This is a genomic window from Variovorax dokdonensis (assembly GCF_030316895.1).
Lineage (GTDB): Bacteria > Pseudomonadota > Gammaproteobacteria > Burkholderiales > Burkholderiaceae_C > Variovorax > Variovorax dokdonensis.
On record NZ_JASZYV010000004.1, the window covers coordinates 1 to 368,193 of the forward strand.

The following is a 368,193-nucleotide window of genomic DNA, read 5'->3' on the forward strand; positions in this document are numbered from 1 at the left end:
GCGGCGCATCCAGGTGGGCATGGTGGGCATCAACGTGCCGATCCCGGTGCCGATGGCCTGGCATGGCTTTGGCGGCTGGAAGCGCTCGCTGTTCGGCGACATGCACGCCTACGGCGAAGAAGGCGTGCGCTTTTACACAAAGCAGAAGTCGGTGATGCAGCGCTGGCCGGAGAGCATCGGCAAGGGCGCGGAGTTCGTGATGCCGACGGCAAAATGAACCTACCTCCTCGAGAGGGCACAACAAAGAATACGACGGAGACAAAGGCTTGAGCGATACCAGTTTTGATTACATCGTCATCGGTGGGGGGACGGCGGGTTCGCTGATGGCGAACCGGCTGAGCGCAGACAAGAGCAAGCGGGTACTGCTGATCGAGGCGGGCCGCAAGGACGACTACCACTGGATCCACATTCCGGTGGGCTACCTCTACTGCATCGGCAATCCGCGCACCGATTGGCTCTACAGCACGGAGCCGGATGCCGGACTCAACGGCCGGAGCCTGCGCTATCCGCGCGGCAAGACGCTGGGCGGGTGTTCCAGCATCAACGGCATGATCTACATGCGCGGCCAGTCGCGCGACTACGAGCAATGGGCACAGCTCACCGGCGACGATGCCTGGCGCTGGGATTCGGTGCTGCCGGACTTCATGAAGCACGAGGATCACTACCTCGGCGATGCAGCGCAGGCCGCGCAACGCGACACCGATTTCGGCCGCTTCCACGGCCACGGCGGCGAATGGCGGGTGGAGAAGCAGCGCCTGCGTTGGGACATCCTCGATGCCTTTGCACAGGCGGCCGTGCAGGCCGGCGTTCCCGCGACCGACGATTTCAACCGCGGCAGCAACGAGGGCGTGGGCTACTTCCAGGTCAACCAGAAATCCGGCTGGCGCTGGAACACGGCCAAGGCCTTCCTGCGCCCCACCTGCTACGGACGGCCCAACTTCGAGCTCTGGACCGGCGCGCAGGTGTCGCGCCTGATCATCGAAACCGGCGCGGACGGCGCACTGCGCTGCACCGGCGTCGAGGTCTGGGACGGCCATCAGAAAGTGCGCGCCACGGCCGCGCATGAAGTCCTGCTGTGCGCGGGCAGCATCGGATCGCCGCAACTGCTGCAGTTGTCCGGCATCGGCCCGGCCGACCTGCTGCAGGCTCACGGCATCGAAGTCAAAGCGGATCTTCCGGGCGTGGGCGAGAACCTGCAGGACCACCTTCAGATCCGGGCCGTCTTCCGCGTGCAGGGCGCCTCGACGCTCAACACCATGGCCAGCACGACCTGGGGCAAGGCGCGCATCGGGCTCACCTATGCGCTGTCGCGCAGCGGACCGATGAGCATGGCGCCTTCGCAGCTGGGCGCATTCACTCGAAGCTCGCCCGATCGCGAGTGGCCAAATCTCGAATACCACGTGCAGCCGCTGTCGCTCGACGCGTTTGGCGAGCCGCTGCACCGCGATCCAGCCTTCACCGCCAGCGTGTGCAACCTCAATCCCAGCAGCCGCGGGAGCGTCCGCATCCGCAGCCCGCGCTTCGAGGATGCGCCGGCCATCGCGCCCAACTACCTCAGCACCGATGAAGACCGGAAGGTGGCGGCGGACTCCCTGCGCGTGACGCGGCGCATCGTCGCCCAGCCGGCACTGGCCCCGTTCAAGCCCGAGGAATGGAAGCCGGGCACCCAGTACCAGAGCGACGAAGACCTGGCCCGACTGGCGGGCGACATCGCCACGACCATCTTCCACCCGGTAGGCACGACCAAGATGGGGGCCGACAGCGACCCCCTGGCCGTGCTCGACTCGCGACTGCGCCTGCGTGACGGGCGCGGTGGCCGCATCGCCGGCCTGCGAGTGGTGGACGCCGGCGCCATGCCCACCATCACCAGCGGCAACACCAACAGCCCGACCTTGATGATGGCCGAGAAGGCGGCGGCGTGGGTGCGCGAGTCGGCAATCCTGGCTTAGCGCACGGCCGGGTTAGTCCTCAGCCGGGTTATTCCCAATGCACCCGGGCGGTGCATCCGCCAGAATCGCTGCACTCGCAATCGGGCAATGCCCCGCAGCGCGGGGGCCGAGGAGACAAATTCGGTATCTCGAACTAGAACATCAATACTTAAGGCAACCAAACGAGTTGCCAAATGACTTCATCAGGCGCCGCTGGTCGGCGCCTTTTCTTTTTCGGGACGCACCCTCATGGTGCTGTGCTGGCCAGGACGGGTGCCGGAGGCCAGGGCATATCGCTCGCCTGGCGCGGCTTGCCGATCGGCACCGTGGCCTTCCCCTGGCGAAGGGCCAGCATGTCCTGCTCGCTCGGATACTGGTCCATGAGCCAGTAGTCGAAGATCCGGCGGGCAATGGGCGCCGCGGCGCCCGCTCCCCAGCCCGCGTTCTCGACGATGACCGCGACGGCAATCTGGGGGTTCTGCGCGGGCGCGAAGGCCATGAACAGCGAGTGATCGCGCTGGTGCTCCTCGAGCGCCTTGGCGTTGTACTTGGCGTTCTGCGCCATGCCCACCGCCTGCGCGGTGCCGGTCTTGCCGGCGGCCTGGTAGCCCGCACCGGCGAACACGCCCCGGGCCGTCCCGGCGCTGACCACGCTGACCAGGCCCTCGCGGATGACCGCCACGTTGGCCGGCTTGAAGCCCAGGTCGACCGGGGCCGCCTGCTCTACCGGGGTGACATCGCCCGTCACCGGATTGCGCAGCCTGACCCCCAGATGCGGCGTGTGCTTGATCCCGTTGTTCGCCACGATCGCGGTGGCATCGGCCAGTTGCAGCATCGTGAATGCGTTGTAGCCCTGGCCGATGCCCAGCGAGATCGTCTCGCCGGCATACCACTGCTGCTGAGCCGCCTTGCGGTAGGTCTTGCGCTTCCAGTCGGTGGAAGGCAGCACGCCGCGCACCTCGCCGCCCAGATCGATGCCGGTGATCTGCCCAAAGCCCAGCGGCGCCATGAAGTCGTGGATCATGTCCACGCCCATTTCGTTGGCCAGGGAGTAGTAATAGATGTTGCTCGACACCTGGATCGAACGGCGCATGTCCACGTAGCCCAGGTACCCCTCGGGGCTGCCGAAGCGGCGGCCGCCGAAATTGAAGTAGCCGGGATCGAGCACCTGCACCGCCGGCCCGCGCTTGCCCGTCTGCAGCGCCGCCAGCGCCATGAAGGGCTTGTAGGTGGAGCCGGGCGGATAGGTGCCGCGCAAGGCACGGTTGAGCAGCGGCTTGTCGATCGATTCGTTGAGTTCCTTCCAGCTCTCGACGTCGATGCCCTCGACGAACAGGTTGGGATCGAAGGTCGGCTTGCTGACCAGCGCCAGCACTTCACCGTTGCGCGGGTCGATGGCCACCACCGCGCCGCGCCGGTCGCCGTACATGTCCTCGATGAGCCGCTGCAGCTTGATATCGAGGCTCAAGACGACCGTGTCGCCGGGCGTGGCGGGGTGGCTGGCAAGCCGGCGCACCGCGCGTCCGCCGGCGGAGGTTTCCATCTGCTCCACGCCGGTCTGGCCATGCAGTTGCTTTTCGTAGCTTTGCTCGATGCCCAGCTTGCCGATGTACTCGGTGCCCTTGTAGTTGGCCAGGTCTTCGTCCGGCCAGTCTTCCATGGCGGTCTTTTCCGCCTGGTTGATGCGTCCGATGTAGCCGAGCACGTGGCTTCCGGTTTCTCCATACGGATAGCTGCGGAACAGCCGCGCCTTGATCTCCACGCCCGGGAAGCGATAGCGCTGGGCCGTGAAGCGCGCAACTTCCTCGTCGGTCAGCCGGGTGCGGATCGGGACCGAATCGAAGCTTCTGGAGTCTTCTCGCAGCCGCTTGAAGCGGCGTCGATCTCGGGGCGTGATCTCGACCAGCTCGGACAGGCGATCGATCGTGTCTTCCAGCTTGCCGGCCTTGTAGGGAGTGATCTCCAGCGTGTAGGCCGAATAGTTGGACGCCAGCACGACACCGTTGCGATCGAGGATCAGCCCCCGGTTGGGCACCACCGGCACCACCGCGGTTCGGTTGTTCTCGGCCTGGTCGGCCAGGTCTTCGTGGCGTACCACCTGCAGGAAGTACAGGCGTGCCGCAAGCAGCCCGAAACCCAGCAGCACCGCCAGCGCGATCACGATCAGACGGCGCTGGAAGCGCGCGCTGTCGCCGGCCATGTTGCGGATTTCAGTCATGCCGCTTTAGGAGCCTTGTGGTGCGCCGGAGTTCATCCGATGGCGTTGCTGGCAGCCTCAAAGGGGCCGATTGGCGTCGCGCTCGGGAGCGCGGCGCTGGGGTGCGAGCAGCAGCGCCGTGGCCACCGGCCAGAGGGCTGCTTCGATCACCGGCGGGAAGATCACGCCCCAGCCGGGAAAGATGCCGCCACCGAGCATGCGGATGCCCAGCTGCAGCACATGCGCCAGGGCAAAAAGCGGCAGGACCTGCAGCGCCTGCGACAGAACCGGATACCACAGCAGCCGGCGATGGAGCATGGTGGCCAGGAAGGCCAGCGCCGCATACGCCAGCGCGTGCTGGCCGAGCAGGGCCGACTGCTGCACGTCCATGCACAGTCCCAGCGCGAAGGCGGCCCCGATGCCCACCCGCGCCGGCTGGTGCACGCTCCAGAACACGATCACGAGCGCCAGCAGGTCGGGACGCCATGGCACCCGCCCCAGGGGCAGCATGTTGATGAGAAGCGCCGCCAGCAGGCTGCCCCACATGAAGATCGGATTGAGCGGCAGCAGCAGTTGCTGTTGGCCGGGACGCATGATCATGGCGTGCGGGTCTCCTGTCGCCGTTGCGGCTGCGGCGCCGTGGTGGCGGGCGCAGGCGCGGCGGGCTTGGCGCCGGCGCTTGTCCTGGCATCCACCTTGGCGTCGGCCTTTTCCTTGCCGGCACCCTTGACCGTGCCCTTCGCCGATTCCTTGGCCGATTCCTTCGCCGCGGCCTTGTCAACGGTCTTGCCGCTGTCCTTGGCCGAGTCGCCGCCGGCGGTCTTGCCGGCGTCCTTGGCTTCCTGCGCTTTCGCCGGCGCTGCGGGCAATGGCATTGCGGACGCAGTGAGCGAAGGAGTACCGACCGGCTTGATCACCAGCACATAGCGCACGCCCGTCACGTCGGCGAGCGGCACGCAGTGGATTCGTGCGAAAGGCGATTCGGCGCGACGCTCGATGCGGTCGACACGCGCCACCGGCAGGCCGGCCGGATAGACGCCGTCCACGCCGCTGGTGGCCAGGATGTCGCCCTCGCGCAAGTCTGCATCGGCCGACATGAAGCGCAACTCCAGTCCGCCAGCATGGGCGTTGGCGTCGCCGAAAGCCACGCTGCGTGCGCCGGTTCGCGCGATCTGCACGGGAATGGCCTGGTCGCGGTCGACGATCAGCGTCACCTCGCTGGTAAACGCCTGCACCGAGGTGACTTGCCCCAGCACGCCGTCGGCATCCATCACCGGCGAGCCAGGCACGATGCCCTGCTGCATGCCTTGGTCGATGACGATCTTGCGCGAATAAGGATCGGCAGCGTCGAACAGCACTGCGGCGGCCCGGGTCACCGAGCGCGTGGTCTCGCGCAACTCCAGCAGTTCGCGCAGGCGCGCATTGTCCTCGGCCAGCGCATCGGCTCGGCTCGCGCGCTCGGCCAGCAGCGCCATCGACTGCTTCGCCTGCGCCGCCTTGCGTTGCGCTTCGTTCAGGTCGTCCAGGTAGCGGCCGCCGCCAAGCGCCAGTTGCACTGGCTTGAGCGCCACCCATTGGACCGGGTAGAGCACGGTGCCGATCGCGTTGCGGATCGGCTGGACCAGGTTGAAGCGGGCGTCGGCCACCATGAGGAACACGGCCACCGCGCTGAAGAAGATCAGCTTGGAAAGCGCCGAAGGCCCCTGGTGGAACAGGGGCGGCGCGGTGCGATCGAGAGTGCCGAGCGGCATGCGTGTTTATGCCACGAGCAAGGTGATTGAGCGAGAGCCCCTGGCCGTCAGGTCACGCCACGCCGCAGTGCGGCAGCCGGGGGGGCGAGCATCACTCGCTCGTGAAGATGCTGCCCAGGCGGTCCATGCGCTCGAGCGCGATGCCGCAGCCGCGGACCACACAGGTGAGCGGGTCTTCGGCCACCAGCACCGGCAGACCGGTTTCCTCGGCCAGCAGGCGATCGAGGTCGCGCAGCAAGGCGCCGCCGCCAGTGAGCATCATGCCGCGCTCGGCGATGTCGGCGCCCAGTTCGGGAGGCGTCTGCTCCAGGGCGTTCTTGACCGAGGAGACGATGTTGTTGAGCGGCTCGGTCAACGCTTCCAGCACTTCATTGCTGCTGATGGTGAAGCTGCGCGGCACGCCTTCGGAGAGGTTGCGGCCCTTGACCTCCATCTCCTTGACCTCGGAGCCGGGGAATGCCGAGCCGATGCTCTTCTTGATCACTTCCGCCGTGGGCTCGCCGATCAGCATGCCGTAGTTGCGGCGGATGTAGTTGATGATGGCTTCGTCGAAGCGGTCACCGCCGACACGCACGCTGCCCTTGTAGACCATGCCGCCCAGCGAGATCACGCCCACCTCGGTCGTGCCGCCGCCGATGTCGACCACCATCGAGCCGCTGGCCTCGGACACCGGCAGGCCGGCACCGAGGGCGGCCGCCATGGGTTCCTCGATGAGGTAGACGGAAGTGGCGCCGGCTGCCTCGGCCGCGTCCTTGATGGCGCGGCGCTCGACCTGGGTCGAGCCGCAGGGCACGCAGATGATGATGCGCGGGCTGGGCGTGAGCAGCGAGCGCGGATGCACCATCTTGATGAACTGCTTGATCATCTGCTCGGTGATCACAAAGTCGGCGATCACGCCGTCCTTCATCGGGCGGATGGCCTCGATGTTGCCGGGCACCTTGCCCAGCATGGCCTTGGCTTCGGCGCCGACCGCCTGGATGACCTTCTTGCCGTGCGGTCCGCCTTCGTGGCGGATGGCGACCACCGAGGGCTCATCCAGCACGATGCCCTTGTTGCGGGCGAAGATCAGGGTGTTGGCGGTTCCGAGGTCAATGGCCAGGTCGGTGGAAAAATACCGACGGAATGCTCCGAACATGTGCAGGATCCTTGAGGGCACGCGTGCGCTTCGGCAACTCGTCGCCCGTTGTTCTTCGAAAAGGTGAATTCGTGTGTTTGCGGCATTGCCGGCAAGCGCCGAAGGGGCTCGCGGCAAAGGCGGGATAATACCCGAATCCCCCCTGAATTCCGCGTTCGCGAGGCCCTCTTGCGGCGTGTTTTGGCCGGTTTCCGGCCGGATGTTCACCGATGTCCCTGTCTTCTTCCGATATTGCGCGAATTGCCTCTCTCGCCCGGCTCGATCTCGGCGCCGAGGAAAGTGAGCGCATGCTCAACCAGATCAACGGCTTTTTCAACCTGGTCGAGCAGATGCGCGGCGTCGACACCACCGGCGTTGCACCCCTGGCCCATCCGGTGGCCGCGATCGAAGACGTGACGCTGCGTTTGATGGACGACGTGGTCAGCGAGACCAACGAGCGCGAAGCCAACCAGAAAAGCGCGCCTGCCGTCGAGGCCGGCCTGTTCCTGGTCCCCAAGGTGATCGAATGACGAGCAAGCAACCATTGCACCAACTGGGTGTGGCAGGCCTGGCCCGCGCCCTCGCGCAGCGCGAGGTGTCTGCTGTCGAAACCGCACAGCACTTCCTGGATCGCGCCAAGGCGCAGCAGGCGCTGGGCGCCTTCCTGGCGATCGACGAAGGCGTGACGCTGGCGCAGGCCCGCGCCGCCGACGCCAGGCTGGCCGCCGGCGACGCGCCGGGGCTGACGGGCGTGCCCGTCGCCCACAAGGACATCTTCGTCACCACCGACTTCCCCACCACCGCCGGCTCGCGGATGCTTGCCGGTTACCGCTCGCCGTTCGATGCCACGGTCGTTCGCAAGCTCGCCGATGCCGGCATGGTCACGCTGGGCAAGCTCAGCTGCGACGAATTCGCCATGGGCTCGGCAAACGAGAACGTGGCGGCGCCCGCCGTCGGCGCCGACCACGCCGTGCCGGTGCGCAACCCCTGGGACACCAGCCGCATTCCGGGCGGTTCGTCGGGTGGCAGCGCGGTTGCCGTGGCGGCCGGTCTGGCACCCGCGGCCACCGGCACCGACACCGGCGGCTCGATCCGCCAGCCGGCATCTTTCTGCGGCGTGACCGGCATCAAGCCCACCTACGGTCGTGCCTCGCGCTACGGCATGGTGGCCTTTGCATCGAGCCTCGATCAGGCCGGCCCGATGGCGCGCAGCGCCGAAGACTGCGCCCTCCTCCTGAGCGCCATGACCGGCCCGGACCCGATGCGCGACGCCACCTCGCTCGATCGCCCCGCCGAGGACTACACCCGGTCGCTGTCCGATTCGCTCGAAGGCCTGCGCATCGGCGTGCCCAAGGAATTCCTGGGCGAAGGCGTGGCGCCCGGCGTGCGCGCCGCCATCGACGCCGCGCTGGCCGAATACGAGAAGCTGGGTGCCCGGCGCGTCGAGGTCTCGCTGCCGCGCACCGAACTGTCGATCCCCGTCTACTACATCCTCGCGGCGGCCGAAGCGTCGAGCAACCTGAGCCGTTTCGACGGCGTGAAGTTCGGCTTCCGCGCCAAGGACTACCGCGACCTGGCCGACATGTATCGCAAGACGCGCGAGCAGGGCTTCGGCGACGAGGTCAAGCGCCGCATCATGATCGGCACCTACGTGCTCTCGCACGGCTACTACGACGCCTACTACCTGCAGGCGCAGAAGGTGCGCCGCATGATCGCCGACGACTTCCAGCAGGCCTTCAAGACTTGTGACGTGATCGCCGGCCCGGCCGCGCCGACCGTCGCGTGGAAGATCGGCGAACACGGCGACGATCCGGTGGCGGACTACCTGGCGGACGTCTTCACCCTGCCCGGCTCGCTGGCCGGCCTGCCTGGCATGAGCCTGCCGGCAGGCTTCGACGCGAACATGCCCGTCGGCCTGCAACTGATCGGCAACTACTTCGGCGAGGCACGCCTGCTCAACGCGGCACATCGCTTCCAGCAGGCCACCGACTGGCACCTGCGCACGCCTGCAGGCTTCTGAGCGAAACGAACGAGAAGACAAGCATGAGCGAGATCGCCAACCCCTTCGAACAACTCCAGCAGGGCCGCCCAACCGGCCCGCTGGTCCAGGGCTACGAAGTCATCATCGGCTTCGAGACGCACGCGCAACTGTCGACGGCCAGCAAGATCTTCAGCCGCGCCAGCACCGCCTTCGGCGCCGAACCCAACACGCAGGCATCGCCTGTCGACCTGGCCCTGCCGGGCACGCTGCCGGTGATGAACAAGGGCGCGGTCGAACGCGCCATCAAGCTCGGACTGGCGCTGGGCAGCACCATCGCGCCGCGTTCGGTTTTCGCGCGCAAGAACTACTTCTATCCCGACCTGCCCAAGGGCTACCAGATCAGCCAGTACGAGATCCCGGTCGTGCAAGGCGGCTCGGTGTCCTTCTACGTGGGCGACGAAGCCAGAACCGTGCGCCTGGTGCGCGCCCATCTGGAGGAAGACGCCGGCAAATCGCTGCACGAGGACTTCATCGGCCAATCGGGCATCGACCTGAACCGTGCCGGCACGCCGCTGCTCGAAATCGTCACCGAACCCGACATGCGCTCCACCGCCGAGGCCGTGGCCTATGCCAAGGAGCTGCACAAGATCGTCACCTGGATCGGCATCTGCGACGGCAACATGCAGGAGGGCTCTTTCCGCTGCGACGCCAACGTTTCGGTGCGCAGGCCCGGGCAGCCGCTGGGCACGCGGCGCGAGATCAAGAACCTCAACAGCTTCCGCTTCATGCAGCAGGCGATCGACTACGAGATCCGCTGGCAGATCGAGCAGCTGGAAGACGGTCACGCCATCGAGCAGGCCACCGTGCTGTTCGATCCCGACACCGGCGAGACGCGCGCCATGCGTACCAAGGAAGACGCGGCCGATTACCGCTACTTCCCTGATCCGGACCTGCCACCGCTGACGATCGCGCCGGAGTGGATCGAGCAGGTGAAGGCGCAGATGCCCGAACTGCCGCGCGCGATGGCCGAGCGCTACCAGCGCGAATTCGGTCTGCCCGCGTACGACGCCGACCTCCTCACGCAAAGCCAGGCCCATGCGCGCTATTTCGAGGCGGCGGTAGCGGCAGGCGCTTCACCAAAGCTCGCCAGCAACTGGATCCAGGGCGAGATTGCGCGTCGCTTGAATGCCCAGGAAGACCTGAGCATCGACAACGCGCCGGTGAGCGCGCGCCAACTGGGCCAGCTGATCGTGCGCATCGGCGATGGCACGGTGTCGAACAATGCCGCGCGTCAGGTGTTCGATGCCCTGTGGAGCGGCGAAGGCAGCGAGGTGGATGCCGTCATCGAGGCCAAGGGCCTCAAGCAGGTGAACGACACCGGCGCGCTGGAAAAGATCATCGAAGACGTGCTGGCGAACAACCAGAAGAACATCGACGAGTACCGCGCCGGCAAGGAAAAGGCGTTCAACGCCCTGGTCGGTCAGGTGATGAAGGCCAGCGCCGGCAAGGCCAATCCGGCGCAGGTCAATGCTTTGCTGAAGTCGAAGCTGGGGTAGTGCCGCGCGCCGAGGTCGGCGCGTCTTGCATGGCGGAGGGCGGCCACAGCTTCATGAGCAAGGCCCGCTCTTCGCTGAAGCGCTGATTCACCCTGCGCTTCTCTTCTTCCTGGTCGGCGATGAAGCGCTTTTGCACCGACGTGCTCTGTTCGATGTCTTCAATCTGGCGTCGCAGGGAGTCGGGCGCGCGCGAAGCGTCTCCGCCGTAGAACTCCAGCTCCTGATTGAGCTTCATGCGCTGCTGCGCCAGTTCGTTCACGCGATTGCGCGCGGCCTGGGTCACCACGTCGATCTGTGCCAGCGCATCGACACGCTCACGCTCGTGGGAGGCGAGCGTGGGGTAGCGCACCACCAGCGCGCGGGCGCGACGTCGCTCTTCCTGCGCCCGCTGCGCCTCGAGGATGGCCTGGCGCTCGCGCTCTTCGCGCTCGGCCTGCTCGCGCGGCGAAAGCGTGGGGCCGATGACACGCAGCACCGTCCCGCTTGGGCTGAGCACGCGCTGCTCCCGATCCGCGCAGGCGGCGATGGGCCGATCGGCGGTGAGCGAGCGGCCCTGCGCGTCCACGCAGGTGAAGATCTCGCGCGCCGTTGCCGTATTGCCCTGCCCTTGGGCATTCGCGAACATGGGGGCGAGGACCAGGCCGGCCGCCATCGAAAGGGTCAGAAGTTCTTGCAGCCGCACCGCGTCGTTTCGTAGATTGAGATGGATGCCGGGCGCATCAACCCGCGCCGTAGCGCGCGCGATAGGCGAGGACGGCCTGCCGATGTTCCTGCAGGGCGTCGTCCGACCGACTGTTCAGATACTGAAGCAAGTCGTCCAGCGTGGCAATTGCTGCAACCTCCATGCCCAGTTGCTCGCGCACGTACTGGACGGCGCTGTGATCGACATCCCGGCCGTCTTCGGTCGCCTTTTCCTGGCGGTCCAGCGCGATCACGACCGCATGCGGCGTGGCGCCGGCGGCCCGGATGGCCGCAATGGATTCGCGCACCGCGGTGCCGGCGGACATGACGTCGTCCACGATGAGCACACGCCCGGAAAGGGGCGCGCCAACCAGCGTGCCGCCCTCGCCGTGGTCCTTCGCCTCCTTGCGGTTGTAGGCAAAAGGAACGTTGCGTCCGCGCCGCGCCAGCTCGGCCGCCAGCGTCGCGGCCAGGGGAATTCCCTTGTAGGCCGGGCCAAACACCATGTCGAACTCGACCCCGCTCTGGATCAGGCGGTCTGCATAGAATTGCGCCAGTCGCATCAACTTGGCGCCGTCGTCGAAAAGGCCGGCGTTGAAGAAGTAGGGGCTCATGCGACCGGCCTTGGTCTTGAACTGGCCGAAACGAAGCACCCCTGAATCCAGCGCGAACTGCACGAATTCTTGTGCGACCGCGCCCTTCCCTTCTTGATTTCCTTCAGCCAAAGCCATTGGGGACCTTCCTTTGTTCAAACTCACCAGCCTCAATCTCAATGGCCTGCGCTCCGCTGCGACAAAAGGCGTCGCCGACTGGGTGGCGGAACTGGCGCCGGATTGTATTTGCATGCAGGAAATCCGCGTCCAGGCCAGCGACATCGAGGGCCGCTTCGAAGAGATGGCCGGCCTGAAGGGGCACTTTCACTTTGCGCAGAAAAAGGGCTACGCCGGCACCGCGGTCTACAGCCGGCACGCGCCGAGCGACGTGGTCATCGGCTGGGGCGATGCCGAGTTCGATGCCGAGGGGCGCTACCTTGAACTGCGCTTCGACACGCCAACGCGCAAGTTCTCCGTCATCAGCTGCTACTTTCCCAGCGGCTCCTCGGGCGAGGAGCGACAGGCGGCCAAATTCCGCTTTCTGGCCGGCTTCTTTCCGCATCTGCTGGCGCTCAAGCGCGAGCGCGAGTTCGTGCTGTGCGGCGACATCAACATTGCGCACAAGGAAGCAGACCTGAAGAACTGGAAAGGCAACCTCAAGAACAGCGGCTTCCTGCCCGAGGAGCGCGCCTGGATGACGCGGCTGCTCGACGCCGGCACCGAAGGCGCCGGGCTGGTGGATGTGTATCGCCATCTCAAGCCCGACACCACCGACGACTGCTACACCTGGTGGAGCAATCGCGGCCAGGCGCGGGCGAAGAACGTGGGCTGGCGGCTGGACTACCACCTCGCCACGCCGGCCATCGCGCAACTGGCGCGCAGCGAAGAGATCTACCGGACGGTGCGCTTCTCGGACCACGCGCCGATCACGGTGGACTACGACTTCACGCTCTAGAAAGGCGTAGGCGGTCGGTAGCGGACAATCGCCCATGACCAAGACCGACCCATCCCAGACCCAGGCGGCCTCTTTCGCCAGCCTGCCCTTGCCAGCCGCCATGCTGGCCAACCTGGAGCAGCTCGGCTACAAGGCGATGACGCCGATCCAGGCCGCCAGCCTGCCCCTGGCCCTTGCGGGGCGCGACCTGATCGCGCAGGCGAAGACCGGCAGCGGCAAGACCGCCGCCTTCACGCTGCCGCTGCTGGCGCGGCTGGCGCCCCGGCAATTCGCGGTGCAGGCGCTGGTGCTGTGCCCGACCCGCGAACTGGCCGACCAGGTGACGGCCGAGATCCGCCGCTTGGCGCGCGCCGAAGACAACATCAAGACGCTCACCCTGTGCGGCGGCGTTCCGTTGCGCGGGCAGCTGTCGAGCCTTTCGCACGGCGCGCACATCGTGGTCGGCACGCCTGGCCGCATCCTCGATCACCTGGCGCGCGAGACGCTGTCGCTCGAAGCGCTGAGTACCCTGGTGCTGGACGAGGCCGACCGCATGCTCGACATGGGCTTCGCCGAGGACATCGCCAAGGTCGTGGCCGCCTGCCCCAAGTCGCGCCAGACGCTGCTGTTCTCGGCCACCTATCCCGATGGCGTCGCGTCGATGGCCGGGCGCTTCATGCGCGATCCTGCAGAGGTCAAGCTGACCGAACGCCACGACGCCAGCAAGATCCGCCAGCGCTTCTACGAAGTCGAGGAGCGCGACCGCCTGCATGCCGTCGGCCGCCTGCTGGAGCACTTCCGGCCCGTGAGCACCCTGGCTTTCTGCAACACCAAGCAGCAGTGCCGCGATCTGGTCGACGTGCTCCAGGGTCAGGGCGTGGTGGCACTCGAACTGCATGGCGACCTGGACCAGCGCGAGCGCGACCAGGTGCTGGTGCAGTTCGCCAACCGCAGTTGCAGCGTGCTGGTCGCCACCGACGTGGCGGCGCGCGGGCTCGACATCACCCAGTTGGAGGCGGTGATCAACGTCGACATCACGCCCGATCCCGCCGTTCACACCCATCGCGTTGGCCGCACCGGCCGCGCGGGCGAGGACGGATGGGCCTTCAGCCTGGCCAGCATGGACGAGATGGGGCGCGTGGGGCGCATCGACGAGATGCAAGGCCGCGCCAGCGAATGGCATCCGCTGTCTGAACTGACGCCTGCCGTCGGCGCCGGGCCGCTGCTTCCGCCGATGGTGACGCTGCAGATCGCGGGCGGCCGCAAGGAGAAGATCCGCCCCGGCGACGTGCTGGGTGCCTTGACCAAGGACATGGGCATCGACGGCACGAAGATCGGCAAGATCAACGTCAACGACTTCTCGACCTACGTGGCCGTCGAGCGCGGCATTGCGGACAAGGCCCTCGCCGGCCTGAACGCCGGCAAGGTCAAGGGAAAGACGGTCAAGGCTCGGCGGCTCTGAACGCGGCCGACCTTCGTCATCAGTTGCAGCAGCCGGACAGGCTTTCCTGGTAGTAGGGCGCCAGGTCTTGCGCCAATGCGCGCAGGGTCTGGAGCCACTCGCCGTGTCGTGCATCGGCGGCCAATGCCGAACGCGCACGTGCCGTCAGCTCGGCGCGCAGGGCGGGTTCGTCGATACCGGTGACGCGGCCGTCCTGCACCACGGTGCGACCGCCCACCATCACGCGGGCGACGTGGCGACCGTTGGCGCGCGCCAGAAGAAGGTCTGTCGGGTCGATATCGGCGAAGAGCGCATCGTCATCGAGCGCGTCCCAATCCAGCAGCACGATGTCCGCCGGTGCGCCGGGCTCGATGCGGCCGGCGGCGATGGCGCCCGCCCCGCTCACGCTGCGCGGGCCGTTCTGGCCAGCGAATGTCCAGAGTTGTTCGCGCGTCATGGTCGTGTCGAAGCCCCAGCCGCGATGCAGCATGTAGGCGACGCGCATCTCGCGCAGTGCGTCGTCGTCCTCATCGAAGCCGGTGCCGTCCAGGCCCATCGCCACGCGACAACCGTGGCGCAGCATCTCGGGTACCGGCGCGATGCCGGACTTGAGGTACAGGTTGGAGCTGGTGTTGACGGCGATGGTGACGCCACGCTCGGCCAGCAGCGCCAGTTCGTCCGGCCTCGCCCACGCGCAGTGTGCGAGCGTGAGGCGCGGGCTCAGCAAGCCGATGTCGTCCAGATGCCGCAGCATGCCTTGCGGATGATGGCGATCCGCCCACGCGCGCTGGTACTTCGTTTCCAGGCAGTGCATGTGCACGGGGCGCCCGGTGTCGGCCGACGCTCGGGCAATGGCTTCGAGCAACGGCGTGCTGCACCACTGCACGGCGGCGGGGCCGTACTGCGGCGTCACATGGTCGCCAAAGCCCTCCGCCTGAAGCATCTGCGCGACCTCGTCGACCAGCTTGACCTGATCGGCCGGCGCTACTGCCTTCACGGACAAACGGCCCGCGATGGCGTCGCGGATGCCCGGCCGCAAGGCGCGCAGCACCGGCTCATCGCCTTCGTAGCCGATGCCGTTGCGGTCGCGCATGGCGACGGCGAAGCCGATGCGCACACCGACATCGCGCGCAGCGCGGGCCACATGCCGCGCTTCTTCGACATAGGGCATGCCGCCTTGAACGCGCGTGTAGTGAACCATCAGGTTGGCCACACCGTGGCGCACCGAGCGCGAGAAAGCGGTAGCGGCGCAAAGGTAGGGGTCCAGGCCCGGCACCACGCCCTGAAAGGCAAGCCAGCTTTCGAGTGGCCTGTCGTACGAGCCCAGCGTGGCGCTGCGGAAAGTGCGGCCGTGGTCGTGCGCATTCGACAGCGCCGGCATGGCCAGCATGCGACGCCCCGGCGCGGAATGGCCGATGGCTTCGACCGAGTCGATGCGGCCATCGGCGCCGATGGCGATGCGCATGTCGGCCCGGGGCTGCTGCGTGCCCGGCTCGGGCAAGAGCCACGCGCAATCGAGATGTTCGGCGGATGTGGTCTGGTTCATGGGTCCTGCGTGAATAAGCCTGTTCAGGCCGATCCTCACGCAAGCCCCGAGCCAGGGCAAGCCACGGGCAGATGTCAGTTCAGCCCGGCCTTGTCCAGCCCATAGGCCTTGTCGAGCACACCCGGCACGGTGCCGAAGGCGACGTTGAGCCGGTTCCAGGCGTTGATGGTCATCACGGCGAAGGTGAGCGCGGACAGTTCCTGCTCGTCGAACTGCTCGCGCACGCTGGCGTACACATCGTCCGGAACGCCGTGGGCGCCAAGCTGTGTGAGTGCCTCCGTCCACGCCAGCGCGGCGCGTTCGCGGGCGCTGAACAGCGGCGACTCGCGCCAGACGGCCAGGTGGTGCAGGCGCAACTCGCGCTCGTCGTGCATGCGGGCCTGCTTGACGTGCATGTCCAGGCAGAAAGCGCAGCCGTTGATCTGCGAGGCGCGGATCTCCAGCAGGTGGAAGATGGCCGGCTCGATGGTGCCGCGCTTGGCGAGCGTTCCCAGTTCGACCAGCTTCTTGAAAAGCTCGGGGGCGTGCTGCATGGCATTGAGTCTTTGCGTCATGGTCTTGTTCCGTTTCAGTTGAGATGGATGGCTGCGGTCGGATGCGCGGCAAGAGCGCTTCCTGCAACACAAGACGTTGGCAGCCGCCCGCTTGTGACGCCGTGCCGGCAAAAATCTCAGGCCGCCCAGGCCGCGGCAATGCGCGCCAGCTTCACGGGGTTGCGCTGCACATGAATGCGCACGATCCGATCGCCCTCGATCTCGAAGCTCTGGGCCGACTCCAGCACGCCATCGATGAAGCGCAGAGCGCCCCATTGGCCGTTGATGCGCGTCACCTCGATGCGCATGCCTGCCCCGTGCCGGCGATGGCCCGCCAGGAACAGCTGGGCGATGCGCTGGCCACCCAGCAGCGGCTTGGGGAAGGCAATGACCACGCCGCCGCCGTCGCTGATGAGCTCGGCGCTGTCGGACAGCAGCGCGCGCATGGCCTTCAAGTCGCCGCTGCCGATCGCCTGCGCAAAGCCCTCGAGCAGCTTGCGATGGACTTCGGCAGAGACTTTCCGGCGCGGCCGCTCGTCGCTGAGCTGCGCCTTGGCGCGATGCACGAGTTGCCGGCAGGCTGCCTCGGACTTGCCCACTGCCTGCGCCACCTCGGCATAGTCGGCGTCGAACACTTCCTTGAGCAGGTAAGCCGCTCGCGCCTCGGGCGAAAGGCGTTCGAGCAGCAGCAGGAAGGCCACCGAGATCTGGTCGGCGCGTTCGAGCATCTGCTCGGGGTTGTCCGGCGCGTCGTCGAGAAGCGGCTCGGGCAGCCACATGCCGGTGTAGTGCTCGCGCTGCGCGCGCGCGCTGCGCAGCCGGTCGATGGCCAGGCGCGTGGTGACGGTCACCAGCCAGGCTTCGGTGCTGTCCAGATCCTGCGGGTCGTTCTCATGCCAGCGCAGCCAGGCGTCCTGCACCACCTCCTCGGCTTCGGCCACGGTGCCGAGCATGCGGTAGGCGATGCCTTGCAGCCGGGGCCGCAGGCGGGCAAAGGTCTTGTTGAGGTCGTCCATGCACAGGCAGACGTTCGGGGCCGCCCGATTGTGACGTGGGACGACAGAAATTCTTCAGCGACCGCCCGCGCCCCGCCCGGCGTGCCGCGCCATGTGAACTTGATGCAGGGTGATCTTGCGCACCTCCGCCTGGCTGGTCTCGATGTGGGCGCGCAGCAGCATCGCCGCCTGGTCGCCGCGGTTGGCGCGCACGGCCTTGAGGATCTTGGCGTGCTCGTCGTAGGTGGCGTCGATGCGCCGCTGCATGGTGAAGTCCAGCCGCCGGATGATGCGGATGCGGTCGGTCACGTCGCGGTGGATGCGCGCCATCTCGGCATTGCCTGCGGCGGCCACCAGGTCGCAATGGAACTGCTCGTCCCACAGCGCCACCTGCACGGCGTCGTTGCTGCGCTGCGCCACGGGCACCAGCCAGATCGACGCCAGTTGCTCCAGCAGGTCCCGGTTGACGCGGTGCCCCGATTCGCAAAGCCGATGCACCGCCGTGGTCTCCAGCACCATGCGCAGGTCGTACAGCTGCTCGAACTGGTCGAAGTCGAAAGGCAGCACGCGCCAGCCACTTCTGAACAGCACTTCGACGAAGCCCTCCTGCTGCAGACGGAACAGCGCCTGGCGCACCGGCGTGCGCGACACACCCAGCCTTTCGCTGATCTCGTTCTCGGTGAAGCGGTCGCCCGGCACGAGGTGGAACTCGGCCACGTCGCGCTTGAGCTGGGCGTAGACCTCGTCGGCACGCGTGCGGAATGCGGCATCGGTCTGCCGCTTGGCGGATGGGGCGGGGCGAGGAGCGCTTCGGATGTCGGACACGTTGGGAGTGAGGTCGATGTTCGTGGTGCCGGGCAGGTTGGGGCGGATGCTAAGCCGAAGCCCGTTCCAGCGCGCCCAACAGGGCCGTGCTGGGCGCCGTCCAGCCGACGATGCCGCCCTGGGCCCGCACCATCTCCAAGGTCGCGGCCTTGAACCGCGGGAAGTAGCTTTCGGTGCAGTCCTCGAGCAGCAGGCAGTCGTAGCCGCGGTCGTTGGCCTCGCGCATGCTGGTCTGCACGCACACCTCGGTGGTCACGCCGGCGAACAGCAGCCGCGCAATGCCGCGCTGCTGCAGCATCGACTGCAGGCCGGTGGCATAGAAAGCGCCCTTGCCGGGTTTGTCGATGACGATCTCACCTTCCACCGGCGCCAGCGCATCGATGATCTGGTTGCCCGGCTCGCCCATGACCAGGATGCGCCCCATCGGCCCTTCGTCGCCGATGCGCAGCGTCGGGTTGCCACGGTTGCGCTTGGCCGGCGGGCAATCGGCCAGGTCGGGCCGGTGCGCTTCCCGCGTGTGGATGACCAAGCCGCCGGCCCGGCGCCAGCCGGCCAGCATGGCTTGGCAGGCCGGCACGATGGCTGCCAGAAGGCTCACGTCGTTGCCCAGCGTCTCGCCGAAGCCACCCGGCTCGATGAAGTCGCGCTGCATGTCGATGATCACCAGCGCAGTGCGCGCCACGTCGAATTCGAAGGCGAAGGGCTGCGCATCGGCGGTCAGCAAGGTCGAGGTTTTCATGATCGTGGTGCCGGCCCTTTCTTCATGCCGCCTGGCGGATTGGCGGCTCGGCGGGCGCTTCCGCAGGCGGGTGCTGGTGGTGTTCACCGCCGCCCATGTGGGCGCCCAGCACGCGACGCTCGGCGCCATCGGCCGCGGTTTCGTAGACGATGCGGCCTTCGCTCATCACCACGATGCGATCGGCCAGTTCGAGCAGTTCGTCGAGGTCTTCGCTGATGAGCAGCACGGCGCCGCCGCGCTCTCGGACGCCCAGGATGCGCGCGTGGATCTCGGCCACGGCAGCGAAGTCCAAGCCGAAGACCGGATTGGCGGCGATGAGCACCGCGATGTCGCCAGCCAGTTCGCGCGCCAGCACGGCACGCTGCACGTTGCCGCCGGAAAGGCTGCGGATGGGCGCCGTCTCGCCTTGCGTCTTCACGCCGTATTCCGCGATCCATTCTCGGGCGCGGCTGCGCCAGCCGGGAAAGCGCAGCAGGCCGCCCTGCGTCAGCGGCGGCTGGTCGAAGTCGCGCAGCGCCATGTTCTCGGCCACGCTCAGGTCGCCCACGCATGCATTGCGCAGCGGCTCCTCGGGCAGGCTGCGCACCTTCAGGCGGCGGTTCTGCGCGCGGGTGGCCGCATAGGGTTGCCCGTTGACGCTCACGCGGCCGGCCATGCGTGGCCGCTGGCCCACCAGCGCCTCGACCATTTCGCGCTGGCCGTTGCCCGACACGCCTGCCACGCCGAGGATCTCGCCGGCGCGCACCTGCAGAGAAAGCTCGCGCACGGCCAGCGTGCCGCGGTCGCCCAGTGCGCTGAGCCCGGCCACGTCCAACGCGACGGGCGCGTCGGCGGCGACGGCACGCGCCGCGCTGCGCACCGCCGGTTGGTCTCGCAGCTGGTCGGCGACCTGCGGCGTGCCGGCCGTCTCGCCCATCATGGCGGCGGCCAGCTGCGCCGGACGCGTGCCGGCCACGCTGCAGTGATGCACCGCCTTGCCGCGCCGCAGGACGGTCACGTTGTCCGCGTATTGCATCACCTCGCGGAACTTGTGCGTGATGATGAGCACGCTGCACATGCCGCTGGCCGCGAATTCGCGCACGTGGCCCAGCACCTCGTCCGCCTCCTGCGGCGTGAGCACCGAGGTGGGTTCGTCGAGGATCAGTAGGCGCGGTTTGAGGTAGAGCTGCTTGAGCAGTTCCAGCTTCTGCTTCTCGCCAGCCGCGAGCTCCGAGGGCCGCGCGTCCAGGTCCAGCGAGAAGGGCGTGGTCGAGAGAAATTCCTTGAGCTCTGCGCGCTTTTGCTTCCAGTCGATCACAGCGGGCGTCTGTCCGCCGGCCAGAAGAAGGTTCTCGGCCACCGTCATGCCGGGTGCCAGGGTGAAGTGCTGGTAGACCATGCCGATGCCCAGCGCGCGCGCGACGATCGGGTTGGGAATGGCCTGCTCGCGCCCATCGATGAGGATGCTGCCTTCTTCGGCCACCTGGAAGCCCGCGACGCACTTGACCAGCGTGCTCTTGCCCGCGCCGTTCTCGCCCAGCAGCGCGTGCACGCTACCCGGCTCCACACGCATGGTGACGCTGTCCATGGCGGTGAAGCTGCCGAAGCGCTTGGTGAGCTGGTAGGTGTCGAGGGCGAGCGCGCCCGTCTGGCGGGGATGAGGGTCGAGCGGTGCGATCATGCCGTGGCCTCCGCCATGGCCGGCGAGGCCATCGCCTGCAGCAGCGCCTGGGAATCCGCATGCGCGCCGAACACGCCGCCCTGCATGGTGATCATCTTCAGCGCCGCGAGGTGGTTGCCGTGGTCGGTGGCCGCCGTGCAGTCCGAGAGCACCAGGCACTCGAAGCCGCGATCGTTGGCCTCGCGCATGGTGGTGTGCACGCACACGTCGGTGGTGATGCCGGCCAGGATCAGGTTCTCAATGCCGCGCGTGCGCAGGATCAATTCGAGGTCGGTGGCGCAGAACGAGCCCTTGCCCGGTTTGTCGATGACGACTTCGCCCGCCAGCGGCGCGAGTTCGGGAATGATCTCCCATCCTGGCTCGCCGCGCACCAGGATGCGCCCGCATGGCCCCGCGTCGCCGATGCCGACGCCGCCGGTGCCGATCTGCCGCGAGCGCCAGCGCTTGTTGGCCGGCAGGTCCGACAGGTCCGGCCGGTGCCCTTCGCGCGTGTGCATGACGGTGTAGCCCTGTGCGCGCATCGCGGCCATCACGCGCTTGAGCGGCTCGATGGGCTTTCGGGTCAGGCCGATGTCGTAGCCCATCTTGTCGACGTAGCCGCCGGGGCCGCAGAAGTCGATCTGCATGTCGATGACGATGAGCGCCGTGTTAGCCGGGCGCAGGTCGCCGTTGTAGGGCCACGCATAGGGGTTGGCGTCCACGTGCTTCTGGGTCATGTCGGCCTCTTGCTGCGTCACTTGAGTTCGGGGGGCGTGCCGGGTCCGGCGTAGCGGCGGCTGGGCGCCTCGAAGCCGCACGAAGTGCCGTCCGTCACCTGCACGGCCTCGCTCCACGGCAGGCGATACTTGCCGGCCGCCATGTCGCGCATGTAGGTGTAGGGGCAGTCCTGCGCGCCGCCCTTTACCGCCACGTAGCCGCGGTGATAGAGCTGGTAGATGTTGTTCTCCACGCCCCAGCCGGTGCGTGCCTCGCGCACGAGGTCGGGCCGCAGCTCGGCGGTGATGATCTCGTCTGGGCGCCCGCCGCCTTCCACCATGACGGTGCCGTCGAAGCTGCAGAACATGCCCTCGCCCATCGAGTCGAAGGTGCCGTCGCTGCCGCACATGCAGACGCTGGCGGTGTAGGCCAGGTTGCAGAAGGCATTGGCCTGGTTGGTGATCTTCCAGGCATGGCGGATGGGCGCGGTGTAGCCGGCCGTGCGCAGGATGATTTCGGCACCCTTGTATGCCGCCTCGCGCGCCATCTCAGGGAACATGCCGTCATGGCAAATCACCAGCGCGAGCTTGCTGCCGTTGGGCCCATCGCACACGGGCACGCCCAGGTTGCCCGGCTCCCACGGCTCGACCGGCACCCACGGATGGAGCTTGCGGTAGTACAGCCGCATCGTGCCGGTGTCGTCGATGACGATGCCGGTGTTGTAGGGGTTGCCTTCGGGGTTGGCCTCCATGATGGAGAAGCAGCCCCAGATGCGGTGCTCGATGCATGCGGCGCGGAAGGCCGCCACTTCCGGGCCGTCGAGGCTGCACATGATCTCGGGGTTGGTGTCCATCGAGAGGCCGTGCAGCGAGTATTCGGGGAACACCACCAGGTCCATCGTCGCCTGGTTGCGCCGGGCCTTGCCGACCAGCTCGCAGATGCGCTGCGTCTGCGCCGCCAGTTGTTCGCGCGTGGCCACCACCGGCAACTGCAGCTGCACCAGTCCGATCACCACGCCGTGCGCCGACTTGTTGAGGCCGCCGAGTCCACTCATCGCCGATTCCTTTGCTCTCTTCAACGTGTGGACGAAAGCTCGCCCGGGCTGCCGGCCGCGGCGCTGCCGGGCTTGCAGGTCAAGTACAGGATGACGAGCGTCAGCACGTAGGGCACCGTGTTGAACAGGTGATAGCCCCAGCCGATGCCCACCGACTGCAATGCCGGCCCCAGCGCGCCGGCGCCTCCGAACAGCAGGGCTGCGCCCACGCATCGCAGCGGACTCCAGCGCGCGAAGATCACCAGCGCCACCGCGATCAGGCCCTGGCCGCTGGAGATGCCTTCATTCCAGCTGCCTGGATAGAACAGCGTGAGCGACGCACCGCCCAGGCCCGCGATGAAGCCGCCGGCCGTCGTGGCCGCGATGCGGATGCCCGGCACCGAATAGCCCAAGGCGCGGGTCGCGCTGGCCGAATCCCCGGCCAGGCGCACCAGCAGGCCGGCGCGCGTGCGCGCAAAGCCCCACCACATCGCCACCGCCAGCGCGATGCCGATGGGCACCAGCGCGTTCACCTGCAGTGCCGCGCGCACCGCCGCGTTGCTGCTCCAGCCGCCCAGCGGAATGGCCGGGATCTGGGGCGCCTGCGGCTGGATGAGCGGTTTGCCCAGGTAGAACGCCAGGCCCATGCCCAGCAGCATGAGGGCGATGCCGGTCGCGACGTCGTTGACGCCATCGAGCGAGCACAGCAGGCCATGCAGCAGCGCCAGGGCGGCGCCAGCCGTGGCGCCGATCAGCACGCCCAGCCAGGGCGAGCCGGTCAGGTAGGCGCCCCCGAAGGACGCCATGGCCGACAGCACCAGCACGCCTTCCAGGCCCAGGTTGATGCGGCCCGACTTTTCAGTGAGGCATTCGCCCAGGCTGACGAAGAGAAAGGGAGCGCCCACGCGCAACGCCCCACCGACGATGCCGGCGAAGAGCGCGATCCACTGGTCGGCCGTCATGGGTGAACCTCCGTGTCTGACGCGGCCCCGGCGCTCATGTGGGGGCCTGTGCGGGAATCCGCAGGCGAAGCCAGCGTGCGCTGGCGGTCTTCCAGTCCTTGCCGCGAAGCGCCTCGCTGGCCAGGATGAGCACGAACGCGATGCCCTGCAGCACCATCACCGACGCATCGGGCAGGCCAAGGCGCCGCTGCAGCATCGAACCCGCCGCACCGAAGCCGCCGAACAGGATCGCCACCGGAATGACCGCCATCGGGTTCTGCCGCGCAATGAACGCGACCAGGATGCCGGCGTAGCCGTAGCCCGCGATGAGCGAGGCGTTGGCATTGGTATGCACCGCCGCCACTTCGATCGCACCGGCCAGGCCCGCGCAAGCGCCACCGAGCGCGCAGGCCAGCAGGATGAGCCGCGTGGCGGGCAGGCCCACCAGTTGGGCGGTGCGCGGATTGCCACCCACCACGCGCACCGAGAAGCCCGAGGGCGTCTGCCGCAGCCACAGCCCCAGCACGATGCAGGCCACCACGCCCACCGCCAAGCCCCAATGGACATCGGAGCCGGCGATGCCGCCGATCAGCATGCCGTCGGGCAGTGAATGGGTCGAAGGCTTGTTCAGGCTGGCCGGGTCGCGCAGCGTGCCCTCCACCAGGTGCTTGAAGATGCCGATGGCCACGTAGGCCAGCAGCAGGCTGCTGATCGTCTCGTTGATGCCGCGATGCTGGCGCAGCCAGCCCGCCAGCGCGATCCACGCGCCGCCGACCGCCGCGCCGGCCACGCAGGCGATCGCGGTGCCGATCACGTTATGCGGAAGGAATGGAAGTTGCGCGACAGCCGCGCAGGCCAGCCCGCCCAGCACCAGCGCGCCTTCGCCACCGATGATGACCAGGCCCGCGCGCGCCGGAATCGCCACGCACAGTGCGGTCAGCATCAAGGGCGCGGCGCGCTGCAGCGTGTTCTGCCAGGAGAACCAGTCGCCGAAGGCGCCGCGGAAAAGCAGGTACCAGACTTCCGTCGGGCTGACGCCGGCCAGCGCGACCAGCCCGCCGAACAGCAGCAGCGCCACTGCAATCGCCAACACCGGCAGGAAGATGTCTTGAAGCGTGCTGCGCATCGTGGCCTCGGGCAGGTGGTTCGCTCGCTGGGATGCGCGATCAGAGTTGGCCGACCACGCCTTCGACCAGGTAGTTCATCTTTTCGAGTTCCAGGTCGGTCTGCTTGAAGGACTTGCCCGAGGCCACCACCTCGGCACCCTTGTTGTCCTTCAGCGGCCCCTTGAAGATGTCGAAGCTGCCCGCGATCATCTTGGCCTTGATGTCGTCGGCCTGCTTGCGCGCGGCCTCGGGCACCTTGGCGCCATAGGGCGACATCTTCACGAAGCCCTCCTTGAGGCCGCCGCGCAGGAAGTTGGGATGCGGCTTGCCCGTCTGCGCCGCTTCCAGGATGGTCTTGTACGCGGTGATCCACTGCCATTCGGCGCCCGTGAGGTACGCATCCGGCGCGAGCTTGGCCTGGCTGGCGTGATAGCCGCAGACCATCTTGCCGCGCTTGGCCGCCGTCTCGACCACCACCTTCGGCCCGTCCACGTGCATGGTGAACACATCCACGCCCTGGTCGGCCAGGCTGTTGGTGGCTTCGGCCTCCTTCACGGGCATGGACCAGTCGCCGGTGAACATGGCCGCGCAGGTGATCGACGGGTCGACCGAACGCGCACCCATGGTGAACGCATTGATGTTGCGCAGCACCTGCGGGATCGGCTTGGCGGCGACGAAGCCGATCTTCTTGGACTTGCTCATGTGCCCGGCGATCACGCCGTTGAGGTACTGGCATTCGTCGATGTAGCCGAAGAAGCTGCCCGCATTCTTGGGCTTGCCCTCCGACCAGAGGCCGCCGCAATGGGCGAAGCGCACGTCGGGATACTTGGGCGCCAGCGCCAGGATGTGCGGATCGAAGTAGCCGAACGAGGTGGGGAACAGCAGCGATGCGCCGTCCTGCACGATCATGCCGGTCATCGTCTTTTGCACCGCCGCGGTCTCGGGAACGTTCTCTTCCTCGACCAGCTTCACGCCGGGCATCTTCTTGAGTTCGGCGGCGGCCGCGGCATGCGCCTGGTTGTAGCCGTAGTCGTCGCGTGGGCCGACGTAGATCACGCCCACGGTGATGGGCTTCTGCGCCTGCGCCAGGGCGCTCCATCCGCCCAGGGTGCCTGCGGCACCGAGCGCCGCCAACGATTTCAGGGAATCACGACGATTGAGCTTGAACTGCGTCATGGTGCGCTCCTCTCAAGAGGGTTGATTGAACGAATCGGCAACTTGGATACAAGATTGGATGCATAAACCGTGCCGCGCTGATCGGCCTTGCCCGGGCACGTTTTCGCGCCAGGACGGTGCGCGATTCAGCCCATCAGGCTCACGTGCGCGGCCACGACGCGCCAACCTTGCGCAGTGCGCATCCAGGTCTGGCTCTGACGACCCAGACGGGTGCTGCCGCTGCGCTGGAATTCGATGTTGGCGGTGGCGAAGTCGCGGCCGTAGGTGGTGATGGCGGTGCGCAGCACCTCGCGCGAAAGGCCTTGCGATGGCCGTCCGGCGCGGAAGGCCTGGATCTGCTCAAAGCCGTAGAGGTTCTCGGTGGCGCCATAGCGCAGCGTGTGCGGGCTGTTCCAGAACAGTTCGTCCAGCACGTCGACCTTGTTGTTGACGAGCGCGTCTTCGTAGCGCGCGAACGCTGCCTCCACTTCCTGGAGCACTTCGGGGATGTTGATGTCTTGGTGTTCGTCGATCATGAAAGCGGCTCTTGGGATCTTGTTCGGGGTCATTCAGGCGAGCGGCGCGACGGGCGCGCGCGCCACGCCGGCGGCCTGCAGTTCGGCCGCGACGCGCAGCACGTGGTCCTCGCGCCAGGGCGCGCCGATCACCTGCACGCCGATGGGCAGGCCATTGGCCTCGGGCACCCAGACCGGTACCGCGCACACCGGCAGACCGATGCACGAGATGGGCTGCGTCAGCACGCCCATGTTGGGCCGCACCGGCAGGCGCTGGCCCGCCACCTCGAACCATTCGGCGCCGATGGGCGTGGCTGCGCAAGGCGTCGCTGGTGCGAGCAGGATGTCGAAGCGCTCGAACAGGCGCGCCACCGCCTCGGCATAGACGCGGCGCACCCGCTGCGCCCTCGCGATCCACGCAGCCGGCAGCAGCGTGCCGGCCAGGAAGCGGTCGCGCGACAGCGGCTCGAAATCCTCGGGGCGGCGACGCAGGTCTTCCAGGTGCAACGCCGCGCCTTCGGAATTGGTGATGAGAAACGCGGCGGCGCGGCCTTCCTGCACCAGCGGCAGTTCGACCGTTTCCGTGGCACCGAGTGCAGCCTGCACCGCCTTGAGCGCCGCCAGCGCCTCGGGCAAGGCGCGGTCCTGGAAGTAGCCGCCGAGCACGCCGACGCGCAGCCCGCGGCTGCCGTCGCCCAGAAGCGGCGCGACCGGTTCGGCCGCACGCTGCGCGCAACCGGGGTCGGTGACGGCACCCGCTTCGGGGCCCTGCATGGCGTCATAGGCCAGCGCCAAGTCCTTGGCCGAACGCGCGAAGGGGCCAAGGTGATCCAGGCTGGAAACGAAGGGATAGCTGCCGGTGCGCGGCAGTCGGCCGAAGGTGGGCTTGAGGCCGAACACGCCGCACAGCGACGCCGGCACGCGGATCGAGCCGTTGGTGTCCGAGCCCAGCGTGAGCGGCACCTGGCCGGCCGCCACCGCCGCACCGGAACCACCGGAGGATCCGCCGGCGATGCGCGTCAGATCGTGCGGGTTGTGTGCCGGCCCTTCGTGGCTGTTCTCGGTCGTGAAGCCGTAGGCGTATTCGTCCATGTTGAGCGCGCCCACCAACACAGCGCCTGCGGCTTCCAGGCGTTGCACCAGCACGGCGTCGTCCTTCGCCGGCGCGCTCTCGCGTTCGATCTTCGAGCCGGCGAGCGTGGGGATGCCGGCGACGTCGAACAGGTTCTTGACCGCGAAGGGCACGCCCAGGAGCGGCAGTTTGCGCACGCTGGCGGCATCGTCGTCGGTGCCGGCCAGTTGCGCGTCGATGCGCCTGGCGCGGTCCAGCGCACGCTCGCGCACTTGCGCGGTGAACGCGTTGACGCGGCCATCCGTATCTGCGATCCGTTGGAAAGCCGCCTCGGTCAGTGCTTGTGCGCTGACACGACCGTCACGCACGGCGGACGCCATGGCCTGCGCATCTTGCAGCAGCAGTTCTGCCGCGGTGCTCATGACGAGGCCTTCGACTGTGCAGCCGGCGACACCGGCATGAACTGCACGGCCGGCTCCACATGCGGCGCCAGCGGAACCGCATCGAGCAGCGCGGCCAGATCGGCGGCCAGGCCGAAGTAGCGCACCACGCCGTCGCGATGCTCGGGGCGGAGACGAAGGTCGAGCGCGGCGGCGCTCGCATCCACGAATTTTTCGATCTGCTCGGGGGTCATGTCGGTCGCGAAAAGGTCAGCGGCGCACTTCGCGCTGGAAGATCTCCAGGCTGCGCTTCTTGGTGGTCACGAAGCTCGGCTCGCTCAGCGTGTCCACGGTGCGCGGACGAGCATCGCCGTAGGGCAGGATCTCGGCCACCTTGGTGGGCCGCTTGGTCAGCAGCAGCACCTGGTCGGCCAGGTACACCGCCTCTTCCAGGTCGTGCGACACCAGCAGCATGGTGGTGCCGGTCTGCATGAAAACTTCCTGCAGCTTCTCGCGGATGAACAGCGTCATCTCGAAGTCCAGCGCGGAGAAGGGCTCGTCGAGGAACAGCACCTCCGGGTTGGGCGCCAGGGCACGCATGATCGAGGCCGTCTGCTGCTGTCCGCCCGAGAGTTCGTAGGGGAAGCGGTTGAGGTCGAACTTGACGTCGAACGATGCCACCAGCTCCTGCATGCGCCGATCCACCTCGGCCTTGGAGCGGCCTTCGAGCTTGAGCGGATAGGCGATGTTGTCGATGGTGCGCATCCAGGGAAACATCGCCTCGCGATAGTTCTGGAACACGTAGCCGATCTTGGTGTCCTTGAGCGACTTGCCGTCGAACAGGATCTCACCCGAATCGATGGGGATCAGCCCGGCGATCATGTTGATCAGCGTGCTCTTGCCACAGCCGTTGGGCCCGAACACCGACACGATCTTGTGCTTGGGAATGTCCAGGTCGAAGTTCTCGTACAGCGGCCAGCCCGCGAAGTACTTGGTCAGGCCGCGGATGGTGATGTGCGTGCCCGCGGGGCCCGGCACGAAGGCAGGCTTGGGCACGTCGGCGTAGACGGGGCCGTTGATCACGGTGTCGGTACTGGCTCTCATCGTCCGCTCCAATGCACGATCCTTCGCTCCGCCAGGAGGAAGAGGATGTTGAGGGCGTAGCCCAGCGCGCCGGCCGCGAGGATCGACGCATACATGTCGCGCACGTTCATCACCTGCTGCGAATTGATGATGCGGTGGCCCAGGCCGGAGTCGGAACCGATGAACATCTCCGCCACGATGACGATCACCAGCGCCATCGACACCGCCGAGCGCAGCCCGACGAAGCTGGGCTGCAGGCTTTCCCACACCAGCACGTCGCGGAAGATCTGCCAGCGCGATGCGCCCATCACCTTGGCCGCCATCACCCGCTGCTTGCGCGCGTTCATGACGCCGTAGGCGCTGTTGAACACCACGATCAGCAGCGCGCCGAACGCGGCGATGGCCACCTTGTTGACGTCCGACACGCCGAAGATCATCAGGAACAGCGGAATGAGCGCGGACGACGGCGTGGAGCGGAAGAAGTCGATCAGGAACTCGACGCTGCGGTAGGCCTTCTCGTTGCTGCCCAGCAGCACTCCCAGCGGCACACCGACGATGGCCGCCACCAGGAAGGCCTGCACCGTGCGCCACACGGTCACGGCAAAGTCGCCCAGCAGCGAACCGCCGGCCAGGCCGGTGATGAGCGCCGCCACGGTGTCGGCCGGCGGCGGCAGCAGGATGGCCTTGATGAACCCCAGCCTGACGGCCAGGTCCCAGATGATGAAGAGCACCACCGGACCGATGAAGGGCAGCGCCTTGTTCCAGTGCGAGGCGCGCGGCGCCGCTGGCGCCACCGCCCCCGGCGGCTTCCAGGGCGTGCCCGGCGACGTGGTTGGCGTGGGGGTGGACACGATCAGCCCTTGTAGAGCATCGAGTCGACCATCAGGCGCGACGAGAAGATGCCCTTCTCGGCGAACAGATCGAAGAACTTCTGGAAGTGCGCCACGTCGGCCGGCGTGAACTCGTTGTACATCGTGTAGGCGGCCAGCGGCACTTCGCTGGTGAGCTTGCCTTCGATGGCGGTGTAGCCCTTGAGGTACTGGCGCGCCTCGTCGGGCTTGGTGCGCACGTACTGCACGCCCTGCGCATAGGCGCTGATGAACTTCTTGGCCAGCTCGGGGTTCTTCTTGATGAATGCGCCGGTCAGCGAGGCGGAACCGCCGAACCAGGGCGCCATCGGATCGCCCAGCACGTACTTGGCGATCACGCCGGCTTCCAGCACGCGGGTGCTGCCGTTCAGGCGGCCGATGGTGCCGGTCGGCTCCAGCGTGTAGCAGCCGTCGACCTGGCCGGCGGCCAGGGCCGCGACGTGCTGGCCGATGGGCAGCTCGACCACCGTCGCGCCGGTGGCGCCTCCGCGCTCGAGCACCGTCTTGGCCAGCGTCACGTTCTGGATGCCGGGGCCGGAAGCCACGCGCTTGCCCTTGAGGTCGGCCATCACCTTGGCCGGGCTGGCGGTGGGCACCAGCACCTCGTCGAGCACGTTCTTCTGGTTGCTGGGGTTGGAACAGAAGATCTTGAAGGTGCCTGGCGCGGCGATCTCGCCGATGGCGATGTTGGCCGAGCCGGTGCCGTTGGCGCTGCCGTCGCAGCGCTCGGCGAGCATCGCTTCCATGATCTGCTGCGCGCCGGCGTAGCGCTGCACTTCCACGTCGATGCCGGCGGCCTTGAAGTAGCCCTGCTCCACCGCCGCGTAGAACGGCAGGCCGGCCGCGATCGGCCAGTAGCCGACGCGCACCTTGGCGGCCTGGGCGCGAACCAGCGAAGGCATGGCCAGCGTGGCCAGGCCGGCGGCGCCGGCCTGCAGCAACTGGCGGCGTTGCGTCTTCCTGGCGTTGGCGGCGGCGGTCAGGGTTTTCGCGTCGAGTTTCATCGGATCAGTTCCTCACAAGGGTCAAAGAATCGAAAAGCAAGGGCGCCGGCGTCATGACGCCGTTCGCTCCTGCACGTAGCGGCGCCAGCCGCCCAGATGGGTGATGTCGGTCGCGCCCTGGGTGGCCAGCGCCTCGCACACGAAGCCCTGGACGGTCGCGCCGCTTTCGAGCACCAGCGTGCCGATGCCCAGCGGGGCGCCAATCAGCGCGACGAAGCTGCCGTAATGAGCCATCGGCATCTCCCACACTTCCAGCTCGATGGCGGCGCCCTCGCCCTGCGGCACGCGCACGAGTCCGGGCTTGGGCGGCACGGTGCCGGGCAGCGCGAACAAGCGGTATTCGGCGGCGGTGCGCGTTGCCTCGATCAGGCGCGCACCTCGCTCGACAAGCTGGCCATTGAGCGGCATGCCCGACAGGTGGGCCCCCACCACGGCCACGCGGACGACTTGCGCGACCTCGGCGGCCGCGGCAGGCACGATCGGCTCGGGCTGCGGCAGAGGCAGGCCGGTCGCGCCTTGCGGCAGTCCGGTGGCATGGTGAAAGCGCTGGCCCAGTTGCGCGAGCCGCAGGTCGCTGGCGCAGGGGCCGACCAGCGTCACGCCGAAAGGCAGGCCGTCGGGGCGCAGGCTGCTGGGTACCGACAGGGCGGCGTAGTCCAGCAGGTTGACGAAGTTGGTGTAGGCGCCCAGGTTGCGGTTGAGCACCACCGGGTCGGCCTGCATGGCCTGCACCGTGTAGTGCGTGGGCGCCGTGGGCAGCAGCAGCAGGTCGATGCCGTCCCACATCGGGGCGGCCTGCTGGGCCAGCGCGCGCAGTTGCGTCTGGGCCAGCGCGTAGTCGGCCGCGGTGTAGCCGCGCCCAGCTGCAAGAATGCCGCGCACCGGCTCGATCACCTCGTCCTCGTGCGCATCGAAGAACTCGCGCACGGCCGCATAGCGTTCGGCCACCAGTGCGCTGTCGTAGAGCAGCGATGCGGCCTCGGCCAGCGGCGCATAGTCGATCGGCACGCGCACGCCGCCCAGCGACGCCATGCGCTCGATGGCCTCGTCGAAGGCAGCCTCGGCCATCTGGTCGCCGAAGAACGCCAACTGCGTCGGCACGCCAAAGCGGAAGCCCGGTGCGAAGGGGCGCTCATCCAGCGCCAGCTTTCTGGAATAGGGATCTTGCGCATCGAACCCGACGGCCGCCTGCAGCACGCGCACAGCCGTCTGCACGTCGCGCGCGAAGATGGACACGCAGTCCACGCTCTGCGCCGCCGGCACCACGCCGTGCGTGCTGATCAGGCCCTTCGACGGCTTGAGGCCGACGATGTTGTTCAGGCCCGCAGGCACGCGACCCGAGCCGGCCGTGTCGGTGCCCAGCGCGAAATCGACCTCGCCGGTGGCGACCACATAGGCCGATCCGGAGCTGGATCCGCCGCTCACGTAGCGCGCGTCGAAAGCATTGGGCACCGCGCCATAGGGCGAGCGCGTGCCGTTCAGGCCACAGGCAAACTGATCGAGATTGGTCTTGCCCGCCACCTGCGCACCGGCATTGACCAGGCGCTGCACCACATGGGCATGCGCCGGGGCGGTGCGGGCAAAGGCGGGGCAAGCCGCCGAGGTGGGCACGCCGGCGACATCGATGTTGTCCTTGACGGCGAAGCGAAGACCGGCGAGCGCGCCAGCGCCCGCGCCCTCGCTGGGGCTGGGCGCCTCAAGGCGCGTGATCCAGGCCGCCTCTGGCCGGGCCACTTGCGCCAACATTGATTTCGCCGCGTGCACCATCTTCAAGCATCCTGTCTTGTGTACAAGATGCGATGCAAGCGACGTGCCAGCGTCAGCCGTAAAACAAGAAAAGGAGCCGCACGCGCCAGCGCGAGGCTCCTTTTCTTTGTGCCCGGGTGGTCAGAGTGCCAGCGCCTGGCACCGGACACCATCGCCTGGCGACGAGGCCAGGCAATGCGATCAGCCTTGTCAGCCCTTCATGGCCTTGATGTCGGCCTTGGCCTTGTCGTGGTCGGCCTTGGCCTGGTCGACACAAGCCTTCTTGGCGTCGCCCTTCTGGTCGTCGCACTTTTCCTTGGCCACGTCGTACGTCATCTCTGCCTTCTCTTCAGCCACCTTGCGGGTGTGAGCGGCAGAAGGCTTGTACTGCGCCTCGAGTTCGGCCTTGGCGACATCCTCGGTGCCCTTGGCCTCCTTCATGCAGACATCCTTGGCGTTGTCCTTCATGGCGTCGCACTGCGCCTTGGCGGCCTTGTAGTCGGCTTCGATCTTCTGCTTGCCGGCGTTGTATTCCTCCTTCGACATGGCGTTGGCACTGCCCATGGCGAAACAGGTGGAGGCGATGGCGAGAACGATGAGATGTTTTTTCATGGTGGATCCTCTTCGAATCAAAGGCCGCCTGCGATCAGGGCGCCTTAGTCAGCGTCTTGGCTGCGTCCTTGACGTCGCCGACCTTCTTCTGCACAGCGCCGCTGGCCTGGTCGGCCTTGCCTTCTGCTTGCAGACGTTCGTTGCCGACAACCTTGCCAGCCGCTTCCTTCACGTGGCCCTTGGCTTTTTCCGCGGTGCCCTTGATTTGGTCTGAGTTCATGACCTGCTCCTTATGTGATGTAGAAACCCGGCCGGCCCCGAAGGCTGCCTTGGCCCTGCCGGATTCGGCAGTGATGAAAGCTTCTCGCGCCGCGGGCCAAAGGTCGGCCGGCAACGGGCGCATGCGCGTGTAGTTCTTTGCCCACCCCCTTCGTCGGCGTGGTGCGCTGTAATCTCGCGCGATGAACACCAAAGAACACGCTTCCCCCGTCGCCATCGTCACTGCCGCCGGGCGCGGCATGGGTGCAGCCATCGCGCGTGAACTGCATGCGCGCGGCTATCGGCTGGGCCTGATGTCCCCCTCCGGCAGCGCGCGCAAGCTCGCCGAAGAGCTGGGCGGCTTCGGCCTGGACGGCTCCGTCAGCAATCTGGCCGACCTGCAGGCCCTGGTGCAGGGCACGCATGACGCGTTCGGCCGCGTCGACGCCGTGGTCAATCACACCGGCCACCCGCCGAAGGGCGACCTGCTCGATCTGGCCGACGAGGCCTGGCTGGCCGGCGACCAGATGATGGTGCTGCCGGTGCTGCGCATGGCGCGGCTCGTCACGCCCATGATGCTGGCGCAAGGCAAGGGCGCGTTCGTCAACATCAGCACCTTCGCGGCCTTCGAGCCTTCATTGCGCTTTCCGATCTCTTGCACCTACCGGGCTGCGGTGGGCGCCTTTACCAAGCTGTACGCCGACCGCTACGCACCCAGCAACATCCGCATGAATGCGCTGCTGCCCGGCTTCGTCGACAGCCTCGCGCACAAGGACGAGACGCTGCAGATGGTGCCCATGGGCCGTGCCGGCAGCGTGTCGGAGATCGCCAAGACCGCCGCCTTTCTGCTGTCGGACGACGCGGGCTACATCACCGGTCAGAATCTGCGCGTGGATGGCGGGGTGACGCGCGGCGTCTGAACATCCGGCCCACCATCACTTTCCCTCGAAGAGCAAACCATGAACCAGATTTCCCAGTTCATCCCTGCACGCGGCGCGCGCCGCCTGCTGGCCGCGCTGGCGGCCACCGCCCTGGTGGCGGGCTGCGCGTCGTCGCCGCCCGCGCAGGTCGCCACGCCGATGGCCGCAACGTCCAGCGCACAGGCGCCGGCGCGCATTCCGGTCAAGGTGTTCGTCGCCGCCATGTTCGAGATCGGCCAGAACACCGGCGACCGTGCCGGCGAGTTCCAGTACTGGTACGAGCGCTACTGGAAGGGCGCCACGCCGATCGAGGTGCCGGGCGCACTCAAGCCGGTGTACTGCAACGCCGACGGCGTGTGCGGCGCCGTGCTGGGCATGGGCAAGGTCAACTCGTCGGCCTCGATGCAGGCCATCCTGCAGAACCCGCGCTTCGATTTCTCGAAGGCCTATTACGTGATCTCCGGCGTGGCCGGCACGCCGCCTTCGCGCGGCACCATCGGCGAGGTGAACTGGGCCACCTGGCTGGTCGACTACGACCTCGGCCACCGCTGGGCACCCGAAGAAGGCAAGCCGGGCGCGCCGACCTTCATGCCGCGCAAGGGCTACGAGGAATACCGTCGCTTCCAGCTCAACCCGGCACTCACCGCCTGGGCCATGAAGCTCTCGGCGGACACGCCGCTGAAGGATTCCGACTCGGCACGCAAGTACCGCCTGCGCTACCCCGATGCCGCCGCGCGCCGCGCGCCCTTCGTCGGCACCGGCACGCACATGACCGGCGACACCTTCTTCCACGGCCCCGGCATGTCCAAGCAGGCGCAATACATCGCCAAGCTCTACGGCGCCGACGACTACGTCATCACCGAAATGGAAGCGGCCGCCATCACGCTGGTGATCAAGCGCAGCCACGGCACCGACCGCGTGATGAGCCTGCGCGGCGCCGTCAACTTCGACCAGGGCCACCCGAAGGAATCGACGCTGGCGCACCTGGACCCGGCCCCGGGCGAAACCGCCGGCGGTTTTGCAGAGACGGTTCAGAACATCGAACTGGTGGGCAGCCGCGTGGTCGACCACATCGTGACGAACTGGGGCACCTGGCAGGCGGGCGTGCCGGCGTTGAGGTAAGGCGGCTACCTCGGCCGCGCCGCCTCGTACAGCCCCATCACCCTGGGCACGTTGGCCTGCAGCTTGGCGATGCGGTCCGGCCCGCTCGGGTGGGTGGACAGAAAGCTCATGGAGCTGCCGTCGCCCGCCACCTTGCCCATCTTTTCCCACAGCGTGACCGAGGCGCGCGGATCGAAGCCGGCGCGCGCGGCCAGTTCCAGGCCGACCAGGTCGGCATCGCTCTCGTCGCTGCGGCTGAACTGCAGCGACAGCAACTGCGTGGCGCCGCGCGCCGCCAGATCGCCCAGTTGCCCAAGCCCCAGCAGCTGCGCGCCGATCGACAGCGCGAGGCCGGTGCCCGTCTTCTTGGCCATCTGCTCGCGCGCATGTTCGCGCAAGGCATGCGCCACCTCGTGGCCCATGACCATCGCGACTTCGTCGTCGGTCAGCTTGAGTTGATCGAGGATGCCGGTGAAGAAGGCAATCTTGCCGCCGGGCATGCAGAAGGCATTGATCTGCTTGCTGCCGATGAGGTTGACCTCCCACTTCCACTGCGCGGCGCGCGCATTCCACTGGGGCGCAAATGGAATGATGCGCTGGGCGATGGCGCGCAGGCGCTTGAGCTGCGGGTCGTTCGGGCCGGCCAGCGCCTTCTTGGCCCGGGCCTGTTCGATCAGTTGGCCGTATTGCTGGGCGCCAGCCTGCTCCAGCTGTTCGGCCGGCACCAGGTTGCGCGCGACGGAGGATTCGCCCACGCTGACCTGGGCCCACGCCTGCGGCATGGCGGTCGCTGCAGCACTGCCTCCTGCCGCCAGAAGAAATGCGCGCCGGGCCCGCGCCAATCTTTCCTGCCCCCCCGGACAATCGCACTGCGTTTTCATGCGGGAATAATAAGTGCAGACTTCATTGCCCTGAATGCCGCCACATCCCTCCCGCACCCAACCCGCGACCGCTCCCGCAGACGCCGTCGACGCACCGGCGCCCACCCGTTCCTGGCGCGAAGCGATCGCGGTGTATGGCGAGCCGGCCACGCTGCGGATGCTGGCGCTGGGCTTCGGTGCCGGCCTGCCGCTGTTGCTGGTGCTGGGCACGCTGAGCTTTCGCCTTCGCGAGGCGGGCATCGACCGCGCCACCATCGGCTACCTCAGCTGGGTGGGCCTGGCCTACGCCTTCAAATGGGCCTGGGCACCGCTGGTGGATCGCTTGCCCATTCCGCCCCTCACCACGCTGCTGGGCCGCCGGCGCGGCTGGCTGCTGTTGGCCCAGGGCCTGGTGATCGCCGGCCTGGTGGGCATGGCCTGGACCGACCCGCGCGGGCATCTCGACACGATGGTGATGTTCGCGCTGCTGGTGGCCTTCGGCTCGGCCACGCAGGACATCGCGCTCGATGCGTACCGCATCGAATCGGCGGCCACCGACAAGCAGGCGGCGCTGGCGGCGGCCTACCAGACGGGCTACCGCGGCGCGATGATCTGGGCCGGCGCGGGCGTGCTCTGGATCGCCGCACGTTCCGAAGTCGCGGGCGCGGCCGACGCCTATCAGAACGGTGCCTGGCGCACGGCCTACCTGGTGATGGCTGCCTCGATGCTGATCGGCGTCGTCACGGTGTTCATGTCGCCCGAACCGCAGCGGCGCGTGCTTCCGGCGCCGCGCGGTGCCTTCGAGTGGATCTTCGAGGTGCTGCTGCGGCCCTTTATCGACTTCATCGCCCGCTACCGCTGGCAGGCCCTGCTCATCCTTGCATTGATCGCCGTCTACCGGATCAGCGACGTGGTGATGGGCATCATGGCCAACCCCTTCTATGTCGACATGGGTTTCTCGAAGGACGAGGTGGCCTCGGTCAGCAAGATCTTCGGCGTCATCATGACGCTGGTGGGCGCCTTTGTGGGCGGCGTGCTGTCGGCGCGCCTGGGCGTGATGCGCATCCTCATGCTCGGCGCGGTGCTCAGTGCCGGCAGCAACCTGCTGTTCGCCTGGCTGGCGGGGCTGGGCCACAACCTGTATGCCCTGATCGCGGTGGTGTCGGCGGACAACCTGGCGGGCGGCATCGCTTCGGCCGCCTTCGTCGGCTATCTGTCGAGCCTGACCAACGTCAATTACTCGGCCACGCAGTACGCGCTGTTCAGTTCCATGATGCTGCTGCTGCCCAAGTTCATCGCAGGATATTCGGGGGTGTTCGTCGACGCGCACGGCTATGCGGCCTTCTTTACTGCCACGGCCGCGCTGGGCGTTCCCGTGCTGCTGCTGGTGGCGCTGGCGATGCGCGGCGCGGCGGCGTCCGACAAGGGCCCGGCTCCTTGAGCGCCTCCCTGCCGAGCACATTGCTGATACAAACAGCACTTCCCTCCATCCAACCTCCCAGTCCGTGCCCACTCGAATTTCTCCGCTCGCTGTGCGCGCCCATACGGCCACCACCGCCGTCGGCGCCGGCAATCAGGCTTTGGCCGAGGCGCTGCAGAGCGCCCGCAGCGGCCTGCGCCCCAACGATTTCGGCGACGCGCCGCTGCCCACCTGGATCGGGCGCGTCGACGGCCTGGAAACGCTGAAGCTGCCGCCCGCCCTGATGCCCTGGGACTGCCGCAACAACCGGTTGGCCTGGCTGGGCCTGCAAGGCGACGGCTTCATCCAGGCGGTGGCGGCGGCCCGCCAGCGCCATGGCGCCGATCGCATCGCGCTGATCCTGGGCACCTCGACGTCGAGCATCGGCGAGACCGAAGCGGCCTACACGCAGCTGGACGCCGAGGGCCAATTCACACCCGACCAGCGCCGTCCGCTGGTGCACACGCCGCATTCACCCACGATGTTCGTGCAGGAAGCCCTGGGCCTGGAAGGGCCTTGCGAGACCATCTCGACCGCCTGCTCGTCCAGCGCCAAGGCCTTCGCCACCGCCGAGCGGATGATCCGCCTGGGCCTGGTCGATGCCGCCGTGGTGGGCGGTGTGGACACCCTCTGCGGCAGCGTGCTGTTCGGCTTCAACTCGCTCGAGCTGGTGTCGCCGCAACCCTGCCGCCCCTTCGATGCCGCGCGCAACGGCATCAGCCTGGGCGAGGCGGCCGGCTTCGCACTGCTCGAACGCGCATCGCCCGACGAAGACGGCCTGCTGCTGCTCGGCTATGGCGAAGCCAGCGACGCGCACCACATGTCGACCCCGCACCCCGAAGGCGTCGGCGCCGAGCGTGCGCTCAACGACGCCCTGGCGCGTTCCGGCCTGGATGCGGCCGACATCGACTACATCAACATGCACGGCACCGCGAGCAGCAAGAACGACGAGGTCGAGGCGGCGCTGGTGGCCAGACGCTTTCCGGCCACGACGCGCGCCAGTTCCACCAAGGGTTTCACCGGCCACACGCTGGGTGCGGCCGGAATCGTCGAAGCGGTGGTCAGCCTGCTGACGCTCAAGAGCGGGTGGATGCCCGGCACCGTCAACAGCCAGGTGCTCGACCCGGTCTGCGGCCCGCAACTGGCGCTGGAAGGCGCAGAGGGCGACGTGCGCCGCGTGCTGAGCAACTCGTTCGGGTTCGGAGGCAACAACTGCGCGCTGATCTTCGGCAAGGGGGTCGCGCAATGAACGCCGTGAAGCTGCCCACCCTGTACATCGAAGGCCCCGCCCTCTGGGCGTCCACGCTGCCGGGCTGGGAGGTTGCACGTGCTGCCTTCCGCGGCGAAGGTGCGCCCGTCGATCCGCCCGCCAAGCGTCCGTCGCCGCAGGTGCTGCCGCCGGCCGAGCGCCGGCGTGCGCCCGACTCGGTGGCGATCGCGCTGGAAGTGGCCGCCGCCGCCGTCGCCGCATCCGGCCGCCGGGCCGAAGACCTGCCCTGCGTGTTCGCCTCGGCCCACGGCGACCTGGCCATCAACGACTACATGTGCGCAACGCTGGCCAGCCAGCCCACGATGCTGTCGCCCACCAAGTTCCACAACTCGGTGCACAACGCGGCGGTCGGCTACTGGACCATCGCCACCGGCTGCCAGGCCGCGAGCAATTCGGTGTCGGCCTTCACGTCGAGCTTTGCGGCTGGCCTGCTGGAAGCGGCCATCGAATGCGCGACCGACGACGAGGCCGTGCTGCTGACGGGCTTCGACGTGCAGTCGGTCGGCCCGCTGGCGTCCGCCGTCATCAGCGACGGCATGCTTGCCGCCGCATTGGTGCTGGCGCCCTCTGCCACCCCGCAGACCGTGGCCTCGCTCGACTGGGAGCTGGTGCGCGGTGCGCCGGCGCCCTCGTTGCGCTCCGACGCGGCGCGCGCACTGGCCCGCAACGGCCTGGCCGACGCACTGCCGCTTTTCGAGGCGCTGGCCCGCGGCGAAGCGACCACGCTCGACATGCCCCTTTCGGGCCACCAAACCCTTCGCCTGCGCCTCGCGCCCACACGCTGAGCCAACGAGCATGAGCACCACGACGCCCTCCATTCGCGACGTTACCGTCCTCGGGGGCGGACTCGCCGGCTTGACGCTGGCCATCCAGCTGCGCCGCCGGATGCCGTCGCTGGACGTGCTGGTGGTCGAGCGCAGCCAGTACCCCGTGCCCATCGCCACGCACAAGGTGGGCGAATCGTCGGTCGAGATCGGCGCGCACTACTTCGACACCGTGCTTGGCCTGGGCGAACACATGCGCGAGCAGCAGCTGCGCAAGTTCGGCTTCCGCTTCTTCTTCTGCGACGGCGAGCGCGACATTGCTGCGGTGCGCGAAGTGGGCGCCAGCCGTGCGCTGCCGGTGCCCAGCTACCAGATCGACCGCGGCATCTTCGAGAACTTCCTGGCCGACGAGGCGCAGCGCCTCGGGGTGCAGATCGTGCGTGGCGCGGCGGTGCGCCAGTTGCAGGTGGGCAGCGGTGCCGACGCCGAACACCAGGTGACATGGCACCAGGACGGCACCCCGCATACGACCCGGACGCGCTGGCTGGTCGACGCCAGCGGCCGCGCCGGCCTGCTCAAGCGCAAACTGGGACTGGCCCAGGACAACGGCCATGCCGCGCATTCGGTGTGGTTCAGGGTGGGCGATCGGCTGTCGGTCGACGAATGGTCCGACGACCCCGACTGGCGCGCTCGATGCGACCATGCCACCCGGTGGCTGTCCACCAATCACCTGGTCGGCACCGGCTACTGGGTGTGGCTGATTCCGCTGGCCTCGGGCTCGCATTCGGTGGGCATCGTCGCCGACCAGGCGCTGCATCCGTCGCAGCAGATGGACACCTTCGACAAGGCGATGGACTGGCTGGAGCGCCACCAGCCGCGGCTGCATGCCGAGCTGGACGCGCGACGGCACCTCTTGCAGGACTTCGCCTTCCTGCGCCGCTTCTCCTACGGCTGCCAGCAGGTCTTTTCCGGCGACCGGTGGGCCATGACCGGCGAGGCCGGTCTGTTCCTCGACCCGTTCTATTCGCCGGGCAGCGACTTCATCGCCATCGGCAACACCTTCATCACCGACCTGATCGCGCGCGACCAGGCCGGCGAGCGGCTGGATGCGCGGGCCCAGGTCTACGACCGGCTCTACCGCTCCTTCTACGAGAGCACGCTGACCTTGTACGAAGGCCAGTACCCGCTGTTCGGCGACGCGCAGGTCATGCCGGTGAAGATCCTCTGGGACTACACCTACTACTGGGGCATCCTCTCGCAGCTGTTCTTCCACCATCGGTTGACCGACCTGGCGCCGCTGTCGCGCCTGCGCAGCGAGCTCGACCACGGACGCGCGCTCAACGTGGCCATGCAAGCCTTCCTGCGTGCCTGGTCTCGGCCGGGCGAGCGCAAGGCCGGCGCCGACATGCTCGACCACGCCAGCCTGCCCTGGTTCGTGGCCCTGAACCAAAGCTTGCTGGAAGGCCCGCTGGACGAAGCCGGCTTTGCCGCGCGCATCCGCGACGGCCTGGGCCTGATGCGCCAGCTGGCCCGCGAGATCGTGCAGCGCGCCGGCGACGAGTGCCCGCAGCCGGAAGCCCGCGCCTTGCTCGGTGTGCTGGCGCAGCCGCTGGCGGACGTGCCTGAGCGGCCGGTTCCCGGCCCGATGCTGTTTGCCGAGGTTGCGGCGACGCCGGCGCAGCCTGCATTGGCATTCACATAACTTTACGAAGCCTTCAACCCCGCTTGCCGGGCGAGGGCGAGGATGCGGTTCATGAGTACTCCATCGCTGCTGATGATCGAGGACGATGTGCGCCTGGCGCAGATGGTCAGCGACTACCTCTCCCAATCGGGCATGGCCGTCCGCCATGCCGTGGACGGCGCCAACGGACTGGCTGCGTTGCAGGAGCAGCAGCCCGACCTGGTCATCCTCGACCTGATGCTGCCCGACACCGACGGGCTGGACATCTGCCGCCGCATCCGTGCGCTGCCCGGCGCCCAATCCAAGGTGCCGGTGCTGATGCTCACGGCCAAGGGTGATCCGATGGACCGCATCATCGGCCTGGAGATCGGTGCCGACGACTACCTGCCCAAGCCCTTCGAGCCGCGCGAGCTTCTGGCGCGCATCCGGGCGGTGCTGCGCAGGCGCGGCGATGGCTCGGGCGCCGCGGCCGACGCCGCACCGTCGACCGCCATGCTGCGATTCGGCTCGCTCGAGATCGACCGCGATGCCCGCAGCGTCACCGTCGGCGGCAAGGAGGCGGAACTCACCTCCTACCAGTTCGACCTGCTGGTGGCCATGGCCGAGCGCGCCGGCCGCGTGCTCACGCGCGACCAGATCATGGAAGCGGTGCGCGGGCGCGAGCTCGAGGCCTTCGACCGCTCCATCGACGTGCACATGGGCCGCATCCGCGCCGCCATCGAGGCGGACGTGAAGAACCCCAAGCGCATCCTCACCGTGCGCGGCGTGGGCTACGTGTTCGCCAAGCAGCAGGACTGACCGACAAGCCAAGAAAGCGGCGCGCCATGCAAAACCCCTACTCGCGCCACCTTTACGTGCGCATCTGGCTCGCGGTGGTGGCCGGCGTGATCGTGCTGACGCTGGCCGCCAGCTATCTGCTGCGGCTGTCGGTCGAGAACGAGCGCGAGCGCGTCTCGCAGATTCCGCGCACCGTCACCGTCACCGACGACCAGGACCGCGTGATCGGCGGCGGCACCGCCATGCGGGTGCCCGGCTCGAAGATCATGTTCGACCTGGCCCTGGACGACGGCCGCAAGTTCACCGTGGAAATGGCGCGGCGCCAGGACACGCCCGGCCCGGACGGCAAACGCCCGCCGCCGCCCTGGTGGCGCACGCCCTACGGCCCCGGCTGGCTGATCGTGCTGGTGGGACTGGCGGTGGCGCTGGGCGTCTACCCGATCGTGCGGCGGCTGACCAAGCGGCTGGAGGCGCTGCAGCGTGGCGTGCAGCGCTGGGGCCAGGGCGACCTTTCGGCCCGCGTGCCTGAAGAGGGGCAGGACGAAGTCGGCGACCTGTCGCGCCGCTTCAACGAGGCCGCAACCCGGGTCGAGACGCTGGTGCGCTCCCACAAGTCGCTCTTGGCCAATGCCTCGCACGAACTGCGCTCGCCGCTCACCCGCATCCGCATGGCGGTCGAGCTGATGGGCGAGAACGCCAACGCCGGCACGCGCGCGGAGATCTCCCGCAACATTGCCGAGCTCGACCAGTTGATCGACGAGATCCTGCTGGCGAGCCGCCTCGATTCGCGCGAAGCCGACATGGGCACCGTCGAAAGCGTGGAGCTCGTCGGCCTGGCCGCCGAGGAATGCGCCCGCACCAACGCCGACCTCGACCTGGCCGAAGGCATCGACACCAGCCAGCTGACGGTGCACGGCGTGCCGCGCCTGCTGCGCCGCGCGATCCGCAACCTGCTCGAAAACGCCCGCCGCTATGGCGCAGGGGAGATCACGCTTCAGCTCAAGGCCCAGGGGCCGAATGCGCAGGTGGTGGTGAACGACCGCGGCCCGGGCGTGCCGCAGGGTTTGCGCGAACGCATCTTCGAGCCCTTCTATCGCCTGCCCGGCGCCAGCGAGCGCGAAGGCGGCGTCGGCCTGGGGCTGGCGCTGGTGAAGTCGATCGCCGAGCGGCATGGCGGCTCGGTGCGCTGCGACGAACGCCCCGGCGGCGGCGCCAGCTTCGTCATCACCTTGCCCAGGTAGCGCGCCGTCTGGGCCAGGCGCATAAAGCGGGGGCCCTAGAATCGCGCCCCATGTTTCGTACCCGACTGCCGCGCTGGATGGCGGCCTTCTGGGGCTTCGTCGTCTACATGCCGGTCGGCATGAACTACGCGGCCTTTGTCCTGCTTCTCGCCACCCTGCTGGCCGGCGGCGATCTGCGCGGCCGTGCCCAGCGCATGCGCCAGAACCCCATGTGGTGGCCGATCATGGCCTACGTGGCCTGGACGCTGCTCGTGCTGGCACTGCGCCCGCACTACCGCGAGACCCCCAACGACCTGTTCCATGGCCTGCGCATCGCGGCCACGATGCTGATGGCGCTGGCCCTCACGCGCGAGGAGGCCATCTGGGCGCTGCGCGCCTTCCTGCTGACCACGGTGCTGGGGCTGGTGGCCATTGCCATCCACGTCACGATCGGGCTGCCGGACGTGCAGTTGTGGCGGGCCATCGTCGTCATGCAGGGCAACAAGTCGATCAACAACGCGTTGCTGTTCGCCCTGGTGGGCGCGGTGGCGGCGGTGATCGGCCTGGCCCACCTGCATGACCTGCGGCGCTGGCACTGGGCCGGCCCTGCCTTCGCGGCCACGGTGGTGATGGCGGTGCTGGTGAGCGTGGTGCTGCCCTCGCGCACATCGCTGCTGGCCATGCTCGCCTGCATCTTCGCGGCTTGCTTCCACCAGTGGCGCAGCCATCCGAAGGGGCTGGCGGTGGCGCTGGTCGCTGCCTGCGTGGTGGCGGCACTGGGCGTGTGGCAGATGCCGCAGTCCATCAAGAACAAGTTCGAGCTTGGCGTGCAGGAGCTGGAAGAGGCGCAGGCCGGCGTCGCTTCCGAGGCAAGCTGGGTCAGCCGCTACTACATGTACCGCGAGACGGCCCGCATGATGCTCGACGCACCGGTGGCCGGCCTGGGCATCGGGGCCTGGACCAGCGAATGGAAGCGCCGCGCGCCCAAGGTGATCGATTACAAGAACATGCCGCACAACGACTACCTGTGGATGGGCTCGCAGGGCGGCATTCCCGGCCTGCTGTCGCTGCTGGGCATCATGCTGGCGGGGGTGTGGGTGGCGTGGCGGCGCGCAGACCTCACGGGGCGCATCGGCTTCGTCGCGGTGCTGACGATGCTGATCGCCGCCAACCTCAATTCGGCCATGCGCGACGCGCAGATCGGCCTGAGCCTGCTTTGGATCGTCTTCCTGTGCCTGCGCCTGGTGCGCGAGGAAGGCAGCCCGTGGCGCGGCGTCTTTCCACCCCGGCTGGGCGGTCTGCTGGTCAGCGGCGGGCCGCCACCGGCGCGGCCGCTGTGAGCCGTGCGGTCTTGCCACTTCGGCGGCGCTAGGCCGGCTGGGGCCGCACCGCCACGGCCTCGATCTCGACTTTCACCGGGGCGATCAGCCCGGCGATGACGGTCGAGCGCGCAGGCGCCGCCTGCGCCGGAAAGCGCTCCGCATAGGCGGCGTTGAAGGCCGGGTAGTCCGCCGCATCGGTGAGCCAGACGGTGGTCTTGACCACGTCGGCCAGCGTGCAGCCGGCATCGGCCAGGATGGCGGCGATGCTGTCGAGCGTGGCGTGCGTCTGGCCCGCGATGTCCGGCGCGCTCGGCTTGCCGGCCGTCATCGGCACCTGGCCCGACACGAACACCAGCCGATCCCACGCCACGGCGGCCGAGATGGGCTGGCGCTGGCCGGCGCGCACGACAGCGCCGATGCGCTCGATGCCGCTCATGCTCAATCCGCCCGCGCGCCCGAGGCCTTGACGATCGCGCCCCACTTCTTCACTTCGGCAGCGATGAAGGTCTTGAAGGCCGCCGGCGTGGTGCCTTCGATGAGGAAGCCGCGCGAGGCAAAGTAGTCCTGGATGTCCGGCGTCTTGATCGACTTGTTGACCTCGGCGCTGATCTTGGCGACCACGTCGTCCGGCGTGCCGGCGGGCGCGAACAGGCCTTGCCATGACAGCGCCTCGAATCCGGCAAAGCCGCTTTCGGCCACGGTGGGCACGTCCGGCAGCATGGGGTGGCGCTTCTTCGAGGTCACGGCCAACGGACGCAGCTTGCCCGATTCGATCTGCGGCATGAGCACCAGCAGGTCACCGAAAGTGGCGTCGATCTGCCCGCCCATCAGGTCGGTCAGCATGCCGGCGCTGCCGCGGTAGGGAATGTGGACCATCGACGTGCCGGTGGCCTGCTTGAACATCTCGCCCGTCAGGTGCATGGACGTGCCGTTGCCCGCCGAGCCGTAGCTGATCGCGCCCGGCTTGGCCTTGGCCAGCGCGATGAACTCGGCCAGGTTGTTGGCCTTGACCGAGGGATTGACCGCCACGACCAGCGGCGAGCTGACCACCATCGTCACCGGCACGAAGTCCTTGATCACGTCGTAGGGCAGCTTGGGATAGAGCGACTGGGCGATGGCATTGCTGCCCGTCACGCCCATCAGCAGCGTGTTGCCGTCGGGCGCGGCCTTGGCCACGTAGTCGGCGCCCACGGTGCCGCCGGCGCCGGCGCGGTTCTCGACGATGACGGTCTGGCTCCATGCCGCCGCCAGCTTGTCGCTGATGCGGCGCGCCAGCAGGTCGGTGCTGCCGCCGGGCGGAAAGGGCACGACGATGCGCATGGTCTTGGCGCCACCCTGGGCGTGGGCGGCCAGCGGCGCCAGCAGCGGCGCGGCGATCAGGCAGGAGGCGCCGGCAGCAAGGCGCTGCAGCGACTGGCGGCGAGAGGGCAAGGTGGTCTTCATGAAGCACTCCGATTCAAGGGGAAAGGAACAGCGCCGCCTTGCACGATGCGTGCACGGCAGGCCAAGGTCCGCGCACTGCGCGGCGTCATGCGGCTGTCTCCGTGGCGCCGGGTGTTCCCCAGCCGCCACCGCCCGCGGTTTCGATCACCAGCCGATCGCCGGCTTGCCACTGGGCACGCGCCTTGGCGGGCAATGGCTCGACGCGGCCGTCCGCCCGCTCGATGTGTGCGGCGGCGCAGGCACCGGGCTGGCCGCCCGCGGCGCCCTGCGGCGCGATGCCATGGCGCTCGCCACGATAGGAAATGGTGCCGCTGCCATGCAGCAGCCGATAGATGCGCACCACGCCGTCGCCGCCGCGATGCAGGCCTTCGCCGCCCGAGCCTGCACGCACGGCCACGCGCTCCACGCGCAGCGGCGCCTGCGCCTCGATCGCCTCGGCTGGCGTGCTGCGCGCATTGCCCACGTCGGTGGAAACGCCCGAGCCACCCGGCCCCCAAGGCGCGCCACCTGCGGCGGAAGCGATGATTTCGGTCAGCAGCCAAGGGCGTCCGTCCGGCTGCGTACCGCCCAGCGACAGAACCACGGCCTCGCCCGCGTTGGGCGCCGGCATGCGTGCCGGCAGCGCCTTAGCCCATGCGCCCATCAAGGCATTGGCCAGCAGCTTGACGAGGTTGGTGCGCGCGTTGAGCGCCGCCGGAAAGTCCGGGTTGACGATGCTGCCGGGCCGGGTGCGCAAGGTGAGCGCGGCCAGGCTGCCATCGTTGGGCGCGGCTTGCGGCGACAGCATGCGCGCGAAGTAGGCCACCGCCGCCTGCACCGCGCCGGGCGACGCATTGACGGGGCCGGTAGTCTGATCGGCGCAGTCGCTCAGGTCCAGCGTGGCGGTGTCGCCGCGCTTGCGGATGCACACCGAAACACGCACTGGCGCGGTGTCGATGCCGTCACCGTCGAGCGCGTCGTCGAAGGTGTAGTCGCCGTCGGGCGCTGCGGCGAGTGCGGCGCGTGCCGCCGCCTCGGAGTCGGCCAGCAGCGCGGCGCAGAAGCCGGCCATGTCGGGCTCGGCCCGCCACAGGGCGTGCAGCTCGTCCACGCCTTGCGCCAGGCAAAGCCACTGCGCATTCAGGTCGCCCTGCAGGTTGTCGGGCATGCGGCTGTTGGCGCGCAGCAGGCGCATGAGCGGCTGGTCGAGCCACCCGCCGCGATACAGCGCAATGGGTGGAATGCGCAGGCCTTCCTGCTGGATGCTTGTGGCGTTGGTGGGCACCGAGCCGGGCGCGATGCCGCCCACGTCCTGATGGTGCAACACACAGGCGGCCAGGGCCACGACTTCGCCATCGATGCACACCGGGCGCACCAGCGTCAGGTCGGGCAGGTGCGTGCCGCCGGACCATGGGTCGTTGAGCAGGTAGCCATCGCCATCGGCCATGCCCTCCACCGGAAAGGCCTTGAGCAGACCAGCGACGGCAGGCGACAGGCTGCCCAGCAGCAGCGGCAAGGTGCGCGCCTGGGCAACGAGGCGGCCATCGGGCAGGAACACCGCTGCGGCGCAATCCATCGCCTCGCGCACGACGCTCGACACCGCCTCGGCAACGAGCCGCGCCTGCATGCGATCGGCCAAGGCTTCGAGCCGGTGCGCCAACGTGTCGCCAACAGGCGCGGCGCCTTCGTCCATGCAGGTTGGCACTTGCACGCCGAGCGACTGCACCGTCGCGAGGGTGCGCTCGTATTCGCCATCCTGCGGCAGCACCTCGTGCGAGCAGCGGATCTGCACCTGCGGCCAGCGCGTTGCGATGCGCTGCGCCAGCGCCTGCTCGTGCGCCGGATTGCGGTGCGCGAACAAGAGGCAGATGGCCAGGCGATCGGGTGGCTGCGGCAGCGCCGCGAGGGCTTCGATCACACCTTCGATGTCCAGCGGCTCCACCTCTTTGCCGTTCGCATCGATGCGCCCGCGCGCTTCGATGCGCCAGCCCAATGGCAAGCGTTGCGGCCAGGGCGATGCCGGCACGTGCAGCGCATACGGATCGGCGCGGTTCTGCCGCGCCAGCGTCAGCACATCGGCAAAGCCGTGGGTGCAGATGAGTGCGATGTCGCTCATGGCACTTGTTTCCGTCAGAAGCGATCGGGCCGGAAGGGCGCAAGGTCGATCTGCGGACGCCGCCCTGCCACCAGGTGCGCGACCTCGCGGCCGGTGCTGGCGCCCATGCACATGCCCATGTGGCCGTGGCCGAAAGCCAGCCAGGCGTTGTCTGCCGCGCCGGCGCGGCCGATCACCGGCAGGCTGTCGGGCATGCAGGGGCGATGGCCCATCCACTGTGTCGTGTCGCTGGTGTCCAGGTGCGGGAAGAGTTGCTGGCCCAGGCGCAGCAGCGCTTGAGCGCGCTCGTAGCGGGGCGGCGCTTTCAGGCCCGCGAACTCCACCGTGCCCGCCAGCCGAAGGCCCATCGCCATCGGATTGACCATGAGGTTGTTTTCGACCGCCATCACCGTGTGGCGCAACTGCAGGTTGGAGCTGCGCACCGTGACGTGATAGCCGCGCTGCGTTTCCAGCGGCACGCGCGAGCCCAACTGCGCCGCCAGCGGCGCCGACCATGCGCCAGCGGCCACGACCACGCCATCGACCGGCGTGGCAGTGCCGTCGTCGGTGCGCACGGCGGTGACTTGACGACCGAGGCGCTCGAAGCCGGTGACGCCCTGGCGCACGAAGCGTGCGCCCTGCGCCATCGCATGCGCGTGCAGCGCCTTGACGAGCGCGGACGGATCGAGCGTGGAGCCGTTTTCGGGCGCGCGGATGCCGAAGCGAAAGCGCCCTTTCAAGTCAGGCTCGAGCGATTCGAGCTCTTCCTGGCCCACGTCGACCATCTGCACGCCGAGCGAGCGACGCAGGTTCATGCCCCACGCCCACTGGGCCGCCTTTTCGCGCGACGAGTAGACATAGAGGCAACCCGTGCGGCGCACCAGGTCTTGCGCGCCGGCCTGCGCCAGCAGCGGGTCGTAGCAGGCGAAGATGGGTTCGAGCAGGCTGCGCAGCGCGGTGGCGATGCGCGTGACTTCATCCCGCGTGGAATGCCGCAGCATGCGCACCAGCCAAGGCACCACGGCCGGCGCATAGCGCCAGCGAACCGTGAGTGGGCCCAGCGGGTCGAGCAGCCAATCGGGCACCTTCTTCCACATGCCCGGCATGCCCACCGGCAGACAGGCGCTGGGCGACAGGGAACCGGCATTGCCGAAGGAACAAGCCTCGCCGGGCTCTTGCGAATCGAAGAAGGTGATCTGGTGACCGTCGCGCTGCAGCCAGGCGGCGGTGCAGGTGCCAACGATGCCAGTACCGATGACGGCAACATGCATGCGGCCCATTGTGTCGGCGCCATCAGCATCACGCCAACGAATTCATTTGATGTTTGGATCAGCTTTTTTGATTCTGGCCGTCTGATCGCGCCACAATGGTGCGGCCATGAACCTCACCCTTCGCCAGATGCGCGCCTTCTCGGTGGTGGCGCGCACCGCCAGCTTTACCCTGGCGGCACGCCAGTTGAACCTCACGCAGTCGGCCGTCAGCATGCTGGTGCAGCAGATGGAAGACGAGCTGGGCGTGAAAGTGTTCGACCGCACGCGCAACGCGGTGACGCTGACCGAATCGGGCCGGCAACTGCTGCCGCTGGCGCGCCGCATGCTCGACGACCTGCGCCAGATCGAAGAAGGCGCGAGCGACCTGCGCACGCTCAAGAGCGGCGTGCTGCGCGTAGTGGCCCCGCAGTTGATGGCCTGCACCTGGGTGGCCGGCGCGCTGGCGCGATTCGAGCAGGCGCACCCTTCGGTGGGCTTGCGCATCGTCGACGGATCGGCCGACGACGTGGTGTCGAACGTGCGGCGCGGCGACGCCGAACTGGGCATCGGCCCGGAGCGCGCCACCGGCGAAGACGTGACGCGCACCTTTCTCATGCATGTGCCCATGCGCCTGGCGTGCCCGCGCTCGCACCCGCTGGCGCAACGCCAGTCGGTGTCGTGGCGCGATCTGCGCGATGCGCGCTGGGTGGTCTATTCGGGCGACTTCAGCCGCTATGTGGAGCAGCGCCTGCACGAGCACGATGCGTCGCTGTCCATGCAGACCGCCACCGAAGTGCGCTACCTGACCACTGCGCTGGCGCTGGTGGGCGCAGGGTTGGGCGTGGCGCTTGTGCCGGACTATGCGCGGACGTTTGCCGACAACTTCGGGGTGCAGTTCTTGCCGGTGCGCACGCCTGCGCTGAATCGGGAGTTCTTTGTGTATCAGCGGCGGAGCCTGACGCTGTCGCCCGCGGCGCAGGCGTTTGCGCAGTTGTTGAAGGGGCAGGCGAAGGGGCGGTGAGGTGGGGCTGCTGGCTTGGGTGGTGATTGGTGCTTGCCGGTTGGGGGGCTTGGATGGGATGGCGTAGCCGGGTTGGTTCGGTCGGCGTCAGCGATCGGGCGCGGTGATGGGCGGTCGGCTGCTTCAGACTGGTTGCAGACCTTGGTGTTGCCAGGACCTCACGACCGCTTTAGGTCAAGTAGCGGAAAAGCAAGGTGAACTCGCCCGCCAGGTCTGCTCAAAACTGCCTGCGGACAGTCCAGGTGTGGCCGTCCGATGACGGCGGTTGCCAAAACCTGACGTTGACCGGCGTGGGCGGCGAGCGTCTTCGAGTGGCCGGAAGAGGACATTCCTACCGGTTGAGCGCCATGGTGAGTTCCTCGCTGATCCGAGGCCTTGCCATGACACCCCTGCCCGCGAATGGAGGCCTCCGGCAACGATCGAGATCCCTTTGTCGGCGCGAAGCCTCCCAACATTGACACACGCCCTCTCCGGCCACCCCGAGCCCTTCCCTTTGCGAACCCTACCGGCAGCACCGCAGCACCGCAGCACAGCAGCACGTAAGAACGGTGAGCACGCCGGGAAGTGGTAAGTCGTTGAGTTGCAATGACTTTTCGGCAAAGGGCTACACGATTTCGCGTGGACTCGCTGCCCTATATTGGCGCTGCCTGGCGTGTCCTGAGTGGCTGCATACATCATATTCAGCCCCCTGAGTTCATCGGAGAGGATGCCAATAGAATCGTTGCAGTGCCGGCTCGGCGGCCTCAGACTTCGAGCATCGGAACTGGACGCCAACATGGCCAACTCGAAGCAATCCCAAAGTCGCCGTTTGAAGATGTCGGAGCGCGCGCAGCAGCAGCTGGCGCTGCACTTCCCCGACGTCACCGAGACGCTCCTGTGGCGGCGCAAGAGCAACGACGGCTTCACAACCGTGCCCCGCACCCTGCCGATCGCCATGCAGGCCATCGACGACACCTCGAAGGGCGCGCCCGCGGGCCACTCCCTGTTCTGCCTCTGGGCGCGTGCGCCGGACAACCCGCTGGTCACAGTGGAGAACCCCGCCACCTTCGCCGCGGAGGCCGGCTTCACCGGCGAACGGGCGGTGGATACCTGGCGCAAGCGCATGCGTAGGCTACGCGAGCTGGGCTTCGTCCGCACCAAGAAGGGCCCCTCCGGCGAGTTCCACTTCATTCTGCTGCTCAACCCGAACGTCGCCGTCGAGATGATGCGCGCCAATGGCTTGGTGCAGGTCGATCTTTACGGCCGCTTCGTAGAGCGAGTCGCCGACGTCGGTGCGGCCGGCGATTGGCCCGCGCACCAGGAGGCCATGAAGGCGGCGGAGGAGAAGGCGGCCGCCGCGGCCAAGGCTGCGTCCAAGGCCGCCGCGGCCCCTAAGGCGGCGGCGAAGAAAGGAGCCGCGAAATGACGCCCCGCGGCCGCAACCCCTACGAGTGCTTCAAGAGCGACGGCCACCGCCTGCTCGCGTTGGTGTCGCGCGACCTCCGCATCGTTCTTGTAGCAGCCATCTTCGCCGCCGCGAGCTTCGCGGGCGCCCATCCTGCGCTCCGTTCGGCGATCGCGCTGTGGGTGTCGTGACGAGGGGCTAGCGCCCGCGCGTTGACGAGCGGGTCATTCGTTGAGCTTTTGAATTCATCAGGGACGCAACCGCATGCCACACGACAAGGGTCTGCCGCAGACCGGCGACTCGCAAGAAATCGGAGAGGACGCCTACGACTGTTTGCGCGCGAACCGACCGAAGGGCTGGCACCTGACGGAGCTTGGCGGAGTCAACGACTACGGCTTCGATCTTCAAGTGCAAATCAGCATCAAGCAGCAGGTCGTCCACCCGTTCCGCATCCAGTTGAAGGGAAGCCGCTCGCCGAAGCGCAGCGCGGATGGAAGCTTCCTGTCCATCAATCTTTCGACCTCGACATTGCGCTTGTTCGACAACACCGACGAGCCTGTGTTGCTAGTCCTGTGCGACCTGAGCGTCGATCCTGAGGAGCCCCGCGCGTGCCCGCTCCACTACGTGTGGGTTCGCGAGGAGCTCGATCGCATCCAGATCGCGTCCATCCCGCTGGACCAGAAAGAGGCGGCGATTCGCGTTCCGACCGCCAACGTCATCGATCGCTCGACGGACCTAGTCGACGAGGTCCGCAAGCGCCATCGCCTGTCCCGAGTGGGGCACGCGTTGGAGACGAGCGTGGCGGGCATGGACCCTTCGCTGGGCTCGGAGGATCGCGTAGTGATGGTCGAGGCGATCGCCCGAAACATCGGAACCCGCAGCATCGTCTTCGCCCAAGCCCTTGCGGAGCCCGCAGCGGGCGTGTGGGTGAACCCTCCTCGCGGCAGCCTGGCCTGGCTGCTGACGGAGGCGAAGGCCGCGCTCGACGCGGGCAACGTCGAGAAGTGCGCAGATCTGCTCGGCCAGGCGGCCGAGCGGCTCGAGTCCGCCTCCGCCTTGGAACAGGCGGAGCACTGGTATCTGACCGGCCGCAGCCGCCTCATCCGCGGCGACGACGTCGGCGCGTCCAGCGCCTTCAAGTCCGCCGCCGAGACGCAGCCGCAGGCCAAATATTGGGCGGCGTGGGCGGAAAGCGAGATGCGCCGCCGGTTCCGGACCGATCAAGGGCAGGATTATTCAGATGTTCTCGCCGCCCTGCCGGAGGACCCGGACCCGGCCCTGCTTGGGGTGAAGGCTCGCCTGCTCGCGGCCAGCCGCAAGCACGCCGCAGCGATCGCTCTTCTGGACACGTTCGAAGGCGCGGAAAGCCTTGCGGCGCGCGCAGTGGTCCAGACGATGTTCTCGAAGCCCGAAGAGGCGCTGCAGGCGTGCATCCAAGGCATTGCCCTGGAGGAGAAGCGCGAGTCGACGAGGCTGCTGTTCTTGATCTTGCGCGCGCGAGCGCGCTTCAACATCGCGCTGAAGGGCGCGTGCGTCGAGGAGTCGAAAGGTCCAGAGTCGGAGGACGAGGTCCTCCCTCCTTCCGGCCCGATGGGCGTGGACGCGGCGGCGCTGCGGCAAGCGTGGGCAGACATCGAAGAAGCCGTCGCCGCTGTCGAGGAGATCAGATGGATCTCCAACGCCGAGTTCGTGATTGATTTTTGGATCGCCGCGGCGAGCATGCTCGGCAAGCAAGAGCAAATCCTCGCGCGGGTGCTCGCCGCGGCCCGCCAGCGCCCCCAGCAAGCCGAACTTCAGTCGGCGGCCGAGACGCTCGCCGCCCAATGCGGCGACTTCGAAGCCGCGTTGGAGGCGAATGGCCGCCTACCCGACGGCGACATGAAGATCCTTCGCCGCGTGTCTTTCTTGCACGAGCTGGGCAAGCATCGCGACTGCGTGGAGCTCATGGTCGCGAACATCGACAGCGTCAGCCAATCCCATCAGCTCTTCGCGCCCGCCTTGGTGCTGGCGGCGATGTCGGCCGACGTGATGGCTCGGGATGACCTGGTGGAGGCTTGGCGCGCGATTCTTCACAAGGAGAACCGCGAGGAGCAGGCACACGCCGCGACCTTGGACTACCTGCTCGCGCGACGCAAGAACCAGCTGCAAAGCGCCGAGCCTTTGGACGCGCTCGCCCGGATCGACGAGCAGCTTGGGCATCCGAAACCGACCACGCTGCTCCTTTTTCAGGAATTGGACGCGGGTTCCAAGGACCAGGCCGAGAGGTTCCTGGACGTGGCGGACCGCCTGCGCTCGACCGTTCGCCTCTCACCCATGATCGCCGTGAGGATCAGCGTCGCGTTGGCCACTTTGGAGCGCTGGGGCCCACTGCTCGCCTTGTGCGAGGAGGCGGGCCTGGAATTCGACGTCACCGGGCGGATCAAGGCGTTCCACGCGCTCGCCTTGGACCAGCTGGGCCGCTCCGACGAGGCGCGCGCTCTCTTGGAGGGAATGCTGGAGGGCGGCATCGAGGACGGCCTTGCCTTGAACACCTACGTGAACATCATGGTCCGCTGGGGGTTCGTGGAGAAGGCCAAGAGCGCCGCCGAGATGATTTTGGAGCGAGCGCAGGCCAAGGAGCGGCGCGTCGAGTGCGTGCGCATGCTGTTCAACCTCGAGCAGCATGCGAGCCCCACCAGCCCCCGTCTCGTCGATCTCGCGTTCCGCATGGGCGCGCTCGCCTCCCCGGACGACGAGGTGGAGGAGGGGATGTTCCTTTGCATGGTCATCACGGCGACCAGCTTCGAGACTGCGGTGCTGAGCGACGCGCGCAAAGAGGAGTTCCAAGCCAGGGCGAACGCGTTCTTCGATCGGTTCCCTCAGTCCAAAGTCCTCCGACGAGTCGAGCTGCCAGCCGGCGCCGGAGCCGGAGCCGGAGCCGGAGCCGGAGCCGGAGCCGGAGCCGGAGCCGAGGAGATGCTGCGCTCCATGAAGACAGCCATCGGGCTCACCGAGGAGCGGGAGCAGCAACGCGCGCAGCTCGAAGCTAAGCTCCAAAGCGGCGAGTTGCCATTGCCATTCGCATGGCGCCCCAGATTGGCGCTCGGCAACGTGCAGGATGTGACGCACCTGTGGGAGCTGGCGAAGCGGTCGACGCCCGAAGAGAAGAAGTTTCACCTGAACATGATCGGCCAGCCGTGGGAGCAGCGGCCTGCCGAGACATTCAGGTCGAGAACACCGCTGTTCGACTTGATCACGCTCTTCTTGCTCAACGACCTCGGCGTGCTCGAGAAGGTCTTCGACTTCTTCCCGAAAATCGCCATTCCGCAGGCCACTCTGGGGGAACTGATGAAGATGTCCCAGGCGTTCTCGGGGAGCATCTTCCGCGAGCGGTGCCTCGACCTGCAAAATCGGTTGCGGCCGCGTCTCGCGCAGATTTTGCAGCCTCGGGGAGCGCAGTCGGAAGAGGATCGACATCTTCCAAACTCGTCGCGCGAGCTGCAAAGCCTCACCAGCTCCGGCGACTACATCCTCTACTCCGATGACGCGCTGCTACGGATGTGGATCTTGGAGGAGAGGTTTGGGGCCGACAGCATGTGCACCTTGGACCTGCTGTGCGGCCTCGAGGAGCTTGGGCTGTTGACGACCGAGGAGGTCGCCACGAAGCTCGCGCAGCTCTGCGACTGGCGCGTTGGCGTTCAGATTCAGCTTCGCCACCACTTGGCGCTCGTCCCCCAATCGGTTCGCCAGGCGCCGCGGGTGGCGAAAGCTGCCGCCTTGCTTCGCGAAGTCGGGCCATTCATGTCGATCGCCGGTGGCATCTGGGGGCCGGGGACGAACTTCATGGGCGCGCTCAATCACGTCGGCCGCGTCGTGCGGATTTTGGTCCAGGACCCTGCCGTGCCCGACGTCGCCATCGGCGCCTACGCCGCGATATGGATCGACCATGCCACCGCCCGGCCGGACATGCCCCTGCCCGCGCTGATGTTGGCGGCGCAGATCGCGTTGCAGGCGGTGGCCGTCGACAAACTGCCGATCGCGGCTGCGCGCAGGTTGTGGAACATCTATTTCGGTGTGGTCGAGGCAGTGCATGGCGCTCCTGAGCCGAAGGACTACGCCATCGCGCTCGCTCGCGTCGCTCGCGAGGCCGGAGCCCTGGACAAGCGGGCGGCGCGAGAAGGCGCGGCCCTGCCCTCGAGCTTTGGAGAGCGGCTGATGATGGGCCTCGATCCCGGGACGGACGCTTGGGTGGCCTACTCCCGGGCCTATTTGGTAGGACGCCGTTGATATGCGTGCGCCACGCGCGGCGAGCGCAATCACCTGCGTCGGCGAGCAATACCCGCCAGCGTGAACCGCGTCGTGGACGGAAGCCGCGAACACGGCCCTGATGAGTTCCGCTCTCTTATGACATGTCTGCTTCCGACCCGTTGACGCCTGTCGCCCTTCTACAGGTCAGGATTGTCCTGCGGCCTGGCTTCTGCGGAGGCAACGGCGACTCGATTCTCGCCCGCTTTCGGTCTTCCGCGGCGAGGCATACCAGGCGCCTTGCGATCATTTCGGCCTGGTCCTCCTGGCAATAGATCTCGATGGTGTAGTCGTCGCTGCTGAAGCCGGCGTACTCCACATCCATGTACCAAACGGCTCAGTTGCTCAGCGAGGCCCCCGCAGAGCAATCGAGCAATCGCGCTGGTGGTTGACCTATGGATCACGCCTCCGCCGATTTTCGTCATCACAGCGCAGCTGGCCGACGTAGACAAGGTCTTTCAGCTTCACCGAGGCTCAATGTGAGTTGCATGAACTCCAGGGATAGCCATTTGCTGGGGCGTCTCTAGTCCTTGACCGCACAGCGGCAGCTTGCAGCCATTCGCGTCTTTGGGCCTGGAAGACCGCTTCCGCTGCAGGCCGTTCATTTGCGCGCAGCGATCTACGATTGAACTGAGAGAAGGCTCCAGCGTGCAGTCGTGGGTGGCCGCGGCCACGACGGAGGGACGGTCGACGCCGGCCGTCAATGAAGGAGCGCATCATGCAAGCACAAGCTGGTTCGAGCCATTGCCCGTGGAACAAGGGAAAGCTAATCGGGCAGAAGGCACCGTTGAAGGCAAAGGAAATCTGGGCCATCCGCACTCACTTACAAATGAACAAGCGCGTGCGCGACCTGGCGCTGTTCAATCTGGGCTTTGACAGCAAGCTGCGGGGATGCGACCTAGTTGGACTGCGCGTTCGGGACATCTGCCATGGCGACCGGGTTGCCAGCCGTGCCATGGTCACGCAGAGCAAGACGCAACGACCCGTCCAGTTCGAGATCACGCAGACGACTCGCGAAAGCGTCGAAGCCTGGATTCTGCGCAAGCATTTGCGCTCCGACGATTTCCTCTTCCCGAGCCGGGTCTCTGGGGCCGCACATCTCGGCACTCGCCAGTACGCGAGAATCCTTCATAGATGGGTGGAAGACATCGGCCTGGATACCGTGGAGTACGGTACGCACTCGATGCGGCGCTCCAAGGCTTCACTCATCTACAAGAAGACGAAGAACCTGCGGGCGGTCCAGATTTTGCTGGGCCACAGCAAGTTGGAAAGCACAGTCAGATACCTCGGCATTGAGGTCGACGATGCATTGGAGATTGCTGAGCAGATCGACGTCTAGTGCGTGGTGACTGCAGGCGGCGTCCGAAGCGCCGCTTGCGGGCGCTGACCCGCCGCTTGATCTGGACCACCGGACTTCGACTTCAGGCACAAGCGTGAGGCGACGGTGTTGACTGGACTGCCCAAAGGGGTCGCTCGAATCAGTTGACTTCAACTCGTCCGCGCCGCTGTTTGCGCCATCGTGCGATGAGGCCTTTACGTCCCGATCACTTGCTGTTTGCCTATGTGCGCAACCTGCCGCCCAGTGTTCCACGTTGGCGCGAAGATCCAGCCAGCCAAGAGGCATCCAGAGAATGACGACCTTGGGATGTCGCCTTATTTGTCCGAGCAAATCTTGACCGCGAAGGGGCACCGCTGCCCTGCAGGTCGCCCTTGGTGCTTTGCACACGCGCAGCACCTTTGCGCCGCAAGTCTTCCGCTTTGCGCGCGCTCATGCGATCCTGGACAGAAGAGGTTATCCGATCGGAAGTTTTCCAATCAAATGGACTGCTATTGGCCGGGGCACTGCTCTTGGGCATATTCGTCTCCTTGAAGCAAGATGAAATGTCACGGGGCCCGTAGGGGGATCCATGGCTCGACATGGAAGAGGCCTAGTTGGAAAAGTGGAAGAACATCGCGGGGTTCGACTACCAGGTTTCGAATCTCGGGAGAGTGAGAAGCCTGCCGCGAAAGGTGCCAGGCCGCGGTGACAAGGGCTTTCGTTCCATCGGTGGGCAACTCCTCAAGGGACGACCCAACGGGAAGGGGCACCTGCGCGTTAATCTTGCTAGAGACGGTGTCCACAGGGATGTCCTGATCAGCCGACTCGTAGCCACCTACTTTGTTCGAAACCCCAAGGACCTGCCCCTGGTCGTTCACAAGGACTTTGATCGCTCCAACAACGCCGCGTCGAATCTCATGTGGTGCGACCAAGCCTCAAGCCTCAAGCGCGCCCTCGGAGCAGGCCGCTTCACCGCCCTGACCAGCCCCAAGCGCGCCAAGAATTTGGACATCGAAACGGTCGAGCTCATCTACGAACTGCGGCTTGCCGGAATGACTCTGTCGGAGATCTCAACCGCACTCGATGTCCGAGTCGAGGCCGCCGCGAATGTGTGCAACGGCAAAGCCTGGCGAGATGCATCGAGGCCGGCCCTGGCTCGGCGCCGGCGCTGAGCATCCCTGAGGCTTTGCGGGCCGGTCATCGACACTCGCAAAGCCCCAGGGTGTTCTGAACCTACTTCCCGCCAGCCGGCGCAGCAGGCTTCCTCAGCTTCTGTTCGATCTCTTCGTTGATCTGCTTTTGCACGTCGTTGATGCCGAACTCGGCCGGCAACTGGCTCGGCGGGTACTCGACGTACGTCTTCAGATGCTCGACCGCCTTCGTCTGCGCCATGATCGTCAGGTAGACGTTCTTGGTCTGGAAGTCGTAGTACTGGTCGGAGACCACGTCCGCCCGCTCATACGGGTCCATGCGCAGGTTGAACAGCTTGGGCAAGCGCAGGCAGGTGAAGGGGTTGGCCCAGACCTGCATGCCGCCCGGCGCCCGCTGTTCGCAGAACACCGCCTTCCAGTCGCCAAAGCGCATGGCGACCAGCTCGGCATCGTCGTTGAAGTAGAAGAACTCGTCACGCGCGCCCTTTTGCGACTTGCCGGTCAACAAGTCGAGCTGGTTGTAGCCATCCAGGTGGACCTTGCCGGTCTTGGAACCGATCGTGGTGCCCTTCAACAGCCTGTCCTTGACGTCGGTATCGCCCGCCGCAGCCAACAGCGTGGGGAACCAGTCGAGGCCCGAGAACATCTCGTTGGTCACCTCGCCGGGCTTGACCTTGCCGGGCCAGCGCACCATGGCCGGCACGCGGAAGGCGCCTTCCCAGTTGGTATCTTTCTCGCTGCGGAACGGCGTGGTCGCGGCATCGGGCCAGCTGAATTGATTCGGCCCGTTGTCGGTCGTGAAGATCACGATCGTGTTGTCCGAGATCTTCAGGTCGTCGACTGCCTGCAGCAGCTTGCCGACGTTGTTGTCCATCTCGATCATGCCGTCCGCATACTCGTTGCCGGGCATGCCCGCCTGACCTCGCATCGACTCGCGCACATGGGTGAACAGGTGCATGCGGGTGAAGTTCATCCAGGTGAAGAAGGGCTTGCCAGCCGCCGTCTGCCTCTTCATGTAGTCGATCGCGGCCGAGGTGGTCTCGTCGTCGATGGTCTCCATGCGCTTGCGGGTCAGCGGGCCGGTGTCTTCCGTCTTGCCATCGGCAAATGCGTGCATCACGCCGCGCGGAGAGAAGTTCTTGACGAACGGATCGTTCTTGTCCTTCGGCCAGTACGGGCGCTCGGGCTCTTCCTCGGCGTTCAGGTGGTAGAGATTGCCCAGAAATTCGTCGAAGCCGTGCTTGGTGGGCAGGTACTCGTCGCGGTCACCTAGGTGGTTCTTGCCGAACTGCCCGGTGGCGTAGCCCTGGGCCTTCAGTGCTTCTGCAATGGTGATGTCGCGCGCTTGCAGGCCCACGGGCGCACCGGGCAGGCCCACCTTGCTCAAGCCGGTTCGCTTGGCCGTCTGGCCCGTGATGAAGGTCGAACGCCCAGCGGTGCAACTGTTCTCGGCGCAATAGTCGGTGAAGCGCAAGCCTTCCTTGGCGATGCGGTCGATGTTGGGCGTCTTGTAGCCGACCACGCCACCACCATAGGCGCTGATGTTGGTGACCCCACGTCGTCGCCGAAGATCACCAGGATGTTGGGCTTGGACGTCTGAGGCGCTGTCGGCAAGCCCTGGCTTGGAGCTTGAGTGGTGCTTGGTTGAGCCGGGGTGGCTGCAGGCGGCTTGGCTTGGCCAAAGACCTGGGATGACCCCAAGAAGACCAAAGCGCCAGTCAGCGCTACACAGCCCATCACCTGCCAACGAGACTTGAATCGCTTCTCCATACTGCTCTCTCCTAAAAGGATTTCGCTTCGACGTGAAGTGCGCAATCTGAGCGCGACATGACTTGCGCGCAACCTCAAGTTTGGTCCGTGTGATGCGACGTAGGACGACGCCTACGCATGGAGATGGACTTCATATGTTCGAGGCACTGAAAGTCGCTGGCGACGCGCCGACGACGTCAACCTCATGCAGACGTGAGGATGCGTCTGCCGCGACAGCACGCAACGCTTCGGGAGTGATCAAGAGCGGATTGATGCAATCTGCGATCACCGTCATACCAAGGGAATTCTTACAACGATAAGAAACGATGCTCCCGGTCAAGCCTGGCCCGCTCCGAGGCATTGGGGTCAACAATCTTCGCGGCGGCGCAGCGCCTCGCGATACAGCAGGCCGCCGATCTGAACAAGCACTGCCATGTCGTCATCCGTCAACTTAAAGCGCGTCAGGTCAATCCAGGCGGCCAGTTCTGAGATTGAATCATCCAGATCCCAGTGGCTTCTCTGGACGTCTAGCAATTTGGCATGTTGCTCGAACAGCTTGATGACATGGTGCGTCATGGTGAGTCTCTCGCGTTGGTTCAGTGCGTGGACGCGCCGGTCCTATTTCACCTCGGCAATGATGAAGAGCGCGGCCCGGCCCGCACCAAGGCGCGATCCCCATCGGATCAGCGAAGACGGCATCGCCCAGCCAGAGCAGATCGCCCACTTCGCAGGCAACCAATGCGTCCTATTCAGCGCCGCCGCATACGGGAGGCTGGCAAGCAGGCCGATTGCCTGTGGCCCTGGGCAAGCACGACGATCTCGACACCGAATTTAAAGCCAGCTCTCACCGTAGGAAAGGCAGGTAGTTGCCTAAGCAAACCTTGTGCCTCGCTCCTAGCCGAGGGGCAGTGCACTCATTGGGCGATCAGCCCTCAGACCTTCACCCAGATCCGCCGCAACAAGGAGAGCTTTACCCCGACGAAACCGGGCCCAACGATCAAGCGAGCGCTCCACAAGTGCGCCTTGAGTTTGGACAGCATGGGTCAGTTGTCGGCGGCGGCTCGTGGATCGTGTTGCACAAGCGATCGAATGCCAGCCGGCGCCCTCAAGCTTCGAGCCGAAAAGCGAGCATGGGTTCACCCTGAGCTGGGCGTTCGCCAAAGGACTGTGCTGATCAACTGGCGCATGATGGTTCGCAGCACGCTCACATGGCTGTCGTCAAAATCAAGCCAGCCATGTTTCAGCAACGACTCGAGCATCTGCGGATCAGAGCAATCCCCATCAGCGTAATGAATGAGCAACACTGTCATTTCGGCACTAATTTCATCGCGGGCGAGCAAGCAATTGGCGATCGCGAACACAGCCTGGGCATTGGTTGGCTCGCGCATCATTCGCGTGGCCCTGGCCTTGCACGAGCGCAGTTCGCGTTCCAAACCCCAGAGGTCTGCGATGGCGTGCACTTCCTCAAGGTCGTCGTCTCCCACGCGTACCGTTTTGCCTCGTGGGATCCCGGCTACCTGTTGTGCAGCATTGCCGGCCAAGAGGCACACGATCTGGACGCGCGCGCTTTCCATATCGACGTCGCAGCGCCGATTAGCCGATACTTCTTCGACGCCCGGCTTAATGATAGGTACTATTGACAATCCAACCGGCTCAAGCCCCAGCCTGAAGCGAGCCACGGCCTGCCCCGCTTCATATAGGGCAGCGTGAGTCCTCAGGTCTAGCGCAGTGGTCATGCCTTCACTTGAAAAGCATCTTCAGCACGATGCTACTGACCGATGGCCCGTACCTCAACCCGTTTGTCCGGGACGCTGCGGCGCTGGCCTTGCTTAAGCTCTGGCTTGTCACTTACCCAAAGGGTAAGAGGCCTGACCACTGTTGTGCGCTAGCTCAATTGGGCTAGCATCCCCTGACCACGCGAGGAAGCAATGGACTGGCAACCGATAGAGACGGCGCCAAAGAATGGAACCAGCATCTTGCTCATCAATCGGAACGGCGACATTGCTGCCGGCCTGTGGCTGAGCGACGCGCGTGGCACCGGCTGGTTTCTTTCGGGAGGCACCAAGCCGGCCGCGCTATTCAACAATAATCAAGGGCCGACGCACTGGATGCGTCTGCCCGCAGTACCTCCTCTTGGCACCCGTTGAGTTCCAAGCTGTTGCTAGGGGAGCAAGATGGCATCGTGCACAGTACCGCGCGCACTGCATTCCCCAAGCTGGCCGCCCTAAGAGCGGAAGGCCCCAAACTTGGGGATGCTGCATTGCGTACAGGGTACGACAGTCGAGCTTTGTAAGGCTTATCGCCGGGGCAAGGCCATGAAGACCGAGGTCGAGATCGTGCTGCTTTTCTCTAGCTACGATCAGTTGGAACTGCTGCCTGCCGTGCCGCATGCGTCGACGATCCACAAGGATGCATTGATCGGCTGCCAGGTCGGCGACGTACTACAGCTCGGGCCCGCGACGCTTCGAGCAGTGCGCAGGGAATGGTTGCTTGGTCCTGGGGCGACGCTGCGCGTCTTTGCGGAACTGGTGCCAAGTGGGAATGCGAAGGCGAGGTACGCCGATAAGATGCGCGTTCACTCTGGGGGATGAGACCTCATGCTGTCCTGGCTAAAAGCGCGCTTCTGGAGCGCTCGGTTCATCGTCGGCCCCGGCTTCGTTGCAGTGAAGCTGCCGCCACTGCGTAGGTTCTCAAATTGGGTGCAGAGGCACATCGGGGACGCGCGGTGATCAGAATGATGTCGATCGTGCTCGCGGCAGCCAGTGGCGCATGTTTGGCAGCGTCCCCGGCCCAGATGGAACCTGGCTTCGACATCAGTGGTGCCGGCGCCCGGCCTTGTTCGGCCTGGACAGAGGCGCGCGACAAGATGGGCGATCGCGAGTCTTCCGCGCTTCTGGACGAAGCGATGATGGTGACTTGGGTTCAGGGCTTCCTGAACGGCATGAATGTCAGTCGGATTGCGGCGGGTGGCCAGCCGGCGCGGCTGCCAGACGGAGATTCGATCCGGACGTACGTGGATGCATTTTGCAGGCGACAACCCGGAACAAGGGTCATGCAAGCAGCGCTGCAGCTTTATCTTTCAAACGCAGCCCGGTAAGCAGGCAAGTAAAAAGGCCTGCCCCAACAAGAGGGCAGGCCAAATGCAGCACCCGCCCAGGGAGGTACAAGCGGTTGGAACGTGCCGCGCCAGCAGTCTAATGTTGCAGATCGGAAAGAGCACGAAATTCTTTCGGCTCTGAAACATCTTCGTAGCTCTGGTGACCTCTTTTGCGACGATGTTGCAGGCCGGTGCCATCGTCCTTGGAGTCGTGTGAGCATGTCGCCAGACGATCCATTTCCCCAGGGCAATTCATCGTGGGCATCCACAATGAGCACCCGCCGCGGAGCACTAGATCTGCCGCGCCACCCGAGTGGACGACGGAGATTGCCGAAAACGACGGTTTGAAATCGCGCTGGTCAGCCTCGTACTGCAACTTCTAGACACCCATCAAAGCGTGACACCGGAGCTTGTGGCTAGGATACGCGCTACCCGCCTCATCAAGACCCTATGGTCGAACTTATGATGGCGCCCGCAGGTCTTCAAGCACTGCCTGCAAAAGCGTGGCGACGACATCATCGGCACTAGCTACTTAAACGCCGGCAAGCGCCAAAGCGAAAACGATGCGATCGAGCAAGGCCGCAAAGTGGGCGCGGACCTGTCGTCATCTTCAAACCACATACACCCGCTCGGTCACCACCACCGTGCCCATCACGGCGCTCACCACTTCCACCTAGGACCCCGGAAGCGCTGCCCCTGCCTTGGGACCTGGTGGATCTCGACCGCCTATGGCTCGGGAACGCCGACAACTTCCGGATCGTCCACCCACGTAACGGTGAGCACCCTTGGCTCAGACCACGGCGCACTCTACTGGGTCAAGGTGCGCATGCGAGTGAGCTTACGAGTGCGCGATCTGAACCACAAGGAGCACCAGCAGCTGCAGTCGAACCAGCCCGTGGTCGTCGATGACACCTCCGCGTTCTCCGCAGACGTTCTGAAAGGCGACATCGCCCTCACCATCCACGAGGCACCTGAGCACGGCACGAACGGCATGGGAAAAAATGCTGAGCGCAAGCAACAACTGCGCGATCACCGCTGCAGCGACGCGGCCCGTGGCTGGAAGAAGACCCTGCAGACAAGTGAAGCGCTTCAAGAGCAGGGTGCGTGATGCCTGTCTTTCAATCTACCGTCAACGTCTGCGCCACAGCAGACAAGGTGAATTGCTCTGTGATCAACGGTGCTTGGCTTCATCTCCTCTGCGCAGCCAGACCGTTCAACCACACCTTCGCTAAATGCCAAAACACCTGCCACCGTGCTCAACGTAGTCCCTGTCGGGTGACCACAACAAGACCTTCAACTGCCACAAGCAAGCTATCTCAGGGCTCCTGACGCGTGGAACGAAGGGATGCGGGCTCGCCAGACACACTGACTATCCTTCGATAGATGTCATCTCAACAATCTTCGAGAACTCCTCCAGGATCTCAGCGTGGTTAGCTTGCAAGTACCGAAGAATGCGTGGGTTATCCAATAGTTTCACGACGTAGCCGCGAGCGAGCATCAGGTTTAAGACGTCCTCCCCGTGATTCTGCTCCGCGAGCTTGTACTCAGAAAGCAAGTTTGACATCTCGTGCTCCATACGGGCCAGCTGCTCTCGTGAAATGGAGCTCGGGCCCAAGGGCCGCTTGCCCGCTACGAGCATCTCGGGCCGTGTAGCCGCGTACAGCGCTCGCGCGTACGTGACGGTGACACTGTTGGCCGCAATCATCAGCTCGGCGCATTCGATCTGGCGAGTCGGCTTCATCCTCCGGAGAATGGGTGAAATCTCTGTGGAAAACATCCTGTCTTTAAGCATGTCGACGACCTCTGCACAGATTCCGTCTAGCAAAGAGCTCTTCTTCTGTAGCAGACTGATGTTGATGCAAAGACCAGCCGCCAACTTTGCGGGCGGAATACCGCGATCGATCGCACGTCGGATCATGAGGTGCTCTTGAACCGAGGAAAGCCGGCTAACCCGATTGTTGTAGGTGAAGGTCTCATCGTCGGTCGCAATCAAACAAGGCACCTCTGGAACGCCAAGCTCCTTTATCGCCATCAGACGCATATGACCGTCGAGGACAAGATGCTGTCCACTCTTGCGATCTACCGCCGACACGGACAGTGGCTCAATCAGGCCGATCTGTAAGATTGAGTCTCGTACTTGCCTGTACTTCTGCGACGAAGACGTTTTCGGATCCAGTTTCGTCGAAGGCAGTAGCGAATCAACTGGGATCAAGAGCGGCCTGGGTACAAAGGCCAAAGCCGCGGCCGTCACAAAGCCCCTCCATTGCGCACGACGCGGTCAGCCAAGTACCTCGGGAGTGTGTCGAGTCCCTCAAGCCGCAGTACGTTGACCAGGTTCTCGTCTGCAATCAATTTCCTCAGCGCACCAAGAATGAAGAACAGTCGTTGTTGCACGAGTGAAGACTTACGGACCATCAGGCGCTGCCGCTCGACTTCCTTTTGGTAGGCTCGGACGAGGCTCGAAGATGTGACCGGTTTGCGATCTGGGGACTTGCGTGTGATCGATCGCCCGAGAAACTGTCGTCGTTCAACGAGCTTCTTTACGTACATCAACTGATGCCCGCGTAGACTTCCAGCTTCGTAAGCGTCCTGCATCGCCAACTGTACGGCTTTGTCATCATCGCCTGCCTTGACGATCACCATTGCTACGGTAAGAGGGATCTGGCCGCGCTCCACGGCGATCATCAGGCGTTCCTCGCCCTTTTCGGCCAGCTCAAGGATGCTTCTCACGTACGAGTCATTCAAGCCGGTTCTTCGTGCGATTTCTCCCGCAGAGCAACCTCGTTCCTTGAGCAAGGTTATTCCTTGGAGCAATTCCAAGGGGCGGTGGCGTCTCCTCGCGATGTTCTCAGCTAGGCTCATCACGTACGCGTCTTCGTCGGACGCAGATACAACCAATGCGGGAATTCTTGCCTCGCCAAGCCGCTGGTACGCCTTGAGCCTACCTTCGCCGCAGATCAGCATATACCTCTCTGCACCATCTTCACTCGACCGAGGAGTCACGGTGATCGGCTTCTTGAGCCCGACCACCCCGATACTGTGAACGATAGTGTCAAACTTCTTTTGGTTCCTCTCCCGCGGATTGAGCACTTCGATCCTGTCGAGGGGAATCATACGAAGCTCCGGAGTGGCTAGCGTGGAAGTCATGCGGCTCTCTTCAGTCTCAATCGAGCGGCCATTCCGTAGAAATAGTCAAGATTGTCAAAGCGATAGCTTTCGATCTCTATGGGGTTGTATTCGCCAAGGTTGATCCGGGAGCGAGTGAGGTCAAGGCGAGGTAATAGGTAGTAGTCCAGGGCCGTTTGGTTTTCGGGCCCAAGCCGGACCGCTACGGTCAGATCGGGCTCCAGTCCTGCATCGAAGCGAATCTTCCAGAACAAGTGACCCGACTCGCGGCGGTGGCAGCGCGCCAAGACCAACGACACAGTGAACTCTTCGTTGACGTGCAAGAGATCTGTTTCTGAGTCGCGCCTGATTCGGCCGCCCAAGTCTTGCATGTGCTGCTCAGTTTGCGCAACGATTGCAGGGTGAAGCCTTCGAAGCAAGCGATTGATCTCGATGTATTGGAAATCTCGCAACGGCTTGTATCCCACAAGCTCATAAGCCCTGAGTAGGCTTCCGAAGCGATGTGCGTAGACGGACGAGGATGGCATGCCCTCGGCTGAGTTGATGATGAAACCCGACAGCGCTTGCCGATCCCTATAGAGTTCGCGCAAGCGATCAATGAGTTCCGCGTCTGAAAAACGCCGCGATCGGGCGCGGATGATTCCTTGTGCCGTGTAGAAGTCCTCTTTTGCGACGATGGCCACGAAAGCGTTGTCCTTACGAATCCACATCTCCTTGGGATTCACCACCCGGAGCTTCTTGAGCTTGAATGAGATGCGGTTAAAGACGTTGCTACCAATGTACTTCTCGTTGATTAGGACTTCGTGAACGGTGGCCCTTGTCCATGCCCTCTCTTGATCGTTGAGGATTTTTGCTGCATTGAGCCGCTTTGCGATCTCTGTCTCAGATACCCCGTCCGTCACGAACCAGTGATAGATCCGTTGAACTGCTTGCACCTGGTCGTCGGGACCGGGAACAAGGATGACTCGATCGGTTTGAAGGCTTTTATGTTCACCTCGGACGAGTCTCGTCTTGGGCTGGCCGTTCTGGTCGACCAATAGCCTACGCAACCCAAATCCCGCTGGCCCCCCCTGTCTGTAGCCCGCCTCGATAAGGCGGCATTGTCCGGCGAAGACCTTTGCAGAAAGCTCGCGACTGTATTCGCCCGCCATTGCGCGCTTGACGCCCTTGACGATGGTTGAGACGGGCGAGCCATCGTTCTCAAACTGCTCTGCGCAATAGGCAACTCGAATCCCAGCGCGCTTGCAGACGTATTCGTAGTAGGCGCTTTCATCCGCATCCTGGAACCGGCCCCAGCGGCTAATGTCATAGACAAGGACCATAGAGAAGTCAGCATTGCCCGACTCGACGTCTTGCAGGAGCTGCTGAAGTGCAGGCCTGCCGCTAATGCGAAGGCCGCTTTTGCCTTCATCAGCATAGGTGCGAGTGACCTCGATGCCACGTCGAGCCGCATAGTCACGAATGCAGCTGGCCTGGTTCTGCGTTGAGTACTGCTGATGCTCGGTGGACATGCGCACGTATTCGGCAGCGCGGATCAAGGCCTGCTTGCCTGAAGCAAATTCAGCTTGCTCCGTACTCATTGTCTGAGCTCCTGCCAGATGCGCCTGGTATCTCGGGAAGCTTCGATCTGGGCTTACTTGGCCAGACCCTGCCTGCGAACGTCTCCGTATTTCACCCAAGGTATCAGGTCCCGGAGGCGAACTCGATCAAGTCCTCTCTTTGCAATCAAGCTGAGCTGTCGGGATTTACGGTCACAGGGGTTAGGCTGACTAACCAAGTTCTCGGCGGTCGAGACGGTGGCGACACGAGCTCGATCAGTTTGAATAGTCCACTGGGTGGCGGCCAAGGTGATGACGTGTCGCTCTTTGCAATAAAAGTGTCCCAGCTTGCTCTCTTGCGGTTGCGCGTGCGCTGGGCGGCGCGATTGGCGGCGGCGTAGTCTGGATTTGCCTCGCGATAGCTGCGCCAGTACCCGGGATTCTTTTTGCGCCAGCCGCGTTGCGCCTCGATTTGGTTTTGAAGGTAGTCCGCATCGGTCTGGCGCTTGGCCCGTTGCCAAAGGAGCTTCCTGGCTCTCTGGCAATCAATGTTTGAACAGTATGACTGCCCAGGAGACTGGGGTCTCGGTTGGAATTCATTTCCGCACGCGCTGCACCAACGCCTTTCCATCGCATCCCTCCGAACTTGAGTTGCAGCTTCGCGCTGCAGGCACGCGGATGCCTAGTTCCGCGCAGTCTCCTGATTCATGCAACTCAAAGCGATGTGAAAGAGGAGTGCGAGTTGAATCGCCAAGGCGGACCGTCATGCTGCTACAGGGGAAGCCCGCCTAGTCTGCCTCGCGAGATCGAATCAAGCCGTCATGAATCCAAACGCGCGCCTTGTCAGCAAGCGCTGCTTTGGCTGCTTCCTCACTGCTGTCGTCATCTACAACGCAGACGCCACACATGAAACAGTTACCACGCTTGAGGTCGGCGGTGATCCGATTGAGGTGTCGCTGGGCGGTCATTGTCCAAGCAGTTGACGCCAAAGGGACGACACTCGGCTGCGCTACCTTTGTCCAGGTTCATCCCGGCCTCCTCAAAGCCAAGAATGTCCGCTCAAGCCGCCATCGATGTCGCAACTGGTCGTCAATATGAATGGAAGTTGAAGACTATCGTCCCTATGCGGCCGGACGCGGTGGTATGAGCATGACGTTCGGGTATTGAGCTCGCGAACTGGTCTCAGGACTACGTCGCACGTCTTGGGGGGTCGGAGGACTACCGTGGAATTTGCGTCGATCACGTGCGTAGTGCACTGTGAGTTCACCAATTGGTCGATCCCTATCTGACAACCTGGTCATCGGGGAGCGTCGAACAACTATCGACCGGAAGCACTGGCATTGAAGACCATTCGCATTTGTCCTCGCCTCAACTCTTGACAACGTTAACAGGTGTTGGCGCGTTAACCGTGACCAAGCTCTTGCAGCAGATCTCCGCCATCGCAATTTCGACGCAGAACTGGTCGGAGAGAACTGCCCTAATGCCGGCGGGGTAGCTATGGCTTGTTACCTGACGCAAAATGGATCAAGCCTTCAGCTGTCGCTGACCGGCAGTGGAGCACTGGCACTCTCACTACCAAGGGGGTCAAATTGGCAACGATGCTCACTTGTTCAGTCGCGGATGCGCGATCGGGAATTGACACCGTCATTATCGTGGGAGAGAAGCTTCGTGACGATTTAGAGCGCGAGCCACCGTGTAGCGACGTCCAACTGTCGCCCTACTCGGATCGATGGCTGGGATGGCGTCGCGGCGCGGAAACTTACATGGAGAGGCTCTTCACAACTTCCGAGATGCTCGATGGGCTGAACGCCATGGAGCCCAAACATCTACAGAAATCGGAGCGCACGTGGCAGGAACGGGCGGCAGATCTTGTCGCAGATGTTGATCAGGATCTCAAGTACTTTCGAAGCCTTCTCGTAAGAGTGGCCAGCATGCCGCACGCCTAGGCGCAGGCCTAGGTTGAACCTAGTTGACTCTGGCGGCGTCCTCCAAGCTATCGTGGTGGCGGTCGATGCCCCGGGGACGCCGAAAGATCTTGGGCACTCATCCCAAACAGACAGACCTGCTTGGCACCTTGGGCCGATGCAGTCAGTGACAACCATAGTCATGTGAAATGGCCCCTTTGTCCCTGTCGAGTCCCTGTCTTCGGACGGCATTCCCGTCGATGCCTCCCGCCGTGTGACTTCATGCCATGTATGTCAAGCACCTCTTCGTCCACGCTAGGGACGCAGGGCTGACGCCCTGCGATTCATTTGAGGACGTTGTGCCCTTGTCCGCCACCGCTGCAGCAGTCAGTGTCGATAGACAGTCGTGCCCGTCATGTCGATGAGTCTCCCGTCGGCAACCCGTGGCTTCACTCTGGAGCCATCACCCAGCGCAACGGTCGGAGCGCGGGAAAAAACGCGCGCGCATTTTGTGGCATGGCGGCTTCGGGTCCGCACGTCCTCTGGGTGAGTTCATGCGCTCCTGCCAGCACCTGTCGGTCGCACCAGTTGCTGCTATTTCTGTCGGCATTCATCCGATGTGGGTAAATTCGCGAGCTATGACCAACATCGCATCTGTACTCAAGGCGGAGATTTCACGAATCGCTCGCAAGGAAATTCGCTCTGAACTCGATAACCTGAAGAAGGCCAGTTCGCAGCATCGACGTGCCCTTGCACAGCTCAAGCGCGAGGTAGCTGCCCTTCAGAAGCAACTCAGACGCGTGAGCAACGAGAAGTCAGCTGAATCCCGTGCAGCCAACGTCGCAAGTGCCGACGTTCCTAGGCGATTCAGTTCGACCAGGCTAGCTGCTCATAGAAAGAAGCTTGGCGTATCCGCAGTCACATATGGGAAGCTTGTCGGGATGTCCGGCGCCACCATCTACCTTTGGGAGCAGGGCAAGTCGAGGCCAAATCCAGAGCAATTGCAACGACTTTCAGTGGTCCGCGCCCTCGGAAAGCGCGCCGCACTTGAACTGGTCGAACGATAGGCGCCCGAGGACACGCACGCGAGCGTTTTGCAATTGGCGGCTGGCCCGCCACAAATGAGCCTGCTGCGCAGCGAGAGTGGTCCCTCCCCGGACCTGCCTGTAACATCGTTGATCGATCAGCCTGCAGGCTCCTCGTGGACGTCCGGACAGCGCTAGTGACCGGACTTCTTATGGGGACCGGCTGTAGGTCCGCAAACGCTGCATTCCCGCAGCTCCATCCGCCCAAGCGCTATCTAGCGCGCAGCTTGTGCTTCAGGAAACTTCCATCGGCCGTCGAGGATTTCCGCGCGCGGTCGGTACAGGCGCACCATGTAATTCCAGCCGCGAGTGATCGGCAAACAGTTGACCGTCTTGGCTTCGCAGCCACCGAACTGGATGTTCACCGACCCGTCTGCTTCTTTCTTCGCGGTGATGTTGTTCATCGTATAGGCATCGAACGAGTTCTTCTGATAATAGCCCCGTGCGTCGTACACGCTGACAGACCAGAAGCCGTCAACGGGCACCTCACGCGCTGTCAGCTTGTAGATCGTCTTGCCGTCGTTGCCGGCCGGCACAACGCTGAGGTAGACCGCGTCCTTGTCCGGGTTGCCGCCCCACGCGGACGCTGCCCCCATCAAGTAGCGCACGGGATCGACCTCCGCCTTGCTGCCAAACATGCGGTTCTTGTCCGGCAGCGTGTCAGCGAGCACGACCAGCGCATCACGCACCTTCTTCTGGCTCGCTGCATCCCAGCGCGGAATCTCAAAGCTACCCGTCGCCTGCTGCTGCACCTTGACCGAATCCTGCAGGGCGCGCACCTTCGCCAGATCCTGCGCGTCGTTGGGGTCTACCAGCAGGCGAATGGCGGCCACGAAGTAGCGCGTGCCCATGCTCGCCCGGTCAAAGGTGTAGCTGCCGGGCTTGTAGTGAACGCCATGGGTGTACTGGTCTTCGTCCATGACCTGCATCGACATGAAGCGCGAGCCCGGGTCGGGCAGGGTGATGGTCACCGGACCTGCATCCAGGTCGAAGACGCCGGCGGAGTAGAGGGTGTCGCGGTTCAGGCGCACCACGGTCTGCTTGTCCAGGGGTGCCACGTTTCGCGTGTGGTCGAATTTGCCAAACCCGCCGTTCTTGACGATGCCGGCAAAGTACAGGTCCGATTCCGCGCGGGCGAAATTCTCCACGGTCACCCGCTGAGCTGCAGTGGAAGCCTTGGCCGCGCTTTCGGCAACCCGCGCGCCCACGCGCTGGAGCGGGGGCTGTTTCCAGCGGCCGTCCAGTGCTTCCTGCTTGGGCCAGTACAGGCGCATCGCCGCCCAGAACGGCCCTTTGGGCGCGGGCAGCCAATTCGACTCCAAGTCCTTTCCGGGCGACTCGTTCTGCAAGTAGAGCGTGATACCTCCATCCGCATCGCGCTTCAGGTCGGGCAGCATGGCTGAGTTGATGAGATAGCGGTTGAGCGGATTGGCGACCAGCAGGCTCTCCGGGAGGCCGTACATCGTGACCGACCAGAAGGCATTGACCGGGGGAAGCTTACCGGGCGCAAAGCGCAGCACATATCGCTCGCGCGAGGCGTCCAGCGCCTGGCCCTTCGAGTCCACGAAATACGCCGGGTACATCGCCTCTTCCTTCGAGTTGCCATAGATGCCGAAGGCAGCCGATGCCATGCGGACCAGGTAGTCGTTCTTCAGGAATTTGCGGGTGCCGAAGCCATCGGAGGACGTCCGCTTGCCGGTATCGATCTGCTCGGTCTTGAACCGGTCCAGGGCTTGCCACGCATCGGCCATGCCTTCTTCCACGGCTTGTCGCTGTTGCGGCGTCAGGCGATCGGCATTGAACGGCTGGCCGGGCACGATGCCGATTCGCGCAAAGCGCGCGCGCAGTGCCGTCTCGCTTGGATGCGTGGGCGCGAACTGCAGCAGGAAGTTCAGTTCGTCGAAAAAGCGGATCGAGCTTCGCTGCTCCTTCGCCGAAAGGGGTTCGAAGTAGTCGATGGCGGGCGCCGCGCCCGGCGCGCTCTCGCCCAGAAAGGTTGACAAGGGCTGTACCTTGTAACCTGCCTGGATGGTCTTCACGTTCCCAATGTCCTGCGGGCTCTTGAGCTGGGTGCGAACCAGCACGAAGGCCAACTCGGTTTCAGAGCGGATCACCTGCCGAATGCCTGCAGGCGCCTTGCCCTTCCAACCGGGACCAGCCAGCAGGTAGCTGCCGGCCTGTGTGCCGGTGGACCGGCTGCCCACGTAAGCGAAGTTGAAGGTGTAGAGGTCGATGAATTGCAGCGAGTAGTAGCGGTCCTTCTCGACGGCGGGCACTGTGATGACGAGGGGCTCGCTGCGAAGGTCGGCTCCTAGCTGCGAATAGGGGGTGTCGGAATTGGGCGTCTGGATTGCCTTGTCCTCGGGTGTGAACACCCGCCCCACGCTGTGAATCGTGTTCCACGGTGCCTTGAACTCGGGGTTGGCGCTGTCCACGAAGTACGAGTGCATCACGCGGTAGTTGTCCACAAGCGGAAAGCCGTAGATCGTCGCGTCCTTGGCTATGGCACGCATTTCCGCGGGAGCCACCTGCATAGGCTGTGGAGGCGCCGCGGCGCTCGCAGGGGCGGCCACGGCCTGCAGGCCGGTGACGCAGGCCGCCATGAAGCCTCGAAGAAGAATGTGTGACAGCTTGAGCATGTTGCCTTCAATCTCCAAGAATTGGTGGATTGGCTGACCGGGCGCAACGGAGTCGATCTGGCGGGCAGCCGCCTTCTCGAAGCCCGCGCCCACATCGCTGTCGAAGTGTCCCATTTTTTCGTAGCGGCAAAGCTTGCCTTTTGGCGCAGCCGAAAGTGCTCGAATGTTCGCTTCAGCGGGTCGCGAAGCCAAACGACCACCGAGTCGTTGGAACCGTGCATGCCAGTACTGGGGGCTGGAACGAAGGTCGACATCGAAGCATCTGCAACGAGGCTCGCAGACCTTGCGCCAGATCAACTTGGCTACGAAGAGTAGGCCAACAATCAAGGACTTCACGCGACGCAAGTTGTCGACTTCGTTTGGATGCGTCCGCATGACGCAATCACCCTCAAGAGGCAGGAATGGGACCAAAAGATGCGCTGATCGCCGGGCTCGGACTTCTTGGTGCGACATTGGGCTTTGCAGGAGATGCGGCAACGGATGCCATGACCGCTGCGTACAAGCCATATCGAATCGCACTCTTTCGAACCAACAGCAAGTCGCAGGTCGAATCCGAAGTCGCGATCGTCCAAGCCGCCCAGGCTTGGCGCGACCTGGTCTTGAAGTTCTCGAAGAATCCGCCTCCGCCTTATGACCGCGACGCCGATTTCGGCAAAGCGCTGACCGACGTGGACGCCGTGTATGCAAGGGCAACCGCCGAAATCAATGAGCAGAAACTGACCGAAGCCCACGAAACGCTTGAGAAAGTCCGTGATCTGCTGGCTGAAATCCGTCGGCGCAACAACGTGATCGTCTATAGCGACCACATGAATGCGTACCACGCGGAGATGGAGCAGCTGTTGACTCAAGGGCCCAAGTGGGCGAGCCAGACGCAGGGCTTTTATTTGCTCATGGAGAAGCTTGGAAGCATGGAGTACCTTGCTGCGCGCTTGCGATCCGAAGCCCCGCCGGAAGTCACCTCTGACGCGGCTTTCGCCCCGGCCATGAAGTTGGTCGAACAATCTTTGGCGGGCCTTCGTGAAGCCGTCTTGGCGCAAGACGCAACGCGTGTTCGCGAGGCCTTGTCGAAGGTCAAGGGGCCTTACAGCCAGCTGTTCCTTAAGTTTGGTTGACCGCCTCGCATCGCTGACGGCGGCCCTCAAGTTCAGATCTTCCGGCCCTGAGTGTCCGCAATCTGACAGTCAGTCGCCGGTCGACGGCACGCGCAATCTATTCAACAATGCGGGTCGCATCGTCCTGAACAGGAGCACGCATGGCAGCCTACCTATTGGTTGACATTGATGTCACCGACCCTCTTTTGTACGACGAGTATCGAGCGCAGGTTCCCGCGCTCATCGCCGCCCAAGGAGGTCGCTACCTGGTTCGCGGAGGGGCCGTTGCAGTTCTTGAAGGGACGTGGCAGCCCAAGCGGACAGTCGTTCTAGAGTTCCCGAACATGGAGGCGCTTCGGGCTTTCTGGGAGGACCCGGCGTATCAGCCGCTTCGCGCCGTCCGCGAGCGCGCCGCCAAGTCAAACTTGGTCGCTGTTGAGGGTGTTTGAGAAGCGGATTGCGAGGAAATTGCCATGCCGAAGTTTTTGACCATCGGATACGGCGATGAGGCTGGGTACAACCGTACGCCTGCGGCCGTCCGCGACGCAGCCCATGCGCACGATGCCAAACTGCGTGAGCAAGGCGCCCTGATCGGCATCGCCGGAAAGCCGGTGCAAGTGCGAAACCCAAAAGCGGAAGGATTGGAAACGACCGAGGGGCCGTTCATGTCTTCGTCCTTGCCGGTTGCGGGCTTCGCAGTCCTGGAGGCCGATGATCTGGACGCAGCCATTGCCCTGGTCTCAAAAACACCTTGCGCCGTGGCTTTCGGAGTGGTCGAGGTCTGGCCACTGGAACTTCCGCCCTGACGTTCTGGCCATAGCCTCGGGCGATCGCGACAACGCGACAACGCCACAACGCGGCGACACGGCGCGCCTCAGCGCCGCACAGACACGCCCGCATCGATGGTCCCGAACACCTCGACGCTCGACTTTCGGCTTTCGGTGCCAGGCGAGCCTCCTGAAGAAGAGGCACAAGCGCTCAGCGTGCAGACGACGAGCGCGCAGAAAATTGATCTCAATCCGTTCTCCCAGACGTTGACACTGGGTATTTGGGACTCAGCGATGAGACCAAGGTTCCCGATCCCCGCGCACTTCGGGTAAAGGTGCGGGCAGCGACAATCCCCTCATGACCAAAGGAAAGCGCATCTCGGCGGACATCGGTGGCGATGCCCTGGACTCGATTCGGGAACTCGGTGTCGCGGCCAGGCTGGCGCGGACGGCGGCTGGGGAAGGTCAGGCCGCGGCGGCGGCGCGCCTGGGGGTGCATGTCCAAACCATCGGACGCATCGAGGCGGGGGAGCCCGGCGTTGCCGTCGGGCACGTGCTGGGTTTGCTGGCGCTCTATGGCATCGGCGTGAAGCCGCAGCAGCCGGGGGACCGCTGAGCCATGGGCTTGCTGTCTACAGGGCACACCACCATCACCCTTCGCACACTTGCGAACGGGGTGCGGCTGCTCGCCATTCCCATGCCCCACGTGCAGAGTGCCAGTGTGGGCGTGTTCCTGCGCGTTGGCTCCCGTGATGAAACCCCGGCAACGAATGGCATTGGCCATGTCCTCGAGCACATGGCGTTCAAGGGGACCACCACCCGTACCGTGCAGGCCATCAACCTGGACGCGGAGCGGCTGGGCGCGGACGTCAACGCGTTCACCAGCAAGGACACCACCGCCTACTTCATGACCGGCCTGGGCCGACACGCAGGGCATCTGCTGCGCATGACGGCCGACATCGTCCTGAACAGCACCTTCCCCGAAGCCGAGCTTCAGCGGGAGCTGGACGTGATCCGCCACGAAGCCATCGAATACGACGAGGACCCGGAGGACGCTTCCAGCGATCTGCTCGACCGCGCTGTCTGGGGCGATCACCCGATGGGCATGCCGGTGATCGGCACGGTCGGGAACATTGAAGGCTTTACTCGGGAGGATCTGGTGCGGCATGTCCGGTCCTACCACGTCGCGGAAAACACCGTCGTCGCGGCAGCCGGCAACTTCGATGTCGAGGCCTGGTTGGCCCTGGCCGAAGAACTCTTTTGCGCGATGCCATCGGCTTCTTTGCCGGTGCCGCAGGCGCCAGAGCCTGCCAAGTACAGGGGGTTGGCCGTGGCCCGGCGCTATTCGCAGGTGTCGCAGGTCTTCGTGAACATTGCCTACCCACTGTCGCCTGCGCGGGCTGATGAAATCAAGCAGCAGCGCTGGCGCCTTGCGGCGTCACTGGCTGTCAACCTGTTTGGAGGCGGGATGTCGGCGCCCCTGGTTGACCGAGTCCGCGAGCAACTCGGCCTGGCCTACACGGCGCATTCGCTCATGGACACCGGGGACGTCTGGGCCAACTTCGTCATTCATGCGGTCACCACCCCAGACAAGCTCGACGAACTGGTGTCGTCGACGGCCAGCTTGCTGCGTGAGCAGGCCACCAAGATCGAAGCGGTACAACTGGAGCGGGCCAAGAACCAACTGATCGTGTCGCGTGTGCGTGCCGGAGAACGGACCTACGTGGCGATGGAACAGGCCGTCGAGGAACTCTTCGCCTGCGGAACCGTGACGCCCACAGCCGATGCGATTGCAGCCATCGAAGACATCGGTGCAGCAGAGGTGCAAGCAGTCTTCGAGCGAATGCTGGCCAACCCTCCGGCGGTGGCGATTGCTGGCAAGGGCGTCAGCGCGCGAACGGCGAAGCAGTTGGCAGCGCGCCTTGCCGCCGCTGGCTGACAACGGATCGAGGTAGACCTGCTCACATCCTATTTCTGGAGCGGCGAGGCCATCCGCAGTCGAAGCGTGAGCGATGTCGTGTTGTCGGGCATGGTGGATGTGCCTGTGCCTCCCGCGCGTCTCATCGCCGATTGGGAGAGGGAGGCATCCTCGCGCTTGGGCCTGGAACCCGGCGATGTCGAGGCACTGCCGTTAGCGCGGACACGCGCGCGTTGGCCCGACTACGAATGCTGCGTGCAGGCCGTGGCCGATTGGGCGTGCGCGCTCGGACTGCCTGGGGTGCCTGGCTCCAGCGACGTCGCGCTCATGGCCTGCCGCGGTGCAAGGTACCACCATGACGGCGCGCAATATGGGGGCATGGCCTTCTGCAATCTCTTCCTGACAGAGGACAAGGGCCTGGACTTGCACTTTCCATTTGCAGGCCATCGAATTCCTCTCACCCGGGGCACGGCTGTGATCTTCGATACCGGCCAACCTCACGCCGTGGTTCCACGCAACAGCAGCGGCTTTCGTGCGGACGACTTCGGTTCCGACAAGGACTGCACGCAGGTGTTTCTGACCTGGGAGCTTCCCATCGAAGATGCCAATGTTGGGCGCGCACTTCAGGTCAACTTCGACATCGACCCGACGACTTCGCTGCAGCTGACTGACGAGCAACTTTGGCTGAACGGCGCACCGGCCACTTTGTGCCCTGACTCTGGTCGGTGGCGCAAAGTCGATTAGCCAGGAAGAATCCCGCATGACCTCCGAACGAGAGATCGCCGAAGAGATCGCGCGGCTCCAACGAGCACGCGCGCAGTGGCGCCATGTGGGCGATGCCCGCCCACCATTCGCGCAAGCGCCGGGGCCCGGTCAGGAATCGGTGTGGGACTACCCGCGCCCGCCCCGCATCGAGGCCGACCGGCGCGAGATCGTCGTGCGCAGTGGCGAGGTGGAAATCGCACGTACCCGAAGCGCGTTGCGGCTACTCGAAACCGCCAGCCCGCCGACCTTCTACCTGCCGCGAGCCGATGTGCAAGCCGATGCGTTGATCCCGGCCACAGGCACTTCGCATTGCGAGTGGAAAGGCGAGGCGCACTACTTGACCGTCATCGCGGGCACGCGGCGCTTCGAAGCGGCGGCTTGGTTCTACCCTCAGCCTGAACTCACGTTCGCGGCATTGCGCAATCACGTCGCGTTCTATCCGCAGGACCTCGAGTGCCTGGTCGATGGTGTTCGCGCGTTGCCGCAGCCGGGTCGCTTCTACGCCGGCTGGATCACGCCCGAACTCGTCGGCCCGTTCAAGGGCGAGCCCGGCTCGTCAGCGTGGTGATGCGCACACCAGCGCCCGTTCAACGCTGCAGCAGGCTCACCAACACGTACAAGACCATCGCCACCGTGAACACGGCACCGACAGTGAAGCAGGCGGCACGCACCTCGTGATCGCGCTCGGTCGCGTAGGCATAGCTGTGAGCCAGTCGCGCCGCAAGGTAGCCGAACATCGTGATCATGGCGAACATCTGGCTTGGTTGGGCGGCCACGAGCAGCAGGCCGGCGGCCAGGAAGGCGGGCGTGTTCTCCAGTTCGTTGCGGTGCATGCGTCGGGCCCGCTCCACGTCCTCGTAAGCCTGCAATTGAGTCGCCTGGGGATGAGGGTTGAACAGCGTCTTCCGGATGTCCTCGGGGTTCAGGTATCCGCCATCGCTGCGCACCATCCGGTAGACGGTGTAGAAGGCGTGGCCGATCAGCTTGAGGATCGCCAGGCTGGCGGCGACCGCGTAGATCTGGAAGATGGGGTTGTCGAGGCTGTAGGCGTTCATTGGTTTCACACTTCGGGTGTTTGGGTGACTGAGGTGAAGGCGCCGACTCTTGACTTGCCGAACTTCGGGCTGGGCCGCCAGGCAAGCTCAAGATGCCGCCACTTTACCGACGGCGACCTTCAGGACCTCCATCGCGTGGAGGATCTTGGGCAATTGCACCGGGCGTGCCGGTCGTTCTGATGCTTACAATCGGCCCGCCGTGAAATCACCCATCGCACGCCTGCGCTTCGCTATTGCCATGCTGGCATGGCTGGCGCAAGCGTTCATGCCCATCGCGCATGCGGCGGCAATGAGCGGGTCCGAGGCTGGCGTTCAGATCTGGTGCGGCACGTCGACATCGGCCAAGGCTGCTCTGGCTCTTTTGCCCTCGGACCTTCAGTCGGCTCTTGAAGATGACGCCGCGGCTGCCGACAGTCTGGCTGCCCACTGCGTGCTCCTGTGCGCGGTCGGCGCGGCAACGCCGCTTCCCAACGAGATCGGGACCGTCGCCGCGCTTCGCGCTGCCGGTCTCGAGCCGGCGCCTGCTCCTTTGAGCAGGCCCGTGACTCGCTCGCAAGCGCCTACACCTCCTGCACACGCGCCTCCGTCGCGCGGCTGACGCTTCCCCCCTCCGGTGTCCCTCCGGGCACCCATTGCCAGGCTTGTCGCTGTTTCCTCAACAGCCGACGAGCTGGCCGTACAGCCGATCAGTCAGGAGATTCAGATGGATAGGAATACGCGCGCCGTCGCGGCAGCCATTGCCACCTTGCACGCCGCGATTGCGCACGCACAGTCTGCGCCAGGAGGCGCCTTGCCCTCAGTGACGGTAGAAGCCGAGCGCGCAGGCGATCAATTGCTCCCCGAGCTGCAAGCCGAACGCGACGCCATCCCGGGCGCCGTGTCGATCGTCGAAGGCGAGGAATTGCGCTTGCGCAACGTGACCAGCGTGGCCGACATGCTGCGCTACACCCCCGGCGTCTGGGCTGCGAGCGGCTCGACCGGCGACTCCACCTTCCTGTCGATCCGAGGATCGAACCTGGACGCCACCAACTACGACGGCAACGGCGTCAAGCTGCTCATCGACGGCCTTCCGGTGACGGCGGCGGACGGGAACAACCACAACCGCGACGTCGATCCGCTTTCGATGCGGCGTGCCATCGTCGCGCGAGGCGCCAACGCTTTGACCTATGGCGCCAGCACCCTGGGCGGAGCCATCAACTTCATTTCGCCCACGGCCAGGGACGGCGGCCCGTCGGAGGTCTTCGTCAATGGCGGCAGCTTTGGCCAATGGCAGGGGCGCTTTTCGGCGGGCGGCGTTTCGGGCAACCTCGATGCGCTCGTCTCTGCCGAAGCCAAGCGCAGCGATGGGTTCCGCGAACACCAGAAGCAGGAGCGCGAGAGCGTGTATGCCAATGCAGGCATCCAACTCGCCCCAACGGTGAGCACGCGCTTTTACGTGACTGGCATCGACAACGATCAGCAATTGCCGGGCGCACTCACGCGTGCACAGTTCGACGCCGATCCCCGGGCCGCGGAAAAAGCCGCCGTGGCGGGAAACTACAGGTTGAACGTGCGCACTGCTCGCCTTGCCAACCGCACCGTGTGGGACATCGACGAGAACTCCAGCCTGGTCGCCGGCATTTCGTACGAAAACCAGAGCCTCTACCACCCGATCGTCTACGCACCGCCGTACTTCTCGCTGCTGATCGACACGACACAGCGCAACCTGGGCACGACCTTGCGCTACCAGCGCCGCAGCGGTGACCACGATGTGCTGGCCGGGCTGAACTACGGCAACACCACCGTCGAAGGCGGCAACTACAGCTACGTGCCCGGTGGCGCGCAGAAGATCACCACGCGCGTGGACAACGGCGCCGACAACCTGGAACTGTTTCTCGTCGACCGCTGGAAGTTCGCGCCCCAGTGGACCGCCGTCTACGGCGCCCAGGCCGTGTCGGGAAGCCGCGAGGTGCGCAACATCGATGTCAGCACTGGCGCAGTGCGCAATCCCCAGGGCGACTACGACAGCATCAATCCGCGCGTGGGGGTGATCCGCGACCTGTCTTCCTCGTCGCAGCTGTTCGCCAATGTGAGCCGCCTGTATGAACCGCCGACGCTGTATGAGCTGGACGACGATGTCCGCGGCAACAACGCCACGCTGAAAGCCATGCGCGGCGTGGTGGCCGAAGTGGGCACGCGCGGCGCCACCGTGTTCGACCGCAACAGCATGCATTGGGACGTGGCGCTGTACTACGGCCGGCTGGACGGCGAGATCCTGTCGATCGACGATCCGAACGCGCCCGGCACCAGTCTGTCCACCAATGTCGGCAAGACCATTCATGCTGGCGTCGAGGCGCTCATGGGCGCGAGCCTTGCCGTGGACGACGCCGGTGCGCATCGGCTGGAGCCGCTGGTCAGCATCACGTTGAACGACTTCAAGTTCGACGGCGACGCCAACTACAACAACAACCGCCTGCCGGCGGCGCCGCGCTATGCGGTCCGTGGCGAGTTGCTTTACCGTCACGCCAGCGGCTTCTTCTTCGGCCCGACCTTCGACATCATCGGCCAGCGCTACGCCGACTTCTCCAACACTTACGAAGTGGACGGCTACACCCTCTGGGGCCTGCGTGCCGGCTACACGGCCAAGCAGTGGGAGGTGTATGGCGAGCTTAGAAACGCAGGCGACAAGGCCTATGTTTCGTACTTCAGCGTGCGCGACAAGGCTGCCGCCGATGCTGCAATTCTGACGCCGGGCTCGCCGCGCGCGCTGTATGTGGGCGCACGATTCAAGTTCTGACTCCATCCACCTTGCCAATATCAAGAGGCTCAAGATGAAACTCCAACCTCGATACATTGCCGCGATCGTCGCCTTCTCGGGCGCAGCCATCGTCCACGCCCAGGTGACCGTCCAGAGTCCTTGGGTTCGTGCGACCGTCCCGCAGCAGAAAGCGACGGGGGCATTCATGGAACTCAGCGCGGCCAAGGACACGCGCCTGGTCTCGGCCAGCTCGCCCGTGACCCCGGTGGTTGAAGTCCACGAAATGGCCATGCAGGACAACGTGATGAAGATGCGCCAGGTGCCCGGCGTCGACCTGCCGGCAGGCAAGTCCGTCGTGCTCAAGCCCGGCGGCTACCACGTCATGCTGATGGACCTGAAGCAGCAGCTCAAGGCCGGTGACACGGTTCCCCTGACCCTCGTGTTCGAGGACAGCGCCGGCAAGCGCGAGACGCAGACGCTCAACGCCGAAGTCCGCGCACTCAACGCGGGCAACCAGCCCGCGGCACCCACCCAGCACAAGCACTGAAAGCGCGCCGTGAACCCGCCGGCTGAATCCTTGGATCGCATGGAGCCTCGAACCACTTACCAGGTGGTGGCGCAATCGGCGCTCTATCGCCGCGTATGGCGCTGGCACTTCTACGCCGGACTGGTGTGCCTACCGTTTCTCGCACTCATGGCTGCGACGGGCGCGCTCTATCTGTACAAGGATTCCATCGAGGGACTGGTCTATGCGCAATTGCGCACGGCGCCCGATGGGCCGGGTGCTGCGCTGAGTCCTGAGACGCTCGTCGCCAAGGCCGTACAGGCGCTGCCCGGCCAGCCAGTTCGATTCAACCCGCCGCCCACCGAAGGCCGCAGCGCCGAGGTCGGCGTTCGCACGGGGGATGGGGTCGTGGGCGTCTACCTCGATCCCTCCACGGGGCGGGTGCTGGGAACACTGCCGGATTCGAGACGGTTGATGGAGGTGGTCAAGAACCTCCACTCACTCATGATCGTGGGCAAGTGGGCCAACTACTGGGTCGAGATCGTGGCCGGCTGGGCGATCGTGCTGGTGGTCTCCGGCGTCTTCCTGTGGTGGCCGCGCGGGCGTCAGGGCGGCGTGGTCAGTGTGCGAGGCCGACCTGCACAGCGCACTTGGTGGCGCGACCTGCATGCCGTGACTGGCGCCGTGGCAGGTTCGGCGATCCTCTTCCTGGCCGTCACGGGCATGCCGTGGTCGGCGTTCTGGGGCCAGCAGTTCGGCGCCATCACCGGCAAGCTGGGCATTGGCCTGCCGCAATACCTGTTCGGTCCGGGTCCGGCTTCGTCGGCACCGCCGTCCGCAGGGGCAGCACCGCTGCCGTGGTTGATCGCGCAGGCGCCGGTGCCGCAATCTGCGCTGCCCGACGCGGGCCACGCGGGCCATGCAGGCCATGGCGCGCATTCGGCGCCGGAAGCCACAGACCCTTCAGGCGAAAGCGAACGTGCTTCGATCGGCCTGGACAAGGCGCTGCAGATTTTCAAGGGCATGGGCCTGCCCAGCGGCACGCCCGTCATGTTGCCCGCCGGGCCCCGCGGCACCTACTCGGCCGTGCTCTTCCCGGACGACGTGCGAAGCCAGCGCGTGGTGCACCTCGACCGGTACAGCGGGGCCGTGCTGTCCGACGTCGGATATGCAAACTACGGCGTCGCGGGCCGCACGATCGAGTGGGGCATCAACATCCACACCGGCCAGCAGTTCGGCTGGATCAACCAGCTCGTGATGCTGGCGGCTTGTCTGTCCATCATCACGCTGGCCCTGACCGCAGTCACCATGTGGTGGAAGCGGCGTCCGAGAGGCCGGCTGGCTGCGCCGGCGAAACGTGAGGGTGACCGCGCCGCAGCAGGGGCGCTCGCGGTCGCTGCGTTACTCGGCATTGCTTACCCTTTGCTCGGTGCTTCGATGCTGGTCGCGTTGATCGTCGACGTTGTCATTCCGAAGCACTGGCATGAACGCTTTGGCTTGTGAGCCAACCCATCACCCCACCCTCACCTTCCGATAACTCCCCCGATCCATATCCACCACCTCGACGCTGAGGTACACGCTCATGGCCTCAGGCATCGCCGGCATGCAGCTGAGCATCCCGTTCGCAACTCGATCGCTGAAGTCCTTCTTCGCCGTCGCGCTGCGCCCTTCCAGGATGCGCACCGTGACGTGGATGAAGCCCCTGCCCTCGTCGGCCAGCCCGACGCGAAATGCTTCAGCGCGCAGCACGCGCGCTTTCAGATCGGCCTCGTCCCCCACTTCGGGGCTTTGCGCCAGTTCGCGCGTGACGGCGGCCAACATGGCGTCGAACGGCAGGTCGGGCAGGTTGGGCGTGTACTCGATGACGATGTGGGGCATGGGTCAGCTCACTTCCTCGATGCCGACACCCAGCAGCTTGTCGAGCAGCGCATGGTCGGCGGCCAGCGCCTCGCTCGCGCCCGCATGCACCACGGTGCCGCGCTCCAGCACGATGGCCTGATGCGTCATGCGCAGCGCCAGCACCGGGTGCTGTTCGACCACGATGGAAGGCAACCCATCCTGCTCGCACAACTGGGTGATGGCGCGCGCCAGTTCTTCCACGATGATGGGCGCCAGGCCCTCCATGGGCTCGTCGAGCAGCAGCAGCGCCGGGTTGGTCATCAGTGCACGGCCAATGGCCAGCATCTGCTGTTCGCCGCCGGACAGCTGGTTGCCGTAGTTGGCACGGCGCTCCTGCAGCCTCGGGAACAAGCCATACACGCGCCGCAGGCCCCACGCGCCGGGGCGTGCGACGACGGTGAGGTTTTCTTCCACCGTCAGCGAAGGAAAGACCTCGCGCTCTTGCGGCACCCAGCCCAGGCCGGCGCGCACGCGCAGGTGCGGCGGCATGCGGGTGATGTCCTGGCCGCGCCAGCGGATGGCCCCGGCCTTGACGCGTGTGTTGCCCATGAGCGTTTCGAGCGTCGTGGTCTTGCCTACGCCGTTGCGGCCCAGGATGGCCAGGCTTTCGCCAGCGCGCAGCGAGAAGCTCATGCGGTCAAGCACGACGGCGTTGCCGTAGCCGGCCGTCACGTTGTCGAAGGCGAGCAATGGTTCAGACATGGGCGGCTCCGTGGATCGCGTTCACATGCGCGGTGCCCAGGTACACCTCGCGCACACGCGGGTCGCGGCCGATCTCGGCGGGCGTGCCCTCGGTCAGGATGCGGCCGGCCACCAGCACCGAGATGCGGCGCGCAAACTTGAAGACGAGGTTCATGTCGTGCTCGATGAAGAGCACGCTGATGTCCTGCGGCAAGTCAGCGATCACGTCGAACAGCTCGGCGCTTTCGTCTTCGGGCACGCCGGCGGCGGGTTCGTCGAGCAGCAGGATGCGCGGCCGGGCGGCGAGCGCCAGCGCAATCTCCAGCAGCCGCTGCTTGCCATAGGCCAGCTCGGCCACAGGCAGGTTGGCCAGCGCGTCGAGCCGCAGGCGGGCCAGCAGCGCATGCGCTTCGTCAAAGGCGGCGGTGCTGCGCCGGTAGGGCCGCCACCAGGTGGCGCCCTGCCCTTCGCGCTCGTGAATCGCCAGCACCACCGACAACAGCGGCGTCAGGCTCGGGAACAGCGTGTTGATCTGGAAGGTGCGAGCCAGCCCTTGCCTGGCGCGGCGGTCGGCCGGCATGGCGGTGATGTCCTGCCCGTTCATGCGAATGCTGCCGCTGCTGGGCTTGTAGATGCCCGTCAGCAGGTTGATGAGCGTGGTCTTGCCGGCGCCGTTGGGGCCGATCAGCGCCTGGCGCGCGCCGGGCTCCAGCGAGAGGTTGACGTCGGCCACTGCCTGGAAGGCGCCGAAGCGGATGCCCAGGCCTTGGGTTTCCAGTGCGTTCATTGCGCAGGCTCCTTGGCGCGCACGCGCCGCGACAGCGCGCCCATGATGCCGCCGCGCCCCAGCATGACGACCGCGATCAGGAAGATGCCCAGCCAGAACATCCAATACTCGGGATTGAGGTCGGCAAACCAGTCGTGCACCACCATGTAGACCATGGCGCCGATCAGCCCGCCATACAGGCGGCCGGTGCCGCCCAGCACCAGGATGATGAGGATCTCGGCCGAGCGGTTGAAGCCGATGGACTCGATGCCCACGAACTGCGTGGTTTGCGCCATCAGTGCGCCGGCCACACCCGCCACCGCGGCAGAGAACGCATAGGCCATGCGAAGGCGCGCCTCCACCGGCGAGCCAATCGCCAGCATGCGCTTGCGGTTGTCATGGATGCCGCGCAGCGCCAGCCCGAAGGGCGATCGCAGCATGAGCCGCACGCCCAGGAACACAAGCAACACCACGCAGAAGGCATAGACGAAAGCGGTCTTGCCGAACAGGTCGAACTCGAACAGGCCCAGCACCGGCCACACCTGCATGCCCTGCAGCCCGTCGGTGCCGCCGGTGATGCCGGACGCGCGGTTGACCACCTCGGCGAGCAGCACGCACACGCCGATGGTGATCATCAGCCGCGTGAGGTCTGCGCCGCGCACGATCAGGAAGCTGAGCGCGTAGCCAAGCACACCGGCCACGACAAGCGCCAGCACCAGTCCGCTGAAAGGCTCGCCCCAGCCATGCTTGGCCAGCAAGCCCGCCGTGTACGCGCCGGCGCCGAAGAAGGCCGCGTGGCCCACGGTCAGGATGCCGGCGTAGCCCAGGGCCATGTCCAGCGCCACCGCGAACAGTCCGACGATCAGGATCTGGCTGAGCAGCGTGAGATGGTCGGGCGCCAGGAAGAAGCTGGAAGCCAGCAGCAGCCAGAACGCGACCTCGGCCAAGCGCAACTGGCGCTCGGAAAGAGCAAGCGTTTTCATGCAATGCCTTTCTTGGGCACGATGCCGTTGGGCCGCACGAGCAGCATGCCGATCATGAACAGGTAGATGAGGAAGGCGCCAGCCTCGGGCAGGTAGTACTTGCCCGCCACGTCGACGATGCCCACCAGCAGCGCCGCGATGAAGGGCCCGGTGATGGTGCCCGCCCCGCCCACGCAGACCACGATCAGGAAATACACCATGTACTTGAGCGGAAACGAAGGCTCCAGCCCCAGCATGCCCAGGCTGAGCGCACCACCCAACCCCGCCAGGCCGCAGCCGAGCGAGAAGGTGAGGAAGAACAGCCGCTGCACGTGAATGCCGGTGCCGGCCGCCACGCGCTGGTTGTCGACCGCGGCGCGCACCATCGCGCCGTACCGCGTGCGGCCCATGGCCAGCAGCAACAGCACGAGCACCAGCACACCGGCGACGATCAGGAACAGGCGGTAGCGACTGAGTTGCAGCCCGCCGACGGAGACTTGCCCTTCCAGCGCCGCCGGCAGGTGAAAGGCCAGCATGCTCGGGCCGAAGAAGTAGGTCAGCCCGGCGATCGACACGAACACCAGGCCGATCGACAGCAGCACCTGGTCGAGCGGATGCGCCCGATACAGCCGCCGGTAGAAGGCGAACTCCAGCACCGCCCCCAGCAGCGCGGCGACGATGAACGATGCCGCCAGCGCCGCCGCGTAGCCCAGCCCGAGGTGGTTCATCAAAACGGCGGCGGTGTAGCCGCCCACGACGGCAAAGCTGCCGTGCGCGAGGTTGACGAAGTTCATCAAGCCCATGGTGATGGACAGGCCCACCGCCATGAGGAACAGGAGCATGCCGTAGGCCACCCCGTCGAAGAGAACAATTCCCATGGTTCATCCATGCCGCCGCGTCGGCCCCGCGCATGGGGCCGACGGGGGCAATGCCGCCTTACTTGGCTTCCTTGGCCGGGTCCTTGACGTTGTCGAACTTGTCGAACTCCACGTTCACCAGCTTGCCGCCGACCTTCTCCGTCTTGCGGATGTAGACGGTCTGCACGATGTCGCGGGTGGCCGCGTCGATCTCGATCGGGCCGCGCGGCGATTCGAACTTCAGGCCCTTGAACGCGGCCATGACCTTGTCGCCGTTGGCGTCGCCGCCGGTCTTCTTGAGCGCCAGGTCGATGGCGGCCATGGCGTCGTAGGCGGTGACGGCGAAGTAGCTCGGGCGCATGCTGGTGCCGTTCTGCGCCTCGAAGTCCTTCACGAACTTCTGGTTCTTGGCCGACGGATGCGCGTACGAATAGTGGTGGCTGGTGATGAGGCCCAGCGCCACGTCGCCGGTGGCGTCGAGGTAGCTGTCGTCGGTGGCTTCGCCGGTGGCGTAGAGCTTGATGCCCGCCTCTTCCATGCCGCGCTCCTTCCAGACCTTCAGGAAGGCCGGCGGCATCACGCCCGAGGGAAAGAAGAAGAACACCGATTGCGGCTTGGCATCCTTGATGCGCTGCACGTAGGCCGAGAAGTCGGGGTTGTTCATCGGCGTGCGCAATTCGCCAACGACCTTGCCGCCGCCCTCTTCGAAGGCCTTCTTGAACGCGGTGAGGGAATCGACACCGGGCGCGTAGTCGGCGACGACCACATACGCTTCCTTGGTGCCGTTCTTGAGCATCCAGCGCGCCATCGGGTCGGATACCTGCTGCACCGTGAACGACAGGCGGGCCACATAGGGTGAGCTGGTGGTGATGGCCGAGGACGATGCGTTCATCACCACGGTCGGAACCTTGGCCTGCGTGGCGACGGCCGCCACGGCGTAGGCGTTGGGGCTGAAGTCCAGGCCGGTGAGGATCTGCACCTTGTCGCGCACGATCAGTTCCTGGGCGATGCGCTTGGAGGCATCGGGCGCGGGGCCTGCGGTGTCTTTCTTGATCACCTCGACCGTGCGGCCGGCGATCTTGCCGCCGTGTTCCTTCAGGTACAGCGCAACGCCCGCATCGAACTGGCGGCCGTAGTCGGCATACGGGCCGGAATAGGTACCGATCAAGCCGATCTTGAGAGGGTCCTGCGCATGGGCGGCAGTGCCCAGGCACGCCAGTGCGGCGGCGGCGAGAAAGGTGCGTTTGGTCAGCTTCATCGTGTTACTCCGGGTTCAGGAAAAGAGGTTAGCCCGCGGGCCGGGAAATGGGAGAAAGGGCGGAATAGGTCTTGAGGTCGATCGATGGATCGGCCAATGCCTCGGGTGCGATGCGCGCGCCCTGGGCGATCAACTTGCGCGCCAGCATGTGTTCGGCAGGCCGGTTGACCGAATGCGCGGCGGCGACGGCGCCGCCGCGCAGGTAGAACAGCGTGAAGCGGTCCGACGCCATGTCGCCGCGCAGCACGGCCTGGTCGCCTGCCGATGCGACACCCGCCATCTGCAGCTTCAGATCGTGCTGCTCGCTCCAGAACCAGGGCACGGCGCTCAATGGCTGGGGCCGATCGACGAGCACCGACGCGGCGGCACGCGCGCCGTCGTTGGCCGCCTGGATCGATTCCAGCCGCATGCGCGAAGGGCCGGCGGCCCCGCACTGCCATTGCATGTTGGCCACGTCGCCGACAGCGAGCACGCCGGGCGCGCTCGTGCGGCCCAGGGCGTCGGTGGCGATGCCGTTGTCGCAGACGATGCCCGCCTGCTCGGCCAGCTCGACATTCGGCACCACGCCAATGCCCAGCACCACGAGTTCGCAGTCCAGCATGCGCCCGTCGTCCAGTTCGACCGCGGCCACCTTGGCGTTGCGGCCATGCAGAGCGACGACGCCGCGCCCGAGTTCGAGCGTCACGCCACGCCGGGCGTGGCCCTGCGCCAGGTAGTCGGACATCGAGGCAGGAAAGCTGCGAGCCAGCAGGCGCGGCTGGCTTTCGAGCACGGTCACCTGCGCTCCGGCTGCCGCCAGCGCTGAAGCAACCTCCAACCCGATGAAGCCACCGCCGATCACGCACGCGTTCTTGCAGCCGGCAAGCGCAGCCGATACGCCCTGGGCGTCTTTGAGCGTCCGCAGCTGATGCACGCCCTGCAGTCGCGCGCCGGCCACCGGCAGTTCACGGCAGCGTGCACCGGTGGCAAGCGCCAGGGTGCCGAAGGTGATGTGCGAACCGTCAGCCAGCGCCACGCGGCGCGCGGCCACATCCACGGCGGTGACGCGGGTTGCCAGGCGCAGGTCGATGGCCTGTTCGCGGTAGAAGTCCGGGCCGCGCAGCGCGATCTGACTGGCGTCCGTCTTGCCGGACAGCAGTCCCTTGGAAAGCGGCGGGCGCTGGTATGGCGCATGCGGCTCGTCGCCCAACATCACGATGGGCGCATCGAAGCCCAGCTCGCGCGCCGAAGCCGCGAGCTGCACGCCGGCATGCGACGCGCCGACGATGACCAGGGGTTCCTGCGGGCTCATCGCGAAGCTCAGACCTGCGTCTCTGGCACACGCACGGTCAGGCCGTCGAGCGCGTCGCTCACGGTGATCTGGCAGCTGAGCCGGCTGTTGGGCATGCGCTCGCTGGCGGTGGCGTCGAGCATCTCGTCTTCCATGTCGTCGGGCGGCGCGAGGCGAGAGAGGAACTCGTCGTTCACGTACACATGGCATGTGGCGCAGGCGCAGCTGCCGCCGCATTCGGCATCGATGCCGCGCACGTTGTTGTGGACGGCCGTTTCCATGAGGCTGGCGCCGTTCCTGGCTTCCACGCTTCGCGTGCTGCCGTCCTTGAGGATGTAGTGAATCGTGGGCATGGTCAGAACATGTCGAAGTACTCGCGGTGTTCCCACTCGGTGACTTCGAGGTTGAAGCGGGCGATCTCGGCCTGCTTGATGTGGCAGTAGTAGTCGACGAAGGCTTTGCCGAGCCCGTCGTTGAGCACGGCGTCGGCGCGCAATGCGGCCAGCGCCGCATCCAGAGAGCGTGGCAGTTGCTCGGCAGGTGTTTCGTAGGGCGCGTCGGCGGAGGGGCCGGGGTCCATTTGTTCGGCGATGCCGTGCAGGCCCGAGAACAGCTGCGACGCCAGATACAGGTAGGGATTGGCCGTCGGCTCGCCGATGCGGTTTTCGATGCGCGATGCGCTGTCGTCCGGCGCACCCAGCACGCGCAGCATGGCACCCCGGTTGTCGCGGGCCCAGATGGCACGGTCCGGCGCCAGCGAGAAGGGCCGGTAGCGTCGATAGCCATTGAGCGTGGGGCTGGCCAGTGCGGCAGCGCCACAGGCGTGGGCCTTGAGGCCTGCCAGGTAGTGCATGCCGAGGGGGCTCAGGCTCTGATCGGCGGTGTCCGGCATGAAGGCATTGCGCCCGTCGGCCGCATGGCGCAGCGACTGATGCAGATGCCAGCCGCTGGACATCACGTTAGGGATGCGCGGCCGACACATGAAGGTGGCGTGGTAGCCGTTGCGCTGGCAGATCTGCTTGATCGCACTGCGCAGCAGCACCATCGTGTCGGCCGGCTCGATGCCTGCGGTGGGGCCGAACACCAGTTCGAACTGGCTGGGCCCGAATTCGATCTCCAGCGAGTGCAGCGGCAAGCCCAGTTCGACGAGCTGACTGCGCAGCAGCTCCATCAGCCCGTCGACGCGGTCGTAGCGCAGTTCGGTCAGGTACTGGTGGCCGTGCGTGAGCAGCGACACGCGCGGCGGCTCGCCCGGCTGGCCGGAGTCGCCCAGGCGCATGGCCGCCTCGTCGAGCTTGAAGACATGAAACTCGACCTCGAGGCCCGCCACGAACTGAAGGCCCTTCTCATCCAATTGCGCGAGCGCGCGCTGCAGGATGCGCCGCGTGGCGTAGGGACAAGCCTGGCCGTCCTTCATGAAAGCGTCGCACAGGACCCAGCCCGTGCGGGGAGCCCACGGCAGCATGCGGAATGTGGACGGGTCCGCCACGATGGTGAAGTCGGCGCCGCCTTGCAGGCCCTCCACCGCGAAGCCGCCGCCAGTCGTGAAGACGGGGAACACCGTGCGATGCGAGGTGTCCTTGGCCAGCAGCGTGGTGGTGAGGTTCACCCCGCTGCGAAGTGCGCCCTTCGCTGCGCCGGCCACCAGCGTCTTGCCGCGCAGCACGCCGTGCTGATCGGGCCAGACGAAGCGCAGCACGTCCATCTCGCCGGCATCGATGCGCCGGACGATCTCGCGGCCTTGCGCCTGTTGATCGGCGGTCCAGAGGCCAAAGCGTTCGACGAAGTCGTTCATGGTGGCGGTGCTCCGGTCAGGCGCTCAGGCGAGCGGATGCCCAGTCGCTGCCACGGCGGCGTGCGAGGTCGGCCTGTTCGCAATAGGCGTCTGCACCTTCGGCGGTGGAAACGCCGTCGATCGATGGCGGGCCGGTCAGCGCGCCAGCTTCCTCGGCGTTGGGCTGCATGGGCAGGGGCTCGCCGGCCTGGGCGGCCTCGATGGCCTTGACCAGTATGCGGCGATAGAGCGTGATGCCCTTGTCGGTGGTGCCCAGGTGTTCGCGCGTGCGGTCCTGGATCGGGCCCATCGATTCGCACGCCCACTGGTCGTGCACATTGATGTCTTCGCCCATGCCGGTGTAGGTCTTGTTCAGTTGCTCGTCGACGCTGTAGCCGTATTCGTTGCGCTTGTTCTTGCGCGACGTGTACAGCGGCAGCTCGATGGTCTGCAGGCGCTGTTCGCGCATCTGCTTCTTGTCCACCGGGCCTGTGAAGCTGGTGAAGATGGCATACCAGTAGCAATGCGTGTCGTCCACCGGCACATGCCACTGCGAGATCGTCATCTCCGAACTCATCGGGATCACGAACGCCTGGGGGAAGACGACGTTGGTGACGCGCACATGCGTCTGCTCGTCCGACAGCTTGCGCAGCGTGGTCAGTTGCATGCCGTGCGGCGCTGGCTGCACGCGGATCTCGGGCCGGTCGTATTCGCGCAGCACCTGGGTGATCGCCATCTTGGAGTCGGCCGATGCGCCTCGAAACTGCTTGCCGTAGCTCTCGGACGTGTCTTCGTCTTCGTAGAAGCGGTGCAGGAACGACGCATGTGCCGGGTCCATGCCCACCTCGAGCGCCTGCAGCCAGTTGCATTCCCACAGCCCCTTGAATGCGAAGGTATGGCTGTCGGGCGCGACGAAGCAGTCGAAATCGGCAAAGGCCGGCGGCTCGCCCTCACCGATGTATGCAAAGACGATGCCGCTTTTCTCGACCACGGGATACGCGCCCTGCTTGATGCGAGAGCACAGGCGGCTGCCAGCGGGTTCGGCCGGCGTTTCCATGCACTGGCCGGTGGCATCGAACAGCCAACCGTGAAAGGCGCAGCGCAGGCCGCCGCTTTCCAGGCGGCCGTAGGCCAGGTCCGCGCCACGGTGCGGGCAGTCGCGGTCGAGCAGGCCGACGCGACCCGTCTCGTCACGAAACAGCACGAAGTGCTGGCCCATCAACTGCACCGGCTTGAGCGGGCGCGGGCCGGTGAGCTCCTCGGACAGTGCCACGGGCTGCCAATAGCGGCGCAGCAGGTTGCCGGCGGGCGTGCCGTGGCCGACGCGGGTCATGAGTTCGTTCTGTTCGGCGCTGATCATGGTGGGGCTCCAACGGTCAAATCAGATGGCTGGCGAGCCAACTAGTGATTGCATACAACGGCATGCATTCTGACTTCAACTTCGGCAATGTCAACTGGAGTTTGCAATGGAGCAGCCCGTATTTCCTGGATTCCGTGGACTGAACGTATGCATCCGGACGGTGCACGCACGGGCTCCGGTCGACTATGCATGCAGAAACCGGGCCAACACGAAGGTCGTGCGTGCATTCCGGGGTGACAACCGGCATGCTTCTAGAATCCCGCCCAGTTCTTGCATGCAATCGGGTTTACTTCCGCCTTCCTATGGACTCCCAACAATCCCGCGTTCTCGTTCAGTTGCGCGACCTGATTCTCAAAGGCGAGTTCGGCCCGGGCGAGCGCCTGGCGGAGATACCGCTGGCGGAAAAGCTCGGCGCATCGCGCACCCCCGTGCGCCTGGCGCTCACCAGCCTGGAGCACGAGGGGCTGATCGAGCCGTCGCCCGCTGGGGGCTACCAGATGCGGCGCTTCACGTCGCAGGAGATTGCCGACGCCATCCGCGTGCGCGGCGTCATCGAGGGATTCGCGGCGCGGCTGCTCGCTGAAGACGGCGCGCCACGCCAGCTGCTGCGTGAGCTCAACGAATGCCTGACCGAAGGCGACAAGGCGGTCAACAAGCCGACCATGGAGCTGGACGACTACGCCGCCTACGTCGAGATGAACGACCGCTTCCACCAGTTGATCGTGCAAGGCTGCGGCAACGCTGCGGTCAAGCGCATCATGGACCTGCTGGACAGCCAGCCCTTCGCCGCGCCCAGCGCCATGCTGCCGATGCAATCGTCCATGGAGGAAGGCCAGCAGTGGATGCAGCAGGCGCATCGCACCCATCACGCGATGGTGCAGGCCATCGAACGCGGCCAGGGCTCGCGTGCGCAAGCCCTGGGCGAGGAACATGTGGAGATCGCCCGCATGAACCTCAACTACGCGCTGGAACGCCCCGAGCTCGCCGCCGAGCTCATGCCCGGCATGAAGCTGGTGGCGGGCAAGGTGCGTTGACGCGCTACTGCGCTAGAAGGCGACCCTCAGCGTGAGGTCTGCCGTGCGCGGCGGGCCGAGGTACACCTGCGTGTCGCTGGCGACATTGGCGGCGTAGAGCTTGTCGGTCGCGTTGCGCACGCGCCCTATGAGCGCGACGGACTTGTTGATCTGCCAGCTCAGTGCGAGATCCACCAGCGTGTAAGACGGCCAGACCAAGGTGTTGGCCGCGTCCGCATAGACCTGCCCCACATACCGCAGCCCCACACTCCCTTCCACCGAAGGCGTGAACGCATAGGACATCCACAGGTTCGCCACCGTGGACGGCGTGTTGTTGGGTGTCTTGCCCGCCAGCGAGACGCCGCCCTGGTTGAAGCGATCGTATTGCGCGTCGACGTAAGTCGCATTGGCCTGGATCGACCACCGCGGCGTCGGTTGCAGGCCGACGGCGAGCTCCACGCCCTTGGCCGACTGCTCGCCAACAAGCACCGTGAGCGCGCTGTTGTTCGGGTCCTGCGTGGCGATGTTCTTTCTCTCGATGCTGTAGAGCGCGAGGGTGGCGTTGCCCTTTCTTTCCCAGAAGTCGACCTTGCTGCCGACTTCCACCTGTCGGCCCGTCGTGAGTTCGCTGTTGTTGCGAACGTCCGCGAATGACGCAGTGGTCAGGACGCCCGAGGGTGGGTCTGCCGCGGTCGCGTATTGGGCATAGAGATTGGCGCCTGGCGCGACGTCCCACACGATGCCGATCCGGCCCGTCGTCGGGTCGTAGCTGCGGCTGAAGCTGGCCGGGTTGGCCGCTGTCACCGCGCGGCGATTGGTCAGGTCGAGCTCGATTCGCTCGTGGCGCAGCGCCGTCACCAGATTCACCGTCGGCACCAGCGCCGTCCGGTTTTCGAGATAGACCGCGGTCGTGGTGGTCTTGTTGTCCCGATCCGGACTGAAGCCGGGCGCGAGGCCCGTCTCCTGGAAGAAGTTGCCGGTCGTGAAGGAATAGGGATCCACCGTGCTGACGGTGCCTGACCCGCTCTTGGGAAAGCGTGTCTGCTTGTTGACGCTGTAGTCCAGGCCGAACGACCAGTCGCTGCGCATGCCGCCGAGCTGGCCGCGATAGATCCCCTCGATGCGATCCCCGACGAGGCGCTGGTCATGGCGCTGCAGCAGTGCGCCCGACCGGATCACCGCCGTGTTGAATGCGTTGTACCGGTAGGTTTCGACATTGCGGTAGTCGCGCAGCGCGTCGTAGGCGTAGAAGGTGTTGCGAAGCTGCAGGGCATCATTGACTCGCCACTCGGCCATCGAACGCAGCCACTGGACTTCCTGTTCATACAGGCCGTCGGCGCTGTTGTAGTTCTTGAACCGGATGCCGGGATCGACGGTCAACGTGCCGATGGCGGGGTTGAGCACGGGCGTTCCCCAGTACGGCCGATCGACCGTCTCCTTCTGGTACTCGTAGGCGAGCGTGTGGGTGAAGCCGCTGCCGAAGTCGGACAGCAGCGAGGTGGCGATCTGCGCCGAGCGTGAACCGGTGCCGTCGGTCCAGCTGTCGGCATCCCGGGCGTTCGCATCGATGCGAAAGTAATGGCTGCCCGCACCACCGTCGCCCGCAACGCGGCGGTTCAGCCCGATCGAGGCCTCGGCGAGCTTGTCCGTGCCGAAGCGCAGCTGGCCTTCGGTGAAGTCCGCACGCTGGGCGAGTTTGGTGATGTAGTTGATCGAGCCGCCGACAGCGCCCGAGCCGAACAGGAAGCTCGACGGTCCGCCCAGCACTTCGACGCGGTCGTAGATCCAGCTGTCCACCGGCCGCGCCGCGATCGAGTACTGGACATTGATGCCGTTGAACAGCTGGCTGATCGAGCCGGTGCCGAAGCCGCGATAGCTCACCCCGACGTTGCCCGGTGCGTTGTGGGCGGTGATGCCCGGCACGGCGCGAAGGATTTCCTGAGTGTCCTGCGCGCCACGTGCGTCGATCGTGGCGCGGTCGACGATGGTCACCGAGCCGGGTGTCTCGCGGGGCGTGAGCCCGAGGCGACTCCCGGTTTCGGAAGGCGTGCCCAGATTGAGCCGCCCGGTGGCGGAGACGGCCTCGTCGACAACGTCGACTTGGGGCAGCGAGCCTTGAACGCTTTGTGCGCCCGCAGGGGCAGAGGCTGCAAGCAGCAGGAACGCGACGCCAAGCATCGAGGCTGAACGCGCGAACGGTGGGGGCTCGATGCGCTGAGCGCGCACGAGTTCGAATTGACGTTTGGACATGTATCTCCCTTGAACGGCGCCCCATCGGGCGCGCGAATGCTCCGCCGCATGCCCGCTCGAAAGCGAATGCATCGCGGCACTGTCGAAGTACGGCTTCGGACCGGGCCGACAGCCGGTTCGACGAAGCAACTAGGAATCAGGCAAGTTCAGAAGGAGAGGCAGGTGGCCCGCGCGCAGGCAGCGGAGCGGCCGTTGCCGCGGCGAGCCGGGCGGCCGGAATCGACTGCACGGCGCGGCCGAGCGGCAGCGGCAGGGCTGCTTCGGCGCTCCGCTTTGGAGGTGGCGCGCCGACGGCGGCGCACAGCGGGCAGTCGAAGGATGCGTACTGCATCGCCTCGTCGCCGTCCGTGCTCTGGAAGTTGATCACCACAGCGCCGCTGCTCACCGAACAGACGACCTGCATGACCTTCGGACGAACGACTGGCGACGCCACTGCCACGCCGAGCGACAACATAAACCACGCAAGCACCAGTCGGTGCAGGAGGTTGATGCGGCGCAAGCGGTGCATGAAAAGGATTATCGCCCGGGTCGATCTGATCTCTTGCGCCTTACAAGCATGCACACATCAACGACAGCTTCGCCAGCCGCCGACCTCCAGATGAAAGTGGTCGGCGTGTACCGCGTTGTAGTCCGGGCCCAGCACGCCCTCGAACAGTCCGCAGGCGCCTTGATGGATGGCTCGCAGAAATTCGGCCTCCGGCGTCGACGCCTGAGACGGGCCTTGCGGCGCTTCTGCCCAGTCTCGGCGTAAAGACACGGCACGCCCGCGATCCGCGCGGCTGAAGGCGGCCAGGTCCAGCGCGTCAGCCGTGGCGTGCCGGCTGCGACGCCCGCCCCCTTCGGAGGGCGCACGCCCCGTCACCACGTTGCGGCAGGCGTAGCCGCCAAGATGGTCGATGCGGGTGATGCGGGTGCCCAGGTGCTGAAGCGCGGCCGGTTGCAGCACGTGCCGCTCCCACAGGGCCAGCGGCAGCGCAACGCGGCAGCTGAGCAGCACCGGAGCGTTCAAAGGCGCGCCATTCGTGCCTTGCAGCCGTACTGCGTTTTCGAGGGCGCAACCCTCGCCCGTCACTCGATCGGGCACGGGCTCGAAGCGCATGCCGGCTTCGCCGATCAGGGCCAGGCATTGCGCCGGCTCGCGTTGTGCACGGCCGAGCTTGATGCGTGTGAGCCAGTTTGGCGGCTCCGAGATGTCGAGTCTGGCCCAAGGATTGAAGCGCGGCGGCACGACCACCCACCCCGCATGCACCGCCCAGCCAAGGGCCAAGAGCGCGACGAAGCAAAGGGCGGCAGCGAATCGGAGAAGCATCGGCATCGACGTGGCGGACACGTCGCGAGCATCATGCGGGACGACATCAGTACGCTGTAGTCCGCCGACTGAATTGCGCCGCCCGATGGCGGCCTCCCCCGGCGCTCGCCCGAACCGCACATGAAAAAAGCGCCCACCTGGGGCGCTTTTTTCTGGATGAGCGTCGGACGCTCGCGCTCAGTGATGCGCGCCCACGACCTCGCCCGCCTTCAGGCGATAGACCGTACCGCAGTAGGGGCACTTGGCCTCGCCCAGCCGAGCCACGTCCAGGTAGACCTTGGGATGGCTGCTCCACAGCTTCATGTCGGCCTTGGGGCTGGGGCAGAACACGCCGCCCTGATGGTTCAAGTCCTTGGCCGAGAGTTCGACCACTGCTTTTGCGTTCATGTTGATCAGACCTTGCTGAGCCACTTGGCGTACTTGGGATTGCGCCCGTTGACGATGTCGAAGAAGGCGTTCTGGATCTTCTCGGTGATCGGGCCGCGCGATCCGGCGCCGATCTCGATACGGTCGAGTTCGCGGATCGGCGTGACTTCGGCGGCGGTGCCGGTGAAGAAGGCCTCGTCGGCGATGTACACCTCGTCGCGCGTGATGCGCTTTTGCACCAGCTTGATGCCCAGGTCTTCGCAGATGTGCAGGATGGTGTTGCGGGTGATGCCGTTGAGGGCACCGGCCGACAGGTCTGGCGTGTAGACCACGCCGTCCTTCACCACGAAGATGTTCTCGCCAGCGCCTTCGGACACGAAGCCGGCGGCGTCGAGCAGCAGGGCTTCGTCGTAGCCATCGTCCAGGGCTTCCATGTTGGCCAGGATCGAGTTGCTGTAGTTGCTCACCGCCTTGGCCTGCGTCATGGTGATGTTGACGTGGTGGCGGGTGTAGCTCGAGGTCTTGACGCGGATGCCGCGCTTCAGGCCTTCTTCGCCCAGGTAGGCGCCCCAGGCCCAGGCGGCCACCATCACGTGGATGGTGTTGCCCTTGGGCGAGACGCCCAGCTTCTCGGAGCCGATCCAGACCAGCGGGCGCAGGTAGCAGCTTTCGAGCTTGTTGGCACGCACCACTTCCTTTTGCGCCTCGTTGAGCTGCTCCTTCGAGAAGGGCATCTTCATGCGCAGGATCTTGGCGCTGTTGAACAGGCGGTCGGTGTGCTCTTCCAGGCGGAAGATGGCGGTCCCGTTCTGCGTGTTGTAGGCACGCACGCCTTCGAAGGCGCCGCAGCCATAGTGCAGCGTGTGGCTGAGCACGTGGATCTTGGCATCGCGCCAGTCCACCATCTCGCCATCCATCCAGATCTTGCCGTCGCGATCGGCCATCGAGGGTTGCGCGCTCATGAGTAATCCTTGACTAGGGAGGAAATCGCAAAGCCTGTGATTTTACGGCGGGCTTGTAACACCTTGGGCGCGCGCCGGCTGCGCCCCGAGTCCGCGCCACAATGGGTGCTCACGACATGCCCGAGGTTTTCATACAGTGTCCCTTTTCAAGAACGTCATCGTCTTTTGCATCGATCCCTCCTGGAACCAGGATCTGGCCCAGGCCGAAGAAGCCCTCGGCGCCCACCGTTTTGCCCCCTGCGGCGCCAGCCAGGAGAAGTCCACCGGCTGGGTGCCGCCACGCGGCCAGGAGCACGGCCCCCTGATCGAATCGATCCAGGGCCAGTGGCTGCTCGAATTCATGATCGAGGCCAAGAGCATCCCCGGCTCGGTCGTGCGCCGCAAGGTGGACGAACGCGCTGCGCAGATCGAGGCGACCACCGGCCGCCGTCCCGGCCGCAAGGAACAGAAGGAGATGAAGGAGCAGGTCACGCAGGAGCTGCTGCCGATGGCCTTCTCGCGCTATGCGCGTGTCATGGTCTGGGTCGACCGCACGCAACGCCGGCTGGTGATCAATGCCTCCAACCTCGCCCGCGCTGACGAGGTGGTGAGCAGCCTGATCGAGCAGTTGTCGGGCCTGGGCGTATCCGCGCTGCACACGGCCATCGAGCCAGCGTCGGCGATGTCCGGCTGGTTGCACACGCAGGAGCCGCCGGCCGACTTCTCCATCGATCGCGAATGCGAGCTCAAGGCCACCGACGATTCGAAGGCCGCCGTGCGCTATGCCAAGCACGCGCTGGACATTGACGAAGTCCGCGCCCACATCGACGCCGGCAAGCGCCCCACCCGCCTGGCCATGACATGGGACGACCGGGTCTCGTTCGAGCTGACCGAAGGGCTGCAACTGCGCAAGCTGGTGTTCCTGGAGGGCACCGACAAGGCCGCCGAAGGTGGCAAGCCGGAGGACGATTTCGACGCCGATGCAGCCATCGCCACGGGCGAGTTGGGGCAGTTGCTGCCCGCGCTGATCGAGGCGCTGGGCGGCGAGCAGCAGATCGGCGGCGGTGGCTTGCCAATGGAAGCGCCCGCGCGGACGGGTGCGCCCGTCGCTTCGGGCACGGAACCGGCCGCCGAAGAAGAAGAGGCGCCGTTCTAGCTGGCCGTTCCTATCGGCCGACTGCCAAGACCAGCACCGCCGGCCGCGACGCCATCTCGGTGCGCTGCATCCACGCCATCACCGAATCGACGGTGACGGTCTCGATGCGATCGGAAAAGCGCTTCTCGTTCGGATGGTCGTCGAAGGCGATGTTGGCCCGGGTCGCCCGGCCGCCCAGGCGCGTGAGCGGCCCGATCCGCAGCGTGCTGGGCTCGTAGCCCTTGAACTGCAACCACGCCTGCGCCTGCGACCGCGTGCGCACCGTGGCCGGCTCCATGGCCAGAGCCAGCGTCTCCAGCGCCCATTGGTTGGACTGCTGGTACTTGCCGCCCCAGACATAGCTCACCATGCTGTAAGGCTTGTGCTGCAACGTACGCGCCGCGCGGTTGTCCTGCAGCACGGACAGCAGGCGCTGCTGCACCTCTGGCTTCGGCACGACCAGCACGGCCTCGTAGCGCCACAGGTCGTCGAGAAAGAACTCGCCCAGGCCCTGCCGATAGATGTAGCCATCGGCGGTGCCGCATTCGTTGAGCTTGTGCGCCACGCGCCATCTGCCCTCTGGCGTCCGGTAGGCCCAGCCGAGGTGCGAATAGCGCAGGCCGTATTTGCCCAGGTCCTGGCCCGCGCGGCCGAGCATCGCCACCCGGCTGCCATCGCGCTTGAACTCGGTTTCCAATGCCTCGGAAGCCTGCTGCGCCAATCGCATGCCGCGATCGATGGACTCGGCCGTGGGCTTTTGCGCCTCGCACGAACGGCCCGCATGGGCTGGCGCGGCAGTGATGAACATCGCCGCAGCCGCCAAGGCCGCGCACCGGATGAACGGAGCCATGCGGGCCCGATGCGGTTGCTTGACTTCAATGGCTTTCATACCGCAAACCTCACAGACGCTCGTTGTACAGAAGCGCCTGGCCGATGGCATTGGGGATGAAGGCAATCACCTCCCCTGCCGCCGACAGGACCACGCCGGTACTGAGGACGCCGCAGGTCAGCACCGTACCCACCGCGAGTGCCGAAGCGCCGACGCCGCGCCCGGCCACTTCGACGCTCAGTTGGGCGCCATCCGCTGCCCGTTCGAGCAGGTAGACGATGCCGGTGGCGGATGCTTCGACCGCCTTCACCGTGAGCACCGCACCAGCGACGGACAAGGCCGCTGGCACCGCCGCGACGGCGCCCGCCGCAGTGGAGGCGACCGAGGCCGTGCCCACGACCGACGCGACCGGCAACGCCGACAGGACCAGAGAAGCCTCGCTCTGTGCCCGCGCCGGCGCCATCGCCAGGCCGCACAGCAGACTTGCCGCGAAAACCATCCGGGCCAGGATGCCGCTGATATTGCGTGCTGAGTTGTTCATGGCTTTTTCCTCCTTGAAGTTCATTCGGTGTCAGAAGAAGAAACCGATTCGGCGGCGTCCATGCGGCCGCGTGCACGGGCCTCGACCAGGTCGGCCTCGTGCCGGTCCCGAAGCATCTTGGCCAGCGTGAAAGCCGAGGTGATCAGGTAGAGCCAGCTCACGCCCATGAAGGCCTTGTAGGTTTCATTGATCTGCATGCTCAGCAGGCCCCAGCCGGTCAAGCCCATCGCCACGCCGAAGCCGCCCCACACGACAAGCTTCCACATCGGCGTGTCGCCAGCCGCGCGCTTTGCGCCTTCGTGTTGCTGGCCGTTGTCGCGCACGTACTTCGCCAGCACGAAGGCGGCCGACAGGCAGAACACGTAGCCCATCACCATGAATGCCTGTTCGAGCCGAGCACCCGGCAGCCAGGCGAGCCCCACGGCGCACAGGAACGCGGCAATGGCAAAGGAGATCCACACCTGCAATTGCCAAGCGCGGGTGTCACGTTGAACGACGATGGAAGAAGGGATTGACATACGGGAAAGGCCGCTTGGGGCCGTGGTTAAACACGGGGCGCATCGTGTGCTGGCCGATGCCGCCGAACTTGCTTTCGGATGCGGCGGTGGCCCGGCCCAAGCTCGGCGGTATTGCGCCGAGATACTTTTGGGGGCTTTGAAGCCAGCCGAAGTGCGACTTAGAATCGCAACCTCGATCGGGAGAGACTGGCAAATCGTCAACTGACACCGTCAAACGGACGACCACGCTGGCGCCGAAGGAGCAACCGCCCCGGAAACTCTCAGGCAAAAGGACCGATCGGCTTTCACCAATCTCTGAAGAGCACCCGGTTTCGTCGACCGGGACACCGCAGGAGCAAGCGGCCACCGATACGCATCGGACGGCCCGCGAATCTCTCAGGTACCAAGACAGAGGGGGCGCACGCTGCTGGCATTCGAGGCCGGGGCGCGCTCCCTTCATGACGGTCTTGGAGCTTCTCTCATGCAATCGATCGCAGTGATCGGCGGTGGCATCACGGGTGTCACCACTGCCTACGCGCTGGCCAAGCGCGGCTTTTCCGTCACCTTGTTCGAACGGCAGCGCTATGCCGCCATGGAAACCTCGTTCGCCAATGGCGGACAGCTATCGGCCTCCAACGCCGAAGTGTGGAACCACTGGGCCACCGTCTGGAAAGGCATGAAGTGGATGCTGCGCAGCGACGCGCCGTTGCTGGTCAACCCCAGGCCGAGCTGGCACAAGCTGTCTTGGTTCGCCGAGTTTGTCGGGCACATCGGTCGCTATCGGCACAACACCGTCGAAACCACGCGAATGGCCATTGCTGCCCGCGAGCACCTGTTCGCCTGGGCGAAGGCCGAGGGGATCGACTTCGACCACAAGCGCGAAGGCATCCTGCACATCTATCGCGACAAGGCGGGCTTCGACCATGCGGCCGAGGTGAGCAAGCTGCTTGCCGAGGGCGGCTTGCCGCGCCGGGCGGTGACGCCAGAAGAGATGCGTGCCATCGAGCCCACGCTGGCGGGCCGCTACTACGGCGGCTTCTTTACCGAAAGCGATTCGACCGGCGACATCCACAAGTTCACCAACGGGCTGGCCGCGGCGGCCGTGCGACTGGGCGTGCGCATCCTCTACGAACAGCAGGTGTCGGCGTTGAAAAGCGATGGCAAGTTGGCCAGCGTGACGGTGGCGACAGGCTTGGGCCCGAACGGCCATAGCGCCGTGCACCACTTCGACGGCCTGGTGGTGTGCGCCGGCGTCGGCAGCCGGGACTTTGCTGCGCAACTGGGCGATCGCGTCAACGTCTACCCCGTCAAGGGCTACTCGATCACGGTGAATCTGCTCGATGCTGCCAGCCAAGCCGGCGCTCCGAGCGTCAGCCTGCTCGATGACGAGACGAAGCTGGTGACGAGCCGACTCGGCATCGACCGCTTCCGCGTTGCCGGCACCGCGGAGTTCAACGGCTTGAACCGCGACATCCGCGCCGACCGGATCCGGCCCTTGATCGATTGGGTCAACCAGTGTTTTCCGCAGATCAGCACCCGCCAGGTGGTGCCGTGGGCAGGTCTGCGCCCCATGTTGCCGAACCTGATGCCGCGCGTGGGCCAAGGCAGGCGCGCCAACGTCTTCTACAACACCGGCCACGGCCACCTGGGCTGGACCCTGTCGGCTGCGACAGCGGAGATGGTGGCCGCCGAAATGCAGCAGGCAAGCGTTGGCTGGGGCACCCGCCTGCATGCCGCAGCTGGCATGCCCGCCTGATCCGCAGCGCGCGGATCACGCCGCGCGGCGTGCACGTCGCCGGCACCATCGGGCCGCGCCGCATGCGCCCGATGCGACCGCGGCGGTCATCGCCAGCATGGCCAACATGTGCACGCCGACCGCCGCGAGGGCGAGCACGAACGAGCCGGACGCGGTGATCTCGCGCGCCGGCGAGTTGGACAGGCACAGCGGGACAAGCGCCGGCACCAGCATCAGCCCCGCGCCATGCATCGTCGCCATGAAGAACGACCAGAGCACGAGCGCTGAACTGCCTGCCGTCGGCCCAGCAACACCAAAGCGCCGGTTACCCCGCTTCAGATGCGCCAGCACCAGCGCCACCAGCAACATGAGGGCTCCCAGCTGAAGGGCCAGCCGCGCGACGTCATCAAATGCCGGAAACATGGCGACGGCCAGAGCCACCAGCATCACCGAGGCCACGTGCCCGAGCGCGATGGGCAGGAGCGCACGTCTGGCTTGCGCATCGTCTTGAGATTGCACGCCCCTTGCAGCCGCCAGCGCCCAACCCGTCGCCGGGTTCAAGCCGTGCAGCGCGCCCAGGCCGGCGACGGTCACCCAAGGCCAAAGCTGCGACATGCCACGCTCCTGCTGCCAGACAAGCCGTCAGATGGCCCTGCCGTCGTAGTGCTTGACGGGAATGGCGTCGAGATCGATGCCCTCGATGCAGCGCAGGTTGACGGCCGCAACGGCGTTGCCTTGGGGATCGTTGGCTTCGCCGAAGGCGTGGATGCCACAGGCCGGACAGAACCGGTGCCGGATCATGTGCTTGTTGAAGAGGTAGGTGCCCGCGTTGTCTTCCGGCGTCTGGAGCTTCAGTTGCTCGCGCGGCACGAACCACAGCAGTGAGGCGCGTCGCGCGCACATCGAGCAGTTGCAGGCCAGGCCGCTGTCGATCGTTCCTTCGACGTGGAAGGCGATGGCGCCGCAATGGCAGCTTCCGGCGTAGGTGGTCACTGCGGCACCTCTTCCTTCGGCGTTGCCGGGTGGGTCGCGGCGCTGCCGGCGCAGCAGCCCGCCGCCTTGGGCGCTGCATCGTAGCGATCGTGGTGACGCACCCAGGCCATGCCGTAGCTCAACTGCTCCTCGTCGCGACCCTTGGGCAGAAGATCCAGCAAGCGATAGGCGCCCATCATCGCTTCCACGCCACGTCCGTAGGCCGAGTAGGTGTGGAAGATGGTGCCGACGTCATCCTTGTAGAACACCGACAGGCCAGGCAGCTCGTCGTGCATGAAGTCCGTCATGTGAAAGTTGTAGTAGATCTCGCCGCGCGCCATCTGCTCGGGCGTGAAGCTGACGTCGAAGTCCTGGTTGAAGTCATTGCGGTGGGAAGAGGCCCACTTGAACTTCCAGCCCATTCGCCGGCGGAACTGCTCGATCTCCGCGATCGGCGCGCGCGAGATGGCCACGAAGCTCATATCGCGCTGCTGCAGGTGAACCTCGATGCCATCGACGTGGTCGGCCATGAAGGAGCAGCTGCGGCAGCCCTCCTGCCAACCCGGCCCGAGCATGAAGTGCTGCACCAGCAACTGCCGCCGCCCTTCGAACAGGTCGGCCAGCGCACGCGGGCCATCGGGTGTGTCGAACACATAGTGCTTGTCCACATGCAGCCAGGGCAACGCGCGGCGTTCGCGGGCGATCTCGTCAGACAGTCGCGTGAGCTCTTTCTCCCGCGCCAGCAGCGCCTTGCGCTGGATCAGCCAGCGGTCCTTCACGACGACGGCGTGGTCTTGCATGATGCTCATGACCGCTGCTCCTTCGCGGGGCGACGCACTGCGCGAACCTTGCCGCTCGCGCCGCCGCCGCAATAGAACAGGTCGGCGCCGTCGGACTCCAGGCCGCTCACACCCTGGCCGTCGGGCATGGCCAGTCGTTCGAGCACCTCGCCACTGTCGGGATCGATGCGGCGCAGTTCGCTTTCTTCGGCCTCCCAGGTGCCGTGCCACAGCTCGCCTTCGACCCACGTCACGCCGGTCACGAAGCGGTTCGATTCGATGGTGCGACGGATTGCGCCGGACTCCGGATCGATCTGATGGATCTTGCGCTCCCGGTAGTGGCCCACCCAGAGGCTGCCTTCGGCCCAGGCCAGGCCCGAATCGTTGCCTTGGCCAGGCGCCGGGATCGACGAGAGCACCTTGCCACTGGCCGGGTCGATCTTGTCGATGCGCGATTCGGCGATCTGGTAGAGATGCTTGCCATCGAAGGCCGTGCCGGCATCGCTGGCGCAGGGCAACGTGCGCTCGATGCTTCCGCTGGCGGGATCGAAAGCCACCAGCTGAGTGCCGGTGGCGGCCCAGACATGCGTGCCATCGTGGCTCACGCCATGGACGCGTCCATCGCCGCCCAAGTCGCCGTACTCGCGCACGATCTGGGCCGGGCGCGCAGCAACGCCGGGAGTGCGCATGCGGCTGGGCGGCGCGTCTGCTTCCGCGACGCAGGCGTCGCTCGATTTGCTGTCGGTCATCGTCATCGCTCCTGTGGATGAGAGTGGTGCCGACCACCGGCACCGTGAGCACAAATCTACGCCGGCTGCAGCGCAGCGGGGAGTAACAAGATCGTCGTGAATCCGGCCAGCGGCGGCGCCAGCCAGCGTTGCGCACGCGCGCGTCCCACCGATCGCACCCGGCCTTGAGCTTCCAGTTCGGCCAAGGCGCGCTGCACCGTGCGCTGGCTCGCGTCCAGGGCCAGCGCAAGTGCAGAAGTCGACCAGGCAGCGCCGTCCGACAGCAGCGCCTGAAGCGCCGCCTGCTCGCCATCGATGGGGGGCGCAAGCACGACCACCGAACGTCCTTCGAGCGGCTGCAGGGCGAATCCACTGGCCGTGGCCTCGATGCGCGCCAGCGGCTTGACCAAGGCGCGCAGTCGGCCCATTTCCACGCGCAGCCTTGCACGATGCGTCTCGTCCGGATTGCGCGTACGAAAGGCATCGGCAATCAGGAACTCGCGTGCCACATCGCCAGGCCAAGCATGCGCCAATGCCCGCAGCAGCGCGAAGGGCACGGGGCGGCGAGCCAGCGGCAGCCACGTCGTGCCGCAGCGCAAGCCGCGTCGGCATGCATCCAGAACGAGCTGGGTCGGATCGGCCATCAGAGCCGCCACCTCACGCAACTCCAGCGGTCGCGCATCGGCGGCTTCGTCGACGCCCAACCCGCTTGCTCCAACGGCCGGCGCGCGGCGCGCTGCGGGCCGCCGCATGGCCTCCAGCGCCTCGTTGACTTCGGCGACCAGGGCGGGCACATCTGCGCGAAGGGCCAAGGCGCGCGCCCGCGCCAACAGCGCCTGCGCCTCGTCGATGCGCAGCGAGCGCAAAGCCAGCTCGGCAGCGGAAAGATCGGCCACTGCCGCCATTGCTGGCGAGATGCCTTGGCGCAGGTCGAGCGTCGACAAGAGCGCGGATGCCTCTCCGAGTCGCCCGAGCAGCAACAGCCGGCGCGCCGCGATCAGCTTCGCCTGCAGCGCGTTGGCATGATCGTCGTGGGCGGCCAGCGTGGACGCAGCGGCGGTGAGCGCACGCGGTGATGCGCCACTGCTGCCGAGATCGCGCATGGCCAGCGCCACCTCCGCCTCGGCAACGATGCAGCGTGCACGCGCCAGCGATTCATGCTCGGCGCCGAATCGCCGCGCCGCGCGTTGAAGCAGATGGCGCGCGCGCACGTGCTCCCCCAACTGCGCCATCGCGATGCCGCGCAAGGCAAGGGCAGCGGGATCGTCGCGCAGGGCCACGCGCTTGAGCGCGCCAAGCGCATCGCCAGCCGCCAATGCGCGGGCGGCGGCGGAGATCAAGGCATCCATGGGGCGGCATTCTGACGGGATGCCGCGAAGCGCGAAAGGCGCGGCGGCTGCTGCCGCCGCAAGCGCGCCAAGACTCAGGAGGAGCGTTGCTCTTCAGCCGGCGCGGCCGTCGAGACGCTGGCTGGGTGCGCTGCCACATCCGCTGACGCGTCGGCGGGGACTTCGGGCCGGGTCAGCGTCCAGGTGCGAAGCTTGCCATTGAAGAACTCCGCATCGACATAGGAGCCGCCGTTGTCGGTCCAGCGGTACAACTCGGGTTGCTCGTCCTTGGGTGAGCGCAGTTCCCCCAGCGCGCGGGTGAGCGCGATGACGTGCATCAGCGTCTGCCCCTTGCGCATCTTGACGTTGAGCATCACCGCGCTGGCCACGCTGCCGATCGGGCGATTGGAAGCGCGGCGCAGCACGGCCAGGGCCCGGTTGAAGTTGAGCAGCAGGAACATGACGATCGCGCCGCCCGCGAGGGCGACGCCGGCCCAGCCGTAGGCGCGGTAGGAGCCGAACAGGATCAGGAGGCCCGCGGCGGGCACCCACAATTGCTTGAAGTTCATGCGCCTTATTGTCGCCGCTGCACTGCGGCGGCCATGGCCGCCGAGGCTATTGCGGCGTCAGCCGATATCGTCTCGCCGCGCCTGGGCCGGCCTTGCCGATGACGGCGCTTGACCGCCGCCGGCACCCTGCCCGACCGCTTCTTCCTTGCTCACCCACTCGCGCAGGCGCCGATGCAGCTTGCGTTCCTGGGCATCTTCTTCTCTCCAGTCCTGCCGGATGGCGATCACGAGCGCGATGCACATCAGGATCAGCACCAGCGAGAACGGCAGGGCGAACACGATCGTGGCAGCCTGCAGCGCGTTGATGCCGCCGGCCAACAGAAGGCTCATGGCAATCCCCGAGACAAGCACGCCCCAGATGATCTTGACCTTGGCCTTCGGATTGGGGTCTCCCCCCGTGCTCATGGTGCCCAGCACCAGCGTGGCCGAATCGCCCGAAGTGACGAAGAAGACGAACACCAGCACCGTCGCCACGATCGACAGCAAAGTGCTGGCTGGCAATGCGTTGAACATGACGAACATGGTGGTGGCCACGTTTTCCTTGACCGCCTCGGCCAGCGGAACGTCGCGGAAGATCTCGAGGTTGAGTGCGGTGCCACCGAAGATGGAAAACCACACGAAGCCCACCAGCGAAGGCGCCAGCACCACGCCCATGATGAATTCGCGGATCGTGCGGCCCTTCGACACGCGAGCGATGAACAGACCCACGAAGGGCGACCATGCCAGCCACCATGCCCAGTAGAAGACGGTCCAGTCGGCCACCCAGGTGTTGTCGCGGAAGGGCGTGGTCCGCAGACTCATCTGCACCAGTTGCGACAGGTACGAGCCCAGCGTGTTCGTCAGCGTGTCGACGATGGCCACGGTGGGCCCCACCACCAGGACGAACAGCGCCAGCAAGGCCGCCACGAGCAGGTTGCCCATCGACAGGTACTTCACGCCGCGTTCCACGCCCGTCACCGCCGAGGTGATGAAGAGCACGGTGGTGACGACGATGATGATCGCCTGGTTCGTCGCGCTCACCGTCACGCCGAAGGCAGCATGCAGTCCGCCGTTGATCTGGGTTGCGCCCACGCCCAGCGATGCCGCCACGCCGAAGGCGGTGGCCACGATGGCCAGCACATTGAACGCCGGCGAAAGCTTGCGCGCGATGGCCCATGGGAGCGATTCCGTCACCGAACTGATCAGCGGCGTGGTCTTGCGCCTGAAGGAGAAGAACGCGATGGCCAGTCCCACCACGCCATACACCGCCCAGGGGTGCAGCCCCCAATGGAAGAAGGCATAGCGCATGCTGGTTCGCGCGGCCTCCGCCGTGAGTGGCTCCACGCCGGGCGGTGGCGTGACGTAGTGCGAGATGGGCTCGGCCACGCCGTAGAACACCAGGCCGATGCCCATGCCGGCGGCAAAGAGCATGGAGAACCATGCAGGCAGCGAGAACTCCGGCTCGTCGTCGTGGTCGCCCAGCTTGAGATTGCCGTAGCGCGTCACCGCCAGGAATACGGCCAGGACCACCAGCAACAGGACGAGCCACAGGTAGAGCCAGCCGAAGTTGTGCGAGATGTCGGCCAGTGCGCGATTGAACACCGAACCCAGCGTCGCCGGGGAGATCAACCCCCACAGCACGATGGCGGCGATCACGCCGGCAGAAACAATAAGTTGCATGATTCTTTTCCTCCTTCAATGACGCCGGGACGGATTCGACCCGGCTTTCTTCTTTCAGGCAAGTGCAGCGTGCCCGCTTGCAAATGCCCTGCTCAATCCAGGCCGCGCACGACTTCCAATGCTTCCTCGATGCGCTCGACAGGGTGCAGCACCATGCCCTCGAAGCCCGATGCGCCGGGCTTCGGCGCATTCGCGCGCGGCACGATGGCCACCGAAAAGCCAAGCTTGGCCGCTTCGCGCAGACGCTCCTGCCCGCGCGGCGCGGGTCGCACTTCGCCAGCCAGGCCCACTTCGCCGAAGGCGATGAAGCCCTTGGGCAGCGGCTTGCCGCGCAGCGAAGAGCTGATGGCCAGCATCACCGCCAGATCGGCCGCAGGCTCGGCGATCCGTACGCCGCCCACCGCGTTGACGAACACGTCCTGGTCCATGCAGGCCACGCCGGCATGGCGATGCAGCACCGCCAGCAGCATGGCCAGGCGCTCTCGATCGAGGCCCACCGACAAGCGGCGCGGACTGGGTCCGCCGTCGTCGACCAGCGCCTGGATCTCCACGAGCATCGGGCGCGTGCCTTCGAGCGTCACCAGCACGACGCTGCCGGGCACCGGCTCGCTGTGCTGGCTCAAGAAGATGGCACTGGGATTGCTCACGCCCTTGAGGCCGCGCTCGGTCATGGCGAACACGCCGATCTCGTTGACCGCGCCGAACCGGTTCTTGATGGCTCGCACCAGCCGAAAGCTCGAGTGCGTGTCGCCCTCGAAGTACAGCACCGTGTCGACCATGTGCTCCAGCACGCGCGGCCCGGCCAGCGCGCCTTCCTTGGTCACATGGCCGACCAGCACGACCGCCGTGCCACTCATCTTGGCGAAACGGGTCAGGTGAGCCGCGCACTCACGCACTTGTGCCACCGAGCCGGGCGCCGAGCTTAGCTGGTCCGAGTAGACCGTCTGGATGGAATCGATCACCGCGATGGCGGGGCGCGTACTGTCCAGCGTGGCGATGATCTTCTCGAGCTGGATCTCGGCGAGCACCTGCACCTGCGAATGCGACAGTTGCAGCCGGCGTGAGCGCATCGCCACCTGCGCGCCGCTCTCTTCACCGGTGACGTAAAGCGCGTTCTGCCCGGCACGCTGCAGCGCATCCACGGCCTGCAACAGCAGCGTGGACTTGCCGATGCCGGGGTCGCCGCCGATGAGCGTGACGCCGCCCGCCACGATGCCGCCGCCGAGCACGCGGTCGAGCTCAGCCATGCCGGTCGGCGTGCGGGCCACGTCGACCGCCTCGATCTCCGACAGCAGCATCAACTCCGAAACGCCACCCAGCGCCGCGAACTGTGGTTGGCTGAGCCGGTTATTGCCGCCACTGCTCGCCGCGGGGCGTGCCGCCTGCTCCACGAGCGTGTTCCAGGCACCGCAGCTGGGGCACTTGCCAAGCCACTTCGCACTGGTGCCGCCGCATTCGCTGCAGACATATTGGGTCTTGTCTTTTGCCATGCAACGAAGTGTAGGCGGCGCCTACGGGTCAGCCCCAGTTGCGCACTTCAAGTCCAATCATTTAATATATTAAATAACTACAGGACACACGGCCCGTGACTGCGAATTTCACGCATCGCAACCTACCGCGACTGCTGCTGCAGGCGCGCGAGTCGGTCATGGCCCATACCCGTCCCAGCCTGCGCGAATACCATCTTTCAGACCAGCAATGGCGCGTGCTGCGGGTCCTGGGCGAACACGGCGCGGTCGAAACCGGCCGTGTGGCGCGCGAAGCCTTCATCCTCGGCCCGAGCCTCACCGGCGTGCTCGCACGCATGGAGCGAGACGGCCTCATCGTGCGCTGCCGCGACCCGCAGGACGCTCGCCGCAGCGTAATCGATGCAACACCGGCCGGTCGCAAGCTGGTCAAGCGGCTGTCCTTCTCCATCGAATCGCACTACGAGTGGCTCGAAACCTCGCTGGGCAAGGCCAAGCTGGCCCAGCTGTATGAACTGCTGGACGAACTCATCGCACTGGAACAGCCCACGTGACCACGCACTACCTCCCCACCGGCACCGTCTACGGCGTTCTGCTCAATTTCCGCGCCGAGTTCGACGCGCTCGCGCCGCAGATGAACGAGCCGCCTTACAAGGCGCCGCCCCAGGCTCCCATCCTCTACGTGAAGACGGCGAACACCTTTTCCGCCCACGGCGCCGACATCGCGCTGCCGGCGCACGTGGAAGAAGTGGAGGTCGGCGCCACCATCGGCCTGGTGATGGGCGATGCGGGTCGCGTGGCGGGCTGCGCGTTGTTCAACGACCTTTCCATTCCCCACGCGAGCTTCTATCGGCCGCCGGTCAAGTTCAAATGCCTGGATGGTTTTCTGGGCGTGGGCGGCACGCTGCGCACCGACGGCGCCGATCCAGGCGCGATGTCGCTCGAAGTCCGCATCGACGGTCAAGCCAAACAGCGCGCCGACTTTTCCCAACTGGTGCGCGATCCCGCGCGCCTGCTGGCCGACGTGACCGACTTCATGACGCTGCGTTCGGGCGACGTCCTGCTGCTCGGCTGCAATGCGGCTCGCCCGCTGGCACGCGCGGGGCAGCGCATCGACATCGTGGCGCCGGGCTTCGAGACACTGAGCAACACCCTCGTGAAGGAAAAGGCATGAAGCACGCCCGCGTCATCTACCAGGGTGCAACGCACGAGGCCACCGAACGTGACGGCCAGTTGCTGCTGGCCGACGGACGGCTGGTGGCTTACGACGCGGTGGACTGGCTGCCGCCGCTGTCACCTTCGCCAAGGCCGCGGACCATCCTCGCGCTGGGGCTCAACTATGCCGACCATGCCAAGGAGCTTGCGTTCAAGGCGCCGGAAGAACCGCTGGTGTTCGTCAAGGGCGAAGGCGCCCTCATCGGCCACCGGCAGTTCACCCACCGGCCCGCGGGCGTGCAGTTCATGCACTACGAATGCGAGCTCGCGGTGATCATCGGACGCACCGCGCGGCGCGTGAAACGCGCGGACGCCTACGATTTCGTCGGCGGCTACACGGTGGCCAACGACTACGCCATCCGCGACTACCTCGAGAACTGGTATCGCCCCAACCTGCGCGTGAAGAACCGCGACACCTGCACGCCGCTCGGCCCCTTCCTGGTGGATGCGGCCGACGTGCCCGACCCGATGTCCCTGGCGCTTCGCACGACCGTCAACGGCAAGGTCACGCAAAGCGGCAACACCAACGACATGGTGTTCGACGTGCCCTTCCTCGTCGAGTACTTCAGCAGTTTCATGACGCTGTCGCCCGGCGACCTGATCCTGACCGGCACGCCGGACGGCGTCGTCGATTGCCAGCCCGGCGACGTGGTCGTCACCGAGATCGAGCGCATCGGCGCGCTCGTCAACACCATCCAGACAGGCCCCACATCATGAAGATCGATCACCTGATCGGCGGCGAGCGCGTTGCCGGCCGCGACTATTTCGAGACCATCAACCCGGCCACCCAGGAAGTCCTGGCCGAGGTGGCATCCGGCGGAGAAGACGAAGTCAATGCCGCCGTGGCCGCCGCCAAGGGCGCATTTCCCAAGTGGGCCGGCTTGCCGGCCACCGAACGCGCGAAGCTGATGCGCAAGCTCGGCGACCTGATCGCCCGCCACGTGCCCGAACTCGCCCGGACCGAGACCGACGACTGTGGCCAGGTGATCGCGCAAACCGGCAAGCAGCTGGTGCCGCGCGCGGCCGACAACTTCTACTACTTCGCCGAGATGTGCACCCGCGTGGACGGCCACACCTATCCCACGCCGACGCACTTGAACTACACGCTGTTCCACCCGGTGGGCGTGTGCGCGCTCATCAGCCCGTGGAACGTCCCGTTCATGACGGCCACCTGGAAGGTGGCGCCGTGCCTGGCATTCGGCAATACCGCGGTGCTGAAGATGAGCGAGTTGTCGCCGATGACCGCCGCCCGCCTGGGCGAACTGGCCCTGGAGGCTGGCATCCCGGCCGGGGTGCTCAACATCGTGCACGGCTACGGCAAGGACGCCGGCGAGCCGCTGGTGGCGCATCCCGATGTGCGCGCCATCTCATTCACGGGCTCCACCGCCACCGGCAACCGCATCGTCAAGACCGCGGGCCTGAAGAAGTTCAGCATGGAGCTGGGCGGCAAGAGCCCGTTCGTGATCTTCGACGACGCCGATCTGGACCGCGCGCTCGACGCCGCCGTGTTCATGATCTTCAGCAACAACGGCGAGCGCTGCACCGCCGGCTCGCGCATCCTGGTGCAGCAGTCGATCTATGCGGACTTCGTGGCGAAGTTCGTCGAGCGCGCCAAGCGCATCGCCGTCGGCGACCCCTTGGACGACAAGACCATCGTCGGCCCGATGATCAGCCAGGCCCACCTGGCCAAGGTGCGCAGCTACATCGAGCTGGGCCCCAAGGAAGGCGCCACGCTGCTGTGCGGCGGCCTTGAGGCGCCCGCCAACCTGCCCGATCGGGTGAAGAAGGGCAACTACGTGGCGCCCACCGTGTTCGCCGACGTCGACAACCGCATGAAGATCGCGCAAGACGAGATCTTCGGCCCGGTCGCCTGCCTCATTCCGTTCAAGGACGAGGCACACGCGATCGAGCTGGCCAACGACATCCAGTACGGCCTGTCGAGCTACGTCTGGACCGAGAACATCGGCCGCGCACACCGCGTGGCCGCCGCGGTCGAAGCCGGCATGTGCTTCGTCAACAGCCAGAACGTGCGCGACCTGCGCCAGCCCTTCGGTGGAACCAAGGCCAGCGGCACCGGCCGCGAAGGCGGCACCTGGAGCTACGAAGTGTTCTGCGAACCGAAGAACGTGGCCGTGTCGCTCGGCTCGCACCACATTCCGCATTGGGGCATCTGACATGGGCACACTCGCACTCGCCGCCAAGATCACGCACGTACCGTCGATGTACCTGTCGGAGTTTCCCGGCCCCAATTTCGGCTGCCGCGACGCGGCGATCAACGGCCACAAGGAGATCGACCGCCGTTGCCGCGAACTCGGTGTGGACACCATCGTCGTGTTCGACGTCCACTGGCAGGTCAACAGCGAATACCACATCAACTGCGGCCCGAAGTTCGAAGGCACCTACACCAGCAACGAGCTGCCGCACTTCATCAAGAACATGCCCTACGCCTATCCAGGCAATCCGGGGCTGGGCCACCTGATCGCCGACGTGGCCAACGAGATGGGCGTCAAGACCCGCGCCCACTCCGACACCACGCTGGAGCTGGAATACGGCACCCTGGTGCCGATGCGCTACATGAACGCCGACCAGCACTACAAGGTGATCAGCATCAGCGGCTGGTGCGACTGGCACGATCTGCACGAATCCGGCCGCTTCGGGCTGGCGGTGCGCCGCGCCATCGAGGAACGCTACGAAGGCACCGCGGCGGTCTTTGCCAGTGGCAGCCTGTCGCACCACTTTGCCGACAACGGCCGCGCGCCCGAGTTCATGCACAAGGTCTACGACCCATTCCTGGAGCAGGTCGACCACCGCGTGGTGGAGCTGTGGAAGTCCGGCGACTGGAAGACCTTCGTCGGCATGCTCCCGATGTATGCCGACAAGTGCTGGGGCGAAGGCGACATGCACGACACGGCCATGCTGCTGGGCATGCTGGGTTGGGATCGCTACACGGCGCCGGCGGAGATCATCACGCCCTACTTCGGCAGTTCGGGCACGGGGCAGATCAATGCGGTCTTCCCGGTCACGCCGCTGCCGGCCTGAGCCACAGGAGCCCACGACATGCCCCACCTGGTGATCCTCTACACGCCCGACCTCGAGCCGCACGCGGACATGAGCCGCCTTTGCCGGCGCCTGGCCGACACCATGATCGCGCAGCGCGACGAGAACGATGCGCCGGTGTTCCCCGTGGGCGGCACGCGCGTGCTGGCCTACCCGGCCACGCATTTCGCCGTGGCCGACGGTAGCGGCGAACATGGCTTCGTCTACCTCAACCTGCGCATGGGCGCGGGGCGCAGCAGCGCCGTGCACAAGGCGTGCGGCGAAGCCCTGGTGGCCTGCGTTCGCTCGCATTTCGAGGCTTTGCTGGCCACGCGCCACTTCGGCATCACCTTGCAGATCGACGAATCTCCCGGCCAGGTCTTCGATGGCAAGGCGGGCAACCTGCACCCCCTGTTCCAGAAGAAGGGCTGAGCGCCATGCTTTCGCAAAAGATCATCGAAAAACTGGCCGCGCAGTTGCACGAGAGCGAGCGCTCACGCGTGCAGCTGGAGCATTTTTCCAAGCAGCACCCGGAGATGACCATCGAGGACGGCTATGCCATCTCGCGCGAATGGGTGAAGACCAAGATCGCCGAGGGCCGCGTGGCCCGGGGTCACAAGATCGGCCTGACCTCGCGCGCCATGCAGCAGTCCAGCCAGATCGACGAGCCCGACTACGGCACCCTGCTCGACGACATGTTCTTCGAGCCGGGTGACATTCCCTTCAAGCGCTTCATTGCGCCCCGGGTGGAGGTGGAGCTGGCCTTCGTGCTGGGCAAGCGGCTGCGCGGGCCGAACGTGAGCATCTTCGACGTGCTCGCGGCCACCGACTACGTGGTGCCGGCCATCGAGATCATCGACGCGCGCATCGAGCAGTTTGACCGCCACACCAAGGCGCCCAGAAAGGTGTTCGACACCATCTCCGACAACGCGGCCAACGCCGGCGTCGTCCTGGGCGGACGGCCCGTCAAGCCGGATGCGGTGGACCTGCGATGGGTGGGCGCCCTGCTCTACAAGAACGGACAGATCGAAGAATCTGGCCTGGCTGCCGCGGTGCTCAATCACCCGGCCAACGGCATCGCGTGGCTGGCCAACAAGCTCGCGCCGTGGGACGAGTACCTCGAGGCTGGCGAAGTGGTGCTGGCAGGCTCGTTCACACGGCCGACGACGGCGGTGGCGGGCGACACCTTCCATGCGGACTACGGCCCGCTCGGCGCGATCGCCTTTCGATTCGTTTGAAGGACATGCACATGCACACACCCATCAACACCTTCAAGAAGGCACTGCAGAGCGGGCCGGCGCAGATCGGCCTGTGGGTCGGCCTGGCGGACGGCTACGTGGCCGAAATCATCGCCGGCACCGGTTTCGACTGGCTGCTGGTCGACGGCGAGCACGCGCCGAACGACGTGCGCTCGGTGCTCGCGCAGCTCCAGGGCATCGCCAGCACCTGGTCGGCACAGCCGGAAGCCGCGCGTTCGCATCCGGTGGTGCGCGTGCCGGTGGGCGACACGGCGTTGATCAAGCAGTTCATGGACATCGGCGCGCAATCGCTGCTTGTGCCGATGGTGGACACGGCCGAACAGGCGGCGCAACTGGTGGCCGCCACCCGCTACCCACCCGACGGCATCCGCGGCATGGGCAGCGCGCTGGCGCGGGCTTCGCGCTGGCAGGCCTACCCCAAGTACCTGCACGAGGCCAACGAGCAGGTCTGCCTGCTGGTGCAGGCGGAGTCGGTGCAGGCGCTGCACAACCTCGACGCGATCGCGGCAACGCCTGGAGTGGATGGCGTTTTCATCGGGCCGGCCGACCTGTCGGCCTCGATGGGCTTCGTCGGACGGCCGGACCATCCCGAGGTGCAGGCGGCCATTGCCGACGCCATCTCACGCATCCAGCGCGCAGGCAAGGCGGCCGGCATTCTGTCGACCACCGAAGAGCAAGCTCGAAAGTGGCTGGATGCCGGCGCGCGCTTCGTCGCGGTCGGAGTCGATACCATGCTGCTCGCCGGCGCCTGCCGCCAGTTGGCGGCGCGGTTCAGCAAGTCCGGCGACGCGGCGCCTGGCGCACCGGGCTATTGAATCGGGCACCGGCATTTCGACCCCTACCACCACGGAGACAAGACAGATGACATTCACCCGCCGCCAACTGCTGCAAGCTACCGGCGCCAGCGCCATGCTCGCAGGCCTGGGCCAGCACGTCATGGCCCAGGGCAACGCGCCGTTCGAAACCGCGCGATTCATCACCGGCTTTGCCGCAGGCGGCACGTCGGACACCACCTGCCGGCGCGTCGCCGCCGCCATGCAGCCCAGCTACGGCAAGGCCATGGTGGTCGAGAACCGCACCGGCGCGGGCGGCCAGATCGCGATCAGCTACGTCAAGGGCCAGCCAGCCGACGGCGCGACCATCCTGCAGACGCCGACGTCGATGCTCACGATCTACCCGCACATCTACAAGAAGCTTCCGTACGACCCGGTGGCCGACCTCACGCCGCTGACCCTGGCCTGCCAGTTCGACTTCGGATTCGCCGTCGGACCGGCCGTGCCGGCCTCGGTCAAGTCGGTGCCGGAGTTCCTCGCCTGGGCCAAGGCCAATCCGACCGGCGCCAACTACGGCTCGCCGGCGGCCGGCTCCACCCCGCATTTCATCGGCGCGCTGCTCGGCATGGGTGCGGGCGTGGAACTCAAGCATGCAGCCTATCGCGGCACGCAACCGGCCATGCTCGATCTGCTCGGCGGCAACGTCTCGGCGGTGTCGGGGCCCGTCGGCGACATCACGCAGCACCTGGCCAGCGGCAAGGTCCGCATCCTGGGCGTGTCCGGCAGCAAGCGCAGCCGCTTCGCGCCGGACGTGCCGACCTTCGAGGAGCAAGGCATCAAGAACGCCACGCACAGCGAGTGGTTCGCCTTCCTGCTGCCTGCCAAGGCATCGCCCGAGGTGGTGGCGCGTGCGCATGCTGCCGCCAAGGCCGCGCTGATGCAGAAGGACGTGGTGGACGGCCTGGCCACCTTCGGCCTCGAAGCCATGACCAGCACGCCGGCCGAACTGGCCGACTTGATCAAGAAGGACACCGCGAAGTGGGGCCCGATCGTGAAGGCGATCGGCTTTACCGCGGAGACCTGACCGACCCCGAGGGCGGCATGAGCCGCCCGGCTTGCCAACTGCAGGAGCAATGATCATGAGCGCCATGTCGAACACATCGAACCTGATGCACCCGTCCATCCATCCGGACGAGAGGGCTGCACGCGAGCAGTTGGCGGCCTGCTACCGCATCTTCGCCATGCTGGGGTGGACGGAGATGATCTACAACCACATCACCGTCCGACTGCCCGACAGCGTCACCGGCGGCGAGAAGCAGTTCCTGATCAACCCGTTCGGGCTGCACTACAGCGAGGTCACGGCCAGCAACCTGGTCAAGATCGACCTGCAGGGCAAGGTGCTGGACGGTTCGCGCTACCCGGTCAACCCGGCCGGCTTCACCGTGCATGCGGCCATTCACGACGGCCTGCCCGAAGCGCATTGCGTCATGCACACGCACACCACGGCCGGCGTGGCGGTGGCCTGCCTGCAGGGCGGCCTGCAGCAGACCAACTTCTACACCGCGCAGTTGCACGGCATGGTGGCCTATCACGACTTCGAGGGCATCACCATCCATGCCGACGAGGGCCCGCGCCTGCTCAAGAGCATCGGCAACAGGCAGGCCGTGATCCTGCGCAACCACGGCCTGCTGGCCTGGGGCCAGACGCTGCCGCAGACCTTCGCGGTGCTCTGGACCTTGCAGCGCGCCTGCGAGATCCAGATGGCCACGCTGTCGATGGGCGCGCCCATCCCGGTGAGCGAGGCGATCGCCGAGCGCTGCACGCGCGATGCGCTGCAGTTCAATCCGAACCATGGCGCCGGGCAGGACGTGTTCGACGCGCTGGTGCGCCAGGTGGAGCGCATCGACGCCAGCTACAAGCAATGAGCTTTCAATTCAATCGCGGGGAGATCGACAGATGAAGGTCTGCATCTACGGCGCCGGCGCCATCGGCGGCTGGATGGGGGTGAAGCTGGCAGGTGCCGGCTGCGAGCTTTCGGTGGTGGCAAGAGGCGATACCCTGGCTGCATTGAAGCGCGATGGGCTGGTGCTCAGCCATGGCAATGAACAGCAGACAGTGCCCGTCCGCGCGGCCGAGGACCCTGCCGACCTGGGCGTGCAGGACCTCGTCGTCATCGCCGTCAAGGCCCCGGCGTTGCCCGCTGTGGCCGCCCGCATCGCGCCGCTGATCGGACCGGGCACCATGGTGCTGACCGCCATGAACGGCGTGCCGTGGTGGTTCCTCTCTGGCGGGTTCGGTGGCGCGCACGCGGGCCATCGCCTGGCCGCGGTCGACCCGAGCGGCGCGATCGACGCCGCCATTCCAGCGCGGCACGTCATCGGCGGCGTGGTGCATGCCAGTTGCTCGCTCGACGGTCCGGGCCGCGTGCGCCTTCATTTTGGCAACGGCCTGATCGTGGGCGAGCCATCGGGCGAAGCCACGCCACGCGTGCAGGCGTTGCATGCGCTGCTGCAACGTGCCGGCTTCGATGCCAAGCTGTCGCCGCAGATCCAGAAAGACGTCTGGTACAAGCTGTGGGGCAACATGACGGTGAACCCGATCAGCGCCCTCACCCGCGCCACTACCGACAAGATCCTGGACGACGAGTTGGTGCGCGGCTTCGTCTCGACCATCATGCTGGAGGCCAAGGCCATCGGCGAGCGCATCGGAATCCCGATCGCCGACAGCCCCGAGGATCGCCACGCGGTGACGCGCAAGCTCGGCGCCTTCAAGACATCCATGCTGCAGGACGTGGAAGCCGGCCGCGCGGTGGAACTCGATGCGCTGGTGACGTCGGTGCGCGAACTCGGCCAGATCACCGGCGTGCCCACACCGTTCACCGATGCGCTGCTGGGCCTGGCGCGGCTGCAGGCGCGCGGGCTGGGGCTGTACCCGGCGCCCTAGTCCAAAGCGCGGACTTTCAGTCGGTTGCCGTTGGCACGCGCCTGGCGACGGCGCACATCAGCTCGTAGCCAATGGTGCCCGCGGCCTGCGCCACGTCGTCGATGCCGAGCAACGCGCCGTTGGCCGCCCTGCCCCACAGCGTCACTTCGCTGCCGAAGCCGACGTTCGGCACAGGCCCCAAGTCGACGGCGATCATGTCCATGCTGACTCGCCCCACGGTGCGCGTGCGCACGCCGTTGACCAGCACGGGCGTGCCGGTGTCGGCGTGGCGCGGATAGCCGTCGCCGTAGCCCACCGCGGCGATGCCGATACGCATCGGGCCATCGGCCTTGAAGCTCGAGCCGTAGCCCACCGTGTCGCCAGCCGCGAGATCCTGCGTGCCGATCAGGCGCGTGGCCAGCGTCATGCCGGGCTGGAGCTGCCAGTGCTGTGCGTCGTGCTCGGGAAAGTCGGGTGCGCTGCCGTACAACACGATGCCTGGGCGCACCCAGTCGGCGCGCGTGGCCTGCGCATGACGCAGCGTCGCCGCACTGTTGGCCAGCGACCGCTCGCCGGGCAAGTCTTGCGTCGCGCGCTCGAACAAGGCTTGCGCCTGCGCGACGCCGCGCGGGCCGTCGGCATCGCTGAAGTGAGTCATGTGCGAGATCTCACCCACCTGCGGCAAGGCGTTCAACCGGGTCCATGCGGCGCGATAGCGCACGGGCGAGAAGCCCAGGCGGTTCATGCCGGAGTTGAGCTTGAGGAACACGCGGTGCGGCGTCTGCGTCTTGTGGGCCGCCAGCATGTCGATCTGCGCGTCGCAATGAACGACATGCCAGATATCGAGACGCGAGCACAGCTCCAGGTCGCGTGACTCGAACACGCCCTCGAGCAGCAGGATGGGGCCGCGCCATCCCAATGCGCGCACGCGTTGGGCTTCGTCGAGGTCGAGCAGCGCAAAGCCATCGGCCGCGCGGAAGGCCTCGAAGACATTCTCGATGCCGTGTCCGTACGCGTTGGCCTTGACCACGGCCCACACGCGCGACTCCAGCGCCGAGCGGCGCGCACGCTCGAGGTTGTGGCGAAGGTTGGCGAGATGGACTGTGGCTTGGATGGGGCGTGGCACGGCGTACTGGCTTTCGTCTTGGAATTAACTCAGGGAAACACCCAGCGCCCCGAGGGCGATACAGGTCATTTTGGCATTGCAACCACATGCTATAACCGCGCATTGCCTTCGAAGGGGCCAGACCTCATCGACCTGGAAGAACCCTTGGCCTGCATTCCCTATCGATGAAGCGCGGTTTCTACACCATCATGTCGGCCCAGTTCTTTTCGTCACTGGCCGACCAAGCGCTTTTCGTTGCTGCCGTTGAACTACTTCGCGGGGCCGGCGCTCCGGAATGGCAACGCGCCGCACTGGTTCCCATCTTCGCCGTGTTCTACGTGGCGCTCGCACCGCTGGTGGGCGCCTTTGCCGATGCGCTGCCCAAGGGGCGCGTCATGTTCATCAGCAACGCCATCAAGGTGGTGGGCTGCCTGATGATGCTGTTCGGCTCGCACCCCTTGCTCTCGTATGCCGTGGTCGGCCTTGGCGCCGCGGCCTACTCGCCCGCCAAGTACGGCATCCTGACCGAACTGCTGCCCGCGTCGCAACTGGTCAAGGCCAACGGGTGGATCGAGGGGCTGACCATTGCATCGATCATCCTGGGCATCGTGCTGGGCGGCACGCTGGTCGCCCACACCGCGTCCGCTCACCTGCTGGCGTTCGACTTTCCGCTCATCAACACCGGCGTCGACTCGCCGCCGGAGGCAGCCATCACGGTGCTGATCGCGGTCTACGCGCTGGCGGCCTGGTTCAACACGCGCATCCCGCTGACGGGCGTGGAGATGCGGCCGCTGCGCAGCAACCCGAACCACGGCATCGTCCGCAACCTGGCTGGCCTGCTGCCCGATTTCTGGCATTGCAACGCCCGCCTTTGGCGCGACAAGCTGGGGCAGATCTCGCTGGCCACCACCACGCTGTTCTGGGGTGCGGGCGGCAACCTCAAGTACATCGTGCTGGCCTGGGCCGCGCTGGCGCTGGACTACAACACCACGCAGGCCTCGGCACTGACCGGCGTGGTGGCCATCGGAACGGCCGTGGGCGCAGTCATCGCATCGATGCGCGTGCGCCTGGACATGGCGACCCGCGTGATTCCATTGGGCATCGGCATGGGCCTGCTGGTCATGCTGATGAACCTCATCGGCAACCTGTGGCTGGCCATTCCCTTCCTGATGGTGCTCGGTGCGTTGGGGGGATATCTCGTCGTGCCGATGAACGCCCTGCTGCAGCACCGCGGCCACAACCTGATGGGCGCGGGCCGGTCGATCGCGGTGCAGAACTTCAACGAACAAGCATGCATCCTGCTGCTCGGTGCGTTCTACAGCGCCTGCACCGGCTTCGGCATGTCGGCTTATGGCGCCATCACGGCATTCGGTTTGCTGGTAGCGGGCTTCATGTGGCTGATCAAGATCTGGCACGAGAAGAACATCAAGCGCTATCCGGAGGAGCTGGAACATCTGCTGGCCATCGCGCGAAGCGACAAGCACCATTGAGCCAACGCGCGAGGCACGACATGACCACCATCTACGACTTCGAGGCACGCACCATCGACGGCCGTCCGGCGCCGCTGGCCGACTACCGTGGACGCGTTCTGCTGATCGTCAACACCGCCAGCCAATGCGGCTTCACGCCACAGTTCGCCGGCCTCGAACTGCTCCACAAGACCTATGCCGACCAGGGCCTGACGGTGCTGGGCTTTCCGAGCAACCAGTTCGGCAAGCAGGACCCCGGAAGCAACGAGGAGATCGGGGCCTTCTGCGAACGCAACTACGGCGTGAGCTTTCCGATGATGGAAAAGGTGGAAGTCAACGGCAACGGCGCGACGCCAATCTACAAGTGGCTCAAGGCGCAGAAGTCGGGCGTGCTAGGCAGCGCCATCAAATGGAACTTCACCAAGTTCCTGATCGGGCGCGACGGCCAGGTGATCGGCCGCTACGCGCCCTTCGACAAGCCAGAGTCGATCGCGCAAGACATCGAGAAGGCGCTGGCCACCAAGGGCTGAGCGCCTGTAAGCGGCGAATCAGGGGAACCGGAAGTCGACCGTCTTAGCGCCGCCACCCACAGTGACGGATTGGCGCTGGGTATTGGCGCCTCGCGCGGCCTGGATCTCGTACTTGCCCGCGGGCAGATCGATCAGGCACACGGGCCCATCGGCGCGGAAGACCATCGAAGGCTGGCCCGCCGGAGACCGGATGGTCACATCCACGTTCGCCATGTAGGCGCCACCCTCCTGGGCGAAGAGCAATGACAGCGGATGGTTCTTCATCTCGGCGCGCATGGCGGTCGACTCATCGCTGCCGATGCCGCCGCAACGGTGGCGCATGTCCGTGCGAACCAGCGGTGCGCCGTCGTCGGCCTGTGCCGGCAGGGGCTTTCCGACCTCCGCGGGCGTCACGGCGGGCGCCGGCTTGACCTTCTCGGCGGGCATGGTCACAGCCGGTTCCGGTTGCGCCCTGGCCGCGCCCCAGGCCATGCACAGCGCAGCGGTGCATGCGGTTGCGGCCATCCATTTTTGAAAACGGTGCTGCTGGACAGCCTGCCCGACTGTGGTCATGGCGCGCTCCTTTGTGTGGTCTCCATGTGGGACACATGGTGCGCGCCCTGGATGGCGAAGTGCGTCGGACTGAGCCGACGCCTCTTGTGCGACCCGCACGCCACTCCAACAAGCTGCGCGCCGGGTCAGCGTATAGCCCGGCGGCCCTACGCTGGATCAACCGGCTGCAAAGCCTCGTCGAGCAGTTCGACCCAGTGGCGTACGGGGGTCGCGCCGCTGCCGCTTTGCAGATGCGTGATGCAGCCGATGTTGGCCGAGACGATTTGCGTGGGCTGCAACTGCTTGAGGTGGCCGATCTTGCGGTCGCGCAATTGGTGCGACAGGTCGGGCTGCAGCACCGAGTAGGTGCCGGCCGAGCCACAGCAAAGGTGCGATTCGTTGCGCGCCACCTGGATGTCGAAGCCAAGCGCTCGCATGGCTCGCTCCACATCGCCGCGCAGCTTCTGGCCGTGCTGAAGGGTGCACGGCGGGTGATACGCAATGACGCCCTGCGGGGCCTGCACGCGCGCGGCAAGGGCCGGCACCAGGTCGGGCAGCAGTTCGCTCAGGTCGCGCGTCATCTCGCTGACGCGGGCGGCCTTTTGCGCATAGGCCGCATCGTCCTTCAGGTGGTGGCCATATTCGCGCACCGTCACACCGCAGCCCGAGGCGTTCATGACGATCGCCTCGACCTCGCCGCCTTCGATCTTCGGCCACCAGGCATCGATGGTGGCGCGCATCTGCGCCAGGCCGCCGGTCTGATCGTTCATGTGGAACTTGACCGCGCCGCAGCATCGGGCGTCTGGCGCCACCACCGTCTCGATGCCGGCCGCATCGAGCACGCGCGCGGTCGCGCTGTTGATGTTCGGCGACATGGCCGGTTGCACGCAGCCGGCCAGCAGCAGCATCTTGCGTGCGTGGCTCCGACGAGGCCAGGTGCCCGCATCCTGCCTGGCCGGCACCTTGGCCCGCAGCACCTCGGGCAGGAGTCCGCGCACGCGCTGGCCCACCGCCATGGCGGGGCCGAACAAGGGCGAGGTGAGCCCTTCCTTGAGCGCCCACCGCAACATCGACTGACCGGCGGGGCGCGGCACCTTGGCATCCACCACCTTGCGGCCGATATCGACCAGGTGCCCATACTGAACACCCGATGGGCAGGTGCTTTCGCAGTTGCGGCAGGTCAGGCAGCGGTCGAGGTGAAGCTGCGTCGCGCGCGTGGGCGCCTGCCCTTCGAGCACCTGCTTGATCAGATAGATGCGCCCGCGCGGCCCATCGAGTTCGTCACCAAGGATCTGGTAAGTGGGGCAGGTGGCGGTGCAAAAGCCGCAGTGCACGCACTTGCGCAGGATGGCTTCTGCCTCGGCGCCTTCTGGCGTACCGCGAAATTCCGGGGCGAGTTCGGTTTGCATGAAGAAGCAGACTGGATTCAGAGACCGCCGAGAAGCCGGCCCCGGTTGAAGATGCCTTGCGGGTCGAACGTCCGCTTGAGGGATTCGTGGATGCGGCGCACCGGCGCGCTCACCGCGTCCAGGTCCAAGGACGGCGAATCCTGGGCCGGCGCATCGGCGGACTGCGCAAAGCGTGTGGCGTTGCCGCCGACGGCGCGCGCCAGGCCTTGCAGGCGATGGCCCTGGCCCCGCTGCAACACGTACCAGCGCTGTGCGCCATGCCATTCGACCAATGGCGCCGCCGCATCGAAGGCCAGGGCGGGGGCTGTCTGCGGCACAGACGCCCGCCACAGCTCTTGCTCTTGCGAGAGGCGGAAGAATGGCAGCTGCATGTCACGCAGCGCGGTCCAGCTGGCTTGCGCCTGTTCGGCCTCGGCGCGTACGCCGCCCAGTTGGCGGCAAGCGGCATCGACCGCCGCCACGGCGCCGCGAAGACGCAGCAGCAGCCAGCCCTGACCGTCCTGTTCACCCCAGCAACTGGCATTGAGCGGCAGCGGCAGACCGCCCCATTGGTTGAGCCGGCGCAGTGCCTCGGTCTGGGTGCATGCAAAGGCGAGCGTGGCCTCGGCCGGCGCCACGGGCAGCACTTTGAGGCTGAGTTCGGTGATGACCCCCAGCACCCCCATCGACCCCGCAAGCACACGCGAGACGTCGTAGCCGGCGACGTTCTTCATCACCTGGCCGCCAAACACCAGATGCTCGCCACGGCCATTGAGCATGGCGGCGCCCAGCACGTAGTCGCGCACCGAGCCGACACTGGCGCGGGACGGGCCCGACAGCCCGGCCGCCACCATGCCGCCGACCGTGCCCTGCAGGGCAGCCTCGTCGCTCACGGCGTCCAGGCGGGGGGGCTCGAAAGCGAGGCATTGGCCGTGCTGCGCGAGCAGCGCCTCGAGCTCGGCCAGCAAGGTGCCGGCGCGCACGGTGACGACGAGTTCGCTGGGCTCGTAGCTGATGACGCCGGCGAAGTTGCGCATGTCGAGCGGCGCGCCCTCGATGGGGCCGCCCAGCGCATCCTTGGTGGCGCCGCCGCGGATGGCGATCGGCGCCTTGGCCGCAGCGGCGGCCTGAATCTGATCGATGTAAGGCGCGAGCTCGTGGGGCGCTGCACCAGAAACTGTAGGCATAGCCGGCGATGGTAGCCGCTCAGTCCTCGAAGAAGTCGACCGGCCGCCCCTGGGTTTGCGAGCGCATGAAGAGCACTTTGCCCGATGCGGGCAGCCGCCCGAGCTCGTCGGTGCTGCGGCCATGGCGGCCCGTGGTGACGAACAAGGTACGCAGGTCGTCGCCGCCAAAGCAAGGCATGGTCGGGCATTGGGCCGGCACGGGAATGGCGGCAACCTGATTGCCTGCGGCGTCGATGCACACCAGCTGCGCGCCTTCGTACATGGCCGCCCAGTAGCGGCCCTGGGCATCGAGCGTGGCACCGTCGGGCCGGCCGCCGTAGCTGGGCGCGCCGGCCGCTCCGGGCGTCCAGCCTGCGGGCTTGGGCGCGAATCGCTGGAACTCGCGTTCGTTCGACATGCGATTGGCCTGTGCGTCCCAGTCCCAAACGCGCACGGCGTGCGACGGCGTGTCGGCCCAATAGATTCGGTTTGCCTCGGGCGCAAAGGCCAGGCCGTTGGCGGTGGTCACCTCGCCCTGCATTCGCACCAGTGAAGCGGCCGCGCCGGCGGCATGCCCGGGCCGCGCATCCAGGCAATGGAGCGCGGCCGTCGGGCCGTCCTTGGCCTCGTTGATGGAGCCGGCCCAGAAGCGGCCCAGCGGATCGCACTTGCCGTCGTTGAAGCGCAGCGTGCGCACGTCATGATCGGCCCGCGCCATGCAGCGCAGCTCGCCGCCCCATTCGGCAGCGCGATAGATGCTGTCGCGCAGCGCAACGACAAGCCCCCCGCGACGCGCCGGCGCGATGCAACCGGGCTCGCTGGGCATGGTCCAGCGCTGCACCTCGGTGTTCTCGTCGATCGGGCCGCGCGTTCGCAGCAGTGCGCGGCCGGGGATGTCGACCCAGTAGAGCGAGCGCTCCTGCGGATGCCAGAAGGGCGATTCGCCGAGCTCACAACAAGAAGACGCGATGGATTGCCACATGGGCCGCATTGTCAGCCCAGCGGCGCCCGTGGCGTCAGGCAAAAAAATGCCCGCCGGAGCCGAAGCTCGGGCGGGCGAACATCCAAGGGAGAACTTGCTAGATGAAAACCTTGTGGCGGATCAGCGGCTGTATGCCGTCTCGCCGTGCGAGGTGATGTCGAGGCCTTCGCGCTCTTCTTCTTCGCTCACACGCAGACCGATGGTCAGGTCGGCGATCTTGTAGGCGATGAAGGCAACCACGCCAGACCAGACGATGGTCACCAGTACGCTCTTGACCTGGATCCAGACCTGAGCGCCCATCGAGAAGGTGTCGGGGGTCAGACCGCCGGTACCGCCCAGGCTCTGGGCAGCGAACACGCCGGTCAGGATGGCACCCAGGATGCCGCCCACGCCGTGCACGCCGAACACGTCGAACGCGTCGTCGGCACCCAGCATGCGCTTGAGGCCACCCACACCCCACAGGCAGACGAAGCCAGCCAGCAGGCCCAGGACGATCGAACCCATCGGGCCGACGAAGCCGGCAGCAGGCGTCACGGCAACCAGGCCGGCAACGGCACCGGAAGCAGCGCCCAGCATCGAGGCCTTGCCCTTGTGCATCGCTTCACCCACGCTCCAGGCCAGGGTGGCGGCAGCGGTAGCCAGCACGGTGTTCACGAAAGCCAGACCTGCGTTGGCGTTGGCGGCACCTGCGGAGCCGGCGTTGAAGCCGAACCAGCCCACCCACAGCAGCGAGGCACCGACCATCGTCAGCGTCAGCGAGTGCGGCGTGAAGGCTTCCTTGCCGAAGCCGATGCGCTTGCCGATCACATAGGCACCCACCAGGCCGGCCACACCGGCGTTGATGTGCACCACGGTACCGCCAGCGAAGTCGAGCGCGCCGTCAGCAGCCAGCAGGCCACCGCCCCAGACCATGTGCGCGATCGGCACGTAGCTGAAGGTGAACCACAGCAGCGAGAACAGCAGCACGGCCGAGAACTTGGCGCGCTCTGCGAAGGCGCCGACGATCAGCGCCACGGTGATGGCCGCGAAGGTGCCCTGGAAGGCCAGGAAGACGTATTCGGGAATGGTCGCCAGCGCCCCGAAGGTCTCTTGCGAAACGCCCTTCAGGAAGATCTTGTCGAGCCCGCCGAAGAACTTGCCCTCGCCCGAGAACGCCAGGCTGTAGCCGTATAGCGCCCAGAGGATGGAGATCAGCGAGAAGATGACGAACACCTGCATGAGCACCGACAGCATGTTCTTCGAACGGCCCAGGCCGCCGTAGAACAGGGCCAGGCCCGGGATGGTCATCAGGATGACCAGCATGGTGGAGGTGAGCATCCAGGCGGTGTCGCCGGAATCGACCTTGGGTGCGGGCGCAGCGGCGGCCGGTGCCTCGGCGGCAGGGGCTGCAGCGGCGGGCGCCTCGGCGGCGGCCGGGGCTGGCGTCTGTGCGTAACCGGAAACCCCGGTCATCAGTGCGCTCAAGCCGAGCGCGAGGGAGATGAGCAGTTTCTTCATTTGAAAGTTCTTTCGTACCTGCAGTGTGTGTGCGGCCGGATCAGAGCGCCTCGGGTCCGGTCTCGCCGGTGCGAATACGCACAACCTGTTCCAGGTCGTACACAAACACCTTGCCGTCGCCGATCTTGCCGGTGCGCGCCGAGGTCTCGACGGCCTCGATGACGCGCTCGACCAGGTCTTCCGACACGGCAGCTTCGATCTTCACCTTGGGCAGGAAGTCGACGACATACTCGGCGCCGCGATAGAGCTCGGTGTGGCCCTTCTGGCGCCCGAAGCCCTTGACCTCGGTGACGGTGATGCCCTGCACGCCGATGGCCGAGAGCGCCTCGCGCACTTCGTCGAGCTTGAAGGGTTTGATGATGGCTGCGACCAGCTTCATGGATATCTCCTTGGGATAGTCATCCGGCAGCGGCCGGTTCAGGGCCGCCGCACGTTTTCAAGATCAGAACGTCTTGGTCAAAGCCACGACGAAGCGGGCCTTGTTGGGGTTGAGCGTTTCGCCGTTGTCGCCGGTGACTTCGTACGAGCTGCCTTCGGTGGCGCCTTGCACCATGCCCGCGAGCGACAGGCCCGCGCCGAAGTCATACGAAGCGCCGACGCTGTAGTCCCAGTAGCTCTTGTAGCCCAGGCTGCGGATGTCCGAGGACATGTGCGTGTAGCCGCCGGCGACCTTGAGCGTCAGCTTGGGAACGATTTCCTTGGTGTAGGCCAGGTTGAAGTAGCCCGTGTTGGTGCCCTTCAGGCCAGAGCCGCCGCTGTTGCCGGCGTAGTTGAAGTAGTCGTCCGAAACGGTGTGCGAGTACTTGAAGGTGAAGGTGCCGACCGCTTCGCTGGTGTAGCCCATCGCGCCATAGAGCTCGACCGTGTTGCCCGCGGTGTTGCCGGCGTAGAGGTAGCCCAGCACGCCGACGTCGAAGTCCAGCACGCCAGCCTTGAACTTGTAGCCGCCGTACAGGTCGCTCTCGATGCTGTTGCCGTCGAGCCAGTTGACGCTGGAGTTCCAGTTGCCGAAGTAGAAGCCGCTCTCGTGGGCGTAGTCGAAGCCGCCCTGGATCGCGGGCTTGAAGGCGCTGGTCTTGAAGTTGGAACCGCCATCCTTGAGGATGTCCTGGTCCTGGCCGCGGTACTTGTACAGGCTGGTGAGCGTGACATTGGCCGTGAGCGGCGAGACCTCGGGCGCCGCTGCAGTCTGAGCCGCCGCGAATTGCGGCGCAAAGAAGGCGGCAGCGGCGATGGAGACGCCAGCCAGAACGGGTTTACGGTGCATCATTCGAGGGACTCCTGCTTTGTTGAATGTGGTTGCGCATCGATAAAGCAGGGAGCGTGCCAAAGTGTGTCAAGGTCTGTCACATTCGGACGAGGTTGGACTCAAATCAATACAAGACGACGCGCGAGCAGATGCGTCGCACCAGAAGTGGATGCACCATTCTGGGGAAAGGGGAGGAATGAGCTTGTCTTTGGTGCAGAGCCGCGCCTTGTTGGGTCTCGAGGCGGCGCAGGTGACCGTGGAGGTGCATCTGGCGAACGGCCTGCCGAGTTTTACCCTGGTCGGCCTGGCCGATGTGGAAGTGAAGGAGGCGCGCGAGCGCGTTCGCTGCGCCATCCAGAACGCGGGGCTCGAATTCCCCAGCAATAAGCGCATCACGGTGAACCTGGCACCCGCCGATCTGCCCAAGGGTTCGGGCCGCTTCGACCTGCCGATCGCGATGGGGATCCTGGCGGCGAGCGGACAAGTCGATGCGGCGCGCCTGGTGGGGTGGGAGTTCGGAGGTGAGTTGTCACTCTCCGGCGATCTGCGGCCGGTGCGTGGCGCCCTGGCCATGGCATTGGCCCGGCCGTCCAATGGGCCTGCGGCGAGCCTGGCGCGACTGGTGCTGCCGATCGACAGCGCCCGCGAGGCGGCGCTGGTGCCGGGCGTGCCGGTCTACGGGGCGCGGCATCTGCTCGACGTGGTTGCACAGTTCCTTCCCGAAGGGCATCCGCCGCCGGAGGGCCTGCAAGCTTCGCTGCCGGCTGGCGAGGGTTGGCTGCGCGCCGAATCCGCCCCGCCCCCGCAAGATCAGGCAACGCAACACGCCGACCTTTGCGACGTCAAAGGCCATGCCGCGGCCCGCCGGGCCTTGGAGATTGCCGCGGCCGGCGGACACAGCGTGTTGATGGTCGGGCCACCGGGCTCGGGCAAGTCGATGCTTGCACAGCGCTTCGCGGGCCTGCTGCCGCCGATGACAGTCGACGAGGCGCTACAAAGCGCGGCCGTCGCCAGCCTGGCCGGCTGCTTCAAGCCCGAGCGCTGGATGCAGCGCCCCACCCGAGCGCCGCATCACAGCGCCAGCGCGGTGGCGCTGGTGGGCGGCGGCTCGCCCCCAGCGCCGGGCGAAATCTCGCTCGCGCACCACGGGGTGCTGTTTCTCGACGAGTTTCCGGAGTTTGGTCGCGCCGCCCTGGAGGCCTTGCGCGAACCGCTGGAGACCGGACACATCACCATTGCACGTGCAGCGCGTCGATCGGAGTTCCCTGCGCGCTTCCAATTGATCGCCGCGATGAACCCCTGCCCTTGCGGCTACCTGGGATCGCCGCGCGGCATCTGCCGCTGTACGCCGGACCAGGTGGCCCGCTACCAAGGCAAGCTGAGCGGCCCGCTGCTGGACCGGATCGACCTGCATGTCGAAGTACCCGCCATCGCGCCGCAGGAGTTGATCGATGCGCCGCCGGGCGAGGCGAGCGCTCGGGTCAGGGAGCGCGTGATTGCAGCGCGCGACATGGCCCTGGCGCGACAGGACCATGCCAACGCCGCGCTGCAAGGCAATGCGATCGACCAGCACGCGGCGCTGGATGCGAACGCGCGGCGCTTGCTGCAAAAGGCGGCGACGCAGTTCGGCTGGTCGTCACGCGCGACGCACCGCGCGCTGAAGGTGGCGCGCACGATCGCGGACCTGGCGGGCAGTGAGCCGGTGCTGGCGGCGCATGTGGCAGAGGCGATGCAGTATCGGAGGGTGGCGGGGGAGAGGGTGGGGTGAGTTCGCCCAGAAGACGCGTTGCATGCCCGCGCCTTCGGTGGGCAGGCCCAACTGCTGAGCCACTGGCGATAGTTCGCAAAGCGCGGGTCGGTTTCGATGAGGTGGCTGGCGTCAAGTTCGGCTCGACACTGCTGACCTCATCGGATCACTTTGCAGTTGGCCGCGTGCAAGCCAACGGTGTCTGTTCGATCACCGGCTTGGGCACGTCGGGCTCGGTGGCATCCATGATCTGGAGCTTGCATCCGGTGACGTCGGCCCAGACGAATTCAGCCGTGTAGGCATGACCGGCCTGCGGTGTGAAGCGCGCTTCCAGCGGCCCGCACTGCCCGGTTTGCTGGCCCGTGTAGCCGGCAGTCGTGGTGGCCCACGAGCCAATCGCCCGCAACTGCAGTGGCACGCCGGGGCGCTCGATTTCGTGCGACAGATAGCTCTCGGCCCCGCCGCTGCCCATGCGCGTGCACGTGAGATCCACGGATACGCCTGGCCTTGTCCGAAGTAGGCGACATTGCCAAGGGGCTCGTAGCGGCTGCACGCCTGCGGCGCCGAGGCAACGGCAAAGTGAACTGGGAAAGGGTTGCCCTTGGAGCGCACAACCAGCTTGGCGCTGCCGGGCTCGACTTCGCGAAGTTCGTCGTAGCCGCTTTGCTCGCGTTCGTGCTTCAGAGCGGCCTCGGGGTTGATCTCCCGGTAGGTGCAGCCGCCGAGGGTCAGCAGGCAGGCGGCGATGGTGGCTGTTTGAGCTGGGCGTTTCATTGTTCTCTCCCTGGAAAGCCGTGCCATTAAGGGGCACGACGGATCATTGTTCGTCCATCTTTTTTCTTTTGAATTTGGCTTTTACCCATGCAACCATTTCTCTCAGGAACTCTTCGCCGGTATCGCCTTGGCCCATCATTTCCATTTGAGCCCCTATGCCAGAAATTCCTACGAGCACCAACCCAATCATCGCGAAAAAATACCAAGCCCACCCCACTTCATCGAACACATAAAGAGGGATAAAGATGAGCCCCAAGCCAGCAATGCAGGCAAAAAAAGAATATTTTGATTTCATTTTTTCCATGCGCTGATAATCTGCGCTCACTCAGCCGAGATATTCACCCAAAGCACGTGTTATTCCGGTGTCAACGGCTTTTTTGACTGACTCCCGCACCGGAAGCAGGCCACATCCAAGTTGGCACATTGGCTCGTCGGCATTGTTGTTGGTTTGCCGCCCTCCGCTTGCGAATTGGGTGCAGCACTGGAGTGCACGGTGAAGAGCAGTACCGAAGCTTGCGCATGATCTCGTCAATAGGCTCGTTCCAGTCGTCGTTCATCGTCAAGTGCCTCGTCAACCTCCGCCTTCACTTCAGGAGCATCAATGCAGAAACTTGAATTCAATCGCTTCTCCTGACCAGGTTTCCCTCGATAGTGCTTGACTTGATTTCCACTATCCAATGCGCCCCCAACTCTGCAGTTGAACTTGCATGGGAGCGCAGCGTCAGCATTCTTGCCACCCAGGAAGTTCTGCAGCTCGGGGCTTTGGCCGATGGCCTCGGCCATCAACTCGCCCACCACCGCGCCGATTGCCCCAGGCGCGCAGCCGCCCTTGTCGCCCGCCTTGGCCGCACTTGGGAGATTGATAACGTTCGACCCGGATCTGCACGGCCGCTAGCATGCGCTGATATCCGGAGGCAGCACTCCATCTATCCACTCGTACAAACCATGATGGGCGTTAGCCTTGACCGCCGCAATTAGTTCTGGCGGCCCCGCTATCGTCGTACTTCCCAATCCGTCTGCAGTTCGCAGTATTGCAAATTTAATGGGGTTACTGAAATAGAGGCCATTCCTCCACGTATCCCACTCCAATTGAGGGGACGACGTCCCAGCAGCAAACATCCACAGCCCAAGCTGCAAATCAACAAAGTCAAGGCGATTGGGCTCTTGCAATCTTACAATCAATAGTTTTCCGTCGATCGACATGTCCATCTCGTGCTTAGACGTGGCATAGATTCTAGTAATTTGGTTGTCCCGCAGCCATTCCAAAATGCCATCAATTTCGCCATCCAATTGGCCGGCGTTTTCAGAATAGACCGCCACCCACTGTTCACGCTCGATCGCCATCTCTGATAAATGTTCGGCATCATCAAAGAGCGCCGCAAGCTGACGCACAAAGGCTGCATCGAACTGCTCTATGCAGAGCGACTCCTGAATTCTCTCCGGCGTTGGACGATTTTTCATGGCTTTTTACCAAATCGAATTTCTTGAACCGATCAGTCATCGCCTGGTCGATTCCTATCAATTATTTGAATGGCAGGCCTTCCGTCGCTGCTCGGCCGAACAACCACTGTAGTTCCTGCAGGAACCAACGCCCCAGCCGGGTGATCTCCACCTGCGCCCCGCCTGGCGCATTAGGTTCTCTTCATCGATGGGCGTCAGGGCGTTGGTGCTGTCCTTGAGCTTCAACCGCCAGTTAAGGGGTCGGTTCGGCTGTTCTTTCCGGGCACTTTACATGTCTGACAAAGAATTTGTCCTCGCTTTGAACAACAAGCCAGCCAAATTTTGCGACGAATACGTCAGCGCCACATGTATGACAGTGACTGGGCCATCCTTCATATCTCCATTTTGAAATGGCGACGAGCGACGCCCCTTGCGCATAAGCAGTCCACTCCTCACGAGAAAGCCCCAAAAGACCTCCCACGTGTTGCGCATCATCTGAGTCAATTATTTCGTCAACGATTTCTAGCGCACCCTCGCTTGTCAGTCCGCCCATTCTCAATTCCTCGAGAAGACTTCGATTTTTCATCTATCTATCCGCCATCCTGGAACCGGGGGGGTTGTAAATTCCACGAGAGTTGCACAATTGAATTGCTCGTGGTCTTCGAGCAGCAACGCTTCGCTCGCGTCCCGGCGCACGAATTCGGTCAACTAAGCACCTATTTTTCTCCAATGACGCGCCGCGGGTATTTTTTATTGGCTCGACTGGCCGCACTTTGCCAAACAGCCGGTTATGTTAAAGCGCCTAACGGGCGATTTACCCCGCAGTCCCTGCCAGGGCGGGCCGGGCTCGATGCCCGGACTGGACTGCTATTGATGCTCTGCGCGTGACGCGCCTGGCTTTGACAAGACTACCAAAGCAACACCGACTGCTTTTGAAACTCAGACTGACGCTGACGCTTTTAGCTGAGAAACAATCAATTTCGCCATCTCTGTTTCAGCAGGCTTTTCCGACAAATACGCATCCATCGCCCTTCCAACATAGTGGCAAAAATCATGCGATGTCATAAACATATCTGGGCTAGCAAGTTCAAATGCTGTCGGCTCTACGCGCACATGGAACCGCGCATTCGCAGGCCAGTCTGAATAATATGGAAGTTCTCCAAGTGAGCCGGTATCACGACGCTCGATCATCCAACCAGGCTCTCCTTCCACTCCACCGATATCGTGTCCATCGATCAGCAAGCACGACAGCTCGTGCAGTCGCCCATCCATCAGAATGACGTTCAGGGCAAACTTGACCGCTGCATCTTGATCAGTCTGCGGATCTAGCCCCCCAAAAGCCTGCTGCAAATAGTCCATACCGAAGCTCCTTACTTGATTGGATGCACGTTGCCGATGAACGCGTTTCCATTTTTATCGACGTTGATGTAGGAACGGAAATTGACACCTCCCACCGAACTATCAATGACCTTGACCGTTGGATTTTTCAAGTACTGCGCCCAGGCCTGTTGGCCAGCTTGCTGCGCGTTATTTAGCATCGTCTGATCGCTAAACACAGCGGAGTCATATACGGTCTTACTACCAGAAACCACCTTCCCAGTTGCTGGGTTGGTGTAGGTATATGGAAGTTCATAGACACCCGCAGTACCGGTTGGTTTCAACGTGTATGTGGCTCCCACCGCATCCAACGAGCTTGTCGCGTTAGTAAGGTTATGAGTGCCACTCAATTGACCGGACTTGGTAAACCCATCAGGGCCAATCATGTGGCTTGGCAAATCGGTGCGGAAGGCTAATCCCTCTGTTACAGCCGCTCCCCCCTTTGCCCCAACCTCCACCGCATTCGCCGCAGCCCCTCTCAGGTCCCGCAATGCCACGGTCAGTGCATCCACCGCCGGCTCGCCCACCTTGCGCAAGACGCCGCCGCCCACAGGCACCAGGCCCACTGCCGCCCAGAACCTGCTGGCTTCTTCGCCCGTGAGGCTACTCCTTCCGGTAATCAGCTGAAGCACTGATTCACCCGTGCCGTAGAGCGGGGCCAACTCCAGGATCGTCTGGGCAAGTTGGTCGGCGCCCTCTTGGCTCAGCCCACCCTTGTCCGCCTGCTCCAGCATGGTGGCCGCAAACACCACCTTGGCAACTTGCTGGTCGATGCGGCGGAAGTCTTCAGCCGTGCAGTTGGGCTCGCATTCCGCTGTCAGCCGTGCGTTCTCTTGCGCTCCCTCCACATTGGCCTTCGCGCTTGGTGAGTGCGGAATGGCATTGTTCGCCGCCGCATTGGCCCCCGCCCAGTTGGCAATCGCAATCTCCTCGGGCGTGCCCCCCGCCAATGCGCCTGCCAGGCTGGCGAACAGGCCGGCCATGTACACCTGCTCGTTCTTGCCACCCAGGAAGTTCTGCAGCTCGGGGCTTTGGCCGATGGCCTCGGCCATCAACTCGCCCACCACCGCGCCGATGGCCCCAGGCGCGCAGCCGCCCTTGTCGCCCGCCTTGGCCGCACCGAGCGCGCAGCCAGCGATGGCGTGCGCCATCTTGTGCGTCACGTCGTTGAGCACCTTGCCCTTGAGGTCACCAATGCCTGAGGCCACCTTGGCGCCAACGGTGTTGATCAGCGCCGAGATCAGTGCGCTCTGCAGGCCGTCCTGCAGGTCCGTGCCGTTGATCGCGCTTTGTATGAGCGCGGTGGCGGCCTGGGCTTGCAGGTTTTGCTGCAGGACGGTGAAGAAGCCCTTGCTGCCCGCATCCACTTCCGACAGCCCCGTGGGCGGCATGCCCATGCCCGCGAGCACGCCGCCGGTGACGATGGCCGCGGCCAGGTTGCGCACGCTTTGCTTGGAGCCGAGCTCCTCCATGACCTTGCCCAGGTCGCCCTGGTTGTTGATCAGTGAGATGCTCGCCTGGCTGATCAGCGCCAGGGTGCCGGCCTGCACCGCGCCGGCGACCACGGTGCCGGCCATGGTGGCCGTACCGCCTGCCGCGGCACCTGCGACTGCCGTGCCGGCTGCTGCTGCTGCGGGGGCTGCCGCGAATCCCACAATCACCGCCACCAGCGCCGCGCTGGCCGGCCCCATCTGGCTTTGCTGGTCGCGCCATTGGCGGTGGGCTTCTTCCACACGGTTCCAGTGCGCGGTATCGGCCAGCGCGGGGTCGTTCATGATCTGGCCTACCCACTGCATGCCCGGTTGCTGGGCCAGTTGGTTCAGGCTGACGGTCGCGCCCACGTCCGCGACGACACCACCCTTGGCCTGGATGGACAGCTTGCCCACTTCCATGGTGGTGTAGTTGAGCGTCTCGTCGGTGCGCTCTTGCGCATCGGTGCCCACGACCCAGGCGTTGCCCGAGCTTTCTTGGGACTGATGGGTGTCGGTGGTGGTAACGGTCTCCAGCTTGAGCCGGCCTTCCGCCTCGATGTCCACGCTTTCGGCCTTGAGCTTGACAGCTGCCAGGGTGGTGTCGGCGCCGCTCTTGAGTTCGATGGTGCCGGCCTCCAGGGTGGTCGCGGCCAGACTGGTCTGAGTGCCGGCTGCGCTTAGGTTCTGGTAGTTGACGCCGCTTTTGTAGTCGTGCGTGGTCTGGCTGCTTTGCTGATCCAGCCCCGAGCGCAGGGTGATCTGCTTGCCGGCTTCCAAGTGCAAGGTAGCGTCTTCACCTGCGGCGAGTTGGGCCGCTTCGGCCTTGAGGTCGTTGCCGGCTTTGAGGGTGACGTTGCCCGCTCCCGTGACGCTGCTGCCGACCAATTGCGTCTGCATGTCTTCACGGCTGGCTTCCATCTTGAAGCCACTCCAGGCGAAGCTGTCGCGTCGACCGGTCTGGGCGGCGGCGATGTTCAAGTCATGCCCCGCCTCCATTGCCACACTGCCTTCACTGCGCACCTGTGCGCCGGTGAGGTTGATGTCGTGCTCGGCCTTGGCCTCCAGGCTGCCGCCGGGGTCGGTGACATACAGGCCAGCCACACGATCGACGTACTGGCTTCGCAGTTGGCTGCCAGTTTGTTCGGTTCCACTGGTGCCTTGGCTCTGGCGCACGCTGCTGGCAACGTTGATGTCATTGCCCGCGTGCAGGCTCAGCTTTTCCTGGGCGCTGATGTTGGCGCCGATGTTGTTGATGTCGTTCTTGGCATCCAGCAGCACCTGGCGCCCGGTGATCAGGCCACCGTCGATGTTCTGGATGTTCTGTGCGTCGATCTTGACCACATCTCGTCCAGCGACTGTGCCGCGGTTGGTCAGATCGCCGCTCAGGTTCATCTGCACCTCGCGGCCCGACAGCAGGGCGCCGCTGCCATCGATGTCGCCCGGTTTGACGCGCACGTACAACTGGGGCACCAGCACCTTCTGCGTGCCGCCGTCAGGCAAGGTGACGGTTTGCTCGACCAGCCAGACGATGTCGCTGGTGAGCTGTGCCATCTGCTCGGCCGTCAGGGCAACGCCGGGCGTCAGGTGGAACTTCTGGGCGAAGGTGGCGCCGTTGGTCATCAGCGCCTTGTATTGCTCTTCGTCGTTGCTGAACCCGTCCAGGTAGCGGTAGCCGGTGAGCTTGGCCACCTGTTCGTTGATCAGGCGCTGCTCGTAGTAGCCGTCGCCCAGGCGCTTGAGGGTGGTGCTCGGGTCTGCGCCCATCAGCCCCAGCAGGTAGTCGCTGCTGAGCCACTGGCGGTAGTTCGCAAAGCGCGGGTCGGTTTCGATGAGGTGGGTGGAATCGGGAACCGAGCGAAACAGACTGGCCGTGGGCAGCGTAGCATCGGGCATGCTGGTGCGCACGGCCACGGACTTCGCGCTGGACGAAGCGCCCAGTTCGCCGCTCGTGACAGAGGTAGGTACCTCCATGATGGGTGCGACCGGACGCCCGCCTTGTACGCCACCGGCGCCCTGCGCCTGCGATGGATTTGCCGCTTCAGATTTGTCGTCGATCGGGCGGCCCGCCTTGATGTTTTGATCGCCTTCGACGCGCCCGGCACCAAGCGTCACGCTGAAAGGCCGGCTTTCCTGCATGCCAACGGTGTCGTAGCGCCGCTCGTCGTCCGAGAACGTGTGGGTGGCAACGTAGCTATGGATGGCCGTGCCGTTGGTCTCGCGCGTGCCGTTGACGATGACAGGGTCGTTGGCGATGTTGGCGCCTCGCACAGTGAGCTTTCCACCGGCCAGGATGTCGCTCATCTCATTGCGCCCGGATGCGAGATTGATGTCCAACGTTCCACCGGCCACGATGCGAGCCGGCGCCGAGCTGGTGAGTACCGGTGTGGTGCTGCTGACGGTGTAGTCGAAGGCGTCGTAGGTGCCGAAGAAGTGCGAGCGTGCGCCCGGCAGTTCCCAGTCGTTGCCCGTGATCGTGTCGATGAAGCGTTTGAGCGCGACGTCAAGCTTGGCGTGTGCCTGACGGTAGGCTTGCCATTGGTCGTATTCCTCCTGCGTAACCGGATGGTCGAAGGGCACGAGGTCTTCGTAGCTGCCGCTCTCCGTGTTGACGATGCGCTTCCAGCCCGTCTGCCCGACGACGATGTTGGGATCGATCCAACCCGGATGCGAAGCGGGGACATCCACTGGCGGCGGCGCAACGCCGAAGTCGGCCCAGATGGCGTCATCGCGCGGATACCAGGCGCCTGGGGCGGTTTGCGTTTCCACTTGTTGTGCGCTGCCGGGATTGACGACGACCTGGTAGCTCAGGTCCGCGCTGTTGCGCGGCGACTGAAGGTAGTAGCGCCGGAAGCGCTCCAGCGGGTATTCCTTGGCCGGCACCAGCAGGACGATGTTGGCGTTGTCGCCCGGCGACCTCGGGTCGGCAGCGTCGTGAGACGTGAACGACATCCAGCCGCCATATCCAAAGCTGCTCGTGCTGAACAAGACCTGATCGGCAGGGTATCGCCTGGCGTCGCCCGGCACGGCGTACTCAATGACCCGCTCGCCACCGCCGGGCGTCATCGACCAGCTGACACCACCGTTGGTATTTGAAAGCGTCAGCGTGTCGATGCGCATATTGCCTGCGGATTCGATGCTGGCGGCGTGGTTGTTCAAGCTCAGCGCCGAGCCGGTGGCGCGGCCGTTGGCGTCGAGCGCGCCACCGATGGCCATATCGCCATCGCTGTAGATCAGCGCTCCGTCGTTGTTGTTCAACGTCAAGGCGCCAACATCAAGGCGTTCGCGCGCGGCGATGGTGGCGGCCTTCTGCTGCCCATCCACCGTCTCGGCCAAGTTGTTGAGCGTCTTGGCCGCAATGGACAGTTGCCCTCCATAGATGCGGCCGGTGCCGATGTTGGTCAGCTCGCCCGCGTCGATGCGTGTCGCGTTGCCGTCGATCAGGCCTCGGTTGGTCAGGTTGCCCGTTGCGCTGATGATGGTGTTGGCGCCGCTGATCTCACCCGTCGCGGTGTTGTCGATGTCCTTCGCCGCAACGTGAAGGGTGCCCCAGGCTGTGATGTCACCGCTGTTGGTCAGGCGCCCCTTGGTGCTCAGCGAGAGGTCGCCTGCCGACACCAGATGCCCGCTGTTGTCGAAGTCTTGCGTCAAGGCAATGTCGAGCTGCTCTCCGGCCATCACGCTGCCGTTGCCGGACAGGCTTGCCGCATCGATGGCGACATGGCCATTGGCGACGATGCTGCCGCCCCCATTGCCCACGGCGAGCGCTCGGTTGGCGTCGGTGCCGGCATTGCGCAACTCGACGCTGTTCCCTGCTTCGATATCGCCGCCGGCGTTGTCAACCAGCGCGCTGGCCAGGATGGAGACCTTATCGATTGCACGCACGGCGCCGTTGTCGTTCAGAAGCGTGCCGGTCGCGATCTGCACCTGATTGCCTTCGATGCCCTTTCCGGCATCGGTCCGCTCACCGTCGGCCGCCAAGAGTAGGGCCCCAGCGGTTCTCGTGACAGTGTTCGAGTTGCGGACGCGCTGCGCCTCGATTTGAACGGCGCCGCCCGCGCGGATGAGACCCTCGGTGTTGTCCAGCGTCGTTGCTTGTAGCTGCAATGCATCGCCGGACACGATCTGTCCATCTTGGTTGGTCAACGCGTCGACGCGGACGTCCACGTTCTGCTGCGCGCCAACAAGGCCGCCGGCGTTGGTCAACGATGCGCCGGCCAGGTGCACGGCGCCTGTGCCCGCGTCGTCTTGACCGATGATCTTTCCGTTCGTGTTGTCGAGCGCGTTGGACCTGGCGTCGATGTCAACGGAGCCCGCAGCGATCAGGCCGGATTCGTTTGAAACGCCTTGGCCGCTAAGCGTGACTGCTTTGCCAGACTGAATGGCTCCTGCCGAGTTCACGATGGCGCCTTGAACGTCGACGGCGGCATCGCCCTCGACCGACACGATCGAGCCATTCGTGTTGAGCAGTTCCGTGCCCGCCACCCGCGTCCCGAGGCGGCTGACAACGCTCCCCTGTGTGTTGTCGACGCTACCTCCAGCTTCGAGTTGCAGCCCGCCCGCACTGACGATGCTCCCCCCGTTGTTGCTCAGGTTGCCTTCAGTGGCAATTGCAGCCACACCCTCGCCGGTCTGCTCGATGCGGCCGCCGCTGCTGTTGTCGATTGCTCCTGCCACCACATCGATCGCGCCGGCACTGAGCAATCCGTTCTGATTGTTGAGGACCGACGCGGCCCCGCCGCGGGTGCGGATCTCCAAGAGGCCGCCACTGGAGATCGTTGCGCCGCTGGTATCGATTCCCCCCTGCCGCGCCGACAGCTTTGTGCTTCGCGCGCTCGTGGTGCTGGCTGACAGATCCAAGGCGCTGCCGTCAAGACTTAGGTCACCAGCGGCCACGGCGGTGCCGTGCAGTGCCAGATCTCCTGAGGTCTGTAGTCGCAGGTCACCCACGTCAGTGACATTCCCTTGCGCGTCCACCCCGGCAAGAAGCTGGCTGCCTTGGTCGGCCCGAATGGAACCGGCCTGTACGCCCAGATGTCGCCCAGCTTGCAGGCGCCCTTCTGCGTTCAACTCGCTGCTCAGGTGGATGCTGACATCGCGGTTCGCACGCAGTGCGCCGCCGCGCGCAACATCAAGCGCGCCGGCGTCGACGACAAGGTCGTTGGCGGCGCTGACGCTGCCGTCAGCATTGTCGAACTCGCCAAGCGTTGATAGCCGAACATCCGCTTGGGCGGATTCAATGCGCCCCCCGGCATTGCTCAGCGATTGCGACGAGAGAGAGACCCCCTGGTTGGCCGCGAGTGTGCCGGAGGCGTTGTCGATGGCATGCCCCACCTGAACTTCGAGCGCGCCCATCGCCTCGGCCCGCCCCGCTTGATTGTTGAACCCCTTGCCGGCGCGCAACAACGCATCGCCGCCCGATTCGATGCGGCCTGTGCCGTTGTCGATGTCTTCGCGAGCAACGACGGAAATGCTGCCGGAGCTTCGCAGCGTGCCGCCTCGATTGATGAAGCGCCCCGAGGCATCGACCTCCACCTGCCCCGCCTGCAACGCCCCACCCGAGTTGTCGAATTCCCCCACATTCGCGCTGAACCGTTCCCGCACATTCAGCGTTCCGCCTGCATTCGCAAAGCGCGGGCCGCTGACGTTCAGTTCCTTCACGCTCAGCGTGCCGCCGCTGTTGTCGATCTGCGGAGTCTGCAGCGTGATGTCGCCACCCACGTAGATGCGCCCGCCGTCGTTGCGAACACCGTCAGTGGCAGTGATCTGCCCTGGCGGCAGAGGCGCCGGCACGGTGGCCGCGGTTGAAGGCGCGCCTGCATCTGCGCTTGGCCCGGCGCCCGGATCACTGCCGGTGCCGCCGCTCGAATTGGATGCGCCATTGCCGCCCGTACCAGTGCTGCCTCCGCCACCCGCACCTGCGCCCTCGGTCGTGCCAGTGCCTTCACCGGCATTCGGCACGGCCACAGGCTCAGCACCGATCACGCCGCCGTTGCGGTTGCTCAGCATCGGCGCGCTGATCGTGAGTGCATTGCCGCCGGTCTGCCGCAGCGTGCCGCCGCTGTTGTCGATTTCGCTCGCGCTGGCCAGTTGCAGGCGCGCTGCTTCCATGGTGCCGCGGTTTTCCAGCCGGCCGGCGCTGGTGACGACCAGTTCGCCGGCACCGGCGCCGATGCCGCCCGCATTGCGCACGCCCACGCCGGCCTCGGTGCCGATCAGCACGATCTTGTTGGCATACATGCCGCCCAGCTGCGACACATCCAACGCAAAGGTGGGCGCTGCGCCAGCACCCGCCACGGGCGTGGCTTGGGCCGCGTCGGCGCTCACGCTGTTGGCGCCGGTCACGACCTTGAGTTCCTTGGCCCAGATGCCCGCGTTCACCTGCAAGGCGCGGCTGAGGATGGCGGCGTAGTCGGTGCGGCTGGCATCCAGGCCGGCACCTTCAATGCTGATGGTGCCGCCGCGCACCAGGAAGCTCTCGAGGCTTCCGGCGTTGTTGAATTGCGGCGTGCCCGTCGTCAGGGTAACGCCGCCTGCATTGATGAAGCCGCCGCCATCGACCTGGATGCCCGCCGGGTTGGCGATGATGACTTCGGCCTTCTGGCCCGCCACTTCGACGAAGCCGCGCAGTTGGCTCGGATTGGCGCTGTTGACTTCGTTGAGGATGATGCGAACCGGCCCGCGTGCGAGCCACGGATTGCCCTGTATCCAGCCGCCCGTCTGGCTCTGCACATTGGTGCGGCTGTTGTTGAGGATGGCTCCCCTGCCATCGACGTCGAACTGCTTGTAGGTGTTGCGGCTCACGCCAGCGGCCGATGGCGCCTGGATGTTCACCACCGGCGCACCGTTGGGTGCGGGCAGGACGGTGGGTCGCTGGTTGCCAGGGGCATTGGGGTCGGCAACGATTTGGGCGTGCACGCTGCCCACCAGCACCAAGGTGCCGAACAGGCCTGCCGCTGTCGTTGCGGTGGAGCGCGATGCGCCCTTGCCAACGCTGCGCGCCGTCTCCTGCACCACCATGCGCAGCCCGCGCGCGGCGTTGAAGATCACGCGATGAAAATACTTGTTCATTGTTTTGCTCCCTCTATTCCCAGTGGCCGCATTGCAGCCGCAGTCCCTCTACCCATCCTCAGTTGGGTAATCCCTAGGTCGACACTCTCTCTTGGCTTGCCTACTGCTTGCAGTTGAGCCTGCCTACGCCGACGTAAGGTGCCCGTTGGCTCAGCACCGCTGCAAAGCTCGTCATGACAGAGAAGCTGCCGTCACTGGCATACCCCAGATGCATCGCGGCGCCGCTGCTGTTGTTGGCAGCTTCCTCAGAAGCTGTAGTTGAGGCTGAACCCGGCCGTCACGTTCGCCGTGCGGTAGCCCTCGGGCTTCTTGATCGGCGTTCCGACGAACACGTCGTAACTCAGCGACTTGAAGCTGCCGCGCAGGCCGAGTACGGCGCCGGCGAGCGAATCACCGAGCAGGTACTTGACCGACTGGCCGCCCACGTGGCCGTAGTCCACGCCCACGTAGGCTTCGGCGCCGATGCGCTCGATGGCCCAGCCCAGGTCGTTGCGAATCAGCCAGCCGCGCTCGCCCATCAGGCTGGTTTCGCCGTCGAAGCCGCGAACCGTGTAGCGCCCGCCGATGGCGAAGCGGTCTTGCGGGGTCAAGGGCGTGTCGTTCCATTGCGCACGCCACAGGCCGCCGTAGCGCAAGCGTTGCCCGGCCATCTCGAAAGGCACGCCCAGGCTCACGTCGGCCGTGCCCAAGCGCATGTGCGAAGTGCCTTCGCCCCACATCTGCTCTGGCGCCTCCAACGATCCGAAGGCGCCGGTGCCCTGGCGCCAGGCCACGTTGGCATCGAGCGTTGCCGAGCCGATGAAATGGCGGTGGTTCAGCCCCAGTTCCCAGCCACCGACGACGCGCCGTTGCGTTTCGATTTCGGTGTCGTCGATGTAATTGCTCGATGTGCGCTGGAAGGCGCGCACCGACAAGGTCGACTTGCTGTTGCTGTTGCGATGGACAAGCCGCGACAGGCGCACTTCAGCATTGCTCGTTTCGCCGCCATACACATAGTCCTGCGAATAGCCGGCCACGGTCTGGTGGTAGTTGCTGTTCGAAGCGGTGGCGCCCAGCAGCCAATCGCCATACGGGATGGAGTAGTGGAAGGTCTGCGCGTCGGTGCCTTGGCCGCTGTGGTTGAACAGGTCGTGGCTGAGGTTGACGTACGCCAGGTCGTTCAGCCCAAGCGGGCCGTCCCATGCGAGCGTCACGCCGCCCTGCGTCTTGCCCGTGGCCTTGGTGCCGCTGTCGTCCAGGCTCAGCGATACGCGCAGGGGCAGTCCGAGCGGCTGGACTCGCTTGTACTGAACGACGAGGTCGCTGTCGCCCGGCCCGGCACCGGCGGCGGTCGAGGGCTGGATCTGGATGTCTGCGTCTGCAGTGGGCAGGCGCTTGAAGTTCTCCAGGCCCTGCTCGATGTCGCGCAGGTTGAGCAGATCGCCGGCCTGCGCCGCAATGGCTGTGCGCAAGCTGGTCCGCTCGCCTTCTGCCACCGAGTCCGCGAAGCGGATGGCGGCAATGCGCCCGGGAACAAGGGTCAGCGCCAGCGTGCCCTGGCTCAAGTCTTGCGGCGCAGCCAGTACGCGGCTGGTGACCCACCCCTTGCCGATCAGCGCCTGCTGCAGGCGCGCGATGACGGTGTTGACGCCCTCGGTGCCCAGGCAGCGACCCAACGGGTTGTCGTCGCCACCCTCGCCGGCCGCGGCCGAGAGGAGCCACTGGAAGCGCTCGGCTTCCTCGCCGCGCAGTTCGATCCGGTCGATGGCAAAGCACGGAGATTCCTGGTCCGGCAAGCGCGGTGCAGGTGCGACGCCCATGCCTGGCAGACGCGCGTCGACCGCCTTTTCCTGCTCCGCTCGCAGCGCCTTCTCGCGCTCGCGCTGACGTATCTCCTCGACATGCGGATGCGGCGTGCTGGCATTCGCCTGCGCCCATGCCCCCGTCGACGAGAGCGCCATCATGGCAATTGCAATCGCGTGCCGCTTGCGCAGCCGTTGTTTGGCAACGAACTTGCCGCGCGGACATTGCGTCCACGCACCTTCACTGTGTGACACCTCGACTCCCTGACCCGTTTTCTTGTGTGGGCGGGAATTCTCGGGCGCCCCAAGGGCGCCAATGTCAACTAGGAGTTAACCAGTCGGGTACTGAAAACGTTTGATTAAAGTTTGCGCAGAACTGCGCGGCGCCTCAGCCGCGTGCCGCGCGCTGCTGCTCCAGCATCTGCGCGATGTTGCGCACGCCGGTGCCCCATTTCGCCTGTGACGTGAACGCCTGCCTGAAAGGCACGTCGACGAAATGAACACGCGCTGCCGGCATCAGCAGCACCGTCCCGGAGAACGGCGTGGGCGACGACGGCATGAAGACGGTGAACTGCCCGTCGGCATGCTCCTCCACCACGAAGCCCATGGCGGTGTTGTCGTCGAACTCGATGAAGGCCACGCGGAACTCGGCCGATTCGTCGCCGAAGCTTCGCCCCAGCAGACTGCGCAGGAAGGTGTAGCCGGGAATGCGGTCGAGCAGACCCTTGTCCAACCATCTGCCCAGCGGGCGGCCGGGCCAGGTCTGCACTGCCAGCCCCACCAGGAAGCAGGCCGCGATGACGATCAGCAATGCGACGATGGCATGGTGCTCCGCCTCGATGGGCATGAGATTCACCAGTGGCTTGACGACTTCGATCAAACCTTTCACACCCTTGGCGATCAGCAGTATGGCCAGGTAGGCTGGCAGCAGCACCAGCAGGCCGCCGACGAGGGTGTTGACGAAGAACTTCCAGAGCACCTTCATGACAGCCTTTCAGGTTGATCAGTTCGACGATGAAGACGATGCGGCCAACAGGCCGCGCGCAGCCAGGTTGCGCATCAGGGCCGTGATGCCGAACTCCCAGCGCGCAGCCTGGTGCGAATGCACCACGCGATTGACCAGCGCACCCAGTTCAGGGGCAGAGATGGTCACCTGGTCGCCCACCGCATGCGTGAAGCCCTGCCCCGGCCCGAAGCGGTCCTGCACCGGCGCGAACATGGTGCCCAGGAACAGCATCAGTCCGTCGGGATAGTCGTGATGCGCGCCAATGGCGTGGCCGACGATGTCCAGCGGATCGCGGCTGATCTTCTGCAGCGAACTGGAGCCTTCGAGCCGGAAGCCCTCGGGCCCCAGCACTTCCAGCCCGACGGTGATCCTGCGCACCGACGCGATGTCGAAGTGCTCGTCGAACAGGCGGATGAAAGGCCCGATGGCGCACGAGGCGTTGTTGTCCTTCGCCTTGCCCAGCAGGAGTGCGCTGCGGCCTTCGAAATCGCGCAGGTTCACGTCGTTGCCCAAGGCAGCACCCAGCGTCTGCCCGCGGCTGTTGACGGCCAGCACGACCTCGGGCTCGGGGTTGTTCCATTCCGACTTGGCATGGATGCCGATGTCCGCCCCGGTGCCCACGGAAGAAAGGACGGGCACCTTGGTGAAGATCTCGGCATCGGGGCCGATGCCCACCTCCAGGTATTGCGACCAGGCGCCCTGGGCCAGCAGCACTTCCTTGACCTTCTGCGCCTGGGCCGAGCCGGGCACGATGCCGGCCAGGTTGTCGCCGAGCACGCCACTGAGCGCGGCGCGCACCGACTCGGCCTTGGAGGCATCGCCGCGTGCCTGCTCCTCGATCACGCGTTCAAGCAGGCTTTCGACAAAGGTGACGCCGCTGGCCTTCACCACTTGCAGGTCGCACGGTGCCAGCAGCCAGGGCTTGGCGGTGTCTCGCGTGGTTTCGTCGCTGTTGGCCAGCGCAGCGGCCAGATCGGCCACGCGAGACGCCTTGCCCGAATTCAATGCCGCTTGCACGGCGGGCGCGGCGGCGTCGCCCATCTCGAACAGTTCGCTGCTGGTTGGCGCGATGCGCGACAGGTCATGCAGCCCGTCTCCGAGCACGCCCACGAGCGTGGGGCCGACGCCCGGTTGCCAGATGCGCCCCACCAGCGTGGCACGGGCTGCGTCTTGCGGAAGGCTGCGTTCGGGCGAAAGGATGGCGTTCAAGCGTTGGCTCCTGTGATGGTTCGATGCGCGCGCTCGACTGGCGCGGTGGCGTGACTGCGCGATCCTACGATGCGATGGGCGTTCCGGCCAATCGACCGTGGTCACGCGATTGAAGTGGCTCAGCGCCCGGCGGCGGACGGCGTGCTCGCGCGCAATTGGGCGGCCGCCTCATGCGTGGCCGCCGCCCTCGCCTCTCGGACGCTGCGCGCCAGATCGGGCCAAGGCGCCTCCTGCGGCGCAAATCGCGCCCGCATCCAGGACGCCAGCTCGACGATCTGTGCGTCGTCCAGGACCTCGGCAAACGATGGCATGAAGCCGATGTCGCGCGTTGCCGGCTCGCGCACGCCTTCGAGCAGCGTGCGCAGCAGGTTGTCCGGACGGGCGCTGGTCAGGTTGCTGTTCAAGGCCAGCGGCACGTTTGCGCCGATCAAGGTGGGCCCGTCGCCATCGTGATGGCAGGCCGCGCAGGCGCCGTCGAAGAGCCTTTGCGCAACGCCGGGGGTCGGCTGCATCTGGCTTGCCCTGCGCACCGCTTGCTGCGCCAGTTGCCGCGCCTGCGCCTCGGACGTGTCGCCCTGGAAGGAGGCCAGATAGGTGGCCATGGCCCGAACGTCCTCGTCGGGCACTGCCGCCAGTTCACGCACTACCTGGGCCATGGGGCCGCCGGCTGCGCCGTGTTCGGCGCTGTAGCCATGGCGAAGGTAGCGATAAAGCGCATCGGCCGTCCAGGGCACGGCCGATTTCGACGCGAGCGCAGTCAGGGGCGGCGCTTCCCAACCATCGACCAGGGCGCCGGCGAAGTGCGACTGGCCCGTTTGCTCGGCGCCCATGGCGTTGCGTGGCGTGTGGCAGGCGCCGCAATGGCCCAGCCCTTCGACCAGATAGGCGCCGCGGTTCCACTGCGCGCTGCGATCGGGTTGGGGCGCATAGGGCGCCGGGTCGTGGAACAGCGCGTTCCACACGCCCATCAGCGGCCGCATGCCGAAGGGGAACTGGAGTTCGGCCGGCGGCGTCTCGCTGCGCACCGGCGGCAGCGACATGAAGTACGCATACAGCGCCGTCAGGTCGTCGTCGCTGGTCTTGGCGAAGTCGGTGTAGGGGAACACCGGGTACAGGTGGTGCCCGTCGCGCGAGATGCCTTCGCGCATGGCGCGCTGGAAGGCGCTGAACGACCAGTGTCCCAGGCCCGTCTGCGCATCGGGCGTGAGGTTGGTGCTGTAGATGGTCCCGAACGGCGTCTGCATGGGCCGGCCGCCGGCGTTGACGGCGCCGCCCGGCGCGGTGTGGCAGACGGCGCAGTCGCCCAGCGCCGCCAGCACCCGGCCGCGCTCGATGGTCGCATCGCTGAACACTGGCGTGGTGATGGTCACCGGCGCGATCGATGGCCGCCAGCCCAGCAGGCCGGCGATGGCGCCAAGGCCGCCGACGATCAAGGCCCCGGCCGTCGCCCACCAGGCGCGTCGACGTGGCCAGGGCGCATTGGCCGGCGCGCTGCTTCGTGCATGTTCGCCGGCCCGATCAGGCGGGGTGGCCGCTGCGCCCGCATTCGCGCCATGGGCGCCGGCACTGCCGCCGCCCGCCGGCGGCGCGGCCAAGGGATGGAGCGCCGCACGCACCACTTCCGGCGTGAAGGGCGGCGCCCGGAAGCGGATGCCCGTGGCATCGAAGATCGCGTTGGCGATGGCCGCCGTGCCAGGCACCGAAGCAGATTCGCCGGCACCCAGCGGCGCCTCGCCCGGGCGAGGCACCTGCAGCACCTCGATCACCGGCACTTCGCGGAAGTTCAGGATCGGGTAGCTGCCCCATTCGCGGCTGGCCACCACGCCGGCCGGCAGCTGGCCGGGAATCGGCGCCAGTTCTCCGGCGGATGCGCTGGTGCCCGCCGCAGGCGGCGTCGGCTCCGGCGCGAACCGCACCTGCTCCTTCAAGGCGCGGCTGGTGGCCTGGATGACATTGCCGTGCACCTGGTGCTCGACGCCCGCCGGATTGACCACCAGGCCCGCATCGTGGCCGACGACGACGCGCCGCACATGCACTTCGCCGGTCTTGCGGTTGACCTCCACGTCGGCCACCCAGGCCGACCAGGCCGCACCGAAGCCAGGCCATTTGCTGTGCACGTAGCGGGCGTAGGCAAAGCCCTGTCCGAACAGAATGTCGCCGCCCGGCCCCAGGCCGCCGTCCGAGTTTTCCTGCGGGCCGATGCGCGGGCGCCACCCGGCTTTGTCGGCCGTGGCGCGCACCAGGTCGACGGCACGCGGGTCGTGCAGGTGCCGCAGTCGAAAAGCGACTGGGTCGACACCCGCGGCGGTCGCGAGTTCGTCCACATAGCTTTCGTGTGCGAAGGCGTTGGGCAGCGCCGACACGCCGCGCAGCCACGAGGCGCGCACGATCGGCGCCATGTCGTTGACCTTGACGCGCAGGTTGCCGAACTCGTAGGGCGGGCGCGCCGTGCGATCGCCCATCTCGAAGGCCTGGGCCTTGGCCTCGACGCGACCGGTCAGCAGCAGTGCCAGCGTCGGCGCGCCGTTGGAGGGGTACGAGGTCTCGAAGTCGTACGCGGCCACGCCGCCCTGCGCATCGAGTCCGCCGCGCACCTGCATCAGTTGCGCCGCGCCCTTGGGCTCCCAGGCATGTTCCTGCTCGCGCGTGAGCTGCACCCGCACGGGCGCGCCCACCGCGCGTGCCAGCAGCGCTGCGTCGGCGGCCGCGTCGTCGGCGCCGTTGCGGCCATAGCAGCCGGCGGCCTCCATGCGCACCACGTCCACCGCCAGTTCGTCGAGCTCGGCGAGTTGGGCCAGGTCGCGCCGAAGCACATGGGGGTTCTGCGTGCCGGCCCACACGCGCAGACGGGTCGCGCCCGCTTCGTCCTGCGCACACCAATGCGCCACCGCGCATGAAGGGCCGATGGAGGCATGCATCTGGAACGGCCACAGATAGGTGCGCGGCATCGGCCGCGCTGCCGCCTGCAGTGCGCCGTCGACATCGCCTTCGTCCACAAGCAGGCGCTGCGTGGCGGGGTTGGCGCGCAGCGCGCCTTCCACATCGGCGAGCGAGGGCATGCCCGGCCACGGTTTCCAGCGCACCACCAGCTCGCGCATGGCTTGCTCGGCCAGTTCTTCGCGCTCGGCCACCACGCCGACGAAGTCGCCTTGCACCACCACCGCGCGCACGCCGGGAATGTGGGCGATGGAAGATTCGTCGACCGACTCGAGCGTCCGCCCGATGAAGTCGCCATGGTCGGCGCCCGCATAAGGCGGACGCACCACGCGCCCATGCAACATGCCCGGCAGCCGCATGTCGTGCACGAACACCAGTTCGCCGGCGAGCTTGGCCGGAATGTCGACGCGCGCCTGCGAAGTGCCGACGATGCGGTAGTCCTGCGGCGCCTTGAGCGCGACATCGCCCGACAGCATGCAGTGCTGCCGCCGGCCGGCCACGAGTTGCGCATAGGCGATGGCGTGTTCGCCGCCTTCGAGTTCGACGCGGCCGTCGCGGGTGCGCAGCATCGACGGCGGCGCACCCAACATCTCCGAGGCCCGCTCGATCAGCCAGGCGCGCGCCTGCGCCGCCGCCTGCCGCAACGGCGCGGCGTGGATCTGGATGGAGGCGCTGGCGATGGTGGCGCCCTGGTTGGGCGCGCGCGCCGTGTCGCCCAGCACCATGTGCACCCGGTCGAAGGGCGCATCCAGTTCCTCGGCCACGATCTGCGCCAGTGACGTGCGCAGGCCGGTGCCCAGGTCCACGTGGCCGTTGAGCGCGCTGATGCTGCCGTCGTCCCAGACAGCCAGCAGGATCTCGGGGCCTTCGGCCGGGTTGGGAGCGACGGCGGCGGGCTGGCCCGGCGCGGGCGGTGGTGGCGGGGGCGTGTCGCGCGCCACCACCAGCACGCCGTCTGCGGCGAGGAAGTCGGCACGCGTGCGCGGCTGGCCTGCGCGGCCCGTCACGCTGGCGCGGCTCCTGTCGCCTCCGTCGCGGCCTGGGCGGCGGTCTGCACCGCGCGCAGGATCTCGACGTGCGTGCCACAGCGGCACAGGTTGCCCGACAGTTCGGCGCGGATGCGCTCGGGCGACGGGCTCGGCTCGCGAGCCAGCAGTGCGGCGGCCTGCATCACCATGCCGTTCAGGCAGTAGCCGCACTGCGCGGCCTGCTCCTTCTCGAAGGCCTGCTGCACCGGGTGCCAGCGCCCACGGCCGCCGAGTCCTTCGAGGGTGGTGATCTCGCGCCCGGCCACGCCATGCGCGGCGATCACGCAGGCTCGGGCCGCCACGCCGTCCACATGCACCGTGCAGGCGCCGCACTGGCCAAGGCCGCAACCGTATTTGGGCCCGTTGAGCGACAGGTCGTTGCGCAGCACGTGCAACAGGCTGGCCTCCCGAGGCACGTCGTCGAGTTCGACGCGGCGTGCGTTGACGGAGAGCAACAGCCGGGGCATGCCTTTTGAGTGCGCGTCAGGCAATGTCCGAAGACTGGATGCGCTTGACGCCCTTGGCCTGCATCTGCTTCCAGGCGGCGGCGAGCGAGCCGTTGAGGTCGATGGCGCGGGTGGCGTCCTCGATCACGTAGGTGGCAAAGCCCGCCTTGCGCGCGTCCAGCGCCGTCCATGCCACGCAGAAATCGGTGGCCAGGCCCGTCACGAAGACGGTCTTGATGCCGCGCGCCTTCAGGTAGCCCGCCAGGCCGGTGGGCGTCTTCTGGTCAGCTTCGACAAAGGCCGAATAGCTGTCGACATCCTTGTGATAGCCCTTGCGGATGATGAGCTGCGCGGTGGGCAGCTTCAGGTCCTTGTTGAGCGCGGCATCGTCGGTGCCTTGCACGCAGTGGTCAGGCCACAGCACCTGCTGGCCGTAGCCGAGCTTGACGCTGTCGAAGGGCTTCTTGCCCGAATGCGTGCTGGCGAAGGAAGCATGGCCGGCGGTGTGCCAGTCCTGCGTGACGATGATGTTCTCGAACGAGCCGGCCAGCTTGTTGATCACCGGCACGACCTCGGCGCCGCCCTTGACCGGCAGCGTGCCGCCGTCGATGAAGCAGTTCTGCACGTCCACCACGATCAGCGCGGCATTGGTGCCGGGCTTGACCTTCTTGTCCGCCGCGAACGCGGGTACAGCCACGGTGCCCATCAGTGCCAGCGCTCCCGACAGCAGTTGTCGACGCTTAAGAACTCCATGCGATTCGGACATAGCAAGCTCCTGTGATGAAAAAAAGCCGTGGGATGTTCGTTCATACGCTCAGATAGGTGCGGCGCACTTCGTCGTTGGCCGCCAGTTCGGCCATCGTCGCCTCATAGCGGATCTGGCCTTTTTCCAGCACATAGGCGCGGTCCGACACCAGCTCGGCGAAATGCATGTTCTGCTCCGACAGCAGGATGCTCACGCCCTGCGCCTTGAGCGCATTGATCATGTGGGCCATCTGCTCGACGATGACCGGGGCCACGCCCTCGGATGGCTCGTCCAGCAGGACCAGGTAGGGGTTGCCCATCAGCGTGCGCGCCACGGTCAGCATCTGCTGCTCGCCGCCGCTCATGCGCCCGCCCGGGCGGTTGGGCATCTCGCCAAGGTTCGGGAACAGCTGGTACAGGCGCTCGGGCGTCCAGTGCGGCGCGCTGCTTCCGTCGCTCCAGCTGCGCGCGGCCTGCCGGCCTACCTCGAGGTTCTCGGTGACGGTGAGGTCGGTGAACACCCGCCGGTCTTCGGGCACGAAGCCCAGGCCCAGCCGGGCGGCTACATGCGGTTCGCTCTTGCTGATGTCGTGACCCATGAAGCGCACCGATCCGCGGCGCTTGGCCAGCATGCCGATGATGGCCTTCAGCGTGGTCGACTTGCCCGCACCGTTGCGGCCCATGAGGGCCACCACTTCGCCGCGGCGCACCTCCAGGTCGACGTCGTAGAGGATCTGCGCCGCGCCGTACCAGGCGCACAGGGACTGGGTCGACAGCAGGGCTTGGTCGGTCATGCTCATGCTCAGGCCGCCTTTTTCTCGAAGGTCGTTCCGGTGCCGAAGTAGACCTCCTGCACCTTGGGATGGTCGCGAATTTCCAGTGGCTTGCCCTCGGCGATGAGCCGCCCGCGCGCCAGCACGATCATGCGGTCGGCATAGGCGAAGACCACGTCCATGCTGTGCTCGGTAAAGAGCACCGCCATGCCGCGCTCGACCACCAGTTGCTTGGTCAGCGCCATGAGCGAGTTGCGCTCCTTGGGCGCCATGCCGGCAGTGGGCTCGTCCATGAGCAGCAGCTTGGGCGAGTTGGCCATGGCGATGGCCAGTTCCACACGCTTGACGTCGCCATAGGCGAGCACGCTGCATGGCCGGTCGGCCTGCGCCTTCATGCCCACCTGGTCGAGCAGCGCCAGCGCCTCGTCGCGCTTGTGGTCGGCGGCGCGGCGCCACATCGAGAAGAGCCGGTGGTCGTCGGACAGCAGCGCCATCTGCACGTTCTCGACCACGGTGAGCGACGAGAACGTCTCGGCGATCTGGAAGGTGCGGCCCACGCCCAGGCGCCAGATCTCGCGCGGCTTCTTTCCAACGAGCTCCGTGCCCGACAGGCGGATCGAGCCCTGGTCGGCACGAAGCTGGCCGTTGACCATGTTGAAGGTGGTCGACTTGCCGGCGCCGTTCGGTCCGATGAGCGCCAGCAGTTCGCCGGGCGCCAGGTCGAAGGTGATGCCGTCGACGGCCTTGACGCCGCCGAAGGACTTGCCGAGGTCGCGTACTTGCAAGAGGCTCATCGTGCCACCTCCCCGGCGGCGGCGCTCGCGCGCATGGGTTGTTCGGCAGCCTTGTCGGCCGCCACGTCGTCCTTGCGGCCCCGCAAGCGATCCGCAATCAGCTTGACCGACCCCGCGATGCCCTGCGGGAACAGCAGCACCAGCAGCAAGATGATGCCGCCCAGCATGGCCCGCCAGTAGTCGGTGTTGCGGGCCACCGTATCGTGCAGCCAGCTGAAGGTGAAGGCACCGACCACCGGCCCCGCCAGGGTCTGGATGCCGCCAAGCAGCACCATCACCAGGCCGTCGACCGACTTGCCGACCGCCAGCGTCTCGGGCGAGATGCTGCCCTTGGAATAAGCGAACAGCGCCCCGGCCAGGCCGGCTGCCACGCCGGCGACCACGAAGGCCGCCCACTGCATGCGCTTGACGTCGATGCCGATGGCGTCGGCGCGCAGCACCGAGTCGCGCCCCGCACGCAGTGCATAGCCGAAGGGCGAGAACAGGATGCGGCGCAGCGCCCAGACGCCCAGGCCGACCAGCACCAGCGTGAGCCAGTAGTAGTTGCGTTTGTCCGCCAGCCAGTCGGACGGCCAAACGCCGGTCAGGCCGTTGCTGCCGCCGGTGAAGTCGTCCCACTGGTACACCACGGCCCAGGTGATCTGCGCGAAGGCCAGCGTCAGCATGGCCAGGTAGACACCCGACAGGCGCACCGCGAACCAGCCGTACACCAGCGCGCCCAGGCCCGCTGCCACCGGAGCCAGCACCAGCGTGAGCTCCATCGGCAAGCCCGCCGAGCGCGCCAGCAGCGCCGCTGCATAGGCGCCCAGGCCGAAGTACGCGGCATGGCCGAACGAATGCATGCCGGCCGGCCCCATGATGAAGTGCAGGCTCGCGGCGAACAGCGCCGCGATCAGAAGGTCGATGAGCAGCACCGTGGTGTAGGGCGAACTGGCCGTCAGGATCGGCATGGCCGCCAGCAACAGCGCCAGCATGCCCACCGACGCGATGTAGCTCCTGCCTGCCGGACGCAGCGGCTCTTCCTGCATGCCGACGTAGCGGCTGGGCGCCTGTGCGCGGCCCATCAGGCCCCACGGACGCCAGACCAGCACGGCCGCCATGACGATGAAATCGACCACCAGCGTGGCCTTGGAAAACGAGATCGACATGCCCGCGATCTCGACCACGCCCAGCCAGATGCAGATGGCCTTGATCTCGGCGATGAGCAGCGCGGCGACATAGGCGCCCGGCAGCGAACCCATGCCGCCCACCACCACCACCACGAAGGCGGCGCCGATGGTGTTGAGGTCCATCTCCAGGTGCGCCGGCTCGCGCGGCAATTGCAATGCACCGCCCAGCCCTGCCAGCAGCGCGCCGAGCGCGAACACGGCGGTGAACAGCCAGGCCTGGTTCACGCCCAGGGCACTGACCATCTCGCGATCCTGCGTGGCGGCACGCACCAGGGTGCCGAAGCGGGTGCGGGTCAGCAGCAGCCAGACCAGGCCCAGCACCAGCGGGCCGACCACGATCAGGAACAGGTCATACGCGGGGAACTGCCGCCCGAGGATCTCGACCGAACCGCGCAGGCCTGGCGCGCGCGGTCCGAGCAGTTCGTCCGGCCCCCAGAGCCACAGAACGGCATCCTTGATCACCAGCACCAGCGCGAAGGTCGCCAGCAGCTGGAAGAGTTCGGGCGCCTTGTAGATGCGGCGCAGCAGCAGCATCTCGATCGCCGCGCCCAGCACGCCGACGGCTAGGGCTGCGAGCGGCAGCGCCACCCAGAAGCCCATGCCGCCGATGCGCTCGGCCAGCGTGTAGGCCACGTAGGTGCCCACCATGAAGAAGGAGCCATGCGCAAAGTTGACGATCCGGGTGACGCCGAAAATCAGCGACAACCCGGCCGCCACCAAGAACAGCGACGACGCGGAAGCCAGCCCATTGAGGAGCTGGACGATGAGGCCGGAAAAACTCATGGCTTGCTAGGACTCCCTGGAGGCTGGCTGGCGTTGTGCGTCAGTCCGCTGCGCGGGACTTCTTGACGTCCTCGGCGCTGGGCTGGAAGCGCGCGTCCGCGCCGTCGAGGTAGGTGTAGTCCACCATCACGCCCTTGCCGCCATCGTTCTTGGTGCGGCCGACGAAGGCGCCCATCGTCGACTGGTGGTCTTCGGCGCGGTAGCTGATCTTGCCGAAGGGCGAGTCGACCTGCAGCCCCTTGAAGGCGGCGACAAGCTTGTCCGACTCGGTGCTGTTGGCCTTGGCGATGCCGGCCGCGGCCGACATGATCATGGTGTAGCCCACCACCGAGCCCAGACGCGGGTAGTCCTTGAACTTGCCTTCGTAGGCCTTCAGGAAGGCCTGGTGCGCGGGCGTGTCGATGCCGTAGTAGGGATAGCCGGTCACGATCCAGCCATTGGGCGCTTCGTCCTTGAGCGGGTCGAGGTACTCGGGCTCGCCGGTCAGCACGCTGACCACGGCGCGATCCTTGAACAGGCCGCGCGTATTGCCCTCGCGCACGAACTTCGACAGGTCGGCGCCGAACAGCACGTTGAAGATGGCATCAGGCTTGGCGTCGGCCAGGGCCTGCGTGACGCTGCCGGCATCGACCTTGCCCAGCGGCGTGGCCTGCTCGGCGACGAACTCCACGTCAGGCTGCGCCGCCTTCATCAGCGTCTTGAACGCCGCCACGGCGGATTGGCCGTATTCGTAGTTGGGATAGACCACCGCCCAGCGCTTCTTCTTGAGCTTGACCGCCTCGGGCACCAGCATTGCGGCCTGCATGTAGGTGCCGGGACGCAGGCGGAAGGTGTATTGGTTGCCGCCCTGCCAGGTCATCTTGTCGGTGAGCGGCTCGCCTGCGAGATAGAACACCTTCTTCTGCTTGGCGAAGTCGGCCAGCGCGAGGCCGGTGTTCGACAGGAAAGCGCCGGTCAGCAGGTCGACCTGTTCGCGCGACACCAGTTCTTCGGCGACGCGCACGGCGTCGCCCGGATTGGCGTTGTCGTCGCGGATCACCAGTTCGATCTTCTTGCCGAGCACACCACCCTTGGCATTGATCTGCTCGACCGCCAGCTCCATGCCCTTCTTGTAGGGCTCCAGGAAGGCCGGCTGCGCCTTGTAGCTGTTGACTTCACCGATCTTGATCACGCCCTGTGCGTGCGCAACGGCCACGGCAGCGGCAAAGGAAGCGAACGCGACGGCTCGCAAGGCAAAGCGCATGGTCTTCATCGAAGGACTCCTGGTTGCAGATGAATGAATGAAATCGCTGAATGTACGGGTGTGCGGTGGCGCGGCTCGCTAGCGCAGGCCGTCTTCGCCCTTGATCTCGCCGACCTGAAGGCCACCGATGCGTGGCAAGGGCCGGCCGCTGTCGGTCACGGCCACGGCCACGACGATCTCGCCCGCGCGCGGCGCATCGGAAACGCGTGCCTCGACCGCATCGAAATGGCTGCGTACGAAGGCCGCGTCCTTGTGGCCCAGCGGCACGTCGATCGCGGTGCCCAGGGTGCCGCGCTTCTTGGCCGATGGCACCAGTGCCGCGCCTTTTTCCACCGCCACGCGCAGCGGTGCGCCCAGCTTCGGATGCAGGATGGCCGCGGCGTGTTCGAGTTCGCCGGCTTCTCCGACGATGGCGGCCTTGCCATAGCTGTGCGCCGCGCCGGGCTCGATGCCCAGCGCCTTCACGGCCTTCTGGCCGAGCAACGCGCCCAGTTCTTCGCCGATGGCGATCAGCTCGTCGAGCGATTCGCTGTAGCGGCCGGCATAGGGATTGGCGATGACGGCGATGGCCACCGCGCGGCGCGTCGGCGGCTCGATGTCCTTGCCCATTTCCTTGCGGGTTTCGTCCACCTGGACCACGATCTTTCGGATGTCTGCTGGCATTTGGATTGGCTCCTTGTTCTGCGGGCTCAGCGCAGCCCGTCCCATTTGGAAATGTCTTCGGCGCGCAGGCCGCCCACGCGATCGTGGACGCGGTAGCCAGTGCTCATGGCCAGGATGAACACGATCTCGTCGGCCGCGGGTGCGCCTGGCACGCGCACCTCGAAGGCGTCGAACTGGCCGCGCACGTAGCTGGCGTTGATGTTGGTCAGCGGCACGTCGAGCGCGGCGCCGGGCGGGCCCACCTTCTTGGTGGAAGGCACGATGGCCAGCGCATTGGCCGGCTGCCCCGTTTTCTCTTCCGCCTTGCCCTGCCGGTAGGCGTTGCGATCGCCCTGCCAACCCAGCAGTTCGCGCATGGCGTAGCCGCCCGGCACGTGCCACAGCGCGCCGTGCTCCAGCTCGCCGGCGGCACCGACGATGGCGCCCTTGCCGTAGGTGGCGATGCGTTCTACCGGCACGTCCATCGCGGCGAGCAGGCGCCGGGCCATGTCGACGCCAACGGGCTCGAGCAGCTTCATCATCGGCAGGATGTCGGGCTCGTAGCGGCCCGCGAAGGGATTGGTCAACACCGCGCCGATCGCTCCCCGGATGAGGGGCTGCGGCGGCGGTGGGCCGAATTCGTGGTGAATGTGTTCAACCTGGGTGAACACGCGTCGGATGTCGATCATGAGTAGAGGGCCTTGCTTTCGTTAAGCAAATACTGAACCAAGATGAAGTGAACGCCGAATGTTTTGTTCGTGGACCGCTTCGCACCGTTGGGCTGCATTGTGTTCGGAAGATCCGCCGCTTGGTAATGCGGCAGACCCGGGTTGCGCCAGCATGGACGGGCCGTCGCCGGCCTCGGCGATGCGCCACTGCCCCTGGCAGGCGAGCACAGCCGAATGGATCACGCCGGCCTGCTGCAACCTGATCGCGCACTGCATGCCCGCTTCCAGGGCACGACGCACCTGTTCGGGTGCCAGCGGTGCCACGTCCACCGTGACGGGCAGATCGCCGAGGTCGCTGTCGTCCTTGCACTGCGATGCAGGCAGGCGGCGGATGGCGGCATCGTTCACATCGACGGCGTTGGCGATCAGGGTGGCGGCCGCATCGGCCTGCGAAGCCGATGCGGCGAGCACGGTCACGCTGTCGGCGATGCCCAGCGAGAAGCTGCGTCCGCGCCACCCGCTGGTTGCCACGCCGCGCACCGGCATGGCGGCGTGGATCTCGAAGCTGCCGTCCACCGCCAGCGGTCCGGCATCGCGCAGGTCGAAACGCGACAGGTCTGCAAACACACCCACGCGCGCCGACCGCCCGGGCGCCAGATGCAACGCGATGTCGCCGCCGTTGTTGATCCAGGCACGCTCGATGCCCGGCATGTCGTAGCTCGCGATGAGTTCCTGCGCGACCGAACCCGCCACCGCCGCCATCGGCGTGATGAAGGCATGGCCCAGCGGCGCGCTGGCCGCTTCGCACGCGAGCCACATGCGACGCGCGATGGGGCCGCGGAAGGCCTGTTCGGTTTTCGTTTCGGCGACCGGGCGCCGCAGCAGGCGCAACTCGCCCACCAGTTCGTCGAGGATGGTTTCGAAGCGCAGCCAGGTTGCTTCGTGGGCGCGGGCCAGGGCCCGCGGATCGCCCTCGGCCTGAGCCACGATGTCGATCGGCCCATGCTGGAAGTGCCAGCGGCCCAGTGGGTCGCCGTCGAGCGGAGTGCGTCGCGCAGACATGCGGCGGGCGGTCGATGCGTCCTAGCCCAGCATGGGTGCGTGGCCCAAGGGCCAGGGATTGGACGGATCGATGACCGCCCAACGGCGCGCTTGCGGGGCGCCGTCGTTGTGCCAGGCGCCGCGCGCCAGGGCCTGATCCAGCGACATCACATGCTCGGCATGACCGCCGAGCGCCACATAGTCGGACAGCCGCATGCTGAACTCGATGGGCGCGACGATGGCCGGCGTCGGCACGGTGCCGAAGCTCTGGTCGGGCATGCGCATCACGTCCACCATGACGGTGATGCCGCCGCCCGGCCACACATAGGCCGGCGCACCACCGCAGGTGACGTTCACAACCGCCTGCTTGATCGAGCGCGTGAGCAGCACCGGGTTTTCGGTGACGCCGGCCCGCAGGCTGCCGCCCGCTCCGCCGAGGAACAGCACGGTGCACATCGAGGGCTCGCAGTTCTCGCCGATGCGCTCGACCACGCGGCGCACCTCGGCCGGCATGGGTTGCTCCACAGGGCGTAGCTCATCGTCGAGCACGAACCATTGCGCATGTTCGCCAGTGGTCGATGTCATCAGCATGCGAAGGCCGGGCCGCGCCACGCCCTCTTCCCAGCCTTCGATGATGGACAGCGGGTCGGCAATGTCGGTACCACCCCAGCCATTGCCCGGATTGGCCACCTGGAAGTAGCGGCCCGGCGTGGACTTGCGCCCGCGCATCTGGATGCCCGAAGGCGTCATGCCCAGGCAGCGGCCGGCCTGGTGTTCGGTGAGCACGCCGGTAATGTGATCGTCCACGACCACCACCTCGTCGCAATGCTCGGCCAACTGCCTGGCGAAGATGCCCACCGCCGCCGAGCCGCAGCCCACGCGCATGCGCTGCTCTTCGACGCCGTTCACGATGGGCGGCTTGCCGGCCTGGATGACCAGCGCCGCGCCGCCGTCGATGGTGCATTCCACCGCCTGCTTGTTGCCCAGGAGCTGCATGAGCTCGGCCGTCATGCGGCCTTCTTTCTTGCTGCCGCCGGTGAGGTGGTGGACGCCGCCGAGCGAGAGCATCTGCGAGCCGTACTCGGCCGTGGTGACGTGGCCGACCACCTCGCCCTTGTAGCGCACGTTCGCCTGCTCGGCGCCCAGGAAGCGGTCGGTATCGATCTTCACCTTGAAGCTGCAGTAGCTGAAGATGCCTTCGGTGACCACGGTGACCATGTCCACGCCCTGCGCCTTGGACGCCACGATGAAGGGGGCTGGCTTGTAGTCGGGGTAGGTGGTGGAGGAGCCGACGCCGGTGACGAAGACCTGGTCGGCCAGCAAGAGGTCGCCGCTCCAGTCGGGATCGATGGCGGCGGGCACGGCCTGCTCGCCCTGCGCCTGCGCGGCGTCGTCCGCCGCCGGCTGCACGAAGGGCACCAGGGCGGGCGCGGGGTTGTCGAGTTCGCGGCGCAGCAGCACCACCGGATCGACCCGCACCAGGGCGCCGCCCTGGTTGGCGTAGCGATCGCAGGCGCCGGTGCGGCCTTCGGAGATCTGGCAGAGCACCGGGCAGGCGTTGCACTCGATCTTCTGTACGCTCATGCGCTCGTTGCGCGGCACCGAGCGCAGTTCTGCATTGGCCTGCAGCGTGGGCAGGTCGATCCCGGGCAATCCGTCGGTCTTCGTGTGTTCGGTCATCGGGGCGTTCTCGCTGGCTTGTTGCTTGCGGACTTGCGCGGAAAAGATCGTGTGTGTAGCATCCACCGAACTTTCATGTGGCAAACACTACATTGAATGCAATGTAGCAAACACGTCGAGGGCATGCAATGGTGATTTTCCGGGCGGCGCGCAAAGCCGCGACAATCGAGGGTCAGGAGCCAGCCGGCGCCCCCGCTCCCGCGGTGGGCGCCCCCGCTCCCGCGGTGCGCGCCCCGCAAGCCGCCTCCCCGGTTTTCGCCTTGGCGCTGCCAGCGCCCGGCGTCCACCGACCCCGACACCACTGATCGATATTCAACCAGCGAGCATCCGCCATGAGTGCCTTCAACGAAGAACGCGTTCTCTCGGTCCACCACTGGACCGACCGCCTGTTCACCTTCACCACCACGCGCGACCCGAGCCTGCGCTTCTCCAACGGCCACTTCACCATGATCGGCCTGAAGGTGAACAACAAGCCGCTGCTGCGCGCCTACAGCATCGTGAGCCCCAACTACGAGGAACACCTCGAGTTCCTCAGCATCAAGGTGGAAGAAGGCCCGCTCACCTCGCGGCTGCAGCACATCCAGGTGGGCGACACGATCATCGTGGGCCGCAAGCCGACCGGCACGCTGCTGATCGACTACCTGCTGCCCGGCAAGCGCCTGTACCTGTTCGGCACCGGCACCGGCCTGGCGCCCTTCATGAGCATCATCCGCGACCCGGAAACCTACGAGAAGTTCGAGCATGTGATCCTCGCGCACGGCGTGCGCCAGGTGGACGAGCTGGCCTACCACGACATGGTGGTCGACCATCTGCCCAAGCACGAGATCCTGGGCGAAATGATCTCGCAGCAGCTTTTGTACTACCCGACCGTCACGCGCGAGGAATTCCGCAACCAGGGCCGCATCACCGAGCTGATCGAGAACGACAAGCTCACCTCCGACCTGGGCCTTCCGCCCCTCGACCCCAAGGAAGACCGCGTCATGCTCTGCGGCAGCCCGGGCCTGCTGGTGGACTTCAAGGAGATCCTGGAAGGCCGCGGTTTCAAGGAAGGCAACACCAGCACGCCTGGCGACTACGTGGTCGAGCGCGCCTTCGCCGAGAAGTGATGCGCTGAAGCGCACGCCGGCACCTTCAACCGCCCACAGCAACGCCAGACCGCCCATGCCCACCGCCAAGCCTGCTCGCAAGAAGGGTGCCCCCACCCGGCGCACCGGAGTGCGCGAGGCCGCGGCGCAGGCCACGCGCGACGCCATCCTGCGCGCGGCCACCAAGGTGTTCGCAAGGTACGGCTACGACGGCGGCAGCGTGGAGAAGATCTCCAAGGCCGCCAACTCGTACGACCGGATGATCTACTACTACTTCGGCAGCAAGGAAGGGCTGTTCATCGCCGTGCTGGAGGACACCTACCGGCGCATGGACGAAGCCGAGGCTGCGATCGACCTGGACTTTGCCAAGCCGGTCGAGGCCCTCACGGCCTTCATCCGCTTCGTGTTGAACTACTACCGTCGCAACCCGGAGTTCGTGACGCTGCTCAACACCGAGAACCTGCACAAGGGCAAGCACATCGCCAAGTCGATGCGGGCGCGGGAGTATTCGTCGCAGGCGTTGGGCCTTCTCGGGCAGGTGATGGCCGCAGGCGCCGAGCAAGGCCTGTTCCGCCGCGACGTGGCCGCGCGCGATCTGTACCTGCTGATCGCCAGCACCGGCTACTTCTACATGTCCAACCGCTACACGCTCAGCGCATTCATGGGCGAGTCGCTGGACAACCCGGATGCCATCGCGCACTGGGAAGACTTCGTCATCGAATCGGTGCTGCGCACGGTGGACGCCGGCAACGCCGAAGACATTCCACCACCCCCCAGCAACGCTCAGATCGAGGCATAGCCATGGCAGAACCCGCAGCAGGCAACACACCATCCGGAAAAGTCGTCATCCGCAACATCGGCCTGCTGCTGTCGGGTGACATCGACCAGCCCATCCTGGACGCCGACACCATCGTGGTGAACGACGGCAAGATCGTCGCCTTCGGCAAGGAGAAGGATTGCGATACCGAGGGCGCCAAGACCGTCATCGACGCGCGCCGGACCTGCGTGGCCCCGGGCCTGATCGACAGCCACGTGCATCCGGTGTTCGGCGACTGGACGCCACGCCAGGGCCAACTGGGCTGGATCGACTCCACCATGAACGGCGGCGTCACCACCATGATCTCGGCCGGCGAGGTTCACCTGCCTGGCCGTCCCAAGGACATCGTCGGCCTGAAGGCGCTGGCCATCACCGCACAGCGTGCGTTCGACAACTTCCGGCCGGGCGGCGTGAAGGTGCTCGCCGGCGCCCCTGTGATCGAGAAGGGCATGGTCGAGAGCGACTTCAAGGAGCTGGCCGAGGCCGGCGTCGGCCTGCTCGGCGAAGTGGGCCTGGGCTCGGTCAAGGCCGGCTACGAGGCCAAGGAGATGGTGGCCTGGGCACGCAAGTACGGCATCCAGAGCACCATCCACACGGGTGGCCCATCGATTCCCGGCTCGGGTCTGATCGACAAGGACGTGGTGCTCGAAGCCGACGCCGACGTCATCGGGCACATCAACGGAGGCCACACCTCGCTGCCGGTGGCGCATGTCTGCGAGCTGTGCGAGAAGAGCAGCCGCGCCATCGAGATCGTCCACAACGGCAACGAGAAGGTGGCCATCGAGGCGGCGCGCGCGGCGCTCGACCTGAAGTGCCCGCACCGCATCATCCTCGGCACGGACGGCCCCGCCGGCTCGGGCGTGCAGCCGCTGGGCATCCTGCGCATGGTGGCCATGCTGTCGTCCATCGCCGGCATTCCGGCCGAACTGGCCTTCTGCTTCGCCACGGGCAACACGGCGCGCATCCGCAACCTCAACTGCGGCCTGATCGAAGTGGGCCGCGCCGCCGACTTCGTCTTCATGGACCGCGCCCAGCACACCGCCGGCAAGACGCTGCTGGAAAGCGTCGAACTGGGCGACATCCCGGGCATCGGCATGGTGATGATCGACGGCATCGTCCGCTGCGGGCGCAGCCGCAACACCCCGCCGGCCACCGAAGTGCCGGTGGTGGCGGGCAGCGCGCACTGAACCTTGTTCACGGGGCGCCGGTGGCGCCTTCCGGCGACGGATCGCCACCGATGATCCGCGATTGCGGCCACATGACCAGTGCGCCTGCCGGCACGTCGCGCGTCGTCTGTGAACCGGGCCCGAACTTGGCGCCATTGCCGATGCGCACGGCACCGAAGGCACGGGCGCCGAAGGCCATCGTCACGTCGTCGCCCACCCAGGCATAGCCGGGGCCGGCGCCGATGTCGTCCTCGCCGAAGCCACCGCCAAAGCCACCCTGCCCATAGATCGTCAGCCGCGCGCCGGCCCGAGCAAAAACGGCCACGCCATGGGCGTGCGCAATCAATGCCGAAGGCCCCAGCGACGACGTGGGGGGAATCTCGGCGCCCGTCGCGTAGAGCGCAACCAGCGAGATCAATCGCGCCGATTGGCGATGGCCGCGCAGGTACAGATAGCGCGAGATGCGATGCCACAGCAGCACCTGGAAGCCGGGCAGCAGCATGTAGAAGCAGCGGTGCTGGAACGAATCGGCACGCAGGTGTTGCACCACGCGTTCCATGTCCGATCGGATGAGGGCGCGTGTTTCGGCCCAGGTGAGTCGGTCTTCAGTCATGTCTTGCAAAAGGGGCGGTTCAGATCGGCAGGATTTCATGGGTGTTGAGGGCGAGGACGCACCCGTTCCACAGCGGGCGTGCGCCCGCAGAGCGCGGCCGCAGAGTCACGACCTTTTCCTCGCCCGGCTCCATGTGGAAGTACTCGTCGTTCGGGACCCAGCCGCTGATGTCGAAGTGCACGCCCAGCGCCGCCGATTGCGTCGACAGGTGCAGTTGCATGCCGCCATCGGGCAACTCGCTGCTGCGGCACGCCAGTCCGACTGCGCCGCGTCTGGCGATCAGATGCGGGGGAAAGTGCAAGGCGTTGGCCTGTTCCCGGCCGTCGGTGCCCAGCAGCCTGGCCCGCACCAGCTCGGCAGGCACCGGGCCGAAGCGATAGGCCCAGTTCAGGTCGATGAATCCGTCGAGCATCGCCGACAGCGCGATGCGTCCGCGCCCGCGTGCCGGCATGTGCAGTGGCTGTGCACCCCGCGCGGCCGGTTGCCGGCCGTGGCGCCACGCGTGGACCTCCACGGTGGCATCGACCGGCGCTGCGCCTTCGTTCGCCCAATGCAGCTCCAAGCCGTTCAGGCCGTTGTCGATCCAGCCCAGCCAGATCGGCTGCAGCACGCGTGCCAGCGCACGGAACGCGGCCTTGGGCTCGCCCTGGTCATCCAGCAGGCCCCAGCCTGCCCCGGGCCACAGGTCGCGCAGGAACCAGACGAGGGCGCCGCCGCATCGCGAATCGCTGGCGCGCCACTGGACGAAGGCGCGGCTCATGGCTTCGGCGCTGGCCGCGCGCCCGAGCGCCAGGTAGCGCGCGGGATCGGTGGCGCGCAGGGCTTGCGCGCATTCGCCGAACAGATGCTCGACGTAGTGGTCGCGAACATCGTCGAAGTCCCAACCTGCGCCCAGATCGCGAGGCACGCGCGACTTCCATGTCACCGAGTGCGGCCCGACCGCGCCGCGCCGCGGCATGCGCGCCAGCGCATCGTCCGCAGGAATGTTGGCAAAGGCCAGGCACTCGCTGGCAAAGCGCAGCCCGCTGTGGCGCGCGTCGTCGAGCCCGCGCCGATAGGCGCCCACGCCGTAATAGGAGCAGGTTCCCTGCGCAGGCTGGTGCGGAAAGTCGCCGCCGCTGGCGCTGGACGGCCAATAGGCAGTGTCGGGCAGCGCCTGCGCGACCCAGCGTGGCACGACCTCATGAAAGAGCACCGGCCGCCAGGACTGCGCAGGCGCGCCGTACATGGCGGCCTGTTGTTCAACCTCGGAACTACCGCAGACCAGCGCGAGGCTCGGATGGGCCTGCAGCGCGTGCAGTTGCTGAGTCACCTCCGCATGCAGGTCGTGCGCGAAGTTCAGGTCTTCGCCCGGATAGTCCATGTTGGCCAACATCAGGTCTTGCCAGACCATCACGCCATGCCGATCGCAGGCTTCGAACAACGCGGCCGATTCCCAGACCATGGCGCCCACCACGCGCACCATGTTCATGCCTGCATCGCGAAGCTGACGGATGGCCGCGTCGTACGCCTGCGGCTCGGCACGCAGCCGCAGCGGGTCGAGCGGTGTCCAGCAGGCGCCGCGGCAGAACACCTGGGCGCCGTTGACCCGCACGGCAAAGCCGTCGTTGCCGCGATCGATCTCGATCTGCCGAAATCCGATGTGCGCAAGCTCGTGACGGTGCGACTCGCCTTGCCCATCGGTCCATTCGATCCAGGCCTCGTACAAGGCCGGCTCGCCGTGGGTGTGCGGCCGCCACGGCTGCACCTGGGCGACCGAGACCTTGGCCTGGAGCCGGAATGCCGGTCCTTCGCCGGCTTCGAGCGGACCCGCCTCGCTCGGCGCGACGCAAGCCACGAACGGCGCCTGCGCCTCGATGCCGCCGCGACGCAGGCGCACGGTGGCCTGCCGCGGCATACACGACATGGCAATCTCGACTTGGTAGCGACCCGCGTCGCCATCGAGCCAGACGCGCTGCCTGATCACCTCCAGACGTCGCGCATCGGCACTCACAAGGCGGATCGCCAGCCAGGGCCCCACCACGGCGACTGGCGGCGACCAGCCCGGCGTGCGCCCGAGCAAGGTCGTGCGCCACCACCGCAGTTGCTGCTGCTGCAGCATGGGCACACGCCATCTCGGACGCGGCCGGGCTTCGCGCAGGCGCGCGTTCAGCGCGTCGAAGCGGAGCAGCAGCAGATTGCCTTTGGGGCGCAGGCGGCCGGCCAAGGGCACCTCCCACCGGCGGAACATGTTGGCGCTCGAAAGCAGCGCTTCACCATTGAGCCAGATGTCGACGATGCTGGCGAGTCCGTCGAACGCCAGCGAGATGGGTGGGTCTGCCGGCGCGTCGAACTCGGCGCGGTACCAGGCCACCTCGTCGTCGAAATCCCGCGCCGGCGCATCGAGGGAGAACTGCCCAAGCTCCGCCAGCGCCGCGGCCACCGGCTGCGCGCGAGCGATGCCGATCCAACCATCGCGCGGTCCGTCCGGGCCCGTGAGCATGTGATCGGGGATCTCTCCGAACTCCGACTCCAGGGCCAGCATGACGTTGACGCTGGCATGCGAGGTCATTCCTGCCTCGCTCAAGCTGGCATCGTCGGACAGGCTCGCGATGTCTTGCGACAGCCGGCCGTGCTTGGCAAGCACGGCCCTGACCCGTGCCGCAACCGCGTCGTCATCGACGGTGGTGATGTTCATGATTCCCCCTGATTTGTATGTATGACGGAAATTCGGGCCGTGTCCCAATGTCAAGCCTGCTTCACCACCGCACCCGCGGGATCGTCGATGGCGGCATCGATCTCGAGCAGCGCGCGCACCGACGCGGGCCAGTCGCGTAGCCGGAAGCCGTGCGTCGCAAACAGCGCGATCGCCATGCGCTCGAGCCCGAATCCCAGGCATGCGGTGTGGGCTGGCTCGCCGTCGTGGTTGACGACGCCGAACTTGCCGGTGAAGTGCTGCTGGTGCCAGTTGAAGGAGCACAGCGCGGTGGGCGCGCGGTCCCGCATGACCGGCACCATGATCTCGAACTTGAGTCGTTGCTCTTTCTGGCTCTGCGCCAGCATGCGGCCGCTGCGGCCGAAGAACGGATCGTTCGCGGTGTCGCTGCGAGCATCCAGGCCAAGGCTTTCGAGAAGCACAATGCCTCGGTCGAGCCAAGCGTCGCGCCACGCTTCGACAAGGCTGGGCGCACCCACCCGGATGAACTCCCGCATGCGAAAGGACTGCAGTCGCGTCGGCTCGATGGACGGCTCGTGTCGATAGCACCATCCCAGGACGGTGACCGTGCGCCCGCCCTGCGGCAGCAGGCCGCTGAACGTCGGGTACACCGGGTAGCACGCAGCAGGGACGAGCATGCCGTCCGTGATGTCCAGCCCATGCTCCCAGCGCTGCCCGGCAGCGGCGGCGCTCGCCATCTCGCGGGCGACGATCGGCGGAAACGTCATGCGCTGCGCGCGCTTGCCTTCGTCGCTGCGCATGACCAGGGCATCGAAGCGTTCGATGACGTGCTCGAACGCGGCACCGCGCCCATAGGCACCGGGCAACCCGGAAGGAATGATCAAGCCGTGGAGCGCGAGCTGATCGTGCAGCGCCTGCGCGTCGAGAAGTGCGGGCATTCAGGCTTCCTTCGAGATCAGCAGCAGCGACGCATTGACCGCAGCGATCCGGTCGTTCGAGATCATCAGAGACGCGGACAGCGCATCGCGATATTCGCGCCCCAGGCCGAGCGGCCCGCCGTTCCGGTAGGCCGCGACACCGATGATCTGCAACGCCTCGTGCACCAGCTTCGGCGCGGCTTCCGACGAACTGATCTTCAGGTTGTTCATGCGGATGGCCCAGCGCAGGCCGGCGCACTCGTCGGCATCGCGACCTTGCAGGACCAGGGCATCGAAATCGTTGGCGGCGGACGTCCAGCCATCGCGCATGACTTGCAAGCCACGGCTGAGCGCCGCCAGTCTTGCGGACGCGGGCGGCATCGTCCCGGGCGAACTCAGCACCTGGCTTCGAACAAAGCCCGCGGCCTTGCGGTACGCCGACGCCGCGATGCCGGTCCACACCGCTGACCACAGGATGTGGGCGTAGGGCACCATGGTCTGGGCCGCGATGTCCGCGAACGGCAGCGGAAAGATCTGTCCGCGAGCGCCGGTGGCCTGAAGGTGCACGCCCGGGCTGCAGGTGCCGCGCATGCCCAGCGTGTCCCAGGCGGTGGTGCGCGTCAACGAGAAGTCGCCACGGCGAACCAGGACCAGGACCTGATCGCTTTCGGCGGCGTCTGGATTGACGCGCGCGGTCACCAGGAACGCGTCGGCCTGTTCGCCGTAGGACGCGGTGGTGCCACGCTTTTCCAGAGAGAACCTTTCGCCCTCGAGTCGCAGCGCGCATAGGCTGCGGCGGGTATCGCCGGCGGTTCCGACTTCGGAGGTGATGGACGCCACCAGCAATTGCCGGGACCCCAGTTCGCGCAAGAAGGCCACGATGGCGTCGTGGCGGCCGTGGCGCATCAGGCAGCCAACCTGGCTGTAGTGCATGGCCAGGACCATGGCGCTGGACGCGCAGCCTTCCGCAAGGGCACTGACGATGTCACCCAACTGCCGCAGCCCGAGGCCTGCGCCACCAAGGGCCGGCGGCAATGGCGCGGACAGCAGGCGCTCGGCCTGCAGGGCCTCGAGGACCTCGGCAGGAAAGCGCGCCTGGGCGTCCACGTCCGGTGCGTGGATCGCGGCCACTTCGCGCGCAATGCGCTGGGCGGCTCGCAGCATGTCGACGCCGTCGGATGCGCCGGTCGCTACCTCGAGGCGCACTGCGCCTGCGCGCTCGGTCGGGGTTTCGACGACGCTCAACATCCGTCACCCCGAAGCACGACCCGGAAAGTGCGCAGAAGAATCTTGAGATCTAGCCAGAGAGACCAATTAGTCACGTAATTCACGTCGAGTTCGACACGTTTGGAATAGGGCAGGAGATTTCGTCCGCTGACTTGCCAGAGGCCGGTCATGCCGGGACGCATGGCGCAGTAGTGGGACCAACCATTGGCATAGAGCGTGCGCTGGCGCTCCATGCAGGGACGAGGGCCGACCAGGCTCATATCCCCCCGAAGCACATTGAGCAATTGGGGAAACTCGTCGATGCCGAAGCGGCGAATGAAGCGGCCGAATGGCGTGATGCGCGGATCGTTCTTGAGCTTCTGGAACTCCCGCCACTCCTGACGGGCGAACTCATTCTTTTCAAGATATTCATCCAATGTTACGGCCGAGTTTTTTACCATTGAGCGAAACTTGTAAAAGCGAAAGGGCCGCCCGCTTTTTCCGATTCGCATCTGCCAATAATGAACAGGTCGACCCATGCTGATCAAAATACAAAGCGCGACAACGAGGTAGGGAAGGCAAACAATGGCAAATATGAGCAAGACACCGAGGACATCGACACACCGCTTGACACCCAGTTGGATGCGACTCTTTTCCCTCAATTGACCGACAGGAATCAGTGGGCCTAGAAAATCATCTCGCGCCGACCCAACCTCGCCATTGTGAATATCCTCTGGACAATTGAGCTGAAAATTTATTCGCGACACTTTTTATATTTCCACAACGTCCTTGTCGCACAAGGCAATGGCCAACATTAATTGACGATTAGATGCCTGTTCATCCAAAGTTGTGAAATTAAATGCCAACCCAACTGGATTGCAACATACGTGGGAAATAAGAGCGTAACTCGATGTTTCGAGGTCGTTTTTTGGCTCAATTGATAATTAACGTTAATTCCAGCTATCAGGAGTCCTTGGCCTTATAGGCAACCCAATTTCGATGTAATGAATTAAGTTTCAACGTGATACATTCCGCTTCGAAAATTTGTGCGGCGATTCGGCAAAGTCCACACGCGTTCAGGCCAGCACATCCATGGCCATCAGGGAGGGTCAAAAACAGCGATGAACCAGGCTTCTCAAGATGCCCGCCGCGCGCGCGCACCCATGCTTGTCGATGCCGCGCGCTACGTGCGGCACCCGCTTCATGGCGAATCCATGGAATGGACCGAAAAGAACTGCTACACCGACCACTGGATCGAGCTGCTGCACGCCAACGGACTGGCTCCGCAGGCCATGCTGCCTTTCGTGATCGACATCGACTTCGAGGGCGATCAGTGGACCTTCTTCAAGCCCCCGCTGGGCGAGTTGCGCGATCTCTACGGCGCGCGGGTGAACGAGTTGACGGTATGGCTCCCCCTTGTCGAGCACGCGCTGACGCAGCTGGCACTGGGCCGATACGTCATTGCCGACGTCGATTCCTTCTGGCTGCCCGACACCCAGGGCACCGGCTACCGGGAAAAGCACGGCAAGACGTCGATCGTCCTGCAGTCGATCGACATGTCGGCGCGCCGGCTCGGCTACTTTCACAACGCCGGCTACTTCGAGCTTTCGGGGGAGGACTTCGAGCACCTCTTCCGGCTGCACGCACCGCCCGACGAAACCCAGCTGCCGCCCTATGCCGAGATCGTTCGCTTCGACGGCTCAGGAAGCCACAAGTCGCCGCAGGCGTTGCGCAAGCAGAGCCGGGCGTTGTGGCGCAAGCATCTGAGGCGAGCCAGCCACGGCAACCCGGTGGAGAAGTTCGCGCATCACTTTTCGCAGGTCCTGCCGCAACTGCAGTCGCTGGGCCTGGAGCACTACAACGACTGGGCGTTCGCCAACATCAGGCAAATGGGCGCCGCGTGCGAACTGGCCGCCAGCTCGCTTCAGTGGCTTGGCGATGATGGCGAGCCAGAGTGCCCGGTCGCCGCGCAGGCGTTCACGCGGATCTCGGGCGATGCCAAGTCGTTGATCTTCCTGGGCGCGCGCGCCGTGGCGTCCGGCCGCCGGCTCGATCCGCTGGCCCACCTGTCGACGGCCATCGGCCTGTGGGATTCGGGCATGGCGGCGCTGCACCGCCACTTCGAGACGGCGCGCGACGACGCCTGACTACAGGTTCGGCGCCAGCAGCCGCTCCAGCTGCGACTCGCTCTCGCCGCGGCGCGCGGCCTGATCCATCAGTTGATCGTGGCCGATCTTGCCGACGTTGAAGTACGTCGCATCCGGATGGCTCAGATAGAAGCCGCTCACGCTGGCGGCCGGGGTCATGGCCAGGCTGTCGGTGATGCCCATGCCGATCTGGTCGCACTGCAGCACCTCGAACATCGGTCGCTTGACGCTGTGATCGGGGCAGGCGGGATAGCCGGGCGCCGGTCGGATGCCCTGGTACTTCTCGCCGATCAGTTCCTCGTTGCCCAGCGACTCGGAAGGCGCATAGCCCCAAAGATCGGTGCGCACGCGTTGGTGCAGCGCTTCGGCAAAGGCTTCGGCCAGTCGATCGGCCAAAGCCTTGAGCATGATGGCCGAGTAGTCGTCCAGGTCGTCGAGGAAGAACTTTTCCTTCTTGTCGACGCCGATGCCGGCGGTCACGGCGAACATGCCGACGTAGTCGGCAACGCCGCTTTCGCGCGGCGCCACGAAGTCCGCCAGGCAGCGGCTGGGGCGCATCACGCCGTCGATCATCTGCTTCTCGGTCTGCTGGCGCATGCCCCACCAGGTGAGCAGCTTTTGCTGCCGCGTCTCGTCGGTGTAGAGCGTGATGTCGTCGTCATGCTCCGTGTTGGCCGGCCAGAAGCCCACCACGCCGTTGGCGGTCAGCCAGCGGCCCTCGATCAGCCGTTTCAGCATGCGCTGCCCATCCGCGTACACGCGGACCGCCTCGGTGCCCACCACCTCGTCCTTGAGGATGGCGGGGAACGGGCCGGCCAGGTCCCAGGTCTGGAAGAACGGGCCCCAGTCGATGTACCTGGCGAGGTCGGCCAGGTCGTAGTTGCGGAACTCGCGGCGGCCGATGAACTTTGGCCTGGGCGGCGTGTAGCCGGTCCAGTCGATGGGGGTCTTGTTGGCGCGCGCCTTCGCCAGCGGCCACATGGGCACCTGCTTCTTGTTGGCGTGCTGCTGCCGCACCTTCTCGTAGTCGGCGTTGATCTCGTCGATGTATCGGGCGGCCTGCTCGGACAGCAGGCTCTGCGCCACGCTCACGCTGCGCGAGGCGTCGGGCACGTAGACCACCGGGCCTTCGTAGTGCGGGGCGATCTTCACGGCCGTGTGCACGCGGCTCGTGGTGGCGCCGCCGATCATGAGCGGGATCTTGCGCAGGCGGAAATGCTCGTCCTTCTGCATCTCGCCGGCCACGTACTGCATCTCTTCCAGGCTGGGCGTGATCAGGCCAGAGAGCCCGACGATGTCGGCTCCCTCCACCTTGGCGCGCGCCAGGATCTCGTGGCAGGGCACCATCACGCCCATGTTCACGACTTCGAAGTTGTTGCATTGCAAGACGACGGTGACGATGTTCTTGCCGATGTCGTGCACGTCGCCCTTGACGGTGGCGATGACGATCTTGCCCTTGCTGCGCACGTCGCGGCCGGCGGCCTCGTCCTGGCGGCGCTCTTCCTCGATGTAGGGAATGAGGTGGGCCACCGCCTGCTTCATCACTCGCGCCGACTTGACCACCTGAGGCAGGAACATCTTGCCCTGGCCGAACAGGTCGCCCACGATGTTCATGCCGTCCATCAGCGGGCCTTCGATCACGTGCAGCGGGCGCCCGCCCTGCTTCAGGATGCCCTGGTAAGCCTCTTCGGTGTCCTCGGTGATGAAGTCGGTGATGCCGTGCACCAGCGCATGGCTCAGGCGCTGGGCCACCGACACCGGCGCATCGGCCGTTCCGCGCCAGTCGTTCTTGCGGCTTTCGTCGCGCGCCGCGCCCTTGGCGGATTCGGCCACTTCGACCAGTCGCTCGCCGGCGTCGGGCCGGCGGTTGAGCACCACGTCTTCGACGCGTTCGCGCAAGGTGGGCTCCAGCTCGTCGTACACCCCCACCATGCCGGCATTGACGATGCCCATGTCCATGCCCGCCTGGATGGCGTGGTAGAGAAACACGGTATGGATCGCCTCCCGAACCGGGTCGTTGCCACGGAAGGAGAAGCTCACGTTGGAGACACCGCCCGACACCTTGGCGCCCGGCAGGTTGTTCTTGATCCAGCGCGTCGCCTCGATGAAGTCGACCGCGTAGTTGTTGTGCTCCTCGATGCCCGTGGCCACCGCGAAGATGTTGGGGTCGAAGATGATGTCCTCGGGCGCAAAGCCCACCTCGTCGACCAGCACGCGGTAGGCGCGCTCGCAGATCTCGATCTTGCGCGCGAAGGTGTCGGCCTGGCCGACCTCGTCGAAGGCCATGACCACGGCCGCGGCGCCGTAGCGCTTGACCAGTTGCGCCTCGTGCTTGAACTTCTCGACGCCCTCCTTCATCGAGATGGAGTTGACGATGCCCTTGCCCTGCAGGCAGCGCAGACCCGCCTCGATCACTTCCCACTTCGAGGAATCGACCATGACCGGCACGCGTGCGATGTCCGGCTCGCTGGCGATGAGGTTCAGGAAGCGCACCATCGCGGCCTTGCTGTCGAGCATGGCCTCGTCCATGTTGATGTCGATCACCTGGGCGCCGTTCTCGACCTGCTGGCGCGCCACCGCCAGGGCCTCCTCGAACTGGCCGTTGAGGATCAGGCGCGCGAAGGCCTTGGAGCCGGTGACGTTAGTGCGCTCGCCGATGTTGACGAACAGCGTGCCCGCGCCGATCTCGACCGGCTCCAGGCCGGACAGCTTCATCGGGGGGGCGGCGGGGGAAAGGGAGGAATTGCTCATGGGCTCACCTGCAACGGTTCGGACAGGCGAGCGTCGTTTGATCTGGCAACCCCAAGCCTGACGGCGGCCTGGGCTGGCTCTGCGAGTCCAGCTTCCGGCGGCGCCGCTGCAACGCTCCTTGGGGTTGCGGATTTTACCGGCGCAAAGCGACCGGCGCGGCGAATGCGGTCAAGTTCAGCAGGCGCTCTGCGCCGCGCCACCGGCCGGCAACGCTGAAGCAGGCAGGCCGAAGATGCGGTCGAAGGCCCAATTGAAGCAGAACGTGTAGACCAGGAAGAAGATCATCAGGCCGATGTCCATCACCAGCGCCTCCCACATGGACACACCCAGCCACCAGGCGATGACCGGCACCAGGATGGCCGCCAGACCGCCCTCGAAGCCGATGGCGTGCGCGACCCGGCGCCCGATGCTGCGCCCGCGCGTGGCCTGGCGCGATTCCCAGGCCTCGAACATCGAGTTGAACGCCATGTTCCATGCCACCGCCACCACCGAGCAGATCACCGAAAGCGGACCGGCTTCGCTCACTTCCTTGCCGGACATGAGGGCGAAGCCCACCGTCGCGCAAACGATCGCGATGACTTCGTAAAGGGTGACGTAGACGAGCTTGCGCTTGAGTCCTTGCATGAGGCGAAACATCCGAACAAAGAAAAAGAGCCTGTCAGGTGGCCACAAGGCCGACAGGGCATGACTGGACTTTATTTGCTGTTGGCTGATATAAAAAGTCAGTTTCATTCAATAAAATTGAAAGATGAGCCTGTCGAGCGACCATTTGCAGGTGTTCCTGGCCGTGCTGGACCAGGGCTCGTTCTCGGCCGCCGCGCGATCCCTGCGGCGTGTGCCTTCGGCGGTCAGCATGGCGATTGCCAACCTCGAGGCAGAGCTCGACCTGAGCCTGTTCGACCGATCCGGCCGCGAGCCGCGGCCCACCGAGGCCGCCCGCTCCCTGGAGCCGCAGGCGAGATTGGTCGATGCGCAATTGAAAGCATTGCAGGTGCAAGCGCTGGGGCTTACCCAGGGCCTGGAATCACGCCTGACGCTGGCCATCGCGCCAGAGCTGCTGGCGGCGCCATGGAGCGCTGCGCTGGCCACGCTGGCCAATGAACATCCGCTTTTGGAGGTCGAGGTGTTGTCAGCGCCCCAGGCCGATGCGCTGGCCATGCTGCACATCGGGCGCGCCCAGCTCGCGCTGGTGTTCGAACGGCCAAGTTTGGACGGGCGCGAGGGCTTCCAGGAAGTGAGCACCGAAACCCTGGTCTGCGTGCTGGCTCCCGCGCACCCCGTGCTGGCGCAGACAGGCGGACGGCTGCGAGAAGAGCACCTCATCAACACCCGACAGATCGTCGTGGCCGGCCGCGACATCACCGGCCACGATCAGCGCTTCGTCTATGCCCGCCACAGTTGGCGCACCGACAACGCGCTGGCCGCGCTGAGCCTGATCAGCGCCGGGCTCGGCTGGGGCTGGCTGCCGCGAAACCTGGTGCGTCCGCACGTGGCGGCGGGCACGCTGGTGGAAATCCAGTTCGAGAACCTGTCGAATGCGCAGGAGCTGTGGGTGGATGTGGTGTGGTCCAAGGAGCGCCCGCTCGGATTGGGCGCGCAGCGCTTGGTGGAGCTGATCGCGCGTCGAGCGACGTGAGGGCCGCCCGGCCCTCACGTGACATCACGGCCCGTCGGGGTTGTGTCCCGTCCGCGGTCCGAATGCCGGATTGACCGGCGGCTCAGGCCGATTCGGCGGCAGACCTGGCGCGCGCGCCCCGCCAAAGGTCGCGGGCGGGCGAACCTCGGGGCGGGGTCCTGGCGGACGCCCTTCTCCACGATCCGGCCGACCGCCGCCCGGGGGGCGTCCATCCGGCCGGTCCGGGCGTCCCCCTCGGCCGTCCCATCCACCTGGCGGGCGACCGTCGGGCCGACCCGCATGGCCGCCATCCCAACCGGGGCGAGGACGACCGTCCCAACCGGGCCCGGGACGACCGTCCCAGCCCGGCCCGGGACGACCGTCCCAACCCGGCCCTGGACGACCGTCCCAACCGCCCGGCGGGCGATTGCCGGCGTGTGGAGGCCGCCAGCCTGGCGGTGGCGGATGCGGGCTCCAGCCTGGCCGTGGCGGCGGAGGCGGACGCCAGCCGGGCCCCGGAGGCGGCGGCGGGCGGCCGTTCCACCAGCGAGGCTCGTTGTACCAGGGGCGGTCGCGGTAGTAGCTGCCCCAGTAGGCGCCCAGCCCGAAGGTGACGATCGGCACGCCGATCGCCGGCGCATAGCTGGCCAGCGGAACCGGTGTGCCCTGATAGGCGAATTGAAGGTAGGAAGCGGCAACCCAGCCGCGCAGCCCGTCAGGCAGCACCACGTCGCACCAGTCGTAGCCGTTCTGGCAGCCCATCACTTCCAGCGATTGGCCTTCGGACAAGGTGGTCACCACGGGATATTCCACGCCCGGCCCTGCGCGCAGGTTGAGCATGTCGGTGGTAAAGGCCTGCTGGGCGGCAGCAGCCAGTGGCAGTGCAAGGGCTGCCGACATGGCCGCCCCGCGCATCCATCCCCGTATGTTGTTGTGCTTCATCGTTCACATCTCCTTTAGGCGCCGCCGGCTTGTCACATGTCTGCCTTGGCCGGTGGCTTACAGGCCCATTGCAGCACGGACTGGCACCCCATGGACGCCTTGGCTACACACCGTCTCTCACTTCATCGAGCAGACATGTGGCTTGACCCGAACGACACAGCGCTTGACGCACGCGACACGCGGGGCGGCCCGTCGCCACGACATCGATCATCTGGCGGGAACCTGAACCCGGCCGGCCGGCGCGCAACCCGCGCGGATGTCGGACTTCAGGCCGCTTCGCGGTAGAAGACGCCGCCCTGCAGCGCCCTCGTCGGCAGCGCGGTGACCGCGCCACCGATGGCCGCGATGTGGTCGGGCGTCGTGCCGCAGCAGCCGCCGACGATGTTCACCAGGCCTTCGGCGGCGAACTCGTGCAGCAGGCGCGAGGTGACGTCGGGCGTCTCGTCGAAGCCCGTCTCGCTCATCGGGTTGGGCAGGCCGGCGTTGGGATAGCAGCTGATGAAGGTGTCGCCCGCCACGCGCGCCAGTTCCTGGATGTAGGGCCGCATCAGCGCCGCGCCCAGCGCGCAGTTCAGGCCCACGGCCAGCGGCTGCGCGTGGCGCACGCTGTGCCAGAAGGCGGTCACGGTCTGGCCCGACAGGATGCGCCCAGAGGCATCGGTGACGGTGCCGCTGATGACGACCGGCAGCCGCTCGCCGCTGGCCTCGAACCATTCGTCGATCGCGAACAGCGCCGCCTTGGCATTGAGCGTGTCGAAGATCGTCTCGACCAGGAACAGGTCCGCGCCGCCTTCGGCCAGCGCCTCGGCCTGCTCGTAGTAGCTGGCGCGCAGGGTCTCGAAGTCGACGTTGCGCGCGCCCGGGTCGTTCACGTCGGGGCTGATGCTGGCCGTCTTGGGGGTCGGGCCCAAGGCGCCGGCCACGAATCGTGGCTTGTCCGGCGTGCTGAACTTGTCGCACGCCTCGCGCGCCAGGCGGGCCGAGGCGACGTTCATCTCGCGTGCCAAGTCGGCCATCTGGTAGTCCTCCTGCGCGATTCGGGTCGCGCCGAAGGTGTTGGTTTCGACGAGGTCGGCACCGGCCGCCAGGTAGCCTTCGTGGATGTCGCGGATCACATCGGGACGGGTCAACGACAGCAATTCGTTGTTCCCCTTCACGTCGCGGCCGAAGTCCTTGAAGCGCTCGCCGCGGTACTGCTCTTCGGTGAGCTTGAAGCGCTGGATCATGGTGCCCATCGCACCGTCGAGGATGGCGATACGCTGAGCAAGGATGCCGGGCAACTGCTGGCCGCGGGTGTAGGCGATGGGCTTCATGGTGGGGCGATTGTAGAAACTGCCCGCCACGCCCCGCGCCCGGCCCTCGAGTCGCCCTACGGGGCGTGGGCCCCTATTGCGGCAGCCTCACGCCCTGCGCCGCCAGCGCGCGGTATTGCGAGGGGGCGTGCCCTGTCGCGCGGGCGAAGAACTTGCTGAAGTAGGCCGGGTCCTGGTAGCCGATGGCCAAGGCAACCTCCTGCACCGGCATGGGCGTGTAGGCCAGAAGTCGGCGCGCTTCCAGCATCAGGCGCTCGTGCAGCAGTTGCAGCGCCGACTGGCGCGTGAGATTGCGGCAGCTGCGGCTCAGGTGATCCGGCGTCACGCCCAGGGCATGGGCATAGAACGGCAGCCCGCGGTGCTCGCGGAAATGCTGTTCGACCAGCGCCAGGTAGCGCTGCACCAGCGCATCGCGCGCGCCTGGCGCCTGCGCCTGCTGGACGCGCTCGCCATGCAGTCGCCAAAGCAGGACGGCCAGCAGCGTGGCCGTGGCCAGCAGGGCCGGCACCCGGCCCGCACTGTTGCCGCGAAACTCGCGCGCCAGCCGCTCGAAGAGCGATGCGGCCTCGTCCCGGGCCGGGCCCGCCAGGTCCGTCAGCACGAAGGAGCTGGCCAGGCCGGTGTCCGCCAGCCGCGTTCCCTGGAAGAGCTGCTGCAAGGTCGCGCTCGGGATCGTGAGCTGGTGGCCCGCCGTGTCGCGCGTGTGGCGAAAGCCATGCATCGCGCCGGGTGCCACGAGCAGCAGCGCCGGAGCCGCCGCGTCGATGCTTAGGCCGTCCACCGTGCCGGCGATGCGGCCGCGCTCCAGGTACTGGATCTGATGCAGTCCCTCGTGGCGGTGCGCCGGAATCGTCCAATCCATCTCCCGCCCACGCACGGCCACGGGCTCGTAGTGCAGGCAATCGTCGGGCTGTTCATGGCGAACCTCCCGGAATGGAACGAGGAGCAGCGGTGCGGCGGCGGTCTTCACAACGTCGGAGGATGCAACGAAGGCCGGAAAACTACCCGCCGCGGTGCCTTTTGTCCATTCGCACCAGCCCGCTGCGGCCCGACCATCCAGTCGCACAACAGCACAGAGGGCGAACGCCCCAGGAGACAAGGCCATGGACCGCAGACACTTCCTTCATTCGCTCAAGGCCGGCGCCGCGCTGGCCGCGCTTTCGCCGCTGCAGCACGCGCTGGCGCAGTTGAACGGCAATGCCTCGATCGTCTCGGGCTTTCCGGCCGGCGGCATGGGCGACCATGTGGCGCGTCCGCTGGCCGAGAAGCTTCGGGGCAGGTACGCCACCAGCGTCGTGGTGGAAGCCAAGACCGGCGCGGGAGGGCGCATCGCCGTGGAATACGTCAAGCGCGCGGCGCCCGACGGCCTGACCATCCTGCAGATTCCCAGCTCGCCGATGACGCTGTATCCCAACACCTACCGAAAGCTCAACTACGACCCGCAGGCCGACTTCGTGCCGGTGACCAGCACGGTGAACTATGCCTTCGTGCTCACCGCCGGGCCCGGGCTTCCGGCGGAAATCAAGACCGTGGCCGACTACCTGCGCTGGGCAAAGGCCAATCCGGCGCAAGCCAACTACGGCGTGCCCGCTGCCGGCTCGGCGCTGCACTTCGTGGGCATGATGCTGCAGAAGGCCAGCGGCGTGGACCTGACCGCCGTCGCCTATCGCGGCGGGGCGCCGCTGCTCAACGACGTGCTCGGCGGGCAGGTGCCGGTGAGCGTCAGCGTGCTCGGCGAGGTGATGCCGCACATCCGCGCCGGCAAGCTGCGCGGCCTGGCGGTGTCGAGCGCCCAGCGTTCGACTTTCCTGCCGGACGTGCCGACCTTCGTCGAACAAGGCTTCGCCGACATCGCGGTGCAGGAATGGCTGGGCTGGTTCCTGCCTGCGCGCACGCCGGCCGAGACCGTGCAACGCCTGAATGCGCTGGTGCGCGAAGGGCTGCAGGCGCCCGAGTTCATCGAGGCGCTGGCCAAGTCGGGCCTGCAGCCGGTGCACCAGAGCCCCGAGGAGTTTGCGCGCATCGTGCAAGCCGACCGGCAGCGCTGGGCGCCGATCGTCAAGGCGGCCCATTTCACGGCGGAGGACTGAGGCGTGGCCCTGGTGAAGTTGAACGGCGCGCAAGTGCTGGTGCGCCTGCTCCTGGCGGAACAGGTCGAAGAGGTCTATGGCATCGTCGGCGGCAAGCTCGGCCCGCTGCTGCATGCCATCTCGCAGCAGGCGCAGCTTCGCTTCCTGGGCGTGCGTCACGAGGCGGCCGGCCCGATGATGGCCGCCGCTGCATTCGCCGGTTCTGGACGGATGGCGGTGGCGCTGGGCGAGATGGGCCCGGGCGGGCTGAACCTGGCCTCGGGCCTGGGCGTGGCCTTCAACAACAACCTTCCGCTGCTGGCCATCACGACCAATCAGCATCGCGCGGCCGCCTATCCGCACAGCGGCATGTTCATGGACCTGGACACCGTCGCCGTGACGCGTCCGATCACCAAGTGGAACGCGGTGGTGCACGACGCACGCCGCCTGCCCGAACTCGTACGACGCGCGTTTCGCGAAGCGCTGGGCGGCCGGCCCGGCCCGGTGCACCTGGACATTCCGCAGGACGTGCTGAGCCAGGCCTGCGAATTCGACGATGCGCAGCTCGACGTTGCGCCGACGCACTACCGCGCATGGGGCCGCGTGCGCCCCGATGCAGCGGCGCTCGCGCAGGCGGCAGCGCTGATGCGCAGCGCCAGGCGCCCGCTGATCGTGGCCGGTGGCGGCGTCATCGCGAGCGACGCCGCGCCCGCCGTGCGAGCGCTGGCGCAGCGCTGGGGCGCCCCCGTGCTGCCCACGCAGATGGCCCTGGGCGTGGTGCCTTCGGACAGTCCGCATTTCATCGGCCATGGCGGCCTGATCGCCGGCGAAGCCGTGCGGCAGGCCTTCGAGCAAGCCGATCTGGTGGTGGCCGTGGGCTGCCGCTGGTCATCGTGGATGTGGGACGAACACGGCCCACTGGCACGCGCTTCGCGCCGGCAGCTGATCAGCATCAACATCGACCCTTCCGCCATTGGCGCGCCGGCGCTGCATGCCGTGGGCATTCAGGCGGACGCCCAGGCAGCGCTCGACGACCTTCTGGCGTTGGACGACGGCGGGCTTGGCCAAGCCGTGGAACGAGGCTGGCTGAGCAGCCTGCGCCAGACACGCGCAGAGTACGAAGCGCGGCTTGCGAAGCTCGGCAGGGACGACGACCGCGACGCGCCGATGCATCCCGCGGCGCTCGCCCGTGCGATCGGCGAGGCCTTGCCAGCCGACGCGCTGGCCGTGTTCGACGGCGGCCACACCTCCTTCTGGAGCAACGACCTCACGCCCGTGCGCGAGGTGCGCACGCGCTTCCACGAGCCCGGCATGAGCCATCTGGGCTTCGGCCTGCCCTATGCCATCGCGCTGCAGGCGCAGCAGCCCGGGCGCGCCGTCGCGCTCGTGACCGGCGACGGCTCCTTCGGCTTCACCCTGAACGAGCTGGACACCGCCCGGCGCTATCGCCTGCCAGTGATAAGCATCGTGCACAACAACGCCGCCTGGGGCATCATCCGCGCCGGGCAGCGCAATGCGCTGGACTTCGAGCTCGGCACGTCGCTCGACGAGACCGACTACGCGGCCATTGCGCGCGGCTTCGGCTGCCATGGCGAGCGCGTGACGGCGCTGGAAGACGTCGGCCCTGCCATACGCCGCGCGATGGCCAGCGGGCTGCCGGCGGTGCTCGATTGCCAGACCCGCTTCGTGCCCCATCCCGCCCTGCCCGGCTTCGGCAGCATGAACCGCTACGGCTTTGCAGCCCTCACCGGTTCGGCCGGCGAAGCCGACGCGCACTGACAACCACTTCGAACCAAGGAACAAGCACCGTGTCCAGCCTCACCCTGCAGCAAGCGCAGACCATCATCGACGCCGCACTGAAGAAATCGAAGGAAGCCGGCTATCAGCCCATGGGCATCGCGGTGCTCGATGCGTCCGGCAACCTCAAGGCCTTTGCGAGCGAGGACGGCGCCAGCATGTTCCGATTCGACGTCGCGCGCGCCAAGGCCTGGGGTGCCGTCGGCATGGGCGTGGCCAGCCGCAAGCTGGGCGAGCGCGCCAAGGACAACCCCAACTTCTTCGTGGCCCTGGCCGCCACGGCCGACGGCAAGTTCCTTCCGCAAACCGGCGCCGTGGTGATCCGCGACGCGCAGGGGCGCCTGCTCGGCGCGGTGGGCGCCAGCGGCGGCACCGGCGACGAGGACGAGGCGATCTGCATCGCCGGCGTGCAGGCCGCCGGCCTCGCGCACGGCTGACGACTGAGGCGTTCGCGCCTCAGGCCGCCTGCCAGTCCGGCAGCCCGGCATTGGGGTCTCGCCGATTCACCTCGTAGAACAGCCCGCGCAGCCAGCGGTTGGAGGCGTCGTTCTGCATGCGGCGATGCCAGTACTGCTGCACCTGCAACTGCGGCGGCTTGAAGGGCAGTTCGATGATCTTCACGTCGATGTGCCGACGCACCACGGTGGCGATGTCGTCAGGCACCGTGGCGATCAGATCGCTGCCGGGCAGCAGTGACAGCAGGCTCATGAAGTGCGACAGCTCCAGCGTCACGTGGCGGTGCCAGCCTTTGTCGTCCAGGAAGCGGTCGAGCATGTGCTCGCGTCCGTCGGGCCGCACGACCATGTGCTGCGCCGCCAGATACTGCCGCGCCGTGAAGCGCGCCGGCGCTGCCCGGTTGCGAGCGCAGGCGATGCAGGTATAGGACGTGCGAAACAGCGCCTGGCGAAAGTACCCCGCCTTCTGCAGGTCGGGAAAGAAGCCCACGGCCAGGTCGGCCTCGCCGGCTTCGAGCGCCTGCGCGGCCGCCATGCGCGGCATCGACAACGCGCGCAGGCGCACCAGCGGCGCCTCCTGCCGCAGGCGCCGCAGCACACCCGGAAGGAAGGCCACCTCGCCGATGTCGGGCGTCAGCAGCGTGAAACTGCGCTCGGCGCGCGCCGGATCGAAGCCGGACGGCACCAGGATCTCCGACTGGATCGCCTGCACCACACGCTGCACGGCCGGCGCCAGCGCCTGAGCGCGCGGCGTGGGCTCCATCTGCGAACCGGCACGCACGAACAGCGCGTCGTCGAACACCGCCCGCAGCCGCGCCAGCGCAGCGCTGGTGGCTGGCTGGCTCAGGCCGATGGCCTCCGCCGCGCGGCTCACGCTGCGCAACCGCGCCATCGCATCGAACAGCACGAGCAGGTTCAGGTCGACCGATCGAATATCCATGGCATGGATTCTATGTATCCATGTCATCGACTGTTCAGATGGGCGCGCCATTCCTAGGATGCGCTTTCCAAGAACCAAGGAGACACCATGCAGCGCAGAGACTTCGCCCGAGCGGCGATGCTGATCCCCCTCGCCGGCGCCGGCCTCGTCCGTGCGCAAGCGGCCTGGCCGCAACGCCCCGTGCGCTTCGTCCTGTCGCAGCCGGCGGGCTCGGGGCCGGACATCCTGGCCCGCTACATGGGCGATCAGCTCGCGCGCCGCTGGAACCAGCCGGTGGTGATCGACAACAAGCCGGGCGGCCAGAACGTCATCGGCGCTCAGGCGGCGGCGCGCTCGGCGCCCGACGGCTACACCTTCTACTACGCCACCACCGCGGCGATGGTGACCAACGCGTACACCTTCAAGTCGCTGCCCTATGACCCGGTGAAGGACTTCGTGCCGGTGCGACTGGTGGGCCGCAGCCCCTTCGTGATTGCCGCCGCCGCCAACTTCCCGGGCAAGAACCTGAAGGAAGCGCTGGCGCTGGCCAAGGCCGAGCCTGGCAGCGTCACCATCGCCACCGAAGGACCCAAGACCTTCTCGGGGATGCTGGCCGACAGCGTGGCCAGCATGGCCGGCGTGCGCCTGAACCATGTGCCCTACACCAAGGCACCCGATGCGCTGCAGGACGTCATCGGCGGCCGTGTGCAGCTGGTCTGCCTGCCCGACGCGGCGCTCACGGCCTACCTCAAGGCCGGCCAGGTGCGCGCGCTGGCGGTCAGCACGGCGCAGCGCCAGCCGGGCATGCCTGACGTGCCATCGCTGTCCGAGACATTCCCCGGCTTCGACTACGCCGGCTGGAACGGCCTGTTCGCGCCGGCCGGTACGCCGGCGGACGTGATCGCCCGGGTGAACCGCGACGTGGAAGCGGTGCTGTTGCAGCCCGAGGTCGCGCAGCGCCTGCAGGTGCTGGGCTCGCAACCCGAGCAGCACATGTCCGTGCCCGAGTTCGACGCCTTCATGCGGGCCGAGCGCGAGCGCTGGGCCAAGCTGGTCAAGCAACTGGGCATTCAGCCGGAGTGAGCCCCGTCGTGCACGCGAACGCCTGCGGCTGCCATGGCATCGACGTGCACGCGCACGTGGTGCCCGAGCACTTTCCGCGATACATCGGCGCCAGCATGCCTGCAGACTGGCCTTCGATGGCGCCGGCCGAATCCTGCCACCGCCACGTGATGATCGCCGGCCGGGTTTATCGCACCGTGTCGGACGCCTGCTGGAGCACATCGCGCCGCCTGCAGGACCTGCCGGCCATGGGCCTGCGGCTGCAGGTGATCTCGCCCATGCCCGAGCTGCTCTCGTACTGGATGGACGCGACCGACGCGCAGCAGCTGCTGCGCTACACCAACGATTGCATGGCCTCGATGGTGCAGGACAGCGGCGGGCATCTGGCGGCCCTGGGCGCAGTGCCGCTGCAGGACATCGACCGGGCGATCGCGGAGCTGACGCACGTGGTCGGCACGCTCGGCTTCGCCGGGGTCGAGATCGGCAGCAACATCAACGGCGTGCCCATCGGCGCACCGCAGTTCGATGCCTTCTTCGAAGCCTGCGAAGCGCTCGGCGCCGCCGTCTTCGTGCATGCCCTGCGTCCGGCCGGCATGGAGCGCCTGGTCGGCCCCGCGCCCTTGCAGCAAGTGCTGGCCTACCCGGGCGACGTCGGGCTCGCCGCGGCGTCGGTCATCACCAGCAACCTGATGCTGCGGCGCCCGCGCCTGCGCATCGCCTTCAGCCATGGGGGCGGCACGCTGGCTGCCCTGCTGCCGCGCCTGGAGCAGGGCTGGGACGTGTTTCCGGCGCTGAAGAAAACCATCGAGGCCTCGCCCACCGATCAGGCACGCCAGCTCTTCTACGACACGCTGGTGTTCGACACCCCGATGCTGCGCCATCTGGTCGAGCGCTTCGGCGCCGGGCAGCTGATGGTGGGCACGGACTACCCCTTCAACTTCCACGACCGCACGCCGGTGCAGCGCATCGAGGCCGCCGGCTTCGACGCGGCCACGGTGGCGGCCCTGGTGCATCGCAATGCCGAGCGCTTCCTCGGCCGCACGACGACCATGAAAGAGACCGCCCCATGAGTTCCCCCTGGATCGAAGGCCTTCGCAGCATCGCGCTCTACGTGCCCGATCTGGCGCGGGCCGAAGACTTCTACACCCGCACCTGGAACCTCGAAGTGGCTCAGCGCGGCGACGGCGTGCTGTACCTTCGCGGCACCGGCACCGACGCCTATCTGCTGGCGCTGCATCAAGGCAGCGAAGCGCCGCAGGTGAGACAGGTGACCTTGCGCGCGCGCAGCCGCGAGGCGCTTGGCGCCATTCAGGCCAGCGTGGTCGCAGCGGGCGGCAGCGTGCTGGCGGAGCCGCACGAGCTGACGCGCGACCCCGCCGGCGGCATCGGCCTGAAGTTCAAGGACCCGCACGGCCGCGTGTTCCAGGTCGTGCACGGCGACGCGCGGCGGCCCGACGGCGCTGCGGTGAAGGATCGTCCGATCCGCCTGACGCACGTGGTGCTCAACAGCCATGCGGTGGACGAGACGCAAGCCTTCCTGGCCGATGCGCTGGGCTTTCGGCTGGCCGATCGCACCGGGATCATGGCCTTCATGAACTGCGCGAGGGACCACCACACCATCGCCATCGGCATCGCCGACAACGACGCGCTCAATCACATCGCCTTCCTGATGCCAGACTTCGAATCGGTGATGCGCGGCGGCGGCCGCATGAAGGATGCGGGCTTTCCGATCCAGTGGGGCCCTGGCCGCCACGGCCCGGGCAACAACCTCTTCAACTATTTCATCGATCCCTTCGGCGTGGTCATCGAATACACGGCCGAGGTCGAGCAGATCGACGACAGCTATGTCTCTCACGGGCCCGAGCACTGGAAATGGCCGCCCGGCCGCGTCGACCAGTGGGGCATCTCGCCCGCGCCCGGACCGACCCTGAAGGAAGCGCAGAAGCGCATCTTCTTCGCCCCCCAGCCCTGAACCGAACCCCTCCACGGAGCGCTTGCCAACATCATGAAGTTCACCACCTACCTGCGCCAAGGCGCACCACGCCTGGCCCTCGTCGACGGCGAAGACCTCGTCGACCTCAACGATGCCGACGCCCAGGCACCCACCGACCTGCGCGCCGCTTTGCGCGCCGGCGTCGACCTGCAGGCCGCCGGCCGCCGCGCGCTGGAAGCCGGCACGCGCCAGCCTTTGGCCGCCGTGACGCTGGCACCGCTGGTGCCCGAGCCGGGCAAGATCATCTGCCTGGGCCTGAACTACTACGACCATGCCAAGGAAGGCGGTCGCGACAAGCCCGAGTACCCGTGGTTCTTCTTCCGTGCGCCCTCCTCGCTCGTGGCGCATGGCGAAGCCGGCTGGCTGCCCAAGGTGTCGACGCGCTTCGACTACGAGGCCGAGCTGGCGGTCGTCATCGGCCGAACGGTGCCGCGCCACACGCAGGAAGCCGAGGCGCTGCAATACGTCTTCGGCTACAGCTGCTTCAACGACATGAGCGTGCGCGACTACCAGAAGCGGACGCCGCAATGGACCATCGGCAAGAACTTCGATCGCACCGGCGGCTTCGGCCCGGCGCTGGTCACGGCCGACGAACTCGCGCCGGGTGCCACCGGATTGCGCATCCAGAGCCGCCTGAACGGGCAGGTCATGCAGGACGCCAACACCGACGACATGATCTTCAGCGTCAAGGAGACCATCGCGCTGCTGGCCGAGGTGCTCACGCTCGAGCCGGGCGACGTGATCGTGATGGGTACGCCCGCCGGCGTCGGCCAGGCGCGCACGCCGCCGGTGTGGATGAAGGCGGGCGACACCATCGAGATCGACATCGAGCGCGTCGGCCTCCTGAGCAACCCCATCGCGAACGAGGCGGCGTGAACACGTCGAGCGACACCGTCTACGACGTCGCCATCGTCGGCTACGGCCCTGCTGGCCAGGTGGCGGCGGCGCTGCTGGGTCAGCGCGGCCTGAAGGTCTACGTGTGCGAGCGCCTGCCGGACGTCTATCAGATCCCGCGCGCCATCTCGCTGGACCACGAGATCATGCGGGTGTTCCAGCAGATCGGCGTGGTGGACGCCATCGCGCCTCACACCGAGCCTTTCACCAACTCCGAGTACTACGGCGTCGACGGTCAGCTCATTCGGCGCATGACGATGTTGCCGCCGCCCTACCCGCAGGGCTACACGCCATCGATCGTGTTCACCCAGCCGCCGGTGGAGCGCGCACTGCGCGATCGCGTGGCCCAGCTGCCCAACGTGACGGTGGAGCTGGGCGTGGAGATGCGCGAGATGACGCAGGACGACACGGGCGTGACGCTGCGCATCGATGCCGCGGGCGACGTGGCCAGGCGCCCGCGCAGCGTGCGCGCGGCCTACGCCATTGCCTGCGACGGCGGCAGCAGCGGCGTGCGCACGCAACTGGGCATCGAGATGGAAGACCTCGACTTCGACGAGCCGTGGCTGGTGGTCGACGTGCTGGTGAACGAACAGGGCCTGGCCAAGCTGCCCAAGGTGAGCGTGCAGTACTGCGAGCCCGAGCGCCCGTGCACGCTGGTGATCGGCCCGGGCAACCACCGCCGCTGGGAAATCTCCATCCTGCCCGGCGAAGACCCCAGGCAAGTGGCGACGTCCGAGCAGACCTGGAAGCTGCTGTCGCGCTGGTTGACACCGCAAGACGGCGAGTTGTGGCGCCAGGCCAGCTACCGCTTCCATGCGCTGGTGGCCAGGCAATGGCGCAAGGGCCGCGTCTTCCTGGCGGGCGATGCGGCGCACATGCAGCCGCCCTTCCTGGGCCAGGGCATGTGCCAGGGCATTCGCGACGTCACCAACCTGAGCTGGAAGCTGGCCGCCGTCCTGCAGGGCGATGTGCAAGGCGCGGCGGCACAGGCCCTGTTCGATAGCTACGGCAGCGAACGACAGGCCCACGTGCGCGAACTCACCAGCCGCATCAAGGCCGTGGGCGCCGTCATCTGCGAGCGAGACCCCGCCAAGGCGCGCGAGCGCGATGCGCGCCTGCTGCAGGAATGCGACGGCACGGTGCGCGACACACCGCGCCAGGACATTCTTCCCAGGCTCGAATGCGGTCTGCTCTCGGCAGAGCCGGGCGCGGCACGCGGCGCGCTGTTCCCGCAGCCGAGCATCGACGGGCGGCTGATGGACGAGGTGGCGGCACATGGCTGGCGGCTGGTGCTGGTGCCGGGCGTCGATGTGGGCGCGGCGTTCGCCGAGTTCGCGGGCAAGGCACCCGCAGGCGTCCGCGTGGTCGCGCTCGGCGCCACGGACGATGCCGAAGGCGTGGCCACAGGCTGGTTCCGGCGCATGGAATGCGTGGCCGCGCTGCTGCGGCCCGATCACTATGTGTTCGGGGTGGCACGCACGCCCGGGCAGATCGGCGCGCTCGTTCGCGAAGCCCTTCCGGCGCTGCTGGCGCGTTGAGTCGCTGCGCGCTGGCGGAGGCGCTCGTGCCGGCCTGGCCGGCTCAGCGCCGCCCCTGCCCTTCCACGAACGCCAGCACCGCCTCGAGCATGCGCCGTACATGCGGCTGCACACCCGCCGCCACATCGGGCAGGTAGTCGAAGGGCAAGGCCTCTTGCATGTAGCTGCACTGGGTCATTTCCAGTTGCACGGCATGGATGCCGCGCGCCGGGTCGCCGTACTCGCGCGTGATGTGGCCGCCCTTGAAGCGTCCATTGAGCACGGCGCTGTAGCCGCTGGCCTTGCCGATGTCCAGCAAGCGCTCGGCCAGCGCGGCATCGCAGCTTGTGCCGTTGGCGGTGCCCAGGTTCAGGTCGGGCAGCTTGCCTTCGAAAAAGCGCGGCAACACCGATCGGATGGAGTGCGCGTCCCACAGCGCGACGGTGCCGTGCACCGCACGCAGCCGATCCAGCTCGGCGCGCAGTTGCTGGTGATAGGGCCGCCAGATGGCGTCCCGGCGCGCGACGATCTCGGCCTCGCCGGGAACATCGCCCTTTGCATAGATGGGCGTCTTGTCGAAGGTGTCGATCGGGCACAGGCCGGTGGTGTCCTGGCCGGGGTAGAGGTTCTGGTTGTCCGGCGGCCGGTTCAGGTCGACGACATAGCGCGAATGCGTGGCCACGAGCACCGAGGCGCCCAGTGCGTCGGCAAAGTCGTAGAGGCGCTCTAGGTGCCAGTCCGTGTCGGGCACCTGCTGCGCCTCGGCGGTGAATCGTTCCGCCAGCGCCGGCGGCACATGCGTGCCCACGTGCGGCATGGAGATGAGCAATGGTCGCGTGCCCTGGCGAAAGCGCAAGGGCGGCTCCTGGGTCTGGAAGTCGGTCATGGGCTGGGTCAATCCTGTGTGAGAAGTTCGCGCCGCGCGGCGACGAAACCGGCTTGCGCCTCGCCGCGCAAGGCGTGACGGCCATCCTTCACCACCGGCCGGCCGGCCGACCACACGCCATCGATGGCGCGGGTGCGATCGCTGGCGAAGACATGCGCCGCCAGCATGGACTCGGGCGGGAGGGCGGCCAGGGCGCGGTGCGCGGCGTCGAGCACCACGAAGTCGGCCGACCGTCCAACGGCCAGGCCCGCTGCCGATCCGGACACCGAAGCGCTCGCCGCCTGTCCACTCGCCTGCGCCCCACCCTGCACGCAGCCTTGCCACAAGGCCTGCGCCACCTGGGCACGGCCTGGCGAGGCGGCGACGTTGCGTTGCCGCAAGGCCAGGCGCTGGCCGTATTCGAGCAGCATGAGTTCCTCGGCGGCATCCACGCACACGTGGCTGTCGGAGCCGATGCCGAAGCGGCCCTGGCCGGCCATCCAGCGCGGCAGGTCGAACAGGCCATCGCCCAGATTGGCCTCGGTGCTCGGGCAAAGGCCGGCCACGGCCCCGGTGGCGGCGGCGCGGCGGTATTCGTCGGCGTCCATGTGCGTCGCGTGCACCAGGCACCAGCGTGCATCCACCGGCGCATGGTCGAGCAACCAGGCCACGGGCCGCTGGCCGCTCCATGCAAGGCAGTCGTCCACCTCCTTCGTCTGCTCGGCGATGTGGATGTGGATGGGCGCTTGCGGATCGATCGCGTCCAAGCCATCGAGCAGCGCCTGCAAGGCTTGCGGCGGCACGGCGCGCAGGGAATGCGGAGCCACGCCCAGCCGCGCGCCTTGCGCCTTGCACACCGGCCGCAAGGCCTGCAGCAGCGCGAGCATGGAATCGGTGGAACGGATGAATCGCCGTTGACCGTCGCCGGGCGGCAGAGCGCCGAAGCCGCTCGTCTGATAGAGCACGGGCAGCAGCGTCAGGCCAATGCCGGCCCGTGAGGCCGCGCGCAGCAGCGCGTGCGACAACTGCGCATCGTCGGCATAGGGCTGCCCGTCGGTGTCGTGGTGCAGGTAGTGGAATTCGCAGACGCTGGTGTAGCCCGCCTCGAGCATGTCCACGTACAGGCCGAAGGCAATGGCTTCGAGTTGCTCGGGCGAGATGCGCAGCGCAAAGCGGTACATCAGCGTGCGCCAGCTCCAGAAGCTGTCTTGCGCTTCAGCGCGGTATTCGGTCAACCCGGCCATGCCGCGCTGGAAGGCGTGCGAATGCAGATTGGGCATGCCCGCGATGACGGGTCCGCTGGCGATGGGCACGCCGCTGGGCGCAGTGGCGCCAACCTCCACCTCGTCGAGGCGGCCGGCAGCGTCCCAATGCAGGCGCACGTCCTTGGCCCAGCCCTCGGGCAACAGCGCGTCGTGCGCAAACAAGCTGTTCGATTCGCTCATGCGGCGCCCTCGGCGATGCGGCCCTGTCTGACCACGCAGCGTACCGGGCGTTGCCCGAACCAATAGGCCAGTTCTGCCGGCTCCTGAACATTCCACAGCACGAAGTTGGCCGGCAGGCCGACGTCGATGCGTCCGTGGGTGTCTTGCAGGCCCAGCGCGCGGGCGGCGTGCGCGGTGACGCCGGCCAGCGCCTCTGGCACCGTCAGGCGAAACAGCGTGCATGCCATGTTCACCATCAGCAGCAGGCTGAGCGCCGGCGAGGTGCCCGGGTTGTGATCGGTCGAAACGGCCATCGGCACCCCGGCCGCGCGCAAGGCTTCGATGGGCGGCAGGTGCGTGTCGCGCAAGGTGTAGTAGGCGCCCGGCAGGAGGACCGCGACGCTGCCGGCGGCTTTCATGGCCGCGATGCCGTCGGCGGAAAGGTGCTCGATGTGGTCGCACGACAGCGCCCCATAGCGGGCCGCCAACTGCGCGCCGCCCATGTCCGAAAGCTGCTCCGCATGCAGCTTCACCGGAATGCCCAAGGCCTGCGACGCCCTGAACACGCGCTCGGTCTGTTCGAGCGAGAACGCGATGCGCTCGCAGAACACGTCGACCGCATCCACCAGCCCTTCGGCGTGCAGCGCGGGCAGCATCTGGCCGCACACGAGATCGATGTAGTCGTCGCTGCGTCCTGCGTACTCGGGCGGCAGGGCATGTGCGCCGAGGAAGGTGGTGCGCACCGTCACGCCGAAGTGCTCGGCCAGGCGCCGCGCCACGCGCAGTTGCTTGCGCTCATGTTCGAGCGACAGGCCGTAGCCGGACTTGATCTCGATCGCACACACGCCTTCTGCCAGCAGGTTGCGAAGGCGCGCCGCGGCGCTTTCGAACAGCTCGTCTTCGCTCGCCTCGCGGGTGGCACGCACGCTGGAGACGATGCCGCCGCCTGCGCGCGCCACCTCTTCGTAGCTGGCGCCGGCCAGGCGCATGGCGAACTCGTTGGCACGCTGGCCGCCATAGACCAGGTGCGTGTGGCAGTCGACCAGGCCCGGCGTGACGAGCGCGCCCCGTGCATCGTGCCGGGGCAACGCGATGAACGACGCGGGCACGCCGGCCGCGTCGCCCAGCCATTCGACCAGGCCCTGCCGCACGACGATCGCGCCAGGCGTGGCTTGGACGTTGCCATCCTCGCGCAGCAGGCGCAGGCCGGTCCAGATGCCATCGGCGCTCGGTCGGTCGAGGAAGTTCGAAAGATGGGTCGTCATCGTGCTTCGGTTCCGCAGTGTCGGATGCTTGCCGCCAGCAGCAGCGGCGCTGGTGTGGATTCGTCTGCCGCTTGCGGTTCGAGCCGCCCCGACAGGTCTTCGTCGGCCCACCACAGCCCATCGCCCTGCATCAACGGCGCATGGCCCTCCACGGACCAGTCGCCGCGCAGCGCCAGCAGCACGCCATGCGGCATTGCGGGCACGGGCGCGGCGTCGGTCATCCGGTCGACCTGCGCAACCCAGAGGCCACGGCGCACCATGATGTTGAAGTCCTGGCTGGCTGCGCCGAGCATCTCGCAGTCGATGCCGACGTCGCCGCTGAAGCCGAAGGGCGCGCCCGGCGTGTCCAGCCGATGGTCGATGGCGCCCGTCGCGTCCACCAGCCGCACGCCGTCGCCATCGAGCAGCGTGATGACGCGGTCGACGCCCTCGAACACCGAGAACGGCCCGGGGGCCGCAATGGTCGCAATGCTGGCGCGCCAACCGAAGTCGTTCAGTCCACGGCCCGGGGGCCAGCACGCGATCTCTCGCGTGCTGCCGCCGCCGTTCTTCCAGGGCATGGCAGGCAGGTCGGCGACGCGGAATCGGATCAGGGGCATCGGTGGCTCGTCCGGTCAGCGCACCATCGGCAGCTTGAGGCCATGCCGCTTGGCCGCGGCGATTGCCTGCTCGTAGCCGGCGTCTGCGTGGCGCATCACGCCACTGGCGGGGTCGTTCCACAGCACACGCGCGATCCGCTGGTCGGCCGCCTCGCTGCCATCGCACACGATGACCACGCCCGAGTGCTGCGAATAGCCCATGCCGACGCCGCCGCCGTGATGCAGGCTGACCCAGGTCGCGCCACCTGCGGTGTTGAGCAGCGCATTGAGCAGCGGCCAGTCGCTCACTGCGTCGGTGCCGTCCTTCATGGCTTCGGTTTCGCGATTGGGGCTGGCGACCGAGCCGGTGTCGAGGTGGTCACGGCCGATGACGATGGGCGCCTTCAGTTCGCCCTTGCGCACCATCTCGTTGAACGCCAGGCCGGCCTTGTGGCGCTCGCCCAGTCCCAGCCAGCAGATGCGCGCCGGCAGGCCCTGGAAGCTGATGCGCTCGCGCGCCATGTCGAGCCAGCGGTGCGTGTGCTTGTTCTCGGGGAACAGTTCCTTGATCTTGGCGTCGGTCTTGTAGATGTCTTCCGGGTCGCCAGAAAGCGCCACCCAGCGGAACGGGCCCTTGCCTTCGCAAAACAGCGGGCGGATGTACGCTGGCACGAAGCCGGGGAAGTCGAAGGCGTTCTGCACGCCCTGGTCGAAGGCCACCTGCCGGATGTTGTTGCCGTAGTCCACCGTGGGAATGCCCAGGGCCTGGAAGTCGAGCATGGCCTGCACGTGAACGGCGCACGAGCGCGCGGCCTCGGCCGTGAGCGTCTCGTGCTGGCTGGCATCGGCCATGGCGGCCTGCCACTTCGCCACGCTCCAGCCGGCCGGCAGGTAGCCGTGGATGAGGTCGTGCGCGGAGGTCTGGTCGGTCACCAGATCGGGCTTGGGGCCGCCGGCCCGGGCGCGCTTGACGAGCTCGGGCAGCACCTCGGCGGCGTTGCCCAGCAGCGCGATCGACACGGCTTCCTTCTTGCCGGTGTGGTGCGCGATGAGGGCGAGCGCGTCGTCGATGTCCTTGGCCTGCTTGTCGACATAGCGGGTGCGCAGGCGGAAGTCGATGCTGCTTTGCTTGCATTCGACCGTGAGCGAACAGGCGCCCGCCAGCGTGGCGGCCAGCGGCTGCGCGCCGCCCATGCCGCCCAGGCCGGCGGTCAGGATCCACTTGCCCGACAGGTCGTTGCCGTAGTGCTGGCGCCCTGCCTCGACAAAGGTCTCGAAGGTGCCTTGCACGATGCCCTGGCTGCCGATGTAGATCCAGCTGCCCGCGGTCATCTGTCCGTACATGAACAGGCCCTTGCGGTCCAGCTCGTTGAAGTGCTCCCAGTTGCCCCATTTGGGCACCAGGTTGGAGTTGGCGATGAGCACGCGCGGGGCGTTCTCGTGCGTCTTGAACACGCCCACCGGCTTGCCCGACTGGATGAGCAGCGACTCGTCGTCTTCAAGTTGCCGCAGCGATTCGAGGATCTGGTCGTAGCACTCCCAGTTGCGCGCCGCGCGGCCGATGCCGCCGTACACCACCAGGCTCTGCGGGTTCTCGGCCACCTCGGCATCGAGGTTGTTCTGCAGCATGCGATAGGGCGCCTCGGTGAGCCAGCTCTTGCAGTTGAGCTGGCTGCCGCGCGGCGCGCGGATCACCCGCGTGGGATCGTGGCGCGGATCGGCGGCGAGGTTGAGCTTTTCGGGTGCGTTCATGGCTGGGACTCCTGGGCGTGGCTGGGCAGAATGTTCAACAGGACGGAGGGCAGTTCGGCCGCCAGGGCCCACTGCCGCATGGATTCGATGTCGGGCGCCAGGTAGCGGTCGCGCTCGATGAAGTCGACCTTCTGGCGGATGCGCGCGAATTCGGCCTCCACCAGCGCCGACGATCTGAGCGGGTCGGCCGGGGCGCGCTTGAGCTCGATGCCCTGCGCCGCCGCCATGGCCTCGATGCCGACCACCACCGCCGTGTTGCCCACCATGTCGCCCAGGCGGCGCGCGGCATAGGTGGCCATCGACACATGGTCCTCCTGATTGGCCGACGTGGGAAGGCTGTCCACGCTGCCCGGATGGGCGAGCGACTTGTTCTCAGACGCCAGCGCCGCGGCAGTGACCTGGGCGATCATGAAGCCGGAATTCAGGCCGCCGTCGCGCACCAGGAAAGGCGGCAGGCCCGACAGGCCGGAGTCCAGCAGCAGCGCGAGCCGGCGCTCGGAGATGGCACCGATCTCCGCCACGGCCAACGCGATGATGTCGGCCGCGAAGGCCACCGGCTCGGCGTGGAAGTTGCCGCCGGAGATGACCTCGCCGGTGTCGCAGAAGACCAGGGGGTTGTCCGATGCGGCATTGGCCTCGGTGACGAGCACGCGGGACGCATGCGTCAGGTTGTCGAGGCAGGCGCCCATGACCTGCGGAATGCAGCGCACCGAATACGGGTCCTGCACGCGACCGCAGTCGGGGTGCGAAGGCACGATCTCGCTGCCGTCGAGCAACGCACGTACCGCGCCAGCCACCGCGATCTGGCCGGGCTGTCCGCGCGCGGCGTGGATGCGCGCGTCGAAGGGTTTGATCGAGCCCTGGATCGCTTCCAGCGACAGCGCGCCCGACATCAGCGCCGATGCGAACACGTGCTCGGCACCGAACAGGCCGGACAGCGCGAGCGCGGTCGACACCTGCGTACCGTTGAGCAGCGCCAGCCCTTCCTTGGGCTGCAGCACGAAGGGCTCGAGGCCCAGTTGCGCCATCGCCTGGGCGCCGGAAATGCGGTGGCCGTCGGCGGTGATGGCCTCGCCCTCCCCGATCAGCACGCAAGCCAGGTGCGCCAGCGGTGCCAGATCGCCGGAGGCGCCCACCGAACCCTTGGCCGGAATGACCGGCGTGATGCCCGCGTTGAACAACGCCAGCAAGGCTTCGACCAATGCCGGCCGCACGCCGGAGTGGCCCCGTGCGAGGCTCAGCGCCTTGGTGGCCAGCACCAGCCGCACCACGGGGGCCGACAGTGGCTCACCGGTGCCCACGCTGTGCGAGAGCACGAGGTTGCGCTGCAGTTCCGCCAGATGTTCGTGGCCGATGCGCGTGGAGGCCAGTTTGCCGAAGCCGGTGTTGATGCCGTAGACGGCCTCGTCATGGTCGGCGATGCGCTGCACGACGGCCTGCGCGTCGGCCATGGGGCCGGCGGTGGAGGGGTCGAGCGCCAGCGTCAATCCGCCAGCATGGATGCGTCGCAGCAGGGCCAGATCGGCGCCGCCGGGAGTGAGTAAGGTGGGCGTGCTCATGATGGTTGTCTATACAGGTGGTGTGACAGCGAATCGAATCTTGTGAATGAAGCAAAAAAAAGCGAGAACGCCTCAGCCGAAGCTGGGGTTGCCGTCTGCACGGATGCGGCTGCCCAGCCGGTAGCGCGAGGCGGGATGCAGGCAGCGCACGAGTGTCACCGGGACATTGCGCGTCCAGGTGCGTCGGGTGAGCAAGAGGCAAGGCTCGGCCTTCGGCATGGCCAGGCGATTGGCTTGCTCCAGGGTGGGCAGCACGGCGTCGACCAGATGCTCGATCTGGTCGTAGGGCACATGCCGCACCAGGTATTCGCTGGGCGGGGTGCTGGCAAGGTCCTGCTCCAGGAACTGCGGCACCACGCGCGGGTTGACGTAGCGGTCTTCGAGCTGAACCGGCACGCCGTCTTCCAGGTGCAGGCAGACGCTGTGGAACACCGATTCGCCGGCGCGCAGGTCGAGAAAGGCGGCGACGTCGGCCGGTGCGGCCACGCGCTCGCCGGCCACCAGCTGGTAGCCGTAGTCATGACCGCGAGCACGGATCTCGCTGGCGATGTTGGCGATCTGCAGCAGCGTGGATTGCGGCTTGTCTTCGGCCACGAAGCTGCCCACTCCGGCCAAGCGCACGATGCGCCCTTCGTCCAGCAGTTCGCGAAGCGCGCGGTTGGCCGTCATGCGAGAGATGCCGAACTGGGCCACCAGCTCGTTCTCTGACGGCAGCCGATGCCCGGCCGGCCAGGACCCGTCCTGGATCTTGCGCACGATGTGCTCCTTGACCTGGGCGTAGAGCGCCAGCGCGGGCTCTGCCGGGGCCGCGGCGCGCGTGCGGGCGGGCGTGGACGCTCGGGTCATACCTTCATCGATTCGGCCCGGATCTCTTCCGTCAGCCGTGCCTTGATGTCTATGAACTGCGGCGAGGTCTTGATCGTGTAGTGCCGCGGATGGTCGAAGTCGACGGCGATCTCGCTCTTGATGCGGCCAGGTCGCGCGCTGAACACGGCGACGCGGTTGGCCATGAAGATGGCCTCGTCGATGTCGTGGGTGACGAACAGCACCGTCTTCTGCGCCGACTCCCAGATGCCCAGCAGCAGCTCCTGCATGAGCACGCGGGTCTGGTTGTCCAGCGCGCCGAAGGGCTCGTCGAGCAGCAGGATCTTCGGGTCGTTGGCCAGCGCGCGGGCAATGGCCGTCCGCTGCTGCATGCCACCTGACAACTGCTTGGGAAAGTGGTGCTCGAAGCCGCGCAGGCCGACCTTGGCGATGAAGTAGTCGCTGCGCTCCTTCTGCTGCGCCTCGGGCATGCCGCGCTCGCGCAGCCCGAAGCGGATGTTCTGCGCCACCGTCAGCCATGGAAAGAGCGTGTAGCTCTGGAACACCATGCCGCGGTCGGCACCGGGGCCGTCGACGAGTTGGCCGTCGAGCAGCACCTTGCCCTGGGTCGGAAAGTCCAGCCCGGCGACGATGCGCAGCAGCGTGCTCTTGCCGCAGCCGGACGGACCGAGGATGGTGACGAAGTCGTTTTCGCGCACCTCGAAGTCGATGGGCAGCAGCGCCTGGGTCTTCTGGCCGCGCGTGCCTTCGAAGGTGCGCGACACGCCGCGGATGGAAAGCTTGGAATCGGCGTTCACAGCATGCTCCAGGCGAACAGGCGGCGGTTGAGCGCCTTGAAGACGAAGTCGGAGACGAGCCCGATCACGCCGATGACGATGATGCCGAAGATGATCTGCCCGGTGTTGAGCAGCGCCTGGCTGTCGGTGATCATGTGGCCGATGCCCGAGGACGAGCCGATCAGTTCGGCCACGATGACGTAGGTCCAGGCCCAGCCCAGCACCAGCCGAAGCGTTTCGGCAATGCCCGGCGCGGCGCCCGGAATGAGCACCCGCCGCACGATGCCGCGGCTGTCGGCGCCCAGCGTGTAGGCGGCCTCGACCAGGTCCTTGCGCGCACCGCCCACGGTCACGGCGACCATCAGGATGATCTGGAACACCGAACCGATGAAGATCACCAGCAGCTTCTGCGTCTCGCCGATGCCTGCCCAAAGGATGAGCAGGGGAATGAAGGCCGAGGCCGGCAGGTAGCGGCAGAAGGAGACGAACGGCTCCAGAAATGCCTCGACAGGCTTGTAGGCGCCCATCGCGATGCCCAGCGGCACCGCGATGACGGCCGCCAGGATGAAGCCGCCGAACACGCGCCACACCGTCATGCCGATGTCGTGCAGGAAGCCGAACTCGGTGAACAGCAGCCAGGCCTCCTTGACCATCGTGATCGGACTGGCCAGGAAGGTGGGCGAGACCAGGCCGCCCAGCGTGGCACCGGCCCACACCGCCACGAACAGGACGAAGAAGGCCAGGCCCAGCAACCAGCGCGCGCGCTGGCTGACCGGCTCCAGCGGCGCCATGCCGCGCCGGCGGCGTCGCGGCGCCGACGCGGGTTCGTGGGTGGTGGTCATGTCGAGCTTGATGGCAGACGAGGGCATGAGGATTCCGTGGCGAGCGGCAAGAGGAGCGCAGGCCCGTTGCCGAGCCGCGCAGCAGGCAGATTCAAGCCTTCGTCACTTGATGAAGGAGGCGTCGAAGGTGGCGGCCAGGTCCTCCGGCGCCTTGCGGATCACGCCGGCCTCCAGCAGGATCGGCACCGATTCCTTCATGAACTGCGTGAGTTCGCCCGCGAAGAACTTCTGGTTGGCGGCCTTGTCCTGCCAGCGCAGGTACTTGGCCGATTCGGCGAACTTCTCGCCGGTCTGCTTGACGGCCGAACCCATGATCTCGTTGGACTTTGCCGGATCGGCCTTGATCATGTCCAGCGCCTCGAAGTACGAATTGGCCAGCGCCTGCGCGGCCTTGGCGTTGCTCTTGAGCCAGGTCGGCGCGCAGCCCACGGTGTCCATCACCATGGGGTAGTCAAGCGTGGTGGCCAGGATCTTGCCGGCCTGCGGATTGGCGCGCACGGTCGACAGGTAGGGCTCGTAGGTCATGGCGGCGTCGTTCTGGCCGGCCACGAACGCCTGTGCGGCGGGCTGCGGCTCCAGCGAGACCAGCTTGACGTCCTTGAGGCTCATGCCGTTCTTGCTGAGCATCCAGGCCAGGCCGAAGTAAGGCGCGGTGCCCGGCGCGCTCACGGCCACCGTCTTGCCCTTGAGGTCGGCAAAGCTCTTGACGTCGTTGCGCACGGCGATGCCGTCGGCGCCATACGACTTGTCCATCTGGAAGATCTGCGTGATCGGCACGCCGTTGGCATTCCAGGCCACGTGCGTTTCCACCGTGGTGGCGGCGCACTGGATCGCGCCCGAGGCCAGGGCCAGGTGGCGGTCCTTCTGCGGAATCATCTTGATTTCCACATCCAGCCCGTTCTTCTTGAAGATGCCGGCCTTGTCCGCCAGCGTGAGCGGCGCGAAGCCGGTCCAGCCGGACATGCCCAACGAGATCTTGGTGGCCTCCTGCGCGTGCGCGGCGCCAGCGACGGCAAGGCCGGCCAACAGCAGGGCGGCAAGTTGGAAGGCGGGCTTGGAAACGGCCATGGGAACTCCTCGAAAGTAACGTTCTGAAGGAAAGACGTGGATTGTTAAGCGTCGGCCGCAACTTGTCTATACAGGGTGTTCCCTGTGCTCGCTGCTGGTGCACTGGGCCCAATGAGCGTGCGTGGAAATCGCTGTCTATACAAGAGCGGCAGGCACGGGGCGCTCGGTTGCAAGGGGCGTGCCAGCGGCAGGCCTCGGCGTGGCGCCCGGATGGCGCGCGGACGCGGTGGAGCGGCGCCTTAGAACGGCGCCATGGCCGTGGTGCGAGGCTCGGCCATCGACTCGTCGTCGCGCATGACCGGATCGGGCTGATGCCGGGTGGAAAAAAGCAAGGTGGCCAGCGAAAGGGCGAAGAGCCCGAACAGCACCCAGGCCCCGAAGGTCAGCCAGAGTCCAACGGAAACGGAAGCCGAGAGAAGGATGAAGATCGCGCGCACCATTGCGCCAGTTTGCGCGAGGACGGCGTCTTTCGCCGTGAAGAAGTGGACAAAGTGTCGCAAATCCTTTTCCGGATGAGACTCGGTCGATTGCCGCTCATGCCGGAGCGGTTCGGGTTAATCGGGATTCGCCGGTCGGTTTGTCGGACAAAGATCGCGGCCTCGCAGCCACACACGGGGACAGCACCTTGGGCGAAGAGGCGGATGCAGGCACGCAGGTGTTCACGCGACTTGCCGTCGAGCCGGCCTACCGGGCCGTGTCGACCGCGATCGAACGCGCCATCCTCGACGGCCACCTCCCGCCCGGTTCCGCCTTTCCGACCGAACAGGAACTGGCCGAGCGTTTCGGCGTGCACCGCTCCACCGTGCGCGAGGCGATCCGCCAGGTCGAGCAGGAAGGGCTGTTGCAGCGCCGCGAAGGGCGCCGGCTGTTCGTGGTGCTGCCGGGCGTGCAGGACGTGGCGCCCCGCGCCACGCGCCTTCTTCTCTTGCAGCAGACGACCTTCCAGGAACTGTGGGAACTGGCGGTGTCGCTCGAGCCGCTGGCTTCGCGCCTGGCCGCCGAGCGCCTGGAGCCGCAAGACCTCGCGCCGCTGAACGCCAACCTCACCGCATCCGAAGCAACGGGCGACGACGCGACGCTGGTGCGCCTGGACGTCGAGTTCCATGCCCTGGTCGGGCGGGCCAGCCGCAACCGCGCGCTGATGCTGGCGCGCGAGCCGGTGGGCCTGCTCTACAGCCCGACGCTGGTGAGCATCTTCGCGGCGCTGCCACAGGCCAAGGCCCGCAATCTCGCGGCGCACCGGCACATCGTGGATGCACTGGCCCGGCGCGACGCCGAGGCCGCGGCGCAATGGACGCGCAAGCACATGGTCGATTTTCAAAGGGGCTTCGCGATGGCTGGTCTGGACATGACCATGCCCATCGCGGCGCCGATTCGGCAGCAGCAAAGAAGCACAGGAGACCAATGATGGGCGAACACTCGCAAACCACCCGCCGTGCATCCCGGACGGCAGCCTTCTCGGCGCTCGCGCTGGCCAGCGCACTGGCGGCAGCCAGCGTGCAGGCGCAGGAGACCTTCAAGGTCGGCATCGTCAGCTTCCTGTCGGGGCAGGCGGCCGAAAGCTTCGGCATCCCGGCCATGAACGGCGCCAAGGTGCTGGTGGAGGCCTTCAACAACGGCACTGCGCCAGCGCCCTACAACAAGAAGGGCTTCGGCGGCATGACGATCGAGCCGGTCTACGTCGACGAGAACGGCGGCGCTACCAAGCAGGTGCAGGAACTGCGCAACCTGTACGACCGCGAGAAGGTCGACGCGGTGGTGGGCTATGTGAGTTCCGGCGATTGCCTGGCGGTGGCGCCGGCGGCTGAGGAGATGAAGAAGTTCCTCGTGCTCTACGACTGCGGCACGCCGCGCATCTTCGAGGACAACAAGTTCAGCTACGTGTTCCGCACGGCCTCGCACGGCACCATGGACAACGTGGCGCTGGCCCGCTATCTGAAGGCGCACAACGTCAAGGTGGAACGCATCAACCTGATCAACCAGGACTATGCGTGGGGGCAGGACTCCAAGAAGGACTTCATCGGCTCGATGGAGAAGCTCTACCCCGACGCCAAGGTCGGGCAGGACCAGCTTCCCAAGTTCGGCGCCGGCCAATACGGCACCGAGATCTCGGCGCTGATGTCCTCGCCGGCCGACGTGACGCACTCGAGCCTGTGGGGCGGCGATCTGCAGGCGTTCATCCTGCAGGCCGGGCCGCGCGGCCTGTTCAAGCGCACGCAGGGCGTGCTGTCGGCGGCCGACCACGTGCTGCCGGGCCTGGGCGACAAGATGCCCGACGGCGTGATCCTCGGCGCCCGCGGCGCGTATGGGCTCATGGCGCCGAAGTCGGCGCTCAACGACTGGTGGTGGGACATCTACTCCAAGGCCTACAAGGTCTATCCGGTGCAGGCGCCCTACCGCATGGCGCAGTCGCTGCTGGGACTCAAGCTCGCGGTCGAGAAGGCGATGGCCGACAACGGCGGCAAGAAGCCCACGCCCGAGCAGCTGGCCGCCGCCATGAAGGGCATGGAATGGGATTCGCCGGCCGGCCGCATCCGCATGGCGCTGGGCGACGGTCATCAGGCCGTGCAGGAAACCGCCATCGGCAAGACGCGCTACGACGCGGCCAAGAAGATGGTGGTGCTCGACGACATCCAGCGCTTTCCGGCCGACTGCGTCAATCCTCCGGCCAACATGAAGTCCGAAGAGTGGATCAAGGCCGGCTTCCCCGGCGCCAAGGGCTGCCCTTGAACGCGGCCGGATCTCGCGGCACGAAGCGAGAGGACGGCGCGTGAACACGCTGATCACGATCCTGGTCGACGGGCTGACCTACGCCTCGTGGCTGTTCATCGTGGCGTTGGGGCTGACGCTGGTGTTCGGGGTGCTCAAGATCCTGAACATCGCGCACGGCAGCTTCTACGCGGTGGGCGCCTATGCCGCGGCCAGCTTCGTCGCCTGGGGCGCCAGCATGGGATGGGCGCCAGCCTTCTCGCTGGTGGCCATGCTGCTGGCGGCGGTGGCCGTGGCGGCGGTGCTGGCACCGCTGACCGAACGCGGCTTGATGCGCTTCTTCTACGGCCGCGACGAGGTGCTGCTCGTGCTGGTGACCTACGCGCTCTTCCTCATCATGGAAGACGCCACCAAGCTGATCTGGGGCCCGCTGCCCTACTACGTGTCGGAGCCTTACGGCCTGTTCGGCAATGTCGAGATCGGCGTGCAAAGCTGGGTGGGCTACGACTTCCTGCTGGTCGCCCTGGCCATCGTGGTGGGCGGCGCAGTGTGGTGGGGCCTGAACCGCACGCGCCATGGCAAGGTGGTGCTGGCGGTCATCCACAGTGCGGAGGTCGCCTCCAGCATGGGCGTGAACGTGTCGCGGGTCTACATGCTGGCGTTCTCGGTCGGCATCTTCCTGGCCGCGCTCGGCGGCGCCTTCACCGCGCCGATGATCTCGGTGCAGCCGGGCCTGTCGGTCGGCGTGATCATCGTGTCGTTCGCGGTGGTGATCATCGGCGGGCTGGGCAGCATCGAGGGCGCGGCGATCGGCGCGCTCATCGTCGGGCTGGCGCGTTCGTTCGCCGTGCACGTGGTGCCGGTGGCGGAGCTGTTCTCCATCTACGTGGTGATGGCGGTGGTCCTCATGTTCCGGCCCGAGGGGCTGTTCCAGCGCACGCAGGCGCGCAAGATCTGAAAGGGCACAGGCACGATGGCAGCCCTCCTGCAACCCCAGGCGCATGGCGCGCGTGGACACGACCGGCGCACTCTTGGCGAGCGGCCGGCGATGCAAGTCGCGGCCGGCATCGCCACGTTTGCCGTGCTGGCGATCGCGGGCTGGTTCAGCCCGCGCTGGCTCACCTTCCTGGTGACGATGGCGGCGGCCAATGGCCTGGTCTCGCTGGGCATCGTGACGCTGATGCGCGGCGGGGTGGTGCCCTTCGGTCAAGGCATGGTCTTCGCCGCCGGCGGCTATTGCGCCGCCCTGCTCTACAACCACATGGGCCTGACCGACGCGCTGGGCCTGGCCCTGGCGGGAGGGCTGGCGGCCGCGCTGCTCGCCGCGCCCTTCGCACCCATGCTGGCGCGCTATCGCGGCATCTTCTTCGCCATGCTGACGCTCGCGCTGTCGATGGTGACCTACGGCTTGCTCATGAAGATGGACACGCTGGGCGGCTCTGACGGCTTCAACGTCGGGCGCCCGACGCTGCTCGGGCAAGCCCTGCCCGACGAGCATGTGGGCTACGCGCTGTTCGTGCTCACGCTGGCCATCGCCATCACGATGGCGACGCTGGCGCGCATCTACTTCGACAGTTCGCGCGGCCTGGTCACGCTGGCGATGCGCGAGAACGAACTGCGCGTCGAATACCTCGGCGGCTCGGTGCGGCAGGCGATGACGATCAACTTCATGCTCGCCGCCTTCTGCGGTGGGCTGGGCGGAGCGCTGGCGGTGATGTCGCTCGGGCACATCGATCCGAACTTCAGCTTCTGGACCACCTCGGGCGAGTTCGTCTTCGTCGCCATCCTCGCGGGCTGGCAGAGCGTGGCGGCGGTGTTCCTCTCCAGCGTGGTGCTGGAAGTGGTGCGTTCCTTCTCCAGCTCCTACTTCCCCAATACCTGGCAACTGGCGCTGGGCATCTTCCTGCTCCTGGTGATCCGCTTCCTGCCTGGCGGCATCGGCTCGCTTTGGGCCGAGCGAAGGAGGCAGCCATGAGCGCCCCGTCGCATGGCGCTCCCGCCGCGTCCACGTCGCCACCGCTGCTGGCGGCGCGTGGCGTCAACAAGCGCTTCGGCGCCGTGGTGGCCGCGGCCGATCTCGACATCGCCATCGCCACGGGCGAACGCGTCAGCCTGATCGGCAGCAACGGCGCAGGCAAGACGACCTTCGTCAACATGATCACCGGCTACCTCAAGCCGGACCAGGGCAGCATCCACTTCGACGGACGCGACATCACGGCGTTGTCGCCACGGGCCATCACCGGCCTGGGCGTGGCGCGCTCGTTCCAGATCCCGCAGTTGTGCGGCGGCCTGTCCGTGCTCGACAACATGCTGGTGGCCAATGCCTGCCACGACGGCCGGCTGAGCTTCTGGCGCCGGGCCCATCGCGCCGAGGCCGTCGAGCGCGCGGAGGCGCTGCTCGAGCGTTTCGCCCTGGCCGACCAGCGCGACCGTCGCGTGGCCGAGCTGCCGGGCGGCGTGCGAAAGCTGCTGGACATCGCCATGGCGCTGACCGCCGCACCCAAGCTGCTTCTGCTGGACGAGCCCACCAGCGGCGTTTCGGCACAGGAGAAGTTCCCGATGATGGAGACCATCATGGCCGCGCTGGACAACAGCCAGGGCGGGATCACCGCGCTCTTCGTGGAACACGACATGGAGATCGTCGAACGCTATGCGAGCCGCGTGCTCGCGTTCGCCGGTGGTCGCGTCATCGCCGATGGCCCGCCCGCGCAGGCCCTGGCGAGCGAGGACGTGCGCATCCACGTGACAGGTGCACTGGCGCCGCAGCCGGTGGAGGCCGCATGCTGAAGGTCGAGGATGTTCACGTCTCGATCCAGACCGTGGTGGCGCTGCGCGGCCTGTCGCTCACGCTGGAGCCGGGGCGCATGGTCGGCCTGGTGGGGCGAAACGGGGCCGGCAAGACCAGCCTGATGCGCACCGTGATGGGCCACCTGAAACCCACGCGCGGACGCATCCTGTTCGACGACCAGGATCTTGCCGCGCTGCCCGCGCATGCGCGTGCCGGCCTGGGCATCGGCTACATGCCGGAAGACCGAGGCCTGGTGCCCGAGCTGACGGTGGAAGAAAACATCCTCGTGCCGGTGTGGGTCAACAAGAAGCTGGACGCATCCGAACGTCTCGCGCTGGTTTACCAGGTGTTGCCGGAGCTGCGGGAGATGCGCACGCGCCGCGCCTTGCTGCTTTCCGGCGGGCAGCAGAAGCTGGTGGCGCTGGCGCGCGCGTTGGCCGTCGGCACACGCCTGTTGCTGCTGGACGAACCCTTCGAAGGCGTGGCGCCGGTGCTGGCACGGCGGTTGTCCGAAGTGATCGCGGGACTCAAGGGCAGCCAGGTCTCGGTGCTCACCGCGCAAAGCGACCTGAGCCATTCGCGCCATCTGCTCGACGCCGAGGTCGCGATAGAACGGGGCGCCAATGCCGACCGGGCTGCGGAGTCGATGGCATGACGCATTGGCAAGCCTTCGACGTGCCCGCGATGCGCCACGAAGCGCTCTACGGCGACCGCATCGTGCGTTGCTTCGCAGAGCGGCCGCGCAATCTGTGGGCGATGTTCGAGGCGGCGCGCGCAAGCCATGCGTCGGACGATGCGATGGTGTGCAACGGGCGCCGCTGGTCGTACGGCGAGCTTGGCGATGCGGCGCAGGCGCTGTCCGCCGAACTTGCCGAAAAGGGCGTTGCCAGTGGCGAGCGCGTGCTGATGTGGATGGGCAACCGGCCCGAGTTCGTCATCATGCTGCTGGCCTTGCAGCGCCTGGGTGCGATCGCGGTGCCCGTGGGCGTGCGAGAACAGCGGCCGGGCATGAGCTTCATCGCGACCCAATGCGGCGCCTGCGCCATCGTGTACGACGATGAACTGGCCGACCGTCTGCCCTTGCCCGAAGACGTGCCGGCGTTGCGCCTTCCACTGCCCGCTTCCGAGGTGGCTGCGGCGCTGGCCCGCCCCAAGCCGCAAGGCAAGCTGCCGCCAGCCGCTACGCCGCGCGAAACGCAGACCGCCGTCATCCTCTACACGTCGGGCACCACTGGCAAACCCAAAGGGGCGATGCTCACGCACATCGGGCTGGCCCACTCTGCGCTGCACTACCAGGCCTGCATGCAGTTGCGGCCCGGCGACCGCTCGGCCCTGGCGGTGCCGGCGAGCCACGTCACCGGGCTGGTCGCCATCATCGTGGCGATGTGGCAGGCCGGCGGCGCCGTGATCGTGGTGCCCGAGTTCAAGGCCGACGCCTTCGTCGACCTGATGCAGAAAGAACGGGTGAGCCACACGCTGATGGTGCCGGCGATGTACCAGCTTTGCCTTCGCAGCGAGCGCCTTGCCGGCGCCGACCTGTCGGCATGGCGCATCGGCGGCTACGGCGGCGCGCCGATGCCGGTTGCCACCATCGACGCGCTGGCCGAGCGGGTGCCCGGCCTGGTGCTCATCAACGCTTACGGCGCCACGGAAACCACGTCGCCAGCCACGATGATGCCGGCCGGCCAGACACGCTCGCACGCGGACTCGGTCGGTGTGGCCCTGCCGGCCGCCGACATCCGCGTGATGGACGACGAAGGCCGCGAGGTCCCGCCGGGACAGAAAGGCGAACTGTGGATCGGCGGGCCGATGGTCGTTCCCGGGTACTGGGCCAATCCCGAGGCGACCGCGGCGTCGTTCACCGCCGGCTACTGGCATTCGGGCGACCTCGGTTCGGTGGACGCCGACGGTTTCGTGCGCATCTTCGATCGCATCAAGGACATGCTCAACCGGGGCGGCTACAAGATCTACTCGGTCGAGGTGGAGAACGTGCTGATGGGCTGCCCCGGCGTCGTCGAGGCGGCCGTGATCGGCCGGCCCTGCCCGGTGCTGGGCGAGCGGGTACATGCCGTGCTCTACGCACCCGAACTTCTGCAAGGCGACCTGCCGGCGGCGCAGGCGGCGGTGCGCGAGCGATGCGCCGCCGCGCTGGCCGACTACAAGGTGCCCGAAACCTTCGAATGGCGCAGCGAGCCGCTGCCGCGCAATGCCAACGGAAAACTCATGAAGCGCCTGCTTCGTCAACCCACGCCAGCCGCCTGACGGCAAAGACACCTCACAACAACTCTGCCCGCCCCGCTGCTTCGCGTTTCTCGTGTGCGTTAGTCCAACCAACAGGAGATCAGCATGAAGTCATTCCGGATGAGGTTTTCAATCGGCGCCGCGGCGCTGATGCTGGGCAGCCTGGCCCTTGCCCAGTCCAACTGGTACCCGGGCAAGTGGGGCCCCACCGACGAGATCGGCTCGGCCAACTACCTCAAGCCCGAGCTGGTGCAGCAGGCCGCCAAGCTCGTCACGGGCGGCAAGGTGTATTCGCTGGGCATCTCGGTCAACACGACCACGCCGGCATTTCCGCCGCGCACCTGCTCGCTGTACATCGTGCAGCCCGGCCAGACCGGCTCGGCTGCCGGGCTCGGTCCGACCCACACCACCTACAACGACGACATCCTCAACTGCTGGACGGGCATCGGCACGCAGATCGACGGCCTGGGCCACATCGGCGTGGGCGATCTCTACTACAACGGCAACAAGTGGGGCGAGTTCGCCACGATGGGAGGCCTCAAGAAGCTGGGCGTGGAAAAGATTCCGCCCATCGTGACCCGGGGCGTGCTGCTGGACATGGCGGCGCACCTGAACACCGACGTCGTGAAAGAGGGCACCGCCTTCAATCAGGCCGAGATCGAGGCGGTCGCCAAGAAGCAGGGCGTGGAGATCCGCCAGGGCGATGTCGTGATCTTCCACACCGGCTGGCTCAGCCTGATCGACAAGGATCCGAAGCGCTTCGGTTCTGTCGAGCCCGGGCTTGGACGCGAAGGGGCGCGCTACCTTGTCAGCAAGGGTGTGGTGGCCGTGGGCGCGGACACGTGGGGGCTGGAGGTGATTCCCTTCGAGAAAGACGGAGACAAGGACGGCGGCGTGTTCGGCGTCCACCAGATCCTCTTGCCGATGAGCGGCACCTACATCCTCGAGAACATCAACACCGCCGAACTCGCCAAGGACAAGGCCTACGAGTTTCTTTTCGTGCTCGGACAGAACAAGTACGAAGGCGCGGTGCAATCGATGATCAACCCGATCGCCATCCGCTGAGGGCGAAGCCGAGCCGGCACGAGCCGGCACCGGGCGGGGGCTGAGACAATGCCGGGGTCGGCGCGCAACGGCCGTCCCCGTCCTATTTCGTCGCAGCCCGCCCTTGTCCCTGCTTTCCCGCCTCATCTCGCCGCCGGCTTCAGCCGCCGACCCTGCCGATCCACAGCACATCCTGGAGGAAGTGTTCGGCTACGCCGCGTTCCGTGGCGCGCAGGCCGAGATCGTCGCGCACGTGATCGGCGGGGGCGACGCGCTGGTGCTCATGCCCACCGGCGGCGGCAAGTCGCTGTGCTATCAGGTGCCGGCCATCGCCAGGCAGCGTTCCGGGCACGGCGTGAGCATCGTCGTCTCGCCGCTCATCGCGCTCATGCACGATCAGGTCGGCGCATTGCACGAGGCCGGGGTCGACGCCGCATTCCTGAACTCCACCCTCGACTGGCAGGAAACCCAGGAGGTGGAGCGGCGCCTGGCCAGGGCCGAAGTCACGTTGCTTTATGCCGCGCCGGAACGTGTGACGACGCCGCGCTTCCTGGAACTGCTGGATTCGCTGGCATCGCGGGGCAAGCTCAGCCTGTTCGCCATCGACGAGGCGCACTGCGTGAGCCAATGGGGGCACGACTTCCGGCCCGAGTACCGGGCGCTGACCGTGCTGCACGAACGCTATCCCCGCGTGCCGCGCATCGCGCTGACCGCGACGGCCGACGACCTCACCCGGGCCGACATCGTCGAGCGCCTGCAGCTCGGCGACTCAAGGCAGTTTGTCAGCAGCTTCGATCGGCCCAACATCCGCTACCGCATCGTCGAGAAGAAGGACGCCACCGCCCAGCTGCTGCGCTTCATCGAGGGCGAGCACGAAGGCGATGCCGGCGTGGTCTATTGCCAGTCGCGCAAGCGGGTGGAGGAAGTGGCGCAGGCGCTGGCCGACGCCGGCATCAACGCCCTGCCCTATCACGCCGGCATGGATGCTTCTGTGCGCCAGCGCCACCAGGACCGCTTCCTGCGCGAGGACGGCGTGGTGATGGTGGCCACGATCGCGTTCGGCATGGGCATCGACAAGCCCGACGTGCGCTTCGTCGCTCACCTGGACCTGCCGAAGAACATCGAGGGCTACTACCAGGAAACCGGCCGCGCCGGCCGCGACGGACTGCCTGCGCAGGCATGGATGGCCTACGGCCTGCAGGACGTGGTCAACCAGCGACGCATGATCGACGAGAGCCCGGCCGGCGACGAGTTCAAGCAGGTCATGCGTGGCAAGCTCGATGCGCTGCTGGCGTTGGCCGAAGCCATCGACTGCCGGCGCGTGCGGCTGCTTGGCTACTTCGGCGAACAAAGCCTGCCCTGCGGCAATTGCGACAACTGCCTGAACCCGCCCGAGGTGTGGGACGGCACCGAGGCCGCGCGCATGCTGTTGTCGACCATCTACCGGGTGCAGCAGCAAAGCGGCATCAGCTTCGGCGCGGGACACATCATGGACATCCTGCGCGGCAAGTCGACGGAGAAGGTCAAGCAGTTCGGCCACGAACAGGTCAGCACCTTCGGCATTGGCGCGCAGCTGAGCGAGCCGCAGATGCGCAGCGTGTTGCGACAGCTGATCGCGATCGGCGCATTGGCGGTGGACGCGCAGGCCTACAACACGCTGCAACTGACCGAAGGCTCGCGCGGCGTTCTTCGCGGCGAGGTGCCGGTGCTGCTGCGCGAATCCGTCTCTTCGCCTGCATCGTCTTCGCGGCGACGCAGCCGCGGCGGCGCGTCGGGCGGCGCCTCCCGCACATCCGCCGCTGCGGCGCAACTGGATGCCATGGGGCAGCAGCGCTTCGAGGCGCTCAAGTCTTGGCGCGCAGAGGTGGCCAAGGAGCACAACCTGCCGGCTTACGTCATCTTCCACGACGCTACGCTCGCCGCCATCGCAGAGCGCGCGCCGGCCACCCTGCAGGATCTGCAGGGCATCAGCGGGATCGGGGAAAAGAAACTGACGGCCTACGGCGCTCAGGTTCTGGCGATCTGCGGCGGCTGAGTGGCATCGCCCGGTCGCCTGGACCGAGCGCGCCGCCCGGTGCTTGGAGAAGCCCGCGCATCGGGCCACAATGCCCCGTGCCCGCCGGGGTGCCCATCCAACAACGAACTCATCGAGGGGATCAGCATGTCTTTCCACCTGCCAGGGATCCGGCGCCTTGGGCAAGCCTCTGACGCCGCGTGGCGCAGCGTCCGCGCCATTGGCTGCGCCAGCGTCTTGTCACTGGGCCTGGCGGGCTGCTACTACCCCTACTACCAGCCCGTCCCGGTCGGCGCACCCGTCCCAGCCAGCTTCGACCGCTCGTTCGACGCCGTGGCAGGCGCCATGCAGGACGAAGGCCTCATGCTCAGCGTGCGCGATCGCGCCAGCGGCACGGTCGTCGGCCGGACCGGCCAGGCCACGGTCACCGGCGCGGTGCGCCAGCAGGCCGATGGCAGCGTGCGCGTGCAGTTCGATGCCACCGGGGCGCGCGACCCCGACCTGATCAACCGCGTCTCGCGCAGCTACGACCGGCGCATGGGTCGCTGAAGACGCAGGCGCCGGAAGGCAGGATCACTCGCGCATCAGGTCCTGCGGCAGCAGGATCCGGTTGTCCGTCAACTTAGGCCGCAGTTGGCCGTCCGGCCGGCTCTCGCCGGTCAACGAGCCCAAGGAGCCCTTGAGCGAACCGGAGGCCATGGCCGTCACCGGCGCGGGGCAGCGACCAGTGCGGCGCAGCTCCAGCGCCGTTGCCAGGCGCGCTTCGGCAGGGTCGCCTAGCTGGTGCGAAAGATCATCGGCCACCGTGCAGGTGGGTGCCATGCCGTCGGCATAGTTGCCTTGCTCACGGGCGTTCACGCCCTGGAACTGCACCGCGAAGTAGGTGGTGCCGCAGTTGTCCTGCGGCAGGAAGCCGTAGGGCTTGCCGCACGTGGTGCCGCCGACCAGATCGACCTTCACGCCAATGCCTCGCAAGCCGTTGACCACCGATTCGCTGGCCGAGCAGGTCGCGCCGCCGGCCAGAACCATCACACGCGACAGGTTCAACCTGGGCAGCGCTCGGCCCCTGACCGCAGGGTCGTATTGCGCCGTGGCATAGAAGGGCATGCGCGTGGACGCCGCAGATATCGCCGCGTTGAGCTTGCGGTTGAAGATCATTCGCTCGAAGGTCTGGCCAACCGTGCTGCCGCTGGGCGCGATCATGGATGCCAGCTCCGCGGCGATGCCCAGCAGGCCGCCGCCGTTGTAGCGCATGTCGAGCACGAGGTCGGTCACCGCCGCATCGCGCAAGTACGCGATGGCGTCCATCAGCGGCGCCTCGGCCGCTTGCGTGTGCGTGTTGAACTGCAGGTAACCGACCTTGCCGTCCGGGGTGTCCAGCACCTTGACGTTCATCACCGGTGAGTCGATCACCTCGGCCGACACCAGGGCCATGTCGACGCTGCTGCCGTCGACCCTGCGAAAGCCCAGTCGATGCGATTCGCCTGCCTTGGCCGGCGCCAGGCCGGCGTTGAGCGCATCGACATCGCCGCCGCTGATCACGTCGATGCCGTCGACGTTGAACAGGCGCATGCCACGCTCGATGCCGGCCGCCTGAGCGGGCGAGCCGGGCTGCACGTAGGCCACGCGCACGTCCCGCGGAGGCGCGCTGGCCAGGAAGGTGAATTCGATGCCGTAGCCCAGGTTCTGGTTGCGCTCGCTCTGCCCTTCCCAGGTAGCGGTGTCGATGCTGAAGTGGAACCGGTCCTTGGGCTTGCCGCTCGAGGTGGTGGCCGAGGTCTTCAGCACGTTGAAGTAGTCCACCGGCGTCGCGTAGTCGGCCTGCTTGAGCGCGGGCACTTCGTCATACCAGAGGTAGGTCTCGTCGATCCAGGAACGCACCCAGCGCTTCTCGTCGCTCAGGCTGCCCGGTCGATCGCGCGATGCCGCGCGTGGGGCGGCGCACATGGCCGCGACGGTTCTGGAGTCGACGATCTCGGCCGGCGAGGAAGGGGTGGGACGGGTCTGGGTGTTCGACGTGCCGCTGCCGGTCGACGAGGAGTTCGAGGTCGACGCTGACCCGTTGCTCGCACCACCGCCGACACTGCCGCCACCACCGCCGCCACAACCTGCCAAAGTGGCCAGCAACGCAACACTTGCCCACGCCGCATGGCGTGCGCTCCATCTCAAGCTCATCTTTCTGCTCCCTTGCCGTATCGGCTCTTCTTGCTCAGGCCCCGCGTCTGCCGCGGAGCGAAACCCTCAAGGTTAACGTCGCGCGAGCGCACGACGTGTGCGAAAAGGCCACGAGCGGGGCAAGACGCGCCGCAATCTGCTCAACCTTGCAAACCACGTTGAACCGAGGCGCGGAACAGGCCTGGATTGCCAGGCCAGGGGGCTAGTGGAAAAAGCCGATGCCGCGGGCTTCGCGCACCTCGGGCTTCACGCGGTGTTCCATCTCGAGCTGGTCCAGAAACTCGTCGGGCGTGAACGTGGTCGCCAGGATGTCGACCTGTCGCTTGACCGCCGCGAAGTCACCGGGGCAGAGCTGCTCCAGGCGGGCCAGGCGCGACTTGAGTCGGGCGTCGAGCAGCGCTTCGTCGCCGCCCAGCGCTTCGGTGATGAACATCCGCTCGCGCTGCTGCGCGGCAAGCGGCTTGAACTTGATCTTGAACGTGAAGCGCCGCAGCGCCGCCTGGTCGAGCCGCTCCATCAGGTTCGTGGTGCAGATGAAGACGCCTGCGTAGCGCTCCATGCCCTGCAGCATCTCGTTGACTTCGGTCACTTCGTAGGTGCGCTGGGCGCCGCGCCGGTCCTGCAGGAAGCTGTCGGCCTCGTCGAGCAGCAGGACGGCCTTCTCGGCCTCGGCCTCGCGGAACATGGCCGCCATGTTCTGCTCGGTCTCACCAACATACTTGCTCATCAGGTCGCTCGCCTGCTTGACCAGGAGGGGCCGGCCCATCTGCCTGGCGATGTGCTCGGCCAGCGCCGTCTTTCCGCTGCCCGGCGGGCCGTAGAAGCACAGGCTGCCGTGGCCGCGCGCCTTCAGGGCGGCGACGATGCGCGGCACCTCGAAACGCGACTCCACGTTGAGCATGTCCAGCTCGTAGGTGGTGACACTGGGCCGCTCGCTGCTCCTGTTCGCACCGAAGGTGCCCAGCGCCTGGTCCGCATTGCGCAGCTGGCGCTCGATGAGGCCTTCGACGGAAGTGCCTTCGGACTGGGCCAATGCTGCGAAACGGACTGCGGTGCGGATCTGCGCCGGTGTCAGCCCCTTGCGCTCGGCCAGCTTGGCGGCGAACGCCTCGCTCACGGCCACGCCTTCGAGGGTCTTGCGAACCAGTTGCTCGCGCGCGCCCGGCGGGGGCGACTTGAGCTCGAGGTGATAGGCGAAGCGCCGCCGAAAAGCCGGATCGATCTGCTCGATGCGGTTGGTCACCCACAACGTCGGCACCGGGTTCGATTCGAGGATCTGGTTGACCCACGCCTTGCCGCTCACGCTGCCCGACGTGGGCGCCGGCACATGCTCGGCGCGCGCCATGAATTGCGCCGCTTCGGTACTGATGGGTGGAAACACGTCTTCCACCTCGTCGAACAGCAGCGCGGCGCAGGCGCTGCCTTTGAGAAACGCTTGCGCGATCTGCAGCGAGCGGTAGCGGTCGCGGCCCGAAAGCGAGTTGCCGTCGCGGTCCGCATATTCCACCTCGAACAGATCGAGACCGGCCGCCTGGGCCATGACCTTCGCCAGTTCGGTCTTGCCCGTTCCCGGCGGACCGTAGAGCAGCACGTTGACGCCCGGCTCCTTGCGCGCAACCGCCGCACGAAACAGCGTGATGAGCATCGCCACGTCTTCCTCGGCGAAGGCGAAGTCGCTCACGGCCAGGCTGGACTTGGCGGATGGCCGCGTGAACACGGCCATCAGTTCGCTGTGGTCGCGGTATTCGCGCATCAGCACTGGCGGGAGCTTTTCGCTGACCTTCATCAGGTCGGCCAGATCGGTGATGTTGTGCTCGGAGATGAGGTTCTCCACCAGGCCAATGCGCTCAAGCCGCGAACCGGCGCGCAGTGCCTCGCCGACTTCGGTCGCACTCACCCCAGCCACTTCGGCGATGGCGGCGTAGGCCTCGGGCGCATTGTTGACCTTGAACTCCACCAGCAGCGAACGCAGGTCGCGCTGATAGCGCGCCAGCGTGCCGTAAAGCAGCAGCGCACGTTCGGCCCTGTTGAGCTGCAGCAGCCCGGCCAGCGCGTCGATGTTCTTCTCGACCAGCGTGCTCTGCTTGCGCAGTGCATGGGTGAGCCAGTCGCGCGTCACCGAGAGCACGGCCATCAGATCCTTGGGCTGGTCCTTGGCGTATTCGTCGAGATAGAAGAACAGCGTGCCTTCTTCGTAGGGCCCGCGCCAGACGCCATGGCGCTCCAGCAGCGTGCGCGGATCGACGTCCTCCACGCCCTGCCACACCTCGTTGCCCTGGCAGCGCCTGGACAGGAACTCGCGCAGGCGCAGCAGGACCGGCGCCGGCCAGACAAGATGCCGCCCCGTGAGCGAAAGCAGGCCGTTGAGGTCGCGCCGCACGTTGAAGCGAGGCCCTTGCTTGGCGGCAAGCGTGAGCACGAAGTGCGAGCACATCAGCTCCAGCACCGGCGCCTCGCGCAGGCCAGGCGACGGCAGGCACTGCCCGCGCGCAACGCCGGTGGCTGCATCGATCGCCGTGCGACGAACCATAATGTGCAAAGGCCTCCTGATCCAAGGAAAGTGCGGCAGCGGGCGCTACCGCCAGTGAGCGCGACCATAGCGCAGACTTTTGGCTTCGGGAAGGGTCCGCCACAGGAATAACCCGCAGTTGGCGTCGGGCCACAATCACGCATGGTCTCCGTCGAAAACATCCATCAAGCCGCCGCCAGGATCCAGGGGCACGTCCTGGCGACGCCGTTCGTCGAGTCGCGCACGCTCTCGGAGATCGTGGGCGCCCAGGTGTTCCTCAAATTCGAGAACTTGCAGTTCACGGCCTCCTTCAAGGAGCGCGGCGCATGCAACAAGCTGGCACAACTGGCTGCCGATGGCGTGCGTGGGGTGATTGCGATGTCCGCCGGCAACCATGCGCAAGGCGTGGCCTATCACGCCCAGCGCCTGGGGCTTTCGGCCACCATCGTCATGCCCCGCTTTACACCCGGGGTGAAGATCGAGCGCACGCGCGGTTTCGGCGCCGAAGTGGTGCTGCATGGCGACACGCTGGATGCCGCCCGCGAACATGCCTATGCCCTGGCCGAACAGCGCGGCCTGACCTTTGTCCACCCGTACGACGACGAAGCCATCATCGCCGGGCAAGGGACCATCGGCCTGGAAATGCTGGAGGCCGTGCCCGACCTCGACGCGATGGTGATCGCCATCGGCGGCGGCGGCTTGCTGGCCGGCATTGCCGTGGCGGCGCGCGCTGCGAAGCCCGGCATCGAACTGGTGGGGGTACAGACCACCCGTTTTCCGGCCATGTTCAATGCGGTCAAGCACACGCATCACGAGCAGGGCACCAGCAGCATCGCCGAAGGCATTGCCGTCGGCACGCCGGGCGAGCACACGCTGGCGCTGATCTCCAGCCTGGTGGACGACATCGTCCTGGTGGACGAAGGCGACATCGAGCAAGGGGTGCTGATGCTGCTCGAGATCGAGAAGACGCTGGTCGAAGGCGCAGGCGCGGCCGGCCTGGCAGCGCTCATTCGCCATCCGCGGCGCTTTTCCGGCAAGCGCGTCGGCCTGGTCCTGTCCGGCGGCAACATCGACCCGCTGCTGCTCGGGGCGATCATCGAGCGCGGCATGGTCCGTGCCGGCCGCCTGGCGCGCGTCCGTGTGAGCGCGCGCGACGTACCCGGCGTGCTGGCGCAGATCACCGCGGTGGTGGCCGAGGCCGGCGCCAATGTGGACGAGGTGCACCATCAAAGGGCTTTCACCATGCTGGCGGCGCAGAACGTCGAGATCGAACTGGTGCTGCAGACACGCGGGCGAGACCATCTGGCGGCGGTGCTGGCGGCGCTGCGCGCCGCGGGACTGCAAGCCGATTCCCAATCCTGACGCCTTCGCGACTGGCACAGCGGTGCCCTTGTGGAAGATGGATGACAGTGGTTGACGGATTCCGCCGCCGCGCACCATGGGTTGCCCCTGAGAGCCCGCCGGATGGGGGCCGGGTAAAATGATCGCCCGTTTTGCGATCTGACACCCCATTTTCAGAGTCTGAAGGAAGTTGTCACAAATGAGCCAGCCCACGCCCGCCACGCCCAGCGAAGCCGCACATCTGGAAGAAGACACGGTCGAATCGATCGTGCCGCTGATGCCGCTGGTTCTTCCCCTCTGCGGCGGCGTCCTGATGCTTTTGCTGGCATCCATCGCCGTGCTGCTGGCCTGACTTTCGCTGTTGCCGGCGCCTGAAAGCAGGCGCCGCGCCTCCGGTTCTCTACCCCCAGTTTCGAAAGCCTTTAGGGAAAGACGTTTTCTCAAACAGTCCTGCCCATGAGTCGGCAACCAGGTCTGTTCGAAAAGACGGTTTCTCAACTTAAGGAGTCTTTCGATGAACGCACCCGTAGTGAAGGGCCTGGATATCCAGGCGCCCTCTTACGTCAAGAACCCAAAGCTGGTGGCTTGGGTCGCCGAAATGGCGGCACTGTGCAAACCCGATCGCATCGAGTGGTGCGACGGCAGCCAGGAAGAGTACGACCGCCTTTGCCAGCTTCTGGTGGACGGCGGCACCTTCAAGAAGCTCAACCCCGCCAAGCGCCCCAACTCCTTCCTGGCCAATTCCGATCCGAGTGACGTCGCGCGCGTCGAAGACCGCACCTTCATCTGCTCTGAAAAGAAGGAAGACGCCGGCCCGACCAACAACTGGATGGCCCCGGCCGAGATGCGCGCCACGCTGGCGCCCCTGTTCGACGGCTGCATGAAGGGTCGCACCATGTACGTGGTGCCGTTCAGCATGGGTCCGCTGGGTTCGCCGATCGCCCACATCGGCATCGAGCTGTCCGACAGCCCCTATGTGGCCGTCAACATGAAGATCATGACCCGCATGGGCAAGGCCGTGTTTGACGTGATCGGCACCGACGGCGAGTTCGTGCCCTGCATCCATACCGTCGGCGCTCCGCTCGAGCCCGGCCAGAAGGACGTGGCGTGGCCGTGCAACAAGACGAAGTACATCGTCCACTACCCCGAGTCGCGCGAGATCTGGAGCTATGGCTCGGGCTATGGCGGCAACGCCTTGCTGGGCAAGAAGTGCTTTGCCCTGCGCATCGCATCGACCATGGGCCGCGACGAGGGCTGGCTGGCCGAGCACATGCTCATCCTGGGCGTGACCTCGCCCGAAGGCAAGAAGTACCACGTCGCCGCCGCATTCCCTTCCGCATGCGGCAAAACCAACTTCTCGATGCTGGTGCCGCCGGCAGGCTTCGAGGGCTGGAAGGTCACGACGATCGGCGACGACATTGCCTGGATCAAGCCCGGCAAGGACGGCCGTCTCTACGCCATCAACCCCGAAGCGGGCTATTTCGGCGTCGCCCCGGGCACCAACCTCACGACCAACCCCAACTGCCTGCGAAGCCTCGACCGCGACGTCATCTTCACCAACGTCGCGCTCACCGATGACGGCGACGTGTGGTGGGAAGGCCTCGAAGACGACGCCCCAGGCAAGAAGAAGCCCGACCACCTGATCGACTGGCAGGGCAACGACTGGACGCCCGCCATCGCCAAGGAAACCGGCGCCAAGGCCGCCCACCCCAACTCGCGCTTCACCGTTGCCGCCACCAACAACCCGGCGCTGGATCCGGCCTGGGACGATCCGGCCGGTGTGCCGATCGACGCCTTCATCTTCGGCGGCCGCCGTTCCACCACCGTGCCGCTGGTCACCGAAGGCCGCAACTGGACCGAAGGCGTCTACATGGCAGCCACCATGGGCTCGGAGACCACGGCCGCCATCGTCGGCCAGGTGGGCGTCGTGCGCCGCGACCCGTTCGCCATGCTGGCCTTCATGGGCTACAACATGAGCGACTACTTCCAGCACTGGCTCGACCTGGGCAAGAAGCTGGAAGCGTCAGGCGCCAAGCAGCCGCGCATCTTCACCACCAACTGGTTCCGCAAGGGCGAGGACGGCAAGTTCGTCTGGCCCGGCTATGGCGAGAACATGCGCGTGCTCAAGTGGATGATCGACCGCATCGAAGGCAAGGCCGAGGGCGTTGACCATCTGTTCGGCGTGAGCCCGCGCTACGAGGAAGTGAACTGGACCGGTCTGGATTTCAGCGCCGATCAATTCCAGCGCGTCACGAGCATCGACAAGGCCGCCTGGGAAGCCGAGCTCAAGCTGCATGGCGAACTGTTCGAGCAGCTCAAGCACCACCTGCCCAAGGAACTGCCCGAGACCAAGGCCGCGATCGAGCGCCGGCTCGCCGCCTGATCCACGCGTTCAGGCAAGCAAAAAAGGCCGCCCTTGTGGGGCGGCCTTTTCATTTGAGGTGACAGCAGGAGATCAGTAATAGCGAACCATGCGTGCGCGGCGGGTGGATTCGTACAGGCTCAGCGCCTCGAACACGTCACGCTGCTCTGCAGCGGCTGCCTGTGCCGGGGCTGCCGGCACTTCAGTCTGCTCCTGGCGGCTGATCGCCACTTGCAGTTCGTGCATCACGCGCGGGTCATACTCGGCATAGGCCATGTACTGGGCGTCGGCGCGCTTCTGGGCGCGGCGTTCGGCGATCGGCTTCCAGGCGGTGGCGACGCGATCGCCAAGCTTGGCGGCCACATTCGTGCCCAGGGCGATCACGGCGAAGATCAGGACCGACAGAGCGACCCAGGCGACGACCATCTCGGCCGTTTCCAGGCCCATGACCATGTTGTCCAGCGCCACCAGCGCTGCGGCAATGACGCCAGCCAGCACGGCGGCCGACACGCCGCGAATGCCGTCGAGGCGGCCGCGCGCAGCGCGCAGTTCGGTAGCGACGGCCAGAGCGCGCTCTACGCCGGGATGTTGTTGGGGGGCTTGAACTTGAACAAAACTGGTCATGATGATTTCCTCTCCAAGGCTTGTGGCCTGTGTGTATGACTGAATCTTAGGGTTTGCCCTAGTGTTTTTCAAATTTATCTTTGTGATGCTATTCATTCACAACGATGATGAACGTCAACTTTCGCACGCTTGATCTGAATCTCCTGCGTGTGTTCGACGAGGTGATGGCCGAACGCAACCTCACGCGTGCCGCACGCAATCTCGCGATCACCCAACCTGCCGTCAGCAACTCCTTGCGGCGCCTGCGCGAGCTGCTCGGCGACGAACTGGTCCATCGCTCCGGGGCCGGCGTGCAACCGACGCCCCGGGCCCAGGCCATGTGGCCGGCCGTTCGGGAGGCGTTGCGCCAGTTGCAGCACACCCTCGCACCGTCCGAATTCGATGCGGCGAATGCACGCACCACCTTCGTGCTGGCCATGGCGGATGCCACGGCTGCCGGCCTGATGCCGGGCCTGATCGACATCGTCGAGCAGGAGGCGCCGGGCATTTCGCTGCGGACGCTGCCGCTCACGACGCGCGATCCGCGGCCGCAACTCGAAGACGAGTCCGCCGACATGGCGATCGGCTACTTTCCGGCATTGATCGCGAACCTGGCGGCTGCGGCGCAATCCGGTGAATCGATGCCCTTCGAGTCGCAGCGGCTCTACGAAAGCCAATACGTGTGCGTGATGCGGCGCGGGCACCCGCTTTCGGCCGCGCCGCTCAGCCTGGACGACTTTTGCGCGGCGCGCCACTTGCTGGTGAGCTTTTCCGGCAGGCCCTACGGATTCGTGGACCAGACCCTGGGCGCGCTGGGCCGTGAGCGCCGGATCGTCGCCACTGTCAACCAGTTCTTCACGGCTGGCCGCGTGGTGGCGGGATCAGATCTGTTGACGGTGCTGCCTCGCCACTTCATCGGCACGACCGGCTATGCCGAACATCTGGTGTTCCGGGAATTGCCGCTGGAGCAACCCCTGATGCATGTGGATGCCGTCTGGCATCGGCGGGCGCAGTTCGGTCATGCGCATGAATGGCTTCGCCATTCGCTGGTGCGCGCGGCGGAAGTCGCTTTCACGACGCCCGCGGTCAGGTGACGGTTTGGGCTTGGCGCTCAGCGAACGACACGCAGCCAGGCGCTGGCGGCGGCGCGCAGTTCTTGCGCGTGGCGGGCATCCAGGCCGGCGCTGTCGTCTGCGGCCTGCATGAGCCTTGCCGCATGGCTGGGCTCAGAAGCCTTGGCAGTGAACAGACGGGCGAGTTGTGCGATCAGGTTGGACATTGTTTTTTCCCTTGTGGTGACACCGGTTCGGCGTCGATGTCGTAACTTTAGGGGTTAACCCTAGTTCGTGCGCGCCGTCGTTATGCATTCGTTGCATAACCAAATTCACCCGGCCGAATTCGCGCTTCTGGGGTCGCCGAGGCGGCTCGCATCGCACAGGCCACAATGAGGCGATGAAGTTGCAACTGCTCTCCGACCTTCACCTGGAAGTCCATCCCGACCTGCACATTCCTGCGGCACCCGGGGCCGATCTGCTGGTGTTGGCCGGCGACATCGGCGGCTATCAGGCTGGCTCGCGCCTGACCGACACCGACTTCGGCCTGGCTCGCTTCTCGCCGCGCCAGGGCTGGCCGGTGCCGGTGCTCTTCGTACCGGGCAACCACGAGTACGACAACGACGACTTCGACGAGGTGCATGCACGCTTGCAGGATTGCTGCGAGCGCCTGGGCATTCGCTGGATGGAATCGCAGGTCTGGGAGCACGAAGGCGTGCGCTTCATCGGCAGCACGCTATGGAGCGACTTCGACGCGCTGGTCGATCCGCGCGAGCCCATGACCGATCAGCTGACCAAGCGCGGCAAGGCCATGCGAGCGGCCAACTACTACCTCCAGACGACCGGCGGTACACGGGGGGGCGCACCCTTTCTTGCCGATGGCGTGCGTGAGCAATCGCTTCGAAGCCAGGAATGGCTGCGCGCGGCGCTCGACACACCCTACGACGGCACGACGGTGGTGGTCACTCACTTTGCGCCGACTCTTGCCAGCGCGGACCCGCGCTACGGCCTCACGCCCGGAACAGCCGGGTTCTGCAATTCGCTGGACGACCTGCTGCCCAAGGCCGGGCTCTGGCTTCACGGGCATCTTCATTGCCCCTTCGACTACGTGAAGCAAGGCTGCCGGGTCGTGGCCAATCCGTTGGGTTACAAGAGCAAGGGCGAGCAGGTCGGCTTTCGGCCGCAGTGGCTGGTCGACGTGCCTCGGCGCTAGCCGAATGCGAAGCCGGGCCGACGTCGATCAGGCTGCTTGCGGGCCGGGTCGGCCGGCTTCGATCACGAAGCTGGCCTGCGCGGACAACGCGGCGTCCTCCGCTGCAGGATGCGCGGTGGCGCGGAACTCGCACCGCATCTGGGCCGGCCCGATGTCGAGCAGCGTGTAGCCGCGCTGGTCGCCGCGGGCATGGTGCAGGTCCGGATTGCTCTGGCGAAGGCGGGACATGTCTTCCAGCCCGGCGCCGCGGGAGGTGATGGAACCACCCACGATCTCGCTGGCCAGCACCGGCGAGGCCGGATCGTTCGGGCGGGCGCGCAGATCCGCCGCCACGAAGCGATGCACGTCGCCGCCCAGCACGACGACATCGCGCACCTCGGCCTGTGCGATGCCGTCCATCAAGCGCTGGCGGGCGGCCGGGTAGCCATCCCATCCGTCCGTCCAGAACTGGCGGCCCTGCGGCGTATCGATGCCGATCGAACTGAGCTGTGTCGATTGCGCCAGCAGTTTCCAGCGCGCGCCGGAGCCGGCCAGCCCGTCCCCCAGCCAACGCTCCTGCGCCAGACCGAGCATGGTCCGCGCAGGATCGTCCAACTCCGCGCAGCCGATCACCTGTCGGCCATGGTCGCGCCGCGGATCGGCGCAGGCGTGGTGGCTGCGGTGCTGGCGGCAATCCATCGTCCACAGGTCCGCAAGCCGACCCCAGCCGAAGCGATCGTGAATGCGCATCTGCGCGCCGGTGGGACCGAGCGCCACCGGCATGTGCTCGAAATAGGCGCGGTACGCCGCGGCACGGCGCTGCAGGAACGTGGCGGCATCGGTCGGCTCGGGCTCGCGATCGGCGGCGTAGTCGTTGACCACCTCGTGGTCGTCCCAGGTCAGGATCCAGGGATGCGCCGCATGGGACGCCTGCAGGTCGGCGTCGCGTTTGTAGTGGGCATGCCGGGCCCGGTATTCGTCCAGCGTCCGGGGCTCACCCGCCTCGTGGCGGCGCACGGCCCGCGCGGCGCCCACGTGGCCTTCGTAGATGTAGTCGCCGACGAAGAGGACGGCATCCAGGTCGCGGCGGGCGATCTCCCGGTGGGCGGCATAGAAGCCTTGCTCGTAATGCTGGCAGGCGCCCAAGGCGAGGCGCAGGCGGTCCACGGCCGCGTCGGCGGCGGGCGCGGTGCGTGTCCGCCCGACCGGGCTTTGCGCGTCGCCGCAGGAAAAGCGATACCAGTACTGCCGCGCCGGCGCCAGGCCGGTCACGGCGGCGTGGACGCTGAAGACACGATCGGCATCGGTGTCCTGCTCGCCGTGGGCCACGCGGCGGCGGAGGGATTCGTCGGCGAAGACTTCCCAGCGCACGCGCACGGGCGGCCTGGCATCGCGCTCGGCGGCGTCTTCGCCGGGCGGCGCCAGGCGCGTCCAGAGCACGACGCTGTCGGGGCGCGGCATGCCGCTGGCCACACCCAGCGAAAAAGGATCGAGGCGCCAGCGCGGCCCCGGCGCACCCGAGGCCGATGCCGCCGGCAGGCCCCACGCCGAAAGCGCCAGGCCCAGCGCGGCACGGTGAAGGTCTCGGCGGCGCAACAAGATGGTCGACATGGCGCGCATTGTCTCCGTCCGGCGCACGAATCTGGTCCCGTCGTGGGCCACACTCGGCGCATGAGAGTCATTGTTCTGGGCGCCGGTGTCATTGGCGTGAACACCGCGTGGCACCTGCTGGAGCGCGGGCACGATGTCGCCTTGGTCGATCGCCAGAGCGACGCCGCGCTCGAAACGAGCTTTGCCAATGCCGGCCAGATTTCCGTGAGCTACTGCGAGCCCTGGGCCTGGCCCGGCGCACCGCTGCAGATCCTCAAGTGGATGGCGCAGTCAGAGGCGCCGCTGCTGTTCAAGCCAAGGGCCGACTGGCGGCAGTGGCGCTGGGGCCTGCAGTTCCTGGCCCAGTGCAACGAGCGCGCTTTTGCCCGCAATGTGCGTCAGTTGCTGGCCCTGGGCGCCTACAGCCAGCAGGCGCTGCACGAGACGGTCGCGGCCACGGGCATCGAATACCACCGGATCACGCGCGGCATTGCGCACTACTTCTGCGACGCCCGTTCGTTGGACGTAGCCGGCCAGGCGGCAGACATGATGCGCGGGCTCGGCGTCGAGCGCCGCGTGCTCGATCGCGATGCCCTGCTCGCCGTCGAGCCGGCGTTTCGCAGCTTTGCGCACCGCATCGTCGGCGGGACCTACACGCCCAGCGATGAGTCGGGCGACGCCCGCGTGTTCACCCAGGCCCTGACGCGGCTTTGCGCCGCCCGCGGGGCGCGCATGCTGTTCGGCCGCGACATCCAGAGCATCGAAGTGGAAGGCGGCGAGGCACGGGCGGTCTGGCTGTCCGCCGCGCGCGGCCAAAGTTCGGCCAGCAACGACATGCGCCTGCAGGCCGACGCCATCGTGGTCGCCTGTGGCTCGTGGACCGCGCCGCTGCTGCGGCCGCTGGGCATCGATCTGCCGATCTATCCCGGCAAGGGCTACAGCGCGAGCCTGCCCATCCTGCGGCCGGAAGCCGCTCCCTGGATCAGCACCATTGACGACGAGATGCATTGCGCCTTTACCCGCATGGGCGACGTGCTGCGCGTGGCCGGCACCATCGAGTTGAACGGCTATGACTTGTCGCTGGACACGCCGCTCGCCCGCACCCGCTGCGAGATGCTGGTGCGGCGGGTGGAACAGGTGCTGCCCGGCGTGTGCGACACGCGCACCCAAAGCCAGGGTGGCACGCCGAACTTCTGGACCGGCCTGCGACCGGCGACACCCACCAACATCCCGATCATCGGCCGCACCCGCGTGCGCGGGCTGTGGGTGAATGCGGGCCATGGCACGCTGGGCTGGACGCATGCGGCCGGCTCTGGCAAGGCGATAGCGGCATTGATCAGCGGCGAGCGCGCGCCGATTCGCGACTTTGCTTTTCACGGGATGGACTGAACGTGCTCAACGGCTTGTGGCTCGGCTTCTTCGTGACGGCGGCGCTGGCCGCCCTGGTGCGATGGCTCGGCGGAGACCCCAGCGTGTTCGCCGCCATGGTCGAAAGCCTGTTCGCGATGGCCCGGCTATCGGTCGAGGTGATGGTGCTGTTGTTTGGCACGCTCACCCTGTGGCTGGGATTCCTGCGCATCGCCGAGGCGGCCGGCCTGGTCGCGCTGCTCGCCCGCGCGCTGGGGCCGCTGTTCGCGCGGCTGATGCCCCAGGTGCCGCCCGGGCATCCGGCGCTGGGCCTCATCACGCTCAACTTCGCGGCCAACGCACTGGGCCTGGACAACGCGGCGACACCGATCGGCCTGAAGGCGATGCGCGAACTGCAGTCGCTCAACCCGAACCCCAAGGAGGCGACCAATGCGCAGATCCTGTTCCTGGTGCTCAATGCGTCATCGCTCACGCTGCTGCCGGTGAGCATCTTCGTGTATCGCGCGCAGCAAGGCGCGGCCGATCCGACGCTGGTGTTCCTGCCCATCCTTCTGGCCACCTGCGCATCGACCGTGGCCGGGCTGTTGGCGGTCGCGCTGATGCAGCGCATCCGGCTCTGGGACCCGGTCGTGCTCGCCTACCTGCTGCCGGCCGCGCTGGCGCTGGGCGGTTTTCTGGCGCTGCTCGCAAGCCTCGGCGCAGCGGCGCTGGCCGCACTGTCGTCGCTGCTGGGCAACCTGGCGCTCTTCGGCATGATCCTGATGTTTCTTCTGGTGGGTGCCTGGCGCCGCGTGGGCGTGTACGAACGCTTCGTCGAGGGCGCCAAGGAAGGCTTCGACGTCGCCAAGAACCTGCTGCCCTACCTGGTGGCCATGCTGTGCGCCATTGGCGTTCTGCGTGCGTCCGGCGCCCTGGACTACGTGCTCGGCGGCGTGCGCTGGCTTGCGGACCACGCCGGATGGGACACGCGCTTCGTCGATGCGCTGCCGACCGCGCTGGTCAAGCCGTTTTCAGGCAGCGCCGCGCGGGCGCTGCTCATCGAGACGATGCAGAGCCAGGGCGTCGACAGCTTCGCAGCGCTGGTGGCGGCCACCATCCAGGGCAGCACCGAAACCACCTTCTACGTGCTGGCCGTGTATTTCGGCGCGGTGGGCATCCAGCGCGCGCGACATGCGGTGGGTTGTGCCCTGCTGGCCGACCTGGCCGGCGTCGTTGCGGCCATCGGCGTGTGCTACTGGTTCTTCGGTTGATGGGTGGCCCGGCCGGACCATTTGTCACAGCTTCACACCCCCACGGACGCAGACAACTGGACGATCGGCCAGAATAGACGCCCTCTGCGTCGGCGCAGCCAGAACCAGAACATTCAGTGAGTCCACCCCGCAAGGCCCAGTCGCCCGCTTTCAGCAGCACCGAATTCCGCATCGCCCTCGGCATGTTTGCCACGGGCGTGACGATCGTCACCGCACGTGCTGCCGATGGCGCGCTGGTCGGGCTGACCGCCAATTCCTTCAACTCGGTGTCGCTGTCGCCGCCGCTGGTGCTGTGGAGCCTGTCGCGCAGCGCGGGCTCGATGCCCACCCTGAGCGCCGGTTCGCACTACGCCATCAACATCCTCGCCGCCGACCAGATGACGCTGGCCGAGCGATTCGCCACGCGCAACATCGACCGCTGGGCCGATGTCCAGTTCGAAGTGGGCGTGGGTGGAGCGCCGGTGCTGGCTGGCGCCGCAGCCAGCTTCGAATGCTTCAACCGCAGCCGCTACGAGGAAGGCGACCACGTCATCTTCGTCGGCGAGGTGGAGCGATGCGCCCACCGTGTCGGCGCGTCGCCGCTCCTGTTCCACGGCGGCCGCTACTACACCGAGCATCCCCTGTGATGCCGCACCGAAACCCGCGCACCGCTTCATGATCGCCCGCAAGGACCACCTCGACACCCTCGCCGTCTCGCTCCTCATCGCCTGCTGTGCGTTCTGGGGGCTGCAGCAGATCCTCATCAAGACCACGGTCACCGAAGTGCCACCGATGTGGCAGGCCTCCATCCGCATGGGCGGCGCGGTGGTGCTGCTGTGGCTGTGGTGCACAGCGCGCGGCGTCAAGCTGTTCGAGCGCGATGGAACGCTCGCGGGCGGCTTGCTGGCGGGCCTGCTCTTCGCGGCCGAGTTCGTCTGCATCTACATCGGGCTGCAGCACACGAGCGCGTCGCGCCTGACGGTGTTTCTCTACACGTCGCCCTTCTGGGTGGCCGTGCTGCTGCCGCGATTCGTGCCGGCCGAGCGCTTGCGCATGGCGCAGTGGGTGGGGCTGGCCATCGCGTTCTCGGGCGTGGTGCTCGCGTTCTCCGAGAGCCTGGGCCACAGCCAGCCCGGGCAGTTGCTCGGTGACGCATTGGCACTGGCGGCAGGTGCGCTCTGGGGCCTGACGACCATCGCCATCCGTTCCACGCGTCTGGCCACCGCCAGCGCGGAAAAGACGCTCTTCTATCAAATCGCCGTGACGGCGGCCGTCACGCCCGTGCTTTCGCTGTTGATGGGCGAGCACTGGTCGGTGACCTACTCGGGCTATGCCTGGATGTCGATCGGCCTGCAGACGGTGATCGGCGCCTTTGCCAGCTACCTGGCCTGGATGTGGATGCTGCGGCACTACCCGGCCACGCGCATCTCGTCCTTCACCTTCCTGACACCGCTGTTCGCGCTGGTCTTCGGCGTGGCGCTGCTCAAGGAGCCGCTGACGCTGCAACTGGTGCTGGCGCTGTGCGGCGTGGGCCTGGGCATTCTGCTGGTCAACCGCCGCGCCTGATGCGGCACGCGCGTTCCACCGTCTGACGAAAGAAAATCTCGCCATGCTCCGCCGAATCCTTCCCGCCCCCGCAAAGATGCCATCGAACCTGGCACGACTGGCGCTGTCGGGTTCGGCGGCGGCGCTGGGCGGCATCCTGACCTACTGGACCTTCCTGGCCCTGCGGCAAGGCCACATCCTGTTCAACTCGCGCGAGTTGCCGGTGGTCCATTTGTCGGACGATTTCTCGGTCTATTCGCACGACGTGCCTGGCGGCAAGGTGCGCGGCTACGTCTACCACCCCGACGGCGAAGACGCGCTGCGCGACCTGTTCATCTACTTCGCCGGCCGAGGCGAAGACGTGCGCGCCACCTCGAAGGTATTGCACCGGTTGCCCGAAGGCTTCGGGTTCGCGGCCGCCAACTACCGTGGCGTGGCGGATTCCCAGGGCGAGCCGTCGGAGCTGGCCTCCATCGAAGATGCGATCATGTTCTCCGAGCACCTGCGCGAGCGCTTTCCGGGCGTGCGGCTGCACGTGGTCGGCCGCAGCCTCGGTACCGGCGTGGCGATCCAGCTGGTCGCCAAGCGAGACCACTTCACCAGCCTGCAACTCGTCACGCCCTACGACTCGATGCTCGAAGTGGCGAAGCGCCGCTTTCCGCTGGTGCCGCTGTCGCTGCTGCTGCGCAACCGCTTCGAGTCGCTGCGCCACTGCCGCGAGGTGGCGGCCAAGACGCAGATCCTGCTGGCCCAGTCGGACGAAGTCGTGCTTGCGGAGCGATCGCAGAAACTGATCGACGCCTGGCCGACCGCCGTGACCGTCGAGACCATCGGCGAGTCCGATCACCACAACATCATGCAGTTGGAAGAAACCTGGCTGCGGCTGTTGGACTTCGCGCTCTCAGAAATCATGCCCGAGCCCAAGGCGGCCTGACGGGCGGACAGATGGACGGGCGGCGTGCCGCCTCACTGCGGCTTGGCCTGATCCATCAGCACCTCGACCACGCGCGCCACGGCGCCGCCCTTTGCCTCATCGGCGCGATAGCCGATGACCAGCTGCCGGGTCAGGCGCGGGCTGAGGGGCAGCACGCGCACCCGAGGATCGATCTGCGCTTCGTCGCCCTTTCGCAGCGGAAGAAGCGCCGCGCCATACCCAGCCTCCACGAGTCCGCGCATGGCCACGTCGTAGTTGTGCTCCAGGCGCGGACGCGGCGAGAACCCTGCCTTGCCGAACCACTCCATCGTCAGCGCATACATGCGGGTGAAGGGCTCGTTCATGATCAGCGGCTGCGCTGCGAGCCAGGCCGCCGTGGCGCGCTTGGGCGAGCGCCACGATGCAGGCACCAGCGCATGCATTTCGTGGCGCATCCACGGTGCGAATCGCACACCCGGCAGCGAAGGCTGCGGCAGCGAGACCAGCGCCACATCGACGGTTCCGGCCAGCAGCCCGGCCGCCGAGGCGTCGGAGCCGATGAAGCGGGGTGAAACCTCGATGCCCGGATAGCGCTGCGCGAGCAGTTCGAACGCCGGCGGCAAGACATCCACCACGATGCCCGTCGTGCTCACGCCCAGGCGCACGCGGCCCTCGAGCCCGGCGTGGAGCCGACGGCTCGCATCGACGGCGTCGTCCACATCGCGCAGCAGCCGCCTTCCGCGCTCGACCAGTTCAGCGCCCGCAGCGGTCGGGTGCACGCGGCGGGCGCCCCGGTGCATCAGCGGCACACCCAGGCGCGCTTCCAACTCGCTCACGTGAAGACTGACCGTCGGCTGTGCCAGATGCAAAGCCTGCGCAGCGGCCGAGAAGCTGCCCAGGTCGGAGATGGTGATCAGCGTCTGCAGCTGGTCGAGGTTGATCTGACGCATCAGGCATTCTGATCTGGATCTTCAGAACTCTCAACTTTGATGATGGCGCGATTGGCGGGATCATGGCGACTCGCTGCTTTCCATCCGCATCCGATTCCCGACCTGGGAGCCACCATGAACACCGTCGCCCTGCACCTGCCCTCGACCCTCACGCTACGTCTTCTGCCGCTCCTCACGGCGTTGAGGCGACACGTCGACGCATGGCGTGCGCATGCGCACGAGCGCCGGCGAATGGCTGCGGAACTTCGCATGCTGGCGGCTCTGGACCAGCATGATCTCAACGATCTCGGCGTGGGGCGAAGCGAGCTCGGCTATTGGGCCACGCGCCCTCGCTGAGCCCAGCCGAGCGGCCCCCGCCGCTCATTCCCATATGCCCGAGACTTGAACGAAGGCGCGAGTATGCTCGGGCGCCTCGGCGGCGATGGATCGCCGCCCTGCCCTCCCTTCCCTGGACATGCTCCCACCCGGAACCCTGCGCGGCATCGTCGCCATGCTCGCCGCCTGCGCCGCCTTTGCCTGCATGGATTCGCTGCTGAAGATCCTGTCGGGCAGTTTCGCGCCGGCGCAGGTGACCGCGCTGCGTGGTCTCACGTCGCTGCCGCTCGTCTGCCTGTACGTGGCCTGGCAGCGCGAGACCGGAACGCTGTTCGCCAAAGGACTGCGCTGGCGCCTGCACCTGTTGCGCGGCGCACTCACGGTGCTGATGCTGATCCTGTTCACCTATGGATTGAAGACGCTTGGCCTGGCCGAGGCCTACACGCTCACCTTCATCGCGCCGCTGGTCATCACCCTCCTGTCGGTGCCACTGCTGGGCGAGCGGGTGCATGCGCGGCACTGGATCGCCATCGCCTTCGGCTTCTGCGGCGTGGTGGTGGCGCTTCGGCCTGAGGGTGGTGCCTTCATGTCGATGGGCGCGCTGGCCATCCTGGCGGCGGCCGTCTGCTATGCACTTTCGAACGTGCTCGGCCGACTGGTGAGCCGCACCGAGCCGAACTCCACATTGATCTTCTGGACCACGCTGAGCCTGGCACTGGGTGGCAGCCTGCTGGCCGCGCCCCAATGGACGCCGCTGCGCGCCGAGCACACCGGCCTGCTGCTGGGCCTGGCGGTCAGCGGCTTCCTGGGACAACTGGCGATTGCCGAAGCCTTCCGCCACGGGCAGGCCGCCGCCATCGCGCCCTTCGAATACAGCGCACTGGCCTGGGCCATCGCGCTCGACTGGCTGATCTGGCGCACGGTGCCGGATGCGTGGACGCTCGGCGGCGGCGCCATCATCATCGCCAGCGGCCTGTACCTGGCGCGGCACGAGGCGCCGCGCACGGTGCCGGCACAGTCAGCCGCACCCTGACGCGCACGCAAGGGCTGCGGGCGGCCCTAAAGCTTTCCTGGTTGCTGCCGATAGGCAGGAGGCAACCACTGGAAAACCTATGCCGCCCCCATCCGACTTCTCTTTCGCGCCCCAACCTGCTCGGGCGGAACGCCAACGCCAGGAAGGCCGGGCTCGGCATCGGCTGGTGGTCAGCGCGATCATGGCCGCACTCCTCACCGCATGCGGAGGTGGTGGCGGTGGTGGTGGAACTGGTGGAAGCGTCGGTGGCGCTGACGCCGCCGGGCCGAGCACCGCATCCCAAGGGGTGACCACGCTGAGCGCCGCCTGCAGCGCCTGCGGCGCGGTCGACGATCGAACCTATGCCGGCGCCGGAACCGGGGTTTGGCAGGTGTCGAACACATCGGGCGCCGCGGCCGACTTTCCGGTGGCCATCGACGGCCTGCAGGGCCAATCGGTCACGCTGGTCTTCACCAACGAAACCGAGTCTGCCGTCGCCATGCCGTCGCTGCAGGTCCTGGCGGACACCACCAGCGTCCTGCCCAGCGCCACGCTGCTCGCCAAGACATCGCTGCCGCAGGCCACGAACACCGCATCAGGTGTTTTGCATGACCAGATGGATGCGCGCGACCGCTCCGCCATCGACGCCTTCAACCGCAGCGGCTTCGAGCAGCACCTGAACACCGCACCGGCGCCAGCGCGGCACACGCAGCTTTCCGCGCTGAAGGCCGTCGTCACCTACGGCGTCGGCCAGCAGCGGACGGTGTACCTGAGCGACCAATCGCAGCGGACCGTGCAACTGGCGCGTCAGCGGTTGGCCGGCGACGGGACCACGATCAACGTGTGGGTGGAAACCAGCGAACTGCGCGCCGATCGGGTTTCCGATGCGCTCGTCTCGCGGATCGACAACGCCTTCGGCGGCGCAGGCGGCGTCTACGACATGCTGCTCAAGGTCGGCGGTCCGCTGTGGGGGCCGCATTCGCAGGCGTCGCTGATCGACGGCAGCGGGCAACCCATCGACCTCTTCTTCGTCAACTTCGACCACAACGCACAGCCTTATGGCCTGGGTGGCTACTTCTGGGCCTTGAACAACTTCCGCAAGGGCAGCAGCGGCCTGCTCGCCCAAAGCAACGAATCGATCGGCATGTTCATGGACACGGAGACCATGTACCTGGACGGCGAACAAGGCCTCAAGCAAGTGGTCACGGCGCTGGCGCACGAAGGCACGCACATGCAGAACTTCTACCGCCGCGGCGTGTTGCTCGGCGCGCAGTACACCTTCGACACCTGGCTGGAAGAGATGACGGCCATGATGATGGAGGACTGGGCCAGCTACGCGCTGGACCCGAGCCACAACGCGATCCGCGACGTGCGCTTTCCTTACTACCTGAGCTGGCGCAACACCGGCAGCTACAACTGCAGCCTGATCGACTGGACGCCCATGGGTGCCGATTGCGAGAGCTATGCGGTCAACGGCTCCTTCGGCGGCTATCTCAACCGGCAGTTCGGCCTGGGCTTCTATGAATCGCTGCTGCGCAACACCGGCGAGACCGACTCGGTGGCGATGCTGGACAAGGCCATTCGCGCGCAACGGGCCGATTCGGGCCTGGGCAAGGAGCTGCGCCAGTTCGCTTCCGCGTCGGCCGGCCTCGTGCCGCTGAGTTCCGGCGTGGCGCCCTACAGCATGCCGGCGCGCAGCGACGACGGGCTGCATCTGGTTGCCGTCGATCCGCACGCCATCGGTGAAAGCATGCGGCGCCTGCCGCAATCGGTGCCGGCCGAGCTCAAGGGCCTGGCCAGCCTGCCCGTGTCACGCTCGCGCCGCGTCGGCACCTATGCCGAAACGGTGCGCGTGCCGCCGGGAACGACGTTGACGGTGGTGGTGAACTAGCAGTTCTCGACCACGTAGTAGGACTTGACCATTCCCAACGCCTTTTCACTGGTGACCTTTGCCGTTGGAAACAGCGCGTCGACCTCTCGGCGCTTGAGCAGCCTGGTTCCCCAGAAGTAGTTCCGGATGGTCTGCACATCGGGGCGCGCGAGCAAGCGCCACGGGCTGACGTGGATCAGCCAGAAGCCCAGTTTGCGCGGAACCCAGTGGACGAACGGCATCAGGAAATGCGGCTCCAGAGGAAAGGACCAGGCCGGCGTCTGACAGAACACATGCTGTCCCACGCGCCGCATTTCCCGGACCAGGTTGGCGCGCTGCTCCGGCGGCACGTGCTCGATCACCGAATTGCAGATCACCAGATCGAACGACTTGTCCGCCGCCGGAATGCGCCGGCCGTCGTAGATGACGGTATTGATGTCGCCGGCAGAGGCTTGGGCACCTTGCTGCACCTCGCCATCGTCGATGTTGTAGATGGTGATCCGGTCGCGCGAGACCGGCAGGTCGACCTTGTCCCAGAAATGCCGCGAGCCCCCCAGATCGCAGATTCGCAATATCTGGGAAGGTCTTCAATAGAAACCTGCCGCGACGCAGTCGAAAGTGCCTGTTGATAGGCCCTATGAATTGGTGCCATATTGGCATCTTGTTGCTCTCCCTGATTGACACACCCGCGTGGGGCACCGTCGCGTCGCAGGCAAAGCGACGCGGCACCAAGCATCGGCGCCGCGCCACGACAAGTCAACGCAGGCGCCTCAGATCACCCCACGCTCGCGCAGCGCCGCAATCTGCGCCGCGTCGAATCCAGCTTCGGCCAGCACTTCGTCCGTGTGCTGCCCCAGCGCGGGCGGCGCGCGGCGCAGCACCGGCGGCGTGGCCGAAAGACGCAAGGGGCTGGCCACGCCGGTGATGGCGGCAATGCCGTCGCCGGCTTCGCGCGGCAAGGTGACGGCCAGGCCGCGCGCCTTGACCTGATCGTCCTGGAAGGCCTGACCGATGTCGTTGATGGGGCCGCAGGGCACGGCCTTGTCTTCCAGCAAGGCGATCCACTCGGCCGTAGTGCGCGTGCGGGTGACCTCTTCCATCATGGGAATGAGCACGCCGCGGTGCTTGACGCGCAATGTGTTGGTGGCAAAGCGCGCGTCCTTGGCCCAGTCGGCGTGGCCGGCGGCTTCGCAGAAGCGCTCGAACTGGCCGTTGTTGCCGATCGCCAGCAGCATGGAGCCGTCCTGGGTGGCGAAGTCCTGGTAAGGCGCGAGGCTGGGGTGCGTGTTGCCCTGGCGTTGCGGCGCCACGCCGGTGTTGAGAAACGCGCTGGCCTGGTTGGCCAGGATGGCCATGCCGACGTCGAGCAGCGCCATGTCGATGTGCTGGCCCACGCCGCTCTGGCTGCGAACGTGCAGCGCCGCCAGGATGGCGCTGCTGGCGTACACGCCTGTGAACAGGTCGGTGAGCGCCACGCCCACCCGCAACGGGCCGCCGCCGGGTTCGGAATCGGGCCGGCCGGTGATGCTCATCATGCCGCTGGTGGCCTGGATCATCAGATCGTAGCCGGCGCGTTGTGCATGGGGGCCATCGTGGCCAAAGCCGGTCACACTGCAGTAGATGAGTCGGGGGTTGATCTCGCGCAGCGAGGCATAGTCCAGGCCGTACTGCGCCAGGCCGCCGGTCTTGAAGTTCTCGACCAGGATGTCGGCGTCGGCGGCCATCTTCTTGAGCAGCGCCTGGCCGTCTGGCGAAGCCATGTCGACCGTCACCGAACGCTTGTTGCGGTTGCATGCGGTGAAGTAGGTCGCCTGGTCGGTGTCGCGGCCATCCGCGTCCTTCAGGAAGGGCGGGCCCCAGTGGCGCGTGTCGTCGCCCACGCCGGGGCGCTCGATCTTGACCACGTCGGCGCCCAGGTCGGCCAGGATCTGCGTGCACCACGGCCCCGCCAGCACGCGGGAGAGATCGAGAACCTTGATGCCGTCCAGGGCGGCGGGGGCTGCGGCCGTCGTGCTCATCGCGTGCGTGCTGGGGTCAGTTGAAAGCGGCGATGCCGGTGATCGCACGGCCCAGGATGAGGGCGTGGATGTCGTGCGTGCCTTCGTAGGTGTTGACCACTTCGAGGTTGACCAGATGGCGCGCCACACCGAACTCGTCGCTGATGCCGTTGCCGCCCATCATGTCGCGGGCCAGTCGGGCGATGTCCAGCGCCTTGCCGCAGTTGTTGCGCTTCATGATCGAGGTGACCTCCACGGCGGCCGTGCCTTCGTCCTTCATGCGGCCCAGGCGCAGGCTGCCTTGCAGGCCCAGCGTGATCTCGGTCTGCATGTCGGCCAGCTTCTTCTGGATGAGCTGATTGGCGGCCAGCGGGCGTCCGAACTGCTTGCGGTCGAGCACGTATTGGCGGGCGCGGTGCCAGCAGTCTTCGGCGGCGCCCATCGCGCCCCAAGAGATGCCGTAGCGGGCGCTGTTCAGGCAGGTGAACGGACCCTTGAGGCCCTGCACTTCGGGGAATGCGTTTTCCTCGGGGCAGAACACGCCGTCCATGACGATTTCGCCGGTGATGCTGGCGCGCAGGCCCACCTTGCCGTGGATGGCGGGAGCCGTCAGGCCCTTCATGCCCTTTTCGAGGACGAAGCCGCGGATCGGGCCGACGGCGCCGCTTTCGCTCACTTCCTTGGCCCAGACGACGAACACATCGGCGATGGGGCTGTTGCTGATCCACATCTTGTTGCCGCTGAGCGAATAGCCGCCGGGCACCTTCTTGGCGCGGGTGGCCATGCTGCCGGGGTCGGAGCCGTGGTCGGGTTCGGTCAGGCCGAAGCAGCCGATCCACTCGCCACTGGCCAGCTTGGGCAGGAATTTCTGCTTCTGCGCTTCGGAGGCGAATTCGTTGATCGGCACCATGACCAGCGAGCTTTGCACGCTGGCCATCGAGCGATAGCCGGAATCGACGCGCTCGACCTCGCGGGCGATCAGGCCGTAGGCCACGTAGTTCAGGCCGGGGCCGCCGTACTGCTCGGGAATGGTGGGGCCGAGCAGGCCGAGCGAACCCATTTCGCGAAAGATGCTGGGGTCGGTTTCGCCGGTGCGAAAGCCTTCGAGAACGCGCGGTGCCAGCTGCTCCTGGCAATAGGCATGCGCTGCGTCGCGGATCATGCGTTCTTCGTCGGTGAGTTGCTGGTCGAGCAGCAACGGATCGTCCCAGTGGAAGGCAGCTTTGGTGGCCATGGCGTGTGTCTCCGGCAGGCCTCTCGTGCGAGAGGCAAAGGGTGAAAAGAGGATCGGCCGATGGTATGCCCCCCCGGGGGGCGAGGCAAACGATTGTTCCGAACCAAGATATGCATTCAGCTCATGTATAACTTGGGTCGTTCAAGCTGCCTTGCTTGGAAGTACCGGCGGTTCCCTCGCAATTTCCAGCTTCACGCTCATACCATGCGCCGCAAGATCCCGCCACTTCAGACCCTCATGTGCTTCGACGCCGCGGCGCGCCACGAAAGCTATACGCGTGCCGCCCAGGAACTGGCGCTGACGCAAAGCGCGGTCTCGCGCCAGATCGGCGCGCTCGAATCCTTTCTGGGCGTCGCCCTGTTCCGGCGCACGCGACACGGTGTGGCGCTGACGGCCAGCGGCGCCGCCTATGCGAGGCAGATCGCGCTGCGGTTGGAGGCGATGGAGCGCGACACGCTCGACGCCATGACCTCGCACGGGGCAGGCGGCTCCATCGCGCTGGCCGCCGTGCCGACCTTTGCCACGCGCTGGCTGATTCCCCGCCTTCCGCGCTTCGCGGCGCTGCAGCCCGAGGTGGTGGTGCACATCGACACCCGCACCCGGCCATTCCTGTTTGCCGACACCGAGTTCGACGCCGCCTTGTACGCCGGCACGCCGGCACAGGTCGCCAACTGGGCCGGCACGCGCGCCCAGCGCCTGCTGGACGAAGACGTGCTGCCCGTGTGCAGCCCGGAGCTTTTCCGCAGCGCGGGCGGGCGACCGGGCAAGACCTTGTCGCCGCAGGCGGTCTCGCGCCTGCCGCTGCTGCAGCAGAGCACCCGGCCCGACGACTGGCGGGCATGGTTCGATGCGCAAGGCGTGGAGGCGCCGCTGGCGCGCTCCGGCCCGCGCTACGAGCTGTTTTCCATGCTGGCCGCCGCCGCCGAGCACGGCCTCGGCCTCGTGCTCGCACCCGCCCCGCTGGTCGCCGACGAACTGGCGCGCGGCCAGCTGGTCGTGGCCTGCAACCGGCCCCTGCGGGCCCGCCGGGCCTACTACCTCGTCACGCCAGACCGCGTGGACGAACACCCGGCGCTGATCGCGCTGCGCGCGTGGCTGGCGACGGAGGCCGAATCGGCCACGCAGGCCACGCAGGCCACGCAGGCCACGCAGGCCTCGCCGCCGGGCGGCTGATCGGCCCGCGGCGCGCTCAAGTCCCGTCTGCGCCGCGCACTTCGGCCACCATGCGTTCGAGCTGCGCCACATCCTGCAGCAAGAGGGCCCGCCCGTCCTTGGCGACCAGGCCCCGTGCCTGCAAGGCGTTGATCTCGCGCGTCACCTGCTCGCGGGTGGTGCTGATGCGGCTGGCCATGTCGGCGTGCGTGGGCGCCGGCTCGAGCCTGGCGTGGTTGTCAGCGCAGCCAGCCTCCCGCGCAAGGCGAAGCAGTTCGGCATGCACGCGGTTCTGCACACCCAGCGTGCTCAGGTCGATGACGCGCTCGGACACCTCGCGCACCAGCCGGCACAGGCCACGCATGACCCATTCGGCCACGGATGGCTCCTCGCGCAGCAGGGCGCGAAAGCCGGCCGCGTCCAGGCTGGCCACCACGCTCGGCTGAAGGGTGACGACGTCGGCCGAGCGCGGCTCGCCGTCGATCGCCGCCAGCTCGCCGAAGTACTCGCCAGCGCTCACTTCTCGAAAGATGAGCTGGCGCCCGCCCAGCGCGAAGTAGGTGATGCGCAACTGGCCGGCGATGACGAAATGAACGTCGCTTTCGCGCACCGAGCGCTGCACCAGCGTCTGCCCCGCCGGCAGGCTGCGCCAGTTGCAGGCCTGTGCCAGTGCGTCCAGTCGCTCGGGCGGCAGCGTGGCAAACAGTGCCACCGAGCGGAGCGCGAGGCTGGAGCGTTGCTGCGTGGACATGGGGATTTGCCGATCTTGGGCTTCGAAACCTTGTCTACGAATTGTGTGCGAAAGCGCACTGCGGCGGCGGGGCCGCAAGAGGACAGTTCGTTCCTGTGATGGCGCGATCCCGCGACACACAACAAGTAAAGCAACTTCCGAGGAGTCTCATCATGATCCGTTCTCAATACTTCACTGGTGTCGCCATCGCGCTGGGCCTTTCGACCGCCGTCGTGGTGGCTGCACAAACCGTTCCCGCCGAGGAATGGGTCGGCCAGCCGATCCAGTTCACGAGCACCCTGAGCCGCGCCGAAGTCCAGGCCGCCTACATCGCTTCCGCGCAGACCGCGCAGGCGCCGCAGGAGCTGCGCGTCGGCCCCGCGGACCCCGGCGTTGGCATGGTGGAGCGCGCGATGGTCGAGGCGGATCGCAACCTGTACCTGCGTGCAGGCCTGGGCGATGTGGGTGAATTCGACGACAGCGTCTCGCCCACCTACAAGGAACGTCAGGCTGCCTACGAGCGCATGCGCAACGGCCCGGAGTTCGCGATGGAGCTGGCGCGCATCAACCGCGGCGCCAGCACCGCAGCTCTGGCACAGGTGAGCGAATGAGGGGGCGCAGGGAGGCGCCTGGGGCGGCGGCAACCGTCGCCCCGATTCCAGAACAGGGCCCGCGCATGCGGGCCCTGTTCATTTGTGCTGGCGGCGGTTGGCCAAGGCCACGTACCAGTCCAGGCAACCCGGATTGGCCATGGCCTCCTTGTTCACCACCCGCTCCAGCGGCTGGCCCAGCAGCAGCTTCTTGATGGGCAGCTCCTGCTTCTTGCCCGAAAGCGTGCGCGGGATCTCGGCCACCTGGAAGATGTCGTCGGGCACGAACCGCGGCGAAAGATTGCTGCGGATGGCCGCATTGATGCGACCCTTGAGCGCATCGTCCAGTTCGACCCCCGGGCGCAGCACGACGAACAACGGCATGTAGCTGTCGCGGCCCAGGTATTCGAGATCGACCACCATCGAGTCGATCACCTCGGGCAGGTCTTCCACCGCGTTGTAGATCTCGCTGGTGCCCATGCGCAGGCCCTGGCGATTGATGGTCGCGTCGCTTCGGCCATAGATGACGCAGCCGCCGTCGGCGCCGACGCGCAGCCAATCGCCGTGCCGCCAGACACCGGGGTAGGTGTCGAAATAGCTCGACAGGTAGCGCGCATTGCCGGGATCGTTCCAGAAATACAGCGGCATGGAGGGAATGGGCCGCGTGCAGACCAGTTCGCCCACCTCGTCGGTGACGGCATGGCCGTTCTCGTCCCAGGCGTAGACGGCCGCGCCCATGAAGCGGCATTGCATCTGGCCCGGCACCTCCGGCAACTCGCGATTGCCACCCACGAAAGCGCCGCAGAAGTCGGTGCCGCCCGAGATGTTGCACCACCAGACCTCGGGCGAGCCGGCCGCGCGCACCAGGGCCGAGCCCCATTCCTGCACCTGCGCCGCCAGCGGAGAGCCCGTGCTGCCGAGCACGCGCACGCGAGAGAGATCGCCCACGTCCGCGGCGCCCAACCCCGCCTTCATGCAGTTGGCGAAGTAGGCCGCGCCGGCGCCGAAGAAGCTGACGCGGTGGCGCGCCACGAAGCGCCACAGCACGCTCCAGTCCGGCTTGGCGGCGCTGCCGGCCGGATGGCCGTCGTAGATGCACACCGTGGCGCCAAAGGCCAAGCCCGAAAGCTGCGCGTTCCACATGACCCATCCGGTCGAGCTGAACCAGTGGAAGCGCTCGCCCCGGTTGTTGTCGCTGTAGCTCGCGCCGATGTCGTAGTGGATGCCCGACAGGGCCATCGACATCAGGATGCCGCCCTGCCCATGCACGATCGGCTTGGGCAGGCCGGTCGTGCCGCTGGAGTAGACAACCCACACCGGATGTTCGAAGTCCAGCCATTCGGGTTCGAAGGCGGCCACCTCATCGTCGTCGCGGGCAATGGCCTGCGCCCAGTCGCACTGCGCCGGCAGCGGCGTGGCGGCATGGGGCGTGCGCAACAGCACCAACGCCTGCACGGTGGGCAGCGCGTCACGCAACTGCTTGACCACGGCGCTGCGGTCCAGGCTCTTGCCGCCGTAGCGCACGCCGTCCACCGCGATGAGCGCCTTCGGCTCGATCTGGGCAAAACGGTCGACCACGGCGGCGGCGCCCATGTCGGGCGCGCACACGCTCCACACCGCGCCGATGCTGGAGCAGGCCAGGAACGCCACCATGGTCTCGGGCACGTTGGGCAGATAGGCCGCCACGCGGTCGCCGCGCTGCACGCCCAGGCGCCGCAGCGTGAGCGCCAGCGACGCGACCTGCCGGCGCAGCTCGGGCCAGCTCATCTCGCCCACTTCGCCCAGTTCGTTCTCGCTGACGATGGCGGGCAGGCCTGCGGCATGGGCCGCGTCCACATGCCGCAAAACCTCTCGCGCGTAGTTCACCTGGACACCAGGGAACCAGCGCGCGCCAGGCATCTTCTCCTCGGCCAGCACCACGGCCGGCGGCGTGGGCGACTGCAGCCCCGCGAAATCCCAGACGCTTTGCCAGAAGGCTTCGAGATCGGTGACGGACCAGTTCCAGAGCGCTTCGTAGTTGTCGAAGCGAAGGCCGTGTTCAGCGGCGAGAAAGTCCTGGTACTGGCGGATTCTTGGAATGGGGAGTCGGCTGCTCATGACCGCCGAGACTACCGCGATGGGCCGCGTTCGGGGTTCGGAGGTTCCCCCGTTGCGGGCTTCGCTGTCGCCTTGGCGGCACCGGCCTTGGCGGGGGCCTGCGTCTGCGCGCCCGGGCTTTCGCCGTCGAGCAGTCGCTCGATCGAATGGCCCAGTCGCGCGCCCAGGGCGGTGCCCACGCCGGGCAAAACGGCGCTGCCCACTGCGGCCCCGGCCACCGCGCCGGCGCTGGGCGAGAGCACCGGCTCCTGCACCGTGCCCGAGATGACGACGGGCACGCCCACCACCCCATCCACCAGGTCGACCGCCATGTCGCCTTCAAGCTTGCCGTTGAACAGGCGGATCTGGCCGCTGGCACTGAGCGCGCCCGACTGGGCCTTGAGTTCGCTGTAGCGAAATTCGATGCCTCGGCCGGTGTTGCGCGTTTCCACGATGCCGGAAAAGCGGTCGAGCGGCGTGGCTCCCGCCGTCTCGGCGCCGACGGTGGTGATCGCTCGACTGAGGTCGAAGCGCGTGATGCGCGCCGGCGCGGCGGCGAAGCGGGTCTGTGTGCGCAGGCTGCGAATCAGGTCCGCCCAGCGCTCGCCCCGAGCGTCGACCTTGGTCGTGCCGCTGGCGCGGCCTGCGACCACGCTGCGCCGCTTGAAGGTGGCAGCGAGTGCTTCCACCTCGATGTCTCGCGGTGTCAGCGCCGCTTGCAGTTGAAGCCGGCCGCCCTTGGCACCGGGCTCGTCCTTCAGAGTGGCTTCGCCGTTCCAGGTGCCGCCGGCCACATCGATGTCCACCTTCCAACGCGTGTCGTCGCCCTGGCGTGCCAATCGCATTCGCGCCTGCGTCTTGGCGTCGGGCCGGCGAATGTCGGCGCGGCTCGGCATGCCGTCGGCGCCAAAGTCGATGTCGCCGCTGTAGGTGAGCTCGACGTGGCGGCGGTCCACCCAGGTCAGGTCGTCGAAGACCAGGCGCACATCGCGCAGCATCCTGGCGGTTTCGAGAGGCGGATCGGGCGCGGCATCGGACGACGTTCTCGCCGCCATGAACTCGCGCAGCGAGTCGCGCGACAGCAGCAGGCCATCGAAACGGGCTTCCTTCACGCGAGGCTGGCGATGGAGCAGCGAAGACCAGGTGCCCACGAGCCGAACACGGTCGGCCACGATCGGATTGTCCTGGCGAGTGACCACGTTCTCGACCACCAGCGAGGGCGAGGGCCACAACGACCAGCGGACGCTGCCGAGCGTCACCTCAGTGCCGGTGCGCTCCTCGAAGGCTTGGGCCAGGCGGGTCGCGGCCTCCTGCTGCGAGGGCAGCCAAGCCCAGGCAGCCACCGCCAAGACGGCAAGCGCCGCCACGGCACAACCGGCGACGCCCAGCCAGACCACACGAAGACGCGACATGCGCCGAGGCTACAGCGCACTGCCTCGCCGCCGTGTCGGCCAGCGCCCTTTCCAGGGCTCGGCGCACTGCCCGCCTGGGGCGTGGCGCACGCAGAATCCGGCCGTCGCCGCCGCGACCTTGCGCCCTCACGCGGCGAGGCTGCGCTGGCTATAGTCGTTGCGCATTCAAAGCGCATCCAGCGCGCAAGGACACCTACATGCGAATCTGGCAAAAGCCTGTTTCGGTCGAGAGCCTGACCGAAAAGCACACCAAGACCACGGTCGGCCATCTGGGCATCGAGTTCCTGGAAGTCGGCGACGATTTCATCCGCGCCCGCGTGCCGGTGGACCACCGCACGGTCCAGCCCTACGGCATCCTGCACGGCGGCGTGTCGGTGGTGCTGGCCGAAACGCTGGGCTCCTGCGGGGCGCACTACTCGATCCCCGAGGGCCAGCGCGCGGTGGGCCTGGACGTCAATGCCAATCACCTGCGCGCGGCCACCACCGGCTGGGTGACCGGGGTGGCTCGCCCAGTGCATCGGGGCCGCACCACGCACGTGTGGCAGATCGACCTCAGCAACGACGCCGGCGAAGCCACCTGCGTGTCGCGCCTGACCATGGCGATCCTCTTCCCACGACAATAGCGCGCGCCTGGCCAGCGGCCACGGCTCTCAGCAACACGTCACGGTCAAGAAGGACAACAAGGATGAGTGATTCGCGCCTCTTCGGATGGGATCTGGTCAAACCCGCGAGCGGTCAGGTGGTGGCCCCCACCGAGCGCCTGCCCTGGCCCTCGACGTTCGTGCTGGGCGTGCAGCATGTGATCGCGATGTTCGGCGCCACGGTGCTGGCGCCGCTGCTGATGGGCTTCGATCCCAACGTCGCGATCCTGATGAGTGGCATCGGCACCTTGATCTTCTTTGCCGTCACCGGCGGCCGCGTGCCCAGCTACCTGGGTTCGAGCTTCGCCTTCATCGGCGTGGTGATCGCGGCCACCGGCTACGCGGGCCAGGGGCCCAATGCGAACCTGGGCGTGGCATTGGGCGGCATCATCGCCTGCGGCGTGGTCTACATGCTGCTGGGCGCGCTGGTGGCCGCCACCAATCGCCGCCATCACCGCCAGAAGCCCGTGGTAGCCGGCATGGAAGTCGACGAGATCGAAGACGGTGCCGCCACCCATTGGATCGAGAAGCTGATGCCGCCGGTGGTCACGGGCGCGGTGGTGGCCGTCATCGGCCTGAACCTGGCGCAGGTGCCCATCAAGAACATGGCGCCCACCGCGTTCGACACCTGGATGCAGGCGCTGACCTTCATCACGGTGGGACTGGTGGCTGTCTACACGCGCGGCATGGTGCAGCGCCTGCTGATCCTGGTGGGGCTGATCGTCGCCAGCCTCGTCTATGCGGTCCTCACCAACGGGCTGGGCCTGGGCAAGCCGGTCGACCTGTCGGCCGTGATGGCAGCGCCCTGGTTCGGCATGCCGAATTTCCACGCGCCGACGTTCAAGGCCGATGCCCTGCTGATCATCGCCCCGGTGGCGATCATCCTGGTGGCCGAGAACCTGGGCCACCTCAAGGCCGTCAGCGCCATGACCGGCCAGGACATGAACCCCTACATCGGCCGCGCGTTCATCGGCGACGGCCTGGCCACGGTGATCAGCGGTGCCGGCGGCGGCACCGGCGTGACCACCTATGCCGAGAACATCGGCGTCATGGCCGCCACAAAGATCTATTCGACCGCGATGTTCGTCGTGGCCGCCCTGATCGCCATCGTGCTGGGCCTGAGCCCGAAGTTCGGCGCGCTGATCCAGGCGATTCCGCTGGCGGTGATGGGCGGGGTGAGCATCGTGGTGTTCGGCCTGATCACCATGTCGGGCGCCAAGATCTGGGTGGACAACCGCGTCGACTTCACGCAAAACGGCAACCTGCTGGTGGCCGCCATCACGCTGATCCTGGGCACGGGCGACTTCACGCTCAAGTTCGGCGGCCTGTCGCTCAGCGGCATCGGGACCGCCACCTTCGGCGCCATCTTGCTCAACCTGCTGCTCAATCGACGCCGTTTTGCATGACGAACCGGGCGGCCCGGCCTCATGCAACAACATGAAAAAGGTGAGCGCCAACGCCATCCGAGGCACTCTGGCGGCGCGAAGCGCCCTCACCGACCGTTAGACTCGGACGCTTTGCCCCAAGCACCTTTTCATGGCTGACGCATCCGCCGCGCGCACCCAAGCGGTATTCGAGTTCAAGAGCGCGACGCTGCCGCTGATCGCCGTCATCCTCAAGACGGCCGACCTTGGCGTCCTTTCGGAGGCGCTCGACGCGCAACTGGCCGACTCGCCCGACTTCTTCGAACACGAGCCGGTCGTGATCGACCTCTCGCAGCTGCCCGGCGCCGATGGCTCGGACACCCCGGATGGCGATGCGGTCGAAATCGACTTTCCGATGCTGCGGGAACTGCTCGCGCGCCACCAGACCCAGCCCATCGCCGTCCGCGGCGGCACCGATGCGCAGCATGCGCAGGCACGCGCCGCCGGGCTTTCGGTGGCGGCCATGCCCGTCGCGCCCGCGCCCCGCCAGGCGCCACCCGCCGCCGCGCCCAGCCCCGCGCCGCAGATCGTGCGCGAAGTGCCGGTGCCGGCCAGCGGCACGCTGGTGATCGACCGCCCGTTGCGTTCGGGCCAGCAGGTCTACGCACGCGGCGGCGACGTGATCGTGCTGGACGTGGTGAGCTTCGGCGCCGAAGTGATCGCCGACGGCCATGTGCATGTGTATGCGCCGCTGCGCGGCAAGGCCATCGCCGGCGCCCGCGGCAACACCGAGGCCCGCATCTTCAGCACCTGCATGGAAGCCCAGCTGGTGGCCATCGCGGGCATCTACCGGACCTCCGAAGTGCCGCTGCCCGATTCGGTGCAGGGCAAGGCGGCGCAGATAAGGCTGGACGACCAGAAGCTGGTGTTCCACGCCATCGAATGACAAGACGACGACGCCGTGCCGGCGCGGCAAAGACAAGCAATTCATTTCAATCGACTTCACGACAAGAGAAGGAATCAACAGCAATGGCAAAGATCGTGGTGGTGACCTCCGGCAAAGGCGGCGTCGGCAAGACGACGACCAGCGCAAGCTTTGCTTCGGGGCTCGCCCTTGCAGGCAAGAAGACGGCCGTGATCGACTTCGACGTCGGCCTGCGCAACCTGGACCTCATCATGGGTTGCGAACGGCGCGTGGTGTTCGACCTGATCAACGTGATCCAGGGCGAAGCCAACCTGCACCAGGCGCTCATCAAGGACAAGAACTGCGAAAACCTCTTCGTGCTGGCGGCCTCGCAGACCCGAGACAAGGAAGCGTTGACGCAAGAAGGCGTCGAGAAGGTCCTCAAGGACCTGTCCGACATGGACTTCGACTACATCGTGTGCGATTCGCCGGCCGGCATCGAGACCGGCGCCATGATGGCGATGCACTTCGCCGACGAGGCGCTGGTGGTGACCAACCCCGAGGTCTCGTCGGTGCGCGACTCCGACCGCATCCTGGGCATGCTGGGCAGCAAGACCAAGCGCGCCAAGGACGGCGGCGATCCGATCAAGGAACACCTGCTCATCACCCGCTACAACCCCAACCGGGTGGCGGGCGGGCAGATGCTGTCGCTGGAAGACATCCAGGACATCCTGCGCATCAAGCTGATCGGCGTCATTCCCGAATCCGAATCGGTGCTGCAGGCTTCCAACCAGGGCATCCCGGTCATCCACGACAAGGACAGCGACGTGGGGCAAGCCTACAGCGACGTGGTCGCGCGCTTCATGGGCGAAGACCGCCCGATGCGCTTCATCGACGCGGAGAAGCCCGGCTTCTTCAAGCGTCTGTTCGGAGGGAGGTAAGCCATGTCCTTCCTCTCCTTCCTGCTCGGCGAGAAGAAGAAGACGGCCAGCGTCGCCAAGGAGCGCCTTCAGATCATCCTGGCGCACGAGCGTTCCAGCCTGAGCGGCGCCAGGCGGCCCGACTACCTGGCCGACCTGCAGCGTGAGCTGGTGGCGGTGATCACCAAGTACGTCTCGATCAAGGCCGAGGACATCAAGGTCAACCTTGAGCGCCAGGACGACCTCGAAGTGCTCGAGGTGAAGATCGAGCTGCCCGAGGGCACACCCGCGCGCCCCTGAGCGTTCGCGCCACGCGGCCACGCACCGCCGTGGCCGCTGCGCTGGGGCCGCGCTGCCCCGGGCGCCCGTTTCCGTTTATTTGCATCCGAGTCGCCGCCGATCGGTTCCAGAATCGATCAGCCTGGCGTATCGTGTCGTCGTCGAATCTTTCCACCCCAGAGAAAAAGGAGAGTCGAGGATGGCAACGAGCAGGAAGACCACCACCGGCGCAAAGCCGGCTGCAGCCAAGGCCAGCGCGCATGGCGCGCAGATGGAGGACATGCAGAAGGCCTTTGCCCAGCCCCTGAAGGAAATGGGCGAGCGCTTGCAGAACATGAATCTGGGCACGGCCGCCAGTGCCATCGCCGCCAGCCGCCGCAAGGACCTGGAAGCGATGGTCAAGGCCAACCAGAAGGCCTACCAGGGGCTCCAATCGGTGGTGGCGCGGCAAACCGAAATGCTGCGCAACTCGATCGCCGAGTGGCAGAGCACCGTCAAGACCATGCCGGGCGGCGACGCCAAGCAGAACATTGCCAAGCTCGACGAGATGGGCCGCGCCAGCTTCAAGCGCGCCCTCGACGACATCCGCGAACTGGCCGAAATGGCGGCCAAGTCTCAGGCCGATGCTTTCGAGATCGTCCGCGGACGCATCGAGGAAAACGTCGAAGAAGTGCGCGAGATGCTCAAGCCGGGCAAGAAGTAGCCCAGCGCACACCGATCCCGGCGGACTCGGTCAGGGCATCTCGGACTGCGGCCCTTTGGCGGGGCCGCTGTCCGCAGTGCCCAGGCCCAGCTTGCGCCCCAGCGAATCTCCCCAACCGCGCACCGGCCTGCTGGCCGCTGCCGAGCCCTGGGCGATGCCGCTGCGGGTGGCGTGATCCGCCTTCGCCACACCCCGACCGGCGGCGTTCGTGCCGCGCTGGATGCCGTTGCTCACCGAATTCGCGGGCGGCTGCTGGATCGTGTGGGCGCGCTGGCTGGGCGCGGGTTTGTTGAGGTCGACGTTGGCCTGCGCCGCGGCGGTTCCCGCCAGGGCCGCCAGCACGGCGGTCGATGCAAGAAGACGCAAGAAGCTCGTGGTCTTCATGGTGGTTGCTCCTGATGCTGATGTCCCAGCCCATGTTATCGCTCGACCGACCCACGCCTCTGTAGGCGCAGGGCGACGCAAGATGGCCTAGCGGTTTTCCAGGCGGTTGTAGTCCAGGATGCCCGCGCTCAGCGGCTGGGCCTTGGCGTATGCGGCGGCCAGCGCATCGCTGTGGGCCCAGAAGCGCGGGTCGGTGCGGCGCACCGCGAAGCGTTCCGCCAGCGCCGAGTAGTCCGCCTGCGATTTCAAGCCCGACATGGCCGCCACGAACGCGGGCAACTGAGTCGCAGGCACCCGATAGAACGCATTCGGGTAGCTGCCCAGAATGCCCGGCACGACGGTCAGCCGGTCTTCTTCGGGTCGCAACTGCGCCTTCTCCCGCAGGAAATACGAGACCGATTCATGCCCGTTGTCGCGAAGCAGGCTGTACCAGTGCGTCGGCCTGCCGGGTTCGTCCACGGCGAGGATGGCCGCCTCGGCAGCCCATTGCAGCGCCGCGCCGCGTACGCCGGCAAGGCGCTGCAGTTGCTCACGCAGGGCCGGGTCGGGCTCGCCGTCGATGCTCGCGAACTGGCCCGGAGCCAGCGGCTGCATGCGCTGCCGAAGCAGGTCGAGCAACTCGGTCTTGGCGTCGGCGGTCCGATAGCGGATGCCGCTGTCCGCGTCGAAGCGCGCTGGGCCGCCGTAGACCTGCTCGCGGGTCGCCAGGCTGTCGCCGCGATACCAGGCATCGCGCACGGCCTCGCGCTGATCTCGCGGCAGGAAGACGAGGAAGTTGAACTCGCCTTCCATGCGCAGGAAGTCCATGTACAGGCGCGAGTTGAGCTGATGGCCGACGTTGCCGTAGACGTCGTAGTTGGCCACCAGCAGGTAGTGGATGCGCTCGAGCAGCGGATAGCCGATCACCCACGCCGTCTTGGGCGTGTCGCCCACCAGGCCCTTGACCACACTCGCGCTGTCGAAGTGGCGCAGCACCGTGAGTGCGGCGTTGGGATTGCGCCCCTCGCCGTCCCAGACCATGGACAGGTCGAGTTGCCGGCCGCTCTGGGCCACGCGCTGGGTCAGCGCCTCGGACTTGAGCGCCAGATACGCCTTTTCCATGCGGGCGTATCGCCGCCAGGGCGCCAGCAGCCCGGTGTTGCTGCTGCCCGTGGGCAGGCGAAGCAGATCGGCCTCTTGCGACAAATGGGCCGCTAGCGACTCGTCGTAGGTCTGGGATGGCGCGAGGAAGAACACCCAGAAGCGATCGTCGATCACGTCCAGCGCCAGCTGGCCGCGGCACACCGGCCCCTTGATGAAGCCCATGATGGTGAACTCCGCCTCGTCCAGCATGAAGGTGTAGCGCGCGCCCACGGGCAGCGCCGCGAACGTCTTGAAGGGGTTGGCCGCCGTCTGCGCGTCGTAGCCCGGCAGCGCCTCGACCTCGTAGGCCGGCGCCAGGAAGAGCGAGCGCCAGCGCGCCATGCGCGCATCGTCGAGCCGATAGGGCATGTGCGTCTTGGCGACGATGCTTTCGCGCTCGGGCACCAGCCGGTAGTAGACGCGGGCCACGCCGGGGTCGTCCACCGGCCGGCGCGCCGCCACTTCGCGCACCGGCTCGCCCGGCGGCGTGATCGAGCGCACGAGCTTGAAGTATTCGTGCCGCGCCTTCGCTGCCGCCTCGTCGAAGTAGAGGTGGGCCAGGAAAAGGTGCTCGTACGCGTAGCGCGCAAAGAGCTGCTCCTTCAGCGAATCGCCATTGAAGAAGCGCTCCCAGCGCGCCACATGCCGCCGCGCCTCGGGCGATGGCTCGGGCCGCGGCTCGGCCTTGGCCCCTTGCTCCAGCCAGAGCGTCATCAGCGCATGCTCGCCGCTGGACAGACCTGGCAGGCCGAAGGGCATGCCGCCTTGCGGGTTGGCTTTCTCGTAGGCGTCGATCTGCGAACCGGCCGGGCAGCTTTGCGCACGATCAATGGAGAAGTCGATGTCGCCAGTGACCACGCCTTGGCTGGGCTGGGGATGCGCCTGCTTGAGCGCCAGCATCCGGTGCATCAGGCCCGCCGTGCGGCTGGCGTCGACGCTCGTGTCCGCATGCTCGTTGAGCACGGGAAAGAAGCCCTTGTCCCGCCACTCGGATGCCTTGGCCGCATCGACGAACAAGCGCGAAGGCTCGGCAGCGACGAGCCGCGTTGCGTCATACACCGGCACCTTGCTGGCACCGCGCGCAATACCCTCCCAGCTCGTGGTCTTCAACTGGCACGGTGCGTCGTAGCAGGCATGGCAGACCACGCAGCGCTTGTCGAGCAGCGGCTGGATCGAGCGGTCGTACGAGACCTCGTTGGCCATCGGCGCCGAGGCATGGTCGAAACGTTGAGGGTCGGCGGGGCCGAAGCGCTGGGTGAATCGATCGATGCCCACGCCGATGCCGGCGCAGGCACCGAGGATCAACAAGGCAAGCAGAAAAGGTAGGCGACGCATGGGCGCCTAGTTTGCATGGCGCTGCGTGGCTTTTCTTCAATCGTCAGGCGTCGTCGGCGTCCTGCTGTTGCTGGCGCGCCAAACGTTCGCTCTTCCAGTACACGTCGTCGCCGCCGTCCATGCGGTTGAGGACGCGGGCCAGAACGAACAGCAGATCGCTCAGCCGATTGAGATAGCGACGCGGCGCATCGTTCACGGCATCTGCGGCGCCCAAGGCGACCACGGCCCGTTCGGCGCGGCGCGCGACGGTGCGGCACACATGCGCCTGCGATGCGGCGCGATTGCCCGCCGGCAGAATGAATTCCGCCAGCCGTGGCAGCGCGGCGTTGTGCTCGGCCAGCGCGGCATCGAGTTGCAGCAGCGCGTCGTCCTTGAGCAGCGTGTAGCCCGGCATTGAGAGCTCGCCGCCCAGGTTGAACAGCTGGTGCTGCACGTCCACCAGCAGCTCGCGCACGGCTGGCGGCAGCGTCTCGCACAGCAAGAGGCCGATGTGGGAATTGAGTTCGTCCACATCGCCCATGGCCGCCACGCGCAGGTGGTGCTTGGGAACGCGGGTGTTGTCACCCAGGCCGGTGGTGCCATCGTCGCCGGTGCGGGTGGCGATCTGCGTGAGTCGGTTGGCCATGTGTCGATGTGCTCCTTCGATGCTTCTTGGATGCAGGCGGCAACTCAAGAGCCGCCACGCGCAAGCGCCTTGCGCATCAAGGCATTGTGAAGGGTCACGCCTCGGCGCACGGGCTGGCGTCGCTCCACCACCTGGAATCCGTGGAGGGCGAAGAACGGCTCGGCGGTGATGCTCACGTCCGACGTCAGCTCGGTCAGGCCCAGGGCGGCCGCCTCTTCATGGATGCGCGCCATCAGCCGGGTGCCGATGCCGCGTCGCGGATGGGCACCGGAGACGAAGAAGTGGTCGATGTAGCCATCCAGCTGAACGTCCGCATAGCCGACGATTTCACCGGCAAGCACGGCCACGAAGGGGCGAATGCGTTGGACGCGCTGCGCCCAAAGGTTCATGTCGAGGTCCGCCGGCGCCCATGCCTCGACTTGCTCGGCAGAGTAGTTGAGCGAGGCGATCTCGTGAATGGCGGTGAAGTACACATGGAACAAGGCCGCTTCATCACCCAGCCTGAACCGGCGAATCTCCATGACGTGCTCCTGCGGCAGCCGTGATCGATGACTGCGTGGTGTCGCAGGCGCAAAGGGCGCAACGCCCTTGCCTGCAACCTCGGAATCAGTCCGATCAGCCCGATCAGTCTGGAATGACCGCCGTCGCCTCGATCTCGACCTTGGCGCGGTCCTCGATGAGCGCCGTCACCTGCACCGCCGTCATCGCGGCGTTGTAGCTGCCGATCAGTTCGCGAAACGCCTGGCCCACTTCGCGGCCCGCGGCGAGGTATTCGCGCTTGTCGGTCACATACCAGGTCATGCGCACGATGTGCTCGGGCTTGCCACCGGCCTCGCGCAGAACGTCGACGATGTTCTGCAGCGCCTGGCGCGCCTGCTGCGCGAAGTCGTCGCTGTGAAACACGCATTGCGCATCCCAGCCGATCATGCCGGCGATGTAGACCTGCCGGCCCCGCGCCATCACGCCGTTGGCATAGCCCTTGGGACGCGGCCAGCCTTCCGGAAGCAGCACTTGGGTCATCTTGTGGTTCTCCTGTTCTTGCGATGTCTTGACGTCATTGCTGCGCGGCGTGCTGCTTGAGCATCTCGCGGGCGATGATCAGTTGCTGGACTTCGGTGGCGCCTTCGTAGATGCGCAGCGCGCGGATCTCGCGATACAGGCGCTCGACCGTCTGCTCGCTCACCACGCCCAGACCACCGAACATCTGCACCGCCGCATCGATCACCTGCTGCGCGCCTTCGGTGGCGGCCAGCTTGGCCATCGCGGCTTCGCGCGTCACGTTGCCGCCCTGGTCGCGCTGCCAGGCGGCGCGGTAGATGAGCAGTGCCGATGAGTCGATGGTCAGCGCCATCTGCGCCAGCTTGGCCTGCGTGAGCTGGAAGTCGGCCAGCGTCTGGTTGAACATCTTGCGGCTGGTGGCCCGCTGCATGGCCGCATCCAGTGCGCAGCGCGCGAAGCCGAGCGAGGCCGCGGCCACGGAAGTGCGAAACACGTCCAGCGTGCGCATGGCCACCTTGAAGCCCTCTCCCGCCGCGCCGACGCGCTGCGAAAGCGGAATGCGGCAGTTGGAAAAGCGCAGCCGTGCCAGTGGGTGCGGCGCGATGACGTTGATGCGCTCGGCGATTTCGAATCCCGGTGCATCGGCCTCGACGATGAAAGCCGAGATGCCGCGCGCCCCCGGCGCCTCGCCCGTGCGGGCGAAGACGACATAGAAGTCGGCGATGCCGCCATTGGAGATCCAGGTCTTCTCACCGTTGAGCACCACGTGATCGCCTTCGACCTGGGCGCTGCACTGCATGGCGGCCACGTCGGAGCCGGCCTCGGGTTCGGACAGGGCGAAGGCGCTGATGGCCTCGCCGCGCATCACGCGCGGCAGGTAGCGCTCGCGCTGTTCGGGCGTGCCGGCCAGGCTGATCGCACCGGAGCCCAGCCCCTGCATCGCAAAGGCGAAATCGGCCAGGCCCGAATGGCGCGCCAGCGTCTCGCGGATCAGGCAGATGGCACGGGTGTCGATGGTGTCGCCCACCGCGTGCTCGAGCCAGCCGCCCTGCCCCAGCTTGCGCACCAGCGATTTGCATTCGGCGTCGACATCGGGGCCGTGATGGTGCGGCACGTGCTGAGCGGCCCAGGCGTCGAGCTCGAGCGCGAGCGAGCGATGGCGCTCCTCGAAAAACGGCCACTGCAGGTACTGTGTGTCACTCATCTCGCTGGTCTCCTTGTCCTTTTTGAGCGCTTCAATTGCCTTCGAACTTGGGCTTTTGCTTCGCGACGAAGGCGTGATAGGCCCGCGAGAAGTCTTCGGTCAGCATGCAGATGGCCTGGGCCTGCGCTTCGGCCTCGATGGCCTGCTCCAGCGTCATCGCCCATTCCTGATGCAGCATGGTCTTGGTGATGCCGTTGGCGAAGGTCGGGCCGGCCACCAGGTCGGCCGCCAGGGCCTGCGCGACCGCCAGCACTTCCTCGGGCGAGGCCAGGCGATTGAAGAAGCCCCAGCGTTCGCCCTCTTCGCCGCCCAGTGAACGGCCGGTGTAGAGCAGCTCGCTCGCACGGCCTTGGCCGATGATGCGCGGCAGGATGGCGCAGGCACCCATGTCGCAGCCAGCGAGGCCGACGCGATTGAACAGGAAGGCGGTCTTGCTGCGTGCGGTGCCGATGCGCATGTCGGACGACATGGCCACGATGGCACCCGCGCCGGCGCACACGCCGTCCACCGCCGCGATGATGGGTTGCGGGCAGGCGCGCATCGCCTTGACCAGATCGCCGGTCATGCGGGTGAAGGCCAGCAGTTCGGGCGCCTTCAGCCGCACCAGCGGCCCGATGATCTCGTGCACGTCGCCGCCGGAGCAGAAGTTGCCGCCCGCGCCGGTGACCACCACTGCCTTCACGTCGGTGGCGTATTTCAGTTGGCCGAAGAAGTCGCGCAGCTCCGCGTACGAGTCGAAGGTGAGCGGGTTCTTGCGTTCGGGCCGGTTGAGCGTGATCGTGGCGACGCCGGCTTCGACCTGCAAAGCGAAGTGCGTCGGAACGTAGTCGGCCACCTGCTTGAAGTTGCCGGCGGCCAGCGCCGGATCGACGCGAGGTGTTTCGGTAGAGGTGCTCATGCGTTGTCCTGTGGGCTTGGGTCGTGTTGGATCAGCTGCACGCGCAGCTCGCCGAGGTGGGCGTGAACCTGCTGCATGGCCTTGGCGTCCATGCTGGAGAACAGGTCGAGGATCCATTGCTCGTGGGCGGCGGCCATGGTCTCGAACAGACGCCGGCCCTTGGGCGTGAGGCGCACGATCCAGGCGCGGCGGTCGGTGGGGCTGCTTTCGCGCGAGACGAGGCCTTCGCGCGAGAGCTCGTCGGTCAGGCCGGTCACGTTGCCGCCGGTGACCATGAGGAACTTCGAAAGCGCCCGCATCTTCATGCCATCGGGATGGCGATAGAGCTGCGCCATGTAGTCGAAGCGCGCGAGCGAGATGTCAAAGCGGTCGCGCAGCCGCCGGCGAATCTCGGCTTCGATCTGCGTGGTGGTGGCCAGCATGCGCAGCCACAGCTTGAGCGCGGCATGGTCGCCACTGTGGGCGCGTCCTTCGAGGCCGAGTTCTTCGGCTTCGCTCAGCACGGCATGGGAAGGGTCGTTCTGTTTCATGGCAATGGTCCGGTCGGTTTCTCCGGCGTTGTTCAGGTGCCCAGCGCGCGGTTGGCCTGTTCCAGCGCCGACAGGCCGGTGGCCTGCGCGGCGGCGGCGCGTTCGCGTTCCAGGTTGCGCTCCAGCTGCATCTTGGCGGCGCGGTACTGCTTGGGCCACGCCACGTCGGGGTAGCCGATCTTGGCCGATTCCATCAGCGTCCACGACGGATTGGCCAGGTGCGGCCGCGCGACCGCGCACAGATCCGCGCGGCCGGCCGCGATGATGCTGTTGACGTGATCGGCCTCGGAGATCGCGCCGACGGCGATGGTCGGGATGCCGGCCTCGTTGCGGATTCGATCGGCGAACGGCGTCTGGAACATGCGGCCGTAGACGGGCTGCTCCTTCTTGCTGACCTGGCCGGACGAACAGTCGATCATGTCCGCACCAGCGGCCTTGAAGGCGCGAGCGATCTGCACGGCGTCGTCCGCGGTGATGCCGCCTTCGACCCAGTCGTGCGCCGAGATGCGCACGGACATCGGCAGATGCTGCGGCCAGGCTTCGCGCACCGCCTCGAAGACTTCGAGCGGGTAGCGAAGGCGGTTTTCCAGCGAGCCGCCGTATTCGTCGGTGCGCTGGTTGGTCAGCGGCGAGATGAAGGACGACAGCAGGTAGCCGTGCGCACAGTGCAGTTCCAGCCAGTCGAAACCGGCCTCGACCGCGCGGTGCGTGGCTTGCACGAAGTCCTGCTTGACGCGCTCCATGTCGTCGCGCGTCATGGCGCGCGATACATCGCTGACGCCGTCCACGTACTGCTGGGGCGAAGCCGAGATCAGCGGCCAGTTGCCCGATTCCAGCGGCTGGTCGATGCCTTCCCAAGCGAGGCGGGTCGACCCCTTGGCGCCAGCGTGGCCCAGCTGGATGCCGATCTTCGCGTCGCTGTTGGCATGCACGAACTCGACGATGCGCTTCCAGCCGTTGCGCTGCTCGTCGTTCCAGATGCCGGGGCAGCCGGGGGTGATGCGCGCGTCGGGCGAAGTGCAGGTCATCTCGACCATGACCAGGCCGGCGCCACCCATGGCGCGGGCGCCCAGGTGGACCAGGTGGTAGTCGGCGGGCATGCCCTCCACGCAGGAGTACTGCGCCATCGGCGAGACCATGACGCGGTTCTTGAGCGTCACGCCGCGCATGGTGAAGGGCGTGAACATGGGTGGCACGGCCTGCCGGGCGGCGCCGCGCGTGGTGCCGCTGCGGTCGGCCAGCCAGTCCTCGAACTCTTCCACGTAGCCCTTGTCGCGCAGGCGCAGGTTCTCGTGGCTGATGCGCTGGCTGCGGGTCAGCAGCGAATAGGCGAACTGTTCGGGCGGCATGTTGACGTAGCGGTCGACGTGCTCGAACCACTCGGTCGAATTGCGCGCCGCGTTCTGGATGCGCAGGACTTCCACGCTGCGCACTTCCTCGTAGTGCTGCAGGGCGGCGTCGAGGTCGTCCGGCGTCTTGCCGATGCAGCGCGCCAGTTCGATCGCGTCTTCCAGGGCCAGCTTGGTGCCCGAGCCGATGGAGAAATGGGCCGTGTGGGCGGCATCGCCCATCAGCACGACGCGACGGTTGCGATGGTCCGCGTCGCGGTAAACCCAGCGCTTGCACACCACGCGCGGAAAGCGGATCCATTGCGACGATCCACGCAGGTGGCCGGCATTGGAGATGAGCGGATGGCCGTCCAGGTACTTGGCGAAAAGCTTCTCGCAAAAGGCGATGGACTCCTCCTTCTCCATCTTGTCCAGGCCGGCGGCCTCCCACACGCGCTGCGGCGCCTCCACGATGAAGGTGCTGTGCGTGTCGTCGAAGCGATAGGCGTGGGCTTGGAACCAGCCGTGTTCGGTCTGCTCGAAGGCGAAGGTGAATGCGTCGAACAGCTTGGTCGTGCCCAGCCAGACAAACCGGCAGTCGCGCAGGTCGATGTCCGGCTCGTAGGTGGCGGCGTACTTGGCGCGGATGCGGCTGTTCAGGCCGTCGCTGGCAATGACGAGGTCGGCGTCAGCGTAGGCGGCGTCGTCCTGCACGTCGGTCTCGAACACCAACTCCACCCCCACCTGCTCGCAGCGCCGCTGCAGGATGTTGAGCAGGCGCTTGCGGCCGATGCCGCAGAAGCCGTGGCCGCCCGAAGTGAGCTTGTGGCCGCGGATGTTCACCTCCACATCGTCCCAGTGGTTGAAGGCGTCCAGGATTTCCGCCGCGCTATGCGGATCGGCCTGCTGCAGGTTGCCCAGGGTCTGGTCGGAGAACACCACACCCCAGCCGAAGGTGTCGTAGGGGCGATTGCGCTCGACCACCACCACCTCGTGCGCAGGGTTCTGGCGCTTCATGAGCAGCGCAAAATACAGGCCGGCAGGGCCACCGCCGATGCAGACGATCTTCATTCGCTCTCTCCAGGTCGCCCTGCGCCGGCCGCCGTCGTCAGGCGTAGAGCGCAAAAGCTTGCGGGTTAAATCATTCAGTCCTAAACGATTCTAGCGGCTCTGGTATTGCAGCGCCAGTGGTGGCCGTGGGGCAATGCGTTTCGAAACGCTGCACGCTGAGCCTGTGGTTCGTAGAATGGCCGATCGCCGACGTCACGGCCGCCACGAGGAGACGCCTCTCATGAATGCCCCCACCGCCATTTCGCACCTGGTCCCCGAGTCGCATCAGCGCGAAGTCCCTGCGGCCCTCATCGATGCGCTCAAGTCGCGCTTTGGCGATCGCTGTTCCACGGCCATGGCGGTGCGCGAGCAGCATGGCCGAGACGAGTCGTCCTTCGACGCGCCGCCTCCCGCCGCCGTCATCTTTGCCGAAAGCACCGAAGACGTGGCCGCCGCCGTCAAGTTGGTCTCCGAGCATGCCGTGCCGGTCATTCCGTTCGGCGTGGGCTCCTCGCTGGAAGGCCATCTGCTGGCAGTGCAGGGCGGCATCAGCATCGACGTGTCGCGCATGAACAAGGTCCTGTCGGTCAATGCCGAAGACCTGACGGTGACGGTGCAGCCGGGCGTGACGCGCAAGCAGTTGAACGAAGAGATCAAGAACACGGGCTTGTTCTTTCCCATCGATCCGGGCGCGGACGCTTCCATTGGCGGCATGACGGCCACGCGCGCCAGCGGCACCAATGCCGTTCGCTACGGCACGATGCGCGAGAACGTGCTGGCGCTGGAAGTCGTCACCGCCAGCGGCGAAGTCATCCGCACCGGCACCCGGGCCAAGAAAAGCTCGGCCGGCTACGACCTGACGCGCCTGTTCATCGGCAGCGAAGGCACGCTGGGCGTGGTGACCGAGGTCACGCTGCGCATCTATCCGCTTCCCGAAGCGGTCTCCGCGGCCATCTGCTCGTTCCCGAGCATCGAAGCCGCCGTGCGCACCGTGATCCAGACCATCCAGTTGGGCGTGCCGATCGCGCGCGTGGAGTTGATCGACCACCACACGGTGCGGATGGTCAATGCCTACGCCAAGCTGGGCCTGCGTGAAGAAGCCATGCTGCTGATGGAGTTCCATGGCTCGCCGGCCGGCGTGAAGGAGCAGGCCGAGACGGTCCAGGAGATTGCCAGCGAGTTTGGCGGCAAGGCCTTCGAATGGGCCAGCACGCCCGAGGAGCGCACGCGCCTGTGGACCGCGCGGCACAACGCTTACTTTGCGGCGGTGCAGTCACGCCCGGGTTGCCGGGTGATCTCCACCGACACGTGCGTGCCGATCTCGCGTCTGGCCGACTGCCTGCTCGACTCCGTCGCCGAGGCCGATGCCAGCGGCATCCCCTACTTCCTCGTGGGCCACGTGGGCGACGGCAACTTCCACTTCGGCTATCTGCTCGACCCCAATGCGCCCGAGGAGCGCATCACGGCCGAGAAGCTCAACCATGCGCTGGTTTCGCGGGCGCTGGCGCTGGGCGGCACCTGCACCGGCGAGCACGGGGTCGGCCTGCACAAGATGGGCTTCCTGGTGGATGAGGCAGGCGCTGGCGCGGTCGACATGATGCGGACCATCAAGCGCGCGCTCGACCCGAAGAACATCATGAACCCCGGGAAGATCTTCAGCCTCTAGGAGAGGCGTCAGGCTCCCGCCGGCGACATCGCCGCAGGCGGGCCTGCAAGCCTTACTTCTTCGGGCGCGGCGCGCTGGTTTGCTGCGGCGTTGCGCCACCGTCCACGCCCAGTCGGCCACCGCCACCGAGGCCCTGGCCGCGCACCGTTTGCGCTTGATACTGGCGCAGCGAACGGACCATCTGGTTGTAGGCATCCATGAATGCCGCTGAGATGACCTTGCCCTGCGCCGTATTGGTATAGCCCCCTGCCCCGCCAGCCGCCGTACCGCCGAACAGGGCGCCCATCGCGCCGAAGTCCGTCTTCGAGGCACTGCCCTCGGAGGCCGCGACCTGCACGCCCGACCGGTTGTCGATCAGCGTCAGCATGGCGCTGGCTTCCTTCGTCTGCACGCTGCCGCCCAACGCGCCCAGCACGCCGCTGTAGCGTCCACCGACAAGGCCTGCCAGTGAAGCCGCACCGCCGCCGGCGTTGTTGTTGGCAAAGACGATCTCGGGCGACATGCCGTAGTCGGACGCCACCATCTGCCCCCGGCCGAAGTTGCTGCCCTGGCGCATCTCGCCCGACTGCGCCAATGCGCGTTCGCGGCTCATGGCGTTCATGCCGGCGGCGCCACGTTCCACGACGATGAAGCAGTTGGATTGCTGGATCAGCAGGCGCAGGAGGTTGGACGTCGGCGGCAGGCGGTATTCGTTGCGCAGGATCGTGTACCAGCCGGCCTGCTGGTTCTCGATGAGCGACACGGTGCCCAGCGATTCGGGGCATCGTTCGAGTGCCCCGCTGGCGTTGTCGCTCGCGGCGCCGGCCGCGCTGCCGGTGGCCATGGTCTTGGCGCTGGCGCTGCCCATCTGCATGTCGGTGGTTTCGCAGCCGCTCAAAAGCACAGCCGCAGACAATGCTGCGGCCGTCGCCGCCCACAAGTTGGTCTTCATCTCGCCCTCCAGGGAATGCACACTTTGGTGTACATCGGAGCATAGGGCGCCGCCATACCGCAGGCCAGTGCGCTTAAGGCAGATGGGCTGCCTGCAATCGCGCTATGTCATTCGGCGGATTCGCTCGATCAAGCCGTTGAGCGCATCGAGGGAGCCGAAATGGATGGCCAATTCGCCGCTCTGCTCGGTCTGGCCGTTTCGGCGCGTGCGCTTCTTGATGCGGACCTCCACCTCGGCGGTGAGCAGGTCGGCGAGCTCCTCTTCCACCCGCAACAGGTCGCGCGACTTCTCGCCTTCGCCACGGCCGGGGCGGGGCGAGGACGTGAGGTTGAATTCGGCGGAAAGCTTCTTGACCAGCGCCTCGGCTTCGCGAACCGAGAGCTTGCGCGCGACGATCTGGTTGGCCGCCGTGATCTGCGCCGCCTTGTCCAGCGCCAAAAGGGCGCGGGCATGGCCCATGTCGACATCGCCGGCCATCAGCATGTCCTGCACCGGCGCGGCGAGGTTGAGCAGACGCAGCAGGTTGCTCGCGGCGCTGCGCGAGCGGCCGACCGATTGCGCGGCCGATTCATGCGTCATGCCGAACTCGCTGACCAGGCGCTGCAGGCCCTGGGCTTCTTCCAGCGGATTGAGGTCTTCGCGCTGGATGTTCTCGATGAGCGACATGGCCGCCGCGGCCTCGTTGGGCACGTCGCGCACCAGCACCGGCACTTCGGCCAGGCCAGCGATGCGCGCAGCCCGGAAACGCCGCTCGCCGGCGATGATTTCGTACTCGGCGTTCTTGGCGCGCGCCGATTCATCGTCGAGTCGGCGCACCAGGATCGGCTGCATGATGCCCTGGGCCTTGATGCTCTCGGCCAGCTCGTACAGGGCGCCTTCGTCCATGCGGGTGCGAGGCTGGTAGACGCCTGGCACCATCTTGTCCAGCGACAGCGTATTGGGCTGCTGCGCCGCCGCCCCAGCGCCCTCGCCCGACGCTTGCGCCTCGGAATCCGTGCGCGCAGCCGGCCCCAGCAGTGCTTCGAGCCCGCGGCCCAGTCCCTTGGGTTTCTTGGTGACCATGAGTGTGTTGTCCGTTCTTCAGTTCTTGGGTGGGGAGGCCAGCAAGTCCTCGAGCAGGTGCCGGCCCTCGGACCAGTCGCCAAGGCCGGATTCGGCGTTGATGTGGCCCAGGGGGCCGGCGTCGATGTAGTTGGCGCCCCAATCTCGCGCCATGTCGCGCGAACGCTCGGCGCTGCAGAAGGGGTCGTTGTCGGCGGCGACCATGCAGGCCGCAAAGGGGAGTCGCTGCCGAATGATGGGTGCCCAGCCTGGAATCATCTGGCGAAGGTCGTCGCGCTCGGTGTCGCCGGGCGCCACCAGCAAGGCGCCGCGGACCTTGTGGGTCAGCCGCGAATGGGCAGCCCAGGCGGCCACGAGGATGCAACCCAGACTATGGGCCGCGAAGGCCACCGGCCGGCTGGATGCCAGAACGGCCTCTTCCAACTGAATCTGCCAGTCGCCGCGCAGGGGGCGCATCCAATCGTGCTGCTGCACGCGGATGTCGCCATGTTTCGCCTCCCAGCGCGATTGCCAATGCTCGGGTCCGCTGTTCTGCCAGCCGGGCAGCAACAGCACCTGGACGTCACTCATGCGCTATGGATTTTGTAGCAAGATGGTGCATTGCGGGAGCTCGGGAGTTCTATTCCGGCGACGCTTCCGACGCGGGCGCAGGCTCTGCAGCCGACGGCGCGACGGCCGGCGTGGGCGATGCACTGGATGGCGCCGCGGCCGGCGCCGAACCTGCTGCACCTGCCGCACCTGCCGCGGCCACGATCGGCGCCGGAGGCATCTTCACAATCATTTCCTGCGCGAAGGCGACGAATGCCTGGCTGCCTCGGGCCGATGGGTCGAAGGCCACGCCCGGCAAGCCGTAGCTCGGCGCTTCTGCCAGCCGAACATTGCGGGGAATGACGGTGTCGAAAACCTTCTCGCCGAAATGCGCCTTGAGCTGGTCGCTGACCTGCTGTTGCAGGGTGATGCGGGGGTCGAACATGACCCGAAGCAGTCCGATGATCTGCAGGTTCTTGTTGAGGTTGGCGTGCACCTGCTTGATGGTGTTGACCAGGTCGGTCAGCCCCTCGAGCGCGAAGTACTCGCATTGCATCGGGACGATGACGCCATGCGCCGCGCACAGACCGTTGAGCGTCAGCAGGCTCAAGCTGGGAGGGCAATCGATGAGGATGAAGTCGTATTCGGCGCCCACCGTCGCCAAGGCGGTGCGCAGGCGTTTCTCGCGCCGGTCGAGCTCCACCATCTCCACCTCAGCGCCCGCGAGTTCGCGGTTGGCGCCCAGAACGTCATAGGCGCAGTCCGCCTCCACCAGCCGTTCGGGCCGCACCCGCGCCTCGGCCACGGAGGCGGATTCGAGCAGCACGTCGTACACGCTCAGCTCGAGTTGGCGCTTGTCCACGCCCGAGCCCATGGTGGCGTTGCCCTGCGGATCCAGGTCGATCATCAGGACGCGCTGGCCCTGCCGCGCGAGGCCGGCAGCGAGATTGACCGTGGTGGTCGTCTTGCCGACGCCACCCTTCTGGTTCGCGATGCAAAAGATACGAGCCATGCGAATGCGTCAGTTGGAAATCGCGAGCTTGATGCCAAAGCCCACAAGGAAGATGCCGGCCAGCTTTTCGAGCGCTCCGGAGATCTTGGGATTGGCGCGGATGCGCTCCGCCAGGAAGTGGGACAGCAGCACGACGGACAAGGCGTAGATGAAGGTCAGAACCGCAATGGTCAGCGCCATGAAGCCGAAGGTCCGCAGGCCTTGGTGCTGGCTCGGATCGATGAACAGCGGGAAGAAGGCCATGTAGAAGACGATGGCCTTGGGATTGAGCAGCGTGATGAAGAAAGCCTGCCTGAAATACTGCCGGGGCCGGATGTTCAGGACCGGCGCGTCGCCCGGCTTGGCACGGATCATCTTGAAGCCGAGCCAGGCGAGATAAAGCGCGCCCAGCCATTGAACCGCATGAAATGCCGTGGGATACGCAGCCAGGAGCGCAGCGACGCCAGCCACTGCAGCCCACATCAGGCACTGGTCGCCAGCGATCAAACCGAAGGTTGCGCCCATCCCGGCTCGGATACCACCCTTCCCTGTCGAGGTGATCAGCGCCAGATTGCCCGGTCCTGGAATAGCGAGGAAAACAACGATGGCGGCCACAAAGGCGCCGTAATCAGCAATGCCGAACATGGGAAAGGCCGGTTTGGATGGGAGCACCCGAGTCTACGCGAGGCAGTCCGGACGCGGTGGCGCGCTCGGCGCTCATTGCGCCGCGCGGCTGAAATTTTGGTGTGGGTCAGCCCGAAATCGGGCGAATCCAGACGATGCAGCGCTCGGCGTCCAGGCCCGGAACGGTGAGCTGTTCCACGTGAAACACTTCGACGTCGGACGGAAGATCGGCGATTTCGTCCGTGGGCAATTTGCCCTTCATCGCCATCCAGCACCCACCCGGAGCGATGAGTTCCGCGGAGCCCCTGACAAAGTCGGTCAGCGACGCAAAAGCCCGTGAACAGACCACATCGAAGCGCCCACCCATCGTTTCGACGCGCGCGTGCCGGCCGTTGAGATGCGGCAGGTTCAACTCCGCCGACACCTGCCGGATGAACGCCGCCTTCTTGGCGACTGCATCGACACACGTTACCGAGAGGTCGGGCCTCATGATCGCAATGACTGCGCCGGGAAGACCCGCACCCGAACCCACGTCCAGCAATCTCGCCGCGCCCGGACACTGCCGCTGGAGCGGGCCGACCACCGAGAGGCTGTCCAAAAGATGGTGGCTCAACACCTGCTCAGGAGAGCGCAGCGCCGTCAGGTTGTAAACCTTGTTCCATTTCAGGATGAGGTCGGCATACGCCTGGAGACTGGCACATTGAGCATCGCTCAAGCTCAAGCCCATCGCCTCTGCGCCCTGGCGCAGCAACGCATCGCGGTCGCCGCTCATTGGGCTGCGACTTCAGAAGCAGCGGCCTTCTCTTGCGACGCAGGTTCGCCAGTGAAGGCGCGGTAGCCGCCCTTGCGCAGGTGAATCATCAGCAACGAGATGGCGGCCGGCGTCACGCCGGAAATTCGCGATGCCTGACCCAGGGTTTCGGGCCGATGCTTGGCCAGCTTCTGCCGGACTTCAATGCTGAGCGCAGCCACCTGGGAATAGTCCAAGTCGTCTGGCAGCTTGAGCTTTTCGAAGTGCGATGCCCGTTCGACCTCGTCCTGCTGGCGATGGATGTAGCCGGAGTACTTGGCTGCGATCTCCAGTTGCTCGATCTCGACCTCACCCAGATTGGCCCCCTCTTCCGCCACGTACTTGCCGCCGTCCAGCGACATCAGTGCCGCGTAGCTCACACCCGGTCGGCGTAGCAGGTCGGCCAGGTTGTACTCGCGTTCGATGGCCTTGCCGAGTACCCGCTCCGACTCCTCCGCCGGCAGATTGCGCGGGTTTACCCAGATGGATTTGAGACGCTCTGTTTCACGTGAAACAGCGTCGCGCTTGCGCGAGAAAGCATCCCACCGGGCGTCGTCCACCAAACCGAGTTTCCGCCCGATCTCCGTCAGGCGCATGTCGGCGTTGTCTTCACGAAGTTGAAGGCGGAACTCGGCGCGGCTCGTGAACATGCGGTACGGCTCGGTCACCCCCTTGGTGATCAGGTCGTCGACCAGCACACCCAGATAAGCCTCGTCGCGCTGCGGCACCCAAGGTGCCTCGCCGCGAACTTGCAGGGCAGCATTGACGCCGGCGAACAGGCCTTGTGCCGCAGCCTCTTCGTAGCCCGTCGTACCGTTGATCTGCCCGGCAAAGAACAGGCCGCGGATGGCCCGCGTCTCGAAGTGACTCGTCAGCCCGCGCGGGTCGAAGTAGTCGTACTCGATCGCGTAGCCGGGGCGAAGGATGTGCGCTTGTTCCAGACCTGGAATCGAACGGACCAACGCGTACTGAATGTCGAAAGGCAGGCTCGTGGAAATGCCGTTCGGGTAGTACTCGTTCGTACTGAGCCCTTCGGGTTCCAGGAAGATCTGATGGCTGTCCTTGTCGGCAAACCGGTTGATCTTGTCCTCGACGCTCGGGCAGTAGCGCGGACCGACGCCTTCGATCTTTCCCGTGAACATCGGGCTACGGTCAAAGCCGGAACGGATGATCTCGTGCGTCTTCTCGTTGGTGTGGGTGATCCAGCAGGGCATCTGCTGCGGGTGCATGTCGGCCCGGCCCAGGAAACTGAACACCGGCATCACCGGGTTGGGGCTGCCCGGCATCCCGTCGCCCGGTTGTTCGGTGCACTTGGAAAAGTCGATGCTGCGGCCGTCCAGGCGCGGCGGCGTGCCCGTCTTCAAGCGACCTTGAGGGAGCTTGAGTTCCTTCAATCTTGCCGACAGGCTGACCGCCGGCGGATCGCCCGCCCGGCCAGCCTGATAGTTGTCCAGCCCCACGTGAATGCGGCCATCCAGGAACGTGCCGGCCGTCAGAACCACCGCGCGAGCGCGAAAGGCGATGCCTACTTGCGTGACGGCGCCAACCACCCGATCGCCCTCGACCATCAGGTCGTCCACGGCCTGCTGGAAGAGGCTAAGGTTCGGCTGGTTCTCGAGACGGCGCCGAATGGCGGCCTTGTAAAGCACACGGTCTGCCTGCGCCCGAGTCGCCCGCACCGCCGGACCCTTGCTCGAATTGAGGATCCGAAACTGGATACCGCCCTCGTCCGTGGCCAGCGCCATGGCGCCGCCCAGAGCGTCGATCTCCTTGACGAGGTGCCCCTTGCCGATCCCGCCGATCGACGGGTTGCAACTCATTTGCCCAAGGGTTTCGATGTTGTGAGTCAGGAGTAAGGTGCGCGCACCCATGCGCGCCGAGGCCAAGGCGGCCTCGGTGCCCGCGTGGCCACCGCCGACGACGATGACATCGAATTCTTCGGGATAGAGCATTGGAGAAGGGGCGCAAATGACGCTTGCGCTGCGGTTCAGGGGAACCGGCAATTTTAGCGCCCCACTGCCTGTTTCGCACGCAATTGCGTGGATCGCCCTTCATGCTGCCGGACGTCCATGCGGCATGAATGCTCAATCGTTCGCTATGCTTTTAATAGCAACGCGCGGGCGGCGGACGAAGCGTGCCGCCTTCTGCCGGTCACACCGGTCAAAACCTTCCAGTGGTTGCGGGTCACCTGGAGCACTTTCTGAACGCGCTGAGCCGGTGAGACCGCGGCGTCCCTGCCGCCGCGGACATCCCATGTTGCGCTGTGGATCAACACGGGCGGCATGGCTAGTCGATCATCTTCTTGGCGGCACCGACCCCGAGGGCGGCGAGAACCACAAAGATCAGCGCCAGCACCAGGAACAGGCCGAACAGCAGCTTGGCGACGCCCGCCGACGCGGCGGCGACGCCCGTGAAGCCCAAGGCACCGGCAATGAGGGCAATGATCGCGAACACGATGGCGTACTTCAACATGGATCTCTCCTTGATCTTGAACATCGCAGCAGACGGATTCGCTGCGAGTGCATGCAAGCGTAGGCACGGGCTTTGTCCTGCCCCATCGGCACCGGACCCAACGACCCGTAGGACAACGCCATCAGCCGCAAGTCGCTAGGATTTGCCCGGCGGGCAAAAGCCCCGCCCAAAACATCAACCAAAAGGACACTTGCGCATGAAGCTCTACTACTCGCCCGGCGCCTGCTCGCTGTCGCCCCACATCGCACTGCTCGAGTCCGGCCTGCCCTTCGAGGCGGTGCTGGCCAGCACCAAGAGCCACAAGCTGGCCGATGGCACCGACTACTACGGCATCAATCCGCTCGGCTATGTGCCGATGCTCGAATTCGACGACGGCAGCCGCCTGCGCGAAGGCCCGGCCATCGTCCAGTACATCGCCGACCAGGCGCCCGCGAAGAAGCTCGCGCCCGCCAACGGCAGCCTGGAGCGCTATCGCCTGCAGGAATGGCTCACCTTCACCGGCATGGAGCTGCACCGCGGCTTCACGCCCCTGTTCAACCCCAACATGCCCGAGGAAGCCAAGGCCATGGCACGCGAGCGACTGGTCTCGCGCCTCAAGTGGGTCGACGCGCAGCTCGAGGGCAAGCAATACCTGATGGGCGACGATTTCACCGTGGCCGACGGCTACCTGTTCACCGTCACCAATTGGGCCAAGCCCATGAACATCGATCTGTCCGGCATGCCGAATCTGCTTGCATACCGCGAACGCGTCGCGGCGCGCCCGGCCGTCCAACAAGCCATGAAATCCGAAGGCCTTCTCAAGTAGGCCCGCGTCGAGGTTGTGCCGGCGCGCTTACGCTCCCCCACAACCTCGACAACAACAGGAAAACATGCCCTCTCTCTTCGATCCCGTCAAAGCCGGCGACCTCCAACTGGCCAACCGCATCGTCATGGCGCCGCTCACGCGCAACCGCTCGCCGAACGCCATTCCCAACGACCTCACGGCCACCTACTACGCCCAGCGCGCCACGGCCGGCCTGCTCATCACCGAAGCGACCGCCATCAGTCACCAGGGACAAGGCTATGCCGACGTGCCAGGCCTGTATGGCACCGAACAGCTCGACGGCTGGAAGAAAGTGACCAATGCGGTCCACGCCAAGGGCGGCAAGATCGTGGTGCAGTTGTGGCACGTGGGACGCGTCTCGCACACCGAGCTGCAACCCGATGGCGGTCAGCCGGTCGCGCCTTCGGCCATCGCGGCCAAGACCAAGACCGTGCTCATCAAGGACGGCGTGCCCACGTTCGTCGAAACCTCCATGCCACGCGCCCTCGATGCCAGCGAACTGCCCGGCATCGTGCACGCCTACCAGGCCGCCGCGCGCAACGCGGTCGAAACCGCGGGCTTCGACGGCGTCGAACTGCATGGCGCCAACGGCTACCTGCTCGACCAGTTCCTGAAGACCGGCAGCAACAAGCGCACCGACGACTACGGCGGCAGCATCGAGAACCGTGCCCGCCTGCTGCTCGAAGCCACGCGCGCCGTGGTCGACGCCGTCGGCGGTGGCCGCACGGGCATCCGCCTGTCGCCCGTCACGCCGGCCAACGACGTGGTGGACGACGACCCGCAGCCGCTGTTCGAATACGTGGTGCGCCAGCTCGCCACGATGAACCTCGCCTACATCCACATCATCGAAGGCGCCACCGGCGGACCGCGCGAGATCGACGATCGCCCCTTCGACTACGAGGCCCTCAAGACCGCCTATCGCGAAGCCGGCGGCAAGGGTGCCTGGATGGTCAACAACGGCTACGACAAGCCGCTGGCCGACGAAGCCGTGAAAGAAGGCGATGACCTGGTCGCTTTCGGCAAGCCCTTCATCGCCAACCCCGACCTGGTGCGTCGCCTTCGCGAGAACGCACCGCTCAACGCGGTCGACAAGGCCACCATGTACGGCGGCGGCGCCAAGGGCTACACGGACTATCCGACGCTGGCCTGATCGCCTGAAGGACGGCGGCTGCCGCTGCCCTCCTTCGTCCCCGACGGGCGCCAGCGCCGCAGCAGGAGCGCGTTGGACATCACGCTCACGCTCGACATCGCCATTGCCGCGCCGGCCACCACGGGGCTGAGCAGCCCGAACGCGGCCAGGGGAATGCCGGCCACGTTGTACGCAAAGGCCCAGAACAGGTTCTGCCGGATCTTGGCGACGGTGCGGGCCGACACCTCGAAGGCATCCGCCACCAATGACAGGTCGCCCCGCATGAGCGTGATGCCGGCGGCTTCCATCGCCACATCGGTGCCGTTGGCCATCGCCATCCCGACATCGGCCGCGGCCAGGGCCGGCGCGTCATTGGCCCCGTCGCCGACCATGGCCACCACGCGGCCCTGGGCACGAAGGGCACGGACCTCGGCCGCCTTGTCGCCTGGCAGCACCTCTGCGCGCACCTCCTGCGCATCGATGCCCAGACGCATGGCCATTGCCTCGGCAGCGCGGCGGTTGTCGCCGGAAATCATGACCACCCGCAAGCCCCGCGCTCGCAGCCGTGCGACAGCTTCGGCAGCACCGGGCTTGGGCTCGTCGGCAAAGGCGAGCAACGCGACCAATGCCGGCCGATCGGCCGCCTCCAAGCGCAACAACGCCGACACCGTGGCGCCTTGCGTGCCCAGCGGTCCAAGCAACGCGTCGCCGATCGGAACGCTCAGTTCCTCGCACCATCGCAGGCTGGCCAGCGCCCAGCGCTCGCCATTTGCCGAGGCAGTGCCACCGCTCACCCAGCCTTCCATGCCGCGACCTGCCACGGCGCGCAGATCGTGCGCCTGCGCCGCCGCGATTCCGGCGGCGTTGGCGGCATCGAGCACCGCCCGCGCCAATGGGTGGCTGCTGCCGGACTGCAGCGCCGCCGCCACTTCCAGCCAACGACGCGCATCGCCGTGCCCACCCAGTTCGTTCGCATGGATGTGCTCGCCCTGCGCCGACAGCAGCGCCGTCAATCGCGGATGGCCGACGGTCAGCGTGCCCGTCTTGTCGAAGGCCACGGTGTCGACGCGATGCGCGGTCTCCAGCGCCGCGGCGTCCTTGATGAGAATGCCTGCGCGCGCGGCCACGCCGGTGCCCGCCATCACCGAAACCGGCGTGGCCAAGCCCAATGCACATGGGCAGGCGATCACCAGCACCGCCACCGCGTGAACCCAGGCGGATTCGGCATCCGCCCCGGCCAGCCACCACCCGAGCAGCGTGACCACGGCAATGCCGAGCACCACCGGCACGAACACCGCGGCCACCTTGTCGACCAGCCGCTGGATGGGCGCCTTGGCCGCCTGCGCGTCTTCCACCAGCCGGATGATGCGCGCCAGCACGCTTTCGGCACCCACGGCCCGCACCTCGACCAGCAGCCGGCCTTCCCCGTTGACCGAACCGCCTGTGACCATGTCGCCCGTGGACTTGGGCACCGGAAGCGGCTCACCGGTGAGCATGGATTCGTCGACCGACGAGCTGCCCTCGGCCACCTGCGAGTCGGCAGGCACCCGCTCGCCGGGCAGCACGACCAGCCTGTCGCCGCCCAACAGTTCGCTCACCGGCACATCGCTCAACTTGCCATTGCGCGGATTCAGCAAGTGGGCCACTTCCGGCCGCAGCGCCTGCAAGGCACGGATGGCCGAGGTGGCCTGGCGCTTCGCGCGTGCCTCGAGCCACTTGCCGAGCATCACGAGCGCGATCACCACCGCCGACGCCTCGAAATACAGATGCGGCGCGTGCCCTTCCGGAGCGCGCCACCAGAGCCACAGCGACAGCCCGAACGCGGCACTGGTGCCCATGGCCACCAGAAGGTCCATGTTCCCAGTGCCGGCACGCACCGCATGCCAGCCGGCGCGGTAGAAGTGCGCGCCCAGCCAGAACTGCACCGGAGCGGCCAACGCGAATTGCCACCATGCCGGCAGCATCCAGTGCACGCCGAACGGCGCAAGCAGCATCGGCGCCACCAGCGGCGCACAAAGCAGCAAGCCTGCCGCAACGGGGCCGAAGCCGGTCCATGCCGAATCCGACCCTTCACCCGCTTCGAGACTCGACGCCTCGCGCGGCTCGTAGCCCGCATCGCGCACCGCACGGCGCAGCCGCGCCTGCAGTTCGTCGTCCGGCACGGCCATCACCCGAGCGCTCTCGGTGGCAAGATTGACGGATGCCTCCTGCACCCCGGGCACCTTGCGCAGGGCACGCTCCACGCGTCCCACGCACGAGGCGCAAGTCATGCCGCTCACGCCCAGGTCGATCGGCTGAAGGGTTGCAGTATTGGTTGTCATGCCTGGCAGCGTATTCCTTCACATCATGTGAAGGTCAAGCCCTTGCATCGAAAATCCCGAACTGACGCATGGGCTTGACTCTTACATCATGTCAAGGTTGATACTGGGTCGTTCCATTCTTCAAGGTCGGTACGCATGAACCATCACGAAATACAGGTCAGCGGCATGAGCTGCAACCACTGCATCAATGCCATCAAGGACGCGCTGGCCGACCTCGATCCCCAGGCACAGGTCCACGTCGACCTGCAAGGCGGCCTGGTCGTCGTCGATTCGGAACAGCCGCTCGAAGCTCTGCGCAACGCCATCGTCGAAGCTGGCTACGCCGTGCCATGACCTCCAACATGCCAAGCTCCGACGCAACGCTGCTGATCGGCGACGCCGCGCGCCTGTCGGGCATCTCGGCCCGCATGCTGCGCCATTACGAGGACCTGGGCTTGCTGGGCGAGGTGCGCCGCAGCGAATCCGGGTACCGACGCTACAGCCTGTCGGACGTACACACCTTGCGCTTCATCAAGCGCTCGCGCGATCTGGGCTTCTCGATGGACCAGGTCACCGAACTGGTCGGCCTCTGGCGCAACCGGCGCCGCACGAGCGCCAGCGTCAAGCGCGTGGCGCAGGCGCACTTGCAGGAGCTGGAACAGCGCATCGCGGAAATGCAGGCCATGCAGCGCACGCTGGCCCACCTGGTGCATTGCTGCCATGGCGACCAGCGGCCCGACTGCCCCATCCTGGACGACCTGTCGCGCATCGACCCGCCAAAAGCCGAAGCCTGAGTCCGCCCGCCAACGGCGCCGCGGCTACCATCGACCCATGTCCAACCAGCAACGCGTCCTGATCGCCGAAGACGAGTCCGGCATCGCGGACACCCTGCAGTACGTGCTCAAGAGCGATGGCTTCGTGCCCGTGTGGTGCTCCACCGCGCAGAAGGCACTGGACAGCTTCGCCGCCGAACGGCCCGCCATCGTCATCCTCGACGTCGGCCTGCCCGACATGAACGGCTTCGAGCTGTTCAAGCGCCTGCAGGCCCTCACGCGCAACGGCGGCGGCCCCGAAGTGCCCATGCTTTTCCTGACCGCGCGCAGCGACGAGATCGATCGCGTCGTCGGCCTCGAACTGGGCGCGGACGACTACATCACCAAGCCCTTCTCGCCGCGCGAACTGCTGGCACGCGTGCGCACGATCCTGCGCCGCAGCGGCATGTCCGCGCAAGGCGCTCCGGCAACGCCGGCGCCCGCCGCGCCATCGGCGGCCGTCGAATCGCCCACGCCCTTCGCGCTGGACGACGAGCGCCGCCAGATCCGCTTCTATGGCCGCGCACTCGATCTTTCGCGCTACGAATTCGGCTTGCTGCGGCAGATGGTTCAGCGCCCGGGCCGCGTGTTCACCCGCGACGAACTGCTCGCCCTGGTCTGGGACGAGTCGAGCGAAAGCTTCGACCGCACCGTCGATGCGCACGTCAAGACCCTGCGCGCCAAGCTGCGCGAAGTGGCGCCGGGCATCGAGCCCATCCGCACGCTGCGCGGCGTGGGCTATGCACTCGCCGAAGACCTGCCGGCGAAGGCCCCATGACGCGGCTCGCGCATTCCGCCTGATGCCCCGCCCATCCGCACGCAGCGGCGCCCTTTCGCAGCGCACCCGCATCTTCATCGGCATCCTGCTGATCTACTTCGCGGGCATCGGCGTGTTGCTCTACCGCGTGGTGTCGGACATCGATCCGCGCTACCGCGAATCGGCCGAGGAATCTCTGGTCGAGGTTTCCCAGCTCATGGCCAGCCTGGTCGAACAGGATGTGATCGCCGGCGCGATCCACACCAGCCGGCTCGAATCCCTGTTTCGATCGGCCTACGCGCGCGAGTTCTCGGCGCAGATCTACAGCCTGCACAAGACGCGGGTGGAACTGCGCATGTACGTGGTCGACCGCAACGGGCGCGTGATCTTCGATTCCACCGGGCGCGACACGGGCGCCGACTATTCGCGCTGGGCCGACGTGCGCCGTGGCCTGGCCGGCCAATATGGCGCACGCACCACGCGCGACATTCCCACCGACCCGCACACCTCCGTCATGTACGTGGCTGCGCCCGTGCGATGGGGCGACGAGATCGTGGGCAGCGTGAGCGTGGGCAAACCGGTGCAAAGCTTCGGCCAGTTCGTGCAGGATGCGCGCGCCCGCACGCTGGCCGTGGGCGTCGGGTCGGCCATCGCCCTGCTGCTGCTGGCGCTCATCGTGTCGGTGTGGCTGGTGCGGCCCTTCGGCCTGATGTCCGACTACTGGCGCTGGATGCGCCGCCAGCGCGAATTCAATCTCGGACGCATGACGCGCCGCGCCGTGGACACGCTGCGCGGCGGCCTGCGAGAGATCCGCGATTCGCTGGCGGGACGAAGCTACGTGGCCGACTACGTGCAGACCTTCACGCACGAGATCAAGAGCCCGCTGTCGGCCATTCGCGGCGCCGCCGAGCTGCTGCAGGAGCCGGGCATGAACGAGGCCGAGCGTGCGCACTTCCTGGCCAACATCAGCAACGAGACCCAGCGCATCCAGGACATCGTCGACCGGATGATGCAGCTCACCGCCCTCGAAACCCAGCGCGCGCTGGACCGCAGCGAGATGGTGGCCCTCGGCCCGCTGCTGAACGAAGTGGCCGCCGCCTCGCAGGGCGCGGCCTCCCAGCGGCAGATCCGCCTGCATGTGGCGATCGACAGCAACGCGCGCGTGGAAGGCGATCCTTTTCTGCTGCGCCAGGCGCTGACCAATCTGGTCGACAACGCCATCGACTTCTCGCCTTCCGATGCGGAAGTGGCGCTGGCCCTGCATGTCGGCCCGCGCGAGGCACGCATCACCGTTCGCGACCACGGCCCGGGCATTCCCGACTATGCGCGCGACCAAGTGTTCGAGAAGTTCTATTCGCTGGCGCGGCCGCACAACAGCAGGCGCAGCACCGGCCTCGGCCTGGCCTTCGTCAAGGAGATCGCGACCCTGCACCGGGGCCGCATCGAACTGGCCAACGCGCCTCGCGGTGGAGCCATCGCCACGCTCACGCTGCCGCTGCTGGCGCCCGGCTGAAGCCGCGCGCCAGCGACTCGCGCAGGCCGGCCCTCAGCGGAAGAGATCCAGGATGCTCTTGCGGCGTTCGGCATTCGCCGGCGGTGGCGCAGGTGCCACCACCCCCGCCTCAGCGGGCATGTTGCTGCCGAAGCCCGGCACCGAGCCCGGTGCGACGGTCTGCCAACCCGAAGGCGAGAAAGGCGCTGAACCGCTGCTGTCCACACCCAGGCTGGCCACCGCACGGCCAGGCGGGTAGTCGTCGTAGTACCACTCGCCGTCGAGCATGGCCACGCCATCGGGCGCCTGCGACTTGGCCACCGGCACGCCCTTGAGGGCCGTCTGCATGTAGGACGTCCACACCGGCAGGCTCAGGCTGCCTCCGGTCTCGCCGCGCACGCCGAGTTGTCGCGGGTTGTCGTAGCCGATCCAGGCGATGCCCACCATGCTGGGCTGAAAGCCCGCGAACCAGGTGTCGTACGAATCATTGGTCGTGCCGGTCTTGCCGTACAGGTCTTCGCGGCGCAGCGTGCGGTAGGCGCGCGAGCCGGTGCCGTTCTTGACCACGCTTTGCAGCAGCGAGCGCATGATGAAGGCATTGCGCGCCGGAATCGCGCGCATCGATTCGTCCAGCGCCGGCTCGTCGGCCTGGAACAGCACCTGCGCGTTGCGCTCCACCACCTTGGTCACGAGCAAGGGCGTGACGCGGTAGCCGCCATTGGCGAACACGCTGTAGGCCACCGCCATCTGCATCGGCGTGACCGAACCCGCGCCCAGCGCCATCGGCAGGTAAGGCGGTTGCTTGTCGGCGTCGAAGCCGAAGCGCGTCACCCAGTCCTGCGCGTAATTGGTGCCAATGCTTTGCAGCACGCGGATAGTCACCATGTTCTTGGACTTCTGCAGCGCCTCGCGCAGCGTCATGGGTCCTTCGAAGCCGCCGTCGTAGTTCTTGGGCTCCCAGGGCTGGCCGCCGGTGGTGGCGCGGTCGAAGAAGAGCGGGCCGTCCTCCACCACCGTCGAAGGCGCGAAGCCTTTTTCGAGCGCGGCCGAATAGATGAACGGCTTGAAGCTCGAACCTGGCTGACGCCAGGCCTGCGTGACGCGATTGAACTGCCCACGCGCGAAATCGAAACCGCCCACCATCGCCTTGACGGCGCCGGATTGCGGGTTCATCGCGACGAAGGCGCCTTCCACCTCGGGCAGCTGCACCACTTCCCAATCGCCCTTGGCGTTCTTGACGATGCGCAAGATGGCGCCACGCGCCACGCGCTGGCGCGCATCGGCACGCGAAGACAGGCCTCCCTGCACCAGCCGCAGCCCGGCGCCATCGATGGTCACCGTGCTGCCGTCGCGCCGCGCCAGCTCGAGCTTCTTCGGCTCGGCCTTGAGCACCACGGCCGATTCCACCTGCTCGTCGCCCGGGTGCGCGGCCAGGGCTTCGTCGACGGCGTCGTCCACATCATCGGGCGCATCCGGCAGCGACACGGTCTGCTCCGGGCCGCGCCAGGGTTGGCGGCGTTCGTAGTCCAGCAAGCCGTTGCGCAAGGCCTGCCAGGCCGCAGTCTGGTCCTTCGAGTCGATGGCGGTCGTCACCGTCAGGCCGCGCGTGTAGGCGCTTTCGCCGTACTGCGCGACCATCTGTTGGCGCACCATCTCCGCCACGTATTCGGCATGCAGGCGGGGCGCGTCGGAATCGGCGCGCAGCTTGAGCTTTTCCTGCCGCGCCAGCTCGGCCTGCTCATGCGTGATGAAGCCCAGCGATTCCATGCGCTCGATGACCCACAGCTGCCGCGCGCGGGCGCGGCGCGGGTTGACCACCGGGTTGTTCGCGCCGGGTGCCTTCGGCAGGCCGGCCAGCATGGCGGCCTCGGCCACGGTGATGTTCGCAATGGGCTTGCCGAAGTAGGCCTCGCTGGCCGCCGCGAAGCCGTAGGCCCGCTGGCCCAGGTAGATCTGGTTCAGGTAGATGGTGAAGATCTGGTCCTTGGAAAGCTCATCCTCCAGGCGCAAGGCAATGATCGCCTCGCGCAGCTTGCGGCTGAAGGTGCGCTCGGGCGTCAGGTAGACGTTCTTCGCCACCTGCTGCGTGATGGTGGACGCGCCCTGGTTCAGCCCATGCAGCGTGTTCGACACGATGGCACGCATCAGGCCTACGGTGTCGATGCCGCCATGCTCGTAGAAGCGCGCGTCCTCGGCGGCCAGCACGGCGTTGCGCATCACCATGGGAATCTGGTCGAGCGGCACCAGTTGCCGGCGCTCCTCGCCGAACTCGCCGATGGTGACGCCATCGGCCGTCAGCACGCGGAGCGGCAGCTTGGGCTGGTAGTCGGCCAGTTGCCGCACATCCGGAATGCTGGGATAGACGAGCGTCACGGCCACGCCCACCAGCAGCACGCCAGCCAGCGCCGAGCCGCCGACGATCAGCGCGATCCAGCCCCACACCCCGCGCGGAAGGTGCCATCTGCGTGCGCCGCGGGCGCGTCCGGTCTTCGAGTTCTTCTTCGATCTGTCTTGCTGAGCCACTGAGGCACTCCTCGCCAACTTCGATGGGAACGGATCATCCGTTCCCTGCTGAAGCAAGTATGAAGTCCTGCCCCGGTCAACTTCACACAGTTTTCACACAGGCCGACGCGAGTTCCCGAACTCTTCCTACGCCCTTCGCACGCGGACGCAACAGTGCCGTCCGGGAGAGGCGCACATCCCGTGCGACCACCATCGAGAAGAAGGACCCCTCATGCCATCGCACCGCCGTGCCCGCCAGCTCTGGATCGTGACCCTGATGCTGGCCATCGCGTGTTTCATCCTGTTGCTGACCCAACCGGCGCAGGCGCAGGATCTGCCGCGCCAGAAGACCGAAAGCCCCTATTTCCAGGTGCGCGGCGGCGATGCCTCGCTCGACCGCCTGCCGCTCAAGTCGACCGACGTCGATGTGCAGATCGCCGGCCCGATTGCACGGGTGCGGGTCACGCAGGCCTATCGCAACGAAGGCACCCGCACCCTGGAGGCGAGCTACGTTTTCCCGGGCTCCACCCGCGCCGCGGTGGATGGCCTGACCATCCGCCTGGGCAACCGGCTCGTGGAAGCCACGATCCGTGAAAAGCAGCAGGCGCGCCGCGAATACGACGAGGCGCAGAAAGAGGGCAAGACCGCGGCACTGCTGGAGCAGCACCAGCCCAACGTCTTCCAGATGAAGGTGGCCAACATCCTGCCTGGCGACGAGGTGCGGGTGGAGTTGCGATACAGCGAACTGCTGGTCCCCGAAGACGGCCAGTACCAGTTCGTCTTTCCTACCGTGGTCGGGCCGCGCTACAACAGCCCCGCATCGGAGAACGCGCAAGCCAGGTGGGTCGCGCAGCCGATCCTGCGCGCAGGCGATCCACCCACCGCGCGGTTCTCGATGAAGGTGGGCATCGACACGCCTGTGCCGATCGCCACGTTGCGCAGCCGCACGCATGCGGCGGACATCGCGCACGAGACCGGGTCGCGGCATGCACAACTGACGCTGGGTCCGGACGCCAACGCGGCCAATCGCGACTTCGTGCTCGACTTCAGCCTCGCCGGCGCCGCCATGCAGACCGGCGTGATGCTCTATCCCGGCCAAGGCCCCGACGCGGAGAACTTCTTCCTTGCGATGGTGCAGCCGCCCGCCTCCGTGCCCGCCCAGTCGGTGCTGCCGCGCGAATACATCTTCGTGGTCGACATCTCCGGCTCGATGCACGGCTTCCCGCTCGACACGGCCAAGACCATGCTCAACCGCCTGATCGGCGGCCTGCGACCCAGCGACACCTTCAACGTGATGCTCTTTGCCGGCAGCAACGAGATGCTGTCGCCACGCTCGGTGCCCGCGACCCGCGCCAACATCGACCGCGCGGTGCAGATGCTCGGGCAGACGCGCGGCGGCGGCAGCACCGAGCTGATTCCGGCCTTGCGCGAGGTCTACCGCTATCCGCGCAGCGAGCAGGTCTCGCGCACGGTGGTGGTCGTGACCGACGGCTACGTCACTGTGGAGCGCGAAGCCTTCGAACTGGTGCGTCGCAACCTGTCGCAAGCCAACGTGTTCGCCTTCGGCATCGGCAGCTCGGTCAACCGGCACCTGATCGAAGGTCTGGCCCGCGCAGGCATGGGCGAGCCCTTCGTCATCACCGACCCGGTGCAGGCCGAACGCGAAGCGGCGCGCTTTCGCCGCATGGTCGAATCGCCTGTGCTCACGCAGGTCAAGGCGCGCTTCGAAGGCCTGGATGCCTACGATGTGACGCCGCAAGCCCTGCCCGACGTGCTGGGCAATCGTCCGCTCGTCGTCTTCGGCAAATGGCGCGGCAAGCCGCAGGGCCGCCTGGTCATCGATGGCAAGAGTGCCCAGGGCCCGTGGCGCGAATCTCTTGCCATCGGGAGCGACAACGTCAAGCCCGATGCCACGGCCCTGCAAAGCCTCTGGGCGCGCCACAAGGTCGCAGAGCTGGAAGACCAGGCCGCACTGGAAGGCGGCGACGCGTTGCGCGAACCCATCACGCAGATGGGGCTGCGCTATCGCCTGCTCACCTCGCACACCAGCTTCATCGCGGTCGACCACGTCGTGCGGGCCAGCCCGGCGGACGGCAGCACGCGCGTCGACCAGCCCCTTCCGCTGCCGCATGGCGTGAGCGAGCTGGCCGTGGGCGACGCGAGCGGCGGCGTCACCGTGCCAGGCACACCGGAGCCCGAAACGCTTGGCGCGATGGCGCTCGTGCTGTCGATGCTGGCCATGCTGCATCGGCGCGCACGGCGCCGCGATCCGCGTCGATTCACCGAATGAGCTTTCACGAATCCACACACCAAGGCAGATCGCCATGAACCTTTCCCGACTCGCCGCGCAGCATCCCCGCCTGTTCGACGGCTGCCTGCACATCGACCGCCTGCCGCCATTGCTGTGGCTGGCACTTCAGGCCGCGGCGCTGCTGCCGACCTGGCTGTGGATGGCACGCCGTGCCACCGACGGCTCGGACGATCCGCTGGGCCTGCTGGCGTTGTCGGCGCTGGGCCTGCTGGTCTGGCGCGAACGCCGCGCCTTGCGCGCGGCGCCGGTGCTGGGCTGGATGGCCGCCGCAGGCATCGCCACGCTGGCTGCCACCGCCATGCGCAACGGACTCGGGCCGCTGCCCGCATGGCCGCCGCTGGTCAGCGCGCTGGCCGCGGTGCTGGCGCTGGCCGCCGGCCTGCTGGCATTGCTGCCGCGCCGGGTCGCCGCGGCGCCTGTGCTGGGGCTGGCGGTGCTGGCGCTTCCGCTGCTGGCCTCGCTGCAGTTCTACGCCGGCTATCCGCTGCGCGTGGTGTGCGCGGAGGCCAGCCGGCTCTTGCTGTCGCCATGGTTCTCGCACGTGCAGCGCGAAGGCTCGAGCCTGCTGGTCGATGGCCTGCCGGTGATCGTCGACGCGCCCTGCTCCGGTGTCCAGATGGCCTGGTTCGGCTACTTCGTCGCCTGCAGCGTGGCGTTGTGGTGCGGGCTGGGCAATCGCGCTTTCATGGCGCGCCTGCCGGTCGTCGGCGCCCTCGTGCTGGTGGGCAACATCGTGCGCAACAGCCTGCTCATCGGGCTGGAGGGCGCCGGCATGGCGCCATCGCCGGCCATGCATGAAGCGGTGGGGCTGGCCATGCTGGCACTGGTGTGCGCCGTGGTCGCGTTCGCAATGACACCGCGCACCGAACGCCGCAGCTCGGCCTCGATGGTCGACCTGACGCCGCAACCCGTCTCATCGCGCCAGGCCTGATCGCAAGACGCCACACCCATGTTCAACCCACCTTTGGTTCCATTCATGCGCAACTTGTTCGCCAACCGCTTTCTCCACCGCGCCGCGCACAAGGCGCTCTTCGCCGGCCTGATGCTCGTGTGCGTGCTGTGGTCGTCCGTGCATGCCTGGGTGTCGGCACCTGCGCCGGTCGCAACGCGCACGCACATCGGCGCCGAATGGCCCACGCAGTGGGATGGCGCGCCGCTGCGGCCCCTCGCGCTCGGCGATGTCGAGCAGCGCTTTGCCCGGCAGTTTCCCGGTGCCATGACCCGCATGACCGATGGCCGCCGCACGATGGTGATGCGCCGCGTCGACACACCCACCCGCATGCTGCACCCCGCCACCGACTGCTACCGCGCTCTGGGCTTCAAGGTGAGCGACGAGCGGCTGGTGCAGGACGCCCAGGACCGCCGCTGGCGCTGCTTCACCGCCGGAAAGGACGGCATGCCGACCCTGTCGGTCTGTGAGCGCATCGAGGATGCACAGGGCCACGCCTTCACCGACACGTCTGCCTGGTACTGGTCCGCCGTACTCGGCGATTCGACCGGCCCCTGGCAGGCCGTGACGGTCGCCGCGCCGGCCACCTGATTCGCGCCCGCCGGGTCGCCCGGCCTCGATTCAGGCGGCGCGCCGGAACTCGCTGGGGCTCTCGCCCGTGAAGCGCCGGAACGCGCGGCTGAAGTGCGAGAGGTTGCCGAAGCCGCAGGACAAGGCGATGTCGGTCACGCCCCGGTGCGCCTGCGTCGGATCGCGCAGGGCCGCCGCGCAGGCCGTCATGCGCTCGCCCAGGATGTAGGCATGCAGCGTGTCCTCGCCGTCGGCGAAGGCGTTGTGAAGGTGCCGCTTGCTGCAGTTCAGGGCCAGGGCGATGCTGTCGATCGACAGCCCCGGATCGCCCAGGTGCCGCGCCACGTGCGCGCGGATGCGATCGCGCAGCGCCTCCCGCTGGGTCTGCCCGGTCTGCTGCCCGCTCACCTCCATCAACGACAGGCGTACCAGCTGCACGATGAGCTCGCCCGCACCGCGCGCCGCCTGCTCGCTCATGTGCGGCAGCTCCTGGTAGGTGTTGCGCATGGTCTCCAGCGCCACGCGCGAGATGCCGCTGGCGCCGCCCACGCGGCGCGCCATCAGCGCATCGAGCGGCAGGCCCGGCATCGCCAGCTGCGCCTTGGGCACCATGACGATCAAGTGGTCGGTGCGCTCGGGGTTGGCCACCATGTATTCGCGCGTGGTGTCGTAGATGGTCCAGCCGCCCTCGCGCACCGCCGCCTCCCGCCCGCGCTGCGCCACCGCCGCACTGCCCTGCCAGGGCGCGACGATCTTGAGGTAGGCCTCTTCGCTGTGGCGCGCCATGTCGGCGCTGCGCAGCACGCGGTGGCGGGTGGCCTCCAGCCGCGTCAGGATCACGTCGCCAGCGCGCGAGGCCGCGATGTGGCCTTCGAACTGGCCATCGTCGCCATACAGGTCCGACTCCAGGCCGTCGAAGTGGCGCGCGATCCACTCGCGCCACTGCGCGCCGCGCTCGCGCTGCGGAATGGGGTCGGTGCTCAGAAGCGTGGAAGCTTCCATGAGTTGCTGCTCCTCGAAGTGGATGGCGCGGTCACAAATGAACACGATTGTCCGGCCCGCGCGGGCCCTGAGCGCCGCAGGGTTAACCCCGAGCGCCATGCACGCAGCGTCAAGTCCTTGTGCACGCCGCGCAAAGCAGCCGACCGCCCTTGTTCCTACGATGCCGCGACCGGCTCCGTGCAGGCCGGAACGAGGAGACACGCCATGACCCATTCGAACCCCCGCCCATCCCGCCAGCAGCCCACCCGTCGGCGCGTCATCCAGGGCGCCGCGGCAGCCCTGGGCGCGGCCGGCTTCGCGCCGCAGTTGTTCGCGCAGAGCGCGCCGGTCCGCATCGGCTATGCGATTGCACGCACCGGCCCGTGGGCCGCGGGTGCGCAGGTCAGCCAGGAACCCAACTACCTGCTGTGGGCCGAGCAGGTGAACGCCGCAGGTGGACTGGACGTGAAGGGCGCCAAACGCCAGATCGAACTGCAGGGCTACGACGATCGCAGCGAGACCGAGACCTGCGTGCGCACCTACCAGAAGCTCATGGGCAGCGACAAGGTCGATCTGATACTGCCGCCGTGGGGCTCGGGTGCGAACTTCGCCATCGCTCCGCTGGCCAACCGTGCCGGCTACCCGATGCTCGCGCCCACCGCCTTGTCGCGCAAGCTGATCGACATGCAACTGCCCTACTTCTTCTCGCTGCTGCAGCAGCCCGACAAGATGATGGGCGCGCTGGTCGACCTGCTGGTGGCCCAGAACGTCAAGACCGTCGCCATCGTCTACATGGACGACCTTTTCGGGCTGGAGAACTTCGCGGCGCTCAACAACGCGCTCAAGAGCACTTCGATCCAGGTGCTGGAGCGCAAGAGCTATCCGCTGGGCGTGAAGGACCTGGCGCCGGTGCTGCGCAGCATCCAGGACATGAAGCCCGACGCCTTCATCGGCATCACCTATCCGCCCGACACGCTGCTGGTGAGCCGCCAGTCGCGCGAGATCGGCTTCAACCCGGCCTACTTCTACGCCTCGGTGGGCACGGCCTTCCAGCTCTACAAGAACGTGATGCAGGCGAACACTGAGGGCGTGATTGGCATGGGCTCCTGGAACGTCAAGACCAGCGCGGGTGCCAAGGCCTACTTCGACGCGCACGTGAAGAAGTTCAACAAGGAGCCGGACCGCTGGGCCAGCGGCCATTGCTGGGCCGGCCTGGAGATCCTGCAGCAAGCGGTGGCACGCGCCGGGCTCGACCGCAAGGCCCTGCGCGACCTGATCGCCAAGAACGAGTTCCAGACCATCCTTGGCCCGATCCGCTTCGAGGGCAGCGAGAACGCCTCGATCCCCGGCACCGTCAGCCAATGGCAGGGCAGCGACTTCGAAGTGGTGTGGCCGCCGGCGCGCGCCACGGCCAAGCTGGTCGCCCCCAAGCCGGCCTGGAAGGGCTGATACCGCCATCCCGCGCGGGCCAGCCATGGTCCGCGCATCGCCCTCTTCGTCTTTCATCTCCTTCCATGTCTTTCACCTCCTGGGCCGAGCTGCTCGCGGGCGGCCTGATCACCGGCGGCATCTATGCGCTGGTGGCCATCGGCCTGAACCTGCAGTACGGCCTCATGCGCATCATGAACATCTCGCACGGCGAGTTCCTGATGTTGGGCGCCTTCATCACGTGGTGGGCCAACACGGCGCTGGGCCTGTCGCCGATCCTGATGATGCCGGTGGCCTTCGTGCTGCTGGGCCTGCTGGGCGTCGCCATCCACGCGCTGTGCTTTCGCCAGCTGGCGGCGCGCGCGCCGAATGTGGACGTGTTCGAGGCGCGCAGCCTGATGGTGGGCTTCGGCCTCATGTTCGCGGTGCAGAACGCAGCCCTGCTCGCCTGGGGCGGCGACCTGCGCGGCTATGAATACCTGGCCGAGCCGGTGCAGCTGGCCGGCATGCGATTCACGGCCAACAAGCTGCTCATCTTCGGCGTCTCGCTGGTGCTTTGCGTGGCGTTCATCGCGCTGCTCAAGTTCACGCTGCTGGGCAAGGCGGTGCGCGCCCTCATGCAGTCGCCCACGGGCGCACAGCTCGTGGGCATCAACACGCGGCGCCTGCATCCGCTGATGTTCGGCGTGGGCCTGGGGCTGTCGGGCGTGGCCGGCGCGCTGTTGTCCACCACCTACGACATCAACCCGTCGATGGGCGAGCCCTACACCGTCACGGCGCTCATCGTCATCACGCTCGGCGGCTTCGGCTCCATCGTCGGCAGCCTGGCCGGCGGCCTGCTGCTGGGCGTGGTGGAAGCGCTGGGCATGCACTTTTCAAGTCCCTCGCTCAAGATGCTCCTGTCCTACGGCGTGTTCATCGGCGTGCTGCTGTGGCGGCCCAACGGCCTGTTCTCGAAGAAGCGCTGAGCCATGAACCACAAGATCCTCGCGACGCTGGCCGCCGCTGCCTTCGCCCTCGCCGCCGGCCTGCCGTGGGTGGCCAGCGAGTTCGTGCAATCGCTGGCGCTCGCCTGCCTGATGTACATCGCGCTGGCCACCAGCTGGTCGATGTTCTGCGGCGCCACGCGCTACCTGTCGCTGGCCACCTCGGCCTTCTTCGGCGTGGGCGCCTATTGCAGCGCGGTGCTGCTCGACGTGCTGCCCTGGCCACTGGTGATCGCCTGCGGCGCGTTGCTCGCGGCCGTCGTGGCGCTGGTGATGGGCGCGGCGGTGCTGCACCTGCGGGGCACCTACTTCGCGGTGCTCACCTTCGGCATGACCGAACTGATCCGCCATGCCGTCACCTTCGTCGAAAAGCAGATGTCGGGCACCGTGGGCCGCGTGCTGGCCGTGGTGCCGGAAGAGAACACCGTCTACTACACGCTCCTGATCATCGCGTCGCTCTCGGTCGGCGTGGCCGTGTGGGTGCGCGGCAGCCGGTTCGGCCTGGCGCTGGCCGGCATCGGCGCCGACGAGCAGCGCGCCCAGACACTGGGCGTGAACACCCGGCGCGCGAAGATCGCGGGCTTCGCGCTCACCGCCTCGTTCGCAGGCGCGGTGGGCGCGGCCATGGCGGTGCGCTGGACGTACATCGAGCCCGCCGCCGTGTTCAGCCCCTTCATCGGCTTCCAGACCGTGCTGATCGCGCTCATCGGCGGCGCCGCCAGCGTGGGCGGGCCGATCGCCGCGGCCATCGTCTTCAGCCTGCTGGCCGAGACGCTGCGCCTGCAATTGCCCTACGGCTACATGCTGGTGCTCGGGCTGCTGCTGGTGCTGTGCGTCATGTATCTGCCCGGCGGGCTGGCATCGCTGTGGCAACGCCGCGCCACGGGCAGGGAGGCTGCGCGATGAGCGAAGTGCTGTTGCAGGCCGAACAGGTCTCGGTGCGCTTCGGTGGCCTCACGGCCGTCGACGCCGTCGACTGCACGCTGCGCGCGGGCGAGCTGGTCGGCATCATCGGCCCGAACGGCGCGGGCAAGACCACCTTCTTCAACGCGATCTCCGGCGTGCAGCCGCCGACCAGCGGACGGCTGCTCGTCGCCGGCACCGACCTGACCGGAAGCGCGCCGCACCACTTCGCGGCCCACGGCATCGCGCGCACATTCCAGACGCCGCGTGTCTTCCCCGACATGAGCGTGCGCGACAACGTGCGTTTCGGCATGCAGTTCGCCGGACGCGGCCGCCGCGCACCGGCGGGCCTGGCCAGCGAAGGCGAGATCCTCGCCATGCTCGGACTGGATGCGCTGGCCCACGAGGATGCCGGCGCCATCACGCCGTCGCAGCAGAGGCTGCTCGAGATCGGCATGGCGCTGGGCACCCGCCCGCGCGTGCTGCTGCTCGACGAGGTGGCGGCCGGCCTGACCGAAGCCGAGGTCGATGCCATGGCGCGGCGCATCCGCCGCCTGCGCGACGAATGGCAGCTCACCGTCGTGTGGATCGAGCATGCTGTGGGCACGCTGCTGCGCTACGTGGAACGCGTGCTGGTGCTCAACCAGGGCCGCAAGATCGCCGACGGCACGCCGGCAGAAGTGATCAACGACGCACAGGTCATCGAGGCGTACCTGGGCGACGAACTTGCGGAAGGGATCGACGCATGAACGCAGCCTCCATGCAGGTGCGCGGCCTGGGCGCCGGCTACCACGGCTTCTCGGTGCTGCGCGAGATCGACCTTCAGGCCAAGCCCGGCATCACCGTCATCGTCGGCCCCAACGGCGCCGGCAAGACCACGCTGCTGCGCGCGCTGGCCGGGCTGATGCCGCGGGCGGGCGAGGTGCTGCTCGACGGCGATGCCCTGCCCGCCAACGACGCCACTGGCTGTGTGCGCCGCGGACTGGCGCTGGTGGCCGAAGGGCGCCAGCTGTTCCCGCAGATGACGGTCACCGAGAACCTCGAGCTCGGCGGCTGGCTGCAGTCGCCCGCCGAACGCGCGCGCCGGCTCAAGCAGGCCTTCGACGACTTTCCCCGCCTGCGCGAGCGCGCCGGCCAGCTGGCCGGCACCATGAGCGGCGGCGAGCAGCAGATGGTGGCCGTGGCCCGCGCCATGATGAGCGTCCCGCGCCTGCTGATGCTCGACGAGCCTTCGCTCGGCCTGGCGCCGCGCATGGTGGCCGAGCTGCTCGCCATCGTCACGCGCATCGCGCGCGAACAGGGCGTGACCGTGCTCATGGTGGAGCAGAACGTGCGCAAGGCCCTGCAGGTGGCCGACTATGGCTACGTGCTCGAACGCGGCCGCATCGTGGCGCAGGGCGACAGCCGCGAACTGCTGGCCTCCGACGTCATCCGCCGCGCCTACCTCGGCACCGCCTGAACCCTTTCCTTCCCCCAACGGAGACTCGTTCCATGAGCAATCTTTCGATGCTGATCGGCGGCCAGCCGCGCGCGGCGTCCACCGGCGCCACCTTCACCCGCCGCAATCCGCTGGACGGCAGCGTCGCCACCACCGCGCCCGCCGCCTCCGCCGACGATGCCCGCGCCGCCGTCGATGCCGCGGCCGCTGCCTTTCCGGCCTGGTCTGCCCTCGGCCCCGGCGAGCGCCGCGCCTACCTGCAGAAGGCCGCGCATGCGCTGGAGGCCAAGGGAGCGGCCTTCGCCGACGCCATGGCGCGCGAGACCGGCGCCTCGGCCATGTGGGCCGGCTTCAACGTCCACCTGGCGGCAGGCATGCTGATGGAAGCCGCCGCCCTCACCACGCAGATCAACGGCGACGTCATTCCCTCCGACGTGCCCGGCAGCCTCGCGATGGCACTGCGCCAGCCGGCCGGCGTGGTGCTGGGCATCGCGCCCTGGAACGCGCCCGTCATCCTCGGCGTGCGCGCGGTGGCGGTGCCGCTGGCCTGCGGCAACACGGTCGTGCTCAAGGGTTCGGAGATCAGCCCCGCCACCCACGGCCTGATCATCGAAGCACTGCAGGAGGCCGGCCTGCCGGCAGGCGTGGTCAATTTCGTCACCAACGCGCCGGCCGATGCCGGCGCCGTGGTCGAGGCCATGGTGGCGCACCCGGCAGTGCGGCGCGTGAACTTCACCGGCTCGACCCGCGTCGGCCGCCTGATCGCGCAGACCTGTGCCAAGCACCTGAAGGCCACCGTCCTGGAACTGGGAGGCAAGGCACCGCTGCTGGTGCTCGACGACGCCGACCTGGACGCCGCGGTGAATGGCGCCGCGTTCGGCGCCTTCGCCAACTCCGGCCAGATCTGCATGTCCACCGAGCGCATCGTGGTCGACGAGAAGGTGGCCGACGAATTCGTCGCCCGCCTCGCGGCGAAGGCCTCGGCCCTGCCGCTGGGCGATCCGCGCGAAGGCCCCGCGGTGCTCGGCTCGGTGGTGGACATGGCCACGGTGGAGCGCTGCAATGCGCTGATCGACGATGCGCTGGCCAAGGGCGCGACGCTCGTCACCGGCGGCAAGGCCGCCAACACGCTGATGCCGGCCACGCTGATCGACCATGTGACGCGCGAGATGCGCATCTACCACGACGAAAGCTTCGCGCCGGTCAAGGCCATCGTGCGCGTCAAGGGCGTGGACGAGGCGGTGCAGGTGGCCAACGACAACGAGTTCGGCCTGTCTGCCGCGGTGTTCGGCCGCGACACGGCACGCGCCCTGAACGTGGCGCGCCGCATCGAGTCGGGCATCTGCCACGTCAACGGCCCGACGGTCCACGACGAGGCGCAGATGCCCTTCGGCGGCGTCAAGGGCTCGGGCTGGGGCCGCTTCGGCGGGCGCGCCGGCATCGACGCCTTCACCGAGCTGCGCTGGGTAACCCTCCAGACGAGCGAGCGGCACTACCCGTTCTGAAAACCCGGCGCAGGACCCCGTCGGGCTGGCCGGGCGTTGCCGCGATGGTGCAAGATGCACATCCGAGCCACGAACGCCGCGCGCGAAGAAATGAACAAGGTCCTGCGCCTAGCCCTCTACACGCTGCTTGCCCTGGTCCTCACCAGCGTCTTCGCCCTGGTGCTGATCGTGAAGTTCGCACTGGCGCCTTCGTCGGGCGAATGGTCCGAGCGCGTCAGGATCATCGGGCCGGTCGAAGCCGAGCTGGGCATGCCCACGGTGCTGCGGCTGGCCACCGTCTCCTGGTTCGCGCCCTGGCTGTCCGGCCATACGCTCGACACCCGATTCGGCCCGGTGCTCCTGGGCTGGAACGCCACCAGCAAATCGCTGGTGATGACCTGCGCGCCCTGCCAATGGTCGGAGCCTGAGCTGGGCGACAAGCCCATCGCGCTCGAAAGCTTCGAGATCACCGCCAGCCGCGACGTGGATTTGCTCACCGGCACGCTGCGCGCCACGCCGGCGGGCAGCCAGGCGGCCGGCGGTGCCACCGACCTGCGCGGCCGCTGGAACGGCCGGCTGACGCAAAAGGGCCTTTCGCTTTCCTTCGACGTGGGCAGCGCGCCCATCGCGCAGTGGTACCAGTTGCTGGCCCCCGGCCTGCCCGAACTGCAGCGCGCCCGAATCTCCGGCACGGCCACGATACAGGCCAAGTTCTCGCTGCCCGAGCGCACTTACAGCGTCAAGCCGAGCCTGACCCAGTTCAGTGTTGAAGGTCTGGGCGTGACGTCCCTGATGGTGTCGCGCGCCGCCGCCTGCGGGCCCAGCGCCGGCCTGTCGGAAGGCAGCTGGGTGGCCAAGGCGGCATTGGGCGCGCTCGACCCGGAATACAAGGATCACCCGGGCTACGACCCGGCCAGCCTCATGGTGGCGTCCGAGGTGCAACCCGGCCTCAGCCCGGCCTCCGGCGAGAAGCCGGCGAAGAAGAGGAACGACAAGGCGGCGCCAAAGGCAGGCGCACCGGCCGCCGCCACGGGGGCGGGCGGGGCCGTTTCCGTCCGGCAGCCCGCGCCGCCGCCGACCCTGGACGAGCGCGTCGTGCGCCTATTGCTGCCACCGCTGCCCAACGCCGGCCAGCAGCGCCTGCGCGAGCTGCTGTACGTGGCAGAACTCGAACGCTCCCCGGGCAAGGACGGGCTGCTCGCAGGCTTCCTCGACATGGCCCCGTGGGGCGACAACATCTGCGGGGCCGAAGCCGCCGCTCGGCGCTACTTCAAGCGCAGCGCCAACGGCCTCGCACCAGCCCAGGCGGTGTGGCTCGCCACCTTGCTCGACGATCCGGCAGGCCGCGTCGCCCGCTGGCAGTCCGAAGGCCAGATCGACCGGGAACGCGCCCGCCAGGTGGTGCAGGGCATGAAAGACGTCAACGGCGGACAGCGTGCCGCGCTCTACAGCACCCTGTCGCGCGCCAAGTTCCCGCCGCCGTGAGCGAACCCGGCTTGTCGGCGCAGCACGTCGAGGCGATCGAACGCGCCACGCTGGCCGCGGTGGCGCCGGAGGCGGTCGATGCGCTGCAGGACGACGCCGGCGCGAACTGGCTCCTGCCTTTCGACCCGGGCACGGTCGGCCGCGCGCACAGTGCCGTTCCCTTGTCCCATGACCGCGCCCCGGACGACGCGGCCGCGTGGATCGCGCAGGTGCAAGCCCGCTACGCCGCGCATGGCCTTCCGACCCGCTGGCGCCTGGCGGACGTTGCGGCCTTCGACGACCTGCGGCAAGCCCTGGGCGAACTCGGCTACCGGGGCGCCAAGCCGACCCTGACCCACACCGCCCTGGCGAAGGACGTGCTCGACGCCTTCCCGCTGCCAGGCCCGGACAGCGACATGGTGCGGCTGGACGATGCACCGGACGAGGGCTGGGCCCGCGTCTTTCTCGGCCCCGGATTCGACCCGGTCGACGCCGCCAGCCGAGTGAAGTCGTTGAGCCGCGGCAGCGGCAACCGCTTTGCCAGCGCACGGCTGGAAGGCAGGACCGTCGCGGTCGGTGCGCTTTCGGTTGCGCCGCAGTGGGCGGGGGTGCATGGCCTTCGCACCGAACAGGCGCTGCGCGGCCAGGGCCTGGCCGGTCGCATCCTCCGCGCCATGGCGTTCGAGGCCGTGCGCAGCGGCGTGCCACGGATCTTTCTCCAGGTCGAGGAAGGCAATGCGCCGGCGTTGGCGCTCTACCGCCGTGCCGGCTTCGACTTGGCCTGGCGCTACCGCTACTGGGCCCGGCCCGACTGAAGCACCACGCTTGACGCGGCCGCGCCTCGTTCTGGTGCGCGCCGACGAGTCCGCTCGCCGCCCGCCGATGGCACATGTCTTGCGATGCGTGCCTTCATGGACGCAGCCAATCCCACGGCGATCGAGATCGTCGCCCTGACCAAGCGCTATTCGGTCGACATCGCCCCGGCGGTCGACCAGATCGACCTGCGGATCGCCAGCGGCAGCTATTGCTGCCTGCTGGGCCCCTCGGGCTGCGGCAAGAGCACCACCTTGCGCATGATCGCCGGCCACGAGTCCGTGACGCAGGGCGACGTTCTGCTGGAAAACCGCAACATCACGCGGCTGCCCGCAGCGGCCCGCGGCACCGCCATGATGTTCCAGAGCTTCGCGCTCTTTCCCCACCTGTCCGCCCTCGACAACGTCGCCTTCAGCCTGAAGATGAAGGGCGTGGCCAAGGCCGAGCGGCAACGCCGCGCCGGCGCTTTGCTGGAACGCGTGGCCATGGGCCACCTGGCGCAGCGAAAGCCGGCCGAGCTTTCCGGCGGGCAGCAGCAGCGCGTGGCGCTCGCCCGTGCCCTGATCACCGAGCCCAGGGTCTTGCTGCTCGACGAGCCGCTGTCGGCCCTGGACCCCTTCCTGCGCGTGCAGATGCGCGCCGAGCTGCGCCGCTGGCAGAAGGAGCTGGGACTGACTTTCATCCACGTGACCCACTCCCAGGAAGAGGCGATGGCCCTGGCCGACACCATGGTGGTGATGAACCACGGCCTGATCGAGCAGGTCGGCTCGCCGCACTCGGTCTACAACCATCCGGCCAGCGAGTTCGTCGCGCGCTTCATGGGCGGACACAACGTGCTGGCAACGCCGGAAGGTCTCGTGGCGGTGCGCCACGACCACATGCAGATTGCCCTGGCGGCAGAAGGCGCGGCCACGCCGGGCTTGCCCGCGCAGATCACCGACATCGAATACCAGGGCACCTTCGTGCTGCTCGGCCTGATGCTGGCCGACGCACCGCCGGCCATGCAATCGGTCTCGGTGATGTTGCCGGAAGCCCGCTACCTGGCCCAACCCTTCGAACTCGAACAGATGGTGCGCCTGTCCTGGGCGCCCGAACACGCCCGAGTGCTCGGTCCTGGTGCACAGCGGCCCGCGCCGCGCGCCACCGTGCCGGCCAAGCCCCGACGCGACGAACTGGCAGCCATGGCGGCCTGAGCGCAAAGGCACGCCGCCTCCGGCGCGCACGCCCTTGCCTGCCACACCCGAAAACCCTGTCCTTCCGATCAACCAACCAACCCAACTCAACCGGAGGCTTCCTACATGTCCGACAACACGACCGATCCCAAGAACCAAGGCATCCAACGCCGCGCGCTGCTGCAAGGCACGGCGGGCATCCTGGCCACGGGCATCGCGCCTTTCGTGCATGCGCAGGAGAAGGTGGTGCTGCGCTACCTGGGAACGGCGGTCAACCAGGACAAGGCCATCGCCGAGAAGTTCAAGGCCGACACCGGCATCGAGATCCAGTACGTGGCCGTCACCACCGATGACGTGACCAAGCGCGCGGTGACGGCGCCCAACAGCTTCGACCTGATCGACACCGAGTACTTCTCGCTCAAGAAGATCGTGCCCACCGGCAACCTCAAGGGCATCGACACCAAGAAGATCAAGAACGCCGACAAGATCACCACGCTGTTCACCAAGGGCGAGGTCGGCGGCAAGAAGGTCGGCGACCAGGGCACCGCGCCCAAGAAGGTCATGTTCCTCGAAGGCGAGAAGAGCAAGAAGTTCAGCGCCACGCCCACGCAGTACATGACGCTGATCCCCACCGTCTACAACGCGGACACGCTGGGCATCCGGCCCGACCTGATCAAGCGCCCGATCAGCTCGTGGGCCGAGCTGCTCAATCCCGAGTTCAAGGGCAAGGCGGCGATCCTGAACATTCCTTCGATCGGCATCATGGACGCGGCCATGGTCGTGGAAGCCAAGGGCATCCACAAGTACGCCGACAAGGGCAACATGACCAAGGCCGAGATCGACCTGACCATCAAGACGCTGATCGAGGCGAAGAAGGCCGGCCAGTTCCGCGCCTTGTGGAAGGACTTCAACGAGTCGGTCAACCTCATGGCTTCGGGCGAGGTGGTGATCCAGTCGATGTGGAGCCCGGCCGTGACCGCCGTGCGCACCAAGGGCATCGACTGCGTGTTCCAGCCCCTGAAGGAAGGCTATCGCGCCTGGGCCGCGGGCTTCGGCGTGCCGGCCACGCTGTCGGGCAAGAAGCTCGACGGCGCCTACGAGTTCATCAACTGGTTCCTCGACGGCTGGGCCGGCGCGTACCTCAACCGCCAGGGCTACTACAGCGCCGTGCTGGAGACCGCCAAGGCCAAGATGGAAGCCTACGAGTGGGCCTACTGGATGGAAGGCAAGCCCGCCGCGCAGGACATCAAGAGCCCCAACGGCGACCTGCTGGCCAAGACTGGGTCGGTGCGCGACGGCGGCAGCTACGAACAACGCATGGGCGGCATCGCCTGCTGGAACGCGGTGATGGACGAAAACGAGTACATGGTGCGCAAGTGGAACGAGTTCGTTGCTGCATAAGCCACCCGCAGGCGTTGATCGCCTCGTTTTCTTGTTGCTTGTATGAACTGGTTTGATTGAATGAGCGGTTCTGTCGGTTCGGGTCGGGGGGGTTCGTGGGAACCCGCGCAGGGGGTGGCGGCCTGGTGGCAGGCGGCGCCGTTTGCGCTCGTGTTCGGGGTGTTCTTCCTGCTGCCGCTCGCGCTCGTCGCGGTGGTGAGCCTGTGGAACTTCAACGAGTACGAACTGATCCCGGCCGTCACGCTGCGCAACTACTTCAGCATCTTCGAAGGCTGCTCGCGGCTCACTGACAACGGCGACTTCTGCGTCACGCTGTCCACGTACCTCAGCACGCTCAAGTTCTGCCTCATCGTGTGGGCGGTGACGCTGGTGCTGGGCTTCGCGGTGGCGTATTTCCTGGCCTTCCATGTGCGCTCGGCCACGACGCAGACGGTTCTGTTCGTGCTGTGCACGGTGCCGTTCTGGACTTCCAACGTCATCCGCATGATCTCGTGGGTGCCGCTGCTCGGACGCAACGGACTGGTCAACCAGAGCCTGATGGGCATCGGGCTGATCGAGCAGCCGATCGAATGGCTGCTCTTCTCCGACTTCTCGGTCGTTCTGGCCTTCGTGCACCTGTACACGATGTTCATGATCGTGCCGATCTTCAACAGCATGATGCGCATCGACCGCTCGCTGCTCGAGGCGGCCAGCGATGCGGGCGCATCGGGCTGGCAGACGCTGTGGAACGTGGTGGTGCCGCTGTCCAAGACGGGCATCCTGATCGGCTCGATCTTCGTCATCACCATCGTCATGGGCGATTTCGTCACCATCGGCGTGATGGGGGGCCAGCAGATTGCCTCGGTCGGCAAGATCATCCAGGTCCAGACCTCGTACCTGCAATTCCCGCTGGCCGCCGCCAACGCGGTGATCCTGCTGGCGGTGGTGCTGATGATCATCTGGGCACTCACGCGCCTGGTGGACATTCGCAAGGAGCTCTGAGCGCGCGATGCCGGGACTGAAACACCACCACCTTCGCGAGCCGCGCCCGGCCGGCTTCTGGCCGCTGCTGATCGTCTTCGCGCTCTTTGTGCTGTTCCTCTACGGGCCGATGCTCACCATCTTCGTGCTGAGCTTCCAGGGCCCCGAGGGCGGCCTGACCTTTCCGCTTCGCGGCGTGTCGCTGCACTGGTTCCGCCAGTTGGCCGAAGGGCTCGGCACGGTGGACATCGGCTCGGCCTTCCGCCGTTCGCTGATGCTCGGCGCCGTGGTGATGCTGCTGACCGTGGCGCTGTCCGTGCTCGCGGGACTGGCATACCGCAAGCGGCTTCGCGGCGGCGACGCACTCTTCTTCGTCACGGTGGCCAGCCTGATCATGCCGTCGATCGTCGTCTCGCTGGGCATCGGACTGCAGTTCCGGCTGCTCGACACCGGCATCAAGGATGCATTGGGCGCACTGGGCGCCGAGGGCACGCTGGAGAACTACGGCACGGCGCTGGGGCTGCTGACCTCCGCGCTGGGCGCGCACCTGACATGGACGCTGCCCTTCGGGCTGCTCATCATGTTCGCCGTCTTCAACCGCTTCAACCCAGCTTACGAAGAAGCCGCGCGCGACCTGGGCGCCACGCCCTGGCAAGCTTTCTGCCATGTCGTGCTGCCCTTGATCGGACCTTCGATCGTGGGCATCGGCATGTTCGGGTTCACGCTCAGCTGGGACGAGATCGCGCGCACGTCGCAGGCCATTGGCGACGTCAACACGCTGCCGCTCGAGTTGCAGGGCCTGACCTCCACCGTGACGACGCCCGCCATCTACGCGCTGGGCAGCGTCACCACCATCGTCTCGCTGCTGGTGATGGGCTGCACCCTGGCGGCGGTGGCCTGGTTGCGCCGCCGATCCAGCGCCAGGCGCACGAGCTGAGGTCGATGTCCACACTGCTCGTCATCAACCCCAACACCTCCGTCACCGTGACGGCAATGCTGCAGCATCACGTCCATCAGGCGTTGGGCCCGACGGTGCAGGTGCGTACGCTCACGGCGCGTTTCGGCGCCACCTACATCGCCTCGGAAGCCAGCTACGCGGTCGCGCACCATGCGGTGCTCGATGCCTGGGCCGTGGCCGTCAGCCAGGGCCCCAGTCCGGACGCAGTGCTGATCGGCTGCTTCGGCGACCCGGGCCTGTTCGCGCTGCGCGAAGGCGCCGGTGTTCCGGTGGGGGGCCTGGCCGATGCGGCGTTCGCGGCAGCGGCACGCTACGGCCGATTCGCGATCGTCACCGGCGGCGAACGCTGGCGGCCCATGCTGGAGCGCCTGGCCGTCTCCCTGGGGCACGGCGCCGCGCTGGCCGGCATTCATACCGTCGCGCCTTCCGGCTCCGAACTGGCGGCCGAACCAGCCCGTGCGCGACGCCTGCTCACACAGGCCTGCCAGGAGGCAGCCGCCCGTTTCGACGCGCAGGCAATCATCCTCGGCGGCGCCGGCCTCGCGGGCATGGCCGAACAGATCGCACCGGAGCTGTCCCTGCCGGTGATCGACAGCGTCATCGCCGGCGCCCAATGGGCTGCCGAGGCCATGCAGCAGCCTGCGCAGAGGCATGCGAGCACCAACTTTGGCGTGACCTGGGACAACCTCTCCTGGGAAATGACTGCCCTGCGCTGAGGTCGGCCCGCGGTGCGCCAGTGCCCATGTCCCGGGCACGGTTGCGCGGGCGGTGTCACCATCGATGTTCACCGCCTTGCAGATCGAACCCATGCCGGAGTCCACCGATGAACCATGAACCGACCCAAGCCTCCCACGTCGAAACCGACCCCGTCGCGGCGCCACGCGGCATCGACCACATCGTGGCGGGCGTCTCGACCAGCGACGGCGACGGCGTGAAGCTCACCCGCGTGCTCAACCAGACGCTGCAGCAGCGCCTCGATCCCTTCCTGATGCTCGACGCCTTCGGCAGCGACAACCCGGGCGACTACATCGGCGGGTTTCCAAACCATCCGCATCGAGGCTTCGAGACGGTCACCTACATGATCTCCGGCCGCATGCGCCATCGCGACAGCGCCGGGCACGAAGGCCTGCTGCAAAACGGCGGTGTGCAATGGATGACCGCCGGCCGCGGCCTCGTGCACAGCGAACTGCCCGAGCAGGAAGAAGGCCTGATGGAAGGCTTTCAGCTCTGGCTCAACCTGCCGGCCAAGGACAAGATGCGCGAACCCTGGTATCGCGACATCCAGAGTGCCGAGATCCCCGAATACACGAGCGATGGCGGCGTTCATGTGCGCGTCATCGCCGGTCACAGCAACGGCGTGGCGGGCGCCATGCAGCGCGAGCACACGCAGCCGCTCTATATCGACGTCACGATGCCACCTGGTAGCGAGTTCCGGCAGGCCCTGCCGCCCGATCACAACGCGCTGGTCTATGTGTACCGCGAGTCGGTCTTCATCGGCAGCAGCGAGATTCCGACCAAGCGCATGGCCATCCTCGAAAACACGCCGCAATCCGATGGCGTGGCCCTGCGCGCGCCGGCCACCAACCACAGCCCGGCGCGGCTGCTGATGATCGCGGGCAAGCCTCTGCACGAGCCGATCGCACAGTACGGTCCGTTCGTCATGAACACGCGCGAACAGGTGATGCAGGCCGTCCACGACTTCCAGCAGGGGCGGCTGCGCTGAGCCCGGCTGCCTTCACCCTTCTTTACCAAGGCGTGGCAGCAGACTCACAGAACGGAAACCCGCGCCGACCAAACTGCATTCCAAGGGTTCCATGTCGGTAGCCCCACCCAAGGAAAGGAAGCTCCATGTTCACACGTTCAAAGCGACTGTTCTCCATCGGCCTGCTGGCCGGCGCGACCGCGCTGGCGGCTTCTGCGCAAACCACCACCGCACCGGCCGCCGCTCCGTCGGCGCCTGCGGCCACCGCTGCACCGGCGCATCCGGGCATGCACAAGGAACGCTTCGAGAAGATGCAGCAGCGTCGCGCCGAGAGGCTCGATGCACTGAAGGAAAAGCTCAAGCTCGAATCCTCGCAGCAAACCGCCTGGAACAGCTACACGGACGCGCTCAAGCCCCCGGCCGCCGGTGAACGTCCGCAGCGCCTGAAGCGCGAAGACTTCGCCAAGCTCACCACGCCGCAACGCCTGGACGAGATGAAGAAGCGTCATGACCAGCGCGAGGTTGCGTTCGAAAAGCGTGCCACCGCCACCCGAAGCTTCTATGCGACGTTGTCGCCGGAGCAGCAGAAGACCTTCGACGCGGAAACCCTGCGCTTCGGTCCTGGCGGCCAGCGTCATCACCGCCATCACGGCCCGGGCGGCCCGAACGCGCCGGCTTCGATGCCCGAGAAGAGCTGACGCAACGAGCGAGATGGCAGGGCGACCTGCCCTCGCTCCAACCATCGCAAGAGGCCGGCAGACGCGTAGTCCGCCGGCCTCTTGCCTTGTAGGACGCCTGCGGCTGTGCCCAGGCCCTTCTTCGAACGCGGCGACTGTCCTACAGTGCGGGCGAGGTGCGCGCACTACAAAGGACGCTGTGCAAGCTACCACCGCCACTGAACCTCTTCCCGCCAACGATCCGGCACCACCTCGCTCCCTGAAGGTGATGACGGTCAACACGCACAAGGGCTTTGCCGCGCTCAATCGGCGCTTCATCCTGCCCGAGTTGCGGGAGGCCGTTCGCACGGTCGGCGCAGACCTGGTGTTCCTGCAGGAAGTGCTGGGCACCCACAGCCGCCACGCCAGCCGCATCACCGACTGGCCGGAGGCACCGCACTACGAATTCCTGGCCGACAGCATCTGGCCGCAGTTCGCCTATGGCCGCAACGCCGTCTATCCGCGCGGCCACCATGGCAATGCCCTGCTGTCGAAGTTTCCGATCGTCCACCACCGCAACCACGATGTCTCGATCGAAGGCCCCGAGCGCCGTGGCCTGCTGCACTGCGCGCTGGAACTGCCCGGGCGCGACCTGCAGGTCCATGCCATCTGCGTGCATCTGGGTCTGGCCGAAGGACATCGGCGCAAGCAGCTCGAGCTGCTGTGCAAGATCGTGGAGGCTGAAGTGCCCACCGAATCGCCCTTGATCGTCGCTGGCGACTTCAACGACTGGCGCGGTCGTGCGCACAAGGTTCTGGACGAGCGCATCGGGCTGCGCGAGGTGTTCCTGCATGCCTACGGGCGTGCTGCACGCACCTTTCCGGCCCACATGCCCTTGCTGCCGCTCGACCGCATCTATGTGCGCAACGCAGCCATCTTCGCGCCGCTGGCATTGCCGCGGCGCCCCTGGTCGCACCTTTCAGACCACGCCCCCTTGGTCGCGGAGATTCAACTGTGAAGCGAGGTTTCATCGGCCACGGCCAATGGGTGCCGGGCAATCAAGTCGTGTTGCTGGAGAACGGCGAGGAGTTCTATCCGCGCCTGTACGAATGCATCGAAAAGGCACAGCGCGAGGTGGTGATCGAGACCTTCATCCTGTTCGAGGACGAGGTCGGCAAGGAACTCCACAAGGTGCTGATGGCGGCCGCCAAGCGCGGCGTCCGTGTGGATGTGCTGTTGGACGGCTTCGGCTCGCCGGATCTTTCGGTCGACTTCCTTCGCTCGCTGATGGATGCGGGCGTCAAGCTGCGCGTTTTCGATCCGGGCAAGCGGCTGCTGGGCCAGCGGCTCAACATGATCCGCCGCATGCACCGCAAGATCGTCGTCATCGACGGCGAGCGTGCCTTCGTGGGGGGCATCAATTTCTCGCACGATCACCTGCGCTCCTTCGGCCCCATGGCCAAGCAGGACTACACGGTGGAATTGACCGGCCCGATCGTCTCGCAGATCCATCGCTTCGTCATTCATGCGATTGCGCTGGGCGCCAAGGGTCCGAGCTGGTTCCGCCGGCGCCTGCGCGCCACCGAGCCGGCCGATATCCAGGAGGCCGGCTCCGCCGAAGTGATGTTCGTCACCCGTGACAACCGCCGCCACACCGACGACATCGAACGGCACTACCGCGCCGCCATCCGCAGTGCGCGCAAGCGCATCGTGATCGCCAATGCCTATTTCTTTCCCGGCTATCGGCTGATCAAGGAACTGCGCCGGGCCGCCCGGCGAGGTGTCGACGTGCGGCTGATCCTGCAGGGCGAGCCTGACATGCCGATCGTCAAGACGGCGGCCAGCCTGCTCTATCACCACCTGCTTCACGCGGGCGTGAAGATCTACGAATACTGCGAGCGTCCCCTGCACGGCAAGGTGGCGCTGGTGGACGATGTGTGGAGCACGGTGGGATCGAGCAACCTCGATCCGCTGAGCCTGTCGCTCAACCTCGAGGCCAACGTGATCGTGCGCGATCGCGAATTCAACGAAGTCCTGTGGAACAACCTCTCCGGGTTGATGGACGACAAGTGCCAGGTCATCGAAGCGGAGCAGTTGTCGACCGAATGGAGCGGTTGGCGCCTGGTGCGCAGCTTCTTCGTTTTCCACTTCCTGCGCTACTACCCGCGCTGGGCGGGCTGGCTGCCCCGGCATGCGCCGCGCCTTCAACCTCCAGAAGCGCAATGGCCTCAGCTGACGCGCACCGACGCCCAGTCTCAGCCGACGATCACCGAGCACGCATGAGCGCCGGGCTGGCCGAGCCGGACCGCGAGATGTCCGGCCGGCCAGCACCAGTTCCCGGCAAGCTCCGGCGCTGGGGGCGCCGCGGGCTGCTGCTGGTGTTCTTCGCTGCCATCGGCGGCCTGCTGTGGCGACAGGCCCGCACCATCGAATGGGGCCAGGTACTCCAGGCTGCCAGCGATCTGCCCTGGACCACGCTGCTTGCCGCCACCGCCATCGCAGCGGCCAGCCACGCCCTGTACAGCACCTACGACCTGTTCGGCCGCCGGTTGACGGGCCACACGCTCGGCGCCGGGACGGTGATGGGCGTGACCTTCATCAGCTACGCATTCAACCTCAACCTGGGTTCGATGGTCGGCGGCATCGCCTTCCGCTACCGCCTCTACGGTCGGCTGGGGCTGCGGGCGCATCAGACCACGCGCATCCTGGGCATGAGCCTGGCCACCAACTGGAGCGGCTACCTCCTGGTGGCGGGCACCGCGTTCTTCTTCTGGCCGCCGGAATTGCCCCCGAGCTGGAAGCTCGACAGCGGCGGTCTTCACATTGCAGGCGGCATCGGCCTGGTGCTGTCGGCGGCCTACGTGCTGCTGTGCGCCTGGTCGCATGGGCGCCGCTGGATCGTGCGAGGCCATCGCATCGAACTGCCGGGCCTTCGCATGGCACTCGTCCAGGTGCTTGTCGCCAGCATCAACTGGTGCCTGATCGGCGCTGTCGTGTGGGTGCTGCTGCAGGGCCGGGTGGACTATCCACACGTGCTGGCGGTGCTGCTGTGCTCCGTCGTGGCCGGGCTCATCGTGCGGGTGCCGGGCGGGCTCGGCGTGCTGGAGGCCGTGTTCGTCGCCCTGCTGGACTATCGCGTTCCTCAGAGCGAATTGTTGGCGGCTCTGCTGGTCTACCGCGCCGTCTATTACCTGCTGCCGCTGTTGCTGGCTTCGCTGGCCTATGCGCTGACCGAAGTCAGGGCGCGCCGTCTGCGGGCGTCGGCGGCAGCCAGGGGCGCTGCAAGGGCAGCCGCCGTTCAGCGACGCGCTTGAGGCAGCCCGGCAACCAGGCGCTTCAGTCCAGCACCACCAAGCGCAGCAAGGTGATCTCGGAAGGCGCGCCGAAACGCTTCGGCGGCCCCCAGTAGCCGGTGCCTCGGCTCACGTAGATCCACATGTCCTGCAGGCGATGCAAGCCGGCGGTGAACGGCTGCTGCAACGGCACGAAGAAGTTCCAGGGAAAGAACTGCCCGCCGTGCGTGTGGCCGGACAACTGAAGTTGGTAGCCCGCCTCCACGGCCACCGAAGCGCTGCGCGGTTGGTGCGCCAGGAGCAGGCGCGTCCAGACCTGCGGCGGCGCGTCCTGGATGGCGGCGTGCGGGTCGCTCGCGTGCGAAGCGTCGAAATGCTCGGCGGTGAAGTCGGTCACGCCAGCCACCACCAACGCGCTCTCGTTGATTTCCTCGTCGGTCTGCGCGCCGTACACGTTGCGGGCATGCAGGACGACGTGTTCGTTCATCAGCACCGTCATGCCCAGCCGCTTCAATTCGTCGATCCAGGCGTGCGCGCCGGCGTAGTACTCGTGATTGCCCGTCACCACGAAGGTGCCGTGCCGCGTCTTGAGCTTGCCCAGCGGGGCGATGTGGCGGCCCAGTTCGGCCACGCTGCCGTCGACCAGGTCCCCGGTGATGGCCACCATGTCGGCGCCCAGCCGGTTCACCGATTCGACGATGCGCTCGATGTAGCGAACGCGGATCGTCGGCCCGACGTGGATGTCGCTCAGTTGCGCGATCGTGAAGCCGTGCAGGCCGGCCGGCAACCGGGCGATCGGGATGTCGATCTTGCGCACCGTGGCGGTTCGCCGGGCGTTGAAATAGCCGATCACCGTGACCAGGCTGGCCAGCATGACGACCACGCCGGCGCTGAGCACCCGACGCGACTGCATGCCCGCAGGCGAATGAGCGGCCAGGGTGGTCCAAAGCCAGTCGCCGATCAGGAATACCTCGCGGAAGAGCGAAAAGACCAGCAGCGAAGAAAACCACCCCATCGACACCAGGCCCAGCCACTGCAGCCACCTCGGGATCTGCTGACGCCGCGCCAGCAGCGGCAGGGGCATCGTCAGTGCCGACACGACCAACAACACCGCCAGCGCAGGCCAGGCGGTGCTGAGCTGAGCAACGCCGGGCAGCAGGCGAATGCCGAGCACGACGTGCAGCAAGACGACGAGAAGGGTGACCGGAGCGAAAAGTTTCATGGATTTGGCAAACAGGGCTGCCAGTATGCTGCACTGCAATATTTCTCGCAGTCAGCCAACTGCTTGCGAAGGTAAATAAACCCGCTTCGGAAGCAAAAATGGGGGTGCTTCCCCTGGTGGCCGAGCCAGTCACCACGCCGACGCGGCGTCGCCAGCGCCCGCGGCGGCGGGCGCTCGCATCTTCGTCAAGACAGGCAGGAGATCAGAGCGCAGCCTGAGTCTGCACCGGCTGTCCGAGGTTCGAAGGCCACACGAACAGGGCCTTGGCCGAACCACCCTGCACCACATTCAGGCGCTGGATGAGCGTGAGCCCGTCCATCGTGGCTTCCACCGTGTAGGTGCCTGGCCGCAGCCGCGCCAGCAGGAAAGGCCCGTCGGCTCGCACATCCATCAACTGGAAATCGTTGTACGCATCGCGAACGCGCAGGCGCACGCCAGCCACCGCACTGCGCTCGCCTGCCTTGCCCTGATTGGCGGCGAACTGAAAGCTCGCAGCCCAACGGGGCGACACCATTTCCATGAACGCGCGCTCTTCGCCGCCACTGCCGCCGCACATGAATTCCACGCCTTGCGGCGTCATCTGGATGGACGGATTCTGGAAAACCGCGGCTTGGGCTGCGCCAACCGCACCAAGAACGGCCAGCGACAACGCCAGCGGCCGGCAGGAAGCAAGAAAACGGGTCATGAGAGCAACAAGAACAGTAGAGGGTGACCAAGCTTTAGCAAGAGCCGGGCAAGGCATCTCTTGTAACTAACTGGAAACGAATTCGCGACGGGAAAAACCCGTTGTCCCTCGGGCCGGAATCTCGAAAACCGGGCCTTCCCTTCGCGACGCGGTGTTGTTGCGATTCATCCAGTACGTGCCAATGCCACTTATGCCTATCACTTGTTCTTAAGGTATTAATTCAAATTAGTAGTAGTAGTAGAGGTGGCCCCTGGCTGTGGAGATCGGTCTTTTCTTCAACGCATTCAAGGACTTGGCAACTTCTGACCACTGTGCGTAGCTCCGCTTCCGTGCTGTAGCGCCAACATGAACAAGATCGGGGTGCGCTTCCCGCCTGTGGACAAGTGTGCGGTTGCTCAAAAACTGTCCCCAAAGTTGTGCTTTGACACCGCTTTCAGAACACGTTAAAGGGGCTTCGGGCGATGAGTTTTCCGCTGCTCAAATTTTGAGCATTCTGTAGTTTCTATTTAAAAATCAATAGGTTACAGACGTATTACAGAAAGCTCCTAAAGTTGTTCACAGACTTACCCAAGGTTTTTGGGGAGAAGCCCGCGTCGATCGGCCGAGGCCCAGGCCCAGGCCAGGCCGATGCGCCTAGCCTGTTCAGGAACGGTGCACTGGCAGCGCATTGAGCGGAATGCGCAGGTAGGCCACTCCGTTCTCGTCCGCCGGTGGCAGCTGTCCGGCGCGCACGTTGACCTGGATGGACGGAAGAATGAGCGTCGGCACGTCGAGCGTGGCGTCGCGCGCCGTGCGAGCGGCCACGAATGCGTCTTCGCTGATGCCGTCGCGCACGTGGATGTTGCTGGCGCGTTGTTCGGCCACGGTGGTCTGCCAGCGCGGTTCGCGCGAGGCCGGCGGATAGTCGTGGCAGACGTACATCGTGGTCTGCGGTGGCAGGCTCAGCAGCTTGCGCATCGAGGCATAGAGCTGGCGCGCATCGCCACCCGGAAAGTCCGCTCGCGCGCTGCCGACGTCGGGCATGAACAGGGTGTCGCCCACGAAGACGCTGTCGTCCAGCAGATAGGCCATGTCGGCCGGCGTGTGGCCCGGCACCAGCATGGCGGTGGCCTCGACCTCACCGATCTTGAACACCTCGCCATCCTTGAAGAGATGGTCGAACTGGCTGCCGTCCGGCAGGAAATTTCGCTCCAGGTTGTAGAGCTTCTTGAAGGTGGCCTGCACGGTGCGGATGTTTTCGCCGATGGCGATGCGGCCGCCGAGCAGCGTCTGCACATGGCGGGCACCGGACAGGTGGTCGGCATGGGCATGTGTCTCCAGGATCCACTCGACTTGCAGGCCGTTCTTCCGCACGTAGTCGACCACCTTGTCGGCGGCCTCGGTGCTTGTGTGGCCGGACTTGAAGTCGTAGTCGAGCACCGGGTCGATGACGGCGGCGCTTCGCGTGGCGTGGTCCCAGACGACATAAGAGACCGTCCAGGTACGGGGGTCGAAGAAGCCTTGCGTGGTCGTCTGGGTTGCCATGGAAACCTCCGGTGTCGCCGTTCAGTTGGTTGACGAATATTATATAAATCAACATAATATTGCAACCATACCTGTTTCTCGTTCACCCCTCGACATGAACCATCCCACAACCGCCATCGATCCGGAAGCCCTGCGCAGCGCCGCTGGCCAGGCCGTCGCTGCGCTCAAGGTGCTTGCCCACGAAGCCCGGCTGCTGCTGCTATGCCAGCTGTCGCAAGGCGAAATGTGCGTCAGCGACCTGGAAGCGACGCTGGGCATCCACCAACCCACCCTCTCGCAGCAATTGGGCGTGCTGCGCAGCGAAGGGGTCGTCCAGACCCGCCGCGAGGGCAAGAACATCTTCTACAGCGTGGCCGACCCCGCCCTGCTCGAAATCCTCGCCCTGCTCTACCGGCTCTACTGCCCCAAGGAGGAATGATGTCGATCGACTGGAACCACTTCACCCCCCTGGCTGCCCTGGTCGGCGGCGCACTCATTGGCCTGGCGGCTGCCCTGCTGGTGCTGCTCAACGGCCGCATCGCCGGCATCAGTGGCGTGCTCGGCGGGCTGCTTCGACCCATGAAGGCGGATGTCGCCTGGCGAATCGCCTTCGTTGCCGGACTGCTTGGTGCGCCGCTGGTGTACAGCCTGGTTGCGCCATGGCCCGAACCGCAGATCGACGCCGGATCCGGCGCACTGATCCTTGCCGGCCTGCTCGTGGGCATCGGCACCCGCTATGGCGCCGGTTGCACCAGCGGGCATGGGGTCTGCGGCATTTCGCGCATGTCGCCCAGGTCGCTCGTCGCCACCGGCGCCTTCATGGTCGCTGGCTTCGTCACTGTCTACGTCGTCCGCCACTTGCTGGCGGCATGAGGAGTTCAACATGTACGTCATTGCATCGCTGATCTCCGGGCTGATCTTCGGGCTTGGGCTCATCGTCTCCGGCATGGCCAATCCGGCGAAGGTGCTGGGTTTTCTCGACCTGGCCGGGCCGTGGGATCCGTCCCTGGCCTTCGTCATGGGCGGCGCCATCGCTGTGGGTGCCGTGGCGTTTGCGCTGGCCGCCAAGCGCACGCGGACGTTGCTTGGTACGCCCATGCGCTTGCCTACCGCCACCCAGATCGACCGTCGCCTGGTCCTGGGCAGCACCGTGTTCGGCATCGGCTGGGGCATTGCGGGCTTCTGCCCTGGACCGGCGCTCGTGGCCCTGGGGATGGGCAACACGAAGGCGGCCCTGTTCGTGGCGGCCATGCTGGCCGGCATGCTCGTCTTCGAGATGTTCGAGCATCGCGCGCGCACCGCTGCACTGGCGACCAAGTAAGGCGTCAGGCCCGGGTGATGGCCTCCGCGAGCACGGCTTCGATCAAGTGCGCGCAGTTGCTCGTTCGCGTGGCTGCATCGATGGTTCGCGTGCCCATGTGGAGCGCCCAGACGGGCCGTCTGGCGTCGACGCAGACCGAGGTCTTCGCGCCGCGCACAGCGCGCCGCGAAAGGCGCAAGTCGAAGCCGCGCGCACGGGCGGCGCGCAGGAACGCCGCCGCGGGTTGTGCGGTCGCATCGCCGATGAAGTCGATGCGTCGTGGCGCCTTCTCGCCTTCGAGCGCCTGCTCGATGGTCCAGAGCTCGCCCAGTCCGTGAAGCGGATGGCAGCCACAGCCCAGGCCGCAGAACACAGGAATCCCGGACTGCTCGGCCAGCGCGCGCACGGTTGAAGGTGACAGCGCCATGCAGTCCATGGCGCCGTAGAGCCGGCCGAAAAGCCGGGCGATGGCGTGGAGTTCCTGCTTCGCCACGGCGTCGGTCTCGTCGAAGCGGATCAGCACGGCCTTGCCGCCAAGCGCCTCGATGGCCGCGTGCAGTGCCGAGCGCGCCTCATCCCAGCCGGGCGGGCGGACGAGGGCGACATGGGCCCCCTTGAGCAGAGGGGCGGGCTTCGCGTCCCCAGCATCCTTGAAACGTCGAGCGCGACCGAACAGCGCCTGCAGCTTCGATGCCGAAGCCAGCGAGTCGTCCAGCACAGGCGGCAGAAATGGGGTCTCCAGGTCGATCACCCCCACAAGCTACCCGCCGAGCCCCTGCCCGCTTTTGATGCCCGTCAAGAAATCAAGCGGAGGTGCTGCCTGGTCACCGTTGGTTTACCGAGCATTGACCCAGCGTTACCAAAACAGGGACGCTATTGCATGAAATGTCACGCACTGTGCCTAGCCTTCGATCCACGAACTACCGAGGAGCAGGCTCATGGCCGAAGTGCAGTTGAACGCCACCCAGGACGACACCTTCGCGCAGCGGATCGCGCAGACCTTGCAGCTGTTGAAGACGAGCCTGCCCGTGCAACGCAAGCTGGTGCATGCCGGTGACAAGATCTACCGCGTCGGCCAGGCCTTCGGCGTGCTCCATGTCGTGAGCACCGGCATGGTCAAGACGGTCAATCTTTCAGCGGATGGGCGCGAGCAGGTCGTGGGCCTGCACTTCAAGGGCGACTGGCTCGGCCTGGAAGGCATTGCCACCGGCCACTACACCTGCGACGCCGTGGCGATGGACACTGGCGAAGTCTGGTCGGTGCACTACGACGCGCTGGTCATGGCAGCGATGCGAGAGCCACGGTTGCTGCGGGCCTTGCACGACGCGATGAGCCGCCAGCTGGCGCGCGACCATGATTCGCTGCAATCGCTGTGCGCGCTGCCGACCGACGCGCGCGTGGCGAGCTTCCTGCACTACTGGGCGGACGCCATGGCCAAGCGCGGCTTGCGCACCGACCAGATCTCGCTGCACATGACGCGCGCCGAAATCGGCAACTACCTGGGCATGACCCTGGAGTCGGTGAGCCGGGGTCTGTCGCGACTGGCGCGCAGCGACATCATCCGGTTCCTGGAGAAGGGCCGACGCGAGATCCAGATCCCGCAGGTCGAGGCGCTCGACAGTTTCGTGCGCCGCTCGATCGCCAGCACCACTACCGCGTAGCGTTCAGCACGGTCTCGATCGCCGTTTCCAGCTGCGCCCGCGTGTAGGGCTTGCGCAGCAGGGGCCAATGGCCGCGAGCGTCGGGCATCTCGCCTGAAAAGCCCGACAGCAGCAGCACCGGCAGATGCGGCATCTGCAAGCGCGCCTGCGCCGCCAACTCGTCACCACGCATTCCCGGCCCGAGGAGCACGTCGGTGACGAGGATGTCGATCGGCTGGCTGGCCAGCAGCCCGAGCGCTTCATGCGCGTTCGCACAGGACATGACTTCGCATTCGAGCGATGCCAGAAACGTGCGCGTCACCGCCATCACCTCGGGATCGTCCTCGACCAGCAGAACCCGCATGCCGCATGGCACGCGCGCGGGCGCATTGCTGTCCGAATCGGCCTCGGCACCGGTTGTCGCGCGCGGCAGATAAAGCGTCAGCGTGGTTCCAAGGCCTGGCGAACTCGTCAGCTGCACGGCGCCGCTCGACTGGCGCGCAAAGCCGTACACGGTGGCCAGTCCGAGGCCGGTGCCTCGTCCGCTTTCCTTGGTGGTGAAGAAGGGTTCGAACGCGCGCTCCCGCACGGCCGGTGTCATGCCCGTGCCGTTGTCGGCGATCGAAATGACGACATAGCCATCCTTGTGCGCCACGCCCGCGAGCTCGGGCGGAAGCTCGGACGTCTGCGCGGGGCGGCAAGAGAAAGTCAGCGTTCCGCCTGCCGGCATCGCGTCGCGTGCGTTGATGGCCACGTTGAGCACGGAAGACTCCAGTTGCACCGGGTCGGCCAGGCAATTCATGCCGGGCCGCAGGTCCAATCCGATGACGATGCGCGGATCGATGGTGCGCCGAAGCATGCCCGCCAGCGATTGCAGCAGGCCCGCCACGTCGACGACAGTCGGCTGCAGCACCTGCCGGCGCGAGAACGCGAGCAACTTGGCCGTCAGCTCGCCGCCGCGCTGCGCGGCCCGCGACGCCGCCGTGATCAGCGGTTGCGCAAGGGGATCCCCTTCGATGGCCGGAATCTCCTGCAGGATCTGCAGGTTGCCCGAGATCACCGTCAGCAGGTTGTTGAAGTCGTGCGCAATGCCGCCCGTGAGCTGGCCCACGGATTCGAGCCGCTGTGCATGCTTGAGCGCGTCTTCGCTGCCGATGCGCTGCAGCACCGTCGCGACCATGTTGGACAAGGCCTCGAGAAAGCGGATCTCGTCGTCGCCGAAGCGATCGGGCCGCGCCGAGAAGGCGCAGGCCACGCCCATCGGCCGCCCCTGGTTGGCCAGCGGGGCCGCCACTTCGCTGGTCATGCCCGCATCCAGGTAGCGTCCGGGGATGGCGCAGTTGCCATCGGCCGCCGTCGCGGTGAACAGCATCGGCTTGCCGTCTTGCAGCACGCGCTGCGCCGCCGAACCCGGCTCGACGTCGAACACTTCGCCCACCGCCTCCAACGCCTGAACGCCACGCGATGCCGCCACGCGCCACTGCGCCCCGTTGGGCTGCAGCAAGCGGATCTGGAACAGCTCGATCTGAAGCGCATCGACCGCCGACTGCGCGGCCTGCGCCAACAGCGCATCGGGTTCGCGCGCATTGACCGCCAGGCGGCCGAACTGCGCCAGGCATTCCGCATAGCGGGCGCGCTGCAGCGCCTGCTTCACACGCGGGTATTCGGCCACGCTGCGGATCGCCGCCACCACGTAGGGCAGTCCATGGTCCTGCAGCGGGCTGAGCGCGATCTCGACCCGCACCGAGCTGCCGTCTTGTCGCCTGGCGACCAGGTCCATTTGCGTGCCCATCGGCCGGGGCCTGGGATGCGCGGCATAAGCGGCGCGGTAGGCGGCGTGCTGGGGGCGGACGGCGTCCGGCACCAGCGCATCGACGTGCAAGCCCGACAACGCCTCGGCCGAGTAGCCCAGCAAGTCGCAGGCGGCCGGGTTGGCCAGCTGGATGGCGCCTTGCTGGTCGACCACCAGCAGCGCATCGGGACTTGCCGCGAAGACCGACCGGAAGACCGCATCGTCGTCGAAGGCGGGCGGCATCAGTGCGTCTCCACGGGGAGCGTGAACATGTAGCCCGATCCGCGCACCGACTTGATCATCTGAGGGCCGGCGGGATCGACCTCCAGCTTGCGGCGCAGGCGCCCGATCTGCACGTCGATCGTGCGATCGAAGGGGCCGGCTTCCCGGCCGCGGGTGGCTTCGAGGAGAAAGTCGCGCGACAGCACCCGCCCCGGATGCGCCACCAGCGTACTGAGCAGGTCGAACTCGCCGCCGGTCAGCATCACTTCATGCTGCTGCGGATCGAACAGGCGCCGCGCGCTGCAGTCGAGCTGCCAGCCTGCGAACTTCATCGTCTTTCGCGTCGAGGCGGCGGCGCTTCCGGCGGCCGCTGCCTGCCCCGTCTCCAGCCGACGCAGCACGGCCTTCACGCGAGCGACCAGTTCGCGCAGCTCGAAGGGCTTGGTGACGTAGTCGTCGGCGCCCACCTCCAGGCCCGCCACCTTGTCCACCGAATCGCCACGCCCCGAGACGATGACCAGGCCGCAGCGCCAATGCTCACGCAGCCGGCGCGCAATGGCGAAGCCATCTTCGCCCGGCAGGCCCAGGTCGAGCAGCACCAGCGCAGGCGCATCCTGCGCCATCAAGGTCATCAGTTCGGCGCCGGTGTGAACCTGACTGACCCGGAAGCCGTGGGTTCCGAGGTAGCGGGCCAGAAGTTCGGTGATGTCGGCTTCGTCGTCGAGGACGGCCAGGTGAGTGGGGACTGGAATCACCCGCCGATGTTAGGCCCCCGGCCGGCCGGACTACAAGCTGGCGTGCCCGGTGCCGCTCAGGCGGATGCGGCGGTCAGCTCGGGGCCGAGCCCGATGGGCGCCGGGACCCGGTTGACGATGCGGGTGAACAGCTGGCGGTACTCCTCCTCCGGCTCGGCGCCGGCCAGCGCGTCGCGATTGCTCAGGAAGGCGCGGTCCAGCTCGATCCAGTCTTCCTCGGTGAGCACCCGTTCGGCCAGGGGCAGGATCTCTCTTTCCTCCAGCGCCATGTGGGCCATGTAGAAGTCGACATAGCGCTCGATGGCCGTCTCGAACGGCTGGCGCCGCGATTCACCAAGCATCTCGAAGGCCAGGAGCGCGTGTTCGACATTGCGGATCTTGCGTTCGCCGCGCTCGTGGTCGTCGTCGAGCTTGTCGAGCAGCTCGCGAGAAATCGGCGTGCGCGCGCGCAGCTTGGGAAACAGCAGCGCCGATTCCTTGCGGTGATGCCGCTTCTCAGGAAACTCGTCCAAGTAGAAAAGCATGGCACGCAGCGTCTCGAAATCGGGCAAGGTCCCCTTGCGCCGATGCTCGGCCAGCAGCAATGGAATCGAGCGCAGCATGGCCGCCAACGCGGCGTGCTCGTCCCGGATGATCCTGATCGTCTCGCGCATGTCCGCTCCTTGTCTCTTGCATGGCTCAAGGATCACGCCGCCGGCATGTTCGCACCTTGCGCTATGTCAAACCCCGTGCGGAACAGGCTCGCATACTGAAGCGCATCCCAAGACAAGGAGCCGCTTCATGACCATCTATCAACGCATCCTGGTTCCCATCGACGGCAGCGACACGTCGGCGATCGGCCTGCAGGAGGCCATCCGCCTGGCCAAGCTCACGGGTGGCAAGCTGCGCGTGATGCATGCGATCGACGACCTGTCCTTTGCCCTGGCGATGGACGCATATGCGGGCATGCCTGGGCAGTGGATGGACGAGCTGCGCCAGGAAGCGCACAAACTGCTCGCCCAGGCCGTCGGCACCGCCGCGGAAGCGGGCGTCCCGGCCGAAAGCGTCCTGCGCGAGCGTTTCGACGGCAAGATCGTCGACGCCGTCGTCGCCGAAGCAACCAGCTGGCCGGCCGACTTGATCGTGCTGGGCACGCATGGCCGCCGCGGCCTCAGCCGGCTGATGATGGGCAGCGACGCCGAAAGCATCCTGCGCATGGCGCCCGTGCCGGTCTTGCTGGTGCGGCCTCCTGCGGAGGCGGCGCCGCAGGAAAAGCCGGCGGGCGTCAAGCACGTGAGCCTGGTCACCGGCGCGCTGAAGATCGAATAGCGCCGCCGGCAACGGCTCAGCGCACCACGAGCACCGGCAGCGTCGAATGCGCGAGCACTTCCTGCGTCTGGCTGCCCAGCAGCAGGCGGCGCAGGCCCTTGTGGCCATGCGAGGCCATCACGATCAGGTCGCACTGGTGCTTGCGCGCCGCTTGCAGCAGCACACGCGACACCTCGTCGCCGGAGATCGCGACGGTCTTGGCATCGACCCCTTCGTCGCTGCAATGCCTGGCGGCTTCATCGAGCAACACCTGGGCCTCGCGCACGGATTGGCCTTCGGCAGCGCCGATTTCCTCGGCAGAAAAGCTCACCGCCCCTTCGAACAGACCCAGCCGATAGCGCGGCACCACATGCACCACCACCAGCCGCGCCTCGTGCGTGCGTGCAAGTCCGATGGCGCAGGCCACGGCGCGCCGCGACAGCTCGCTGTCGTCGGTGGCCACGAGGATCTTCTTGAACATGCGTTTGCAGCCTAGGCCTGGCTGGCGGGCCGGGCCTTGATGCGGATCAAGCCCGGCTAGGCGTCCGAGCCGGGCCGCAGGCGCCGGGCCCAGCCCCGATAGCGTGTGAGGTCGTCCAGCATGGGCGGCAGCGAGAGCGCAAGCAGCAGCGCCGCCAGGGGCACCACGCAGACGAAGCCCAGATGCTTGAAGCCCAGCGCGCCGACCACGCCGCCGGCAACGAACATCCCGATCAGGCCGCCGGCCATGCGCAACCGGTGGCGGTTGTGCCCGACGCGAGCCACCCCCGCCGTCGCGCGGCCGTTCCAATACAGCAACTTGCCGATCTCCATGCCCAGGTCGGTGATGTTGCCCGTCATGTGCGTGGTCCGGACGCTGCCGCCGGAAGTCTTGGAGGCGACCGCGTTCTGCAGGCCCATGATGAACGAGAGCAGCAGCACCGTGAGCGGCACCGCGAAGGGCGTGCTCCAGTGCAGCGTGGCGGCGCCCACCAGGCCGAACGGAAAAAGCAGCGCGGCCTCCAGCAGCAAGGGCAATGCGTAGATGCCGCGAAGCTTGTGCTGCCGTGCCCAGTTCACGAGGATGGCGCACACGGCCGCACCGGTGGTGAAAGCCAGCAGCGCGCCGGATGCATTGAGCAGGAGATGGGTCTCGCCCAGCGCCAGGCCGTCCGCCCACTGCGACGCGAAGCCGGTCATGTGCGAGGTGTACATGTGCAGCACGAGAAAGCCGCCCGCGTTCACGGCACCCGCGTTGAAGGCCAGCAGAAGACCCAGCGTGCGATTGGTCGAAGGCGCCCGATGGCGGTGTGTGAGAAAGCGGATGCGTCGCATCGTCGAAGCCTTTGCGTCAACCTGCCGAGATGACATGCGCCGGAACGCAGCCCGGGAAGACCTTGTCGCAGCCGGCCGTCAGAAGCCTTTGAAAGTACCTGGCGGGGTGCGCCTTCGCACTGTACAGCGGCCGGCATGGCCATGAAAAGGTGCCGAGCACATTGTTGGCGACGCCTCAGCGCTGCGCCCAGAAGGCGCGTTGCATCGCGATGGTTTCCTGCGCGATCTCCTCGACCGGCCCGATCAGCTCGACCGGCTTCTGGCAGTGGTCGAAGACATAGCGCGACGACACGCTCATGGTGGGGTTCTCGGCGTGGTCGCCGGTTTCGGTGAGCAACTGCGCCTCGGTCATGCCGAACACCACGCGGCCGATGTTGGCCCAATAGGCTGTGCCGGCGCACATGCAGCACGGCTCCACCGCCGTGTAGAGCGTGCAGCTCCAGAGGAATTCGGGCGTGAAGTTGGTCGCCGCAACGCGTGCCAGCGTGGACTCGGCGTGGTTGACCGTGTCGATGTTGCATTGCTCCAGCAGCACGGTTTCGTTGTCCGGCCCCACCAGGACGGCGCCGAAGGGATGGTGGCCGAGCCCGATCGCGCGCTGAGCGACCTCGTTGGAGCGGCGCAGGTGGCGCAGCATCTGCTCGTGCGTCGGGCTGGGGTTGCGGTTGGCGACGTTGGCTTTTTCGTGAGACATGGATTGGCTTGGGTTCAGGCTTTGAAGGTCGGTAAGGCGCAAGGAGCAGGGCTCAGCCCCGGCTGCGAGGTCAGGCGTCCAGCTCCGGATAGCGGCGAAAGATGCCATCCTCGTTGAAGGCGATGCGTCGTTCGCTTTGCAGGTATTGGGCCACCCGCTGACGGCGCCGCACGTTGGCATGCAGTTTCTCGACGGCCGGCGCGTTCTTCAGCGCACGCGCGGTGGCCTTCGGAAAGGCATAGCGCAGGCCCTCGACGAGCTGGAACAACGACAGATCCGCATAGGTCAACGCGTTGCCGACCAGGTGCAGGTCGCCATCCGGATTGCGCTGCAGGGCGAGCTCGAACCAATCGAGATATTTGGGAATGCGCTCCTCGCGGAATGCCTTGGCGCGAACGAGCGCAGCGTCCTTCTGGTCGGCGTAGTACATCGACACCGACAGCGGATGGTGGGTGTCGTGCGCTTCGGCAACCACATCGGCCACCGTCAACTGCAACTGGTGCGTCCAGAGCGCGTCGCGCTCGTTCGCACCGCAAAGGCCCAGGCGCGGACCGAGGTAGAGCAGGATGGCGGATGTCTGCCCGACGACGAAGTCGCCATTCACCAGATAGGGCGGCGCAAACGGAGGATGCGGATTGCCGGCAGCGCGCAAGTGGCGCGTCAGGGCGCCCTCGCCGCCGCCTTGCGCCGGGTCCTGGCGCGCCACATCCACGTAGGGCGCGTTCGCCGCTTCGAGGGCGAGGCGGACGAACTCGCCGCGCCCTTGGATGGTGGGCCAATAGTGAAGTTCGTAGGCCAAGAGGCGCTCCTTCTAGAGGTGACCGGACTCGAGCTCGATCCTGCGCTTTGCGTCGAGCAGATGCGGCACGACCTTCTCGCGCATGGTCTCCTCGGGCAGCATGAAGGCCGGGCCGCCGACGCTCACGCCGTACAGGTCGCCGTGCGGTCCGAGCAGGCTGAACCCGAGCGCGTGGATGTCCGGATGCCATTCGCCGAACGAGGTGCAATAGCCCAGTTGCCGGTGCTCGTCGATGGCCTCGTCCAGGCGCTTGGCCAATGCCGCATCCGCACCTGGCGCCGCCATCAGCTCGGCGCGCAAGGCCGCCTGCTGGTCGGGCGGCAGCGATGCCAGGTACGCGCGCCCCATGGCCGACGTGGCAATTGCCATGCGCAATCCGACGTCCATGCGCGACAGGATCAGCGCGGTGCGCGGCCGGACGGTGTCGATGATCAGCATGTCCAGGCCATCGCGAACTGCCAGGTGGACATTGGCGCCCGCCGCCTCGGCCAGCTCGGCCAGATGCAGGCGTGCCTGCTGCCGGAAGTCGAAGCCGCGCAGGTAGGCGTTACCGAGATACAGCGCGGCCGAGCCCATCACGAAGCGCTCGTCGGGCGCCTGTTGCAGCAGGCCGGCCGCCTGCAGCGTCGCGGTCAGCCTCGAAACGGTGGCCTTCGGAATGCCCGATCGCTCGGCCAGGTCCCGATTGGAAAGCGGCGCCGCGGCATCGGCCACCGTGCGCAACAAGGTCAGCCCACGCGCCAGGGCGCTGACTTCTTCTCGAGTGTCGATGGCCACAGTCTTATGGGTTATTTATGAAACATTGTTCCATTCTACGGAGAATGGATGTATTCTTTTGTGGAACAGTGTTTCATTAAAACCAACTAGGAGACAACATTGAACTGGTCCAGATTCCTTTTCGGATTGCTCGCTGCCGCTTCGTTCTGCATGGGCGCTGGGGCGCAGACGTTCCCGTCGGGCCCCGTGAAGATCATCATTCCCTTCCCGCCCGGCGGGCCCACCGACACCGTCGGTCGCCTGCTGGCCGTCAAGCTGCAGGAGACCTGGGGCCAGCCGGTGGTCATCGACTACAAGCCAGGCGCCGGCACGGTCATCGGCGCCGACTTCGTCGCCAAGTCACCGCCCGACGGCCTGACGATCGGGATGGTCAATTCCTCGCTGGCCGTCAATCCGACCTTGCGCAAGCGCCTGCCCTACGACACGGTGCGCGACCTTTCCGGCATCACGCAACTGTTCGACATGCAACTGGCCATCGTCGCCCGGCCGGACGCGCCTTTCAACAACCTGAAGGAATTGATCGCATACGCCAAGAGCCATCCCGGCAAGCTGAACTACGGCACGCCGGGCGCCGGCAGCACGACGCACCTGGGCGCTGAACTGCTCAAGCGCGAGGCCGGCTTCGACATGCAGCACGTCGCGATGAAAGGCAGCGCCCCGGCGCACACCGAGTTGATGGGTGGACGACTGGATCTGGTGGTCGATCCATTCCTCTCTGTGCTGCCCTACGTTCAGGCGGGCAAGATGAAGTTGATCGCCACCATGGGCGCAAAGCGCGTGACCGGGCACGACTACCCCACCGTTGCCGAGACGATTCCTGGCTTCGATGTTGGCGCGCTGCTGGGCTTCGTCGCCCCGGCGGGCACACCGAAGCCGATCCTGAAAAAGATCCAGGTCGACACCCGCAAGGCACTGCAAAGCCCCGACATGAAGCAACGCGCACAGGAATACGGGCTGGCCATCGTCGGAAGCACGCCCGAGGAATTCGACGCCCTGATCGCCCGGGAGATGAAGCGGTGGGGCAAGGTCGTGGTGGATGCCCACATCGAGATTGAATGACAAAGCCCAAGATGACTCTGCAACTCAAGCCCCTCCATCCCGTCTTCGCCGCCCAAGCCAGCGGCATCGACCTGACACAACCCTTGTCCGATGCCGACGCCAGCGCCATCAACCGTGCGATGAACGAATACGCGGTGCTCGTCTGGCGCGGCCAGCCGCTCACGGCGCAGCAGCAACTGGACTTCGCGCAATCGTTCGGCCCGCTCGACATCGGTCTCAAGCGCGTCTTCAAGCGCCCGGAAAGATTGGCCGACGAACGGCTGATCGACATTTCCAACGTCGATGCCCAAGGCAACGTGGCAGGCCGCGATTCGCCCAAGAACCTGTCGAACTTCGCCAACCAGCTGTGGCACTCCGACAGCTCGTTCATGAAACCGCGCGCGGCCTACTCGATGCTGCATTGCCTCATCAAGCCGAGCTGGGGCGGCGATACGGAGTTCGCCGATCTGCGCGCCGCGTACGACACCCTGGACGATCGCACCCGCGCCGAAATCCAGGATCTGCAAGCAGAGCACTTTGCCCTGCACACGCGCATCCTCCTGGGCGACGACGCCTACACCGACAACCAGAAGAAGGAAATCCCACCCGCCGTCTGGCCCTTGGTGGACACCCATCCCGGTTCAGGCCGCAAGGTACTGTTCGTGGGCGTGCACGCGCGCCAGATCATGGGCTGGCCCACGGCCGAAAGCCGCATGTACCTGCAGGACCTGCTCGAACACGCAACGCAGCGCGAGCGCGTCTACACCCACCACTGGCAGGTGGGTGACCTGGTGATGTGGGACAACCGCAGCACATTGCACCGAGGCCGGCGCTACGACATCTCGGAGCGTCGCGAACTGCGGCGTACGACGGTGAACGACACGCCAGAGGCAAAGCTGCAGGCGGCCTGACGCGCCTAGCGGGCCTCATCGGCCCCGACGAGGGCGGCATGGCGCTGCCGCGTCGTCGGTGGTGCACTAAAGCGCAGCCGAGCCTCCTGCAACAGGCTTCGCGCACGTCCTACCCTGGCCGGCAGTTGCGTGGCTCATCCTGACTCCCCAAGCCAACCAAACTCATGGAGAGCCACCGATGACCACCCGTTCCACACCGGACGCCTGCAGCCTGCTCGATGCGGACCACCGGGCCGTCAAGAAGCTGTTCAACGAATACGACGAGCTTGCCGGCTCCAAGGCCAAGTCGTCCATCCAGGCGCGACGCGACCTGGCAGATCGGATCTGCGCAGAGCTGACCGTCCACACGCAGATCGAGGAAGAGATCTTCTACCCCGCCGTTCGCGCCGCGATCAAGGAGCACGACCTGCTGGAAGAAGCGACGGTCGAGCATGCGAGCGCCAAGGACCTGATCGAGCAGATCCAGGAGGCCACCGACATCGACGAGACCTTCGATGCCAAGGTGAAGGTGCTGGGCGAATACATCGACCACCACGTGAAGGAAGAGCGCAACGAGATGTTCCCCAAGGCCCGCGCCGCCAAGAAGCTCGACCTCGTGGCACTGCGCGAGCAGCTGCAAGCCCGCAAGGAAGAGTTGATGGCGGAGTTGGAAGGCGCAGTCCTTCAATGACATCGCCGACTCAACCCAGCGACATGTTCGAGCTGGACGAGTCGCGGCGTGAAATGCGCTACCGCGGCTGGCACTTCGCCTATGCCGCGCTCCCGGCCCCGGGCGGGCATTTCACGCCGGTCGTCGAACTCCTGTCGGATGGGCATGCACAAGAGAGCGGCCTGTTGCCGCTCGATACCGAGGACATCGCCTACGCCACGGAAGACGAGGCGCTGCGCCATGCCCAGCAGCAAGCCATGCGCTGGGTTCATGACCGCACCGGCGACGGCCAGGGCCAGTTCTGACGCCAGGGGATTCGCACAAGGATGGTGCGCGCCTACTTGGCATTGCGCACGGCGCCGACAAGCCGCTCGGTGCAGTGTGGACGACATTGAACGCATTGCCCCGACCAGGAGACTCGCATGCAGACCCAGCCCGATGTTTACCCAAGCCCAGCGGCAGCGACCGCTGCAATGCAATTGGAGGCCCCACGCAGCGGTGTCTCGTGGGCGGCGATCTTCGCCGGCGCACTCGGCGCTGCGGCGCTGTCCTTGATCCTGGTGTTGCTCGGGGTCGGCTTCGGACTGTCGTCGATGTCGCCGTGGACCAGCCGCGGGCCATCGGCGACCACGATCGGCCTCGTCACCATCGCATGGATCACGTTCACGCAAATTGCGGCATCCGGCATCGGGGGCTACCTGGCTGGACGCTTGCGCACCAAATGGTCCGGACTGCACACCGACGAAAGCTTCTTTCGCGACACCGCGCACGGTTTTCTTGCCTGGGCTTTCGCGACGCTGTTGACCGCCGTCACGTTGACCTCGACGCTGGGTGCCATCCTGGGCACGGGCGCTCAAGTGGGCGCATCGGCGCTGGGCGGCGCCACGGCCGCAACGGCTGCCGTCGGCATGGGCGGCGTCGGCGCAGCGGCCTCCGGATCGAACGCCGCCGATGACAGCGGCGGCCCGTCCGCCTATTTCGTCGACATGCTGTTCCGCCGTGAACCCGCCGCAGCCGGTGCGGCAGACGCTTCGGCAAGCGGCGCTGCGCCAGCGCAGCAAGAAGGTGCACAGGCCCGGTCTGCCCAGGTGGCTGAAGTCGGAACAATCTTCATGAAGGGCCTGCGCGATGGCGCGCTGCCCCCGCAAGACGCGCGCTATGCGGCGCAACTGGTGGCCCAACGCACGGGCTTGAGCCAGGCGGATGCGGAGAAGCGGGTCAATGAAACCTTCGCCAATGCCAAGCAAGCCATCGACGAAGCGCAGGCCAAGGCCAAGGCCGCTGCCGACGCGGCACGCAAGGCTTCCGCCTATACGTCCTTGTGGATGTTCATCTCGCTGCTGATCGGCGCTTTCGTCGCCAGCTACATGGCCACCGTCGGCGGCCGACGCCGCGACCTTTGAAACCAACCGACTGGAGAACACGCCATGCCTTCAATCCTGCTTTGGCTCCTTGGAGTGCCCATCCCGATCATCATCCTGTTGGCGCTGATCTTCTGAAGTTCAATTGCAGCAGGACTTGGCCGGCGCGGTGTGCGCTACGACGCCGACAGCCCGCCGGCCAGGCTCCAGGCACGGGTGTGGCCGAGGCGGCGCAATGAATCAGCTGCCTGCGCGCTGCGTCGGCCGCTGCGGCAGACGAAGAACACCGCAGTTTCGGGAGGGAGTTCGGCCAGGCGCGGCAATGAAGCTGCCAGCGTCGACATTGGGATGGACTCGGCATGCAGATGGCGGACAGGGCTGAGCATTTGCTCATAGCGTTCCCGAACGTCGACGACGACCGGCCGGGACGGCGCCCGCATCGCGGCCTGCAGGACGGCCGGTGTGCAGTGAAGATCATCGCTCGCCGACTGGACGGTGCCCTCGGACTCATCCGTTGCTCGTGCCGCGACGACCCGCTCTCCGCAAGCGCGCAGCGCCACGCCGCATTCCCGGATTCGAAGGCACGCCTCGTCGATCAGCCAATCGGAATCACACGGACCAAAGGACAACCGCACCGCGGATCGCGAACGCCAGTCCGGCAGCCCCATCGCTTGCAGTACATGGCTGGGCCGCGCCTTCGACGCACTGCATGCAGATCCGCTGCTCACCCGCACACCGGCGGCGTCGAAAAGGTTGAGCAACTCCTTGGCGTCCACGCCCGGCACGCTGAAGTTGAGCGTCGTCGGCAAGCTCAGTTCACGGGGCGCATTGAAAACGACATCCGAAAAGGCTTCTCGCAATGCGTCGGCCAGGCGCTCGCGGCGGTCGACCATCTCCGAAGTCGATGCAAAGACGTTGCCCGCTTCCAGCGCCGACAGAACGGCGCCGAATGCGGCGATGCCGGCCATGTTCTCGGTGCCCGATCGCGCTGACCCTTCTTGCCCGCCTCCCGCCAACAGGGGCGTGAAAGGGGCGCCTTCGCGCACGTACAACATGCCCACGCCCTTGGGCGCGTAAAGCTTGTGGCCGGAGAACGGCGCGTAGTCGATCTCGAGGTCCGCGAGATGGAGCGGCGCCTTGCCCAGGGCCTGCACACCGTCGACCAGCCAGAGCGCCTGGCTTTGTTCGAGCGCGCTGGCGATGCCCTGAAGGTCGCTGACCACGCCGGTCTCGTTGTTCACGGCCATGGTGCACACCAGACCGGCGGTGGGCGCGCGCGACCGCAGCCAGGTGAGGTCGTGGCGGCCTTGCGCGTCGACGGGGATGGGCACCACATCCAGGCCGAGACCCAGCAGCGCATTCCAGTGGCGAAGCGCCTCCGGCACGGCCTTGTGTTCGGTTGCGCCGTAGAGCAGCGCACCTGGGATCGGCCGGCCGGCTTCGCGTTGCAGGCGCAGCGACTGCAGCGCCGAAAGCACGGCGGTCTGAATGCCCTCGGTGGCACCGCTGGTGAAGACGAGTTGCCCGCGCGGCGCGCCAAGCACGCGGCGCGCAGTGACGCGCACGTCTTCGAGCAGTGCGCTCGCCTTGAGGCCGGCACCGTGCGTGCTGCTTGGGTTGCCGAAGTATTCACCCATCACGGCCAGAGCGGCTGCGCGTGCCTGAGGCAGGACTGGAGTGGTTGCGTTGGCGTCCAGATAGATTTCCATGAAGAGAGTTTGCAGCGCAGGGCGGGGAATACGCGTGCAAAATGCGCCTCCAAATCGCGCGAATAAGCAATTTCATACTACGAATATCGATCAACATGAAACTGGATGCCATCGATAAGAAACTGCTCGAACGGCTTCAGGAAGACGGTGCCGCTCAGGTTGCGGATCTGGCGGCCGAGGTCGGCCTGTCCACCACGCCGTGCTGGCGCCGCATCCAGCGACTCAAGGACGCCGGCGTCATCACCCGCAACGTGATGCTGGTGGACCGCCAGAAGGTCAATGTGGGGGTCACCGTGTTCGTTTCGGTCCGGACCAACACGCACACGCAGGCATGGTTCGAGCGCTTTCGCGCGACAGTGCAGTCGATTCCGGAAGTCGTGGAGTTCTACCGCATGAGCGGCGATGTGGACTACTTGCTGCGCGTGGTCGTTCCCGACATCGCCGCCTATGACCAGGTGTATCGGCGCCTCATTGCCGGCACCCAGCTGTTCGACGTCAGCTCAAGCTTCGCCATGGAAGAGATCAAGTTCACCACCGCACTGCCGCTCGGCTACGTCCGATAGCAGCCCATAAGGAATTCCACGAATGCGCAGACTCGCCCAGCCTCAGGATCTCGAGGCCGTCTTTTCGATCTACTCGCACAAGATGGTCGTGCCCTTCCTGACCTACGAGCCCATGCCGCTCGACGAGTTCAGAGGCATCTACAAGGAGCTGCTCGACAGTGCTTGTTTCTACGTTTGGGAACTCGGTGGCGCCGTTGCCGGCTTCTACAAGGCGACGCGCTATCCGGGGCGGGCGCGGCATGTGGCGTTGCTTGGAACCCTGGCGGTCGACCCGCAGCGTCACGGGCAAGGCGTTGGCCAAGCGATGCTGGCCGATGCCATCGAGCGGCTCAAGGCCGATGGCGTGAGGCGCATCGAGCTGTACGCCGAGAGCGACAACGCGCAGGCGCTGCGCTTTTACCAAAAGCTCGGCTTCGTCCATGAAGGCACGCTGCGCCAGTTCTACAAGCGTGCCGATGAGCCGCACTTCGTCGACGAGTACGTGATGGGCTTGCTCGTCGAGTGAGTCTGTAGGCAGCGAGCTCACGCTTCAGGCCTGCAGGCCACGTTGGCGCAACGGATCCCGTTCGCCGACCTGCCGGTGGATGCGCTGGGCACGGGCTTCGAGGCCCGCGTGCGCTGAGGCGGCGGCCAATCAACCACCCTGCCGCTGGAAGGTGCCAGCGCGGCGCTGCAGTGCCGCCCTCTGCGTCGGTCATTGCGCACAATGCGTGGATGGAAGCACTCAAGACCGTTACGTTGTTCGTGGTTACCGCATTGGCCGAGATCGTTGGGTGCTATTTGCCATACCTCTGGATGAAGGAGGGTAGATCTGCATGGCTTCTCGTTCCCGCCGCCCTGAGCTTGGCACTCTTCGCGTGGTTGCTATCACTGCACCCAACGGCGGCGGGGCGCGTCTACGCAGCCTATGGCGGAGTCTACGTCTGCGTAGCCATCCTTTGGCTTTGGGCGGTGGACAAGATCAAGCCATCGACGAGCGATTGGATCGGTGTGGCTGTCTGCCTTGTGGGCATGGCCATCATCATGTTCGGACCGCGTGACGCTGCGCACTGAGGCGCGCGCCTTTGCACTTGCTGGCGATGCTGGCTTGGGGGCAGAGGGCTATTTGCGCTAGCCCTGAGTGGCATCAATCGTGTCGACGTTCGCTAAGTCTGGCCACCCCTACTGTTGCCAATCAAGGACTTGGAGCGGTTGCTGAAGCAAACTTTGGCCGCCAAATGAACCAAAGACTTGCCACTTGGCGCGCAAACTAAGCAAACATTTGCCACTTCCTTTGGCGCACCTGGAAGTGGCTCGCACAACTCAAGATTGCACGAGAACTGACCACTCCGTCAACGATCCAATTCGTCTTGTTGACGTAGTTGTTGTGATAGCGCCGCGGCGGCGACACGAGAGCCAGAGCAAAGCTACTTGCCGCGATGGCGGCGGGTCGCGGCAGCCACGTCGATGTAGGTTGGCGGACTCGAGTAGCGTGTCTGCTTGATGCGCTCGGCTGGATTGGTGCGGAGATGGGGATGCGGGTTGTGTTTTTGGATTTCGACGGAGTACTGCATCCGGCGGGTGTACCGGCCGGATCCGCTCTGCCGTTTGAATGGATCAGTGAGTTGGCCCACTTGCTCGCCGAGCATCCCCATGTGGGTGTCGTCGTGCACTCCAGTTGGCGCTCAGTTTTCTCGCCGGACGAGCTTCGGGAATTTCTGCGACCGCTGGGTTGGCGACCCCTTGCGACTGTCGGCGATGGGGCAAAGGCCATCGCTATTCAAAACTATCTGCGGGAACATCCCGAGATAGAAGACTTCATCATCCTCGATGACGATGCGCAGGAGTTTCCTGCCAAACTCGGCGCGCATCTCGTCGCATGCGCGTCGATCACTGGAGTCAGCGAGCAAAGGGTCAAGCACAGCATCGTCGTATGGCTCGATGGCCCAGGTAAGGTTCAGTGACCCGAACCCTCAACGACGAAGCCGCCGCGCTGGTGAACTGGTTCCGCTCTCGGGACGAGTTGGTGCTCTCCGACGCTTAGCTCCCGCGGCCGAGGAAGTCCAACCAGTCCGACTTGTAGACCGCATCCGGATGGCCTGCGACTACAGGGCGAGAACGGTGCCTCACGCGATTCTCAAATACCGCGCGCGCCGGCTGGGGAATGTCTCCCGTGCATATAAACGAAGCGTCACCCCGGCGTCGAACGCAGACATTGAGCTCCTTCGAGGCAGGTAGTTTGTCGCAACCGAACGTCGTAAGGCGCAGCGTGTCCTCCGCAAGCCCCCATGCATGCGTAGCTCGCGCGGGCTGAAATGCCCTCGATGCGCTGAACCTGCTTGACCTCGTCGGTGCTGACGATCTGAAGGCCAGATGCATCGTGTAAGAATCGAACTGCTTGCAGGCCCTTGTATCCCAGGCCACCCGATCGCAGGCCAATCTCAACTTCCACCCTGTTCCAGGCAACCGTGACCGCCACTTCGGGCCGCGGGTTTGAAGGCCAGACAACGTGCGACAAGTCCCCCGACGGGCTCGCACCAGCGTGGATAGTCCCTGAGTACATCGGCTTCGCAAGGGCCGCGACCTTCGAAGACAAAACCGTAGTCTGAACGCGCGGCCAACCTCGACAGGTTCCAGATCTTGCCGACATGGACTTGATCTTGGCCGCCACAGTCCAGGCTGAGCTGAGCTGAATCTCGAGCATCTGGTGCCCAGGTTCCAAGATTTGCATCAGGCGCTCCGATTCGAGGCACGGGCAAAGGAGAGGCTATTGCAGCAGCCATCGATTCCCCTCGTCTGCCAGAAGGTCCGCTCGCGTCATGTACTCGAAGCGCAGGCCGAGAGAGTGAATGTGCATGCTGAGTAGGCGCAAGTCCTCGGGCTCCGAGGCTGGGTCACCGACAAGCTCGTACTGCCTGCCCGAAGTGGTGGTTACCCGATCGCCATTGACTACCGCGATGGGAGTCGTCAGTCGCACGCACTCATTGAGTGTGGGGAAGCCACAAAGATGAACGTCTTCTGCGTCCAGTGATCGGACAAAGCGCCAGCGCGCGATGCGCACCTGCGGTTGTATTTCTACAGGCGGCGCCGCACGGCGCGCGAAGTCAAGGAGAAACAACGCAATAGAGCGCGGGGGCATAAACCACCTCCTAAACCCAATCCCAGGTCCGGCAGGTCGGCGATCGGTGTTGACGGCCCTGGTGCTTCGACATCCTAGCCGAATTGGGGCCATTTAACATCCATTAAGAGGTTTCAAAGGTGACCCGTTGTGACGATTGAATGGATGAATAGGATCGGCACACTCGGCGTCTTACCGTGGTGAACGCTTTGCATACCGACCCACTAGTAGGCACGCTCGCTCATTTGATTTAAGGCCCATATGTCCCTATATTAGAGCCATATAAGGACAAGTCATGGACCAACGAGAGTTGAGCGAACTTACGGGCGTTTCGGCTCGAACCATCAAGAGGTATGTCAACTTGAGACTGATCCATCCTGCGGTTGGACGAACACGCGCAGCCGTATATGACGAATCACACCGCGCTGACGTAATGCGCGTTCATGCGTTGCGCGCCGCTGGGTGGGGTTACGAGAGGATCCGTGAGGAAATGGACAGCAGTCGTCTGCTTGATGCACGCAGTCAAGCGGCAGGGGAACGCATGTCTGTGGAGTACCGCTTCCCCGTTGCAGCGGGAGTGAGTTTGATCTTTTCGAGTTTGGGCCAGCGAGACGACGTCGCGCGGCTAAAGCAGATTGCAAAGCGCGTTGAGAACTTCCTCGCGAACAACGGATAGGCAACCACGGACTCGGACCCTCTTTTGACATCGTCGTGTTTCCGCTTTAGTTTGGCAGCGCCCGGCCTGTTGCCATAACGGGCGGGGTGGCTCTCTTCTGACCAGGCAGCCCGCCGCCTTTCCGGCGTGCGCGGATGTACTTCATACATTTCGCGCGTGTCGCTCGTACATCTGATCTTGGACGCAATTGGCACGTGGACCTACCGGTAGGCAGCTACTAAGACGATGCGGGCTATCGCGCCACCTCACGGACTTACTGGCCTGCGCCAACGCATAGACTGCACTGTCAAAGGCCTCAATCTTTGGTTGGGTCGATAGCGAGATTTAAGGGATGGCCTCGGACGGCATGCGCCCCGATGGGTTACCTGACGTCTTTGTCTGCCTGCGAGACATTCTCGAGTCCACGCGCAGTGTTTTCGAGCATCGGATCCGGGACTTAAAGGCGATCGCTGGCACTCCTTGCCGACCGCGACACCGCGGTAATCGAAACGACGCCGAGGACATTCGCCGAAGTGGGCTGGCACAGCGCACGCAAGATGCTGTTCCGCTAAGCACTCCCATGACCTCTTCTTGAGCGCGGTTGGGCGCGTCAAATCGTTAACCTAGGCTCTCCTCGGTAGGCGCCCAAACCTTCGCTTGGCGGCTGCCCAATCTGGCGTGGGCTCCTATCAGTAGGTGAATTGGTGGAGTCAAAGGCCTAGGTGCATGGGCATCAGCGGCGACGGCGCCTGTTCGATGCTTCGTGAACTTGGACAATTAGCGCATTTAAAGATGAGGCCAAGGTATACAAAAAGCGCGGCCCCCGAGCGCGACCGTTGCTCTACTACACATAGCTCAGAGGACGACTTAGCGCGAATACTCGACAGCGACGCGGGGTGGACACACAAACTTCGCGCATGGCCAAGAGGTTTGCTCGCTCGTGGTCTTTCTGCAAGATCGCTTTTAGGGCAAATACGTAGTTTTGATGGCAGGATACAGAGCACAGAAAATTCTGACGTCGGATTCTAGAAAATTGGAACCTGTGCTTTCGGCTGAATTAGCACATATCGACCTAAAAAGATTTATCAAGCAGGAAAGGTCCTGGCCAAGGCGAGTCGGCGGCAATGGCGCCCGATTGGACTAGCAAAGGGACACATTCACTGTGGTCCGCCGAAGACAGTATCTGGATGCCGGCGGCACGAAGCGCCCGAGCAGCAGACGGAGCTTGTAACGACGCACGCAGATCCGACGTTAAATCCAAGATCGGGCGACCAATTTTGCAACTTTATGTAACTCAAAAGCCATGCTTGAGCGGTCTGGATTAAGCGCGAGCAACGCAAAAAAAACGTCGCGTGCCGTTGCGAAAACGCCTAAATGAATAAAATGGATACATTTCAATTGCAACTGCGCAACACGTAATGCTTTGATCGAGGTGTTTGCGCCACACATGATCGCGCTGTAGCAGTTTGACTACAAGCACGTTTAGCAGCAGACCAGCGATTTGGCGTCTAGTCACAACGGCCAGCGTAGTAATAATCCGCCCCCTTAGAGATCGTCTGGTCGCAATGGCCCCAGCGTCTCGTTATTGCAATCTCATTAATGCAAAGGAAAGGGGCGACGCAATGGGTGCGGTTGGCTCTACAGCGGGCGCTGGCTCGAACGGCTGCGCGCACAGGACTAGTACGACATGAGGACCTGGGATCCCCGGGCCCAAATGGCTCGTCCGCTTGGCAAGAAAGGCCATCACAAAGGCTCGTTCCTGCGCGCGAGCGTCAAGATGGGTCACGAGCTCTATTTGGAGAGCAAACTCGAATCGATCGTTGCCCTTGCACTCGATGTCGATCCTGGTGTCCGTGCGTTCTTTGCGCAGCCCTTCTGCATAAATTTGCTCACCCAGGACGTCTACCCCAGCAAGAGAGCGGCTGTTGCCTCGCTGCGTCTTCAGGGGCTACGAAGTGAGCTCAGGGACGAAGAAAGCGAGTTGCTCTACACACCCGACCTCTTGGTGGAGTTCTGCTGCCCGCCCAAGCTGTTGATTGAGGTGAAGGGGGCAGCGCAACTCGATCGATTTCAGGCGCAGATGAAGACCAGGATCGCCGCGGCGCAGTCGGCAGGCTATCGAATGATCGTCGTCACCGACGAGCACGTGGGTCACAAAGGGCTGGAAGCAAATCTCGTCGCGATCAGAGACGCGACCTACGCGCTACGAAAGCAAGGCTCATCCACCCAGATGCAGCAACTTCAGGACGCCGCCGAATACATCGGTGGGCGCTTTGAACTGCAGCAACTGCGCTCACGCTTTACTGACGGTGTGCTGCTGATGGGCATCGCCAGCGGTGTGCTGGGATGTGATGTGCGCGCCGGGAAGTTTGCCCGGAACTCACAAGGCTGGCCCGCGCACGGCGACCTATCTCATCTGCAGGTCCTGAATTTGTCCGCTGCGCCCGCCCGCACGCCGCCGGCCATCAGCCCCCGCGATGCACTCCGTTCAAACGCAAGACTCACCTCTCCTGCGCCTCAAGCTGAAACGCCAAACCACCATGTCTCAAATCACCGCACTCTACAAAGCAGTTCAATGGAAAGGCAACCGCTGGGTTGTCCAGAGCTGCAGACTCAGGCACGGAAAGCTCCAACTCACCTGCGATGACGGTGACGTTGACACGATCACGCTAGACGACTACCGGGAAAAGATCGGCAGCGGCGAGATGGTCAAGATCTCGACCGACACGAATGGTCGAGAGCGCCTCACCCACGACGGTTGGCGCGCACTTGAGGGCGACAGGGCGCGACGGGAGCGTGAGCGCCGTCAGTTCATCCTCGCGCACATTAAGGAGCAGCATCGCCGGGGCGCGTCGCGCACCCAGGCCCTTGCATCGCTCGGCCTGGTGTGCACGGAAAGAGGCTGGCGCGCACCTCAACCGCGCACCGTGCGCCGCTGGATCGCCCTGTCTCGTGGCCACGACTCAATGATGTCACCCCAGTGGCATCGGTGCGGCAATTCAGGCCAAGGTGCCCCTGCCGAGCTCACGCGTGCGATGGAGGAGATCGTCAGTTCGACCTACTTCGACGATGACCGACTGACCGTCACAAAGGCGTGGGAATACGTCAAGGCGCAATACCGGGACATCTGTGCGCAACAGGGCATCGCCCCGCAATCGCGTTCGATCAAAGTCTTCCAGAAGTTTCTCCGTGATCACAGTTGGACAGACGCGATGTTCGCGCGTCTACCCAAGCGTATCGCGCGCTCGATCACCCGCACCGCCGTCAGCGTGCACTGGGCCGACTACCTCTGGGAGTTGGTCCAGGTCGATGCGACGTCGCTGGACATTCTCGTTCGCGATGAAGCAGACGTCGAGATCGGTAGACCAACGCTATATGCGGCCATTGATACGGCCACCGGGTACATCCTCGGTCTGTACCTGACCATCCTCAAGCCCTCTGCGCTACCGTTCGTCGAGATGCTGCGCTTCATGTACTTCAAAAAGCCGGAAGGCTTCGACGAAAAGTTCGGCATTCGCAACCGTCTTGAAGTCTTCGGAAAGCCCAACCAATTGCTGGTGGACAACGGCAGCGAATTCATCGGGGCAGAGGCCATCGAGGTTGTTCGCGTGCTGCACGGAGACACCGCCAGATGCAAGCCGTTCACGCCCCAAGAGAAGCCTCATATCGAACGCTTCTTTGGCGTATTGAAAGACTATGTGCGGACTCTGCCAGGCTCAACAAAGTCCGCCGTGCAGCGCCACAAGCCCCGCACGCCACCCCAAAGCGAGCAACTTCTCACCATCGAAGACCTTCGTGGTCGCATCTACCGGTTCGTCTACGACGACTACTGCCTCAGGATCAACGATATGCGTTCACACAGGCATCAGAAGCCCGTATCTCCGCGCTCTCTATTGAAGCAACAGAGGGAAGACCACCTGCAGCCCGACCCGATCAGTGTGCAGGAGTTCGACCTTGCTCTGCACTTCAAGAAAGACTCACGCGCCCTCCAGCATTACGGCATTGACTTTGATCGGCTCGAGTACAACAGCGAAGAGCTTGCGGCGCTCTTCGGACGCTTCGGACGGATCGATGTCACGATTCTCTACTCCGAACTAGACGTTGCGCGCATATACGTCATCGATCCGGATGACGAAACAGTGGTCGTCACCGCCTTTTGCAAGGAGTATGAAGGCCAGTCCATTGACAGGCGATCCGCAAAAGAGTTTCGCCGGCAGCTCAGTCATGCAAAAGAGGACGCCGACCAAGCGCGCCAAGCCCACATGCTGGGTCGGCTCGAGGAGGCCAAGCACGACGCCAAGTCGAGCCGCGCCAGAAACAAGGGGGCTCGCAAGGACGAGGTGGCGCGACTTGCACGTGCTTCTGCCAGCCGACAGCCCGTCACTAAGGCCAATCCGCCCGAGGTGTCGCCGCCTGCGACCAGTCCCGCTCCCGAGGCTGGGCACCCAGGCAAGGAGTTCTATCGATTTGATCAAGAGGCCATCAAGGGCCGTCAGCGAGGTGCACGGTGACCGTGGGTGGGTGTGGAATCTTCGACGGGTGGACGCTCGATCACCCGTTCTATTCGGATGCCTTTGAGGCACTCACGAGCGAGATTGACAGCGCGCTGGCCGGAGGGGGAGGTTTCGTGCTGCTGCTTCTGGGCCCGTCCGGCAGCGGCAAAACTGAATTGATCAAGGACATCTGCAGTCGCTACAAAGACCGACTCGGTCCGCAAGGCCACTCGCAGGTCATGTCGGTCGAAACGCCTACGGCGGCCACTGAAGATGCACTTCCTTTGCGCATCATTGAACAACTATTCGGCGGCATGCCGCGCAAATACCGGAAGGGAGAAGCGATGCAAAGGGCCGTTCAAGCGCTGGAGTCGGCAGGGATCATGATCCTGTTTGCCGATGAGATCAATCACTTTGCCGAGGCACGCTCGAACGTCTCCATTCAGACAAAGGCCAACCGCAGGATCGCCGATTGGTTCAAGGGCATGAGCGACGCCGGCAAGGTCTCTCTCGTTCTGACCGGCTTGCCGCACAGTCGCCAACTCGTAATCGACAACGAGCAACTTCTGCGACGAGCCCTGAGACCCATTGAGCTCAAGCCCTACCGATGGAGCGTTCCGCAACAGCGGAGGGCATTTGCGCAGGTGGTAGCAGCATTTTGCTCACGAATGCAGGAATGCGGGTGGCTCGTCTCTATCGCGCTTGAAGCATTGGTCCCGCGCGCCTATGCCTGTTCTGGCGGGCTCATCGGAGCCCTCAAGAAGCTGTTCACATCCGCCGAGCATTTGGGCCGAAGCGAGCGCAATCTGTCGGCTGACCTGCTTTCTCGAGCTTACGCGCGCGCCTTCGACTTACCTGGCATCGCCGATCCATTCATCGGCAAGGTCCCGGGTGACGAAGTCCTCAACTACGCCTACCAGCATGGATTGGGGCGGCCAAATCACCACGCGGTGCACCGGACGTCGCACGGACCTACTACATGACCTGGCGGTGGGTCGCGCGCCCTTCACCCTTTGACGACGAGAGCCTCACTGGCTTGGTCAATCGCTTGGCCATCGACAACACCTTCACTGGCCGGACCGAACTCTTGCGCACACTGGATTTCACGTGCGCGGTGCGCCTTGGACCGACCGAAATTGATGCTCTGTCAAGGGTACTGGGAATTGATGCAGCGCAGTTGCGCAAGATCGCACCCAGTTTGACACCTTCCCGGCCTGCATTGAGGCTATCGCTGACGCGCACGCGCGACGAGGCCGTGTGCACGATTTGCTTGGCCCAACGCGCTTACTCGCGGCAGATTTGGTCGCATGCACTGGCTACGGCGTGTCCCCATCATCATGTCCAACTCATCGACCGCTGCCCGCGCTGCGATCGCACGTTCAAGCACGGGCGACCGTCGGCGCACACGTGTGAGTGCGGTGTTGACCTACGGACGTTGGTGGCGGTCCCCGCCACAAACTTCGAATGGGAATTCGCGCGCTTGCTGATCGGGCTACCGCCGTCTGAAGAGGGCTTGCGATTCCTGTTCGAATCGCAGCCGCCGGACATTGACCGTTTCATGCTTGGCTTGGCCAATTACCTGTGTCACACGCCGCTTGGCGCGCGCTTGGCGAAACAAGGTAAGACCCCTGTGCCGCGGTCTGTCGAGCAGGCAAGGACCAGGCTCGTCCCTGCCTTCAGCCTACTCGCCGACTGGCCGAACGCACTTTCAAGCAGAATCGACGAGTTGCTGGCTGCGACCCCGGTGACTGCAACAACGGGCGTCGCTGCACGCCTGGGGCCTTGGTACAGATTCCTGTTCAAGCAGTCCGTTGCATCCGCATATACCCCGTTTCGCGTCGTAGCTGCAAACTGCATTGCTCGCCGCCATGACGGTGTCCTGAACGCCCGCACGCGAAATGTTCAGTCGCTGATGACGGTGAAGAAGAACTGGTACTCGCTCTTGGAGTGCCAGCGTGAGCTGGGGGTGAGCACAGAGCGCCTCAACGCAGCGATCGATCGTGGATGGGTCACCGCGTCAGTTCATGAACATGCCGTTGGCTATCGCGAGAGGTTCCTCGCCCTAAGCGAGATCGAACGAATTCGCGAACTCAAGGACTCGTTCGTCGATGAGCGTGTGGCGGCCGGGATGCTTGAGGTTCCCACATTCGTATTTCGGTTGATGCTCGAGGCAGGCGCTATTGAGAAAGGGCCGACCGAACAGACTTGGACTGGTTCCGGGGTATTTGACCGGCATTCGGTCGCCGCTTTCGGTGATCGCCTGAAACGCCGGTTTGGCGACGAACGCGCCGATCTCCACCGGCGGTCGGCCCCGATTTACCTTCGCGACTTGGGACTCAGACGCACCACGGATCGCACGAAGCTCGTCCAGGCATATCGAGAGATTGCTTCGGGCAATCTGTTGCCCATCGGCTGGGACGGCTCTGCCGGAATTGGCGGCCTCGCTTTCGACCACGCGGAAGTGGCACGGCACATTTCTAGCAGGGCGCTTTGCGGCACGACGTTGACTTTGCAGCAGGTCGCTGACCTGACAGACACGCACTACGACGCGGTAAAGGGCTGGGTGGAGAGCGGGATCCTTGTCGCACAGCGGCCACAAGGAGGGGTCGCAAGTCCTTGGGTTGTGGACATGGAGGCTCTCGTGCAGTTCCTCATGACGTTTACCCCCGTCGCACATCACGCCAAGGTCCTTGGATCATCGTCTCGCGGCCTGCTTGCCAGGCTCAGTGAGCGAGAAGTCCGCGCAGTCAATCCCAATGCCGAGCGCGGGCCGTTGCTGCGCCTGAGCGATCTGGTTTCGACTTTGGGTATCAATGCCACTTGAACGGTGAAGGAGCACGGCAATGAACGAAGAGAGTAACGCTCAGATCCCTGGCGATTTCCCGCGGTGTGCTGGACCTGGGTCAGTAAGCGGGTTTCAGCCCAAGATTGCCGTCCGCTTGGTAAAGGGACGGTTCATTGAAGGATGGACCGACGCTGAGCGACGCGCTCGATTCGACGCATGTGCGGATCTGGTGGATCAGCTGTGCGTGTTTTGCCGGCGCAAGTTATCTGAGCTTCCCCCTACGGACTTGACTGTGCTCTTGCCGCGAGTGAGGCGCGGCGTCGCAGCAAAGGGTTGGAATCTGTCGGACGGCGAACTCGATTGGATCTTCAAGCGTGTCAAGATCGTCTTGTCGGAGGATTCGAGCTCAACGAAAGCACGGCATTGATGTCGCTCAACGAATCGCGTCACGAGCGAAGCCGACGGCCAGTGTTCGCAGGTCTAGGGCTTCATTCCGCCGCGCAGCAGGCGAAGTCATGGTCGACCGCTAGGCCCGTTGAAGACTGTGAGCAGCCTGTCGCACCTCCGATACTGAACGACCGGTGCACGGTAGAGCAGACGGCCGAGGTCTACCGCAGGTCGGAGGCGACGAGGGGGCCAGTACCAGCTGTAGCCAGCCCCGTCCGGGCTGAACACCGCTTTGCGCGGCCCGAAGCCGCCGTCGGAACTCCACCACCCTAGGGTGCCCATCCAGCTAGCCTGCAAGCAATCGCCCTGGCGGGACCGCTGTCATGCGCTACCACGCACGAGCAAGCATCCGTGCGTAGTCGCTGGCTTCGGCGGGACGCGGATTGGTAATGTGCGAATGGTCCCGCAGCGCGCCTTCCACAATGCGTGGAAACATGGCTTCACTGACACCCATTTCGCGCAACCTCGTTGGCAGACCGAGACGACCGTTCATCGCAGTTATGGCATCGCTGACGGAAGATGGATCGGCCAAGTCCATGGCGTGAGCCAGGCGGGCGAGCTTGTTTTCGTTCCTGACCGTGGCCGCGGTTTCGTTAAATTCTATGACGGCGGGCAGGAATACGGCATTCAGCATGCCGTGATGCAGGCTCGGATCAAGGCCTCCGAGCGAATGGCTGAGGCTGTGCACGCATCCAAGGCCTTTCTGGAACGCCATCGCGCCCTGCATCGACGCCGACATCATTTGCAGCCGTGCTTCGCGGTCGTGCGGCTCGCGTGTCGCACGCTCGATGTGCGCCCATGCGCGCCATAGTCCGTCCAGCGCAATGCCGTCGGCAGGGGGGTTAAACGCCGGGGCCATGAAGGTCTCGATGCAGTGCGCAATCGCGTCCATGCCGGTGGCAGCCGTGAGCTTCGCCGGCAAGTCGAGAGTCAGGTCCGGGTCGCAAATAGCGGATTTCGGCACCACATGGGCCGAGATCACGCCCACCTTTCGACCATCGTCGAGGATCAGCACTGCACCGCGGCCCACCTCGCTGCCGGTGCCGGCCGTGGTTGGAATCGCGATGACCGGCGCGGTGGCGGCGCTGATCCTCGCAAGGCCGCCTTCGATCAGCGCGAAGTTTTTCAGCGGCCCTTCATGCGTGCCGCAAACGGCAACACCCTTGGCCAGATCGATTGAAGAGCCGCCACCTACCGCGATCACGCCGTCGCAGCGCTGAGCAAGGTACATTGCGACGGCGGCGCGTACCAACGCCTCATTCGGGTTGGACGGCGTTAGATCGAACACCGCGACGGCGCTGGCGTCGGGCAAGCGTGCAAGCACGCGATCGACCAGACCTGCCGCGCGAACGCCGGCGTCGGTGACGATCAGAGGACGCCGGATGCCGATGCGCTCGCACTCCTGCGGCAGCATGTCGATGGCACCGAATCCGAATTGGACCGACGTGATGTAGTTGATCGGGGAGACCGTCATGTTTCGAACCTGTTGTGGAGAGGGTATGGACGCCTACTGGCCGAGCACGTACTTGGGCAGCCAGGTGACGACCTGCGGCGCAAAGGCGCAGATCACTAAGCCGAGCCCCTGCAGCGCGATGAAGGGCGGCGTCGACTTGTAGATGTCCTTCATCGAGATGCCCTTGGGCGCGACCGAATTCAGGTAAAACAGGTTGTAGCCGAACGGCGGCGTGAGATATGACATTTCAAGATTGATGATCAGCATGCCGCCGTACCACAGGGGATCGAACCCGAGCGCCACCACGATGGGCAGGAAAATCGGCGTTGTCAGGAAGATGATGCCGATCGGGTCCATCACCATTCCAAGCAGGAACAGGATGACCATCATGATCGTCATCACGACCCACGCCGGGAGGTCCATACCGATGAGCAAGCTGCGCACCAGCTTGTCGCCGCCGATGCCAGCGTAGACCGATACGAAGACGAGCGACGCAACTGCGATCCAGATCACCATCGAAGTCGACTTCAGGGTTTCGCGTGCCGCGTCTGCGATGTCGCCCCAGCGCAGGCTCCGGCGGGCGAAGCCGATCACCATGCTGCCGACCGCGCCGACCGCTGCTGCTTCAGTGGGCCCTGCGATTCCGGTGAACATGGCACCCAGCACCGCCAGCACCAGCAGCGCCATGGGCACGATGCCCAGCAGACTTGCGATTCGCTCGCGACCGGTGATGCGAGCGCGTTCCTCGGCCGGCATCGCAGGGCCTGCCGCCGGGTTGATCCAGCACTTGAGCAACACGTAGGTGATGAAAAGCGAGGCGAGCAACAGGCCCGGCATCAGCCCGGAAAGGAAGACCTGGCCGACCGAGAGGTTGGCCAGGCCGCTGTAGACGATGCCCAGCACTGACGGCGGGATGAGCTGGCCGAGCGCGCCGCCCGCGAGGATGGTGCCCATCGACATGTGCTTTTCGTAACCGCGCGCGAGCATCGCCGGCAGCGCGAGCGAACCCATGGCCATCACGCCCACCGCGCTCACGCCGCTCATCGCCGCGATGATCGTGCAAGCCAACACGGTGCCGACCGCAAGGCCGCCGCGCAACGGGCCGAACAGCACATGGATCGCGTGATACAGGTCGTTAGCAACACCGGCCTTGTTGAGGATGCCGGCCATGAACATGAAGAACGGGATCGAGACCAACGTGTAGTTGAAGGTGGCGCTCTTCACATGGCCCGCCAGCAGGTGCAGCGCCATCGGCCCCCATTCGAAAAAGCCCACCACCACCGCCACGCTGCCGAGCGCAAAGGCCAGCGGAACGCCCAGGAAGATGAGCGCGAATAGTGACCCGAACAGGACGACCGTGAGGAGTTGGACACCCATTGATTGATACCTCGTGGAACAGAAAGTCAGCCGACGACGTCGTTGTCAGGCTTGATCGCATGTGTCGGATCCACATATGCGCGCACGATCAGCGCTACTGCCTGCAGCAGCATGAGCGCTGCGGCCACCGGCGCGGCGGTGAGGACGGGGAAGATGTAGGGCGCCCACGGACTCTCGGCGCGCTCGCGGCTGGCGATAGCGTCGATCGCCTGGTCGCCGGTGAACCACAACAGCACTGCGAAATAGAAAATCGTGACCACCAAGCCGATCACGTCGGCCCGGCGGCGGGCGCGCGGCTTCAAGCCGAGCAGCAGCAGGTCGACCCGCACGTGCCCGCCGTGCAGCAGCGTGTAGCCGCCGCCGAGCAGGAAGTAAAAGCCGAACAAGATCTGGACCGATTCATTGACCCAGACCGTCGGGCTGTTGAAGGCGTAGCGTGCCACGACCTCGATCATGGTGATGAGCAGGCTGGGCAGGATCAACAGGGCCGCCAGGCTGCCCACCCAGTCGTTGAGGCGATCGATCGCGTCGCAGAGTTGCCGCATGGAGAAGTCCGGCCAACGTCAGTTCACGCGATATCCGAGTTTCCCCAGGAACTTCAGCTGTGAGTCGAGCTTCTCGGCGTAGTCCTTCGATTCGGCGGCATATTTGTCCTTCATGACGGCCAGACGCGCGTTCTCCATCTTGCGCATCTCGCTATCGGGCCATTTGACGAGCGTGACGCCGCTCTTCTCGAGCTTGACCATCAGCTCTTTCTCCTCGGCCACCGCCGAAGTGTTGTAGTCCATGCTGGCGACCTTCAGCGCCTCTTCAATTTTGGGCTTCAGCTCGGCCGGTACTTTGTTCCAAGCGGCCTGGCTCACGATCCAGTCGGACGTGCCCCCGCCCGAGTACGACGGCACCGAGATAAACTTCGCCACCTCTTGCAGGCCGAGGCCGTAGTTCACAGGCATCGTCGTGAACTCGACGGCGTCGACGACGCCGCGCTGCAGTGCGGTGTAGACCTCCTCGCCGGGCAAGGCAACGACAGAGGCGCCGAGCTTGGCAAAGCCGTCGGCAGCAAGTCCCGCCGCGCGCACCTTGAGGCCCTTCAGATCGGCGACGCCCCTGATCGGCTTCTTCGACCAGATCTGCTCACCCAACAGGGGCGAAACGCCGAGGAAGTGCATGTTGTGGCGCGCCACGATCTTGCGCATCAACTCCGAGCCGCCGCCCTCGTAGAACCAGTTGTAGCCTTGAAGCGCATTGACTTCGGCCGGCCATTCGTTCACTGCCTTGAGCGCCGGCTCCTTGCCGCTGAAATAGACAAGGTAAGTGTGGCCGACGTCGAGTGTGCCCTTGCTCACCGCATCGACGACCGTGGCACTGCTCATCAGCATGCCGGCCGGAAAGGTCTTGACTTCGACGCGTCCGCCGGTGCGTTGATTCACTTCCTTGGCAAAGCGTTCGACGAGATTCTTGTATTCAGTCGTTCCGGCGCCGGCGACGCTTTGCAAGCGCCAGGTGATTTCGGCGGCATGTGCGCCGAAGTGCGGCAGCGTGAAGCATGCAGCTGCAAGGCAGGAGAAGACGAGGGCACGGGTGTTCTTGGGCCGGTTCATGGGTACCTCATGTATTCCAGGTTGATGGTGGGCGAGGACAGAGAGCGCAGGACTCAGACTGCGACGCAGAGTCGCTCGAGATGCACCATCGCCTCGACGAGGTCGCCTTCCGAAAGCCGGCGTTCGAAGTTGCGGATATGTGGTGCGGTAAGGGTGAGCTCGGCAATCGTGGACAACTGCCGGGCAGAAGGCGCGACAAGGCCGAGTTCGGGCAAGCCTGTGGGTAGTCCCACGGCGCGGTAAAAGTCGAACTGCTCGGCCATGAAGGCATCGGAACGCTTCTCGAGCACGAACTGGACGAGCAACGCGTAGGCCACCTGGCGACCGTGCAGGGCGCCTGCAGTTTGCGGCACGGCCGTCAGGCCGCGCGTCATGGAATGCGCGACCGACAAGCCGGTGCCCTCGAACCCGATGCCGGCCAGCAGGATGCACGCTTCGACGAGCGCCTCGAAGGCCGCGTCGGGCCGGCGGGCGCGCGCTGCGGCCAGGCCGGCGACCGCATTGCGACGCACCGTCTCGTCGCACGTCTCTGCGAGCTTTGCTGCGAGCAGCGTCGCCTGGCCGCCGAACAGGTTGAGCCCGCCAGCGCCGATGCACTGCGCCGCCTCGTAGCGTTTGACGATCGCGTCGCCGATGCCCGAGACCAGCAAGTCGACCGGCGCCGCAGCGAGGATCGCGGTGTCGACCACGACCGCGTCCGGGTTGCGCGGCAGCTTTTCGACGCCCAGCAGACGGTGATGCTCGTCGTAGAGCAAAAAGACGCGGCTGGTGGGGCCGTCATTCGAGGGCGCCGTCGGCAAAGTGATGAGCCGCGAGCCGAGGGCGCACGCCACGGCCTTGCCCGCGTCCACACCCTTGCCGCCACCCGCGGCGATCACCACCTCAGGCTGCCACGCCTGCTGGGCGCTGGCCATGCGTTCCACACTTGCCGGCGTGAGCTCGCCGGTGAACGAGACGGACGAGAACGCGAGTCCACTGGCCTCGACGCTTTGCCGCACGCGCGGCGCAAACAGGCGCTCGATGGCGGCGTCTGAGACGAACAGCACGTTCCGGCCTAGTCCTGCAGCGACGTCGCCGATACGCAAGGACGCGTCCGGCCCTTGTACGTACAGCGCTGGCGTTCCGAGGATGCGAAGAGTGTCACCCATCGTTCAGACCTCGACCGGCACGGCCACACCGGCCATCTCGCATGAGTTGGCGGGCTCCGAGACGGTAGCGCGTTGCATGTCGCGCTTCCAGCGCAGGTCGTCGAACTCCGTGCCGCGGTGCATGGTGCAGCGGTTGTCCCAGATCAGCAGGTCGTGCTGGCGCCAGCGGTGTGTGTAGACAAACTGCCGTTGCGTGGCATGCGCTGTCAGCGTCTCCAGCAACTCGGCGGCCTCGGCGTCGGGCAGGCCGAATACGCGGCCGGCGTGCGACGCCAGGTAGAGCGACTTTCGGTCGTTCTCGGGGATCGTGCGCACCATGACCTGGGGCACTGGCGGCAGCGCGGCGCGCTCCTCGTCTGAGAACCCGGTGAAACCCAGCTTGGCGCGCGAGGTGAAGATCGAGTGCTCCACGATCAGGCCGTCGATGCGCTTCTTCATCGTCTCCGGCAGTGCATCGTAGGCCGCGCGCATATCGGCGAATTCGGTGTGGCCCCCGATGGGCGCTACCGTGCGGCCGTACAGCAGCGACGCCTTGGCAGGGATCTTGCGGAAGGTGCTGTCCGTGTGCCACAGGCGGTTGCCCAACTGGAACATGCGCTGGCGGCTGGTTTCGCCCCAGACCCGGTTGTTCGCGTCAAGGTTGGAGACATCGGCGATGTCTTCGCGAATGCGCAACGCCTCGTCCGTGCGGTGCTTCTGGATGGTGGTTTCCAGTGGGCCGAAGATCGTCGCGAAGTCGACATGTTGCTGTTGCGTCATCGCCTGCTCCGGGAAGATCAGCACGGCGTACTTCCAGAACGCCTGCTTGATCGCTTCCCGGTCTTCGAGCGACAGCGGCCGCGACAGGTCAACGTCGCCGATTTCGGCCACAAAGTTGGATGCAATGGGGTAGATGCTTAGCGCCATGGTCCTTGTCTCACTTCGTGTTTGCGATGCGATTGTTCTCGTGGAACATTATTGAAACACGACTGGTATGCCAGGCATTTGGGGGCAAACCCTTGGTCGCTCGTCTGCGTTCGGACGAGCGCCTTCACGAACAGAGGGGCGGGGGGTGCCTCGAACTAACGGCCCGGGTTCGACGCGCCGGGAAGCGTGGCCTTGGCGAACGCAAGCATGTAGTCGATCAGTTCGTCGGAGGCCTCGCCGGCCGCCTCTGCATCGCCCAGTACTACGGCCTTGGCCACCGCCAGATGTAAGCGCGCTGTATCGAGCAGCTGTTGATCGTCACGAAGATGACAAAACCAGAATCGGCGCGAGACCGAATGAAGTGTCGTGGCGATGTCTGCAGCGACCGAGTTGCGCGCACTGGAGGCCACGCAGCGGCTGCGCTGCGCATCGAGCCTCAGGAAGGCCCGCACATCCGAGTGCGCCACGGTATCCTCGATGGCTTTCGCCAGCGCTGCGATGGACTGTCGCTCTGCTGCGGTTGCACGTTGGGCCGCAGACCGTGCGATGAGCCGATCGACTTCGCGCCGGGTCTCGAGCACCTGAAACTGCAGGCCCACATCCACCGGGGTCACCACCACGCCGCGCCTGGGCATGATCTGCACCAGATACTCGCGCGAAAGCCGATGCAACGCTTCGCGGGTGGGCGTTGTTCCGATTCCGATGCGGCGGCTCAGGATCGCTTCTGACACCACCTCGCCCGGCGCGAGCTGCGCTGTGACGATCATCTCCTCCAGCTGCCGATACGCGTCTTGCATGAGCGTTGTCGCGGCGGCACCGTCCTGCTCCGTCCCCCGCCGCTGCGCGACCACCGCAGACTTCATGACATCAGTGTCGACTGTCGCCGTCTTCTTCATACCTGCCACGCCTCTGGTTTGCCGGCTCCGAAGGGCGGCGCCGGACTGGCGGCGATTTTGCCCCGGTGCGCGCGAGCGGGCGGACGCGACCTTGCCATCGCTATAGTCGCCGGCTTGGTCGGCCGCACGATGCGGCCGTATCTTAGGCACGAGCAAAAGGCGGAAATGAAGAAGGCGAGCGCGGCGGACAGCGTGATGAATCCAGGCAGCACGGTGGTCAGCCCTTCCAGCGACGGAGCGCAGAACACCCTGACAAGCGAAGCGTATCGAAGACTGGAGGAGATGATCGTCACGCTGGAACTGGCCCCCGGTTCCGTTGTGTCGGAGGCTATCCTGAGCCGACAGATCGATATCGGCACCACGCCGATTCGCGAAGCGCTGCATCGGCTTTCGCGCGAGTATCTGGTGCAGATCATGCCCAGGCGCGGCGTGGTGGTGACACCTGTCGATGTCCGCTTGCAGTTTGAGATTCTCGAAACGCGACGCGAGTTGGATCGTCTTCTCGCCGGAGCGGCCGCAAGCCGCGGCAGCAGCGCGGACAGGGCGGCGATCCAGTCCCTGCTGGCGCCGACCGAACAAGCGGCAGTGGCTCTGGATATCAAGGAGTTCCTGCGCCTCGACGCTCAACTCAACCTGCTGCTTGCGCGAGCGGCCCGCAACACCGTCGCGGCCGAGACCGTCGCGAGGCTGCATTCGATATCCAGGCGTTTCTGGTTCTTCCACCTTGATGCGCCGCGCCATCTGCCGGTCACGGCCCGATTCCACGTCGAAGTCGTTCGGGCTGTTGCTGAAGGCGACGCCGCCCGGGCGGCGCAGGCTTCCGATCGCCTGATCGACCACCTAGTGGAATTCGCCAGACAGACGTTGCCACACCCCTGAATTTCGACCGGGGCCTTGCGTGCCGCCGGCTTAGGCGCCGGGCTCGGGTTTACGAGCTTGCCAACTGGAATTTGTGGGCAAACCTGTTGGCATATGACTGGCATGCCAGTAGCATGCCAGAATTCACCTGCCCCTGCGATGACTTGATCTTTAAGGCAGCAGGCGGGTACTCCGTCCACCGTCCACCCTGAGGAAATATGGAACAAGCTGAAATCGTCGAGCAACCCGTGGTCACGAGGCTCAACCCGGCGCTGGGCGCCGAAATCACAGGGATCGACCTTTCCCTGCCCATGCATCCCGAGCAGATCCGGGCATTTCGCGGTGCACTCGATAACTATGGAGTGCTGTGCTTTCGGGACCAGAAGCTCACTGAGCAGCAGCAGATTGCCTTCACCGAGCAGTGGGGTTTGCTGGAAGATTTTCCGGAGGAGAACAAGACTGTCTCCGCGTCGACCGTCTACAACGTGGCCAATGTGTCGGCACAGGGCGAGCATCTTCCCGAGACCGATCATCGCGTGATCTTCCAGAAGGTCAATGCGCTGTGGCATACCGACAGCTCCTATCGCTATGTGCCCGCATACGCCTCGCTGTTGTATGGCATCGAAGTGATGCCCGACGATGCCGTCGGAGGACGCACGGGCTTCTCCAATATGGTGCTGGCCTACGAAGCGCTCCCGGACGATTTGAAGTCCAGGATCGAGCCGCTGCACATGGTCCATTCGTATGAGCACGGCCGCCGGATGTTCGCTTCGCTGCCGCCGCTCTCGAACTTCGAGAAGAACGCCGTGCCCCCGGTCAGCCATCCGCTGGTGCGCGTTCATCCGGATGGTCGTCGCTCGCTTTTCATGACCGCCAACGCGGGCAACGAGATCAGCGGCATGCCATTGGAGGAAGGCCAGGCCCTGCATCGCCAACTGGTTGAGCACGTCTCGCGACCCGAGTTCTGCTACTTCCACAAGTGGAAAAAAGGCGACCTGGTCGTCTGGGACAACCGGACCACGCTGCACAAGGCCGAGGTCTACGACATGGGGCGCTACCGGCGTGTCTTCCGACGCACCACGTTGGCGGGCGAGGGGCCCGTACTCGGCCCGTACTCTCAGGAAGTGGTGGCGCGGGCCAAGTGCCCGTCCGTGAAATGAGGAGCCGCGCGATGCTCTTTGATTTCGGCGGCAAGGCCGCGCTCGTCTCCGGCGGCACGAGCGGTATCGGACTCGCGATTGCCGAGGCCCTGCGGGATGCAGGCTGTGCAGTGACCGCCGCTGGCGTGATCGGCAAGGAGCCCCCCGGTGCATCCGGGATCGCGTTCGAGGCGATGGACGTGACAGACGCCGGCTCGATCGACCGCGTGCTCGAAAACTGCCCGACCCTGGACATCGTGATCAACGCCGCCGGCGTCATCCGCCGTGGCGAGGAGCATGACCCCGAGGTGTTCCGGCAAGTGATCGACATTAACCTGAACGGCGCGATGCGAGTGGCCGCCGCGGCGCGGCAGCGATTGGCTGCAAGTGGCGGAAGCCTGGTCAACATCGCCTCGATGCTCAGCTTCTTCGGCGGTGGGCTGGTGCCTGCATACAGCGCAAGCAAGGGCGGCATCGCGCAGCTGACCAGGAGCCTGGCAATCGCCTGGGCCGCCCAGGGCGTCCGTGTCAACGCGGTCGCACCCGGATGGATCGCCACGCCGCTGACCCAGGGGCTGCAGGACGACGCCGCGCGCAGTGCTGCGGTGCTGTCTCGCACGCCCATGGGCCGATGGGGCCGGCCCGAGGACATTGCCGGTCCGGTGATGTTTCTGTGCTCGAACGCTGCTGGCTTTGTCACGGGCACTGTGCTTCCCGTCGATGGCGGCTATCTCGCCGCCTGATTTCCATCAACGAAAACCCACTATGAACACTTCGGCCCTTCCTGGGGCACCGATTCCGGCCGACTCTGCGCCCTCGCGCGCCGGCGGACTCGATATGTCCCGCATGCCCTACCAGCTCCCGTTCCCGCAAGGCGTCGCGAACGAGATCGTTGTCGACGCCGTCGTCCCGGAAGACGAGCGCGTGTGGGTGCCGCAGATGGAGAACGTCTGGTTCCGCCCGCTGTGCCTCAACACCGTGCAGGGCTACTGGGTCAACCTCTTGCGTGTGCGCAAATCCGGCGTGCTAAGCCGGCATCGCCATCCGGCGCCGGTGCATGGTGTGGTGTTGCGCGGAGCGTGGCACTACCTGGAGCACGACTGGAAGGCGAAGGAAGGCTCGTATGTCTTCGAGCCGCCTGGGGAGACGCACACGCTGGTCGTGCCTGAGAACGTGCCCGAGATGATCACGCTGTTCCACATCACCGGCGCCATGATTTATGTGGATCCCTTCGGCCACCAAACCGGCTACGAAGACGTCTTCACCAAGATCGACATGTGCCGCGCCCACTACACGGCCTCTGGCTTGGGCGCCGAGTACGTCGACCAGTTCATTCGCTGAACGCGATCAAGATCTTCAAGCTTCCAATAACTACCGAGACAAGTCCATGATTCAATTTCACCGCCGCACCCTCATCTCCTTCACGGTGCTCGCCGCCGCCTCGCTCGCCCCAGGGCTCGCGCTCGCAGATGACTATCCGAGCCGCCCAATCGAACTGGTCGTTCCCTTCCAGCCGGGCGGCGGAACTGATGCAGTGGCGCGCGCATTTGGCGCCGCGGCGCAAAAGCACTTTCCGAAGGGTGTCGTTGTCATCAATAAGTCCGGCGCGAGTGGTGGCATCGGGTGGAACTACATGATGAACGCCAAGCCCGATGGCTACACGCTAGGTGTCGTCACGGTCGAGATGGTAATCCTGCCGCACCTCAACCTCTTCAATCGCACCTACGCCGACGTCACGCCGATCGCACAGCTGAACGCCGATCCGGCGTCGATCATCGTGCGGGCCGACTCGCCCTACAAGACCATCGATGACTTCATCGCCGCGGCACGCAAGGAGCCCGGCAAGATGGTCATGGGCACCTCCGGCAACGGTTCGATCTACGACATCGCCGCTGCTGCCTTCGAAGAGAAGACCCAGTTGCAATTCAACCGTATCCCGTACCAAGGCGCCGCGCCTTCAGTCCTCGCGCTGCTGAGCAGTCAGCTCGATGCGGTGACGGCCAGCCCCGGCGAGGTGGCCGCCCACGTGGCCGCAGGCAAGCTTCGCGTCCTGGCCGTGATGGCGGACAAGCGCCTCGAGGAGTTCAAGGACGTTCCCACAATGAAGGAAAAGAACGTCGACCTTTCGATCGGAACCTGGCGCGGAATCATGGGGCCAAAAGGCCTGCCCCCGGAGGTCGTGAAGATGCTGAGGATCTCGGTTGCGGAGATCGCGAAAGAACCGGAACTCCAAAACGCATTGAAGAAACTGAACCTTGGCTACGTCTATGCCGACGACGAGGGCTTTAAGGCTGTGATGGCGCGCGACAGCAAGGTCTTCAAAGACATGATCCCTCGTCTCAAGATCGTGACCAACTGAGCCCTAGACGTTCGGCGCGGGCTCGGATTCGCACCTGGCCGGCGCCTATTTCAGTAAGCTGGTTACCCTGTCGATGGAGGATATCCCCTACAAGGGGTCGGCACCGGTCGCGCAGGACGTCGTATCAGGCCAGGTCTCTGCCATGGTCAGCGACCCGGGCTTGGCGAACGGAATGATCAATGCCGGCCGCGTTAATGCGCTTGCCGTCGGCGGCACCCGAAGAAGCCGCACGCTTCCCGACGCGCCCACCTTTACCGAGTTGGGCATGCCTGCGATGACCGGGTTCGTTACCTGGCTAGAGTCTTCGCGCCGGCCGCCCCCCATCCGCCGCTGCAGAAGCTCAGCGACGCCGTCGTGGAGGTAGCCAACATTCGAGCTATGCTCGCGGCCGGCCGTTTCCGGCGGCGACAGCGGCCGGATGCAAGCATAGCCCTAAGGTCGGCGACCGCTGCACTTCGGCCGGAAGCCGAACTTCGGATTCAGACTGGTTGCAGCCGTTCGATCCGTCGAAGCGTTGAGACTGGTTCGCTATCGATTCCAGACGAAATGCCCACTACGTCAATCTTGGGCGGTCGAAGTCGGGTTCACGCGAGTGCGTGTCTACATGCGCGCTGCTGCGGCAATCCGCATCTTGCAGCACGGCTCGCGTGAGCGCCGTTGGACAACCATTTGCTGTACTGAGTATGCCGAATCATGACCGACGCGCTGGGCTGGGCTGGATGAAATTGCAGGTGTTTCGGGTTCTGCTATTCCATGACAATTGCCACGGCCCCTGGACGCTTCTGCGCGGCTGCGATGGCGTTCAAGGGCGCAAGGCGTCGGTGCGTCGAATCTCTTCAAGACCAATAAGGCAACAGTCATGTGCAAGCTTGCGATTGCGATGTGCCTACTTGCCGCCGCTGGCACCTCCTCTGCCGCCATCCCGATGCTGAACTACACATGCCCGGGAAATCTCGATGTTCATGCAGACGAAGGCGGCCCCGTTTTCATCAACGGCAAAGAGACCAAGCTAAAGCGCTTCAATGACAACTACTACGAGGCTAGTGGTGCTGGCGTCACGCTAAGTATTAGCATCAATCCGGATGGGACGCCCACGGTGTCCTACACCGGACCAAAGCGGGCCAACGGGATTTGCCACGTCGCAAGCTCAGCCAGCACCGGGCCGGCACCAGCGACGGCGCGTAACAGCAAACCCAACGCTGAAAATGCATGTCTCGCAGCAGTTGCCAAAAGCACGAATGTCGCACGCAACAATTTGAAGGTCATCGACGTCATGACGGCTGAGGCTGGCACCGGTGTGACGGTGAGCGTGCCGGGAGCTAATGCGCCGTGGTCTTGCTTGGTCGATAGACAAGGGCGAGTTGAGCGCGCGATGTACACGGGCAAAGAAGGCGGGCGATAGCGTGACTTTACCGCTGCGATCCACCGATCTCGGCGCTCTGGAGCCACGACTCAAGCCGCATGAACGTGTCAGCTGGCTGGAGTACCCCGGAGACGACTTCCCCTTCTACAACGCGCATCCAACGCTCATTAGGGGGCTGCAGTGGTGGTTCGTGATGGGCATGGTGGTGTTGGGCTTTGCGTTTCTCACCACGCAACTGCTTGCGCCGACCGGGGCCGCGGCGCCTTACCTCGCCGCTATCCTGTTCCCGGTCGTGCCATTGGTGGGTCTGGTGATCGTGGCCCCTGCTCACTGGCATGCCATCTTCCGTCGCGTCGGCTGGCGCGACGTGATGTGGATGTTCCTGATCGCCATGCTCAACATTGCCGTGACTTTTCTCGTCGCGCTGACTCTCGGCACCGCGGGAACGATGAATGCGAATGCAGCCGTCGCCGGTCTTGTCAATATGTCAACGATTGACCGGAGCCTTTTTTTCGTGCGCACCGCGCCACAACTCTTCGGCGAGGAGGTGGTCACCATTCTCCCGTTTCTCGCAACGCTTTACCTGCTGTCTGCAAAGCTCAAACTCTCTCGACGGCAATCGATCCTGGGCGCCTGGTTGGTTTCGTCCGCATGGTTTGCTGCGATTCATCTGCCTACCTATGGCTGGAATCTTATGCAGTGTTTCGTCGTGATTGGAAGCGCCCGGTTGGTGCTCAGCCTTGCCTACATCAAGACGAAGAACATTTGGGTGTCCACTGGCGCGCACATCATCAATGACTGGACATTATTCGGGGGGCTCCTGATATTGGCGGCACTGCGTTAGCGCCCATTTGCTGTATGGGCCCGTGCTCGGCGAAAGCGATCTGAGCGCAGTTGGGTCCGAGACCATGCGGCGTAGGCGCTCCTCGTGTGCCAAGCCCTTGATTTCTCCGGATCACCTATTCCCACCGCTTTCAATGCACTCGAAGCGATTCGCAAGCCCACAGTGCAAGTCCTTGCCGCCATGGCCCTCGCGCTGCTTTGCGCCGGATGCTCATCCACACGGCCCTGGGTCAACGGACCGGGTCAACGGACTTCTGCGGAGCGATTCAGCGCCCCTTGATGTCACTGCCATTGCCCAGTAGGCACCCCATCCAGACGAAATTCGGCCCCGCGCGGTTCTCGCAGAAGGTGCAAGGGATGATCGATCGGTTGCTCACCAGCGATGTGATTCACTTGGCCAACGAAAAGTTGGGATACGGTCCGCCAAAAGTCTGAGGCCGGCTGAGCAGCGACGGGAGGCCCCGCTCGGCATGTCCGCGTACTCCCTGCGCCGGCGACCTTTAGCGTAGGCAATGGCCGCAGATCGGTCGGAAGCGGTCGACAAGACAGGTACCGCTGAAGGTCGACTCACGCTGCAGAGCCGTCCTGGTTTCAGCCGGCAAGAGCTGCAAGAAGATCAAAGTACGGTGTGTCTACACCCTGAGGCTCGCGGAACGCGATTCGCTCGTAGCTCGGACCGCAACCAGGGTCCGCGTTTGTTGAATCTCCCATGTGCAGGGCCGCCTTTAGAGCGCATTCGCCCCTGCTTGAGTCGTTGCTGCGGCAGCGGAGGAGCGGGCACGAATCAGGGATTGCGGGTCGGGCCCGAATCCGGCGCCGAGGCTGGAACGCTTCCTACCGACGCGCAAAGCGCAGCACGCCATGCTTTGTTCTCAAAGAGCGGCTACCTTGTACAGCACCGTCAGTCCCAATCCTTAAATCCAACTGACAACCGTCACCGTGACTCGCGCGTTACCGTTCCGATCTGCGCCCTTGCCGGTGACGAACGAAGTAACTTGTGCGTCGCGGCGACAAAACGGAGCCCGAACCAGCATGCCCAACCTGCGGCACAAAAGAAAGCCGGTCCTGAGCGTGTGGCTCAGCGGTTCCATTGGGGCCAGGAGAGGCCGCGTGGCGTCGCAAACTCGCCAATCAGCCTCGCGTGTGTTCGGGGCAGCCTCCTCCGAGTATCTCCGGCAACTGAACGGCTTTGGGTCGATCCCGCCCGGCGGGAAGCCACGCATGGAGTGCCACTGATGGCCACGCCAGACGCGTCTCGGCAATCCGCTTCAGTGCCCGTCGCAAGCAGCGCACAAGGCCGATCCCGCTATATCGTTGTACGCGGAGCGCGTGAGCATAACCTCAAGGATGTCTCCGTACACATCCCGCGCGAGGCCCTGGTCGTGTTTAGCGGCGTTTCAGGTTCCGGTAAATCGTCGCTCGCCTTCGGCACCTTGTACGCTGAGGCTCAACGCAGGTATTTTGAATCGGTTTCACCGTACGCGCGACGATTGATCGACCAAGTCGGGGTGCCGGACGTCGATGCAATCGAAGGCCTCCCCCCGGCAGTCGCGCTGAAACAGCAGCGCGGCTCGCCCGGCGCCCGCTCCTCTGTCGGCAGCCTGACGACCATCTCCAGCCTCCTGCGGATGCTCTACTCGCGCGCGGGCACCTACCCGCAGCGCCAGCCTATGCTATTTGCCGAGGACTTCTCGCCAAATACGCCGCAGGGCGCATGCCCGGCATGCCATGGGCTCGGGCGTGTCTACGAGGTTACGGAAGCGAGCATGGTGCCGGATGACTCGCTCACCATCCGCGAACGCGCGATCGCATCCTGGCCGCCCGCATGGCAGGGACAGAACCTGCGAGACATTCTCGTGAGCCTGGGCTACAACGTCGATACGCCATGGCGCGATCTTCCGAAAAAGGACCGGAACTGGATCCTCTTCACAGAAGATCAGCCTACCGTCCCGGTCTACGCTGGCTTCACCCCTGCGGAAACGCGCGCAGCTTTGCGCCGCAAGATGGAGCCAAGCTACCAGGGCACCTTTATGGGAGCCCGTCGTTACGTGCTCCACACCTTCGCGACTACCCAGAGCGCTGCCATGAAGCGCCGCGTGTCACGCTTCATGGCCGGCGCGGTGTGTTCGGCCTGCAAGGGGAAGCGGCTTAAGCAAGAAGCGCTGAGCGTCCGCTTTGAAGGGCGCGACATTGGGGAAGTCTCGGGTCTGCCACTGAGCGAGCTGGCTGCGATCCTGCAACCGGCGTCAGAGGGTCGGCTGGCTGATCAATCGTCAAAGGGAACGCTTAGCCGGCAAGCCACCCGCAAGGCGGCGCAACGCCGCATCGCTGCGGGCGGCGCGAGTCACAGTGCCGCGCCTGATGTTCGGCGTACGCCGAATCTCTCGGACGGAAAGCGCATTGCGGCGCAGAGGATTTCGCGCGACATCCTCGAACGCATCGCGTCGCTGGTGGATCTGGGCCTGGGTTACCTATCGCTTGATCGCAGCACTCCCACGCTGTCACCGGGCGAACTGCAGCGATTGCGCTTGGCGACCCAGATCCAGTCCAACCTGTTTGGTGTGGTCTACGTGCTCGACGAGCCTTCCGCGGGTTTGCACCCTGCCGACGGTGAGGCACTCCTGCGCGCCTTGGAGCGGCTGCGCGAATCCGGCAACTCCCTTTTCGTGGTCGAGCACGATCTGGATTTGATGCGCCGCGCCGACTGGATCGTGGATGTCGGGCCCGATGCCGGCGACTGGGGCGGAAGAGTGCTCTACAGCGGGCCGCCCGAGGGACTTCGGGGGGTAACCGGATCCCATACGGCCCGCTATCTGTTTCACTCGGCCCCTGCGCGGGCGCGAGGCCTGCGGGAGCCCATCGGCTGGCTGCGCGTGGCGCAGGTCACCAGAAATAATCTGCATCGCCTCGACGCGGACTTTCCCCTGGGCGTCTTCTCCTGCGTGACAGGCGTCTCCGGCTCCGGAAAGTCCAGCCTCGTCAGCCAGGAGTTGGTCGAACTCCTGAGCGCGCACCTCGGTCACGAGCTGCCCCCAGTTGATCAAGACACCACCGACGAGGATCATGCCTTTCAAGTGCGCAGCACGGGACACATCGTCGAGGGCGGCGATCTTATTCACCGGGTGGTCCAGGTCGACCAGAAGCCGATAGGACGCACGCCCCGATCGAACCTGGCCACCTACACGGGATTGTTCGACGCCGTGCGCCTGCTTTTTGCCAGCACGCCTGCCGCCCGCGCGCGGCACTACGATGCCGGACGGTTTTCCTTCAACGTCGCGAAAGGCCGGTGTGCGACCTGCGAAGGAGAAGGCTTCGTCAGTGTCGAGATGCTGTTCATGCCAAGCGTCTATGCGCCTTGCCCTACCTGCCACGGGCGCCGGTACAACGAGGCCACGCTCAAAGTGCGATGGAACGGGCTTGACATCGCCCAGGTACTCTCTTTGACGGTCAAGGAAGCGGTGAACGTGTTCCCCAACGAACCTGCCGTTCTTCGCCCCCTTGAACTGCTGCAGGCGATAGGCCTGGGCTACCTGCGATTAGGACAGCCTGCGACCGAATTGTCCGGCGGAGAGGCACAACGGATCAAGCTAGCTACTGAACTGCAGCGCACACCTAAGGGCCACACGTTGTATGTCCTCGATGAGCCGACCAACGGACTTCACGCCGCTGACGTAGACAAGCTCCTTGAGCAACTTCAGGGCTTGGTAAACGCCGGCAACAGCGTTCTGGTGGTCGAGCACGACCTGAGAGTGATCGCTCAAAGCGACTGGGTCATCGATATGGGACCTGGCGCGGGCGACGCCGGCGGCCAGATCATCGCCACCGGCCGTCCTGCTGCAATCGCGAAGGCGCCCGACAGCGTGACGGGGCGCTACCTTCAACCGCACATCGGGTAGCCGAGCGGCTAAGCATATTGCTGAGGACACGCGCACTTGCGGCTTCCCCCGATCAAGGCGTCAAAACCACTTTTCGGCAGTCCTCCTGCTTGGCGTTGAAGATCTCATAGCCCCGCGGCGCATCGGCCAGAGGAAGGCGGTGGCTGATGATCACCTCTGGGTTCATCCTGCCTTCGCCGATCAGCTCGAGCAGTTCGGGCATAAAGCGCTGCGCGTGAGTCTGGCCCATCTTGAAGGTCAGGCCTTTCTCGAAGGCGTCGCCGAACAGGAAGCCGTGGATGAAGCCCGCGTAGACGCCCGGCACACTCACCACCCCGCCGCGCCGGGTCGCGGCGATGCACTGGCGCAGCGCCTTGCCACTCGAACCTTCAAGCTTCAGCGCCGCGAGGGTCGTCTCGATCGCGCTGCCTTTTGCCTCGAAGCCTACCGCATCGATACAGGCGTCCACGCCGTGGTTCCGCGTGGCCTGCAGGATGGTCTCCGCAGGGTCCTCGTCCCTGTCGAAATTGATCGGAATCACCCCGTAGGTCGACGCCGCGAACGCGAGGCGATACGGATGGTGGTCGACCATGAAGATCTTCTCGGCTCCCAAGTAGCGGGCCGACAGCGCGCTCATGAGACCCACCGGTCCCGCCCCGAAGATGGCCACGCTCGATCCGGGCCCGATCTGCGCATTGACGGCCGCTTGGTAGCCGGTGGGAAGGATGTCGGACAGGAAAAGCACTTCCTCGTCGGACAGGGCATCAGGGACCCTGATAGGGCCCACATTGGCCTTGGGCACCCGCACGTACTCGGCCTGCCCGCCGGGATAGCCACCGTAGAGGTGGCTGTAGCCGAACAGGCCAGCGCCGGACGTCGCCACCTTCTTGTTCAGGATGGCGCCGCGCCCGTCGTTGGTTGTTTCGCATGCTGCGAACAGCGACTTTGTGCAATAGAAGCACTGGCCGCAGGCGATCACGAAGGGGATGACGACTCGGTCACCCTTCTTCAGCGCGGTCACACCCGAGCCAGCGTCCTCAACCACGCCCATGAACTCGTGGCCGAGGATGTCGCCGTCTCTCATGTCCGGGATCTTGCCGCGGTAGATGTGCAGATCGGAGCCGCAGATCGCGGTGGCGGTGACGCGCAGCACGATGTCGTCTGTCTGCAGCAACACCGGATCAGGCACGTTCTCCACCTTCACATTGCGGGCGCCTTGGTACGTCAGTGCTTTCATTGTTTCTCCTGCGAGCTGTTGGACTTGGACATCACAACACTTAGCTTTGGGCAGTAGTGGCAACCTCGGATCTGGGCGGGTCGTTCTCTCGGCCAAAGTGCCGGTGCAGACCCATCGCTGCGATGAAATCCGTGATGGCTTCATCGGCATCCGCGGCGTCGGCCAAAATGAGTCCCGGGTCGGGCTCTCCGTCAGCCATCATCAGCGGAATCTGGGCTTCGGCCAGCAAGGCTTGCGACGCGCCGAACGCGAGGATCGTCTTGCAGTGCCAGTACTGCACTCGCAGAAACTCCAGAGTGTGCGCATCAGCAGCCAACGCTGCGACGGCCTCCTCGCCATCGGGTAGCACCAGGGCGTCGAACAGGAATCCCGGTGAGTTTTCCATTGTGGCGTCCGCTGCGAACTTTTCGCCACCGACCGCCACGTACGTACCTAGACGTGCAGCTACCAGGCGCGGGACAGCGCCCTGCTCGACAAGCGACGAGATCACCTTGCCAAGCGAAGGCCCATCAACGCCGTGTCCAATCAGAACGGCGACCTTGCGCGTGCGGACGCCGCCGTCGCCGGGGCGCGCCATCAATGACAAAGCTGGGGACACTTCGACCTCGGGAGGCGTTGGGTTCTCCAGGGCTTTGGGCAGCGCCTGCGGTAACTCCATCCCCAGATCCTGCGCCAGGCGCTCTGCCAACGCGGGCACCGCATTGCGCAGGCTGGCGACCACGCGCTCGCGAATAGCCGGCACGGTCACCTTGGACAACTCAAAGCGGAAGGCGTTGCCGATGTGGGCCTGCTCCACCTCGCTTTGGCTTTCATAGAACAAACGCGCCTGCGTGTAGTGGTCTGCAAACTTCTCCGGCTTGATCCGTACCTTGTCGGCGCTTTGCTGCGCGTCCAGGCGCCGCGCAACGCTGGTGAATCCTTGCGCCGCGCCCGCTTGAAACGGACAGCCGCCCCCCAGCGAATTGGGCTCGTAAGCGACACGCCCACGGTGGATGGCTTGTCGATGCATGCCATCGCGCTGATTGTTGTGCACCTGCGCCACCGGCGCATTGATCGGGATCTCGTGGAAATTGGGGCCGCCAAGCCGGCTGATCTGGGTGTCCACATAGGAGTGGATGCGTCCGGCCAGCAGCGGGTCGTTGGTGAAGTCGATGCCCGGAACGACGTGAGCCGTGCAGAAGGCCACCTGCTCCGTTTCGGCAAAGAAGTTGTCGGGGTTGCGGTTGAGCACCAGTCGCCCCACGATCTGGATCGGCACCAACTCCTCCGGTACGATCTTGGTGGCGTCCAGGATGTCGAAGCTGAACTGCTCGGCCTGGTCTTCGGTGAAGATCTGCAGGCCCAGTTCCCACTCTGGATATTCGCCGGCCTCGATCGCTTCCCACAGATCGCGCCGGTGGAAATCCGGATCGGCCCCGGAAATCTTTACCGCCTCCTCCCACACCAGCGAATGCGTACCCAGCTTGGGCTGCCAATGGAATTTCACCAAGCAAGCTTCGCCAGCGTCATTGACCAATCGGTAGGTGTGTACGCCGAACCCCTGCATCATCCGGTAGCTGCGCGGAATGGCGCGATCCGACATCTGCCACATGAGCATGTGGGTCGATTCCGGCATCAACGAAACGAAATCCCAGAAGGTGTCATGCGCGCTGGCCGCCTGCGGCATCTGGTGATGCGGCTCTGGCTTGACCGCATGCACCAAGTCGGGAAACTTCATGGCATCCTGGATGAAGAAAACGGGCATGTTGTTGCCCACCAAATCCCAGTTACCTTCGTCGGTGTAGAACTTGACGGCGAAGCCGCGCACATCGCGTGCGGTGTCCTTAGAGCCACGCTCACCTGCGACGGTGGAGAAGCGGACAAATGTCGGCGTGATCTTGCCTGCCTCCTGGAAGGGTGCGGCCTTGGTGTACTGCGTGAGCGGCTCATAGCATTCGAAGAAGCCGTGGGCACCGGAGCCGCGTGCATGCACGATCCGTTCAGGAATACGTTCGTGATCGAAGTGAGTGATCTTCTCCCGAAGAATGAAATCCTCTAGCAGGACGGGGCCTCGTGCGCCTGCTTTGAGCGAGTTTTGGTTGTCCGCAATTGGAACACCCTGGTTCGTCGTCAAAACCTGATTGCTGGAGTCCACACGGACGCGGTCCAGAGGGCTGATCGTCGCGTTGACGCCCTCAGGCGCCACCGCGCCTGTCTTCGCCGATTCATTCGCTTCGGACAAGGTGCTAGCCAAGGGCACACGCGACGACCCGGAAACAACTTCTCCAGGCGGTGTGCTTTGCGCGTTGGATTCGCCGTGTTCGGCCGGTTTCAGGGCGTTGTATGGCATGGCCGAGGCCATCTGCTGCGCCTCCGCGGCCTTCAGCGTCGGTGGGTCGCCTTGCCAAGCTTTGGGTGGCGGGGGCGTGGCCGGACCGCTGTCGGTGTTTCTGGCAGCCGCACGGGCTGCATCGATCTCTGCCTGTGCGGCGGTGGGAACTTGTTTCTTTACCATGGGTGTCCTTTGCAATGGAAAACGGGAGATCAATGAAAAAACGGAGACCGGCAGCGCCTCGACTGCCAAGCTCATCAAGGGCGATCTGTTGATCTGGGTTGTTGCGTCCGACCCAACGTTTAAGGGGTGCGGGCCCTATCCGCCTCCCCTCACTTAACGGCAGGTTAGGAAGCGCGAACGGCGCGCGAACGTAGGACACGACCTATTTAGCCGCCGCACGGAAAATTTGGACCACGCTTTGATTCACGTTAATGCGCTGCGCCCAGTTCAGGCGCACCATTCCAAGCGAGGGACCAACCATGCTTACGTCGAAAGTGCTTCGCAACCGAACTACCGAGCTCTCGGACGCGGAGCGCGATACGTTGGAATGCGCGCTCTCTCAGACGCGGACCTTCGCGGCCGGTCAGCTCGTTGTTAGGCAGGGCCCGCCCGTCGATGTGAGCACCTTGCTTATCGAGGGATTGATGTCGCGGCATGTGGATGCGCCCGACGGCAGGCGTCATCTGGTTGCGGTCCACGTGCCCGGAGACTTTGTGGACCTCCACGCCTTTCCATTGAAGCGTCTGGATCACGACGTGGGCGCATTGACGCCGGTCAAGGTGGCGATCTTTACGCACGCATCGCTGGAGCGACTGCAGAAGGATGACGCCACACTCATGCGCCGCCTCTGGTTCCTGACGCTGCTGGACGCAGCAATGCATCGCCAATGGATCTACCGCCTCGCCAGCCTCAACGCCATTGAACGCGTGTCGCACTTCCTGTGTGAGATGAATGCGAGACTGCTAGCGATCGGCTCGTCAGACGGAAGCGAGTTCTCCCTGCCGATCACGCAGGCGGACATCGGGCAGGTGTGCGGACTGACCAATGTCCATGTCAATCGTGTTCTTCGAGAGCTGAGAGAGGCGGAGTTATGTCACGTCCGTGGCTCGCGGGTGAGGATCCTGAACCTGAGTGAGCTGGTGAAAAAAGCGTACTTCGATCCAGCCTACCTTTACTTGGCCCCATCAATTGCAGCGCGCGCGGCCGGGCGATCTGGAGAGACGCATGACTAGCAAAGAAGCACTCGAACCGCGCCATGACGCCGGAACCGCAACGGCCGAAGACGGGATGGTCATCCTAGACGGACCGAATGGGGTCGCGGTGACCATGACCCCCGAAGCGGCGATCAGAACGGCACAGAGTCTTAATGCTGCCGCCCGAATTGCGCAACAGCATCACCGGCAGGATCCTCCGCAAGAGTCGCAGTGCTAACTTCCGGGAATCCAAAACGAGTTTGATCATGTCGAAACGACAAGAGCTGATCAACCGTCTCCAGCAGTTGGCCGTTGCTGAAAAAGCCAGAGGCCCCAGTGGCGAGGCAAGTACGTCAAGAGAACCCGACGAAACGACCGATGTCAGAACGCCTAAGTCGGTCGAACTGCAAGTGCGCTCCTGGGCCTCGCAACTGGGACGCTCAGAGCACGACGTGCCCGAGACTGGCGCGCGGTCGAGAGTTATTGACTATGCGCGTTGACTGGAATCGGTGGCGTCCGGACGGCTGCCGACTCTCTTTGCGCAGCTTCTCCGCAAAGGAAGGGCTGGCTCGAAGAAGGAAAGAATTGGCTCACCGCAGCGCGAAGGATCAGGTGGTCTTTGTTCGTGTCGGTGCTGGCCGAGCTTAGGCGGAATCCGACCAACAGCCGTCACCGGCCATGAGGGGACTGACTTCCCCCCGGAAGACCCATCCAGGTCAAAACCAGAGGTACGGTCGCTTTCCAGCGCCCTGAGAGGGGCAAGGAGAAGCGATGAAGAGATCCAGATTCAGCGAGGAGCAGATCACCTACGCGCTGCGGCTGGCCGACAGCGGCACACCGGTGGTGGATGTGTGTCGGCAGATCGGCATCACTGAAGTCACGTTCTGTACGTGGAAGAAGAAGTACGCGGAGCTCGGCGTGTGCGAGTTGCGCAAGCTCAAGCAACTCGAGGATGAGAACGCGCGTTTGCGGCGCATCGTGGCCGACCTGACGCTGGACAACCAGATCCTGCAGGAGATCGTACGAAAAAAGCTCTGAAGGCTGCCAAGCGGCGCGAGCTGGCAGCCTGGATGCAGGGCGCTTCAAGGTACGCGTGCAGCGTTCGTGCGGCCTGGCGTTGCTGGACCGCTCGTCCTGGTACGCCAAGAGCACTGCACGCGACCAAAGTGCTCTGCGCTAGCGCATCAGGGACGTCGCCCTGAGCCGCCCCCGGTTCGGGTATCTGCGCGTGCTGGTGATGCTCAAGCGCGAGGGCTGGCAGGTGGGCAAGAACCGCGTGTACCGGCTCTGTCGCCTGGAGGGCCTGCAGCTTCGCATGAAGGTCAAGCGTCGCAAGCGGCTCGCGCTGCTGCGCGGCAAGCCGCCGATCCCGAACGGCCCGAATCAGCACTGGAGCATGGCAGTTTTGAACTGTCTAGTTTCCGGGGGGACGTCAGCGGCTCCTTCAACACAAAGAATGATGTGTCCACGGAACCGGGTTAACTCCACACGCCGTCTTCGTCGCCCTCTGAGGAGCAGACCACTGTGACTCAACGCACAAACAGAGCGACTCCCCCGCCCGATTGATTGAAACGAGGGATCAGTTGTTGGCAAGTACCGCTAATTGTCCGTTTCGCTGTGGACTAAAGCGTACTGAAGTCAGTGTCCCCCGTGTGAGAGCGACTTAGCCAGTCGTCGACCCAGTCAGCGCTCTTGGCTTCAAGAGCGCTGACGGCCTGGAGTTCATCCAGGGGACCGGCCAAAACGATGCGGCATCTTTTGATTTCGCCTTCAAGAATATCCACGTGCCCGACATACGTGTCCTGAGAAACCTTGGAAAGATAGATGCGCACATCCCATCCACGGTGCGAGAAGCTCTTTATGGGTGTGCCGAGCTCGCAATCCTCAGCGTTTGTGTTCATCATCCTGCTCCAATAGAAACAGCTTGGATGTCAACCGGTTTCGAGAGGAGGCACTGCGGGTAGACGCGTCCAGTGCGTCGGCCCGCGATGATTGTTGAACAGCGCGGCTGGCTTGTTGCCTCCCGAAAGAAACCAGCCGGTGCCACGCTCGTCGCTCAGCCACAGACCGGCAGCAATGTCGCCGTTGCGATTGATGAGCAAGACGCTGGTTCCATTCTTTGGCGCCGTCTCGATCGGTTGCCAATCCATTTCCTCCTCGCGTGGTCACGGGATACTAGCTCAATTGAGCGGGCGCATAACACTGGTCAGGCCTCTTACCCCTTGGGAAAAGGGACGGAGTCAACCTTAAGCGAGCCCAGCGCCGCAGGCTTGGGCATTCGCCCCCCACGGCAGATGCGTAGATCGCTGCCGCGCGTGCCCAGTACGATGATGCGTGGAACTGGGCTTGAGCTAGTCGCGCTGCTGCAGCAACCGGTTCGAGACCGTCCTATCCACGTCTACAAGACTAGTCGTCCGTCCGACAAGGCGACCTCAAGCCAGTGGTAACTGAATTCCCGCCTCAGCGAAAACTTCACGCACGACAGACAGCCCGTTCAGCGCCGCGGGAAATCCCGCGTAGACCGACATCTGCATCACGACTTCGACTACCTCAGCTGGCTTGCAGCCGACGTGCAACGCAGCGTGCACGTGCACACGTAGCTGGGGCTGGGCATTGCCCATTGCGCACAACGCTGCGACCGTTGCCAATTCACGCTCTCGCAACCCCAGGCTTTCTCGGGCATAGATGTCACCGAATGAGAACTCGAGCACATAGCGCGCGAAGTCTGGAAACGACTTCGCTAAGTTTTCTACCACTTCCAGACCCGCTGGGCCGTCCACGGTGGTCAGCATGCGCGAGCCTCGCTCGTAACGTCCTTCGGGCGCTGCTGCATGGCGGAAATGAGTCATGAAGTCCTCTAGGTAAGTTGATGTGGGGTCAATGTAGGTCCGACATCCCGTGCGGAAAATGACCAAGTTCGTGATACCTTTTTGATATGTCAAATCTCCTGGATTCCCGGGCGCTCGCGCTCTTCCTAGCCGTCGCAGACGCGCTGAGCTTCCGCCAGGCGGCTGAGACGCTGCACGTGTCTCAGCCCCCGTTGAGTCGAGCGATTCGCGAACTCGAGGAACGGCTGGGCACGCGGCTGTTCGACCGCAACACGAAGGGAGTTACCCTCACCGACGCCGGGCAGAAGCTCCTGCCTTACGCGCGAAGCATCGAGAAGTTGCTCCGCGAGGCCGAAGCGGGGCTCGCGACTCGGGGGTTGCCGGCGACTCTTCGGCTTGGCCTGACGAGCGCCGCGGAGCCAACTTGGTTTCGCGGACTGGAACAGCGAGTGCAAGCGGCAAACGCCAGGACGGTTGTTTCAATCTTGTCCGATTCTTCACCGCGGCTCGTACGCCAGCTTCGCGCCGGCAAGCTCGATGCCGCCTTCGTCGCGCTGCCTACGGAAGTTCATGGATTGGACGTCCAGGAACTCGACCGTCTACCGATGGTGGTCGCGATGCAGTCCTCACATCGGCTGGCGAGGCGAAAGGCGGTCAGTCTGGCAGACCTTGCGCGCGAATCGGTCTTCTGGTTCGAGCGTGCGAGACAGCCCGCGTTCTACGACTACTGCCAGAAGGTGTTCTCTCGCCATGACTTCGCTCCAGCGAAGCTGAAGGAGCCAACCGACCATCACGTCCTACTTGGCGATGTGGCCAGCGGACGCGGTGTGGCCCTGCTGCCCAAGTCTTTCACTGGGCTGAAGCGCGCGGGCGTCGTCTACAGGGCCCTGGTCGAAGGCCAAGAACTTAGTGTGGGTATCGGTCTCGCGACGCGCAGGGACCGGCAAGGAATGCGCGACGTACTAACCGCGGTGGCACGCACACGAATACGGCCGTAGTCGGCCAGGAGCGTCCTTGTCTTGGCAGCTCGCCACCACCAGAATCAACACAGCAGAGAATCGGAAATGCGCTTCTTCCGCGTAGTCCTCGCAATCGCAGCAGTGGCCGGGCTCGCGTCCGGCCCGTGGGCTCTCGATGCTGCGGCGGCCAGCAATTCCCCGCGGTCCGCAGGCACGACGTACAACGCCGGCTTTCCGCCCTGTTCGATTGCTTGACTTTGTTCACTTTTAATACCTCCCCTCTCGCCAATGTCCAGCACGAGGACCACGACCGCTTCTGGCTGGTGCCCGCTTCGCCCCACCTATGGCAGTGGTATTTCGATCTCGGCCAACTGCCACTGAACTAGCTTGCGTCGCCGCAGGACGAATGCTCCTGGAGAACCGTCTACTGGCCGAAGCCGAGCCGTCGAAAAGTCGGCGTACTCGACCTTGTATCGGGGGGATTGTTTCCAAGGGGGCGTCACTGGCTGCGTCTGAGCCTTTGACGGTTGGCTACTCGTGTCCATTGACGAAGCGGCAAGCGGCGGCGGAGGTATGAAGGGCGGCGCGGGCGCCTTAACTCTTCCCTCTTGAATCATCGCCATAACGCCAGTCGGCGTGAGCAACGCATCGACCATCGAGTCGGCTGCGCTATCCACGTCTTTGCCAAGAGCGGCGAACGGATTGCTCTGCGCGGCCGAAGATCCGACGGCCTGGTTGTGCACGAGAAGGATCTGCGCCTTCAGACTTTCCCGAAACGCAGGGAAGTCAACGTAGGACGACACCGCCTGCGCATCCCCGTGCTCGATGGCCGCTCGCATTCGGTAGACGGTCCAGTAAGGACCGAAGTACAGGGCCGCAGCGGCAAGCGCCAGCATGATGACAACGGCCAGCGCAGCGAAGCCTTTCAAATCGGATTCGCCCGGCTGTCTTGAGGAGACGTGGCCGGAGATGGCGTCTCGACGAGTTTCCGAGAACGGATCCCGCACGGTGCTCAATCGAGCATCGCGACGAAAGTTCTTCATCCCAGGCCTCCTTCCTCTCAGACCGCGCGCCGCAACGGCAGCGCCGGAACGCTCTTGTTGAAGGCACCTTCAGCAGCGCCCCTTCTTTGCCTGACCAGGGGGACAGTGCCCATTTCCATGTCCACCTCTTGGCTTCCAATCACCTTCGACCCAGCGGTAGCCGCCGTCCGCACGCACCCAGCGGCCTTGCGTGTAGTCGTAATCGGGGCGCGCGGGCTCCCAGCGGCCCGGCCGCCAGACGTAGTCGTTGTTGCCCCAGTACCAGTGACCATGAATCCAGACCTGGCCGGAACGCGGCCCGGGAATGGCTTCGTATCGCGGGGCAGGGGGCGCGACCGCGATCACGCCCGGCACATTGATGTTCACTGAAACCTGTGCTTGCGACACCAAGGGAGGGAGTGTCATGACGACGGCGACGGCCCAAGAAGCAATTCTCATGTTGGCTTTCCGGATTTAAATAGCTGGTGGTTCCGCTCAAGGAACGTTGAAGGTCAATGCCGGCACTACGGCGTTCGCGTTGATCGCGGCGTTCTGTGTGCTGCTACCCGAGACCGCTTGCACGGTGTAGAGGCCCGCCACAGCTGGATCGGCCACGAAATTCGGTGGCGCCGTGTTGGTTGTGAAGGGTGCGCGCACGGGCGCGCCGATCGGCAGTCCCATGGAAAAGTTGCCGGTCTGACCATCCACCGAGGCCGAGCCGACTTCGATGATCGACCCCCCGGAAAGGTACTGGATCGCGCGTACCGAGGCGGTCACTGGATTGACCACGCCAACGACCTGACGAACGAGCGTCGAAGGCGGGTCGATGCGCATCGATTCGCTGCCTATCGTGGTGACGCCCGCATTGGTCACCGGGACGCCGGCCAGAACCGCCGTGACACGCCCCGGCGCGGTCACAACCAGGTCGTAGGTGCCGGCAGGCACCGGGAAAAGCGCGAATCGTCCCTGGTCGTCTACCACTGCAGCCTTCACCGGCAGACCCTCAAATTGCAATGACACAGTCGCGTTCGTGCCCACCATTGCCAAGTCCACCCAACCCTGCACACGCTGGCCGCCTGCATTGACGACGGGCAACACCGTGATGACCGGCTTGAGGTTGTAGCGTCCCGAGTTGCCGCGCTTCACGACCGACTTGCAGGCATCGAAGTCAAGCACCACGTCCACCAACTTATCAGCCGGCACGTCAACATTCATGTTGAGCTTGAGGCCGCTTTGCTGCCCGCTAGGAGTGTCCAACGGCGTTTCTGCACCCCCAGTCGGCTTGACCGAGTTAGCCAGGGGATCGGCAACAGTGTTTTCTGCGAGCACGAGGCGCATCTGCTGGTACTGGCCTGCTGGCAATGCGGCTTCGCCAAGCAGGAAGAGCACTCCATTGGTCAAAGTCAATAGATCCACGCGTTGCGGCCGCGCGAGCGGAATGTCGACCCATCCAGTGCCGCGATCGTCCACTGCATCCGCACTCAAGTGCACGCGAACTTCCTTGACAGTCACGTTCACTGAGTCGTAGCCGCAGGCAGGCGCATCGGTCATTGAAACGCGCATGGTGCCCTTGCTCGCACTCGCGCCGGTACCTCCGATGCCGCCCCCCCCTCCGGGTCCTCCAGCTCCGCCACCCCCGCAGGCGCTGAGGAAAAGCAAGGCGCAAGCAGCGCCGGCAGCAAGCAGCTTATGAAGCTTCATCTCGGTTCCCCTTGGTTTGGAGGAGTCGTCGGCTCCTCAAAGTAATAGATGCCCACACCAACACGCATGCGAGGACCGGCATCCATGGCCGCACCCTGCACGGCGGTCGTCTCGGCAATGTGACGGGCGTTCAGCCACCGGTCGAGACGCTCGAGCAGCGCCTGAGCGTGAGTAGCGCTGTACCGCCGAAAAGGCTGCAGGTCGGACTGCGCAACCGACTCGTACATGACCTTGCGCTGAAAGCGAGGATCGCTTGGTCCATGCTCGATGTTGTGGTCGATCGTCGCAATGAGTTGTTGGACGTCGACACCGAGAATCTCGAGCTTGTCGGAAGGGCTCGTGATCGGCACATAGGCCCGCGTCGACAACTGCAAATGCTGATCCTCATGCAGGTGCACGGCGCCGACCCGGTTCAACTCGTCCAGGACGGCGCGAGCGGGCATGTCTCCGCTGTGCCGGCGCACCAGCTCAGCAAAACCTTGCGCGCCTTCGAAGGGGAGTGCGCGAGGCGCGCCGGTCGGGTCCAGAAAGTCGGCATCGCGAACCCAACCGGTAATAACACGTGCTGCGCGGTTGTAGCGCTCAGCGCCTTCTGCTCCATCGGCGGCATTGCCGTCCGCTGGGATCGAGAGCAAGCGTCGAACCTCCTTTCGCGTCAGCCCGGAGAGAATCGACGCCCGCGAAATCGTCGGCTTCTTGCCCTCGATGGCGAAGTCTTTCATTGCGACTTCCACATACGCGCGACGAGCCAGTTCGTCGAACGCGGTGTACGACATCGAATGGCGCACGAGCACCCGAAATAGGGCACGCATGACCTTGAGGACGGCCGCGTCCAATGCGCGGGCCGACTTTAAAAGCTGCTCCATTTGGGAAATTTATCCCAAAATCTGCAGCCCGGATACTGTTAAATGCGAGCGTGACCGGGATGGCATTTGAACTGGGGTTCCGCTCGCACCCAGGCGCTCGGCAACGGCGGCCTGAATTTCCTCGCCGTCATCCGTGCCAGCCTGGGCGTCGCACCAACTTCCCGTATTGAGCACGGCGTCGCGAGAAGCGCTCGCCTCGTCGCCCCTCCCGCCCCTCGCCCTTCGATTCAGCGCCCGACGAATAAGTCGGTTCGCATGGGCGTTGGGCAGGGGAAGTAACCGTTCTCAAGCGTAGGGAGTCGGGGCGACTACCGTCTGGCGATCACCAGCCAGTTGGTAATCAGGGGTGGTGCCACTTCGCGCCAGCCTGGTTCACTGGCGTGCGAGCTTGTTTCGCTGATCGGGCGTCAAGACTTCGTAGGCCTGCTTGTAGGTGGCGAGATTGAGTTCGAACATTGCCTTGCGCGTGCCCTCCATCTCTGCAAACACTTTGCGAGCATTCGCATCGTCCGACGGATTTGCACTGAAAGCATCGTGCATGCGTCTCTGCCTGTCCGCGTATCGTACCCATCAGCCTCCAGCGCGCCTTGTCGGCCTCTCGCTCAAGATTGCTCATCTTGTCTTGCCGAGACTTGTCGGGGTTGAAGTCCAGCCTGCGCCGTGAGCAAAATGATCCGAGCAGACAACAGCCCTGCCAAGGCAGCCCAAGTACGCCTCAGCAGCAACCGGGTCAGGCCAAAAGCCCTTAGAACCGGGCAAGCTCTGAAGTCGCCTTCGCACCGCATCCAAGCAGGCGCGTGCTGCAGGAGAGTACCGCCGCTCGGAAAGCCGTACGGCCGCTTAGGGCACTGACCTGCCCTTTCAGTCGACGGCCCTGAACTTCGGCTCACGCTGCTACACCGACAAGAAGTCCTTCAGCCCTGCGATCATCCTCATTTGGGCTTCCAGGGCTCCAGCATCCTAGGCGCGTTTCGGAGCGCATCAGCGAGGGTTCCGCTGCCGCCGAGGAAGTACTCCGCAAGTGGGCTGTCGCAAGGATTGGCCCTCAGTCCGGGGCTTCGGAATTGCCAGCATTCCTCGTAGATGGAGCAGACGCATACGCCAAACGCTAAGTCGTTGGCAGCGTTGCGTAGAAATTGTGCAGAAGATTCGGTAAGTTCACTGTTCTTCTGAAACATCAGTGGCACGACTTCGCCAGGCGCCATGTAAAAGTCGCTCATGAAAGACTTGAACCGCACCGATGTACTTGATGGGGCCGAAGGCCGAACTCGCTTGAGCTCAGCAAGCACCTTTACCCACTGGTCATCATTGTAAATCTCTGCGACGAGATTGTTCCGAACGAACACCTGCACGTTCAAAACTCGCGCAGGACCAAGACCCGTGTTCCTCAGTATGAATCCTGTTCGAGCGTCGTCGCTGCCGTCGACGAACGAAAGGGATAGCGCAGGCAATGTCGAAAGGCGGCGGAATTCCTTGTCGCGCTCGGAGACCACAAAGGCAATCAGAGCAACTGCGACGGAGACTACTAGCGCCAGCGCCGCAATCTGATCACTTCGATCGAACGTCGAGAGAAACCTTCGCATTTGCTATCTCTTCCAATAGAAGCGATCAGGTAAGAAGGGAGGATGACTTCTGGTTCATAGCATCCCCTACGACCTGTATGCAGCGATCCAACTACGCCGCCGAATAGCCCAAGATACTGATAGTCAGGCCGCCGCTGTTCAAAGACAGGATCTTGTTGGCTCGGACGGGTCGATGCCAAGATCAGAAGGTTAGAGAAAAAGGATGTGCACGGCAATGTGCACCATAGCGCCTCCTACTCGCCGGCGATGCTCGAGCGGGTCGATCCCGAAATGACGGTGTCAAGCACGAGACCTTCGGGCCTGTGTCGCCGGTGATCCGCTTCCGCGACATCGACACGTCCAGCTGCGCGAAATCGGTCCGCTTTGAAGCCAGTCCTTCTCGTTCGCCACGCTCTTTCACCTTGAAAGGCTCATGGCGCTCATTCCCGCAGCGTCGCAGGCGCGCACCAGGTCGGCCACCGAGCGAACACTCATCTTTTCCATCACACGGCCCCGGTGCTGCTTGACGGTCTGCTCCGAAATACCAAGGTCCGCGGCAATCTGCTTATTGAGGCGCCCCTTGACCACATGGGCCACGATCTCGCGTTCACGCGAAGACAGGAGCGCCAGCCGCTGTCTTGCCTCCGCCAGCACCCGCGTCTGCGCCTGTACGGCGGCGAAGTTGTTATAGGCCCGCTGCACCGCAGCAAGCAGCACCGCGTCGTCCACCGGCTTCTCGAGGAAGTCCACCGCGCCGCGCTTCATCGCATCAATGCCGACGGCCACGTCGCCGTGTCCCGTGACGAAAAGGACAGACGCCGCGATGCCGCTTTCGGCCAGCCGCTGCTGCAGCTGCGGTCCCGAGATGCCAGGCATTTGCATGTCAAGCAGAAGGCACGCTACATCACCCTCGGGCGGCGCGGCCAGGAAGTCTTCGGCCGATGCAAAGCTTGCCGTAGCCCAGCCGGCCTCATCGAGCAGCCGAACGAAGCTCTTGCGCACGCCGTCATCGTCGTCCACTACACACACGAGCGGTGCAACCGAAGCGGACGGCGCTGCCTGCTCCACCGTTTCGATGCGGGCGGGCATGGTGTCGCGCAGCGCGGCAGCGGTCTGCAGCGCCGCCAAATCGTGCAGGTCTGGGGGCGCCAGCGGCAGTTCGACATAGAACGTGGTGCCGTGGCCGAGCGAGGATTCGCCCCAGATCCTGCCGCGATGCGATTCCACGATGGAGCGGCAGATCGCCAGGCCCAGGCCCAGCCCTTCCCGACGTGTGGTCCAGAACGGCTCGAAGATCGTCGCTAGATCCCTGGCGGCGATGCCCTGGCCGGTGTCGCTCACCCTCAACATCACCTTGCCGGGCGCACCATGCGACACCTCAATTAGGATCCTGCGGTCCAGCGGTTGGCAGTCCTGCATGGCGGTCGCCGCGTTGAACATCAGGTTGAGCAACACCTGCTCCAACTGCGTCCGCTCGCCCGCCACCCGGCAGGACGGGTCGAAGCGCGTCTCCACCCGGATGCCCTGCCCCAGCATTTCGGTGCTCAGCAGGCGCAGCACATCTTCCAATGCACCGGCCAGTTGGAAGCGCTCGCAACGGGTGTCGTCGCGCTTCATCAGCGAACGCATGGCGCGGATGGTCTGCGCAGCGCGCTTTTCGTCGCGCTCCACCGCTTCCAGAACCTCGCGCATGACCTTCGGTGTGGCATGGCCCCGGTCGATGTAGCGCAGCCCGGCCTGGGCATTGCTCAATATGGCTGTGAGCGGCTGATTCATTTGGTGTGCGATGGCGGCGCTGAGCGTGCTCAGCCGCTGCAGCCGGTCGGCATGCCAGATGCGCTGGCGCAACTGGCGCACCTCCTCGCCCGAACGCTCCAGCGCCAGCAGGCCGGCCAGGAACTGGCCCACCATCTTCAGTCGCGCCGCCACCTCGATCGGCCAAGCGCGGCTTTCCCTGAAAGCCGCGAAAGACAGCACCGCCGTCACCCGGCCGCCGATGTGCAGCGGAATCGACAGGTGCGACATCAACCCCATTGAAATCACGTGGGCCATCTCTTCAGCTGCTTCGAGCGGCAGGTCTTGCGGCAGCTTGGCCATCTGGACCACCTGCCCCGCCCGCAACTGAGAGAGAAACCAGGGCAGGCGCTGATCGAAGCGGCCGCGCGGCAGCGCCGCAACGTCACCGGCGCCGACTGAGCACAGCACGTTCAGGTAGTCGCCCGCGATGAACTCCGAGAAGGTGCAGCGGTCATAGCCCAGGTACTGGACGAGCTGCTGCAGGGTCGCCTCGACGCCGGCGAGGAAATCGCCATCGACGATCTCGCCCATGCGCTCGGAAATGCTGGTCAGGACGCGCTCGAATTCGGCGCGATCCTGCAAGAGATCAGTGACCTCACCTACTGCCCGGTGCTGTGCGCTGGCGGCAGTGGAAACTCTGACCATCCTCGCCCCTCCTCACTTTGGGATCGTGAGTGGTACGAATGGTCCTCACTTATCGTTGAATGTGTCAACCCCTCCGGGAGGGATTTCACCCGGGCCCCACGGCGGCGCCGCCGCTCCCCTCGCCGTGCATGAGCCACTCGATGCTGTCGAGCAACGCCGCGCCATCCACCGGCTTATGAAGTCGCGCGGCGCCGACAAGTCGATCAGCCGCGCCAGGGCCTCGCGCACCGCGACATCCTCATCCACGAGGAAGACGATGCGAAGGCTGCCTGGATTGGGCATGTCCAGTCCTGCTATAGAAAGCGCTCGGCCATGGCGAACAGGTCTTCCCCGCGCGGCAATTCGCTGCGCGAACATTGGGCGATCGCAATGGCGACGCTGCGGCGGTCGCCCATACTCAGGTCGGTCAGCACGAAGTCGTTCACCGGCCCCGAATACTCGCCTTCCACGCGCACGCCCGTCCGCGTGAGGTGCTGCGGCGTCTGCCCCAGGTTCACATGCTCCGACGGCCTGGAGAACACCGCTTCGATCTGCTGAACATAGGCATTGAGCGTGACAACACCCCCCTTGACCTCGATGTATTCATGCACCGTGTCCTGCAGTGACTGTCTTGTGGCGACGTTGGCCGGCAGGTCGGCAAGGACGATGCGGATCTGTTGCATGCGCGCCCTCCGAGGACTAAGCAGGACCTCTGTGGGGCGAACGGATGGATCGCCGCCCATAGGGGAGGCAACGCTATTCCTACTCAGCGCACCGCGCAAACCCTACTTTGGTGGGACAGCACTCCATCGGCACCATCTCGAACGTCCACGCATGTCCCATCAGTCGAAATCATGGAGCGCGAATATCTTCATTGGGCAATATGGTACAGATGGCAACTCACATAGCGGGGACGCCCGAATCTCCACAGTAACTTAGGCCCTGCACCTGCATTGCGCGTAATCCATCCGACCAAAGTAGGATTTGCGCCGCCAAAGGCCAGCCCTATGTTCCGCGTGTCGATCAAACACGAAGATGCCAAGGAGACATACCCATGGATTGGCTCGTTCAGACCTTGCGGCAATACCCTGAGCTGGGTCTCTTCGCAGCATTGGCCTTCGGCTTCTGGCTGGGCCCGAAGAAGTTCTTCGGATTCAATCTGGGTGCAGTCACCGCGACCTTGATCGCGGGCGTGGCGATCGGGCAGTTGGGACTGTCGATCCCCGGCCCCATCAAGTCGACGTTCTTCCTGCTGTTCCTCTTTGCGGTCGGCTACGGCGTCGGCCCGCAGTTCTTCGCCGGGCTTGGCAAGGATGGCCCCAAGCAGATTGCGTTCACGTTGATCGTGATGGTGGCCTGCCTGGTCGTTCCCGTCGTTTGCGCACTCATCGCCGGGCTGGATGTGGGCTATGCGGTGGGGCTGTATGCGGGGTCTCAAACCATCTCCGCGTCGATCGGCGTCGCCACCGATCAGATCAACAAGTCAGGTCTCGATGCCAATGCGGCCAAGACCATGCTGGCTTCGATTCCGGTCGGCTATGCGGTGACGTACATCTTCGGCACCGTGGGCTCGGCGATCATCCTGTCCAAGCTCGCGCCCAAGCTTCTTGGCATCGACCTCGTCAAGGCCTGCAAGGACTACGAGACCCGACTCGGCGGCGGCAAGAAGACGCTGCAAACCGGCATTCTTTCTGCCTATCACCGCTTCGGTGTGCGCGGCTATCGGATCACCGAACACAGCGGCCTTGCGGGCAAGCGGTGCCAGGACACCTACCCGGGCGTTCGCGTGTTCTTCGAACGCATCAAGCGCGACGGCCAGATCATCGTGGCGCAGCCCGATACCGTGCTTCAGGTCGGCGATCTCGTCGCCATCTCGGGCGCCCGCAAGCTGCTGGTGGAAAACGTCGAGAGCATTCTCGAAGAGATCGAGGACCCGGAACTGCTGGACGTGTCCGCCACCGTGGTGGACGTCTTTGTCACCAGCAAGGCCATCAACGGCAAGACCATCGCCGAGCTGGCGCAGTTGCCGGAGGCGCGTGGCGTCTACCTGGCGAAGATCACGCGGCAGCTGGTCGATATTCCCCTGCTCCCCGGCACCGAGATCCTGCGCGGGGACGTGATCCGGATCGGCGGCAGCGTCGACCACGTCAATGCGGTCGTCAAGGTGCTCGGCTACGCCGATCGTCCCACCGATGTGAGCGACATCTCGTTCATCGCCGCGGGCATCCTGGTCGGTGGCTTGCTCGGCGTGCTCAGCGTCACCGTGGGCGGCGTCCCGATCAGCCTTTCGACGTCGGGCGGCGCCTTGCTGGCGGGCCTGTTTCTGGGCTACTACCGAACCATCAAGCCCAAGTTCGGCCAGATCCCGGCGCCGGCGCTGTGGGTGCTCAACAACCTCGGGCTGAACGTCTTCATCGCCATCGTGGGCATCAATGCGGGGCCGGACTTCATCGGCGGCCTTCAGAAGCTGGGACTCAGCCTCTTCCTGTGGGGCGTCGTCGCCACGTCGGTGCCGCTTCTGATCGCCATGTACGTCGGGCGCTACATCTTCAAGTTCGACCCCGCCATCCTGCTCGGATGCTGCGCCGGCGCGCGCACGACCACCGCGGCCCTGGGCATGGTCCAAGACGCGGCCAAGAGCAACATTCCCGCGCTGGGCTACGGCATGCCCTATGCGGTCGGCAACACGTTCCTCACCATCTGGGGCCTGGTCATCGTCATCGTGATGATGAAGTTCGGCGGCGCCGGTGGCTGAAGCAATTTCAAAGGAGCAACCATGGACATCATGACGCTGCGCAACTACGAGGCGCTCGGACCTTTCGAGATCAAGAACTTCCTGGCCGAAGCCGCCAGCAAGTCGGCCAAGGCCGCCGCCAAGTCTTACCTCAATGCGGGGCGCGGCAACCCCAACTGGGTCGCCACCGAGCCGCGCGAAGCCTTCTTCACGCTCGGCCACTTCGCGGTTCAGGAGAGCAAGCGGGTCATGGACGTG

Annotated in this window: 337 protein-coding genes, 5 pseudogenes and 2 riboswitches; of the genes and pseudogenes, 163 read left to right on the forward strand and 179 right to left on the reverse strand. The window is 65.9% G+C overall.

Annotated features, from left to right (window positions below; translation table 11 throughout):
- Together QTH91_RS18565 and QTH91_RS18570 are read left to right on the forward strand one after the other, a co-directional pair.
- Positions 1-217, forward strand: a 217-nt coding sequence (locus tag QTH91_RS18565) for an aldehyde dehydrogenase family protein (protein ID WP_286661628.1), incomplete at its 5' end; no start/stop codon positions are given.
- Between the two features lie 49 nt (positions 218-266).
- A complete protein-coding gene (locus tag QTH91_RS18570) occupies positions 267-1,949 on the forward strand; it encodes a GMC family oxidoreductase (protein WP_286661629.1) in 1,683 nt (560 codons plus the stop codon).
- Positions 1,950-2,175: 226 nt separating this feature from the next.
- On the opposite strand, the gene mrdA is transcribed toward QTH91_RS18570, so the two are convergent.
- From mrdA to QTH91_RS18590, 4 genes and pseudogenes are all read right to left on the reverse strand, one after another.
- Positions 2,176-4,146 (reverse strand): penicillin-binding protein 2, encoded by a 1,971-nt coding sequence (gene mrdA / locus QTH91_RS18575; protein ID WP_286661630.1) that lies wholly within the window; start codon positions 4,144-4,146, stop codon positions 2,176-2,178.
- 57 nt (positions 4,147-4,203) lie between these two features.
- Positions 4,204-4,725 carry a rod shape-determining protein MreD gene (gene mreD, locus QTH91_RS18580; protein WP_286661631.1) on the reverse strand — a complete coding sequence of 174 codons (522 nt, stop codon included), beginning with the start codon at positions 4,723-4,725 and terminating at the stop codon, positions 4,204-4,206.
- Between the two features lie 224 nt (positions 4,726-4,949).
- Positions 4,950-5,876 (reverse strand): annotated as a pseudogene (gene mreC / locus QTH91_RS18585) (rod shape-determining protein MreC); the annotation flags it as partial.
- Between the two features lie 91 nt (positions 5,877-5,967).
- Positions 5,968-7,011 (reverse strand): rod shape-determining protein, encoded by a 1,044-nt coding sequence (locus QTH91_RS18590; protein ID WP_286661632.1) that lies wholly within the window; start codon positions 7,009-7,011, stop codon positions 5,968-5,970.
- A gap of 209 nt (positions 7,012-7,220) precedes the next feature.
- Here QTH91_RS18590 and gatC point away from each other — a divergent pair, with 209 nt between their 5' ends.
- Genes gatC through gatB form a run of 3 tightly spaced genes read left to right on the forward strand, consistent with a single transcriptional unit; the run spans position 7,221 to position 10,527 of the window.
- Positions 7,221-7,520: an Asp-tRNA(Asn)/Glu-tRNA(Gln) amidotransferase subunit GatC gene (gene gatC, locus QTH91_RS18595; RefSeq protein ID WP_286661633.1), complete on the forward strand. Its 300-nt coding sequence runs from the start codon at positions 7,221-7,223 to the stop codon at positions 7,518-7,520.
- A complete protein-coding gene (gatA, locus tag QTH91_RS18600) occupies positions 7,517-9,010 on the forward strand; it encodes an Asp-tRNA(Asn)/Glu-tRNA(Gln) amidotransferase subunit GatA (protein ID WP_286661634.1) in 1,494 nt (497 codons plus the stop codon). The genes gatC and gatA overlap by 4 nt, the downstream gene beginning before the upstream one ends.
- A 23-nt stretch (positions 9,011-9,033) precedes the next feature.
- Positions 9,034-10,527 (forward strand): Asp-tRNA(Asn)/Glu-tRNA(Gln) amidotransferase subunit GatB, encoded by a 1,494-nt coding sequence (gene gatB / locus QTH91_RS18605; protein ID WP_286661635.1) that lies wholly within the window; start codon positions 9,034-9,036, stop codon positions 10,525-10,527.
- Here the strand turns inward: gatB and QTH91_RS18610 are convergent.
- Together QTH91_RS18610 and pyrE are read right to left on the reverse strand one after the other, a co-directional pair.
- Positions 10,496-11,209, reverse strand: a complete 714-nt coding sequence (locus tag QTH91_RS18610; protein ID WP_286661636.1) for a DUF4124 domain-containing protein — start codon at positions 11,207-11,209, stop codon at positions 10,496-10,498. The genes gatB and QTH91_RS18610 overlap by 32 nt on opposite strands.
- Positions 11,210-11,246: 37 nt before the next feature.
- On the reverse strand, positions 11,247-11,939 hold the full coding sequence (gene pyrE / locus QTH91_RS18615; RefSeq protein WP_286661637.1) for an orotate phosphoribosyltransferase: 693 nt from the start codon (positions 11,937-11,939) through the stop codon (positions 11,247-11,249).
- A gap of 13 nt (positions 11,940-11,952) precedes the next feature.
- Here pyrE and QTH91_RS18620 point away from each other — a divergent pair, with 13 nt between their 5' ends.
- Complete coding sequence (locus tag QTH91_RS18620) at positions 11,953-12,756, forward strand: exodeoxyribonuclease III (RefSeq protein ID WP_286661638.1); 804 nt, start codon at positions 11,953-11,955, stop codon at positions 12,754-12,756.
- A gap of 34 nt (positions 12,757-12,790) precedes the next feature.
- Positions 12,791-14,197, forward strand: a complete 1,407-nt coding sequence (gene dbpA, locus QTH91_RS18625) for an ATP-dependent RNA helicase DbpA (protein ID WP_286661639.1) — start codon at positions 12,791-12,793, stop codon at positions 14,195-14,197.
- Positions 14,198-14,216: 19 nt separating this feature from the next.
- On the opposite strand, the gene QTH91_RS18630 is transcribed toward dbpA, so the two are convergent.
- The 20 genes from QTH91_RS18630 to QTH91_RS18725 form a co-directional block, all read right to left on the reverse strand.
- Entirely contained in the window at positions 14,217-15,722 is a 1,506-nt protein-coding gene (locus QTH91_RS18630; protein ID WP_286661640.1) for an amidohydrolase family protein, read from the reverse strand.
- 74 nt (positions 15,723-15,796) lie between these two features.
- Complete coding sequence (locus QTH91_RS18635; RefSeq protein ID WP_286661641.1) at positions 15,797-16,276, reverse strand: carboxymuconolactone decarboxylase family protein; 480 nt, start codon at positions 16,274-16,276, stop codon at positions 15,797-15,799.
- 116 nt (positions 16,277-16,392) lie between these two features.
- Entirely contained in the window at positions 16,393-17,271 is an 879-nt protein-coding gene (locus QTH91_RS18640) for an RNA polymerase sigma-70 factor (protein WP_286661642.1), read from the reverse strand.
- A gap of 54 nt (positions 17,272-17,325) precedes the next feature.
- On the reverse strand, positions 17,326-18,066 hold the full coding sequence (locus QTH91_RS18645) for a GntR family transcriptional regulator (RefSeq protein ID WP_286661944.1): 741 nt from the start codon (positions 18,064-18,066) through the stop codon (positions 17,326-17,328).
- A 58-nt stretch (positions 18,067-18,124) separates the two neighbouring features.
- Positions 18,125-18,814: a cysteine hydrolase family protein gene (locus tag QTH91_RS18650; RefSeq protein ID WP_286661643.1), complete on the reverse strand. Its 690-nt coding sequence runs from the start codon at positions 18,812-18,814 to the stop codon at positions 18,125-18,127.
- A 22-nt stretch (positions 18,815-18,836) separates the two neighbouring features.
- Positions 18,837-20,474, reverse strand: coding sequence for an ABC transporter ATP-binding protein (locus QTH91_RS18655; RefSeq protein WP_286661644.1), 1,638 nt, complete (start codon positions 20,472-20,474; stop codon positions 18,837-18,839).
- Positions 20,471-21,190, reverse strand: a complete 720-nt coding sequence (biuH, locus tag QTH91_RS18660) for a biuret amidohydrolase (protein WP_286661645.1) — start codon at positions 21,188-21,190, stop codon at positions 20,471-20,473. The genes QTH91_RS18655 and biuH overlap by 4 nt, the downstream gene beginning before the upstream one ends.
- Before the next feature lie 17 nt (positions 21,191-21,207).
- Complete coding sequence (locus QTH91_RS18665) at positions 21,208-22,224, reverse strand: formamidase (protein ID WP_286661646.1); 1,017 nt, start codon at positions 22,222-22,224, stop codon at positions 21,208-21,210.
- Positions 22,225-22,244: 20 nt separating this feature from the next.
- Positions 22,245-23,165 carry an ABC transporter permease gene (locus tag QTH91_RS18670; protein WP_286661647.1) on the reverse strand — a complete coding sequence of 307 codons (921 nt, stop codon included), beginning with the start codon at positions 23,163-23,165 and terminating at the stop codon, positions 22,245-22,247.
- A 34-nt stretch (positions 23,166-23,199) separates the two neighbouring features.
- Complete coding sequence (locus QTH91_RS18675; protein WP_286661648.1) at positions 23,200-24,270, reverse strand: ABC transporter permease; 1,071 nt, start codon at positions 24,268-24,270, stop codon at positions 23,200-23,202.
- A gap of 40 nt (positions 24,271-24,310) precedes the next feature.
- Positions 24,311-25,426: a BMP family ABC transporter substrate-binding protein gene (locus QTH91_RS18680; protein WP_286661649.1), complete on the reverse strand. Its 1,116-nt coding sequence runs from the start codon at positions 25,424-25,426 to the stop codon at positions 24,311-24,313.
- A 125-nt stretch (positions 25,427-25,551) separates the two neighbouring features.
- Positions 25,552-25,941, reverse strand: coding sequence for an oxalurate catabolism protein HpxZ (gene hpxZ, locus QTH91_RS18685; RefSeq protein ID WP_286661650.1), 390 nt, complete (start codon positions 25,939-25,941; stop codon positions 25,552-25,554).
- Between the two features lie 33 nt (positions 25,942-25,974).
- Complete coding sequence (locus tag QTH91_RS18690; protein WP_286661651.1) at positions 25,975-27,414, reverse strand: AtzE family amidohydrolase; 1,440 nt, start codon at positions 27,412-27,414, stop codon at positions 25,975-25,977.
- On the reverse strand, positions 27,411-27,626 hold the full coding sequence (locus tag QTH91_RS18695; RefSeq protein WP_286661652.1) for an AtzG-like protein: 216 nt from the start codon (positions 27,624-27,626) through the stop codon (positions 27,411-27,413). Before QTH91_RS18695 ends, QTH91_RS18690 begins: the two co-directional genes overlap by 4 nt.
- A 16-nt stretch (positions 27,627-27,642) precedes the next feature.
- The gene (locus tag QTH91_RS18700) at positions 27,643-28,476 is read right to left on the reverse strand and encodes an ABC transporter ATP-binding protein (RefSeq protein WP_286661653.1); all 834 of its coding nucleotides are present in this window, start codon (positions 28,474-28,476) and stop codon (positions 27,643-27,645) included.
- Positions 28,473-29,309, reverse strand: a complete 837-nt coding sequence (locus tag QTH91_RS18705) for an ABC transporter permease (RefSeq protein ID WP_390369054.1) — start codon at positions 29,307-29,309, stop codon at positions 28,473-28,475. Before QTH91_RS18705 ends, QTH91_RS18700 begins: the two co-directional genes overlap by 4 nt.
- Entirely contained in the window at positions 29,309-30,328 is a 1,020-nt protein-coding gene (locus QTH91_RS18710) for an ABC transporter substrate-binding protein (RefSeq protein ID WP_286661655.1), read from the reverse strand. Before QTH91_RS18710 ends, QTH91_RS18705 begins: the two co-directional genes overlap by 1 nt.
- Positions 30,329-30,379: 51 nt before the next feature.
- On the reverse strand, positions 30,380-32,095 hold the full coding sequence (gene atzF / locus QTH91_RS18715; RefSeq protein ID WP_286661656.1) for an allophanate hydrolase: 1,716 nt from the start codon (positions 32,093-32,095) through the stop codon (positions 30,380-30,382).
- Positions 32,096-32,284: 189 nt separating this feature from the next.
- The gene (locus QTH91_RS18720; protein ID WP_286661657.1) at positions 32,285-32,686 is read right to left on the reverse strand and encodes a hypothetical protein; all 402 of its coding nucleotides are present in this window, start codon (positions 32,684-32,686) and stop codon (positions 32,285-32,287) included.
- A 34-nt stretch (positions 32,687-32,720) separates the two neighbouring features.
- Positions 32,721-32,906 carry a CsbD family protein gene (locus tag QTH91_RS18725; protein ID WP_286661658.1) on the reverse strand — a complete coding sequence of 62 codons (186 nt, stop codon included), beginning with the start codon at positions 32,904-32,906 and terminating at the stop codon, positions 32,721-32,723.
- A 181-nt stretch (positions 32,907-33,087) separates the two neighbouring features.
- Between QTH91_RS18725 and QTH91_RS18730 the strand changes: the two genes are divergently transcribed.
- Together QTH91_RS18730 and QTH91_RS18735 are read left to right on the forward strand one after the other, a co-directional pair.
- On the forward strand, positions 33,088-33,804 hold the full coding sequence (locus QTH91_RS18730) for an SDR family oxidoreductase (RefSeq protein WP_286661659.1): 717 nt from the start codon (positions 33,088-33,090) through the stop codon (positions 33,802-33,804).
- A 39-nt stretch (positions 33,805-33,843) separates the two neighbouring features.
- Positions 33,844-34,926 carry a purine-nucleoside phosphorylase gene (locus QTH91_RS18735; RefSeq protein WP_286661660.1) on the forward strand — a complete coding sequence of 361 codons (1,083 nt, stop codon included), beginning with the start codon at positions 33,844-33,846 and terminating at the stop codon, positions 34,924-34,926.
- A 5-nt stretch (positions 34,927-34,931) separates the two neighbouring features.
- Here QTH91_RS18735 and QTH91_RS18740 read toward each other — a convergent pair whose 3' ends face one another.
- On the reverse strand, positions 34,932-35,786 hold the full coding sequence (locus QTH91_RS18740; protein WP_286661661.1) for a M48 family metallopeptidase: 855 nt from the start codon (positions 35,784-35,786) through the stop codon (positions 34,932-34,934).
- Positions 35,787-35,820: 34 nt separating this feature from the next.
- Here QTH91_RS18740 and QTH91_RS18745 point away from each other — a divergent pair, with 34 nt between their 5' ends.
- The 7 genes from QTH91_RS18745 (at position 35,821) to QTH91_RS18775 (ending at position 44,276) form a co-directional block, all read left to right on the forward strand.
- Positions 35,821-37,206 (forward strand): AmpG family muropeptide MFS transporter, encoded by a 1,386-nt coding sequence (locus QTH91_RS18745; RefSeq protein ID WP_286661662.1) that lies wholly within the window; start codon positions 35,821-35,823, stop codon positions 37,204-37,206.
- Between the two features lie 64 nt (positions 37,207-37,270).
- Positions 37,271-38,473: a beta-ketoacyl-[acyl-carrier-protein] synthase family protein gene (locus QTH91_RS18750; protein WP_286661663.1), complete on the forward strand. Its 1,203-nt coding sequence runs from the start codon at positions 37,271-37,273 to the stop codon at positions 38,471-38,473.
- Positions 38,470-39,279 carry a beta-ketoacyl synthase chain length factor gene (locus QTH91_RS18755; protein WP_390368944.1) on the forward strand — a complete coding sequence of 270 codons (810 nt, stop codon included), beginning with the start codon at positions 38,470-38,472 and terminating at the stop codon, positions 39,277-39,279. Before QTH91_RS18750 ends, QTH91_RS18755 begins: the two co-directional genes overlap by 4 nt.
- Positions 39,280-39,289: 10 nt before the next feature.
- Entirely contained in the window at positions 39,290-40,960 is a 1,671-nt protein-coding gene (locus tag QTH91_RS18760; protein ID WP_286661665.1) for an NAD(P)/FAD-dependent oxidoreductase, read from the forward strand.
- Positions 40,961-41,002: 42 nt separating this feature from the next.
- Positions 41,003-41,737, forward strand: a complete 735-nt coding sequence (locus QTH91_RS18765; protein ID WP_286661666.1) for a response regulator — start codon at positions 41,003-41,005, stop codon at positions 41,735-41,737.
- Between the two features lie 26 nt (positions 41,738-41,763).
- Positions 41,764-42,957: an ATP-binding protein gene (locus QTH91_RS18770; RefSeq protein WP_286661667.1), complete on the forward strand. Its 1,194-nt coding sequence runs from the start codon at positions 41,764-41,766 to the stop codon at positions 42,955-42,957.
- A 50-nt stretch (positions 42,958-43,007) separates the two neighbouring features.
- Entirely contained in the window at positions 43,008-44,276 is a 1,269-nt protein-coding gene (locus tag QTH91_RS18775; protein ID WP_286661668.1) for an O-antigen ligase family protein, read from the forward strand.
- Positions 44,277-44,304: 28 nt separating this feature from the next.
- Here the strand turns inward: QTH91_RS18775 and QTH91_RS18780 are convergent, their stop codons facing one another.
- From QTH91_RS18780 to QTH91_RS18795, 4 genes are all read right to left on the reverse strand, one after another.
- Positions 44,305-44,694 (reverse strand): RidA family protein, encoded by a 390-nt coding sequence (locus tag QTH91_RS18780; RefSeq protein WP_286661669.1) that lies wholly within the window; start codon positions 44,692-44,694, stop codon positions 44,305-44,307.
- Positions 44,695-44,696: 2 nt separating this feature from the next.
- Positions 44,697-45,701, reverse strand: a complete 1,005-nt coding sequence (locus QTH91_RS18785; protein WP_286661670.1) for a tripartite tricarboxylate transporter substrate binding protein — start codon at positions 45,699-45,701, stop codon at positions 44,697-44,699.
- An 85-nt stretch (positions 45,702-45,786) separates the two neighbouring features.
- A complete protein-coding gene (locus tag QTH91_RS18790) occupies positions 45,787-47,796 on the reverse strand; it encodes a hydantoinase B/oxoprolinase family protein (protein ID WP_286661671.1) in 2,010 nt (669 codons plus the stop codon).
- Positions 47,797-47,810: 14 nt separating this feature from the next.
- On the reverse strand, positions 47,811-49,046 hold the full coding sequence (locus tag QTH91_RS18795; RefSeq protein WP_286661672.1) for an NAD(P)/FAD-dependent oxidoreductase: 1,236 nt from the start codon (positions 49,044-49,046) through the stop codon (positions 47,811-47,813).
- 106 nt (positions 49,047-49,152) lie between these two features.
- Between QTH91_RS18795 and QTH91_RS18800 the strand changes: the two genes are divergently transcribed.
- From QTH91_RS18800 to QTH91_RS18825, 6 genes are all read left to right on the forward strand, one after another.
- Complete coding sequence (locus QTH91_RS18800; protein WP_286661673.1) at positions 49,153-50,046, forward strand: LysR family transcriptional regulator; 894 nt, start codon at positions 49,153-49,155, stop codon at positions 50,044-50,046.
- A gap of 775 nt (positions 50,047-50,821) precedes the next feature.
- Positions 50,822-51,451 carry a hypothetical protein gene (locus QTH91_RS18805; RefSeq protein ID WP_286661674.1) on the forward strand — a complete coding sequence of 210 codons (630 nt, stop codon included), beginning with the start codon at positions 50,822-50,824 and terminating at the stop codon, positions 51,449-51,451.
- Positions 51,448-51,621 carry a hypothetical protein gene (locus QTH91_RS18810; RefSeq protein ID WP_286661675.1) on the forward strand — a complete coding sequence of 58 codons (174 nt, stop codon included), beginning with the start codon at positions 51,448-51,450 and terminating at the stop codon, positions 51,619-51,621. Before QTH91_RS18805 ends, QTH91_RS18810 begins: the two co-directional genes overlap by 4 nt.
- A gap of 73 nt (positions 51,622-51,694) precedes the next feature.
- Complete coding sequence (locus QTH91_RS18815) at positions 51,695-55,696, forward strand: DUF4365 domain-containing protein (RefSeq protein ID WP_286661676.1); 4,002 nt, start codon at positions 51,695-51,697, stop codon at positions 55,694-55,696.
- 736 nt (positions 55,697-56,432) lie between these two features.
- Positions 56,433-57,053 (forward strand): tyrosine-type recombinase/integrase, encoded by a 621-nt coding sequence (locus QTH91_RS18820; protein WP_286661677.1) that lies wholly within the window; start codon positions 56,433-56,435, stop codon positions 57,051-57,053.
- Between the two features lie 593 nt (positions 57,054-57,646).
- Positions 57,647-58,204 (forward strand): NUMOD4 domain-containing protein, encoded by a 558-nt coding sequence (locus tag QTH91_RS18825; protein WP_286661678.1) that lies wholly within the window; start codon positions 57,647-57,649, stop codon positions 58,202-58,204.
- A gap of 61 nt (positions 58,205-58,265) precedes the next feature.
- On the opposite strand, the pseudogene QTH91_RS18830 reads toward QTH91_RS18825, so the two are convergent.
- Positions 58,266-59,920 (reverse strand): annotated as a pseudogene (locus QTH91_RS18830) (arylsulfatase).
- A 378-nt stretch (positions 59,921-60,298) separates the two neighbouring features.
- Positions 60,299-60,508 carry a hypothetical protein gene (locus QTH91_RS18835; RefSeq protein WP_286661679.1) on the reverse strand — a complete coding sequence of 70 codons (210 nt, stop codon included), beginning with the start codon at positions 60,506-60,508 and terminating at the stop codon, positions 60,299-60,301.
- A 632-nt stretch (positions 60,509-61,140) separates the two neighbouring features.
- On the opposite strand from QTH91_RS18835, the gene QTH91_RS18840 reads away from it, so the two are divergent.
- The 5 genes from QTH91_RS18840 (at position 61,141) to QTH91_RS18860 (ending at position 64,137) form a co-directional block, all read left to right on the forward strand.
- Complete coding sequence (locus QTH91_RS18840) at positions 61,141-61,572, forward strand: hypothetical protein (protein ID WP_286661680.1); 432 nt, start codon at positions 61,141-61,143, stop codon at positions 61,570-61,572.
- 288 nt (positions 61,573-61,860) lie between these two features.
- A complete protein-coding gene (locus QTH91_RS18845) occupies positions 61,861-62,079 on the forward strand; it encodes a hypothetical protein (RefSeq protein ID WP_286661681.1) in 219 nt (72 codons plus the stop codon).
- Between the two features lie 168 nt (positions 62,080-62,247).
- Positions 62,248-62,523, forward strand: coding sequence for a hypothetical protein (locus tag QTH91_RS18850; RefSeq protein ID WP_286661682.1), 276 nt, complete (start codon positions 62,248-62,250; stop codon positions 62,521-62,523).
- A 143-nt stretch (positions 62,524-62,666) separates the two neighbouring features.
- Positions 62,667-63,029, forward strand: a complete 363-nt coding sequence (locus QTH91_RS18855; protein WP_286661683.1) for a hypothetical protein — start codon at positions 62,667-62,669, stop codon at positions 63,027-63,029.
- 775 nt (positions 63,030-63,804) lie between these two features.
- Positions 63,805-64,137 carry a hypothetical protein gene (locus QTH91_RS18860; protein WP_286661684.1) on the forward strand — a complete coding sequence of 111 codons (333 nt, stop codon included), beginning with the start codon at positions 63,805-63,807 and terminating at the stop codon, positions 64,135-64,137.
- Between the two features lie 261 nt (positions 64,138-64,398).
- On the opposite strand, the gene QTH91_RS18865 is transcribed toward QTH91_RS18860, so the two are convergent.
- Genes QTH91_RS18865 through QTH91_RS18875 form a run of 3 tightly spaced genes read right to left on the reverse strand, consistent with a single transcriptional unit; the run spans position 64,399 to position 67,735 of the window.
- A complete protein-coding gene (locus QTH91_RS18865; RefSeq protein ID WP_286661685.1) occupies positions 64,399-65,280 on the reverse strand; it encodes a plasmid partitioning protein RepB C-terminal domain-containing protein in 882 nt (293 codons plus the stop codon).
- On the reverse strand, positions 65,277-66,176 hold the full coding sequence (locus QTH91_RS18870; protein ID WP_390368957.1) for a plasmid partitioning protein RepB C-terminal domain-containing protein: 900 nt from the start codon (positions 66,174-66,176) through the stop codon (positions 65,277-65,279). Before QTH91_RS18870 ends, QTH91_RS18865 begins: the two co-directional genes overlap by 4 nt.
- On the reverse strand, positions 66,173-67,735 hold the full coding sequence (locus tag QTH91_RS18875) for a recombinase family protein (RefSeq protein WP_286661687.1): 1,563 nt from the start codon (positions 67,733-67,735) through the stop codon (positions 66,173-66,175). The genes QTH91_RS18870 and QTH91_RS18875 overlap by 4 nt, the downstream gene beginning before the upstream one ends.
- Before the next feature lie 2,500 nt (positions 67,736-70,235).
- Here QTH91_RS18875 and QTH91_RS18880 point away from each other — a divergent pair.
- Positions 70,236-70,664 carry a helix-turn-helix domain-containing protein gene (locus QTH91_RS18880; RefSeq protein ID WP_286661688.1) on the forward strand — a complete coding sequence of 143 codons (429 nt, stop codon included), beginning with the start codon at positions 70,236-70,238 and terminating at the stop codon, positions 70,662-70,664.
- A gap of 233 nt (positions 70,665-70,897) precedes the next feature.
- Here the strand turns inward: QTH91_RS18880 and QTH91_RS23090 are convergent, their stop codons facing one another.
- A complete protein-coding gene (locus QTH91_RS23090) occupies positions 70,898-73,321 on the reverse strand; it encodes a DUF1254 domain-containing protein (protein ID WP_368389472.1) in 2,424 nt (807 codons plus the stop codon).
- 401 nt (positions 73,322-73,722) lie between these two features.
- On the opposite strand from QTH91_RS23090, the gene QTH91_RS18895 reads away from it, so the two are divergent.
- The 7 genes from QTH91_RS18895 (at position 73,723) to QTH91_RS18925 (ending at position 78,430) form a co-directional block, all read left to right on the forward strand.
- Complete coding sequence (locus QTH91_RS18895) at positions 73,723-74,433, forward strand: hypothetical protein (RefSeq protein WP_286661689.1); 711 nt, start codon at positions 73,723-73,725, stop codon at positions 74,431-74,433.
- 140 nt (positions 74,434-74,573) lie between these two features.
- Positions 74,574-74,861: a DUF1330 domain-containing protein gene (locus QTH91_RS18900; RefSeq protein ID WP_286661690.1), complete on the forward strand. Its 288-nt coding sequence runs from the start codon at positions 74,574-74,576 to the stop codon at positions 74,859-74,861.
- Between the two features lie 24 nt (positions 74,862-74,885).
- Positions 74,886-75,218 carry a YciI family protein gene (locus QTH91_RS18905; protein WP_286661691.1) on the forward strand — a complete coding sequence of 111 codons (333 nt, stop codon included), beginning with the start codon at positions 74,886-74,888 and terminating at the stop codon, positions 75,216-75,218.
- A gap of 319 nt (positions 75,219-75,537) precedes the next feature.
- The gene (locus tag QTH91_RS18910; protein WP_286661692.1) at positions 75,538-75,795 is read left to right on the forward strand and encodes a helix-turn-helix domain-containing protein; all 258 of its coding nucleotides are present in this window, start codon (positions 75,538-75,540) and stop codon (positions 75,793-75,795) included.
- Positions 75,796-75,798: 3 nt separating this feature from the next.
- The gene (locus QTH91_RS18915; protein WP_286661693.1) at positions 75,799-77,118 is read left to right on the forward strand and encodes a M16 family metallopeptidase; all 1,320 of its coding nucleotides are present in this window, start codon (positions 75,799-75,801) and stop codon (positions 77,116-77,118) included.
- A gap of 6 nt (positions 77,119-77,124) precedes the next feature.
- Positions 77,125-77,841 carry a hypothetical protein gene (locus QTH91_RS18920; protein ID WP_368389474.1) on the forward strand — a complete coding sequence of 239 codons (717 nt, stop codon included), beginning with the start codon at positions 77,125-77,127 and terminating at the stop codon, positions 77,839-77,841.
- 16 nt (positions 77,842-77,857) lie between these two features.
- Positions 77,858-78,430, forward strand: coding sequence for a DUF427 domain-containing protein (locus QTH91_RS18925; protein ID WP_286661694.1), 573 nt, complete (start codon positions 77,858-77,860; stop codon positions 78,428-78,430).
- A gap of 19 nt (positions 78,431-78,449) precedes the next feature.
- Here QTH91_RS18925 and QTH91_RS18930 read toward each other — a convergent pair whose 3' ends face one another.
- Complete coding sequence (locus tag QTH91_RS18930; RefSeq protein ID WP_286661695.1) at positions 78,450-78,917, reverse strand: MAPEG family protein; 468 nt, start codon at positions 78,915-78,917, stop codon at positions 78,450-78,452.
- 703 nt (positions 78,918-79,620) lie between these two features.
- Between QTH91_RS18930 and QTH91_RS18935 the strand changes: the two genes are divergently transcribed.
- The 3 genes from QTH91_RS18935 to QTH91_RS18945 are packed head-to-tail and all read left to right on the forward strand — an operon-like array spanning position 79,621 to position 83,662.
- A complete protein-coding gene (locus QTH91_RS18935; protein WP_286661696.1) occupies positions 79,621-81,693 on the forward strand; it encodes a TonB-dependent receptor family protein in 2,073 nt (690 codons plus the stop codon).
- Positions 81,694-81,727: 34 nt separating this feature from the next.
- Positions 81,728-82,201 carry a copper chaperone PCu(A)C gene (locus QTH91_RS18940; protein ID WP_286661697.1) on the forward strand — a complete coding sequence of 158 codons (474 nt, stop codon included), beginning with the start codon at positions 81,728-81,730 and terminating at the stop codon, positions 82,199-82,201.
- Positions 82,202-82,240: 39 nt separating this feature from the next.
- Complete coding sequence (locus tag QTH91_RS18945; RefSeq protein WP_286661698.1) at positions 82,241-83,662, forward strand: PepSY-associated TM helix domain-containing protein; 1,422 nt, start codon at positions 82,241-82,243, stop codon at positions 83,660-83,662.
- Between the two features lie 9 nt (positions 83,663-83,671).
- Here the strand turns inward: QTH91_RS18945 and QTH91_RS18950 are convergent, their stop codons facing one another.
- From QTH91_RS18950 to QTH91_RS18995, 10 genes are read right to left on the reverse strand one after another with little or no spacing between them, the layout of a single operon-like run.
- A complete protein-coding gene (locus QTH91_RS18950; protein WP_286661699.1) occupies positions 83,672-84,037 on the reverse strand; it encodes a 5-carboxymethyl-2-hydroxymuconate Delta-isomerase in 366 nt (121 codons plus the stop codon).
- A 3-nt stretch (positions 84,038-84,040) separates the two neighbouring features.
- Entirely contained in the window at positions 84,041-84,760 is a 720-nt protein-coding gene (locus QTH91_RS18955; RefSeq protein WP_286661700.1) for an ABC transporter ATP-binding protein, read from the reverse strand.
- Positions 84,753-85,526 (reverse strand): ABC transporter ATP-binding protein, encoded by a 774-nt coding sequence (locus QTH91_RS18960; protein WP_286661701.1) that lies wholly within the window; start codon positions 85,524-85,526, stop codon positions 84,753-84,755. The genes QTH91_RS18955 and QTH91_RS18960 overlap by 8 nt, the downstream gene beginning before the upstream one ends.
- Positions 85,523-86,488: a branched-chain amino acid ABC transporter permease gene (locus QTH91_RS18965; protein WP_286661702.1), complete on the reverse strand. Its 966-nt coding sequence runs from the start codon at positions 86,486-86,488 to the stop codon at positions 85,523-85,525. Before QTH91_RS18965 ends, QTH91_RS18960 begins: the two co-directional genes overlap by 4 nt.
- Positions 86,485-87,345, reverse strand: coding sequence for a branched-chain amino acid ABC transporter permease (locus QTH91_RS18970; RefSeq protein WP_286661703.1), 861 nt, complete (start codon positions 87,343-87,345; stop codon positions 86,485-86,487). Before QTH91_RS18970 ends, QTH91_RS18965 begins: the two co-directional genes overlap by 4 nt.
- A gap of 58 nt (positions 87,346-87,403) precedes the next feature.
- On the reverse strand, positions 87,404-88,582 hold the full coding sequence (locus QTH91_RS18975; protein ID WP_286661704.1) for an ABC transporter substrate-binding protein: 1,179 nt from the start codon (positions 88,580-88,582) through the stop codon (positions 87,404-87,406).
- Between the two features lie 28 nt (positions 88,583-88,610).
- Positions 88,611-89,873 carry an NAD(P)/FAD-dependent oxidoreductase gene (locus QTH91_RS18980; protein ID WP_286661705.1) on the reverse strand — a complete coding sequence of 421 codons (1,263 nt, stop codon included), beginning with the start codon at positions 89,871-89,873 and terminating at the stop codon, positions 88,611-88,613.
- Positions 89,874-89,881: 8 nt separating this feature from the next.
- On the reverse strand, positions 89,882-90,205 hold the full coding sequence (locus QTH91_RS18985) for a 2Fe-2S iron-sulfur cluster-binding protein (RefSeq protein WP_286661706.1): 324 nt from the start codon (positions 90,203-90,205) through the stop codon (positions 89,882-89,884).
- 2 nt (positions 90,206-90,207) lie between these two features.
- The gene (locus QTH91_RS18990) at positions 90,208-91,647 is read right to left on the reverse strand and encodes a glutamine synthetase family protein (protein ID WP_286661707.1); all 1,440 of its coding nucleotides are present in this window, start codon (positions 91,645-91,647) and stop codon (positions 90,208-90,210) included.
- A gap of 16 nt (positions 91,648-91,663) precedes the next feature.
- Positions 91,664-92,986, reverse strand: coding sequence for a Rieske 2Fe-2S domain-containing protein (locus tag QTH91_RS18995; protein WP_286661708.1), 1,323 nt, complete (start codon positions 92,984-92,986; stop codon positions 91,664-91,666).
- A 302-nt stretch (positions 92,987-93,288) separates the two neighbouring features.
- Between QTH91_RS18995 and QTH91_RS19000 the strand changes: the two genes are divergently transcribed.
- Positions 93,289-94,020, forward strand: a complete 732-nt coding sequence (locus tag QTH91_RS19000; RefSeq protein WP_286661709.1) for a GntR family transcriptional regulator — start codon at positions 93,289-93,291, stop codon at positions 94,018-94,020.
- 12 nt (positions 94,021-94,032) lie between these two features.
- Here the strand turns inward: QTH91_RS19000 and QTH91_RS19005 are convergent, their stop codons facing one another.
- The 5 genes from QTH91_RS19005 to QTH91_RS19025 all read right to left on the reverse strand — a co-directional run bounded on the left by QTH91_RS19005 (position 94,033) and on the right by QTH91_RS19025 (position 98,886).
- A complete protein-coding gene (locus QTH91_RS19005; RefSeq protein WP_286661947.1) occupies positions 94,033-96,177 on the reverse strand; it encodes a TonB-dependent receptor in 2,145 nt (714 codons plus the stop codon).
- 208 nt (positions 96,178-96,385) lie between these two features.
- Positions 96,386-96,757, reverse strand: coding sequence for a DUF2946 family protein (locus QTH91_RS19010; protein WP_286661710.1), 372 nt, complete (start codon positions 96,755-96,757; stop codon positions 96,386-96,388).
- Between the two features lie 57 nt (positions 96,758-96,814).
- Positions 96,815-97,558: an extensin-like domain-containing protein gene (locus QTH91_RS19015; protein WP_286661711.1), complete on the reverse strand. Its 744-nt coding sequence runs from the start codon at positions 97,556-97,558 to the stop codon at positions 96,815-96,817.
- A gap of 177 nt (positions 97,559-97,735) precedes the next feature.
- On the reverse strand, positions 97,736-97,945 hold the full coding sequence (locus tag QTH91_RS19020) for a zinc-finger domain-containing protein (RefSeq protein ID WP_286661712.1): 210 nt from the start codon (positions 97,943-97,945) through the stop codon (positions 97,736-97,738).
- Between the two features lie 5 nt (positions 97,946-97,950).
- The gene (locus tag QTH91_RS19025; protein ID WP_286661713.1) at positions 97,951-98,886 is read right to left on the reverse strand and encodes a branched-chain amino acid transaminase; all 936 of its coding nucleotides are present in this window, start codon (positions 98,884-98,886) and stop codon (positions 97,951-97,953) included.
- A 136-nt stretch (positions 98,887-99,022) separates the two neighbouring features.
- Between QTH91_RS19025 and QTH91_RS19030 the strand changes: the two genes are divergently transcribed.
- Positions 99,023-100,021, forward strand: a complete 999-nt coding sequence (locus QTH91_RS19030) for a recombination-associated protein RdgC (RefSeq protein ID WP_286661714.1) — start codon at positions 99,023-99,025, stop codon at positions 100,019-100,021.
- 10 nt (positions 100,022-100,031) lie between these two features.
- Here QTH91_RS19030 and QTH91_RS19035 read toward each other — a convergent pair whose 3' ends face one another.
- Genes QTH91_RS19035 through QTH91_RS19045 form a run of 3 tightly spaced genes read right to left on the reverse strand, consistent with a single transcriptional unit; the run spans position 100,032 to position 101,888 of the window.
- Entirely contained in the window at positions 100,032-100,889 is an 858-nt protein-coding gene (locus QTH91_RS19035; RefSeq protein ID WP_390368971.1) for a DUF2145 domain-containing protein, read from the reverse strand.
- A gap of 10 nt (positions 100,890-100,899) precedes the next feature.
- Positions 100,900-101,370 carry a hypothetical protein gene (locus tag QTH91_RS19040; protein WP_390368973.1) on the reverse strand — a complete coding sequence of 157 codons (471 nt, stop codon included), beginning with the start codon at positions 101,368-101,370 and terminating at the stop codon, positions 100,900-100,902.
- Positions 101,371-101,390: 20 nt separating this feature from the next.
- Positions 101,391-101,888, reverse strand: coding sequence for a YiaA/YiaB family inner membrane protein (locus QTH91_RS19045; RefSeq protein ID WP_286661715.1), 498 nt, complete (start codon positions 101,886-101,888; stop codon positions 101,391-101,393).
- 167 nt (positions 101,889-102,055) lie between these two features.
- A riboswitch (glycine riboswitch) is annotated at positions 102,056-102,174 on the forward strand.
- 174 nt (positions 102,175-102,348) lie between these two features.
- On the opposite strand from QTH91_RS19045, the gene QTH91_RS19050 reads away from it, so the two are divergent.
- On the forward strand, positions 102,349-103,623 hold the full coding sequence (locus QTH91_RS19050) for a D-amino acid dehydrogenase (protein WP_286661716.1): 1,275 nt from the start codon (positions 102,349-102,351) through the stop codon (positions 103,621-103,623).
- Between the two features lie 15 nt (positions 103,624-103,638).
- On the opposite strand, the gene QTH91_RS19055 is transcribed toward QTH91_RS19050, so the two are convergent.
- From QTH91_RS19055 to radA, 8 genes are all read right to left on the reverse strand, one after another.
- Entirely contained in the window at positions 103,639-104,217 is a 579-nt protein-coding gene (locus QTH91_RS19055) for a hypothetical protein (RefSeq protein WP_286661717.1), read from the reverse strand.
- Positions 104,218-104,244: 27 nt separating this feature from the next.
- Positions 104,245-104,595, reverse strand: coding sequence for a GFA family protein (locus QTH91_RS19060; protein WP_286661718.1), 351 nt, complete (start codon positions 104,593-104,595; stop codon positions 104,245-104,247).
- Positions 104,592-105,374, reverse strand: a complete 783-nt coding sequence (locus QTH91_RS19065; RefSeq protein WP_390369056.1) for a DUF899 domain-containing protein — start codon at positions 105,372-105,374, stop codon at positions 104,592-104,594. Before QTH91_RS19065 ends, QTH91_RS19060 begins: the two co-directional genes overlap by 4 nt.
- A 5-nt stretch (positions 105,375-105,379) precedes the next feature.
- Positions 105,380-106,042 carry a Vgb family protein gene (locus QTH91_RS19070; RefSeq protein WP_286661950.1) on the reverse strand — a complete coding sequence of 221 codons (663 nt, stop codon included), beginning with the start codon at positions 106,040-106,042 and terminating at the stop codon, positions 105,380-105,382.
- A 116-nt stretch (positions 106,043-106,158) separates the two neighbouring features.
- Positions 106,159-107,430 (reverse strand): helix-turn-helix domain-containing protein, encoded by a 1,272-nt coding sequence (locus tag QTH91_RS19075; protein ID WP_286661720.1) that lies wholly within the window; start codon positions 107,428-107,430, stop codon positions 106,159-106,161.
- Positions 107,431-107,504: 74 nt separating this feature from the next.
- On the reverse strand, positions 107,505-107,987 hold the full coding sequence (locus QTH91_RS19080) for a glycerate kinase (protein ID WP_286661951.1): 483 nt from the start codon (positions 107,985-107,987) through the stop codon (positions 107,505-107,507).
- Between the two features lie 48 nt (positions 107,988-108,035).
- Positions 108,036-109,637 carry a BCCT family transporter gene (locus QTH91_RS19085; protein ID WP_286661721.1) on the reverse strand — a complete coding sequence of 534 codons (1,602 nt, stop codon included), beginning with the start codon at positions 109,635-109,637 and terminating at the stop codon, positions 108,036-108,038.
- A gap of 92 nt (positions 109,638-109,729) precedes the next feature.
- Complete coding sequence (radA, locus tag QTH91_RS19090) at positions 109,730-111,127, reverse strand: DNA repair protein RadA (protein WP_286661722.1); 1,398 nt, start codon at positions 111,125-111,127, stop codon at positions 109,730-109,732.
- Between the two features lie 95 nt (positions 111,128-111,222).
- On the opposite strand from radA, the gene hpaR reads away from it, so the two are divergent.
- The 11 genes from hpaR to QTH91_RS19145 are packed head-to-tail and all read left to right on the forward strand — an operon-like array spanning position 111,223 to position 120,329.
- Positions 111,223-111,657 carry a homoprotocatechuate degradation operon regulator HpaR gene (gene hpaR, locus QTH91_RS19095; RefSeq protein ID WP_286661723.1) on the forward strand — a complete coding sequence of 145 codons (435 nt, stop codon included), beginning with the start codon at positions 111,223-111,225 and terminating at the stop codon, positions 111,655-111,657.
- Positions 111,654-112,277 carry a fumarylacetoacetate hydrolase family protein gene (locus QTH91_RS19100; RefSeq protein WP_286661724.1) on the forward strand — a complete coding sequence of 208 codons (624 nt, stop codon included), beginning with the start codon at positions 111,654-111,656 and terminating at the stop codon, positions 112,275-112,277. Before hpaR ends, QTH91_RS19100 begins: the two co-directional genes overlap by 4 nt.
- The gene (locus tag QTH91_RS19105) at positions 112,274-113,035 is read left to right on the forward strand and encodes a fumarylacetoacetate hydrolase family protein (protein ID WP_286661725.1); all 762 of its coding nucleotides are present in this window, start codon (positions 112,274-112,276) and stop codon (positions 113,033-113,035) included. The genes QTH91_RS19100 and QTH91_RS19105 overlap by 4 nt, the downstream gene beginning before the upstream one ends.
- Entirely contained in the window at positions 113,032-114,492 is a 1,461-nt protein-coding gene (gene hpaE / locus QTH91_RS19110) for a 5-carboxymethyl-2-hydroxymuconate semialdehyde dehydrogenase (protein ID WP_286661726.1), read from the forward strand. The genes QTH91_RS19105 and hpaE overlap by 4 nt, the downstream gene beginning before the upstream one ends.
- 1 nt (position 114,493) lies before the next feature.
- Positions 114,494-115,357, forward strand: coding sequence for a 3,4-dihydroxyphenylacetate 2,3-dioxygenase (gene hpaD / locus QTH91_RS19115; protein WP_286661727.1), 864 nt, complete (start codon positions 114,494-114,496; stop codon positions 115,355-115,357).
- An 18-nt stretch (positions 115,358-115,375) separates the two neighbouring features.
- Positions 115,376-115,786, forward strand: a complete 411-nt coding sequence (locus QTH91_RS19120; protein WP_286661728.1) for a 5-carboxymethyl-2-hydroxymuconate Delta-isomerase — start codon at positions 115,376-115,378, stop codon at positions 115,784-115,786.
- Positions 115,787-115,791: 5 nt separating this feature from the next.
- Entirely contained in the window at positions 115,792-116,592 is an 801-nt protein-coding gene (gene hpaH / locus QTH91_RS19125) for a 2-oxo-hept-4-ene-1,7-dioate hydratase (protein ID WP_286661729.1), read from the forward strand.
- Positions 116,593-116,603: 11 nt separating this feature from the next.
- Positions 116,604-117,428, forward strand: coding sequence for a 4-hydroxy-2-oxoheptanedioate aldolase (gene hpaI, locus QTH91_RS19130; RefSeq protein WP_286661730.1), 825 nt, complete (start codon positions 116,604-116,606; stop codon positions 117,426-117,428).
- Between the two features lie 46 nt (positions 117,429-117,474).
- Positions 117,475-118,470 carry a Bug family tripartite tricarboxylate transporter substrate binding protein gene (locus QTH91_RS19135; RefSeq protein ID WP_286661731.1) on the forward strand — a complete coding sequence of 332 codons (996 nt, stop codon included), beginning with the start codon at positions 117,475-117,477 and terminating at the stop codon, positions 118,468-118,470.
- Positions 118,471-118,525: 55 nt separating this feature from the next.
- Positions 118,526-119,311, forward strand: coding sequence for a class II aldolase/adducin family protein (locus QTH91_RS19140; protein ID WP_286661732.1), 786 nt, complete (start codon positions 118,526-118,528; stop codon positions 119,309-119,311).
- 31 nt (positions 119,312-119,342) lie between these two features.
- Complete coding sequence (locus QTH91_RS19145; RefSeq protein WP_286661733.1) at positions 119,343-120,329, forward strand: 2-dehydropantoate 2-reductase; 987 nt, start codon at positions 119,343-119,345, stop codon at positions 120,327-120,329.
- A 16-nt stretch (positions 120,330-120,345) separates the two neighbouring features.
- Here the strand turns inward: QTH91_RS19145 and alr are convergent, their stop codons facing one another.
- Positions 120,346-121,434, reverse strand: coding sequence for an alanine racemase (alr, locus tag QTH91_RS19150; protein ID WP_286661734.1), 1,089 nt, complete (start codon positions 121,432-121,434; stop codon positions 120,346-120,348).
- A gap of 164 nt (positions 121,435-121,598) precedes the next feature.
- Here alr and lplT point away from each other — a divergent pair, with 164 nt between their 5' ends.
- Both lplT and QTH91_RS19160 read left to right on the forward strand, forming a co-directional pair.
- A complete protein-coding gene (gene lplT, locus QTH91_RS19155) occupies positions 121,599-122,903 on the forward strand; it encodes a lysophospholipid transporter LplT (RefSeq protein WP_286661735.1) in 1,305 nt (434 codons plus the stop codon).
- Between the two features lie 20 nt (positions 122,904-122,923).
- On the forward strand, positions 122,924-123,412 hold the full coding sequence (locus QTH91_RS19160) for a glutathione peroxidase (RefSeq protein WP_286661736.1): 489 nt from the start codon (positions 122,924-122,926) through the stop codon (positions 123,410-123,412).
- Positions 123,413-123,430: 18 nt separating this feature from the next.
- Here the strand turns inward: QTH91_RS19160 and QTH91_RS19165 are convergent, their stop codons facing one another.
- The 7 genes from QTH91_RS19165 to QTH91_RS19195 all read right to left on the reverse strand — a co-directional run bounded on the left by QTH91_RS19165 (position 123,431) and on the right by QTH91_RS19195 (position 130,246).
- A complete protein-coding gene (locus QTH91_RS19165; protein ID WP_286661737.1) occupies positions 123,431-123,964 on the reverse strand; it encodes a carboxypeptidase regulatory-like domain-containing protein in 534 nt (177 codons plus the stop codon).
- A gap of 146 nt (positions 123,965-124,110) precedes the next feature.
- Positions 124,111-125,352 carry a glycolate oxidase subunit GlcF gene (gene glcF, locus QTH91_RS19170; protein WP_286661738.1) on the reverse strand — a complete coding sequence of 414 codons (1,242 nt, stop codon included), beginning with the start codon at positions 125,350-125,352 and terminating at the stop codon, positions 124,111-124,113.
- Between the two features lie 17 nt (positions 125,353-125,369).
- Positions 125,370-126,518, reverse strand: coding sequence for a glycolate oxidase subunit GlcE (gene glcE, locus QTH91_RS19175; RefSeq protein ID WP_286661739.1), 1,149 nt, complete (start codon positions 126,516-126,518; stop codon positions 125,370-125,372).
- Between the two features lie 19 nt (positions 126,519-126,537).
- Entirely contained in the window at positions 126,538-127,479 is a 942-nt protein-coding gene (locus tag QTH91_RS19180; protein WP_286661740.1) for an SMP-30/gluconolactonase/LRE family protein, read from the reverse strand.
- A 120-nt stretch (positions 127,480-127,599) separates the two neighbouring features.
- Positions 127,600-128,976, reverse strand: a complete 1,377-nt coding sequence (locus tag QTH91_RS19185) for an ammonium transporter (protein WP_286661741.1) — start codon at positions 128,974-128,976, stop codon at positions 127,600-127,602.
- Positions 128,977-129,016: 40 nt separating this feature from the next.
- Entirely contained in the window at positions 129,017-129,355 is a 339-nt protein-coding gene (locus tag QTH91_RS19190; RefSeq protein WP_286661742.1) for a P-II family nitrogen regulator, read from the reverse strand.
- Between the two features lie 63 nt (positions 129,356-129,418).
- Positions 129,419-130,246 carry a TorF family putative porin gene (locus QTH91_RS19195; RefSeq protein ID WP_390368983.1) on the reverse strand — a complete coding sequence of 276 codons (828 nt, stop codon included), beginning with the start codon at positions 130,244-130,246 and terminating at the stop codon, positions 129,419-129,421.
- A 175-nt stretch (positions 130,247-130,421) separates the two neighbouring features.
- On the opposite strand from QTH91_RS19195, the gene QTH91_RS19200 reads away from it, so the two are divergent.
- Positions 130,422-131,993, forward strand: a complete 1,572-nt coding sequence (locus QTH91_RS19200; protein ID WP_286661743.1) for a YifB family Mg chelatase-like AAA ATPase — start codon at positions 130,422-130,424, stop codon at positions 131,991-131,993.
- Between the two features lie 145 nt (positions 131,994-132,138).
- Here QTH91_RS19200 and QTH91_RS19205 read toward each other — a convergent pair whose 3' ends face one another.
- The 20 genes from QTH91_RS19205 to QTH91_RS19300 form a co-directional block, all read right to left on the reverse strand.
- Positions 132,139-132,465 carry a hypothetical protein gene (locus tag QTH91_RS19205; protein WP_286661744.1) on the reverse strand — a complete coding sequence of 109 codons (327 nt, stop codon included), beginning with the start codon at positions 132,463-132,465 and terminating at the stop codon, positions 132,139-132,141.
- A 324-nt stretch (positions 132,466-132,789) separates the two neighbouring features.
- Positions 132,790-133,071: a hypothetical protein gene (locus QTH91_RS19210; RefSeq protein ID WP_286661745.1), complete on the reverse strand. Its 282-nt coding sequence runs from the start codon at positions 133,069-133,071 to the stop codon at positions 132,790-132,792.
- A 203-nt stretch (positions 133,072-133,274) separates the two neighbouring features.
- Positions 133,275-133,529, reverse strand: a complete 255-nt coding sequence (locus QTH91_RS19215) for a hypothetical protein (RefSeq protein WP_286661746.1) — start codon at positions 133,527-133,529, stop codon at positions 133,275-133,277.
- Positions 133,530-133,637: 108 nt separating this feature from the next.
- Positions 133,638-134,207 carry a hypothetical protein gene (locus QTH91_RS19220; RefSeq protein WP_286661747.1) on the reverse strand — a complete coding sequence of 190 codons (570 nt, stop codon included), beginning with the start codon at positions 134,205-134,207 and terminating at the stop codon, positions 133,638-133,640.
- Between the two features lie 918 nt (positions 134,208-135,125).
- Positions 135,126-135,545, reverse strand: coding sequence for a hypothetical protein (locus QTH91_RS19225; RefSeq protein WP_286661748.1), 420 nt, complete (start codon positions 135,543-135,545; stop codon positions 135,126-135,128).
- Positions 135,546-135,556: 11 nt separating this feature from the next.
- Complete coding sequence (locus tag QTH91_RS19230) at positions 135,557-144,103, reverse strand: two-partner secretion domain-containing protein (RefSeq protein ID WP_286661749.1); 8,547 nt, start codon at positions 144,101-144,103, stop codon at positions 135,557-135,559.
- Between the two features lie 245 nt (positions 144,104-144,348).
- Positions 144,349-146,043 (reverse strand): ShlB/FhaC/HecB family hemolysin secretion/activation protein, encoded by a 1,695-nt coding sequence (locus QTH91_RS19235; protein ID WP_390369059.1) that lies wholly within the window; start codon positions 146,041-146,043, stop codon positions 144,349-144,351.
- Between the two features lie 229 nt (positions 146,044-146,272).
- Positions 146,273-146,869, reverse strand: a complete 597-nt coding sequence (locus QTH91_RS19240; protein ID WP_286661751.1) for a DUF502 domain-containing protein — start codon at positions 146,867-146,869, stop codon at positions 146,273-146,275.
- Positions 146,870-146,887: 18 nt separating this feature from the next.
- Positions 146,888-148,099: a fumarylacetoacetate hydrolase family protein gene (locus tag QTH91_RS19245; protein WP_286661752.1), complete on the reverse strand. Its 1,212-nt coding sequence runs from the start codon at positions 148,097-148,099 to the stop codon at positions 146,888-146,890.
- Positions 148,100-148,218: 119 nt separating this feature from the next.
- Positions 148,219-152,043, reverse strand: coding sequence for a molybdopterin cofactor-binding domain-containing protein (locus QTH91_RS19250; RefSeq protein WP_286661753.1), 3,825 nt, complete (start codon positions 152,041-152,043; stop codon positions 148,219-148,221).
- The gene (locus tag QTH91_RS19255) at positions 152,040-152,531 is read right to left on the reverse strand and encodes a (2Fe-2S)-binding protein (RefSeq protein WP_286661754.1); all 492 of its coding nucleotides are present in this window, start codon (positions 152,529-152,531) and stop codon (positions 152,040-152,042) included. The genes QTH91_RS19250 and QTH91_RS19255 overlap by 4 nt, the downstream gene beginning before the upstream one ends.
- A gap of 16 nt (positions 152,532-152,547) precedes the next feature.
- A complete protein-coding gene (gene pncA / locus QTH91_RS19260; protein ID WP_286661755.1) occupies positions 152,548-153,276 on the reverse strand; it encodes a bifunctional nicotinamidase/pyrazinamidase in 729 nt (242 codons plus the stop codon).
- A gap of 40 nt (positions 153,277-153,316) precedes the next feature.
- Complete coding sequence (locus QTH91_RS19265) at positions 153,317-154,048, reverse strand: ABC transporter ATP-binding protein (RefSeq protein ID WP_390369061.1); 732 nt, start codon at positions 154,046-154,048, stop codon at positions 153,317-153,319.
- A gap of 8 nt (positions 154,049-154,056) precedes the next feature.
- Positions 154,057-154,821, reverse strand: coding sequence for an ABC transporter ATP-binding protein (locus QTH91_RS19270; protein WP_286661757.1), 765 nt, complete (start codon positions 154,819-154,821; stop codon positions 154,057-154,059).
- Positions 154,818-156,773, reverse strand: coding sequence for an ABC transporter permease (locus tag QTH91_RS19275; RefSeq protein ID WP_286661758.1), 1,956 nt, complete (start codon positions 156,771-156,773; stop codon positions 154,818-154,820). Before QTH91_RS19275 ends, QTH91_RS19270 begins: the two co-directional genes overlap by 4 nt.
- Positions 156,774-156,813: 40 nt before the next feature.
- Positions 156,814-158,016 (reverse strand): ABC transporter substrate-binding protein, encoded by a 1,203-nt coding sequence (locus QTH91_RS19280; RefSeq protein WP_286661953.1) that lies wholly within the window; start codon positions 158,014-158,016, stop codon positions 156,814-156,816.
- A 78-nt stretch (positions 158,017-158,094) separates the two neighbouring features.
- Positions 158,095-158,679, reverse strand: a complete 585-nt coding sequence (locus QTH91_RS19285; protein ID WP_286661759.1) for an amino acid synthesis family protein — start codon at positions 158,677-158,679, stop codon at positions 158,095-158,097.
- 26 nt (positions 158,680-158,705) lie between these two features.
- Positions 158,706-159,347, reverse strand: coding sequence for an amino acid synthesis family protein (locus tag QTH91_RS19290; protein ID WP_286661760.1), 642 nt, complete (start codon positions 159,345-159,347; stop codon positions 158,706-158,708).
- Between the two features lie 21 nt (positions 159,348-159,368).
- Positions 159,369-160,388, reverse strand: coding sequence for a UPF0280 family protein (locus QTH91_RS19295; protein ID WP_286661761.1), 1,020 nt, complete (start codon positions 160,386-160,388; stop codon positions 159,369-159,371).
- 21 nt (positions 160,389-160,409) lie between these two features.
- On the reverse strand, positions 160,410-162,047 hold the full coding sequence (locus QTH91_RS19300) for a 6-hydroxynicotinate reductase (protein WP_286661762.1): 1,638 nt from the start codon (positions 162,045-162,047) through the stop codon (positions 160,410-160,412).
- Between the two features lie 332 nt (positions 162,048-162,379).
- Between QTH91_RS19300 and QTH91_RS19305 the strand changes: the two genes are divergently transcribed.
- The 3 genes from QTH91_RS19305 to QTH91_RS19315 are packed head-to-tail and all read left to right on the forward strand — an operon-like array spanning position 162,380 to position 165,136.
- Positions 162,380-163,153, forward strand: coding sequence for a ferredoxin--NADP reductase (locus QTH91_RS19305; RefSeq protein ID WP_286661763.1), 774 nt, complete (start codon positions 162,380-162,382; stop codon positions 163,151-163,153).
- A 55-nt stretch (positions 163,154-163,208) separates the two neighbouring features.
- Positions 163,209-163,931: a TetR/AcrR family transcriptional regulator gene (locus QTH91_RS19310; protein ID WP_286661764.1), complete on the forward strand. Its 723-nt coding sequence runs from the start codon at positions 163,209-163,211 to the stop codon at positions 163,929-163,931.
- Between the two features lie 2 nt (positions 163,932-163,933).
- A complete protein-coding gene (locus QTH91_RS19315) occupies positions 163,934-165,136 on the forward strand; it encodes an amidohydrolase family protein (RefSeq protein WP_286661765.1) in 1,203 nt (400 codons plus the stop codon).
- 7 nt (positions 165,137-165,143) lie between these two features.
- On the opposite strand, the gene QTH91_RS19320 is transcribed toward QTH91_RS19315, so the two are convergent.
- The 5 genes from QTH91_RS19320 to QTH91_RS19340 are packed head-to-tail and all read right to left on the reverse strand — an operon-like array spanning position 165,144 to position 171,169.
- On the reverse strand, positions 165,144-165,728 hold the full coding sequence (locus QTH91_RS19320) for a serine O-acetyltransferase (protein ID WP_286661766.1): 585 nt from the start codon (positions 165,726-165,728) through the stop codon (positions 165,144-165,146).
- A gap of 19 nt (positions 165,729-165,747) precedes the next feature.
- Complete coding sequence (locus tag QTH91_RS19325; RefSeq protein WP_286661767.1) at positions 165,748-168,405, reverse strand: glycosyl hydrolase 2 galactose-binding domain-containing protein; 2,658 nt, start codon at positions 168,403-168,405, stop codon at positions 165,748-165,750.
- Positions 168,406-168,455: 50 nt separating this feature from the next.
- Complete coding sequence (locus QTH91_RS19330; protein ID WP_286661768.1) at positions 168,456-169,322, reverse strand: class-II aminoacyl-tRNA synthetase family protein; 867 nt, start codon at positions 169,320-169,322, stop codon at positions 168,456-168,458.
- Positions 169,323-170,549, reverse strand: a complete 1,227-nt coding sequence (locus QTH91_RS19335; RefSeq protein ID WP_286661769.1) for an acyl-CoA dehydrogenase family protein — start codon at positions 170,547-170,549, stop codon at positions 169,323-169,325.
- Positions 170,543-171,169 carry a sugar transferase gene (locus tag QTH91_RS19340; protein WP_301334689.1) on the reverse strand — a complete coding sequence of 209 codons (627 nt, stop codon included), beginning with the start codon at positions 171,167-171,169 and terminating at the stop codon, positions 170,543-170,545. The genes QTH91_RS19335 and QTH91_RS19340 overlap by 7 nt, the downstream gene beginning before the upstream one ends.
- Positions 171,170-171,628: 459 nt before the next feature.
- On the opposite strand from QTH91_RS19340, the gene QTH91_RS19345 reads away from it, so the two are divergent.
- Positions 171,629-172,654, forward strand: coding sequence for a DUF1839 family protein (locus tag QTH91_RS19345; RefSeq protein ID WP_286661771.1), 1,026 nt, complete (start codon positions 171,629-171,631; stop codon positions 172,652-172,654).
- On the opposite strand, the gene metH is transcribed toward QTH91_RS19345, so the two are convergent.
- Both metH and QTH91_RS19355 read right to left on the reverse strand, forming a co-directional pair.
- Positions 172,655-175,405, reverse strand: a complete 2,751-nt coding sequence (metH, locus tag QTH91_RS19350; protein ID WP_286661772.1) for a methionine synthase — start codon at positions 175,403-175,405, stop codon at positions 172,655-172,657. It abuts the gene before it with no gap.
- A 21-nt stretch (positions 175,406-175,426) separates the two neighbouring features.
- Positions 175,427-175,531: riboswitch (S-adenosyl-L-homocysteine riboswitch) on the reverse strand.
- A gap of 48 nt (positions 175,532-175,579) precedes the next feature.
- On the reverse strand, positions 175,580-176,029 hold the full coding sequence (locus tag QTH91_RS19355; protein ID WP_286661773.1) for a PACE efflux transporter: 450 nt from the start codon (positions 176,027-176,029) through the stop codon (positions 175,580-175,582).
- A gap of 124 nt (positions 176,030-176,153) precedes the next feature.
- Between QTH91_RS19355 and QTH91_RS19360 the strand changes: the two genes are divergently transcribed.
- Positions 176,154-177,041, forward strand: coding sequence for a LysR family transcriptional regulator (locus QTH91_RS19360; RefSeq protein ID WP_286661774.1), 888 nt, complete (start codon positions 176,154-176,156; stop codon positions 177,039-177,041).
- 24 nt (positions 177,042-177,065) lie between these two features.
- On the opposite strand, the gene QTH91_RS19365 is transcribed toward QTH91_RS19360, so the two are convergent.
- The 3 genes from QTH91_RS19365 to QTH91_RS19375 form a co-directional block, all read right to left on the reverse strand.
- A complete protein-coding gene (locus QTH91_RS19365; protein ID WP_286661775.1) occupies positions 177,066-177,962 on the reverse strand; it encodes an SH3 domain-containing protein in 897 nt (298 codons plus the stop codon).
- Positions 177,963-178,228: 266 nt separating this feature from the next.
- Positions 178,229-179,275 (reverse strand): homocysteine S-methyltransferase family protein, encoded by a 1,047-nt coding sequence (locus QTH91_RS19370; RefSeq protein ID WP_286661776.1) that lies wholly within the window; start codon positions 179,273-179,275, stop codon positions 178,229-178,231.
- A gap of 73 nt (positions 179,276-179,348) precedes the next feature.
- Entirely contained in the window at positions 179,349-180,245 is an 897-nt protein-coding gene (locus QTH91_RS19375; RefSeq protein WP_286661777.1) for a helix-turn-helix domain-containing protein, read from the reverse strand.
- 133 nt (positions 180,246-180,378) lie between these two features.
- Here QTH91_RS19375 and QTH91_RS19380 point away from each other — a divergent pair, with 133 nt between their 5' ends.
- From QTH91_RS19380 to QTH91_RS19390, 3 genes are read left to right on the forward strand one after another with little or no spacing between them, the layout of a single operon-like run.
- Positions 180,379-181,365: a Bug family tripartite tricarboxylate transporter substrate binding protein gene (locus tag QTH91_RS19380; RefSeq protein WP_286661778.1), complete on the forward strand. Its 987-nt coding sequence runs from the start codon at positions 180,379-180,381 to the stop codon at positions 181,363-181,365.
- 3 nt (positions 181,366-181,368) lie between these two features.
- Positions 181,369-183,123, forward strand: a complete 1,755-nt coding sequence (locus QTH91_RS19385; RefSeq protein WP_286661779.1) for a thiamine pyrophosphate-binding protein — start codon at positions 181,369-181,371, stop codon at positions 183,121-183,123.
- A 29-nt stretch (positions 183,124-183,152) separates the two neighbouring features.
- Positions 183,153-183,578 carry a GlcG/HbpS family heme-binding protein gene (locus QTH91_RS19390; RefSeq protein ID WP_286661780.1) on the forward strand — a complete coding sequence of 142 codons (426 nt, stop codon included), beginning with the start codon at positions 183,153-183,155 and terminating at the stop codon, positions 183,576-183,578.
- Between the two features lie 19 nt (positions 183,579-183,597).
- Here QTH91_RS19390 and QTH91_RS19395 read toward each other — a convergent pair whose 3' ends face one another.
- Complete coding sequence (locus QTH91_RS19395) at positions 183,598-184,536, reverse strand: LysR family transcriptional regulator (protein ID WP_286661781.1); 939 nt, start codon at positions 184,534-184,536, stop codon at positions 183,598-183,600.
- A gap of 87 nt (positions 184,537-184,623) precedes the next feature.
- Between QTH91_RS19395 and QTH91_RS19400 the strand changes: the two genes are divergently transcribed.
- The 5 genes from QTH91_RS19400 to QTH91_RS19420 are packed head-to-tail and all read left to right on the forward strand — an operon-like array spanning position 184,624 to position 190,002.
- Positions 184,624-185,598, forward strand: coding sequence for a Bug family tripartite tricarboxylate transporter substrate binding protein (locus tag QTH91_RS19400; RefSeq protein WP_286661782.1), 975 nt, complete (start codon positions 184,624-184,626; stop codon positions 185,596-185,598).
- Positions 185,599-185,606: 8 nt separating this feature from the next.
- Complete coding sequence (locus QTH91_RS19405; protein WP_286661783.1) at positions 185,607-186,647, forward strand: amidohydrolase family protein; 1,041 nt, start codon at positions 185,607-185,609, stop codon at positions 186,645-186,647.
- Entirely contained in the window at positions 186,644-187,549 is a 906-nt protein-coding gene (locus tag QTH91_RS19410) for a VOC family protein (RefSeq protein WP_286661784.1), read from the forward strand. The genes QTH91_RS19405 and QTH91_RS19410 overlap by 4 nt, the downstream gene beginning before the upstream one ends.
- Positions 187,550-187,582: 33 nt before the next feature.
- Positions 187,583-188,446 (forward strand): fumarylacetoacetate hydrolase family protein, encoded by an 864-nt coding sequence (locus tag QTH91_RS19415; RefSeq protein ID WP_286661785.1) that lies wholly within the window; start codon positions 187,583-187,585, stop codon positions 188,444-188,446.
- On the forward strand, positions 188,443-190,002 hold the full coding sequence (locus QTH91_RS19420; protein WP_286661786.1) for a bifunctional 3-(3-hydroxy-phenyl)propionate/3-hydroxycinnamic acid hydroxylase: 1,560 nt from the start codon (positions 188,443-188,445) through the stop codon (positions 190,000-190,002). The genes QTH91_RS19415 and QTH91_RS19420 overlap by 4 nt, the downstream gene beginning before the upstream one ends.
- A 43-nt stretch (positions 190,003-190,045) precedes the next feature.
- Here QTH91_RS19420 and hutG read toward each other — a convergent pair whose 3' ends face one another.
- The 11 genes from hutG to QTH91_RS19475 all read right to left on the reverse strand — a co-directional run bounded on the left by hutG (position 190,046) and on the right by QTH91_RS19475 (position 201,375).
- Entirely contained in the window at positions 190,046-190,867 is an 822-nt protein-coding gene (gene hutG, locus QTH91_RS19425) for an N-formylglutamate deformylase (RefSeq protein WP_286661787.1), read from the reverse strand.
- A gap of 8 nt (positions 190,868-190,875) precedes the next feature.
- On the reverse strand, positions 190,876-192,291 hold the full coding sequence (locus QTH91_RS19430; RefSeq protein WP_286661788.1) for a formimidoylglutamate deiminase: 1,416 nt from the start codon (positions 192,289-192,291) through the stop codon (positions 190,876-190,878).
- The gene (hutI, locus tag QTH91_RS19435) at positions 192,288-193,535 is read right to left on the reverse strand and encodes an imidazolonepropionase (RefSeq protein WP_286661789.1); all 1,248 of its coding nucleotides are present in this window, start codon (positions 193,533-193,535) and stop codon (positions 192,288-192,290) included. The genes QTH91_RS19430 and hutI overlap by 4 nt, the downstream gene beginning before the upstream one ends.
- Positions 193,532-194,134, reverse strand: a complete 603-nt coding sequence (locus tag QTH91_RS19440; RefSeq protein WP_286661790.1) for a HutD/Ves family protein — start codon at positions 194,132-194,134, stop codon at positions 193,532-193,534. Before QTH91_RS19440 ends, hutI begins: the two co-directional genes overlap by 4 nt.
- Positions 194,135-194,149: 15 nt before the next feature.
- Positions 194,150-195,865 (reverse strand): urocanate hydratase, encoded by a 1,716-nt coding sequence (hutU, locus tag QTH91_RS19445; protein ID WP_286661791.1) that lies wholly within the window; start codon positions 195,863-195,865, stop codon positions 194,150-194,152.
- Positions 195,862-197,424, reverse strand: coding sequence for a histidine ammonia-lyase (gene hutH, locus QTH91_RS19450; RefSeq protein WP_286661792.1), 1,563 nt, complete (start codon positions 197,422-197,424; stop codon positions 195,862-195,864). The genes hutU and hutH overlap by 4 nt, the downstream gene beginning before the upstream one ends.
- Positions 197,425-197,496: 72 nt before the next feature.
- Positions 197,497-198,270, reverse strand: coding sequence for a histidine utilization transcriptional repressor HutC (gene hutC, locus QTH91_RS19455; protein ID WP_286661793.1), 774 nt, complete (start codon positions 198,268-198,270; stop codon positions 197,497-197,499).
- Complete coding sequence (locus tag QTH91_RS19460) at positions 198,267-199,046, reverse strand: ABC transporter ATP-binding protein (RefSeq protein WP_286661794.1); 780 nt, start codon at positions 199,044-199,046, stop codon at positions 198,267-198,269. The genes hutC and QTH91_RS19460 overlap by 4 nt, the downstream gene beginning before the upstream one ends.
- A complete protein-coding gene (locus QTH91_RS19465) occupies positions 199,043-199,894 on the reverse strand; it encodes an ABC transporter permease (RefSeq protein ID WP_390369004.1) in 852 nt (283 codons plus the stop codon). Before QTH91_RS19465 ends, QTH91_RS19460 begins: the two co-directional genes overlap by 4 nt.
- 75 nt (positions 199,895-199,969) lie before the next feature.
- Positions 199,970-200,935 carry an ABC transporter substrate-binding protein gene (locus QTH91_RS19470; protein WP_286661795.1) on the reverse strand — a complete coding sequence of 322 codons (966 nt, stop codon included), beginning with the start codon at positions 200,933-200,935 and terminating at the stop codon, positions 199,970-199,972.
- A 239-nt stretch (positions 200,936-201,174) separates the two neighbouring features.
- Positions 201,175-201,375 (reverse strand): hypothetical protein, encoded by a 201-nt coding sequence (locus QTH91_RS19475; RefSeq protein ID WP_286661796.1) that lies wholly within the window; start codon positions 201,373-201,375, stop codon positions 201,175-201,177.
- Positions 201,376-201,560: 185 nt separating this feature from the next.
- On the opposite strand from QTH91_RS19475, the gene QTH91_RS19480 reads away from it, so the two are divergent.
- From QTH91_RS19480 to QTH91_RS19525, 10 genes are all read left to right on the forward strand, one after another.
- Positions 201,561-202,343: a FadR/GntR family transcriptional regulator gene (locus QTH91_RS19480; RefSeq protein WP_286661797.1), complete on the forward strand. Its 783-nt coding sequence runs from the start codon at positions 201,561-201,563 to the stop codon at positions 202,341-202,343.
- Complete coding sequence (locus tag QTH91_RS19485) at positions 202,343-203,665, forward strand: ABC transporter substrate-binding protein (protein WP_286661798.1); 1,323 nt, start codon at positions 202,343-202,345, stop codon at positions 203,663-203,665. Before QTH91_RS19480 ends, QTH91_RS19485 begins: the two co-directional genes overlap by 1 nt.
- A 40-nt stretch (positions 203,666-203,705) precedes the next feature.
- The gene (locus tag QTH91_RS19490) at positions 203,706-204,602 is read left to right on the forward strand and encodes a branched-chain amino acid ABC transporter permease (protein ID WP_286661799.1); all 897 of its coding nucleotides are present in this window, start codon (positions 203,706-203,708) and stop codon (positions 204,600-204,602) included.
- A gap of 15 nt (positions 204,603-204,617) precedes the next feature.
- Entirely contained in the window at positions 204,618-205,619 is a 1,002-nt protein-coding gene (locus QTH91_RS19495; protein ID WP_286661800.1) for a branched-chain amino acid ABC transporter permease, read from the forward strand.
- The gene (locus QTH91_RS19500; protein WP_286661801.1) at positions 205,616-206,431 is read left to right on the forward strand and encodes an ABC transporter ATP-binding protein; all 816 of its coding nucleotides are present in this window, start codon (positions 205,616-205,618) and stop codon (positions 206,429-206,431) included. The genes QTH91_RS19495 and QTH91_RS19500 overlap by 4 nt, the downstream gene beginning before the upstream one ends.
- Positions 206,425-207,087: an ABC transporter ATP-binding protein gene (locus QTH91_RS19505; RefSeq protein WP_286661802.1), complete on the forward strand. Its 663-nt coding sequence runs from the start codon at positions 206,425-206,427 to the stop codon at positions 207,085-207,087. Before QTH91_RS19500 ends, QTH91_RS19505 begins: the two co-directional genes overlap by 7 nt.
- Positions 207,084-208,694, forward strand: a complete 1,611-nt coding sequence (locus QTH91_RS19510) for a class I adenylate-forming enzyme family protein (protein WP_286661803.1) — start codon at positions 207,084-207,086, stop codon at positions 208,692-208,694. The genes QTH91_RS19505 and QTH91_RS19510 overlap by 4 nt, the downstream gene beginning before the upstream one ends.
- A gap of 99 nt (positions 208,695-208,793) precedes the next feature.
- On the forward strand, positions 208,794-209,738 hold the full coding sequence (locus QTH91_RS19515) for a cyclase family protein (RefSeq protein ID WP_286661804.1): 945 nt from the start codon (positions 208,794-208,796) through the stop codon (positions 209,736-209,738).
- Between the two features lie 124 nt (positions 209,739-209,862).
- Positions 209,863-211,752, forward strand: coding sequence for a DNA helicase RecQ (recQ, locus tag QTH91_RS19520; RefSeq protein ID WP_390369063.1), 1,890 nt, complete (start codon positions 209,863-209,865; stop codon positions 211,750-211,752).
- Between the two features lie 126 nt (positions 211,753-211,878).
- Positions 211,879-212,280, forward strand: coding sequence for a hypothetical protein (locus QTH91_RS19525; protein WP_286661805.1), 402 nt, complete (start codon positions 211,879-211,881; stop codon positions 212,278-212,280).
- 24 nt (positions 212,281-212,304) lie between these two features.
- Here QTH91_RS19525 and QTH91_RS19530 read toward each other — a convergent pair whose 3' ends face one another.
- Positions 212,305-213,906 carry a S41 family peptidase gene (locus tag QTH91_RS19530; RefSeq protein ID WP_286661806.1) on the reverse strand — a complete coding sequence of 534 codons (1,602 nt, stop codon included), beginning with the start codon at positions 213,904-213,906 and terminating at the stop codon, positions 212,305-212,307.
- A 202-nt stretch (positions 213,907-214,108) separates the two neighbouring features.
- Positions 214,109-216,436, reverse strand: a complete 2,328-nt coding sequence (locus tag QTH91_RS19535) for an ATP-binding protein (RefSeq protein WP_286661807.1) — start codon at positions 216,434-216,436, stop codon at positions 214,109-214,111.
- Between the two features lie 141 nt (positions 216,437-216,577).
- Here QTH91_RS19535 and QTH91_RS19540 point away from each other — a divergent pair, with 141 nt between their 5' ends.
- From QTH91_RS19540 to QTH91_RS19550, 3 genes are all read left to right on the forward strand, one after another.
- The gene (locus QTH91_RS19540) at positions 216,578-217,777 is read left to right on the forward strand and encodes a threonine ammonia-lyase (protein ID WP_286661808.1); all 1,200 of its coding nucleotides are present in this window, start codon (positions 216,578-216,580) and stop codon (positions 217,775-217,777) included.
- Between the two features lie 178 nt (positions 217,778-217,955).
- Positions 217,956-218,108 carry a hypothetical protein gene (locus QTH91_RS19545; protein ID WP_286661809.1) on the forward strand — a complete coding sequence of 51 codons (153 nt, stop codon included), beginning with the start codon at positions 217,956-217,958 and terminating at the stop codon, positions 218,106-218,108.
- Between the two features lie 162 nt (positions 218,109-218,270).
- Positions 218,271-220,139, forward strand: a complete 1,869-nt coding sequence (locus QTH91_RS19550; RefSeq protein ID WP_286661810.1) for a phosphoenolpyruvate carboxykinase (GTP) — start codon at positions 218,271-218,273, stop codon at positions 220,137-220,139.
- 72 nt (positions 220,140-220,211) lie between these two features.
- Here the strand turns inward: QTH91_RS19550 and QTH91_RS19555 are convergent, their stop codons facing one another.
- Entirely contained in the window at positions 220,212-220,742 is a 531-nt protein-coding gene (locus QTH91_RS19555; RefSeq protein WP_286661811.1) for a hypothetical protein, read from the reverse strand.
- 107 nt (positions 220,743-220,849) lie between these two features.
- Between QTH91_RS19555 and QTH91_RS19560 the strand changes: the two genes are divergently transcribed.
- Positions 220,850-221,815, forward strand: coding sequence for a LysR family transcriptional regulator (locus QTH91_RS19560; protein WP_286661956.1), 966 nt, complete (start codon positions 220,850-220,852; stop codon positions 221,813-221,815).
- 17 nt (positions 221,816-221,832) lie between these two features.
- Here QTH91_RS19560 and QTH91_RS19565 read toward each other — a convergent pair whose 3' ends face one another.
- Positions 221,833-222,000: a hypothetical protein gene (locus tag QTH91_RS19565; RefSeq protein ID WP_286661812.1), complete on the reverse strand. Its 168-nt coding sequence runs from the start codon at positions 221,998-222,000 to the stop codon at positions 221,833-221,835.
- 173 nt (positions 222,001-222,173) lie between these two features.
- Between QTH91_RS19565 and QTH91_RS19570 the strand changes: the two genes are divergently transcribed.
- Positions 222,174-222,986, forward strand: coding sequence for a metallophosphoesterase (locus QTH91_RS19570; RefSeq protein ID WP_286661813.1), 813 nt, complete (start codon positions 222,174-222,176; stop codon positions 222,984-222,986).
- A gap of 27 nt (positions 222,987-223,013) precedes the next feature.
- Here the strand turns inward: QTH91_RS19570 and QTH91_RS19575 are convergent, their stop codons facing one another.
- A complete protein-coding gene (locus QTH91_RS19575) occupies positions 223,014-224,576 on the reverse strand; it encodes an alkaline phosphatase D family protein (protein ID WP_286661814.1) in 1,563 nt (520 codons plus the stop codon).
- A 60-nt stretch (positions 224,577-224,636) separates the two neighbouring features.
- On the opposite strand from QTH91_RS19575, the gene QTH91_RS19580 reads away from it, so the two are divergent.
- The 5 genes from QTH91_RS19580 to QTH91_RS19600 all read left to right on the forward strand — a co-directional run bounded on the left by QTH91_RS19580 (position 224,637) and on the right by QTH91_RS19600 (position 229,631).
- Positions 224,637-225,944 (forward strand): D-amino acid dehydrogenase, encoded by a 1,308-nt coding sequence (locus QTH91_RS19580; RefSeq protein ID WP_286661815.1) that lies wholly within the window; start codon positions 224,637-224,639, stop codon positions 225,942-225,944.
- A 2-nt stretch (positions 225,945-225,946) separates the two neighbouring features.
- Complete coding sequence (locus tag QTH91_RS19585; protein ID WP_286661816.1) at positions 225,947-227,173, forward strand: nucleoside recognition domain-containing protein; 1,227 nt, start codon at positions 225,947-225,949, stop codon at positions 227,171-227,173.
- Between the two features lie 182 nt (positions 227,174-227,355).
- Positions 227,356-227,799 (forward strand): flavin reductase family protein, encoded by a 444-nt coding sequence (locus QTH91_RS19590; RefSeq protein WP_301334696.1) that lies wholly within the window; start codon positions 227,356-227,358, stop codon positions 227,797-227,799.
- A 28-nt stretch (positions 227,800-227,827) separates the two neighbouring features.
- Entirely contained in the window at positions 227,828-228,718 is an 891-nt protein-coding gene (locus QTH91_RS19595) for a DMT family transporter (RefSeq protein WP_286661818.1), read from the forward strand.
- Between the two features lie 43 nt (positions 228,719-228,761).
- Positions 228,762-229,631: an alpha/beta hydrolase gene (locus QTH91_RS19600; RefSeq protein ID WP_286661819.1), complete on the forward strand. Its 870-nt coding sequence runs from the start codon at positions 228,762-228,764 to the stop codon at positions 229,629-229,631.
- A gap of 32 nt (positions 229,632-229,663) precedes the next feature.
- Here the strand turns inward: QTH91_RS19600 and QTH91_RS19605 are convergent, their stop codons facing one another.
- Entirely contained in the window at positions 229,664-230,560 is an 897-nt protein-coding gene (locus tag QTH91_RS19605) for a LysR family transcriptional regulator (RefSeq protein WP_286661820.1), read from the reverse strand.
- Between the two features lie 114 nt (positions 230,561-230,674).
- Between QTH91_RS19605 and QTH91_RS19610 the strand changes: the two genes are divergently transcribed.
- The 3 genes from QTH91_RS19610 to QTH91_RS19620 all read left to right on the forward strand — a co-directional run bounded on the left by QTH91_RS19610 (position 230,675) and on the right by QTH91_RS19620 (position 233,778).
- Positions 230,675-230,896 (forward strand): hypothetical protein, encoded by a 222-nt coding sequence (locus tag QTH91_RS19610; protein ID WP_286661821.1) that lies wholly within the window; start codon positions 230,675-230,677, stop codon positions 230,894-230,896.
- 118 nt (positions 230,897-231,014) lie between these two features.
- On the forward strand, positions 231,015-231,908 hold the full coding sequence (locus tag QTH91_RS19615) for a DMT family transporter (protein WP_286661822.1): 894 nt from the start codon (positions 231,015-231,017) through the stop codon (positions 231,906-231,908).
- A gap of 79 nt (positions 231,909-231,987) precedes the next feature.
- Positions 231,988-233,778, forward strand: a complete 1,791-nt coding sequence (locus tag QTH91_RS19620) for a M30 family zinc metallopeptidase (protein WP_286661823.1) — start codon at positions 231,988-231,990, stop codon at positions 233,776-233,778.
- On the opposite strand, the gene QTH91_RS19625 is transcribed toward QTH91_RS19620, so the two are convergent.
- From QTH91_RS19625 to QTH91_RS19635, 3 genes are all read right to left on the reverse strand, one after another.
- Entirely contained in the window at positions 233,775-234,329 is a 555-nt protein-coding gene (locus QTH91_RS19625) for a class I SAM-dependent methyltransferase (protein WP_286661824.1), read from the reverse strand. The two genes, QTH91_RS19620 and QTH91_RS19625, sit on opposite strands and share 4 nt — an antisense overlap.
- Positions 234,330-234,527: 198 nt before the next feature.
- Complete coding sequence (locus QTH91_RS19630) at positions 234,528-235,775, reverse strand: CaiB/BaiF CoA transferase family protein (protein WP_286661825.1); 1,248 nt, start codon at positions 235,773-235,775, stop codon at positions 234,528-234,530.
- 16 nt (positions 235,776-235,791) lie between these two features.
- Positions 235,792-236,988, reverse strand: a complete 1,197-nt coding sequence (locus tag QTH91_RS19635; protein WP_286661826.1) for an acyl-CoA dehydrogenase — start codon at positions 236,986-236,988, stop codon at positions 235,792-235,794.
- 204 nt (positions 236,989-237,192) lie between these two features.
- Here QTH91_RS19635 and QTH91_RS19640 point away from each other — a divergent pair, with 204 nt between their 5' ends.
- Positions 237,193-238,161, forward strand: a complete 969-nt coding sequence (locus QTH91_RS19640) for a LysR substrate-binding domain-containing protein (RefSeq protein WP_286661827.1) — start codon at positions 237,193-237,195, stop codon at positions 238,159-238,161.
- A 16-nt stretch (positions 238,162-238,177) separates the two neighbouring features.
- Here QTH91_RS19640 and QTH91_RS19645 read toward each other — a convergent pair whose 3' ends face one another.
- On the reverse strand, positions 238,178-238,891 hold the full coding sequence (locus tag QTH91_RS19645; RefSeq protein WP_286661828.1) for a Crp/Fnr family transcriptional regulator: 714 nt from the start codon (positions 238,889-238,891) through the stop codon (positions 238,178-238,180).
- Between the two features lie 152 nt (positions 238,892-239,043).
- Between QTH91_RS19645 and QTH91_RS19650 the strand changes: the two genes are divergently transcribed.
- Positions 239,044-239,481: a hypothetical protein gene (locus tag QTH91_RS19650; protein WP_286661829.1), complete on the forward strand. Its 438-nt coding sequence runs from the start codon at positions 239,044-239,046 to the stop codon at positions 239,479-239,481.
- A 78-nt stretch (positions 239,482-239,559) separates the two neighbouring features.
- Here the strand turns inward: QTH91_RS19650 and QTH91_RS19655 are convergent, their stop codons facing one another.
- The gene (locus QTH91_RS19655; protein ID WP_286661830.1) at positions 239,560-241,557 is read right to left on the reverse strand and encodes an acetoacetate--CoA ligase; all 1,998 of its coding nucleotides are present in this window, start codon (positions 241,555-241,557) and stop codon (positions 239,560-239,562) included.
- Positions 241,558-241,568: 11 nt separating this feature from the next.
- The gene (locus QTH91_RS19660) at positions 241,569-242,948 is read right to left on the reverse strand and encodes an AsmA family protein (RefSeq protein ID WP_286661831.1); all 1,380 of its coding nucleotides are present in this window, start codon (positions 242,946-242,948) and stop codon (positions 241,569-241,571) included.
- 197 nt (positions 242,949-243,145) lie between these two features.
- Between QTH91_RS19660 and QTH91_RS19665 the strand changes: the two genes are divergently transcribed.
- From QTH91_RS19665 to phaP, 6 genes are all read left to right on the forward strand, one after another.
- Positions 243,146-243,571, forward strand: coding sequence for a hotdog fold thioesterase (locus QTH91_RS19665; protein ID WP_286661832.1), 426 nt, complete (start codon positions 243,146-243,148; stop codon positions 243,569-243,571).
- A 62-nt stretch (positions 243,572-243,633) separates the two neighbouring features.
- Positions 243,634-244,995, forward strand: coding sequence for a solute carrier family 23 protein (locus QTH91_RS19670; RefSeq protein WP_286661833.1), 1,362 nt, complete (start codon positions 243,634-243,636; stop codon positions 244,993-244,995).
- Positions 244,996-245,125: 130 nt separating this feature from the next.
- A complete protein-coding gene (gene minC, locus QTH91_RS19675) occupies positions 245,126-245,899 on the forward strand; it encodes a septum site-determining protein MinC (RefSeq protein WP_286661834.1) in 774 nt (257 codons plus the stop codon).
- Positions 245,900-245,982: 83 nt separating this feature from the next.
- Positions 245,983-246,798 carry a septum site-determining protein MinD gene (gene minD / locus QTH91_RS19680; RefSeq protein ID WP_286661835.1) on the forward strand — a complete coding sequence of 272 codons (816 nt, stop codon included), beginning with the start codon at positions 245,983-245,985 and terminating at the stop codon, positions 246,796-246,798.
- 3 nt (positions 246,799-246,801) lie between these two features.
- Positions 246,802-247,077: a cell division topological specificity factor MinE gene (minE, locus tag QTH91_RS19685; protein WP_286661836.1), complete on the forward strand. Its 276-nt coding sequence runs from the start codon at positions 246,802-246,804 to the stop codon at positions 247,075-247,077.
- A 178-nt stretch (positions 247,078-247,255) separates the two neighbouring features.
- Positions 247,256-247,759, forward strand: coding sequence for a TIGR01841 family phasin (gene phaP / locus QTH91_RS19690; protein ID WP_286661837.1), 504 nt, complete (start codon positions 247,256-247,258; stop codon positions 247,757-247,759).
- A gap of 30 nt (positions 247,760-247,789) precedes the next feature.
- On the opposite strand, the gene QTH91_RS19695 is transcribed toward phaP, so the two are convergent.
- The 9 genes from QTH91_RS19695 to QTH91_RS19735 form a co-directional block, all read right to left on the reverse strand.
- The gene (locus QTH91_RS19695) at positions 247,790-248,143 is read right to left on the reverse strand and encodes a hypothetical protein (protein WP_286661838.1); all 354 of its coding nucleotides are present in this window, start codon (positions 248,141-248,143) and stop codon (positions 247,790-247,792) included.
- A gap of 87 nt (positions 248,144-248,230) precedes the next feature.
- Positions 248,231-250,600: a fatty acid cis/trans isomerase gene (locus QTH91_RS19700; protein WP_286661839.1), complete on the reverse strand. Its 2,370-nt coding sequence runs from the start codon at positions 250,598-250,600 to the stop codon at positions 248,231-248,233.
- Between the two features lie 43 nt (positions 250,601-250,643).
- On the reverse strand, positions 250,644-251,225 hold the full coding sequence (locus QTH91_RS19705; protein WP_286661840.1) for a cob(I)yrinic acid a,c-diamide adenosyltransferase: 582 nt from the start codon (positions 251,223-251,225) through the stop codon (positions 250,644-250,646).
- 44 nt (positions 251,226-251,269) lie between these two features.
- A complete protein-coding gene (locus QTH91_RS19710) occupies positions 251,270-251,746 on the reverse strand; it encodes a GNAT family N-acetyltransferase (protein WP_286661841.1) in 477 nt (158 codons plus the stop codon).
- 103 nt (positions 251,747-251,849) lie between these two features.
- On the reverse strand, positions 251,850-252,245 hold the full coding sequence (locus tag QTH91_RS19715; RefSeq protein WP_286661842.1) for a RidA family protein: 396 nt from the start codon (positions 252,243-252,245) through the stop codon (positions 251,850-251,852).
- A gap of 34 nt (positions 252,246-252,279) precedes the next feature.
- The gene (locus QTH91_RS19720; RefSeq protein WP_286661843.1) at positions 252,280-253,428 is read right to left on the reverse strand and encodes an acyl-CoA dehydrogenase family protein; all 1,149 of its coding nucleotides are present in this window, start codon (positions 253,426-253,428) and stop codon (positions 252,280-252,282) included.
- A gap of 31 nt (positions 253,429-253,459) precedes the next feature.
- On the reverse strand, positions 253,460-254,326 hold the full coding sequence (locus QTH91_RS19725) for an enoyl-CoA hydratase family protein (protein WP_286661844.1): 867 nt from the start codon (positions 254,324-254,326) through the stop codon (positions 253,460-253,462).
- The gene (locus QTH91_RS19730) at positions 254,323-254,856 is read right to left on the reverse strand and encodes a MarR family winged helix-turn-helix transcriptional regulator (RefSeq protein WP_286661845.1); all 534 of its coding nucleotides are present in this window, start codon (positions 254,854-254,856) and stop codon (positions 254,323-254,325) included. Before QTH91_RS19730 ends, QTH91_RS19725 begins: the two co-directional genes overlap by 4 nt.
- 32 nt (positions 254,857-254,888) lie before the next feature.
- On the reverse strand, positions 254,889-257,255 hold the full coding sequence (locus QTH91_RS19735) for a bifunctional salicylyl-CoA 5-hydroxylase/oxidoreductase (protein WP_286661846.1): 2,367 nt from the start codon (positions 257,253-257,255) through the stop codon (positions 254,889-254,891).
- A 220-nt stretch (positions 257,256-257,475) separates the two neighbouring features.
- Here QTH91_RS19735 and QTH91_RS19740 point away from each other — a divergent pair, with 220 nt between their 5' ends.
- Positions 257,476-258,900, forward strand: a complete 1,425-nt coding sequence (locus tag QTH91_RS19740) for an FAD-binding oxidoreductase (RefSeq protein WP_286661847.1) — start codon at positions 257,476-257,478, stop codon at positions 258,898-258,900.
- A 52-nt stretch (positions 258,901-258,952) separates the two neighbouring features.
- Here the strand turns inward: QTH91_RS19740 and QTH91_RS19745 are convergent, their stop codons facing one another.
- The 8 genes from QTH91_RS19745 to QTH91_RS19780 form a co-directional block, all read right to left on the reverse strand.
- Entirely contained in the window at positions 258,953-259,831 is an 879-nt protein-coding gene (locus QTH91_RS19745) for a CsgG/HfaB family protein (protein WP_286661848.1), read from the reverse strand.
- 102 nt (positions 259,832-259,933) lie between these two features.
- Complete coding sequence (locus QTH91_RS19750) at positions 259,934-260,893, reverse strand: ParB/RepB/Spo0J family partition protein (RefSeq protein ID WP_286661849.1); 960 nt, start codon at positions 260,891-260,893, stop codon at positions 259,934-259,936.
- Between the two features lie 18 nt (positions 260,894-260,911).
- Entirely contained in the window at positions 260,912-261,463 is a 552-nt protein-coding gene (locus QTH91_RS19755; RefSeq protein WP_286661850.1) for an RBBP9/YdeN family alpha/beta hydrolase, read from the reverse strand.
- 49 nt (positions 261,464-261,512) lie between these two features.
- Positions 261,513-262,433: a ParA family protein gene (locus QTH91_RS19760; protein ID WP_286661851.1), complete on the reverse strand. Its 921-nt coding sequence runs from the start codon at positions 262,431-262,433 to the stop codon at positions 261,513-261,515.
- A gap of 9 nt (positions 262,434-262,442) precedes the next feature.
- Complete coding sequence (locus QTH91_RS19765; protein ID WP_286661852.1) at positions 262,443-263,057, reverse strand: LysE family translocator; 615 nt, start codon at positions 263,055-263,057, stop codon at positions 262,443-262,445.
- A 106-nt stretch (positions 263,058-263,163) separates the two neighbouring features.
- Positions 263,164-263,808, reverse strand: a complete 645-nt coding sequence (gene rsmG / locus QTH91_RS19770; protein ID WP_286661853.1) for a 16S rRNA (guanine(527)-N(7))-methyltransferase RsmG — start codon at positions 263,806-263,808, stop codon at positions 263,164-263,166.
- Positions 263,805-265,778, reverse strand: a complete 1,974-nt coding sequence (gene mnmG / locus QTH91_RS19775; RefSeq protein ID WP_286661854.1) for a tRNA uridine-5-carboxymethylaminomethyl(34) synthesis enzyme MnmG — start codon at positions 265,776-265,778, stop codon at positions 263,805-263,807. Before mnmG ends, rsmG begins: the two co-directional genes overlap by 4 nt.
- Before the next feature lie 334 nt (positions 265,779-266,112).
- Positions 266,113-266,298 carry a DUF1328 domain-containing protein gene (locus QTH91_RS19780; RefSeq protein ID WP_286661957.1) on the reverse strand — a complete coding sequence of 62 codons (186 nt, stop codon included), beginning with the start codon at positions 266,296-266,298 and terminating at the stop codon, positions 266,113-266,115.
- A gap of 196 nt (positions 266,299-266,494) precedes the next feature.
- On the opposite strand from QTH91_RS19780, the gene gstA reads away from it, so the two are divergent.
- Complete coding sequence (gene gstA / locus QTH91_RS19785) at positions 266,495-267,103, forward strand: glutathione transferase GstA (RefSeq protein ID WP_286661855.1); 609 nt, start codon at positions 266,495-266,497, stop codon at positions 267,101-267,103.
- A gap of 64 nt (positions 267,104-267,167) precedes the next feature.
- Positions 267,168-268,271 (forward strand): alkene reductase, encoded by a 1,104-nt coding sequence (locus QTH91_RS19790; RefSeq protein WP_286661856.1) that lies wholly within the window; start codon positions 267,168-267,170, stop codon positions 268,269-268,271.
- On the opposite strand, the gene QTH91_RS19795 is transcribed toward QTH91_RS19790, so the two are convergent.
- Positions 268,253-270,571 carry a heavy metal translocating P-type ATPase gene (locus tag QTH91_RS19795; protein WP_286661857.1) on the reverse strand — a complete coding sequence of 773 codons (2,319 nt, stop codon included), beginning with the start codon at positions 270,569-270,571 and terminating at the stop codon, positions 268,253-268,255. The genes QTH91_RS19790 and QTH91_RS19795 overlap by 19 nt on opposite strands.
- A 135-nt stretch (positions 270,572-270,706) precedes the next feature.
- Here QTH91_RS19795 and QTH91_RS19800 point away from each other — a divergent pair, with 135 nt between their 5' ends.
- From QTH91_RS19800 to creC, 4 genes are read left to right on the forward strand one after another with little or no spacing between them, the layout of a single operon-like run.
- The gene (locus QTH91_RS19800) at positions 270,707-270,904 is read left to right on the forward strand and encodes a heavy-metal-associated domain-containing protein (protein WP_286661858.1); all 198 of its coding nucleotides are present in this window, start codon (positions 270,707-270,709) and stop codon (positions 270,902-270,904) included.
- Between the two features lie 8 nt (positions 270,905-270,912).
- A complete protein-coding gene (cueR, locus tag QTH91_RS19805; protein WP_286661859.1) occupies positions 270,913-271,344 on the forward strand; it encodes a Cu(I)-responsive transcriptional regulator in 432 nt (143 codons plus the stop codon).
- Positions 271,345-271,381: 37 nt separating this feature from the next.
- Complete coding sequence (gene creB, locus QTH91_RS19810; RefSeq protein ID WP_286661860.1) at positions 271,382-272,140, forward strand: two-component system response regulator CreB; 759 nt, start codon at positions 271,382-271,384, stop codon at positions 272,138-272,140.
- A 22-nt stretch (positions 272,141-272,162) separates the two neighbouring features.
- Entirely contained in the window at positions 272,163-273,632 is a 1,470-nt protein-coding gene (gene creC / locus QTH91_RS19815; protein WP_286661861.1) for a two-component system sensor histidine kinase CreC, read from the forward strand.
- A gap of 33 nt (positions 273,633-273,665) precedes the next feature.
- Here the strand turns inward: creC and QTH91_RS19820 are convergent, their stop codons facing one another.
- Positions 273,666-276,134, reverse strand: coding sequence for a penicillin-binding protein 1A (locus QTH91_RS19820; protein WP_390369030.1), 2,469 nt, complete (start codon positions 276,132-276,134; stop codon positions 273,666-273,668).
- A gap of 211 nt (positions 276,135-276,345) precedes the next feature.
- Here QTH91_RS19820 and QTH91_RS19825 point away from each other — a divergent pair, with 211 nt between their 5' ends.
- From QTH91_RS19825 to QTH91_RS19835, 3 genes are read left to right on the forward strand one after another with little or no spacing between them, the layout of a single operon-like run.
- Entirely contained in the window at positions 276,346-278,403 is a 2,058-nt protein-coding gene (locus tag QTH91_RS19825; RefSeq protein WP_286661862.1) for a VIT and vWA domain-containing protein, read from the forward strand.
- A gap of 34 nt (positions 278,404-278,437) precedes the next feature.
- Entirely contained in the window at positions 278,438-279,355 is a 918-nt protein-coding gene (gene xrtQ, locus QTH91_RS19830) for an exosortase Q (RefSeq protein WP_286661863.1), read from the forward strand.
- Between the two features lie 45 nt (positions 279,356-279,400).
- The gene (locus tag QTH91_RS19835) at positions 279,401-279,964 is read left to right on the forward strand and encodes a hypothetical protein (protein WP_286661864.1); all 564 of its coding nucleotides are present in this window, start codon (positions 279,401-279,403) and stop codon (positions 279,962-279,964) included.
- 30 nt (positions 279,965-279,994) lie between these two features.
- Here QTH91_RS19835 and QTH91_RS19840 read toward each other — a convergent pair whose 3' ends face one another.
- Positions 279,995-280,945, reverse strand: a complete 951-nt coding sequence (locus tag QTH91_RS19840; RefSeq protein ID WP_286661865.1) for a helix-turn-helix domain-containing protein — start codon at positions 280,943-280,945, stop codon at positions 279,995-279,997.
- A gap of 204 nt (positions 280,946-281,149) precedes the next feature.
- Between QTH91_RS19840 and QTH91_RS19845 the strand changes: the two genes are divergently transcribed.
- From QTH91_RS19845 to QTH91_RS19930, 18 genes are all read left to right on the forward strand, one after another.
- Positions 281,150-282,373 carry an amino acid ABC transporter substrate-binding protein gene (locus QTH91_RS19845; RefSeq protein WP_286661866.1) on the forward strand — a complete coding sequence of 408 codons (1,224 nt, stop codon included), beginning with the start codon at positions 281,150-281,152 and terminating at the stop codon, positions 282,371-282,373.
- Between the two features lie 65 nt (positions 282,374-282,438).
- On the forward strand, positions 282,439-283,320 hold the full coding sequence (locus QTH91_RS19850) for a branched-chain amino acid ABC transporter permease (protein ID WP_286661867.1): 882 nt from the start codon (positions 282,439-282,441) through the stop codon (positions 283,318-283,320).
- A gap of 3 nt (positions 283,321-283,323) precedes the next feature.
- Positions 283,324-284,244, forward strand: coding sequence for a branched-chain amino acid ABC transporter permease (locus QTH91_RS19855; protein WP_286661868.1), 921 nt, complete (start codon positions 283,324-283,326; stop codon positions 284,242-284,244).
- Positions 284,241-284,990 carry an ABC transporter ATP-binding protein gene (locus tag QTH91_RS19860; protein WP_286661869.1) on the forward strand — a complete coding sequence of 250 codons (750 nt, stop codon included), beginning with the start codon at positions 284,241-284,243 and terminating at the stop codon, positions 284,988-284,990. The genes QTH91_RS19855 and QTH91_RS19860 overlap by 4 nt, the downstream gene beginning before the upstream one ends.
- Positions 284,987-285,700 carry an ABC transporter ATP-binding protein gene (locus QTH91_RS19865; RefSeq protein ID WP_286661870.1) on the forward strand — a complete coding sequence of 238 codons (714 nt, stop codon included), beginning with the start codon at positions 284,987-284,989 and terminating at the stop codon, positions 285,698-285,700. Before QTH91_RS19860 ends, QTH91_RS19865 begins: the two co-directional genes overlap by 4 nt.
- A gap of 32 nt (positions 285,701-285,732) precedes the next feature.
- Positions 285,733-287,184, forward strand: a complete 1,452-nt coding sequence (locus QTH91_RS19870; RefSeq protein WP_286661871.1) for an aldehyde dehydrogenase — start codon at positions 285,733-285,735, stop codon at positions 287,182-287,184.
- Positions 287,185-287,274: 90 nt separating this feature from the next.
- Positions 287,275-288,648 carry a transglycosylase domain-containing protein gene (locus tag QTH91_RS19875; protein WP_286661872.1) on the forward strand — a complete coding sequence of 458 codons (1,374 nt, stop codon included), beginning with the start codon at positions 287,275-287,277 and terminating at the stop codon, positions 288,646-288,648.
- A complete protein-coding gene (locus tag QTH91_RS19880; RefSeq protein WP_286661873.1) occupies positions 288,645-289,442 on the forward strand; it encodes a GNAT family N-acetyltransferase in 798 nt (265 codons plus the stop codon). The genes QTH91_RS19875 and QTH91_RS19880 overlap by 4 nt, the downstream gene beginning before the upstream one ends.
- Before the next feature lie 96 nt (positions 289,443-289,538).
- Positions 289,539-290,633 (forward strand): ABC transporter ATP-binding protein, encoded by a 1,095-nt coding sequence (locus tag QTH91_RS19885; RefSeq protein WP_286661874.1) that lies wholly within the window; start codon positions 289,539-289,541, stop codon positions 290,631-290,633.
- Between the two features lie 105 nt (positions 290,634-290,738).
- The gene (locus tag QTH91_RS19890; RefSeq protein ID WP_286661875.1) at positions 290,739-292,013 is read left to right on the forward strand and encodes an ABC transporter substrate-binding protein; all 1,275 of its coding nucleotides are present in this window, start codon (positions 290,739-290,741) and stop codon (positions 292,011-292,013) included.
- Positions 292,014-292,073: 60 nt separating this feature from the next.
- Positions 292,074-292,994, forward strand: a complete 921-nt coding sequence (locus tag QTH91_RS19895) for an ABC transporter permease (protein WP_286661876.1) — start codon at positions 292,074-292,076, stop codon at positions 292,992-292,994.
- Between the two features lie 7 nt (positions 292,995-293,001).
- Positions 293,002-293,910 carry an ABC transporter permease gene (locus QTH91_RS19900; RefSeq protein WP_286661877.1) on the forward strand — a complete coding sequence of 303 codons (909 nt, stop codon included), beginning with the start codon at positions 293,002-293,004 and terminating at the stop codon, positions 293,908-293,910.
- A 5-nt stretch (positions 293,911-293,915) separates the two neighbouring features.
- A complete protein-coding gene (locus QTH91_RS19905; protein ID WP_286661878.1) occupies positions 293,916-294,647 on the forward strand; it encodes an aspartate/glutamate racemase family protein in 732 nt (243 codons plus the stop codon).
- Between the two features lie 107 nt (positions 294,648-294,754).
- On the forward strand, positions 294,755-295,654 hold the full coding sequence (locus QTH91_RS19910) for a pirin family protein (protein WP_286661879.1): 900 nt from the start codon (positions 294,755-294,757) through the stop codon (positions 295,652-295,654).
- Between the two features lie 125 nt (positions 295,655-295,779).
- Positions 295,780-296,331, forward strand: a complete 552-nt coding sequence (locus QTH91_RS19915) for a Spy/CpxP family protein refolding chaperone (protein WP_286661880.1) — start codon at positions 295,780-295,782, stop codon at positions 296,329-296,331.
- Between the two features lie 247 nt (positions 296,332-296,578).
- Positions 296,579-297,307, forward strand: coding sequence for an endonuclease/exonuclease/phosphatase family protein (locus QTH91_RS19920; protein WP_286661959.1), 729 nt, complete (start codon positions 296,579-296,581; stop codon positions 297,305-297,307).
- Complete coding sequence (gene clsB, locus QTH91_RS19925; protein ID WP_286661881.1) at positions 297,304-298,572, forward strand: cardiolipin synthase ClsB; 1,269 nt, start codon at positions 297,304-297,306, stop codon at positions 298,570-298,572. The genes QTH91_RS19920 and clsB overlap by 4 nt, the downstream gene beginning before the upstream one ends.
- Positions 298,569-299,603 (forward strand): lysylphosphatidylglycerol synthase domain-containing protein, encoded by a 1,035-nt coding sequence (locus QTH91_RS19930; protein ID WP_286661882.1) that lies wholly within the window; start codon positions 298,569-298,571, stop codon positions 299,601-299,603. Before clsB ends, QTH91_RS19930 begins: the two co-directional genes overlap by 4 nt.
- Before the next feature lie 22 nt (positions 299,604-299,625).
- Here the strand turns inward: QTH91_RS19930 and QTH91_RS19935 are convergent, their stop codons facing one another.
- The 3 genes from QTH91_RS19935 to QTH91_RS19945 all read right to left on the reverse strand — a co-directional run bounded on the left by QTH91_RS19935 (position 299,626) and on the right by QTH91_RS19945 (position 303,013).
- A complete protein-coding gene (locus tag QTH91_RS19935) occupies positions 299,626-300,804 on the reverse strand; it encodes a metallophosphoesterase (RefSeq protein WP_286661883.1) in 1,179 nt (392 codons plus the stop codon).
- Positions 300,805-301,006: 202 nt separating this feature from the next.
- Positions 301,007-301,489, reverse strand: coding sequence for a carboxypeptidase-like regulatory domain-containing protein (locus QTH91_RS19940; protein ID WP_286661884.1), 483 nt, complete (start codon positions 301,487-301,489; stop codon positions 301,007-301,009).
- A 642-nt stretch (positions 301,490-302,131) separates the two neighbouring features.
- Positions 302,132-303,013, reverse strand: a complete 882-nt coding sequence (locus QTH91_RS19945; protein ID WP_286661885.1) for an MBL fold metallo-hydrolase — start codon at positions 303,011-303,013, stop codon at positions 302,132-302,134.
- A gap of 94 nt (positions 303,014-303,107) precedes the next feature.
- On the opposite strand from QTH91_RS19945, the gene QTH91_RS19950 reads away from it, so the two are divergent.
- The 3 genes from QTH91_RS19950 to QTH91_RS19960 are packed head-to-tail and all read left to right on the forward strand — an operon-like array spanning position 303,108 to position 304,313.
- Positions 303,108-303,431, forward strand: a complete 324-nt coding sequence (locus QTH91_RS19950) for an ArsR/SmtB family transcription factor (protein ID WP_286661886.1) — start codon at positions 303,108-303,110, stop codon at positions 303,429-303,431.
- Entirely contained in the window at positions 303,431-303,865 is a 435-nt protein-coding gene (locus tag QTH91_RS19955; RefSeq protein ID WP_286661887.1) for a YeeE/YedE family protein, read from the forward strand. The genes QTH91_RS19950 and QTH91_RS19955 overlap by 1 nt, the downstream gene beginning before the upstream one ends.
- A gap of 10 nt (positions 303,866-303,875) precedes the next feature.
- A complete protein-coding gene (locus tag QTH91_RS19960) occupies positions 303,876-304,313 on the forward strand; it encodes a YeeE/YedE family protein (RefSeq protein ID WP_286661888.1) in 438 nt (145 codons plus the stop codon).
- A gap of 4 nt (positions 304,314-304,317) precedes the next feature.
- Here the strand turns inward: QTH91_RS19960 and QTH91_RS19965 are convergent, their stop codons facing one another.
- A complete protein-coding gene (locus QTH91_RS19965; RefSeq protein ID WP_286661889.1) occupies positions 304,318-305,043 on the reverse strand; it encodes a Rossmann-fold NAD(P)-binding domain-containing protein in 726 nt (241 codons plus the stop codon).
- A gap of 187 nt (positions 305,044-305,230) precedes the next feature.
- Here QTH91_RS19965 and QTH91_RS19970 point away from each other — a divergent pair, with 187 nt between their 5' ends.
- Complete coding sequence (locus QTH91_RS19970) at positions 305,231-305,953, forward strand: Crp/Fnr family transcriptional regulator (protein WP_286661890.1); 723 nt, start codon at positions 305,231-305,233, stop codon at positions 305,951-305,953.
- Here the strand turns inward: QTH91_RS19970 and QTH91_RS19975 are convergent.
- The 3 genes from QTH91_RS19975 to QTH91_RS19985 are packed head-to-tail and all read right to left on the reverse strand — an operon-like array spanning position 305,943 to position 309,354.
- The gene (locus QTH91_RS19975; protein WP_286661891.1) at positions 305,943-307,967 is read right to left on the reverse strand and encodes a PAS domain S-box protein; all 2,025 of its coding nucleotides are present in this window, start codon (positions 307,965-307,967) and stop codon (positions 305,943-305,945) included. The two genes, QTH91_RS19970 and QTH91_RS19975, sit on opposite strands and share 11 nt — an antisense overlap.
- Positions 307,967-308,701, reverse strand: a complete 735-nt coding sequence (locus tag QTH91_RS19980; protein WP_286661892.1) for a winged helix-turn-helix domain-containing protein — start codon at positions 308,699-308,701, stop codon at positions 307,967-307,969. The genes QTH91_RS19975 and QTH91_RS19980 overlap by 1 nt, the downstream gene beginning before the upstream one ends.
- A gap of 56 nt (positions 308,702-308,757) precedes the next feature.
- Positions 308,758-309,354, reverse strand: a complete 597-nt coding sequence (locus QTH91_RS19985) for a hemerythrin domain-containing protein (protein ID WP_286661893.1) — start codon at positions 309,352-309,354, stop codon at positions 308,758-308,760.
- 133 nt (positions 309,355-309,487) lie between these two features.
- Here QTH91_RS19985 and QTH91_RS19990 point away from each other — a divergent pair, with 133 nt between their 5' ends.
- A complete protein-coding gene (locus QTH91_RS19990) occupies positions 309,488-310,009 on the forward strand; it encodes a universal stress protein (protein WP_286661960.1) in 522 nt (173 codons plus the stop codon).
- A gap of 16 nt (positions 310,010-310,025) precedes the next feature.
- Here QTH91_RS19990 and QTH91_RS19995 read toward each other — a convergent pair whose 3' ends face one another.
- The 5 genes from QTH91_RS19995 to QTH91_RS20015 form a co-directional block, all read right to left on the reverse strand.
- On the reverse strand, positions 310,026-310,469 hold the full coding sequence (locus tag QTH91_RS19995; RefSeq protein ID WP_286661894.1) for a universal stress protein: 444 nt from the start codon (positions 310,467-310,469) through the stop codon (positions 310,026-310,028).
- Positions 310,470-310,525: 56 nt separating this feature from the next.
- Positions 310,526-311,302, reverse strand: coding sequence for a YoaK family protein (locus tag QTH91_RS20000; RefSeq protein WP_286661895.1), 777 nt, complete (start codon positions 311,300-311,302; stop codon positions 310,526-310,528).
- Positions 311,303-311,477: 175 nt separating this feature from the next.
- A complete protein-coding gene (locus tag QTH91_RS20005) occupies positions 311,478-311,996 on the reverse strand; it encodes a nucleoside deaminase (RefSeq protein WP_286661896.1) in 519 nt (172 codons plus the stop codon).
- A 70-nt stretch (positions 311,997-312,066) separates the two neighbouring features.
- Complete coding sequence (locus QTH91_RS20010) at positions 312,067-312,795, reverse strand: glutathione S-transferase (RefSeq protein WP_286661897.1); 729 nt, start codon at positions 312,793-312,795, stop codon at positions 312,067-312,069.
- 12 nt (positions 312,796-312,807) lie between these two features.
- Positions 312,808-313,572 carry an IclR family transcriptional regulator gene (locus QTH91_RS20015; protein WP_286661898.1) on the reverse strand — a complete coding sequence of 255 codons (765 nt, stop codon included), beginning with the start codon at positions 313,570-313,572 and terminating at the stop codon, positions 312,808-312,810.
- A gap of 99 nt (positions 313,573-313,671) precedes the next feature.
- Between QTH91_RS20015 and QTH91_RS20020 the strand changes: the two genes are divergently transcribed.
- From QTH91_RS20020 to QTH91_RS20040, 5 genes are all read left to right on the forward strand, one after another.
- A complete protein-coding gene (locus tag QTH91_RS20020; protein ID WP_286661899.1) occupies positions 313,672-314,631 on the forward strand; it encodes a Bug family tripartite tricarboxylate transporter substrate binding protein in 960 nt (319 codons plus the stop codon).
- Between the two features lie 11 nt (positions 314,632-314,642).
- Complete coding sequence (locus QTH91_RS20025; RefSeq protein ID WP_390369066.1) at positions 314,643-315,521, forward strand: TauD/TfdA dioxygenase family protein; 879 nt, start codon at positions 314,643-314,645, stop codon at positions 315,519-315,521.
- A 178-nt stretch (positions 315,522-315,699) separates the two neighbouring features.
- On the forward strand, positions 315,700-316,191 hold the full coding sequence (locus QTH91_RS20030) for a hemerythrin domain-containing protein (RefSeq protein ID WP_286661901.1): 492 nt from the start codon (positions 315,700-315,702) through the stop codon (positions 316,189-316,191).
- On the forward strand, positions 316,188-316,475 hold the full coding sequence (locus tag QTH91_RS20035) for a hypothetical protein (protein WP_286661902.1): 288 nt from the start codon (positions 316,188-316,190) through the stop codon (positions 316,473-316,475). The genes QTH91_RS20030 and QTH91_RS20035 overlap by 4 nt, the downstream gene beginning before the upstream one ends.
- Positions 316,476-316,592: 117 nt before the next feature.
- The gene (locus tag QTH91_RS20040; RefSeq protein WP_286661903.1) at positions 316,593-317,573 is read left to right on the forward strand and encodes a hypothetical protein; all 981 of its coding nucleotides are present in this window, start codon (positions 316,593-316,595) and stop codon (positions 317,571-317,573) included.
- 134 nt (positions 317,574-317,707) lie between these two features.
- On the opposite strand, the gene QTH91_RS20045 is transcribed toward QTH91_RS20040, so the two are convergent.
- A complete protein-coding gene (locus QTH91_RS20045; protein ID WP_286661904.1) occupies positions 317,708-319,240 on the reverse strand; it encodes an aminotransferase class V-fold PLP-dependent enzyme in 1,533 nt (510 codons plus the stop codon).
- A 101-nt stretch (positions 319,241-319,341) separates the two neighbouring features.
- Between QTH91_RS20045 and QTH91_RS20050 the strand changes: the two genes are divergently transcribed.
- The 9 genes from QTH91_RS20050 to QTH91_RS20085 all read left to right on the forward strand — a co-directional run bounded on the left by QTH91_RS20050 (position 319,342) and on the right by QTH91_RS20085 (position 330,872).
- A complete protein-coding gene (locus tag QTH91_RS20050) occupies positions 319,342-319,803 on the forward strand; it encodes an Lrp/AsnC family transcriptional regulator (RefSeq protein WP_497033143.1) in 462 nt (153 codons plus the stop codon).
- A 22-nt stretch (positions 319,804-319,825) separates the two neighbouring features.
- On the forward strand, positions 319,826-320,308 hold the full coding sequence (locus QTH91_RS20055; RefSeq protein ID WP_286661906.1) for a GNAT family N-acetyltransferase: 483 nt from the start codon (positions 319,826-319,828) through the stop codon (positions 320,306-320,308).
- A 209-nt stretch (positions 320,309-320,517) separates the two neighbouring features.
- Positions 320,518-320,856 (forward strand): YnfA family protein, encoded by a 339-nt coding sequence (locus QTH91_RS20060; protein ID WP_286661907.1) that lies wholly within the window; start codon positions 320,518-320,520, stop codon positions 320,854-320,856.
- Between the two features lie 365 nt (positions 320,857-321,221).
- Positions 321,222-321,746: an HAD domain-containing protein gene (locus tag QTH91_RS20065; protein WP_286661908.1), complete on the forward strand. Its 525-nt coding sequence runs from the start codon at positions 321,222-321,224 to the stop codon at positions 321,744-321,746.
- 1,449 nt (positions 321,747-323,195) lie between these two features.
- Positions 323,196-323,576 carry a MerR family transcriptional regulator gene (locus tag QTH91_RS23095; protein ID WP_368389473.1) on the forward strand — a complete coding sequence of 127 codons (381 nt, stop codon included), beginning with the start codon at positions 323,196-323,198 and terminating at the stop codon, positions 323,574-323,576.
- A 1,666-nt stretch (positions 323,577-325,242) separates the two neighbouring features.
- Complete coding sequence (locus QTH91_RS20070) at positions 325,243-326,202, forward strand: hypothetical protein (protein WP_286661909.1); 960 nt, start codon at positions 325,243-325,245, stop codon at positions 326,200-326,202.
- The gene (locus QTH91_RS20075) at positions 326,096-328,066 is read left to right on the forward strand and encodes a TnsB C-terminal domain-containing protein (protein ID WP_286661910.1); all 1,971 of its coding nucleotides are present in this window, start codon (positions 326,096-326,098) and stop codon (positions 328,064-328,066) included. Before QTH91_RS20070 ends, QTH91_RS20075 begins: the two co-directional genes overlap by 107 nt.
- Positions 328,063-329,031, forward strand: a complete 969-nt coding sequence (locus QTH91_RS20080; protein WP_286661911.1) for a TniB family NTP-binding protein — start codon at positions 328,063-328,065, stop codon at positions 329,029-329,031. The genes QTH91_RS20075 and QTH91_RS20080 overlap by 4 nt, the downstream gene beginning before the upstream one ends.
- A complete protein-coding gene (locus QTH91_RS20085) occupies positions 329,028-330,872 on the forward strand; it encodes a TniQ family protein (RefSeq protein ID WP_286661912.1) in 1,845 nt (614 codons plus the stop codon). The genes QTH91_RS20080 and QTH91_RS20085 overlap by 4 nt, the downstream gene beginning before the upstream one ends.
- 736 nt (positions 330,873-331,608) lie before the next feature.
- Here QTH91_RS20085 and gbd read toward each other — a convergent pair.
- The 7 genes from gbd to QTH91_RS20120 form a co-directional block, all read right to left on the reverse strand.
- Positions 331,609-332,754 (reverse strand): 4-hydroxybutyrate dehydrogenase, encoded by a 1,146-nt coding sequence (gene gbd / locus QTH91_RS20090; RefSeq protein ID WP_286661913.1) that lies wholly within the window; start codon positions 332,752-332,754, stop codon positions 331,609-331,611.
- A 33-nt stretch (positions 332,755-332,787) separates the two neighbouring features.
- Positions 332,788-334,110: a TRAP transporter large permease gene (locus QTH91_RS20095; RefSeq protein WP_286661914.1), complete on the reverse strand. Its 1,323-nt coding sequence runs from the start codon at positions 334,108-334,110 to the stop codon at positions 332,788-332,790.
- Between the two features lie 26 nt (positions 334,111-334,136).
- Positions 334,137-334,655 carry a TRAP transporter small permease subunit gene (locus QTH91_RS20100; RefSeq protein WP_286661915.1) on the reverse strand — a complete coding sequence of 173 codons (519 nt, stop codon included), beginning with the start codon at positions 334,653-334,655 and terminating at the stop codon, positions 334,137-334,139.
- Positions 334,656-334,673: 18 nt separating this feature from the next.
- A complete protein-coding gene (locus tag QTH91_RS20105; protein ID WP_286661916.1) occupies positions 334,674-335,711 on the reverse strand; it encodes a TRAP transporter substrate-binding protein in 1,038 nt (345 codons plus the stop codon).
- 53 nt (positions 335,712-335,764) lie between these two features.
- On the reverse strand, positions 335,765-336,859 hold the full coding sequence (locus tag QTH91_RS20110) for a glycerol dehydrogenase (protein ID WP_286661917.1): 1,095 nt from the start codon (positions 336,857-336,859) through the stop codon (positions 335,765-335,767).
- 3 nt (positions 336,860-336,862) lie between these two features.
- Entirely contained in the window at positions 336,863-337,765 is a 903-nt protein-coding gene (locus QTH91_RS20115) for a TauD/TfdA dioxygenase family protein (protein WP_286661918.1), read from the reverse strand.
- A gap of 155 nt (positions 337,766-337,920) precedes the next feature.
- The gene (locus QTH91_RS20120; RefSeq protein ID WP_286661919.1) at positions 337,921-338,661 is read right to left on the reverse strand and encodes a GntR family transcriptional regulator; all 741 of its coding nucleotides are present in this window, start codon (positions 338,659-338,661) and stop codon (positions 337,921-337,923) included.
- A 165-nt stretch (positions 338,662-338,826) separates the two neighbouring features.
- On the opposite strand from QTH91_RS20120, the gene QTH91_RS20125 reads away from it, so the two are divergent.
- The 9 genes and pseudogenes from QTH91_RS20125 (at position 338,827) to QTH91_RS20160 (ending at position 349,119) form a co-directional block, all read left to right on the forward strand.
- The gene (locus QTH91_RS20125; protein ID WP_286661920.1) at positions 338,827-339,540 is read left to right on the forward strand and encodes a GntR family transcriptional regulator; all 714 of its coding nucleotides are present in this window, start codon (positions 338,827-338,829) and stop codon (positions 339,538-339,540) included.
- Between the two features lie 197 nt (positions 339,541-339,737).
- Positions 339,738-340,679 (forward strand): TauD/TfdA dioxygenase family protein, encoded by a 942-nt coding sequence (locus tag QTH91_RS20130; protein WP_286661921.1) that lies wholly within the window; start codon positions 339,738-339,740, stop codon positions 340,677-340,679.
- 11 nt (positions 340,680-340,690) lie between these two features.
- Positions 340,691-341,401 carry an SDR family NAD(P)-dependent oxidoreductase gene (locus QTH91_RS20135; protein ID WP_286661922.1) on the forward strand — a complete coding sequence of 237 codons (711 nt, stop codon included), beginning with the start codon at positions 340,691-340,693 and terminating at the stop codon, positions 341,399-341,401.
- A 94-nt stretch (positions 341,402-341,495) separates the two neighbouring features.
- Positions 341,496-341,999 (forward strand): 2,4'-dihydroxyacetophenone dioxygenase family protein, encoded by a 504-nt coding sequence (locus QTH91_RS20140; RefSeq protein ID WP_286661961.1) that lies wholly within the window; start codon positions 341,496-341,498, stop codon positions 341,997-341,999.
- Between the two features lie 46 nt (positions 342,000-342,045).
- Positions 342,046-343,017: a Bug family tripartite tricarboxylate transporter substrate binding protein gene (locus QTH91_RS20145; RefSeq protein ID WP_286661923.1), complete on the forward strand. Its 972-nt coding sequence runs from the start codon at positions 342,046-342,048 to the stop codon at positions 343,015-343,017.
- A gap of 22 nt (positions 343,018-343,039) precedes the next feature.
- Positions 343,040-343,381, forward strand: a pseudogene (locus tag QTH91_RS23100) (tripartite tricarboxylate transporter substrate-binding protein); the annotation flags it as partial.
- A 495-nt stretch (positions 343,382-343,876) separates the two neighbouring features.
- Complete coding sequence (locus QTH91_RS20150) at positions 343,877-344,419, forward strand: hypothetical protein (protein ID WP_286661924.1); 543 nt, start codon at positions 343,877-343,879, stop codon at positions 344,417-344,419.
- 1 nt (position 344,420) lies between these two features.
- A complete protein-coding gene (locus tag QTH91_RS20155; protein WP_286661925.1) occupies positions 344,421-345,224 on the forward strand; it encodes a CPBP family intramembrane glutamic endopeptidase in 804 nt (267 codons plus the stop codon).
- Positions 345,225-346,458: 1,234 nt separating this feature from the next.
- Positions 346,459-349,119: an excinuclease ABC subunit UvrA gene (locus tag QTH91_RS20160; RefSeq protein WP_286661926.1), complete on the forward strand. Its 2,661-nt coding sequence runs from the start codon at positions 346,459-346,461 to the stop codon at positions 349,117-349,119.
- Positions 349,120-349,171: 52 nt separating this feature from the next.
- Here QTH91_RS20160 and QTH91_RS20165 read toward each other — a convergent pair whose 3' ends face one another.
- Positions 349,172-350,335, reverse strand: a complete 1,164-nt coding sequence (locus tag QTH91_RS20165) for a zinc-dependent alcohol dehydrogenase (RefSeq protein ID WP_286661927.1) — start codon at positions 350,333-350,335, stop codon at positions 349,172-349,174.
- 40 nt (positions 350,336-350,375) lie between these two features.
- Entirely contained in the window at positions 350,376-352,829 is a 2,454-nt protein-coding gene (locus tag QTH91_RS20170; RefSeq protein ID WP_286661962.1) for a catalase, read from the reverse strand.
- A gap of 299 nt (positions 352,830-353,128) precedes the next feature.
- Here QTH91_RS20170 and QTH91_RS20175 point away from each other — a divergent pair, with 299 nt between their 5' ends.
- From QTH91_RS20175 to QTH91_RS23105, 4 genes are all read left to right on the forward strand, one after another.
- Positions 353,129-353,881, forward strand: a complete 753-nt coding sequence (locus tag QTH91_RS20175) for a Crp/Fnr family transcriptional regulator (RefSeq protein WP_286661928.1) — start codon at positions 353,129-353,131, stop codon at positions 353,879-353,881.
- 134 nt (positions 353,882-354,015) lie between these two features.
- Positions 354,016-354,342 (forward strand): hypothetical protein, encoded by a 327-nt coding sequence (locus QTH91_RS20180; protein ID WP_286661929.1) that lies wholly within the window; start codon positions 354,016-354,018, stop codon positions 354,340-354,342.
- Between the two features lie 271 nt (positions 354,343-354,613).
- Positions 354,614-354,880 carry a transposase gene (locus QTH91_RS20185; RefSeq protein ID WP_286661930.1) on the forward strand — a complete coding sequence of 89 codons (267 nt, stop codon included), beginning with the start codon at positions 354,614-354,616 and terminating at the stop codon, positions 354,878-354,880.
- Positions 354,881-355,040: 160 nt separating this feature from the next.
- Positions 355,041-355,370, forward strand: coding sequence for an IS3 family transposase (locus QTH91_RS23105; RefSeq protein ID WP_368389475.1), 330 nt, complete (start codon positions 355,041-355,043; stop codon positions 355,368-355,370).
- A gap of 94 nt (positions 355,371-355,464) precedes the next feature.
- Here the strand turns inward: QTH91_RS23105 and QTH91_RS20190 are convergent, their stop codons facing one another.
- From QTH91_RS20190 to QTH91_RS20200, 3 genes are all read right to left on the reverse strand, one after another.
- The gene (locus QTH91_RS20190) at positions 355,465-355,743 is read right to left on the reverse strand and encodes a hypothetical protein (protein ID WP_286661931.1); all 279 of its coding nucleotides are present in this window, start codon (positions 355,741-355,743) and stop codon (positions 355,465-355,467) included.
- A gap of 30 nt (positions 355,744-355,773) precedes the next feature.
- On the reverse strand, positions 355,774-355,944 hold the full coding sequence (locus tag QTH91_RS20195; protein ID WP_286661932.1) for a hypothetical protein: 171 nt from the start codon (positions 355,942-355,944) through the stop codon (positions 355,774-355,776).
- Positions 355,945-356,274: 330 nt separating this feature from the next.
- Positions 356,275-356,691 carry a carboxymuconolactone decarboxylase family protein gene (locus QTH91_RS20200; protein ID WP_286661933.1) on the reverse strand — a complete coding sequence of 139 codons (417 nt, stop codon included), beginning with the start codon at positions 356,689-356,691 and terminating at the stop codon, positions 356,275-356,277.
- Positions 356,692-356,777: 86 nt separating this feature from the next.
- Here QTH91_RS20200 and QTH91_RS20205 point away from each other — a divergent pair, with 86 nt between their 5' ends.
- On the forward strand, positions 356,778-357,668 hold the full coding sequence (locus tag QTH91_RS20205; RefSeq protein ID WP_286661934.1) for a LysR family transcriptional regulator: 891 nt from the start codon (positions 356,778-356,780) through the stop codon (positions 357,666-357,668).
- Between the two features lie 302 nt (positions 357,669-357,970).
- Here the strand turns inward: QTH91_RS20205 and QTH91_RS20210 are convergent, their stop codons facing one another.
- The 6 genes from QTH91_RS20210 to QTH91_RS20235 form a co-directional block, all read right to left on the reverse strand.
- The gene (locus tag QTH91_RS20210; protein WP_286661935.1) at positions 357,971-358,672 is read right to left on the reverse strand and encodes a DUF2939 domain-containing protein; all 702 of its coding nucleotides are present in this window, start codon (positions 358,670-358,672) and stop codon (positions 357,971-357,973) included.
- Between the two features lie 69 nt (positions 358,673-358,741).
- Positions 358,742-359,110, reverse strand: coding sequence for a YXWGXW repeat-containing protein (locus QTH91_RS20215; RefSeq protein ID WP_286661936.1), 369 nt, complete (start codon positions 359,108-359,110; stop codon positions 358,742-358,744).
- A 36-nt stretch (positions 359,111-359,146) separates the two neighbouring features.
- Positions 359,147-360,352 (reverse strand): DUF4382 domain-containing protein, encoded by a 1,206-nt coding sequence (locus QTH91_RS20220; protein WP_286661937.1) that lies wholly within the window; start codon positions 360,350-360,352, stop codon positions 359,147-359,149.
- On the reverse strand, positions 360,349-361,218 hold the full coding sequence (locus tag QTH91_RS20225; protein ID WP_286661938.1) for a DUF6502 family protein: 870 nt from the start codon (positions 361,216-361,218) through the stop codon (positions 360,349-360,351). The genes QTH91_RS20220 and QTH91_RS20225 overlap by 4 nt, the downstream gene beginning before the upstream one ends.
- Before the next feature lie 372 nt (positions 361,219-361,590).
- Complete coding sequence (locus QTH91_RS20230) at positions 361,591-361,758, reverse strand: hypothetical protein (protein ID WP_286661939.1); 168 nt, start codon at positions 361,756-361,758, stop codon at positions 361,591-361,593.
- Positions 361,759-362,150: 392 nt separating this feature from the next.
- Positions 362,151-362,801, reverse strand: coding sequence for a hypothetical protein (locus QTH91_RS20235; RefSeq protein WP_286661940.1), 651 nt, complete (start codon positions 362,799-362,801; stop codon positions 362,151-362,153).
- A 210-nt stretch (positions 362,802-363,011) separates the two neighbouring features.
- Here QTH91_RS20235 and QTH91_RS20240 point away from each other — a divergent pair.
- Positions 363,012-363,136 (forward strand): annotated as a pseudogene (locus QTH91_RS20240) (aldehyde dehydrogenase family protein); the annotation flags it as partial.
- Positions 363,137-363,197: 61 nt separating this feature from the next.
- Here the strand turns inward: QTH91_RS20240 and QTH91_RS20245 are convergent.
- The gene (locus tag QTH91_RS20245) at positions 363,198-365,222 is read right to left on the reverse strand and encodes an ATP-binding protein (RefSeq protein WP_286661941.1); all 2,025 of its coding nucleotides are present in this window, start codon (positions 365,220-365,222) and stop codon (positions 363,198-363,200) included.
- Between the two features lie 293 nt (positions 365,223-365,515).
- Positions 365,516-365,884 carry a hypothetical protein gene (locus tag QTH91_RS20250; RefSeq protein WP_286661942.1) on the reverse strand — a complete coding sequence of 123 codons (369 nt, stop codon included), beginning with the start codon at positions 365,882-365,884 and terminating at the stop codon, positions 365,516-365,518.
- A gap of 371 nt (positions 365,885-366,255) precedes the next feature.
- Between QTH91_RS20250 and aspT the strand changes: the two genes are divergently transcribed.
- Both aspT and QTH91_RS20260 read left to right on the forward strand, forming a co-directional pair.
- Positions 366,256-367,956 (forward strand): aspartate-alanine antiporter, encoded by a 1,701-nt coding sequence (aspT, locus tag QTH91_RS20255; protein WP_286661943.1) that lies wholly within the window; start codon positions 366,256-366,258, stop codon positions 367,954-367,956.
- Between the two features lie 21 nt (positions 367,957-367,977).
- Positions 367,978-368,193 (forward strand): annotated as a pseudogene (locus QTH91_RS20260) (aspartate 4-decarboxylase); the annotation flags it as partial.

Coding starts and splice junctions, on each gene's coding strand:
- QTH91_RS18895 (WP_286661689.1), top strand. CDS start 73,723: ATGGGACCAAAAGATGCGCTGATCGCCGGGCTCGGACTTCTTGGTGCG.
- QTH91_RS19180 (WP_286661740.1), bottom strand. CDS start 127,479: ATGTGGCAATCCATCGCGTCTTCTTGTTGTGAGCTCGGCGAATCGCCC.
- QTH91_RS19575 (WP_286661814.1), bottom strand. CDS start 224,576: ATGTCGACCATCTTGTTGCGCCGCCGAGACCTTCACCGTGCCGCGCTG.
- QTH91_RS19860 (WP_286661869.1), top strand. CDS start 284,241: ATGAGCGAAGTGCTGTTGCAGGCCGAACAGGTCTCGGTGCGCTTCGGT.
- QTH91_RS19895 (WP_286661876.1), top strand. CDS start 292,074: ATGAGCGGTTCTGTCGGTTCGGGTCGGGGGGGTTCGTGGGAACCCGCG.
- QTH91_RS19500 (WP_286661801.1), top strand. CDS start 205,616: ATGAGCGCCCCGTCGCATGGCGCTCCCGCCGCGTCCACGTCGCCACCG.
- QTH91_RS18960 (WP_286661701.1), bottom strand. CDS start 85,526: ATGAACGCACTGGAAACCCAAGGCCTGGGCATCCGCTTCGGCGCCTTC.
- QTH91_RS19795 (WP_286661857.1), bottom strand. CDS start 270,571: ATGACAACCAATACTGCAACCCTTCAGCCGATCGACCTGGGCGTGAGC.
- QTH91_RS19955 (WP_286661887.1), top strand. CDS start 303,431: ATGTCGATCGACTGGAACCACTTCACCCCCCTGGCTGCCCTGGTCGGC.
- QTH91_RS18780 (WP_286661669.1), bottom strand. CDS start 44,694: ATGAGCGGCATCGAGCGCATCGGCGCTGTCGTGCGCGCCGGCCAGCGC.
- QTH91_RS19140 (WP_286661732.1), top strand. CDS start 118,526: ATGAGCGCCATGTCGAACACATCGAACCTGATGCACCCGTCCATCCAT.
- QTH91_RS20200 (WP_286661933.1), bottom strand. CDS start 356,691: ATGACTCATTTCCGCCATGCAGCAGCGCCCGAAGGACGTTACGAGCGA.
- QTH91_RS19890 (WP_286661875.1), top strand. CDS start 290,739: ATGTCCGACAACACGACCGATCCCAAGAACCAAGGCATCCAACGCCGC.
- QTH91_RS18765 (WP_286661666.1), top strand. CDS start 41,003: ATGCGGTTCATGAGTACTCCATCGCTGCTGATGATCGAGGACGATGTG.
- QTH91_RS19275 (WP_286661758.1), bottom strand. CDS start 156,773: ATGAGTTTTTCCGGCCTCATCGTCCAGCTCCTCAATGGGCTGGCTTCC.
- QTH91_RS19160 (WP_286661736.1), top strand. CDS start 122,924: ATGACCACCATCTACGACTTCGAGGCACGCACCATCGACGGCCGTCCG.
- hpaI (WP_286661730.1), top strand. CDS start 116,604: ATGCACACACCCATCAACACCTTCAAGAAGGCACTGCAGAGCGGGCCG.
- QTH91_RS20220 (WP_286661937.1), bottom strand. CDS start 360,352: ATGAAGCTTCATAAGCTGCTTGCTGCCGGCGCTGCTTGCGCCTTGCTT.
- creB (WP_286661860.1), top strand. CDS start 271,382: ATGTCCAACCAGCAACGCGTCCTGATCGCCGAAGACGAGTCCGGCATC.
- QTH91_RS19910 (WP_286661879.1), top strand. CDS start 294,755: ATGAACCATGAACCGACCCAAGCCTCCCACGTCGAAACCGACCCCGTC.
- QTH91_RS20175 (WP_286661928.1), top strand. CDS start 353,129: ATGCTTACGTCGAAAGTGCTTCGCAACCGAACTACCGAGCTCTCGGAC.
- QTH91_RS19085 (WP_286661721.1), bottom strand. CDS start 109,637: ATGCAACTTATTGTTTCTGCCGGCGTGATCGCCGCCATCGTGCTGTGG.
- QTH91_RS20145 (WP_286661923.1), top strand. CDS start 342,046: ATGATTCAATTTCACCGCCGCACCCTCATCTCCTTCACGGTGCTCGCC.
- QTH91_RS18840 (WP_286661680.1), top strand. CDS start 61,141: ATGGCTGTCGTCAAAATCAAGCCAGCCATGTTTCAGCAACGACTCGAG.
- QTH91_RS19320 (WP_286661766.1), bottom strand. CDS start 165,728: ATGACTGAAGACCGACTCACCTGGGCCGAAACACGCGCCCTCATCCGA.
- QTH91_RS18835 (WP_286661679.1), bottom strand. CDS start 60,508: ATGACGCACCATGTCATCAAGCTGTTCGAGCAACATGCCAAATTGCTA.
- QTH91_RS18675 (WP_286661648.1), bottom strand. CDS start 24,270: ATGCGCAGCACGCTTCAAGACATCTTCCTGCCGGTGTTGGCGATTGCA.
- cueR (WP_286661859.1), top strand. CDS start 270,913: ATGCCAAGCTCCGACGCAACGCTGCTGATCGGCGACGCCGCGCGCCTG.
- QTH91_RS20055 (WP_286661906.1), top strand. CDS start 319,826: ATGCGCAGACTCGCCCAGCCTCAGGATCTCGAGGCCGTCTTTTCGATC.
- QTH91_RS19475 (WP_286661796.1), bottom strand. CDS start 201,375: ATGGTGCGCGCGATCTTCATCCTTCTCTCGGCTTCCGTTTCCGTTGGA.
- QTH91_RS18635 (WP_286661641.1), bottom strand. CDS start 16,276: ATGACGCAAAGACTCAATGCCATGCAGCACGCCCCCGAGCTTTTCAAG.
- QTH91_RS19040 (WP_390368973.1), bottom strand. CDS start 101,370: ATGAACAACTCAGCACGCAATATCAGCGGCATCCTGGCCCGGATGGTT.
- gatC (WP_286661633.1), top strand. CDS start 7,221: ATGTCCCTGTCTTCTTCCGATATTGCGCGAATTGCCTCTCTCGCCCGG.
- QTH91_RS19335 (WP_286661769.1), bottom strand. CDS start 170,549: ATGTTGAGCGTCGTCGAAACCCCGACCGAGCGCGCAGGCGCAGTGCGC.
- QTH91_RS20210 (WP_286661935.1), bottom strand. CDS start 358,672: ATGAAGAACTTTCGTCGCGATGCTCGATTGAGCACCGTGCGGGATCCG.
- QTH91_RS19000 (WP_286661709.1), top strand. CDS start 93,289: ATGGACTCCCAACAATCCCGCGTTCTCGTTCAGTTGCGCGACCTGATT.
- QTH91_RS19660 (WP_286661831.1), bottom strand. CDS start 242,948: ATGTCGCGTCTTCGTGTGGTCTGGCTGGGCGTCGCCGGTTGTGCCGTG.
- QTH91_RS19240 (WP_286661751.1), bottom strand. CDS start 146,869: ATGAAGGTGCTCTGGAAGTTCTTCGTCAACACCCTCGTCGGCGGCCTG.
- QTH91_RS19715 (WP_286661842.1), bottom strand. CDS start 252,245: ATGACCCAAGTGCTGCTTCCGGAAGGCTGGCCGCGTCCCAAGGGCTAT.
- QTH91_RS19330 (WP_286661768.1), bottom strand. CDS start 169,322: ATGCCCGCACTTCTCGACGCGCAGGCGCTGCACGATCAGCTCGCGCTC.
- gatB (WP_286661635.1), top strand. CDS start 9,034: ATGAGCGAGATCGCCAACCCCTTCGAACAACTCCAGCAGGGCCGCCCA.
- QTH91_RS19745 (WP_286661848.1), bottom strand. CDS start 259,831: ATGAAGACCAACTTGTGGGCGGCGACGGCCGCAGCATTGTCTGCGGCT.
- QTH91_RS20045 (WP_286661904.1), bottom strand. CDS start 319,240: ATGGAAATCTATCTGGACGCCAACGCAACCACTCCAGTCCTGCCTCAG.
- xrtQ (WP_286661863.1), top strand. CDS start 278,438: ATGAACCTTTCCCGACTCGCCGCGCAGCATCCCCGCCTGTTCGACGGC.
- QTH91_RS19735 (WP_286661846.1), bottom strand. CDS start 257,255: ATGAAGATCGTCTGCATCGGCGGTGGCCCTGCCGGCCTGTATTTTGCG.
- creC (WP_286661861.1), top strand. CDS start 272,163: ATGCCCCGCCCATCCGCACGCAGCGGCGCCCTTTCGCAGCGCACCCGC.
- QTH91_RS19370 (WP_286661776.1), bottom strand. CDS start 179,275: ATGAAGCCCATCGCCTACACCCGCGGCCAGCAGTTGCCCGGCATCCTT.
- biuH (WP_286661645.1), bottom strand. CDS start 21,190: ATGACCCAGAAGCACGTGGACGCCAACCCCTATGCGTGGCCCTACAAC.
- QTH91_RS19065 (WP_390369056.1), bottom strand. CDS start 105,374: ATGCAAGACCACGCCGTCGTCGTGAAGGACCGCTGGCTGATCCAGCGC.
- QTH91_RS18905 (WP_286661691.1), top strand. CDS start 74,886: ATGCCGAAGTTTTTGACCATCGGATACGGCGATGAGGCTGGGTACAAC.
- QTH91_RS20165 (WP_286661927.1), bottom strand. CDS start 350,335: ATGAAAGCACTGACGTACCAAGGCGCCCGCAATGTGAAGGTGGAGAAC.
- QTH91_RS18710 (WP_286661655.1), bottom strand. CDS start 30,328: ATGAAACTCGACGCGAAAACCCTGACCGCCGCCGCCAACGCCAGGAAG.
- QTH91_RS19800 (WP_286661858.1), top strand. CDS start 270,707: ATGAACCATCACGAAATACAGGTCAGCGGCATGAGCTGCAACCACTGC.
- QTH91_RS19400 (WP_286661782.1), top strand. CDS start 184,624: ATGCAGCGCAGAGACTTCGCCCGAGCGGCGATGCTGATCCCCCTCGCC.
- QTH91_RS19200 (WP_286661743.1), top strand. CDS start 130,422: ATGAGCTTGTCTTTGGTGCAGAGCCGCGCCTTGTTGGGTCTCGAGGCG.
- QTH91_RS19760 (WP_286661851.1), bottom strand. CDS start 262,433: ATGGCTCGTATCTTTTGCATCGCGAACCAGAAGGGTGGCGTCGGCAAG.
- QTH91_RS19235 (WP_390369059.1), bottom strand. CDS start 146,043: ATGGCGCTCTCGTCGACGGGGGCATGGGCGCAGGCGAATGCCAGCACG.
- QTH91_RS20100 (WP_286661915.1), bottom strand. CDS start 334,655: ATGCGGCAACTCTGCGACGCGATCGATCGCCTCAACGACTGGGTGGGC.
- QTH91_RS19740 (WP_286661847.1), top strand. CDS start 257,476: ATGAATGCCCCCACCGCCATTTCGCACCTGGTCCCCGAGTCGCATCAG.
- hutI (WP_286661789.1), bottom strand. CDS start 193,535: ATGACGACCCATCTTTCGAACTTCCTCGACCGACCGAGCGCCGATGGC.
- QTH91_RS19730 (WP_286661845.1), bottom strand. CDS start 254,856: ATGAAACAGAACGACCCTTCCCATGCCGTGCTGAGCGAAGCCGAAGAA.
- QTH91_RS18820 (WP_286661677.1), top strand. CDS start 56,433: ATGCAAGCACAAGCTGGTTCGAGCCATTGCCCGTGGAACAAGGGAAAG.
- QTH91_RS20000 (WP_286661895.1), bottom strand. CDS start 311,302: ATGCGACGCATCCGCTTTCTCACACACCGCCATCGGGCGCCTTCGACC.
- QTH91_RS19535 (WP_286661807.1), bottom strand. CDS start 216,436: ATGGTTCGTCGCACGGCGATCGATGCAGCCACCGGCGTTGCGCGCGGG.
- QTH91_RS18640 (WP_286661642.1), bottom strand. CDS start 17,271: ATGGACGACCTCAACAAGACCTTTGCCCGCCTGCGGCCCCGGCTGCAA.
- QTH91_RS19280 (WP_286661953.1), bottom strand. CDS start 158,016: ATGCGCTTTGCCTTGCGAGCCGTCGCGTTCGCTTCCTTTGCCGCTGCC.
- QTH91_RS18970 (WP_286661703.1), bottom strand. CDS start 87,345: ATGGGAATTGTTCTCTTCGACGGGGTGGCCTACGGCATGCTCCTGTTC.
- gatA (WP_286661634.1), top strand. CDS start 7,517: ATGACGAGCAAGCAACCATTGCACCAACTGGGTGTGGCAGGCCTGGCC.
- QTH91_RS19025 (WP_286661713.1), bottom strand. CDS start 98,886: ATGAGCGCGCAACCCTCGATGGCCGATCGCGACGGCAAGATCTGGATG.
- QTH91_RS18955 (WP_286661700.1), bottom strand. CDS start 84,760: ATGTCTGAACCATTGCTCGCCTTCGACAACGTGACGGCCGGCTACGGC.
- QTH91_RS19360 (WP_286661774.1), top strand. CDS start 176,154: ATGAGCCTGTCGAGCGACCATTTGCAGGTGTTCCTGGCCGTGCTGGAC.
- QTH91_RS19590 (WP_301334696.1), top strand. CDS start 227,356: ATGTTTGCCACGGGCGTGACGATCGTCACCGCACGTGCTGCCGATGGC.
- QTH91_RS19105 (WP_286661725.1), top strand. CDS start 112,274: ATGAAGCACGCCCGCGTCATCTACCAGGGTGCAACGCACGAGGCCACC.
- QTH91_RS20250 (WP_286661942.1), bottom strand. CDS start 365,884: ATGCAACAGATCCGCATCGTCCTTGCCGACCTGCCGGCCAACGTCGCC.
- QTH91_RS19540 (WP_286661808.1), top strand. CDS start 216,578: ATGGTCTCCGTCGAAAACATCCATCAAGCCGCCGCCAGGATCCAGGGG.
- QTH91_RS19325 (WP_286661767.1), bottom strand. CDS start 168,405: ATGAACATCACCACCGTCGATGACGACGCGGTTGCGGCACGGGTCAGG.
- QTH91_RS19300 (WP_286661762.1), bottom strand. CDS start 162,047: ATGACCGAACACACGAAGACCGACGGATTGCCCGGGATCGACCTGCCC.
- QTH91_RS18880 (WP_286661688.1), top strand. CDS start 70,236: ATGACCAACATCGCATCTGTACTCAAGGCGGAGATTTCACGAATCGCT.
- QTH91_RS18985 (WP_286661706.1), bottom strand. CDS start 90,205: ATGCCCACGATTCACTACATCCTCAAGGACGGCAGCACGCGAAGCGTG.
- glcF (WP_286661738.1), bottom strand. CDS start 125,352: ATGCAAACCGAACTCGCCCCGGAATTTCGCGGTACGCCAGAAGGCGCC.
- QTH91_RS19950 (WP_286661886.1), top strand. CDS start 303,108: ATGAACCATCCCACAACCGCCATCGATCCGGAAGCCCTGCGCAGCGCC.
- QTH91_RS20235 (WP_286661940.1), bottom strand. CDS start 362,801: ATGCGAAGGTTTCTCTCGACGTTCGATCGAAGTGATCAGATTGCGGCG.
- QTH91_RS18910 (WP_286661692.1), top strand. CDS start 75,538: ATGACCAAAGGAAAGCGCATCTCGGCGGACATCGGTGGCGATGCCCTG.
- metH (WP_286661772.1), bottom strand. CDS start 175,405: ATGAGCAATTCCTCCCTTTCCCCCGCCGCCCCCCCGATGAAGCTGTCC.
- phaP (WP_286661837.1), top strand. CDS start 247,256: ATGGCAACGAGCAGGAAGACCACCACCGGCGCAAAGCCGGCTGCAGCC.
- QTH91_RS19265 (WP_390369061.1), bottom strand. CDS start 154,048: ATGACCGACCAAGCCCTGCTGTCGACCCAGTCCCTGTGCGCCTGGTAC.
- QTH91_RS19310 (WP_286661764.1), top strand. CDS start 163,209: ATGCCCACCGCCAAGCCTGCTCGCAAGAAGGGTGCCCCCACCCGGCGC.
- QTH91_RS19120 (WP_286661728.1), top strand. CDS start 115,376: ATGCCCCACCTGGTGATCCTCTACACGCCCGACCTCGAGCCGCACGCG.
- QTH91_RS19665 (WP_286661832.1), top strand. CDS start 243,146: ATGCGAATCTGGCAAAAGCCTGTTTCGGTCGAGAGCCTGACCGAAAAG.
- QTH91_RS19470 (WP_286661795.1), bottom strand. CDS start 200,935: ATGGCCGTTTCCAAGCCCGCCTTCCAACTTGCCGCCCTGCTGTTGGCC.
- QTH91_RS19975 (WP_286661891.1), bottom strand. CDS start 307,967: ATGCCGCCCGCCTTCGACGACGATGCGGTCTTCCGGTCGGTCTTCGCG.
- QTH91_RS18760 (WP_286661665.1), top strand. CDS start 39,290: ATGAGCACCACGACGCCCTCCATTCGCGACGTTACCGTCCTCGGGGGC.
- QTH91_RS19555 (WP_286661811.1), bottom strand. CDS start 220,742: ATGACCAGTTTTGTTCAAGTTCAAGCCCCCCAACAACATCCCGGCGTA.
- QTH91_RS20095 (WP_286661914.1), bottom strand. CDS start 334,110: ATGGGTGTCCAACTCCTCACGGTCGTCCTGTTCGGGTCACTATTCGCG.
- QTH91_RS19645 (WP_286661828.1), bottom strand. CDS start 238,891: ATGTCCACGCAGCAACGCTCCAGCCTCGCGCTCCGCTCGGTGGCACTG.
- QTH91_RS19560 (WP_286661956.1), top strand. CDS start 220,850: ATGAACGTCAACTTTCGCACGCTTGATCTGAATCTCCTGCGTGTGTTC.
- QTH91_RS19305 (WP_286661763.1), top strand. CDS start 162,380: ATGAGTGCCTTCAACGAAGAACGCGTTCTCTCGGTCCACCACTGGACC.
- QTH91_RS18790 (WP_286661671.1), bottom strand. CDS start 47,796: ATGAGCGACATCGCACTCATCTGCACCCACGGCTTTGCCGATGTGCTG.
- QTH91_RS19530 (WP_286661806.1), bottom strand. CDS start 213,906: ATGAGCTTGAGATGGAGCGCACGCCATGCGGCGTGGGCAAGTGTTGCG.
- QTH91_RS20060 (WP_286661907.1), top strand. CDS start 320,518: ATGGAAGCACTCAAGACCGTTACGTTGTTCGTGGTTACCGCATTGGCC.
- QTH91_RS20070 (WP_286661909.1), top strand. CDS start 325,243: ATGAGGACCTGGGATCCCCGGGCCCAAATGGCTCGTCCGCTTGGCAAG.
- QTH91_RS20215 (WP_286661936.1), bottom strand. CDS start 359,110: ATGAGAATTGCTTCTTGGGCCGTCGCCGTCGTCATGACACTCCCTCCC.
- QTH91_RS18940 (WP_286661697.1), top strand. CDS start 81,728: ATGAAACTCCAACCTCGATACATTGCCGCGATCGTCGCCTTCTCGGGC.
- QTH91_RS19970 (WP_286661890.1), top strand. CDS start 305,231: ATGGCCGAAGTGCAGTTGAACGCCACCCAGGACGACACCTTCGCGCAG.
- hutC (WP_286661793.1), bottom strand. CDS start 198,270: ATGACCCGAGCGTCCACGCCCGCCCGCACGCGCGCCGCGGCCCCGGCA.
- mnmG (WP_286661854.1), bottom strand. CDS start 265,778: ATGCTCTATCCCGAAGAATTCGATGTCATCGTCGTCGGCGGTGGCCAC.
- QTH91_RS20105 (WP_286661916.1), bottom strand. CDS start 335,711: ATGAACCGGCCCAAGAACACCCGTGCCCTCGTCTTCTCCTGCCTTGCA.
- QTH91_RS18785 (WP_286661670.1), bottom strand. CDS start 45,701: ATGAAGACCACCTTGCCCTCTCGCCGCCAGTCGCTGCAGCGCCTTGCT.
- QTH91_RS18850 (WP_286661682.1), top strand. CDS start 62,248: ATGAAGACCGAGGTCGAGATCGTGCTGCTTTTCTCTAGCTACGATCAG.
- QTH91_RS19865 (WP_286661870.1), top strand. CDS start 284,987: ATGAACGCAGCCTCCATGCAGGTGCGCGGCCTGGGCGCCGGCTACCAC.
- hutU (WP_286661791.1), bottom strand. CDS start 195,865: ATGAACGCACCCGAAAAGCTCAACCTCGCCGCCGATCCGCGCCACGAT.
- QTH91_RS20170 (WP_286661962.1), bottom strand. CDS start 352,829: ATGGTAAAGAAACAAGTTCCCACCGCCGCACAGGCAGAGATCGATGCA.
- QTH91_RS19885 (WP_286661874.1), top strand. CDS start 289,539: ATGGACGCAGCCAATCCCACGGCGATCGAGATCGTCGCCCTGACCAAG.
- QTH91_RS19635 (WP_286661826.1), bottom strand. CDS start 236,988: ATGGCCACCAAAGCTGCCTTCCACTGGGACGATCCGTTGCTGCTCGAC.
- QTH91_RS19355 (WP_286661773.1), bottom strand. CDS start 176,029: ATGCAAGGACTCAAGCGCAAGCTCGTCTACGTCACCCTTTACGAAGTC.
- QTH91_RS20075 (WP_286661910.1), top strand. CDS start 326,096: ATGTCTCAAATCACCGCACTCTACAAAGCAGTTCAATGGAAAGGCAAC.
- QTH91_RS19395 (WP_286661781.1), bottom strand. CDS start 184,536: ATGGATATTCGATCGGTCGACCTGAACCTGCTCGTGCTGTTCGATGCG.
- QTH91_RS19415 (WP_286661785.1), top strand. CDS start 187,583: ATGAAGTTCACCACCTACCTGCGCCAAGGCGCACCACGCCTGGCCCTC.
- QTH91_RS19595 (WP_286661818.1), top strand. CDS start 227,828: ATGATCGCCCGCAAGGACCACCTCGACACCCTCGCCGTCTCGCTCCTC.
- QTH91_RS19220 (WP_286661747.1), bottom strand. CDS start 134,207: ATGAAAAATCGTCCAACGCCGGAGAGAATTCAGGAGTCGCTCTGCATA.
- QTH91_RS19075 (WP_286661720.1), bottom strand. CDS start 107,430: ATGGATGCCTTGATCTCCGCCGCCGCCCGCGCATTGGCGGCTGGCGAT.
- QTH91_RS19875 (WP_286661872.1), top strand. CDS start 287,275: ATGAACAAGGTCCTGCGCCTAGCCCTCTACACGCTGCTTGCCCTGGTC.
- QTH91_RS18740 (WP_286661661.1), bottom strand. CDS start 35,786: ATGAAAACGCAGTGCGATTGTCCGGGGGGGCAGGAAAGATTGGCGCGG.
- QTH91_RS20205 (WP_286661934.1), top strand. CDS start 356,778: ATGTCAAATCTCCTGGATTCCCGGGCGCTCGCGCTCTTCCTAGCCGTC.
- rsmG (WP_286661853.1), bottom strand. CDS start 263,808: ATGAGCGGCGACCGCGATGCGTTGCTGCGCCAGGGCGCAGAGGCGATG.
- QTH91_RS18965 (WP_286661702.1), bottom strand. CDS start 86,488: ATGAAAACGCTTGCTCTTTCCGAGCGCCAGTTGCGCTTGGCCGAGGTC.
- QTH91_RS19850 (WP_286661867.1), top strand. CDS start 282,439: ATGTCTTTCACCTCCTGGGCCGAGCTGCTCGCGGGCGGCCTGATCACC.
- QTH91_RS19015 (WP_286661711.1), bottom strand. CDS start 97,558: ATGCTTCTCCGATTCGCTGCCGCCCTTTGCTTCGTCGCGCTCTTGGCC.
- QTH91_RS18745 (WP_286661662.1), top strand. CDS start 35,821: ATGCCGCCACATCCCTCCCGCACCCAACCCGCGACCGCTCCCGCAGAC.
- QTH91_RS19035 (WP_390368971.1), bottom strand. CDS start 100,889: ATGAAAGCCATTGAAGTCAAGCAACCGCATCGGGCCCGCATGGCTCCG.
- QTH91_RS18980 (WP_286661705.1), bottom strand. CDS start 89,873: ATGAGCCCGCAGGAACCCCTGGTCATCGTCGGCGCGTCGCATGCCGGC.
- QTH91_RS19985 (WP_286661893.1), bottom strand. CDS start 309,354: ATGCGCGAGACGATCAGGATCATCCGGGACGAGCACGCCGCGTTGGCG.
- QTH91_RS19790 (WP_286661856.1), top strand. CDS start 267,168: ATGCCCTCTCTCTTCGATCCCGTCAAAGCCGGCGACCTCCAACTGGCC.
- hpaH (WP_286661729.1), top strand. CDS start 115,792: ATGCTTTCGCAAAAGATCATCGAAAAACTGGCCGCGCAGTTGCACGAG.
- QTH91_RS19605 (WP_286661820.1), bottom strand. CDS start 230,560: ATGCGTCAGATCAACCTCGACCAGCTGCAGACGCTGATCACCATCTCC.
- QTH91_RS20160 (WP_286661926.1), top strand. CDS start 346,459: ATGGCCACGCCAGACGCGTCTCGGCAATCCGCTTCAGTGCCCGTCGCA.
- QTH91_RS19755 (WP_286661850.1), bottom strand. CDS start 261,463: ATGAGTGACGTCCAGGTGCTGTTGCTGCCCGGCTGGCAGAACAGCGGA.
- QTH91_RS18690 (WP_286661651.1), bottom strand. CDS start 27,414: ATGAGCACCGCGGCAGAACTGCTGCTGCAAGATGCGCAGGCCATGGCG.
- QTH91_RS20225 (WP_286661938.1), bottom strand. CDS start 361,218: ATGGAGCAGCTTTTAAAGTCGGCCCGCGCATTGGACGCGGCCGTCCTC.
- QTH91_RS19870 (WP_286661871.1), top strand. CDS start 285,733: ATGAGCAATCTTTCGATGCTGATCGGCGGCCAGCCGCGCGCGGCGTCC.
- QTH91_RS19825 (WP_286661862.1), top strand. CDS start 276,346: ATGCCATCGCACCGCCGTGCCCGCCAGCTCTGGATCGTGACCCTGATG.
- QTH91_RS19225 (WP_286661748.1), bottom strand. CDS start 135,545: ATGGACTATTTGCAGCAGGCTTTTGGGGGGCTAGATCCGCAGACTGAT.
- QTH91_RS19640 (WP_286661827.1), top strand. CDS start 237,193: ATGCGCCGCAAGATCCCGCCACTTCAGACCCTCATGTGCTTCGACGCC.
- QTH91_RS19410 (WP_286661784.1), top strand. CDS start 186,644: ATGAGTTCCCCCTGGATCGAAGGCCTTCGCAGCATCGCGCTCTACGTG.
- minC (WP_286661834.1), top strand. CDS start 245,126: ATGGCTGACGCATCCGCCGCGCGCACCCAAGCGGTATTCGAGTTCAAG.
- QTH91_RS18655 (WP_286661644.1), bottom strand. CDS start 20,474: ATGATCGCACCGCTCGACCCTCATCCCCGCCAGACGGGCGCGCTCGCC.
- QTH91_RS18855 (WP_286661683.1), top strand. CDS start 62,667: ATGATGTCGATCGTGCTCGCGGCAGCCAGTGGCGCATGTTTGGCAGCG.
- QTH91_RS19710 (WP_286661841.1), bottom strand. CDS start 251,746: ATGGAGATTCGCCGGTTCAGGCTGGGTGATGAAGCGGCCTTGTTCCAT.
- QTH91_RS19315 (WP_286661765.1), top strand. CDS start 163,934: ATGGCAGAACCCGCAGCAGGCAACACACCATCCGGAAAAGTCGTCATC.
- QTH91_RS18775 (WP_286661668.1), top strand. CDS start 43,008: ATGTTTCGTACCCGACTGCCGCGCTGGATGGCGGCCTTCTGGGGCTTC.
- lplT (WP_286661735.1), top strand. CDS start 121,599: ATGAAGCGCGGTTTCTACACCATCATGTCGGCCCAGTTCTTTTCGTCA.
- QTH91_RS18870 (WP_390368957.1), bottom strand. CDS start 66,176: ATGACTTCCACGCTAGCCACTCCGGAGCTTCGTATGATTCCCCTCGAC.
- dbpA (WP_286661639.1), top strand. CDS start 12,791: ATGACCAAGACCGACCCATCCCAGACCCAGGCGGCCTCTTTCGCCAGC.
- QTH91_RS19765 (WP_286661852.1), bottom strand. CDS start 263,057: ATGTTCGGCATTGCTGATTACGGCGCCTTTGTGGCCGCCATCGTTGTT.
- QTH91_RS20230 (WP_286661939.1), bottom strand. CDS start 361,758: ATGCACGATGCTTTCAGTGCAAATCCGTCGGACGATGCGAATGCTCGC.
- gbd (WP_286661913.1), bottom strand. CDS start 332,754: ATGACGGTCTCCCCGATCAACTACATCACGTCGGTCCAATTCGGATTC.
- QTH91_RS19215 (WP_286661746.1), bottom strand. CDS start 133,529: ATGGCCGAGGCCATCGGCCAAAGCCCCGAGCTGCAGAACTTCCTGGGT.
- mrdA (WP_286661630.1), bottom strand. CDS start 4,146: ATGACTGAAATCCGCAACATGGCCGGCGACAGCGCGCGCTTCCAGCGC.
- QTH91_RS20130 (WP_286661921.1), top strand. CDS start 339,738: ATGGAACAAGCTGAAATCGTCGAGCAACCCGTGGTCACGAGGCTCAAC.
- QTH91_RS18900 (WP_286661690.1), top strand. CDS start 74,574: ATGGCAGCCTACCTATTGGTTGACATTGATGTCACCGACCCTCTTTTG.
- QTH91_RS18810 (WP_286661675.1), top strand. CDS start 51,448: ATGACGCCCCGCGGCCGCAACCCCTACGAGTGCTTCAAGAGCGACGGC.
- QTH91_RS19695 (WP_286661838.1), bottom strand. CDS start 248,143: ATGAAGACCACGAGCTTCTTGCGTCTTCTTGCATCGACCGCCGTGCTG.
- hpxZ (WP_286661650.1), bottom strand. CDS start 25,941: ATGATCGACGAACACCAAGACATCAACATCCCCGAAGTGCTCCAGGAA.
- QTH91_RS20125 (WP_286661920.1), top strand. CDS start 338,827: ATGAAGAAGGCGAGCGCGGCGGACAGCGTGATGAATCCAGGCAGCACG.
- QTH91_RS19440 (WP_286661790.1), bottom strand. CDS start 194,134: ATGCCCCTGATCCGATTCCGCGTCGCCGACCTGCCTGCCATGCCCTGG.
- QTH91_RS18755 (WP_390368944.1), top strand. CDS start 38,470: ATGAACGCCGTGAAGCTGCCCACCCTGTACATCGAAGGCCCCGCCCTC.
- QTH91_RS18630 (WP_286661640.1), bottom strand. CDS start 15,722: ATGAACCAGACCACATCCGCCGAACATCTCGATTGCGCGTGGCTCTTG.
- QTH91_RS19670 (WP_286661833.1), top strand. CDS start 243,634: ATGAGTGATTCGCGCCTCTTCGGATGGGATCTGGTCAAACCCGCGAGC.
- QTH91_RS19900 (WP_286661877.1), top strand. CDS start 293,002: ATGCCGGGACTGAAACACCACCACCTTCGCGAGCCGCGCCCGGCCGGC.
- QTH91_RS19940 (WP_286661884.1), bottom strand. CDS start 301,489: ATGACCCGTTTTCTTGCTTCCTGCCGGCCGCTGGCGTTGTCGCTGGCC.
- QTH91_RS19620 (WP_286661823.1), top strand. CDS start 231,988: ATGCCGCCCCCATCCGACTTCTCTTTCGCGCCCCAACCTGCTCGGGCG.
- QTH91_RS19020 (WP_286661712.1), bottom strand. CDS start 97,945: ATGAACGCAAAAGCAGTGGTCGAACTCTCGGCCAAGGACTTGAACCAT.
- QTH91_RS19945 (WP_286661885.1), bottom strand. CDS start 303,013: ATGGCAACCCAGACGACCACGCAAGGCTTCTTCGACCCCCGTACCTGG.
- QTH91_RS19650 (WP_286661829.1), top strand. CDS start 239,044: ATGATCCGTTCTCAATACTTCACTGGTGTCGCCATCGCGCTGGGCCTT.
- QTH91_RS18875 (WP_286661687.1), bottom strand. CDS start 67,735: ATGAGTACGGAGCAAGCTGAATTTGCTTCAGGCAAGCAGGCCTTGATC.
- QTH91_RS19835 (WP_286661864.1), top strand. CDS start 279,401: ATGCGCAACTTGTTCGCCAACCGCTTTCTCCACCGCGCCGCGCACAAG.
- atzF (WP_286661656.1), bottom strand. CDS start 32,095: ATGGTGCACGCGGCGAAATCAATGTTGGCGCAAGTGGCCCGGCCAGAG.
- QTH91_RS20030 (WP_286661901.1), top strand. CDS start 315,700: ATGACCACCCGTTCCACACCGGACGCCTGCAGCCTGCTCGATGCGGAC.
- glcE (WP_286661739.1), bottom strand. CDS start 126,518: ATGCCTACAGTTTCTGGTGCAGCGCCCCACGAGCTCGCGCCTTACATC.
- QTH91_RS23090 (WP_368389472.1), bottom strand. CDS start 73,321: ATGCTCAAGCTGTCACACATTCTTCTTCGAGGCTTCATGGCGGCCTGC.
- QTH91_RS19135 (WP_286661731.1), top strand. CDS start 117,475: ATGACATTCACCCGCCGCCAACTGCTGCAAGCTACCGGCGCCAGCGCC.
- QTH91_RS20190 (WP_286661931.1), bottom strand. CDS start 355,743: ATGAACACAAACGCTGAGGATTGCGAGCTCGGCACACCCATAAAGAGC.
- QTH91_RS20040 (WP_286661903.1), top strand. CDS start 316,593: ATGCAGACCCAGCCCGATGTTTACCCAAGCCCAGCGGCAGCGACCGCT.
- QTH91_RS18845 (WP_286661681.1), top strand. CDS start 61,861: ATGGACTGGCAACCGATAGAGACGGCGCCAAAGAATGGAACCAGCATC.
- QTH91_RS19655 (WP_286661830.1), bottom strand. CDS start 241,557: ATGAGCAGCCGACTCCCCATTCCAAGAATCCGCCAGTACCAGGACTTT.
- QTH91_RS19365 (WP_286661775.1), bottom strand. CDS start 177,962: ATGAAGCACAACAACATACGGGGATGGATGCGCGGGGCGGCCATGTCG.
- QTH91_RS19960 (WP_286661888.1), top strand. CDS start 303,876: ATGTACGTCATTGCATCGCTGATCTCCGGGCTGATCTTCGGGCTTGGG.
- QTH91_RS19705 (WP_286661840.1), bottom strand. CDS start 251,225: ATGGCCAACCGACTCACGCAGATCGCCACCCGCACCGGCGACGATGGC.
- QTH91_RS19720 (WP_286661843.1), bottom strand. CDS start 253,428: ATGAGTGACACACAGTACCTGCAGTGGCCGTTTTTCGAGGAGCGCCAT.
- QTH91_RS19855 (WP_286661868.1), top strand. CDS start 283,324: ATGAACCACAAGATCCTCGCGACGCTGGCCGCCGCTGCCTTCGCCCTC.
- QTH91_RS18680 (WP_286661649.1), bottom strand. CDS start 25,426: ATGACGCAGTTCAAGCTCAATCGTCGTGATTCCCTGAAATCGTTGGCG.
- QTH91_RS20185 (WP_286661930.1), top strand. CDS start 354,614: ATGAAGAGATCCAGATTCAGCGAGGAGCAGATCACCTACGCGCTGCGG.
- QTH91_RS19050 (WP_286661716.1), top strand. CDS start 102,349: ATGCAATCGATCGCAGTGATCGGCGGTGGCATCACGGGTGTCACCACT.
- QTH91_RS18990 (WP_286661707.1), bottom strand. CDS start 91,647: ATGAACGACTTCGTCGAACGCTTTGGCCTCTGGACCGCCGATCAACAG.
- QTH91_RS20140 (WP_286661961.1), top strand. CDS start 341,496: ATGTCCCGCATGCCCTACCAGCTCCCGTTCCCGCAAGGCGTCGCGAAC.
- QTH91_RS18925 (WP_286661694.1), top strand. CDS start 77,858: ATGACCTCCGAACGAGAGATCGCCGAAGAGATCGCGCGGCTCCAACGA.
- QTH91_RS19920 (WP_286661959.1), top strand. CDS start 296,579: ATGACGGTCAACACGCACAAGGGCTTTGCCGCGCTCAATCGGCGCTTC.
- QTH91_RS19045 (WP_286661715.1), bottom strand. CDS start 101,888: ATGTCAATCCCTTCTTCCATCGTCGTTCAACGTGACACCCGCGCTTGG.
- QTH91_RS19600 (WP_286661819.1), top strand. CDS start 228,762: ATGCTCCGCCGAATCCTTCCCGCCCCCGCAAAGATGCCATCGAACCTG.
- radA (WP_286661722.1), bottom strand. CDS start 111,127: ATGGCAAAAGACAAGACCCAATATGTCTGCAGCGAATGCGGCGGCACC.
- QTH91_RS19430 (WP_286661788.1), bottom strand. CDS start 192,291: ATGAGCGAATCGAACAGCTTGTTTGCGCACGACGCGCTGTTGCCCGAG.
- QTH91_RS20025 (WP_390369066.1), top strand. CDS start 314,643: ATGACTCTGCAACTCAAGCCCCTCCATCCCGTCTTCGCCGCCCAAGCC.
- QTH91_RS19570 (WP_286661813.1), top strand. CDS start 222,174: ATGAAGTTGCAACTGCTCTCCGACCTTCACCTGGAAGTCCATCCCGAC.
- QTH91_RS19485 (WP_286661798.1), top strand. CDS start 202,343: ATGGGCGAACACTCGCAAACCACCCGCCGTGCATCCCGGACGGCAGCC.
- QTH91_RS18590 (WP_286661632.1), bottom strand. CDS start 7,011: ATGTTCGGAGCATTCCGTCGGTATTTTTCCACCGACCTGGCCATTGAC.
- pyrE (WP_286661637.1), bottom strand. CDS start 11,939: ATGGCTTTGGCTGAAGGAAATCAAGAAGGGAAGGGCGCGGTCGCACAA.
- QTH91_RS19465 (WP_390369004.1), bottom strand. CDS start 199,894: ATGCCCTCGTCTGCCATCAAGCTCGACATGACCACCACCCACGAACCC.
- QTH91_RS18805 (WP_286661674.1), top strand. CDS start 50,822: ATGGCCAACTCGAAGCAATCCCAAAGTCGCCGTTTGAAGATGTCGGAG.
- QTH91_RS19190 (WP_286661742.1), bottom strand. CDS start 129,355: ATGAAGCTGGTCGCAGCCATCATCAAACCCTTCAAGCTCGACGAAGTG.
- QTH91_RS18670 (WP_286661647.1), bottom strand. CDS start 23,165: ATGACGGCCGACCAGTGGATCGCGCTCTTCGCCGGCATCGTCGGTGGG.
- QTH91_RS19525 (WP_286661805.1), top strand. CDS start 211,879: ATGTCTTTCCACCTGCCAGGGATCCGGCGCCTTGGGCAAGCCTCTGAC.
- QTH91_RS19380 (WP_286661778.1), top strand. CDS start 180,379: ATGGACCGCAGACACTTCCTTCATTCGCTCAAGGCCGGCGCCGCGCTG.
- QTH91_RS18770 (WP_286661667.1), top strand. CDS start 41,764: ATGCAAAACCCCTACTCGCGCCACCTTTACGTGCGCATCTGGCTCGCG.
- hpaE (WP_286661726.1), top strand. CDS start 113,032: ATGAAGATCGATCACCTGATCGGCGGCGAGCGCGTTGCCGGCCGCGAC.
- QTH91_RS19255 (WP_286661754.1), bottom strand. CDS start 152,531: ATGCCCCGGCTGTTGCTCTCCGTCAACGCACGCCGCGTCGAACTCGAC.
- QTH91_RS19930 (WP_286661882.1), top strand. CDS start 298,569: ATGAGCGCCGGGCTGGCCGAGCCGGACCGCGAGATGTCCGGCCGGCCA.
- QTH91_RS19915 (WP_286661880.1), top strand. CDS start 295,780: ATGTTCACACGTTCAAAGCGACTGTTCTCCATCGGCCTGCTGGCCGGC.
- minE (WP_286661836.1), top strand. CDS start 246,802: ATGTCCTTCCTCTCCTTCCTGCTCGGCGAGAAGAAGAAGACGGCCAGC.
- QTH91_RS20005 (WP_286661896.1), bottom strand. CDS start 311,996: ATGTCTCACGAAAAAGCCAACGTCGCCAACCGCAACCCCAGCCCGACG.
- QTH91_RS19550 (WP_286661810.1), top strand. CDS start 218,271: ATGAACGCACCCGTAGTGAAGGGCCTGGATATCCAGGCGCCCTCTTAC.
- QTH91_RS19700 (WP_286661839.1), bottom strand. CDS start 250,600: ATGCGTCGCCTACCTTTTCTGCTTGCCTTGTTGATCCTCGGTGCCTGC.
- QTH91_RS19270 (WP_286661757.1), bottom strand. CDS start 154,821: ATGAGCCTCTTGCAAGTACGCGACCTCGGCAAGTCCTTCGGCGGCGTC.
- QTH91_RS18700 (WP_286661653.1), bottom strand. CDS start 28,476: ATGAGAGCCAGTACCGACACCGTGATCAACGGCCCCGTCTACGCCGAC.
- QTH91_RS18800 (WP_286661673.1), top strand. CDS start 49,153: ATGAACCTCACCCTTCGCCAGATGCGCGCCTTCTCGGTGGTGGCGCGC.
- QTH91_RS19010 (WP_286661710.1), bottom strand. CDS start 96,757: ATGCACCGCTTGCGCCGCATCAACCTCCTGCACCGACTGGTGCTTGCG.
- QTH91_RS19630 (WP_286661825.1), bottom strand. CDS start 235,775: ATGAGCACGACGGCCGCAGCCCCCGCCGCCCTGGACGGCATCAAGGTT.
- QTH91_RS18795 (WP_286661672.1), bottom strand. CDS start 49,046: ATGCATGTTGCCGTCATCGGTACTGGCATCGTTGGCACCTGCACCGCC.
- QTH91_RS19145 (WP_286661733.1), top strand. CDS start 119,343: ATGAAGGTCTGCATCTACGGCGCCGGCGCCATCGGCGGCTGGATGGGG.
- QTH91_RS20115 (WP_286661918.1), bottom strand. CDS start 337,765: ATGGCGCTAAGCATCTACCCCATTGCATCCAACTTTGTGGCCGAAATC.
- QTH91_RS19515 (WP_286661804.1), top strand. CDS start 208,794: ATGAGGTTTTCAATCGGCGCCGCGGCGCTGATGCTGGGCAGCCTGGCC.
- QTH91_RS19610 (WP_286661821.1), top strand. CDS start 230,675: ATGAACACCGTCGCCCTGCACCTGCCCTCGACCCTCACGCTACGTCTT.
- hpaD (WP_286661727.1), top strand. CDS start 114,494: ATGGGCACACTCGCACTCGCCGCCAAGATCACGCACGTACCGTCGATG.
- QTH91_RS18915 (WP_286661693.1), top strand. CDS start 75,799: ATGGGCTTGCTGTCTACAGGGCACACCACCATCACCCTTCGCACACTT.
- QTH91_RS20065 (WP_286661908.1), top strand. CDS start 321,222: ATGGCGGCGGGTCGCGGCAGCCACGTCGATGTAGGTTGGCGGACTCGA.
- QTH91_RS19195 (WP_390368983.1), bottom strand. CDS start 130,246: ATGATGCACCGTAAACCCGTTCTGGCTGGCGTCTCCATCGCCGCTGCC.
- QTH91_RS19345 (WP_286661771.1), top strand. CDS start 171,629: ATGAACCAGGCTTCTCAAGATGCCCGCCGCGCGCGCGCACCCATGCTT.
- QTH91_RS18720 (WP_286661657.1), bottom strand. CDS start 32,686: ATGAAAAAACATCTCATCGTTCTCGCCATCGCCTCCACCTGTTTCGCC.
- QTH91_RS19285 (WP_286661759.1), bottom strand. CDS start 158,679: ATGCCAGCAGACATCCGAAAGATCGTGGTCCAGGTGGACGAAACCCGC.
- hutH (WP_286661792.1), bottom strand. CDS start 197,424: ATGAGCACGCCCACCTTACTCACTCCCGGCGGCGCCGATCTGGCCCTG.
- QTH91_RS20245 (WP_286661941.1), bottom strand. CDS start 365,222: ATGGTCAGAGTTTCCACTGCCGCCAGCGCACAGCACCGGGCAGTAGGT.
- QTH91_RS19505 (WP_286661802.1), top strand. CDS start 206,425: ATGCTGAAGGTCGAGGATGTTCACGTCTCGATCCAGACCGTGGTGGCG.
- QTH91_RS19615 (WP_286661822.1), top strand. CDS start 231,015: ATGCTCCCACCCGGAACCCTGCGCGGCATCGTCGCCATGCTCGCCGCC.
- QTH91_RS18730 (WP_286661659.1), top strand. CDS start 33,088: ATGAACACCAAAGAACACGCTTCCCCCGTCGCCATCGTCACTGCCGCC.
- QTH91_RS19545 (WP_286661809.1), top strand. CDS start 217,956: ATGAGCCAGCCCACGCCCGCCACGCCCAGCGAAGCCGCACATCTGGAA.
- QTH91_RS18975 (WP_286661704.1), bottom strand. CDS start 88,582: ATGAAGCTGACCAAACGCACCTTTCTCGCCGCCGCCGCACTGGCGTGC.
- QTH91_RS20120 (WP_286661919.1), bottom strand. CDS start 338,661: ATGAAGAAGACGGCGACAGTCGACACTGATGTCATGAAGTCTGCGGTG.
- QTH91_RS18935 (WP_286661696.1), top strand. CDS start 79,621: ATGGATAGGAATACGCGCGCCGTCGCGGCAGCCATTGCCACCTTGCAC.
- QTH91_RS19005 (WP_286661947.1), bottom strand. CDS start 96,177: ATGCTTGGCGTCGCGTTCCTGCTGCTTGCAGCCTCTGCCCCTGCGGGC.
- minD (WP_286661835.1), top strand. CDS start 245,983: ATGGCAAAGATCGTGGTGGTGACCTCCGGCAAAGGCGGCGTCGGCAAG.
- QTH91_RS20150 (WP_286661924.1), top strand. CDS start 343,877: ATGTGCAAGCTTGCGATTGCGATGTGCCTACTTGCCGCCGCTGGCACC.
- QTH91_RS20135 (WP_286661922.1), top strand. CDS start 340,691: ATGCTCTTTGATTTCGGCGGCAAGGCCGCGCTCGTCTCCGGCGGCACG.
- QTH91_RS20085 (WP_286661912.1), top strand. CDS start 329,028: ATGACCTGGCGGTGGGTCGCGCGCCCTTCACCCTTTGACGACGAGAGC.
- QTH91_RS19070 (WP_286661950.1), bottom strand. CDS start 106,042: ATGCGCACTCCCGGCGTTGCTGCGCGCCCGGCCCAGATCGTGCGCGAG.
- QTH91_RS19230 (WP_286661749.1), bottom strand. CDS start 144,103: ATGAACAAGTATTTTCATCGCGTGATCTTCAACGCCGCGCGCGGGCTG.
- QTH91_RS19935 (WP_286661883.1), bottom strand. CDS start 300,804: ATGAAACTTTTCGCTCCGGTCACCCTTCTCGTCGTCTTGCTGCACGTC.
- QTH91_RS19905 (WP_286661878.1), top strand. CDS start 293,916: ATGTCCACACTGCTCGTCATCAACCCCAACACCTCCGTCACCGTGACG.
- QTH91_RS18945 (WP_286661698.1), top strand. CDS start 82,241: ATGGAGCCTCGAACCACTTACCAGGTGGTGGCGCAATCGGCGCTCTAT.
- QTH91_RS20180 (WP_286661929.1), top strand. CDS start 354,016: ATGCTGCCGCCCGAATTGCGCAACAGCATCACCGGCAGGATCCTCCGC.
- gstA (WP_286661855.1), top strand. CDS start 266,495: ATGAAGCTCTACTACTCGCCCGGCGCCTGCTCGCTGTCGCCCCACATC.
- QTH91_RS19510 (WP_286661803.1), top strand. CDS start 207,084: ATGACGCATTGGCAAGCCTTCGACGTGCCCGCGATGCGCCACGAAGCG.
- QTH91_RS19495 (WP_286661800.1), top strand. CDS start 204,618: ATGGCAGCCCTCCTGCAACCCCAGGCGCATGGCGCGCGTGGACACGAC.
- QTH91_RS19290 (WP_286661760.1), bottom strand. CDS start 159,347: ATGATCGACATCCGACGCGTGTTCACCCAGGTTGAACACATTCACCAC.
- QTH91_RS18695 (WP_286661652.1), bottom strand. CDS start 27,626: ATGACCCCCGAGCAGATCGAAAAATTCGTGGATGCGAGCGCCGCCGCG.
- QTH91_RS18995 (WP_286661708.1), bottom strand. CDS start 92,986: ATGATCAGCGCCGAACAGAACGAACTCATGACCCGCGTCGGCCACGGC.
- QTH91_RS19565 (WP_286661812.1), bottom strand. CDS start 222,000: ATGTCCAACCTGATCGCACAACTCGCCCGTCTGTTCACTGCCAAGGCT.
- QTH91_RS18725 (WP_286661658.1), bottom strand. CDS start 32,906: ATGAACTCAGACCAAATCAAGGGCACCGCGGAAAAAGCCAAGGGCCAC.
- QTH91_RS19840 (WP_286661865.1), bottom strand. CDS start 280,945: ATGGAAGCTTCCACGCTTCTGAGCACCGACCCCATTCCGCAGCGCGAG.
- QTH91_RS19055 (WP_286661717.1), bottom strand. CDS start 104,217: ATGTCGCAGCTTTGGCCTTGGGTGACCGTCGCCGGCCTGGGCGCGCTG.
- QTH91_RS18815 (WP_286661676.1), top strand. CDS start 51,695: ATGCCACACGACAAGGGTCTGCCGCAGACCGGCGACTCGCAAGAAATC.
- QTH91_RS19750 (WP_286661849.1), bottom strand. CDS start 260,893: ATGGTCACCAAGAAACCCAAGGGACTGGGCCGCGGGCTCGAAGCACTG.
- QTH91_RS19295 (WP_286661761.1), bottom strand. CDS start 160,388: ATGTCTGCGCGACGCACTCCGCTCGACGGCGACCCACTGGGCCGCTGG.
- hutG (WP_286661787.1), bottom strand. CDS start 190,867: ATGACCGACTTCCAGACCCAGGAGCCGCCCTTGCGCTTTCGCCAGGGC.
- QTH91_RS19845 (WP_286661866.1), top strand. CDS start 281,150: ATGACCCATTCGAACCCCCGCCCATCCCGCCAGCAGCCCACCCGTCGG.
- QTH91_RS18735 (WP_286661660.1), top strand. CDS start 33,844: ATGAACCAGATTTCCCAGTTCATCCCTGCACGCGGCGCGCGCCGCCTG.
- QTH91_RS18950 (WP_286661699.1), bottom strand. CDS start 84,037: ATGCCCCACATCGTCATCGAGTACACGCCCAACCTGCCCGACCTGCCG.
- QTH91_RS19780 (WP_286661957.1), bottom strand. CDS start 266,298: ATGTTGAAGTACGCCATCGTGTTCGCGATCATTGCCCTCATTGCCGGT.
- QTH91_RS20110 (WP_286661917.1), bottom strand. CDS start 336,859: ATGGGTGACACTCTTCGCATCCTCGGAACGCCAGCGCTGTACGTACAA.
- QTH91_RS20035 (WP_286661902.1), top strand. CDS start 316,188: ATGACATCGCCGACTCAACCCAGCGACATGTTCGAGCTGGACGAGTCG.
- QTH91_RS23095 (WP_368389473.1), top strand. CDS start 323,196: ATGGACCAACGAGAGTTGAGCGAACTTACGGGCGTTTCGGCTCGAACC.
- QTH91_RS19165 (WP_286661737.1), bottom strand. CDS start 123,964: ATGACCACAGTCGGGCAGGCTGTCCAGCAGCACCGTTTTCAAAAATGG.
- aspT (WP_286661943.1), top strand. CDS start 366,256: ATGGATTGGCTCGTTCAGACCTTGCGGCAATACCCTGAGCTGGGTCTC.
- pncA (WP_286661755.1), bottom strand. CDS start 153,276: ATGTCCGAATCGCATGGAGTTCTTAAGCGTCGACAACTGCTGTCGGGA.
- mreD (WP_286661631.1), bottom strand. CDS start 4,725: ATGATCATGCGTCCCGGCCAACAGCAACTGCTGCTGCCGCTCAATCCG.
- QTH91_RS19185 (WP_286661741.1), bottom strand. CDS start 128,976: ATGAAGAAACTGCTCATCTCCCTCGCGCTCGGCTTGAGCGCACTGATG.
- QTH91_RS18930 (WP_286661695.1), bottom strand. CDS start 78,917: ATGAACGCCTACAGCCTCGACAACCCCATCTTCCAGATCTACGCGGTC.
- QTH91_RS19995 (WP_286661894.1), bottom strand. CDS start 310,469: ATGTTCAAGAAGATCCTCGTGGCCACCGACGACAGCGAGCTGTCGCGG.
- QTH91_RS19725 (WP_286661844.1), bottom strand. CDS start 254,326: ATGAGCACCTCTACCGAAACACCTCGCGTCGATCCGGCGCTGGCCGCC.
- QTH91_RS18650 (WP_286661643.1), bottom strand. CDS start 18,814: ATGAAAACCTCGACCTTGCTGACCGCCGATGCGCAGCCCTTCGCCTTC.
- QTH91_RS19580 (WP_286661815.1), top strand. CDS start 224,637: ATGAGAGTCATTGTTCTGGGCGCCGGTGTCATTGGCGTGAACACCGCG.
- QTH91_RS18665 (WP_286661646.1), bottom strand. CDS start 22,224: ATGAGTGGACTCGGCGGCCTCAACAAGTCGGCGCACGGCGTGGTGATC.